This window comes from Paenibacillus sp. S-38 (genome assembly GCF_049942825.1).
Taxonomy (GTDB): Bacteria; Bacillota; Bacilli; order Paenibacillales; family NBRC-103111; genus Paenibacillus_G.
The window spans coordinates 732501-1193873 of the sequence record NZ_CP187970.1 but is presented as its reverse complement, the minus strand read 5'-3'; the positions used below and the strand labels follow the sequence as shown (position 1 = coordinate 1193873).

At 57.5% G+C, this 461373-nt stretch carries 388 protein-coding genes, 30 tRNA genes, 5 rRNA genes, 13 pseudogenes and 3 riboswitches (2 of these 439 running past the window's edge); of the genes and pseudogenes, 126 read left to right on the top strand and 310 right to left on the bottom strand.

Annotated elements, in window-relative coordinates:
- Positions 1 to 374, bottom strand: partial view of a hypothetical protein gene (locus ACP26L_RS05650; RefSeq protein WP_426451566.1) — the 5' portion only. Its footprint begins 73 nt before the window's first position; only the first 374 of its 447 coding nucleotides appear in the window; its start codon is at positions 372 to 374; its stop codon lies beyond the left edge, outside the window.
- 208 nt (positions 375 to 582) lie between these two features.
- Here ACP26L_RS05650 and ACP26L_RS05645 point away from each other — a divergent pair, with 208 nt between their 5' ends.
- From ACP26L_RS05645 to ACP26L_RS05620, 6 genes are all read left to right on the top strand, one after another.
- On the top strand, positions 583 to 3258 hold the full coding sequence (locus ACP26L_RS05645) for a YhgE/Pip family protein (protein WP_426451565.1): 2676 nt from the start codon (positions 583 to 585) through the stop codon (positions 3256 to 3258).
- Between the two features lie 86 nt (positions 3259 to 3344).
- Positions 3345 to 3590: a hypothetical protein gene (locus tag ACP26L_RS05640; protein WP_013917289.1), complete on the top strand. Its 246-nt coding sequence runs from the start codon at positions 3345 to 3347 to the stop codon at positions 3588 to 3590.
- 129 nt (positions 3591 to 3719) lie between these two features.
- Positions 3720 to 3915, top strand: a riboswitch (cobalamin riboswitch).
- 188 nt (positions 3916 to 4103) lie between these two features.
- The gene (locus ACP26L_RS05635) at positions 4104 to 4874 is read left to right on the top strand and encodes an energy-coupling factor ABC transporter permease (RefSeq protein WP_426451564.1); all 771 of its coding nucleotides are present in this window, start codon (positions 4104 to 4106) and stop codon (positions 4872 to 4874) included.
- Complete coding sequence (locus ACP26L_RS05630; RefSeq protein ID WP_426451563.1) at positions 4867 to 5163, top strand: energy-coupling factor ABC transporter substrate-binding protein; 297 nt, start codon at positions 4867 to 4869, stop codon at positions 5161 to 5163. The genes ACP26L_RS05635 and ACP26L_RS05630 overlap by 8 nt, the downstream gene beginning before the upstream one ends.
- Positions 5160 to 5978 carry a cobalt ECF transporter T component CbiQ gene (cbiQ, locus tag ACP26L_RS05625; protein WP_426451562.1) on the top strand — a complete coding sequence of 273 codons (819 nt, stop codon included), beginning with the start codon at positions 5160 to 5162 and terminating at the stop codon, positions 5976 to 5978. The genes ACP26L_RS05630 and cbiQ overlap by 4 nt, the downstream gene beginning before the upstream one ends.
- Positions 5975 to 6841, top strand: a complete 867-nt coding sequence (locus ACP26L_RS05620) for an energy-coupling factor ABC transporter ATP-binding protein (RefSeq protein WP_426451561.1) — start codon at positions 5975 to 5977, stop codon at positions 6839 to 6841. Before cbiQ ends, ACP26L_RS05620 begins: the two co-directional genes overlap by 4 nt.
- 117 nt (positions 6842 to 6958) lie before the next feature.
- Here the strand turns inward: ACP26L_RS05620 and ACP26L_RS05615 are convergent, their stop codons facing one another.
- Positions 6959 to 8284: a TrkH family potassium uptake protein gene (locus ACP26L_RS05615; RefSeq protein WP_426451560.1), complete on the bottom strand. Its 1326-nt coding sequence runs from the start codon at positions 8282 to 8284 to the stop codon at positions 6959 to 6961.
- A gap of 95 nt (positions 8285 to 8379) precedes the next feature.
- Complete coding sequence (gene cls, locus ACP26L_RS05610) at positions 8380 to 9828, bottom strand: cardiolipin synthase (protein WP_426451559.1); 1449 nt, start codon at positions 9826 to 9828, stop codon at positions 8380 to 8382.
- A gap of 251 nt (positions 9829 to 10079) precedes the next feature.
- On the opposite strand from cls, the gene ACP26L_RS05605 reads away from it, so the two are divergent.
- Positions 10080 to 11321: an MDR family MFS transporter gene (locus ACP26L_RS05605; protein ID WP_426451558.1), complete on the top strand. Its 1242-nt coding sequence runs from the start codon at positions 10080 to 10082 to the stop codon at positions 11319 to 11321.
- Positions 11322 to 11536: 215 nt separating this feature from the next.
- Positions 11537 to 12358, top strand: a pseudogene (locus tag ACP26L_RS05600) (transposase).
- 217 nt (positions 12359 to 12575) lie between these two features.
- On the opposite strand, the pseudogene ACP26L_RS05595 reads toward ACP26L_RS05600, so the two are convergent.
- Both ACP26L_RS05595 and ACP26L_RS05590 read right to left on the bottom strand, forming a co-directional pair.
- Positions 12576 to 13762 (bottom strand): annotated as a pseudogene (locus ACP26L_RS05595) (IS256 family transposase).
- Between the two features lie 169 nt (positions 13763 to 13931).
- Positions 13932 to 14591: an IS5 family transposase gene (locus ACP26L_RS05590; RefSeq protein WP_426451557.1), complete on the bottom strand. Its 660-nt coding sequence runs from the start codon at positions 14589 to 14591 to the stop codon at positions 13932 to 13934.
- 902 nt (positions 14592 to 15493) lie between these two features.
- On the opposite strand from ACP26L_RS05590, the gene ACP26L_RS05585 reads away from it, so the two are divergent.
- From ACP26L_RS05585 to ACP26L_RS05565, 5 genes and pseudogenes are all read left to right on the top strand, one after another.
- Complete coding sequence (locus ACP26L_RS05585; RefSeq protein ID WP_426451556.1) at positions 15494 to 16513, top strand: glycosyltransferase family 2 protein; 1020 nt, start codon at positions 15494 to 15496, stop codon at positions 16511 to 16513.
- 21 nt (positions 16514 to 16534) lie between these two features.
- Positions 16535 to 16948, top strand: a complete 414-nt coding sequence (locus ACP26L_RS05580) for a GtrA family protein (RefSeq protein ID WP_426451555.1) — start codon at positions 16535 to 16537, stop codon at positions 16946 to 16948.
- A gap of 189 nt (positions 16949 to 17137) precedes the next feature.
- Positions 17138 to 18174, top strand: a protein-coding gene (locus tag ACP26L_RS05575) for an IS630 family transposase (RefSeq protein WP_426451554.1) whose coding sequence is annotated in 2 segments (ribosomal slippage) — positions 17138 to 17635 and positions 17638 to 18174 — 1035 coding nt in all. Because the reading frame shifts where the segments join, the coding sequence is not laid out codon by codon here.
- A gap of 186 nt (positions 18175 to 18360) precedes the next feature.
- On the top strand, positions 18361 to 20265 hold the full coding sequence (locus ACP26L_RS05570) for an ArnT family glycosyltransferase (RefSeq protein ID WP_426451553.1): 1905 nt from the start codon (positions 18361 to 18363) through the stop codon (positions 20263 to 20265).
- Positions 20266 to 20405: 140 nt separating this feature from the next.
- Positions 20406 to 21755: pseudogene (locus tag ACP26L_RS05565) on the top strand (transposase); the annotation flags it as partial.
- A gap of 561 nt (positions 21756 to 22316) precedes the next feature.
- On the opposite strand, the pseudogene ACP26L_RS05560 reads toward ACP26L_RS05565, so the two are convergent.
- Positions 22317 to 23077, bottom strand: a pseudogene (locus tag ACP26L_RS05560) (IS5 family transposase).
- A gap of 548 nt (positions 23078 to 23625) precedes the next feature.
- Here ACP26L_RS05560 and ACP26L_RS05555 point away from each other — a divergent pair.
- Complete coding sequence (locus ACP26L_RS05555) at positions 23626 to 23772, top strand: IS3 family transposase (protein WP_426451552.1); 147 nt, start codon at positions 23626 to 23628, stop codon at positions 23770 to 23772.
- A 396-nt stretch (positions 23773 to 24168) separates the two neighbouring features.
- Here ACP26L_RS05555 and ACP26L_RS05550 read toward each other — a convergent pair whose 3' ends face one another.
- A complete protein-coding gene (locus tag ACP26L_RS05550) occupies positions 24169 to 24339 on the bottom strand; it encodes a four-helix bundle copper-binding protein (protein ID WP_426451551.1) in 171 nt (56 codons plus the stop codon).
- Between ACP26L_RS05550 and ACP26L_RS05545 the strand changes: the two genes are divergently transcribed.
- Positions 24338 to 25561 carry an IS256 family transposase gene (locus ACP26L_RS05545; RefSeq protein ID WP_426451550.1) on the top strand — a complete coding sequence of 408 codons (1224 nt, stop codon included), beginning with the start codon at positions 24338 to 24340 and terminating at the stop codon, positions 25559 to 25561. The two genes, ACP26L_RS05550 and ACP26L_RS05545, sit on opposite strands and share 2 nt — an antisense overlap.
- Before the next feature lie 142 nt (positions 25562 to 25703).
- Here ACP26L_RS05545 and ACP26L_RS05540 read toward each other — a convergent pair whose 3' ends face one another.
- The 5 genes from ACP26L_RS05540 to ACP26L_RS05520 form a co-directional block, all read right to left on the bottom strand.
- Positions 25704 to 25997 (bottom strand): four-helix bundle copper-binding protein, encoded by a 294-nt coding sequence (locus ACP26L_RS05540; RefSeq protein ID WP_426451549.1) that lies wholly within the window; start codon positions 25995 to 25997, stop codon positions 25704 to 25706.
- 67 nt (positions 25998 to 26064) lie between these two features.
- Positions 26065 to 27366, bottom strand: a complete 1302-nt coding sequence (locus tag ACP26L_RS05535) for a cell wall-binding repeat-containing protein (RefSeq protein WP_426451548.1) — start codon at positions 27364 to 27366, stop codon at positions 26065 to 26067.
- 21 nt (positions 27367 to 27387) lie between these two features.
- Complete coding sequence (locus tag ACP26L_RS05530) at positions 27388 to 28260, bottom strand: F510_1955 family glycosylhydrolase (protein ID WP_426451547.1); 873 nt, start codon at positions 28258 to 28260, stop codon at positions 27388 to 27390.
- Between the two features lie 154 nt (positions 28261 to 28414).
- The gene (locus tag ACP26L_RS05525) at positions 28415 to 29509 is read right to left on the bottom strand and encodes a sensor histidine kinase (protein ID WP_426451546.1); all 1095 of its coding nucleotides are present in this window, start codon (positions 29507 to 29509) and stop codon (positions 28415 to 28417) included.
- Positions 29506 to 30198: a response regulator transcription factor gene (locus ACP26L_RS05520; RefSeq protein WP_426451545.1), complete on the bottom strand. Its 693-nt coding sequence runs from the start codon at positions 30196 to 30198 to the stop codon at positions 29506 to 29508. The genes ACP26L_RS05525 and ACP26L_RS05520 overlap by 4 nt, the downstream gene beginning before the upstream one ends.
- A gap of 130 nt (positions 30199 to 30328) precedes the next feature.
- Between ACP26L_RS05520 and ACP26L_RS05515 the strand changes: the two genes are divergently transcribed.
- Both ACP26L_RS05515 and ACP26L_RS05510 read left to right on the top strand, forming a co-directional pair.
- On the top strand, positions 30329 to 30790 hold the full coding sequence (locus ACP26L_RS05515) for a MarR family winged helix-turn-helix transcriptional regulator (protein ID WP_426451544.1): 462 nt from the start codon (positions 30329 to 30331) through the stop codon (positions 30788 to 30790).
- Complete coding sequence (locus ACP26L_RS05510; RefSeq protein ID WP_426451543.1) at positions 30777 to 31079, top strand: hypothetical protein; 303 nt, start codon at positions 30777 to 30779, stop codon at positions 31077 to 31079. Before ACP26L_RS05515 ends, ACP26L_RS05510 begins: the two co-directional genes overlap by 14 nt.
- Positions 31080 to 31113: 34 nt before the next feature.
- Here ACP26L_RS05510 and ACP26L_RS05505 read toward each other — a convergent pair.
- From ACP26L_RS05505 to ACP26L_RS05485, 5 genes and pseudogenes are all read right to left on the bottom strand, one after another.
- A pseudogene (locus tag ACP26L_RS05505) lies at positions 31114 to 31266 on the bottom strand (DoxX family membrane protein); the annotation flags it as partial.
- Between the two features lie 48 nt (positions 31267 to 31314).
- Positions 31315 to 33519: pseudogene (locus ACP26L_RS05500) on the bottom strand (heavy metal translocating P-type ATPase).
- A gap of 171 nt (positions 33520 to 33690) precedes the next feature.
- Positions 33691 to 33852 (bottom strand): annotated as a pseudogene (locus tag ACP26L_RS05495) (response regulator transcription factor); the annotation flags it as partial.
- A 355-nt stretch (positions 33853 to 34207) separates the two neighbouring features.
- Entirely contained in the window at positions 34208 to 34399 is a 192-nt protein-coding gene (locus ACP26L_RS05490; RefSeq protein ID WP_426451542.1) for a hypothetical protein, read from the bottom strand.
- Positions 34400 to 34882: 483 nt separating this feature from the next.
- On the bottom strand, positions 34883 to 35476 hold the full coding sequence (locus ACP26L_RS05485) for an isochorismatase family protein (protein WP_426451541.1): 594 nt from the start codon (positions 35474 to 35476) through the stop codon (positions 34883 to 34885).
- Between the two features lie 140 nt (positions 35477 to 35616).
- Between ACP26L_RS05485 and ACP26L_RS05480 the strand changes: the two genes are divergently transcribed.
- A complete protein-coding gene (locus ACP26L_RS05480; protein ID WP_426451540.1) occupies positions 35617 to 36501 on the top strand; it encodes a TetR/AcrR family transcriptional regulator in 885 nt (294 codons plus the stop codon).
- 223 nt (positions 36502 to 36724) lie between these two features.
- On the opposite strand, the gene ACP26L_RS05475 is transcribed toward ACP26L_RS05480, so the two are convergent.
- Together ACP26L_RS05475 and ACP26L_RS05470 are read right to left on the bottom strand one after the other, a co-directional pair.
- Positions 36725 to 37561: a TrmH family RNA methyltransferase gene (locus tag ACP26L_RS05475; protein WP_426451539.1), complete on the bottom strand. Its 837-nt coding sequence runs from the start codon at positions 37559 to 37561 to the stop codon at positions 36725 to 36727.
- A gap of 13 nt (positions 37562 to 37574) precedes the next feature.
- Complete coding sequence (locus ACP26L_RS05470) at positions 37575 to 38234, bottom strand: potassium channel family protein (protein WP_426451538.1); 660 nt, start codon at positions 38232 to 38234, stop codon at positions 37575 to 37577.
- Between the two features lie 195 nt (positions 38235 to 38429).
- On the opposite strand from ACP26L_RS05470, the gene sspI reads away from it, so the two are divergent.
- Complete coding sequence (gene sspI, locus ACP26L_RS05465) at positions 38430 to 38633, top strand: small acid-soluble spore protein SspI (protein WP_426451537.1); 204 nt, start codon at positions 38430 to 38432, stop codon at positions 38631 to 38633.
- Positions 38634 to 38816: 183 nt separating this feature from the next.
- On the opposite strand, the gene ACP26L_RS05460 is transcribed toward sspI, so the two are convergent.
- From ACP26L_RS05460 to zwf, 10 genes are all read right to left on the bottom strand, one after another.
- Positions 38817 to 39923, bottom strand: coding sequence for a Gfo/Idh/MocA family protein (locus ACP26L_RS05460; protein ID WP_426451536.1), 1107 nt, complete (start codon positions 39921 to 39923; stop codon positions 38817 to 38819).
- A 26-nt stretch (positions 39924 to 39949) separates the two neighbouring features.
- Positions 39950 to 40672 carry a ThuA domain-containing protein gene (locus tag ACP26L_RS05455; RefSeq protein ID WP_426451535.1) on the bottom strand — a complete coding sequence of 241 codons (723 nt, stop codon included), beginning with the start codon at positions 40670 to 40672 and terminating at the stop codon, positions 39950 to 39952.
- A gap of 62 nt (positions 40673 to 40734) precedes the next feature.
- The gene (locus ACP26L_RS05450; protein ID WP_426451534.1) at positions 40735 to 41898 is read right to left on the bottom strand and encodes a Gfo/Idh/MocA family protein; all 1164 of its coding nucleotides are present in this window, start codon (positions 41896 to 41898) and stop codon (positions 40735 to 40737) included.
- 54 nt (positions 41899 to 41952) lie between these two features.
- Entirely contained in the window at positions 41953 to 43080 is a 1128-nt protein-coding gene (locus ACP26L_RS05445; protein WP_426451533.1) for a LacI family DNA-binding transcriptional regulator, read from the bottom strand.
- 196 nt (positions 43081 to 43276) lie between these two features.
- Complete coding sequence (locus tag ACP26L_RS05440; protein WP_426451532.1) at positions 43277 to 44032, bottom strand: YheC/YheD family protein; 756 nt, start codon at positions 44030 to 44032, stop codon at positions 43277 to 43279.
- A gap of 6 nt (positions 44033 to 44038) precedes the next feature.
- A complete protein-coding gene (locus ACP26L_RS05435; RefSeq protein WP_426451531.1) occupies positions 44039 to 45157 on the bottom strand; it encodes a glycosyltransferase family 4 protein in 1119 nt (372 codons plus the stop codon).
- 409 nt (positions 45158 to 45566) lie between these two features.
- A complete protein-coding gene (locus ACP26L_RS05430) occupies positions 45567 to 47150 on the bottom strand; it encodes a peptide chain release factor 3 (protein WP_426451530.1) in 1584 nt (527 codons plus the stop codon).
- A gap of 54 nt (positions 47151 to 47204) precedes the next feature.
- Positions 47205 to 48248: a metallophosphoesterase family protein gene (locus ACP26L_RS05425; protein ID WP_426451529.1), complete on the bottom strand. Its 1044-nt coding sequence runs from the start codon at positions 48246 to 48248 to the stop codon at positions 47205 to 47207.
- A 618-nt stretch (positions 48249 to 48866) separates the two neighbouring features.
- The gene (locus ACP26L_RS05420) at positions 48867 to 49490 is read right to left on the bottom strand and encodes a cyclase family protein (RefSeq protein WP_426451528.1); all 624 of its coding nucleotides are present in this window, start codon (positions 49488 to 49490) and stop codon (positions 48867 to 48869) included.
- 43 nt (positions 49491 to 49533) lie between these two features.
- Positions 49534 to 51054 (bottom strand): glucose-6-phosphate dehydrogenase, encoded by a 1521-nt coding sequence (gene zwf / locus ACP26L_RS05415; protein ID WP_426451527.1) that lies wholly within the window; start codon positions 51052 to 51054, stop codon positions 49534 to 49536.
- Between the two features lie 283 nt (positions 51055 to 51337).
- Between zwf and ACP26L_RS05410 the strand changes: the two genes are divergently transcribed.
- Complete coding sequence (locus ACP26L_RS05410; protein WP_426451526.1) at positions 51338 to 51691, top strand: hypothetical protein; 354 nt, start codon at positions 51338 to 51340, stop codon at positions 51689 to 51691.
- A 1112-nt stretch (positions 51692 to 52803) separates the two neighbouring features.
- Here ACP26L_RS05410 and ACP26L_RS05405 read toward each other — a convergent pair.
- The 4 genes from ACP26L_RS05405 to ACP26L_RS05390 form a co-directional block, all read right to left on the bottom strand.
- Positions 52804 to 53262 carry a transposase gene (locus tag ACP26L_RS05405; protein ID WP_426451525.1) on the bottom strand — a complete coding sequence of 153 codons (459 nt, stop codon included), beginning with the start codon at positions 53260 to 53262 and terminating at the stop codon, positions 52804 to 52806.
- Positions 53259 to 53921 carry an IS110 family transposase gene (locus tag ACP26L_RS05400; protein WP_426451524.1) on the bottom strand — a complete coding sequence of 221 codons (663 nt, stop codon included), beginning with the start codon at positions 53919 to 53921 and terminating at the stop codon, positions 53259 to 53261. Before ACP26L_RS05400 ends, ACP26L_RS05405 begins: the two co-directional genes overlap by 4 nt.
- 261 nt (positions 53922 to 54182) lie before the next feature.
- Positions 54183 to 57782, bottom strand: a complete 3600-nt coding sequence (locus ACP26L_RS05395; protein WP_426451523.1) for an S-layer homology domain-containing protein — start codon at positions 57780 to 57782, stop codon at positions 54183 to 54185.
- A 283-nt stretch (positions 57783 to 58065) separates the two neighbouring features.
- The gene (locus ACP26L_RS05390) at positions 58066 to 58512 is read right to left on the bottom strand and encodes a GNAT family N-acetyltransferase (RefSeq protein ID WP_426451522.1); all 447 of its coding nucleotides are present in this window, start codon (positions 58510 to 58512) and stop codon (positions 58066 to 58068) included.
- A gap of 344 nt (positions 58513 to 58856) precedes the next feature.
- Here ACP26L_RS05390 and ACP26L_RS05385 point away from each other — a divergent pair, with 344 nt between their 5' ends.
- Positions 58857 to 59552 (top strand): hypothetical protein, encoded by a 696-nt coding sequence (locus ACP26L_RS05385; protein ID WP_426451521.1) that lies wholly within the window; start codon positions 58857 to 58859, stop codon positions 59550 to 59552.
- A gap of 167 nt (positions 59553 to 59719) precedes the next feature.
- Here ACP26L_RS05385 and ACP26L_RS05380 read toward each other — a convergent pair whose 3' ends face one another.
- The 9 genes from ACP26L_RS05380 to ACP26L_RS05340 form a co-directional block, all read right to left on the bottom strand.
- Complete coding sequence (locus ACP26L_RS05380) at positions 59720 to 59962, bottom strand: hypothetical protein (RefSeq protein ID WP_426451520.1); 243 nt, start codon at positions 59960 to 59962, stop codon at positions 59720 to 59722.
- A 250-nt stretch (positions 59963 to 60212) separates the two neighbouring features.
- On the bottom strand, positions 60213 to 60905 hold the full coding sequence (locus tag ACP26L_RS05375; protein ID WP_426451519.1) for a hypothetical protein: 693 nt from the start codon (positions 60903 to 60905) through the stop codon (positions 60213 to 60215).
- A 243-nt stretch (positions 60906 to 61148) separates the two neighbouring features.
- Positions 61149 to 61796: a response regulator gene (locus tag ACP26L_RS05370; RefSeq protein WP_426451518.1), complete on the bottom strand. Its 648-nt coding sequence runs from the start codon at positions 61794 to 61796 to the stop codon at positions 61149 to 61151.
- Positions 61777 to 62853 carry a histidine kinase gene (locus tag ACP26L_RS05365; RefSeq protein ID WP_426451517.1) on the bottom strand — a complete coding sequence of 359 codons (1077 nt, stop codon included), beginning with the start codon at positions 62851 to 62853 and terminating at the stop codon, positions 61777 to 61779. Before ACP26L_RS05365 ends, ACP26L_RS05370 begins: the two co-directional genes overlap by 20 nt.
- 66 nt (positions 62854 to 62919) lie before the next feature.
- Entirely contained in the window at positions 62920 to 63570 is a 651-nt protein-coding gene (gene liaF, locus ACP26L_RS05360) for a cell wall-active antibiotics response protein LiaF (RefSeq protein WP_426451516.1), read from the bottom strand.
- Between the two features lie 173 nt (positions 63571 to 63743).
- Positions 63744 to 64439, bottom strand: coding sequence for a PspA/IM30 family protein (locus ACP26L_RS05355; RefSeq protein WP_426451515.1), 696 nt, complete (start codon positions 64437 to 64439; stop codon positions 63744 to 63746).
- 2 nt (positions 64440 to 64441) lie between these two features.
- The gene (locus ACP26L_RS05350) at positions 64442 to 64933 is read right to left on the bottom strand and encodes a PspC domain-containing protein (protein WP_426451514.1); all 492 of its coding nucleotides are present in this window, start codon (positions 64931 to 64933) and stop codon (positions 64442 to 64444) included.
- Positions 64930 to 65607 (bottom strand): PspA/IM30 family protein, encoded by a 678-nt coding sequence (locus ACP26L_RS05345; protein WP_426451513.1) that lies wholly within the window; start codon positions 65605 to 65607, stop codon positions 64930 to 64932. Before ACP26L_RS05345 ends, ACP26L_RS05350 begins: the two co-directional genes overlap by 4 nt.
- A gap of 98 nt (positions 65608 to 65705) precedes the next feature.
- Complete coding sequence (locus tag ACP26L_RS05340) at positions 65706 to 66005, bottom strand: LiaF transmembrane domain-containing protein (RefSeq protein ID WP_426451512.1); 300 nt, start codon at positions 66003 to 66005, stop codon at positions 65706 to 65708.
- Positions 66006 to 66582: 577 nt separating this feature from the next.
- Between ACP26L_RS05340 and ACP26L_RS05335 the strand changes: the two genes are divergently transcribed.
- Positions 66583 to 67011, top strand: coding sequence for a hypothetical protein (locus ACP26L_RS05335; protein ID WP_426451511.1), 429 nt, complete (start codon positions 66583 to 66585; stop codon positions 67009 to 67011).
- A gap of 60 nt (positions 67012 to 67071) precedes the next feature.
- Here ACP26L_RS05335 and ACP26L_RS05330 read toward each other — a convergent pair whose 3' ends face one another.
- The 5 genes from ACP26L_RS05330 to ACP26L_RS05310 form a co-directional block, all read right to left on the bottom strand.
- Complete coding sequence (locus ACP26L_RS05330; RefSeq protein ID WP_426451510.1) at positions 67072 to 67863, bottom strand: VOC family protein; 792 nt, start codon at positions 67861 to 67863, stop codon at positions 67072 to 67074.
- Between the two features lie 156 nt (positions 67864 to 68019).
- Positions 68020 to 69417, bottom strand: a complete 1398-nt coding sequence (locus ACP26L_RS05325) for an extracellular solute-binding protein (RefSeq protein WP_426451509.1) — start codon at positions 69415 to 69417, stop codon at positions 68020 to 68022.
- 201 nt (positions 69418 to 69618) lie between these two features.
- The gene (locus ACP26L_RS05320; RefSeq protein WP_426451508.1) at positions 69619 to 70776 is read right to left on the bottom strand and encodes a GNAT family N-acetyltransferase; all 1158 of its coding nucleotides are present in this window, start codon (positions 70774 to 70776) and stop codon (positions 69619 to 69621) included.
- A 110-nt stretch (positions 70777 to 70886) separates the two neighbouring features.
- Complete coding sequence (locus tag ACP26L_RS05315; RefSeq protein ID WP_426451507.1) at positions 70887 to 71891, bottom strand: anti-sigma factor domain-containing protein; 1005 nt, start codon at positions 71889 to 71891, stop codon at positions 70887 to 70889.
- Complete coding sequence (locus ACP26L_RS05310; protein ID WP_426451506.1) at positions 71884 to 72465, bottom strand: RNA polymerase sigma factor; 582 nt, start codon at positions 72463 to 72465, stop codon at positions 71884 to 71886. Before ACP26L_RS05310 ends, ACP26L_RS05315 begins: the two co-directional genes overlap by 8 nt.
- Positions 72466 to 72684: 219 nt before the next feature.
- Between ACP26L_RS05310 and ACP26L_RS05305 the strand changes: the two genes are divergently transcribed.
- The 3 genes from ACP26L_RS05305 (at position 72685) to ACP26L_RS05295 (ending at position 76422) form a co-directional block, all read left to right on the top strand.
- The gene (locus ACP26L_RS05305) at positions 72685 to 74313 is read left to right on the top strand and encodes a copper amine oxidase N-terminal domain-containing protein (RefSeq protein ID WP_426451505.1); all 1629 of its coding nucleotides are present in this window, start codon (positions 72685 to 72687) and stop codon (positions 74311 to 74313) included.
- A 645-nt stretch (positions 74314 to 74958) separates the two neighbouring features.
- The gene (locus ACP26L_RS05300) at positions 74959 to 76182 is read left to right on the top strand and encodes an SH3 domain-containing protein (RefSeq protein WP_426451504.1); all 1224 of its coding nucleotides are present in this window, start codon (positions 74959 to 74961) and stop codon (positions 76180 to 76182) included.
- Positions 76183 to 76329: 147 nt separating this feature from the next.
- Positions 76330 to 76422 (top strand): sporulation protein YjcZ, encoded by a 93-nt coding sequence (locus ACP26L_RS05295; RefSeq protein WP_014368624.1) that lies wholly within the window; start codon positions 76330 to 76332, stop codon positions 76420 to 76422.
- 126 nt (positions 76423 to 76548) lie between these two features.
- On the opposite strand, the gene glp is transcribed toward ACP26L_RS05295, so the two are convergent.
- The 7 genes from glp to ACP26L_RS05260 form a co-directional block, all read right to left on the bottom strand.
- Entirely contained in the window at positions 76549 to 77811 is a 1263-nt protein-coding gene (gene glp / locus ACP26L_RS05290; RefSeq protein ID WP_426451503.1) for a gephyrin-like molybdotransferase Glp, read from the bottom strand.
- Between the two features lie 6 nt (positions 77812 to 77817).
- Positions 77818 to 78825: a GTP 3',8-cyclase MoaA gene (moaA, locus tag ACP26L_RS05285; RefSeq protein WP_426451502.1), complete on the bottom strand. Its 1008-nt coding sequence runs from the start codon at positions 78823 to 78825 to the stop codon at positions 77818 to 77820.
- 100 nt (positions 78826 to 78925) lie between these two features.
- Entirely contained in the window at positions 78926 to 79606 is a 681-nt protein-coding gene (mobA, locus tag ACP26L_RS05280) for a molybdenum cofactor guanylyltransferase (protein ID WP_426454826.1), read from the bottom strand.
- Between the two features lie 313 nt (positions 79607 to 79919).
- Positions 79920 to 80567, bottom strand: a complete 648-nt coding sequence (locus ACP26L_RS05275; RefSeq protein WP_426451501.1) for an MOSC domain-containing protein — start codon at positions 80565 to 80567, stop codon at positions 79920 to 79922.
- 64 nt (positions 80568 to 80631) lie between these two features.
- Entirely contained in the window at positions 80632 to 81936 is a 1305-nt protein-coding gene (locus ACP26L_RS05270) for a molybdopterin-dependent oxidoreductase (protein ID WP_426451500.1), read from the bottom strand.
- A 171-nt stretch (positions 81937 to 82107) separates the two neighbouring features.
- Positions 82108 to 82917: a pyruvate, water dikinase regulatory protein gene (locus ACP26L_RS05265; RefSeq protein WP_426451499.1), complete on the bottom strand. Its 810-nt coding sequence runs from the start codon at positions 82915 to 82917 to the stop codon at positions 82108 to 82110.
- Positions 82918 to 82942: 25 nt separating this feature from the next.
- Positions 82943 to 83569: a helix-turn-helix transcriptional regulator gene (locus tag ACP26L_RS05260; RefSeq protein WP_426451498.1), complete on the bottom strand. Its 627-nt coding sequence runs from the start codon at positions 83567 to 83569 to the stop codon at positions 82943 to 82945.
- A 255-nt stretch (positions 83570 to 83824) separates the two neighbouring features.
- Between ACP26L_RS05260 and glpX the strand changes: the two genes are divergently transcribed.
- Complete coding sequence (gene glpX, locus ACP26L_RS05255; protein ID WP_426451497.1) at positions 83825 to 84817, top strand: class II fructose-bisphosphatase; 993 nt, start codon at positions 83825 to 83827, stop codon at positions 84815 to 84817.
- A 1002-nt stretch (positions 84818 to 85819) separates the two neighbouring features.
- Complete coding sequence (locus ACP26L_RS05250) at positions 85820 to 86638, top strand: sulfite exporter TauE/SafE family protein (protein WP_426451496.1); 819 nt, start codon at positions 85820 to 85822, stop codon at positions 86636 to 86638.
- 423 nt (positions 86639 to 87061) lie between these two features.
- On the opposite strand, the pseudogene ACP26L_RS05245 reads toward ACP26L_RS05250, so the two are convergent.
- From ACP26L_RS05245 to ACP26L_RS05120, 26 genes and pseudogenes are all read right to left on the bottom strand, one after another.
- Positions 87062 to 87687: pseudogene (locus tag ACP26L_RS05245) on the bottom strand (SGNH/GDSL hydrolase family protein).
- Positions 87688 to 87832: 145 nt separating this feature from the next.
- A tRNA-Leu gene (locus ACP26L_RS05240) sits at positions 87833 to 87912 on the bottom strand.
- Positions 87913 to 87915: 3 nt separating this feature from the next.
- A tRNA-Arg gene (locus ACP26L_RS05235) sits at positions 87916 to 87992 on the bottom strand.
- 18 nt (positions 87993 to 88010) lie between these two features.
- A tRNA-Leu gene (locus ACP26L_RS05230) sits at positions 88011 to 88099 on the bottom strand.
- A 10-nt stretch (positions 88100 to 88109) separates the two neighbouring features.
- Positions 88110 to 88183, bottom strand: a tRNA-Cys gene (locus ACP26L_RS05225).
- Positions 88184 to 88195: 12 nt separating this feature from the next.
- Positions 88196 to 88270: transfer RNA gene (locus tag ACP26L_RS05220), tRNA-Gly, on the bottom strand.
- Positions 88271 to 88279: 9 nt separating this feature from the next.
- Positions 88280 to 88351 (bottom strand) — tRNA-Gln (locus tag ACP26L_RS05215).
- Between the two features lie 24 nt (positions 88352 to 88375).
- Positions 88376 to 88451: transfer RNA gene (locus ACP26L_RS05210), tRNA-His, on the bottom strand.
- Between the two features lie 13 nt (positions 88452 to 88464).
- A tRNA-Trp gene (locus ACP26L_RS05205) sits at positions 88465 to 88535 on the bottom strand.
- Between the two features lie 8 nt (positions 88536 to 88543).
- A tRNA-Tyr gene (locus ACP26L_RS05200) sits at positions 88544 to 88629 on the bottom strand.
- A 13-nt stretch (positions 88630 to 88642) separates the two neighbouring features.
- Positions 88643 to 88718, bottom strand: a tRNA-Thr gene (locus tag ACP26L_RS05195).
- A 4-nt stretch (positions 88719 to 88722) separates the two neighbouring features.
- A tRNA-Phe gene (locus ACP26L_RS05190) sits at positions 88723 to 88798 on the bottom strand.
- A 46-nt stretch (positions 88799 to 88844) separates the two neighbouring features.
- Positions 88845 to 88921 (bottom strand) — tRNA-Asp (locus tag ACP26L_RS05185).
- A 13-nt stretch (positions 88922 to 88934) separates the two neighbouring features.
- A tRNA-Met gene (locus ACP26L_RS05180) sits at positions 88935 to 89011 on the bottom strand.
- A 15-nt stretch (positions 89012 to 89026) separates the two neighbouring features.
- Positions 89027 to 89102 (bottom strand) — tRNA-Val (locus ACP26L_RS05175).
- Between the two features lie 12 nt (positions 89103 to 89114).
- Positions 89115 to 89186, bottom strand: a tRNA-Glu gene (locus ACP26L_RS05170).
- A 39-nt stretch (positions 89187 to 89225) separates the two neighbouring features.
- A tRNA-Ser gene (locus tag ACP26L_RS05165) sits at positions 89226 to 89314 on the bottom strand.
- Positions 89315 to 89320: 6 nt separating this feature from the next.
- A tRNA-Asn gene (locus ACP26L_RS05160) sits at positions 89321 to 89396 on the bottom strand.
- 167 nt (positions 89397 to 89563) lie between these two features.
- Positions 89564 to 92484, bottom strand: a 23S ribosomal RNA gene (locus ACP26L_RS05155).
- 195 nt (positions 92485 to 92679) lie between these two features.
- A tRNA-Ala gene (locus ACP26L_RS05150) sits at positions 92680 to 92755 on the bottom strand.
- Between the two features lie 19 nt (positions 92756 to 92774).
- Positions 92775 to 92851: transfer RNA gene (locus ACP26L_RS05145), tRNA-Ile, on the bottom strand.
- A 38-nt stretch (positions 92852 to 92889) separates the two neighbouring features.
- A 5S ribosomal RNA gene (gene rrf, locus ACP26L_RS05140) occupies positions 92890 to 93006 on the bottom strand.
- A 130-nt stretch (positions 93007 to 93136) separates the two neighbouring features.
- Positions 93137 to 94673 (bottom strand): 16S ribosomal RNA (locus ACP26L_RS05135).
- Together the 16S, 23S and 5S rRNA genes with 19 tRNA genes alongside form the textbook arrangement of a ribosomal RNA operon.
- 380 nt (positions 94674 to 95053) lie before the next feature.
- Complete coding sequence (locus ACP26L_RS05130; RefSeq protein ID WP_426451495.1) at positions 95054 to 95827, bottom strand: thiazole synthase; 774 nt, start codon at positions 95825 to 95827, stop codon at positions 95054 to 95056.
- 29 nt (positions 95828 to 95856) lie between these two features.
- Positions 95857 to 96057, bottom strand: coding sequence for a sulfur carrier protein ThiS (thiS, locus tag ACP26L_RS05125; RefSeq protein WP_426451494.1), 201 nt, complete (start codon positions 96055 to 96057; stop codon positions 95857 to 95859).
- 99 nt (positions 96058 to 96156) lie between these two features.
- A riboswitch (TPP riboswitch) is annotated at positions 96157 to 96296 on the bottom strand.
- A gap of 20 nt (positions 96297 to 96316) precedes the next feature.
- Positions 96317 to 97201, bottom strand: coding sequence for a nucleotidyltransferase-like protein (locus ACP26L_RS05120; protein WP_426451493.1), 885 nt, complete (start codon positions 97199 to 97201; stop codon positions 96317 to 96319).
- Positions 97202 to 97335: 134 nt separating this feature from the next.
- Here ACP26L_RS05120 and ACP26L_RS05115 point away from each other — a divergent pair, with 134 nt between their 5' ends.
- On the top strand, positions 97336 to 97686 hold the full coding sequence (locus ACP26L_RS05115; RefSeq protein ID WP_426454825.1) for a DUF2614 family zinc ribbon-containing protein: 351 nt from the start codon (positions 97336 to 97338) through the stop codon (positions 97684 to 97686).
- Between the two features lie 78 nt (positions 97687 to 97764).
- On the opposite strand, the gene ACP26L_RS05110 is transcribed toward ACP26L_RS05115, so the two are convergent.
- From ACP26L_RS05110 to ACP26L_RS05080, 7 genes are all read right to left on the bottom strand, one after another.
- Positions 97765 to 99489, bottom strand: a complete 1725-nt coding sequence (locus ACP26L_RS05110) for a glycosyl hydrolase family 18 protein (RefSeq protein ID WP_426451492.1) — start codon at positions 99487 to 99489, stop codon at positions 97765 to 97767.
- 122 nt (positions 99490 to 99611) lie between these two features.
- Positions 99612 to 100052, bottom strand: coding sequence for a Fur family transcriptional regulator (locus tag ACP26L_RS05105; protein WP_426451491.1), 441 nt, complete (start codon positions 100050 to 100052; stop codon positions 99612 to 99614).
- 64 nt (positions 100053 to 100116) lie between these two features.
- Positions 100117 to 101352, bottom strand: coding sequence for a DUF4097 family beta strand repeat-containing protein (locus ACP26L_RS05100; protein ID WP_426451490.1), 1236 nt, complete (start codon positions 101350 to 101352; stop codon positions 100117 to 100119).
- A 12-nt stretch (positions 101353 to 101364) separates the two neighbouring features.
- A complete protein-coding gene (locus ACP26L_RS05095) occupies positions 101365 to 102000 on the bottom strand; it encodes a hypothetical protein (RefSeq protein ID WP_426451489.1) in 636 nt (211 codons plus the stop codon).
- 14 nt (positions 102001 to 102014) lie between these two features.
- Positions 102015 to 102488 carry an anti-sigma factor family protein gene (locus tag ACP26L_RS05090; RefSeq protein ID WP_426451488.1) on the bottom strand — a complete coding sequence of 158 codons (474 nt, stop codon included), beginning with the start codon at positions 102486 to 102488 and terminating at the stop codon, positions 102015 to 102017.
- Positions 102439 to 103032 carry an RNA polymerase sigma factor gene (locus ACP26L_RS05085; protein WP_426451487.1) on the bottom strand — a complete coding sequence of 198 codons (594 nt, stop codon included), beginning with the start codon at positions 103030 to 103032 and terminating at the stop codon, positions 102439 to 102441. Before ACP26L_RS05085 ends, ACP26L_RS05090 begins: the two co-directional genes overlap by 50 nt.
- 120 nt (positions 103033 to 103152) lie before the next feature.
- The gene (locus ACP26L_RS05080; protein WP_426451486.1) at positions 103153 to 103845 is read right to left on the bottom strand and encodes an MgtC/SapB family protein; all 693 of its coding nucleotides are present in this window, start codon (positions 103843 to 103845) and stop codon (positions 103153 to 103155) included.
- Between the two features lie 188 nt (positions 103846 to 104033).
- On the opposite strand from ACP26L_RS05080, the gene ACP26L_RS05075 reads away from it, so the two are divergent.
- Together ACP26L_RS05075 and ACP26L_RS05070 are read left to right on the top strand one after the other, a co-directional pair.
- On the top strand, positions 104034 to 105215 hold the full coding sequence (locus tag ACP26L_RS05075) for a hypothetical protein (protein ID WP_426451485.1): 1182 nt from the start codon (positions 104034 to 104036) through the stop codon (positions 105213 to 105215).
- Positions 105178 to 105663: a hypothetical protein gene (locus ACP26L_RS05070; RefSeq protein WP_426451484.1), complete on the top strand. Its 486-nt coding sequence runs from the start codon at positions 105178 to 105180 to the stop codon at positions 105661 to 105663. Before ACP26L_RS05075 ends, ACP26L_RS05070 begins: the two co-directional genes overlap by 38 nt.
- On the opposite strand, the gene ACP26L_RS05065 is transcribed toward ACP26L_RS05070, so the two are convergent.
- The 4 genes from ACP26L_RS05065 to gatC all read right to left on the bottom strand — a co-directional run bounded on the left by ACP26L_RS05065 (position 105638) and on the right by gatC (position 109495).
- Positions 105638 to 106084, bottom strand: a complete 447-nt coding sequence (locus tag ACP26L_RS05065; protein WP_426451483.1) for a GNAT family N-acetyltransferase — start codon at positions 106082 to 106084, stop codon at positions 105638 to 105640. The genes ACP26L_RS05070 and ACP26L_RS05065 overlap by 26 nt on opposite strands.
- A gap of 168 nt (positions 106085 to 106252) precedes the next feature.
- The gene (gene gatB / locus ACP26L_RS05060) at positions 106253 to 107704 is read right to left on the bottom strand and encodes an Asp-tRNA(Asn)/Glu-tRNA(Gln) amidotransferase subunit GatB (RefSeq protein WP_426451482.1); all 1452 of its coding nucleotides are present in this window, start codon (positions 107702 to 107704) and stop codon (positions 106253 to 106255) included.
- 18 nt (positions 107705 to 107722) lie between these two features.
- Positions 107723 to 109177 (bottom strand): Asp-tRNA(Asn)/Glu-tRNA(Gln) amidotransferase subunit GatA, encoded by a 1455-nt coding sequence (gene gatA, locus ACP26L_RS05055; RefSeq protein WP_426451481.1) that lies wholly within the window; start codon positions 109175 to 109177, stop codon positions 107723 to 107725.
- A gap of 30 nt (positions 109178 to 109207) precedes the next feature.
- On the bottom strand, positions 109208 to 109495 hold the full coding sequence (gene gatC / locus ACP26L_RS05050; RefSeq protein ID WP_426451480.1) for an Asp-tRNA(Asn)/Glu-tRNA(Gln) amidotransferase subunit GatC: 288 nt from the start codon (positions 109493 to 109495) through the stop codon (positions 109208 to 109210).
- Positions 109496 to 109673: 178 nt separating this feature from the next.
- Here gatC and ACP26L_RS05045 point away from each other — a divergent pair, with 178 nt between their 5' ends.
- Entirely contained in the window at positions 109674 to 110726 is a 1053-nt protein-coding gene (locus tag ACP26L_RS05045; protein ID WP_426451479.1) for an EAL domain-containing protein, read from the top strand.
- A 212-nt stretch (positions 110727 to 110938) separates the two neighbouring features.
- On the opposite strand, the gene ACP26L_RS05040 is transcribed toward ACP26L_RS05045, so the two are convergent.
- A complete protein-coding gene (locus ACP26L_RS05040; RefSeq protein ID WP_426451478.1) occupies positions 110939 to 111313 on the bottom strand; it encodes an ATPase in 375 nt (124 codons plus the stop codon).
- Positions 111314 to 111510: 197 nt separating this feature from the next.
- Positions 111511 to 112386 carry a LysR family transcriptional regulator gene (locus ACP26L_RS05035; RefSeq protein WP_426451477.1) on the bottom strand — a complete coding sequence of 292 codons (876 nt, stop codon included), beginning with the start codon at positions 112384 to 112386 and terminating at the stop codon, positions 111511 to 111513.
- A 208-nt stretch (positions 112387 to 112594) separates the two neighbouring features.
- On the opposite strand from ACP26L_RS05035, the gene ACP26L_RS05030 reads away from it, so the two are divergent.
- Positions 112595 to 113137, top strand: a complete 543-nt coding sequence (locus ACP26L_RS05030) for a YfiT family bacillithiol transferase (protein ID WP_426451476.1) — start codon at positions 112595 to 112597, stop codon at positions 113135 to 113137.
- Positions 113138 to 113202: 65 nt separating this feature from the next.
- Here the strand turns inward: ACP26L_RS05030 and ACP26L_RS05025 are convergent, their stop codons facing one another.
- The 12 genes from ACP26L_RS05025 to ACP26L_RS04970 form a co-directional block, all read right to left on the bottom strand.
- The gene (locus ACP26L_RS05025; protein WP_426451475.1) at positions 113203 to 114384 is read right to left on the bottom strand and encodes a M24 family metallopeptidase; all 1182 of its coding nucleotides are present in this window, start codon (positions 114382 to 114384) and stop codon (positions 113203 to 113205) included.
- A gap of 230 nt (positions 114385 to 114614) precedes the next feature.
- The gene (locus ACP26L_RS05020; RefSeq protein ID WP_426451474.1) at positions 114615 to 115187 is read right to left on the bottom strand and encodes a hypothetical protein; all 573 of its coding nucleotides are present in this window, start codon (positions 115185 to 115187) and stop codon (positions 114615 to 114617) included.
- Positions 115180 to 115710 (bottom strand): hypothetical protein, encoded by a 531-nt coding sequence (locus tag ACP26L_RS05015; protein WP_426451473.1) that lies wholly within the window; start codon positions 115708 to 115710, stop codon positions 115180 to 115182. The genes ACP26L_RS05020 and ACP26L_RS05015 overlap by 8 nt, the downstream gene beginning before the upstream one ends.
- Entirely contained in the window at positions 115697 to 115858 is a 162-nt protein-coding gene (locus ACP26L_RS05010; RefSeq protein WP_426451472.1) for a hypothetical protein, read from the bottom strand. Before ACP26L_RS05010 ends, ACP26L_RS05015 begins: the two co-directional genes overlap by 14 nt.
- A 7-nt stretch (positions 115859 to 115865) precedes the next feature.
- Complete coding sequence (locus ACP26L_RS05005) at positions 115866 to 116042, bottom strand: hypothetical protein (RefSeq protein ID WP_426451471.1); 177 nt, start codon at positions 116040 to 116042, stop codon at positions 115866 to 115868.
- Between the two features lie 102 nt (positions 116043 to 116144).
- Positions 116145 to 116285 carry a hypothetical protein gene (locus ACP26L_RS05000; RefSeq protein WP_426451470.1) on the bottom strand — a complete coding sequence of 47 codons (141 nt, stop codon included), beginning with the start codon at positions 116283 to 116285 and terminating at the stop codon, positions 116145 to 116147.
- A 43-nt stretch (positions 116286 to 116328) separates the two neighbouring features.
- Positions 116329 to 117246: a hypothetical protein gene (locus ACP26L_RS04995; RefSeq protein ID WP_426451469.1), complete on the bottom strand. Its 918-nt coding sequence runs from the start codon at positions 117244 to 117246 to the stop codon at positions 116329 to 116331.
- Positions 117247 to 117264: 18 nt separating this feature from the next.
- Positions 117265 to 118275 carry a type II secretion system F family protein gene (locus tag ACP26L_RS04990; protein WP_426451468.1) on the bottom strand — a complete coding sequence of 337 codons (1011 nt, stop codon included), beginning with the start codon at positions 118273 to 118275 and terminating at the stop codon, positions 117265 to 117267.
- The gene (locus ACP26L_RS04985) at positions 118263 to 119699 is read right to left on the bottom strand and encodes an ATPase, T2SS/T4P/T4SS family (protein WP_426451467.1); all 1437 of its coding nucleotides are present in this window, start codon (positions 119697 to 119699) and stop codon (positions 118263 to 118265) included. Before ACP26L_RS04985 ends, ACP26L_RS04990 begins: the two co-directional genes overlap by 13 nt.
- Positions 119700 to 119712: 13 nt before the next feature.
- Positions 119713 to 120957: an AAA family ATPase gene (locus ACP26L_RS04980; RefSeq protein WP_426451466.1), complete on the bottom strand. Its 1245-nt coding sequence runs from the start codon at positions 120955 to 120957 to the stop codon at positions 119713 to 119715.
- The gene (locus ACP26L_RS04975; RefSeq protein WP_426451465.1) at positions 120954 to 121880 is read right to left on the bottom strand and encodes an SAF domain-containing protein; all 927 of its coding nucleotides are present in this window, start codon (positions 121878 to 121880) and stop codon (positions 120954 to 120956) included. The genes ACP26L_RS04980 and ACP26L_RS04975 overlap by 4 nt, the downstream gene beginning before the upstream one ends.
- A gap of 141 nt (positions 121881 to 122021) precedes the next feature.
- Positions 122022 to 123737, bottom strand: coding sequence for a protein kinase domain-containing protein (locus ACP26L_RS04970; protein ID WP_426451464.1), 1716 nt, complete (start codon positions 123735 to 123737; stop codon positions 122022 to 122024).
- 256 nt (positions 123738 to 123993) lie between these two features.
- On the opposite strand from ACP26L_RS04970, the gene ACP26L_RS04965 reads away from it, so the two are divergent.
- The 3 genes from ACP26L_RS04965 to ACP26L_RS04955 all read left to right on the top strand — a co-directional run bounded on the left by ACP26L_RS04965 (position 123994) and on the right by ACP26L_RS04955 (position 127285).
- Positions 123994 to 124959, top strand: coding sequence for a carbohydrate ABC transporter permease (locus ACP26L_RS04965; protein WP_426451463.1), 966 nt, complete (start codon positions 123994 to 123996; stop codon positions 124957 to 124959).
- Positions 124956 to 125774 (top strand): carbohydrate ABC transporter permease, encoded by an 819-nt coding sequence (locus tag ACP26L_RS04960; RefSeq protein ID WP_426451462.1) that lies wholly within the window; start codon positions 124956 to 124958, stop codon positions 125772 to 125774. The genes ACP26L_RS04965 and ACP26L_RS04960 overlap by 4 nt, the downstream gene beginning before the upstream one ends.
- A gap of 107 nt (positions 125775 to 125881) precedes the next feature.
- Positions 125882 to 127285 carry an ABC transporter substrate-binding protein gene (locus ACP26L_RS04955; RefSeq protein ID WP_426451461.1) on the top strand — a complete coding sequence of 468 codons (1404 nt, stop codon included), beginning with the start codon at positions 125882 to 125884 and terminating at the stop codon, positions 127283 to 127285.
- Positions 127286 to 127396: 111 nt separating this feature from the next.
- Here the strand turns inward: ACP26L_RS04955 and ACP26L_RS04950 are convergent, their stop codons facing one another.
- From ACP26L_RS04950 to ACP26L_RS04880, 15 genes are all read right to left on the bottom strand, one after another.
- Positions 127397 to 127948 carry an acyltransferase gene (locus ACP26L_RS04950; RefSeq protein WP_426451460.1) on the bottom strand — a complete coding sequence of 184 codons (552 nt, stop codon included), beginning with the start codon at positions 127946 to 127948 and terminating at the stop codon, positions 127397 to 127399.
- A gap of 168 nt (positions 127949 to 128116) precedes the next feature.
- Positions 128117 to 130156, bottom strand: coding sequence for a glycosyl hydrolase family 18 protein (locus ACP26L_RS04945; protein WP_426451459.1), 2040 nt, complete (start codon positions 130154 to 130156; stop codon positions 128117 to 128119).
- A gap of 307 nt (positions 130157 to 130463) precedes the next feature.
- The gene (locus ACP26L_RS04940) at positions 130464 to 131303 is read right to left on the bottom strand and encodes a phytanoyl-CoA dioxygenase family protein (RefSeq protein ID WP_426451458.1); all 840 of its coding nucleotides are present in this window, start codon (positions 131301 to 131303) and stop codon (positions 130464 to 130466) included.
- A gap of 24 nt (positions 131304 to 131327) precedes the next feature.
- The gene (locus ACP26L_RS04935; RefSeq protein WP_426451457.1) at positions 131328 to 132851 is read right to left on the bottom strand and encodes an extracellular solute-binding protein; all 1524 of its coding nucleotides are present in this window, start codon (positions 132849 to 132851) and stop codon (positions 131328 to 131330) included.
- Between the two features lie 58 nt (positions 132852 to 132909).
- Entirely contained in the window at positions 132910 to 133770 is an 861-nt protein-coding gene (locus tag ACP26L_RS04930; protein ID WP_426451456.1) for a carbohydrate ABC transporter permease, read from the bottom strand.
- A complete protein-coding gene (locus tag ACP26L_RS04925) occupies positions 133764 to 134729 on the bottom strand; it encodes an ABC transporter permease (RefSeq protein WP_426451455.1) in 966 nt (321 codons plus the stop codon). The genes ACP26L_RS04930 and ACP26L_RS04925 overlap by 7 nt, the downstream gene beginning before the upstream one ends.
- A gap of 556 nt (positions 134730 to 135285) precedes the next feature.
- Entirely contained in the window at positions 135286 to 137088 is a 1803-nt protein-coding gene (locus ACP26L_RS04920) for a cache domain-containing sensor histidine kinase (protein ID WP_426451454.1), read from the bottom strand.
- Positions 137089 to 137094: 6 nt separating this feature from the next.
- Complete coding sequence (locus ACP26L_RS04915) at positions 137095 to 138672, bottom strand: response regulator transcription factor (RefSeq protein ID WP_426451453.1); 1578 nt, start codon at positions 138670 to 138672, stop codon at positions 137095 to 137097.
- A gap of 240 nt (positions 138673 to 138912) precedes the next feature.
- Complete coding sequence (locus tag ACP26L_RS04910; RefSeq protein WP_426451452.1) at positions 138913 to 139683, bottom strand: alpha/beta hydrolase; 771 nt, start codon at positions 139681 to 139683, stop codon at positions 138913 to 138915.
- A gap of 212 nt (positions 139684 to 139895) precedes the next feature.
- Positions 139896 to 140153, bottom strand: a complete 258-nt coding sequence (locus ACP26L_RS04905) for a hypothetical protein (protein WP_426451451.1) — start codon at positions 140151 to 140153, stop codon at positions 139896 to 139898.
- A 318-nt stretch (positions 140154 to 140471) separates the two neighbouring features.
- Entirely contained in the window at positions 140472 to 140795 is a 324-nt protein-coding gene (locus ACP26L_RS04900) for a hypothetical protein (protein WP_426451450.1), read from the bottom strand.
- Positions 140796 to 141140: 345 nt separating this feature from the next.
- Positions 141141 to 141779: an MBL fold metallo-hydrolase gene (locus tag ACP26L_RS04895; RefSeq protein WP_426451449.1), complete on the bottom strand. Its 639-nt coding sequence runs from the start codon at positions 141777 to 141779 to the stop codon at positions 141141 to 141143.
- Between the two features lie 3 nt (positions 141780 to 141782).
- Entirely contained in the window at positions 141783 to 142349 is a 567-nt protein-coding gene (locus ACP26L_RS04890) for a thioredoxin family protein (protein WP_426451448.1), read from the bottom strand.
- A gap of 226 nt (positions 142350 to 142575) precedes the next feature.
- On the bottom strand, positions 142576 to 143202 hold the full coding sequence (locus ACP26L_RS04885) for a DedA family protein (RefSeq protein ID WP_426451447.1): 627 nt from the start codon (positions 143200 to 143202) through the stop codon (positions 142576 to 142578).
- Between the two features lie 266 nt (positions 143203 to 143468).
- Complete coding sequence (locus ACP26L_RS04880) at positions 143469 to 144368, bottom strand: LysR family transcriptional regulator (RefSeq protein ID WP_426451446.1); 900 nt, start codon at positions 144366 to 144368, stop codon at positions 143469 to 143471.
- Between the two features lie 163 nt (positions 144369 to 144531).
- Here ACP26L_RS04880 and ACP26L_RS04875 point away from each other — a divergent pair, with 163 nt between their 5' ends.
- From ACP26L_RS04875 to ACP26L_RS04845, 7 genes are all read left to right on the top strand, one after another.
- Positions 144532 to 145134, top strand: coding sequence for an HPP family protein (locus tag ACP26L_RS04875; protein ID WP_426451445.1), 603 nt, complete (start codon positions 144532 to 144534; stop codon positions 145132 to 145134).
- A 397-nt stretch (positions 145135 to 145531) separates the two neighbouring features.
- Positions 145532 to 147091: a spore germination protein gene (locus ACP26L_RS04870; protein ID WP_426451444.1), complete on the top strand. Its 1560-nt coding sequence runs from the start codon at positions 145532 to 145534 to the stop codon at positions 147089 to 147091.
- A 94-nt stretch (positions 147092 to 147185) separates the two neighbouring features.
- The gene (locus tag ACP26L_RS04865; RefSeq protein WP_426451443.1) at positions 147186 to 148391 is read left to right on the top strand and encodes a Ger(x)C family spore germination protein; all 1206 of its coding nucleotides are present in this window, start codon (positions 147186 to 147188) and stop codon (positions 148389 to 148391) included.
- A 2-nt stretch (positions 148392 to 148393) separates the two neighbouring features.
- A complete protein-coding gene (locus tag ACP26L_RS04860; RefSeq protein ID WP_426451442.1) occupies positions 148394 to 148639 on the top strand; it encodes a hypothetical protein in 246 nt (81 codons plus the stop codon).
- A 1-nt stretch (position 148640) separates the two neighbouring features.
- Positions 148641 to 149744, top strand: a complete 1104-nt coding sequence (locus ACP26L_RS04855) for a GerAB/ArcD/ProY family transporter (protein WP_426451441.1) — start codon at positions 148641 to 148643, stop codon at positions 149742 to 149744.
- Between the two features lie 28 nt (positions 149745 to 149772).
- A complete protein-coding gene (locus ACP26L_RS04850; RefSeq protein ID WP_426451440.1) occupies positions 149773 to 150891 on the top strand; it encodes a GerAB/ArcD/ProY family transporter in 1119 nt (372 codons plus the stop codon).
- Between the two features lie 73 nt (positions 150892 to 150964).
- The gene (locus ACP26L_RS04845) at positions 150965 to 151279 is read left to right on the top strand and encodes a dehydrogenase (protein ID WP_426451439.1); all 315 of its coding nucleotides are present in this window, start codon (positions 150965 to 150967) and stop codon (positions 151277 to 151279) included.
- Positions 151280 to 151439: 160 nt separating this feature from the next.
- Here ACP26L_RS04845 and ACP26L_RS04840 read toward each other — a convergent pair whose 3' ends face one another.
- The 3 genes from ACP26L_RS04840 to ACP26L_RS04830 all read right to left on the bottom strand — a co-directional run bounded on the left by ACP26L_RS04840 (position 151440) and on the right by ACP26L_RS04830 (position 153465).
- Complete coding sequence (locus tag ACP26L_RS04840) at positions 151440 to 152111, bottom strand: NAD-dependent epimerase/dehydratase family protein (protein WP_426451438.1); 672 nt, start codon at positions 152109 to 152111, stop codon at positions 151440 to 151442.
- Between the two features lie 195 nt (positions 152112 to 152306).
- On the bottom strand, positions 152307 to 152930 hold the full coding sequence (locus tag ACP26L_RS04835) for a DUF3298 domain-containing protein (protein WP_426451437.1): 624 nt from the start codon (positions 152928 to 152930) through the stop codon (positions 152307 to 152309).
- Positions 152931 to 153081: 151 nt separating this feature from the next.
- Positions 153082 to 153465 (bottom strand): VOC family protein, encoded by a 384-nt coding sequence (locus ACP26L_RS04830; protein ID WP_426454823.1) that lies wholly within the window; start codon positions 153463 to 153465, stop codon positions 153082 to 153084.
- A gap of 223 nt (positions 153466 to 153688) precedes the next feature.
- Between ACP26L_RS04830 and ACP26L_RS04825 the strand changes: the two genes are divergently transcribed.
- A complete protein-coding gene (locus tag ACP26L_RS04825) occupies positions 153689 to 154456 on the top strand; it encodes a sulfite exporter TauE/SafE family protein (protein ID WP_426451436.1) in 768 nt (255 codons plus the stop codon).
- 230 nt (positions 154457 to 154686) lie between these two features.
- On the opposite strand, the gene ACP26L_RS04820 is transcribed toward ACP26L_RS04825, so the two are convergent.
- On the bottom strand, positions 154687 to 154977 hold the full coding sequence (locus tag ACP26L_RS04820) for a hypothetical protein (RefSeq protein WP_426451435.1): 291 nt from the start codon (positions 154975 to 154977) through the stop codon (positions 154687 to 154689).
- A 328-nt stretch (positions 154978 to 155305) separates the two neighbouring features.
- Between ACP26L_RS04820 and ACP26L_RS04815 the strand changes: the two genes are divergently transcribed.
- Positions 155306 to 155893, top strand: coding sequence for a TetR/AcrR family transcriptional regulator (locus tag ACP26L_RS04815; RefSeq protein ID WP_426451434.1), 588 nt, complete (start codon positions 155306 to 155308; stop codon positions 155891 to 155893).
- A 6-nt stretch (positions 155894 to 155899) separates the two neighbouring features.
- A complete protein-coding gene (gene sugE, locus ACP26L_RS04810; protein ID WP_426451433.1) occupies positions 155900 to 156214 on the top strand; it encodes a quaternary ammonium compound efflux SMR transporter SugE in 315 nt (104 codons plus the stop codon).
- 147 nt (positions 156215 to 156361) lie between these two features.
- Here the strand turns inward: sugE and ACP26L_RS04805 are convergent, their stop codons facing one another.
- Together ACP26L_RS04805 and yyaC are read right to left on the bottom strand one after the other, a co-directional pair.
- Positions 156362 to 158185 (bottom strand): ABC transporter ATP-binding protein, encoded by a 1824-nt coding sequence (locus tag ACP26L_RS04805; protein WP_426451432.1) that lies wholly within the window; start codon positions 158183 to 158185, stop codon positions 156362 to 156364.
- On the bottom strand, positions 158185 to 158742 hold the full coding sequence (yyaC, locus tag ACP26L_RS04800; protein ID WP_426451431.1) for a spore protease YyaC: 558 nt from the start codon (positions 158740 to 158742) through the stop codon (positions 158185 to 158187). The genes ACP26L_RS04805 and yyaC overlap by 1 nt, the downstream gene beginning before the upstream one ends.
- A 176-nt stretch (positions 158743 to 158918) precedes the next feature.
- On the opposite strand from yyaC, the gene ACP26L_RS04795 reads away from it, so the two are divergent.
- The gene (locus ACP26L_RS04795) at positions 158919 to 160163 is read left to right on the top strand and encodes a glycosyltransferase (protein ID WP_426451430.1); all 1245 of its coding nucleotides are present in this window, start codon (positions 158919 to 158921) and stop codon (positions 160161 to 160163) included.
- A 517-nt stretch (positions 160164 to 160680) separates the two neighbouring features.
- On the opposite strand, the gene ACP26L_RS04790 is transcribed toward ACP26L_RS04795, so the two are convergent.
- From ACP26L_RS04790 to ACP26L_RS04695, 20 genes are all read right to left on the bottom strand, one after another.
- The gene (locus ACP26L_RS04790) at positions 160681 to 161178 is read right to left on the bottom strand and encodes a copper amine oxidase N-terminal domain-containing protein (protein WP_426451429.1); all 498 of its coding nucleotides are present in this window, start codon (positions 161176 to 161178) and stop codon (positions 160681 to 160683) included.
- Positions 161179 to 161543: 365 nt separating this feature from the next.
- On the bottom strand, positions 161544 to 161891 hold the full coding sequence (locus ACP26L_RS04785; RefSeq protein WP_426451428.1) for a hypothetical protein: 348 nt from the start codon (positions 161889 to 161891) through the stop codon (positions 161544 to 161546).
- A 73-nt stretch (positions 161892 to 161964) separates the two neighbouring features.
- Positions 161965 to 162474, bottom strand: coding sequence for a dihydrofolate reductase (locus ACP26L_RS04780; RefSeq protein WP_426451427.1), 510 nt, complete (start codon positions 162472 to 162474; stop codon positions 161965 to 161967).
- A gap of 67 nt (positions 162475 to 162541) precedes the next feature.
- Positions 162542 to 163336 carry a thymidylate synthase gene (gene thyA, locus ACP26L_RS04775; protein ID WP_426451426.1) on the bottom strand — a complete coding sequence of 265 codons (795 nt, stop codon included), beginning with the start codon at positions 163334 to 163336 and terminating at the stop codon, positions 162542 to 162544.
- A 154-nt stretch (positions 163337 to 163490) separates the two neighbouring features.
- The gene (locus tag ACP26L_RS04770; protein ID WP_426451425.1) at positions 163491 to 164135 is read right to left on the bottom strand and encodes a YveK family protein; all 645 of its coding nucleotides are present in this window, start codon (positions 164133 to 164135) and stop codon (positions 163491 to 163493) included.
- Positions 164136 to 164156: 21 nt separating this feature from the next.
- Positions 164157 to 165479, bottom strand: a complete 1323-nt coding sequence (locus tag ACP26L_RS04765; protein ID WP_426451424.1) for a UDP-glucose dehydrogenase family protein — start codon at positions 165477 to 165479, stop codon at positions 164157 to 164159.
- Positions 165480 to 165503: 24 nt separating this feature from the next.
- A complete protein-coding gene (pssE, locus tag ACP26L_RS04760; protein ID WP_426451423.1) occupies positions 165504 to 165989 on the bottom strand; it encodes a PssE/Cps14G family polysaccharide biosynthesis glycosyltransferase in 486 nt (161 codons plus the stop codon).
- A complete protein-coding gene (gene pssD / locus ACP26L_RS04755) occupies positions 165986 to 166444 on the bottom strand; it encodes a PssD/Cps14F family polysaccharide biosynthesis glycosyltransferase (protein WP_426451422.1) in 459 nt (152 codons plus the stop codon). Before pssD ends, pssE begins: the two co-directional genes overlap by 4 nt.
- 22 nt (positions 166445 to 166466) lie before the next feature.
- A complete protein-coding gene (asnB, locus tag ACP26L_RS04750) occupies positions 166467 to 168341 on the bottom strand; it encodes an asparagine synthase (glutamine-hydrolyzing) (RefSeq protein ID WP_426451421.1) in 1875 nt (624 codons plus the stop codon).
- A 30-nt stretch (positions 168342 to 168371) separates the two neighbouring features.
- Positions 168372 to 169436, bottom strand: a complete 1065-nt coding sequence (locus ACP26L_RS04745; RefSeq protein ID WP_426451420.1) for a glycosyltransferase family 4 protein — start codon at positions 169434 to 169436, stop codon at positions 168372 to 168374.
- A 17-nt stretch (positions 169437 to 169453) separates the two neighbouring features.
- The gene (locus ACP26L_RS04740) at positions 169454 to 170818 is read right to left on the bottom strand and encodes a hypothetical protein (RefSeq protein ID WP_426451419.1); all 1365 of its coding nucleotides are present in this window, start codon (positions 170816 to 170818) and stop codon (positions 169454 to 169456) included.
- A 1-nt stretch (position 170819) separates the two neighbouring features.
- The gene (locus ACP26L_RS04735) at positions 170820 to 171968 is read right to left on the bottom strand and encodes a glycosyltransferase (RefSeq protein WP_426451418.1); all 1149 of its coding nucleotides are present in this window, start codon (positions 171966 to 171968) and stop codon (positions 170820 to 170822) included.
- 27 nt (positions 171969 to 171995) lie between these two features.
- On the bottom strand, positions 171996 to 173219 hold the full coding sequence (locus ACP26L_RS04730; protein ID WP_426451417.1) for a lipopolysaccharide biosynthesis protein: 1224 nt from the start codon (positions 173217 to 173219) through the stop codon (positions 171996 to 171998).
- A gap of 58 nt (positions 173220 to 173277) precedes the next feature.
- Positions 173278 to 174303 carry a polysaccharide deacetylase family protein gene (locus ACP26L_RS04725; protein WP_426451416.1) on the bottom strand — a complete coding sequence of 342 codons (1026 nt, stop codon included), beginning with the start codon at positions 174301 to 174303 and terminating at the stop codon, positions 173278 to 173280.
- 50 nt (positions 174304 to 174353) lie between these two features.
- Entirely contained in the window at positions 174354 to 175340 is a 987-nt protein-coding gene (locus ACP26L_RS04720) for an alginate lyase family protein (RefSeq protein WP_426454821.1), read from the bottom strand.
- Positions 175341 to 175734: 394 nt separating this feature from the next.
- Positions 175735 to 176616, bottom strand: coding sequence for a UTP--glucose-1-phosphate uridylyltransferase GalU (gene galU / locus ACP26L_RS04715; RefSeq protein ID WP_426451415.1), 882 nt, complete (start codon positions 176614 to 176616; stop codon positions 175735 to 175737).
- Between the two features lie 55 nt (positions 176617 to 176671).
- On the bottom strand, positions 176672 to 178069 hold the full coding sequence (locus ACP26L_RS04710) for a sugar transferase (protein ID WP_426451414.1): 1398 nt from the start codon (positions 178067 to 178069) through the stop codon (positions 176672 to 176674).
- Between the two features lie 283 nt (positions 178070 to 178352).
- On the bottom strand, positions 178353 to 179099 hold the full coding sequence (locus ACP26L_RS04705) for a hypothetical protein (protein ID WP_426451413.1): 747 nt from the start codon (positions 179097 to 179099) through the stop codon (positions 178353 to 178355).
- Between the two features lie 160 nt (positions 179100 to 179259).
- Positions 179260 to 180336: an endo-1,4-beta-xylanase gene (locus tag ACP26L_RS04700; protein WP_426451412.1), complete on the bottom strand. Its 1077-nt coding sequence runs from the start codon at positions 180334 to 180336 to the stop codon at positions 179260 to 179262.
- Between the two features lie 141 nt (positions 180337 to 180477).
- Positions 180478 to 180562: riboswitch (cyclic di-GMP riboswitch) on the bottom strand.
- A gap of 190 nt (positions 180563 to 180752) precedes the next feature.
- Positions 180753 to 181409, bottom strand: coding sequence for a hypothetical protein (locus ACP26L_RS04695; RefSeq protein WP_426451411.1), 657 nt, complete (start codon positions 181407 to 181409; stop codon positions 180753 to 180755).
- 225 nt (positions 181410 to 181634) lie between these two features.
- On the opposite strand from ACP26L_RS04695, the gene ACP26L_RS04690 reads away from it, so the two are divergent.
- A complete protein-coding gene (locus tag ACP26L_RS04690; RefSeq protein WP_426451410.1) occupies positions 181635 to 183083 on the top strand; it encodes a methyl-accepting chemotaxis protein in 1449 nt (482 codons plus the stop codon).
- 116 nt (positions 183084 to 183199) lie between these two features.
- Here ACP26L_RS04690 and ACP26L_RS04685 read toward each other — a convergent pair whose 3' ends face one another.
- Positions 183200 to 183973, bottom strand: coding sequence for a DODA-type extradiol aromatic ring-opening family dioxygenase (locus ACP26L_RS04685; RefSeq protein WP_426451409.1), 774 nt, complete (start codon positions 183971 to 183973; stop codon positions 183200 to 183202).
- A gap of 137 nt (positions 183974 to 184110) precedes the next feature.
- A complete protein-coding gene (locus ACP26L_RS04680) occupies positions 184111 to 184980 on the bottom strand; it encodes an AraC family transcriptional regulator (protein WP_426451408.1) in 870 nt (289 codons plus the stop codon).
- 148 nt (positions 184981 to 185128) lie between these two features.
- Here ACP26L_RS04680 and ACP26L_RS04675 point away from each other — a divergent pair, with 148 nt between their 5' ends.
- Positions 185129 to 186511 (top strand): MATE family efflux transporter, encoded by a 1383-nt coding sequence (locus tag ACP26L_RS04675; RefSeq protein WP_426454819.1) that lies wholly within the window; start codon positions 185129 to 185131, stop codon positions 186509 to 186511.
- A 228-nt stretch (positions 186512 to 186739) separates the two neighbouring features.
- Positions 186740 to 188911, top strand: a complete 2172-nt coding sequence (locus ACP26L_RS04670; RefSeq protein WP_426451407.1) for a 5'-nucleotidase C-terminal domain-containing protein — start codon at positions 186740 to 186742, stop codon at positions 188909 to 188911.
- A 179-nt stretch (positions 188912 to 189090) separates the two neighbouring features.
- On the opposite strand, the gene ACP26L_RS04665 is transcribed toward ACP26L_RS04670, so the two are convergent.
- A complete protein-coding gene (locus ACP26L_RS04665) occupies positions 189091 to 190110 on the bottom strand; it encodes an HD domain-containing phosphohydrolase (RefSeq protein ID WP_426451406.1) in 1020 nt (339 codons plus the stop codon).
- Between the two features lie 176 nt (positions 190111 to 190286).
- Positions 190287 to 192611, bottom strand: a complete 2325-nt coding sequence (locus ACP26L_RS04660) for a putative bifunctional diguanylate cyclase/phosphodiesterase (protein WP_426451405.1) — start codon at positions 192609 to 192611, stop codon at positions 190287 to 190289.
- Positions 192612 to 192825: 214 nt separating this feature from the next.
- Between ACP26L_RS04660 and ACP26L_RS04655 the strand changes: the two genes are divergently transcribed.
- From ACP26L_RS04655 to ACP26L_RS04645, 3 genes are all read left to right on the top strand, one after another.
- Positions 192826 to 193629 carry a Cof-type HAD-IIB family hydrolase gene (locus ACP26L_RS04655; protein ID WP_426451404.1) on the top strand — a complete coding sequence of 268 codons (804 nt, stop codon included), beginning with the start codon at positions 192826 to 192828 and terminating at the stop codon, positions 193627 to 193629.
- A 271-nt stretch (positions 193630 to 193900) separates the two neighbouring features.
- Positions 193901 to 195319: a hypothetical protein gene (locus tag ACP26L_RS04650; protein ID WP_426451403.1), complete on the top strand. Its 1419-nt coding sequence runs from the start codon at positions 193901 to 193903 to the stop codon at positions 195317 to 195319.
- Between the two features lie 95 nt (positions 195320 to 195414).
- On the top strand, positions 195415 to 195819 hold the full coding sequence (locus ACP26L_RS04645) for a hypothetical protein (RefSeq protein ID WP_426451402.1): 405 nt from the start codon (positions 195415 to 195417) through the stop codon (positions 195817 to 195819).
- 196 nt (positions 195820 to 196015) lie between these two features.
- Here the strand turns inward: ACP26L_RS04645 and ACP26L_RS04640 are convergent, their stop codons facing one another.
- The gene (locus ACP26L_RS04640; protein WP_426451401.1) at positions 196016 to 196342 is read right to left on the bottom strand and encodes a hypothetical protein; all 327 of its coding nucleotides are present in this window, start codon (positions 196340 to 196342) and stop codon (positions 196016 to 196018) included.
- A 92-nt stretch (positions 196343 to 196434) separates the two neighbouring features.
- Here ACP26L_RS04640 and ACP26L_RS04635 point away from each other — a divergent pair, with 92 nt between their 5' ends.
- From ACP26L_RS04635 to ACP26L_RS04625, 3 genes are all read left to right on the top strand, one after another.
- Positions 196435 to 196596, top strand: coding sequence for a hypothetical protein (locus ACP26L_RS04635; RefSeq protein WP_426451400.1), 162 nt, complete (start codon positions 196435 to 196437; stop codon positions 196594 to 196596).
- A 181-nt stretch (positions 196597 to 196777) separates the two neighbouring features.
- Entirely contained in the window at positions 196778 to 197875 is a 1098-nt protein-coding gene (locus ACP26L_RS04630; protein ID WP_426451399.1) for an NAD(P)/FAD-dependent oxidoreductase, read from the top strand.
- A 24-nt stretch (positions 197876 to 197899) separates the two neighbouring features.
- Positions 197900 to 198907 carry a DUF3231 family protein gene (locus tag ACP26L_RS04625; protein ID WP_426451398.1) on the top strand — a complete coding sequence of 336 codons (1008 nt, stop codon included), beginning with the start codon at positions 197900 to 197902 and terminating at the stop codon, positions 198905 to 198907.
- 147 nt (positions 198908 to 199054) lie between these two features.
- Here the strand turns inward: ACP26L_RS04625 and ACP26L_RS04620 are convergent, their stop codons facing one another.
- Positions 199055 to 200197: a hypothetical protein gene (locus ACP26L_RS04620; protein WP_426451397.1), complete on the bottom strand. Its 1143-nt coding sequence runs from the start codon at positions 200195 to 200197 to the stop codon at positions 199055 to 199057.
- A gap of 208 nt (positions 200198 to 200405) precedes the next feature.
- Between ACP26L_RS04620 and ACP26L_RS04615 the strand changes: the two genes are divergently transcribed.
- Complete coding sequence (locus ACP26L_RS04615; protein ID WP_426451396.1) at positions 200406 to 201128, top strand: class I SAM-dependent methyltransferase; 723 nt, start codon at positions 200406 to 200408, stop codon at positions 201126 to 201128.
- A 191-nt stretch (positions 201129 to 201319) separates the two neighbouring features.
- On the top strand, positions 201320 to 202072 hold the full coding sequence (locus ACP26L_RS04610) for a nucleotidyltransferase domain-containing protein (protein WP_426451395.1): 753 nt from the start codon (positions 201320 to 201322) through the stop codon (positions 202070 to 202072).
- Between the two features lie 203 nt (positions 202073 to 202275).
- Here the strand turns inward: ACP26L_RS04610 and ACP26L_RS04605 are convergent, their stop codons facing one another.
- The 5 genes from ACP26L_RS04605 to ACP26L_RS04585 form a co-directional block, all read right to left on the bottom strand.
- Complete coding sequence (locus tag ACP26L_RS04605) at positions 202276 to 203238, bottom strand: ABC transporter permease (RefSeq protein WP_426451394.1); 963 nt, start codon at positions 203236 to 203238, stop codon at positions 202276 to 202278.
- Position 203239: 1 nt separating this feature from the next.
- Positions 203240 to 204316, bottom strand: coding sequence for an ABC transporter permease (locus tag ACP26L_RS04600; RefSeq protein WP_426451393.1), 1077 nt, complete (start codon positions 204314 to 204316; stop codon positions 203240 to 203242).
- A complete protein-coding gene (locus ACP26L_RS04595; RefSeq protein WP_426451392.1) occupies positions 204309 to 205844 on the bottom strand; it encodes an ABC transporter ATP-binding protein in 1536 nt (511 codons plus the stop codon). The genes ACP26L_RS04600 and ACP26L_RS04595 overlap by 8 nt, the downstream gene beginning before the upstream one ends.
- A 149-nt stretch (positions 205845 to 205993) precedes the next feature.
- Complete coding sequence (locus tag ACP26L_RS04590) at positions 205994 to 207049, bottom strand: BMP family lipoprotein (RefSeq protein ID WP_426451391.1); 1056 nt, start codon at positions 207047 to 207049, stop codon at positions 205994 to 205996.
- A gap of 185 nt (positions 207050 to 207234) precedes the next feature.
- Entirely contained in the window at positions 207235 to 207666 is a 432-nt protein-coding gene (locus ACP26L_RS04585; protein ID WP_426451390.1) for a universal stress protein, read from the bottom strand.
- Between the two features lie 132 nt (positions 207667 to 207798).
- Here ACP26L_RS04585 and ACP26L_RS04580 point away from each other — a divergent pair, with 132 nt between their 5' ends.
- Complete coding sequence (locus ACP26L_RS04580; protein ID WP_426451389.1) at positions 207799 to 208293, top strand: CcdC family protein; 495 nt, start codon at positions 207799 to 207801, stop codon at positions 208291 to 208293.
- Positions 208294 to 208420: 127 nt separating this feature from the next.
- Here the strand turns inward: ACP26L_RS04580 and ACP26L_RS04575 are convergent, their stop codons facing one another.
- Positions 208421 to 209440 carry a Gfo/Idh/MocA family protein gene (locus tag ACP26L_RS04575; protein ID WP_426451388.1) on the bottom strand — a complete coding sequence of 340 codons (1020 nt, stop codon included), beginning with the start codon at positions 209438 to 209440 and terminating at the stop codon, positions 208421 to 208423.
- A gap of 79 nt (positions 209441 to 209519) precedes the next feature.
- Positions 209520 to 210293, bottom strand: coding sequence for a sugar phosphate isomerase/epimerase family protein (locus ACP26L_RS04570; RefSeq protein WP_426451387.1), 774 nt, complete (start codon positions 210291 to 210293; stop codon positions 209520 to 209522).
- Positions 210294 to 210429: 136 nt separating this feature from the next.
- On the opposite strand from ACP26L_RS04570, the gene ACP26L_RS04565 reads away from it, so the two are divergent.
- Entirely contained in the window at positions 210430 to 211257 is an 828-nt protein-coding gene (locus ACP26L_RS04565) for an AraC family transcriptional regulator (protein WP_426451386.1), read from the top strand.
- Positions 211258 to 211381: 124 nt separating this feature from the next.
- On the opposite strand, the gene ACP26L_RS04560 is transcribed toward ACP26L_RS04565, so the two are convergent.
- The 9 genes from ACP26L_RS04560 to ACP26L_RS04520 form a co-directional block, all read right to left on the bottom strand.
- Positions 211382 to 211609 carry a 3-dehydroquinate dehydratase gene (locus ACP26L_RS04560; protein ID WP_426454818.1) on the bottom strand — a complete coding sequence of 76 codons (228 nt, stop codon included), beginning with the start codon at positions 211607 to 211609 and terminating at the stop codon, positions 211382 to 211384.
- Positions 211610 to 211839: 230 nt separating this feature from the next.
- Positions 211840 to 214602: an EAL domain-containing protein gene (locus tag ACP26L_RS04555; RefSeq protein WP_426454816.1), complete on the bottom strand. Its 2763-nt coding sequence runs from the start codon at positions 214600 to 214602 to the stop codon at positions 211840 to 211842.
- Between the two features lie 407 nt (positions 214603 to 215009).
- On the bottom strand, positions 215010 to 217778 hold the full coding sequence (locus tag ACP26L_RS04550) for a hypothetical protein (protein ID WP_426451385.1): 2769 nt from the start codon (positions 217776 to 217778) through the stop codon (positions 215010 to 215012).
- Positions 217778 to 219040, bottom strand: a complete 1263-nt coding sequence (locus tag ACP26L_RS04545; RefSeq protein ID WP_426451384.1) for a TRAFAC clade GTPase domain-containing protein — start codon at positions 219038 to 219040, stop codon at positions 217778 to 217780. Before ACP26L_RS04545 ends, ACP26L_RS04550 begins: the two co-directional genes overlap by 1 nt.
- Before the next feature lie 34 nt (positions 219041 to 219074).
- Positions 219075 to 219710, bottom strand: coding sequence for a hypothetical protein (locus tag ACP26L_RS04540; protein ID WP_426451383.1), 636 nt, complete (start codon positions 219708 to 219710; stop codon positions 219075 to 219077).
- A gap of 48 nt (positions 219711 to 219758) precedes the next feature.
- Complete coding sequence (locus ACP26L_RS04535) at positions 219759 to 221048, bottom strand: vWA domain-containing protein (RefSeq protein WP_426451382.1); 1290 nt, start codon at positions 221046 to 221048, stop codon at positions 219759 to 219761.
- Entirely contained in the window at positions 221045 to 223474 is a 2430-nt protein-coding gene (locus ACP26L_RS04530; protein ID WP_426451381.1) for a hypothetical protein, read from the bottom strand. The genes ACP26L_RS04535 and ACP26L_RS04530 overlap by 4 nt, the downstream gene beginning before the upstream one ends.
- A gap of 192 nt (positions 223475 to 223666) precedes the next feature.
- A complete protein-coding gene (locus ACP26L_RS04525; protein WP_426451380.1) occupies positions 223667 to 227056 on the bottom strand; it encodes a tubulin-like doman-containing protein in 3390 nt (1129 codons plus the stop codon).
- A 1845-nt stretch (positions 227057 to 228901) separates the two neighbouring features.
- The gene (locus tag ACP26L_RS04520) at positions 228902 to 230671 is read right to left on the bottom strand and encodes a vWA domain-containing protein (RefSeq protein ID WP_426451379.1); all 1770 of its coding nucleotides are present in this window, start codon (positions 230669 to 230671) and stop codon (positions 228902 to 228904) included.
- A gap of 363 nt (positions 230672 to 231034) precedes the next feature.
- Here ACP26L_RS04520 and ACP26L_RS04515 point away from each other — a divergent pair, with 363 nt between their 5' ends.
- The 4 genes from ACP26L_RS04515 (at position 231035) to ACP26L_RS04500 (ending at position 235503) form a co-directional block, all read left to right on the top strand.
- The gene (locus tag ACP26L_RS04515; protein WP_426451378.1) at positions 231035 to 231184 is read left to right on the top strand and encodes a hypothetical protein; all 150 of its coding nucleotides are present in this window, start codon (positions 231035 to 231037) and stop codon (positions 231182 to 231184) included.
- 182 nt (positions 231185 to 231366) lie between these two features.
- Complete coding sequence (locus ACP26L_RS04510; RefSeq protein ID WP_426454815.1) at positions 231367 to 232131, top strand: hypothetical protein; 765 nt, start codon at positions 231367 to 231369, stop codon at positions 232129 to 232131.
- Between the two features lie 60 nt (positions 232132 to 232191).
- On the top strand, positions 232192 to 234156 hold the full coding sequence (locus ACP26L_RS04505) for a hypothetical protein (protein ID WP_426451377.1): 1965 nt from the start codon (positions 232192 to 232194) through the stop codon (positions 234154 to 234156).
- A gap of 666 nt (positions 234157 to 234822) precedes the next feature.
- A complete protein-coding gene (locus ACP26L_RS04500; RefSeq protein WP_426451376.1) occupies positions 234823 to 235503 on the top strand; it encodes a DNA-binding response regulator in 681 nt (226 codons plus the stop codon).
- Positions 235504 to 235909: 406 nt separating this feature from the next.
- On the opposite strand, the gene ACP26L_RS04495 is transcribed toward ACP26L_RS04500, so the two are convergent.
- The 6 genes from ACP26L_RS04495 to ACP26L_RS04470 all read right to left on the bottom strand — a co-directional run bounded on the left by ACP26L_RS04495 (position 235910) and on the right by ACP26L_RS04470 (position 242549).
- Positions 235910 to 237295 carry a phytase gene (locus ACP26L_RS04495; RefSeq protein WP_426454813.1) on the bottom strand — a complete coding sequence of 462 codons (1386 nt, stop codon included), beginning with the start codon at positions 237293 to 237295 and terminating at the stop codon, positions 235910 to 235912.
- Between the two features lie 89 nt (positions 237296 to 237384).
- A complete protein-coding gene (locus tag ACP26L_RS04490; protein ID WP_426451375.1) occupies positions 237385 to 239247 on the bottom strand; it encodes a hypothetical protein in 1863 nt (620 codons plus the stop codon).
- Positions 239248 to 239641: 394 nt separating this feature from the next.
- Positions 239642 to 240475, bottom strand: a complete 834-nt coding sequence (gene motB, locus ACP26L_RS04485; RefSeq protein WP_426451374.1) for a flagellar motor protein MotB — start codon at positions 240473 to 240475, stop codon at positions 239642 to 239644.
- Positions 240468 to 241262, bottom strand: a complete 795-nt coding sequence (gene motA / locus ACP26L_RS04480; RefSeq protein WP_426451373.1) for a flagellar motor stator protein MotA — start codon at positions 241260 to 241262, stop codon at positions 240468 to 240470. Before motA ends, motB begins: the two co-directional genes overlap by 8 nt.
- A gap of 234 nt (positions 241263 to 241496) precedes the next feature.
- The gene (locus ACP26L_RS04475) at positions 241497 to 241868 is read right to left on the bottom strand and encodes a DUF2512 family protein (protein WP_426451372.1); all 372 of its coding nucleotides are present in this window, start codon (positions 241866 to 241868) and stop codon (positions 241497 to 241499) included.
- 411 nt (positions 241869 to 242279) lie between these two features.
- Positions 242280 to 242549: a YciI family protein gene (locus ACP26L_RS04470; RefSeq protein ID WP_426451371.1), complete on the bottom strand. Its 270-nt coding sequence runs from the start codon at positions 242547 to 242549 to the stop codon at positions 242280 to 242282.
- 110 nt (positions 242550 to 242659) lie between these two features.
- Here ACP26L_RS04470 and ACP26L_RS04465 point away from each other — a divergent pair, with 110 nt between their 5' ends.
- The 4 genes from ACP26L_RS04465 to ACP26L_RS04450 are packed head-to-tail and all read left to right on the top strand — an operon-like array spanning position 242660 to position 246865.
- Entirely contained in the window at positions 242660 to 244243 is a 1584-nt protein-coding gene (locus tag ACP26L_RS04465) for a spore germination protein (RefSeq protein ID WP_426451370.1), read from the top strand.
- Entirely contained in the window at positions 244240 to 245487 is a 1248-nt protein-coding gene (locus ACP26L_RS04460; RefSeq protein WP_426451369.1) for a Ger(x)C family spore germination protein, read from the top strand. Before ACP26L_RS04465 ends, ACP26L_RS04460 begins: the two co-directional genes overlap by 4 nt.
- A 7-nt stretch (positions 245488 to 245494) precedes the next feature.
- Positions 245495 to 245734, top strand: a complete 240-nt coding sequence (locus tag ACP26L_RS04455) for a hypothetical protein (RefSeq protein WP_426451368.1) — start codon at positions 245495 to 245497, stop codon at positions 245732 to 245734.
- 24 nt (positions 245735 to 245758) lie between these two features.
- Positions 245759 to 246865 carry a GerAB/ArcD/ProY family transporter gene (locus ACP26L_RS04450; protein ID WP_426451367.1) on the top strand — a complete coding sequence of 369 codons (1107 nt, stop codon included), beginning with the start codon at positions 245759 to 245761 and terminating at the stop codon, positions 246863 to 246865.
- A 53-nt stretch (positions 246866 to 246918) separates the two neighbouring features.
- Here ACP26L_RS04450 and ACP26L_RS04445 read toward each other — a convergent pair whose 3' ends face one another.
- From ACP26L_RS04445 to ACP26L_RS04405, 9 genes are all read right to left on the bottom strand, one after another.
- The gene (locus ACP26L_RS04445; protein WP_426451366.1) at positions 246919 to 250173 is read right to left on the bottom strand and encodes an S-layer homology domain-containing protein; all 3255 of its coding nucleotides are present in this window, start codon (positions 250171 to 250173) and stop codon (positions 246919 to 246921) included.
- A gap of 297 nt (positions 250174 to 250470) precedes the next feature.
- On the bottom strand, positions 250471 to 251541 hold the full coding sequence (locus tag ACP26L_RS04440) for a hypothetical protein (RefSeq protein ID WP_426451365.1): 1071 nt from the start codon (positions 251539 to 251541) through the stop codon (positions 250471 to 250473).
- 251 nt (positions 251542 to 251792) lie between these two features.
- The gene (locus tag ACP26L_RS04435; RefSeq protein WP_426451364.1) at positions 251793 to 252770 is read right to left on the bottom strand and encodes a bile acid:sodium symporter family protein; all 978 of its coding nucleotides are present in this window, start codon (positions 252768 to 252770) and stop codon (positions 251793 to 251795) included.
- A 534-nt stretch (positions 252771 to 253304) separates the two neighbouring features.
- Positions 253305 to 254837, bottom strand: a complete 1533-nt coding sequence (locus ACP26L_RS04430) for an extracellular solute-binding protein (RefSeq protein ID WP_426451363.1) — start codon at positions 254835 to 254837, stop codon at positions 253305 to 253307.
- 77 nt (positions 254838 to 254914) lie between these two features.
- Positions 254915 to 255787, bottom strand: coding sequence for a carbohydrate ABC transporter permease (locus ACP26L_RS04425; RefSeq protein WP_426451362.1), 873 nt, complete (start codon positions 255785 to 255787; stop codon positions 254915 to 254917).
- A gap of 32 nt (positions 255788 to 255819) precedes the next feature.
- Complete coding sequence (locus tag ACP26L_RS04420; RefSeq protein WP_426451361.1) at positions 255820 to 256794, bottom strand: ABC transporter permease; 975 nt, start codon at positions 256792 to 256794, stop codon at positions 255820 to 255822.
- Positions 256795 to 258205: 1411 nt separating this feature from the next.
- Positions 258206 to 259606, bottom strand: a complete 1401-nt coding sequence (locus ACP26L_RS04415) for a pectate lyase family protein (protein ID WP_426451360.1) — start codon at positions 259604 to 259606, stop codon at positions 258206 to 258208.
- Positions 259607 to 260044: 438 nt separating this feature from the next.
- The gene (locus tag ACP26L_RS04410; protein ID WP_426451359.1) at positions 260045 to 260977 is read right to left on the bottom strand and encodes a response regulator; all 933 of its coding nucleotides are present in this window, start codon (positions 260975 to 260977) and stop codon (positions 260045 to 260047) included.
- A 6-nt stretch (positions 260978 to 260983) separates the two neighbouring features.
- Entirely contained in the window at positions 260984 to 262267 is a 1284-nt protein-coding gene (locus ACP26L_RS04405; protein WP_426451358.1) for an ATP-binding protein, read from the bottom strand.
- 296 nt (positions 262268 to 262563) lie between these two features.
- Here ACP26L_RS04405 and ACP26L_RS04400 point away from each other — a divergent pair, with 296 nt between their 5' ends.
- Both ACP26L_RS04400 and aspA read left to right on the top strand, forming a co-directional pair.
- On the top strand, positions 262564 to 263829 hold the full coding sequence (locus tag ACP26L_RS04400) for a cation:dicarboxylate symporter family transporter (protein ID WP_426451357.1): 1266 nt from the start codon (positions 262564 to 262566) through the stop codon (positions 263827 to 263829).
- Between the two features lie 32 nt (positions 263830 to 263861).
- Entirely contained in the window at positions 263862 to 265298 is a 1437-nt protein-coding gene (gene aspA / locus ACP26L_RS04395; protein ID WP_426451356.1) for an aspartate ammonia-lyase, read from the top strand.
- Positions 265299 to 265438: 140 nt separating this feature from the next.
- On the opposite strand, the gene ACP26L_RS04390 is transcribed toward aspA, so the two are convergent.
- Entirely contained in the window at positions 265439 to 267409 is a 1971-nt protein-coding gene (locus tag ACP26L_RS04390) for a sensor histidine kinase (RefSeq protein ID WP_426451355.1), read from the bottom strand.
- A 260-nt stretch (positions 267410 to 267669) separates the two neighbouring features.
- On the opposite strand from ACP26L_RS04390, the gene ACP26L_RS04385 reads away from it, so the two are divergent.
- Positions 267670 to 268818 (top strand): glycoside hydrolase family 88/105 protein, encoded by a 1149-nt coding sequence (locus tag ACP26L_RS04385; protein WP_426451354.1) that lies wholly within the window; start codon positions 267670 to 267672, stop codon positions 268816 to 268818.
- Positions 268819 to 269061: 243 nt separating this feature from the next.
- Here ACP26L_RS04385 and ACP26L_RS04380 read toward each other — a convergent pair whose 3' ends face one another.
- Positions 269062 to 270624: a copper amine oxidase N-terminal domain-containing protein gene (locus ACP26L_RS04380; RefSeq protein WP_426451353.1), complete on the bottom strand. Its 1563-nt coding sequence runs from the start codon at positions 270622 to 270624 to the stop codon at positions 269062 to 269064.
- 112 nt (positions 270625 to 270736) lie between these two features.
- Between ACP26L_RS04380 and ACP26L_RS04375 the strand changes: the two genes are divergently transcribed.
- On the top strand, positions 270737 to 271033 hold the full coding sequence (locus tag ACP26L_RS04375) for a hypothetical protein (RefSeq protein WP_426451352.1): 297 nt from the start codon (positions 270737 to 270739) through the stop codon (positions 271031 to 271033).
- A 91-nt stretch (positions 271034 to 271124) separates the two neighbouring features.
- On the opposite strand, the gene ACP26L_RS04370 is transcribed toward ACP26L_RS04375, so the two are convergent.
- From ACP26L_RS04370 to atzF, 6 genes and pseudogenes are all read right to left on the bottom strand, one after another.
- Positions 271125 to 273143 carry an LTA synthase family protein gene (locus ACP26L_RS04370; RefSeq protein WP_426451351.1) on the bottom strand — a complete coding sequence of 673 codons (2019 nt, stop codon included), beginning with the start codon at positions 273141 to 273143 and terminating at the stop codon, positions 271125 to 271127.
- A gap of 415 nt (positions 273144 to 273558) precedes the next feature.
- Positions 273559 to 275649 carry an assimilatory nitrate reductase catalytic subunit NasC gene (gene nasC, locus ACP26L_RS04365; RefSeq protein ID WP_426454811.1) on the bottom strand — a complete coding sequence of 697 codons (2091 nt, stop codon included), beginning with the start codon at positions 275647 to 275649 and terminating at the stop codon, positions 273559 to 273561.
- 59 nt (positions 275650 to 275708) lie between these two features.
- A complete protein-coding gene (gene nirB, locus ACP26L_RS04360) occupies positions 275709 to 278075 on the bottom strand; it encodes a nitrite reductase large subunit NirB (protein ID WP_426451350.1) in 2367 nt (788 codons plus the stop codon).
- A gap of 85 nt (positions 278076 to 278160) precedes the next feature.
- Entirely contained in the window at positions 278161 to 279342 is a 1182-nt protein-coding gene (locus ACP26L_RS04355) for an MFS transporter (protein ID WP_426451349.1), read from the bottom strand.
- A gap of 601 nt (positions 279343 to 279943) precedes the next feature.
- Positions 279944 to 280501, bottom strand: a complete 558-nt coding sequence (locus ACP26L_RS04350; RefSeq protein ID WP_426451348.1) for a hypothetical protein — start codon at positions 280499 to 280501, stop codon at positions 279944 to 279946.
- 342 nt (positions 280502 to 280843) lie between these two features.
- Positions 280844 to 282687: pseudogene (gene atzF / locus ACP26L_RS04345) on the bottom strand (allophanate hydrolase).
- Between the two features lie 29 nt (positions 282688 to 282716).
- Between atzF and ACP26L_RS04340 the strand changes: the two are divergent.
- The 3 genes from ACP26L_RS04340 (at position 282717) to ACP26L_RS04330 (ending at position 283976) form a co-directional block, all read left to right on the top strand.
- Complete coding sequence (locus ACP26L_RS04340; protein WP_426451347.1) at positions 282717 to 282983, top strand: hypothetical protein; 267 nt, start codon at positions 282717 to 282719, stop codon at positions 282981 to 282983.
- Entirely contained in the window at positions 282953 to 283324 is a 372-nt protein-coding gene (locus ACP26L_RS04335; protein ID WP_426451346.1) for a hypothetical protein, read from the top strand. The genes ACP26L_RS04340 and ACP26L_RS04335 overlap by 31 nt, the downstream gene beginning before the upstream one ends.
- Positions 283325 to 283466: 142 nt before the next feature.
- Positions 283467 to 283976, top strand: a complete 510-nt coding sequence (locus ACP26L_RS04330; RefSeq protein ID WP_426451345.1) for a methyl-accepting chemotaxis protein — start codon at positions 283467 to 283469, stop codon at positions 283974 to 283976.
- A 1261-nt stretch (positions 283977 to 285237) separates the two neighbouring features.
- On the opposite strand, the gene ACP26L_RS04325 is transcribed toward ACP26L_RS04330, so the two are convergent.
- Positions 285238 to 287286, bottom strand: coding sequence for a molybdopterin-containing oxidoreductase family protein (locus ACP26L_RS04325; RefSeq protein ID WP_426451344.1), 2049 nt, complete (start codon positions 287284 to 287286; stop codon positions 285238 to 285240).
- Positions 287287 to 287450: 164 nt separating this feature from the next.
- Complete coding sequence (locus ACP26L_RS04320; RefSeq protein WP_426451343.1) at positions 287451 to 288098, bottom strand: LysE/ArgO family amino acid transporter; 648 nt, start codon at positions 288096 to 288098, stop codon at positions 287451 to 287453.
- A gap of 132 nt (positions 288099 to 288230) precedes the next feature.
- Here ACP26L_RS04320 and ACP26L_RS04315 point away from each other — a divergent pair, with 132 nt between their 5' ends.
- A complete protein-coding gene (locus ACP26L_RS04315) occupies positions 288231 to 289682 on the top strand; it encodes a PLP-dependent aminotransferase family protein (RefSeq protein WP_426451342.1) in 1452 nt (483 codons plus the stop codon).
- 186 nt (positions 289683 to 289868) lie between these two features.
- Here the strand turns inward: ACP26L_RS04315 and ACP26L_RS04310 are convergent, their stop codons facing one another.
- The 3 genes from ACP26L_RS04310 to ACP26L_RS04300 all read right to left on the bottom strand — a co-directional run bounded on the left by ACP26L_RS04310 (position 289869) and on the right by ACP26L_RS04300 (position 293177).
- Entirely contained in the window at positions 289869 to 290477 is a 609-nt protein-coding gene (locus ACP26L_RS04310) for a hypothetical protein (protein ID WP_426451341.1), read from the bottom strand.
- A gap of 153 nt (positions 290478 to 290630) precedes the next feature.
- Complete coding sequence (locus ACP26L_RS04305) at positions 290631 to 291422, bottom strand: SDR family oxidoreductase (protein WP_426451340.1); 792 nt, start codon at positions 291420 to 291422, stop codon at positions 290631 to 290633.
- A gap of 117 nt (positions 291423 to 291539) precedes the next feature.
- On the bottom strand, positions 291540 to 293177 hold the full coding sequence (locus ACP26L_RS04300; RefSeq protein WP_426451339.1) for an alkaline phosphatase D family protein: 1638 nt from the start codon (positions 293175 to 293177) through the stop codon (positions 291540 to 291542).
- Between the two features lie 222 nt (positions 293178 to 293399).
- Between ACP26L_RS04300 and ACP26L_RS04295 the strand changes: the two genes are divergently transcribed.
- The gene (locus tag ACP26L_RS04295) at positions 293400 to 293546 is read left to right on the top strand and encodes a hypothetical protein (protein ID WP_013914587.1); all 147 of its coding nucleotides are present in this window, start codon (positions 293400 to 293402) and stop codon (positions 293544 to 293546) included.
- Positions 293547 to 293714: 168 nt separating this feature from the next.
- On the opposite strand, the gene ACP26L_RS04290 is transcribed toward ACP26L_RS04295, so the two are convergent.
- The 14 genes and pseudogenes from ACP26L_RS04290 to ACP26L_RS04225 all read right to left on the bottom strand — a co-directional run bounded on the left by ACP26L_RS04290 (position 293715) and on the right by ACP26L_RS04225 (position 306140).
- Positions 293715 to 294803 carry a DUF418 domain-containing protein gene (locus ACP26L_RS04290; protein WP_426451338.1) on the bottom strand — a complete coding sequence of 363 codons (1089 nt, stop codon included), beginning with the start codon at positions 294801 to 294803 and terminating at the stop codon, positions 293715 to 293717.
- A 10-nt stretch (positions 294804 to 294813) separates the two neighbouring features.
- Entirely contained in the window at positions 294814 to 295377 is a 564-nt protein-coding gene (locus tag ACP26L_RS04285; RefSeq protein ID WP_426451337.1) for a TetR/AcrR family transcriptional regulator, read from the bottom strand.
- Between the two features lie 215 nt (positions 295378 to 295592).
- Positions 295593 to 295919: a spore coat protein gene (locus tag ACP26L_RS04280; protein ID WP_426451336.1), complete on the bottom strand. Its 327-nt coding sequence runs from the start codon at positions 295917 to 295919 to the stop codon at positions 295593 to 295595.
- A gap of 22 nt (positions 295920 to 295941) precedes the next feature.
- The gene (locus ACP26L_RS04275; RefSeq protein ID WP_426451335.1) at positions 295942 to 296139 is read right to left on the bottom strand and encodes a hypothetical protein; all 198 of its coding nucleotides are present in this window, start codon (positions 296137 to 296139) and stop codon (positions 295942 to 295944) included.
- Positions 296140 to 296204: 65 nt separating this feature from the next.
- Positions 296205 to 296498: a spore coat protein gene (locus tag ACP26L_RS04270; protein WP_426451334.1), complete on the bottom strand. Its 294-nt coding sequence runs from the start codon at positions 296496 to 296498 to the stop codon at positions 296205 to 296207.
- A 16-nt stretch (positions 296499 to 296514) separates the two neighbouring features.
- Positions 296515 to 296700, bottom strand: coding sequence for a hypothetical protein (locus ACP26L_RS04265; protein ID WP_426451333.1), 186 nt, complete (start codon positions 296698 to 296700; stop codon positions 296515 to 296517).
- 12 nt (positions 296701 to 296712) lie between these two features.
- Positions 296713 to 297058 (bottom strand): annotated as a pseudogene (locus tag ACP26L_RS04260) (glutathione-dependent formaldehyde dehydrogenase); the annotation flags it as partial.
- Between the two features lie 72 nt (positions 297059 to 297130).
- A pseudogene (locus tag ACP26L_RS04255) lies at positions 297131 to 297184 on the bottom strand (spore coat protein); the annotation flags it as partial.
- Between the two features lie 265 nt (positions 297185 to 297449).
- The gene (gntK, locus tag ACP26L_RS04250) at positions 297450 to 298988 is read right to left on the bottom strand and encodes a gluconokinase (protein ID WP_426451332.1); all 1539 of its coding nucleotides are present in this window, start codon (positions 298986 to 298988) and stop codon (positions 297450 to 297452) included.
- A 20-nt stretch (positions 298989 to 299008) separates the two neighbouring features.
- Positions 299009 to 299911, bottom strand: a complete 903-nt coding sequence (gnd, locus tag ACP26L_RS04245) for a phosphogluconate dehydrogenase (NAD(+)-dependent, decarboxylating) (RefSeq protein ID WP_426451331.1) — start codon at positions 299909 to 299911, stop codon at positions 299009 to 299011.
- Positions 299912 to 299967: 56 nt separating this feature from the next.
- Positions 299968 to 301314 (bottom strand): GntP family permease, encoded by a 1347-nt coding sequence (locus ACP26L_RS04240; RefSeq protein WP_426451330.1) that lies wholly within the window; start codon positions 301312 to 301314, stop codon positions 299968 to 299970.
- A gap of 86 nt (positions 301315 to 301400) precedes the next feature.
- Positions 301401 to 303029 (bottom strand): response regulator transcription factor, encoded by a 1629-nt coding sequence (locus ACP26L_RS04235; RefSeq protein WP_426451329.1) that lies wholly within the window; start codon positions 303027 to 303029, stop codon positions 301401 to 301403.
- Complete coding sequence (locus tag ACP26L_RS04230; protein WP_426451328.1) at positions 303004 to 304782, bottom strand: histidine kinase; 1779 nt, start codon at positions 304780 to 304782, stop codon at positions 303004 to 303006. The genes ACP26L_RS04235 and ACP26L_RS04230 overlap by 26 nt, the downstream gene beginning before the upstream one ends.
- A 17-nt stretch (positions 304783 to 304799) precedes the next feature.
- Positions 304800 to 306140 (bottom strand): ABC transporter substrate-binding protein, encoded by a 1341-nt coding sequence (locus ACP26L_RS04225; protein WP_426451327.1) that lies wholly within the window; start codon positions 306138 to 306140, stop codon positions 304800 to 304802.
- 493 nt (positions 306141 to 306633) lie between these two features.
- Between ACP26L_RS04225 and bglS the strand changes: the two genes are divergently transcribed.
- Positions 306634 to 307347 carry a beta-glucanase gene (gene bglS, locus ACP26L_RS04220; protein WP_426451326.1) on the top strand — a complete coding sequence of 238 codons (714 nt, stop codon included), beginning with the start codon at positions 306634 to 306636 and terminating at the stop codon, positions 307345 to 307347.
- 136 nt (positions 307348 to 307483) lie between these two features.
- Here bglS and ACP26L_RS04215 read toward each other — a convergent pair whose 3' ends face one another.
- Positions 307484 to 309091 carry an extracellular solute-binding protein gene (locus ACP26L_RS04215; RefSeq protein ID WP_426451325.1) on the bottom strand — a complete coding sequence of 536 codons (1608 nt, stop codon included), beginning with the start codon at positions 309089 to 309091 and terminating at the stop codon, positions 307484 to 307486.
- A 119-nt stretch (positions 309092 to 309210) separates the two neighbouring features.
- On the opposite strand from ACP26L_RS04215, the gene ACP26L_RS04210 reads away from it, so the two are divergent.
- On the top strand, positions 309211 to 310938 hold the full coding sequence (locus ACP26L_RS04210; RefSeq protein WP_426451324.1) for a histidine kinase: 1728 nt from the start codon (positions 309211 to 309213) through the stop codon (positions 310936 to 310938).
- Positions 310939 to 310956: 18 nt separating this feature from the next.
- Positions 310957 to 312561, top strand: coding sequence for a response regulator transcription factor (locus tag ACP26L_RS04205; RefSeq protein ID WP_426451323.1), 1605 nt, complete (start codon positions 310957 to 310959; stop codon positions 312559 to 312561).
- Between the two features lie 80 nt (positions 312562 to 312641).
- Here ACP26L_RS04205 and ACP26L_RS04200 read toward each other — a convergent pair whose 3' ends face one another.
- The 8 genes from ACP26L_RS04200 to ACP26L_RS04165 all read right to left on the bottom strand — a co-directional run bounded on the left by ACP26L_RS04200 (position 312642) and on the right by ACP26L_RS04165 (position 325302).
- Positions 312642 to 317480 carry a carbohydrate binding domain-containing protein gene (locus ACP26L_RS04200; protein WP_426451322.1) on the bottom strand — a complete coding sequence of 1613 codons (4839 nt, stop codon included), beginning with the start codon at positions 317478 to 317480 and terminating at the stop codon, positions 312642 to 312644.
- 233 nt (positions 317481 to 317713) lie between these two features.
- Positions 317714 to 319060, bottom strand: coding sequence for a GH1 family beta-glucosidase (locus tag ACP26L_RS04195; RefSeq protein ID WP_426451321.1), 1347 nt, complete (start codon positions 319058 to 319060; stop codon positions 317714 to 317716).
- Positions 319061 to 319105: 45 nt separating this feature from the next.
- Positions 319106 to 319963 carry a carbohydrate ABC transporter permease gene (locus ACP26L_RS04190; RefSeq protein ID WP_426451320.1) on the bottom strand — a complete coding sequence of 286 codons (858 nt, stop codon included), beginning with the start codon at positions 319961 to 319963 and terminating at the stop codon, positions 319106 to 319108.
- Positions 319963 to 320931, bottom strand: coding sequence for a carbohydrate ABC transporter permease (locus ACP26L_RS04185; protein ID WP_426451319.1), 969 nt, complete (start codon positions 320929 to 320931; stop codon positions 319963 to 319965). Before ACP26L_RS04185 ends, ACP26L_RS04190 begins: the two co-directional genes overlap by 1 nt.
- Before the next feature lie 17 nt (positions 320932 to 320948).
- Positions 320949 to 322322, bottom strand: coding sequence for a sugar ABC transporter substrate-binding protein (locus ACP26L_RS04180; protein WP_426451318.1), 1374 nt, complete (start codon positions 322320 to 322322; stop codon positions 320949 to 320951).
- Positions 322323 to 322342: 20 nt separating this feature from the next.
- On the bottom strand, positions 322343 to 323395 hold the full coding sequence (locus ACP26L_RS04175; protein WP_426451317.1) for a LacI family DNA-binding transcriptional regulator: 1053 nt from the start codon (positions 323393 to 323395) through the stop codon (positions 322343 to 322345).
- 355 nt (positions 323396 to 323750) lie between these two features.
- Positions 323751 to 324875 (bottom strand): NADH-dependent flavin oxidoreductase, encoded by a 1125-nt coding sequence (locus tag ACP26L_RS04170; protein WP_426451316.1) that lies wholly within the window; start codon positions 324873 to 324875, stop codon positions 323751 to 323753.
- Between the two features lie 52 nt (positions 324876 to 324927).
- A complete protein-coding gene (locus tag ACP26L_RS04165) occupies positions 324928 to 325302 on the bottom strand; it encodes an IDEAL domain-containing protein (protein ID WP_426451315.1) in 375 nt (124 codons plus the stop codon).
- 902 nt (positions 325303 to 326204) lie between these two features.
- Between ACP26L_RS04165 and ACP26L_RS04160 the strand changes: the two genes are divergently transcribed.
- Entirely contained in the window at positions 326205 to 326336 is a 132-nt protein-coding gene (locus tag ACP26L_RS04160) for a hypothetical protein (RefSeq protein WP_426451314.1), read from the top strand.
- A gap of 289 nt (positions 326337 to 326625) precedes the next feature.
- Here the strand turns inward: ACP26L_RS04160 and nudK are convergent, their stop codons facing one another.
- On the bottom strand, positions 326626 to 327576 hold the full coding sequence (gene nudK / locus ACP26L_RS04155; protein WP_426451313.1) for a GDP-mannose pyrophosphatase NudK: 951 nt from the start codon (positions 327574 to 327576) through the stop codon (positions 326626 to 326628).
- Positions 327577 to 327613: 37 nt separating this feature from the next.
- Positions 327614 to 328816 (bottom strand): MerR family transcriptional regulator, encoded by a 1203-nt coding sequence (locus ACP26L_RS04150; protein WP_426451312.1) that lies wholly within the window; start codon positions 328814 to 328816, stop codon positions 327614 to 327616.
- A 171-nt stretch (positions 328817 to 328987) separates the two neighbouring features.
- Here ACP26L_RS04150 and ACP26L_RS04145 point away from each other — a divergent pair, with 171 nt between their 5' ends.
- The 3 genes from ACP26L_RS04145 to ACP26L_RS04135 all read left to right on the top strand — a co-directional run bounded on the left by ACP26L_RS04145 (position 328988) and on the right by ACP26L_RS04135 (position 332740).
- Entirely contained in the window at positions 328988 to 329989 is a 1002-nt protein-coding gene (locus tag ACP26L_RS04145; protein ID WP_426451311.1) for a substrate-binding domain-containing protein, read from the top strand.
- 623 nt (positions 329990 to 330612) lie between these two features.
- Positions 330613 to 331422 (top strand): sensor histidine kinase, encoded by an 810-nt coding sequence (locus ACP26L_RS04140; RefSeq protein WP_426454809.1) that lies wholly within the window; start codon positions 330613 to 330615, stop codon positions 331420 to 331422.
- Positions 331409 to 332740 (top strand): response regulator, encoded by a 1332-nt coding sequence (locus ACP26L_RS04135; RefSeq protein ID WP_426451310.1) that lies wholly within the window; start codon positions 331409 to 331411, stop codon positions 332738 to 332740. Before ACP26L_RS04140 ends, ACP26L_RS04135 begins: the two co-directional genes overlap by 14 nt.
- A 1677-nt stretch (positions 332741 to 334417) precedes the next feature.
- On the opposite strand, the gene ACP26L_RS04130 is transcribed toward ACP26L_RS04135, so the two are convergent.
- Positions 334418 to 335539 carry an IS110 family transposase gene (locus tag ACP26L_RS04130; protein ID WP_426448395.1) on the bottom strand — a complete coding sequence of 374 codons (1122 nt, stop codon included), beginning with the start codon at positions 335537 to 335539 and terminating at the stop codon, positions 334418 to 334420.
- Positions 335540 to 335981: 442 nt separating this feature from the next.
- Here ACP26L_RS04130 and ACP26L_RS04125 point away from each other — a divergent pair, with 442 nt between their 5' ends.
- A complete protein-coding gene (locus ACP26L_RS04125) occupies positions 335982 to 337424 on the top strand; it encodes a sugar porter family MFS transporter (RefSeq protein WP_426451308.1) in 1443 nt (480 codons plus the stop codon).
- Positions 337425 to 337957: 533 nt separating this feature from the next.
- Here ACP26L_RS04125 and ACP26L_RS04120 read toward each other — a convergent pair.
- Positions 337958 to 338914, bottom strand: coding sequence for a GDSL-type esterase/lipase family protein (locus ACP26L_RS04120; protein ID WP_426451307.1), 957 nt, complete (start codon positions 338912 to 338914; stop codon positions 337958 to 337960).
- A 171-nt stretch (positions 338915 to 339085) separates the two neighbouring features.
- Entirely contained in the window at positions 339086 to 339403 is a 318-nt protein-coding gene (locus ACP26L_RS04115; RefSeq protein WP_426451306.1) for a hypothetical protein, read from the bottom strand.
- A gap of 329 nt (positions 339404 to 339732) precedes the next feature.
- Between ACP26L_RS04115 and ACP26L_RS04110 the strand changes: the two genes are divergently transcribed.
- Positions 339733 to 340254, top strand: coding sequence for a GNAT family N-acetyltransferase (locus tag ACP26L_RS04110; RefSeq protein WP_426451305.1), 522 nt, complete (start codon positions 339733 to 339735; stop codon positions 340252 to 340254).
- A 373-nt stretch (positions 340255 to 340627) separates the two neighbouring features.
- Here the strand turns inward: ACP26L_RS04110 and ACP26L_RS04105 are convergent, their stop codons facing one another.
- From ACP26L_RS04105 to ACP26L_RS04095, 3 genes are read right to left on the bottom strand one after another with little or no spacing between them, the layout of a single operon-like run.
- Positions 340628 to 342532: a carbohydrate-binding domain-containing protein gene (locus ACP26L_RS04105; protein ID WP_426451304.1), complete on the bottom strand. Its 1905-nt coding sequence runs from the start codon at positions 342530 to 342532 to the stop codon at positions 340628 to 340630.
- A 36-nt stretch (positions 342533 to 342568) separates the two neighbouring features.
- Positions 342569 to 343252: a DUF4956 domain-containing protein gene (locus tag ACP26L_RS04100; protein ID WP_426451303.1), complete on the bottom strand. Its 684-nt coding sequence runs from the start codon at positions 343250 to 343252 to the stop codon at positions 342569 to 342571.
- Positions 343245 to 343985, bottom strand: a complete 741-nt coding sequence (locus ACP26L_RS04095; protein ID WP_426451301.1) for a polyphosphate polymerase domain-containing protein — start codon at positions 343983 to 343985, stop codon at positions 343245 to 343247. Before ACP26L_RS04095 ends, ACP26L_RS04100 begins: the two co-directional genes overlap by 8 nt.
- 183 nt (positions 343986 to 344168) lie before the next feature.
- Between ACP26L_RS04095 and ACP26L_RS04090 the strand changes: the two genes are divergently transcribed.
- A complete protein-coding gene (locus ACP26L_RS04090) occupies positions 344169 to 344855 on the top strand; it encodes a response regulator transcription factor (protein ID WP_013914543.1) in 687 nt (228 codons plus the stop codon).
- Positions 344845 to 346122 (top strand): sensor histidine kinase, encoded by a 1278-nt coding sequence (locus ACP26L_RS04085; RefSeq protein WP_426451298.1) that lies wholly within the window; start codon positions 344845 to 344847, stop codon positions 346120 to 346122. Before ACP26L_RS04090 ends, ACP26L_RS04085 begins: the two co-directional genes overlap by 11 nt.
- Before the next feature lie 116 nt (positions 346123 to 346238).
- Here ACP26L_RS04085 and ACP26L_RS04080 read toward each other — a convergent pair whose 3' ends face one another.
- The 10 genes from ACP26L_RS04080 to ACP26L_RS04035 form a co-directional block, all read right to left on the bottom strand.
- The gene (locus ACP26L_RS04080) at positions 346239 to 346550 is read right to left on the bottom strand and encodes a hypothetical protein (RefSeq protein ID WP_426451296.1); all 312 of its coding nucleotides are present in this window, start codon (positions 346548 to 346550) and stop codon (positions 346239 to 346241) included.
- 37 nt (positions 346551 to 346587) lie between these two features.
- A complete protein-coding gene (locus ACP26L_RS04075; RefSeq protein ID WP_426451294.1) occupies positions 346588 to 346995 on the bottom strand; it encodes a GNAT family N-acetyltransferase in 408 nt (135 codons plus the stop codon).
- Positions 346996 to 347070: 75 nt separating this feature from the next.
- Positions 347071 to 347538, bottom strand: a complete 468-nt coding sequence (locus ACP26L_RS04070; protein ID WP_426451293.1) for a DMT family transporter — start codon at positions 347536 to 347538, stop codon at positions 347071 to 347073.
- 12 nt (positions 347539 to 347550) lie between these two features.
- The gene (locus tag ACP26L_RS04065) at positions 347551 to 348255 is read right to left on the bottom strand and encodes a Crp/Fnr family transcriptional regulator (protein ID WP_426451292.1); all 705 of its coding nucleotides are present in this window, start codon (positions 348253 to 348255) and stop codon (positions 347551 to 347553) included.
- 14 nt (positions 348256 to 348269) lie between these two features.
- Positions 348270 to 348692, bottom strand: a complete 423-nt coding sequence (locus ACP26L_RS04060) for a DMT family transporter (protein WP_426451291.1) — start codon at positions 348690 to 348692, stop codon at positions 348270 to 348272.
- 131 nt (positions 348693 to 348823) lie between these two features.
- A complete protein-coding gene (locus ACP26L_RS04055; RefSeq protein ID WP_426451289.1) occupies positions 348824 to 349669 on the bottom strand; it encodes an alpha/beta hydrolase in 846 nt (281 codons plus the stop codon).
- A gap of 53 nt (positions 349670 to 349722) precedes the next feature.
- Complete coding sequence (locus ACP26L_RS04050; RefSeq protein WP_426451288.1) at positions 349723 to 350145, bottom strand: MarR family winged helix-turn-helix transcriptional regulator; 423 nt, start codon at positions 350143 to 350145, stop codon at positions 349723 to 349725.
- A 20-nt stretch (positions 350146 to 350165) separates the two neighbouring features.
- Positions 350166 to 350297: a hypothetical protein gene (locus ACP26L_RS04045; RefSeq protein WP_426451286.1), complete on the bottom strand. Its 132-nt coding sequence runs from the start codon at positions 350295 to 350297 to the stop codon at positions 350166 to 350168.
- Positions 350298 to 350365: 68 nt separating this feature from the next.
- Positions 350366 to 351355 carry a quinone oxidoreductase family protein gene (locus ACP26L_RS04040; protein WP_426454807.1) on the bottom strand — a complete coding sequence of 330 codons (990 nt, stop codon included), beginning with the start codon at positions 351353 to 351355 and terminating at the stop codon, positions 350366 to 350368.
- A gap of 105 nt (positions 351356 to 351460) precedes the next feature.
- On the bottom strand, positions 351461 to 352357 hold the full coding sequence (locus tag ACP26L_RS04035; protein WP_426451285.1) for a helix-turn-helix transcriptional regulator: 897 nt from the start codon (positions 352355 to 352357) through the stop codon (positions 351461 to 351463).
- 433 nt (positions 352358 to 352790) lie between these two features.
- Between ACP26L_RS04035 and ACP26L_RS04030 the strand changes: the two genes are divergently transcribed.
- On the top strand, positions 352791 to 353255 hold the full coding sequence (locus tag ACP26L_RS04030) for a hypothetical protein (RefSeq protein WP_426451283.1): 465 nt from the start codon (positions 352791 to 352793) through the stop codon (positions 353253 to 353255).
- A gap of 631 nt (positions 353256 to 353886) precedes the next feature.
- Here ACP26L_RS04030 and ACP26L_RS04025 read toward each other — a convergent pair.
- The 9 genes from ACP26L_RS04025 to ACP26L_RS03985 form a co-directional block, all read right to left on the bottom strand.
- Positions 353887 to 354204 (bottom strand): hypothetical protein, encoded by a 318-nt coding sequence (locus ACP26L_RS04025; RefSeq protein ID WP_426451281.1) that lies wholly within the window; start codon positions 354202 to 354204, stop codon positions 353887 to 353889.
- Positions 354205 to 354339: 135 nt separating this feature from the next.
- Positions 354340 to 354828 (bottom strand): hypothetical protein, encoded by a 489-nt coding sequence (locus ACP26L_RS04020; RefSeq protein ID WP_426451280.1) that lies wholly within the window; start codon positions 354826 to 354828, stop codon positions 354340 to 354342.
- 96 nt (positions 354829 to 354924) lie between these two features.
- Positions 354925 to 355254 carry a hypothetical protein gene (locus ACP26L_RS04015; protein ID WP_426451278.1) on the bottom strand — a complete coding sequence of 110 codons (330 nt, stop codon included), beginning with the start codon at positions 355252 to 355254 and terminating at the stop codon, positions 354925 to 354927.
- A 66-nt stretch (positions 355255 to 355320) separates the two neighbouring features.
- Positions 355321 to 355677 (bottom strand): hypothetical protein, encoded by a 357-nt coding sequence (locus tag ACP26L_RS04010; protein WP_426451277.1) that lies wholly within the window; start codon positions 355675 to 355677, stop codon positions 355321 to 355323.
- Positions 355678 to 356143: 466 nt separating this feature from the next.
- Positions 356144 to 357166 (bottom strand): NADP-dependent oxidoreductase, encoded by a 1023-nt coding sequence (locus tag ACP26L_RS04005; protein ID WP_426451275.1) that lies wholly within the window; start codon positions 357164 to 357166, stop codon positions 356144 to 356146.
- Positions 357167 to 357253: 87 nt separating this feature from the next.
- Entirely contained in the window at positions 357254 to 358336 is a 1083-nt protein-coding gene (locus ACP26L_RS04000) for an alkene reductase (RefSeq protein ID WP_426451273.1), read from the bottom strand.
- 56 nt (positions 358337 to 358392) lie between these two features.
- Positions 358393 to 359178, bottom strand: a complete 786-nt coding sequence (locus ACP26L_RS03995; RefSeq protein ID WP_426451271.1) for an SDR family NAD(P)-dependent oxidoreductase — start codon at positions 359176 to 359178, stop codon at positions 358393 to 358395.
- A complete protein-coding gene (locus ACP26L_RS03990; RefSeq protein WP_426451269.1) occupies positions 359175 to 359876 on the bottom strand; it encodes an SDR family oxidoreductase in 702 nt (233 codons plus the stop codon). Before ACP26L_RS03990 ends, ACP26L_RS03995 begins: the two co-directional genes overlap by 4 nt.
- A 354-nt stretch (positions 359877 to 360230) precedes the next feature.
- Positions 360231 to 360809 carry a TetR/AcrR family transcriptional regulator gene (locus tag ACP26L_RS03985; protein WP_426451267.1) on the bottom strand — a complete coding sequence of 193 codons (579 nt, stop codon included), beginning with the start codon at positions 360807 to 360809 and terminating at the stop codon, positions 360231 to 360233.
- A 359-nt stretch (positions 360810 to 361168) separates the two neighbouring features.
- On the opposite strand from ACP26L_RS03985, the pseudogene ACP26L_RS03980 reads away from it, so the two are divergent.
- Positions 361169 to 362393: pseudogene (locus tag ACP26L_RS03980) on the top strand (IS110 family transposase).
- A gap of 652 nt (positions 362394 to 363045) precedes the next feature.
- Here ACP26L_RS03980 and ACP26L_RS03975 read toward each other — a convergent pair.
- On the bottom strand, positions 363046 to 364140 hold the full coding sequence (locus tag ACP26L_RS03975; RefSeq protein WP_426454806.1) for an L-dopachrome tautomerase-related protein: 1095 nt from the start codon (positions 364138 to 364140) through the stop codon (positions 363046 to 363048).
- Positions 364141 to 364373: 233 nt separating this feature from the next.
- Between ACP26L_RS03975 and ACP26L_RS03970 the strand changes: the two genes are divergently transcribed.
- Together ACP26L_RS03970 and ACP26L_RS03965 are read left to right on the top strand one after the other, a co-directional pair.
- Positions 364374 to 364859, top strand: a complete 486-nt coding sequence (locus ACP26L_RS03970; RefSeq protein WP_426451265.1) for a CBO0543 family protein — start codon at positions 364374 to 364376, stop codon at positions 364857 to 364859.
- Positions 364856 to 365374 (top strand): CBO0543 family protein, encoded by a 519-nt coding sequence (locus ACP26L_RS03965; protein ID WP_426451263.1) that lies wholly within the window; start codon positions 364856 to 364858, stop codon positions 365372 to 365374. Before ACP26L_RS03970 ends, ACP26L_RS03965 begins: the two co-directional genes overlap by 4 nt.
- Before the next feature lie 104 nt (positions 365375 to 365478).
- On the opposite strand, the gene ACP26L_RS03960 is transcribed toward ACP26L_RS03965, so the two are convergent.
- Positions 365479 to 365760 (bottom strand): hypothetical protein, encoded by a 282-nt coding sequence (locus ACP26L_RS03960; protein WP_426451261.1) that lies wholly within the window; start codon positions 365758 to 365760, stop codon positions 365479 to 365481.
- A gap of 186 nt (positions 365761 to 365946) precedes the next feature.
- Between ACP26L_RS03960 and ACP26L_RS03955 the strand changes: the two genes are divergently transcribed.
- From ACP26L_RS03955 to ACP26L_RS03935, 5 genes are read left to right on the top strand one after another with little or no spacing between them, the layout of a single operon-like run.
- Entirely contained in the window at positions 365947 to 366189 is a 243-nt protein-coding gene (locus tag ACP26L_RS03955; RefSeq protein WP_127462735.1) for a spore gernimation protein GerQ, read from the top strand.
- A 12-nt stretch (positions 366190 to 366201) separates the two neighbouring features.
- Positions 366202 to 366588 carry a spore coat protein gene (locus ACP26L_RS03950; RefSeq protein WP_426451259.1) on the top strand — a complete coding sequence of 129 codons (387 nt, stop codon included), beginning with the start codon at positions 366202 to 366204 and terminating at the stop codon, positions 366586 to 366588.
- Entirely contained in the window at positions 366585 to 367721 is a 1137-nt protein-coding gene (locus tag ACP26L_RS03945; protein ID WP_426451257.1) for a zinc-dependent alcohol dehydrogenase, read from the top strand. The genes ACP26L_RS03950 and ACP26L_RS03945 overlap by 4 nt, the downstream gene beginning before the upstream one ends.
- 31 nt (positions 367722 to 367752) lie before the next feature.
- The gene (locus ACP26L_RS03940; protein ID WP_426451255.1) at positions 367753 to 367956 is read left to right on the top strand and encodes a hypothetical protein; all 204 of its coding nucleotides are present in this window, start codon (positions 367753 to 367755) and stop codon (positions 367954 to 367956) included.
- 13 nt (positions 367957 to 367969) lie between these two features.
- The gene (locus ACP26L_RS03935) at positions 367970 to 368266 is read left to right on the top strand and encodes a spore coat protein (protein WP_426451253.1); all 297 of its coding nucleotides are present in this window, start codon (positions 367970 to 367972) and stop codon (positions 368264 to 368266) included.
- Between the two features lie 486 nt (positions 368267 to 368752).
- Here the strand turns inward: ACP26L_RS03935 and ACP26L_RS03930 are convergent, their stop codons facing one another.
- The 3 genes from ACP26L_RS03930 to ACP26L_RS03920 form a co-directional block, all read right to left on the bottom strand.
- Entirely contained in the window at positions 368753 to 369343 is a 591-nt protein-coding gene (locus tag ACP26L_RS03930; protein WP_426451251.1) for a sulfite oxidase-like oxidoreductase, read from the bottom strand.
- A gap of 81 nt (positions 369344 to 369424) precedes the next feature.
- A complete protein-coding gene (locus ACP26L_RS03925) occupies positions 369425 to 371599 on the bottom strand; it encodes a PAS domain S-box protein (RefSeq protein WP_426451249.1) in 2175 nt (724 codons plus the stop codon).
- Positions 371600 to 371676: 77 nt separating this feature from the next.
- Positions 371677 to 372615, bottom strand: a complete 939-nt coding sequence (locus tag ACP26L_RS03920) for a Gfo/Idh/MocA family protein (protein ID WP_426451247.1) — start codon at positions 372613 to 372615, stop codon at positions 371677 to 371679.
- Positions 372616 to 372951: 336 nt separating this feature from the next.
- On the opposite strand from ACP26L_RS03920, the gene ACP26L_RS03915 reads away from it, so the two are divergent.
- Positions 372952 to 373524 (top strand): hypothetical protein, encoded by a 573-nt coding sequence (locus tag ACP26L_RS03915; protein ID WP_426451245.1) that lies wholly within the window; start codon positions 372952 to 372954, stop codon positions 373522 to 373524.
- Between the two features lie 141 nt (positions 373525 to 373665).
- Here ACP26L_RS03915 and ACP26L_RS03910 read toward each other — a convergent pair whose 3' ends face one another.
- From ACP26L_RS03910 to ACP26L_RS03900, 3 genes are all read right to left on the bottom strand, one after another.
- Positions 373666 to 375264 carry a leucyl aminopeptidase gene (locus tag ACP26L_RS03910; protein ID WP_426451243.1) on the bottom strand — a complete coding sequence of 533 codons (1599 nt, stop codon included), beginning with the start codon at positions 375262 to 375264 and terminating at the stop codon, positions 373666 to 373668.
- 80 nt (positions 375265 to 375344) lie between these two features.
- Positions 375345 to 376385, bottom strand: a complete 1041-nt coding sequence (locus ACP26L_RS03905; protein ID WP_426451241.1) for an aldo/keto reductase — start codon at positions 376383 to 376385, stop codon at positions 375345 to 375347.
- A gap of 367 nt (positions 376386 to 376752) precedes the next feature.
- The gene (locus ACP26L_RS03900) at positions 376753 to 377316 is read right to left on the bottom strand and encodes a CGNR zinc finger domain-containing protein (RefSeq protein ID WP_426454804.1); all 564 of its coding nucleotides are present in this window, start codon (positions 377314 to 377316) and stop codon (positions 376753 to 376755) included.
- Between the two features lie 193 nt (positions 377317 to 377509).
- Here ACP26L_RS03900 and ACP26L_RS03895 point away from each other — a divergent pair, with 193 nt between their 5' ends.
- Entirely contained in the window at positions 377510 to 378001 is a 492-nt protein-coding gene (locus tag ACP26L_RS03895; RefSeq protein WP_426451239.1) for a DinB family protein, read from the top strand.
- Positions 378002 to 378077: 76 nt separating this feature from the next.
- Here the strand turns inward: ACP26L_RS03895 and ACP26L_RS03890 are convergent, their stop codons facing one another.
- From ACP26L_RS03890 to ACP26L_RS03870, 5 genes are all read right to left on the bottom strand, one after another.
- Positions 378078 to 378437, bottom strand: a complete 360-nt coding sequence (locus ACP26L_RS03890) for a hypothetical protein (RefSeq protein WP_426451237.1) — start codon at positions 378435 to 378437, stop codon at positions 378078 to 378080.
- Between the two features lie 5 nt (positions 378438 to 378442).
- Positions 378443 to 378748, bottom strand: coding sequence for an antibiotic biosynthesis monooxygenase family protein (locus ACP26L_RS03885; RefSeq protein ID WP_426451235.1), 306 nt, complete (start codon positions 378746 to 378748; stop codon positions 378443 to 378445).
- A 315-nt stretch (positions 378749 to 379063) separates the two neighbouring features.
- Positions 379064 to 380578, bottom strand: coding sequence for an anti-sigma-I factor RsgI family protein (locus ACP26L_RS03880; protein ID WP_426451233.1), 1515 nt, complete (start codon positions 380576 to 380578; stop codon positions 379064 to 379066).
- Positions 380575 to 381372, bottom strand: a complete 798-nt coding sequence (sigI, locus tag ACP26L_RS03875) for an RNA polymerase sigma factor SigI (RefSeq protein ID WP_426451231.1) — start codon at positions 381370 to 381372, stop codon at positions 380575 to 380577. The genes ACP26L_RS03880 and sigI overlap by 4 nt, the downstream gene beginning before the upstream one ends.
- 404 nt (positions 381373 to 381776) lie before the next feature.
- Positions 381777 to 382205 carry a hypothetical protein gene (locus ACP26L_RS03870; protein WP_426451229.1) on the bottom strand — a complete coding sequence of 143 codons (429 nt, stop codon included), beginning with the start codon at positions 382203 to 382205 and terminating at the stop codon, positions 381777 to 381779.
- Positions 382206 to 382731: 526 nt separating this feature from the next.
- On the opposite strand from ACP26L_RS03870, the gene ACP26L_RS03865 reads away from it, so the two are divergent.
- The 5 genes from ACP26L_RS03865 (at position 382732) to ACP26L_RS03845 (ending at position 391202) form a co-directional block, all read left to right on the top strand.
- Positions 382732 to 383232, top strand: coding sequence for a DUF4912 domain-containing protein (locus tag ACP26L_RS03865; protein WP_426454802.1), 501 nt, complete (start codon positions 382732 to 382734; stop codon positions 383230 to 383232).
- Between the two features lie 12 nt (positions 383233 to 383244).
- Positions 383245 to 386094, top strand: a complete 2850-nt coding sequence (locus tag ACP26L_RS03860; protein ID WP_426451227.1) for a 1,4-alpha-glucan branching protein domain-containing protein — start codon at positions 383245 to 383247, stop codon at positions 386092 to 386094.
- Between the two features lie 15 nt (positions 386095 to 386109).
- Positions 386110 to 388515, top strand: a complete 2406-nt coding sequence (locus ACP26L_RS03855; RefSeq protein ID WP_426451225.1) for a sugar phosphate nucleotidyltransferase — start codon at positions 386110 to 386112, stop codon at positions 388513 to 388515.
- Between the two features lie 148 nt (positions 388516 to 388663).
- On the top strand, positions 388664 to 388873 hold the full coding sequence (locus tag ACP26L_RS03850) for a KTSC domain-containing protein (protein ID WP_426451223.1): 210 nt from the start codon (positions 388664 to 388666) through the stop codon (positions 388871 to 388873).
- Positions 388874 to 389228: 355 nt separating this feature from the next.
- Positions 389229 to 391202, top strand: coding sequence for a glycoside hydrolase family 15 protein (locus tag ACP26L_RS03845; RefSeq protein WP_426451221.1), 1974 nt, complete (start codon positions 389229 to 389231; stop codon positions 391200 to 391202).
- 156 nt (positions 391203 to 391358) lie between these two features.
- Here the strand turns inward: ACP26L_RS03845 and gcvH are convergent, their stop codons facing one another.
- The 3 genes from gcvH to leuB form a co-directional block, all read right to left on the bottom strand.
- Positions 391359 to 391742, bottom strand: a complete 384-nt coding sequence (gene gcvH, locus ACP26L_RS03840) for a glycine cleavage system protein GcvH (RefSeq protein WP_426451219.1) — start codon at positions 391740 to 391742, stop codon at positions 391359 to 391361.
- Between the two features lie 122 nt (positions 391743 to 391864).
- Positions 391865 to 392413 (bottom strand): peroxiredoxin, encoded by a 549-nt coding sequence (locus ACP26L_RS03835; RefSeq protein WP_426451217.1) that lies wholly within the window; start codon positions 392411 to 392413, stop codon positions 391865 to 391867.
- 259 nt (positions 392414 to 392672) lie between these two features.
- Positions 392673 to 393752: a 3-isopropylmalate dehydrogenase gene (gene leuB / locus ACP26L_RS03830; RefSeq protein WP_426451215.1), complete on the bottom strand. Its 1080-nt coding sequence runs from the start codon at positions 393750 to 393752 to the stop codon at positions 392673 to 392675.
- Positions 393753 to 394336: 584 nt separating this feature from the next.
- On the opposite strand from leuB, the gene ACP26L_RS03825 reads away from it, so the two are divergent.
- Positions 394337 to 395539, top strand: coding sequence for a PLP-dependent aminotransferase family protein (locus tag ACP26L_RS03825; protein WP_426451213.1), 1203 nt, complete (start codon positions 394337 to 394339; stop codon positions 395537 to 395539).
- Positions 395540 to 395741: 202 nt separating this feature from the next.
- Here ACP26L_RS03825 and ACP26L_RS03820 read toward each other — a convergent pair whose 3' ends face one another.
- The 3 genes from ACP26L_RS03820 to ACP26L_RS03810 form a co-directional block, all read right to left on the bottom strand.
- On the bottom strand, positions 395742 to 395897 hold the full coding sequence (locus ACP26L_RS03820) for a DUF1540 domain-containing protein (RefSeq protein ID WP_426451211.1): 156 nt from the start codon (positions 395895 to 395897) through the stop codon (positions 395742 to 395744).
- Positions 395898 to 396052: 155 nt separating this feature from the next.
- On the bottom strand, positions 396053 to 399733 hold the full coding sequence (locus ACP26L_RS03815; protein ID WP_426451209.1) for an amino acid adenylation domain-containing protein: 3681 nt from the start codon (positions 399731 to 399733) through the stop codon (positions 396053 to 396055).
- A 136-nt stretch (positions 399734 to 399869) separates the two neighbouring features.
- Complete coding sequence (locus ACP26L_RS03810) at positions 399870 to 401621, bottom strand: methyl-accepting chemotaxis protein (RefSeq protein ID WP_426451207.1); 1752 nt, start codon at positions 401619 to 401621, stop codon at positions 399870 to 399872.
- Positions 401622 to 401909: 288 nt separating this feature from the next.
- Between ACP26L_RS03810 and ACP26L_RS03805 the strand changes: the two genes are divergently transcribed.
- A complete protein-coding gene (locus ACP26L_RS03805) occupies positions 401910 to 402560 on the top strand; it encodes a glycoside hydrolase domain-containing protein (RefSeq protein ID WP_426451205.1) in 651 nt (216 codons plus the stop codon).
- A gap of 114 nt (positions 402561 to 402674) precedes the next feature.
- Here ACP26L_RS03805 and ACP26L_RS03800 read toward each other — a convergent pair whose 3' ends face one another.
- The 4 genes from ACP26L_RS03800 to ilvB form a co-directional block, all read right to left on the bottom strand.
- Positions 402675 to 404222, bottom strand: a complete 1548-nt coding sequence (locus ACP26L_RS03800) for a 2-isopropylmalate synthase (RefSeq protein ID WP_426451203.1) — start codon at positions 404220 to 404222, stop codon at positions 402675 to 402677.
- A gap of 176 nt (positions 404223 to 404398) precedes the next feature.
- Positions 404399 to 405391 (bottom strand): ketol-acid reductoisomerase, encoded by a 993-nt coding sequence (gene ilvC / locus ACP26L_RS03795; RefSeq protein ID WP_426451201.1) that lies wholly within the window; start codon positions 405389 to 405391, stop codon positions 404399 to 404401.
- Between the two features lie 190 nt (positions 405392 to 405581).
- A complete protein-coding gene (gene ilvN / locus ACP26L_RS03790; RefSeq protein ID WP_014368422.1) occupies positions 405582 to 406064 on the bottom strand; it encodes an acetolactate synthase small subunit in 483 nt (160 codons plus the stop codon).
- Positions 406061 to 407803 (bottom strand): biosynthetic-type acetolactate synthase large subunit, encoded by a 1743-nt coding sequence (ilvB, locus tag ACP26L_RS03785; protein ID WP_426451198.1) that lies wholly within the window; start codon positions 407801 to 407803, stop codon positions 406061 to 406063. Before ilvB ends, ilvN begins: the two co-directional genes overlap by 4 nt.
- An 872-nt stretch (positions 407804 to 408675) precedes the next feature.
- On the opposite strand from ilvB, the gene ACP26L_RS03780 reads away from it, so the two are divergent.
- Both ACP26L_RS03780 and ACP26L_RS03775 read left to right on the top strand, forming a co-directional pair.
- Positions 408676 to 409848, top strand: a complete 1173-nt coding sequence (locus ACP26L_RS03780) for a metallophosphoesterase family protein (protein ID WP_426451196.1) — start codon at positions 408676 to 408678, stop codon at positions 409846 to 409848.
- A gap of 214 nt (positions 409849 to 410062) precedes the next feature.
- The gene (locus ACP26L_RS03775; RefSeq protein ID WP_426451194.1) at positions 410063 to 411175 is read left to right on the top strand and encodes a metallophosphoesterase family protein; all 1113 of its coding nucleotides are present in this window, start codon (positions 410063 to 410065) and stop codon (positions 411173 to 411175) included.
- A 245-nt stretch (positions 411176 to 411420) separates the two neighbouring features.
- Here ACP26L_RS03775 and rplT read toward each other — a convergent pair whose 3' ends face one another.
- The 5 genes from rplT to ACP26L_RS03750 form a co-directional block, all read right to left on the bottom strand.
- Complete coding sequence (rplT, locus tag ACP26L_RS03770) at positions 411421 to 411780, bottom strand: 50S ribosomal protein L20 (RefSeq protein WP_013914489.1); 360 nt, start codon at positions 411778 to 411780, stop codon at positions 411421 to 411423.
- A 61-nt stretch (positions 411781 to 411841) separates the two neighbouring features.
- Positions 411842 to 412039: a 50S ribosomal protein L35 gene (rpmI, locus tag ACP26L_RS03765; protein ID WP_426451192.1), complete on the bottom strand. Its 198-nt coding sequence runs from the start codon at positions 412037 to 412039 to the stop codon at positions 411842 to 411844.
- A gap of 32 nt (positions 412040 to 412071) precedes the next feature.
- Complete coding sequence (gene infC, locus ACP26L_RS03760; RefSeq protein ID WP_013914487.1) at positions 412072 to 412572, bottom strand: translation initiation factor IF-3; 501 nt, start codon at positions 412570 to 412572, stop codon at positions 412072 to 412074.
- A gap of 239 nt (positions 412573 to 412811) precedes the next feature.
- Positions 412812 to 414047, bottom strand: a complete 1236-nt coding sequence (locus tag ACP26L_RS03755; protein WP_426451190.1) for a glycosyltransferase family 2 protein — start codon at positions 414045 to 414047, stop codon at positions 412812 to 412814.
- 355 nt (positions 414048 to 414402) lie between these two features.
- Positions 414403 to 415575 carry a glycosyltransferase family 4 protein gene (locus ACP26L_RS03750; RefSeq protein ID WP_426451188.1) on the bottom strand — a complete coding sequence of 391 codons (1173 nt, stop codon included), beginning with the start codon at positions 415573 to 415575 and terminating at the stop codon, positions 414403 to 414405.
- A 428-nt stretch (positions 415576 to 416003) separates the two neighbouring features.
- Here ACP26L_RS03750 and ACP26L_RS03745 point away from each other — a divergent pair, with 428 nt between their 5' ends.
- Entirely contained in the window at positions 416004 to 416531 is a 528-nt protein-coding gene (locus tag ACP26L_RS03745) for a phosphatase PAP2 family protein (protein WP_426451186.1), read from the top strand.
- A 72-nt stretch (positions 416532 to 416603) separates the two neighbouring features.
- Complete coding sequence (locus ACP26L_RS03740; RefSeq protein WP_426451185.1) at positions 416604 to 417725, top strand: MGDG synthase family glycosyltransferase; 1122 nt, start codon at positions 416604 to 416606, stop codon at positions 417723 to 417725.
- Positions 417726 to 417811: 86 nt separating this feature from the next.
- Here ACP26L_RS03740 and trmB read toward each other — a convergent pair whose 3' ends face one another.
- The 3 genes from trmB to ACP26L_RS03725 all read right to left on the bottom strand — a co-directional run bounded on the left by trmB (position 417812) and on the right by ACP26L_RS03725 (position 419490).
- The gene (gene trmB, locus ACP26L_RS03735; RefSeq protein ID WP_426451183.1) at positions 417812 to 418585 is read right to left on the bottom strand and encodes a tRNA (guanosine(46)-N7)-methyltransferase TrmB; all 774 of its coding nucleotides are present in this window, start codon (positions 418583 to 418585) and stop codon (positions 417812 to 417814) included.
- Positions 418586 to 418712: 127 nt separating this feature from the next.
- Positions 418713 to 418916 carry a hypothetical protein gene (locus ACP26L_RS03730; RefSeq protein ID WP_426451182.1) on the bottom strand — a complete coding sequence of 68 codons (204 nt, stop codon included), beginning with the start codon at positions 418914 to 418916 and terminating at the stop codon, positions 418713 to 418715.
- Between the two features lie 4 nt (positions 418917 to 418920).
- The gene (locus ACP26L_RS03725) at positions 418921 to 419490 is read right to left on the bottom strand and encodes a WGxxGxxG family protein (protein ID WP_426451180.1); all 570 of its coding nucleotides are present in this window, start codon (positions 419488 to 419490) and stop codon (positions 418921 to 418923) included.
- 198 nt (positions 419491 to 419688) lie between these two features.
- On the opposite strand from ACP26L_RS03725, the gene ACP26L_RS03720 reads away from it, so the two are divergent.
- The 4 genes from ACP26L_RS03720 to ACP26L_RS03705 all read left to right on the top strand — a co-directional run bounded on the left by ACP26L_RS03720 (position 419689) and on the right by ACP26L_RS03705 (position 423095).
- The gene (locus ACP26L_RS03720; RefSeq protein WP_426451178.1) at positions 419689 to 420663 is read left to right on the top strand and encodes a TIGR01212 family radical SAM protein; all 975 of its coding nucleotides are present in this window, start codon (positions 419689 to 419691) and stop codon (positions 420661 to 420663) included.
- Between the two features lie 64 nt (positions 420664 to 420727).
- On the top strand, positions 420728 to 421300 hold the full coding sequence (locus ACP26L_RS03715; RefSeq protein ID WP_426451177.1) for a hypothetical protein: 573 nt from the start codon (positions 420728 to 420730) through the stop codon (positions 421298 to 421300).
- A 17-nt stretch (positions 421301 to 421317) separates the two neighbouring features.
- The gene (locus ACP26L_RS03710) at positions 421318 to 421899 is read left to right on the top strand and encodes a class I SAM-dependent methyltransferase (protein ID WP_426451176.1); all 582 of its coding nucleotides are present in this window, start codon (positions 421318 to 421320) and stop codon (positions 421897 to 421899) included.
- 230 nt (positions 421900 to 422129) lie between these two features.
- Positions 422130 to 423095, top strand: a complete 966-nt coding sequence (locus ACP26L_RS03705; protein WP_426451174.1) for a type I phosphomannose isomerase catalytic subunit — start codon at positions 422130 to 422132, stop codon at positions 423093 to 423095.
- 229 nt (positions 423096 to 423324) lie between these two features.
- On the opposite strand, the gene ACP26L_RS03700 is transcribed toward ACP26L_RS03705, so the two are convergent.
- From ACP26L_RS03700 to ACP26L_RS03675, 6 genes are all read right to left on the bottom strand, one after another.
- Positions 423325 to 425091: a B12-binding domain-containing radical SAM protein gene (locus ACP26L_RS03700; RefSeq protein ID WP_426451172.1), complete on the bottom strand. Its 1767-nt coding sequence runs from the start codon at positions 425089 to 425091 to the stop codon at positions 423325 to 423327.
- Positions 425092 to 425258: 167 nt separating this feature from the next.
- Complete coding sequence (locus tag ACP26L_RS03695; protein ID WP_426451170.1) at positions 425259 to 426887, bottom strand: esterase/lipase family protein; 1629 nt, start codon at positions 426885 to 426887, stop codon at positions 425259 to 425261.
- Positions 426888 to 427129: 242 nt separating this feature from the next.
- Positions 427130 to 427360 carry a hypothetical protein gene (locus tag ACP26L_RS03690; protein ID WP_014649332.1) on the bottom strand — a complete coding sequence of 77 codons (231 nt, stop codon included), beginning with the start codon at positions 427358 to 427360 and terminating at the stop codon, positions 427130 to 427132.
- Positions 427361 to 427535: 175 nt separating this feature from the next.
- Positions 427536 to 428753, bottom strand: coding sequence for an ABC transporter permease (locus ACP26L_RS03685; RefSeq protein WP_426451169.1), 1218 nt, complete (start codon positions 428751 to 428753; stop codon positions 427536 to 427538).
- Positions 428750 to 429703: an ABC transporter ATP-binding protein gene (locus ACP26L_RS03680; protein WP_426451167.1), complete on the bottom strand. Its 954-nt coding sequence runs from the start codon at positions 429701 to 429703 to the stop codon at positions 428750 to 428752. The genes ACP26L_RS03685 and ACP26L_RS03680 overlap by 4 nt, the downstream gene beginning before the upstream one ends.
- Positions 429704 to 429977: 274 nt before the next feature.
- Positions 429978 to 430406: a cell wall hydrolase gene (locus ACP26L_RS03675; protein WP_426451165.1), complete on the bottom strand. Its 429-nt coding sequence runs from the start codon at positions 430404 to 430406 to the stop codon at positions 429978 to 429980.
- Between the two features lie 154 nt (positions 430407 to 430560).
- Here ACP26L_RS03675 and ACP26L_RS03670 point away from each other — a divergent pair, with 154 nt between their 5' ends.
- Together ACP26L_RS03670 and ACP26L_RS03665 are read left to right on the top strand one after the other, a co-directional pair.
- A complete protein-coding gene (locus ACP26L_RS03670; protein ID WP_426451164.1) occupies positions 430561 to 431592 on the top strand; it encodes an RluA family pseudouridine synthase in 1032 nt (343 codons plus the stop codon).
- A 306-nt stretch (positions 431593 to 431898) separates the two neighbouring features.
- Positions 431899 to 434475 (top strand): rhamnogalacturonan lyase, encoded by a 2577-nt coding sequence (locus ACP26L_RS03665; RefSeq protein ID WP_426451162.1) that lies wholly within the window; start codon positions 431899 to 431901, stop codon positions 434473 to 434475.
- A gap of 118 nt (positions 434476 to 434593) precedes the next feature.
- Here ACP26L_RS03665 and ACP26L_RS03660 read toward each other — a convergent pair whose 3' ends face one another.
- Positions 434594 to 435181: a type 1 glutamine amidotransferase family protein gene (locus ACP26L_RS03660; protein ID WP_426451160.1), complete on the bottom strand. Its 588-nt coding sequence runs from the start codon at positions 435179 to 435181 to the stop codon at positions 434594 to 434596.
- Between the two features lie 159 nt (positions 435182 to 435340).
- Here ACP26L_RS03660 and ACP26L_RS03655 point away from each other — a divergent pair, with 159 nt between their 5' ends.
- The gene (locus ACP26L_RS03655) at positions 435341 to 435736 is read left to right on the top strand and encodes a YkvA family protein (protein ID WP_426451158.1); all 396 of its coding nucleotides are present in this window, start codon (positions 435341 to 435343) and stop codon (positions 435734 to 435736) included.
- A gap of 111 nt (positions 435737 to 435847) precedes the next feature.
- Here ACP26L_RS03655 and ACP26L_RS03650 read toward each other — a convergent pair whose 3' ends face one another.
- Positions 435848 to 437230, bottom strand: a complete 1383-nt coding sequence (locus tag ACP26L_RS03650) for an MFS transporter (protein WP_426451157.1) — start codon at positions 437228 to 437230, stop codon at positions 435848 to 435850.
- A 185-nt stretch (positions 437231 to 437415) separates the two neighbouring features.
- On the opposite strand from ACP26L_RS03650, the gene ACP26L_RS03645 reads away from it, so the two are divergent.
- The 3 genes from ACP26L_RS03645 (at position 437416) to ACP26L_RS03635 (ending at position 440492) form a co-directional block, all read left to right on the top strand.
- On the top strand, positions 437416 to 437880 hold the full coding sequence (locus ACP26L_RS03645) for a MarR family winged helix-turn-helix transcriptional regulator (RefSeq protein WP_426451156.1): 465 nt from the start codon (positions 437416 to 437418) through the stop codon (positions 437878 to 437880).
- Positions 437881 to 438242: 362 nt separating this feature from the next.
- On the top strand, positions 438243 to 439814 hold the full coding sequence (locus ACP26L_RS03640; protein WP_426451154.1) for an FAD-dependent oxidoreductase: 1572 nt from the start codon (positions 438243 to 438245) through the stop codon (positions 439812 to 439814).
- A gap of 168 nt (positions 439815 to 439982) precedes the next feature.
- Positions 439983 to 440492, top strand: a complete 510-nt coding sequence (locus ACP26L_RS03635) for a hypothetical protein (RefSeq protein ID WP_426451152.1) — start codon at positions 439983 to 439985, stop codon at positions 440490 to 440492.
- A 57-nt stretch (positions 440493 to 440549) separates the two neighbouring features.
- Here the strand turns inward: ACP26L_RS03635 and ACP26L_RS03630 are convergent, their stop codons facing one another.
- The 5 genes and pseudogenes from ACP26L_RS03630 to ACP26L_RS03610 all read right to left on the bottom strand — a co-directional run bounded on the left by ACP26L_RS03630 (position 440550) and on the right by ACP26L_RS03610 (position 443303).
- Complete coding sequence (locus tag ACP26L_RS03630) at positions 440550 to 441176, bottom strand: NUDIX hydrolase (RefSeq protein WP_426451151.1); 627 nt, start codon at positions 441174 to 441176, stop codon at positions 440550 to 440552.
- A 240-nt stretch (positions 441177 to 441416) separates the two neighbouring features.
- The gene (locus tag ACP26L_RS03625) at positions 441417 to 441731 is read right to left on the bottom strand and encodes an EAL domain-containing protein (RefSeq protein WP_426451149.1); all 315 of its coding nucleotides are present in this window, start codon (positions 441729 to 441731) and stop codon (positions 441417 to 441419) included.
- Positions 441667 to 441801, bottom strand: a complete 135-nt coding sequence (locus tag ACP26L_RS03620; RefSeq protein WP_426451147.1) for a hypothetical protein — start codon at positions 441799 to 441801, stop codon at positions 441667 to 441669. Before ACP26L_RS03620 ends, ACP26L_RS03625 begins: the two co-directional genes overlap by 65 nt.
- A 106-nt stretch (positions 441802 to 441907) precedes the next feature.
- Positions 441908 to 442309, bottom strand: a pseudogene (locus ACP26L_RS03615) (GGDEF domain-containing protein); the annotation flags it as partial.
- Between the two features lie 460 nt (positions 442310 to 442769).
- Positions 442770 to 443303, bottom strand: coding sequence for a hypothetical protein (locus tag ACP26L_RS03610; protein ID WP_426451146.1), 534 nt, complete (start codon positions 443301 to 443303; stop codon positions 442770 to 442772).
- Between the two features lie 300 nt (positions 443304 to 443603).
- Between ACP26L_RS03610 and ACP26L_RS03605 the strand changes: the two genes are divergently transcribed.
- From ACP26L_RS03605 to ACP26L_RS03590, 4 genes are all read left to right on the top strand, one after another.
- Positions 443604 to 444077, top strand: coding sequence for a GNAT family N-acetyltransferase (locus tag ACP26L_RS03605; RefSeq protein ID WP_426451145.1), 474 nt, complete (start codon positions 443604 to 443606; stop codon positions 444075 to 444077).
- A 108-nt stretch (positions 444078 to 444185) separates the two neighbouring features.
- Positions 444186 to 444518 (top strand): DUF1904 family protein, encoded by a 333-nt coding sequence (locus ACP26L_RS03600; protein WP_426451144.1) that lies wholly within the window; start codon positions 444186 to 444188, stop codon positions 444516 to 444518.
- Positions 444519 to 444696: 178 nt separating this feature from the next.
- Positions 444697 to 445659, top strand: coding sequence for a peptide-methionine (S)-S-oxide reductase MsrA (gene msrA / locus ACP26L_RS03595; protein ID WP_426451143.1), 963 nt, complete (start codon positions 444697 to 444699; stop codon positions 445657 to 445659).
- A gap of 102 nt (positions 445660 to 445761) precedes the next feature.
- Positions 445762 to 446343 (top strand): GNAT family N-acetyltransferase, encoded by a 582-nt coding sequence (locus ACP26L_RS03590; protein ID WP_426451142.1) that lies wholly within the window; start codon positions 445762 to 445764, stop codon positions 446341 to 446343.
- A gap of 242 nt (positions 446344 to 446585) precedes the next feature.
- Here ACP26L_RS03590 and ACP26L_RS03585 read toward each other — a convergent pair whose 3' ends face one another.
- The gene (locus tag ACP26L_RS03585) at positions 446586 to 448094 is read right to left on the bottom strand and encodes an alpha-glucosidase/alpha-galactosidase (protein ID WP_426451141.1); all 1509 of its coding nucleotides are present in this window, start codon (positions 448092 to 448094) and stop codon (positions 446586 to 446588) included.
- A 255-nt stretch (positions 448095 to 448349) separates the two neighbouring features.
- On the opposite strand from ACP26L_RS03585, the gene ACP26L_RS03580 reads away from it, so the two are divergent.
- Entirely contained in the window at positions 448350 to 448679 is a 330-nt protein-coding gene (locus ACP26L_RS03580) for a hypothetical protein (RefSeq protein WP_426451140.1), read from the top strand.
- A gap of 88 nt (positions 448680 to 448767) precedes the next feature.
- Here ACP26L_RS03580 and ACP26L_RS03575 read toward each other — a convergent pair whose 3' ends face one another.
- The 4 genes from ACP26L_RS03575 to ACP26L_RS03560 form a co-directional block, all read right to left on the bottom strand.
- Entirely contained in the window at positions 448768 to 449892 is a 1125-nt protein-coding gene (locus ACP26L_RS03575; protein WP_426451139.1) for a DUF4303 domain-containing protein, read from the bottom strand.
- A 159-nt stretch (positions 449893 to 450051) separates the two neighbouring features.
- On the bottom strand, positions 450052 to 451821 hold the full coding sequence (locus ACP26L_RS03570) for an ATP-binding protein (RefSeq protein WP_426451138.1): 1770 nt from the start codon (positions 451819 to 451821) through the stop codon (positions 450052 to 450054).
- 2 nt (positions 451822 to 451823) lie between these two features.
- The gene (locus tag ACP26L_RS03565) at positions 451824 to 452687 is read right to left on the bottom strand and encodes a response regulator transcription factor (RefSeq protein WP_426451137.1); all 864 of its coding nucleotides are present in this window, start codon (positions 452685 to 452687) and stop codon (positions 451824 to 451826) included.
- Positions 452688 to 452702: 15 nt separating this feature from the next.
- Positions 452703 to 453518, bottom strand: coding sequence for a LytR/AlgR family response regulator transcription factor (locus ACP26L_RS03560; protein WP_426451136.1), 816 nt, complete (start codon positions 453516 to 453518; stop codon positions 452703 to 452705).
- A 175-nt stretch (positions 453519 to 453693) separates the two neighbouring features.
- On the opposite strand from ACP26L_RS03560, the gene ACP26L_RS03555 reads away from it, so the two are divergent.
- Together ACP26L_RS03555 and ACP26L_RS03550 are read left to right on the top strand one after the other, a co-directional pair.
- Positions 453694 to 453885, top strand: coding sequence for a hypothetical protein (locus ACP26L_RS03555; protein ID WP_426451135.1), 192 nt, complete (start codon positions 453694 to 453696; stop codon positions 453883 to 453885).
- 368 nt (positions 453886 to 454253) lie between these two features.
- Positions 454254 to 455720, top strand: coding sequence for an RICIN domain-containing protein (locus ACP26L_RS03550; RefSeq protein WP_426451134.1), 1467 nt, complete (start codon positions 454254 to 454256; stop codon positions 455718 to 455720).
- A gap of 152 nt (positions 455721 to 455872) precedes the next feature.
- Here ACP26L_RS03550 and rnjA read toward each other — a convergent pair whose 3' ends face one another.
- The 15 genes from rnjA to ACP26L_RS03475 all read right to left on the bottom strand — a co-directional run.
- Complete coding sequence (rnjA, locus tag ACP26L_RS03545) at positions 455873 to 457681, bottom strand: ribonuclease J1 (RefSeq protein WP_426451133.1); 1809 nt, start codon at positions 457679 to 457681, stop codon at positions 455873 to 455875.
- Between the two features lie 24 nt (positions 457682 to 457705).
- On the bottom strand, positions 457706 to 457900 hold the full coding sequence (locus tag ACP26L_RS03540; protein WP_426451132.1) for a helix-turn-helix domain-containing protein: 195 nt from the start codon (positions 457898 to 457900) through the stop codon (positions 457706 to 457708).
- A gap of 501 nt (positions 457901 to 458401) precedes the next feature.
- A tRNA-Pro gene (locus ACP26L_RS03535) sits at positions 458402 to 458478 on the bottom strand.
- Between the two features lie 15 nt (positions 458479 to 458493).
- A tRNA-Arg gene (locus tag ACP26L_RS03530) sits at positions 458494 to 458567 on the bottom strand.
- 11 nt (positions 458568 to 458578) lie between these two features.
- A tRNA-Gly gene (locus tag ACP26L_RS03525) sits at positions 458579 to 458653 on the bottom strand.
- 7 nt (positions 458654 to 458660) lie between these two features.
- Positions 458661 to 458744 (bottom strand) — tRNA-Leu (locus ACP26L_RS03520).
- Between the two features lie 23 nt (positions 458745 to 458767).
- A tRNA-Lys gene (locus tag ACP26L_RS03515) sits at positions 458768 to 458840 on the bottom strand.
- A 9-nt stretch (positions 458841 to 458849) separates the two neighbouring features.
- A tRNA-Gln gene (locus ACP26L_RS03510) sits at positions 458850 to 458924 on the bottom strand.
- Positions 458925 to 458935: 11 nt separating this feature from the next.
- Positions 458936 to 459009: transfer RNA gene (locus tag ACP26L_RS03505), tRNA-Trp, on the bottom strand.
- Between the two features lie 4 nt (positions 459010 to 459013).
- A tRNA-Met gene (locus ACP26L_RS03500) sits at positions 459014 to 459090 on the bottom strand.
- A gap of 6 nt (positions 459091 to 459096) precedes the next feature.
- A tRNA-Val gene (locus tag ACP26L_RS03495) sits at positions 459097 to 459172 on the bottom strand.
- A gap of 5 nt (positions 459173 to 459177) precedes the next feature.
- A tRNA-Glu gene (locus tag ACP26L_RS03490) sits at positions 459178 to 459252 on the bottom strand.
- Positions 459253 to 459263: 11 nt separating this feature from the next.
- A tRNA-Ile gene (locus ACP26L_RS03485) sits at positions 459264 to 459337 on the bottom strand.
- A gap of 44 nt (positions 459338 to 459381) precedes the next feature.
- Positions 459382 to 459498: ribosomal RNA gene (gene rrf / locus ACP26L_RS03480) — 5S ribosomal RNA — on the bottom strand.
- A gap of 162 nt (positions 459499 to 459660) precedes the next feature.
- Positions 459661 to 461373 (bottom strand): 23S ribosomal RNA (locus tag ACP26L_RS03475); it runs 1210 nt beyond the window's last position.

The following is a 461373-nucleotide window of genomic DNA, read 5'->3' as shown; positions in this document are numbered from 1 at the left end:
TTTTTTTCTGCGGAAATTCTCAAAACCAAACTTAATAAATCGGGTACGACCGTAGACATCAATTGAACATATTGCCTGGAAATATAAATGTTATACAGTATTGCATCTTCAATCCCATCAATATATTTTGCAAATCCGGGTATGGTTACTGGCAAAATAGTTGGCGGTTTTCCGGTTAATTTCATGTACAGTGAGGCTGAGTCCGAAAGGGCCTTCATGCTTTCGGTATGCATTTGCCTCAGCTTTTTCTTATCTCCTTCGGTAGGTGCCCTCATGAGTAACGTTTCGTAGAGCTTTACCAACACGGCGCTCTTTTGGATGATATCCTGCAGTTTCTCACTTTGAATGCCAACTAATGGACCGCTGTCATGCACGTTAAAAGACCCCCCGCCCAAGTTGGTGTATTATATGAAGTCATCTAACCATGGGTTACTAACTGGCTTTTATTTATTGGAGCAATCATGATGATTCATGGGCCGCAGAGGACAAACGAAGCTCCGCCCCCGCCTGCTCTTCACTGCATCAGCCCCGCTGCCGATGGATAAAGTAATCCAATAGAGAGAAGGAAAGGAAACCAAGTCCATGAACATCCTCAACATCTATGCCCGGGACTGGCGCAATATCGCCAAGGTGCCTACCGGCATTTTCCTGATGATCGCCCTAGTCCTTCTGCCCTCCGTCTATGACTGGGTGAATCTCGTTGCCGTATGGGACCCTTATGCCCATACATCCGGAATCCGGATCGCTGTGACCAGCCGGGACGAGGGGGCCGTAGTCCAGGGCAAAACGGTCAATGTGGGCACCGAGGTCGTAGAGAGCCTGAAGAAGAATACGAAGCTCGGCTGGACCTTCGTGGACGAAGGAGAAGCGGAGCGGGGCGTGGAGGAGGGGGATTACTATGCCTCCCTGCTCATTCCCCCCGACTTCTCCGCCAAGCTGACCAGCATCCTCAGCGGACAGCCGCAGAAACCCGCCATCGTCTATACCGTGAATGAGAAAATCAATGCCGTCGCTCCCAAGATCACCGGCAGCGGCGCCTCTTCCGTTGCGGGCCAGATCCGGGAAAACTTCATCGCTTCCGTCAGCGAGGCCATCCTGACGCAGCTGCGGGAAGCCGGTATCCGGCTGGAAGAGCAGCTGCCGAGCATCCGCCGCGTAGAAGACGGCGTGCTGGCGCTGGAAGCCCGCCTGCCGGAGCTCGCGGCTGTGGGGCAGAAGGTGCTGGAGGTCGAAGCGAAGCTGCCCGCCATCCGCTCCAAGGCGGAGAAAGTCGCCGGTCTCGAGGAGCGCATTCCCCAGCTGGAGGAAGCCGGCGCGGCGATCCTCCGGGTGGAAGAGCACTGGCCGGAGATTCAGACGGCGGCAGACAGCATCGTCCGGCTGCAGGAGAAGCTGCCGGAGCTGCAGCGGGCCGCAGGCCTGGTGACGGAGCTCGACCGGAATTTCTATAAGGTCGAGGATACGCTGACGCGGGCTTCGGAGGATGCCCGGAAGGCCGGAGCCGTCGTCGACGCGGCACTTACGGCGCTGCCGAAGCTCGCGGCCATCGCGGAGGATGGAGGGGCCTTCGCCGACGGGCTCTCCGGCTTCCTTGAGAAGCATCACGCCGCGCTCGACGCCATCCCGCCCGTTGTGAAGCAGAATCTGCTGCTCCTGCAGCAGACCGCGGATGCCGTGACCCAGCTCACGGAAACGCTTCAGGCAGCAGACCTCGACCCGAAGGCCGCCCTGGCCCTGCTCTCGTTCGCGGGGGAGCGGCTTGCCGCCGGCACGCAGGCTCTCGGTACGACGATCGATGTGTTGAATCGGCTGAACAGCAGTGCGCAGAGCCCGGTGTTAAGCGGCGCGGTCACCCGTCTAGAAGAGCTCCGCACGAAGCTGAGCCGGCAGGCGGAGCTTGTCCAAGGGATCTCGGCAGCGCTCGCCCAGGGAACGCAGCCGGCCAAAGAGCTCACGGCTTCGCTGAACGCCCTCTCCAGGGAGGTCAGCGCGGGCCTCGGCTCCATTCTCGCCCGCTACGACAGCGAGATCGTACCGGCCATGGCCGAGGCGCTCGCACGCCTGGAGCGGACAGCGAAGAATGCCGCCGATGTACTGCAGACGGCGGCGGGGCAGCTGCCGACGATCGAGGCGCTGCTCCGGGACGCCCAGGCCGGCATCGCCTTCGGGCAGGAGCAGCTCACCGCCCTGCAGGGGGATCTTCCCCGGCTCCGGGCCGGCCTCAGCGAAGCCTCCGCGGCTGTCTCGGAGAACATGACGCGGTTCACGGACGCCGTGAACCGGGCGGTTCCGTTCATCCGCAGCGACCTGCCGAAGGTGGAGCAGCGGGTTCATGAAGCGGCCGATTATGTGCGCAGCGAACTGCCGAACACCGAGGCGGACATTCGGCGCATGTCCGCCCTGATCCGGGAGAAGCTGCCGCTGGTGGAGTCCGGCGTCCACCAGGCCGCGGACCTGGTGCGCACGGAGCTGCCCGCGCTGGACAGCGCCGTCCGCAAGGCGGCGGACCAGATCCGGGCGCTGAAGGGGCACGGCGGCGATATTGAAGAGCTCGCCAGGCTGCTGCGGGGGGACATCCTGCAGGAGAGCGACTTCCTCGCGAACCCTGTCGTTCTTCAGGAGAACCGCAAATACCCGGTGCCCAATTACGGCTCGGCGATGTCCCCCTTCTACGCTGTACTGTCCCTCTGGGTCGGCGCGACGCTGCTCATCTCGCTCCTCCGGATCGATGTCGATGAGTCCTACGGCCACTACAAGGGCTATGAACTCTATCTCGGCCGGCTGCTGACCTTCCTGACGATCGGCGCCCTGCAGGCGCTGTGCCTGTCGCTCGGCGATATTTATCTGCTTGGCGCCTATGTGGTCGACAAGGGCTTGTTCGTCCTCTTCTCGGTCCTGATCAGTGCCGTCTTCGTGACGATCACCTACACCCTGGTCTCCGTCTTCGGCAACACCGGCAAGGGCATCGCGATCATCTTCATGGTGCTCCAGTTCACCAGCTCGGGCGGCACCTTCCCGATCTCCACCGCTTCGCCCTTTTTTCAGAGCGTCAATCCCTTCGTTCCCTTCACCTACGCCATCTCCCTGCTGCGCGAGACGGTAGGGGGCATGCTGCCGAAGACGGTCATCCGGAGTGCGCTGTGCCTGCTCGCCTTCATTCCGGCCAGCCATGCGCTCGCCCTCGGGCTGAAGCGGCCGCTCGCCCCCTATACCCGGCGCGCAGCGGAAAAAGCGAAGATGACCAAGGTCATCTCTTGACCCGTACGGGACAAACAAACAGACCGGATGTCCCGGGGGTACATATACTGGGGTGAGGTTCAAAACAAGAAGAGGAGTGAAGCTCAATGTCTTGCCCGAAATGTCCGACCCAGCGGGTGTTCGATCCTCCGCGCAAGGTGTACCGTGATTTCTACCATCCGCAGATCGTCGAGGTGATCCACAACGTCGAGATCGTCAACCGGCACCACTGCGTACCGGTTCCGTGCCACATCGTCACGTATACGGTCCGCGACGAATTCTGCCCTTCCCCGCTGACCGGTGCGGCGGAGGCACAGGTGCTGTCCAAGAAGAAAAAGGCGAAGCGCAAGTAAGGTCCCGGCTCCCTTCGCAGGAGCGGCGAGAATGGCTGACGGAGGCATCCGTCAGCCTCTTCGTGCATAGACCGGCCTTCCCGGCGGGGACGGGCTCCCCAATGGACAAAGTGAGCGCTTTATGATACGTTGATGAGGAAAAGATTAGGTGCCCCGGCATAAGCTCCGGGGGTAACAGGGAATCGGGTGCAAGTCCCGAGCGGTCCCGCCACTGTATTCGGGGAGTCCCGCCCATTCATGTCACTTGATGACGCAAGACATCAGGGAAGACGGGCTAAGACGAAGATCCGAGAGCCAGGAGACCTACCTAATCCGAACACCCAGACGCCTTCGCGGAGAGGAGAGGTGTACGAGCCATGAACCGGCAGTGAAGCCCCTTGCCGTCTATTGCGACGTACCCGTGACCAATCCCTTGGGATTGGTTTTTTTGCGTGGAACGGCCCGCCCTTAAGGAGCGGCGAAGCCGTTCTTTGATTGTCCGCCATTATTCACACGGGAGGAATTCAAAGTAACATGTCATCATCCAAAACAGTTTCTACCCTGCTGCTTGTCCTGGGCTTTACGGTCTACCTGCTGGCCGGCTCCCCGCAGCCGGTCTACGCCATGCACATCATGGAAGGCTTCCTGCCTATCGGCTGGGCCTTGTTCTGGTGGGCGGCGTTCCTCCCGTTCTTCCTGCTGGGGCTCCGGGCCCTCAAGCGGATTACGCGGGAAGCCCCTGAGCTCAAGCTCCTGCTCGGCCTCGCCGGGGCCTTCACCTTCGTGCTGTCGGCCCTGAAGATTCCGTCGGTGACAGGCAGTTCCTCCCACCCTACGGGAACAGGCCTTGGCGCCGTCATGTTCGGCCCGCTCCCCATGAGCGTGCTCGGTTCGATCGTGCTTCTTTTCCAGGCCCTGCTGCTTGCCCACGGCGGGCTGACGACCCTTGGCGCGAACGCCTTCTCGATGGCCGTAGCCGGCCCGGTGGCGGGCTTCGCGGTATACCGCTCCCTCTCGCGTATCTCGGGCAGGCCGAGGCTGTCCATCTTCGCCGCTGCCGCCGCAGCCGATCTTACCACGTATATCGTCACCTCGGTTCAGCTAGCTCTGGCCTTCCCTGCCGAGAGCGGCGGGATCCTCGGATCGCTGGCCAAATTCCTCGGCATCTTCGCCGTGACACAGATTCCTCTGGCGGTAACGGAAGGACTGCTCACCGTGCTGATCTGGAACTGGCTGCAGACCCACAGCCCCTCGGAGCTGACCCTGCTGCAGCACCGAATGAAAGGAGTACGCACCCATGACTAATACGTCCAAAAACCTATTGCTGCTGGCGTCGGTTATCCTGCTGTCCGCCGTCCCTCTGCTCCTGGTGGATGGAGACTTCGGAGGCGCGGACGGCGCCGCGGAAGAGCTGATCGGCGCCATCGCCCCCTCCTATGTGCCCTGGATCGCTCCGCTGCTGGAGCCTCCGGCCGAGACGGAGAGCATGCTCTTCGCCCTGCAGGCCGCGGCGGGAGCGGGCTTCATCGGCTACGTCTTCGGCTACTTCAAGGGCAGGGCCTCCAAACCCAAGGGGGACGATCACGCATCATGATCCGGCAGATCGATACGATAGCCTACACGAACCGGCTGGGCGACGTGCCGGCCCTGTGGAAGTCCGGGCTCGCCGCCGCTCTGCTCCTGCTCACCTATACGGCCCACGGGACGGTGCAGGTGCTCATTATCCTGTGGATGGTCCGTTGGACCATCCGGCATGCGCGGGTTCCGCTGCCCTTCTACCTGACCCTCCTCGGCAGCGCCTGCCTGTTCTATGCCGTCAGCCTGCCCGCGCTCATCGTTGAATTCGCTCCTTCGTCCTCCCTGCCAGAGCGCTGGGGGACGTCCGGACCGGTATGGCCCCTTCTCACGCTTCCTTCCTGGACGGCCTATGTGACCCAGAACGGACTCCACACAGCGGGAAGCCTGTTCCTGCGGATGCTCGCCGGGCTCTGCTGCATGTTCTTCCTGATGCTGACGACACCCTTTCCGAAGCTCCTGCTCGTCATGAGAACCCTGCGGGTGCCGACGCTGGCGATCGAGCTCATGCAGATCATGTACCGCTTCCTGTTTCTGCTCTCGGAGACGGCCCAGCAGCTCTATACCGCTCAGCGGGCCAGAGGCGGCCAGGCAGGCTTCCGCGGGCGGCTCCGGGATACGGCCTCGCTCGTATTCCGCCTGTTCGGCCGGACAATGGAGCGCTACAAGGGACTGTCCCACGGCCTCGCCTCCCGAGGATACACGGGCGACATTCTTCCCCTGCCCGAGCCGGGGGCGCCCGTGCCGCTGCGATTCAGACGGGAAGGCTGGCTCGGCCTGCTGCTGCTTCTCTGCGTGGAAGCCGGCCTGCGCTGGGGAGGGGGAGCTGCGTGAGAAATACTGCCGAAGGGAAGACGGGCAGCACGCTTCCTCCCCTGCTGGAAGCGCGCGACGTGTCGTTCAGCTACCCGGGCACGCGGAAGGATGCCCTCCGCGGATTGACGCTTTCGATTCCCGCCGGACAGAAGACAGCCATCTGCGGCCACAACGGCTCCGGCAAGTCCACCTTCTTCCTGCATGCCATCGGCATTCACCGCCCGGCCGCCGGAGCGCTGCTGTGGAAAGGGCAGCCGGTCTCCTATCAGGCCGGGGCCCTGCGCCGGTGGCGGCAGCAAGCGGGGCTGGTCTTCCAGGATCCGGAGCATCAGCTCATCCTGAATACGCCCTATGAAGATATAACTTACGGGCTGCGGAATGCGGGGGTCTCCGAGGAGGAGATCCGCCTGCGAACCCGCAGCATTCTCGCGTCGATGGGTCTCACCGAGCTCGCCGACACGCCGATCCACCACCTCAGTCTCGGCCAGAAGAAACGCACCGCCCTGGCCGGTGTCCTGGCGCTGGAGCCGGAGCTGCTGCTGCTGGACGAGCCCACCGCCTACCTGGATCCGGCCTCGGAGCGCCGGCTCATTGAAGAGCTCGACCGGATCCACGGCAGCGGGGTGACGGTCGTGATGGCGACCCATGACACGAACCTGGCCTATGCCTGGGCCGACCGGGTGCTCGTCATGGACGGCGGCCGCTGTCTTCTCGAAGGCCCCGCGCCGGAGGTCTTCAGCCGCAAAGAGGAGCTCCACCCGCTGGGCATCACGCCTCCCCTGCTGCTTGAGCTCTGGGAGGCGCTGCCCGCCTCGGTCCGGGGCAGCGCACCTCCCCCGCGCAGCACGGAGGCGTTCAAGCAGCTTCTGGGCACGGTGTGACCGGGCGGTACTGCCGGGAAGCTGCCGCTCGCCGCGCCCGTCCCGGAGTGCACACCAAAGAAGCTGACCCCGCAGCAGCGGGCGTCAGCTTCTTTGGTGTATGGACCCGGGCGCCGGTCAGCCGATGATGATCCGGCCTTCCGGATAGCGGTACAGCTCCTTCGGCGGCTTGCTCTGCAGCGCAAAGGCGAGCGTCACCAGCCCGACCCTTCCGCAGAACATCAGCAGCATGATGACGGTCTGGCCGGCCGGCGTCAGCTCCGGCGTGAGCCCCATGCTCAGTCCCACCGTTCCGAAGGCCGACGTGGCCTCGAACAAGACGGTCATGAAGTCCCGGTCCTGCAGCGTCAGCAGGATCATCGTCGCGGCCACGATCACCGCTACGGCGATCAGCGTCAGGGTCACCGCCTTTTGAATCAGGTATTTTGGCATGCGGCTGCGGAACAGCACCACATCTTCTTTTCCCGTCAGCACAGCTCTTACGGCACCGACCAGGAGGGCAAAGGTCGTAATCTTGAGTCCGCCCCCGGTCGAGCCCGGAGCCGCCCCGATGAACATCATGATGACCATCATGAACTGGGTGGCCGCATGCAGTCCGGCAATATCCACGGTATTGATGCCTCCCGAACGAAGGCTGATCGCATGGAACACGGAGACCAGCAGTTTGCTGTCCCAATCCATACCGCCCAGTGTCCGTTCATTCGAGTACTCGAACACCAGGAAGATCACCGCACTGGTTAAGGTCAGAATCCCCGATACCGACAGAACCACTTTGCTGTGCAGGGACAGCCTGCGGGTACGCGGATAGTCCACGATGTCCGACATGACGATGAAGCCCAGTCCGCCCGCGACGATCAGAAACATCGAGACCAGGTTGATCCCCACATGATCCACATAGGGCATGAAGCCGCCGATGATCTCAAATCCCGCATTATTGAAGAGCGACACTGCATGGAATATCCCATAATAGAGGGCTTTTCCCCAAGGAAGCTCCCCCGCCCACTGCAGGGCAAAGACCAGGGAAGCGACCGCCTCGACCGTAAAAGCGTAGATGAACACTTTGATGATCAGCCTCACAATGCCTTCCACACTGTCCTGATTCAGCGACTCCTTGAGCACCAGCCGGTCCCGCAGTGAAATCCTCTTCCGCAAAGCGAGAGCAATCCAGGTGGCCGTTGTCATGAAGCCGATCCCCCCAAGCTGGATCATGACCAGAATCACGATTTCTCCGAACAGCGTGAATCTTGTACCGGTATCCATGACGACCAGTCCGGTTACACAGGTTGCCGACACGGCGGTGAACAGGGCATCCATCACCGGAATGCGGCCGCCCCCGACCGAAGCCGCCGGCAGGGACAGCAGAACCGTTCCGATCGCGATAATCAAGGCGAAGCCGGCGGCCAGTATGCGCGGCGGTGTAATGAACGGTTTATTCCCAATCAAATCGTTACTTCCTCCTTTTCCAGCTGCTGCCGCACCAGATCTTCCCCTATTCCCGGCCTTGCGGACTACGGGTCTGCAGGGGGGCGGTCCGTTCCTTACAAGATAGGCGACAGCAGCCTCGATATCGATTCTTTGAAACGGATCCAGCCGGAGCGCCGCCGATATTCCTGCAGCGTAAGGATACGGGACACGCCGATGTCCCTATGGAAGGCCTCCATGAGCTCACGGGATATTCCCTCGTCGTACAGGAAGGCATTGACTTCGAAGTTCAGCTTGAAGCTTCGTACATCGATGTTGGCTGTTCCGACGGAGGCCATCTGCCCGTCGACCACGAGCGTCTTGGCATGAATGAAGCCGCTGCCGTAGAGGTAGACCACCGCTCCCGACTTCAGGAGTTCACCGATATGGGATAGGGATGCCCAATAAACAAACGGATGATCCGGTTTATCGGGAATCATGATGTTCACCCGCACCCCGGAGAACGAAGCGATCCGCAGCGCATCCAGTATGCTTGCATCCGGGATGAAATAGGGCGTCTGAATATAAATGGACTCGGATGCGGAGGAGATCATTTTTAAATACCCGTTCTTGATATGCTCGAACTCGGAATCGGGACCGCTTGTTACGATCTGGATGCCCACATCTCCATCGAACCTCTGGGCCGGAAACAGACTCGGCATGTAGGTGATGTCGTAATCGTGCGACGCCTGATTCCAGTCCAGGATGAAGCGGATCTGCATGGCATAGACCGCCGACCCCTGAATTCGGACATGGGTGTCCCGCCAATACCCGAACCTCGGATGGAGCCCCAGGTACTCGTCCCCCACGTTGAAGCCGCCGACGTAACCGGTCGTCCCGTCGATAATGACGAGCTTGCGGTGGTTCCGGTAATTCAGGCGGTAGTTGAGCAGACGGAATTTGGACGGAAAGAAGGCCTCCGCTTCCCCGCCCGCCTGCCGGAATTCCCGGAAGAACGCCCTTCCGAGGCTCCTGGAGCCAAGCTCATCGTAAAGCACGCGGACCTTGAGGCCCTCCCGGGCCTTCTTCGTCAAGGCACGGATCAGCCGTACGCCGAGCTCATCGTTCTGGATAATGTAATACTGGAGATGGATATACTCCCGTGCCTCCTCGATATCCCGGAACAGCCGCTCGAACTTCTCCCCGCCGTCCGTGAAGAGGTCCACCCGGTTGTCTTCCGTGAGGAGCGCCTGGTTGTTGATCAGGTGCATATAGATCAGGTCCCGGTTCGCCCTGGCCGCCGGACTCCGGAATTCGAACTGCTGCGTGTTCATCTGTGCCAGCTGCTCCCCGACGATCCGGTCGATGCCGAGCTCCTTCAGATCCTCCCATTGGAACAGCCGGTCCCTCCTCAGATTCTGACCGAAGAGCAGGTACAGCACGAAGCCCAGCAGCGGAATGAATAACAAGACGAGCAGCCACGCCCAGGTGGCCCCGACATCGCGTCTTTCCCGGAAGATGACGAAGACCGCGGAGACCACATTGAGAACAAAGATCAAACCGAGCAGTACCGAGGTTAGATTCATGGTCAGCCTCCTGCTTTTTCTAACGCCTACCTTGTAGTATACCATCCATTCCTGCCGATTCCAGTTTTCCCTATGCAGCCCAGGAGCTTTCCGTTATAATGAAACCGATTTATCATTGACCAAAGGTCAGGACAAACGGCTTCACCGTCCTTTACGGACGATGCGTGTTTATAAGAAATATAAGCTGACGGGATCGAGCACTGGTGAGATATCATTTCTAATATTTTCAAAAAGGGGGCCGTTCTTCCGCCATGCTTCTCTCTTTGCTGCGGTCCGGACGCGACCGTACCACCCTGTTCCTCAGGGAGTACCACCCGATCGTTCACGTGCTCCTTCTCGGCACCATCATGGCCCGGGCGGCTTCCTCCATGAGCATGCCCTTCCTGGCCATCTATCTCGCCAAGCAGTCCGGGCTCAGTCCCCTGCTCATCGGCGCAATTATCGGCCTCGGTTCGCTGGCAGGCACCGCCGGCGGCTTCATCGGCGGCGCGCTCTCCGACCGCTTCGGCCGCAAGCTCATCCTTATGGCTGCCCTGCTGGCGTGGGCGGCCGTCTTCATCGGCTTCGCCGCCGCCAAGGCCCCGCTGGTGTTCATGCTGCTCAACATGCTCAACGGGCTCGCCCGTTCGCTCTATGAGCCGGTGTCCCAGGCGCTGATGGCAGACATCACGCCGCCGGAGAAGCGGCTGAACGTCTTCTCCCTGCGCTACCTCGCCATCAATATCGGCGTCGCCGTCGGTCCGCTGCTCGGCGCTTATGCCGGCGCGGTGCAGGCCTGGCTTCCTTTTCTGCTCACCGGCCTGATCTATCTCCTCTATGCGGCCGCGCTGTATGTGCTGCTGCAGGTCTTCGGCATCCGCCGCATCGAAGGGGAGCACCGCAGCACCGTAACGGTCCGCTCGGCATGGCGTGTCATCCGGCAGGACACGGTCTTCCGCTATTATATGGCGGGCTCCATCATCGGGGCGCTGAGCTATTCCCAGATGATGGTAACCCTGGCCCAGTATGCCGAAGGCAAGGTCGCAAGCGGCGCTGCGCTCTTCGCCCTGCTCATGACCCTGAATGCCGTCACGGTCGTCGCGCTGCAGGTGCCTCTGACCCGCATGTTCCAACCGAAGGGCCCGCTCGCCGCGATCACCGCCGGGACACTGCTGTTCGCCCTGGGGGATCTGGGCTATGCGCTGGCCGGCTCCTGGGGAGCGTTCCTGGTCTCCATGTTCCTCTTCACGCTGGGCGAGATCCTCACCTACCCGGCCGGGAACGTGCTGATCGACAAGCTGGCGCCCGAAGACATGAGGGGAACCTACTATGGGGCCCAGTCGTTCTCGGGGCTCGGACACTTCATCGGACCGGTCCTTGGAGGTTACCTGCTGACGGCCAGCGGCGGGGAAACCCTGTTCGCGCTGATGGCGGGAGTGATGATCAGCGGCCTGTTCTTCTATCGCAAGGGATACCGGCTTTTCGAAGCCGATCCAGGAAGAGAGGCCGGCTGAGTAACCGCCGCATGTAACCGCGAAGGTAACCTGCAAACCGGAGGTGGGACAGACTGTTGGGATTCTCCCGACAGTCTGTCTTTATCCAGTTAATTTAAAACGGCAATGCAGTGATATGTTAAAATGTCTGGTAGAAAATCTGGTGTTCCTTTTGATATCTAAATACATATCAGCTCGAGCCTCAATTGGACTAAGCGCTTATTTGTATTGAGCATATGGTGCCGGACAACCATCTGCTACGACATATTCAAAAACATATAGACTTTTCCTTTATTACAGAGATGGTTCGCTCTTATTACAGCCAAACCCACAGCCGTCCTTCCATCGATCCCGTTATGCTTTTTGATGCTACTCATCGGGTATCTTACGGAATTCGCTCGGAGCGCCGGTTGGAACAGAAAATCAACCTAAATATTGCCTACTGCTAGTTTCTGGGCATTGGTCTCTCCAAAAAAGCACCGGACCACAGCACTATCTGTTGGAACTGGAATTATCGCTTTGAGGGCAAGGAAGTGTTCCAGGAGATTTTCGACCATGTCGTTTCGGGTGGCTATGGATCATCGCAGGGTAGCCGGCGGCGTGCTCATTTATAGACTCGACCCACCCCAAAGCCAATAAACGCAAGCATAACGTGCAAGTAGTGGGATGATCGCCCAAGGAATCCATCGAGGACTTGGAAGGCTCCACCGACGAAAACCGGAGGAAGCATGAAAAAAAGCCATTACAAGTGAAGGAGGTGATGGCGGAGACCAAGATAAGCACAACCGATCCAGAGAGCGGCTTTATGGTTCGTGATGGTAAACCGGAAGGCTTCTTTTACCTGGACCACCGTACGGTGGTAGACCATAAAGACGACTTCATTACGGGACGTTAATATTACCCCAGTGAACGTGCAGGTAAATATCTGTATCGCCTGCGGTCACCGAACTACAGAGCGAAGCTTCGCGGATACCAAAGAGCTCCACGGGCTTCGCTATTGCCGATTTCGGGGAAAGGAAAAAGTTCGGGAACAGGCATTGATGACCGCAGCTGCATAGAACATAAAGAAAATCGCCCTCCACCTTGCCAAGAATGCAAAGTAGAGGGCGATTGCAGTTTAATTCATCAAGAGGAGCTACTTTTAACCATAGGTGCCGGTCCAACAGGTAGCGTCAAGAAGTTTGTGTATCAAGAGCATAGGGGACTCATGGAATCGACAGATTTGAATACTGGATGTTGTGAGTGTAGCTCAAGCGAAGGCGCGGGAGCTGTCTTTTAGGTTTGACTCCCATACTTCTGCTGGTACATGGTCTCGAATGCCCGTTTGGTTTCTTCCATGCCAAAACCTCGAATGATCCGGTTCATCCAACGGTTGTTGTAGTCCGACACGACTAAATAAGCTACCTTTTCTGCAGCATCTACATTCGGCACACTATTCATCGGGTAAAAGCGCTTTCGGATTTCCTTTACAGTTCTCTCGATGGAATTGGTCGTATATATGCTTTTTCGTACATCTTCCGGATATTTAAAGAACGTCAGCAGAACCGGCAAATCCTTTCTCCAGGACTCGATTTCCCGAGGATAGATCTTGGACCACTTGAGTTCTACAGCGTAAAACTGCTGCATCGCTTGCTCGTACCGTGGAGCCGTATAGACCAGTTTCAGGTCTTTCATAAACTCCACCTTGTCCTTAACGCGGATCTTCCGAAACGTATTGCGCACTTTGTGCACAACGCATCGCTGCACGTCAGCTTTCGGGTAAACGCGCTGTGAAACGCATCTTCAAGCCCCGTAAGCCCGTCAAAGACACCCAGCAGAATCTCGGTAGCGCCGCGCTGATAGAGTTTTTGTAAAAAGGTGTTCCAACCATGCGCACTCTCATTACCACCTACGATGAAACCAAGCACCTGGCGATACCCTTCTTCGTCGATGGCCATCGCTACATAAATAACCTCATTGGCTACACTGTCGCGCCGAAGATTAAAGTGAATCCCATCGATGTATAACACGGAATAACGTTTGTTCAGCGGGCGCTGCTGCCATTCATGAACGTCTTTCAGCACCGTATTGGTAATGTTGCTGACCGTAGTAGGTGAATAGTGGGTACCGATGATGGATTCAATGAAATCACCTAATTCACGTGTGCTCATACCGCCTTTATACATGCGGATGACCGCCTCTTCCAGCCAACCATCCCGGCGTTGATAGGGCTCGAAGAGCTGTGTTTGGAACTCTCCTTGTCTGTCGCGTGGTACTTGCAGATCGTCGATCTTACCGAACTTGGTCTCGAGGGTACGTGTGTAGTACCCATTTCGTGTATTGTGCGTGTCTTCCGGTTGTTCTACCGTCAAGAAATTAGCGATTTCCTCACGCATGAGCATTTCGAGTTTATTCTTAACGAAGTCACGCACTGTATTTTCCAATTGTTTGATAAAGCTTGTGTCGTGTATACTAGGATTCATGGTAGGGTGATCTCCTCTCGTGGGTCTGGACAATTCCGAGAGTACCCTACCTTCTTTGTGTTTGTTAACACTCCAAATCTTGGTACACAAACTATTTTACGTCATCGGTCCAACCCGTAAAATAAAACGAAAAACAGCATTTTCAATCAATTAGGGCCTGTATACAAACCTATGCAAGCCACACCATAATCGAAGCTAGGGTCAAAAATGCCCTAAACGTACAGGCCAATTTATCATAGCGTGTGGCTAATCGGCGATAATTCTTCACTTTATTGAAAAAGCATTCGATCAGATGCCTCTCCTTGTAGATTTCCTTATCCCATTTCCGCGGTTTCAGACGGTTTTTCTTACTTGGAATCACCGAAGTGGCGGATTGTTCCTTTAAAAGGTGGAGAATCCGGTTGGTATCATAAGCACGGTCGGCCAGGACCTGCTTTTTCGTTAAGTCCATCTGCTCAATCCGCCTCGGGACCGCCCAAAATAGCTTGCTTAAGGGTCCCCCTTTTGCGCCGGCCCCATGCTGATGGACCCGGACAATTGTCGCGTCAATCATAATACTTTCGAAATCGGGTTCAATCGAAACATGCTCTAAGATCCGATCCCAAATGCCGGCTATTTTCCAGCGACAGAACCGGCTGTAGACGGTGAACCAGGATCCGTAATATTCCGGTAAATCCCGCCAAGGCGCACCTGTTCGCGCTACCCACAGCATGGCGTTCAGAATCTGGCGATGGTCGTTCGGGGGTCTCCCTCCTTGTGGTTTTCTTTCGGCTGGCAGCAGGTCCTTGATATTATCCCATTGGTCGTCACGAATTTCATATCGTCTCATCATATCTATTATTTACCCATTTTATTGGGTCATAGTTTGCATACAGGCCCTAGACCAACCGGAGGGTGGAGCCGTTTGGTTTTTATGGATTCTCGAAGCGCAGCCTACTCCTTCACCTACCCTTAGACTCCTGCAGCGGGCAGATTAAACCATCGCTTTACCCCCAATTGCCTAGAGGCAATCGCGCCATCTCCTATAGGGACTTATCCTTCATTCAGACTATGACGTACAACATGCCAAGCAAGGCCTACCAAAAACTTCTGAGGAAAACGAATTCAGCATGAGCCGCAAAAGGAACATTATGGTAGTGCCCCTATGGAATCCTAACGGGTCTCCAAGACATGGGATGCCATATTTAATATATCTAGCTATTCTACAAATCTACGAAGAACACTTTCGTCCAATAACTACGTTACGCCATAAGCTAAGACAAGCAGTATAGAACACGACAAGTTATATGAATTTTCACTTTTTATGGAGCAAGGTTACAGCAGAGCAGATTGGTTGCGATGGAGATGACAAAACCGAGATCAATGTGAAGAGGAGTAGAAGCATGGCACATCTCTTTTATGGAACATGACACATTCAGTACAGGACCTGTCGGACAGCAGGGAAATAACTGCAATATTAAATTGGCTTTTTAACTGTTACCTATTCCGTTTGTATCCCTCTTATCATCAGCAAGAATACACCAATCCCACGAGAGCCTCAGTTACTCTTACCCAATTTCTGAAAACTGTCGTCATTCCGTTTATATTATAGTATTATGTTTAGGGTATTATTAATGTTCGAATAAAATAACATTCAATTTAGTCCCCTATAATACCATCCTTGCTAGAACCATCAACTTAAAAGTTAAAATCAGATCTAATCTGCACAATAGTTATTTAGGAGTGATATTTGTGTCACAGCAAAAGCTAATTTTACCCCGATTATTCATTGTTTCGCCCTGCTACAATGAAGAAGAAGTACTACCTGAGACCATTTCAAGATTAACCGCCATACTCAAACATCTAGTTCGTGATAATTTGATTAAATCTAATAGCGGCATGCTTTTCGTTGACGATGGTAGTCGGGACAATACTTGGAGCATTATCCATCAATATAATAAATCAAATCCATTTGTCTGTGGGCTTAAATTAGCACGAAATGCCGGACATCAAAATGCTTTATTAGCCGGTCTAATGGCTGCAAAAGAGGAAGCCGATATCGTTATATCAATCGATGCCGATTTACAAGATGACTTGGATGTCATACGACAATTTATCCTAGAGTATTCTAAAGGATATGACATAGTTTATGGTGTCCGCAAAAGCAGGGAAACAGATACTATTTTCAAACGAACAACAGCACTTGCCTTTTATCGACTGATGGAGAAAATGGGAGTAAATGTTGTTTATAATCACGCAGATTATCGACTTTTATCTAAAAGGGTGCTCGATAATTTAGACCGTTTTGAAGAAGTTAATTTATTTTTGAGAGGGCTTATCCCGTTAATCGGATATAAATCAACGAACGTTTTTTATGATAGACAGGAGCGTTTTGCTGGTGAATCCAAATACCCTCTAAAAAAAATGCTATCTTTTGCATTTGAAGGTATAACCTCATTTAGTGTAAAACCTATTCGATTCATCACTACTATAGGGTTTGCTTTGTCTGTTTTAAGTGTCGTTATGGCCTCATACGCACTAGTACAAAAATTAATTGGTAATGTTATCTCCGGATGGGCATCCATTATGATATCGATATGGTTCATTGGTGGAATTCAATTAATCAGTTTGGGGTTAATAGGTGAATATGTCGGAAAAATTTATAAAGAAACCAAACGTCGACCTAGGTACATTGTTGATGAAAGGCTCTCTTCCTTTAGCTCGATTAATGGTGAAGAAATAAAAAATCGTGAACTGGTTTATCATAAATAAGACTTTCAGGATAGGTGTCAAATGAATTTAAATCACAGCTTCTTTCGGTTTCTTTTAGTTGGAGCCATTAATACAGCTTGCGGCTTGTCTATTATTTTATTATTCATCAACCTTTTTCATATCGAATACTGGTGGGCAACATTCATAGGAAACTGCATTGGTGCTTTAGTAAGTTATACGTTAAATAAAAGGTTTACATTTAAGAATACAACAACCTCAGCAAAAAAAAACTTTATGCCGTTTGTTATTGTCATTTTATTGTCTTATTTTGTAGCATATAGTTTAGGTCTTCTTATTACAGATTCTTTAAAATTTAACACAAACATTCCTGAGCAATGGATAAAAAACCTTTCCGTCTTCGTTGGTTCAGGATTTTATACTATATTAAACTACATTGGACAGAGGTTTTTTGTCTTTAGAGAAAATAATTCTTAAAGATGGTCCGAACTTATAAAAGCTAGGCTTTCCACTCATATCATTGGGCAGCCTGACTGGATGGCATTATCTTCTATCCATAAATTTATTCCGAGTTATATAAAATCAATTTAAGAACTACCTCTTAAAAAATCGGGCGCCCTTAGATAGGGTAATAATGGGAATAACAACCATTTAGGACGTGATCCCATGGCAAGCACCGAAGAAAAGCATATGGTTGAAAGAGCACTTCGCGAGACTTCCGACAAACGAATGTATGAACGTTATTTGGCTGTTCTCCATCGCCTTGAGGGACGTACGATTAAAGACATTTCGAAAATGATCAAACGCACGGAAAAAACTACCGCCGGTTACATTCATAGCTTTGAACGTCACGGCATTAAAGGACTCGCGCTAGGCCATTCACCCGGCAAACCCCGCCGGCTTACCGACGAGCCAGAAAAGATCCTGACGGAAACCATTGCATACAAGCGACCAGTCGACGTGGGGATCGAGGCTAAGTATACATGGACGCTTAAGCTGGCCATTCTCTTTGTCGAGCGGGATTTCGAAGAAAGCTATACTGAAAAGGGAATGTCTGTCCTGCTGCATCGACTCGGTTTTAGCCATACCAAAGCAACCTATACCATGGAATTGGCCGATCCGCAGGAGCAGGCGGCGTTCAAGTCGGAGACCTTCCCTGCACTAAAAAAAAGCTGATGAACCAAGAGATCGACCATTTGCTTTTTGAAGACGAGTGTATGATTCGGGCATACCAATCCCTGCAATACAATTGGTTCCCGACAGGGCAACAGCGAAAGGTTCCGACTTATGGCCGCCATGAAGGAGCAAAACTGTTTGGTGTGCTGAATTACGAAACAGGGAAGGTACTCTACCGTGACGGTGAGCGATATGACGCCCATGCTTTCATCCGGTTCCTCGATGCCGTCTTGAAGGACTATCCGGAAGGTAAAATCGCGATGGTCCTGGATAACGGACAAATTCATCATGCTGCACAGGTGCAAGCCTATCTGCAAAAGCATAAACGGCTGCAGTTCGTTTTTCTGCCGAAGTACTCGCCGAATCTCAACTTAGTTGAAGGTCTATGGAAATGGCTGAAAAGCGATGTCGTCCACAACGTGTTTTACAAGAAGTTTTATCACATTCGCATCAACGTTGCCGCCTTCATGAAACGCATCAATGCCAATCCGATGGAGGTTATCGATCGGCTGTGTATCCAAATGTAATTCATAAGTTCAATCTATATAGTTGCATATTGACTCAAATGAACTCACAAATATTCCATTTCTTCGTGATGAGAGTAAATTTTACAATTGTAGAGATATCTTGTATATTTCTGCTCTTCCTATCATTCGTACCAATCAATCAAAATCTATTTTGTTCTAAACTAGTTTGAAAGGGATAATTATTTTATGGTGCTTAACAAAGCAAAACATTATTTGAATTCATATTCAGTAACAATTTATTGGGTGATAGTAATATTTCTGTTGATCAATGCTGGACATAATTTTTTATATAATTTAGGAACAAGTCAAATCGTTGATTGGGATGAAGCTCGTCATGGAGTAAGTGCCTATGAAATGATAAAAAACAACAATTACTTTGTAAATACTTATAGTTATCAACCTGATTTTTGGAACCTTAAGCCACCTTTAAGCTTTTGGTCTATAGTTCTTGGATATAAAATAGCTGGATTTAATCCACTTGGTTTACGGTTGTTCTCTGCTATTTTTGCACTTCTGACACTATTGATCATTATTCTATTTGTCCAATTTAAACATGGTAATCTGGCTTCTATCCTTTCAGGCGTAGTATTCACTACAAGCACCCAATATTTATTTTATCATGGTGCTAGGACTGCCGATGCCGATTCTCTATTTGTTTTGCTATTTACAAGTGCCATTGTGTCTGTACTGCTTGTTGAGCAAAATACAAAGTGGCTGTATCTTGCTGGTGTCATGTTTTCTTTAGCTTTTTTAACAAAAAGCTGGCATGCAATAAGCATCATGGGAGTCATCTTTTGTTATTTACTCATCTCATTTAAAAAGTTAAATCTCTCCATAAAAAATTATTTGTTTTTTCTCCTTTCAGTTGTAGTTCCCATCTTCCTTTGGTTAGCCTGTAGGTATCCATATGACGGGTTAAGTTTTCTTAAAGAAATGATAAACTATGACCTCTTGGCAAGAACCTCTAGACCATTAGAAGGCCATACTGGCGGTAAAGATTACTATTTTGGCGTTCTCAAACAACATTACGTCTATTGGTTGTTAGTCTTAATTGCAGTCCTTTCCGCTTACTTAAGTCGTGTAACACTTATAAGCCAGCGCACTTATCACTACCTTATAGGAATATTTCTCTGGATTGGTATTCCGTTTATTTTATTCAGTATTGCAAAAACCAAAATACCTTGGTACATACTTCCAATTTATCCTCCCTTAGCAATAGTTATTGGAGTGCTAAGCGCAAAAATTTTGTCATTACCTAAAAAAATTGAAGTTAAAATTTTGCTTTCGTTATTCCTATTATTTAGTATTTACCAATATGAGAAATTCATTATTGAAACCTTACATTCTACCTCTCAAAACAGCGAACAGAGTATGCAAATGTTATTACAAGATTTTCAGGAGTCGAAATCATATAATGGTAAAAAATTAATATATTATAACCCGTCAAATAAAGATGAATTATCCCAGAGTCTTCTACTAGCAGGTGAACTTTATGGTGATTTTAAAATGTTCAAAGGAACTCCCCAAGACCTGGAAAAGGACCCCTCGGCTTTATTAATGTTTGCAAAAGCACCAGAAACTGAAAGATTAATAACGGACTATAACTTGGTAGTGATAAATAATAATGAATGGGGATATGTAACAAGTAAGAATTCTTTAGATCAGCATCTATTAAATTCCCAAAATCATGACAAGAAAATAAGTATCCTTGAAGAGAACACAAGGTTAACGGATAATATAACTATTCAAGAAATATTTATTTATCCGCAGTTAGCAAGCAAGGAATATAAAGTAGTTGTTAAATTTTCCCCAGGTACGAAACCTGATGAATTGGCCAATTTTAAGCTCAAATTCCATCTTAGGGAAAGGGCTAATGACATTGAATTTAAAAATTTAGATTTTTTTGGGGATAGCGCCATAAGTATAGAAGGGCAATTATATCTTATTAATGACGTTAAGAGTGAGTGGAGTTCATTCGAACAGTTGGATATTGGTTTGTATCAAACAAAAGAAACACGCGAAGGTGTATTTGACTTCATTAACCATGGAGAGCAAATAACCATAAATCGAATAATTAACCTAACTAAGTAAGCTTATTGATAGTAAATTGTTGTCAAGACTCTCAATAAGACAATTGAAGAGTCACTTTCATAATTCCAAACCCTTGCTCTAGCTGGATTTTCAGAGCAGCAAAAAAGGAGTACCTACCCAAATACAGCATGATTCTCAAAAAAACGCATGACCTCTAACCTGCCCTGCGCGTTCTCAACAAGAGAACGCACAGAGGCAGGCCAGAAGAGCTGAACCACGCAGCCATGGTATACGCTATGCTCATTGGGACCATTGAACGTATTCCGACCACAAAAGATTTGCTGAAGCGTTTGCGGACAAATGAAGAGTTCCGCAGGACGTGCCGTTTTCGCGGCTCCGACGCTGTTCCTAGTGAAGCTTCATTTTCGCGGTTGTATACAAAACTCGCCGACTCCGGTGTGTTGTGGGAGTTGCAGCGCCAAGTCATTTCCCTCGCCGCTGCGGCGGGATTCATTTCTCCCAGTGTTATTAGTTTTGCCTCTACCCATGTAGAGGCAGAGGAACGCCAACCGCGGAAAGAACAGGAAGCGGAATCGAAGGTCGAGTCTAACGAACAACCTGTCCTGCTTGAAATGGAACACTCCCCATCCGCTAGCGCTAAGCGTCTGGAAGACCCGCGGAAAAAATATAAAAGGGGTGCGCCTACGAAGGCAGAGGCGGAGCGCCGCCGTCTGGAAAGAGAAGCATGGGAAGCTTCTTTGCCCCTGTTCGAACGAAAACTTGAGGATATGCTCCCTTACACGTTTGAGCAGCTCAAACCGCTGATTCCTACACATCCAAGTACAAGCAGTAAAAACGGATCCAACGGAAAACTCATGTGGTGGCATGGATACAAACTGCATATTCTCGCAGACAGTAAAGGGCATTACATTTTGAGCGCCCTTTTCAGTTCGGCTCACGTAAATGACGGACGGCTGGCGATTCCGCTGCTAAAGAAGTTTCAAGCGGATTTTCCTGACTGGAACGTCAAACACGCCTTGGCTGATGCTGGATATGATTTTATGGCTGTCTACAAACAAGTAAGGAGCTTGGGAGCCTGGCCCCTAATTGACTATAACGAGCGAGCCAAAAAGCCGCCGGAGGGATTGAATGAGAATTTTCATCCGGTGTGTCAGGAAGGGCACTCTTACGTATATGACAGCTTCGATGTCAAATACAAAAGCTTAAAATTCACTAGGCCCAAAGAATGCAAAGCATGCCCGCTACAAAAAGGCGGCAAGTGTCAAAGGGTCTACAAAATCAAGGTAGAGAAGGATCTCAGACGATTTACCGTACCAGCCAGAGGCAGTGAATCTTATAAAAAATTATACAAGAAGCGGACAACGGTTGAGCGAATCTTTGCCTATCTGAAGGGCTACTACGGATTGGGGGCATCCAGGAAGCGCGGTAAAAGAGCTGAGGTTGACGCTGCCCTGAGCGTTCTTAGCTACACACTTTGTCAGTATGCTGTTGATTGCATGCGTCAGAAGCAACGAAAACAGGCAGCCTAAGATTTAGCCACCTGTTTTAAAAATAGCGTTTTAGAAATTCTGCCTTTTCGAAGACTGAGCGGAACAATTATGAAATATCCTCTTGAAATCCCTTAATCTTAAGCTGGCGCAGGTACTCTACTGTGTCAGCTTGTTTCTTTTGACTTGATTACTATACTATGAACCTCCCTCTTTGCCTTCATACTTCCTATCCTTAGTATGTAAGAGCTTTTCCCGAATTAGTGGTAGTAAAGGGTATGAGGTGCGCGAAGATGCAATCTAACCCCCGACCCTATCCAATGAATTTTGGAATTAAATCAAAAATAAAATTCCAAACGAAAACGAGGTGCAAATCGTGAATTCGTGAGTACTAGAAAAAACCACGCGTTGGAAGACAACCAACCGAACCACGTAATGTCTTGGGGGATTCTGTATATTTTTCGTGCCGGCTATCAGTGGAACGCGGTTCCGACCTGAGGCGGCGATGAAGATGGATAAAACGTCAATAGAGATTGCATTACTGAATGAATTCGTGAAAGGAAATTCAGAAAAACAGTTATAAACTAGGGCCTGTATGCAAACCTATGCGAGCCACACCATAATCGAAGCTAGGGTCAAAAATGCCCTAAACGTACAGGCCAATTTATCATAGCGTGTGGCTAATCGGCGATAATTCTTCACTTTATTGAAAAAGCATTCGATCAGATGCCTCTCCTTGTAGATTTCCTTATCCCATTCCCGCGGTTTCCGGCGGTTTTTCTTACTTGGAATCACCGAAGTGGCGGATTGTTCCTTTAAAAGGTGGAGAATCCGGTTGTTGTCATAAGCACGGTCGGCCAGGACCTGCTTTTTCGTTAAGTCCATCTGCTTTAGCATCTCGTAGCCGGTTACCGAGTCATGACATTGGCCTCCGGTCAGCACAAACCGCAGCGGGTTCCCCAGGGCGTCGACGACCGCGTGGATTTTGGTGGTCAATCCGCCTCGGGACCGCCCAATAGCTTGCTTGAGGGTCCCCCTTTTGCACCGACCCCATGCTGATGGACCCGTACAATTGTCGCGTCAATCATGACACTTTCAAAATCAGGTTCAATCGTAACGTGCTCTAAGATCCGATCCCAAATGCAGGCGATTTTCCAGCGGCGGAACCGGCTATAGACGGTAGACCAGGAGCCGTAGTATTCAGGCAAATCCCGCCAGGGCGCACCTGTCCGCGCCACCCACAGCATAGCGTTCAGCATCTGGCGATGGTTGTTCGCGGGTCTCCCTCCTTGTGGTTTTCTTTCGCCTGGCAGCAGGTCCTTGATTTTATCCCATTGGTCGTCACGGATTTCGTATCGTCTCATCATATCTATATTTACCCATTTTATTGGGTCATGGTTTGCATACACGCCCTAGATACCTGGCTGTGCGCCTTCATGGAAATTTACTCTCTTCGTTGACCCGAAGGGATTTTTCTTATGGCAAAAAAAAGGAAACATTCAACCGTTATGACGAAGATATAAAGAAAGGAGCGGTAAGACTCCGTTGGAAGAAGAATAGAGCTATCCCACGATTTTGATGAAGTTTGGTATTAAAAGTGACACTCAAATCATCAACTGGTTTCGTATTCCATAGCGGTGAAACGAAGACTACCGAGGCAAATGGACAAAGAAGCTCTTTAACTCAGTAGATGAAGAGAATGCCTACTTGAAAGCGCAGGTAGAATACTTAAAAAAGCTTAATCCAAATCTACATGGGGAGGGAAGTTGGATAAGCAAACCAGGTTCGAGTCGAGAAATGACGCTGATTTTCCTACAACACTTCTATGCAGGATCGCAGAGGTTTCACGAGCAGGTCACTATAAGTGGTTTACAACGTATGAATCGCGTAAAGTACGATTGGAAGAGACTGCGTGCTCAAAGAACATATCCTTGTTATTCACTGTATCCGGCCTCATTACGGCTATTTCCGTATGCGTACGGCCTTACGCAAAGAAGGCTTCATCGTAAACCACAAAAGGTACGCCGGCTCATGCAAGATCTTGGAATTCAGTCTGTGATACGGAAGAAATGACCCTTCGCCGGCCGAAGCCTTCTGTCTTTTTTCCAAATGTGTTAAAACCGGGAGTTTGCGGCAAAAGCAGCAATGTTCAAATTAGTGACCGACATTACCTATGTTCCGTGCGGGGCATGGATTCCTGTGTCTTTCCGTGATTCTGATCTGCCAATAACGAGATCATAGCATGGAAACTGGGGGAACAAACGATTTAAACCTCGTGTTGGAGACGGTAAAACAGGTGAAAGCCCCTCATTTTCACGCAGCCCTATAAGAATAGAAACTCATCCTACTATCATACGGAGTATAAAGTGAACAAAAGTGTCAACTGCTTTTCAGTTAGAAATAAAAGAGCAGCTATTGCTGCCCTCTTGCCTCTTGCTAATTATATTATTTGTTTTCAAGCCACCATCGAGCGGCAAGCTCTCGCACAGAAGAAGCAAGCTTCAGCACAACGCTGACAATGATCGTGGTTAAGGTCTGTAAAATAAAATGTGTAACCTCTTAAACCGGAGAAAAAATGGAAATACTGAATTCCATATAAACCAACCGGACCGGAGGAACTGCACATGACTCAAAGTAAGTTTTGGACCAAGCAAGATCTACGTGCTTTTGTAAAAGAACACAATTTCACTTCCCCTGAGCAAATCCAGATCACCTTAAAAGAATTGTTCAAAGATGTACTTCAAGAAGCATTGGAAGCTGAACTGGATACGCAGCTCGGTTATGACAGGCACGACGTGAAGAATAAACAGACCAAGAACAGCCGCAATGGCTATACCAAGAAAACGGTGACCTCGGAATACGGCGATGTGGAGATTCAAGTGCCTCGTGACCGGCTCGGAGAGTTTAACCCTGTTGTGGTCAAAAAGCATCAAACAAACGTTACCGGCATCGAAGATCAAATCGTTGCGCTGTATGCCAAGGGTGTGAGTACAAGGGACATTCAGGATCACCTGGAGCATTTGTATGGTGTAGAAGTCTCCCCGACGCTCATATCCAATGTCACCAATAAAATTGTTCCCCTAATTAAGGAGTGGCAAAACAGGCCGCTGCAAAGCGTCTATACGGTTGTCTTTTTGGACGCCATTCATTTTAAAGTCAAGCAGGACGGGCATATTGTGAACAAAGCGGCCTATATGGTCATTGGCATTGATCTGGACGGAAACAAAGACGTGCTTGGCATCTGGATTGGCGAGAACGAAACCGCGAAGTTTTGGCTCAGTGTGCTAAATGAGCTTAAAAACCGTGGGGTTCAAGATATACTTATCACTTGTGTCGACAATCTGTCGGGATTTTCTCAAGCCATAGCCGCCAGTTTCCCGCAAACGGAGATCCAAAAGTGTATCATTCATCAGATCCGTAACTCCATTCGCTACGTTTCCTACAAAGACGTAAAGAAGGTTACAGCAGACCTCAAGCCGATCTACAAAGCACCGACCGAGGAAGCCGCACAGCTGGAGATGGACAAATTTGAGGAAACGTGGGGCGAGAAATATCCGCTTATTGTGAAGTCCTGGCGGCAGAACTGGGATGAGCTTACGACTTTCTTTAGGTATCCAGCCGAACTGCGAAGGCTGATTTACACCACAAACATGATTGAGAGTTATCACCGGCAGCTGCGCAAAGTGACCAAAGGAAAAAGCATCTTTCCCACCGACGAATCGTTGCTGAAGATGCTGTATCTCTCCACCATGGATGTACTGAAAAAGTGGACCGGCCGCGTGCAGAATTGGGGGCAGATTTTGCTGCAATTGACCGTGTACTACCCCGAGCGTGTCCAAGTACGCTAAAAGCAGCTTTACTTGGAGAGGTGGGCATGGTAGGCTGATCGCCGGCGCGAGGAGGCTTCCAGCCAACTCGGCCACTCGCGATATTCCATGCCCACAGAGGCTCCAAGTCAAGCTGCGGAACAACCCTTAACTAGAATCGGCGTTAAAAGGTTACACAAAATTCTTGACAGACTCCGTGGTTATGTTTTCTGCATTCCTCCCCACAGGCTTCGCAGACTTCCGCACAAATTCGAGTTAGTTCCTTGGCGTAAGAAGCCCCTATAAACATCGCCTGCGCAGCAAAGCTACAAATGTCAGCACACTCTCTGTAGAGTTTAATGCATTCTTTCATTATTGCAGTATGCTCTTCTTTTAAACAAGCATCGTAGCAATGATTGCATGCCTGCATACATCGGATACATTCCTCAATACAGGCCTGGAACTGTTCGTGCGACATCCTTCTACCCCCCCTTCGGAATTGTTATCTATTATTACTTAACCCACTAGCAATTTCCCACACATCTCTAATGCTTCATTCCCTCGTGCCCGCTGCCGTCAGGCGCATCCGCCTTCGGAGTCTCTGCCGCCGTGCCGGCCGCATGCCCTGCTCCGTGCGCGCCGTGACCTTCGCCGGACTCCGACACGATCTCCAGCATCGTATCGATCTCTCCCTGAGCCGCGGCGCTCAGCGCATCCTCGCTGCCTGTCAGCCAGGCGTGGTTATATGGCCCTTCGGTCGGAGACTTCTTATACTTCGGCTGCAGAGACATCACATAGTTATGCACGCTCTCCGGCATTTTCTCCTTATCCGTCCAGAGCAGCGGCGCATGTTTGCCGAGATGTGAGAAAGGTGCTGCTGCCAATGCCGCGCCCGGCGTATCCTTGCTCACGAAGGAGAAGTTGTGGCCTGGCGTGGTGATGCCCCAGCCGAAGTCGGTCACCGGATCTTTGTACTTTGCAAAGGCAACGGCGTTCTCGTACGGGTCGTTCCCTGCAATCCGTACGACCCTGCCATACTGGCCGAGCTCCTTCTCCACCTTCGCGGACACGACCGATTCGGGACCGAGGATGTACATATTCGCTTTGCCGCCGCGGACCTTCAGGGCGTCGGCGGTCTCCTGCGGGACCTCATCCTTCTTCACATAGAGCAGCGGCTCCGGCATATGGGCGATCCAGTTCACGGCCGGCATCGTATATTCCTGGCTGTCCATCGAACCGACGATCACCGACGGGGGAACGTCCTTCGTGACCTTCGAATAGTAAGCATCGATGGCCTTAGCCACAGCAGCCGGTGTGCCGCCCGCGATCTTGTCCGTCTTGAAGCTCAGCCCTTTCACCTGCTCCTCCACCTTGGCCTCGAGGTCGCCGACGAGCACAACCTGAACGCCGCTGTTCATCTCCACGCCGGCAGGCTTCAACCGCTTCAGTTCATTCAGCGTAACCTCCGGAATGCCATCCTTCTTCACGAACAGAACAGGCCCGTTGTTCGGATGATGAATCAGGTCCGCACTCGCCAGCGCCGTCTGCCACTCATCCGCATTCGCCAGGACGATGCCGCCCGGCCGGTTTGCGTCATTGGTCGCCGGCCAAAGTGTCCGGGAGACGAGCACCGCGGCTTCCGCTGGATCACTTGTATTGATCCGGGTCGTGTTCTTGGAAGCAATCCAAGGCTGCCCGCTGCCCGCTGGAGCCGCGGCGCCCTGCTGCCCGGTGTTCCCCATGTTATGTCCCTCATGCTGCGAGGCAGAATCAGCAGCCTTCAGGCATCCCGACAGCGCCAATGCAGTCGCCGCTGTCACCATACCAACTTTAAGCATTCTATTCATGATTTCATTCCTCCCGCAGGTTTAATTACTCTCCGCCGCTTGTCCTTCTTTGGCGATCTGCGTCCAGGTGGCTCCATCATCCGAAGTCACGTAGACATTCTTCTTCTCGGTGGTGTAAGCCGCTTTCTTCGGGTCGGCAGGGTTCGCCGAAATATACGTAATCGCCTCTCCGGCGGAAGCGGGCTTCCAGCTCTCGGCCTGCCCGGTATCGGGGTTGACCTTCCTCAGTTCCACCGTCCCCGTACTGCCGATGATGAGCTCCCCTGGGCCCGTGAAGGTCAGCGCGCTTGCCGGCTTCGGATCGAGCAGCGCATAGGTCTGCCCGTAATCGCGGGATACATAGGTACCTACCGTTGTTCCGATGGCCGAGATCTTATCGTCGGACGGGTGAACGGCCAGTGACGTAATTTGCCCGGTTACCCCTGCCATCGCGGCAGAAGTCCATGTCTTTCCCTCATCCTTGCTGTAAAATAAGCCTTTTTGTTTCATTTTTGAATTCGGTTCCGGGTTCAGGGTATATAAGGTATGTGTCCGGTAACTCACCGCTAAGCCGTGAAGATCAACTTCCCCTTCCAGGGCCAATACGGTAATGGATTTGCCTTCATCCGTGCTCCGGATCAGACCGAGCGGATTCTTGTACCGCGTTCCCTCAGCCGGGTGGCCGCTGCTGTAGAATCCGTTGTCGGCTGCCGAGAAGCCCATATAATCGTGCTTGTCGCCCGGGGCATCGCTCCATGCCCCTCCCGCATAAATCTTGATTCCGTTATGTACCGGAATGTAGAGCCGCTCCCCGTCGCGGGAATAGCCCAGTCCGTGAATATGCAGGAAGGCCGTGCCTCCGGCAGCCTCATGCTCGTGGGGCTTCGTGTTCTTCTGCCGCCGGTTTTTTGGCACAGGCAGTGACTCCGGCCGCCAAGGCAGCCGCCAGCGCCAGGATGATGATCTTTTTCAGAATGGCTCCCCCTTTCGTAATCTGGTGCGTTCCTACCCTTCCGATCTTCAGACCCAGTATACCCTTCACTTTTGAAGATCCTGTGTAGATATGTTCTTAGTCCGAAAGTTCCCTAACTTGGGGCAGGCGGATATGAAATACAGCTCCTTGGCCGCTCTCAGCCCAAACGTGGCCGCCATGTGCCGTGACCAGCTTTTTGACGATCGTTAGCCCTAGTCCACTGCCGCCAGTCCTGCGACTGCGTGACTTTTCACCTCTGTACAGTCTTTCAAAAATAAAAGGCAAATCTTCCTTCGGGATCCCTGTTCCAGTGTCTGCAATAGTTAATTTAATGAAGGTTTGCCCATGGAAACTCTCCTCAGCAGCTTCAATACGCGCTTGTCCCCCTGGCGGAGTGAAGGCAAGAGCATTGGTCAACAGGTTAACCAGAATCTGGGTCATCCGGTTTCGATCGGCCTGCAGGTGAATGTCTCTCTTGCAGGTGAACGATAGGCGAACTTTTTTCTCCAGATATGCCGCGGAAACCACCTCTACTCCATTGGCAATCACGGAATACAGCTGCTCCTCTTTACACTCCAGCCTAAACTCGGGAGATTCCATGTAGGTTAGCTCTTCCAACTCAGCGACCAGCTGGGTCAACCGTTCAATCTCTTCATAGCAGGAATGGATTCTCTCGGGAGTCGGATCCCAGATCCCGTCTTCGAAGGCACGCATGTGGCTCTTCAGCGTGGTTAACGGAGTACGCAGTTCGTGGGCGATATCCTCGGTCATCGTCTTCCTCAGTCCGTTCTGGACGCTCAACTGCTCCGCCAGCTTGTTGAGTGAATTGCCCAGTTCTGCCAGTTCGTCCTTCCCCCGGACGTGGGCCCTGACGTCGAGCTGTCCTTCCGACATTTGTTCTGCGACCCGTTTCATATCTACAAGGGGGGCTGAAATGCGCTTGGCTGTATAGATTGCAATCAAGACAGCCAGGATCATCGAACCCGCAAAAGTCCATAGAATCGATTGGAGCAAGGCCTGCTCCAAATGGTAATCCAGCTGCGGAAGATCGTGGTTCAAGCCCTGCGTGCTCTGCTGGTACATCGAAATATGATAATGGGTACCGAGCATGATGCTGACTGTTGAGATCAACAGAATCCCTGCAGCTATCGAAACGATGAGCAGGGCCAAGCGGGTATGCAGCCTGTTCACCGGGCACCTCCCGCGAAGCGGTAGCCGGAGCCGTACACCGTAACGATATACTTCGGATTCCGGGGATCGCTCTCCAGCTTCTGCCTAAGGTTCTTCACATGCTGGTCAATCGTCCGGATATCCCCTTCAAAGTCATACCCAAGCACTTTCTCAATCAAATCTTCCCGCGTAAAATGCCGCTGCGGGTATTTGGCAAGACACAGAAGCAGCTTGTATTCGTTCGGGGTCAGATTAACCGGCTCACCTTTCAGGAAAACCAGCCTCTTCAAGGAATCAATAACGAGCTCCCCCTCTTGAAAAGAGAGACGGTCCGCCAGCAGCTGACTGTCATCGGAACGCCGCAAGATGGTGCGGATCCGCGCGACGACTTCGCGTGGGTCAAAGGGCTTTATCACATAGTCATCCGCCCCCAGCGACAGTCCTTTGATTCGGCTGTTCTCCGATACCTTAGCCGTCAGCATAAGGATAGGCACTGAATTCATGCTTCGTACCGTTTGGCACAGCTGCTCTCCATCCATATCGGGCAGCATCAGATCAAGGACGATCAGATCGACGGGCTCACTCTGTAGGATTTGCAGCGCTTCTCTTCCGGCAGCAGCCTCCAACGTATGGAATCCATCCTTTTGGAGATACGATACCACGACATCACGAATCTTATCTTCATCATCCACTACCAGAATTCGTTTCATAAGTTCTCCCCCCAACTTAACCCCATTATACTACCCCCCCCGTATCCATTCGCGAACAATAAGATTTCCTTTTCTGCTTTATTGGTGTATAGTACATCATATGTATAATACACATACAGGAGGGATAAGGTTGAAGCCTGAGAAGACACTTGAGTTGAGAAAACAAATCCAGCAGTTTGTCCGGCAGTTTGGTTTAATGGATGGACACAAGACCCCCTGCGGGTTTCCTCTGTCCGTATCTCAGGTCTACGCCTTAGAGGAATTGGAGAAGCAGCAGCGGTCCGTGACAGAATTGGCCGGACACCTGCATCTGGAACGAAGCTCGGTCAGCCGGCTGGTCGACGCGCTAGTCAAGGAAGAGTTTGTCCGTCGTGACATCAACGAAGCGAACCGGAGAGAATTGATCCTCACCTTGACCGACAAGGGAAGCCGTGTCCTCAACCAGGTACGCGAGCAATCCCTGCAGTTTTATGAGCAGATTTTCGGTGTTTTACCAGACGAAGATCACGCTTTAATCCATGAGGCCTTCGGCAAATTAAATATCGCCCTCTCCAATTATCTGGGAAAGGAACATCCGAATGACACCGAATAAAGGCTCGGCTGCAGCCGGTGTATTCTCTTTTGTCTTCTCTCTCATTGCTTCGTCTCATCACTGGATTCATATGGGTATCCTGTTCGTCCTGGGCGGCTCGACCAACATGATGTCCACGGTAACCGGAATACGGCGTTTCATGATTACAGCTACCTTGGCCACCGCCTTTTTCTCACTCTATAGCCTCTTGAAGCACCCGCACAGGAAACGCTCCGCCACCTGGGTAACCTTCGCCTCCACCCTGCTGTCCCTGGGCCTTGTCGCTTACACGCTGCTGCAGATGGGCTAGTAAAGGCATACGGAAGGGGAGATCCGACGACCAGTTCTAGAATGATAGCGCCTGTCAAAAGCACCGGGATAAAGGGAAGCCCCTTCATCGCCATCCAGCCGGCGGTATTATCCCAAGCCATGATTTTGAAGAAACCCATGTAAGCAAAGATCAATCCAATGATCACTCTTCCCACCGTGAATTCCATGCTCTTCATTGTTTTCATCCTCCACATATCCATATTGGAACGGATAGCTTACAGCTTTACCCTCTGCAGCCGAAGCGCGTTCAGAACGACCGACACCGAGCTGAGAGCCATAGCAGCACCTGCAAGCCAAGGAGCTAAGAAACCTGCTGCTGCGATAGGGATGCCGATCACGTTGTAGGCCAACGCCCAGAATAGGTTGATCTTGATGTTTGCCATGGTCTTCTTACTCATAAAGATCGCGTCCGGAATGCTATTAAGATCTCCCCGCATTAAGGTGACATCGGCGGCTTCCATCGCAACATCCGTACCCGTTCCTATAGCCATGCCGATATCAGCCGTGGCGAGCACTGGTGCGTCATTGATCCCATCACCGACCATCGCCACTTTGCGGCCCTGCGCCTGGAGTTTTTTGACTTCGTTCGCTTTCCCTTCGGGCAGCACTTCGGCCAGAACCCGCTCAATCCCTACTTCTTTGGCGATGGCTTCAGCCGTCCGCTTGTTATCGCCTGTGATCATAATAACCTCGATACCAGCTGTTTGAACCGACCTACCGCTTCGTTCGATGTCTCTTTGATCGTATCGGCTACAGCTACGAGTCCTGCATAAGAACCGTCTACGGCAACCAGCATGGCCGTTTTACCGTCCGCCTCCAGTCTTTCCATCAGCGGCAGCATCTGCTCAAAAGGAATACCATGCTTTGCAAGCAGCTTACGGGTACCAATCAGCAGATCTTTACCATCTACCACCGCCCGAATACCGAAACCCGGAATAGCCTCAAACGAATCTGCTGCTCCAAGCCCAATTCCTCTATCTTGTATTCCTTTGACAATAGCCTCTGCAAGCGGATGCTCTGAGTTCCTCTCCGCTGTTCCAACAAGGGCCAGGAATTCCTCCACGTCTCCGCCTGCTAGTGTAACCACATCCGTAAGCTCCGGTTTCCCCTTGGTCACCGTTCCATACTGCGAAAGCAATGAACGCTATTCCAACGACAATGGGAACAAAGATTCCGGAGATCTGGTCAGCTACCCGCTGAATGGGAGCTTTCGAACCTTGTGCTTCTTCTACGACCTTAACGATCTGGGCGAGTGCCGTCTCCTTGCCGACCTTCGTTGCCTTTACCTGCAGGGAACCGTTCTTGTTAAGCGTTGCACCAATGACGGCATCGCCTTCCTTCTTGGTTACCGGGATGCTCTCTCCCGTCAGCATCGATTCGTCAACAGAGGAAGTACCTTGAATAACCATGCCGTCTACGGGAATCTTTTCCCCCGGCTTTACCAGTACAATGTCGCCTGTTACTACTTCCTCGACAGGAATGCTGACTTCCACACCGTCCCGCAGCACCAATGCCGTCTTGGCCTGAAGCCCCATCAACGTCTTGATAGCTTCAGAGGTCCGAACCTTGGCAAGGGACTCGAAGAGCTTACCCATGATGATCAGCGTGATAAGAACAGCGCTGGTCTCATAATACATTTCGGGGGCATGGTGACCACCTGCCTGTGTCCACTGCAGGGTAAGATAGATGCTGTAAAAGTAGGCTGCCGACGTGCCGAGTGATACAAGCACATCCATATTGGCACTTTTATTCCGGAGCGCCTTATAAGCCCCCGTATAGAAGGGCCAGCCGATCCAGAACTGCACGGGAGTCGCCAAGGCCAGTTGAAACCAAGGGTTCATGAACAGCTCAGGTGCCCAGATGAAAGACGTCCAGCTGAAGTGGCCCACCATGGACCACAGCAAGGGCAGCGACAAGACGGCCGAAACGATAAGCTTGCGCTTGTGTCTGTGGATCTCCTCTTCACGCTGCTCGGCGGCACCGCTGCTCTCTTCCTTAGGTGCTGCCTTATAGCCGAGCTGTTCCACTTTGCGCAGCATGTCACTCACAGTTACTTCCGTACCGGAATACTCGACGTGAGCTGTCTCCATCGCAAAGTTAACCGATGCTTTCGTGACGCCGGGAAGTTTGCTCAGCCCTTTTTCGATTCGGTTTGCACAGGCGGCGCAGGTCATTTCGCTAATCGTAAGTTCTGCCGTTTCCTTCACGGTTCTATAGCCGAGATCGCCGATCTTTTTCTCCACTGCGTTCAAATCCACGCTTGCCGGGTCGAAAATAACCGTTGCTTTCTCCATTGCAAAGTTAACGTTCGCCGACTCTACTCCGCTCAGCTTGCGCAGCCCTTTCTCGATCCGATTGGCGCAAGCAGCGCAGGTCATCCCTGTAATTTGAAGTGTTGCCTGTGATGTTGTCCTAACCAATCTCCTTTCTGCCTCAACCTATCAGCGACAGTCCATCATGTTGGCTGTATCGCGGTTTGTTTTTCTTATGACTCTTTTATACTATACCCCCATATAGTATATCAATGAGCAAATCTAATGTAAAGGAAGTAAAAATCTGTCCGTTTTTACCTCCCCATTCCTTCTCAGCCATCAGGTCATCTCCTGTTTAAAGATCATTCCCTTTTTTTGGGCTTCCGCTATAGCCTCGATACGGGAGCGCACGCCCAGCTTTTCAAATATTCGCGACAAGTGTTCTTCGACCGTACGCTGACTAATCAAAAAATCCTCAGCTATTTCTTTATTACTCTTCCCGAGTGCTGTCCAATATCAAGCTGCAGTAAAGCTCCATGAGGTCGCTGTTTCCCTCTTGACAACGGATCTTAGCACGGGGCCCAAAATTCAACGATCGCCAGCCGATCCTGCAGATGGTATTTAGCTTTCTCTCTACAACTTCAGTAATAAGGAAACAGCAGCAAACCCGGACAGATAAAATGTCCCCGATTGCTGCTGTCTATTGTACTAACGTTTCCAGTTTAGGGCATATTGGGCTAGACTTCTCCATTAGCTGTTAGAGCCACTCCTCATTTTTTTTACGAAAGAAAGCTTTATTTATTTGGTACTTAATTGATGATGTATTCGGTTCGCTGCTTTCATTCTCCTTATCGCCTCAAGAGGACTTTGTCGATCGTTGGGCGGCAAGGACCAGCTTCGACATGCCATAAGCAATATATGCAATGGCAACGTCGATCAGGAATACGTAAAAGATGTTCATCCCCTTGCGCATTTCAATAATTCCGATAGCCTTGACGGCAGGCATGAAACCAAAGGCCAGCAGCGCGCCTAATCCGACGGAGTACAAGAGGAAGCTCTTGTTTCGATGCCTGCAATACTGATACAGAAGAATGTAGGCTACAGGAAACGTCGAGGAAGCGAGGGTAAAGCCGAAAGGTAAGACAGGGATCAGAAAATACTTATGGATCACTTCGATCGACAGTCAGGATCAATACGCCAAGCGGGAGCACGAACAGAGCGGCAATAAACCAAAATTCAGGTCGTGGGGTCCGAATATTGATTCCAATAGGAGAGTACCGAATCAACGAGATCTCCTCTTTTTTCAACAATTTGTTCGTGCATTTGATTTTTATCCATAAGCCGCTTTCCCCCCTGTTTTCCCTTATTATGGAGCGAACTATCCTCAGTTGACTTAGATCTTACACGGGGCTGCACATTATATTTTGCAGTTACAAACTTCATTTATCAGTTACAAACCATATTTAACGCATTCCTTAGAAGGAAACCGTGATGTTGATCAAGCAGCTTGTCGAAGCTCTCTTTTATTATGTTATACAGATGTCCTATTCGTTTGAAGCGCGGCGCAGGCGAGAATCTCTTCGGTCGTGCGGATTCTGCCTATACGCGGAAAGATGACCTTGCTCACGTGCTCATGCTCCGCCTCGCTGAAGCCGGTCATGGCGTCTATCGCAAAAACCACCTGATACCCATGGGCGAAAGCTTCACGTGCTGTGGTATCTACACCGATACCAGAAGCAATGCCGGAAAGCACGATTGTCGTGATGCCTCGTCGGCGCAACTGCTGATCCAAGTCCGTTCCATAAAATGCTCCCCATTGGCGCTTCGTAATTAAATGGTCGGTGTCGGTGACTCCAATCTCGGGTACAATCTCATCCCAACCAGGCACCAGATTAAAGGGGGTAGGGGCCTGATCCAGCAGCGGACGAGGCATATCTTTGAAGTCTTTCGTGGATACGCGAACAAGCCCTACGAAAGCGCCTGCCTCACGGAAAGCTTGAACCATAGTGGCGGCGCGACCGACGACTTGCTCCGCTGAGTGAGGGGCGTAGTGAGTTCCAATCCATTTTTGCAAGTCGATTACGATGATGGCCGTCTTAGGAAATTGAAATAACAGCTCTTCCAAGATCAATCACACTCCAAATTAAGAAATTGAGCAAGTCCTTGTTTGACTTGTAGTATAATATTTTGAATTAAGGGCCAATTGACTCTATGTTCATAATTTTGTACTATGGGTTTAAAGTTGTCAAGAGGGGATACTTGAGGATGATCGTAACCAAGCAGGACATCATTCGTTCGGCTTCTAAAATGTTTAAAGAAAAGGGATTTCTGGCGACCTCGATTCAGGAAATCGCCCAGGACTGCTCCATTGCCAAAGGTTCAGTGTACAAATATTTTCCGTCCAAAGAGGATTTACTGTGCGCGGTTTTCGACGAATGCCAGACGGTTTATTTTGACCAGGCCGAGCGCCTGAAACAAACGGAGACGGGTACTCCCAAAGAAAGGCTCGTGAATCAGATCGTATTTCGCTTTCAGTATTTTATTGAATATCGTCACATTATGGTCGACTTCATAGAACTTCCTATTACGCAGTTCGCGACTTTCCAATCGCTGAGGAATCACGTTCGTGCTCGCATGATGGAGTGGCATAGGTCTTGGCTGCTTGAAGTCTATGGTGAGAGAATCGAGCCGTTTCTCTGGGACCTCATCTTTATATACCGTGCGATCCTGAAGGACTACCTGCAGCGCATCATCTTCGAGGCGAAGCTGCTGTCCATAGAGGAAACGGCTTGGTTTATCGTCGATAAACTTGATGCGCTAGTCGAGCATATGTCTAAGTCAGGCTCGAAGAGGCTGCTTGGGCGAAGTGCTTTCGATCAATTCATTCACTCGGGTTCCAACGACTGGAATAACGAAAAAGAACGGATGGCCGAGGAGTTGTTCGGCAGAGTGGCTGCGCTGCTCGAGGTATGGCCCGGCGGGACTGCTCGGCGGAAGGAGCTGCAAGAGATTGTCCAGCTGCTGGGGGCGGAGATCACTCAGGCTCAGCCCAGGAGGTCGCTCATTCAGGCCCTTTGCGCCTACTTGGAACAAGAGCAGGAGCTAAGAAGCCCGGTTATCCAGTTGAAGCAGATTGTTCTGGAAGAGTAGGAGTGAATAATAAAACAAAGAGCGAAATGTCGAAGAGATCCGGGTCATCTTTCACTACGCTGACAAAGAAAAAACAGCCCTGCGCTCATTGGATCAATTAGCGCCGGGCTGTTTAGTGAATCCTCAAACACTTTAGTGTCACTTTTCATCTTTCCGTAACGGCTCCGATTCAGTTATCGGTCAAGAGTCTCCAATATAACGGTTACTCTTCCCCTCGTCCCCCTTATTCGCCCATACGCCTCTGCCTCATCGCCTCAAACAGCACGACCGTTGCGGCCATCGCCGCATTGAGCGATTCGGCGCGCCCGGCCATCGGGATCAGCACGTTATGCTGCGCCAAGGCCTGCACCTCAGGCGAGACGCCCTGCCCCTCGTTGCCGATGACGAACCACGTCGGCGCCCGGAAGTCATGCTCGTAGCACGATACTGCTCCCTGCAGCGAGGTGCTCACCACCTGCACGCCCCGCTCCGCCGCGGCAGGCAGCCACTCCGTGAGGTCCCCCTGCACCACGGGCAGGTGGAACATCGATCCCATCGTCGAGCGGACCGTCTTCGGGTTATACAAGTCGACGGTGCCCTTGCCGAGCAGCACGCCGGAGGCCCCTACCGCATCCGCGCTGCGGATGATCGTGCCGAGGTTGCCCGGATCCTGCATCCCGTCGACAACCACGACGAGGCCGCCCTGCTCGCTGGCCTTAAGCAGATCCTGCGGCCGCCAAGACAGCTTCGGCACCACCGCGAAGACGGGCTGCGGCGTTCCCGTATCCGTGCACTTGGCAAGCACTTCCTCGCCGACCGGCACGCATTCGATGCCCTGCTGCGCCGCTTCCTCGAGCAGCTCCCTGCAGCTGTCGCGCCGCTCAGCGGAGTACACCAGCGTATCCGGCATGGCGTCGGACTGCAGCGCTTCCTGCACAAGATGGTGCCCTTCGACCACGAAGCGGCCCGTTTTCTCCCGCCCTTTGCGGCTCTGCAGCTCGGTCCACTGCTTGACCCGCGGATTCTGAAGGGAGCGGATCACTTCCTCCGCCCCCGGTCTCCCCGTTCCTTTTCGTTCCATGCTTCTCCGATCCCTACTCTCCGAACGTCATTTCAAAATGCTGCAGATCCGTATTCTTCCCTACCACGACAAGGATGTCGTTCTGTTTGATGATATCATCCGCATAAGGAGCGATATTCATCCGGTCCCCGGTCTTGATTCCCATCACGTTGCACCCGTATTTCGCCCGGATATCGAGCTGGCGCAGGGTTTTGCCGACAAGCTGGCCCGTGGCCAGGATCTCGACGATGCTGTAATCTTCCGACAGTTCAATGTAATCGATAATATTGGAGGAAATCAGATGGTGAGCGACGCGTTGGCCCATGTCCCGCTCGGGGAAAACGACTTTGTCGGCACCGACCTTGCGCAGAACTTTGCCGTGAAGCTCCGTCTGTGCCTTGACGATGACCTTCGGCACACCCATTTCCTTCAGAATGATGGTCGTCAGAATACTCGCCTGAATATCTTCGCCGATGGCCACCACCACCACGTCGAAATTCCGCAGTCCGAGCGCGCGGAGCGCTTCCTCATCCGTAGAATCCGCCTGAACCACGTGGGTGACGATGTTCGAAATCTCCTGGGTCCGGATCTCGTCGCTGTCGATCGCAAGCACTTCAAACCCCAGATTGGATAGCGTCTTGGCAACGGAGGTCCCGAACCGGCCCATCCCGATGACGACAAATTGTTTTTTCATGGTCTCTCCCCCTTCACCACTGCAGCTGTGACCCCTATGTACGATTATCCTCATTATAGCAAAAGTAAACCCCAGCACCAAAACGCCTTTGGGTCCGTTTCCCATAAACCTGTCCCCTCCGGCATGAAACCTGCCCGCAATGCGCATAGTAAGAGGAGTGGAGTGACGAACTACAGAAAAGTGAGGAATAGAGCGATGAACTTAAATCTGCGGCAGGCGATTGTTCAACGGGTAACCGACAAGACCGACGAAGAAATCTTCGAGATTATAGCGGATTCCGTGGACGGGGAAGAACGCGTCCTCCCGGGACTCGGCGTGCTGTTCGAGATCATCTGGAAGAACAGCGAGAGCGACGTGCAGAACCAGCTTGTCACCACACTGAGGGAGCACCTGGCCTAAAAAGATCCGGGTCCCTTCCTTCCCGACAGCCCCCTCCCTACGGAGTCACCTGAGGGGAATGGCGTGCTGTGGGATAGTGGCTGGCCATGCTGATGGACGGGAAAAAGGATAAGCCTCAATCCAAAGCAAGAGCGCAGGGGAACAAGTCCCTGCGCTCTTTTGCTCTGTTCCCTATACTTCCGCCTAGTCGAGTACGCCCTGCACGAGTCCCAGCGGCATCGGGGCCGGGCGCTCGCAGGAGCTCTCCATCAGGTAGTGGCGGCCTTCCTCGGAGGCGTCATGGAAGCCGTGCATGGCCTCCAGCACATGGTAAGCCAGCTCCCCGCTCGCCCGGTTGACCCGGCCGTTCTTCACCGCATAGGCCAGATCCAGGACACCCAGGCCCCGGCTGTTCGCGGCATACCCGTGCGTCAGCGGGATCTCGGCCCACTCATTGCTGTCGTAACGGCGCACACGGACCGGTCCGCCGAACGTATTCGGATCGGGTACACTCAGCGTACCCTGACTTCCGTAGATCTCAATGCGGGGCACCTCAGCTCCGCCGAAAGCATCGAACGAGGTGATGATGGTCCCGATCGCCCCGCCGTGGAAGTCGATAACGCCGGCCACATGAGTCGGTGTCTCCACCGGAATCACCTTGCCGAATTTCGGCTGGCTGAGGATCGTACGCTCCGGATAGGAAATCTTCGCGGAGCCCGTTACACGCCGGATGGGGCCCAGCATCGCAACTAGCGCCGTCAGGTAATACGGTCCCATGTCGAACATCGGGCCGCCGCCCTTGGCGTAGTAGAACTCCGGATCCGGATGCCAGTGCTCATGCCCGCGGCCGATCATGAAGGCGGAAGCGGCAACCGGCGTGCCGATCCAGCCGTCCTCGATCAGCTTGATGCAGGTCTGGATGCCGCCGCCAAGGAACGTATCGGGCGCGCTGCCGACCAGCCGGCCCTTCTCCTGCGCCTTCTCCAGTATGGCCCTGCCCTCCTCGCGTGTCACCGCCAGGGGCTTCTCCACGTAGACGTGCTTGCCTGCCTCAAGTGCCGCCAGGCAGACCTCGGCATGCGCCGCAGGAATTGTCAGGTTGATCACGATATCGATCTCCGGGTCGGCCAGCAGCTCCGATACCGAATACGCCTTGGGCACACCGTACTGCTCCGCGCTCGCCTGGGCCCTGCTTACATTCAGGTCCGCACACGCGGCCACTTCCAGAATCGGGTACGTGCGGCAGTTCTCAAAATAAATGCCGCTGATCTTCCCGCAGCCAACGATGCCGACTTTCAGCTTCTTCTCCATTCGCTTCTCTCCCCCATCATTCACGACTAAAGTTGATTGTCAGCCATTCCGGTATAGACCGAATCGCTCTGCCGCCCGGCCTCCGCTTTCCGCTTGCCTTCAGCTGCCCACAGGAAGCCGCGGCGCATGATCTCGGTGACCTGCGGCAGCTCCACAATGTCGGCTTGGTGACCGAGCGCATTGTAGAACACGCGTCCTGCGCCCCAGCGCTTCGTCCATACGACCGGCATGTCTACCGCCCCGTTCGGCGAGTGCGGACCCGGTACGACCGGGAAGCGGGTGCTCGCAAGCACTTCTACCGCGGGGTCGACATGCAGGTAGTACTGCTCGGTCCTGACCGAGAAATCCTCCAGATCTTCGAGCAGTGAAGAGGAGCTGTGTTTGACGTTCACCGTGTATTCCACCCCGTCGTTGCCCGGATGCGCGACCCACTGTCCTCCGGTCATGAACTGCCAATCCACGTTCTTCCGGAAAGAATCGCACATGCCGCCATGGCATCCTGCAAGCCCTACGCCGCTTTGAACCGCTGCCGAGACGTTGTTCACAAGCTCCTGGGAGATTTCACCCATGGTCCAGCATGGGATGATCAGATCCAGCCCCTTGAGCTTCTCTGCGTCCGCGAAGGCCTCAAGGGTGTCGGAAACTTCCACCTCATAACCTTCCTTCTCGAGCACACGGCGGAATACGCCTGCCACTTCCTCAGGCTGGTGGCCGAGCCAACCGCCCCATACGATCAATGCTTTACTCACAAGGATCTCTCCTCTTCCCCTGGTTTGGACATTCTGGTGAAGCGGTTACAGTAATTCCATGGTTACAGTTCTTCGATGCGCACCCAGCGGCGCTGTTCGATCGAGAGGTCCACCGCTTCGAGCACCTGCTGGCACTTCACGCCGTCGTGGAAGTTCGGCACGGGCTGACGGTCTTCCGCAAGTGCCTGCATGAGTTCCACCGTCTCGTGGATGAACGTATGTTCATACCCGATCGTGTGGCCCGGCGGCCACCAGGCCTCGGCATAAGCGTGCGCCGGGTCGGTGGCCAGCACGCGGCGGAAGCCCTGCACATCCTCGGCATCGTCCGTGAAGTACACCTGCAGCTCGTTCATGCGCTCGAAGTCGAATTTGACGGAGCCCTTGCTCCCGTTAATCTCAAAGGAGTTCGTGCAGCGGTGCCCCGGCGCGAAGCGCGTAGCCTCGAAGCTGCCGAGCGCCCCGTTCGCGAAGCGGGTTAGGAACAGCGTCGCATCATCCACCGTGACCGGCCCCTTCGGTGCGTCCTTGCTGCCCTTGGCGCTGAGGCCGGTCATGGAGCTCGGTACCGGGCGCTCCTTGACGAAGGTCTCGCTCATGCCGATAACCTCCTCCATATCCCCCACGAGGAAGTGGGCCAGGTCAATCAGATGCGCGCCCAAGTCACCGTGCGAGCCGGAGCCCGCGATCTCCTTCTGCAGCCGCCACACGAGCGGAAACTCCGGATCGACGATCCAGTCCTGCAGGAACCAGGCGCGGAAGTGGTAGATCTGCCCGAGCCGGCCGTCCTCCACCAGCTTCTTCGCCAGCTGCACCGCCGGGGCGAACCGGTAGTTGAAGCCCACCATGTGCTTGACGCCGGCAGCCTCGACCGCCCGGAGCATCTCCCGGGAGTCGGCAAGTGTCAGCGCCAGCGGCTTCTCGCAAAAGACATGCTTGCCGGCGGCTGCTGCAGCCAGGGCAATATCCTTGTGCGCGTCACTCGGCGCATTGATATCGATGAGATCGATATCCTCCCGCTCAAGCAGCTTTCTCCAGTCGGTTTCATAGCTCTCCCAGCCGAACTGGCGGGCGGCCTGGGAGACACCCTCCGGATCCCGGCCGCAGATGGCCCGCATGACAGGCCGGGCAACCTGCGGGAAGAACATCGGGAGATCCCGGTAAGCATGGCTGTGTGCCTTGCCCATGAATTTGTATCCGATCATTCCAATGCCGAACTCTTTCGTCACGATAAGCAGCTCCTTTGGATCTCAGGATAGGAAGGATAGTAAGGGCAGTACAAGTTAAGATCGATTCACCCGGCTCGACAGCCGGATGACCAGCTTCGTGTCGAGCTTATGCCGCAGAGGGACAGACGGCGTCTCTTCCGCACTGCCGGTGACACGCTGCAGCAGGGTATGGGCGGCCAGCTTGCCCATCTCGAAGAACGGCACTGCAACCGAGGTCAGAGGCGGGTCCGTCACGCGGGCCTCGACAGAGTCGTCATAGCCGATGATCGGCGGCTCCTGCCCCGGCTGAACGCCCAGCTCACGGAGCCCCTGGAGCAGACCGATCGCCATCCGGTCGTTGGAGGCGAAGACGGCATCCAGCTCCCCGAGGTGGGGATAGAGCTGGGAAGCGGCCCTATGGCCGGAGGTACGGCTGTAATTGCCCTCGTAGTACCAATGCGGGGGAAGATCCTCCCGCCGCCCGGCATCTTCCGGCAGAATCCCGGCCTCGCGCAGCGCGGCCGTATACCCGCGCAGCCGGTCGTCCGAGTTCGAATATTCGGGCGATCCGCTGAGGAAAGCGATTCGGCGGCAGCCGTTCTCGACAAGATGCTGAACCGCCCGGTAGCTGCCTCCCTCGTGGTCGGCATCCACTTCATTGAAGCTCTCACCTTCAAAATGCTGGTTGACGAGGCAGAACGGAAACCCGCTCCGCTGCAGCTTCTGCAGCTGCTCCCTCTCCCCCGGCGTATCGGTAGCGCCGAGAACAATGCAGGCGTCCACCTTCTGGGAGCGGAACATCGCGCTGTAATCGCTGTCTTCCCCGGGCGTCCGGAACATGAGCAGCATGTCATACCCCGAAGCTTTCACCGCCTCGCCGATTCCGCTGAGCACTTCGGAGAAATAATAGGTCGAGAATATATGTACCTTTGGCACGTAAGGAAGCACTACGCCCAAATTGCCGCTTCGACGGCGGGCAAAGCTCTGAGCAATCGCGTTCGGATGATAGTTTAATTTCGTGGCTGCCTGAAGCACTCTTAGCTTGGTCTCCTCTTTCATCGGGCCAACCCCGTTGAATACGCGCGAGACAGTCGCTTCGGATACTCCCGCTAACTCAGCAACTTCCTTTCGGGTAACGATATGTCGGCACCTTCCTTTCACGAAAAAAACAAGAATGTACGCGCGTTCTGTACGCGTGTACATTGTCTCATGGCTGCAAAAGGGTGTCAATACCCTTTTGCAGCTTCTTCCGCCATTAGGCTTGTCCGGCCCCGGGGGACCTGCCTGCCCGGACCCTCTGTGCGAGATTCAATCAGCCCAGGCTGCTCTTGAGATCAGGCTGCTTTCCGGACAGGCGGCGGCCCGAATGGTTCAGCCCAGCCGCCTGCCGAAGCCTTGACTATAGTCTCCCGTAAGCTTTGGCGTACCGGTAGATGCGAGAGAAGATGCGCCGGTCCTTCAGCTTCCGGAAGATGAACGGATCCGGCCGTGTATTGGCCTCGAGAATCCATGGATGAAGCCCGCCATCCAGTGCCACATCCAGTCCGATTTCCTTGATCCCCGGGTATCTGGCATGAATCTTCGTGGCCGCCGTTACTCCTATACGCCTGAGCCGGCGTACGAGCGAGCTTTGGCGGGCGGACGAGGCATACCCGGAGAGCAGCCTTTCAACCGATACCAGCTTTCCCCCGTTGTGCACGTTCGTCACGGCCTTTCCTTCCGCCGCTACCCGGCCGATGATTCCTGTGCATTCCCAGCGGTCCGACGTATTCTTCTGTACCATGACCCGCAGATCGAACCTGCGCTCCTTATACTTTAGGAGGTGGATACCCTTCTGCACGAGATAAGAGCGGGATTTCACGAATTTCGACAGCGACTCATACATCTCATCGTATTCTCCGAACGAGCGTACCTTGGTACCGGCATGAAAGCTGTATCCGGATGAACCGCTCTCCACCTTGATCACTCCGTTGCCGTAGGTCCCGCTGTTCGGTTTTATATAGACCATGCCGTAGAGCTGCAGCATCTCCTGCAGGCTCTGCCTGGACATTCTTCTTGTCTCGGGAATATAGGTACGCATCGTCCTGGATTTCAGCAGTACTTTGGTTTTGGCCCACTTGCTTGTGACATGTCTCAGAGTCTTACGCTTCTTCATGGTAACCTACCTTTCCTGATTGCTCCCTGCAGCCCCATAGGCCTGGGCCAGCAGTTCGGCCGTCCTTCTCCAGGTAAAGCGGCGCAGCACTTCCCGCCTTCCCGCTGCAGCAAGCCGCGCGGCGAGCGACGGCGAACTCATCAGGGTCCGGATTGCGGACGCGTAGCCCTCCGGCCTGCGGTACGCCTTCACCAGCAGCCCCGTGCGGCGGTGCCGGACCAGCTCGCGGATCCCCCCGTTCGCCGCCGCGATGACCGGGATCCCGCAGGCCATGGCTTCCGCGTTCACGAGGCCAAAGGCTTCATGTCCCTGGGACGGGCAGACGAAGCAGTCCGCCTGCGCATATACCCCCGGCATCCGGCTGTGCGGCACCGTGCCGAGGAATCGGGCCCGGATCCCGAGCCCCCGGGCCAGCCGCTTGAGCTCCGCCGCATAAGCGGGCTTTCCCGAGCCCCCGGCCACTAGCAGCTCTACCCGCTTCGGCCCGCTGCGGGCTGCAAGCCGTACGGCGCGCATCAGCACCGGGATGCCCTTGCGCCGGATAAGCCGGCCGCAGTAGAGCACGGTGTAGGTGTACCGCCCGGCACGGCCCTTCCCGCCGCCGCGAGATGGCGTGAACCGTGCCGGATCGACCCCTAGGGGTATACGGCGGAGCTTGGCTGCGGCGTGCGGGAAGCGCCGGATGATCTCCCGGCGCAGAGATGCGCTGTTAACCAGAATGCGGTCGGCGGCCGCCAGACAAGCGGCGGCCCGGTGCTGCGGAATCCGCCGCTTCGATACAAAATTCAAGGAATGAAGGAACAGGAGCACCGGCGTTCCCGGGAACAGCGATTTGAACGGAGGAACGAACCTTGGCCGGTTATCGACTTGGATGACATCATAGTGCCGGTCCTTGACGCTGTGCAGCACAGCACGAAGATAGCGTTCCGGCGATCCCGTTTTCACCCGTTCGATCGTAAGGCCGCCTTCCACCGTACGGCGGGGAAGCCCCGGGGACTGGCGGGAGATCACCGTCACCCGGTGCCGCTTAGCCAGCTGCCGGGCGGCCGCCAGAATGCAGATCTCCACGGATCCGCTGAGGGTCGGAACCGGATACTGCTCCGGCGCTACAATCAAAATCCGCATGGTAACCTAACCTCCTGCCCTTTTTCCTCTACTGACGCCCTGGAACCCACCATATTGTATGCCCTATCAGCCTCCTCGGTCAGGGATAGGGGCCTAAGTCCGGTGAGGCTTGGGCTCTCTTTCGCTTAGCCGGCTTCTGCCGGGGCCGCCTGGCAGCCCGCTCGTTCCCCGGGACATAGGGGCAGCGCAGCTGCAGGTCCGGCATTCTCATGATCCCTGCCCCTGAGCATGATCAGCGTGCTTTAGCTTCTGCAGCACTCCCCCGTCAGACTTACCATACAATCCTTCACGGACAGCGGGAAGCCCGGCACCCTCAAATCCGGCGCTTCAACAAAACCCAAAAAAAGCCCCGTGCCGGTCATCTGCCGGTACGGGGCCCTGTCGGGTTCTGGCATGGATGGGACTCCGCTTACGGAGCCATCTCCAAGAATTTGAGGTTCGGGTTTTTCTCCGTCGACGTACGCAGCGCGTACTCGTTCTCAAAGAGCGCTACGTAGTTGCCTTTCTTATCCTTCACGAGCTGGGAGTTGATCCGGAATTTCGACGGGTCGATGTCATCGCCGACAAGCCAGCGGGCGAACTGGTAGCTCATGCGGGAGAGCTGCACATCGACGCCGTATTCGCCCTTCATCCGGTATTCGAACACCTCGAACTGGAGCTGCCCGACCACGCCGAGGATCAGATCCTCGAAGCCGATCGTCTTGAACACCTGGATGGTGCCTTCCTCCGTGAGCTGGTCGACACCCTTCTGGAACTGCTTGTGCTTCAGGGCGTTCTTCACCGTTACCTTGGAGAAGATCTCCGGCGAGAATGTCGGCAGCTCATCGAATTCAATCCCGCCGCCCTGGGCCAGGGAATCGCCGATCCGGAAGATGCCGGGATCGAACAGACCGATGATATCGCCCGGATAAGCGTCCTCGACGATATCGCGGTCCTGGGCCAAGAACTGCTGCGGCTGGGACAGCTTGATATCCTTGCCCACCCGCACATGCTTGACGGACATGCCACGCTCAAACTTGCCGGAGCAGATCCGCAGGAACGCGATCCGGTCGCGGTGGGCAGGGTTCATGTTCGCTTGAATTTTGAAGATATAGCCCGTGAACTTCTCATTCAGCGGCTCAATCTCGCCAACATTGCTTTTACGCGTCGTCGGTGTTGGCGCAAGCTGCAGGAAGTTCTCGAGGAACGTCTGCACGCCGAAGTTGTTGATCGCCGAGCCGAAGAAGACCGGCGTCAGCTCCCCGCTGCGCACCTTCTCGTAGTCGAACTCGTCACCGGCCACATCGAGCAGCTCCAGATCCTGCACGAGCTGGTCGTAGAAGAACTCGCCTGCGATTTCCTTGACGACCGGATCCTCATACCCGCTGACCTTGCGTACTTTGATCTCCCGGTGATCGTCCCCCTGGAAGAGCTCTACCTGGGTCAGCTTGCGGTCGTATACGCCGCAGAACTGTTTGCCCATCCCGATCGGCCAGTTCATCGGATACGAACGAATGCCGAGCACCTGCTCGAGCTCCTCAAGCAAATCGAACGGGTTCTGCCCTTCGCGGTCAAGCTTGTTGATGAAGGTGAAGATCGGGATGCCCCGCTTGCGGCAGACCTGGAACAGTTTCTTGGTCTGCGCCTCGACCCCTTTGGCGGAGTCGATCAGCATCACGGCGCTGTCGGCCGCGGTCAGCGTACGGTAGGTGTCCTCACTGAAATCCTGGTGACCCGGGGTATCGAGAATATTCACCCGGTGTCCGTTATAATCGAACTGCATGACCGATGAAGTGACGGAGATCCCCCGCTGTTTCTCGATTTCCATCCAGTCGCTTGTTGCGTGGCGGTTCGCCTTGCGTCCCTTAACCGTACCTGCGAGACGGATCGCCCCCCCGAAGAGGAGCAGCTTCTCGGTCAGTGTCGTTTTCCCCGCATCCGGGTGGGAGATAATCGCGAACGTGCGGCGTTTCTGTACTTCTTCTTTCAGTCTCTCGGAAATTCCGTTGCTCATACCCTTATGTGTTCCTCTCTGAACTTGTATTGGATCTCTCGGCAGACCCGGAGATTAACTGAGCTTGACCGTCCAATCGGCCTCTTTGAGCCAGGTGCCTCCTGCGAGGTCCCTGCCCCGCAGCGTAACCCGGTCCCGGTATACCTGAACGTACAGCCCCTGCGCCTTCTCTTTGGCGGCGTTCTGGTAGCTGCGGTTCAGCACGCGGCCGACCGAGGAGTTGTGAAAATAATGAAAACCTTCCTTGACATAATGCTCCGTCGTCCCCTGGAAATCCTGATGCCGGTGGCCGGCAAAGACGAAAACGTTCTTGTAGGGCTTCAGCAGCTCCCGGAACTTCTTGGCGCGGATGAGCTGGTGCGAGCCTCCATCCTGCCCCGCGGGAGGCAGCGGCTGGTGGGTCATGACGAAGACGGGCCTGCCGTCCTGGTGCGCCGCCAGCCTCTCCTTCAGCCAGTTCAGCTGCTCATCCGAGTACCAGGCGCCTTCACCGACCTCCGGCTTCTCCTGCACATACGTCTCCTGCGAGAGCAGAATGACGTGATGATTGTTGATCCATGCGTCGTGATACGGCTTCTGCAGGCCGAAGAAAGTCTGGAACCGCTCGCGTGAGCCCTGGTCCGTCTTGCCGTTCGGCATGGTTTCCTTGTTGAACGCCCCGAGCTTATTGATCCAGATGTCGTAATAATCGTGGTTGCCCATATTCGCCAGAACGGGAGGAAGCGGATACGCGGAGAGGATCTTCTTGAGCTCCTTGTAATCCTTCTCCCGTCCATATTCGGTCAGATCCCCGGTGATGACGAGCGCCTCCACAGGCGAGCCCAGCCGCTGCAGGTCGTCCATCCCCTGCTTCAGGTGCTTGATCGTATTGGGATCGTCCTCGGAGATATGAAGATCACTGAATATCATCATGGAAAAAAGCGGTTCCTTCGTATCCGTCCCCGTCTCCTCCGGAGGCGCAATATCCGGCAGCGGATCGGGCTGAAGCAGCACCAGGTCGTCCTCCTGGGCTTTCAGCAGTTTGTACAGACCAGTCCCCGCCGCCCCAAGAATCACGAGGATTCCGAGCAGTAGGCGGATAAATGTTCTTCGTGTCACAATGGTTTCAGCCTCCCGGCCTTCCTATGCTGCTTGCTTTTCATTCATCCCTATATTATACCGTGTTTTGCCGTGCATTGCATACTGGGCGGCAAAAAATAGCATGGGCCGTCACGAGGAACAGCCGAAGACGGAAGCAGCCGCTAGGCATCCCGGACGAAAGCCGCGGTGCCTTAGAGACTCTGAGGCGATTTCTGGAGGGCCCCGACTGTGGATCAGCCTTCGGCGTGCAGGATCGCGTAAATTCGGCCCTCAGCCTTTGACGCACCGGCAGCCCTTAAAGTCATCCGTAACGAAAGCTGTAGTGCCCTTAGGGACTCTGAGGCGATTGCTGGAGCCCCCTTGGACCAACCAGCTGCGTTTCGGCGCGTAGGATCGCATAAATTCAGCCCTCAGCCTTTGACGCACTGTCAGCCCTTTAAAGGCATCGGTAACGAAAGCCGCGGTGCCTTAGGGACTCTGGAGCGACAATCCGGGGTCCCCGGCTGCGGATCAGCCTTCAGCATCCCAGACCGGGACAGCGTACCCTGATAACGACGAATAACCCGGTGCATCCTGCACCAGGTCATTCGCTTCAACTCTATATCCGCTTACCTGTGTTCCGCAACGCAGCAGCGGCTAAGAGCCCATGAGGAAGGCACGAGCCGGAGCGGCTTCAATACCTTCGAGCTTCAGCGGCGCCAGGACGAAGAAATAGCTTCCGCCCGGCACTTCCTTCAGCCGGAGCCCCTCAAGGATCAGTACGCCGCGGCGCATCAAAGTACGGTGCGTCGGATATCCTTCCTGGGACCGTTCGATCCCGAGTCCGTCCACGCCGACGCCCTTGATGCCGAGCTCGGCCAGATAAGCCGCTCCATCCTGCTTCACATAGACGAATTCGTCGTCCCACGCATCCGTGTACGAATTCTTCGTCTTAAGCAGGATCCACTCGCCGGGCTGGATGGCGAACGGCTCGAGATCCTGACGGGTGATGCCGTCCTCTGCCCGGGTCAAGTCCAGCACCCGGGCAGGGCCGATGAGATCCTCCAGCGGAATGGACTCGATCTTCTCCCCGCCCGGCAGCATATGCAGCGGCGCATCGAGATGCGTGCCCGTATGGGCATCCAGCGAGATCCGCGTCTCATGGGTCTCGCCGCTCTCATGGCTGCGCACCGTCTCGAAGACAGGACGGTTCTGCTCAAGGTCCTTCCATACTTGCATCTGCGGCCGGATGACCGAGGAAATATCATACAGCTTGAGCATGCTCGCGCCCCCTTCCTATTGCGTCCGGACCGTTAACGTACAGTTAACCGAGGGTACGGCCGGTCTCCCAAGCCACTTCTCCCTCGTCCTGCCCGTTCACCGGCCACCAGCGGAAGCCGTCTTCGGCAAGAAGCTGCTGGGCCTTCTCCGGTCCCCAGGTTCCTGCGCTGTACAGCTGCAGGCCGTCGGAGCCCCACTCGGCGGCAATCTTGTCGACGTACTTCCAGGCGAGCGCCACTTCATCCCAGCGGGTGAAGTAGGTGGAATCGCCGCGTGCGGCGTCGTAGATCAGCCGCTCATATGCTTCCGGCGTATTGAGTCCGACCTGACAGCTCTGGCAGAAGTCCATCGCCACCGGCACGATCGTTCCTTCGGAGCCAGGCTGCTTCGCATTCATTTTGAAATAAATGCCTTCCATCGGGTTAACCCGGAACACGAGCAGGTTCGGCTCCAGCTTGTGCTTGCGGGAGAGATACACATTGTCCGGTACGTTCTTGAATTCCACGACCACCTCGGTCGTCTTCACCGGCAGGCGCTTGCCCGTACGGATGTAGAACGGCACGCCGGCCCAGCGGAAGTTATCCACGAATACCCGGGCGGCGAAATACGTCTCGGTCGTGGATTCCGGATTAACGGAATCCTCGTCGCGGTAGGCGCGGACCTGCTGCCCCTTCATCGTTCCGCCGGCATACTGGCCGCGCACCGTATTGGCACGCACCTCGGCCCCCGTCTGGAACCCGCGGAGACTGCGGAACACCTTCACCTTCTCATCGCGGATATCCTCCGGATGCATGCGGCTCGGCGGCTCCATCGCCATGATCGCCAGCATCTGCAGCATATGGTTCTGGCCCATATCCCGCAGCGCGCCGGAATGGTCATAGTAGCCGCCGCGCTCCTCAACGCCCACGGTTTCGCTGAGCGTAATCTGGATGTTCGCGATGTATTTGTTGTTCCACAGCGGCTCGAAGAACGCGTTCGCGAAGCGCACGACGTTGATGTTCTGCACCATTTCTTTGCCGAGGTAATGGTCGATCCGGTAGATGTCCTGCTCGTCGAATACCTGGCGGATCTCCGCGTTGAGCTTCTCAGCCGACTGCAGGTCGTAGCCGAACGGCTTCTCGATCACGAGACGGTTCCAGCCTGCCGACTCCAGCAGTCCGCCCTCCTTCAGGTTGTGCGACACGCTGCCGAACAGCTCCGGCGACAGCGCGAGATAGTACAGGCGGTTGCCGCCGACATCGAACTTGGCATCAAGGGAATCGGTCAGCTCCCGCAGCTGCTTGAAGCCCTCAACATTGTTGATATCAAGGGACATGTATTGGAAATGCTCGGCAAACGAATCCCACTGCTCGTCCTTCGTCACTTTATAACGGGCGAACTCCTCGATGGACTGGTGCAGGTCATCGCGGAACTGTTCGTTCGTCCGGGGCCGGCGGGCGAGGCCGATTACGGCAAAGCGGTCGCCCAGCTTACGCTCCCGGTACAGGCTGTAGAACGCGGGAAAAAGCTTGCGCCGGGCCAAATCCCCGGTCGCTCCGAAAATCAAGTACACGGCACTGGTCATGTTTACCTCATTCTTTCTTGGATTGGAATGGTAGCGGCACAGGCAAATACTGCCTGTCCTTCTTCATCCCTAAGCATATACAAAACCGGGAGCAGATTCAATACTGCGAGAAGCATTCTCAATTATAATTCGGGCGGAAAACTCGGTTAAAGCGCTTTACATTGGAGCGTCTCCTAATACATGGAAGAGATTGGGCGGGCGTCGCCTGGGCATCCGTCCGTACACCCGGGACAGATGCCGCATAAACTGCACTGTAGCATGTCAAAACCACGGAGGTATCCCCATGAAACGGATTCATAACATCTGCGAGGAAGAATGCAAGCCCCATTACGGCAAGCCCGTTGTCCTGCTGCTAAGGGACGGCACCGAGGTATACGGGACCTTGAGCCGCATCCAAGGCGGCCAGCTGATCCTGAACGAGACAGCGGGAGGCGGACCCGCTGAGGATCTGACCCTGAGCCGCAAAAAAACAAAGGCAAGGAAAGGCTCTTCGGCCAAGACGTCGGCCAAAGCCGATGCTGCCACCCGGGCCTTCGGCGGCCCTTATCCGGGCCCATCCACCTTTGGCCCGGTTTACCCTTTCGCGCCCATTGCCCTCGACCTGGCGCTGATCGCCCTGCTCTTCGTTTTGATCTGACCAGCCCGGCGCAGCAGTTCAAGCAGGGGATTCCGGCCGCTGCGGCCGATGTTCCACAAGCAGCCCCGGTTCGCCGCCTGCCGGCTGGCAGGCTGGCAGGTGGGGGAGCAAATTGGGCTCCGGCCCGCCGGATAACTGGCCAGCTGGGCTTCTCTGCCTGCTGGGTGGCAGGCTCAGGCTCAGTCTACGCACCTAGGGGCCGCCGTCCGCTGGATGACTCGCACCAGCGTCCTTGAGTCTACTGCCTGTCGGCTGAACGGTACTAGCACCCTCAAGCCCGCTGCCTGCATCAGTACCCTGCAATTCGCTGCCTGCCGGCTGGCTGGTACTGGCGCCCATGTGCACGCTGCCTGTCACTTACACCCTACAATTCGCCGCGTGCCTGCTGAAAAGCCAGCTGACCCAGTGAGCACCAACGCTCCATTGTAATAAAGGAAATACGATGCCTTATGGAGATATTTCCCTGCATTTCTCAGCCTTTAGCGGAACTCAGATGCGTTAATGGTGTCCTTTTCATCCGAAAACAGCCTCCCTCACCGAAATAGCGAACCCCAGTTCCTCTATGCTCAACATAGCCCTCTCGGAGAAGCACATAACATATCGTAGTTCCGCTGATATGAACGTAACCGAGCAACTCCCAGCACGTATCCCTGTTTTTTTGTACTCCAAACTAAGCCTGTCAAGGTGTTCTTTTTGACAGGCGGCTTTATTCTTCCCATACTTGTGTACGTGTCTGACTATCAAGTCAGACCCTGCCTTACGGCGAGTAACGGGGTGCAGGGGGCGTGCTCCCTGCATAGTCTTTTTCCTGAGAACAGCGGGACATGTCTACATTCCTTGGCACGAGGGCAAAATGGTTCTTTGCGCCGGCTGGCAACCTGATATTCGTGGGTTCTCACATGTGATTACATACGACCAGAGAGTTTCCTGCTAACTATCAACGCACATAAAGCTCCTGTTCCCTTGCTTTGTGCAGCGGAACTACGCGGATTTCTCTCTGCCTAGCTTTGTACTTTGCCCCCGAGCCAAAGAATGTAACGCATCTTCCTCAAATCCGTTCTCTTACCACCTCCTTCTTCGTATTTTCAAACTTCTATTACAAGCACAAGCGATTATGCTGCCGCTCTTTGCTTCTGGACTTCCTTGGCTATAGCCCAGATAAATCCCAAGAGCTCCCTGGCCACGGCGGTAACGATGGTTCCTTTGTTCTTTCCCCTGAAGCTTAACCTATTAAATTTATGATGCAGTCTTTTATGCGCCTTCCAAGAGATCTCAATAATCTCCGAACTGAGCTCCTTTTGCCTCTCCCGCAGGGCTCTTCTTACAGCAGGTTTGCTCCGGTAGGTCCAGGCGGCTTCGACCAGTACCCGTCGAATATGCGCATTACCGACTTTCGTGATTCGCCCTTGCCAGCGGCTGCCTCCGCTTGAACTTTCCGAAGGTACCAATCCGGAATAACTCATGAGTGGCTGTGGGGATGCAAATCTTCCTGCAAGATCTCCGAGTTCGGCCGCAAGAGTGGTGGCCGTAATTAAAGCAACTCCATGAAGCCCTTGCAGCGCCTGAATCATGGGAGCTTGGCACCCTGCCGAAGCCTGCTGCTCCATTTCCTTTTCGTATCGCCCGATCCGGTTTGCTGCTTCCCTGATGGTGTTACGATATTCCTGAAATACGATATCTTCGCACTCGTAAAGCGTAAAGTATCCAGCCAGTTCTCGTAGGCCGATGTCCATACCTTCGTGCCGTACGGTGGCTGAAGCTGGTGTCGAAGCAGGAACTTCGTGAGCCGCTGCTTGTGCCGATTCATATCCTGGACGGCATCCTCCCGAGCCCGAACCAAATCCCGCAGTGCTTCGTCCTCGGGTGTAGGCACGTAGATTTCGGTTAACTCTCTGGCCCTGTAGAGCTGCGCTAAACGTATGGCATCCCTTTTGTCGGTTTTAATGCGCTTGTTGCCATCCAATGCTTTGGGCGCAACGACGCTGCAATGAACGAAGAGCTCAAGGAACCAACGGTACAGCTGAAACCCTGTAGGCCCGGCTTCATAGCAAACGTCGAGTTTGATCTCATCGTCCTTTGCAAGCTGCTTGACTAATTTTCGCACGGCCTCTTTGGTATGTGGAATCGTCCCCCAGAACCGTACAGGCTCATCTCGATTTTCCGTGGCGATAGCAACAGCAATTTTTTCCTTGGATACGTCTAACCCTACATACTTTGTGGACATACTCATTACTAACCGACTCCTTTTTGTTTGTAGCTCTGTTTTGGATTTGATTGGTTTATTCATTCCAAGTCATTTCCAACTTCAACCTACGTGATGCAAAGAGGTAGTCGGTTTCGTTCATTATAACTATTTCCGTTTCCCTCCACCGCTCCTCCCTAAGCTTGTTATCACAAAAGGGCTGTTTCCCTCCCCGGGAAACAGCCCTTTTGTGATTCGTGTTACTTCCTCACAGCCCGAGATACCCGCCCATCAGCGGCACGGCTCCGCTTAAAAATCCAGATGCTGCAGAAGCCGCTTGAGCATGGCCGTGGCCTGGGCGCGCGTCGTGTTTGCCTGCGGCTGCAGCATCCGCTCGGACACGCCCTGCATGAAGCCCTGCTGCAGCGCGAACGCCACCGCCTCCTGCGCCCACGGGGCCACCTTCGCCCCGTCGCGGAACCGGCTCAGCGCACCCGCGCTGCCTGCCCCCTGCGTGCCGCCCATGACGGGCGCCCCGCCTGCAGCCCCGGCACCCGCTTCGGCTTCGGCTGCGCCCTCGAAGCTCTCGTCCGTGGCCGGCTGTACGCCGGGCTCCATGCCTGCCTGCGCCGCAGCACCGGCGTCCGTCTGGACAGCCTGGCTTTCGCCCGTCGCGAACAGGATCGCCCGCCGGAACAGGGTCGCCGCCTGCTCCCGGGTCACCTCGAGCATCGGACGGAACGTGCCGTCCTCGTATCCGTCGATCAGACCCGCTTTGACCGCTTCCTCTACAGCTCCCGCATACCAGGCATCCGGTCCGACGTCACGGAAGCCCGTATCGCCGCCTCCCGGGGCCGGATGCTCGAGTCCGATCGCCCGCACGAGCAGCACCGACAGTTCGGCTCTCGTGATTGCCTGATCCGGCGCGAAGCGCTGGTCATCGAGCCCGGTGACGACGCCTTTGGCCGCGAGCTCCTCGATGTCCGCCTTGGCCCAGTGGGCCGTCGTATCCGCGAAGGACTTGGCGGCGGACTTGACCGTGAAGATCCCGCCCTGCGGCGCTTTCACGGTCAGGGTCTGCCGTCCGTCCGAAGCGGTACCCGTCTTCGCCGGCAGGTACCCCCACCGGCCCGTCTGCGGATCGAGCCACATCGCCGACGGGATCCCGCCGGAACCGGAGCCCGCCGCGGCACCGTCAAGCTTCACGGTGCGCTCCACATACTGGCCTTCGTAATCGGTCACCTCTACGCTTCCGCTCATCAACTTCATCTCTACGGGATAAGGCAGAAGCAGGGTCGCCCCCTCTTCAGCTGCCAATTCCTGGGCAAGGTTGCTCGCCTCATCCGTACGGACGCGGGTCACGACCGAGAGCTGGCCCGAGCCGTCCCCGCTCCCTGCGGCCTGCTGCAGCAGCTCGGTTGGCAGGCTTCCGGTGAAGTCCGGCAGTTGAACCGACACCCGGCTTCCCGGCGCCGCCGCCCCGCTCAGGAAGGGGGCGGTCGGCAGATCCACCACGACCGAATCGCCTGCGCCGGAGGCTTGAATCACTACCGTGCCGGATCCAATACCGCTCAGCGCCTCAGCAAGCGCGGCCTCATCTACCGTGCCTTTGCTCTGCACAATGCCTTCCGGCGTCGTCTCCGGCTGCATCACGGCCGTCACGGTCCGCTCCTGTCCCGCGGGAGGCGGACTGTAGCCGGAGCCATAGCTGGAGCCGGTATCATAACCGCCTCCATAAGACTGCTGCGGCGCAACTCCCGTGCCGGTTCCGGTTCCCGTTCCATCCGTGCTCACGCCTCCCGGCGAAGCCGTTACGCTGAGCTGGCTGGAGCGGTTCCCCGCAGCATCCACCGCCTCGACGGCAAAGGTGTAATTTTGACCTGCGGTCAGCCCTGTTACCGTATAGCTGCGGGAGTACGAGGACAGGGATTGAATCTCACTGCTGTCGCGAAGCACCTTGTAAGCCGAGACGCCCACATTGTCGGAAGCCTCCCCCCAGGTCAGCGTCACCTCGGAAGTACCGGCTTCCGCCGCCGTCAATTCGGCTCCATAATCCCAGGTCGGATCCTCCGTATCGGTGCCCCCCGTGACGGTGACATAGGCTGTAGCCGTAGTCCCGCCGTACGAAGCCGTGATCGTTGCGCTTCCAGCCGCGTACCCCCGCACGTACCCGCTGGTATCGGCTGTCGCCACCGACGGGTTCGAGCTCGTATAGCTCGCAGAGGAGGTCACTACCGTACTGTAATCATCATCGTCGTAATAAGAACTGTTGTTATAGGCCGTCAGTGAGAAATAGCTGCTGCCTCCCGCGTTGAGCGAGAAGGAGCTCGGACTGAACGAGAGAGAAGAAACGCTATTGTAGCTGGATCCGCTGACATACACCGATCCGTCATAGGTCAATCCGCCGTAGCTTACCGTGATCGTCGCCGTACCCGATGTGTTCCCGCCCTTGAGCACGCCTGACGAAGAGACGGTGGCGATCCGTGTCGAGCTGCTCGTGAAGGTCGCGTCGTCCGTAACATCCTTCGATGTCCCATCCGCATAATAAGCGGTCACGGTCAGCGAATAGCTCTGTCCCCGGTACAGATTCGCAGGCACGTCGACCGACAGCGAATCGAGCGTCGTGTGGGCATCCCCCACAGTAATATCGGCGGTGGTGGTCTTCCCCCCGAAGGCAGCCGTCAGCACGGTCTGCCCTTCCGTCAAGGCGCGGAGCACACCGCGCGACGACACGGAAGCGACGGAAGGATCGGAGCTCGTGAAGGTGACCCCGCTGCCGAGCTCCTCGGTCGACCCGTCCGAATATGTCGCCGTTACGGTGAGCTCCTGGACGTCGCCTACGGCGAGCTGGGCCGGGGCGTCCACGCCGATGGACTGCAGCTCCCGCGCAGCCCCTACCGTCAGCTCGGCTTTCGTCGAGATGCCGCCATAAGATACCGTGATGACCGCCTCCCCTTCCGCCCGTGCGGTCAATACGCCCTTAGAGGAGACGGATAGGACGGAGGGCTTGGAGCTGGCATATTTGATCCCCTCGGTAACAGCCTCCTCCGTCCCGTCATCATACAGTGCCGTCACTTCCAGCTGGTGTGTCTCTCCGATCCCCAGGCGTACAGGCGCATTCGTTTCGAGGACCTCCAGCTCGGTAGCCGCTCCTACGGTGACCTGGACCTTAGCCTTTTTGCCCCCGTAGCTGACCGTAACCACCGCCTGCCCCTCGGCCTTGGCTTTCACCACACCGGCCGCCGTGACCGAAGCGATCTTCGGCTTGCTCGAAGTGAACGTGGCGGAAGAAGTCACATCCTCCGTGTGTCCGTCCGTGAACACGGCGAGCACTTCCAGTCCGTGAGAATCCCCCTGCTGCAGCTCGAGCTCCGTTTCGTCCACCTGAATCGATTCGAGCTCAGCTTCCGGCGGAGCGTCCGCGGCCGTTCCGTAGACCTGGAACTCTGTAATGGCCCTCTTGCCGGCCGTGCTGGCCGAGGTCGTGATCCGGAAATACCGTGCCGTCACACTGCCCGCGTCCACATAGCCGGAGCCCGCCTGCTGGGTCGTGTTCTTCATCCGGCTCGCATAAGGATACCAGGTTTGGTTATCGCCGGAGAACTCAATCAGATATTTATAAATCCCGCTGCGCTCCAGATAGGCCGTCCGGACTTCCCGCACATCATAGCGCTGGCCAAGATCCACCGTAAGCCAAGACGGGCTCTGGCTGCCGCCCGGCGCCCAATACGTCCCTATATTCCCGTCCACCGCCCGGGCCGGACCGTAAGTAGCCCCTGTGACGCTGCTTGCCGCAGCCTTTTTTCCCTGTGATACCGGAACTTCCGCCGAAGCGGAAGAAGTGAAGCCGATTGAACCCGCCATTCCCAATCCCAGCGTTAAGAACAGCAGTGTCATCCACTGTTTCATCATTCATCCCTCCATTCCATAGGTGCAGGTTATAACAGCTGCCGGGAAACTGCGGCTTATCCAAGCGAGAAAAGGCTGCAGAGGCTGCAATGATAACGCTTACTCCATTTTACCAGAATGTGGGACCCGTCAATAGGTACTCTGAACTTAATTTACAAAAAAATAACCATCGCTCGAACCTTGTCGATCAAGGATTTTTCATAAAAAAAGCCCCCGTTTCGTCACGGAAGCTCCTGCGGACCTCGCTGTCTAACCCGGCGGCGTTGGCCCTTCTCTATCGTTATTAGGCCAGCGGCTTCACCATCAGGTAGCAGCGGAGCCGGACATCGTAATAGACGACTCCATAACCAAGCCGGTGATAAAACCGCTGGGCCTTTACGTTCGCCTCGTCCACCCACAGCTCCACTTCCCTGCAGCCGTAGATGAGGGCCGTCCGTTCAGCCTTCTCCATGAGACGCCGGCCGATTCCGTGTCCCTGATAGTTCGGATGCACGGCAAGCAGATCGACACGCAGCCGCTCCCTCTCCTGGGGCTTGAGCAGAATAAAGCCGGCCGGTTTACGTCCGGCTGCCGTATCCACATAGGTGATGCCCCCTGCCAGCCTTTTACGGATCAGCGCCGGTGTCAGGAGCAGCCCGGGCTTTGTCTGCCGTGCGTAGGGGGCGAGCAGTTCTTCGGTCAACCGGTAGATGGTGGCGTCGTCCTGGCGGGGAATTCGTTTGCGGATCATGGGCTGTACCGCCTTCCTGTACATGGCTTCACAGTGTATCTTATGAAGAAATAAAAGGAAGGTTCACACGGGAAACAGCGGTACAAGGGAATGTCCGTGAAGTATCTTTATTTCATATATTTTTTGGCTACAAAAGACAAAAAGGCCAGGCTTATGGCCAGAACGGCCGCGATTACAATCAAGTGAACCCAACTCATCCGGACGTAAGCTCCTTCGGGTTAAAGATAATGGATAGACTATCATACGCCGCTGCGCCCGGTGGTGTCAAGCGATCCGTGATTGCCTGCCGGAGCCCCGAGGAGTATAATGGAGTCAAAGAAATCCATCAGGAACGGAGGCGGCGTATGATTACAGCAGTGGGACAGGTTACAGGCATCTACCGTTCACAGGCCCAGTGGCAGGAGGCAGAGGAACGCCGCCTGCAGCATATTGCCGATGCGGCTGCGGCACGGCGCAGACCCGGCCAAACGCCGCAGCCCCGCTATACCTACGACCGGCAGGCCGAGTCGGCGGCCAGGAAGATGGCGGACGTCTACAGCGCCGCGGAGGCACTCGGCAGCCGGCCGGAAGCCTCTTCCGCAGACCGCCGCATCTTCGGCGATCCGGCGGACGCGGTCCGGCAGGAGCTCACGGGGCTGGTCGGGCGCTTCAACCGGCTCGCTTCCGCATTGGACCAAGCCGGCGGCCTGGTCCGGCCGGAAGTCCGCCAAGCGCTGCAGGAGTCCCTGCCTTCTTCGGCATTGGCCTCGCTTGGCGTCTCCCGCGGGGAAGACGGCTCCCTTGCCGTAGATGAAGCGCAGCTGGGGACGCTGCTGCTGAAGGACGGCGCCGCCGCAGCGCGGAGCGTCCGGGCGGCGGAGACGGGCTTCGCGGAAGCAGCCCGGCGTCTGGCGGATGCCCCGCCCGCCGGGCTGCTCGAACGCCGCAGCGGCCCCTACCGCCCGGATGCCGGCTCAGCAGTGGAGCTTCGCAGGCTGAACCCGTATGAGCAGGGGCTTCCCGTCTCCTTCACCGGGCTGCTCCTCGATACTTTCGCATAACTGGTGACCCAGGATAATCGGCTTCGCTGTCCTGTAAGGACAATGCGTGTCGGCCGCACCGGCCTTGGATGCCTGGTTATCCTTGCCGATCTGCACAGAAGCACAAGGACTCCGAACGAAACCGGGCCTTGTGCTTTTGTTCATTTGTCCCACCGGCTCCCTACTGATCAGCTCCGCGGCCTGCTTGCAAGCGCCTTCAGTGCATGCCGCATCGCCGCCGCCTTCACCCGCTTCTGTTGTTCCTCGGGTGCAGCCGCATAGAAGTCAGCACTGCCATACAATTCCAGCAGCGCCTCCTGGGCCGCCCTGAGCGCCCCATCTTCGCTTTGCAGCAGGTAGAAGACGATCTGGTAAGCATAGCTCTCGTACTGCTTCAGCACTTCCCTCTTCGCTCCTAAGGTCCACCCCATCCCCGTGTGCTCCCTTTCTCTGATGACTGCCGCTCCCGTCATGAACCGTTCCCCTCTCCCTCGGCCGCGGGAACCCCGCACTCCCTCTGCGGCCCTTTTTCCGCACAGATGAAATTCCTATTGTTATAGACGACGCAGCCGCCCCCCACCTCTCATCCCTTAAGAAAACTTTAAGAAAAGAAGCATAAAAAAAGCAGGCGGACCTCCCGGGTCCCCTGCTCTGGCCTGTTCCTATTGAAATTCTGCTTGCTTATACGCTTACAGCTTCTGCGTTTGTTGAGCTGCCCATGACAGCTGCACTGCCGTGCTCCTTGAATTTCCCTCTGCCGCTGCCGTCCGTCTTGTCCGCGCCGGAGCCTGACGCCTGCCCCGCACTGCCGCTCACCGTCACGCTATCTGTATCGCCGCTTGTCATGATACTGCCCGCAGCCGCGGATTCCTGCTTATCGGCACCCGCCGTCGCCCCGGTTTCCTCTTTCTGCGAGAAGGCCTGCTTCTCATAGGCTTCACGGGAGATCTCCATCCGGAACTGATGGAGCTTCGAATCCCAGACCACTTTATCGTTCTGGACCGTCTGTTCGATCGCCTTGCTCAGCTGCTGCTTCAGGCCTTCCTTCGTCTGTTCCGCCGTGATGGCCGATCCGTCCGGCGTATAGTTGGTATAGAAGGCTTTGAGCATATCGAGCTGCTGCAGCATCCTTTTCTTCTCCGCTTGTTCCGGATCGCCTTCCTTGCGCCGCTGCTGCTCCTGCTGTTCCTGCAGCTCCTTCGCTTCCTGCTTCTTCTTCTCGATCTCGTCGAGCGGCTCGACCGGCTTCATGTCGCCGTATTCCGGCCCGCTGCTTCGCTCCGGGTAAGACGGATATCCGTCTCCCGTCTGGTATAAGTCAAACGCATTCTTCCTTGTATGTACGGCCGTAAGGGGAACGATGCCCAGTGCCATATTGTATCCTCTCCCGGTGACTGAATCATGATGTCCTTCTACGTCTATTGTACTCGGAGGCACCGCTGAGACTCAACTGGAAAATAGATCTTACGGCCTATAAACCTCGCTCTAAATATTGGAACTCCGGATAGAAACAAGCTACGGCGACTCATACTTCCTGATATGCAAAAAACCACTGCTCAGCCTGGGCCTGCAGCGGTCTGCGGTAAGGTTGTATCCTGACCCGGTCCTGTAAGGTTCTTACTCGACCAAGCCCTGCTTGAACGCATAGATGGCCGCCTGCGTCCGGTCCTCCACCCCCAGCTTTGCCAGGATGTTCGTGACGTGAAACTTGACGGTCTTCACACCGATGAACAGCTCGTCGGCCACGTCCTGATTGGACTTCCCCGAGGCGATCAAACGGAGCACTTCCATCTCGCGCTCAGTAAGCTCCTCATGCGGCATATGAGCCGGCTTCGGCTGGCGGAAGCGGTTCATGAGCTTTGAGGCGACCTGGGACTCGAGCACCGACTGGCCGTTCACCGCCGCCCGGATCGCTTGAGCGATCTCACCCGCCCGCGAAGTTTTCAGCAGGTAGCTGAACGCTCCCGCTTCAATGACCGGATAGATTTTCTCATCGTCGATGAAGCTTGTCAGTACAATCACCTTGCAGTCCGGATGCTGCTGCAGCAGCCGCCGCGTCGTCTCGATGCCGTCCATTCCGTCCATCACGAGATCCATGAGCACGACATCTGGCTTGTATTCCATGGCCAGCCGAATGCCCTCCTGGCCGCCGCTCGCTTCCCCGACGACTTCGATTCCGTCCTCGGTGCCGAGCACAGCCGCTAGACCGATCCTGACCATCTCATGATCGTCCACGAGCAGCACCTTAATCGTCGTCTCCTCCATCCAGAGGTCCTCCTTCCGATACGATCGGTATCCGTATTTCAATTCGGGTGCCCTTGCCCGGTGCGGTAATGAGGTTCATGGAGCCCCCGATTTCGTTCACCCGTTCCTTCATGGTTACGATCCCATAGGAAGCCTGCTTCTTGGTATCGAGATCGAAGCCGACCCCGTCGTCACGAATCAACATACGTACCGCATCGGGAGAAGGTTTCACGAGCCGCACCTCCAGACGCGACGCCTTGGAATGCCGCAGGGCGTTGGACATGGCTTCCTGGGCGATCCGGAAGAGGTGGTCCTCGATCCCCTTCGGCAGCCGGATGTCCTCCGCAAGCTCCCAGTCCATCTGCATCGGCACCTTGGACGCGAGCTCCTGCATCAGCTCGATGATGCCCTCGGACAGCCGCTTGCCTTCGAGGTGAACCGGCCGCAAGTGCAGCAGAAGCGCCCGCATCTCCGACTGCGCCACCGAGGCCATCTCCTCGATGAGGTAGATCTGCCGCTGGGCCTTCTCGAAGTCCTTGTCGAGCGTGCGCAGGGCTGCCGTAGCGGTCATTGAGATCGCGAAGAGCTGCTGGGACACCGCATCGTGCAGCTCCCGGGCCAGCCGCTGCCTCTCCTCGACGATCGCTGAGTATTTGGCCTTCTGCGCAAGCTGGGCGTTATTGCTCGACAGCCTCTGCAGGGAGGAGACCTGTTCCTCCCATTTCTTCGTGATCGTATTGAGCTGCTCGCCGAGGCGGCCGATCTCATCCTCGCCAAGCGGCGGGACAGCCCGGCTGAGGTTCCCCTTCTCGAGCGAGATCATCACCTCTCGCAGCGTCTCCAGGCGGTGCTTCATCCTGGAGCTGTACCACAGGCCGTAGGAGCCGCCGATGAGCACCGCCACGGCGATCATCGACAGAGAGACCAGAATCCCCTCCCTCCAGGTCTCGAACGGCCTCAAGTAACCGCCCGATTGGAGGAAGTAGATCAGGACGGCAAACAAAACAAGGCTGAGCCCGATCGACTCCGCCATGCTTCGCCATATCATGTTGACCAGCCTTTTGCCTTGTCCGTCCATTCCGTTTCTCCTTACACCGTATTGGCTTTTAAACTTAACCGGTATATCCATGTTATAAGACCTGATCTAGACGATTTTAATATCGATATCTGCCACAATATACGAGATTTCAAGCTTGAGCTGTCTCTCGGCTGTCCAATAATTCGGTGACTGCCAGACCATCTTGTTGAGTACGCCGGCTTCCTTGTCATACCCTACGCTGGTTTGGCCGAAGAGTACGGAAGCGGTGACGGTAACCCCCATATCCTCGGGAACGATCAGATCGATATCGGCGATCACGCCCTGCAGGACGATCGTCGTCTCCTTCTGCTCGGTAATCGCGTAGCTGAGGTCCATCTGCAGCTCCCCAAGCACATTCCAGATCGACATATTGCGGAGGATCCAAGGCTCGCGGCCCCAGCGGATGCTCTCAATGAGACTCTGCTTTCTCACATGCCGGTCATCCTTGTGAACCTTGCGCATTTTGTTATAGAAGAATCCGAGAGAGATCAGGATGACGGCCGCAATCAGAGGAAGGTTCCCCCCGAGGAGCAGCAGCCCGCCGATCAGCAGAAGCAGGTAACCTTTGCGCTCCGCTCCCGAACGGATCTTGTGAACCCCCATAAGAAGAAGAAAGAGGGCCAGGACGGTGAAAAAACTGAGATGATTGTCCGCAAGCAGGAACAACCCCGCGCCAATGAGCAACAGCGCCATGTTGCGGTTTCGTTTGCGGTGCATCCGTGCCGCCCCCTTTCGTGAATTCTGGATGCCAAGCGATGGCAGGTTCCGCTATTCCGCCAAAAGCCACGGCGCGCGTTCCGCCATGGCTTTGACCTTTCATAGCATATCATAACGGGCTGGCCGCTCCAAGCACGTTTTTGCGGCCCTTCCTGAGGAGGAGCTTCTTCCGCTTAGCCTTGATCGGAGGTCAGTTTTTCTTTAAGCAGCGCGAGCTGATCGTCGATCTTCTGCTGCTTCGCCGCATCGGCCGCCGGAGCTGTTGTGAATACGGAGCCGGCATATCCTGTGCCGACATAAGGCTTGCGGGCGATTTCGGCCTCCACCTCAAGAGACATGATCTTCTCTTCCATGCGGCGGAAGCCCTTGACGGCGCTGCCGCCCTCGATGACGTTGCTTGCCGTCACTTCTGCCATCTGCTTCTTCGCCTTGGCCAGCTGGGCGCGGGAAACCAGCTCGCTGCGCTTGTTGCGCATCTGATAGTAGGCATCCTTCATCTCGTGCAGCTGCTGCACCAGCTCGGCCGCCTGGGCTTTCGCGCTCTCGTACAGGTCCGCGTACTCCGTAACCTTGCCGTCGTGGTAGAGCTTCTGCTCCAGCGCCTGGCGTGCCGCCGCTTCCTGGCCGGCCTTCAGCGCTTCCTTTGCCCCGGCTTCCGCTTGGGCCGAGAGACGGACCGACTCTTCCAGACGTTCCTTGAGCTTGCGCTCGGAGGCGATCTGGCGGGCTACCGTGACTTCCGCCGTAGCAATCTCTTCTTCCATATCGCGGAGGTACTGGTTCAGCATGATGATCGGATCTTCGACCTTGTCGAGCAGCTCGTGCAGCGAAGCCTTCGTCATATCCTTGATTCTAGAAAAAACACCCATGTTTACACATCTCCCTTGGATTGGTTTTGTTGTTTTTCGTACATCGCCACTTTGGAGCGCAGTTCCTCGATTTCCTTCCACATGGCCTTCTTCTCGATATCCTTCATCATGTCGTCCAGGTCATTCGCCTGCGGGCCGCTCTGTCCGGCCGCCTGTGTATATTCCGTCTCTTGATGACCGCCCCAGCCGTATTTCTGCGCCTTGCGGTAATGCTTCTCGGCGCGGCGCCAATCTCTCCAGGAGTGATAGGAACCGTGCCCCGGTCCAGGTCCCTGCGGTGCGCCATACTCTCCGTCGAAGCCGCCGGTCCATGGCTCGTTGGGGATGACCAGAGCCGCGATGAAGTACAGGGGAATCACCGCACCGCCCGTGAATACGGTGGTTACTACCAGAGTCAACCGAAGCAGGGTAGGATCCACATTCATTACTTCGCCAAGCCCGCCACAGAGACCGGTAATCTTGCGGTCCATGCGGGATCGGAATAATCTCGTCATCTACGGTCCCATCCTTCCTCTTGTAGTTTGCTGCGCAGCTTCGCGAGCTCCTGCTCCACTGCGGAGCCTGCGGCGCTGCTCGCCGCGTTCCAAACATCCCTTACATGCCCGCGGACTTCCCGAAGGGTGCGCGCCGTGAGCTCCATGTCGCTGACCCGCTCCTCGAGCCGGTCGAACATCCTCGGGCTGACACCGCCCATCGAGCGAAAGCGCTCGTTCATCCGCTGCTGCAGCCGCACACTCTCCAGCCGGGCGATATAATAGCTGCGCTTTGACGCTACTTCGTCGAAATCGGCCTTGAGCTGCTGTACCTGCTCTTCGAGCTCCACAATCCCGTGCTTGCTCTGTTCGTACAGCGCTTTGTACTGCGCCGCTTTCTCCTCCTGCTGCATCTTCTCCTGCAGGGCCCGGCGAGCCACCTCTTCTTCGCCAGCCTTCAGTGCCAGCAGTGCCTGGCCTTCACGCCGCTCCTTGAGCTGCTCCGCGGAGATATACTGTTGGCGGAGAGAGGAAGCGTGTGAGAGACACTGCTGGAGGAGACGTTCGGATTCGCGGATCTGCTCCGATTGGGAGGCCAGGTATTTGTCGATCAGGCGAACCGGATCTTCCGACTGCTCCAGCATCTCGTTAAAATGGGCCACAGTCAGGTCACGAAATCTTTTTCCAATGCTCATTCTTGTTCTACCACCTTTGTTAGGGATTGCCGCCGGGCCGAAGCCGGGCTGCCGTTAGTCCTTCCAGTATTCGGAGTCGGAGCTGGCGGAAAGATCCGCTAGCATGCCGACTTGCCGCGCAGAAGGGAGAAACCGTACCAGATCAGCCCCACCGCGATCAAGATGGCGAACACGCCGGACATCTTGCCGAGCAGCACGCCGCCGCCGATCAGGATCAGTGCGGCTCCGATAAACGTTCTGCCGTTTTTCATTCCCACGAAGCCGAGGCCGACGAGAGCAGCCGGGAAGAGGAAGCTCATTACGTGATGCCCGATGTGCAATCCCGTTTTGCTTGCGAGGATCATGGCGCCAAAACCGATGAAGAGAAGCGCAAGACCCGTATGCCGATTCATTCTCATGTAAGCATTCACCGCCTTTCGAAGTTCGTTGTCGCTTGCTTATGTCCTTATTCTAGGTGAATCCGGGCTCTGCCAAAACGGACCTGCGGCGGTTTTTGGAACTGGACCTAAGTCCAGTCCCCCGCCCGGCCCAGGTGCAGAAACGCCCCCGACCCGGGCGGAAGAAAAGCGCCGGAATACACGGGAAGGCGGGCGGGGGATTCTAAGTGTTCGTTGCGCTCGGGTGTATTGTTTCTCGTTCCGAACGCTCGGGTGTATTGTTTCTCGTTCCGTTGTGCTTCGCACAAAGGTCACTTTCGAAACAATACATCCTCCCTGGCTAAATTAAGGCACTGCTGTGCGGGCGTTCCGCTGCGCTGCGCACGAACCTTCAAAACTCTAGACCCTTGTTAACCTGCAACCGCCACTTGGCCGCGTGCTGCAGGGATGGAGTACCCATCTGCCGCTCCGCCTGGCTCAGTAAAAGAAAGGAGCTTCATACATGCCAACCTGCCTGTTCCGAAAGGCCGTCCTTGCGGCGGCTGCAGCACTCCTCCTGGGTGTCTTTCCCTGCTCCATGTCGTCAGCAGCTGCTGCTTTGAACCGTGACGTAGAGCCGGTATCACCGGCCAGATCGCCCAGGGAAGGAGCCTTCGTGCCTCCCGTCCAAATCTATGCTCCCGCCCTGGACAAGGTCATACGGACGCTGCCGAACACGCAGGACATCCGCGGGAGCGCCGAGGCTTGGCTGAACGCTGCCGGCGGGCTATCCCCCCGTCTCCGGCTTCAGGAGGAGAGCCGGCTCGTCCTCCGGATCCCGATGCATCCGCCGCTGCCTGTCTCCAAGGCCGGCCTGACCTTCCACTGCAGGGAGCTGTTCCTTCTGATACCGGCCCCCGGAGCAAAAGAAAATCCCCAGCTGCTGGCCTTCAGCACTGGGGAGGGAACTTACGTATTTGAATGTACATGGGACACCTTGCGTCCCTTTTGGAATCAATACAGCCTGGGGGAGCTTACCTATCATTAAGCCGCGAACAGCGCACGGCTCCCGCAGGCCGCCGCTCTTCGCCTACACTTCTCCAGAGCATCAGCGGCTCTGTGAGATCGTAAGGATGTTCCCGTCTCCGTCGCGGAGGTTGAAGAAGGAGACCCGGGAGTGGCGGGAAATGCCGAAGACCGCTTCGAATTCGAGCTCCTGCGCTCTCCGGTAGGCCGCATCGATGTCGCGGGTCTCCAGCTTGAACAGGGCGCCCCCTCTCCCCGCTCCCGCAGAGCTCAGCTCTCCGCTGCTGTCGAGGATCAGATCCGTGCCGTTCTCAAGACGGAAGATGTGCAGGTGCTCCTGCCGGTCCTCGGTGCGCACCTCGACGCCGAGCAGCCGGCCGTACTGGTCAGCGGAACGCTCCAGATTCCGCACCCAGAGGATCACCGAATCGATTCGGCTCTCGACGGGAGAAGTCACGGCAGCCTGTCCGCCCTTGGAGCCTTCGATACCGCCGAACGCCAGCCCGTAGCCGTCGCGGTCCCTTACCACAAACTCCTTCCAGGGTCCGCCGTCCGGATAGATCACCGGCTCACCGCTGAAGACGGCCCCTTTGCTCCGGAATTCCTCATACAAGGAGTCCAGCGCTTCCCAGCTCTCTACGTAGGCATAGACGTCATAGGCCCGCGTATCTCCCGCCTGGGGAGGATTCGGACGCACGGCCGACGGCTCAGGTGCCTGCAGCAGCTTCAGGGCCAGTCCCCCGAGCCCGTCCCGCTCCGCCCACCAGTCAGTCACCTGGAAGCCCAGAACATCCCGATAGTAAGCCTTGGAGCGCTCCATATCCGACACCATCAGCACGGTAAGCGAGCTGCCGATTTGCTTTCTTTCCGCCATCCCTCTGCATCCCCTCTCGAATACAATATACAAACATATATTCGCATTTTATTCTCCATTTCCTGCCTGTTTCGCTAGAGATCAGTAAATATTTCGGTGAATGGGGCAGCAGCAAAAAAAGACCGTCCCCTCCCGGAGATCGGCCTTTCCCTGTAGTTACCCTGCCGGCTTCCCGGCCGTTTCCTGCTGCCTCGATGCCGCCTCTTCCTGCTTTGCCTTCGTCAGCGCTTCCTGCAGCCCGTTCTGCATGGCGGCCAGTGCCTCATCGGCCGTCTTTTTGCCGTCCAGCACCGCCTGCACCTCTTGTCCGCCGATCCTGGAGAATTCCGAGTAGAACGACATGGGAACGGGCGCAGCCTCCGCCGCCTGCTCGGTTACCTTCTCGCTTACTCCCAGTTTATAGAAGGGCTCGAGGCTCCGCCCGTCCTTGTCCTTGACATAGGCGGTCCGGGACAGCAGTCTTCCCTCATCCATCTTGCTCTTGACCCTCGCCATTTCTTCGGAGTTGATGTACTTCACGAACTCCCAGGCCGCTCCGGCATTGGGGGAATCGGCAGATACGGAGAACACTTCGGAGATCGAGAGGGCATTCGAGGTTCCCGAGTTTTGCGGATCGACCGGAACTGTGACAACATCCCAGTTGACGGACTCTTTGTCCTTACGGATCTCCTTGGCCTGCTCCAGCTCGCTGATCAGATAGGTCCCCTCAACGGTCATCGCAATTCGGCCGGAGACGAACGGATTGCGCTCCAGCATCTCTTCCCTGCTGACGCCTTTACTGAAGTCGATCTGCGGCTCTTTGGCCGGGTCATACAGCGCACCGGATTGAATGCCGTCCACGGCAAGCTGCAGGGCCTGCTTCCAGCCCTCCGTCTGCAGGGTAATCTTCTCTTGCTTCGCGTCCAGATAGGACAGCCCCTGGGTGTCTCCGATCATCGTAAAATACCGGAATCCCATCGGAGCACCGCCGCCGCCCATATAAGAGTTGTTTTCTCCGTACCCATATATCCTCTCCGCCCCCTGCCCGTCCGCAGGGAACCTCTTGGCCAGCTCCAGCACTTCAGCCCAAGTCATCCCATCCTTGGGGAGAGGTACGCCGTACTTTTCGAACATGCCTTTATTGTAGAACAGAGCGCTGCTGTAGAAGGAAGGGCTGAGTCCGTACAGCTTGCCTCCCCCCTGTGCGCGAAGCGTCTCGGTTACAGCGGGCAGCATGTTCTCGATGTCGAACTTGTCCGCTTGAATCACGTCATCCAAGGGGAGCAGCTTGCCTTCCCTCGCCCACTTGACGAAGGCATTCGAAAAATTGAAATACAGCACATCCGGCTTCTCCGCCTCGACCATTTCTTCGAACGTCTTCAGCGGGTCTTTGTCCTGCCCGTACATGCTCTGCGTGGAGACGACCTCGATATCGACATTTGGATATTTGGCCATGAACAGTGCCCCATAATGCTGGAACAAGCTGCTTTTGTCGTAATACATGACCTTGATCACCGCTTTTTCGTCTTTGCCGAGCGGCTTCAGCCCTCCTTGCCCTTCTTTCCCCTGCCCCAATGTACACCCGGACAGCATCACCATTCCTGCCAGAGCTCCACAGAGGACTGCTTTGGTCCCTCTCACAAACCATCACCCATTTCATCCATTTTTTGCACATTATGTAATACTTAACGGTAGAGTAGGCCTGAATGTTCCAGGAAAATGGAAAAAAAACTCCGACCCGCCCATTTGAGCGAATCGGAGTCTTTCAATCAATATCTAGAAAAAGTCCGCCAGATAGGTTGTCCGCGCCGGAACAAGCCGCTCCAGCATCCCCAGTCCCTGCAGTGTACCCTGGAGCCGTCCGATATCCTGGAGGAACGACGGACGCTGATATCCGGTCAGCAGCGCGGTCAAGGTTTGGATGCTGCAGGACACTTTCGGCAGATCGCTCGCCTGAAGCGGCTCGGCGGCTACACGGGCTGTGCCGGATTCATCCACGGTAACTGTGAACACCCCGTTGTTCCAATCGGCATGCTCATCCTGAATCTCCAGCAGGAAGGCCGCTTCCGCCCCGGAGACGAACGGATACTTCTCGATAAAGGACTTCACATCCACAATCCTCGCCATGAAATAAGGGACGGTCTCCTGCTTGATCCGCGGATCATCCAGCAGGAACGGCAGCCGGTCATCATTGGGCACACGGATCACCAGCTTGTCGATCATGGAATCATGATCCGAGAGGAACCTCCACAAGGCCAGGCGGGCCTCCCGGTTCAGGTGCACAAGCTCATGCACCGTACAGACGCGGTCCTTCACCTGGTAATGCACGTACCCGGCCGCCTCGCCGTCCGCCGCGTAGTACAAGGCGGTCGTTCCTTTTTTGCGCTCCAGAATCCGGTGCTTCCACCAGGCCTCCGTTCTCTTTAGCATCCCGTTATAACACGGGGCATAGGTCTCGTACAGGCTGTCCAGCAGGGCGATATCGGGCTCTCCCCGGACGACTCTCCCTCCCTGCGGCTCAAACCTGGGCAGCTGCCCCACGGCGATCTCATACTGTTTGTACTCCACATAAGTTTCCCAGCCGTAGCGGCGGTAGAAAGCGAATTGGAACGGGTGCAGGAAGGACACGGTCTGCCCCTGTTCCCTCATGACGGAGAGCGCGTTGCACAGCAGCTTGGACACAAGGCCGCCTCTGCGGTATTCCGGCCAGGTCGCCACACCGGCAATGCCGCCCATGGCATACACCTTGCCCTGAATCCAGGTCTCGAGATTCAGCACCGTCATTCGTGCCGCAAGCTTGTCTTCCACGTAAGCGCCCCACTGCTCTTCCGGCACCATCTGGGCCAGGCGCTCCTCACGCTCCTCCGGTGTTAGCTGATATTGAAAAGCGAACGACGAGAGATCCATGCTCTCGTTCCAGTCTTCTTTTCCCATGCGTCGTATGGTTACGTTCCCGCTCATGGTGATCATCCTTTCCCAAGGGTAGTGAGCCGGAGCTCCCGCGGCGGGGAAACTCCGGTGCTTCCTGCGGCTTCGGCAGCCGCCTAGCTCTTGAGCCCGGCCATCATCACCATCGTGCCCCGGGGCTGCTCCCCGTGCGCGTCCGGCTCCAGTGTGATGGCGACCATATCATAATCCTGCGGCTGGAAAGTATAGGAGATGGAGCCCTTCCCGTCATGCGGATAGAACGTGCCGGCATTGACCTTCTTCTCCCCTTTGATCAGCCACACCTGGAAGGCCTGCTCCTTCTGCACCGCCGGCAGATTCTCCGCCGTCACGATGAGATGGGTGCCCTTGTCGTCGATGACGATCGAGGCGAGACCCTTGGACACCAGCTGCTCGGCCGCCGGCTGGAGCTGTACCATCTTCTCCATCTTGGCCGCCTCCGGCGGCTTGCCCGCGTCAGCAACCAGCCGTTCCATCTCGCGGAGATCGCCGCGCAGCTCCGACGCATAAAGCGCCAGACCAACCACCGTGGCGGACAGCCCGAGGCTCATCCAGCGCCAATACGCGGCGCCGCGCTTCCACACGCGGCGTTCGGCCTCCGCGCCTACCGCGCCTGCATCTGCTCGCTGCTCCTCCGCGCTGCTTGCGCCTGCGCCCGCTCGCTGCGCCTCCGCGCCTGCACCCGCCCGCTGCGCCTCCGCGCTGCCTGCGCCTGCGCCCGCCCGCTGCGCCTCCGCGCTGCCTGCGCCTGCGCCCGCCCGCTGCGCCTCTGCGCTGCCTGCGCCTGCGCCCGCTCGCTGCGCCTCCGCGCCTGCGCCCGCTCGCTGCGCTTCCGCGCCGCCCGCGCCTGCGCCCGCCCGCTGCGCCTCCGCGCTGCCCAGCACGCGTCCGAGCACGCGGCTCCGCATGCCATCTGGCACGGCAACCGGCGCCGCGGCCAGCGGCAGCAGGCCGATCGTCTCGCGCAGCTCCGCCAGCTTCCCGCGGCACGCCGCACATCCGGCGAGGTGCGCTTCGAACTCCGCCGCCTCCTCCGGCGTCAGGGCATCCAATGCGTAGAGCTCGACCCCTTCGCAGCAAGTTTCTTCCTGGTGGTTACTCATGGCCGATCCCCCTCCTTCCTATATGCGACAGCCGCTGCTGGAGCTGCTTCAGCGCCAGCCGGACCCGGCTTTTGACCGTCCCCAGCGGGATCGCATAGCGTTCCGACACTTCCTGCTGCGTGTAGCCTTGATAATAGATCCACTCCAGCACCTGCTTCTGGTCCCGGTTCAGCACCTGCAGCGCGGCCTGGATTTCCTCTCCGACCCACCGGCTCTCCGCTTCCCCTTCAATATCGGCACGCTCATCCGCCAGGAAGGCGAGCGCCTCCGGCTCGGCCGGCTGCTGGGGAGTACGCCTCCTCTTTTTGCGCAGCGCGTCTATCGTAATATTGCGGGTCAGCGTGAACATCCACGTCGTCAGCTTCCCTTGGCTGCTGTCATACCTCGCTGCCGCATTCCAGATGCGCAGGAACAGCTCCTGCACGACCTCCTCGGCCATCATCGGATCTTGAACCATCCGGTAGGCAAACGCGTATACAGCCTTCTCGTATCGGTCATACAGCAATGTCAGCGCTTCTTCATCCCTGGCCGTTATGCGCTCGATCAGCTCCTGATCGCTCAAAGTTCCGTACATGAAGGATCCCCTTTCTCCCTGCTCCCCCTGCTATGTAAATCGCACAATCCTTCGCTTCGGATGATGTGCCCCCCATATTTTTTTTGGCAACGTGTGATCCAAATCCCCATCCCTCTCGTTACACTCACTGAGAAACACAACAATGGGAGCTGGCCAGCTTACCTATTCATCCTACCATAACGATAAGCCTATCATAAACTTCCAAGGAGTGTTGGTCCCATGAAAACCTTGTCCGCAAAAATGCTTCCGCTCGCCCTGAGCCTTGCTCTGACCCTTCCGGTGGCTTCGGCTTCCCTTCCTTATATGAACCATGTCGCCAGCGCCCATACGCTGAGCGTGAACAGCCCGGCCTCCGACCTGCGGGCCGATGTGGACCGCCTGCTCGGTGAACATGCACTGCTTGCGATTCTCACCATGCAAAAAGGGATCAACGGCTCGGCCGACTTCAACGATGCCGCCGCCGCCCTCGACAAGAACAGCGACGAGCTCTCCGATGCGATCGGCTCCGTGTACGGCAAGGAGGCGGGAAACCAGTTCCGCGTCCTCTGGAAAAAACACATTCCGTTCTTCGTCGACTATGTCAAAGCCACCGCGGTGAACGACGAAGCGGGCCGCAAAGCCGCGGTCGACGAGCTTGTGGAGTACGCCGGCGAGTTCGGTGCCTTCCTCGAGTCAGCCAACCCGAACTTCAAGCAGGCCGACATCGTCGCATCGCTCAAGGGCCACGTCAGCACGTTGATCAGTGCCTTTGACAAGTATCATACGAAAGAGTACACTGCCGCCTACACTTCCGTGCGTGAAGCTTACGGCCACATGTTTATGACCGGGGACTACCTGGCCTCGGGCATCGCCAAGCAGGATCCTGACAAGTTCAACTGGAGCGGAACCTCCCGGAAAGCTTCCGACCTGCGCATCGCCGTAGACCGCCTCCTGGCCGAGCACGGCTTCCTGGCCGCACTCGCCATGCAGAAGGGCCTGGACGGCGCTCCGGACTTTGCGGCTGCCGCTGCGGCGCTTGATCAGAACAGCGACGAGCTGTCGGACGCGATCGGCTCCGTCTACGGCAAAGACGCCGGCGATCAGTTCCGCACGCTCTGGAAGAAGCATATCGGCTTCTTCGTGGACTACGTGACGGCATCAGCCAAGAAGGACGAAATGGGACGCAAGGAGGCCATCGACGAGCTGACCGAGTATGCCGGTGAATTCGCCGCCTTCCTCGCGGGAGCCAATCCGAACCTGAGCAAGGATGCCCTTGTCAAAGAGCTTGGCCATCACGTAGGGCACCTGCAGCAAGCCTTCGATTCCTACGCAGCCAAGGAATACGGGAACGCTTACAGCAGTCTGCGCACGGCCTACTCCCACATGTACATGACGGGAGACTTTTTATCTGGTGCCATTGTAACCCAGTTCAATGAGAAATTCCATGACGCCGGGATGGCGGCCTCCCCGAAGGTATGGATGAAGATCGGCGGCAGCGAGCTCATGATCGACGACAAGACTGTGATGATGGATACCGCTCCGTACATGTCCGGTACCCACACCTATATCCCCCTGCGCTACCTCGCTGAGGCCATCGGCGCCGAAGTGAAATGGGAAGAGAGCACCCGTACGATCCGGGTCATCACCGGCGGCAATACGGCGACTTTCTGGATCGACAAGGATTACATGGAGCTGAACGGCGAGCGCCAAGCGATCGGTTCTCCGGTCATGATGAAAGACAGCCGGACCCAGGTGCCTCTGCGGTTCATCACAGAACTTCTCGGCTGGGATGTGAAGTGGAATGAGAGCGATGGGTCGATCACGCTGACCAAGGCGATGCCCATGACCTCCCCGGCCCACAGCCATTAATCCAGCAGCCAATTAGAATAGCTTTACTCGAAGAGCGGGAACTCCCGCTCTTTTTCTATCGGTTTTCCTGTGCTTCTATACGGCTCTTTTTCCTATCGCTTTCCCTGTGGGTCTATCCCGCCCTTTTCCTCTGGGGTTGCTTGCCGCTTGCCGCCTCCTGCTTTTCCTAAGGGTTCCCGGCCTCTCTCCCCAGCTCTTCTCCCTGCGGCAGTTCAGGACTTACGGAAGCACAGCCAGGCCGCAAGACCCTATTCGTTCTGTCGCGCCGTAATCGCTGCCGAATTTCCATCCAACCTTTTCTTGCTTTTCCAGGGGGCCGATCCCCACGGCTGGTTTTATCCCGCCCCCGCCTTCTTCAGTCCGTGACTCCGGCATGATCTTTGCTTTTGGCCCGTTCGTACTTGGAAGAACTTACATCGGCCTTAAGCGAAAGATCCCAAAAGAATGATTCCAAATGCTCTAACCTATCGGTGGTCTCCATCCGATAAGCGTGCCGAATTGCCCATATCCCCCCGGTTTTCCAGCATTTTTATGACAGGTTTTCCCGATTCGTTTGTCGTTTTCTCTGTGCTATGATCATTACATAACCACAGCGCCTCTTACATAACAGAGACGAATTATCGATAACCGGAGGAGTCTTACATCATGAAAAAACAGCTGCTTACACTCGTCCTTGGCACGGCCCTTACCTTCTCTACCACCCTTCCTTACCAAGCTCAAGCTTTCTCGTATGAAGTTTCGAAGGTCAAAGTCGTCTCAAGCGTCAGCTTCCGCACTCAGCCTTCCACATCCGGAGAACGGATCCGTTATCTGAAAACGGGAGAGCTGCTTGACCTCGTCAGCGAATATAACAGCTACTGGCTGCAGGTCCGCGATGCATCCGGGCAAACCGGCTATGTCTCCTCTTCCTCCACCTATGTAAAGATGACTACAGTGCAGGTAGACACAGAACCGAACGGCGAGATCACCGCTTCCGTTTCCTTCCGGACAGGCCCCTCCACGGACGACAGCCGGATCCGCTATTTCCAGGAAGGGGAGAAGGTTCTCGTCCTCGAACGAACCAATGACTACTGGTACAAAGTACAGGATGCGAGCGGGGTCGAAGGCTATGTCAGTTCTTCTTCGCAGTACATGAAGACCAGCTTTGCCGGAGCGGCCGAAGAGGTAATCGAAGCCGAGCCTGTCGAAGCTCTGTTCCAATCGGAGCCGAATGCCACCGCACTGGCTTCCGTATCGTTCCGCACCGGAGCTTCCACCGACGCGTCCCGGATCCGCTATCTGGCCAAAGGCGAGAAGCTGCTCGTCCTCAACAAGGTGAACAACTACTGGTACAACGTTCAGGACCAATATGGAGTTATCGGCTATGTAAGCACGGGCTCCCAGTACATCAGCACGACGTTCGTTGAACCGTACAAGCTCCTCAGCCCTTCAGTTGCGGCGGAAAAAGTGATCGGGGCGGGCATGAAATACATAGGCGTGCCGTATGAGTTCGGCTCGAGCCGCTATGACCTGTCGACGTTCGACTGCTCCGACTTCGTACGCCAGAGCTTCCTCGACGGCACGGGCCAGCTGCTGCCGGGCGACTCCCGCAGCCAGGGAGCCTACGTCAAGTCGATCGGCAAAACCTCGGGCGACTGGAGACAGCTGAAAGCTGGGGACCTCATGTTCTTCATGTCCTACAAAGGCTCCAGCGCCTCGAACTATGAAGGCATCGACAAGAACACCGAGACGATCACTCATGTCGGCATCTACCTCGGGGATGGCCGCGTGCTCCACACCTATTCCGTTGAATCCGGCGGGGTCCGCATCGATACGGTAGCCGGCTCCCAGTGGGAGAAGCGGTTCCTCTTCGGCGGCTCCACTTACTAAGCCCCATCCCGGAATTCCAACTCACGCTTGCACCTGTTTCCCCCGGGGAGACAGGTGTTTTTTCTTGCCCGAATCCGGGCTTTCGTCCAATCAGCAGCGGTACGGGTGACATATGTTATATCAAGTCTTCTGAAAGGGGGATGTCACATGAGCGCTGTTGGCGGATACTACACTACGACGGGTGTTATTCTGGTTCTCTTTATCCTGCTCGTAATCGTTTCCCGTGCACTCGTAATCTAATTGCATTAGGCTGATCCTGCTGCGGCGGCTCACGGAGCTGCTCGGCAGGATCCATGCCGCACCAAAAACCCCCGGCGGACGCGTAAGCGTCCCCGGGGGTTTTTGCATGCTGCGGCAGGGAACCCATCAACCGTTTCCCCTGCCGATATGAAGAATCCGCACCTGGCTCCCCGTCTCCGTTCCGCGTCCGCCGGCCGGAAGATGAATGAGGCAGTCGGCATCCTTGATGGACACCATAATGCTGGACTTGTCATGCCCTGCGGGAACCGCCTTCAGCAGGCCGTCCTCCACATAGGTTGTTCCCCGGACATACCGGGGGTAAGCCGAGCCTTTGCCATAAGTACATCCCAGCTGGGCCGTGCTCTCCGGAGGAAGCGGCGAAGCGGAACCCATCGCCCCCCTCAGGTAGGGCTTGACGAGCAGCTCGAAGCCTACATAGCAGGCTCCCGGGTTCCCGGACAGCGCGAACAAGGGCTTGCCCCGCCATAGGCCGGCGGAGGTGGGACTGCCGGGCCTCATCGCGATTTTGTTGAACCAGAGCTCACCGTCCCACCGTTCAAAAAGCTCCACGAGCACATCCTTGTCCCCTACGGACACGCCGCCGGTGGTAACCACCACATCCGCCCACTCCAACGCCGCGAGAAGCTCCGCTTCCACCTTCGCCGCATCATCCGGCAGGATAGACATGATCCGGGCCGTACCCCCGGCTTCCTGTACCTGGCAAGCCAGCATGTAAGAATTGCTGCAGCGGATCCGGCCGGGCTCCAGCTCCGCTTCCACAGGGAGCAGCTCCGAACCTGTCGAGAATACAGCTACCTTCGGTCTGCGGAAGACCGGCACCCGGCTCCAGCCGAAGGTGGCCAGAATCGCAGCCTCTCCCGGCCCGATGAGGCGTCCCGCTTCGAGCAGCGGCTCCCCCGGGGCGGTTTCCTCCCCGATCTCGGTAATATTCTCGCCGGGTTTCATCGCCCGTTGCAGAGCTACCGTGCCGCATGCCCGCGCCCCTTCCAGGGCGTCGGTCATCTCGAGCATGATGACCGTGTCCGCACCTTCCGGCACGACCGCCCCGGTCATAATCCGTGCCGCCTGGCCGGCTTCCACCCGCTGCTGCGGCACCGTTCCCGCCGGAATGGTCTCGGTCACCTTCAGCCGGACGGGACGGTCACCCGCCGCCCCCGCCGTGTCCTCGGACCTGACGGCATAGCCGTCCACGCCGGAACGCCGGAAGTGGGGCACTGGAGAAGCTGCCGCGACCGGGCAGGCAAGACGCCTGCCGTAAGCTTCGGCGAGCCCCGTTTCTTCGGCACCCAGCCGCTTCACCTGCTCTATAATCATGGCCTGCGCGGCCTCCAGTGTGACCGCCCGGCGTCCGAATCGAAGTCCCTTCACCGCTGCTTATCCCCCGATCTGTGACATCCGCCGTGCCGTAGGCGTATGGCTCTGCGACTGCTTCATCAGCGCCTGGGCCATCTCGTGACTCTCCGGCTTGACTTCCAGGGCACGGAAGAACATGGCGGCAAGCGCCCCATCATCCCCGATATATCGGCGCACGTTGAACTCGTCGGACCAATACAGGCACGGCTTGATATTGCCGTCCGCCGTCAGCCTCAGCCGGTTGCACGTTTGGCAGAAGTGGTCGCTTACCGGGTGAATCAGCCCGAACGTCCCGGCCGCCCCTGCGATGCGGTAATTCTGGGAGGGCCCGTTGCCGGAGATCGGCTTCTCGAGCGACTCGACCTTCCAGCCGCGCTCCGTGCAGCGTTCCAGCACCGTCTGCAGCGGCAGGTATCTTGCCCTCCAGCCCTCATCCTCATGACCGATCGGCATGTATTCAATGAAACGGACATGAATATTTCTCTCGAGGGTCATCGCGAGAAAATCCCCGATCTCATCGTCATTCATGCCCTTCATTAGCACGACATTCAGCTTCACCGGATCGAGCCCGACCCGGTAAGCGGCTTCCAGCCCCTGCAGCACGCGGGCTAGCTCTCCTCCACGCGTGATTAGGGAGAACCGGTCCGGCCGGAGCGAATCCAGCGACACGTTGATCCGGGTCAGTCCGGCCTCCCGCAGCTTCTCCGCACGGGAAGCAAAATAAATGGCGTTTGTCGTCAGCGCTATGTCTTCGATGCCGGGGATGGCTGACAGCATACCGACAAGGACCTCCAGGTTCTTGCGCACGAGCGGTTCTCCTCCGGTCAGTCGGAGCTTTCTCACCCCGTAACCGGCAAGCACCCGGACCACGGATGCAATTTCGTCGAAGGTCAGCAGCTTCTCATCCGGCTCGAACTCCATTCCCTCTTCCGGCATGCAGTACACGCAGCGAAGATTGCACCGGTCCGTGACCGAAATGCGAAGATAATCATGCACCCGGCCGAAACGGTCCACGAGCAGTTGTGTCATTCCCCTCACCTCCTGTATGTGAACGCTGTGAATATGCGTTGGTTTTCCTCTTATTATGTCATAAAAAGTGACCTTTTCCTAGTACCCCAGCCGCCTTATGTTATGATTTCTGACAAGTATCTGCCGATAAGGCCGAACGTTCCTGAAGCAGCTCCCCAAATTCGTCCGGTGTATTGATATTTCGCACAAAATCCGTCGGGATGCCCAGCCTGTTCCATACTACCTCATCTACCGGCTCCCAGTCTGTGAGATGGAACACACCCATCATCCGGTAATCGTCCGCCTCAAGCATGCTCTCTACCGGAGCGAGGATCTTCTTCCGGTAGACTCCGTGAAGAGGATGAACCCGGCCGGCGATCCGCGGAACCGCTGCCGCGGCATCCGTGCGAAGGCAGACGCCGGCGAGTTCGACCGCCGCCCGGGAGGAGATCAGCGGCATATCACAGCCGACGACCCACAGCAGATCGGTGGAGGATGCATGCAGTGCGGACTGAAGCCCGCCGAGAGGCCCTCTGGCAGGCACTAGATCCGGTAAGGCCCGGACCACCATTCCTTTGTCACTCAGCGCAGCCAGCTCGTCAGCATACAGTGAGGCATTCTGGGTCATGAGCAGAATCTCGCCGCAGACTTCCGCCATTTCCTTCACCTGCCGCTGCAGAAAGGACTCCCCTTCCACAGCCAGAAGCGCTTTGCTATGGCCTCCCATCCGCCGATTCTGTCCCCCGGCCAGAATGACCCCAGTTAACGGTACCGCCGCGTATGCCTGCCCGCCTGCTTCCATTGTCACTTACCGCCCTTCCTTTTGCCCATCCTGCCTGGCTCGGTACCTCTTGCGGGTAAGCTTCGCCAGCTAAAAGAGCTTATCACTTGTGTCCCATATGTGCTTCACTTGTGACTTGTGCCTCACTCGTGCTTCTCTAGTGCCTCGCTCATGCTTCACTCTTGCCTCACACGTGCCCCACTTGTGCCTCACTTGTGTTTCCCTCGTGCTTCACCTGTGCCCCACTCGTGCCTCATTCATGTTTAACCCATGCTTAACTTGTGCCTCAAGCGTGCTCCAAGCCTTCCCAGCTGACTTGCCGGACCTGCTACCCCTATGCATCCTGTCCAGCCGCCAGCCGCTTCTCGAAGCTCTCCCGCCAGCTGTCCGACAGGGCCTCCACAGCCAGCAGGCGGCGAATTCCCTCGTAATCCTTTTTATCCTTATACTGCAGCCGGTTCGCCTCCGCCACCGTCACCGCCAGGGGATGACGCTGCACAAGCTGAAGCTCCTGTCCCGCCTCCACCGTACCTTCCTCAAGCACCCGAAAATAATACCCGGTATACCCCGTCTGCTGTACCTGCAGCACAAGATCGGCTACTTCATGCTTGCCCGCCAGCTTATAGCAAGGCTGCCGCGGCTGCGTAATCTGTACTTTAGCCGATCCGACAGCAAAGATATCGCCGATATGCACCTGATCCTCCGTCATGCCCTCCAGCGTAAAATTCTCACCGAATGCGCCGCGAGGCAGATCCTTGCCAAGCTTTTCCTGCCAATAGGGGTAATGCTCCGCAGCGTAAGCGCAGACTGCCTTATCCGGCCCCCCGTGGTGGACCCGGTCCCCTTGACCGTCCCCTTCCAGCTGCTCCGTCCCCAGCCTGAGCGGCCTGCGGACCGCTTCCTTATTGATTCCCGTTTCCACCGATTGGGCGCCGAACGTAACGGCAGACGGCATCGCCGTATTTAATGATACAAGCCGCATTGGTAAACAAGCCCCTTTCGCCATTTCCATTTTTCTCTACTATAGAACAAAGGAGCGGTGCTGTCTATGACAGCCCGCCCCCCTTTACCCATGCATTCTGCTCATAGCCCCGCAGCTCCCAATACCCGATATGCTCCTTCTCCACCAGCTCAATGGCCTGCAGCCACTTCACCGATTTATAGGCGTACATCTTCGGGACAACGAGGCGGACCGGGCCGCCCAGCTGCTGGGGAATCGGCTTGCCGTCCATGAGAACGGCAACCATGACATCGTCCATCCGGGCCTGTTCCAGCGACAGGCCGCTTGTATAGACGCCGTCACCCGAGTACAGCTTCACGAACTTGGCCCGGTCTTTGACCCCCGCCAGATCCAGAAGCTCGCGGAGCGGGATACCTTCCCAGGTTACCTTGTACACTGACCACCCCGTAATGCAGTGAAAATCACTCACCTGCACCGTCCGCTTCAGCCCGGTGAAGGCGCTCCAATCCCAGAGCTGCTCCTGGTCAACCAGCCCCGTCAGGGCAAACTCCCAATCCTCACTGGTGAAGGAGGGGATCCCCGTCACCGTATACACGCGGAAGTTCCCCTGCCCCCCTCCGCCGACCGGAGGACTGGAGGCCGGCAGCGGCACCGGTTCCGGCAGCATCCGGTTGCCATCCGACTCGGCCAGCTGTTCTAGCGCGGTCCCTCCGGTGTCCGCAGACTGCTTCAGCCACCGGTAAAAGGCCGGACCGACGCCGAGCACCAGCAGCAGCCCTGCGCCAAGCCGCAGGAAGCCCGCCCGGGAGATCGGAGCTTCCTGCAGCTGCCGCAGCAGGCGCTGTGCACCGCTCTCGGAAGCGGCGTGAAGACCGCCTTCGCCCACAAGCTCGGCCTCCGCCTCAGGAGCCTCCATCTCCTGCGGACGGCTCTTCGCCTCCTTCACCCAGCGGCTGCGGGAGATCGAATGGTAGACGGCATAGGGCACGCCTACCCAGGTGAAGCCGTCGTGCAGCAGCAGCGCAGCGTTGCCCCATGCCGGATCCAGGCGGCGCAGCTGCCACAGCAGTACGCCGGTGATGCTCCAGCCGGCGAGCAGGAACAGCACGCCGCCGAGGTTCCAGCGCTGTACGGGCCGATGCGCCAGCTGACGCCAATGCTTGTGAAGGAGCGGCAGATACAGCACCGTTACCAGGATCGACAGAAGGCCCAGCCATACATGGGCATCCTTCAGCCAGACCCTTCCCTGACCGAGCTCCCGCAGGGGCTCCATGAAGAGCAGGATGCCGGTTGCGGCCAGCACCGCCACCAGCCATGCATTCCAGCGGTGAAGCTGGACCAGCTTTTTGCCGTAGGACACGTTCCCAAGCCACGCCTTCCAAGGTTTCACGCAGCCATCGCCTCCCTATTGATCCGGATGAATTCCAATGCTCCGTTACTTTACCTATACGTTTGAATCAACCGAATAGATCACTTCCGCGCCACTTCCCACCGTCTGCAGCGGCCCTTCTATACAACAAAAGCTTGAACCCGCGGCTCAAGCTCTTGCATCCACTCTCCGTTACCTCTGCAGGTAGTCCATAATCAGTCCGGCCGTCTCCTCGATCGCCCGGTCCGTCACGTTGACCACCAGGCAGCCGACCTGCTTCATCAAGTCTTCGGCATACTGCAGCTCTTCCTGGATGCGGTCGAGCTCCGCATACTTGGAGCCGAACGGCAGGCCGACCGCCTTCAGGCGCTCGGTGCGGATCTTGTACAATTTCTCCGCATCCATCGTCAGTCCCACGATCCGCGAGCTCGGCAGCAGGAAGAGCTCCCTCGGCAGCTTCACCTCCGGAACCAGCGGCAGATTCGACACCTTAATCCCCTTGTGCGCCAAAAAAATACTCAGCGGCGTCTTCGAAGTACGCGACACCCCGATAAGAACCAGCTGCGCTTTCAGCAGAGCCCCCGTATCCCGCCCGTCATCACACTTTACGGCGAACTCTACCGCCTCTACCCGGCGGAAATAGTCTTCGTCGAGCTGGTGCAGCAGACCCGGCTTGCGCTTCGGCGCGTCCCCCCAAGTGTCGATGAAGGCCTCCATCATCGGCCCCATTACATCGACCGCCCGTACGCCAAGCCGGATTGCCTCTTCCTTCATCATCTCGCGCAGCTCCGGCTGAACGAGCGTATAAGCTACGAAGCCGCCGCGGCTGGCCGCTTCTTCCATGATGGCCCGGATTTCATCCTCCGTCTTGATGTGGGAGATCCGTTTGGTCCGGACCTGGTGCGCGTCGAACTGGCGCATCGTCGCCCGGACGACCGCCTCAGCCGTCTCCCCCAGGGCATCCGAACAGATCGTGATCTCATACAGCTGCTCTTCCTTCATCCGGTTTCTTCTCCTTTACTTATCCCTAACGGTCTGCTACGAGGTCAAGCAGGATTTGCGTCATGATCGTCTTGGTCATCCGGCCGACAACATCCCATCGGTTTCTCCCATTGACCGGATCGGCTTTCGACGGCACGACAACCGGCAGAGAGTCCACCTGATGATGGATCATCTTTCGGGCCGCATCGATCACCGAGTCGTCGGGAGAGACATGTACGACATTCGCCCCCCGTGTCATCGCCATCGATACCGGCATGGTCGAAGCCCCCGGATTCCCTAGCGTTACTTTGAGCAGGTCTTTTCGGGAGATGACACCCGACAGACAGCCCTCCTCATCCACGACGATCAGGCTCCCCACATTCTCCAGAAAAAGCGAGACCACCGCATCGTTCACCGAAGCGGTCTCGCGTACGATCACAGGCATCGCCTGCACTTCACTTACCTTCAGGCCGAGCAGCTTGCGGCCCGCCTGCGATCCGGCCGATACGGCCGAGCCCGGCGTATATCCGACCTTGGGCTTCGCATCTACAAGCCCCAGCATAACAAGCAGAGCAAGGTCCGAGCGCAGGGTCGGACGGCTTAATCCCAGCATTTCAGCTATTCCTTCGCCGGTAATCGGCGCATGTTTTTTGACAAGCTCTACAATTTGCAATTGGCGCGCAGTCAGTTCGATGACCGGTCCCTCCTTACGATCTTCAGCGGCATTGGCGGTCCCTTTGCGGCTTTCTGTAACGATTGTACCAAAAAGTGCTACCTTCTCATAGAACCTCCTGGGGGCCGTAATCATATTTCTTTATATATGTGACTTCATATAAAATTAACAATTAATTATTGCGCATTATAACTTTATTTAATATACTCTATTTAAACATAAAAGACCACATATTGCCGAAAGGTGGAGTTCGGGATGGAGAGAGAACTGGCACTGGAGTTCGTACGCATTACGGAATTGGCCGCGCTGTCGGCTGCCGGATGGATGGGACGAGGGGATAAGATCGGCGCGGACGGGGCCGCAACAGCCGCTATGCGGGCTATGTTCGATACGGTTTCGATCCGGGGAACCGTCGTCATCGGGGAAGGCGAGATGGACGAGGCCCCCATGCTCTACATTGGGGAACAAGTCGGCAACGGAACGGGGCCCGAGGTTGATGTTGCGGTAGATCCTCTTGAGGGAACCGAGCTCGTTGCGAAGGGACTGAATAATGCCCTCGCCGTTCTCGCTATCGCCGGCAAAGGAAACCTGCTCCACGCGCCGGATATGTATATGGATAAGCTCGCGGTGGGACCGGAGCTCGCAGGCCGTCTCAGCCTGGAAGATCCGCTGGAGACGACGCTGACCAAAGCTGCAGGGCTGCTCGGCAAGCCGCTCAGCAACCTGACCGTCATGATCCTCGACCGTGACAGGCACCGTCAGCAGATCGATATTCTGCGCCGCGTCGGCGTTCGGATCAAGCTCCTCAGCGACGGGGACGTAGCGGGCGCGATGGCGCCGGCCATGGCCGATTCGGGCATCGACCTTTATGTGGGCTCCGGCGGCGCCCCCGAAGGCGTCATTGCGGCCGCGGCGCTTCGCTGCCTTGGCGGCGAGCTGCAGGGCAGGCTGCGCCCGTCCTCCCAGGAGGAGGAGAACCGCTGCATTGCCATGGGCCTGACCGACCCGCACCGCATCCTTACCATGGAAGACATGGTGGGTACGGACGACGTCATCTTTGCGGCAACCGGCATCACGCCGGGCGAAATCCTCAGCGGAGTGCGCTACCAGCCCGGCAACCGGGCCGAGACCCACTCCATCGTCATGCGGGCCAAAACGCGGACCATCCGCTTTATCCAGTCCAACCACTATCTGCCTAACAAACCTATCTTCGGCCAGGTGCAGAGCGAAGCAGCCATGAGGGCCTAATCGTTTCCCTGCCCTGAAGTTCACTATTTATCAATAGTCACGCCGTACTGGCGCCTCAGCAGGAATTGTTGAGGCGCTTTTGCCTGTTCCATCTCTGCTGTCCTGTTTCCCCTTATGTCACGGTGCCTATGCACCTCTTCAGTTCCTGCTTGGCGATACAACTCTATGTGTCTATCTAGTCGTCACCCCTCTACCTCTCTCCTGCTGCCGTATCTCTTCCCCTAACACCTCTGCCCTCTACCGCCCGCTGAGCTGCCAAAGGTACATCGACTCTTCCCTTCTGGCTTCCTGCTATCAGAACATGTTAGCAGTACATCATGCCTCTACTACATGCCGGCACCATTGCCCTTTTACTGCCACCAGGCCTGTGTTTACCTGCCTGCGATATAGTACCCTTTCGCCTTTTCTACCTGCTGATAGCATCTCTGCCTTTGAGCTGCCTTTGGTGCCCTTTTTACCTAGTGACACACCTATGCCCTTTACTGCCGACTGGCCTACGTATATACTTGCCTGCAATATAGCACCTCAGCCTTTTCTGCCGTACTGACGACCATCTCTGCCATTGGGCTGCCTATGGAGCCCTTTTGCCAATGACAGGACATTCCTATGCCCTTACTACCGACTAGCCTGCGTATATCCCCCCTGCGATACAGCACCTCAGACTTTTCTACCTGCTGACAGCCATCTCTGCCTTTGAACTGCCTATGGAGCCCTTTTTGCCTAGTGACAGGACATTCCTCTGCCCTTACTACCGACTAGCCTGCGTATATCCCCCCCTGCGATACAGCACCTCTGACTTTTCTACCTGCTGACAGCCATCTCTGCCTTTGAGCTGCCTATGGAGCCCTTTTGCCAGCGACAGTGACACTCCTCCGACTACCTTCCGACGCCCCCATGCCGTTGCCTTCCTATTGGCATGCCGTGGTTTGCCGCCGCTGATTTCCTACAGTACAATAGCCTGTATATGTTTGACTCTACACAAAGGGAAAGCAGGCGACTCGCGTGAACATTCTATTCTTTACCGCTGTCGGTCTTCTCTCAGCCACATTCGGCAGTTTGGTTGGGCTTGGTGGCGGGATTATTATCGTACCGGCCCTGGTGTACCTGGGACCTTTTTTCGTCGGTGAATCCATTTCCGTTGCTACAGCCGTGGGGACGTCCCTGGCAGTACTCATTTTCACCGCGCTCTCTTCAACCTTAACCTTCATGAAGCAAAAGCGTGTCGATTTTAAAAGCGGCTGGCTCTATTTTCTAACCTGCGGCCCGGGAGCCATGCTGGGCTCCTATGTTACACAGTTCGTTGATGCGTCATCGTTCCAGCTCAGCTTCGGGATCTTCATGCTCTTCATGGCTATACTACTGATTCTTAGAGATGCTATGAAGCCCATCAACATTCAATGGTCTATTGAACGGACCTACACAGATGGACAAGGCCAAACCTTTCAGTACGGCTACAGCGTCCTGCCTGCTCTCTGCATTGGTCTCGCCGTGGGCTTCATCTCGGGGCTTTTCGGGATCGGCGGCGGGTCACTGTTCGTGCCGGCCATGGTGCTGCTTTTCCGTTATCCGCCCCATGTGGCCACAGCGACCTCCATGTTTGTGATCCTGCTTTCCTCGGTTCTCGGAAGCCTGACTCACCTGGGACTCGGCGAGGTGAATCTGTGGATGGTTGCCGGCCTGGCTCCTACCGCCATCATAGGCGGCTGGCTAGGTGCACTGATCGCAAGCCGCCTCAGCTCTCGGAAGCTGATGTGGGTGCTTCGGATAACATTTATCCTAGTCGCCATCAAAATGATCTGGGAGGGATTCACCTCCTCCTAGCCGGATCGCTTTTTAGCACGCGGCTGCGATGACATCTACTTCTGCACAATCCCTCTGTATTCAACAAGCTAAGGCAAATGACAGTTCACTGAGATCCGATTCCTTATTGGACCGCCGCGCATCCTCTCCTCAGGTGGCCGTTCCCCCGCCAACCATCTGGAGGGCCCATACATCTCGCCCGTTTTCGAGCACGCCCACGACCTGCAGCTTAAGCACACAAGATAACGGCTTCGCCGTCCTTTACGGACGAGGCGCGTTTATAAGAAATATAAGATGAGGGGATCGAGCCGCGGCGAGATATAATTTTTTATATTTGAACAAAAAGAGAACTCCATTTTCGCAAAAGAGTTCTCTTGCCTGTTTTCTCTTCCCCAGAAGGGTTCGTGAAACAGGGATACCGAATTTAGATAACTGCCGCTCCTCTTACGCTTGCACAGCCTTCAACCACGCATCCGCAATAAGCGCATGTCCCGCAGGAGAGGGGTGAACTCCATCCGGTGCCCAGTAGGCCGGTGAAGTCTGTGCACTCGCAGCGGCAAACAGGCCATCCAACGGGACGTATAGTGTCTGAAACTCGCTCGCCAACTGCCGTACAGCTTGGATCTTCGAATCCAGGTCCTCTCTCCAATTCCGGCGGTCTTCGGGGACCGGAAGAACAAAGGGCTCGATCAAAATTATTTTGGCGTTCAGCTGTTCTTTGGTCTGTACGATCAGTTGGCGATAACGCTCAGCAAACAATTCCGTAGACGTCAGGTCATCGCGATCATAACGTCGCCACGTATCATTGATTCCTATGTAGATGGATACCCAGTAGGTTTGAGTTCCATGCAATCCTCCTGCCACCGCCCAAGCAGGTCAACGACACGATTGCCACCAATCCCTCTATTCAGGAAACGAACTTCCTTTTGTGGGTACAGGTGCCCGAAGCGTGCGGCAGCCATCAAGGCATAACCTACACCGAGGTCATGACCATTGTATCGGTTCCTTCCGCAGTCGGTAATACTATCCCCTTGAAAAAGCACGACCGCTCCATCTTCGATCTTCGTCATGTCAATTCTTCCTCCCTTTTTCTACGATTCTAATCCAGTCCAGCGAGCGCCTGATCCTAAATTTGCTAAACCGAGGGTCCCTTTGTATATCCGCAGAATAAACAAAAAAGCTTAGAAGACTTGATGTCTTCTAAGCTTTCGGTGATGCCGGTAGAGGGACTCGAACCCACACGGTTTCCCTCACGATTTTGAGTCGCGCGCGTCTGCCAATTCCGCCATACCGGCTAGTGGCGTGCCCTAAGAGATTCGAACTCCTGACCTTTTGATTCGTAGTCAAACGCTCTATCCAGCTGAGCTAAGGGCACAAACTATAAACGATGGAGTGGTGCCGAAGACCAGACTTGAACTGGTACGGTGGTCACCCACCGCAGGATTTTAAGTCCTGTGCGTCTGCCGATTCCGCCACTCCGGCGAATAAAAAATGGAGGCGCCACCCAGACTCGAACTGGGGGTAAAGCTTTTGCAGAGCTCTGCCTTACCACTTGGCTATGGCGCCTCGGTACTTAAATGGAGCGGAAGACGGGAATCGAACCCGCGACCCTCGCCTTGGCAAGGCGATGCTCTACCGCTGAGCCACTTCCGCATAATAAAACTGGGGATCTAGGATTCGAACCTAGGCATGACGGAGTCAAAGTCCGTTGCCTTACCGCTTGGCTAATCCCCAATGCTTGAATTCTTTCAAAAGATATGGGGCGGTCGAAGGGAATTGAACCCTCGAATGCCGGATCCACAAACCGGTGCGTTAACCACTTCGCCACGACCGCCATGGCAGGAAAACAGGGGCAGCAGGAATCGAACCCACACCAAAGGTTTTGGAGACCTTTGTTCTACCTTTAAACTATGCCCCTATAAAAACTGGTGGAGGCTGATGGATTCGAACCACCGAACTCGTACGAGAACAGATTTACAGTCTGCTGCGTTTGGCCACTTCGCTAAGCCTCCGTATGAAATTACATGGTGCCGCCGAGAGGACTTGAACCCCCAACCTACTGATTACAAGTCAGTTGCTCTACCAATTGAGCTACAGCGGCATAATGGTGGCTCGGGACGGAATCGAACCGCCGACACGAGGATTTTCAGTCCTCTGCTCTACCGACTGAGCTACCGAGCCTTCTAAAACATAACAGCATTATATCTTACTTCACGAGAAAAGTAAATGGCGGAGCCGACGGGATTCGAACCCGCGGTCTCCTGCGTGACAGGCAGGCATGTTAGGCCTCTACACCACGGCTCCACACTAGGAAAATTGGTTGCGGGGGCAGGATTTGAACCTGCGGCCTTCGGGTTATGAGCCCGACGAGCTACCGGGCTGCTCCACCCCGCGTCAGTAAAATCATTATGGTGGAGGCTGACGGGATCGAACCGCCGACCCTCTGCTTGTAAGGCAGATGCTCTCCCAGCTGAGCTAAGCCTCCATGGGATAAAGATGACCCGTAGGGGATTCGAACCCCTGTTACCTCCGTGAAAGGGAGGTGTCTTAACCCCTTGACCAACGGGCCGAACCAATGGTAATTGCAATAAACCTAAAGGTAATGCTACGGAGAGAGAGGGATTCGAACCCTCGAGACGCTTGTGACGCCTACACGATTTCCAATCGTGCTCCTTCGGCCAGCTCGGACACCTCTCCAAGAAATGGCTCCCCGAACAGGACTCGAACCTGTGACAACTCGATTAACAGTCGAGTGCTCTACCAACTGAGCTATCAGGGAATAACTGATCAAGGCTTGCACCTTGAAAACTGGATACGAAACGGTCGTTCGGGTATATCATTTTGCGTTCCGTTGTGCTTTCGCACAAAGGTCACTATGATATATCCTCACTCGCTAGCTAAAAACCTAACATCTACATTACTGCTGCCGCTTCCTTGCGGAAGCTTGTGGATAAGCCCTCGACCGATTAGTATTCGTCAGCTCCACACGTTGCCGCGCTTCCACCCCGAACCTATCAACCTCGTCGTCTACAAGGGGTCTTACATACTGGGAAATCTCATCTTGAGGGGGGCTTCACGCTTAGATGCTTTCAGCGCTTATCCCGTCCGTACTTGGCTATCCAGCCGTGCTCCTGGCGGAACAACTGGTACACCAGCGGTACGTCCATCCCGGTCCTCTCGTACTAAGGACAGCTCCTCTCAAATTTCCTGCGCCCGCGACAGATAGGGACCGAACTGTCTCACGACGTTCTGAACCCAGCTCGCGTACCGCTTTAATGGGCGAACAGCCCAACCCTTGGGACCTACTTCAGCCCCAGGATGCGATGAGCCGACATCGAGGTGCCAAACCTCCCCGTCGATGTGGACTCTTGGGGGAGATAAGCCTGTTATCCCCAGGGTAGCTTTTATCCGTTGAGCGATGGCCCTTCCATTCGGTACCACCGGATCACTAAGCCCGACTTTCGTCCCTGCTCGACCTGTTTGTCTCGCAGTCAAGCTCCCTTATGCCTTTGCACTCTTCGAATGATTTCCAACCATTCTGAGGGAACCTTGGGGCGCCTCCGTTACGCTTTAGGAGGCGACCGCCCCAGTCAAACTGCCCACCTGACACTGTCCCCGCACCGGATCACGGTACCAGGTTAGAACTCCGATACGATCAGGGTGGTATCCCAACGGCGCCTCCACCCAAGCTGGCGCTCAGGCTTCTCAGGCTCCCACCTATCCTGTACAGATCGTACCAAAGTCCAATATCAAGCTGCAGTAAAGCTCCATGGGGTCTTTCCGTCTTGTCGCGGGTAACCTGCATCTTCACAGGTATTAAAATTTCACCGGATCTCTCGTCGAGACAGCGCCCAAGTCGTTACGCCATTCGTGCGGGTCAGAATTTACCTGACAAGGAATTTCGCTACCTTAGGACCGTTATAGTTACGGCCGCCGTTTACTGGGGCTTCGGTTCACAGCTTCGGGTTACCCCTAACCGCTCCCCTTAACCTTCCAGCACCGGGCAGGCGTCAGCCCGTATACTTCGCCTTGCGGCTTCGCACAGACCTGTGTTTTTGCTAAACAGTCGCTTGGGCCTTTTCACTGCGGCCCCCTCGGGCTATTCACCCTACCGAGGCACCCCTTCTCCCGAAGTTACGGGGTCATTTTGCCGAGTTCCTTAACGAGAGTTCTTCCGCGCGCCTTAGCATGCTCTGCTCGCCTACCTGTGTCGGTTTGCGGTACGGGCACCTTCTCCCTGGCTAGAGGCTTTTCTTGGCAGCCTGAACTCATGACCTTCGGTACTTAAGTTTCCCTCCCCATCACAGCTCAGCCTTACGATGCGCGGATTTGCCTGCACATCAGCCTCACTGCTTGGACGAGCATCCATCAGCTCGCGTCACTATCCTTCTGCGTCACCCCATCGCTCATAACGGTTCACGGTGGTACAGGAATTTCAACCTGTTGTCCTTCGACTACGCCTTTCGGCCTCGCCTTAGGTCCCGACTTACCCTGAGCGGACGAGCCTTCCTCAGGAACCCTTAGGCTTTCGGCGGATCAGATTCTCACTGATCTTTTCGTTACTCATACCGGCATTCTCACTTGTATGCAGTCCAGCTGTCCTCACGATCAACCTTCAACCCGCATACAACGCTCCCCTACCCCAGGATATCATAGATATCTAGTCATAGCTTCGGTGGTGTGTTTAGCCCCGTTACATTTTCGGCGCAGAGTCACTCGACCAGTGAGCTATTACGCACTCTTTCAATGGTGGCTGCTTCTAAGCCAACATCCTGGTTGTCTGTGCAACTCCACATCCTTTCCCACTTAACACACACTTGGGGACCTTAGCTGATGATCTGGGCTGTTTCCCTCTTGACAATGGATCTTAGCACTCACTGTCTGACTCCCGGGCATCACGTTTGCGGCATTCAGAGTTTGACTGGACTTGGTAACCCTTGGCGGGCCCCGCACCCAATCAGTGCTTTACCTCCGCAACGCTAACCCGAGGCTAGCCCTAAAGCTATTTCGGGGAGAACCAGCTATCTCCGAGTTCGATTGGAATTTCTCCGCTACCCCCACCTCATCCCCGAATTTTTCAACATTCGTGGGTTCGGGCCTCCAGTGCGTGTTACCGCACCTTCACCCTGGACAGGGGTAGATCACACGGTTTCGGGTCTACGTCCACGTACTCATTCGCCCTATTCAGACTCGCTTTCGCTGCGGCTGCGGCTTCTCACCTTAACCTCGCACGGGAACGTAACTCGCCGGTTCATTCTACAAAAGGCACGCCATCACTCATTAACGAGCTCTGACTTCTTGTAAGCACACGGTTTCAGGTTCTTTTTCACTCCGCTCCCGCGGTTCTTTTCACCTTTCCCTCACGGTACTGCTTCACTATCGGTCACCAGGGAGTATTTAGCCTTGGCAGATGGTCCTGCCGGTTTCCCACGAGGTTTCACGTGTCTCGCGGTACTCAGGATCCGTCTAGGGTGTTCGCAGAATTTCGGTTACGGGGCTTTTACCCACTCTGGCCGGCCTTTCCAGACCTGTTCGCCTACTCTGCTTAACCCACATTGACGTCCTACAACCCCAAGGAGCAAGCTCCTTGGTTTGGGCTTCTCCGCTTTCGCTCGCCGCTACTGACGGAATCACTATTGTTTTCTTTTCCTGAGGGTACTTAGATGTTTCAGTTCCCCTCGTCTGCCTCCGATGCAGCTATGTATTCACTGCATGGTACATGCGAATTACCACATGTGGGTTTCCCCATTCGGACATCCCCGGATCAAAGCCTGCTTACGGCTCCCCGAGGCATTATCGTTGTTCGCCACGTCCTTCTTCGGCTCCTGGTGCCTAGGCATCCTCCGTGTGCTCTTAATAGCTTAACCAAATGCTCGTAGTTTCGTTTTGCGCTCCGTTATGCTTCGCATAAAGGTCGCTTCCAAAAACGAAATACATCGCTAGCAGCTATAAAGATAAAACATTAGATTACTTCAGCTAGTTTGTTTCGTATATCCAGTTTTCAAGGAACAATATTGCAATTCATCACGGCATCGACCGTGGTGGATTGTAGAGCATTAAAATGGTGGAGCCAAGCGGGATCGAACCGCTGACCTCCTGCTTGCAAGGCAGGCGCTCTCCCAGCTGAGCTATGGCCCCATGGCAATATATAATTATATGGTGGGCCCTAGTGGACTCGAACCACCGACCTCACCCTTATCAGGGGTGCGCTCTAACCAGCTGAGCTAAGGGCCCATAGAAAAAAAGATATTCAAACCCAAATGAATGGGTTCGCTTGGCGACGTTCTACTCTCCCAGGACCCTGCGGTCCAAGTACCATCGACGCTGGAAGGCTTAACGTTCGTGTTCGGGATGGGTACGCGTGGTTCCCTTCCGCCATCATCACCAAACGAAAGAATATCTTGTTGAAAGGTATTGCACCTTTCAAAACTGAACACGAGTGAGTGTCCCGCATACGCGGTTGATGCAGCTTGCGCTGCCGATTTGATCCGGCCATCTTCATGGCCATGATCTCCATAGAAAGGAGGTGATCCAGCCGCACCTTCCGATACGGCTACCTTGTTACGACTTCACCCCAATCATCTACCCCACCTTCGACGGCTGGCCCCCTTGCGGGTTACCCCACCGGCTTCGGGTGTTGTAAACTCTCGTGGTGTGACGGGCGGTGTGTACAAGACCCGGGAACGTATTCACCGCGGCATGCTGATCCGCGATTACTAGCAATTCCGACTTCATGCAGGCGAGTTGCAGCCTGCAATCCGAACTGAGACCGGCTTCTAAGGATTCGCTCCATCTCGCGACTTCGCTTCCCGTTGTACCGGCCATTGTAGTACGTGTGTAGCCCAGGTCATAAGGGGCATGATGATTTGACGTCATCCCCACCTTCCTCCGGTTTGTCACCGGCAGTCACTCTAGAGTGCCCAACTTAATGCTGGCAACTAAAGTCAAGGGTTGCGCTCGTTGCGGGACTTAACCCAACATCTCACGACACGAGCTGACGACAACCATGCACCACCTGTCTCCTCTGTCCCGAAGGAGGACCCTATCTCTAGGGCTTTCAGAGGGATGTCAAGACCTGGTAAGGTTCTTCGCGTTGCTTCGAATTAAACCACATACTCCACTGCTTGTGCGGGTCCCCGTCAATTCCTTTGAGTTTCACTCTTGCGAGCGTACTCCCCAGGCGGAGTGCTTATTGTGTTTACTTCGGCACCAAGGGTATCGAAACCCCTAACACCTAGCACTCATCGTTTACGGCGTGGACTACCAGGGTATCTAATCCTGTTTGCTCCCCACGCTTTCGCGCCTCAGCGTCAGTTACAGTCCAGAAAGCCGCCTTCGCCACTGGTGTTCCTCCACATCTCTACGCATTTCACCGCTACACGTGGAATTCCGCTTTCCTCTCCTGCACTCAAGTCTTCCAGTTTCCGGTGCGAACCGGGGTTGAGCCCCGGGCTTAAACACCAGACTTAAAAAACCGCCTGCGCGCGCTTTACGCCCAATAATTCCGGACAACGCTTGCCCCCTACGTATTACCGCGGCTGCTGGCACGTAGTTAGCCGGGGCTTTCTTCTCAGGTACCGTCATTCGCAGAGCAGTTACTCTCCACGACATTCTTCCCTGGCAACAGAGCTTTACGATCCGAAAACCTTCATCACTCACGCGGCGTTGCTCCGTCAGGCTTGCGCCCATTGCGGAAGATTCCCTACTGCTGCCTCCCGTAGGAGTCTGGGCCGTGTCTCAGTCCCAGTGTGGCCGATCACCCTCTCAGGTCGGCTACGCATCGTCGCCTTGGTGGGCCATTACCCCGCCAACTAGCTAATGCGCCGCAGGCCCATCCGTAAGCCACAGGTTGCCCCGTGTTTCATGATTCCGGCATGCACCGAAACCAGCTATCCGGTCTTAGCTACCGTTTCCGGTAGTTATCCCGATCTTACAGGCAGGTTGCCTACGTGTTACTCACCCGTCCGCCGCTAAGCACCGAAGTGCTCCGCTCGACTTGCATGTATTAGGCACGCCGCCAGCGTTCGTCCTGAGCCAGGATCAAACTCTCCATTAAAGAAAAGCTGATGACTCATTTTGAAGCTTGGCAGAAACTCATCGCTGAGTCTCTATATTTAACACTCACTCGTTGTTCAGTTTTCAAAGGGCAAACCTACAACAAATCCTCATTTACAAACATTTGAAGTTTTGTCGTTTGCTGTCACCTCGTTTAGCGGCGACTTTTATAATGTATCACAGTTGCCTATTCAAATGCAAGCTTTTTTTAGAAATTATTTTTGGCTTGCGGCTTACCTTCACTCACTCGGACAAGCCGTTTGAAGCGGCGAGAGTTAATTTATCATATCCCGTTTTTAGATGTCAAGCTTTTGTAAACAAAAAAAGATAAGCCGCGATGGACTCCCATACACGGCCGATATTCGTTATCATTCCCTTGTTCTACTCAATCATTCCAATCTCAGGGCTGCTGGCCGAAGCATAGCGCTTCTTCGGAATCCGCCCTGCGAGAAACCCTTTGCGTCCCGCTTCTACTGCAAGCTTAAAGGCTTCCGCCATCAATACCGGATCCTCCGCCCCTGCTACAGCAGTGTTGAGCAGAACCCCATCCGCTCCGAGCTCCATGGCAAGAGCAGCATCCGCCGGTCCTCCAATACCTGCATCTACAATAACGGGTACCTTGGCTTCCTCAATGATAAAGCGCAGATAGTTAGGGTTGATGATGCCTTGGCCGGAACCGATCGGGGAAGCACCGGGCATGACAGCGGCCGCTCCCGCCTCCTGAAGTTTGCGTGCCAGAATAGGGTCATCGGAAGTATACGGAAGAACAATAAAACCTTCCTCTACCAGGATCTTGGTCGCCTCCAAGGTTCCGACAGGGTCGGGAAGCAGCGTACGCGGATCACCGATCACTTCCACCTTAATCATGTCGCATAATCCGGTCGCCTTGGCAAGCCGCGCGATCCGGACAGCCTCTTCGACCGAATAAGCCCCCGCCGTATTCGGCAGCAGAGTGAAGTTTTTAAGCTCCAGTGTTTCCAAAAAGTTCGGTGCATCCGGGTTATCGATGGGCAGACGACGAATCGCAAAGGTTAGGACTTCCGCCCCAGATGCCTGCACCGCCCTGCTCTGCACCCCCAGATCATTAAATTTACCTGTGCCCAGCAGCAATCTCGATCTAAATTCATAAGGTCCAATCTTCAATGTTTCATTCATGTTCATTTCCCCCTGTACTGGTCAGTCTGTCAGCCCCCGCCGACAAAGTGGACAATCTCAATTCGGTCGCCGTCGTTCAGCTTGGCTTCCTCGTATCGGCTGCGGTCTACAATCTCGCGGTTCAATTCAACCACCAGAATCTTGTTCTGCAGCTTAAATGCGGACAGCAGCTCCGCAACCGTCGCCGCGCCCTCTACTTCTCTCGATTCCCCGTTTACAATCAGATTCACTGCTTCACCCCCCTTTGGCCGTAGCCGGACAACAAAAAAAGGCCAGCCCGGAGCAGGGCTGACCGAATGTCAACATGGCGTTATGCGGCCATACAGATTGCTAGCATTCGACCACTTCCCTACGCTGGCATAATCCAGTGACGCCCCTACTCTGCGGGCTGCCGTATCAGGTTCCAAGGGTCAAAGAATCCGCTTCTTTTTCTCAGCCCCGCATGATAGAGGCTCCCCTAGTGGCTATTTGGTTGTTGCTGCCATTATATCACACGTTTGCGCTTTTAACATCCTTATATCTCAGCTCAAGCAGTGTCAGTTCTTCATCCATCGTATAAGCCACTTCCTTGGCGAGCGACTTCTTCACGAGTTTGTTCATGAGCAGCGGAAGCTCGGTGCGGATTTCCGCCAATTTGGGCTGCTGCTGCAGCTCCTGCAGACTCCAGGCCTCCTCGCGGCTGGCCAGTACTTCAAGCAGAAGCTTGCAGCACCGTTCCATCTTCGACATGATGGAGAATTCGCAGGCGAGCAGAACCAGCTGGACCCGCTGCTTCAGCGTTTCCTTGCTGAGCGTCAGTTCTTCGTACAGCTTGTACACACCCGGATTGATGTTCTTTACCTGGCGCCATACCGTAACTTCGGGATGACTGCCGGATTCGATAATGACAATATGGGCCCAGTGATGCAGGGCTTCCAGAATATTATTATAGGCATCGAGTAGATGGTCTTCGAGAATGTATTCCTTACTCTGAAGATAGCTTCTTAAGAACTTGGAGAATTCGATCAGCAGCTTATGCTCCCTGAGATCGACGGGGAATTCAAGGACTTTGTGCCGCAAACTCTCCAGGTACATCTCCCGGTCCAATAGAATCTCCCCTTTTAGAATCCAATAGATAATGTTCCGGTGTTCTCCATGAAGAATCAAATCGGTAAGCGTATCCGGACTGACCCAACGTTCTTGTATACGCCGGTCGTCTCTTATATAATGAATCTGTTGGTGGCTGCGCTCATTGTCGCGGCAGACGATCAACAGCAAGATATCGAATCCGTCGGTTACGGCCGAAAACGAAGAAGGGTTGTCCACCGCTGAAACGCTGATTACCGTCTGGTCCTGCCGGAACCGCTGCACCCAATCTTTTTTAATGGATTCCATGAACGAGAAAGCCTCCTGACAATAGGACACATAGTTCGATATTGTTTAGTTCTACATTGACACGCGGTTTCCTGCCATCGTTCGATGACAAACCTCACAAACTTCTATATCTCGCATGAAAGTAGTGAATGGGCATGAGATTAAAATCCAGTAAAGTGAACGAATTCCGCCTCTGGGGACTGCTGCTGACCATGGGCGGCATGGCCCTGATGATCGTTGGGCTCGCCGGCATCGTATTCGATTGGGGCATTGCAGGCCGGTGGATCGCCGCGGTCAGTATGGTGGTCGGCGCCATTGCCATGCTGGTATCCATGGGGATTTATTTTGCGGCAGGCATGATGTCCACAAGTGCGACGGTGGTGGAATGCCCCGAATGCGGCAGACCAACCAAGATTCTCGGCAAAACGGACCGCTGCATGTACTGCAAAACGATTCTGTCGCTCGATCCGAAGCACGATCCCGCAGGAACCGGCAGTACGCTGTAAATAGGCAAAAAGAGGGCTGTCCCCTAAGTAGAGTTCCTACTTAGGGGACAGCCCTCTGCTTTTTAGCGACGGATCCGCTTAAGGTTTCAGCGTACTGCGGATCCACTCCCAGGTTCCGGGATTCTCATATCCCCTGCGCCATGAGGCGACGCCGGCCAATTTGTACTTCTGGGCTAAGGCCACGCGGGCTTTCACGGAGGTTTCGTCTTCGATCCAGATCCGGTTGCGCTTGCCGTCTTCCTTGTATTCAATATAGTTCTGTCCCGTCTCCTTGGAGAAAGTCTGCGTCAGCTTCTTCTCCTTCGTGATCCGCTGCGGCATATCCATGTATACGGATTTCGCATCGACTTCCGTCTTGCCGTTCTTGACGGTCTCCGTCCAGACCCGTGTGTAAAAAGGGATGCCCAGGATCAGCTTGGAAGGTGGAACTTCATCCTCCTCCAGCAGCCCGAGAAGCGACTTCTCCACCCAGGGAAGCGAGGCTACGGACCCAGCCACCGGACTGCTGTCCCAATGCTCATCATAGGCCATCAGCATCATGTAATCGATGGTTTGGGCCAGCGCCTTGCGGTCATAGAATTTGGACCAATTGGCGCTTTCCGACCGCGGGGTCACATCCATCGAAACGACAAGTCCCTGTTCATGCAGCAGCGGCGTCAGCTCGCGGACGAACTGGACTAAGTTCTGCTTGTCCGACAGATTGACATTCTCAAAGTCAATATTGATTCCCTGCAGTTTATACAGTGCGGCGTAGGACAGAAGCTGCTTGATCATTTTCATCCGTTTGTCATAGGTGGACAATGCCTCGGTGGTCCGTTTGGGATCGAAGCCGTTACTGAAGAGTCCCCAAATATGATACCCTCGCTCATGGGCCCAATTGGCATAAGCCGCATCGCCCAGGTTCTTCAAGTTCCCCTCTCCGTCCTGAATGTGAAACCATGTAGGCGAGATCACATCCAGACCGGGCATAGGACCGATGGCCGCTGTATCCGGGTTCTTCGTCAGCACATGCTCCCAGGTCACATGAATAGGACCCTGCAGCGGCTTTTGAGGCTCAAATTTGGGTGCCGGCTTGGGCTCCGGGAGCGTTTCCTTCCCGTCCTCGACCAACGTATCTTTCGGCACATAGCCTATGTACCCATTGACCAGCTGAATCCGGTACCAGTCGCCTTCCTCCCCCCAGACGATTACCCGCTCACCTTGAGGAAGGTCCCTGTATATGGCCGCTTTGACCGTCGGCGCACTCCGCATCTTGATCGTACGATCGGGCTTATCGGGCCACGAAACGGTCTTATGCCATTGCAGTTCTTCGCCGGGTTTAAGCAGGATGACGGCACCGGTTTCTTCCGATTCCCTAAGGTCAATCCCGTACAGCTCTTTCAACGGATCCATCGGTAGATAGAGGGTCCCTTCCTCCGACTTCACCATCGGAAAACGGAGCTGAAAAGGCTTCTCATTGATCCTGGCTGTCAGCTCGCTGGTGCGCAGACGAACTACTTTATCCTCGGTTGTAATAATGGCAGAATCGCTGGAGGATTCATAGATCAGTGCGTCATCAATCGTTTCTTTAACCGTATCCAGCGCCAGCTTCAAGCTGTCCTGGCTCCCCATCGCCCCCAGCTCAAGCTGTGTTCCCTGATGAAACACGGGCTTCTCCACGCCGTGAAAATCCGGCTTCTCGTGGAGGAAGCTGGGCACATACCGCATCCATACGTACGTTCCGAGAAGTGCGCCGCACAGCAGCGCGAGCAGCGCGAGTCTCCACGGAGTTCTGCTGCGTCTCTTTCTTACTACACCGTCCATGCCCACTCTCAGGGGTCACCCTTTCTACTCTGCGTTCTTCTTTGTATAGACGATTCTGCAAAAGAAAAAGACGCATCCGCCCCGCTCTACAGCGGCTAACCGGATACGTCCTCACCTTATGATTACACTTTCGCACTACCCGATTGCGCACAGTCCGCACAAACGCCGTACAACTCGACCCGGTGACTCTTCACCTGAAATCCCGTCATCGCTCCAGCAACCTCTTCGAGCTCATGCAGCGGCTCATAAGCAAAGTCAACTAATTTGCCGCATTGTTCGCACAGGCAGTGGTAGTGGTCTGAGAGATCCGCATCAAAACGGCTGGACTGATCTCCATACGTCATCTCGCGGACAAGCTTCGCTTCTATAAAAACTTTAAGATTATTATAAACCGTAGCCACACTCATGCTGGGAAACCGGGGAGACAAAGCCTTATAGATCTCATCCGCCGTCGGATGCCCCATGGTACTGAGCAGGTAGGACAAAATGGCGTGTCTCTGTGGAGTCATACGGACGCCCATGGTCTTCAGGGTATTCAGCGCTTCTTCCAATCGATGGTTCATGGTGTTCACCGCCATATTTCAAGAAGGTATATCTTTTAATTCTACCCGGACTTCCATCAAGTTGTCAATGAGCCTCTTCCAGAGTCACCGATCCGTTCGTCTCAAGCCGAACCGTGTGCCTGCCGGTTCCTACGACACCCTGAACGGTATCGTCCTGTACGGTAAACGGAAGCTGACTTTCAACACGGCTGTGCTTGCCCGCGCTCTCCACCCGGTAATCCCCTTCCGCGGGAAGACCAAGCTTAATCTTACCATTGCTGGTACGGATATCCCAATCACCGCCCACCTCTTCCGAGGAAGCCTCGATCGTACCATTCGTCGTATGAGCTTTGAAGCCCAAGCTTACCTCTTCCGCTTCAATCGTTCCATTCGTTGTGACAGCCTCGAGACTGCCGGTAACGGAGCTTGCGCTCAGTTTTCCGTTCGTCGTGCGAAGAAGGGCATCGCCGTTATGCTCCTTCACTTCAATCCGCCCATTGGTGCTCTGCAGCGTAAGGGTTCCCTGCGTATTGCCGGCCTCGACCCTGCCATTCGAAGTCCGTAGCTCCAGGTCCCCCTTCACCCCTGTGAGCGTAATCGAACCGTTGGTCGTCTCCCCCCGCATCCACTGCTTGAGCGGCAGGTCTGCCGCTTCAATACTGCCATTCTCAAGGGCCAGCTCCACATTCAGAGGGTGATCGGAAGGTAAGGTTAAGGTCAGGTCGACCCGCGGTTTATTCTCCAGCCACACCAGACCTTTCTCCTCCATCCTGGCTATCTTCAGCACAAGCGACTTGCCGGCCGTCTGAACAATCAATTGGGACGAATCCGCGATCTGCCTGGCTTCCGTCACATCGTCCCCTTTAACATGAACCGAAAGGAGTGCCTCCACTTGAGCGCTCCCACCCTGCTGCAGCTTGACACTTCCCAGCCGGTTTTCGACCGTCAGGGTTTCGACGCTGGTCTCCAGAGGAATGCGCATGAGCTCTTTATCCACACGTTTCGCATCCGAATCCTCAACGAACGACTCCGCCAGACGGAAACCATCCCAATTTCGAAACAGCTCAGAAGGCTGGGTCCCGGCTACAACGACGGCGGAGAGAATGACCGCGAAGATCAAGCCTCCCACATCCAATCGAATGGGCTGCTCGGCTCCCCTGCGGTTGTACAGGATATATTCGACCCCCAGCGTAATGAACAGCACAGGCCACCAATCAGCAAGCCTTGGGATCCACGAGGTTCCCATGGTTTTGTCGGCAATGACAGCCGTCCCTACGCCAATGAGCAGCAGCGCTGCTGTAAAACGGCCGGCCTTATGCATAAGGTTCTCCCCTTACTTTTTCAAGGTTTCTTTAATGAGCATATACAGGCCTGCCCCGATCAAGATCAGCGCCCCCGCGGAGGTGCCGAGCAGCTCCATCACGCGGTTCAGCCACTCCGGCTTGCCTGCGGTCAAAAACAGGAGCGCCCCAGCGCCAATCAGCAGATACCCGAAGCTGCGGCCCCCCGCCTGGGAACGCCCGAGTCCGGGTGCAGCCAAGGGATCCTGCTCTTCCGCGCGGCCGAAGGATAGCGGTGCACCATACCCATTGATCCGGTCGGTCTGCTGCAGGGCATCGAAGATATTGTAAAAATAAATGACGGGCACAAGCAGCGAGAACAGCACGACCAGCGGAATGTTCATCTCCTCGTTGACGGCAAAGAAAACAATGGCGAAAATGTTCATGATGAAGAGCAGCATCATGCCCATCCCCCGCTGCATGAGCCCGAGGTACAGCTGCCCCGTTCCCGGTACAAGGAACGAAAGCAGGCCAGCAATCCACTTGTTCTTCAACCGCCGGGGCGGATAAAAGGGGTCGAAAGGTTCGTGCGCCGCACCTTTTCCGTTCCACCTCTCCATCCGTTCTCTCAAAAATTGTTCCTCTTGGTCTTCCTCCCGCCGATGCGGGTGATCAGGATGTTCAATCATAGGGGAGCGCCTCCTTAGGACAGCAAATGGTGCGAAAACGTTTGGACGGTCTGCAGCCAGACCAAGGCGCCCTGCCGGACGCCGGCCTCCAGCCGGTCGGAATCCAGCGCCGCCAGCCGGCCGACGAGCCCCGAGGACACGAACATGAGCGTTGCGACCATGGCAATGGCCCCGTGGAAAAGCTCTCTCCTCCAGTAGGGCTTCGCCTGCCCGGCGGCATGTGCGTCATGACGTCTGCCTGGCGGACCTTCGGCTTCGGGATGAGGCACCTTGCGGAGAGCGGACATCACGCGGGTCGTCAGGTCAGCCGGGGCCTCAAGCACCGGCAGTTCGGCAAGCTCAAGCTCCACGGCGAGCAGGGCGGAGAGCTTTCTTCGGCATGGAGGGCAGCTTGACAGATGGCGCCGGATGCGCCGGTTCTCCAGGTCGGTCATATGTTTATTCAGGTAGTGTTGCAGTTCTTTTTCGTTCGGATGCATGATGTTCATGACCTCGCACCTCCAGCCATTTTTCCTTGAGCAGCGACTTGCCGCGGTACAGCCGGGTCTCCACCGTCTTGAGGCCCAGCCCCGTGGCGTCCGAGATTTCTTGATAGGACAACTGCTTGTAGTGATACAGATACAGAATCAGCTTATACTTGTCGGGCAGTGCAGCGAGCAGGCTCTGAACCGTCTGCCGGTCCTCCGACTGAAGCAGCCGGGCTTCCGGTTCATCCCCACGGTCGCCGAACCAGCCCTTTACTTTATCGAGAATCGCTTCTACGGGCCGTCGCTTCCTGGATCTGCGGTAATCCGTCACGAGATTGACGGTCAGCCGGTAGAGCCAGGTCTTCAGCTGGGCATCGCCGCGGAACCGGTCCAGATTCCGGAAGAGCTTGATGAACACTTCCTGTGTCAAATCCTCGGCGGTTTCCCGATGTTCGACCATACGATAGATCAGCGTATAGATATAGTCCTTATGACGCTCCATGAGTATCCGATACGCATCCTCATCGTGCTGACGGACCAGGTCGACCAGCTGTTCATCCGTCATGTCTTCCATCGATTCACCGCCCTGCCTTTTCGTTATACAATCTGTTAGACGCCGCAAAACAAAAGCCCCCTTCACCCAGCGCAAAAAATTTTGCGTTCCTCTGGCAAGGGGACTCCTCCATTAATCGCAGGACACCGATCGTACACCGGACAAATGCTTCAAATCTTCGACCGTATCGGCAATCTTCGCCTCTTTGCTGAGCCGTACGGTGAAGTGAATCAGGAGCTGTTCCTCTTCCTCTGTCGATACTTCCTCCACAGAAAGCTTTTGTATCGTGTTGCCGTCCCTGCCGAGCAGCCCGGAGATCTGCCCGATGAGACTGGGCCGGTCCAAGGCCACGAGCTTAAAATGGCGCAGCTTCTTGGCACGAAAATATTTTTTCTCCACCAAATTCAGCACAAACAGGCTGATCAGAGAGAGAACGCAGGCCAAGCCGGCGGCATAGTAAAACCCCGCGCCGTTCGCAAGACCGATCGCAGCCACAACCCACAAAGAGGCGGCTGTCGTCAGTCCCGTAATCGTCTTGCCCGTATAGAGAATGGTTCCCGCACCGAGGAAGCCGATCCCGCTGATCACCTGCGCGGCCAGGCGGGCCGGATCGAGGCGGACATTATCCAGTCTGGCGAACTCGGAGAAGCCGTACATGGAGAGAAGCATGACCAGCGTAGAGCCGAGGCAGACGAGAATATGCGTACGCAGACCCGCCGCATGACTGCTCTGTTCCCTTTCGAAACCGATAATACCGCCAAGCAGCACCGCCAAGATGAGCCGCAGGGTGATATGAAAATAATCGATAGACCAGGGATCGTGCATAAGCAGTCGCCTCCTTCTGGATGTTGAAATTTCATTGTACCATACCGGCGCCCTTACCTGCGGAATCCCGCCCCAAAAAATCATTGACAGACCGACAGGCTTAGTAGACTATGGAAATAAAAAAATGAAACGTTTAAATATTCTATTTCTTTCGAAATGCATGTACGTTTCAGGAAAGCGGGATTCTCATGACGTTCGGAACAACGGTTCAGCAGAGAAGACGGCAGGTACTGCGGCAAGCCGCGGAAAGCGCCTTGGCACTTCCTCTGCTCCACAGCGGATTGTGGTTTCACTCCGATCTGCGCGACAACTTTTATTTTGCGACACATTTATTCGCCTATGCAGCGGACGGTGCGCAGTCCTGGGAGCCATCCCGCCGCAGCAGAGGCCTGCAGCTCGCAGCCGGCGTGTTAGAGAGGGTGCTGCTCCTTCAGGACCGCGACCCCTCCAGCGAAACGTACGGTCACTGGCCGCTGAACCTGGGAGACACCCCCGCCGCAGCAAGGCCTCATCCGCTTCCTGTCGAGCTGATGGGCTGTCTGCTCCTTTTATTCTATGACCGGTACCGCTCCAGACTTCCTGAAGATTTGGCAAACATGATGAGCGCCTCTGTCGAGCACTTGTACCGGAGCCCGGTCTACAGGCATGGACTTCATGCCTTGAACCACCATGAAGTGAAGCATACGGCACAGAAGCTCCTGCTCGGCGAAAGGTTCTCGGACTCGTCCCTCCTGCAGGAAGGCAAAGCGTGCGCCCGGCACCTCCTGGAGCACCTGGGGCGCTTCGGATTCAAAGAGTACGGCAGCCTTCCCTGGCACTGGCACTGGATCCAGGCCTTTACGTGCGTCTGGGAGCTTGCGGAGGACCCGGAAGCAAAGCATCTGGCCGCGCAGCTGCTTGAGAGGCTCTGGATCCTCCGAGCCGAAGCCTATGTGCCCGGAGCTTGGGCCGGCGCCCGTTCGAGAGTCTGGCCGCACGACGCCCCGAAAGATACGAACACGGCTCATGATTATATTCAATTCGGTGATTTCTCCGCTCCCCTGGCCTTCCCCAGGCTGGAAGGGGCTGCTCTGTTCACTTACGAGGTATCGGAGGCGGTACGGCAGCAAGCGGCTGTCCTGGAGCCGCATGAGATCCGGCGCCGGATCGGGTTCGCCGGTGCGGACGGAACTCCTGAAGCATGGGCGCACACGTACCTGTACCGCTCATCAGAATTTGCCATCGGCGGGATCAGTGAACCAGCTCTACTTCTTCCACCCCGGCGCGGGATACCGGGAGGGGGACGACCGTCACGCCAGCCCGTATGGGGAAGTCCTCTTCCACCGCGGCACGGTGATTCAGCTGTGGTCGCTCCCCGGCGGCAGCTCTGATGGGGCGGCGGATTTCCTCGCAGGCTGCCTGCCTAAGGAAGAATGGCATCTCACGCCTCGCGGCGGTACGGCCAGGCTGGAGTGCGGCATCTTCGTCTCCTTCAGCCTGCTGCACGAGTACACCGTGAACGAGAAGGCCGACCGTCTCTCCCTGTCCTCTCCCTTGGCAGACGGAGCCGGGGGAGTGGTTCTGGAGGTCCTGTCCGCCCGGGAAGCCGTCCTGCTCGACATTCAGACAGGGGCCGAATGGGCGGCGTTTGTGGAGAAGAAAGACGGCTCCCCTGTGTGGGAGAAGTCCCGCCCGGGCTCGCTCTCGGTAGGTTATACGGCCAAAGACGGCAGCCGGCTGTTCCTCGAACTGGAGGAAGGCCGGCTGAAGAATCGCAGCATTGACGGCTGCACGCCCGATCTGGAGGCTTATGTTATTTCTGAAACTGCGTCAAAGTAACACCGGGTGCGACGACATGGACCTTGTCGGGCACATAGCCATGCTTCTCGTAGAGCTTAACCGCCGGCTCGTTCTTCGTCCCGGTGGCGACGCGAATAGGCATGCCTGGCGGAGCGAACGACTCCATATGCTGAAGAAGCCGGGAGGCGATCCCCCGCCGGAAAAAATCGGGATGAACCATCATGCGGCAGATGAAGAATTCTTTGCGGCACTGTTTGCAGGCTCCGGCCCCAACGAGCCGGTCACCTTCATAGTATCCGAAAAAGGACTCTCCGGAGTCCTTGAGCGTGGAAGGGGAATCAAGCAGCGGCGGGGCCTCCTGCATGCCCATCAGTTCCGCTTCGAGGCGATAGGCCGTCTGCTGGAGCTCCAGCAGCGGAAGCACCTCCGACATCTTATTTAGGTCGATGTTACGCAACATCCCGAAGCCTCCGATCCTTCAGCGCGAAACGAGCGTCTGCGAATGGTTTTGTCAGAGAATCGAGCACTGGCGATATATAGTCTATGATTTTCAAAAAAGTGGTATCCCTGACCGGACAAAGGCTTGCGCCCCTCTCCAGCGGGTATACCACTTCTTCAAATGTTATGATTATGCTCCGTTCAGCTTCTCCAGAATCAGCTTATTGAGCATGCCCGGATTGGCCTTGCCTTTGGTTTCCTTCATGGCCTGTCCGACCAGGAAGCCGACCGCCTTCTCCTTGCCCGCCTTGTAATCGGCTACCGACTGCGGGTTGTTCGCAATGATCGTATCGACGATAGCCGCAATGGCGCCTTCGTCGCTGATCTGCACAAGCCCCTGCTCTTCTACGATCACTTGAGGAGCCTTGCCCGACTCCAGCATCGCTTTGAACACGGTCTTGGCGATCTTGCTCGAGATCGTGCCCTTCTCGATCAAGCCGATCATCTCGCCGAGGCCCTTGCCCGTGATCTTCACGTCTTCGAGCTCCAGCCCGTTCGCATTCAGATAACCGAGCAGCTCGCCCATAATCCAGTTCGACACCGCTTTGGCGTCCTGCGTGTACTTCAGGCTCTCCTCGAAGAAGTCCGCCAGCTTCATCTGCGAGGTAATGACCTCGGCATCGTAGCTCGGCAGGCTGTACTCGCTGACATAGCGCTTTTTGCGGGCATCCGGCAGCTCCGGAATCGAAGCGCGCACGCGCTCCTTCCACTCATCGCTGATGTGCAACGCCACGAGGTCCGGATCCGGGAAGTAGCGGTAATCATGCGCCTGTTCCTTGCCGCGCATGCTGAGCGTCTTGCCCTGGGCTTCGTCCCAGCGGCGCGTCTCCTGCACCACTTCGCCGCCGCTCTCCAGCAGATCGGCCTGGCGCCACTCTTCATACTCCAGACCGCGCTGAACGCCGCGGAACGAGTTCATGTTCTTGAGCTCGGCCTTCGTGCCGAACTTCTCCTGCCCGTAAGGCCGCAGGGAGATGTTCGCGTCGCAGCGAAGCGAGCCCTCTTCCATCTTCACGTCGGACACATCACAGTACTGCATGATCGCACGGATTTTCTCGAGATAAGCGCGGGCTTCCTCCGGCGAACGCAGATCCGGCTCCGAGACGATCTCGATAAGCGGCGTGCCGACGCGGTTGAAATCGACGAGTGACGCATAGCCGCCGTCCACGTGCGTCAGCTTGCCGGCGTCTTCTTCGAGGTGAACGCGGGTAATGCCGATACGCTTCGTCTCGCCGTTCACTTCGATATCGATCCAGCCGTGCTCACCGACCGGCTTGTCATACTGGGAGATCTGGTAAGCCTTCGGGGAGTCCGGGTAAAAATAATTTTTGCGGTCAAACTTGCTCTCCGTCGCCACCTGGCAGTTCAGCGCCATGGACGCCTTCATCGCGTACTCTACCGCCTGCTTGTTCAGGACGGGCAGCACGCCCGGGTGACCGAGACAGACGGGACACGTATGCGTGTTCGCCGGAGCCCCGAATGCGGTGGAGCAGCCGCAGAAAATTTTGGACTGGGTATGCAGTTCGACGTGCACCTCAAGTCCGATGACCGTTTCATACTTCTTGTCGGTTGCTGCTGTCACGTAGGTTGCTCCTTTCGGTTACAGCGCCGGGCGCTGCTTGTGGAAGTCGGTGTTCTGCTCGAACGCGTGGGCCACACGGAGAACCGTGGGCTCGTCCAGCGCTTTGCCGATGATCTGCAATCCGACCGGCAGGCCGTCTGCAAAGCCGCATGGCACCGATATCGCCGGTACGCCGGCCAGATTCACCGGAATCGTCAGAATATCGTTGAGGTACATCGTCAGCGGATCGTCCACCTGGGAGCCGAGCTTGAACGCCGCCGTCGGAGCCGTCGGTCCAATGACTACGTCGTACTTCTCGAACACCTGGTCGAAGTCGCGTTTGATCAGCGTGCGCACCTTCTGCGCCTTAAGGTAGTAAGCATCATAGTAGCCGGAGGACAGCGCGTAAGTGCCGAGCATGATCCGGCGCTTGACTTCATCGCCGAAGCCTTCGCTCCGGGACTTCGTGTACATATCGATGAGGTTCTTCGGGTTCTCCGCACGCACGCCGTAGCGCACCCCGTCGAAACGGGCCAGGTTCGAAGAAGCCTCCGATGAAGCGAGCAGATAATAAGTCGCTACAGCGTATTCGGAATGAGGCAGAGAGACTTCCTCGACAACGGCACCGAGGCCTTCGAGTACTTTGAGCGCCGAAAGCACGGCATCCTTCACCTTCGGATCGATGCCTTCGCCAAGGTATTCCTTCGGCACGGCTACACGCAGACCCGACACATCACCCGTCAGGGCGCTCACGTAATCCGGAATCTCCGTATTCAGCGAGGTGGAATCCTGCGGATCGTGACCTGCGATCGCCTGCAGCAGATAGGCGCTGTCTTCGACGTTCTTGGTCAGCGGACCGATCTGGTCCAGCGAGGACGCGAACGCCACGAGACCGAAGCGCGAAACAAGGCCGTAAGTCGGCTTCATGCCGACAATGCCGCAGTAAGCCGCCGGCTGGCGGATGGAGCCGCCCGTATCGGAGCCGAGCGAGAAGAACACTTCGCCCGCCGCCACCGCCGCGGCCGAACCGCCGCTTGAGCCGCCCGGCACATACTCGGCGTTCCACGGGTTCGTGGTCGGGTGGAAGCTCGAGTTCTCATTCGAGCCGCCCATCGCGAACTCGTCCATGTTCAGCTTGCCCACCGATACCGCATCGGCGGCCTTCAGCTTGCGGACTACCGTCGCGTCGTAGATCGGGTTGTAGTTCTTCAGAAATTGGCTGGCACATGTCGTCGTAACGCCTTCGGTGACAATATTGTCCTTGATGCCGATCGGCAGCCCGAAGAGCAGCCCCCGGGTCCCGCCCGAAGCCTGTCCGTCCAGCGCCTTAGCCGCCGCGCGGGCATTCTCCTCATCCAGTGTAAGGAACGCGCGCACCTGGCCATCCACCGCGGCGATCCGCTTATAGGACTCGTCCACCAGGTCCGAGACCGTGATTTCCTTGGCATGAAGCTTGTTATGTATTTCCTGCAGACGTAATGTTAACAAAGACAAGCGGACATCCTCCCTTCCCTGACTCTTCCTTTATTCGAGCACCGCCGGCACTTTGATCTGGCCGTCTTCTTCATCCGGTGCATTCAGCAGCACTTTCTCGATCGGCAGCGAATCCCGCCGTTCATCCTCCCGCAGGACATTCACCAGCGGCATGGCATGGCTGGTCGGCTCCACGCCGTCCGTATCCAGTTCATTCAGCTGCTCGGCGTACTTCAGAATCGCGTTGAGCTGCTCGGTGAAGCGCTCCTTCTCTTCCTCCGACAGCGCAAGCCTCGCCAGACCCGCAACATGTTCGACATCCTTGATGGTGACACTCATGGTCTGCACCTCACTCTCTTCCAAATCATTCTTATCATTATAGCCCAGATGCACAGGGAAACTCAATGACCGTTCCTGGCTCAGGAAAGGATTGCAGGTAACAAACGAAGGGCGCCGCTCCGATAAAAAACAGATAAAAGCACCAAGCGCAGATCCCTTGGTAAAGGAGAGATCAACTATGGAATGCTCCGCATGCAGCCGGGTTACGCCGATCGAAGATCGGGGCATCGTCACGGTCAGGTCGGCCGATCCCGCCGTACAGCATAGAATCAATGGACAGGCAGGAACCGGAAGCGCCTCCTCCCCGGGCAGCTTCCGCTACAATTCCCAGGAGGAGCTGCTCGGCAGGCTGCATGAGCTGCAGCGCATCTTCTCGGCTGAGGAGCGGGATGAGGTGCAGCTTACCATTGCCGGACTGGGCGGTAAAAGCGAAAGCAGACCCTCCGCCGTATCTCTGAACCACTTTTTTGCCCGGCTGGAGAATCACAGCCTCGTTCAGCTCATCATGAAAGCGGAATTCACAAGCCACATGCAGCCGATCGTAGATATGGAGACGGGCAGCATCTTCGCGTACGAATTCCTGCTCCGCGCGGCGGAAGACGGCCCCTCCTTCCAACCGTATCAGCTGTTCCAGACCGCCCAGGCGACGGGACTGCATTCGTTCCTGGACCGCGCGGCGCGCATCTCCGCCATCGAGGTGAGCGCCCGGCATCTATCTCCCGGAACGAAGCGGTTCGTCAATTTCCTCCCTTCCTCGATCTACAACCCGAATTACTGCCTGAGCCACACGTTCGCGGCCATCGACCGCTGCTCGCTGGATCCGGCGGATTTTGTGTTTGAGGTGGTGGAGACCGAACGCATTGAAGATATCGCGCACCTGCGCAGCATCTTCCAGGTGTACCGTGAGCATGGGATGAAGGTGGCGCTCGACGATGTCGGCTCCGGCTTCTCCACCCTCGAAGTCCTGACCGCCCTGCAGCCGGACTTCGTCAAGATCGACCGCGGCCTCGTGGACCGCTGCGACCAGGACGAAGGGAAGCAGGAGCGCATCCGCGAAATTCTGAAGCGGGCCGCCTCCTTCGGCGCTTCCGTACTGGCCGAAGGCATGGAACGCCGCGAGGAATGGGAGTACTGCCGCAGCGCCGGCATCCGCCTGGCCCAAGGCTACCTGCTCGGCAAGCCGGCAGCGGCGCCCCTTGGAGATGGAGCCCGCCCGGCTTCATGGCTGTGACGCCGAACCGTCAAGGCATGACAAAACCCTCTAGCCCCTAGGCAGCACAGCTGACCAGGGGCAGAGGGTTTTTGTTCATCGTGAATCCCGTTAACCGGGGGGGATGAGGCAAGGCAGCTCCCCCTGCCGAAACGGCAGCATGGCAGCATCCAAAAGAAAAACCGGCTTCGCGCATTCCCGCTAAGGACTGCCCGCCGCCGGTTATTTATGTGTTAAATCCAGGCTTTCAAACCGATTTGTTTGATGAAATCTTCATTTGACTGTACGTCCTTGACCGGCTCTTCGACGATCTCGCCGTCCCCGTTCATGATGCGGCGGAACAGCTCCTCATTCTTGGTCGCCAGGGCGAAATCAATGAGAGATTCGCGCTCAAGACGGTCCACTTCCTGCTGTACAAGCACTTCTTCCATCTCCACATCGGATGCCGGAACAAACACATGCTTATTCAGCTTCGGGATGCGAATGACATAATCAAATACGTTGTCTGCATTGCGTTCATAAGCGATGACATACCCATACTCACCGATCGGCAGATGCTGCTCAAAGCTGTCTCCGACGATATAAACCTTTTGTCCCAAACGCAGCATGGACGTTCCCCCTCCTGGTTCAACCGGCCCTTGCTTCTGATTCATGAATGATATCTTGTATATAAATCATAGAGTATCCGATAGGAAATGCCCATGAATCTTGCCTGCAATGGTGGTAGAGCTTCATTATGATTCTACTTATATTATCATTATTTGGGAGGATAGGCAATGATAGAAACCGCCTTATTCCGACAAGACTACGTGGAGGATAATAGTCCTATAAACGACTGCAGGGAAGCGGAAATCCATTTCTTCGGATGATGGATCAGCAACGTGTAAAAAGGCGGCCCCGACAGCCGGAACGAAAGGGCGGCCAGCTTGCCCGAAGCCAGCTCCTCCCTGACGGCGATGGCCGGCAGAAGCCCCACCCCAAGCCCGTGGACCAGACACTGCTTAATGGCTTCGACACTTCCGAGCTCGTATGCAAAGAGGTACGGCACGCCCTCCCCTCGCAGCTCCCGCTCCAGAGCGGACCGGTACGTACAGCTTTCTTCCGTTACGATCATCGGATGGCCGCCCAGCGCCTGAACGGTCAAAGGTTCGGCCGAGCCGGCGAGCGGATGGTCCGGGGCGGCCAGCAGCACGAGCTCTTCCTCCCGCAGCTGCAGGCAGACGAAATCTCCGCCCGTATAAGCCCGGTCCAGCATCAGGCCGACATCGCATTCGCCTTCGCGGACCCGGGTGATGATCTCCGCCTCCGAGCCCGGCTGGAGCACGACCTGCACGCCCGGGTACAGCTTCCGGAAGCGCTGGAGCAGCGGGGGCAGGAAGAAGGCGGCGAGCGTTTCGATCGTGCCGATCACGATCCTTCCCGACGCCTGGGCGGAGACCGCCGCCTTCGCCTCCTCGTGCAGCTGCAGCATCTCCCGCGCATACTTCAGCAGCTCTTCCCCGGCCTGCGTCAAGCGGATGCCGCGCCCGAAGCGTTCGAACAGCGCCGCGCCGTATTCCCGCTCCAGCTTCTGGATCTGTGCCGTTACGCTGGACTGTACATAGCCCAGCTCTTCGGCCGCCTTCGTGAAGCTCCGCAGCCTCGCCACCAGACTGAAGGTGTGAAGATAAGTAAGATCCATGAGTCATTCTCCTTCGCCAAATCAACGCCAGCCGTGCACGCCTCTATGTATCGATAATATCGATTGGATGCATCGAAAACAATAGCTAACTTCGATGCCATGATCATGGTATCGTTGTAACTAACCGGCGGCACCCGAAGCGTGTCCCTTCCGCTTCCCGAAGAGCGGCTGCCGTCCCCATTCCAATACTAAAAGGCGGGATCCCCTTATGACTGACTCCCAGATATCCAGATCGTTTCCTATCGGCACCTTCACTCCACCGGCTGAGTCCGATCCGGCCCAGATCCGTGCATGGATCGACGAGATCGAAAGGCTTCCCTCCGAGCTGCGTGCAGCGTTGTCCGGTGCGGACGAGAAGCTGCTGAATACCCCCTACCGCGAAGGCGGCTGGACCGTCCGGCAGGTGGTGCATCACCTGGCCGACAGCCATATGAACTCCTATATCCGCTTCAAGCTCGCGCTGACCGAGGAGGAGCCGACGATCAAGCCGTACCGCGAAGACCGCTGGGCGGAGCTCGACGACACGCTGGACGCTCCCGTGGAGCTGTCCCTGGTGCTGCTGGAGCAGCTGCATGCCCGCTGGACCCTGCTGCTGCGCAGCCTGACCGGCGAACAGCTCGCCCGCACGTTCCGCCACCCCGAGAGCGGCATCGTCCCCCTCTTCGCCAACATCGGCATCTACGCTTGGCACGGCCGGCACCATCTGGCGCACATCCGCCTGGTTACCGGTACCCCGCAGTCAGCAAGCTGAGAGTGCTTCGGCTTAGTCTAAACCGCTCAGTAAGCCGAAGGAGGACCCTATAGAACTTCCTCCGCCTACAAACGCAGCAGTCCTTCCCGGGACACCGTCAGCTTCTCAAAGCCGTCCGGCGTGATGGCGTAGGAATTCTCAATACCGACGACTCCCCGCTGCGGAAAAGTGAACTTGGGCTCGACCGCAATGACCATGCCCGGCTCCAGACCGTACTTGAAGCCGCGTGCCAGAACGGGGAGCTCGTCGATCTCAAGTCCGATGCCATGGCCAAGGAACTTGACCTGATCGCCGCCGAAGCCCATGTAATGCTCGGCCAGGCCGGCTTCCTTCGCCCACTGGAGCGACTGGGTATACAGCTTGTCGCAGGCCGTTCCCGGCCGCAGCATCCCCTCCGTGCGGCGGAGAATGTCCTCGGACACCGCATAGGCGCGCTCCAGGTCCTCGGATAGCTCCCCGATCACGGCCGTACGGGTCTGGTCGATCACATACCCGTCCACGCAGCAGCCGATGTCGATCAGGATGGGTTCCCCCGCTCCGATCGGCCGGCGGCTGGCGCTCTGCGGGCTCGCCGGGCTGAGACCGCGGCCGCCGGCGGGCCCGTCGAAGTAAGTCGGCTCAGCCGCCGCCTCACCGGCACCGAGCATGCCCGTAATAATCTCCTGGTTATACCCCCTCACCCTCATTAAGCCGAGATGCCCCCGGCGGCGGATAAAGTGCTCCACCCCGCTCATCACCTCTACCTCGGTCATCCCTGCCTGCAACCGGGCGAGCGCATCTTCGAGCGCCTCGTCGATCAACTTGGCCGCTTCACGGATGCGGCCAAGCTCGTAAGGGGACTTGATCATCCGAAGCTCACGGATCAGCAGCGAGCCATCCGCCCATTCGGCATGGGGCAGCAGCTCCTGAAGCCGGTGGAACTGCTGCACGGGAAGTACGTCATATTCCGCGGCAAGCCGAATCCTCACCGCCGGCCCGAGGGCCGGAAAAGCCTCCGTGATCTGCTGTCCCAACGAACGGAACGAGCCGAGGGCTTCCACAGGCACCGCCGACTCCGCCTGCGCCCGGAGCACACTGCGGCGCACAAAAAAACGAGGCTCCCCTGCTGCGGGCACAAGAAGATAGCCCGTCTGCATGGAGCCCGTCAAATAGTACAAATCCACATTCTGCGTGACGACAAAGGCATCCAAGCCTTCCGCCACCAGCTTCTGCTGCAGCCGTTCGATACGCATCCCATATTCGCTCATGTCACATGCCTCCGTCAGCGGTAATATAAAATCAGTTACCTTTTACCTTACGCGCTGAAGAGGCAGATTGCAAAGGCTTCTCCGCCTCTGCCCGGAGAATCGCAGGGAAAGCCGGCAGGGGCGTCCCTTCGTACCGCGAAGCTTTCAGCGCCCGAAGGCGTCGCATGACAACGGCCTCCCCAAATAAATATACTGAGCTTGTGAAAAGAGCGTGGAAGAGCACCGGATCGTTACCGCATCCGGACACTGGCCACAGAGGAAATCAGCGAAGGCTCGCTCCTCCCCCTGCCAAGCAGCGGTCTATGGATCTCCAGCACGGCCACGACGGAGGGGCCATATACGGTTACCTCCACATTTCTGGTTGTCCGATCGGCCCCGCCTTCATGAATCGTGACGGAACGGCGCAACACATAGGGATAGGTCGGACTGGTCACGAATTCGAGCAAATGCACTACCGGAGCCTCCTGCAGCATGCTGCCCGCCTCGGGCCGCAGCTCCTCGTCCAGCTTCAGGTTCAGGCGCAGGAACCGGTAAAATGAATCGGTCCCCGCCGTTTCGTCCCACACCAGCCTTCCGTGTGCCGCTTCCCCTTCGTTTATCGACAAGGAGGCGGCATGAGCGGCGTGGTTCAGGACGGATTTGGTTTTGGCAAGCGGGCCTGTCTGCATCAGCCAGTTGAACACCGTCACCCAGAGCAGAACGGCGAACGCAATGCCGAAGAAGCCCAGCAGCAGAATATGGACGCCGCCGTCCTCTTGTGCGAGGGTACGGCGGAGTCCGCCCGGTTCCTCTCTGCTACTCATAAGCTTCGCTTCTTCCGTAGAGTACGATGTAATAGAAGCCCTCGGCTTTCTGGGCGCTCCCCTGGCCTCCGATCGCCCTCAGCATACGGGAGAGATTGGGAGCGGGGTATTTGACCGCGAGCTTCACGGTAGGGTCCGCATCGTCGCGCAGCACCTTGCTTTCCGTACTGCCGGCATAGGAAGGGTATCCCGTACCGTTGACCGTAACACCGCCCATACCCAGTGCAGCCAGCCGGTCGTTCAGCCTCGAAGCAATCTCCGGGGAAACATAGCCGACTGCCTCGGCTTCCTTCAGCGCATGACTGACCGCCGTGTTCATGTGAGCCCCCTTTATCGAATAGACGAATACAGGCACGATCGCGAATACCAAAAACAGCAGCAGGGGAAGCAGGAGAATCGTCACGAGCAGGTTGGAGACGCCCCGTTCCTCTTTGGCGAGGGGAGCAAACCTCTGAAACCAACCCGAGATAAAAGGCCGGTCTCCCCCGAAAATACACGATACCGGACTGCTAATTCGTAACATAATCAAAACCCCGGAGGGTGCCGGTGACACTCTCATGACCGTCCCGGATCTCTTCCGTCAATCCGCCTCCGCCCTGCGGCCGGAAGATGTACGTGCAGATGCCGAAGATCAGCACCACCGTCAGACACAGCGTGATCAGCTTGCCCATGGCGCGCTTACGGTGCCGTTGCGGTTACCGTACCGCTCGTCTGGTTGACCGTTGCGGTCGAGATGCTTGTATTCAGGTTGCCTGCCTTCGAGCCTACAGCCGGGCCTACCTTCGAGCCGGCCAGGAACATCGCGGCGCCTCCGAGCAGTACTGTCATCAAACAAGCAATTACCAATTTTCCCATGATGTGATTCGATCCCTTCGTGTATGTGTTGGTTTGGTTAGATGTGGTGTGAAAGGGGGATTCCCCCTGCGGGCAGCGCCCTTGCGTGTTATGCCGACTCTCTTACTGAAACGCATCCTCTATATTCGAACGGGTATGGACGCCCGCCGTTCCGAGGGCAGGCACGAGCTGCCCTCCGACCACGTACAGGGCCGAGCCCCCGAGGAGCACCGACACAAGGACGGTAATGATGAGCTTGGACATACTGCTTCGATCAATCCTTTCTGTCTTCTCCCGAGGCCCCTCTTCAGCCCTGGAAGGAGGTCATCAGCTGCGATGAGATCGTGATCACCCAAGGATAGAGGAACAAGAGCACGATCATCGCAAAGGGAATCATGATATAAAATGAAATCCATACGGGCGCATTCTCAAGCTTCCGTGTCACCTCCGAAGACAAGGCCGCCTCGATCCCTGCCGTCTGCTCCTTGAGCACCAGCGCCACCTCCTTGGCTTCGGCCAGCGAAATGGCCTCCAGCGCATTCACCAGCGGGTACACCTCGGTGATGCCTACCGCATCGCGGAACCGGGCGATGGCCTCGTGACGGTCCTTGGCCCACAGCACCGCCAGCTCCTGAATATGCGGCTGCAGCAGCTTCAGCGGCCGTCCGGCCCGCACCAGCATGTCGCGCAGATCCGCCTTGTCGCTGACGCAGACCGACAGCCGGTGCGACAGCTTCGCAATCTCGAGCAGCAGCTGTGTCCGTTTATGGCCGGCGGCAGCGAGGACAAGCAGCATGGGAAGCCACCAGCCGAGTGACAGGCACACGCCGTACAGCAGGAGCTGGCCGAGCCATGTGCCGGCGGTCCACTCGGAGAGGGGCACGGCGGAAGGCGGCTGTGCCGCGAAAGCCATCAGCGAGAGGGAGGCGGCCATGCCTCCGCGCAGCAGCTGGAAGCGGGCATAAGTGCACTCCCGGGGAAGACCGGCAAGCCGGGCTTTTTCGCGGAAATGGCGTTCCGCCATCGTGATGCTGCGCTCCTCGCCACGGACGAAGCGCTGCCGTTCCTTGGCCTGCTTCGCCCGCTCCAGCAGGAGCGCCAGCCGGCTTCCTCTTCCAAACCGCAGCCTGCCGAGCAGGGGAATCCACAGCAGCGCGCTTCCGGCGGCAAAGGCCAGAAGAAAGGCGCCATTCCACAGGAAGAGACCGGAAACACTGGGTATCAACGCATAACCTCCTTTTTTCTAGAAAGCCCTGCGGCCCGAACGGACCACCATGACCATGGAGACGAACATCACCGCGAAAGAGGCCAGCAGGAGCATCCGGCCCGCCGGATCTACAAAATAGTGCCTGTAATTCGTGCCGTCCGCGTAGATATTGAAGCCCACCACGAAGAAGGCGAAGCCTGCCATAAAGGTAGTGCCGAGCCGGTAGACCGTAATCATGGCCAGCCGGTTCTCCTCAAGGCGCTTCGCGGTCTGCATGCGCAGTGTGAGGTGGTGCAGCGCCTCCGTCACATCGGTGCCGTAATGCGAACCGATCAGGAGCAGGTCGGCCAGATCATCACCCCACTCGTTGTCCACCCGCCGGGCGAATTCGTAGAGCGCCTCCTGGACGCCCTTCATATGAAGGGCCAGCTCCAGGCGCCGCCATTCGCTTCGCACCTCGTAAGGCATCGAATCCGATGACTTCACGATGATCTCCGCGAGGGTGAGCCGCGGACGGTAATGGCCGATGAGATTCTGCACGACGGCAATCATCCGCAGCGCGATGCGCTGGCGCTTCTGCTGGACCCGGAACCGGATCCAGAAGTAAGGCAGGGAGGCCAGGAACAGGGCCGCTCCGGAGCTGAGGAGCCAGGCATGAATCGCGATCTGCCGGTCGTCGCCGACGGCAAACTTGGACTGCAGCAGCTTCACCGCAGCTTCAGATCCGAACCAGCCGCCAAAGGCGAGGATCAGCATCAGTGCCAGCAGGGGTTCGACACCCATCCTCATCTCGGCGATTTCCATCTCTTCACCGAGATGCTTCAGAGGGCCGCGGGAAGAGAGCTTCTCCCAGAGACCCCGTCTCCTGCCCGGAGAGCTCGCCATCCCTGCATTCAGAGACTGCAGGCGGCGGTAGCGAACGGCCCCTTTCTTCAATGCACGGATCAGGGGAAGCAGAAGAAGAAGCGATCCGCCGGCCCATGCGCCGAGAAACAAGCCCTGCAGCAGGCTCTGCAGCCAGAAGGCCCCGCCGCTCAAGGCTCCCACACTCCAAGCTCCCGGAATTCCTCCGGACGGGCGCCGCCCGCGATGAGATGCTCCCGGAGCGGTCTCGAGAACGAATGGCCGGTGAATCGCCAAACCCCTGCCCCGTAATCCCACTCCACCAGCGGACTGATCCGCACCTGCCCTCCGTCATCCACGGAGAGCTCGGTGATCTCGGTGGCGATGCGTACCGCCCGACCGCCGATCCGCACCACGCGCAAAAAGATAATGATGTTGAAAGCGCGGGCCACCCGGCGCACCGTGTCGGCCGAATCATGCTGGCGGCCGTCCTGCTTGATCATGTCGACCACATCGCTGATGAACGATTCGCGGTATTTGGTATGCATCGTTCCCATCATGTCGTGTCCCCTCAGCGCCCCCTGGACCATCTGGGACACCTCGGAGCCCTTGGCTTCGCCCACGATCACCCAATGCGGACTCATGACGAGCAGCGGTTTGAACGATTCTTCCATCGACAAACCGATCTCTTCGACCTCGCGGACGGCGAGAATGTTCCGGCTGCCCCGAAGCCGTTCACGGAGCGCCACCTCGAATTCTTTCTCGAGTGTACGGATCCGCTCGTTCTCCGGGATCTCCTGGGCCAGGGCGAAGAGGAAGGTCGTCTTCCCCGTCGCCGTCCCTCCGCCGATCAGCATGCTCGCATGGTAACGGACGAGCAGCGACAGCAGCCGGGCCATCCGTGCATCGATGGTTCCAAGCTCGGTCAGCACCTCCAGCGTAACGTCCTTCACGATAAAGTTGCGGATATGGATGCTCGGCACATCGGAGTAAGGCGGGCGGGTCATGACCAGACGCGACCGGTTCCACATGTACGACTGGACGAACGGCTGGCGTTCGTTGATCGGCTTCTTGCCGCACAGCGACAGCCGGTCCTGCAGCAGCAGAACATCGGGCAGCGCCGTGAACCGTCTCGGATGCCGCACCATCTCGCCCTGCTTCAGGAGATAGATGTCACAGCCGATGACCTGCACCTCCTCCACGTCCGGCTGACGGTACAAATCCTCAATAAGACTGGCTCCGCAGGTCTGGGCAAATACGCAATCGGTCGCGCTCAGCGGGGAGATCAGCGTACGCGGGTCGACCTCAATCCGGTACTCCAGCAGCAGCGTATCGATGACCGCCTTCATCCGGGCCTGGGCCATCGGTTCCCCGAGACCCGCCTGCAGGATGTCGTGGTACAGCTCCTGGTCATTCTGGGAGCGTTCGGTCAGATGCTCATACACGACGCTCACCGCTTCGGAAAGCGGCAGCCGCCGGAGACTCCTGGCTCCCTGCGCTGTGGGACCCGGCGAATGTCCCGGCCCCGGAAGAGGCTGCTGCGCCTGCAGCAAATCTTTGACGTACCGGGCGGCATCAAAACGGACCCTCGGCGCCATACGCGGCGAAGCGGTGTTTCTCGCACTCATCGCGCCCCTCCTCCTACCCGAACATCGCGGTGAACCGTGCCGCCCAGCGGGCAAGCCTCGGAACGGCGGCGGGCTTCGCGTGCAGCGCCGGCTCGGCGGCCGCTCCCGGAGCCAGCAGGGCAGAGAGCCGCCCCACCGCCTCCGAGAAGGCCTCCGCCTTCGGCCGAAGATACAGCGGTACGCCTTCATGCACAGACTGCAGGCCGAGTCCGTCCCCAACATTCGGCACGGCCCCCGCGAGCGGCATGCCGAGCACATCGGCGATCCGCTCCGGCTTGTCATCTTCCGCGCAGCGGTTAACGATCAGCGAGATATCCGAAGGCTGCAGGCCGCAGTAGCGCCAGTAGCAGTTGTACCACTCGTTCCAGCTCGTCTGGTAGGAGGCATAGTTGTTCTGGGTGACAAGCCAGCGGACATCCGCTTCCCGTACCGTACAGACCGTGGCCGCATTGTCGGGATAGGCGTTGACGTCCACAATCGTAATATCGAACGCCCGGCGGGCGGCTTCGAGCAGGCCGCCCATCATATCCGGCGTCATGTCCTGGGCCGTATCCCGGCGGGGCGAACCCGTCAGGATGTGGAGTCCCGGCATGCTGCGGTAAGTCGTACAGCCTTCCAGCAGCTCATCGACCTGCAGCGTCCCGGTCTGCATCTTCGGCCGCAGCTTGAAGTGGCTCTGCCCGCGGTCCATCAGATTAAGATGGGGGCGGATCTCCGGGTTGCGCAGATTGGCGTCGATGAGGCCAACCTGGAGCCGGCCGGCGGATGCCAAAGCGAGCGCCGTGTTCATCGCGATCGTTGTGGCGCCGTCTTTGCTGGCCGTAGGCCATACAGCGGCCACGAGCCCTTTCCCTTCCCGGGCGGCGGCAGGCTCCGCCCTCCGGCCTGTCACAATGGCGGCGAGGTCGTCCAGCATCTCCTCCTCCCGGCTCCCCGCAGGGACCGTCCGGTAACCGAGCGCTGCAGCCAAGCGGCAGACCGCTTCGAGCCCGAACGAGTCATAGACTCCTTCATCAAGCACCACGGTGACTTCCGCATGCGGCTGGACTCTGCGGATCTCCTCCATCCATTCCCAGGGATACCGGTCATAAAAGAGCCCGCTATGGACCACGATGTGGTGGAACGATTCGCGCAGCCTGGAGAGCAGGACCTCGGCACCATAGGCGTTGATCACATCGCTCTCCCCCGCGGCGGCAAGCTTGCTTTTCCACCGTTCCGCGAGTTCAATGGCAGGCAGTCCTGCCAGGATTCTTATCACTTGGGGTTAACCTCCTTCGCTTGGGGAACCGGGGAAACCGCCGGGGAAGCGGCTGCGCCTTCCGCGCCTGACTTCGCGCCCCCGCCTGCGGTCCCTGTCATATGTGCCGGATCCGGCTCCCCGTTCAACCGGACCTGGGGCTTCGTCTTCGTAAAAGCATCCGCTTCCTTCAGCTGGCGGAACAGCGGTGTGACGGTGCCTGAGGCCCCGGCCGGAGCCGTCAGGTCAGGGAGCGCCAGCTTGATCCTTCCCCCCATGCCTCCGAGCGAGTAAGCCTCGAACACTTCATCACTCATAATGTAGGTGTTGAGCTCCGGTTTGCCGGCCGCCTTCGAACGGGCCTCCCTGTACTGGGAGCGTGCCGGTTCCACCACGGCCTCCAAACCGCCGGTATCCGCCACCTCAATGCCTTCGGGCGTCTTCACGCCGGTGACCGGAAGCCCTTCGATAATCTTCACCGCACCGACCGTGTACAGGGCTCCACCCGGGGTGGCAACCCCTTTGGGCTGGTCAAACTCCACCCAGACATCGACCCGGTCGCCGCGCCGCACCATATTGTTCACGTTGGCGGCCGCATCCGTCCGGAAGCTGAAATACCGTTCGCCCTCACCGGGCACCATCCGCCGGTCATCCAGCTTCCAGGCGACGAGCTCTTCGCTGCTCGCCAGCGGAACCAGCACCGTCTTCCCGATGACATCCTCCATCCTCGTAACCGCCTCCGCCTGATGGGCAGCGACCGGGATGATTTCCTTGCGGAGCAGGGACGCCTGCACGACTTCGCCGCTGTGGAGCATGCGAACGGGCTTGACGGTCTCCATCGTCTGCACGCGAAATTCGGTATGTTTCATGAACTGCCAATATCCCGTCACCGAGCCGCCCATCAGCAGGCAGCCGAGCGTGCCGGCGATCCATGCCTTCTGCACCTCATTCTCTCCTCTCGTTAATCGAACTTTAAGGTAAGTTCACTGTGTGTTGATTGAGATGTTCTTGATTAAGAACAACCGTACAGGAAGCGGTCTGCTCCCATCCGATGAGAACAACCAAGCCCTCCTGCAAGCCGCCGTTCAGAAAAACAGCCTCTGCAGCCATCCGCCGCCGAAACGGGCCTGCGTCTGCCGCGATCCGCGGGCGGACGAAGCCGTGAGCCCCTCCGGCAGCCACGACCGCAGCCACGGCGCCATCGCCCGGCGGAGCTCCGCCCGTACGGCCGGCACGTCGTGCGGCAGCTGCCCGCGCCAGGCGGCGCCGGCCACGGCCGCGAAGTCCACGGCGGGCAGGCGGCACGCCGACGGATGCGGCAGCACGCGCAGCCACTCCCCGCTGCCTTCGAGGCAGCGGTTGGCGAAGCCGTGCACCCGGCGGCCGGGCGAGGCCCACGCCTCGAGCTGCCGCAGGCAGCGCCGCGCAGCGGGCAGCTCCAGCTTGTGCACGAGCGGGTCCACCGTGAGGATGACATCGGTCGCCGTCTCGAGGAGCTCCCGCACCGCGGGATGCTCCCACTGCGACCCGATGTCGGCGAGGATCACGGGCCGCCGCACCGCGTGGAAGAGCTTCAGCCAGGCGGCGGCGTCGAACGCCCCGCCCGCCGGGTCCGGTGCGCCGCCGGCAGGCGCGGGGGCCTCGGCCGGCAGCCACAGCGTGCTGCCGTCGGTCCAGGGCCTCGCGTGGGGCCGGAAGCCCCCTTCGCCCGGCGCGTTGTAGCAGCGGTACGCGGCAGGCGCGTGCTTCTCCGCAAAGAGGAGCTGCAGCAGCTCCGTCCGCGGGGTGGGCGGCTCGATCAGGGCGTGCGGGACGCCGTGATCGTGGAGCAGCCGCGCGAGCGCCAGCGCGGCGAAGGTGGCGCCGGCGCCCGGGTACAGGGCGCCGACGGCCACGACGAGCGGCGGCCCCCAGGCGCCCGCTCCCTGCGGCGCAGGAGCCGTGGCCGGGCCGGGGGCGGCTGGGCACAGCTCCGTGAGCCGGAGCTGCAGCGCCGCTGCGGCTTCGCGGGCGGAGGCGGGGCGCTCCGCCGGTCGGGCCCGCAGCATCCGCAGCACGAGCGGGGCCAGGCCCGCCGGCAGGGCGGCTTCGGCCGCGGTGCCGGGCCGGTAGTAGCGGCCGCCGCTGAGCAGGTAGTACATCAGCGCGCCGAGCCCGTACAGGTCGGTGCGCGCGTCGCTCTGCCGGCCCTCGAGCTGCTCCGGCGCCGCGAAGCCTACCGTGCCGAGGCAGACCGTATCGGCGGACTGCTCCGGCTTGAAGCTGCGGGCCGTGCCGAAGTCGATCAGCCGGAGCCGGCCGCTGCCGTCGAGCATCAGATTCGACGGCTTCAGATCGCGGTGGATCAGCGGCGCAGGCTGCAGGGAATGCAGATAGTCCAGCAGCGTACAAAGCTGCAAGGCCCATCCGGTGACTTCCTCCTCCCCTGCCCGGCGTCCCTGCCGTTCGAAGCGCTGCTGCAGCGTCTCCCCCTCGATGTAATCCATTACGAGATAGAGGTAGCCTCGCGTGTCCGGACCCAGCACATCGACGATATCCGGCAGGTTCGGGTGGCTGAGCTTGCTCATCGTCTCCGCTTCAGCCAGCAGCGTCTGCCGCCGGACCCGCTCTTCCTCCGTGACTTCGCCCGCTTCTCCCGGGCGGCCGGTCCAGCTTTCCTTCATGGCCCAATATTTCCCCTTCAACTTGAGGTCCTCGGCGAGCAGCACGCTGCTCATGCCTCCGCTGCCCAAACTCCGGACAACCCGGTATCTTGCATCCAGCACATCTCCTGGTGCCAGACCCTGTCCATAGTCATTCATGGTTTCAGCCTTCTTCTGCGCAACAAAAAACCGCCCTACCGGCCCCCTCCGAGGGGCATACGATAAGGCGGTTCTTCCGCACGTGATTGGTTATGTATCTTAAATTATCATATATTTTCCAAAGCTGCAAGAGGGAAATGTAGAATTTGTAAACACGCGTTCTTCCTATACAAATTCTTCATTTCTTTTTAACCCCCCGATAACAAGCGGACCTTATACTGAGCAAGTCCTACAACCGACCGAAAGGGGAATCCCCATGTCCACCGTGCAAGATCATCTGCGTCCCCGCCAAGAAGGAAGCGGACGCCCATCCGCAGCCGCACGTACCGGGCGCCGCACGCTCCGGAGCTCCGTCCTGCAGGAACACCTGCTGGCCTACGGCTTCCTGGCCCCGTCCCTGCTGCTGTTCGCCGTCTTCCTGTTCTATCCGCTGCTGAAGTCGGTGTATCTCTCCCTGCATCTTACCGATCCCCGCGGGCGCATCGCCGCTTATGCCGGACTCGATAACTTCACCGAGCTGTTCACCTCGGAGAAATTCTACCAGAGCCTGAAGGTCACGCTGTCCTTTACCCTGCTGACCGTACCGACAGGCATCGCCCTGGCGCTCCTGCTGGCTGCCTTATCCCACAACAAGCTGCGGGGCATGAAGCTGTTCCAGTTCATCTTCTCGCTGCCTGTGGCCATCTCCGTCGGCACCGGCTCGGTCATCTGGATGATGCTGTTCCACCCGACGCTCGGCACCCTGAATTATTTCCTGTCGCTCCTCGGGGCGGAAGGCATCCGCTGGCTGTCCGATCCTGCCTGGGCACTGTATTCCGTATCGATCATGACGGTGTGGATGAATCTCGGATTCAACTATATCGTCCTGCTCAGCGGCCTGCAGAGCGTGCCCGAAGAAATCTACGACAGCGCCAAAATCGACGGCTCCGGCCCTCTGCGCACCTTCTTCTGCCTTACGCTTCCGCTGATCTCCCCGACCCTGTTCTTCAGCGGTATCGTCTCTGTCATCGGAGCGTTCCAGTCGTTCGGCCAGATCCACATCCTGACCAAGGGCGGACCCATGAACAGCACGGATGTCATCGTATTCAACATTTACCAGGATGCCTTCGTCAATTTCCGGTTCGGCATCGGCAGCGCGCAGGCCCTTGTTCTGTTCGCCGTGATCCTGCTGCTCACCATCGTTCAATTCCGCATGTTCGAAAGGAAGGTTCACTACCAATGACAAGCCTGCAGAAAGGGATCGTCTACGGACTGCTGCTGTGCGCTGCAGTGCTGACCCTGTATCCGATCCTCTATACGGTCTCCGCTTCCTTCATGACGAGTGGAGAAGCGGCCTCCTCGCCGCCGAAGCTGCTGCCAGCCTCCCTCTACCTGGGCAACTACACGGAAGTGACGGATCTGCTGCCGATCGGAAGGTTTATCGGCAATTCCTTCCTGATCTCCACCGCCATCATGCTGGGGCAGCTCCTGACGGCCAGCATGGCCGCCTACGCCTTCTCCTTCCTCCGGTTCGCCGGGCGGAGCCTGCTGTTCGGCCTCTTCCTCTCCACGATGATGATCCCGTGGGAGGTCACCGTCATCCCGAACTACCTCACGGTCAAGAGCTGGGACTGGCTCGATTCCTACCAGGCGCTGATCGTGCCGTTCCTGGCGTCCGCGTTCGGCGTGTTCCTGCTGCGCCAATTCTTCCTGCAGTTGCCCCGCGAGCTGTTCGAAGCCGCCCGGATCGACGGCTGCGGGCACATCCGCAGTTTCCTGCGGATTGTGCTGCCCCTCTCGAAGCCGGCGCTGGCCACCCTCGGCGTCTATTCGTTCTTGAATCACTGGAACATGTACCTGTGGCCGCTGCTCGTCACCAACGGGGAAGAGATGCGCACGGTCCAGATCGGCATCTCGATGCTCCAGTTCGAGGAGATGACCTCCTGGAACCTGGTGCTCGCCGGCGTCGTACTGGTGCTGCTGCCTTCCCTGCTCCTGCTCGTGCTGGGTCTCAAGCAGCTTGTGCGCGGGATGACGGCGGGCGCAGTCAAGGGCTGACCCCAGCGCCTCGATCCTGCTATCCTATCTATCCGGCATGACGTGAGTGCCCTTCCAGGCCTCGCTGTATATACACAAACCAACATAAAAAGGGAGAGATCACCCCCATGCTTAAAAGCAAATCCAAAAAACACCTGTCTCTTATCCTGCCCCTCGCGGTAACCATGACCTTCACCGCGGCCTGTGGAGGCAACGGCGGCGGCAGTGCGGCGGGCGAGAGCAAGCCTGCAGCCACAGGAGCGGCAGAGAGCGGCAAAGAAGCCGCCAAAACGGAAGGCCCCGTCAAAGTCGTCTACTGGCATGCCATGGGCGGCGAGCTCGGCAAAGCGGTGGACAAGCTTGTCGCGGATTTTAACGCTTCCCAGAAAGACGTTGTGGTGGAAGCTGTATTCCAGGGCACGTATGACGAGAGCCTGAACAAGCTGAAGGCTTCCATGGATTCGAAGAGCGGCCCGACCCTGATCCAGGTATACGAGATCGGCTCCCGCTTCATGATCGACTCCAAGGCGATCACCCCGATCCAGCAGTTCATCGATGCGGACAAATACGATATCTCCCAGCTCGAGGAGAATATCCTGAATTACTACAAGGTCGACGGCAAGCTCTATTCCATGCCGTTCAATACGTCCAACCCGATCCTCTACTACAACAAGGATCTGTTCAAAGCCGCCGGCCTCGATCCCGAGAAGCCGCCGGCCACGTACGAGGAAGTTGCGGAAGCGGCCAAAAAGCTTACGAAGGAAGGCCAAGCCGGCGCTTCATTCGCGATCTACGGCTGGTTCATGGAACAGTTCTTCGCAAACCAGGGCGCAGAGCTGCTCAATAACGGCAACGGCCGGACAAGCCCTGCGACGGAATCGCTGCTTGCGAGCAATGCGGGCGTGAAGACACTGACGTGGTGGAAGGGCATGATCGACGACAAGTCGATGATCAACCTCGGCCGCAAGACCGACGACACGAAGAAGGCCTTCGCTGCCGGACAAGTCGCCATGACCCTCGATTCTACCGCTTCCCTCCGCGGCATCGTATCGGCGGCCGAAGGCAAGTTCGAAGTCGGCACCGGCTTCCTGCCGAAGCCGTCGGACGCCAAAGAAGGCGGCGTGATCGTAGGCGGCGCGTCCAACTACATCATGAACAACAAGTCCGAAGCGGAGCAGAAGGGCGCCTGGGCGTTCATCAAGTTCCTCGCCGATCCGAAGCAGCAGGCTTACTGGCACGTCAACACAGGCTACTTCCCGATCACGAAAAAGGCCTACGACGAGCAGCTCGTGAAGGATAACCTGGCGAAATACCCTCAGTTCCAAACGGCTGTCGACCAGCTCCACCAGACGAAAGCCAACCTCGCGACGCAGGGTGCAGTCATGGGCATTTTCCCTCAAGCGCGCCAGCTGACCGAAGGAGCAATTGAAGAAGTGCTCAACGGCAAAAAGGCGCCGAAAGAAGCGCTCGACGCGGCTGCCAAAGAAATTTCGGCGAAAATCGCTGAGTATAACAAAACGACAGCAAAATAAGAAAGGAACGCGTATGACACAGGCTGCCTGCTCCTCCTCCGGGAGGGCTTGGCGGCCTTTTTATTTTCGCTAGGGACAGGTAAGACAAAAAGCGCTGCGTCTGACGAAGAGCTAGGTCCGGACCCAATCCTTCTCGATCTGGAGCTCCCGCAGCACCTTGGCCGGGCTGCCCGCCACCACGACATTCTCCGGCACATCCCGGGTGACCGTACTCCCCGCCGCCACCACCGAGTTGCGGCCGATCCGCACGCCCGGCAGAATCAGACAACCCGTGCCGATCCAGACATTGTCTTCGATCACGATTCTCCTGCGCAGATCCCCCGCATCGCTGCTGTCCAGCGGATGATACTGGGAGTCGAAGATGCTGGTCCGCGGTCCGATCTTCACGTCGTTGCCGATCTCCACCTCCAGATTGGAAGCGATTCCAACTCCGGCATTGATCAATACATTATCTCCGATCGTCAGCTTCGCCCCTTCCACTACAGTGAGCTGTACGGGCCATGGCTTTGCGATAATCGAGAGGTTCCTGCCGATTTTAAGTTCTCCCCTGCGGTTGACGTATACCTTGCCCCGGACCCGGGGCATATCGGACAATCCTCCGTGTCCTCCTCCAAACGACAAATACCCCTTGGTTCTTGCGGCTACCTTATGGATCATCGACATAAAGCGGATTCCTCCAAAAGTTAGATTAGTCATACCCTCTCTTTACTTCGCCTCCTTGCCCCCAATCCCCTTTCCAGCTCCTGCATCCCCGACCTCAAATTTCCTTGACGGACACAAAAACAGCCTCCTTCCCGAAGGATGGAGGCCGTCTGCCAAGCCGAATGAAAGTTATGGATTGAGTCCGTTTTTGACTGCCGTCTGAAGCGTCTTATTGCGGTCCTGCGTTACTTCCCACGACATGGCGCCGCCCAGCCCTTTGCTCTTGATGTAGTTGACCTTCTCCGAGATCGACTGCGCGTCGTCATAAGAGATAAAGATGCCGCCGGACGGATTGTAGAGGTAAGGCGTCTTCGTCACGCTGTTCCAGTAGCGGGTGTAGCCGTTCTTGTTGATGTAATTGGCCTCCAGGTCATAGAAGTCGAACGAGCCGTTCTCCCATGTGCCTTTGGCCGCCGTACCGGAGCACGTCTGGTACAAGCCGCCGTTCACGTTCGCGCAGCCCTGCATCCCGCGTCCGTAGTAAGGCAGGCCCATGACCAGCTTGGACGGTGCCACGCCCGCGTTCAGATGATTCGCGACCGCTTTGTCCACGTTGAAGTTCACGGGATCGGTGCTCGGATCGGCCGGATCGTAGTACAGCGGCGCATTCTGTCCCGCCTTCGGATCCCAGCCCCCATGGAAGTCATAGGTCATGATGTTGATCCAGTCGAGCGTCGGGGCGATCTTGCCGAGTTCTGTGTTAGTCACGAACGCCGGGCTGGCGCCCGAAGCGATCGTCAGAAGATACTTCCTGCCGTCCGCCGTTCCGGCTTTGTCCAGCTCGGCACGGATGGTTTGGAGCAGCAGCGTATAATTCTGCTTGTCTTCCGGACGGTAGGAGTTGCCGGCCAGACCGCTGCCTACCGGATACTCCCAGTCCAGATCCACGCCGTCAAACTGGTACTTGCGGAGAAAATCCACCGCCGACTTGGCGAAGACGGCTCGTGCCGCCGGATCGGCCGCCACATCCGAGAAGCGGTTGGACCACGACCAGCCCCCCACGGAGATGATCGTCTTCAGGTGCGGGTTCGCCTGCTTCAGCTTGATGAGCTGCTTGAAGCTGCCCTTGACCGGCTCATCCCAGGTGTCGCCGGGATAAGACATACCGGTGTCTGCCCAAGGATCGCCCTGCACGATCGTGCCGTTCGGCACGTTGATAGTACCCGTCTCGTCGGCACAAGCCCAAGTCTGCGGGTTCGGGCTGGACGGATCCGGGTTGCCGTGCCTGCCGTTCCAGCAGATGTCGGCGAACGCATAGTTGATATGCGTGATCTTGCTTGCGTCGATATCCGGCACCTTGAAGTTCCGGGCGTACACGGCCCAGGCCGGATAATAGGTCACGATCTTGTAGCCGCCGCTGCCGCCTGTAGGCGGTGCGGAGGTCGTGGCGGATACGGCCGTGCTCGCCGCCGATACGTTGCCCGCCGCATCCTTCGCCTTCACGGTAAAGGAATACGCCGTGCTGGCCGCAAGACCGCTAACGGTAAACGTGGTGCTGGTCGCTGTGCCCGCCAGTACGGTACCGCGATATACCTCATACCCGGTCACGCCCACGTTGTCCGTCGAAGCCGTCCAGGACAGCGAGACGGAGCTGCTCGTCACGCCCGAAGCCTTGAGGCCTGCCGGCACGGTAGGCGCCTGCGTATCCGCAGCGGAAGCCGGGCTTGTCGTTACCGACAGCACATTGCTCGCAGGCGATACGTTCCCCGCCGCATCCTTCGCCTTCACCGTGAACGTATAGGCGGTGTTCGCCGTCAGGCCGCCCACCGTGAAGCCGGTTCCCGTGGCCGTGCCGGCCAGGGTTGTTCCTCGGTAGACGTCATAGCCGGTTACGCCTACGTTATCGGTGGAAGCTCCCCAAGACAGGGTCACGGAGGTGGACGTCTTGGCGGACGAGATCAGGTTCGCCGGTGTGCTCGGCGCCTGCGTATCGGCCGTTCCGCCGCTCGATACGAGCTTCCAGAGGGCCGGTACGTTCGACGGCTCCCATCCGGTCTGGGAGGTATGGTTCTGCAGCACCTGGTAGGTGGAACCGGAGTAATCGGCGAGGTCGCCGACCTTGTAAGCTGTGTTCGGAGCCCATGCGGCGGCGCCGAAGGCTGCGGCGGGGACAAGCGATGCCAGTAAGGCGGTCGTGAGCACGATCGTCCATGGTTTGCTTCTCTTCATCTTCTTATTACACGCTCCTTCAATTTAATTGAACATAGGTCGATTTCATGTGCAGTCATGCTGCAGTACAGATTTCCTGTTCGTGTATCACCTCACCCTGCAGGCTTCCCATCCGGTTAGTCCGGCGTTCTCCCTTGGTTCCATTATCAGCGAAAGCCCGTGGGATTGTAACGGATAACATCCTCCAAAGCGGGGACAAATTCCAACAAAGCCGGCCCCAAACCCGATGCTTCCAAGCAGGAATGTCCAAACAATAACAAACAACCGGCCCCTTAAGGGCCGGCTGTGTATGGGCGATGAAGCCTTGCTAGATCTGCGAACCTCCCGAAACGTCCTGTACCGGCGGGGCCGCAAATAGAGCCTTGAGCGGCAGCATCCGTTCCTCCGGAACGTAGTACTTGAACGGATTGTCGTCGATGACCCCCAACAGCTGGCGGCGGTATGGTGAAGCCCCCTCCAGCAGGCGTGGAGACGCCGTCCGGTAGTCGATCGGCCGCATCCAGACCGGGCTGTAGCCGAGGAACAGCTGCCGGCGCGTATGCTCGGAGCGGTTCGGCGCTCCGGCATGCCACATGTTCTGCGCGAAGATGAATACGTCGCCCGGTTCGCCGCACACCTGAACCTCTCCCGGTACAACCCCGTCCACGTTCTGGTGCTCCGGCTCGAAGCGGCGGTTATGCGAACCCGGGATCACCTTCGTGTTGCCCCGGTCCGGTGCCGACATGTCGCTGAGAATGTAGCAGGTTTTGATGTAATAGGTGGACGTAACCCCATTCTGCTTCGGAAACTGGGGATGCGGTCCGTCCTGGTGCCAGTTGATGAAGCTGTGGGAATCCGTCTTGAGATCCTGCGGATTCGGCCGGCGGACCGTCAAATGCGAGATGTGCAGCTGAATATTGAAGCCGAGCAGATTCACGACCAGCGGCAGCACCGTCTCCTCGTCGATCAGCGAAGCGATCTCGTCATGCCGTTCCACGCTGTTGTAAATATTGTAAGCAAGCGAATCGGGCTCTGCGGCGAGAATTTCATCCACTGCGGCATTCAGCCGCTGTACCTTTTCGGGTGTCAGAACTCCTTTGAGCAGGAGATACCCCTCCTCTTCGAACTGCCGCTTCAGCGCCGGAATATCCAGCTTGTGCGCTGCCATCGCCTTTCCTCCTTCATGGGCTTCTTACTTCAGATAACCGAGCTCCTTAAGCCGCTTCTCCGCTTCCGCCAGATACGCCTTGTAGTTCATCGACCCTTCCAGCGTCTTCAGGAACGCATCGTACTCCTCGAGCGGCCGCTTGCCGTAGATGAACTTCGCCAGCTCCTCCTCGATGTACCGGTCGGCATCGGCCGTATTGTAGCCTGCAGGATAATTGATAAAACCATTATATGCCTCAATCCGCGGCTGCTTCGAGGCGAACTCCACATAAGGAGCCTGTTTCTCGAATTTGACCTTGAGGTACTCAAGCTCCGGCCGGCCTGTGAACTGGTACAGCCAGAAGTAGCCGCCTTCCTTGCCCATGAGCTCGGTGGGGACGACCTTCTCTCCCTCCAGGTTATAGTGCTTGCCCTTCACCCCGTACTGTACAAGAAGGGAGCCTTCCTTCGTGGAGACATAGTTCAGGAGGTCGAACACCTTCTGCAGCTTCTCCGGATTCTTCTCGAGCGCCTTCGGGATCGCGTACAGCCCCGCCGTCTTGCCGGTATCCCAGCCGCTGGCATACGCTCCGCCCGGCCCCTTCAGCGCGCCGACCTGCACCCAGTTCACATTCGCGGACACGGCCTTCATCTGCTCCACGAACTGCTCCTTGGTCATGTTCGGCCAGTCGACGTAGATGATGCCCGCTTCGCCCTTGATCGCCTTCTGCCGGTGCTGCAGGCCCGAGTTCGCCAGCAGCTCGGGATCGACCGAGCCGGAGGCTACGAACTCCCGGATGAAGCCCAGCGCCGCCTTGATGTTCCCGTCGTAGAGGGCGTTCACCATCTTCCCGTCCTTGACATACACGCTGGGGGCCGTGCCCTCAAAGCCCACACCATAAGCACCGAAGATCGTGCTGAAGGCGCCCAGCTTGCTCCCGGTCAGCCCGAACGTGTCCGCCTTGCCGTTGCCGTCCGGGTCCTTCTCCTTGAACGCCTTGGATACCTCAAGCAGCTCCTCCGGCGTCGTCGGCACCTTCAAGCCCAGCTTGTCGAGCCAGTCCTTGCGGACCCAATACGTGTCATAAGGCACCTGAGGCGACTTGGCGACCGCAAACTGCTTGCCGCCCAGCACCGCTTTCTTCACCGACTCCTCCCCGATGAAATCCAGTGTCGGCTTCAGCTTCTCCTTATAGGGCGTCAGGTCGAGCAGCAGACCCTGCTCGGAGAACTGCTTCAGCTGCTGCTTGTCGACCAGGAAGAGGTCCGGATAGTTCGAGGAAGCCATCCGTACGTTGAGCTGGTTCTTGTAATCGTCCATCGATGCGTACACCGTGAGGTTGATCTCCGTCTTCAGCGCCTTGTCGAGCTCGCTCTTGATGATGTCCTGGTCCGGCGACGGCAGGCCGCTGCCCGTCTCGATGATATCGAGCTTGACGGGCTTGCCGTCCCCTCCGGACGCCCCGCCGGCCGGTGACTTTGCCGTTTCCTCGCTGCTGCATCCTGCAAGCACCGCTCCCGCTGTGAGCATAACCGCCAGCATGGCCGCCAGCTTTCTTTTTTGTTCCATAGCCATCGTCCCCCATCTTACTTGATTAAGATTGAACCCATCTATTGCACATGGAGCGTCAACCCTTCACGGAGCCCAGGAGCATCCCCTTGGTAAAATGCTTCTGGATAAACGGATACACGAGAATGATCGGCAGGCTCGCCGTCACGACCGACGCCATCTGCATCGTCTCGGTCGGCAGCAGGTTCTCTGCATTCTCGAGCGGCTGCTGGGTCATCATGAGAATCTCCCGGATGATCACCTGCAGCGGGAACAGGGAGCGGTCCGTCACGTACATGACCGCCTGGAAAAACTCATTCCAGTGCCCCACCATGTAGAACAGGCCGACGGTAAGCATCGAAGGAATGGAGAGCGGAACCACCAGCTGCAGTAGGATGCGGAACTCCCTCGCCCCGTCCATCCGTGCCGACTCGAACAGCTCTTCGGGCAGGCTTTCGTAGAAGCTTTTCATAATCAGGACATTGAAGCTCCACACCGCATTCGGGAGAATCATCGACCAGACGGAATCCACCAGCCCCAGCGCCTTGACGATCAGGTACGTGGGAATGATCCCCCCGCTGAACAGCATCGTGAAGACGACCATGAGGAGGAAAAAGCTGCGGCCCGGCAGTCCCTTGCGGCTGAGCGGGTAAGCCATTAAGGCGGTCAGCACAAGATTGATCAGCGTCCCCACGACAGTGATGAATACCGTGACCACGAAAGCCCGGGGAATCGCCGACTCGGTGAACAGCTGCGTGTACGCGCTGAACGTCAAGCTCCGGGGGATGAGGATGAAGCCCCCGTTCTTCAGCACCTCGGAGAACGGGGTCACCGAGACGGAGACGACATACATCAGCGGGAACACGGCCGCCGCCCCCGCAAGCCCCAGAATAAGCAGGACGGCGGCGTTCATCAGGCGGTCTTCGAGGCTTTTTACCATATGCCCTCCCCCCACTTCTTCGAGAGATGATTCGAGCCGAGCACGAGCACCAGGCCGATCAGCGACTTGAACAGCCCGACGGCCGCCCCTAGACTGAAGTTAAGCTGCTGCAGCCCAGTCCGGAACACCCACGTATCGAGAATGTCCGCCACCTGGTATACCTGGATGTTGTACAGGATGTAGATCTGATCAAAGCCCGCATCCATGATATGGCCGAGCTTCAGGATGAGCAGCAGGATGATCACGCTCCGGATGCCCGGCAGCGTAATGTGCCAGATCATGCGCAGCCGCCCCGCCCCGTCCACCTTCGCCGCTTCATACAGTGTCGGATCAATCGCCGTCATCGCCGCCAGGTAGATGATCGCCCCCCAGCCCAGATCCTTCCAGATCTCCGAGCCGACGAGCATGCCCCGGAAGTAGTCCACCGACGTCAGAAAGCCGATCGAACTGCCCCCCAGCTCCTCGATCCACCGGTTCACGAGGCCCGAGCTCTGGGAGAAGAAGGCGATAAGAATGCCGTAGATGATGACCCAGGAGAGAAAATGCGGCATGTACGTCAGCGTCTGCACGATCGTCTTGAACCACTTCACTCGGCATTCGTTCAGCAGCAGCGCCATCAGGATCGGAGGAACGGTGCCGAAGACGAGCTTGTAGACGGAGATCAGCAGCGTGTTGACCATAAGCTGGGAGAAGTAGGGGGACTGGAAGAACGCGGTAAAATGCTTGTGCCAGGGGTCCGCCCAGGAGCTGCCCAAGATGCCGTCCAGCATGCTGAAGTCCTTGAAGGCGATGACTACCCCGTACATCGGGAGATAGCGGAAAATGAGATAGTACAGCACGCCGGGCAGCAGCATGAGATAGAACGCCCGGTAGCTCCAGACCCGCCTGCCCAGCAGCCGCGTCTTCGATTCGCGTGTGCGGGCGAGGGGCAGAGAGCTCCCGGCCAGATGCCTTTCCATCGGGGAGATCACCTCTCTCGCATGAAATTTTCACTTGATGTTTGCGCTTTCATTCTGTTGGATTCAGTATAGCAAGCGCTCTCATGCGTTTCTATGCAGGGATTTCGTAAAAATGTACGGATTCTTGCAATGGAGGAATGAAACGGCGGGAGAAGGTGATGGCGATGGACGGGAGACCAGGTTGCAGACCGGGATGCGGCGGCCTGCATCAAAGAGCCTTCAGCATGATGCGTAGGGGCTGGTTGCGGCGGGGCTTGGGAGTCAGGGAACCGTTTGGCTCCTGACGCGTAGGGGCCGGCGGCGCGACTGAGGCCAGGAAGCCGCCGGTGCCTGACGCGTAAGAGCCTGCGTTACGGCCTTGGGGTCCAGCGGTCAGGAAACGGCAGGTTCCTGGCGCCTAGGGGCCGCCGGTGCCTGACGCGTAAGAGCCTGCGGTGCGGCCTGGGGTCCAGCGGTCAGGAAACCGCAGGTTCCTCTCTCCTGAGCTCGGCGCGGCAGCTTGGAGTTAGGAAACCTCAGGCTCCTCTCAGGCCGGCCCGTCAGCGATGGCCCGGGGTCAGGAAACCGCAGGTTCCTGCCTTACAGGAGCCGGCGGCGGCTGTGCGGGCAGTTCCATGCGGATCAAGGTGCCCTGACCCGGACGGCTGAACACCTGCAGACCGTAGTCCGTGCCGTAATGCAGCCGGATCCGCTCATGCACATTCATGACGCCGATGCCGGTGAAGCGGTGCCGGCTCGGCGCCCTGTGCCTTTCCGCGAAGAGACTCTGCAGCTGCTCGGGGTCCATGCCCACGCCGTCATCCCGCAGCAGGATGACCAGCCGGCCCCGCACCCGCTTCGTCCGCAGCCGGATGCGCCCCGTCCGCTTCAGCGGAGCCAGGCCGTGGAAGATGGCGTTCTCGACGAGCGGCTGCAGGGTCAGCTTCAGCATGCCGCACATCAGCGTGTCCGGCGCCGCCTCGGTCTCCAGTGTGAATTTGTCCCCATAGCGCACCTGCTGGATATACGCGTACATGCGCAGCCCTTCGAGCTCTTCTTCAAGCGTGACGAACTCCGTGCTTTTGTCGAACGAGAACGAGAGCAGGCCGACCAGCGACTTGACGGTCTCGCGCACTTCTTCGATCTTCTGCTGCTTCGCCAGCGACGAGATGCAGGCCAGGGTATTGTAGAGAAAATGCGGGGCGATCTGACTCTGCAGCATCTTCAGTGTAAGCTGGCGCTTCGCGGTCTCCGCTTCCTTGATCTCCTGCACGAGACCGTGGATGCGCTCCATCATGGCGTTGTAGCTTCGGGCGAGGCGGCCGATCTCATCTTCACGGGTCGCAGCGATGCTCGGCAGCACCTCCATATCGCGCACCCGGTCCATTTTGGCGACCAGGGTCCGCAGCGGATTGGTGATATAACGGCTCAGGAAGAGCGAGCTGAGGAAGAGAAGCACGATCCATACGGCGGCTGCCGTCTTGTAGTTGTCGTAGAGCGAGAGAATGTTCTGGTAGAAATAGTCCGTTTCGTAGAAAGCAATAAAATGCCAGCCCAGCCGGTTCATCCCCGACTTCACTGCTACCAGCCGCCCCTGCGGTCCGTCCAGCTCCGCGGTGCCCACGGGCAGCTCGGAAACCTTGACGAGAAAATCCGGGGGCAGCTGCGGTGGAAACATGCCCGTATCATAGGGCAGCAGCCGGTAGGCACTGAGCGGCAGGCCCGCATCGAAGGCGTGAACCGGAGCCCCTTTGCCCGTAATGATCGCGAACGTCTGGTTCCGCGAATTCATCACGGAGGCCAGAGAGGAAGTCAGCCGCATCAAATCGGCTTCCACAACCGCCGCCCCGCGAAAGGTGCCGTCCGTCCCCGTCAGCGGCAGCACGAAGGCGGCGGTCCTCCCGGACAGCGGCGAGTCGTACGGCTCACTGATGAACATCCCGTAGGAGGAACGGGCCTTCTCGACCAGCGGCTGGAGGTGCGGGTTGCCGATGATCTCGTAGTTCAGCTGCGCATTGGTCAGCACCTGCCCGTCGGCACGAATCAGGTACATCGTGCGGTACAGCGAACCGTTCTTCTCTGCATAACGCCGGAGCACCTCCCCCGCTTTCTCCTCGGCTCCCGGCTCCAAGAGGTCCTCCCGGGTGGAGAGCAGCAGCAGGATGTTCTGGACGCTGTCCAGGTAGACATCCAGATACAGGTTCGTCCGGTCGATGATGATCTGCGCGTCGCCCAGCACCTGCTTGCGGAACAGACTCTCGGCATCGCGCAGGTTCGTCCAGGCCAATACGCCGAAGAGCACGGAAGTGCCCGTGAAGAGAAACACGAAATGCTTGAGCGCCATGCTCCACCGGCTGAATTCCCTGAGTCTATGCCGCATGGTCTCTCAGTTCCTCTTGTATTCGGTGGGCGACACGCCGGTGCGGCTGCGGAACAGCTGGGAGAAATAGCGGTAGCTCGGGATGCCTACCTGCTCGGCGACTTCGTAGACCTTCAGCGGCGCAGACTGCAGCAGCTCCGCTGCCCGGTCGATCCGCACCCGGGTCACATACTCATTGAACGGCTCTCCCGCCTCTTCCCGGAACAGCCTGCTGAGGTAAGAGGGGCTCAGCCCGACTTCCTGTGCGATAGAGGTCAGGGTGATCGGATCGGCGAGCTTCTGCCGGATCAGCGCCTGGGCCTGCTGTACCTCCCGGCGGATCCTCGGCCGGCCGTCCCCCGATTTCTCCCGGCTTCGGAGGAGCAGGCGGGCCAGCTCGGACAGGGATTCCGCTGCTTGGAGACGCTCCAGCACCACCGCCTTCTGCTCAGGGTCCATGGAGGCCGGCAGCGTGTCTTCCCAGCGGCGGCACACCCGGCGCTTCAGCTCTGCAGGTTCCATGGCGCTGCTTCGGGCCCACGGGATCCATTCCTCCTGCAAAAAAGCTCCCAGCCGTTCCGGGTCCCGTGCGGCCTCTCTCCACTTGTCCTCCATGGCATGAAGGGCGGCGGGACCCGGAGAGGACAGGGCGGGCAGAGAAAGATCCCCGATCGCTCCGTGAATGACACGGCGGTTCTCCTCGTAGAAGGAGCACAAGGCTGCCTGCTCCGTCGCCCGGACTGCAGTCAAGAGCTCCCCGGGCTTGCCGGCCGGGCCCTTCAGCAGGGCGAACAAGCGGACACGGCCTGCAGTCTGCGGCAGTTCGCGCTCTACGCGGGCTTCCAGCCGGTCGAGCAGCCCGCACAGCAGCGCTGCAGCTTCTTCACGGCTGCTATCGCCGCCCCCGGCAGCCGGGCCGAGGAACAGCAGGAGCTCCGACTCGCTCAGGGGGGCCCAGTCCACGGCGGCATAACGGCTGTCCGCGGTCCGGCCCAGCGTCAGCTGCGCGAGCTCCTCCTGAAGCTCGTGCAGCACCTGAAGCCTGCTGTTCTTCACCGCGAAGATCAGCAGGCGGGCGGCACAGAGCGGGTAGCCTACCGGACTAGGCACACCGTCCGGCCCCGCATCACCGGTCTGCGGAGCGGCCAGCGCACGGACGAGCAGCCGCGACAGCTCCGCCCGGCGCTGCCCGCTTTCGCTGCGGCGGCGGGCCTGCTCGCGGCGGATCTCCTCCCGGGCACGGCCGAGTGCCTGGCCCAGGTCCTCCTCGTCCAGCGATACCTTGACAAGGTACTCCAAGGCCCCCAGCTTCAGCGCCTCGCGTGCGTAGCCGAACTCACTATGGCAGGTGAGCAGGATGACCTGGGCAGGCATCCCCTGCTCCCGCACCCGCCTGACGAGCTCGAGCCCGTCCATAAGCGGCATCGTAATGTCGGTGACGATCACGTCGGGGCGGATCCGGCTGCACAGCTCCAGCGCTTCCTCCCCATTCTCGGCTTCCCCCGCCAATTCCGCTCCATAGGCCTCCCAGGGGAAGGACCGCAGTTCTTGACGGAGCGGTTCTTCATCGTCCACGATCAACACGGTCAGCAGTTCTCGGTCCATTGGCTGCACCTCCACAGTTTTTTTGTAATCGCTTTCATTATTGGTGATCTGCTGCTCCTTTTTTAACGATCCCTTGATCCCCAGCATAGCACAGCCGGGTTCTTCCGTGTCAGCCCATTGCTATTTTGCAGCTGCGGTGATGCCTTCGGTCATTCCGAAAAGCCGCCGTGCAGCAAACCTGCCGGCGGCTTGGATAAGGCGTTTCCCTTCACAAGGTATGGTTCGCTGGCCGGCTCCCCATTACAGAGGCAGCCAGTTCAGTACCGACTGAATCTTGCGGTCCCAGTAGCCCCACTCATGCGTTCCCGGCTCCTCCTCGTACGTCAGTTCGAGGCCCAGCGCTCTGCAGTGATCGCGGAAGCGCACGTTGCTGTCGTAGAGAAAATCCTCGGTGCCGCAGCATTGGTACAGCTTCGGTCGTCGTCCGCCCGATGACGCCAGACGGCCGGCCAGGTGGAACAAGTCGCTGCCGCTGCCGGGAATCGCATCCGCCGAAGCGAAGATGCGGGCCGTCTCCTCCGGCACGAGCAGCGTCCGGGCGCAGTCCTCGGCGTCCAGCGCACCCGAGAGGCTTGCCGCCGCCCCGAAGCGGTCCGGACGGGTCAGCGCCAGCTTCATCGCGCCGTAGCCGCCCATGGACAAGCCGGCCACGAAGGTGCGCTCGGCCTCTTCCGCCAGCGGGAAGAACGAGCGCGCCAAGGCCGGCAGCTCCTCGCTGACGAACGTGAAATAGCGGCCGCCCTGGGCCATATCGGTATAGAAGCTGCGGTGCACATTCGGCATGACAACCGCCAGGCCGAGCGAGGCCGCATACCGCTCGATGGAGGTTCGCCGCATCCAGATCGTATGGTCGTCCGACAGACCGTGCAGCAGAAACAGCACCGGATGACGCCCGTCCCTCCGGACGGCATCCATGCCGATCTGGCCTTGGACCGCCTGAGGGAGAAGCACATACATGGAAGAAGAGATGCCCAGCGTATCCGAGAAAAAGTGACAATCGATAAAGGCCATGAGAATCCAGCTCCTTTGCTTGGGTAGGAGGGGACGCCTGTCTCATCTGCAGGCAGGCTCCGTTTCCGCTTCCAGTATATCCCCTGCAGGAAGCACTGCCAATAGGGCTTGCGAGCCGCTGTTCCGGCTCAGGCAGGGACCTTCTGGGCAGGCGGCCTCGTACACCACCTGCCCGCAGCAGTTCCCCCGCCCCTGCAGCCTCCCGCCGGACGTCAGCGCAGCACCTTGGATAACCCGCTGCGGCCTCTCCGTTTTTTGCGTTTGCCCGGCGATCGTTTCACTTCGTGGATCTCCACCGGCTGTACCGCAGCGGCCTTCGCTTCCGCCACCAGCTTCGCCACCTGCCGCACGGCCGGTGACAAGTGCTCCGCCGATTGGCAGATCGTGTTCACCTTCTCGATCGCCACCATCAGTTCATCCAGGCTCTCATTCACACTTCGCATGAACAGCGGTAATTTGCTCACGGGCATCCTCCCCTTTCGCCTATGCTTTGCTCTTTCATCGTATGCAGGGAGGCACCCGGTGGGTTTGGGCGAATGCCCCGCCCCTGTTATCTCGGACTTCCTATGTAGATGAGTCTGGGAGGCGGACCGCCCGGAGGGTAAAGGCATGACAGCCGGCGCATACGGCAGACACTGTATTACCTTCACCCTCCGAAAGGGCTCCCTGTCTTATCTTCGGCTTCCGCCACATAGGGCAGCAGACCGCAGATGTCCAAGCGGCAGGGAGCCTCATGCAGGAGCAGGCATGCCGGAGTGCCGGATGCTCGCCCTGCACCTCTTCGGGAATCAGCAGGATTTGCCGCACTTGCCGCCGCTGCGCAGGATGATGACGAGCAGGATGTAGAGTACCAGAATCGTGCCAAGGGAACTCCACGCGCCCTTCACGGGGTAGTGGGGCTTCTTGGGGGCATAGATGTTGATCTCCTCGAACATCGCGTTGACATTGACCGTCGGATAGCTCATAGGCTTCGCCATCGAGACGGGTGCTGTGGCCGTTGGCATCATGTTCGGCATCATGTTCGGCATCGAAGCCGGCAGCTGGGTCGGCATCGGGGCCGGCATGGGAGCGGGCATGGGGGCGGGCATAGTCATCGGTTGGTATTTTTCCATGATAGAGCACCTCCGTGAATTGGGCGGCCCGACTGCGGGGTGGACCCGCTTCCGCCGTGCCGCCTTCCGCTTAAGCGGGACGCTGCCCGTCAGGGCACATCAACAGTCTATGGGAGTTCACCCATCCGGGCACGGTATTCACCCAGCCCCCGGCAAAAATAGACACACGCCTCCCGCTTCCGGCTGACTCTCCCCCTGTGTTTGGTCCGGAATCCGCCCTGACGGCAGAGCCGGCGGGCGTGCCCCAGCCTTACAGACCCCTGTTTCTGTGGCGGAGGATGTACCTCCAGAGGATGCCGAAAAGCCGTCCCCCAACGGGAACGGCTCTTGGCAGCTTGGAACTGATTATACGTAAGGATTATGCTCTTTCTCGTAGCCGATCGATGTCTTCGGTCCGTGTCCCGGATAGACGATCGTATCGTCCGGCAGCTTGAACAGCTTGCCGTGAATCGAATGCAGCAGCTCATTCTCGCTTCCGCCCGCAAGATCGGTCCGGCCGACGGAGAGCTTGAACAGTACGTCTCCGCCGAACAGCCGGTTCCCATGCAGGAAAGACACGCTGCCCGGGGAGTGTCCCGGTGTGTGCAGCACCTGGAAGGAGAGGCCGAGCAGCTCCAGCTTCATGCCTTCCTCCAGCGCATACTCGGCAGGCACGGTCGTAATCGGGCCTCCAAGCTCGGGCCAGTTCTGCGATCCGTTGCGCTTCGGATTCGTGAGCCACTCCGCCTCCGCATCATGCAAATAGACGGGGCAGCCCTTCAGCTTCCGCAGCTCGTCCACCCCGCCGATATGATCGAAGTGGGCGTGGGTGAGCAGAATCGCTTCGATCTCGAGGTTCGCCACCCGCTTCAGCAGGGACTGCGGATTCATGCCGGGATCGATGACGATCCCTTTGTTCTCGCCCGGCACGGTCAGCAGGTAGGCGTTCGTCTGCAGGGGCCCGAGCGAGAACGATTCGACTTGCAGTTCTTTCGTCTGTGTCATGACTTAGAACGAGGAGAGCAGCTCACGCAGCTCGCGTACGATGACGGTTTGGTAGCCTGTGCCTTCGCCATATTGACGGCCCATCTCTTCGCGGGCCACCTTGATCTTGTCCTGGTAATCCGCCGCCTCGCGGTCCGGGTTCTCCGCCTTGAACTTCGTCATGACCGCCTGCACGTGAGCCGGACGAGGGCCCCAATGTCCAAGCACATGGCCGCTGAAATCGGTAAAAATCACGATCGGAATCGCCTCGCCGCCCCCTGTCAGGAACTGGGCCATCACATCCGGATGCTCTTCCTTGATCAGCACTTCCGTCGGAACGCCGGAGATCTCCAGCGCACGGAAGACGGCCGGCACGTTGCGCACCACATCGCCGCACCAGTCGGCGCAGAGAATCAGGCAGCGCAGATCATCACGGTTGTTCAGGGACTCGAAGAACTCCTTGTCCTCCTCATTCTCCCATGTGAACGCCTCGTACCATTCCTTGAACTTCTCTTGGTTCTTGGTCATTCCGTCGATGAACTGCTGCGGGGACAGGCCTTTGCGCAGCTTGCTGCTCAGGTTCGTGCTCATATAGGGTCATCCTCCTTAGGGAACTCGGATTACTATGATTGATTGTACCAAAAAAAGGAGCCGGCTCCAACAGGAATCGGCTCCTTTGCGCCTTGCAGGAAATGACGGTTCCCCGGTTGGTGCATCTTCCGGCATCAGAGGATTCCCGCCGGCATGACGGCTTCCTCCGGTATGTATGGGTTAGCGCCTTTCCTTCCTGCATCCGTAAGGCCTGCTGCCCGGCATGTCAAACCCGGAGATCCTTCTTGCGCGTGCTTCTGCGCTTCATCAGCTTCCAAAGCAGATACAGCACCACAATCACGACCACTCCGATCAGCAGAGGCTTCGTGAACGGGCCGGCGACCTCCTCAATCTGCTCCCAGTTGTCGCCGAGCGAACGGCCGAGCACCACGAAGAGAATCGCCCAAGGAATCGTGCCGAGCGTTGTGTAGAACAGGAACTGCCACATTGGCATGCGAGCCATTCCTGCCGGAATGGAGATCGCCTGGCGGAGCACAGGCACAAACCGGGCCAGAAACACCATCCCGGGACCGTACTTATTGAACCAGCCCTCCGCGATATCGAGGTGCTTCGGCTTCAGATGCAGGTATTTGCCGAATTTCTCGACTACCGGCCTGCCTCCATAGCGTCCGATCCAATAGAGGATCACCTGCTGAAACAAACAACCGATCGTGCCGAAGACAATGGCGCCGATCAGGGACACTTCGCCCCGGTACACGAGATAGCCCCCGAAGGCGAGAACGATCTCACTCGGGATCACCTCCAGCATGAGGCCGAGCAGAATTCCCCAGACGCCGAGCTGCTCAATAAAATGCAGCGCCGATTGGATCAAGTCATGCAGCATCTCACTCATGGTATCCAGTATCTTCCTCTCCACTCAGTTATTCGAAGCCTTGTCTCTCTATGTCTACCTTATTCTAACATATCCACCCTGATGCCGCACCCAAGGATAACCTCCTTCCGAGCCTTGCAGCCGTTCATCTTGGTGGATCCGTCCTGCCGTATGCTGATCCGCAGGACTCGGGCTTAGCAGAAACAATGGCCATCTGGCCGGGTTCCCCCTTTCATTAGGCTGAGTCGGGCTGAGCCGGCCTCCGGTGCCCCCCGGGGCATTAGCCGCTAAGTCTGCCGTCTGCCGAAGCTCTCGAGCAGGAATCCGCGCAGCTTCTCCCCCGCCCGGCTGAGTTCCCTGTGCCGCAGGGAGATCAGTCCGTGCGTCAGCGGCCGGCTGTCCAATGTCTTTACGGCGGCCAGCTCCCCGCGTTCCAATTCGCCCCTGACTACGCTGCGGGGGACATAGGCCGCCCCCCACCCGCTGAGCAGCGCCTGCCGGAGCATATCCGGCGAGGAGAATGCCGCGCGGGTCCGGGCCGCTGCACCATGCCGTCCAAGCAGGTCATCCGCTTCGGCCGTGTAGAGGCAGCCCGGTCCGAAGCCGACCACCCGGCAGCCCGGCAGGCCTCCGTATCCGCGGCGCTCAAGCTCGGCAGCCATACCGGGGACAGCTGCCCAGACGAGCTCATCCTCGAGAAGCGCATCGAAGCGCAGGTCCGCCCGGTCCGGGTCACGGGGCACCAAGCCGAGCTCCGCACGTCGCGTACGGACCGCTTCCACGGTTTCCTGCTGGAAGCCGGTCTCCACCTGCAGATCGATCCCCGGGTAGCGTTCCATAAACCTCCGGAGCGGGCCCCACAGATACCCCGCGGCAAAGGACTCGAGCACCTGCAGCTTCACCGCGCCCCGCGGTTCCCCCTCCTCCTGCAGCTCCCCGGCAAGCTCCTCCCCGAGCTCCAGAAAGCGCTGAGCGTAAAGTGCCAGCTTGCGGCCGGCTTCCGTTGGCTCCACGCCGCGGGGGAGCCGGTCGAACAACCGCCGTCCCGCCGCTTCCTCCAGCTGGCGGATCTGCGTCGTGACGGTGGACTGAACATACCCGAGACGCTCCGCCGCCCGGCTGAAGCTGCCTTCCTCGACTACCGCGAGGAAGGTGCGGAAAGCCCTCCCCTCAAACCGTTCCCACATACGGCCCGCCCCCTTTACCTGAGTCTTTGAGAAAAGCATCGAATTTCGAAATACCATCTATCGAATCCATTCATTATTCAAATGCATGACTTCATGGTAGCATAACTTCATCAGGGCTGTCACCGGACCGCCCCAGCAGATCCCGGAGAGGAAGATGCAACCCATGAACCCCCATTCCCATCCTGTACGCACGGCCCCGCCTCATTCCCATGCCGAGTCGGCACGCCTAGAAGCCCCTCCGTCCCCGGCCCTGTCTTCCGTGGAGCCTGGCCCGCATCCGGCTGCGGCACCGCTGCCGCAAGCAGCCTGGTCGCGGCACCTCACCCTTGCCCTGCAGGCGGGCGGAGCCTTCCTGGCCGTGCTCTTCGCCCTGCTCCTCGGCGGCTGGAGCGGCCTTCCGCTGCTTATGGCGCCCTTCGGCGCCTCCTGCGTCCTGGCCTTCGCACTGCCGGACAGCCCGCTGGCCCAGCCGCGCAGCATCGTCGGCGGGCACGCACTCTCCACGGCTATCGGCCTTCTGCTCCTGCACACGGCAGGCTTCCACCCGTGGAGCGCAGCGCTTGGCGTTGCCCTGGCCATCTTCCTGATGGGCCTCACGCGCACCCTGCATCCGCCGGCCGGCGCGGATCCGCTTCTCGTGCTGATCGGAGGAGCCTCGTGGAGCTTCCTCTGGACACCCGCGGTGCTCGGGGCATTATGGATCACCGCAGCGGCCTGGGCCTTCCACCGGACGGCCGGTAGACGCTATCCGCAGCGCTGGTGGTGACGCCAATGACTACAGCCGGCATTCGCCGGCTTTTTGGTTTGTCATCCTCTTTCCAAACTCTGCCCTGCCCTGCGCCATGCGTCTGTACCCCCTTTTCATCTCCCTCTGTGCCCCATTTCATTGCCCCCCAGCCTGTATAAATTCCATCAGCCCTTGCAGCCTTATCCACAGGCCCGTCTCCTCTGATCCACGCTTTCTCCCCGCTCCTGCCCGCCCTGCACACCTTCCCCGGCCCCTTCTCGGCCCGCCTGCACACTGCGTTCCCTCTGCCGTTCTTACCATGCCGAGTAAATTTTGGTGTGGGCGGTAAAACTATGCTGAGTTCAACCCTGCACCTTAAGCATCATTCTAAGCATCATTCTAAGCATCATTGAAGGAGAAAGGAGGAGTGACCTCTATGCAGCGAAAGACCGGGCAGGGAAGCGCTCCTCCTCAGCCGGGTGACCACGGGGCGCTCGGGCCCGCGCTTGCCTCCAACCTGCAGCGAATCCGTAAACAGCTGGGGGGCAGCAGGGACATTGTCATCCGCGAGATCTTCCTGGACAGCCTGCAGTCTATCCGGGCCGCCGTGCTGTACACCGATGGACTTGCGGACAAGCAGATCATTCATGAATCCATCCTCCCCTCCCTGATGACGTTATCCACCGCGCCAGCCGCTGAGCCTCCGCTACCCGAGACGGGACCGGCCCTGCTGGCCCGTATCCAGGATACCGTTCTGCAGGTAGGGGAGCTCAAAGAAATTCAGGACCTGGCCGGCGTGTTCCGGGAGATGCTCTCCGGCAATACGCTCCTGCTTGTCGACGGGGCTTCTTCTGCGCTGTCTGTGGGGACGCCCGGCTGGAAAGACCGGGCCATCTCCGAGCCCGCCGTACAGAACGCCATCCGCGGCCCGCGCGAGAGCTTCACCGAAACGCTGCGGACCAATACGGCTCTGGTCCGCCGGCGCATCCGGGACGAACGCCTGCGATGCGAGCAGCGCTCCATCGGCTCCGTCACGAACACGGAAATCGCGGTCATGTATGTCGACGGTCTGGCCGATCCCTCGGTGCTTCAGGAGATCGAAGCGAGGCTCGGACGGATCCGCACGGATGCGATCCTGGAGAGCGGGTATATCGAGGAATTCATCCAGGACAAAACTCTTACGCCCTTCCCAACGCTGCTCAATTCCGAGCGGCCGGATGTCATTGCCGCCGGTCTGCTGGAAGGCCGGGTGGCCATCCTGGTCGACGGCACGCCGTTCGTCCTGCTCGTTCCCGCCCTGTTCGACCAGTTCTTCCAGTCGGCTGAGGATTACTACCAGCGGGCCGACATCGCCATCTTCCTGCGCGTTCTCCGGTATTTGAGCTTTTTCATCGCGCTGCTCGGACCGTCCTTGTATATTGCTGTAACGACGTTCCACCAGGATCTGCTGCCGACCCAGCTCCTGATCTCCCTCGCGTCCCAGCGGGAGGGCATTCCGTTCCCCGCCTTCGTGGAGGCGATGATGATGGAGATCGCCTTCGAGATTCTGCGCGAAGCGGGGGTCCGCATGCCCAAGGCCATCGGACAGGCCGTATCGATAGTAGGCGCCCTCGTCATCGGTCAGGCCGCCGTGGAGGCGGGCATCGTCTCGGCGGCCATGGTCATTGTCGTCTCGCTGACGGCGATCTCGAACTTTGTGTTCCCGTCGTTCAACATGGCCATCTCCGTCCGCCTCCTGCGCTTCGGCATGATGCTGCTGGCGGCGACTTTCGGCTTCTTCGGCGTCACGATCGGCCTGCTTGCCATTGTCATCCATCTGTGCTCGCTGCGCTCGTTTGGCGTTCCGTACATGTCTCCCTTCGGGCCGTTTAACCTTCAGGATCAGGAGGATGCCATCCTCCGGCTGCCGCACCGCATGCTGAACAAGCGGCCCCGGATTGTGGGTACGCCTGATGTCGTGCGCGACCGGACACCCGACTCGGAGCCGGAGAGCTGACGCCGAGGTTCCCCGGGAACCGGCATCAGAGACAGGACAGCATCACGGCGGCCTGCTGCGGCAGCCTTCAATCTAACGGTAACGGGTGGTACATATGATGCAACTCCTGATTCGCCTGGTCCTCTGCCTGCTTCTCCTGCTGGGACTTCCGGGCTGCTGGAACCGCCGCGAGCTGAACGATATCGCGATTGCTGTAGGTCTGGCGATTGACTGGGATCCGAAGGGCCAATACGTGATTACCGCGCAGATCGTCGATCCCGGTGAGGTAGCCCCGCGGAAGGGCGGCGGCACCGCAACCGCCGTATCCACCTATGAAGCAAGGAACGAGTCCGTATCGGAGGCGCTGCGGAAGATGACTACGGTGCTGCCAAGGAAGATTTACCTGTCCCACCTCCAGATTCTGGTGCTGGGTGAAACGCTCGCGGAGCGGGGCATTGCCGAATCCCTGGAATTCCTGTCCCGCAACCATGAGGTGCGCTCTGATTTTTTCGTGGTGCTAAGCAAGAATACCAAGGCCGGGGACATCCTGAATGTACTGACACCGCTGGAGAAGATTCCGTCCCAGAAGCTGCGCAAATCGCTGGAGACCTCGGAGAAAAGCTGGGCTCCGACCCATACAATCCAGCTAGACGAGCTTATCACCGATATGCTCGAGCCTGGCAGGAGTCCTGTGCTGACAGGTGTCAGAATCGAAGGCAGCAAGTCCAAAGGCAAAACCAGAGATGGCCTGGCCTCCGTCACTCCAGCAGGGGTGCTCGAGTATGCCAATCTGGCCGTCATACGCAGGGACCGCCTGGCGGGATGGCTGAACGAACAGGAAAGCAAGGGCTACAACTATATTAAGGGGAATGTAAAAAATACGGTCGGCACGATCGGATGCGGGGGCAAGGGGAGCGTTTCCGTGGAAGCATTTAACACCAAATCAACCGTCAGAGCTTTCGTTGACAAGGGGACTCCTTCCATCGTGGTCAGCCTGATGACCGAGAGCAACGTGACGGAGGTCCACTGCGATGTCGATCTCAGCAAGCCGGAGGCAATTCGGATGCTGGAGCAGGAAGCCGGGAAGCGGACGAAGGAAGTCGTGAGGGCCGCGATTCAAAAGGCGAAGAAGCTGAAATCGGATATTTTCGGCTTCGGGGAGATCATTCATCAAAAGGATCCGAAGCTCTGGGCCGGACTCAAGGAGGACTGGAATGCCCAGTTCGTCAAGCTGCCCGTCACCGTCGTGGTGGACGCCCATATCCGACGGACCGGCACGACCAACAAGTCCTATCTGAACAAATTGAAAGGAGGGGAGTGAGTATGTTGAGCAGCACCGCCCTGCTCCTGCTTGCGGCCGTTATCGCGTACAAGGAATTCCCCCGTATGCGGCGGGAACGCCGGTACCGGGATCTTGTGGTCTTTACGGTGATGCTCCTCACCGGCACGCTCCTCGGCATCCTGCAGGCTGCCCGGGTCCCTCTGCCGAACCCGCTCGATTGGATGACTGCGGTCTATCGGCCCGTCAGCCGGGGACTGGATGCTTTGATCGGATGGAGGGAGTCCTAGCGTGAATAGGGAACAAATCTCGGTATCCCAGCTGTCGGCATTGATGTGCATGTTCATCATCAGCTCCTCCACGCTGCTGATTCCCACCTTCCTTGCAGCACAGGCCAAGCAGGACGCCTGGATCGCCGTCGGCGCCGGCATCACCGCCGCTTGTCTGCTCGTGCCGCTGTATACGAAGCTCAGCGGCGCCTATCCGAGAATGACGCTCGTGGAATATTCCGAAGCGATTCTCGGCAGGCTGCCGGGCAAAGCCGTCGGCCTGCTCTTTTTGGCTTATCTGCTTATCATCACCTCCGGTCTTCTGCGACAGCTGGGCGAGATGATCACGACACTCACCCTGCCACAGACACCGATTCAGGCGATCCACGCCGTCATGGTGCTCCTGTTGGTCTTCTCGGTGCGGAGGGGGCTCGAGACGGTCGGCAGAGCCTCGGAAATTTTCCTCCCCTGGGTGCTGCTCTTTATTATCTGCTTCCTGCTGCTCCTGTCACCGGAGATTCATTTGCGCAACCTGCTGCCCATTATGGAACACGGACTGCCGCCGATCGTGAAAGGGAGCATTACCCAGATCGGTATCCCCTACCTCGATCTCGTTATCTTTCTGATGATTATCCCCCACCTCCGGCATCCCGAGAAGTCGGGGAGGGCCTTCCGCTTTGCCATGCTCTCCGGCGGAGGGATCGTCCTCCTCTTCACGCTGTTCGCCATTCTCGTGCTCGGAGCCTCTACGACCGAGCGGTCGGTCTATCCGCTGTTTCAGATGGCGCAGAAGGTGAATATCGGGAACTTCATCCAGCGGATCGAGGTTCTGGTGGGCGGACTCTGGTTCATCTCCTTGTTCTTCAAAATTACGGTGTGCCTGTACGCCTGCGCTCTGTGCGCCTCCCAGCTCTTCGGGCTGAGAGGCTACCGGGAAATCACGTATCCGCTGGGCCTGATGATCTGGGTGCTCGCTATGGTCATCGCTCCAAGCTCCGTCTACTTCATGAACTTTGTCCAGGAGATCTGGACGATCAGCACCCTCCCCTACGGCCTTCTGCTGCCGCTCCTGCTGCTTGCCGTGCATACTTTCAAACAGCGCTCCATCCGCAAAAAACGCCTCTAGGAACGCCCCTAGGAAAGGAGTTTCCATGATGACCAAACCGCTTCTGAACACCAGACAGCTGTACTGCCTTGTCTTTTTGTTCGAGCTGGGCAGCGCTGTGATCGTCGGCCTTGGGATGCAGGCCGAACGGGATGCCTGGCTCGCCATCCTGATCGGCATGGGCGCAGGTCTGCTGCTGGCAGGCGTGTTCCTTTATGTATACCGCCGGCATGAAGGACACTCGCTCATCGGGATTCTTCAGCTCCGGCTGGGTAAGGCGGCCGGCCGGGTGGTCGGCGTGGTGTATGTGGCCTACTTCCTCTATATCGCCGCCCGGGTCCTCCGGGATTTCGGAGAGGTGCTCGTCACGACGCTCCTCGACCAGACGCCGCTGTTCTCGGTGAATGCCCTGATGATCACCGTCGTCTGCTGGTCGTTATCCCTGGGAGTCGAGGTGGTCGGACGTGCGGCCGAGATTATCATCCGGCTGGTAGGCTTCATGGCCCTCGCTACGGTTCCTGCCATACTCGCATCCGACATCCTGGATCCCCACCGCTTTCTGCCCATTCTGGAGAAGGGGCTTACGCCTGTAATCAAGACCGCATTCCCGCTGACCTTCACCTTCCCGTTCGGCGAAACCATCGCCTTCATGATGATCCTGCCTCATCTGTGCAGCGGCCGGAGTGCGGCCCGCCCGTTCCTGCTCGCGATGCTGTCGGCCGGACTTACGCTGACCGCCGTCGTCTCGCTTGACATTGCGGTGCTGGGCCCCGGACGTGCCGCAGCCGAGCAGTTCCCCCTGCTCGCCGCTCTCGGCAAGATTCAGGTAGGCGAGGTCATTCAGCGGCTGGATGCAGTCGCCCTCAGCACTCTGATTCTTGGGGGTTATTTCAAAATCACCGTCTTCACGTACGCAGGGGTTCGCGGCTTGGCGGAGCTGACCCGAACCACCGGACGCAAAGTTCAGCTAGCCCAGCTCGCCTTGACAGGCCTGCTGCTCCTGGCCGCCTCCGTCGGCATGAGTTCGAGCTTTCCCGAGCATATCGATGTCGGGCTCAAGAAGGTCCCATACCAGATGCATCTGCCGCTGCAGGCGGGTATTCCGCTGCTTCTCGCTCTGCTGGCGATCGTATTCTCTCGCCGCAAACCGGCTTATCCCGCTTCCTGAAGCTGCTCGGCTTCCCTGTACCCATCGCGCCCTTCCGTGCATACCATGCTGTATGGAAGGAGAGTGGGCCCCCATGAATCCCGGCAACAAAATGAAGCACAGCCAGCCGCTTCCCTCCGCCCGCCAGATCCGGCGCACCTGCAGCCGCGAGCTGTACCGTGCGCGGAAGAAGCTCGGCGGGTGGATTCCGCCCGAACAGGTGAGTCAGGCCGATGAGCTCTACTACAAAAAAGTGCTGCTGAACCTGCCCTATATCGCCGAGAACGGCAGCAACCGAAAGCTGCTTGCGGACTGGTTCGACGAGAATGTCTGCGGGGAGATCGCCGCGCTGTGGAACGTGGAGTCGGAGGCGCTTGGACGCGCTTTCCGCGAGTCCTTCGGCGGCTGAGCCTGCCGGCCGGCACATCAAAAAGCTCCCAACACCTATGGAAAAGGGCTGTTTCCCATAGGTCCGGGAGCTTTTTCAATTGGCCGGGAGAGACTCTCCTCTCTCAGGGACTTGGGCGCCATCCTGGAGCGGCCAGACTCTCCTGAAGGGGTGCAGCCGGTCAATGGGAGAGCGCTTCGATCTCCTCCGATTCCCACACATGCTCCCCCGCCGATTCCCTGCGGGCCGCACGAATCATCCCCCGTGCCACGGAAGCGGCATGAATGGGCTTGTACCTCTGCAGCGGTCCGCGGAACAGGAACGGCAGTGCGCCGCTTACGGCTTCAGCGAGCTTCTCCCCGGGACGGTTGTCGTTCTTCCGCTGACCGAGCAGCAGCGAGGGCCTGAAGAAGTGAAGCTCGGGAAGCCCCAGGGCGCGGAGGGCCGCCTCCATCTCCCCTTTGACCCGGCTGTAGAAGAACATGGACTTCGGATCGGCTCCGGTAGAGGAGACCACGAGGACCCTCGAAGCCCCATGAGCGCGTGCCAGTCGTCCCAGCGTCAGCGGATAATCGAAGTCCACCCGCCGAAAAGGCTCCTTCGCTCCGGCCTTCTTCATCGTGGTGCCGAGCGCACAGAAGACATCCGCGCCCGGCAGCTTGTCCCGGAGCAGAGACTCCAGCCGAGACTCGCTCCAATCGGTGACGAGCTCCTCCGGCCGCCCGCCCTCCCAGTCCGTGCGGCTGCGGACCAGTGCAATCACCTCATCGTACGCCGCATCCTCCGTCAGCAGCCGGACGAGTTCCCTGCCGATCAATCCCGTAGCCCCCGCTACGATCGCTGTCCTTGTCATCTTGTAAGCCCTCCTGCCTGCTATAACTCCTCTGGTCCAGATGCCGTTTGTTCTTAAGCTGCCGTTTGTTTCTCCGCTGCCCGGGGGCCAGCCAGCCCCGGCTTGTCCGCCCTCCCGGAGCCCGGAACCGGAAGGTGGCCCCGAAGGTTCAGGAGCCGTATCCGGCAGGGACTCTGCGAGGGAAACCCGCCTGCTTCACATCAACCGGCCGATCGGGCCCTGCGGATCAATGATATCCTTTACCTCGGCGAACGGAATCTCGAAAGTCGGGAACCCGTACACATAAGGCGTGTATTCGTAGAGCTGGAAGTAAATGCCGATCGCTTTGTCCGTCAAATAGTACGGTTGATCCGGCGTGATCGTCTTGAATTCCGCGAGCATCGGAATGTCGCGTGCCTTGAACTCCCTGGCGATGATTCCCGATAGCCGGCCGATGTAATCGCTCCCCGGCTTGAACAGATCGGCGAGCGTATACAGCCGGCCATCTACGAGATCGAAGGTCTGGGAGCTCTGGTACGTCATGCCGTGGGCGGCCTTCTCCGCATAGCCATAATTCTCATAGAGCAGGCTCAGCAGCTCTTTTTTGTGCAGCTTGACATGGTAAGTTCCGGTGATCGTCTTCGTCTTATCCTGCACATAGCCCTGGATGCGAATCAAATCATAGATGGCGTCCAGGATGGCGTGATTCACCATCCGCTGCACGAAGCCGTTCCGCAGTCCGGCCACCTGCGGGTATTTGATATCCAGTCTAGGTTTGACGAGCCGTCGGGTAATGATGCGCTCCCGCGGAGCCCGGTCCAAGTCATTGACCCATTCCATGGTTCTTCTTCTCCCCCATCGCGTTCAGGACGCGGCTGCATCCCTTCGGATGCCCGTTCCCGGTACCCTACGATATGCGGGTGAATACCCATGGGTGACAGCCCTGAGCCATCCCTCATAGGCCGGCCGGCGGAATAACCTTCAGCCTTCCTCAGGGCGCCGGCTGGAACAATTCGAGCCGTTCCCCGTCCGGCCCCAGGAAGAATGCGATCTTAACGCCGTTCAGAATGATCTTCGGGCCTTCGCTCTCGAGACGGATTCCGAGCCCCTGCAGCCGCGCAATCTCCTCTTCGATATCACTCACCGTGAAAGCCACGTGGTTGACAATCCCTGCGCCGGAGAGCCCCTCCGTTCCGCGGCCGACCAGCTCGATCTCTATGCGCTCCGACCCGGGGAAGGACAGGAAGCCAAGCTCCGGCCCATTCTCAATCCGCTCCCTCCGCGCGAGCCGCAGACCCAGCACTTCCGTATAGAACCGGATCGATGCATCCATATCGCTGACCATGATACCAATGTGCTCCAGCTTGTGAATCATCAACGCCACACACCTTTCATCTCCCGAATGATTGCAGATCTTAAGAGGTTCCGGCTTGAACATAACATGCCGGCATGCCAAAATGCAACGCCGCACTAACGCTGTGACGTTGCATCAGAGGAGATTGCCCCGGGAGTCTTCCAGGGCTATACTGAAATCTGTTCTTTAGCCAAGCGGCGCAGAACCTTTCGTATATTCTGGAGTACCCAAAGGAGAGGTTGTCATGGAATGGCCTTCAACAGATATGCTCTTATTCCTGATCGCCGCCGGATTCGTGGCCTCGTTCATCGATTCGGTCGTGGGCGGCGGCGGATTGATCTCGGTTCCCGCGCTCATGCTCACGGGGCTGCCCCCCAGCATGGTGCTCGGTACGAATAAGCTCGGCGGCACGCTGTCCTCCCTGACGAGCACCGCCTCCTTCCTCGCTTCGGGCAAGGTCAGCGGCAGGCTGGTGCTGCTGCTCTTCCCCTTATCGTTCGCGGGATCGGCGCTCGGGACCTATGCGGTCCACCTCGTTCCTTCCTCTTTCATGCGCCCGCTCGTTGTCGTCATGCTCATCGCTGTGCTCGTCTATACTCTGTTCAAAAAGAATTGGGACGGCACCGGCCAGCAGCTGCAGTGGACCGGCCTGCGCCGGATCGTTATCGGCCTGGTGGCATTGGTGATCGGGTTCTACGACGGCTTTTTCGGCCCCGGAACCGGCTCATTCCTGCTCTTCGTTTTCCTGCTGTTCGGCTATGACTTCGTTGGGGCGAGCGCCAATGCCAAGGTGCTTAATTTCGCAAGCAACGTCGCGTCTCTCGGCGCCTTCTTCCTCCTCGATTCCGTGCATCTGGGATACGGGATTCCCATGGGCCTCGCCATGATCGCCGGCGCCCTGGTCGGCTCGCAGCTCGCCATCCGCAAGGGATCGACTTACGTCAAGCCGCTGTTCATTATTGTGACCGGCATCCTGATCGGCAAACAACTCTGGGACCTGGCGGCCGGCTGACAGACGAATAGGCCCAGCACTGAAGAAAAGGAAGAACGGATTCGAAGATTCGATAGGGAAATGACGGCCTGGAGGGGATGAGGGAATGCCGGGGATTGTGCGGCAGGGAGATCGTACCCGGGCGTCATCAGGCTTGTCCGGTGTTCACCCAGAGACAAGAACGGCGGCAGATATCCCACCATTCCCGGCTGCCGGTCCCGCCGAACGGGGACCTTTGGATCCGCATGTGATCAGACGCCGAAGACGGCGACGGTGGAGAGGTGATCCGTGAGGTTCACGCGGCGTGCCTGGTTGCTCAGCATCTCGGTGAACGGGTTATTGACGACATGGGGATTTCCTACCGGACGGATGTCGTTCCAGACGCATTCCACGCCGCGTCCTCCCGCATCTCCCGCGAACATTTTGCAGCCTCCGCAGAAGTTCATCTTTTGGTTCTCGTCGAGCGTAACGATTTTATTGCGAAGACAGCAGTAAATCTTGCCGTTCGTATCGGTGAGGTTGATGTGGTTGATCTGACGCATATGCATGCGCTCCTTTCTGATGTCTGATATTCGAAGTGTAGAAGTGTAATGGTACCTGTTCGGTCAAACCGCTCTCTCTGAAATTCCATAAAAGAGTAATACCCATTATATTCAAACCTGAAACTTTCTATGTAGGATAACCGCCTTGTTGTCCAAAAAAAGATCGGTTTCGGGCACCGACGGCTCTGTAAACGGGCCGCTCTCTTCGTCGGTCGAAGAACCAGAAAGAGGGATACTTCCTGCACGCTTGCCTTAGGCGGTCTGGAGGAGTATACTCTGGAGAGTAAGCTAACTAACGTTAGTTAGTAACGGAAGGGAAAGAAGCTTCATGAGCTTTACCACCTTGAAAGAAGCGGCCCTGCGCCTCTTCGCCGCAGGCGGGTATGATGCGGTCCCTCTCTCGGAGATTGCCCGGGAGGCCGGAATCAAGACGCCGTCCATCTATTCCCATTTTAAAAGCAAGGACGATCTGTTCCTCGCCGTATTCGAAGACTGCCTGCAGGAGCATTCCCGCCGCATGCGAGCTCTCCTGGGCCGCCTGGAAGGAAGGACCGTGGAAGAGCAGTTGTTCACCATCCTGCGGGACGTCAGCCGGACCTATCTGCTCAGTGACGAGGGGATGACCTTCCTGAAGCGGACCATGCTGTTTCCACCCCTCTCCCTGCAGGAAACGCTGCGCGGAAGGTTCGCGGCCACGGAGCAAGAACTGAACGCCCTGCTGCTCCGCTTGTTCCTTCGTGGCATGGAAGAAGGGATCCTGCGTCCGGAAGCGCCCGAAGACCTGGCGGCCTCGTTCTACTGCATGCTGGACGGTTCGTTCCTGCAGCAGTTTTATTATCAGCCGGACGAGTATGCCCACCGTATCGAAGCGGTATGGCGGATCTATTGGAAGGGCATTTCGACTGCAAAGGAGTAACCATCTATGGCATGGATCTATCTTGTACTCGCGGGATTGATGGAGATCGTATGGGCGTTCGGCCTCAAATATTCGAACGGCTGGACCCGCCTGTGGCCCAGCGTGATTACGGTGGCCGGGATGATCATCTCCTTCTACCTTCTCTCCCTGGCCCTCAAATCGCTGCCGCTCGGGACGGCTTACGCGATCTGGACGGGGATCGGAGCCGTCGGTACCGTCATCGTCGGTATGCTGTTCCTCGGCGAACCGCGGGACCTGCTGCGGGTCGGCTTCGTCCTGGCGATTCTCGTCGGCATCATAGGCCTGAAGGCTACAGCCTGACAGAAAGCTGTTCTCTCATCATCCTATAGACAAACGGAATCGGTCCTTACGGACTCCGGGCTTAACCCGGATTCCCGCATGGACCGATTCCGTTTTGTTCATTCATAGGCTGAATGGGGGACGCGCCTCTGGCTCCCGCAGCCCTCCTCAGGACGTCAGGGTGCTTCCCCCCTGGGTAAACTGGGTGTGAAACAGCTTGGCATACAAGCCCTGCCGCTCCAGCAGCTCCTCGTGCCGTCCGCTCTCTGCGACCCTGCCCCCTTCGAGCACGATAATCCGGTCGGCCGACAGGATCGTCGACAAGCGGTGAGCGATGACGAGCGTCGTGCGGCCCTGCATCAGCTTATCCAGCGCTGCCTGCACGAAGGCTTCGGACGCGGAATCGAGATGGCTCGTCGCCTCATCGAGAATGAGAATGCGCGGATTCTTCAGGATGGCCCGCGCGATAGCCAGCCGCTGCCGTTCTCCGCCCGACAGCCGGTGACCCCGTTCGCCGACCTCCGTGTCATAGCCGGCCGGCAGCGAAAGGATCACCTCATGGATGAACGCCTGGCGGCAGGCTTCCTCCAGCTCCTCCGGCGAAGCGTCCGGACGGGCAAACAGCAGATTGTCCCGCACGCTGGCGTGGAACAGGAACGATTCCTGCGTGACGAAAGCCACCTGCGAACGAAGGCTGTCCAAAGTCACGCTTCGGATGTCCTGGCCGTCGACGGTGACCTCCCCGTCCGTAGGGTCATACAGCCTGGCCAGCATGCCGATCAGCGTTGACTTGCCGGCTCCGCTCGGACCGACGATCGCCACCACCTCGCCCGGCGCGGCCTCGAAGGAAACCTCGTGCAGCGCATACTGTCCCGGCTGGTAGGCATAGGAGACGCCTCGATAGGCGATATGCCCCCGGACCGGCGGCAGCGCCTTGGCCTGCTCCACTTCCCGTACTTCCGGCACGAGATCTTCGTATTCGAACAAGCGCTGGAATACCCCGAGCGCCGTACCGACCTCCACCCGCAGATTGAGCAGGGTGCCGACGGGGCCATACAGACGCCCCAGGTAGGCGGCGAACGCTACGATGCTCCCGATGGTCATCGTGCCGTCGATGACCTTCCAGCCGCCGTAGAGGTAGATCAGCGCCGTGCCGAGCGGCCCCAGCACCCCGATCACCATCCCGTACCATCGGCCTACGAGATTGAGCCGCAGCTCCAGATCCATCACCTTCCCGTTGAGCACGGTGAACTGCTCCTGCTGCCGCCGCTCCCCTTGGAAGATGCGGGTCAGCATGGCGCCCGAGACGCCGAAGATCTCGCCGAGCCGGGCGGACATCTCGCCCCTCACCCGCTGGGCCTCGCCCCGCAGCTTCTTGCGTACGGCCGACACCCGGCGCACCGGCAGCAGGAACAGCGGCAGCACGGCCACCGACAGGATGGCGAGCTGCCAATCCAGCGCGAAAAGAATCACCACGGTCGTCAGTACGATGACCGACTGGGTGACGGCCGACACGACGAGCGTCGTGACCACGTTCTGCACCGCCTGCACATCGCCGGTCAGCCGTTGGATGATCTCTCCGGACTTCGCGTCGGTGAAGAAGCTCATGGCCTGCCTCTGCAGGTTGCCGAACAGCGACTGCCGCAAATCGCGCATGACCCCTTGTCCGACTTTTGTATTCTCATGATTCTGCCACACGCCGAGCAGCCCGCTCACCAGCGGCAGCAGCACCATGAGCACCGTGAGCCAGACCAGCAGGCGGCGGTCGCCGTCCGGCAGCGCATGGTCGATGATCTCCTTCATGACCAGCGGAGGGATCAGCCCCAGCACGGCCCCGGCAAGGGCCAATCCGAGAATGGCCGCCAGCTGCCACCGGTAATTCCGGAACAGCCGGTAGATGCGTGCCGTCGACACGTCTTCGAGCTTGGCCCTTCCCCGGCTCTGCACCCGATGCATAGGACCTCCTTCGCCGAAGCCGCCGCCCTGCCGCATCATACTTCCTCCTGCGGCCTGATGGGAAGCGGAACCGGCGTGAAGGTGCCGAGAATGCCTGCCGTAATTTCCCTGGCCATATTCATTACTCTATGTAAGGATGTGCTCTGCAGAATCGCATACTTCTGTCCTGCATCGACATTCACGATCGCCGCTATGGAATAATCGCCGACGTGCGGCAGCTGCTTGCCTACCGACTTTCCCGGCTCGATCGGACGGTTCGATACCTGATACCAGCCGAGCGAGGCCGGCTGCCCGAGACACGCATCGATGGCAATCACCCTGCGGTCCGCCGGGATCTCGGCGAGCCTCTCCCTCATGTTGCTTGCATCGAAGGGGCGCGCCAGCGTGCCGATCACCCCAGAGAAGCCCGCTTCCTCCAGCATCGTGCCGACCAGCGGTCCGAGAGCGTCACCCGTCGAACGGTCCGTGCCGATGCACAGGAACAGCAGGTTCTCCGCCGTCACGCCTTCGCTGCGGATCATCCGCAGAAACTCCGGCAGCTCGGCGGCTCGTATTTTTTTGCGGAACAGGGGTTTCGCCTGCTCTCCCGTCATTCTTGTTCTCCCCCCTACACTCATGTTTCGTCCTCAGCCCGGATTCTCCCATTGTAGCATACTGCAGCGCAGGTGGCTCTTTCAAGATTTGGAACCGGCTGGGCGGGCATGCTATAATTCGTAAAACTAACGCATGCTTGCACACCGCCCCGACGCGGGCGAAAGGAGGATGCCGGGTGCGCTTTCTCTTGCTGTGGGCGCTCGCCTCACTGGGGTATTGGCTGGTCCTGCTCTGGGATACCCTGCGGGCCAAAAAATGGATGTTTACCCTCCCCCTCCCGGAGGGTAATACACGGATAAACCCGCAATCAAACATACAAGCTCCGCCGGATTCCTCCCCGCGGCGCCCTTCCTCCTCGGAAGCGCCGCTGGTTTCGGTCATCATCGCGGCCAAGGAAGAGGAATCCTCGATTACCGAGACCGTGCGGCATCTGCTCAGCCAGAACTATCCGCGCCTCGAGATCATTGCGGTGAACGACCGCTCCCGGGATGCGACCGGCCGCAAGCTTGACGAGCTGCGGCGGTGGTCCGAGAGCAAGGCGGACATCACGGTGCCGCTGCGCGTCATCCATATCACGACGCTGCCGCAGGGCTGGCTTGGCAAGAACCACGCACTCTATCAAGGATACCTGCAGGCCAGGGGCAAGCTGCTGCTCTTCACGGATGCGGACGTAAGGTTCCATCCTGACACGGTGGCGGATGCCGTCCGCTACCTGCAGGAGGAGCAGGCCGACCACCTTACCCTCGCACCGGACATGATGGTCAAGGGCATCTGGCTGAAGGGGTTTGTCGATTATTTCTTTTTTACCCTCTGCCTGTATCTGCGCCCCTGGCGGGCCAACGACGACTTCCAGTTCAAGACCGGCATGGGGATCGGCGCCTTCAATCTCATGACCCGCTACGGGTATGAGAAGATCGGCACCCACCGTGCCATCGCGATGCGGCCGGACGACGACCTGCAGCTCGGCCGCCATGTCAAGCAGGCCCGGCTTCGCCAGCGTCTGGCCTCCGGCCACCGCCGTATCGGCGTAGAGTGGTACAAAAGCCTGGGCGGCGCGGTCGAGGGGCTGGAGAAGAACATCTTCTCGGGCTTCGGCTACCGGACAGGCCTCGCCATCCTGGCGGTGCTCGGACAGCTGGGCCTGTTCCTGTACCCTGTACTCGGCATGCTGCTGCTGCCCGGCGGCACGGCCTGGATCTGTGCGCTGGCTGTGGCGACGATGGCCGCCGTCTACCTGCTGCTCATCCGATCCCTGACTGGCAAAACGGGCTGGACCGTCCTTCTGCTTCCGGTGATGACAAGCCTCCTGTGCTATGTCGTCGTCCGCTCGGTCTGGCTGACCCTGAAGCAGGGAGGCATCTACTGGAGAGGCACGTTCTATTCGCTCAAGGAGCTCCGGCGGATGAAGGAAGAAGACTAGACTTCATCAAACCTTAACACTGCACCGCCCCCTCCTGAGCTACAATAGATTTCAGATTCTCACGAACAAAGGAGAGATCGATGATGAATTTCAGTTTGAGACAATGGAAGTATGCCATGCTGAGCATGCTGATCACGTTCGCTCTGATTGTAATTTATCAATACGCCGGGTCGATGTAAGAGAGGATTATGTGCCTGTTTAATAGGGCGGATCATGCTTTCGTACCGAAGGTACGAAAGCATGATCCGTCTTTTTGTTGTATTCGGGGGAGACTGCCGGCAAAAGGAAGGCGGGATTCCGTACGGATTCGCCGTGTTCGCGGCGGCCGGATCCATGCTCTCCGGTACCCGGCGTCCATACCAAAGAACCCGGGAGCGGCCCCCGGGCACCTTTTGATATTTTCCCCACTTGCCGTGCCGTATCGCTGCACTCAGCCTAACGGCCGCTCCGGGTACAAACGGCTGCTGCCGAATCGTCCCGCAGCTCCTGCGGGTGCTAAGCTGACCAGACAGACGCCTCATGCCCCCGTCTCTTCCGGCGCCTGCTCCGCTTCCTTCCCCTCCGGCGCTGTCCCCTCCTGGGCCGGAGCGGAGCGGATCCCTACGGCCATTTGTTCGCCGTCCCACTGCACCTCCAGATGCATGGCTTCCGCCAGGAAGCGCAGCGGCACGTACGCCAAATCATGCTCGATCCGCGGCGCCTGCTCCAGCAGAACACGCCCGCCGGCGGAGTTGGCGATCCGGTTGCCGATGTACATCGTGACCGTCTCAGCCCCTTTGACCGCCGTTACCGACTGCTCCCCGTTCTCGACACGGTAGCTCACCTCGAAGCCAAGCTTCTCGGAGATCGCCCGGAAGGGAACAAGAGTTGTCCCCTGCTCGAGAATCGGTGAATACTCGAAGACTACCTGCTCACCGTCCACGAAGACGTGCACGGCAGGTTCTTCCTCCTGTGCGTGGACCGGTGCCGCGAACAGCAGCAGCCATGCCAATATGCCTATCATTTTTCTCTTCATTCCAGCACCTTCCTTCCGTATGGATCAACCCGTCATTCAATCCGGGCTCTTCTCTGTGTGGCGTTATTCTATAACTCTATCACCGGGCCTTCCCTTCCGGCAACCCCTTTCATGACCATGCGTGAATAGCCCCACAAAAGGCAGGCCGCTGATCAAAACTCCCCCCTGCAGCGGATTCAGCCTATAAAGAACTTCAGTTCCGGGATCCGGCACCTTCCCGAATGTTCATCCTCCAGCTGCGACAAGGTCCAGCCACCCGGTGCGAAGCATGCTTTCCAGACGCCAGGGCAGCAAAAAGAAGCCCAGGCTTCTGCCCTCTGGCGAGGCATGCAGAATTCCTGAGCTCTTTGGGGTGCCGGTACAAGCTATCTGACCTGCTTCGGCAGCTCCGTATTCGAGGATGTGATATCCAGACTTTGCTCCGACTGGGTCAAATCGTTCTGTACCTGTACGAACTCCTGGCCATGATGCTCATGGTCACGGGAATTCAGCTGGGATTGGGCATTCCCAAGCGCGTGCTGCGCGGTTTCGAGCTGGGCCAGCGCCGTCCGCAGCTTCTGCGGATTCGATTCCAGCTGGGCATGACGGACCGCCATCTCGGCATCCTTAGCTACCTGTATCGCCTTCTCTACATTGTCAATCACATGCCGGTTCGGCATCTGGTGCTGATTCACTTCGGTCATGTTCGGCGTCTCCTCTCGGATCTTCGTCAAGCCTTAACATGTGCCAAAGGCCCAGCCTTCATTCCCGGAAGCGAACACCAGATTTGCATCAAGCCCCTCAGTGTCAGTTCACTGCCCGTTCATAGACGACAAAATCATAATCGTAAGGATTCCGTTCATCTTGGGGACCTTTCGTGCGGGATACTTCCCGCCACTGCGAGGGATCGACCTCCGAAAAAAAGACATCCGTCTCAAACGTATGGTGAATTTCCGTAATATACATGCGGTCGGCATACGGCATCAGCAGAGAAAATAACTCCGCCCCGCCGATCACAAACAGCTCCTCGCCGGCTTTGTCCCCGCCAGCACGGTAAGGCTTCACCGCCTCCTCCGCTGAGGTGATCGTCTCGCAGCCCGGTGCCGCAAAGGACTCGTCCCGGGTAAGAATGACATTGCGGCGCCGCGGCAGCGGTTTGCCCCCGAGGGAGTCAAACGTTTTGCGGCCCATCAGCACCGTATGCTCCAGCGTAGTCTGCTTAAAGTAGGCAAAATCGGCCGGCAGATACCAGGGCATCCTATTCTGGTACCCTATTCCCCGGGCCTCGTCCATTGCGAACATAAATGAAACCGTCAAGCGGCTCGCCTCCTTTCATGAATAGACGCTTCCGACCCTAATGAGCTGCGCCCTTCGGCCCGAACGTCTACACCGCGATCGGCGCCTTGATGGCTGGATGGCTCTGGTAACCGGTGATCTCGAAATCCTCAAAGCGGTAATCCAGAATGGAATCCGGCTTGCGCTTGATAACGAGCTGCGGTGACGGATACGGCTCGCGGGTCAGCTGCAGCTTTACCTGTTCCAAGTGGTTGGAGTAGATGTGCACGTCGCCTCCGGTCCAAATCAGCTCGCCAACCTCCAGACCGCACTGCTGGGCTACCATGTGCGTCAGGAAAGCGTAGCTCGCGATATTGAACGGCAGCCCCAGAAACGTGTCTACCGAACGCATCTGGAACATGCAGGAGAGCTTCCCGCCTGCTGTGTAGAACTGGAAGGCATAATGGCACGGCGGCAGCGCCATCCGATCCACTTCGGCGGGGTTCCAGGCACTCACCAGATGGCGGCGCGAATCCGGATTCTTCTTGAGCGCCTCAACCACAGCCGTAATCTGATCGATGCTGCGGCCGTCCGGTGCAGGCCAGGAACGCCACTGGGAGCCGTAGACCGGTCCGAGATCGCCGTTCTCGTCCGCCCACTCATCCCAGATCGTGACGCCATTCTCCTTCAGATAGTTGATATTCGTATCCCCGCTCAGAAACCACAAGAGCTCATGCAGGATCGACTTGATGTGCATTTTCTTGGTAGTCAGCAGCGGGAAGCCCTCCGCCAGATTGAAGCGGAGCTGCCGGCCGAACACGGACACGGTCCCCGTACCGGTGCGGTCCTCTTTGCTGACGCCATGTTCCAATATATCTTCGAGCAGTTCCAAATAAGCTTTCATGGGTCACCTCTGATAACCAATTTCTTCCGCCAGCGAAAGAAGTTTTTGTTGTCCATTATAACAGAGCCGCAGCAAAGCCTCCATACGAAAAGCCTGCCGCCACCAAATCAGGTGGGGACAGGCTCTTGTCGTTCATAAAAGAAAGTTCTCGCGATCAGCTGAATTCCAGCGGCTTTTTGCCCCTTCTGGCCGTTCCGCTTCTCTGCGACTGAACCTGCAGGAAGATGGCCAGCAGTCCCACAAGACCACCGACCACGGCGGCAACCGCCATATTGATCAATGGCTTCGGCTGGGCCGGCGCATCGGCTGCTTCCGCCGCATCGATAAGCTGTACGCTCTCATCTACGGTAATCTGCCGCGAATACTCGATGAACGCCACCGCTACCTGATTGGCAATGACGGCGGCACGCTCAGCGCTGGCGTCCTTTGCCGTAGCGACAAGAATATGGGTGTCGTTTTTATTCGAAATCTCAAGCTTTTGGCCGAGCTCCTCCACCGTCATCTGTGCAGCCCAGGTGTGGCTGCGTTCCAGCTGATCTTTCACCTGCTTCAGGACCGACTTGGATTTAATCAGTTCCTTGTAATCTTTAACAAGACTCGAGCCTGCGAGCAGCTCTTGATAGAGATTGTTCGAAGGGGTTTTGTTCGACTTCAGCACGTACATCGATGCAGAGGCCTCATACTCTTTCTCCATATGAAAATAACTGACGTATGCGGCGGCACCCACGCAGATCAATACGGCGATCAGCAGGATCCATATTCTTCTGAGGACGATACTTATTAATTCGGACAGTTCCATTGGCTCCTCCATTTATACGGCTTAAACGCCGACACCGTAATACTCGAATCCTTGGTTAGCCATTTCGGCCTTATCGTATATATTGCGAAGATCAAAGAAGTTGGGGCGGACCAGCAGCTCCTGGACCCGCTTCAGATCCAGATTCCGGAATTGATGCCATTCCGTTACGATGACGACTCCGTCGCAGCCCTCCATGGCCGAGTATTCATCCGTGCAGAACTCAATGCCTCGGACCCCTTCGAGTCTCCATCTGCCCTCTTCCATTCCTGCCGGATCATACACCCGGAAGGAGACGCCTCGCTTCTCGAGCTCACTGATGATGGTAAGCGAAGGAGCGTCTCTCATATCGTCGGTCTTCGGTTTGAAGGTCAGCCCGAGGATCGCCAGCTTCTTGCCGGCAAGCCCGTCATCGTAGGCGGCTTCGATCTTCTGCACCATGTTCCGCTTCTGTCTCTCGTTCACCTCGATAGTTGCCTCCACCAGCCGTACCGGGGAATCATACGCCCGCCCGATGTGGGCCAGCGCCAGTGTGTCCTTCGGGAAGCAGCTTCCCCCGTAACCCGGCCCAGCGTGCAGGAACTTGGAACCGATTCTTCCATCCTTCCCAATCGCCTGAGCGAGCTGCTGCACATTCGCGCCGACCTTCTCGCACAGGTTGGCGATTTCGTTGATGAACGAAATCTTGACGGCCAGGAAGGCGTTGTTCGCATATTTGATCATCTCTGCCGTTTCGATATTGGTGAAGATGAACGGCGTCTCGTTCAGGTACAGCACGCGGTACACCTGCTTCATGATATCCTTCGCCCGCTGCGACTCCGTGCCCACCACCACTTTGTCCGGATGCGTGAAGTCATGCAGCGCATTGCCCTCACGCAGAAACTCCGGGTTCGAGACCACGTCGAATTCGAAGGACTTGCCGGTTTCGTCCAGCACCTTCTGAACCACTTCTTTAACCTTCTGGCCTGTGCCGACCGGTACGGTACTCTTGTTCACGATCACCTTGTAGCCGTTCATGCTGCGGGCAATCTGCTCGGCCACGGTGAGCACATACTTTAGGTCGGCGCTTCCGTCTTCCCGAGCCGGCGTCCCGACGGCAATGAAAATAACCTCGGCCTGCTCTACGGCGGACTGAATATCCGTCGTAAAATCAAGGCGGCGGTACTGGATATTGCGCGTTACCATTTCTTCCAGACCCGGTTCATAGATGGGAATATGGCCTTCTTTGAGATTCTTGATTTTCGTCTCGTCAATATCCACGCAGATCGTCTCGAGACCAAAGTCGGACAAGCATGTACCGGTAACAAGACCTACGTAGCCGGTTCCTACAACAGCAATTTTCTGCATTTCGCACCCCTGGTTTAGTTAGTCTTACGCACCCGTCCGGCCGAGGAAATTATCGATCAGGCTGACGATCTTCTGGTTGCCGCTGACGTAGTCTATCGGTTCGAAGGTCTCGATCGCCTGGAGCGCCTGCTCCAGCTCGCTTACATCCTCCAGACCGATAATGAAGTTCTTATCTGAGAACAGGTTGATAATCTCAGTCTGGTGATCATCCACATGCTCCGCGTACTTCTTCAGACGGGGAACCGCGATGATCCGTTTCTTCTTTCGGAGCCCGCCGACGATCGTGCCCGTTCCCCCATGCGTGATGAGGATGCGGCACTGGTCCAGCAGTTCTTCGAACTCGTCGAACGTCGTAAATTTCGTATATTTGAAATGCCGCGGCACATAGCTTGAATAGCCGGTCTGGGCAATAACTTCTTCCTGAATCACTTTTTCCTCGATCAATTCATCGATCTTCTCAAGCAGACGGTTGAACGGAAAATCCTGAGTACCAAGCGAGACCAGTATCAATAGATGCTCCCCCCATATACAGCCTTCGGATAATGCTCCAGCATCTTCTCCCACTGCACGATGAACAAGTCGGCAAACTTGTACATGAGCTTCCCTGTCATCGTCGGCGTGTCCATCTTCGCGAAGCTCTCGATGAAGATCAGTTTGATCCCGAGCATCTTGCCGATGACGCAGAATGGAATCGAGCTCAGCGCGCCGGTGCAAATAATCACGTCCGGCCTTTCCTTCAGCAGACACTGCACCGACAGGAGCAGGTTCACCAGAAACAGATAAAGGAAATTCCACTTTTTGCGGTTGATGAGCCGGAGAAAGTAAATTCTCTCCTTCTCCGCAAACTCGCGTGTCATCAGCGTGTCTTCCGTGATGAAGAAGTGGTCGAACCGCTTGTACATTTTTTCAAGCTGTCTCATTTGAGTAAAGTGTCCGCCTACCGAGCAGGCCAGAGCAATTTTCATGTTTGTCACCCCAGGCATCAATCTAGTCTATACAGGCCCTAAACCATATTTCCAAATTCAGCAGCGTCCACAGCTCTTTCTCATAATTGACGAGGCCCCGGCTGTGGGCGGAGAACATCTCCTCCACTTTCCCTGCCTCGAAAATCCCCCTGCTGCGGAAGGTGTCCGATAGGAGATGCTCGCCTACGTAGTCCTTAAGCTCATTTCTGAACCAATCCCCCACCGGTACGTAGAAGCCAATCTTCTTGCGGTAAATGAGTTCCTTCGGCAGATACCTCTCCGCGAGCTTCTTGACGATGTACTTGCGTTCCATTCCCCGAATCCTGTAGTGCTCCGGCAAACGAAAAGCGAACTCTCCCACTCGGTAATCGAGGAACGGAAGCCGCCCCTCCACCGAGGCGGCCATCATCATCCGGTCGCCTCTCTCGAGCAGGTTGTCCGAGAGCCAGTACTTCACATCCTGATACTGCATCCGGTTTAAGTTGGTTGTTCCCTTGAGCACGGAAGGCTGCCACTCTTCCCTGCTTCCGAGGTAATGTTCCTGGAACTCCCGGGTGAACACCGTGCGTGCCGCCTCTTCCCCGATGGATGAGAACCAGCGCCCGTACCGCTGCCGGTCATCGTCAATGCATAAGGTATGGTAAGCGAGCTTGGCTTTACGCGCAGAGTAGGGAAGCGAGTTAATCGCCGCGGCTGCGAGCGGATTCTTGAGCAGACCACGGAACCACGGAGCCTTGGCGAAACCGTCATACGCATACTTGGGATAGCCGGCGAAGAGTTCATCGCTCCCTTCCCCGGTCAGGATGACGCTAACATCTTTCTTGGCCATCCGGGATAACATGTACATCGGCACGTCCGCCGACTCCGAGAGCGGCGCATCCCGGTACGTTACCGCCTGGTACAGGTGCTGCATGAAGTCCCGTGCGCTCACCTTAAGCTCCGTATGGTCGGTCCCAAACTGCTCGGCCACCTGGCGGGCAAAGCCCAGCTCGCTGTACTTCTCGTTCTCGAACCCGACGGAGTAAGTCTTGATCGGCTTCGCGTTGTGCATCGCCATCATGGCTACAATCAGGCTCGAATCCAGGCCGCCGCTCAGGAAGGCTCCCACCGGAACGTCGCTGATCATCCGAAGCCGGATCGAATCCAGCAGGAGCGCATCGAGCTCCTCCACCGCCTCATCGAATGACAGGGGGAGCTCCTCGAAATTATCGATATCCCAGTATTCTTTAAGCTCCGCCCTGCCTTCCTTATAGATCAGGTAGTGGCCCGGCTTCAGCTTCTCAATACCCTCGAAGATCGTATCGGGATGATCCACGTAGCGCTTCCGGGCATATTGATAGAGCGCCTCGAACCGCACTTCTTTCTTCACGCCCGGGAATTTCCACAGGGCCTTGAGCTCGGAAGCGAACGCCAGTCCGTCCCCCCCCTGCAGCGAATAATACAGAGGCCTTACCCCAAACCGGTCTCTGGCGATGAACAGCTGTTTCTTCCGGTGATCGTAAATGGCGAAGGCGAACATGCCGTTGAGATGGCGGAGACAGCCTTCACCATACTTTTCATACAAGTTCAGGATGGCTTCCGTATCGGTTCCCGTCCGAAAGGTCCAGCCTTCCGCTTCCAGCTCGCTTCTTATGGTGTGGTAATTATAGATCTCTCCGTTAAAAACAATCGATGTATTCCCACTGACCGAATCCATGGGCTGTTTACCATTGTCACTGAGATCAATAATGCTCAGCCTCTTATGTCCGAGGCCGATTACCTCTTGCTGGTCACCTGGATAGAAGCGGATTCCATCATTGTCTGGCCCCCGGTGATGAATTTCCTCGATCATCGCCTGCAGAATCTCAGGACGGGCCTGATTCGCGTCAGCGGTACAAAAGCCGGCAATTCCACACACTGATAAGACTCCTTTCGGGCGGGCAGCCGCCTACCCGGATGCCACCGATTTATAAATTTGATGAAGCTCTTCTACAACGAGCCCCAAATCATGGGGCGCTACAAGCGAACGGCTCTTTTGACCAAACCGGTGGCGCAGTTCTGCGTCCTCCGTCAACCGGGTTACCGCGCGGCCCAGAGCCTCAATATCCCCCGGCGTAATGACAAATCCGTTTTCGTTATTAAGAACAACTTCCGGGATACCTCCCACATTCGTACTGATAATCGGCAGTTCATAAGCCATCGCTTCCAGAATCGATACCGGCAGTCCCTCCTGATAAGAAGGAAGAATATAGACATCGGCATTCTTCAGCATGGCCGCTTTCGTCTCCCCGTCGATCCAGCCGTGGACGATGCAGGTATCCGTTAACTGCTTTTCTTCAATAAGCTTCTTCAGCTTCTCGATCTCATGATTGCCGCATACGTGTAGAAGCGTTCGCTGCCTTGTGGACTGATCCAGCCGGGACAGTGCCTCCACCAGATCGTAAATCCCTTTTCTTGGCCCGATCTCTCCCATGAACAGCAGATGCACCGGCCTGTCCTCACCTTCACCGGCTGCGCTCCATGCCGCGGGAACCTGAATGGGGTTCGGCAGAATCCAGATCTTCTTGTTGCTGCTGTACGATTGCACCAGCCCTTTCATCTGATCGGACAGGACGATGATACCGTTCGAGCGACTCAGCGTCCGGCGAATCAGCCATGCATTAAATTCGCTTCGGTCATGGAACTCCTGAAAACTTGACCCGTGAATATGAAAGATGACTTTTCGTCCGAATAGCCTCAGCAGAAAGGTATATAAGGCTTTGCGGTAAAAGCTGCCGTCCGCTGCAGAATGAAGATGGAAGATCTTATAGAACGGAAGCTTGACCAACAGCAGAAGCATCGCCCAAAGCGAATATACGATTCGGAGAAGCGGATGGACGGAATCGATATAGGAAGCGTGCCGGTCCATCGTAAACCCTGGATGAGCCGCGGTGATCCCTTCGATTAACGAATTAACAACAGAGGTGATCCCACCTTTCACTGTCTTGGCATTGGCTACTGTCATGATTTTCATCTGTCGTTCACTCTCCGTTACGCTTCCTTAAGCTTCCGGGCATCAGGCTGCTCTTGGGCGAGAACATAGCCGTATGCCAGAAGGTAGAACAAGAAGAAATTCGCGTTGTTCCTCACTCCGAAGGAGTTGTATCCCGACAGGGCGAGCAGCATCACCAGAACAAGGAACGTGCCCTGTACCCTGCGGAGAATCAGATACAGCAAGAAGATATACAGGAGGATCAGATATCCTACGTCAAAAAAGAGGATGACCCAGGGATTCTCCAGATACACCGGATTATTGAACTGATCGACCAGTGTGATTGTTTCGGTCGCCCCCCCCAGACCCAGCATTTGGAACGAGAAGACATGCTTCGTAAAATAATCGAGGAGGATCCATCTTGCCTCCGAAGAATCTCCTGCACTGCCCACCCGGTTCAGGAATGTTGTGCCGAGCGGGGTGGCCAGGGTAACCAGACCAATCACCGCGGAGAGCACCAGTGCCAACGAAGACTGCTTCAGCGACTTCAGCCCTCCCGAGAACATATCCTTGCTGTAGAAGAATACCAGAAACGAGATGATGAAGAAGCTGCGGGACCCGGTCAGAAGAAGATCCACGGCGAACAGCAGGAGCAGCGGATATTTGACCTTCGCACTCTTGATATTCAGCTGAACGATCATCATCGAAAAGAGAAAGAACAGCCCGTTGTCCAGTGGATGCCCGATGATGGTCTTGATCCGGTATCCGTCCCTGAAGGTCGAGTCCAGCCAGGTCGGCGTTTCTTCGTCATAGATGTTCTGCAGCGGATTGGATTCCACCATATATTCGAGGATCCCGATGACTCCGATGATGACCGCAATCCAGATCAGAACCCTGACAATCCGCTGCACTTTGGTCGCATCCACTTTCGACTTCTGGTAATAGAAGTACAGGAAGAAGCTGATGGGAGCGATATAGTTGTGGATCAGCATGGAGAATCCGCTGAATCCCCGGAACAGGAACGTAACCAGGAAGAATACTCCTATGACAAGCACACTGGTAATAACCACCTTATCGAACTTCACATTCCGTTGAAGCAGATCCTCCAGCAGGGTTAAAGAGAACGCAATGAGCCACGCTACAACGAAGGGATGAATCTTGAATGGATTCAACCCGTTATGATCATAGAAGTCCAGGAGAAAGAATCGGCCCACGGCAACAAGCGCAACGATGAACAAAGGAATCCAAAAGGCAAACGACGATTCCTTCCCCAGCAGCTTCATTAACAGATAAAAGACGAAGCCCAGCAGAATGTAGATCAAGTAGACGTAAAAATGGGTGTTCAGCAGCACAGCGAACGCCGCTCCGCAAAGAAGGGGAAGCCCGAGAATGATGGAGTAGGTTTTGATTTGGGTCGTTGTCATATTATCCCTGCTTACTTCTTCTTGGATTAAAGACGAGTTCTTCGTAAAGCGACACATACGCTTCCATCATGACGGAAATATCGAAATTCCGGCTGTGCTCCAGCGCTCGCTCCGCCATGCGTTCGACTTCCTGCGGGTTCCCGGCAGCCAGAAGAATCTTGTCCGCGAGACTCGAAGCATTGTCGCTCTCGAAGAGATACCCGTTGACGCCATCCTGGATCAGCTCTGCCGGTCCGTCTATATTCGAGGCTATCACGGGAACGCCAGCTGCCATAGCCTCAAGCACAACCAACCCGAGGCCTTCAAAGCGGGAAGGCAGAACAAATACGTCATAGTCGGCCAGCAGCCGGTTCACGTCTTGGCGGTTCCCGAGGAACCGGATCTCCTCCTGCAGCCCCAGTTCACTAACAAGCCCGGTCAGATAATCAAACGACTCACGGTCATAATCGTAGACGCCGCCAACAAAGGAGCAGGATACGTTCAAGCCTCGCTCCTTGCACTCCTTCACTGCACGGATAAGCAGGTCCTGGCCTTTCTTCCGGTGCGTAATTCGGGCTACGTTCACCAGACGGATGCTTTTCGCAGCCATGCGGGAGTAGTCCTGTTTCCTGTAATGCAGAAAACTCGAGATTTTGATGCCGTTATAGATTCTCACGCAGTTGTCTACTCCACGCTGTACGGCATCCACCAGCACGGACTCGGAGATCGCCACGTTGCGGTTGATGATCTTGCGGTGAAGCAGGATGTGCAGCGGAGACAAGCTGCGAACGACCGACATGTCATGGATGGTAAATGCAACCTTCAACCGCGGCATAACCGCCTTGCAGAGGACCGCCCAAACTTTGCTTCCGTAGGTATGGGAATGGATCAGCTGAATCCGGTGCCTGCGCACAATTCCGAGCAGCTGAAATAAATACTTCGGATGCTTGTGGGATGGGGGCCTATTCAGAAAATACACCGGACGTCCTGTCTCCAGCAGTTCCTTCTTCATAGCTTCGTTCACAAGATCGTTCATGACGACTACGACAAAATCGGCCGTATTTGAGTTTTTGCTCTCCACCAGCAGATCGAGCAAGAGCTTCTCTGCCCCTCCCATCTCAAAGGAGGAGATTAAATGAAGCACACGGACGGGCGAATCTTTCAAAGCCATAAATACCCTCCTTTCTCTGTTTTGTTTTCATGCTGTCTGCGAATGCAGGCGGTTCTTTTTATAATTGGAATACATCAACATCAGAATGACTCCGTAAAGCAATCTTGCCGCCGCCACACAGATGGCTGCCCATACGACACCATAATGAGGAACCGTTACATAGATTAGTACAATAATGGCAGCAATCTGAATATACTTTCCGATCGTGATAAATCCCGGTTTGCCAAGAGAGAACACAGCCTGCTCGATTGGTGTAACAGCTGTTGCCAGGATGGCGGAAAGCAGCATAACCTGAAGGACCGGGATGGAAGCGAGATACTCCTCCCCCATAATCCAAGGAACAACCACCTGCACCAAGGGAATACAGCAGATCATGAACAAGGAAACCACGACCATAGCCTTCATGACCTTACTCGTATAGTCCATAACCTTGTTTTCGTCAAGCTCCGACATTTTGGGCAGCATTACCTTGCTGAGTGCAAAGGGGAGAAAAGCGACGATGGAAGAAAGCTGGAAGGCCGCATTATAGATTCCGATTTGTTCATAAGAAACCCACAGGGAGATCATAAAGAAATCGATCCGGCCCAGCGTATTGTTGGGAATCGAGACGAGCACCATCCACTTCTCATAATGAAACATTTCCTTCAGCTGGACGGCAGATAAACGCTGCATCCACACGCTTTTGAGCAGAACAGCATACTTCGGGAGAAACTGAAGGGAGAAGAGCACCGGAATGAGATACAGCAGGAAAGTGTACTTCAGCAAGAGCATTCCATTAAAGAAAAGCAGGAGCACGGCCGTCACCAACACAGCATATCTGGAAATATTGATGAGTGCGCGCAGCTGAAAACGCTGAACTGCCTGCAGGTACGTATCATTCACAAATAACAGGGACTCTCCGATAAAACCGATAATGAGATAAGGAATATATTGGGCGATCTCCTGCTGACCGAGAAGCGTGAAGATCTCATTTCCGAATAGGACAAGCGAAAGCACAAACAGAAGCATGATCGCCAGCTTAACCACAAAGTAGACACCAAAGATACGGTTCAGGTTGTCTTTGTCCTTCGCAGAGAAACGCACGGCCGTGTTTTCCATTCCAAAGTCAAAAAATGCACTGCAAAAGGCTACCGCTACAAAAATGTACGAGTACTTTCCATAATCCCCCGCTCCCAAATGTCTCGACAGCAGAAGAATCACAATAAAATTCAATGCTTTGGTCGCGATACTTTCAGAGAACACGATACCCATATTTCGTAAGAGCCGACTCTTTAGATACTTATCAATGGTCCTCATAGCTACAAACCTTTCAACTAGTTTTGAGAGGACTACTGATCTTTTGCTTCAACAGTCGGACTCGGAGCTGATGTACGCTGATGTTTTCTACAATAACCCTCTTTAGCTCGTGCAAATCCTGACCCGGCCGGTTTACCCCGCTGATCGCCGTGACGGATGTGGTATATAATTGGGATAGACTCTCTTTCAGTGCCGGCGTGTAGTCCTCCCGCTTACCGTACGGATAAGCAAAATGCTTTACTGTTCGGCCCAGCCGCTCTTCGATAAGCCTCCGTGACTCCGTTACTTCCTGCACTGCATCTTCATGCACAATCTTACTCAAAGTGGGGTGGTTCACGGTGTGGCTGCCCATAATCACACCCGATTCGGCCAGCTCCTGTACCTCGCTCCAATCGATAATCAAAGAATCATCCAGTGTCAGCTTAGCATCGAACAAACGGATTAGCTCCTCGATCGCAGCTCTCTTGTACTGCTCGTCATACCGCTTGATCTCATTCTTGATCGCTTCGCATAACAGGGTTCTCTCTGCCGGAGTGGACAGGGGGAACGTCCCTGAGAGATCCACAAGCTTCAGCTGAATCTCCGGACCATGGAAGGAAGCCACAATGGCATCAATTACATCGGTCCATAACACGTGCCTTCGGTCGATTGGCCCCGCCGTCAGGTAGATGGTCGGCACGATATCGTACTTGCGGAACAAATCATGCCCCAGCGTATAATTGTCCCTGTAACCATCATCAAAGGTAACCGCCATGTAATCTTTGATCAGTTTACCTTGCCTTAGAAGCGGCTCGACCTCATCCATGGATATCAGTTCAAAATATTTACCGTAAAAACGGAGATGATCCTCAAAGTTCTGTCGGGTTACCGCCAGGACATGCACTTGATCATCCGGTAAATTCTCAGACAAACGGTGATATCCCACGATATACAAACCGCCGCGTCCAAGCAGGCGATTGATGATGTGATAAGCGCCAGAATAATAGAACAAGCGCGTTCCCCACTCCTTAACCGCTCTCTTCATTCCGGCTAATTTCATAATCGATCCTCCTTTCCTTTATTGATATTCCAGAAACCTCTATTGATATTTCAAAACCCTCTTACCCCATAGATCTGAAGTTTAAAGCCTGCTTTATCTCTCAGCAGCTCGGCAGCGCTTCGTATAGCCGGCGTATCGTATATGCTTCCGGCAGCGATCATCCCGCTCATCACTTCCGATTTCAGTTCATCCACGCTTCCTGAATAAGGCCAAGGTTTGCCAAGCAGGTATTCTGCCATATTGCCGTAAGCTGCATTCAGACTCTGTCCCCGGTTCCCCTGGTAATGCCACAAGTCAACTCCGACGTGCTCTGCCGCTGCAGCCAATAAAGAGAAGGCCTTCAGGTTATAGAGCGAATGATGGAAGGCCTTCGGCCCGTTCAGCTCATTCGGCATTCGGCCTTCGCTGTCGATTTGCAGGTCGATCAGTCTCATCGAGTGATCCTGCAAATGGTGGAAAGCCGCTTGGTTCTGTCCAGTAGCCAGCAGGAAGGTTATGTATTCCACATCAAACCAGGTACTGTGGTTATTCGCGGCGCTCTTTCCCTTCCGGCCGACCTCACTGCTCATCATCCACTCGGCAAACTGCCTAATCCACTCTCGAATCCCCTCGTCATCCTGCTGCGTCCAGGAAGGAGATCCTTCCAGCATCAGCAGGCTGTCCGGAAGATGAATCAGGAGGGCCGCATCAATAATATTGCCTCCCCCGTTCCGGCCGGGGAAGGTCTGCCCGAAATCCAGGTTCGGATTCATCCGGGTCTCGGGATACAGGAACCAGATCTTCAGAAACGAGGAAGCATGCCGGGCGTAGCGTTCGTCTCCCGTATAGTAATAAGCAAGGGACAAGGTGTTCACGGCCTCGGTCATCTTAGAAAGAGCCGCTTTATCATAGTCTCCGGACATGAATTGGGGGTTGACCGCTTCAGGAATCTCTTTGTAAGGCAGCCCCCCCGGCATGGAAGGATCCGGCCAGCTGTGAGGCGTTAAACTCCAATAGTCATGCTTATCCCCTGTCGGGGCAATACCCAACTTATCCATCACCGAAGGAGGGGTTAAACCAAGGGCCTTATCCGCCTGTTTCGTTAGATATTGAAGACCGGACAGCAGAGCTGGATCCTGTTCCGCCAACCGGCGTTTGATGCTTTCGACTTCATTTTTTTCAACAAAAATAAACTCCTTCCGCGGGCTGTTCACCTGCTCCGGAACTGCGGCAGTTTCCGTCACCGCAGTTCTTTCCACGGTTTGCGGTTTGGATTCAGGCGCCCCCGGAGTATGTCCGGTGTTCCAGCTGCAGGCCCCCAAGACTGCAGCTAGTAGAATCACGGCAACGGCCGCTTTGTTGTAGGCCACATTCACACGAATTCCCTCATCCTGCTAAAATATAATCACTTGCAGCCGCTTTATCTTTCTCTGCGTACTGCAAAGCGAATCTTTACTTCACTTGGGTGGCCTGTTCCACGATCTTCTGCATGTAAGCCAGAACATCATCACGCAGATCCGGCCGCTGCAGGGAGAAATCCAGCATCGTCTGGATAAAACCAAGCTTCTCTCCCACATCATACCGCGTGCCTTCGAACTCGTAAGCATAGACGGCTTCCATACGGTTCAGCGTTGCTATCGCATCTGTGAGTTGAATTTCTCCGCCTGCCCCCGTATCCTGATTCTCGAGCACATCGAAAATCCGCGGTGTTAAAATATACCGTCCGAGGATCGCCTGAGTCGACGGGGCTTCCTCGCGCTTCGGCTTCTCGACGAGCCGGGTTACACGGGTAACGCGATCCTCGAGCTGCATGCCGTCTACGATCCCGTATCGGGACACGGTCTCCGGTTCCACATTCTGAACGCCCAGCACGGATACCCGGTAAGTATCGAAGACTTCGATCATCTGCTGCAGGCAGGGTTTCTCGGAGACAACAATGTCATCTCCCAGCAGGACGGCAAACGGCTCATCACCGATAAACTTCCGTGCACACCAGATGGCATGTCCTAATCCTTTGGGCTCCTTCTGCCGAATATAATGGATATTCGCCATAGAGGTCGGACGGCGGACTTCGGCAAGCAGATCCAGCTTGCCCTTCTCCTGCAGATTGGCTTCAAGTTCAAAATAGTTATCGAAATGATCCTCGATCGCCCGCTTACCTTTGCCTGTTACGATGATGATATCCTCAATACCTGAGGCAACAGCCTCCTCTACAATGTATTGGATCGTCGGCTTGTCCACGATCGGAAGCATTTCCTTCGGCATGGCTTTGGTGGCAGGCAGGAAGCGGGTCCCAAGTCCTGCTGCGGGAATAATGGCCTTCTTGATCTTCAATGAACTCTCTCCTTTAAGATTCTCTCTAATATGGAATGAAGCAGGGTAAATGGATTTAGTACGCCCCTTTGCTGGTCAGTACAACAATAATGGTTCTAAAGATGATTTTGATATCAAGCCATACGGACCACTGATCGATATACGCAGTATCGAGCTGAACCACCTGGTCGAAATTTGTGACCTCGCTCCGGCCCTTGATCTGCCACATGCCTGTCAACCCTGGCTTGATGCTGATTCTTCTATAATGGTGAGTCTTATAGCGGCTGACTTCATCGACCGTCGGGGGCCGTGTGCCCACCAGACTCATTTCACCCTTGAGAATGTTCAGGAACTGGGGCAGTTCGTCCAAACTTGTCTTCCGGAGGAAGCTTCCCATGGGAGTAATGCGCGGATCATCATCCATCTTAAACATAAATCCGCCCTGCACCTTGTTCTGCTTCATAAGCTCTTTCTTGCGTTCTTCCGCATCCAGGTACATCGAACGGAATTTATAGATCTTGAACACCCGGCCGTTGACACCGACGCGATCTTGGGCAAAGAGTATGGGGCCGGGGGAATCGAGCTTGATCAGGGGGACAATGACCAGGGACGCAAGACCCGTGATGAACAGTCCAACGAGCGCCCCGAGGATATCGAGCGTCCGCTTCATCATGAGCTCAACCACATTCAAGCTGACGGTGTGCAGAGTCAGCATGGGTAGGGTGCCAACGGCCGTAAAGTGCGTTTTGGAAATATTGAGATTGTAAATATTGAGCACAAGACGCGTCGTAATCCCCATATCCTCACAGAGGGCGACTGCACCTTCCACCTTGGCAATATGCTGATCTCCAACTGCAAAGATCACTTCATCGACGACATGGCGCTTCAGAATCTCTTCCAGCTCGTCTAACCTGCCCAGCGTCGGTGCCTCAAGCTCCTCCTCATCACTCTCGACCTGAATGTATCCGGCAAGGTCCATCTTCACGTTGGTTTTCGTAATAAAATACTCAAACTTATGGATGACGCTCGGCACCCCGATGATGATTGTCTTCTTCACTCCGTTCTTGACGGCACTGCCTTTAGAGCGATAAACCGCAATCCGCTGAACAACCGTTATAACGAACGCGCTGAGCATGAAGATCGAGTAGAACATACGGCTGTAATCCAGCTCATCATTCGTATAAAATATCATGGCGGCTACAAACAATGCTGATAGGAAGGAGGCCTTAAATACATTGCGGACGATTCGATCATAATAATTGAATGTCAGCTTATGGTACATGTTGGAGAGAGACATTGAGAAGAAAAAGATCGGTACATAGATAACGAGCAGCCAAACATAAGATCCCATGGGGTGAAGCAAGGTCACAGCGTTCGTTATAAAGTACGACATGACGAACGAAAAGATCAGCCCGATAATGTCGAAAAACAACATTTCGAGATGGACGTAAGAACTCTTATTAAATTTGTGCATGCGAATCTCCTTAGCTCAGAATGGGTAGATTGGTATGTAGATGATTTGAGAAATGAGAGATGAGGGAGAATTTTGTCGAAAAGGGCCGTTTTTTTCTTCATTTTATAGAAGTGGTAGAGTTCGTGCAATAATTTTAATCATATCTTTAGAATTATTTTTCAATAAGGGGATTGCTTTTTAGGCGAGGAGAGGAAACTTTCCATGAAAAAGCCCCCGCTATGTATACGAAAAGCAGACACAGGTGAGGGCCGACTGCAAGGAGCTTATATCTGATGCAGAACGCTTATTTTATGGTAATATTCAAGTCTTCCAGATTCATATGTTCCGTAGTGCCGCTAACCCACTCCTCTCCATGGGTGTCCGAAATGACAAACCTCTCTCCCCGTTCGCTCTGGAAGGAGATCTGCTGTACGTGCCATTCTCCTGTGCGCGTCAGGGAATCTACCGCGAACAAACCTTCATACGTTCCGGTCTCATCATTCTTGACCAAGACCACCTGCTGCTCTGTCAGTCTACCGCTCTTGGACTCAACGGCATACAGGAGGGTCACGGAGGAAACCGCCTGATCTTCAGCAAGATCCAGAGTCACTTTGACCGAATCTCCCGCATGGGCATTCGAACTATTGATTTCAACGGCCTCCATGGCCGGAGCAAAAGCAGCGACGGTCTCCTTGTCTGTTCTGGCACTTTCCGCTTTTCCCGGCTGTGTTACACTCACATATACATTCAACGCGGTCCGGCTAGGCTCGGAAACCTCAACATCCACACTCAGCTCGCCCGCAGGAACCAGGGAAGTACCGAGAACCCGCCCTTCTTCCTCGGCATCGTATACGGTAACCGTATCACCAGCCTCAACACTGCTGACCCTTACCGACTGAAGCACCCGGTCATGATCGCTGTAGACCGCAATGGTATCAGCCTGGGGAGCACGGCTGGCATCGGATGCCAGTGCACCTGTAGCTGCTGTCAGAGAGCAGGTGAATAACAGTATGGAGAGTATGGATGTTTTTTTCATCTTTATAGTGAACACAAGGTTTCCTCCCGGACGCTGTGCTAGTAGTACATTAGAACTATATCCACGATCTTTCTCTCAGATTATATTACCTTTCGATCTAATTTTCAACCTTATTTTCATAGGACCAATAAAAAAGACCGACATGATCTGCCGGTCTTCATTCTCTTTTGTTCTATTATTTTCTAAGCTGCTCCATAACCGCATTGTAAGCCGGTTTCTTCCCGAAGGAATCGTCAAACAGCAGCGGGAACTCGCTGAAGCCGGTATCTTCATTCAGCCAGCTTTGGCTATCGTTCAGCCCCCAAGCGATAAAGAATTTGCAGCTTGGCAGGCTGAGCGCCACTTTCATGACGCTGCTGTATACCTCTGCGGCAGCATTCATCTTCTGTTCCATCGTCCCTTTGAACGTGTGGGTTACCAGATCCATCTCCGTAATATCCGTGTCAAGCCCGAGTGCCGCGAAGCGCTGGAAGTTGGTTTTCATGTCATTGTAATTCAGGCCATCAATCGTCAGGTGCGTCTGGAATCCGATCCCGTCGATCGGTACCCCTTTGCTCTTCAGATCCTTCAACATCTTGTAGATCGCGTCGGACTTTTCATTCTTCACTTCGGAGCTGAAGTCGTTGTAATACAGCTTTGCCTGCGGGTCCGCTTCATGTGCAAAACGGAACGCCATCTCGATGTACTCCGGTCCGATATTATTGTACCAGACGGTCGGACGGTACTGTCCGTTCTGCCAGAAGGCTTCATTCACTACGTCCCATCCGTAAACCTTACCTTTGAAGTGCTGAACGGTCTTCGTGATGTGGTCTTTGAGGATGGCGATCCATTCTTCTCTTGTAAATTTGCCGTTCTCCACCCAGGAAGGAAGGGAGCTGTGCCATACCAGTGTATGGCCTCTTACGATTTTATTGTTCTTCTGCGCGAAGTCCACCAGCGCATCGGCTTCGCTGAAGTTGTAGATTCCTTTTTGCTTCTGAATCACACCCATCTTCATTTGGTACTCCGGCGTGATCGTATCGAACTCTTGGTTGAGCACGGCAGCATAGCCGCTATTGTTGACCAGCCAGCTTTGCGTCGCTACACCGATATGCTTTCCTTTCGCTTGAGCCGCTTCCTTCAGCGTAACTGTCTTCTGTTCCTTCTTGTTCGAACTTTTGGTAACGGAAGATTTGGCTGCGGCGGCAGCCATGGCGGTCGAACTACTAAAGTCAGCGAAGGAAGATGCGGCAAGCAGATTTATCGTAAGCAAGGAAGAAACTGCAATTTTCCATGTTCTCTTCATCGGGATCACCTCTAAATGATTTAAAGGATATCCTTAGCGGAACGAAAAATAGACTTATCCATTGAGCCGGATAAGCCTATTTGCAGTTTCACAAATAACTTACTTTCAACCGGCAACTGGCTGGCATGGTCCTAAGACTGTAGCCCCTGTAGCTTTGCGTCACTGATTTTCACCAGTTTTGCCTTTGTCGGATATTTATTTTTTTGTTCGTTAAGGCACTATCTTGATAGGATTATAACACCTGATCTTCGAAATGTATAGTACTTTTTACGCATTTTTCCACAAATATCGACCTTGCTTTAGGGATGCAAACTGCTATCTCTTTGATCTTAGTACCTTCGTCATCCAACCAGATGCCAAAAGTACCGTGAACTGTATCCCTCCTATGCTTTGCTGTCTCCCGCATAATAAGCGAACACCGTTTCGATCGGCTTAAAATACAGGTGCCCGTCGGGCCAAGGCTGGAAGTGCAGATCCATCCGGGAGTCTTCCCAATTCTCGGGGGTACCCGAGGTTTGGAGCTTGCGGGGACTGAGCGGCTCTTCCACGACCTTAGGGAACTCCTGGTAGCCGAAGAGCTGATTCTCATGCATGGCGATGATCTCGTACTTGTTCCCGAGGAAAGCCCGCTCCTCCTGCAGCTGGTAGTGATAGTAGATATAGCTGCTCATCATCTCCGGCCGCAGATGGGCGACCCGCCCTACTCTCTGCTCCACCGGCGTCTTGCGCAGCCAATGATCCCGCGATACCGGCTCGTTGAAGTGGAATACATCGATCATCGGCACCCACTTTCGCGGCTCTCCACCGCCGGGCCAGTCCATGAGATCGCGGCCGGCTTCCCCCGCCAGCTCCTCCGGTGCCACATCTTCCGCTGTGCATTCGTAATAAAGGTATACGCTGCCCTCCCAATGAAACGCAGCCGCAGTCATCAGCGTGCCGCCGGACACCAGGCGGTGCGCTCCATTGCTTTCCCGCAGACTGGCGAGCCCTTCGCTCTCCCTGCCTTTGGCCAGCTGCCCTTTATAGATCCTCCGTTTCATGAACCAACCGCTCCCTTTTTTCACCGCATGCTTCATTCATACTACAACCGCCCGGCTCTCCGCAAGAAGACAATTCTGCATGTTTGCAACTTCTTGCCCCAGTCCTTTGCGAAAATATGTATAATGCCGGCGCCCCGGAATGCCGAAAAAGATAGCATAAGCGTTAGAAGCTACCCAACATTCGAAAGGCGGTAAACACAACCCATGCAAGCGCGCAACAAACTTATGCTCAAGATGTATTCCATTCTCCTGATTATCGGGATTCTCCCGCAGTTCGCGATGGGCCATACCCAAGTCGCTCTGAGCGTTCTCCTCACCGGCCTCGTGTTTGCAGGGGGTTGTGTGTATCTGACCTACCGGACCGAGCGGCAAAACAGCGTCATGTACATCATGACCCTCGGTTTGTTCCTGTCCATGCTGTTCCCTATGATGCTGGCTCCCGCACTGGAAGGGATCCTCGCCTTGTTTATCAATTATGCGGTAGTCGCCCTCTATTTTAACTATCGTCCGATTCTGCTGACCGGGCTCGGGAATCTGGCCCTTACGCTGTATGCTTTTTTCGCCCAGCACGATGCGGTGTTCCCGTCCTTGCCCCAGGATGGCTTCGTGGTGCTGATCATCGTTCACGCGGCCGTGACGGCGTTTCTCCTGGCGCAAAGCCTCATCGGAGAGAAATTCCGCAGGTCGGAGACCGCCAACGCCCAGGCCATGCTTGCCGAGCGCAACCGTAATGACCTGCTGCTGGGCCGCGTCAAGCAAACGATCCAAGACTTAAGCGACTTCAGCGCCCATCTCCGGGAGAATGTGCAGGTCACGGGGCATGTATCCCGCGAGCTCGTCAGCGCCTTCAACGACATGTCCCGCGGCGTACAGGAGCAGGCTGACAGCGTAGGCGCGATCCGCCGTTCGCTCCAGCAGGTGAGCGGCAGCGTAGAATCCGCCGCAGCGTCTTCCTCGGAGATGGAGACCCTGTCCGTGCGCACGGAGAAAGAAACCAAGACCGGTGAAGAACGCATAAGTGGGATCCGCTCGGCCATCCAGGAAGTATCGGGCGCCGTAGGCCACACGGTAAGCTTGATGAGCCAGCTGCAGGAACGCAACCGGCATATCGAGAGCATCCTCAGCGTAATCAACGACATCGCCAACCAGACGAACCTTCTGGCCCTCAATGCAGCCATCGAGGCGGCGCGTGCCGGGGAACACGGCAAAGGCTTCGCCGTCGTATCGAGCGAAGTCCGCAAGCTTGCCGAACACTCGCAGAAGTCCACGCAGGAGATCGCAGCCATTCTTAGCGATATCCGCACGTACAGCGAACAGGTGGCAAGACATGCCGAGCTCGGGCAGAAAGGCATGGTGGACGTAAGTCAGGCCGCGGACGATTTTGCCGTCCTCTTCGAGACGATCCACGCCCATGCCGCGAACCTGCTTGGCAGCTCCCATGAAGTGAACAATCAAATGATGGGCCTGTACCAGTCCTCGGCCGCCATCTCGGCGGAAGCGGGTGCCGTCTCCGGCATCACCGACCAGTCGGCCGCCGCTGTGGAAGAAATGCTGGCGAGCATTGACGAGCAGGGACGCCGCATCACGGAGGTCGAGACGAGCTTCCGCAAGCTCGACGACCTGGTGGCCGTGCTTACGGAGATCGTTGCCGAGACAGATTCGGCGAAGTCTTGATCGGGAAGCCGGCCGGGCTCCAGGGCATCGCTGCAAATAGAAGAAGGAGCGTCTCCCGCAGGGGAAACGCTCCTTATTTGATGTGGGCGGTGCCGTATTGCTGCCGGCCTGGCTGGTTAAGCTTGCTGCAGGCTGAGGTAGCTCAGCGTACCCAGGTCATAACTGCGGTGAATGACCTCCGGTTCGCCGCCCTCCTGCCCTGCACCGAGCGCAATGAAGAAAGGTACGAAGTGCTCTGCGCGGGGGACTGCCTGACGGGCATGCGGCGCCAGCTCGGCGTAGCGGAAGAGGCTCTCGTAGTCCTTTTCCTCCAGGCGCTTCAGCAGCCAATCGTCGAACTCGACCGCCCAAGTCTCCGGCGTGCTCTGGCCCCAGCGGAGCATCCGCAGGTTGTGGACCGTAACACCGCTGCCGATGACGAGAATCTCATCGCGGTTCAGGCCGCGCAGCGCTTCACCGATGCGGAACTGCTCCTTCGGCGGCAGGTCCGGGTTCACCGACACTTGGACGACCGGGATATCCGCCTGCGGGTACATCCGGTGGAGAAGGGTCCAGGAGCCGTGGTCAAGGCCCCGCTCCGTATCCCGCCGGACCGGAATCCCCACCGCTTGGAGACGTTCGGTTACGAGACCCGCCACAACGGAAGAGCCCCTGGCGTTATAGCGTACCTCATAGAGTTCGTCGGGAAATCCGCCGAAATCGTAAATCGTCTCGTACACCGCGTCGGAAGAGGAAACCGTCGTGATCTCACTTTCCCAGTGGGCTGTAAAAATGACAATGGCTTTGGGCCGGAGGCCTTCGGCCAAGGTGCCGAGAAAGCGGGCATACTCCGTATCTTCAATGGCCAGCATGGGCGAACCGTGGGCGAGGAACAGGGAGGATGGAATCATGACAGCAGCTCCTTTACTATTTTCATGTAGTTACTTTATGTAAGTTAGTATATAACGATAATATATTTCTGTCAATAATATTTCATAGGGCGATGCGTCAGGCCGTCCGCTGTCATTATCTCTCTTCCGCCTTCGGATTATTCGTGCGAAAACCGCTTGCGGTACATCCTCGGTGTCACCCCTTCCTGCTTCGTAAAGCAGGATGTGAAATACGCCGGCTGGTTGAAGCCCACCTCCTCGGCAATGCGGGCGATCGACAGGTCCGTCTGCAGCAGCTTCAGCTTCGCCTGCTCGAGCCGGTAATGCATCAGATACTCGAAAGGGGAACACCCGAACTCCTGCTGCATGCAGCGTGCGATATACACGGGGTGAAAATTCAATGCTTCCCCCAGCATGGGGGCTGTCACCGTCTCCTTATAATGGGAGCGCAGATAGGAGGCCGCCCGCTCGGCTACCTTGGCTCCGGGCACTGCAGCCTGGGCGTCCAGCGCCCCGCTGAGCTGCTCCAGCACCGATTGGAAGGTAAGCTGAAGCTTCCAGCGTGCCCAGCTGCGGTGGGATTCGCATTCAAGCTCCGTCAGCTGCCGGAGCGGCTCGTAAACCGCGGCCGGCCGCGGCAGACGGATGAACTGCGGCAGGCGCATGGGAAAGGTTTCCATGGTGAAATATTTTTTCTCCTCCCTCTCCCCCGCCGGCAGGCTTTGCAGCGTCTGCACCGCCCTCCAGGCTCCCGTCGTGCCGAAATGCAGCCAGTAGTGCTCTGTCGGTTCCAGACAGGGCTGAACCGGATAATGGTGGCAATCCGGCCTCAGGATCAGCGCGTGTCCCGCCGCCACCTCATAATGGCGGTCTTCTTCCCCCATGTAGAGGCAGCCCGAGGTAACGACAAGCAGGTCGAAGACCCCGATGCTCCGGCGGTTCGGATGCTTGCGGCCCGGACGCATCGGTTCAAAGCCGCTCGCGATGTAGTACGGCAGCGGTGGTGCCGTGAATTCGAGAATCGTCATGAATACTGCTCACCTCTACCCCATAGGAGGTTGGAATTCTGATAGTTTTCGTTCGTAATCTGCAACACCGCCCCCAGAATACCTTCTACAATGTGAAATAGCAAGCCGACGCAAAAAGCATATGGAAAGAAAGGCAGTGGAGAACCGCATGTTTAAAGAAAAAGAAAAATCTCCGGATAGCGCAGCGGATCGGATCCCATCCTTGTGGATCCTCACCTGGCCTATCTTTATCGAAATGTTCCTCCAGTTCCTCCTTGGTACGGCCGACACGCTGATGGTTTCCCGCATCTCCGATGATGCCGTCGCCGTTGTAGGCATCTCGACCCAGCTGTTCAACGCCATGACGATCCTCTTCATGACCGTGGCCGGCGGCGCCGGTGTGCTGATCGCCCAGAAGCTGGGCGCCCGGAGGCCCGAGGAAGCCCGCACGATCGCCGTTATGGCAGCCAAAATATCCGTCATCATCGGCCTTGCCATGAGCGCCCTCCTGTTCTTCGGCGCCGAGCCGATCGCCCGGCTGATGCAGCTCGAGGAGAAGCTGATCCCGCTGGCCGTCACTTACATCTCCATTGTGGGCGGAGGCATGGTTCTCACTGCAGCCATGGCCATTCTCAGCACCGCCGTGCGCAACACCGGCAATACGCGCAGCCCCATGTACATCGCCATCGGAATGAACGTCATTCACCTGGTGCTCAATTATGGGTTTATCTTCGGGGAGTTCGGGCTTCCCGCCTGGGGACTGACCGGTGTGGCCGTATCCACCCTGGTCTCCCGCCTGCTCGGCACGCTGGTGCTCGCCTACGTGTTCCTGCATGCCTTCCACCGCCGGATCGGCTGGGCGGACCTTGGGCTGTTCGACCGCCCGCTGTTCCGGGAAGTGCTGAAGATCGGATGGCCGATGGGCGTGAACATGGCCTCCTGGGTATTCTCCCAGCTGCTGCTCTTCTCGTTCGTCGCCATGCTCGGGGCGGCGGAGCTCGCGGCGCGGACCTATATGAACACGCTCGAGTCGTTCTGCTTCATTCTCGGCAACTCCCTCGCCATGGCCGCCCAGATCCGCGTCGCCCACCTGTATGGGGCCGGGCTGAGGAAGGAAGCGAACTCCAGCGCCTTCCGCGCCCTGTGGATCGGGCTGGCCCTTGTGATGATGAATGCCCTGCTGCTCTACGCGCTCGGCGGCCGGATTCTGCCGCTCTTCACGACCGACGGGACCATCATCGCCATCGGCATATCGCTGCTTGGCCTGAACCTGGCGCTTCAGCCCTTCAAGATGCTCAATATGGCCATGAACGGGGCGTTAACCGCGATCGGGGATACCCGCTACATGATGCTCATCGGCCTCTTCTCCATCTGGCTGGTCGCCACCGGTCTAGGCTATTACCTATCGATCCCGATGGGGCTGGGGATCCACGGCATCTATATCGCAATGATCAGCGACGAACTGATCCGCGGCGTCCTGATGCTTCGCCGCTGGAGGCTGCTGCAGCAGCCCGCTCCGGTGCACCAGCGGACCGAATCCCTTATGGTTTAAGGCGGAGAAGGAAGGGCTCTCCCTGCAGGCCTGTCAGCACACCCGTTGCCCTTCCAAGCAGCCGCAAGCCGGACCCAGGCCGCCCTCCATCTTTCCGGAGGGCGGTTTTTTCGACTTTTTTTATGCCAAGGTTACATTTCTTTACACCCCGTTCACACGAATACGATATACTAGATTTGTACTTATTTACTAGAATCATCTACTAGAGATGGTCAAGGAGGCCACCCTATGAGCAACCACCGATTCCGCATGCAGCCCAGAACAGCCAAAGCCCTGCTGGCGGCTGTGATTCTCGGAGGAGCGGCGCTTTCCGGAAGCGGTTCCCCCCTGCCGGCGGCGCATGCCGCAGAAAGCACCGAAGCTGCTGCCGTTCTTCAGAGCGACATGAAGCTCGCCTTTGACAAAGGCATTGTCGAAGGCTATCCGGGCACCTCGGATCTTGCCGGCAGCCGTACGGTAACCCGTGCCGAACTCGTTACCATGATCACGCGCGCAGCCAAGCTTGTACCGGCCGACAGCGCACAGCTGCCCTTCTCCGACCTGGAGGCTTGGCAGCGCTCGGCCGTCTTGAGCGCTGCGGCCGCCGGCATCGTGACCGGCAGCGGAGAGTTCAAACCGAACGCTCCGGTAACCCGCGAGGAGCTTGCCGTGATGATCGGCCGTGCGATGAACAAGGGCAAAGCGCCGGAAGTACATACGGAAGTTCTGAATTATTTTACGGACGGGGCATCGATCAGCGAATCCGCGCGTCCGTTCGTCGCTTACGGCGTGATCGCCGGCCTCTTCGAGCCTAAGCTCGACGGCAGCTTCGAGCCTCAGGCCAACGTAACCCGCGACGAAACGGTGAAAGCGCTGAAGCCTCTGGCTTTTCAGCTCATCGACATTCTCACCACCAATGACATCCACGGCCATATTGAAGTCGGCTTCGATACGAAGCGCAAGCAGGCGCAGGGCGGCATCGAAACCCTGGGCGGCATCGTAAATGACTTCCGTTCCGTAAATCCGGAGGGCACGGTGGTCGTAGACGGCGGCGACGCATGGCAGGGCACGCTCATCTCCAACACGACGAACGGCCAGTCCGTTATGGATTCGATGGCGGAAGTGGACTATGACGCCGCAGCAATCGGCAACCACGAATTCGACTTCGGACGCGACGTGCTCATCGAGAATATCAAGAAAGCCGAATTCCCGATCCTCGGTGCGAATATCATCGATGACAAGACCGGCAAGCGCGTGGAATGGGCGCAGCCTTACGCCATCGTCGAGAAGGACGGTCTCAAGATCGGCATCATCGGCCTCGCTACGCCGCAGACGAAGACAACGACGAAGTCGACGAACATCGAAGGCCTCACGTTCGCCGATCCGGTGCCGTATGCCAAGGAGCTCGCTGCAGAGCTCCGGGCGCAGGGCGCAGATCTGGTTATCGTTACCTCCCACCTTCCGGGCGAGCAGGACGCGAAGTCCCAGGAGATCATGGGCGAGCTCGTCGATCTGGCGAACGGCACCGGCACCTCGGCGCTTGATGCGATTGTCGGCGGGCACTCCCACCGGCGGGTTGCCGGGCTTGTGAACGGCATTCCGGTCGTGGAAGCGCAGAGCTGGCTCTACGCCGTCGGTCATATTCAGCTGTTCGTTGACCGCGATACGAAGAAAGTCGTCTCCTCGAACGTCAACCTGCTCGAGACATATACGAACCTGACGACCGCCGATGAAGAAGTGAAGAAGACCGTCGCCGATTACCAGGCGAAGATTGCGGAGAAGACAGGCGAGAAGATTGCCGCAGCTGCCGAAAAGTGGACGACCCAGTCCTTCCGCTATGCCGTGAACGGCAGCCAGGTGCGCGACGGCGTAACGCCAATCGGCAACTCCGTTACGGATGCCATGCGCTGGTCGGAGAAGTCCGACATCGCCTTCACGAACATCGGCGGTCTCCGTGCCGAGATCGACGCGGGAGACGTGACGTACGGCAAGCTGTTCGAAGTACTGCCGTTCGGCAACTACAACCGGACCGGCACGATGACTGCGAAGCAGATCAAGGCCCTTCTGGAAGTCACGGACAAGTACTCGCAGCTGCCGGCGATTCAATTCTCCGGACTCAAGGTCGAGTGGGACAACACGAAGCCGGCCGGCGAGAAATACACGAAGATCACGCTGCTTGACGGCACCCCGGTATTCGTCGACGGCAAGTATAATGAAGGCCACACCTTCTCGGTAACGACCAACGACTTCATGGCAACCGGGCAAGGCGACGGATTCACGGCCTTCGGCGAAGTCACCGACTGGAAGGACGGGAAGATCATGCTCGACGCTTGGGTGGAATACCTCAAGGAGCAGGGGGCTTCCGGCAAAGCGATAACCCTGCCTCACGATGACCGTGAAGTGCGTCTGGATTTAAGATAAACGGCTCGCCCAGGTGAGATAGCCATTCTTATATTTTGAAATAAGCACCCCAAAAAGCCGCCTCCCATTCACATGGGAAGCGGCTTTTTTTTATACGGGAGCCCGCAGAAGCAAAAATGCGGACGATGCGGAGGGGAAAGCCCTGCGAGGCCCCCTTGGGTTCACGCATATTCCAAGTCCTATACGGCAACAGACCGGATAGCCACATGTCTCTCCTTGCTTAGATCAACAAAAGAGGAACCCGTCTTCACGAGCGGCGAGGTTTTGTCATTCGGGTGGATGAGCACCACTTCACCGACCCGGCCATCGGTCAGGAGAACTTCCCGCCCGAGCAGCCGCTGGGCGACGCCGTTCAGGAACACCGTAACAATCTCCGGATTGAGCTGGCCGAATACCCCTTGGCGCATCCGCTCCACGACATCGGTGAACGGCATAGGCTCATGATACGGCCGCTTAGAGGACATAGCGTGGAATACATCGGCGACGGCGACAATCTTGCTGAGGGGGTCCGTCTGGTTCTTGTGCAAACCGAGCGGATAGCCCTCCCCATCCTCCCGCTCATGATGCTGCAGGGCAATCAGCGCGATCCGGTAGTTCAACCCCACCGTTTCTTTCAGGAGATCATATCCGTAGACGGTGTGCTTCTTGACCAGCGCGTACTCCTCGGAAGTCAGCTTCCCCGGCTTGTTCAGAATCTCAAGCGGGATGTTCACTTTGCCCACATCGTGGAGCGTGGCGCCGAGACTCAGAATATTTAACTCCGTTTCATCGAGCCCCATCCACCTGCCGATCAAGGTCGAGAGAGCCCCCACTCCGATGTTATGCTGGTAAGTGTATTCATCCTGCGCCTTCACAGCCTCGAACAGGGTAAACACATCATCATTGGCGGCAATCTGCTGGACAGCGGGCAGGATGGCGCCGCGGAGCTCCATCACGGGAATTTTTTTGGTAAGCGCCGTCTGTTCAAAAAGCATCCTCGACTGCTCAGCCGCTTTCCGTACCGTCTGAGCCAAGGAGTCCGAGGCCTTCGGGGACGACACACGGTGCGGTTCTAAAATGACAATCTGGCTGGGATCGATGCCATGCTTGCCGATGAGCTCGAGATGCTCCTCCGTCAGAAGCGTTCCTGCCGGCAGAATCACCACTCCCCCGTGATTAAATACATCCTGTTTTAGCTGCTTTCCGAGATTGCGCCGCATTCGTATTCCTCCGCATTGAGTTTAGGCTGGCTATGTACACTTCATATTACACCCACTATACCACAACGTCGGTCCTAGGACTATAGACCTTAAGTATGGAAAGTAGCGCCAACAGCGAGGCTCCCGGTTCACCATCACCGCAGCGTAAAAAAGCAGACCCGGGATCCCCGAGTCTGCTACAACATCCCGCCGGCCTGCTTCTCAAGAAGAAACGTCAATTCCTCGGGAGCCATCGGCCTGTAGTAATAATACCCCTGAACCAGGCATTCGGCGATGCCCTTCAGCAGCCGTAGCTGCTGCGCCGTCTCCACCCCTTCGACAATCACCTCGAGCTGCATGCTGCCCGCCATGGCCATAATCGCCCTCACGATGCCCTCATGCTCCGCCCCTACGGTAATCCGGCTGATAAAAGACTGCGCGATCTTCAGCGAATCCACCTGGAAGGTCCGCAGATAACCAAGCGACGAATAACCCGTGCCGAAGTCGTCCATCGAGATCGCGATCCCCAGCTTCTTCAGCCCCAGCAGGATTTCGGTCGTTTCGGACGTGTTCAGCAGCGCGATGCCTTCCGTAATCTCGATCACCAGACGCCCCGGCTGCAAGCCCGTCTCCTCCAAAATGTCCGCCACACGCTGGACGAACCGGTTCTGTACGAGCTGCTTCGGCGAAACGTTCACCGCGACTTTGAGCGGAGGCAATCCGCTCCGCTCCCACTGCACGGCCTGCCTGCAGGCCGTACGGAGCACCCAATCGCCGATCGGCACGATAAGTCCCGTCTCTTCCGCCAGAGGGATGAAGTCCGCCGGGGAGATTTGGCGCCCATCCTCCAGCCTCCACCGCAGCAGGGCTTCGGCTCCCATGATCTCCTCCGTCTTCGTGCATACCTGAGGCTGATAGACCAGGTAGAGTTCTTCACGTTGGAGCGCCTGCCGGAGAGCATGCTCCATCGACATCCGCTTTAGAATCTCACCGCTCAAGACCGGCTCGTAGAATTGGGCCCTGCCTTTGCCTTTCTCCTTGGCCTTGTACATGGCGGCGTCCGCATGCTTCATCAGTTCGGCCCCGTCTTCTCCATCCGACGGATACAGAGCGATCCCGATGCTGGTCGTCGTCAGAATTTCATGGTTCTCGACCTTGTACGGCTTGGCGATCTCGTGAAGCAGCTCGGCAGCCAGCAGCTCCAGCTCCTTTTTCTCTCTCCACCCTGTCAGAAGAATCGTAAATTCATCTCCGCCAAGCCGCGCTACCAGGCCTTTACCGGCCAGTATACCCGCAAGCCGGCGGCCTACCTGACGGATCAGCTCATCCCCGATCGCATGGCCCAGCGAGTCGTTGATATATTTGAAGCGGTCCAGATCCATGAAGAGAACGGCCAGCTTCTTTCCGCCCGCAGCGGATTCCTCCACCGCCGCCGACAAGCTGCGCTCGAACATCCGCTTGTTCGGAAGCCCGGACAGCTCATCATGCATCGCCTGGTGCTCGCTGCTGTTCAGCATCTGCTTCAGCCGGCACACCAGCTCTTCGTTCTCGAAGAGGATGGAGAGCTGGCGCACAACGATCAGCAGGATCATCAGGATCGTGCCGATGACCAGCCCGTCCACTTCACTCAGCCGCTGCATCACCAAGGAACAGAGCAGGAGGAGAGAGAGGTACGGAACGAGATAACGGAGCCGTTTGTTTTGGGCCTCCCACCGGTCATCCCGCGCCGGCACAGCGCTTACCGCGTTCCCCCTCTCGCTTAGTGAGTGCAGTGCCGCCATCCCGGAGAGCAGAAGCCCCAAGCTCCAGAAAGGATCATACCAGCTGCCCACCTCGTAAGTGCCGGCCAGAATATCGAAAAAGTAGAATATATCCCCCACTACAAACGATGCAAATCCGACCGTCAGAAAGCGCATGACCCGGGTGGACAGCACGGTCACCTGCTGGTAATGCAGCATGAGCAGACCGAGAACCAGACCCAGGTCGCTCGCCGGATACAGCACACCGCTCATGATCAGAATCCAGTCCGGCTCCGCCAGCAGCCTCTCCAGATTCGGCGAGACGATGAATTCCCAGGCCAGGGTGCAGAGGAACAGGACGACGATCCCGATATCAAAAAGAAACCGCAGGCCCCGCGCGGCGTTGACCTGCTTGTACATGACATAGAACAAGGCACAGACGAAGAAGGCCGTCTGCAGATTCCAGAGAACATCGGCCGTTCCGGCCGCCGGAAAGGGCATATCGCCCCCCCGGATATAGTGATAGCCCCAGATGGATTGGGCAACGAAATAGAATAGGGCCCCAAGGGAGATAGAGCTCCAGAATACGCGGAGAACCCCACGGTGGCCGAAGGACGCCCGGATTCCAAGCAGGGTGGCCGCCAGGGGGGCAAGCAGCTCAGCCAAGGAGACCATCCCCTCACCGGCATCCGCCCAAAAGAGCATTCCCCATAAGCCAACTATGTATAGGAACGCCAGGAGATACGTCCATTGGATCGTCGGTAATGCTAGCAGTCGTTTCATGGTTGTTCCAGCCTCTCCGTCATGTGGGCAGCGCAGCAGTTGTAAGTGAATCAGCGTGGAGATTTGCAAAGCAGGTGCTTTTCCATCCGAATCGTGATGCCACCTCTATACCCCTTCATCGGTTGGACGCCGCCTATTTTTTAGTTACAAATACGGGAAACACTAAGGTATAATGGGGGCGATGGGAAGAAACGAAACGGAGTGAGACTAGAGAATGTATACCATGCTGGCTATCGATATCGACGACACTTTGATCACAGACCGGAAGGAAATTACAGAGGGAACCAAACAGGCGCTTGCCGCTGCTGTGGCGCAGGGAGTCAAGGTAACCCTGGCGACAGGCCGGATGTATGCCTCCGCGAAGCAGCTGGCGGACCAGCTCGGGCTGAATGTGCCGATCATCACCTACCAGGGCGCCCTCGTCAAAAATGCGATCGACGGCCATGTGCTCTATGAGCGGACGGTGCCGGAGGACGCCGCCAAACGGATCTTCGATTACTGCGAAACGAACGGCCTGCATCTGCAGACCTATCTGGACGATGTGCTCTACGTCAAGGAAGATAATGAGAAAGCAAAGGCTTACGCCCAGCTGTCCAATATACCGTATACCGTGCATCCGGACTTTCGGGAGCTCGCCTCCAAGCCTTCCACCAAGCTGCTCTTGATCGACGATCCGGCCCGCCTGGATGAAGTGGCCCTGGAACTGCGGTCTCTGCTCGGCGCGGCGGTGCATATTACGAAGTCCAAGCCCCACTTCCTGGAGATCATGCACCCGGAGGGCACCAAGGGCCATGCGCTCACTTATCTCGCGGAGCACTTCGGCCTCGAGCTTTCCGGCGCTATTGCCATCGGTGACAGCTGGAATGACCGCGAGATGCTCGAGGTCGCCGGACTCGGTGTAGCCATGGGCAATGCGGTCGAGTCCCTGAAGGACATCGCCGATTACGTGACGTACGGCAATAACGAAGAAGGCGTGAAGCATGTCGTGGAGAAGTATATTCTTCAGACGGTATCCTAACGAACGGATGAACAGACGAACAGCAGCGGCCTCCGGCAGGGGGCCGTTTTTTTCGCGCATCATCCATAAAGGACGGCGAAGCCTTGTATCTCATGCGGCTTGAGACCGGTCAAGCCGTTCGCTATTCCTTACAGCATGTTCTCACCTCCCTTCAGACCGGTGCATAAGCTGTAGCACCACGATAGGCGGATGACTATCGCGACAGCGATGACCGGCGGAAGTGGCTCCCGGCGCTTTCCGGGCTCCGGCATCTAACGGAGGTAGACGGTTTATGGACATTACCCTGGTTTCCCTGCACTGGGCTTACCTGCTCTTGATTCTTGCGATGATCGGCTTCATGGCGCTGCGCAGGGATACGACAATCCTCTGCACGGCCGGCATTCTGGCTCTCGGACTGCTCGCTACCCACTCCCTTCCCGCTTCGGTCAGCGGCGTATTCTCCTCCTTCATCTATGCCATCCGGGAGCTGCTCGGCACCATCCTCATCATCTCCATCGTCGTGTCGCTCAGCCGCTCGATGACCTCGACCGGGATCAATGAAGTGATGATCCGGCCCTTCGCCCGGCTGATCCGCACCCCCGGGCTCGCCTTCTGGGTCATCGGCCTGGTCATGATGACCATCTCCTTCTTCTTCTGGCCTTCGCCGGCCGTGGCCCTGCTCGGAGCCGTGCTGCTCCCCGCGGCCCAGCGGGTCGGGCTGCCGGCGATCGGGGCCGCCGTGGCCATGAACCTGTTCGGCCACGGCATCGCCCTCTCCGGCGACTTCGTCATCCAGGGCGCCCCCAAGCTGACGGCGGATGCCGCAGGCCTTCCCGTCGCCGCCGTGGTGCAGGCGAGCGTACCGCTCGTGCTGATCATGGGCGCGGTAACCACGCTGACGGCATTCTGGCTGCTCCGCCGCGACATGCGGCTCGGCCGGCTCGGTACCGGCAGCGGCAGCGAGCCGCTTGCATCAGCTCCCTCAGCTCCGGCTGAGGAGACGCTGCCTGGGGCGCCCTCCCGCCTGAGCCCCGCTGCCCAGCGCGGCTTCGCCCTGCTGCTGCCGCTGCTCTTCGCGGCCGACGTGGCCGTGATGATCGCGCTGAACCTGCAGGGCGGCGATGCCACCGCGCTGATCGGCGGCACCGCCCTGCTCGCGATGCTGCTGGTCTCGCTCGCCGCCCACCGCGGCCAGGGGCTGGCCCAGGCGACGTCTTACCTGACGGGCGGCCTGCTGTTCGGCTTCCGCGTGTTCGCGCCGGTCATTCCGATCGCGGCCTTCTTCTATCTCGGCGATTCGGCCTTCACCGAGCTCTACGGCAAGGTGCTGCCCTCCGGCTCGCACGGCCTAGTCAATGACCTGGGCACCGCGCTGGCCGGTATCGTTCCGCTCAGCCCGGCCGTCGGCGCCGTCACCCTGACCGCCGTCGGCGCCATCACCGGCCTCGACGGCTCCGGCTTCTCGGGCATCTCGCTGGCGGGCTCCATCGCTCAGCTGTTCGCCGTCTCTATCGGCACGGGGCTGGCAACGCTGACCGCACTGGGCCAGATCGCAGCCATCTGGGTCGGCGGAGGGACGCTCGTTCCCTGGGCGCTGATCCCTGCAGCCGCCATCTGCGGCGTCAGCCCCTTCGAGCTCGCCCGGCGCAATCTGCTGCCGGTGGCGGTCGGTCTGGCCGTCACCACGATCGCCGCCATCTTCCTGATGTGAGCCGGCTGCCGGCGGGCCTGCACGCCCCCGGAGGCTTGGTTCAGCCCCTGCCCTCCCGGTTAATGAATAGTACTACTGACCTGGAGGCGATTACCATGCCGAAGAAAATCTATTATATCTCCGTAGGCCCCGGTACGATCGAAGATCAGCAGACGCTGGCCGATCAGCGCAATTATACGTATGACTATCAGGTGGAAGCCTCCGATGAAGAGTATCAGGAGCTGCGCAGGCTCCTTCAATCCACGGAGGAGACGCAGGACGGAACCTTCGCCCGCGCGCCGATTCCTTACAAATCGGCCGACCGCGATCCGGCTACGGACCAGTTCAACGACCGGATGAAGGAGCTGTACACGCTGCTGTACCGGCTGGGTACAGCGGAGACCAAAGGACACATCGAGAAGATGGGGATTCTCAAGAAGCTCGGGAATACGGATTACGATCTGCCCGGGTACAGTCCGAACGACGCAGATGAAGCGATCGATGCGGCGAACAGGCGCTAGCCTGCAGTACCGCTCTATAGGCAAGGCATGCAAGTTGGAGAAGGCTTGGTTCGGAGATCCGGGAGGACGGATCATTAAGAACCAAGCCTTCTTCTTTTGTAGGTCAGCTTTGGGCGCGGCGGTCATATCATGGAAGAGAGACACAGCATTCACACGGCGTGGATGCTCTTACTTCTGTCCCAAAAGGAGAGATCCGTCATGACGTATCCCGTCTATTACTACGATCCCTACCGCGGCCTGTTCCCCGGATTTCCCGGCGGACCCGGCAGCTTCCCCGGTGGTCCTCCCGGCAGCTTCCCCGGTGGTCCTCCCGGCAGCTTCCCCGGTGGTCCTCCCGGCGGCTTCCCCGGTGGTCCTCCCGGCGGCCTCCCCGGTGGTCCTCCCGGCGGCTTCCCCGGTGGCCCTCCCGGCGGCTTCCCCGGTGGCCCTCCCGGCGGCTTCCCCGGTGGCCCTCCCGGCGGCTTCCCTGGTGGCCCTCCCGGCGGTTTCCCCGGCGGTGGCCCCCAAGGGGGAGCACCCACATCTCCGCCCCCGTCGTTCACCCCGCAGAAACAGCTGCAGTCCGCACAGTTTGCCGTTGACCCTGGAAATATCCGGCGATGCCTGTTCCGCTATGTGTACATATGGCAGCGCAACGGCGACCAGTACTGGATCTATTTGACGCACGTCGGCCGCAACTCCATCGGCGGATTCCGCTGGTACGGCTTCGGGCCTGTGGGAACGTGGGTGTTCTTCGGCCTCGACATCGACCGGATCGATCAGTTCCTCTGTTTTTGACAGGTCTGACGAACAGCCCTGTGCCCCCGGCACAGGGCTGTTCGTCCTGCTCCATGGAACAAGCCCATTGCCCTCTTCTGTATAAAAAAGACTCCTTTGAACGACGCTATCCTGTAGGAAATCACCGAATCGAACTCTGTGGAGATATACATTCTTACATTTGAACAAAGGACGTGTCCTCTTGAAGGTCGCCATTATGGCAGCCGGACTGTCCGGGCTCGCCTGTGCCATTACCCTGGAGAAATTCGGAATCGAGCCGGCCATCTTCGAGAAACGCAGCTGCGTGGGCGACCGTTTCGTCAATGGGGAAATTCTTTTCTCTCTGGTGACCCGGCCCATTCAAGATTGTATCGCCTACCTGTCGGAGAAGCACGGCATCTATTTGCACCCTGCGGCCAATCTTCAAAAGATGACTCTGTATTCGCCCCGGGAACAGGCATTCTTCGAAGGTCATCTTGGGTTCACGAACGTGCGCGGGAGGGAATCCGACGGGTTCGAGGCCCAGCTGAGCCGCCAGGTGAGAAGCCCGATCCAGTTTCACTCCGAAGAAACCTATGAGGGACTTCTCAGTCACTACACACATATGGTCATGGCCACAGGAGACGGCGATTATGCCAAGAAAACAAGGAACTTCCGCGAAGACCTGACCGTGTCCCTGCGGGGCGCGACGGTGGAAGGCAGCTTCGACCGTTATGCCGTCGCCGCATGGCTGGACAATGATCTGGCTCCCAGCGGGTATGCCTTCTGTATCCCGCTGTCCGATACGGAGGCAACGATCGTCATCGCTTATCCGGATGATCCGCATAGAGAGCCTCCGGACCCGGAGCTTCTCTGGGACCGTTTTTACGAGAGAGCCCGCAGCGATCTTAAGCAGCCCCTTCGCATTACGGATCAATTCCAGATCACGCACTACCCGATCGGGATCTGCCGTTCTGCCCGGATCGGCAACACCTTCTATGTCGGGAACTGCTTCGGAAGCCTGATGCCTTACCTCGGCTTCGGCCAATTCTCAGCCCTGCTGACCGGGATCTATGCCGCTATGGATCTGGCCGGGGAGGGCAATTACGAGGAGCTGACCGCCCCGCTGCGGCAGAGCTATGAGGATTCTCTGGTCCTGCGGCGCACCCTGGAGAGGTTAGACAATTCGGATTATGACCGGATCGTCCACCTGCTCCGGCTTGGCAGCAGACTGATTGAGAACGAAAAGATCAATCCGCTGAAAACCGCCAGTTTTCTTCTGCGGCCCTATGTCAAATGGAAGCAAGGTGTCACTTCATAAAATGGAAAGCGGAGATGAATGTCCATGTCTATCCCAACGCCCAGGCTCACCAGCTCCGAGATCGGATACCTGTCGACAGGCTATATGATCGACGACATGTCGCAGTGCGTGCTTAGCGCCTTCGAACAGCAGGCCGTCGATCCGGAAGTGCTGCGGAGTATAGCGCATGCTTTGAATCTTGCCCGCTCCAATAACCGGGAGCGCGCTGCTTTGTTGTCCGGGGAGCAGTGTGCTCTGCCCCGCGGATTCGTCGAATCGGAGTCCGCCGCTTCCCGGCCGGCCTTGTTTGAAGAACGCTTTTTCCTCTTCTACCTGCTGCAGGGGGCCCGGATGGGGCTTCACTTCTATGCGGAATCTCTGTCCGTCTCGGTGCGTGAGGACTTTCGTTGCTTCAGTGCCGACTCTCTGGCAGCTGCCTCCCGTCTCTACGAGGAAACCTTGGAGCTCCTGCTGTCCAAAGGACTGTATACCCGGCCTCCTGTCATTCCCGTCCCCGACGAACCCGAGCATATTCAGAAGCCCAGCTTCCTGCAGGGGGGGTTCGGCGATACCCGGCCGCTGCACAGCATGGAGATCGCCAACGTCTATAAGGGCATGGAGCTGGCCGGCCTGATCCAAGCGCTCTGTACCGCCTTCGCTCAGACCATTCAGCGCAAAGATCTGCAGACGCTGTGCGTCCGGGGCACTCAGACGGCTGAGGAGCATCTGGAGCGTCTCGGACGCCTGCTTGAACAGGACGACCTTCCACGGGCGCCTTCCCTGATGAGCGATGTGAGGGACTCGCAGTCCCCTCTCTTCTCGGACCGTCTCATGCTCTGCCACATCTCGGGGCTGTTCGGCTCGCTGATCACGCATTACGGCCAAGCCCTCGGCTCGGCAATGAAGCATGATGTCGTCGCAGCCTTCCTGGCGCTTATTGCGGGGGCCGGGAACTATACGGAGGATGTGACCGAAGCCCTGATCCGCAATGAGTGGCTGGAGAAGACCCCCCGTGCCCTCGACCGGGAAGCGCTTCTGCAGAACCCGAAGTAAGCTCGGCATCGTTTTGAATTTATCCTCCTGACAAAAACCCCCGCACCACCTCAGCAGGTACGGGGGTTATGGGTGTTGAAGACGAAGTCCACAAGATAAACGGCTTCGCCGTCCTTTACGGAACAAAACCCCTTCTCCGGGAAGGGGTTATGCGGTGATCGACAAGTCGGCAATCTGCCAAGGGGCGTCCTTGTCCCTGCGGTTCATCCGGAAGTGAAAGATCTGATGCTCCGGCTTATGCCCCTCCCGGTATACGGTTGCATCCATTTGGATCTCCGCTGTCAGCGCATCCTCCCCAGGAGGCTCAGGAAGCTCCTTCGGCTCCTTGGCCCTGATCCCTTGGATCTCCTTCATCGCCGTCTGAAAATACTGCAGCTGAGGATGCTTGGGATCCGAGAAGAGGTGCTGGAGCAGGCCGGCTTCATGCTGGTTCAGGGCAACCAGGAAGCCCTGCGCCACCCCGTAAGGACCCGCTTTGCGGAGGGCTTCATCCAAGCGGCCCGCCGCCTTGTAGACCATCCACTGATGATCGGGGTCCACATTCTTCGATTTATGGGTGGAGCTTCCCAGGAAATGAATGCAGAAGTGCCCCGAAAATCCGTTCCCCGGGATGCCGTCACCGCCGTGAGGCATGCCGTGCATCGAAGCCGCAATGGCTGGACCGCCATCCCTGCTCACCAGCACCGCCCTGCGGCGCCAGCTCCACGAGCCTCCGTAAATCTCTTTCATGATCTTCGTATCCGCCTTGGTCACCGGCTGCATATCCGCATGGCTGCTTCCCGCCCGGCGCTGCGCTTTGAAACTCAGGCCCGTCTCCAGGTCCGTAACGGTGCAGACACTCTTCATCGTCACCGTCTTCTTCGCTTCCTCCCACGGGAGGAGTCTGCCGTAGTGGGCCCTCCGGGCGGCCTTGACATACCCCTCCAGCTTGGCGCGCACCTGCGCCGGAAACTCCCAGCGAACCCCAGCGGCCTCCTCATACCATCCTCCGTTATCGTCCATGGCGAGCCGTCTTTCCGTGCCGCCGTCTCTCCAGGTGATATAAGTATCGGTCAGCGGCTTGGCGGGATCCGGCTCCTTCTTCGCTTGGTCCAGCCCCTTGATCACATCCGGCGATTGGATTTCAAGCTCGGTAACAAGGCCGCTCTGCGGGGAGGACTGGACTGTAACTCTCGCGGGCGCCGGCGGTGCTTGGGGGCGTGCGTCTGCCTCTGTGGAAGAGGCTGCAAGCAGAAGCGCTGAGAACCCGACAAGCGTCTTGATGATGATCCTGCACGTGGCTGCCTTCATGACCCAACCCTCCAAGTTTCAAGAGTACCATCGTAGCCTTTCTTTTCTTCCCCGATCCCATTCCCGGTAAAAAGATACAGCCCCTCCGGCTTTTCCACACTGGAGGAACGCAATTTCATGCTTTGAAAAGGGGCATTCGTCCCTGCCCTTACGGCCTCCCGGCACATAGAATGGAAAAACGTCTAATGGCCTGACAGGAGGATTTCTCATGGATTATTTGGATATGCTTACCCGCCTCGGCGCCTCCAGCGCACATCCCGGAGGCTTCTCGGCCACCTTGTCCCAGCTGCAGCGTTTCCCTCTGCCCGGCGGCAGCCGGGTCCTTGAAGTCGGCTGCGGCACAGGGCGCACCGCCTGCCATCTCGCGGCTGCGGGCCTGAATGTCACCGGCCTCGACATCCGCCGGGAGATGCTAGCGAAGGCTGAACGCCGGGCGGAGCTTCAAGGCGTACAGGTGAAGTTTGTGGAAGGCAGCATCACCGAGCTTCCGTTCGAAGACGGCTCATTCGATGTCGTGCTGGCCGAGTCCGTCACGAATTTCGCCTCGATTCCGGACGCCCTGCGCGAGTACAGCCGGGTACTGGCCCCCGGCGGTCTGTTGTATGACAGAGAAGTCATTCTCGCCGGCTCCCTTACCCCGGAGGCCTATGAGCAGCTGGCGGGTTTCTTCGGCTTCGGAGGTCTTCTCAGCGACGAGGCTTGGAAGGAAGAGCTGCTTCGCGCCGGATTCATGGCTGCCGAAGTGTGGGACCATCTGCCGTTCGGCCGGCCGCCCGGCGAGGATCTGGCGGAGCATCCGGACCCCCATCAGCTCATGGATCAGGGAGCCATTCTGGATGCTGCCGTATGGCAGACCTCTTTGGCCCACGATGAGCTGATTGAGGCCCATCAGACGTCCTTGGCTCATGCCCTGTTTTTTGCCCGTAAATAGGGGGACTTGGGCACGCATGTCGTCCGCCTGTACCGGCTTCCCCGTGCATAGGGAGCATCGGCGGCTGCAGCCGCTCCCTCCGTGCTCTTGGAGGCGTCTCCCGGCATGCATCTTCTCCCATACGCATATGCTGTCTGCACGTGATGGCAGGCAGAATGGCGCCTGCAAGCAACTCGGTTGGGGGTGAACGAATGAGAAGCAGCGGAGAGGATACGGCCCGAAGATTCGTCCGGCGGGAATTTCCCGCCTGCGAAGCGGCCCTCCTGGCAGGCAGCACCGTCCAGGGGGAAGCCACCCCCTCGTCGGATCTGGATCTCGTGATCTTCGACGAGAGCCAGGAGGGCCCCTTCCGGCGGACGTACCAATCGGAAGGCTGGATCATTGAGACCTTCGTCCTGACGAAGGACACGTACCGGTATTTCTTCGACCTGGCGGTCGAATCGGCCATTCCCTCCCTCCTGCGGATGTGTGCGGAGGGACATATCCTGTTCGGCGGGGAAGAGATAGAGGGCATCGTCGCCGAAGCGCGCAGCGACCTGCTCGCGGGCCCGCCGCCCTGGAGCCGGCAGGAGCTGCGCCAGGCCCGATACCTGCTGGGCGAGTTCTTGGCCGACTTCGAGGGCTGCCCGCGGCGCGAGGAAGCGCTCTTCATTACGGCGAAGCTCGCGGAGCAGCTGGCCGACTTCGCCCTGCGCACGCGGGGCGAGTGGATCGGCGAGGGCAAGTGGCTGCAGCGGGGCCTGCAGCGCTGTGATGCGGCGGCCGCCGGTGAGCTTCATGCGGCGCTGGAGGCCTATTACGGCTCCGGGGACAAGGAGCCGCTGGCCGCGCTCACCCGCCGCTGGCTCGCTCCCTTCGGCGGGGTCCTGGCCGAAGGGTACGCCGAAGGCGGCACCGGCGAGGAAGAGGAGGAGCCGGGTTCGCGGCCGGAAGAGCTGCAGTGACCCGCCGGCATGGCACGCGGCTGTGTGCAGCCGGGGCTTGCCACCGCCGTAAGCCCATGCTGTGTGCCGCGGCCGCGGGAGGGCTTCGAGGGCTGAGGGTCCGCATAGGACGCTGGTCCGCTAATTCAAATAAGGCGGCTTCCGCTCTGCACTGCAGAGCGAAAGCCGCCTTAGTGGGTATTGCCTTCTGGCTGGGGATGAGATTAACGCTTGCCCGGATCGTACGCTTCGCCGAGCGCCGACGGCGCCTTCGCGCGGCCGACCGCTCCGGCCAGCACCAGGATCGTCAGCACATACGGCAGCATGTACAGGAATTCCATCGGAATGCCCTTCGCGAAGTCAAACAGCTGTACGAAGTTGCGGATGGCCTGGGAGAAGCCGAAGAACATCGCCGCCCCCAGGGCGCCGAGCGGATGCCATTTGCCGAAGATCATGGCCGCCAAAGCGATGAAGCCTTGGCCCGACACCGTGTTATGGGAGAAGGAGCTCGTCGTCGTCAGCGTGATCGTCGCCCCGCCGAGTCCGGCCAGTGCACCGGAGATCATAACACCGATATACCGGTAGCGGGAGACGCGGATCCCCATCGTATCCGCAGCGCCCGGATGCTCCCCGACCGAACGCAGCCGGAGGCCGAATGGAGTCTTATAGAGCACGTAATACGTCAGCGCCACAACGAAGAGCGCCAGGTAGGTCGTCGGGTAAGCCTCGAAGAAGCCTTTGCCGATGACGGGAATGTCGGACAGGAACGGAATTTTCACCTTGCTGAACACTTCGTTCAGCGTCTCGGTCTGACCCGCACCGTCGTACATAATTTTGACAAGATAGACCGTCAGTCCGGCAGCAAGGAAGTTGATGACGACCCCGCTGACCACCTGATCGGCTTTGAAGGTTACCGTGGCAACCGCATGAATTAAGGAGAAGATGACTCCGAATAGCAGGGCCGCGACCAGCCCCACCCATGGGGACACCGCCCCCATGCCCGCTTCCTCCGCGGTATACGTAGCTACCGCCGCAGCGAAGGCACCGGAGACCATGAGTCCTTCGAGACCGATGTTGACGACGCCGGACTTCTCCGAGAAGATCCCGCCCATCGCGGTGAAGATGAGGGCGGTGGAGAACACCAGTGTGATATTGATCAGCTCGCCGAGCTTCAGCAGCAGATCCATGTTAAGCCGCCCCCTCTTTCTTGGATTTGCCCTTCAACGGGCGGATCAGTCCGCGGACGATGCCGTGGGCTGCAACGAAGAAGATCACGGAGCCGATGACCACGCGGATGATCTCCGGCGGTACGTCCGCGGCGAAGCTCATGCCCGCCGAGCCGTACGTCAGCGATCCGAAGAGGATCGCGGCCAGCACGACGCCGATCGGATTGTTCCCGCCGAGCAGCGCGACCGCCACCCCGTCGAACCCGTAGCCCGGCGAACCGGCCATAACGGTCTGGTAGTGGAAGACCCCCAGTACATCGACTACGCCGGCCAGGCCGGCGAAGACGCCGCCGATGAACATGGCGCGGACGATATTGCTGTTCACGTTCATCCCGGCATACCTTGCGGCTTCCGGGTTATGGCCTACGGCGCGGAGCTCGTACCCCTGCCGCGTCCGCCACAGCACGATATAGAAGATCGCCGCACCGGCCAGCGCAATCAGCGTCCCCCAGTGCACCCGGGCATTGCCCATAAGCTCCGAGAGCCAGCCGATCGTGAGAGAGGCGGACTCATGAATCTCATACGAACGCTGCTGCCCCGGCTGGAGCAGGAAGGTATTCACGATATAGTTGGCCAGGAACAGCGCCGTCCAGTTCAGCATGATGGAGGTGATAACCTCGTTCACGCCGCGCTTCGCTTTGAGGTAGCCGGCCAGACCGCCCCACAAGCCGCCGAGCACCGCACCGGCGATGACCGCCAGCGGCATGTGGATGATCCACGGCAGATCGAATTTGATCCCCACGATCGCAGCGCCGGTCATCCCCATGATGAACTGGCCCTCCGCGCCGATATTGAACAGGCCTGTCCGGTTCGCGAACGCTACGGCAAGACCGGTGAGGATCAGCGGCGTTATCTCGCGTACCGCTTCGCCGAAGTCATAGGCGCTGCCGAACACTTTGTCGAGCAGCGCAGCATACGCGACGATGGGATTATAACCCCCCACCAGCATGACCAGGGCGCCGAACAGGAGGCCGAGCAGGATGGCTCCCAGGGGCACAAGGGCCGAGTCTTTCGTCATGATGCGCATCAATTTATCCATGGGCGCCTCCTTTGCCTTCGCTGCCTGCCATGAGCAGGCCAAGCTCCTCTTCATTCGTCAGCTCCGGATCCACTTCGCCCACGATCCGGCCGCCGGAGATGACGGCGATCCGGTCGGACACGTTGCGGATCTCGTCGAGCTCGAAGGAAATGAGCAGCACGGCCTTGCCTTCGTCCCGCGCCTCGATCAGCTTGCGGTGCACGAACTCGATCGCACCGACGTCCAGTCCCCGCGTAGGCTGCGCGGCGATAAGCAGCTGAGGCTGCTTGTCGAGCTCACGGGCGATGATCGCCTTCTGCTGGTTGCCTCCGGAGAGCGAACGCGCCTTGTTGTGGATGCTCGGCGTCCGCACGTCGAAGTCACGGATGAGACGCTCCGCCTGCCGGTCAATCGCGCTGCGGTCCAGGAACCCGCCGCGGTTATACGGCGGCTTGTAATACGTCTCGAGCACCATGTTCTCGCTCATCGTAAAGTCGAGCACGAGGCCGTGCTTGTGCCGGTCCTCCGGAATATGCGACACGCCCGCCTCAGTGATGGTGCGCGGAGGCAGATTCGTCAGGGGCTGTCCCTTCAGACGAATCTCGCCCGACACGGCGGGGCGAAGCCCCGTCAGCGCCTCGATGAGCTCGCTCTGCCCGTTGCCGTCAACGCCGGCCAGGCCGAGAATCTCACCTGCACGCACATGCAGTGAGATGCCGTTCAGCGCCGGCACCTTCCGGTTGTCGAGCGCGCGCAGGTCCGTCACCTCGAGCACCTTTTCGCCGGGCTGCGCCCTGCGCTTGTCCACGCGGAAGGATACGCTGCGGCCGACCATCTTCTCCGCCAGCTCCTGCGGCGAGCTCTCCGCCACGTTAACGGAGTCGATCACCTTCCCCCTGCGGATAATCGTACAAGTATCGGCAATCGCCATGATTTCTTTCAGTTTATGGGTGATGAGAATAATCGACTTGCCTTCCCGGGCCAGCAGGCGGAGAATCTCCATCAGCTCCCCGATCTCCTGCGGGGTCAATACCGCCGTCGGCTCGTCAAAGATCAGGATATCCGCCCCGCGATAGAGCGTTTTCAAGATCTCCACACGCTGCTGCATCCCGACCGAGATATCCTGGATCTTCGCTTTGGGATCGACCATCAGGCCGTACTGCGCCGAAATCCGGGCGACCTTGTCTTCCGCGGCTTTGTAGTTAATCGAAGTCCCTTTGCGGGGCTCGCTGCCGAGAATGATGTTCTCCGTGACGGTGAACGGCTGTACCAGCTTAAAATGCTGGTGCACCATCCCGATCCCGAGCTCGATCGCCTTCGTCGGGGAATCGATGGCCACTTCCCTGCCTTTGACACGAATCTGCCCCTCGTCCGGCTGATACAAGCCGAACAGGATGTTCATCAGCGTCGATTTGCCGGCTCCGTTCTCGCCGAGCAGCGCGTGGATTTCCCCCTTCCGCAGCTGGAAGGAGATGCCGTCATTGGCTGTGATGCCGGGAAACCGCTTCGTGATTCCCTGCAGCTCGACCGCCACTTCCGGTGTACTCATGGGCGTTCCTCCTCTGTTGTCAGCGCTCAAATCAAACGACAAGGCCGGTGATTACACCAGCCTTGTCGGAGTGTGTGCATGGACTATGATGTTGGTAATCTTGGGCGGATCCCTGAATCCGCGCAGCTGCTTGGGCCGAGCGTTTCGGTTTACTTCTCCGGAACTTTGATCTCGCCGCTGACGATCTTAGCTTTGTACTCTTCTACTTTCTTCAGCACGTCTGCAGATACGTTCTTCTTCGACGTCTCCGGCAGACCTACGCCGTCGTCCTTCAGACCGAGGGTAACCTGCTTGCCGCCCTGGAACTTACCGTCGACCAGATCCGTCGTCACGCGGATCACCGCCTGGTCCACGCGCTTGATCATCGAAGTCAGCGTCACATCGTCGCCGAACTCAAGCGACTGGTCCTTGTCTACGCCGATCACCCATACCTTCTTGCCGGACTTCACGCGGTCCTTCGCTTCGTTGAAGACCCCGTTGCCCGTAGCGCCTGCAGCGTGGAACACGATGTCTGCGCCGTCGTTGAAGATCGTAGCGGCAGCAGCCTTGCCGAGGTCCGGCTTGTCGAAGGCGCCCGTGTAGTTGATCGTCAGCTTCGCGTTCGGGTTCACGGCCTTCACGCCTTCACGGAAGCCGGCTTCAAAGCGCTTGATAACCGGAATGTCCAGACCGCCGACGAAGCCGATGTTGTTCGTCTTCGTGGTCAGACCGGCTACGACGCCGACGAGGTACGCGCCTTCGTGCTCGGCGAACGTAACGGACTCGACGTTAGGAGCTTCCACCACGTTGTCGATGATCGCGAGCTTCGCGTCCGGGTTCTGGGTGGCCACCGTCTTAACCGCATCGCCCATCAGGAAGCCGATGCCCCAGGTGAGATTGTATTTATCTTTGACATATTGGTTCAGGTTCGGGATGAAATCGGCATCGCTCTTGCTCTGCAGGTACTTCACGGATGCGCCCGTATCCGCTTCAACCTTCTTCAGGCCTTCCCAGGCGCTCTGGTTGAACGACTTGTCGTTGACGCCGCCGATGTCCGTGACCATACCTACCTTGAAGCCTTCCGCCTTCTTGCCGCCTGCCGGCTTCTCCGCCGCCGGCTTGTCTCCGCCCGCTGCGCCTTCCTGCGCCGGTTTGGAGCCGCAGCCCGTGAGCACGAGCGTTGCGGCAAGCATCAGGCCTGCCGTTGTTTTCATCCATGATCTCATGATTGATGAACCCCCCCATGTTAATAAATCCCACATTATATGTAAGACCCAAGTAATAAAAGAAAACAGATTTATTATATAGCTTTTTTTGACCATCGTCCAGATGCTTCGACAATTTTTTCAGCGTCCGTGAACGTTTTTTCTGATCTTTTTCCGTCACGGGACCCAAGGGATCGCCCCGACCGTCACTTGACGATCAAGACAGGCACCTTCGCATGCTGAACGACATGATGGCTGACGCTGCCGAGCATGAATTCGCCCAGTGTGCTCAGTCCGCGCGAGCCAAGAATAATCAGGTCGCATCCGGCTTCCTCGGCGCGCGCCAGGATCACCTTGCCCGGAGCGCCCTGCAGCATCCTCGCCTCGGCTCCGCTCCTCCCTGCGAGCGCCGAACGCGCCTTCTCCACGATCGATTCGGCATGCTGGTATTCGATCCGCGAGACATCCGCCGGTGCCGTAACCAGGGCTTCCCCGAACATCAGACTCGGCATGTTGAATACGTGCACCACCTCCAGCTTCGCGCCGGGCAGCAGATCGCACAGCTGCAGCGCATGCGACAGCGCCAGATCCGACTCGTTCGAACCGTCGTAAGCGACCAGGATATTGGCATACAGCATGGGAATCACCTCGATTTATTTTTTGGGAGAACCACGGCTCGTCCCCGCTCCGCCTGCCGCAAACACCAAACGCTCCCTTTGGTTAACACCGGCCGGGAGTGGTATAATGGGGAGGAAAGAGAGGAATCGGTTATGGTTCAATTCGGAGCTCTTCATCTTCAGGCGTTATCCGGCATCGGGATGCTCGTCATGGCCGTTCTGGCCATCTTCGTGCGAAGCAGAGCAGGACGCCGGCCGGTATCCGCCGCAGCTATCATCATGCCCCCGCTCGGGATGAGCACGGGGTTCCTGATGTTCATCTCCCCTTACTTTCACCTGCCCGTCAGTTGGGCGCTGATCGCTCTGGGAGCCGGAGCTGTACTGTTTTCTTACCCCTTGATCACCAGCTCGAAACTGGAGTACAGAGAGGGCGCCATCTACGTCAGACGCTCCAAAACGTTCATATTCGTTCTCCTCGGGCTGCTCTGCCTGCGGATCGCCCTGCACACCTATATTGAGCGTCATATTTCGATCCCGCAGACCGGGGCGCTGTTCTTCCTGCTCGCCTTCGGCAGCATCGTCCCTTGGCGCCTCTCCATGCTGAGGCAGTTCCGCCGGCTCAAGCAGCAGGCCGGCTCTCCCAAGTGACGGGCGGCCAACCAGGCCTCCCTGTTACCGGCAGCACAGACCCACACCAAACAGGACGCTCCCTGGCAGGAGCGTCCTGTTGTGTGGCGGGCGGCCCAGCGCCCTCTTCAGCCTGACCGGCTGGATGTTACAGCGAGATCACCCGGCCGGTGTTCTGCGATTCGAAGGCCGCCAGAATGACCTTGAGCGAACGCAGGCCTTCCTCGCCGGATACGCTTGGAGGCGTCTTCGTCACGATCGACTCCACGAACGCATCGATGACTCCGCTCGCTACCTGCTTCTCGTTGGTTGCGATGGCGCCAACTTTGTAGCGCTCGACCGTTCCGTCACGCAGCTCGACGATCACCTGGTCGTTCGGATCCGTCCCGATCTTCAGGACTCCGTTCTCGCACCACAGAATGGTTCCGTTGTCTTCGCCCTTGTAGTACGTCCAGGAGGCAACCAGGGCGCCGATGATCCCGCTCTTCATGCGCAGTACGCAGATGGCGTTGTCGTCCACTTCCGTGCCTTCCTTGTGCTGTGTGCCGATGAATCCCGTCACATCAGCCACTTCTTCTCCGAGCAGCCAGCGGATGAAGTCCGACTTGTGCACGCCGAGGTCGCCCATGGCGCCCATGACCGCTTCCGGCTTGCGGAAGAACCAGCTCTCGCGCCCGTCGACGCTCCAGCCCTCCGGTCCGGGATGGCCGAACGACGTACGGAATGTCAGCACCTTGCCGAGACGGCCGGAGCTCAGCACTTCTTTGGCCTTCACGTGCGGAGGCATGAAGCGCTGGTTGTGGCCGACCATCAGGTAGACGCCGGCCGCCTTGGCCGCCTCAATCATCGCCTGGGCCTCTTCTTCCGTGGCTGCCATCGGCTTCTCTACGAGCACGTGCGCCCCCGCTTTGGCGGCAGCAATGGAGATCGGCGCATGCGTCGCGTTCGGTGTGCAGACGCTCACGGCATCCGGCTTGATCTCGCTCAGCATCGTCTCGTAATCCGAGAAGGCTTTGCCTCCGTGCAGGGCGGCGTAGTGCTCTGCACGCTCTCCTACCGGATCGACAAAAGCAACAAGCTCCACATGCGGATTGGCCGCATATTCCGGGATGTGGCGGTGCTTCGAAATGGAACCGCAGCCGATAACGGCAACTCTCAATTTGCTCACGTTTCAACTACTCCTTTGGATTGGTTTTTCTGATATACAGAGATCATCGTATGGAGGATTGGCGGGATAATGGTTTGGGTTACAGGCTGAGCAGGTAGTTTTCTTTGACCCAGTTCAAGCTGTTCTCCACGCTCTGCAGCGGCGGGTTCTGGCAGTTGTCCTGTTCGACGATCAGCCATTCGACACCTGCGTCCGAGGCAGCGGCGATCACGCCCTTGAGGTCTACCACGCCTTGGCCCAGCTCCAGGGTCTGCATGCTGCCCTGTTCGTCCTTGTTGAAGTCCTTGAGGTGAAGCAGCGGCAGACGGCCGGCGTAGCGCGGAATATAGGCCAGCGGATCCTGTCCGGCGAACTGCACCCAGCATACGTCCATCTCCACCTGTACCGACTCCGGCGTAGTGGACGAATACATGGCATCGAATACGTACTCGTCGCCGACATTCAATTCAAACTCGAAGGCGTGGTTATGGTAAGCGAACGTCAGCCCTTGTTTCTTTACTTCCGCTCCTACTTCCTCGAAGAAGGCGAAGAGCTTCTGCCAGTCTTCCGGCGTGCCACGGCGTTCGTCAGCTACATAAGGACAGATCAGATATTGGCCGCCGATCGCTTTGATATAGTCAATTTGGCCCTGCAGATCTTCTTCCAGGCTCTGCAGCGACACGTGGGAGCCAATGGCCTTGAGTCCGATCTCGCTCAGCAGCGCGCCGAGCTCTTCCGCCTGGAGGCCGCCGTAGCCCGCGAACTCCACGCCCTCATATCCAAGCTGAGCCACCTTGCGAAGCGTACCGGTAAAATCGGCAGCGGTTTCATTGCGGAGCGTATAAAGCTGAAGTCCGATTCCAATTCTTCTCATTGACACTCACTCTCCCTGTGCAGTTGTGTTTTCCCTATGTCACCTATCGTACCGGACATAGCCCAAAAAGAAAATCCACGATATAATCGAAACATCAACGATTTTGCTATTAATTTGCGGGGGAATCAAAGTCGACATGACGGCAAACGTACTGCTATGCGGATACTCTTACCACCGGGAGCGCTTCTACACGCATTATAAGCACGGCGTTCCCTCCTATCTCTTCCGGATTCAGACCGAAGGCTCTTCCACTGTGGTGGCCGGAGGCAGGACTTATGAGCTCGAGCAGGGCGACCTGCTGCTCCTTAAGCCCGGAGACACTTACGAGCTGCGGATCGAGGAACGGGCGGCCGGCTCCAAAGGCTCCCTCATCTCCTCCGGCGACTACTATATCGGCTGCGACGGAGCCTGGGTGACCGAATGGTGGGAGCGTTCCCCGAAGGCCGCCGTCACGCGCATCGACCTGGACGAGAAGCTCCTCGGCCTCTGGCAGCAGATTATCGCCGAGAAACGCCGGCTTGAGGACGGAGGCAGCCCCGAGCTCACCGGCTATCTGCTGAGAGCCCTCTGCCTCTATCTCGAGAGGGCCGCCACGGACACGGCGCCGGTCAGCGGCCGGCCCTTCAGCGTCACGCGCATGAAGCGGTTCATCGAGGAGCACGCGACACGCACCTTCAAGGTGGAGGAGGTGGCCCGCCACGCCGGGCTCAGCGTCTCCCGTGCCGTGCATCTTTTCAAAGAGAGCTACGGCAAGACTATGATGGAATACGCCCAGGAAATCCGCCTGACGGCCGCACTCGAACGAATGAAGTATACCTCCATGACCCTCGACCAGATCGCGGAGACCTGCGGTTTTGGCGGGTATACGTACTTTCATCGCGTGTTCAAAGAGAAGTACGGAATTTCTCCGGGGGCTTACCGGAGCGGAGGCGGCCTGACGGGTCTTGCTGCCGAACAGGCGTAACCGGCACAGAAGGCCGGGCACGGGGCCTGACAACACAAAAAAAAGCGGAAGCCCGGGTACATCCCGCGGCTTCCGCCTTTCCGTCATGATTTCGACCATTGTCCCATATAATGAAAAAGTCTCTCTAGTAGAGAGACAGGGCAAGCGAATCCTTCTCGTTCAGGGAGTGGAGAATGGCTTCACAGCCGACCACTTCGATACTGATCAAGGTTTGCAGGCACTTCTTGAGTGTACGTCTCCCGGTTTGGACTTTCTTATCCAGCGCCGTTTTCAGCAATTTCAACGTTTTCTTATTCAAGCTGTCGGCGAAAACGGGGATTTCTTTGTTTTGAATGGTCACGAACACTTTCATCCCTAACACCGTCCCTACTTTATCAAATTGGCTCATTACTATTAGGATAAATTACGATCATTAAATTAAGCTTAAAAAATTATTACAAATTGTCAACAACTTTTTGTGGAAAAGGCGGCGTACGCTCCCCTAAAGCCTTTCAGATAGAACAAATACGCGCCACGCCCAAAAGGCTGCACCCGGTATTACGGGGCAGCCTTGCTTGCGTTTCAAAATTTTTTTGGGCGTGCTTAAGCGGACCGGATATCGGAGAGAAACTGCACGAAACGCTCCGGCGGCAGGGGTGGCGAGATGTAATAGCCCTGGATCTCGTCGCATCCGAGCGCCCGCAGCAGTTGAAGCTGCTCCTCCGTCTCCACCCCTTCGGCCACGACGGCAAGATTCATGTGATGGGACATGGAGATCATCGCTTGAACAACGGAGGACGGCTGCTCCGGAAGCCCGGAGATAAAGGAGCGGTCGATCTTGAGAATGTGGGCCGGCATCCGGTTCAGCAGCGAGAGCGAGGAATACCCCGTACCGAAATCGTCGATGGCAATGCGGATCCCAAGGGCGGTCAGCTGCCCAAGCACCTCCATGATGGCTTCGTCCCGGAACGCGACGCTCTCCGTTACTTCCAGGCACAGATACTGCGGATGAAGCCCCGTTTCCTTGAGAACCGCCTGGACTTCTTCGACGAAAGGAGGCCGCTTGAGCTGCAGTACCGAGATGTTCACCGATACGGTGACCTTGGGCAATCCCATCTGCTGCCATTCCCAATTCTGCCTGCAGGCTGTTCGGAGCACCCAGGCCCCGATCTGGGCAATGAGCCCGGTCTCCTCCGCCACCGGAATAAAGCGGTCTGGCGATACCCTGCCCTGCTCCGGCGACTCCCAGCGGATCAAGGCCTCCATACCGACAAGCCGGCCGGTGGCCGCATCCGTCTGCGGCTGGTAGTGCAGGACGAACTCCCCCCGCTCCAGCGCCCGGCGCAGTCCGTTCTCCAGCTCCATCCGTTCGTTCACCATGTCGGTCATGCCGGGGGTATAGACGGCTACGCGGTCTCTTCCCTGCTCCTTGGCGGTATACATGGCCATATCCGCTCCTCGGATCAGCAGGTCGCTGCTTGTCTCGCCGCCCCGCCCGAAGGCGATTCCAATGCTCGCCGTGCTGAAAAGCTCCAGATCCCCGGCGCGCAGCGGCTGCTGGAACCGGCTCAGGATGGCCTCCGCCGCAGCCAATGCTTCGTCACTGTGCTGGATGTCCTTCAGCAGGACGGCAAATTCGTCGCCGCCCATCCTCGCAGCCAGATCCCCCGGACGCAGCAGACGCTGCAGCTCCCCTGCAGCGTACTGCAGCATAATGTCGCCCGTGTGATGACCGAGCGAGTCGTTAATGAGCTTGAACTGGTCGAGATCCAGCATCAGGACGGCAGCGCCCTTGTCCCGCCCCTGCGTCTCCTGCAGGGCCTCGGACAGACACTTGTGGAACCGCAGCCGGTTCGGCAGTCCGGTCAGGCTGTCATGATAAGCCAGATAAGCAATCTCTTCCTGGGAGCGGCGGCGCTCTGTAATATCCTTGATGGAGCCGATGAGACGCACCGGCCGTCCCTGCTCATCCCTCGTGGCCTCTGCCGCACAGTACACCCAATTGTAGGTGCCGTCCTCGTTCAGGAAGCGGAATTCGCACTCAAATGGAGTACCGCGCAGCTTATGCGACTCGCAAATCTCCTGCACGGCCGCCCGGTCCTCCGGATGGACGAAGTCCATGATATCGGCCATGCTCATGTCCGTCCCTTGACGGCCCCCAAGCTCTTGTCCCCCGAGAATGCCAAAGCGCAGCCGATTCGTCTCGATATCTAGCTCCCAGATCCCGTCATTCGTCGTGCGGGAGACCACCTCCAGCAGCTCGGCCATCTCCCGGTAGCGGTCCTTCGCCTCCAGATGCTCCGCCATCCGCTTCTTCTCTTCGGTGATGTCACGAATAATCAGCAGCATGAGGCGCTCCCCGTCCACCTCGAGAAAGTCCGATTCGACCACCACCGTCCTTTTCTCTCCTTTGACATCCAGCATCGAGTACTCGAATCCGCTCTCTCCTTCAGGGGCGGCGAAGCGTACGCGATACTTGTTCAGTGCCGCCAGCCGGTGGGCTGCCGGAAGAACATCCAGCACGGATACTTCCGTCCCGTCCCCCCCGTTGTGGACCATCATGCGGCGTGCAGCCGGGTTCATCTCCTTGATGTCCGCCTTCTCGTCAAGCAGAGCGATCCCGAACGGCGACAGATTGAACAGGGCCTCGAACTTGCGGGAGATGTGGGGAAGAAAATCATACTTGAGCACGACATATCGGACGGTGACCGCCCATACGATCGTACAGTGGAAGGCCAGCGATACGGTCCAAGACAGCCCTTCCACCCAGCGAGAGCAGAATGCGATCCCGAAGCCCCACAGGATGGAAAAGACGCTGTTGCCGAGCAGCAGGGCATACATGGCGCGGACCTTCGGCGACTGGGCCTTCCGGAGAGCATACAGGAGAAGCAGCGTCCCCGCGCTGATATACAGCAGCAGGCTGGACACCAGGATCCCGAAGATGACACCGTATTCGGAAAAACGCCAGCCGGCCGGGGTTTCGACAACATCGACCAGAAGCGTTCCCGAGACCTGAAGCAGAACGAAGGCCGCTGCCGCCGGGAAGAAGTACAGCACCGCTCTCAGCGGACGGGAGAGGCGGTCCTCAAGACGGGTGACCGACAAATAAAATTTCATGCCGAGGCCCGCGCTTAAAAAAGCGGCCGGCTCAATGACAAGGAAATGCAGCCGCCTGGCACTCTCCAGAGACATCACCATCGACAAGTAAAAGGCCGTAAAGATGACGACAAAGCAGAGAATGAAGCCGGAAGCCGCCCGGTTCGAGGGATGCTTCGGATGCCGCAGATAAATCTCTGCGGCAATATAAAAGAGAGCGAAAGCAGGCAGCAGAAAGATGAGTACGGGAGCAGACGATTGTGACAGCATCAAGATGTAAACCTCCCCAATATGTAAAGCAAGCCATTCTGCCCAAGGATGAGCAGGCATGAACGGGACATGGACATGCAGGCAGAATCAGCGAATTAGGTCTATTATCCTAATATGTATTCGTTGTTTTTGTCGTTTCTCCTCCTTCGACCCCCATTTCCTTTATTTGCTTGAGGTGTCGATTTCCCGGGAAATTTGCCCTGCAAATGACAGAAAAGAAAGAGGATCGTCAAGGGCAGCGGACGGCGATGCAAGGACGATGCTCCGAGGCGGTATAAGGATGCTGGCTCGAGGCACGGCAAAAAGCCTGCCACCTCAAAGGAAGGTGACAGGCTCTCAAAAGAACAGGCTCAAGGGCAGCCTGCAGCCAAATGAAAAGAATAATATATGCCGGTATGCCGAGCAGATTAAGGAGTCTGGTTCTTGGACTTGCCCGCAGAGGTTCCCGGAAGCGCCGGACCTGCCGGAGCTTGCGTCGACTCCTTGGCTGAAGCCGGCAGGCTCGGTCCTGCCGGCTGCTCCACCGGGATGGCCGGCAGCGGAGCCGGCGCCTCGAACTGCACCGTCAGCTTGAACGGTTCGCTGAACTCGCCGTACTTGTTCTCGGCCTTCACGACAATCTCATTGCCACCGGAAACCAGCGCAATCTCTTTGGTGATCCTGCTCTCCCCGGCAAGCACTTCATTCACATAAATCTTGGGCTTCGGATCGTATTCGTCCGCCGCCTGAGCCTTCACGGTGACGAACCCGGTCTGGGATGTATCCGGCACCTTCTCCACTTTCAGCTCCGGCGCAGGCTGGAGGATCGCCCCCATCATTGCCTTGCCGTAAGCCGTGATGACGATCAGCAGCAGAAGCAGCGGCACGCCGGCCAGGATCAGCGTCCGGCGCTTGCTCAGTACAAGCCGCAGCCAAGCCGGAGCCTGCTGCTGGCGAGCCTCCCGGAAGACCCGCTGGAATGCCTCGTTCGGCACCCGGAGCAGCCGGTCCTTCACGTCCTTCTGGCGGAAAGCTCCTTCCCCCTGTCCCTCGAAATAGCGGCTAAGGGCCGCGCGGTAGTGCGGATCAATTCCCGCCTTCGGCGGGGCGAACCGCTCATCCCCCGCGCTCCATGCGATAAAGTCATACACGACCCCGGTGCCCCGGCTGTGCGAGGACACATAATCGAGCATCGCCCCGAACTCGAAGCGCGCCCTTCCGGCGGCCCCGGCTCCGACCTCGCTGTCAGGGTGGTAGAAAGCATACGGAATTCTCGGGAAATGCTCTGCCGTAATGCGGTCTTCGAGCGCACGCCTCAGCACGCTCTGCACCCGCTCCAGCTCCCATGGCCCGAGCCCCTCCATGGCGGCGGCCGCCGTGCCCTCCCCTCCGCGCTCCAGCGTGAGCACGCGGAAGACGGCACTCAGCCAGCCCAGCGTCAGCTTCATCCCCGTGTCGAGATGAGGCAGCAGCTCGGGCCGCGGCGAAGCCAGCATGAAATCGAGACGGACGATGTCCTCGTAGGTCAGCTTGTCCGGCTCGAGGTCTTCGAGCAGCGACAGCTGGATGTCGAGCAGGATGAGCTCGCAGAGGCTCGCATAAGACCGCGCCCCTTCCCGGCGGGAGAGTTCATCCACGGCGGTATACAAGGACTGCGCGGTTTCCGTCCGCCGTCTGGCGTCCCCCCGCATCAGCTGCCGCACCTTCTTCAGCGACTCCTCGGCGAAGAAGCGCATCGGCACCCCGCCGGCGGCGTTCAGCAGAAGGCCCAGTTCCTGGACAAAGCCTTTGGCGCTGGATGTCATCTCGAGGCGGCCCGCCACAATCCGCTGGACGAGCGCAGGACTGCGCTCATACAGCTCCTCGAAGGCATCCCTAAGCAGGGCGTCGTGCCCCTGCAGCGGTTCTAGCAGGGGCAGCACACCCCCGGTCAGGTCGTCTTCTTGCTTGGCGGCCCGCTCCAGCAGATAAGACAAGCCGCGGGCGAGCTGGGGCTGCACCGCATCGCCGGCCAGCCCGCTGTATTTCACTACAAGGCCGACATAGTCGGCCTGCGTCCGGCCGCTGCTGTCGCCCGTCTCTTTGCGGAACAGGCGCTGGAACAGCTGATGAAGCCTCACCTTCCCGCTGGCCGCCTCCACCGGGTGCAGGTAGCTCACGATCCGTTCCATCGTCCCGAAGCTGTCAGCCGCGTACAGGCTGTCGCGGCCCTGCTCGATCTCGTACAGCGTGCAGAGCTCGCCATAATTCGCTACCGACAGTGCCGCCCCCGGCTCGAGTCCCTGGAGCGCCTCTTCGCAGAAGTCGAGCAGGGACTCGAGCCGGTGCAGATCATGCCGGAGCTGCCAGACATGCCTGAAGTAAGGATGGTCTTCCGGCGGCAGCTCCGCCCCCGTAATCCGGCCACCAGGCATGTCGAACAGCATATCCTTCTCCAGCTGCCGGTCCGGCTGCTTGAGGCTGCCACGCTCCACGAACGTGACGTGGATGTCCGCCTTGCCCTCCGGCTCCTGGCTGTACGTCAGGAAGCCGAGCACCCGCCGGATGGCATAGGGCAGGCAGCCATATACGAGCTCCATCAGGCGCTTCGCATCCTCCGCCGCCTGAGCGGGTTCCGCATCCAGGGCGATGTAAACCTTGCGCCTGGTGAACGGCGAGCTCATCACTGCATGCAGGAGCTGGCGGAAGCTCTCCCGGCCAAAGCCGGTGCGGGCGAGCAGCTCGTCCACCTCATGAGGCCCGGCCTCCGTATCATATTCGATATCCATGAGCTCGGGCAGCTCCTTGCCCTCCTGGATATCGTAGGAGCTGCGGAAGCCCGTGACATGGAAGAGACGCGCCGGCTCCCGGACCCAGTCCTCCGCCCGCTGGGCCGGCACGACAAACTGGTGCGTGAAGAAGGCGCTCCGCTGGCCCGTAAAATCGACCGGAACATACAGCGTCCGGCCGAGGACCAGCTCCCCGCTCTCCGTCCGGAACACGCCGAAGGCGGCCGGATACCGGTCCGCCTCCGCTTCTCCCCGGGCGAGCAGTTCCTGAGGCGCTTTGTACACGCAGTAGGGGTGGAGCGAGTTTTTGATGAAAGCAGCCTCCAGCCCCGGGGATTTGGCCACGGTGTCGAACCCTTCATTCGTCCGGAACACGCCTTCCCGGTCCCTGGTGAAGACCTGCTGCTGTATGCCTTGCTCCCGGTACACTACACATCTCTCCTATCGATATACTGAAGCTGCTGCAGCAGCCAGATGAACGGCTCGTCGACCCGCAGCGGCTGAATCACGCCCCCGACCTGCCCCTTCACGGGGTTGGTGCCGAGCGCCGAGACCGCGAAGTAGGCGGTATTCTCGAAATAGACGTCAAGCGCATCCACGAACGGTCGGTCGACTCTCTCGATGAACCGGCGGATTTCGCCGTTGATATTCTCGAACTCCGTCTGGTTCAGCGCGCCCTTATGAACGACGGGCCGGAAGACGTTGCTGTTCCCCTGGATGTATTCGCTGTCGTCCTCTTTGAGATACTGCAGCATGTCGCTTTTGGTCAGTACGACCGCAGTTGGAATCGGTGTCCGGCTCCCCTGCTGATGCGCGATGAAATTCTCGAACAAGGAGATGATGACCTCCCGCGGCTCGTCGTAGCGGCTCGCGAATTCGCCTTCCTCTTCCCCCACATTCAGCCGGATCTTGTCGCGGATCGTGCGGATCTGCAGCGGGTCGACCAGGAACAGAATACCGGATGAGTTCTGAATATGCGAAGCATAGATGTCAAGATAATCGCGCTCGACCATGCCTTCGCCCGCCACGTCGAAGAATACGAGCGTCAGCGGAGCCCGCCGGCTGTCCTTGAAGACGAATTGAAAAATGAACGGCTCCTGCTGCTCATTCGGGTTCGTCGAGCCGAGCATCGTGCCCCGCTCGAAGATCGGCTCATGATAGTTCTGCCGGAATTTGCGGGAAATGTCGGCAGTCAGCGGCATGCAGGCGGCGTCGAAATTCGCCGCCGTCGTCGTCTGCAGCGTGTGGATCAGCGAGGTCATATACACCGACTTGCCGACCTGGGATGCACCGACGATCGAGATGATGTTGCTTGGCGTCCGGCCGGCCGAGACCGGCAGCTCGTTGTGGCAGCCCGGACACAGCCGCCTGCGCGTCAGCACGCCGTAGCGGTCCGTGACGGCAGTCAGCACGTTCTCGGTGTAGGTCCGGTTCTCCGGCGGAATCGTCGAAGGCTCGATCACCGCCTCCATATCCGGCTGCGAGAGCCGGAACTTGCGCCGCCAGGCATTGAGCTTCTCGTCCTCCTGCAGCGCGAATTCACTGTCGTTCTCCTTCGTATGCCCCGCCCGGAAGACCACCTCCTCGGGCTCGAAGCGCGAGAAGCAGTGCGGGCAGACGATGCTGTAGTACGGCGGCCGCTGCGGCGGCGCGGGCTTTTTGTCGAACAGCCCTTTGATGAAACCGAGCATGGGTTTCCCTCCTCTCCTGCCAGTAATGATCCTTCTACTCCGGGACGATCTCGAACAGCTCCCCGTACTTCGGCCCGTCCGTGAAGAAGATCCGGATGCGTTCGCTGCGCCCGATCCGGATCTCCGGCAGATCCGTGCGGCCCGCCGGCAGATCACTGACCAGCGGGTAGACCGTCCCGTCATCCTTGTTCAAGGGGACGCCGCCTTCCTTCTTCACGTAGCATAAGGCTTCGCGGGGCACGGGCACCTCGCAGAACAGCCGGATCCGCACCGGACGGTGGCGGCTGAAGAGGCTCGCCCCGTATTCGACCGAGCAGCGGATCTTCGCCCTGCTTCCGCTTAGGCGGGTCAGGTTGCCGGCATCAAGTTGTCTCACCGGCGAGAGCCCGCCCGCCCCCATCACGCAGGGAAAGATGCGGAAGCACCGGGCGCCGGTAAAATCGGCCGGTACCCGGTACCCTCCATGCACCTTGTATTCCTCCCGCGTATAGAGCTTGAGCTCCCTGGCGGTCAGCCCTTCGGGCGGGTCCTCCTCCCCGGAAGCAAAGCTGTAGATGTACACATACTGAATGTCTTTCGGCCACTGCCAGGTGACGATGCAGCGGGCATCCTCCACCAGGGAGGATGCCTTCGTGATGCGCTGCCCTTCAGACCCTTCCTGCCACTGCATAAGCCCGCCTCTCTCCTTGCGACTCAAGTTCCATGCAGCCTCCGGACGCTACCGGAACTGCTTCCCGCCTCCGGGCGTACGGCTGCGTCCGTACTCGCCTCCGCGCTCCGGAAGCTCACGCGTACGGCTCCCGCGGAAGCCCGCGTTCGAGCCGCCCTGGGCCACGCCGAAGATCAGCGTGGAGAGGGACAGCACGAGCGCCAGCACCAGATCCGCTTCCCCGCGGACCAGCCACGAATCCGCGGACGGCAGGCCGTACTCCAGGAGCAGTCCGGCCAGCAGACCGGCGACCGCTCCCCCGGCCAGGAAGCTCCGGGCGAGGAAACGGTTGTCGAACACAATGCCAAGCGCCAGCCCGAGCAGCGCGCCGAGCAGCAGAAACAGAACCGTGCGCAGGATCGGAAGGAACAGGCCTTCCATCGTGCCCTCCGGCCGCTCGCCCATCAGGTGCCAGGTCGTCTTCCGCTCCGTGTAGAGGCTGCCGATCGCTTCCTTGAGAAGCTCGGCGCTCTTCACCTGCTGGAACGTACCGCCGGCGGCCACCGCAATGCTCTGCAGCAGGCGGCCGCCCTCTTCGTCGGCGCCTTCCAGGCCGACCGTGTGGATCTTGAAGCCGTTCTGGACGAACGGCGCGGTGACGGAGGCGACATCCATCGGCGAATGCCCGTCCGAGAACAGGATGACCGTTCCCGCTTGGGGCGGCGTTCCAGCCTCCTGCATGCCCCGGGCCGCCTCGGTCAGCGCCCGGCCGATATCCGTCTCGCCGTTCGGCTTGGCCGCCTCCCCGAGCCTCGTGCTGAGGTCCTGCTTCGCCGCCGCATCCTTCAGCTCCGTGATCGGCTGCACCCAGGAGAATTTCTCGTTGAACGTCAGCACGCCGAAACGCGTACCTTCGTCGATCCGCTGAATCAGCGACTGGGCCGCATGCAGGCTCTCTTCCTGCGGATCATTGCGCTTCATGCTCGCCGAGATGTCGAGCACCAGCACATAATCCCGCAGCGTCTGGCGTTTCTCCGGCTGGAACCCGTAGCCCCACTGGAACAAGGTCCCCGCGGCAAACAGCATCAGCAGCGTTGCGGGAACGAGCAGCTTCCAGCCGTCGGAAGCATAACGCTGGCGCCAGTTCTGCCCGTTGAGCTTCGGGGACAGGGTCTCCGCCAGCAAAGCGCCGAGGCCGATCCACAAGGCCAGCTGGCCGAAGTAGATCCCCATCAGCAGCGTTTCGTGGAGCCCCCCCTGATAACGGGAAAGCAGCCATTCACCAACCAGAAAGCCCGCACCGCCGCCGATCAGACAAAACACCGTCAGCAGGGGATTCCATAGGCGTCGTGATGTCATACGGCCCCTCCTTTCTCTTCCTCCGGCAGCCTGCCGCCCTCAGGTACTTCCTGAAGCACCGGCACCGCCGTGCCATGAAAGGCGTAGCCGCCGGCCGTATAGGTATCATAGTAACGCAATCCACTCCGATAGTACATGAGGTCGCTGAGACGGAAGCCGCCCATCAGGTTGAGCTTGGCCACCCCGCTCGCCCGTTTCTCGTGCACACAGCCGAGCTTGTAAGAACGATTCCCGCTCTCCGCCTCCAGCGCATACCGGATCAGTTCGCTGTCATAGTCGCCAAAATAATACTTCTCCTCATACCGGTGGGTATGCGTGAAGCGGTACACGTCGGCCCGCACCGCCGCTTCATTCTCTAGCGTCCGGTACAGGTCGCGGTACAGCTCCTCCTTCGACAGCACCTCACGGTGGTCGTAAGGAACCGCCACGTTGGCCCGCTCGAGCAGCTCCTGCTCGAACGACTGGCGGAAGAGCGCATGGGGGAACCAGTCCCTGCGCACGAAGCCGATGAGTCGCTGAATCAGCGCTTCGTCTCCCTCTTCGAGCCCCCTCGCAAGGGAACCCAGGCCCCGCTCGTCGGTATAAAAGCCCGGCCCCCGGCGGCTCTCCAGCTCAGCTTCGATCACGCCGGCTACCTGGCCGTAGTACTCGGGGATGTTGCGCCCGGCCTCTTCGCCGGCCTCCGTGATGGAGCGCCGGCTCTCTTCGCGGAGCAGCTCGCCAAGCGACTGGAGCCGCTGCACATAGGCCGCCATCCGCCGGTGGACCGCATCCAGCCGGTCCTCATAGCTGCGCAGCAGCTCCACCTTCAGCTCCCGGCGCAGCACTTCGAGCTTCTGGCCGTAGATCCGGCCGAGCAGCGCGGAAGCGGCCGCCTTGGCCGTGCCCCGCCCGCCGCCGAGCAGCCCGCCGAGCCAGGACGAGCGCCCGGCGCCGAGCGAGGAGACCCGCTCCTCGTAGGCGGCCTCGAGATCCGCCAGCGCTCCGGCGAGCTCGCGCTCGGCCTCGGCGCGCCAGTCGCGGATGACCGCCGCGAGGCTCGGCCTGCCGTCCGGCTGCGTCCAGGCGAAGGTGCACCACGGCCCGTAGTGCGGGTCGTCCGTCACCTTCGCCGCAAGCAGCCGCTCCAGCCGGCGGTCGAGCCTGGCCGCCTGCAGCGCCGCCCGGGCCTTCGATGCCGTGTTCGCCTCGAAGAAGGCGTGAGCGTGGCCGCCGTAGAGGGCACGCTCCGCATCCCGGAGCGACATGCGCTGCAGCTCGCCGGCAGGCACCGGCGCGCTCATCAGCCCGTGCATGTCCTCCACGGGATGCGGCAGCCCCGAGAGCAGCGCGCCCGCGTCGGCGTCCGGCCCGGCGGGGTCCAGCTCCAGCAGCTCGAGCAGCTCCCGCTGGCTGGGCGTGGCCGCCTGGTCCCGCTGGCGCTGCAGCAGCCGGCTGTAGACCGCTTGGAGCACCGCCAGCGCGATGGCGCCGCTAGGGCGTGACACGCGGGCGAAGCCGGCCGACGCATAGTGGCCGTCCGACGCCCCCGCCGGGAGCAGGTTCTGCTTGAACTGCCCGTGATGGTAATCGTTGTGCCGCGGATCCGGGTCGCCGGAGGTCCGCCGGTTCTTCAGCAGGATGACCTGCGCCACGGTCTCGGCCAGGATGTGACCTGCCCTGCCCGGGGGTGCGAACAGCCCGCGCTCGTCTTTGTCGCCGAGCAGATAGGCCGTGTCGAACAGCGGGCCCTGGTGGGTGACGGGCAGCTTGAGCCCGTCACCGGTCACCTGCAGGTTCGCCTCGAACCGGTACGTCCGGCGCTGGCAGGCGTCCAGCTCCCGGAGGAAGGCCACACCCAGCGCAGCCTCGTAGGCGAAGTCTTCGCCCTCCTGGCGCTCCTGCAGCAGCGCATAGCCGTCCGCCTGCACCGAGCGGAACCGCTCGCCCAGCGTGACGCTGAGCAGGGTTATCAGCTCGGGCACGAGCACGCTGTATGGGTCGTCCGCCCGGGTCACGACGGCGATGTGCAGCCGGTCCAGCGAGGCGTAGAGCCTGCCGAGCTCCGCCAGGCGGTTGTGCAGCCCGCGCACCAGAAGGTTCAGCTCGAGCAGCTTGGCCTCCGTGCTGTAGAACCGGCGGGAGATTCCGGCGCGCAGGTTCTTTTTGTCCGCTGCGCCGGCTTCCGGCACCGGGGGCTTCCAGGTCACGAGGTTCTCCCGCGGAGCAGGGTCCTCCTGTCCCACATAGAAGTAGATAACCCCTTCGTGGTTGCTCCACTTCCGCCGGTTGCCTTCATAGAGGTGCTCCAGCACGTCCCTCGAGCGGTCGCCGACGACCAGGAACAGCAGGGGATGACGCAGGCTCCGCGGCTCCTCCCCCCGTTCCCCCGAGCGCTCCGCCTCGGCGGCATAAGCTGCGGCAAAATCACGCAGTAGTTGGTTCATGGTCTTTTCCTCATTTCGGTGGGGTGCAGGAAGGCGGCGGTTGGTGCCGTTTCCTGCTGCAGAGGGCTCACCAGGCAGCCGCTTGGTTTCCAGCCTGTGCGGCCCGGCTTGGCTCCGGCCTGCTTCTTCCTTGGCCCGCTGTTTCAAGCTCAGCTTCCAGCTGCTTAGGCTGCAGCAGCCTGCTTCAGGCTTTTACTTCAAACTTCTGACCATGTCGTTCACCCGGCCGGCCACCTGCTTGTAGAACTGGTAGAGCTCTTCCCCGTTCACGTATTCGCCGCGGTCATAATCCAGCATCGCCTTCGCGTCCAGATAAGCCGCGCTCATGCTCTTCAGCTTGTCCACCAGCGGAGTGATGTCCTCTGTGGCCGTCACTTCGCCGCTCCGTCTGGACGCTTTGCGCTGCAGCAGGCTGAGGCGCTTCGGATCCAGACTGCGGAGCTTGCTGTAGATTTCAAAATCCGGGAACTTGCTGCCCTGCATCAGGTTCACGAACGGCTCCCACGGATCTTCTTCCGCGTCATGATCGTAGACATACAGTGCTCCACGCTTGGTGATCGTCCCCGTGTAGAGGCTCTCGATGAAGAGCCCGATGAACTTCTCCTCATCCTGATGGGCGTTCAGCACCGCTTCGAGCTCGTCGATCTTCGCCTGCAGCGCGCGGTACTTCGCGATCTCCTCGCGCACCCGCTTCAGCAGCTCCGGCGAGCGGATCAGGTTCTCCTTCGCCATCTCTTCGCTCACCGAACCGTAGATGTCTTTCACCGCTTCGGTTTCCAGCCCGTTGTCCACCAGTCCGCGAAGCTCCTGCACCGCTCTTTTGACTTCGCCGAGGTTCGGTCTTGCAGCCTCCAGTCCCAGCTGGTAGGCGGCCAAACGACGCTCCAGCTCCAGCGGCCTCGTCAGTACCACCTCAAAGCGGCCGACCGAGCCGTTATCCGCCGTTTTCTCCCGGACAATGCCGTACGTCTGTGCCGTGGCGAACACCCCGCGCACTTCGCCGTTGTAGCTGCGCACCCGCGGGTTGATGTACGTGTCGCCCCAGGACTTCTCCGGGATCGGCGACGGGAGGTACGTCCAGTTGACCTTGTCGGTCTGCACCAGATGGCGTCCGATGCCCTCCGGCTCGAGAATCGTGCGCTCATAGCTCTCTTCATACACCTTCAACGGCGTATAGAGGAACAGCGGCACCCCGTTCTGCGTGTTGAGCCAGAAGATGCGGTTCTTGACTTCGCTCTCCTTGATCGTGAAGCGCGAGTTCGCAATCGCATTGTCCTGGAAGTTCCGGATGCCCTTAAAAATGCTCGGCGCCTTCACCGGCACCGACACGAAGCCCCACGACGGGAAGTTGAAGTTCCCGGAGGAGTTCGTCAGGTGGAACACCGGCTTCGCCTCTTCGTACAGGCGGGAGGCCAGCTTCTGCTCGACGATCTTCTCGATCGAATCCTCGTGGCCGAATTTGATCACGAGATACTCTTCCATCGACTTCGTGATGAGCTCGCCGAACTGTTCGGTGAGAAAGTCCGATATTGACGAGACCACATCCACTTCCTGCTCCTTCACCCATTGGTTCGACTTCTCGAGCAGCGTCTGCGTGAAGTCACGGATGAGCTCGGACACATTTTTCTCATTCGTCATCTCTTCGATCAGCCTGGACATGTCCGGCACCGACACTACGTTCCAGTAGTAGGTCTTGTTGCCGCGGTGGTCGACGGACTCCTCGCCGTTCATGAGGATGGATCCGTTTTTCTCAAAAATCTTGTTCAGCTCGCTAAGAATCTCCGTGAATACCTGGTAGATCCGGGAATTCTCGTCGTTGATCAGCGTGTAGAGGTCCTCGTAGAACTCGATCATCTGCTCCATCCGCTCGCGGTCGGCGTACAGCAGGTACTCCTGGATTTTGGCCTCGATATAGGCGTCCTTCTTGCGGTCCTTGGAGATGAACGCGCTCTTCGCCTCGGTCATCTTCTGCTGCGCGCTCTCCTTGGCAGCGTCAATATCCCGCGGAATGCGGTAGAGGTTCTCTTTGAGCGCCTCGATGTACGAGGAGATCAGCTTCAGGAGACAGTAGCCCCCGTCCTGCAGGATGATCCGCGACACATAGAACGGCCCCTGCTCCGGATGGCGGAACATGCGCGTCGCCTGCTCGGTGAACGCTTCTTTGAGCTGGCCCGGCAGCTGCCGGCGTGCCTTGATGTACTCCTCGCGGGCCCGTGACAGGTAACTCTGCTCGAGCTCCGTGTCAACATGCACGACCTGCTGCTTGATCACGTTGGTGTAGGAGAGGCGCTCGGAGTTCTGGTAGCCCGGCAGCGGCTCCGGCACGTTCTTGTCGAACGCGCGGTGGATCGAATCCGGGTCGATCGCCAGCTTGTGCGCGAGCTTCTCCACATCCTCCTGCGTCGGGCCGACCTTGAACATGGTCTCCATGCGGGTGAACACGCGGTACGCCAGGTACGTCGTCATCTCTTCGATCGGCAGCACCGCCGAGGAGGCGCCGAGAATGTTGTACTGGTAATTCGCCGCATACGCCTTCGGCATCTGGTTGATGTTCGTGCGGATGTTGCTGATATAGTCATGGATCGCGAACTCTTCGCCGGAGGCCTTTTGCTCGCTCGCCATGAAGTTCGTGATATTCTCCGCCGTCACGTTCATGCAGTAATCATACGCATTCTCGAGCAGCTTGCCTTCCAGGTTGGTCGCCGAGATCAGGTGCGCCAGGTTGTACGGCGGCATCGGCGAGTTCACCGTCAGGATATTCCCGTACTGCTGCCGGAACCGGTCGCCCCGCTCGTCCACGTTCATCCAGTAGTCGAGCTCCTTGAGGGCGGCGTAGCCGTTCTTTTTGATATATTCGCGTGAATGCTCGGTCAGGCTCTTGTTCGCCAGGTTCACGTCCGGGGTAAACAGATACCCGAGCAGCGCGACCTTATCGACGCCCGCCGTACCGTAATCCCGCTCCAGAATCCCGCGGACGATGTACGAAATATCGAGGAAGCAGCCGCTCCCCGTCCCGCCGGAGAGGCCCGTCAGGATGAACACCATCAGCTTCTTGTTCGTGCCGACCGACAGTGATTTGATCTTGCGTTCGATCGTCTGCACGACCTGGTTGATCTTCGTAAAAAGGAGCAGGCGGCCCGCCTGGCGGATCCCCGAGGCGCCGTTAATCCCGTCGGTGATCGTCAGCTCCGGCGACAGCCATTCCTTGATGTACGGCTCGAGGATGCTCCGGTTCTGCAGCACACTGCCGATCTCCGGGTTCGAGAGCAGCACGAACTCCGTCATCGGATCGAGGCCTACGCCCTTGTAGCGCTTGCCCCGGTCGTGCTCGTTCGTCTCGAACGCGAGGAATTCGATGTTGGCCGGCTTCTCGGCCTTCTTCTTCGTGAACGGGTCCTGCGGCAGCTTGAAGCGCCGGTTGACCTGGTATTTGAGCCGCAGCAGGGCGTCGATGCCCGTGCCTCCGAGGCCGATGACGAGCATCGGGTTGTCGATGGTGTCGACACGGATTTTCTCGGATACGATGCCTCCCCCGAGGGAGACGTCCAGCTGCTGGATGTGTTCACGGACAATGGCTTTCAAATGGATCACTCCTTGTTTAGGTGCCTGCGGCACGATATTTGGCTAAGGGGAGGGCCCCTTGGACCCCCCATGGGTAAGGGGGTGGTCCCCCTGGCCCCCCGTATTTTTAGTTCATCCTTGGCATGGGTGCTTCTCCCATACCCGAACCCCAAGGGCGGTTCATCCCCGAAACCCGTGGGCTCTTTACCCCCGAACCCCCGAGGGCCGTTCACCCCCGAACCCCAAGGGCAGTCCACCCCCTAAATCCCCCTATAGGGGGACCCCAAAGGGCACCGGCCCTCTGGACTCACGGAAAGGTTGGCGGGAGCAGGATGGGGACGCGTTGACCGGACGCTGTGCTTAGATCGCTTTGTCCCTTACAGGGACACGCTTTACTGCGACGGGTGGTTTCTCCCCAACTCCTTGGGGCCCCCGAAACTTGCAGGTTGGTTACTTAAACCCCATGGGGCGTAACTCCCCCAGGAGGGTGTTCACCCCCTATGCCCGGTGGGCACTCACCAACCAGACCCGGAGGGTATTCCCCCCTAAAACCGGAGGCGTTCAGTCCCATATCAGGGCAATCACCCATCAGCCCGAAGGGCGTTTCCCCCATATCCGGGAGGTGTTCCCCGAACCCCGAAGGTTTTTTCATCCCCGGAACCCCGAGGGCCATTCACCCCCCGGTCACACCCTAAATCCCCCTATAGGGGGACCCCAAAGGGCACCGGCCCTCTGGACTCGCGGAAAGGTTGGCGGGAGCAGGATGGGGACGCGTTGACGATACGTTGTGCTTGGAGCGCTTTGTCCCTTACAGGGACACGCTTTACTGCGTAAGGCGGGTTCTCCCATGTAATGGGGTCCCTGAACCTTGAAGGGTGGTTACTTAACCCGTAGGGCGGTCCCCGAAACCGCCTAAATGTTGCCACCGTTAAACTTCGTACATATTAGCCAATCTAGTTACTTAAATTCAGGTGTTTTAACGATACCTTAATGGGAGGTCCCCACTTGACTCGGTATTCCCCCAAAGCGGCCACGAGACCATCTGAAGAGCGCCCACCATTGATTCTTTACGCCATTGGCCCGGCCTAGAGTAACGATTCTGGTCGCCGCAAAGCACTGCAAATAGAAGGCTGTTCCCCAAAATTCTCATGCCCCCACCGTACTGCCCTCCCAGAGCCTCTTTACCTAGAGGGATCACGATGCCGAGCATCATATTTCCGCGCCTCAGTTATGCATCTGAGTACGAGTTTGGGGGCCGTCTTTTTCACCGGCGTTCAAAATAGAGGAACTACGGTTCCTGATTGGCTTGTTTCGCGGGCACTTCCGAGCAATAGCGGAACTCAGATGCCTTATTGGGTCGAGTAGGTGCCTGCTGAGCCACATTAAGGGCGAATAGCGAATCTCAGTTCCGCTAATTGGTTTACCATCTTGATATTTACCCAAATAAGGCATCCTAGTTCCTTTATTTACCCCCTGCCCCTTGCGTACATGTTAGAAGGGGCGGGGCACGACCGAACCGGTCCATCAAAACAACGGTTAAACCGGCTAATCTTATAGGAAACGAGAAGTTAACGGCGCAAACCTTGGGCGCTGAATCTTTAACCCCGCAAATGGCCGGATAGCTGCATATTCAATGACGCTTGGGAGTGGCCGGCTCGCGGGGGGCCGCAGAAATCGGCGTCTTCGAGTCATATCGGGGTGCTCGTCTTGACTCATGTTCCAGGCTTCACCTACCGAGCAGCGACTGAGACTTCTGACTGCTGAACGGCCCGAGGTTACTGTGCATACCCGTTACCCGCCCACTCCGCGCCGTGCCCCCATCATCCTTTATAGTGGCTGTCTGCTCGCCCGCTTACCGCATCCCGCTTACTTGATATACTCCAGCATGATCGACTTGTTCACCTGGCTCAGCGTGACGCGGAGCCGGTCGCCGGCGCGCACTTCCTTCGGCTGGGCGGCATCGAAGACGCGGCCGCCCTTCTCGATGACGGCGGGCGTGCGGTTCTGCACCAGCAGCGTGTCGGACGGGCCCGGGCGGAGCACCAGGTCGCTAGTCTCGGCGAACTCGGGCGCCAGCTGCAGCAGCTGGTGCAGCGTGACCTTGCCCTTGAAGGTGTTCAGCTTGCGGTACTGCGGGCTGGTCCGCTCGCCGGTATCCTCGTCCTTGATCTCAATGACCATCTGGCCGAAGAACCCCCGATTCGCCTTGCGCCACTGGACCAGAGCGAACAGGACGGCAGCGATCACAGCCAGTACGGCGGCAATGATGCCTGCCCAGACGCCGGCACCCAGGCCCGGCTTCTCCGCAGGGGCCTCCGCCGCCGTTTGGACCGGCGACGGAGCGCCGGACTTCGCCGTGATCTTCACCGGCGCCGTTTCGCGGACAAGGTTGGCGTCCTCTACCTTGATTTTGAGCTCATAATCATGGGCTTCCGGGATCTTGTAGCTTCCTGCAATGCCCTCCGCCGCAGCAGTCAAAGGCTGCTCCACCGTTTGCTTCGTATCGAGATCGGTAACGATCAGCGAGGCCTTCAAGTTCTTGTACAGACTCGCATCGCCTACCTTCTGGCCGCCGGACTCGAGATACGCCTTCAGGCCCACCTCGTCACCAGATTTAAATACCGTGGACTTCAAAGGCTCCAGCGTTAGCTTCAGATCATAGTTGTAGACGAGATTGATGTTGATTTTATCCTTCGGCACGCCCTTCACCTGCAGCTTCCAGGAGCCCTGCGCGGGATTCAGAATCTTGAGCAGGGAGTAGGCATTCGAAGACGTAAAGATCAGCGTATTCGACGGAATCGTCTGCGGCTGGCCGTTCGGGTCGAACAGCTTCACCTCCACCGGATTCGGCGACATGATCGAGATATTCGCTTCCTGTATGCTCGCGTTCGGAATGTCAATGGCCACATCCTGATACTGGCCATTCGCCGTAATCCCCTGCAGCGGAACGACCTTGAGCTTCAAGTGGCTCGCGTAGATCTCGCTCAGGATGCGCGGCAGGTCGTCCGCCGACGAGGTCACGAACGATTTGGCGTTCGTCTCGGCTGCGATCCGCTCAAGTACGGTTTTGTTCAGCTGCCCGTCCGCGTTAAGCCCGATCGTGTAGACCGGGATGCCTTTGTCCTTGGCCTGCTTCAGCGCCTCATTCATCATTTGGTCCGACTGCGCCTGGGTGCGGCCGTCCGGCAGATCGTTATTGCCGTCGGTCAGCAGCACGATGATCGGGATGTGCCCCGGCTCCGTGCCATTCTGAAGCACCTTGACCGCCTCACTTACCCCCACGGCAAGATCGGTACGCGGTCCCCGCACAAGCCCGTCGATGAACGTTTTGACATCCTGCTTGTCCGAAGCTGTGTTCAATTTCATCAAGGCTTTCTCGCGCAGCACCTGATCGGTATAGGCGACTACGCCTACCTTGTCTCCCTGGGCCGAAGCCATGTCGACGAACATCTTGACCGCCTCGTAGCTGACCTTTTTGCCGTCGCTGTCGTTCATGGACAGGGACACGTCCACCGCCATGACCGCATCCATTGGGGAGCTGCCGGCCGCCGTCCCCGCTGCCCCGGCGGGCAGGCCCGGAACCAGGAGCACCAGGGCCATCATGAGTGTAAAAAGCATCTTGATCGTATGTTTCAAAGCGTTCCTTCCTCCATCTAGTGAATCTCCCCGCACTGTCGAACCCGGACGAATGGAGGCGGGGGCTGAAGTAGTATTTTAGATGCATTGATAGTAAAATAGCAGTGGCTGCCATCTACTAGACTTTATAGTAACTGGTGGGTAAGCAAAATTCCACTCGTCAATTCTTATAGAATTCTTAAGAAACAAGCGGCTTTATCCGGATCGCTGCCCTTTCGGACAAGGCTCGGATAGGGTATAAACCACTTCCGCCGCTTCCTTGCTGTTCGCCGGGCCGGGCTCTCCGATTGTACGCTTCCGGGGTGAAAATCCGGTGAAATGTCCCCAGCAGCTCCTATTTTCCGACGAAGGAGGACCCGACCGATGCTGACCATCCTGGTGCTGGCCCTTGCGGCCCTATTCGTGCTGTACCGTCTGTCGAGCTTCCTGCTCCTGCGGCGCAGGGATACTTCTTTGACGCAGATTGACAGCGATTTTGCTTCAAGGCTCGAACAGAAGGAGGATCGACCGTGAGCGACAAACCCTTAGCGAAAATTCCCGTCCACTTTCGTAAGACGAATCCAACGGCCCATTTGTTTCAACGGCTTCAGCTCTGCCGCAAGTGCGGGCGGTATTCATGCCTATGGCACGAGAGCTGCTTGTCCTGCGGAGCCGAAGGGACACGGATCTCAGTCGAACAGGCGGCACGCACAGTGATGAAACGCAGCCTGCAGACGGACCTGCTCCTTCTGGCGGCTCTGGGCCTGACCGCTTTTGCACTCGCCGGCTCCTTCAAGGAGATGACCGCCGCACTCGTCGGCGCGCTTGTGCTTATGGGCGTTCGGTATGTCCTCGGCAGACGGTTCGAGCCTTATATCTATAGACGTTCACTTCACCGCTTACTCCTGCAGGACGGCAAAGAAATTCGGGCTGGTCTCCTCAGCGACATTGACCATGCGGAAGAAGACCTGAAGCAGGACGACTACAAATCCGCCTATGAAAAATTCCGCGAAATCAGTTATTTTCTGCGGAACGACCCGATCAAGGTGCTCCGCCTCCTGTGCCTGAGCCGGTTTATTCTTCGAAGTGACATGGATCTCGAGCTCTCCTCTCTGCTCCCGAGCCGCTTCGACAAGGACTTCATCCACTACCTTCACGAGGTCGGTAAGGTGCGTCCGCAGTTGATCGGCAAGGATGTGCTGGACTACTGCATGAAATACCGCACGGTCATCCGGGAGATGGCTGTCGGTCCCGACGTCCTTGCTGCTGCGGCCGGCGCCGCGCTTCGCATCAAAGAGCATCTCCCGGTGTACTACGACCTGATCCTGGAGCAGGCGGAGCATCTGCCGAAGGACCGCCTGCAGCGGCTGCACCGGCTGCTCTCGGAGTCACCCGGACTGTACCCGGAGCTCCATGCGAAGGTGCTCGAAACCGCGAAGCGGCGCTATCCGGCGGATGCCGAATTTGCTCCCATTTTGTAGAAAAGGCGGCGGTGCTTCATGATCCACTTTACGTATAGGCGGGCGGGTCGTTTCAGAAATGTGGCAATTTTCTTACTTTTTGCAGCCACCCTCGCCGCAGCCGCCAAGCTCTACTACGTCCGCGAGCATCTGTCGCTCCTGACGCAGGCCCGGACCGCCCAGTCGGCGGGCGACCTCCTCACCGCGGAGGAGCTCTACAACCGGGCGCTGGCTGTGCCGGGTGCCTTCGGCGAGCACCGCGGCGAGATCGACGCCGCCCTGCTGGCACTGCAGCCGGTCACACAGGCCAAGCGTGTGACGGCCGAGCTCGCCGCCGAGGTGGAGGCCGCCTCCGCCGCGGGCGACGTGCCGGCGCTGCTGCAGGCGCACGAGCGCTACCGTGGGGCACAGTCGGCAGCCGCCAAGGCCGGCGAGGATGCGAAGCAGCGCTTCGCGGAAGCTTCGCAGGCCGCCGGCGTCGAAGCGAAGCTCGCCGAGGCGTATGCTGCGGCACGGAAGCGCGCGGCGCAGCAGCTCGAGGCGGCGGTCGCCGCCAAGGGCGAGCCGGGCGCCGACGGCGTAAAGGCGGCCGCGATCGCGGCGGCCGACCTGCTGCGGCTGCCGGCGGCCGTCTACGGCAGCGAAGCGGCGAAGCGCAAGGAGGCGAATGCGCTGCTCCAGCGCTACGACAACGCGCGGATCGACGCAGCGGCGAAGACGCAGGAGCTGGGGGCGGTGCTGCAGCTCGGCGAGTCGATGCGCAGCTGGTACGCGGCGGTGCCGTGGGAGGCGCCGTGGCTTGCGACGAAGCTGGACAAGTATGCGCTGACGGAGCTCACCGCGCTGGAGAAAAAAGACCTGCCGACGTTCCTGGCGGCAGGTAAAGCTGTGCAGGCGCATGCGGCGCTGCTCGGCAGCGGCGGCGGCAAGGCGGGCGCCTATGCGGAAGCCGCCGTGAAGCGGCAGCTCGCTCGGGCGGAGCAGCTTGCGGCGGCGCGCAAGTACGACGAAGCGCTGGAGCTGTACCGTGCGCTCGGGAGCTACCGCGACACGGCGAAGGAGATCGCCGCGCTGGAGCTGCGGCGGCTCGAGGGCGACCCCGCGGCGCTGCTGGCGAAGGCCGGCGTGAGCGAGAAGCCCACGCTGACGGCTTCCGGCAAGGCGGCGGACGGCAGCGCGATGGCCGCCGGGGCGCTGGCCGGCGAGCGGCCTCGGCTGGTGCTCGCGCGGCTGGCCGGGGGGCAGGGTGGCGGAGACGCGGAAACCGCGGGGGCAGCGGGGGCCGAAGCCGCCGTGCGGCTGAGCGAAGGGGAGCTGCCGCAGGGGCTGAAGCTGCGCAGCCTGGGCTTTGCGGGCGAGTACAGCCCGCAGGGGCGGCCTCTGCTGGCAGCCGAGGCGGTGTCGGCGGAGCGAGGGGGGCACTACCTGCTGTACGAGCTGCAGGAGGAAGGCGCGGAGCTGGAGCTCGTGCTGGATGTGGAAGCCGACAAGCTCACGGCCACCGCCAAAGGCAAGCTGACCGCCGTGCGCCCCCTGCTCGCCTCCGGCGTTCAGGAGGAGCGCCGGAACCGCAGCGACCGGGAAACGCGGCGGAATACGGACACGGATTCTCAACCTCAAGGGGAAGTCGCGAAGGGGTATTATGAGTATAAAAACGGCAGATATGAACTGGTCCACACGGAGCTTGCACAGACGACAGTGGATCAAGGTGAGCGCATGAATGAGGAGGTCCAAGCCGGCCGTGATCCGGAACGCAGCGCTGGTAATCCTGCGGCTGAGAAGCCTCTCACCATCCAGGTGGACCAGCTCACGGACCATCAAGGCGAGCTGGTCCGCTTCCAAGTGACTCTGCCTGCGGACGGTGAGGGTTCAGCCGTGGTTCGGGCCGGCAACCGTACGCTCCTGCTTAAGGGGCTGTCCACTTATGAAGGGGGCAGCTCGCTGATTACCGGTACGTACACCGGTGAGGAAGAAGTCCAAGTCAACGGCGGGCGGGTCAAGGCCTATGCCGTGAAGGTAACCGAAGTCAGGCAGCCGGCGGAGTAGTATAGAACCTTTTATAGAAACTTTTGGGATGAGCAGATTTCCTGCATGTCTTGGGTAGATAGCCCCTCTAGGAGAGCCTAACACTATCCACATTAGATGTACAAAGACCCTACTGTTCTGTAGATAGAGTCCCAAGCTGACCCGACCTGAACCCTTGGTACGGCTGGAGAAAATGATCCATAAGTATAAACATATATTCATTGTTAGCGCTGAGATGAAGCAGGCTTATCCTTGTGCTCTTCGTCCGGTTTCTCCTCTCCCATGAAAGGGCCCGGGTACGATGCGGCCTGACCTGTTGACTCCTGTCCGGCGGTTGGCAGGGCGTGTCCCAGCGAGGCGGCCGGGGAACATCTGAGTATTAACGTTACCGTCCCTTTGCACCCCAAACCCGCCGTTGCAAGAAGGTCAACCTGTCCTGCATCGAACCTCATAGCACTTGCGAAATGTATCCTAACAGGTCACGATACCGCTGCTATAGTAAGGTAGGAACGCAGGATTCGGATTTTATTACCGGAGCATTAAAAACACCTCTTCTCCGCCTCACCTCCCTATGCTATGATCAATAGTAAATCACGGTCGTGAAGCACACGCCGCTTTCTTCTCAGCCATTGCGCTGAAGGGGAAAGCGGCTTTTTGCATCTCACGGAGAAAGGAATCCATTTCGTTATGAGCTTTAAACTCACATATGAGCAATGGCTTGAAAGCCACTCTGCGCGTCGTAAGGGCGAACGGCTGCGCAGGCTGGAGGAGGGGCACGGTCATGCGGAACGCACCTTTGCCGAACAGGTTTGGTGGCCTGCCTTCGGCCAGTTTCATGACCTGCATCCGGAGTACGAGGTCTCCGACTTCAGGGACGGCAGGCGTTATCTTGACTTTGCCCTGATCCGCGGGCGCCACCGTCTCGCCATGGAGATCGACGGGTACGGTCCCCACCTGCAGCGAATCAGCCGTACCCAATTCGCCGACCAATGCATGCGCCAGAATCATCTCATTCTCGACGGCTGGAAGATCCTCCGTTTCTCCTACGACGACGTCGCCGAGAAACCTCGGATGTGCCAGAGCCTGCTCTCCCAATACATGGGCCGCTGGTTCGGGGGCACCGGTATGCATGCGGCCAAGCTCACCTCTGAGGAGAAGGACATCCTGCGGTTTGCACTCCAGCAAAATGAACCTTTGCAGGTGAAAGAGATCTGCAGCTTATTGGGCGTTGAGCAGCAGAAAGCAAGGAAGCTATTGAAACAGCTGTTAGCCTTGGGCTACCTGCACGCGTATGGCCAAAGCAGCCCCAAACGGATAGCACGTTATGAAGCGGCTTCCGGAATTTCACTGGATGATCTTGGGTTTTAATGCGAGGAAAGTGGACTTCTCAGGTTTCAGCTGCCATCCGATGAAAAACATCAGATAACTTTTAAGGGGGGCTTAACTCGCTTATTTTGTAATATAAAACATCAGATAAGTAACCAAATGAGTGATTCTCCTTCATTTCTAAGGTATATGTGATCTAAAACATCATATAATGGGTCCATTTCCCATGAACTCCAAGTTATATGATGAAATACATCACATCACTCTCATCCACTATTCACCAGGCATATATCTGAAACTCCATATAGATCAGACAACCGGTCCCGAGCCCACCTCAATATAAAAAGGATGCAGCCTCCAACGGCCTGCATCCTTTTTGATATCCACACCCCTACTTTTCAACACACAAGGGCTTGACTCAAAACCATCGTATTGCGGCGCGATCCCATTACTCCCCGCGCTTCACAAGCTTGCGCGGGTCCACCTGCGCGGACGCCGCGGGGGTGTTCAACCCCTTCGCGATCGCCTCCCAAGGGACGATCTTGAAGTTCTGGTTGATCTTCTCGCCGTTCTCGAGGTTGGCGTCATCCTGGGAGACGAAGATGCCCTGCTGGTACTTCGCTCCGAGGCCGAAGCCGATCACGTCGATGCCGTCGGTCTCCGACGTGCCGTCGACGGCCGGGCCGTCTTCGATCGTGAAGTTCGACACGTACTCGTTGGCGCCTTCGCGCTTGTAGACCGCATAGGAGTTGCTGCCCTGGCTCGAAGCGAGCAGGTAGCCTTGTCCGTCCGCGCCGTAGTACAGCGTGAGGCCCTCGACGTCGTCCTGCAGGCGGCGTCCGTCTGCGATGTCGACCTGGGCCAGCGGCTTCAAGCCGCCGTCCGGCTCGGCGCTGTACTTCCAGATGCCCGTATCTTCCTCGGCGATGTACATCGTGCCGTACTCGTCATCAGCCGCGAGGCCTTCCGACTGGGTCTCGAGCTGGAACTCGCGTACAAGCTTGCCGGTTACCTTGCCGCTGCCGTTATCCGCCAGCTCGTACTGCTCGAACTCGCCTTTCTTGCCGAGCACCAGCGCATAGAACTTCCCGCTGCGCAGACTGTGATAGAGGCTGAAGCCGTAGACTTCGCTCATCTTGGACGCAATTGGCTCCGCCAGGATATCCTTCAGCTCACCGGTTTCGCCCGAGACGGACCAGACGTCAATGGTGTTCGTCGTCCGGTTCGTCGCCGCGGCGATGTCCACCTTCGAGCCTCCCAGCGGGAAGTCGTAGCGGAGGTCGATGTTGTTCATTTTACCTGTCGGGTACGACTGCAGCTGCTTGCCCTCGAGGTCGTAGACCAGCACGCCGCCGGCCTTGTTCGTGGCGATCAGCTTGCTCTTCGACGGGTCCGCACCGTCCACCCAGATCGCAGGATCATCCGCCGCATCCTCGCCGTTCGCCACGGCTTCGGTCTCTACAGCCGCCTGAACTTCGAAGAACTTCGGAGCCTTCGGGTCATTCTGGTACTTGCCGTTCTCCTCCGTAATCAGCTTCCACAAGGCCGCCGGAACCTGCGTGCTCTCGTTCACCAGCCTCACTTCGCCGTCCAGCTCGCCCTTTTTGCCCGCAAGCCGGTACTCCTTCTCGCCGATCGTCACGATCCCGCTGATTCCGTTCTTCAGCTTGAAGACGACGGTCCGATCCTCGTCATCCCAGTCGAGCTTCGCTCCGAGAGTTTCGAGGCCCGAGCGCAGCGGTTCATAGCCAGGTTCGGCCGCAGCAGAAGCGGCGGAGGGCAGCAGCAGCGCTGCCGTAAGTGCAGTCAGATTCAAGGCGTGCAGCAGTTTCATATTCACATTCAAACTCCCGTCTCATAGTAGGATCACAGGACGAGTATACGGGAGATTTGTTAAGACCATGTATGAAGGATTTTAAGTTATTATGAAGTCTGGTAAGAAAGACGCCCCATTCGGCAGCGAATCGACAATTCTCCCTGGAACGATCTGCCTATCCCCTCAGCGGTCAGCCGGGTCCGGTAGACGGTTATCGGAGCACCGTGGTGATCCGTCGTATGAAGGATATCCGTCTGCGCCTGCCACACTTCGTCATCGAATGACAGCTCCAGGGAGGCCTCAGCCCCCTGCCAGGTCACAAGTCCCTGACGGACGGACGGTTCAGTCAGGGAGATCAGCCGCTCTTCCACCCGGCTGCCGTCCCCTGCGAACTCAAACCGGTCCAGCACCCGAAGCTCCCCTGCATCCAAACCTTCACCAGCGCCGCGCCTCCACTCGAACGAGCGGACGTAGGACGAGAGGCCCGCCTCCTGTCCGTAGGCCTTGGTCAAATCGAGCTTGAAGCACAGTACACCGTCCTGCTCCTCCTGCCGGAGCACCTCAGCCCTCGCCTCCCTGCCGGCCCGCTGCGGGGTTCCGTTGATGAGGGGCACCGAGTGGCCTTCCGAGGAATTGTGCAAATACCCGTACCGCCCGCTGCCGAAGTAATCCTTGGTATACTGGCCCGCCCCGAGATCCGCAAGCAGCGCATCCCCGGCGGCATGTACGATAAAATGCCCGAGGTCATTATGGTTATGCGGCTCGTCGTTGTGCCCGCCCTTCGCCGAGAAGGCGACCAGCCGGCCCTCATGCACGCTGCGGTCGATGAGCCAGGCCGCATCACTGAAATAGGTGCGCCCTGCAGCGGCCGGCTTGTCCGCAGCTCCCGCATGGGTCCACTGCAGGTTCCTCGCCGTATGAGGCCACCGGTAGCAGTGATCGCTGTGAACCGACGGCCTTCCCGTCATTGGAGGCAGAGGATGCCCGAACCGCGCGGCGAGGCGGCAGTTCAGTCCAGGCTGCAGCTCATGAACGGGCGAGGCGTCCGAGTAGTTGACGAACTGGGGAACGGTCAGTGCCACGCTCTCCGGGAAGGCCGCGATCCGGGCGATCTTCTCTCCTTCAAGCAGGCTTACTTTCCCCTCGGTCAGCACCTCCAGCATCTCGGCAAAGTATACGAAATACCCGAACCCGTAATTCCAATAACCGATGCCTTCCAGGCAGCACCCGTCTTCGGCATAGCCTTCGAGGAAGCACTCCATCGCACGGAGACACCGGTCAAGCATCCCGGCGAGCCGGTTCGCATCGTTCTCGAGCAGCATGGCGGCCATGCCGGCCGCCCCCGCGCAGACGGCCGACCAATTGTGCTCGGCCGTCTCCCAGTGGAAGGAATACGAGGTTTCGAAGAGGGGCCGGAACACCCGGCGTTCGATCTCCTCCCTCACCCGATAGGCGACCCAAGGATGCAGCCGGCCTTCCAATACATACAGCGTCTCGGCGAGCGCGTGGGCGGTCTCCGCTGCGAACAGATCCACGGTGGCTTCCGGCTTCACTCTCGCATCCGGAATCTCCTCGAAACGCGGGGGAAGATGCGCAGGCAGGGCCCAGGAATATTCGGAGCAGAGCTCCCACAGCAGATCGTTCAGCGCTGGCAGATACGCATCCGTTTCATCGACCAGGGAGGCCAGCGCCAGCGCCAGCAGCCGGCCCCGCCGCTCAAAGTACGGCCCCTCGAACTCCAGCCGGCTGCCCTCATCCGCGAACTTCACGAAGAGATGAAACGGGAGCACAGGCACCGGTTCCGCGGCAGACCGCTTAGCCTCCGCGCGAATCTCGTCCAACAGCCCCGCCAGCGCGGGATCCTGCCTGATTTGTCCGAGACGCTCCGGCCCCCAGATTCCCCCGGCGAGCCCAGGCGGTTTGGCTCCCCCGGCCGGTACGCTGCCGCGCAGCACGTTAAAACGGATCATGATCGCATCCTCCATTATTTAAACGTTTAAATGATAAGCTTTATTGTAAAGGAGAACATTTTTTCTCGCAAGCCCTATGGGGGTGCCTCCCCCTGCCTTAATTTTCTACAAAGGGGTAACTAACCGCTCCAAAGTATTCCCACAGAGTACACGGCGCCTCAGCCAGAGCTTATACAGCGTTTACCGTTCATCCGACGAAGCAGCTATACAGGAGCGTTTTTCCTCCCGGGCGTTTCTTCATCTTATATCTTTCTATCTTCCGCTTCAATGCATAGCAGAAGCAGACGGCCCCCTCATTCTTGTGCAAGTGGCTTCCATTAAGAACAGCCAAGAACAGCAAAAACGGTACAGCCCCTTCCCTCCCGGGAGAAACTGTACCGTCTTCTGCGATTTCCTACTTGATCTGCGCCGGCTTCAGGTTGCGGATAATGCTGACTTCCACGCGGCGGTTCTTCGCACGGCCTTCCGGCGTATCGTTCGTATCCACCGGCTGGTATTCGCCGTAGCCGATCGTACGGAACTTCTCCGGGGACAGGGCCGTGTTGCGGAGCAGGATCTTCATGAAATTCATGGCCCGCACGCCGCTGAGATCCCAGTTGCTCTCGAAGTCGCGGCGGGAAATCGGCACATTGTCCGTGTGACCCGCCACTTCGATGTTATAGCCCGGATACTGGGCCAGCATGTTCGACATGGAGACGGCCAGCGCCTGGGCTTCCGGCTTCACTGTGGCCGAGCCGGATGCGAAGAGCGCATTGTCGCGGATCGTGATCATGAGCATGTCGTTGGTCAGCTTCGTCTCGAGCTGGGTCGACAGGTTGTTGTTCTGGATATAATCGTCGAGCTTCTGCTTGAGCTCCTCAAGCTGCCGCTTCTCCTCCTGGAACGCAACCTCCAGCGCCTTCTGCTTCTCTTCCTCAGACTTCTGCTCGGCAGGCGTCTGCGGCGTCTCCGGGTTCTGCTGCTGTCCGTCCGCGCCGTCATTCTTCTTCGCGCCCGGGTTCGGGTCGCTCATCGGCACGACGTTGGACATCTCGAAGAATCCGGTGCCGCTGGTGAACGCGGCACTGAGGGACTGCATAATGGCGTTATACTTCTTGGAGTCGGTCTGGCTGGAGGCGAACAGGATGATGAACAGGGCGAGCAGAAGGGTCAGCAGGTCGGCATAGGGGATGAGCCAGGACTCATCCACATGCTCCTCATGATGCTGCTTCTTGTGGTGTTTACTCACCGCCGGCCCCTCCCTTTTCACCGTCCTCGGTATCACGCAGGGATGGCGGGATGAAGACCGTCAGCTTCTGCTTCACGGCAATGGCCGAGATCCCGGACTGAATGGAGAGCAGGCCTTCGACCATCATCATTTTCACTTCCGCTTCTTTCTTCGCCTTCTGCTTGAGCTTGTTGGCCATCGGGTGATAGATGACGTAGCCGAAGAAAATCCCGAGCAGGGTGGCGATGAACGCCGCGGAGATCAGGTGACCGAGCTTCTCTACTTCGCTCAGGTTGCTCAGTGCCGCGATCAGACCGATAACGGCCCCGAGTACGCCGAGGGTCGGTGCATACGTTCCGGCCTGGGTGAAGATTTGGGCGCCGGTGCGGTGACGCTCTTCCGCTGCCGAGATCTCCTCAAGCAGGACGTCGCGCACGAAATCCTGGTCGTTGCCGTCGATGATCATCCGCATACCGTTTCTCAGGAACGGCTCTTCGATCGAGTCCACCTTACTTTCAAGGGCGAGGAGACCTTCGCGGCGGGTAATGGATACCCACTCGATGAACATGTCCATGAGCTCTTTCTTGTCCGGGAGCTTCTGCTCCTTGAAGAGAATGCCGAACAGCTTCGGGATCTTCTTCAGATCCTCCATAGGGAAAGCGATACATACAGCGGCGGCCGTGCCGACCATGATGATCATGAAGGCCGCGGGATTGACGAGTGCGCTCAGGTGCGCACCCTTGAGAATCATGCCGACGAGTACGGCGATAAGACCTAACGCAACGCCAATATAAGACGATTTTTCCATAGTACGAGCACCCTCCAGATGGCTTAATATCCGTAATTCCTAACTCTTATTTCGGCAGATATCGACAGAATCATTAGAGGAGAAACACGCACCGGTCCGAGTTAAAATTGGCAGAAGGGCAGCCCACGCTGTAGCGGCTCCGTTTGCCGGACACGCCAAAAAGCACCGTCCTCTATTGGACAGTGCTCAGGTCACTTGCGAAAGGATGGACAGGCAGGTCTCGGGGCCAGCCGGTCAATCGATATCGTCATAGGAGAAGGCGTTCTTCCGCTTGTCCCACTTCTGCAGGATTATATGGTACATGAACTCGACCACGCCCAGCACCCCGGCGAGAATGAGCAGATCATTCATGGACAGGTTCCAGTCGTAATACCGGGATACTCCCCAAAAATACAGTCCGCCGAGACCCATATCGGCGATCGTGGCGAGCGCGTTATTGCTCTCCCTCAGGACCCACTGGTCGCCGATCACAAAAGCGATAACGGCCAGTAAGCCCGCCGCGGTGACAAGCTGAGCCGGTGAAGCCGCTCCATCGGTCAGCAGGTATAACAGCGGTATGAGGACCGCACTGTTCATCAGAAGCTTGACGGCAAATCGCAGCAGCATGTCGCATGCCTCCCTGGAATAGAAAAAGCTAGTGCTCTATCCCATACGATGCCCCAACGCTCCCCCTCTTATGCCTGCTCCTTCCTCCGCCGAGAGGAAGACTTTGATCCATGCACGTCAGAGAGCCAATCTTCCTCTGCTATTCTGCGGGGGAGGCACATCACAAAAGATCAGATCGGCCCTCCCCAATCCGACTATCCGGCACAGCCTGCTCGGTTACCGGGTTCAAGTGGTCGGCGGGCCCGATCCTCTGCCCCGACTGCTTTCTGAATGGGCGGGAAAACTTGCCGCGTGCGCTGCCATAGCTGATGAACCCCGGCATCGCCGCCTATAAGTTACGCTGTTCATCGTCACTGCTCACTGCTTCTTCTTGAAACTGCCTTGTCTTGTCTCGGCTGCTTGCCGGCCGAACTAGAGGGTGCCCGGTACCATCTCCCACTCCCGCACTTCCGCGCGGCGTGCGCCATGGAGCACGTACGGGTCCTCTGCGGCCCACTGCTGCGCCTGCTCCAGTGAGTCCGCCTTGTAGATCACCATGCCGCCCGAGCCATCCGGGAAGCGTCCGTTGGCAAAGATTCGGCCCCTCACGCGCTGCTCTTCCAGATAGGCCAGATGCTCCGGCCGGTATACCGCGCTTTTTTCTTCGTCAAGCATAGGCAGCAGTACCACGTAGTATCCCATCTTTTGCCCCCTCCCCTCTATTCCTCTCCATTATGTACCCTGTCTTCATAGAAACGCAAGATTTGGGATAACTTACTACTATTCCTATTCTGTCTAAAAGGAGGAACCGCATGGGCTTCCTGCGCCGGCTGCTGGATACGCTGCTCCCTCCCCTGCCAAACCAAAAACCCGCTCCCGCACCGCCGACCGGGCCCATGCTCTCTTCCCGCCTGCAGGAGAACCTGCTGAGGATCGGCAAGGAGTTCGGATCCTCCCCGGACATCCTCATCCGGGACTTCGAGATCGGTGCAGCCGGTGGGGTCCATGCCGGCCTGGTCCATTCGGACGGCCTGACGGACAAGGCCATCGTCCAGCAGGTCATGATGCGCTCCCTGATGCTGGACGTCCGGGAATTCCGGAGCGGCCAGGCCCCCCTCGATCCGGGCGCACTCCCGGCCTTCCTGAGGCAGACCCTGCTGACCGTGTCGGAGATGCGTGAGGCCCATACGCTCTACGAGGTATGCGAAGCCGTCTTATCGGGGGATACCGCTCTGCTCGTAGACGGCTATCCGCAGGCCTTCATCGTGGGGACGCGCGGGTGGAAGGACCGGGGCATCCCCGAGCCCCAGACCGAGACGGTCATCCGCGGGCCGCGGGACGGCTTCAATGAGACGCTCCGTTCCAACACCATGCTCATCCGCCGCAGGATCAGAGACACGAAGCTGCGGCTCGAGATGATGAAGATCGGCCGGGTGAGCCGAACGGATGTCGGGATCATGTTCATCGAGGGCATTGCGGAAGAGCGCGTGATTCAGGAAGTGAGGCGCAGACTCGGCAGCATCGATATCGATGCCATTCTGGAGAGCGGATACATCGAAGAGCTCATTCAGGATGAAGCTCTGACGCCTTTTCCCACCATGGCCAATACGGAGAGGCCGGACGTTGCCGCGGCCGGACTGCTGGAAGGACGGGTCGCCATCATCGTGGACGGCACGCCCTTCGTCCTGCTCGTGCCTTGTCTGTTCAACGAGTTCTACATGTCGGCGGAGGACTATTATGAACGGGCGGATATCTCCACGGTCGTCCGCTATCTCCGCCTCGTGTGCTTTTTCATATCGCTGCTGGGACCGTCTGCGTATATCGCTATCACGACCTTCCATCAGGAGATGCTGCCGACCGAGCTGCTCATCGGCCTGGCCTCCTCGAGAGAGGGAATCCCGTTCCCGGCCTTCATCGAAGCCCTGATCATGGAGATCATCTTCGAGATCCTGCGCGAGGCCGGTGTCCGGATGCCGCGGATGATCGGACAGGCCATGTCGATCGTCGGTGCGCTTGTCCTCGGCCAGGCTGCCATTCAAGCCAGTCTCGTCTCGCCGGCCATGGTCATCGTCGTCTCGCTGACGGCCATCACCAACTTTGTCATCCCCCACTACAGCATGGCGATTTCGGTAAGGATGCTGCGGTTTATCTTCATGGCGCTGGCGGCGGGGTTCGGGTTGTTCGGCATCCTGTTCGGAGTCATCTTCCTGATCCAGCACCTGTGCTCCCTGTCTTCCTTCGGCGTGCCTTACATGGCTCCCTATGCACCCATGGTGCCCGGAGATATCAAGGACTCCTTCCTGGGCCGGCTGAGCTGGAAACGGATGAGCACGCGGCCCAAATTCATGAGCCGGAATCTGTTCCGGCAAAAAAGCGGAGGAGGGAATGATTCATGAAGGGACCCGGAGAGCGAAGTGCCGGGGGTGTCCGCTGCTGCTGGGCCCGCACCTTGTTGGGGGTTCTGGTTCTGGCCCTCTCCCTGCTGACGGCAGGGTGTTGGAACCGCCGGGAGCTTAACGAGCTGGCTATCGCTTCCTCGATGGGATTCGATGTGGGAGACAAAGGCGTCACTGTTTCCGTACAGGTGATCGACCCCGGCGAAATCACCAACAAGAGCGGCGGCTCCTCGGCCGGACGGGCACCCGTCACCCTCTACGATGCCAATGAAGAAACCGTATTCCAGGCCATCCGGTCGATTACCACGAGGTCGCCTCGGAAGATTTATTTGTCGCATCTGCGCATTGTGGTGATCAGCGAGAAGCTCGCCAGGAAGGGGATCCGCAATATCATTGATTTTCTGTCCAGGGACCATGAGCTCCGACGCGATTTCTATATTCTGATCGCCCGCGGGTCGGCCCGCGAGGTGCTCAAGATGATGACCACCATCGAGAAGATTCCCGCCAACAAAATGTTCAACTCGATTAAGGTCACGGAAGAAAATTGGGGGCCTATGCTGGCAACGAACCTAGAGGAGCTGATAGGCAAGCTGGTGCACCAAGGCATGTCGCCCCTGGTCCCCGGCATCCGGATCAAGGGCAGCTCGGAGCAGGGCTCTAAGAAATCGAATGTCGAACAGATCGATTCTCCCGGGAGATTGGATCTGCAGGGACTTGCCGTATTCCGCAAGGACAAGATGCTCGGCTGGTTCAACCGGGAGGAAGGCACCGGTGCCAATTTTATATTGAACCGGATCAAAAGCACGGTCATCGCGGCCGGCTGCCCCGGCGGAACCGGCAAGCTGGGATCGGAGATCATACACTCGGAGACCCAGATGAAGGTTCGAAAAGAGGGGGAAACGCCCGTTATTGTGATCGAGATCCAGTCCGAAGCGAATGTATCGGATGTCGAGTGTTCCGTTGATCTGCATAAGACTCAAGTGATTCGGGAGCTGGAGCAGTCGATCAGCGGCGAGATCCGCACCATGGTGGAAGCGGCTGTTAAAGCCTCCCAGACCAAATTCAATAGCGACGTCTACGGCTTCGGAGATACCGTCCGCCGGAAGGAGCCCGAGCTCTGGAGCAAGCTGCAGGGACGCTGGGTGGAAATGTATCCGACGGTTCCGTATGAAGTCCGGGTCGAAACCAAGCTGCGCCGTACCGGAACCATGTCCCAGTCGTTTATCGAGGAGATTAAGGAGTAGATGTGTCATGTGGGCCATATCCGCTATCCTGCTGTATGCCGTAACCGCTCTCCTGGGTCACGGCCTGTATCTGTGGAGGCGCCGGATGCTGAGAGAGCTTGCCCTCTGCTCTCTTGTGCTGGCCGCCGGGATCTCGCTGCATCTGCTCTGGGCCATGAAGATCGAGGTGCCCAGCCCGTTCGTGTGGCTGAATGCAGTATACCGTCCCGTCTATGATGCGATCTTCCCGGGAACAGGGACTTCATGAGGAAGAGGAGGAGACGTGCAGCGCATGAAGCAGATCGAGAGCGGTAAAATAGCCGGCCGCCAGTACCTCATCATCGGGATCCTCTACACCATTGGGGACCCCATTCTCATTGTTCCGTCTATTCTAGCCGATCATGCACAGGGCGATGCCTGGTTGTCCGCCCTGTGCGCCTGGGCCGGAGGGCTCGGCTTCCTGCTCCTATACCGGGCATTGACCCGGGCGTTCCCCGGTATGGGGGTCACCGAGATGGCCGAAGCCGCGCTTGGGCGTACGTTCGGCCGCGGGGCCGCTCTAGCGGTTCTGCTGCCGTTCTGGCTCCTGCTCTCGGCGAGTCTGCTGCGGGAATTAAGCGACTTTACGACCACTCAGGTGATGCCGGAGACACCGATCCAGGCGTTATATGTGATCATCTTGGTCGTGGTGCTCTACGGGCTGTCCCGAGGGCTTGAGCCTATCACCCGCAGCAGCGAGATCTTGTTTCCCTGGGTGGTGGGCCTCTTCGGCCTGCTGACCCTTTTCCTGCTGCCGGAGATCAAAGCCGTCAACCTCGAGCCGGTCATGGCCCACGGCTGGCAGCCCGTTCTCAAGGGCAGCTATGCCATGCTGGCGATTCCCTTCATGGAGGTCTTCACCCTGCTGATGCTCCTGCCTTACGTCAGCGGTGCTCCCGGCCAAGCCTTCCGGCAGTATGCCTTGGCCGTGGCCATCGGCGGCTTCACCGTCGTCTTTATTATCACGCTGGCCCTGCTGACACTGGGCCCCGACATTACCGCCCGAAGCATCTACCCTACCTATGTCATGGCCAAAAAAATCCACATCGGCAACTTCCTTGAACGGCTGGAGATCATTATCACGATCTTGTGGATGATCACGATCTACTTTAAGCTGATCATCACCATGTATGCAATGGTTATTGCTTCAGCGAAGGTGGCCCGGCTTAAAAGCTACCGTCCGCTGCTGATCCCGTTTGGGACGCTGCTGGTTATTCTCGCGCAGATCATTACGCCGAACACCGTTGATTTTTATGATTTTACCTCTTCAGTCTGGCCGCTATACGCCTGCACGGTGTGTATTGTGTTTCCAGTGGTGCTGCTGGTGGCGGGGAAGGTGCGGGGGCGGGAGCTCGGGTAGTGAGCATGAAGAAAGGCTGCCGGATTCGGCAGCCTTTCTTTGTGTTGCAAGGGTTATGGTGCAGGAGTTCCCACAATAACCGATGTCGTAGTTGTGAGACCTGCAGCGGTTGTAGCTGTGAGTTCAAAGCCTGTTACGTTAGCACCAATGGTGAGATTACCATATTGGTCAACGGATACAGAGCTGTCCGCACCATTGCTCTTCACGTTGGTAACGCCAAACGTAGTACCGAACAGGTAGTTGTACTTGACTGCGTCTTGGTCGCCGCCTATTTCGTTCTCATAAGTGATTCCATAGTTATCCGTAATCTTCAGGTTCATGACGTCAAAGGCATTTCCTGGAGTCGCCTGAGCCACTGTAGCTTCGGTCTCGCCGGCTTCAATCTTCGTGGCCGTGAGAGCATCGTCCTTAACCGTAACAGAGAAGTTCTTCGTTACCGTTTCACCTTCGTTATTCAAGAAGGAGACGCTGACTTTAGCCGTACCTTTTTGGTTACCGATGACATAAGCCGTGTTATCACCAGCCACACCCGCACGGGCAATGGCCGGATTATCGGTGTAAACGGCTTGAATGGAATCCGGCAGAGCTACTTTATCACCCGCCGCATCGGTAGCAACCAACTCGATTTCTTTGGCCAGTTTGCTTAATGTAGGATCTTTTTGTTCCGCTACTGTTAACGTGCCTCCAGCATAAGTAACATCCGTTTCGGAAACGGCGTCACTGTCAAGGGTATTATACAAATCACCCATTGGCGAGATCGAGTAAGAGAGATCAGCATCAGCTGCTACGACTTCCACGTCACGCGTCACATGGGCGATATCCGTAAAGGTAGCAACACCAGCTCCAGCCTCAGTAGCTTTCTGAAGAACAACCTTCACGCGGGCAATATCTCCTGGAACAGCTGTTGCTTTGTCCAGAATCAGTTTATTTTCATCATTGAAAGCATCAAGGTCGCCTGTATATGTTGCGGTAGCATTCTCAAGTGTAAAGCCGGTTGGAAGGGATCCTTCTACACCGTTATTAGATGTTACTACCGCTACGCGATAAAGGAAGCCGTTCACCGATACATTACCATTGTTGTCCACCTGTTGGATCGTATCGAGCTCTTGACCATATTGGTCATACACGGCATACTCGAATTTGGCTTCCGCTCCAGGCAGAATTTTTTTGGCCAGATCCGTTTTGACTTTAATGGTGTCAGGTGTACGGGCATCCTGCAGCGTATACGATTTGGTTGCCACGCTGTTAGCATTCGGTGTGGCAATCATAGCTGTTACCGTGACGACTCCTTGAGCAGAGTCATTGATATCGGTCAGCTTCAGCATGCCTTTATGTTCGCCTGTCGTCTGAATCCCTTGCGATGTGGCACCCGCTACACTAAATGTGATCTGCGGATCTTCTCCATTAATGCCCACAGCATTCTCATCGCTGATGAGATCCTCGGTGCTGAGCTTGTTACCCGCTGCATCATAGGCGACGATCGGAATGTAAGCATCCTCGTCTCCCGCGGCGATAACATTATTCATATCACCAATTTCAACTTTGGTAGCCAGCTTAGTGGAGGAAACTTTGACTGTGCCTGTAGCCGTACCTGCCTGACTGTAGACGTTGAATGTGAAATCGCCGGTACGGTCAACATTATTGGCCAGAGAGAACCGGATGTCCGTGATATCATCATTGTTAAAGTCGCCAATCTCATGCTTCAGGTTTTCCTCGTAAGGTGTTACTGTGATATTGATGTCTTCCGCATCAACCGAATCTTTGTCCATGATGTTGCCGTATTGGTCATATTGGAGCAAATCGACGGTTGCGGTTTCTCCCTTGCCGGATATGGAGTCTCCGCCGGTGCTGTATTTAACCGTACCAAGCTCGACTTTGGAGATAAACGCATCCGTACCCACTTTGAAGTTCTTCGTCGCTGTAACCCGGGTATCTGTATGATAAATGTTTACAGGAACCACAGAAATTCCGGATTTGAAGTCTTCCGAGCTGGTATCCAGGGAGAGCTGCAGCTCGCCATTGTCCAGCTTTTTCAGTTGGGCATTGGCAGCATCGTCCGAATATACGGTATAAGCAGCGGAAGAGAAAGAAGCATTCTCGCCGTATTGGTTCGACGCTTTGATATTGATCAGGACCTTGTTGCCTTTCGCAATCGTATCATTAGCATTCACGAACTCAATTTTGGAGACCGTCTCATTCTCAGCCGTGAAGTCAGCCGTCGTCTTATCAACCGCATCTGCAGCCAGGCCGCCAAGCGTTACTGTGTAAGTACCTGCGGAAAGTCTGGTATCGGTCAGCGTAAGTACGGCGGACTTTTTGTCGTCGGACCACTTGGCTGTTGTCGCTACTGCAACATTGCCTTTCGTCAGTGCCAGCGTAGCCTTCTCGGCATCCGTTACGTCGCGGTTGAAGTTCACCGTTACCGTCTGTACGCCTGTCGGCTTCACTTCGGATACGGACACTTTGCCTGTTACTTCAGGCGTTGGCGTAGTTACGCCGCCTGTCAGGTAGCGGTCCATAACGACAGCTACTTGTTCGCGAGTAGCGTTCTTGCCCGGATCGAACGTTGTGTCGCTCGTACCCTGCATCAGGCCTTTGGATACGGCGTAGCCCACAGCGTCTTTGGCATAGTCGGAGATCGCTCCGGCATCCGTGAAGGTCAGCTTGTCGCCCAAGCCGGCCAGGTCGGCAGCAGGTACATTGAGGGCGCGGACGAAAATCGTCGCCATCTGCTCACGCGTTACGTTGTCAGTAGGCGAGAATGTCGTGTCGGTCGTACCGTTCACGAGGCCTTTGGCTACCGCTGTCTCAACGTAGGCATAAGCCCAGTGGTCTTTCGGGATATCCTTGAACGTCGGTGTTTCCGGCGTAACCATTTGGTCTGCAGGAACCAGGGCGCGAACCAGCATCGCCGTGAACGCGTCACGCGTCATCGTACCCTGCGGATTGAAGTTGCCTGCCTCGTCGCCTTCGATGATCTTCTTGTCGACGAGGTTCCAGATCGCCGTTTGAGCCCAGGAAGAGCTCTTGTCGATATCTTTCGGGCCGCCTGTAGGCGTAGCAGCTTGAGCTTGGCCGCCCAGCGGAATCGTCGATATCAGAAGTCCGCCGAGCAGGACTTTCGCTGTTGTGACCTTCAGGTTCGGGTACTTCTTCTTGACGTAGCTTTCTACGTCATTGCGGAGTTCACGCTGCTGCTCCGGGTTATCGCCAAGCTCCTTGGCAAACTCGGCCCGGTCCTCTGACAGGTAGATCGTGATGACGTACCCGTCGCGAGTTTTCTTAAGCTCGTCACGTAAAATGTTCACGTCGGTAACCTCCATTTTTCATCTGAATTGATGAATCTCTGCTGAGCAAACATGTGACAGGAGATTTCTTTATTACTTTTACCAGAATTTCATTCGATCATCCGAAAGATTTGCGAAATGCTCCTTGTATTTATTGACAAAAGGCGCACTCCTCCCTCCAATCCAACATCGGTCGGCTGGCGTCCTCCGTTCCTATAGGTTGAACACTGTGCCGGAATTCATGCAGAGCAGCACAAAAAGGGCGGATTTACCGCCCTTCCTGAGTACACAGCTATTGATGATGACTAGACTCCATGCTTAGTTCGTCGTCGTGGTTTGTGCCTCACGCTCGGCACGCTTTTGTTCCATCTGGGCTTTCAGCTCATCCACCGTGATCCCCAGCTCGGCCGCACGCTTCTCCAGCTTTGCCTGACGCTCCTGTTCCATCTGTGCCTTCAGCTCATCCACCGTGATGCCCTTCTCGGCTGCGAGCTCAGTCAGCTTCGCTTCACGCTCCTGCTCCATCTGCGCCTTCAGCTCATCCACGGTGATGCCTTTCTCGGCAGCAAGCGCTTCGAGGTCCTGCGGGCCATGACCGCCGCCCCGGTGGCCGCGTCCTTCTTCCATTTGTGCTTTGAGTTCATCCACGGTGATCCCCTTCTCCGCCGCTTCAGCCTCCAACTTCGCTTGACGCTCCTGCTCTCTCTGCGCCTTCAGCTCATCCACCGTGATGCCTTTCTCGGCCGCTTCCGCTTCCAGCTTCGCCTGACGCTCCTGCTCCAGCTGTGCTTTCAGCTCATCCACGGTGATCCCCTTCTCGGCTGCGAGTGCCTCGAGGTTCTTGCCGCCAGGGAAGCCGCCCTTACCGCTGCGATCGGCGCGCTCCTGCTCTTTCTGCGCCTTCAGCTCCTCTACCGTGATGCCCTTCTCCGCCGCTTCCGCTTCCAGCTTCGCCTGGCGCTCCTGCTCCAGCTGCGCCTTCAGCTCATCCACGGTGATCCCCTTCTCGGCTGCGAGCGTCTCGAGGTTCTTGCCGCCAGGGAAGCCGCCCTTACCGCCGCGCTCTGCACGCTCCTGCTCCTTCTGCGCCTTCAGCTCATCTACCGTGATGCCCTTCTCGGCCGCTTCCGCTTCCAGCTTCGCCTGGCGCTCCTGCTCCAGCTGCGCCTTCAGCTCGTCTACCGTAATGCCTTTCTCCGCAGCGAGAGCTTCGAGATTTTTGCCGCCGCGGTCCTTCTTGAAGGTCATGGACTTCACCACGGTCGTACCCGAAGTGCCTGTAGTCGTTGCTGTCGTGGTGAGTTCTGCTGCAAAAGCGGAGCCCATGGCGCCCAGTGCGAATACTGTTCCGAGTGTTGTGGCGATGACTTTCTTGTTGAAGTTTTTCATGGGTGATTCCTCCTGTAAGTTGGGTTTTAGTTTTTTTAAGTAGGTTTTGTTGTTCTTCGCTGTTGTCCTTGCCCCTTACAAGATCATCTTACCGCCCCAAGCTGAAAGCATCCTGAACGCCCGCTTTACGTTTCCTTAAAACCATACTCCATCCGAAAAACAAGCCAATAACAAAAGCAGGCCCCTGTCCATGGGAGCCTGCGCTGTATCTTACTTATTAGATTGGAGGCGAGCGGCCGCTCGAGCCGCTATTAAGCCGAATGCTTCGTCGCCGCGGCACCCGGCGCGTTCGAAGCCGCCTTACGCCCGAAGAAGACGAAAGCGAACAGGGAAGCCATCATCTGCTGGAACACCATACCGATAATGGCCGGCAGCGCCACCGGCGGCGGAAAGTAGGAGATGGCGAGCACGGCGCCGGCACTGATATTGCGCATTCCGCAGTTGAACGTCATCGTGACGGCCACACTGCGGTCCCAGCCGAATAGGGCGGCTGTCCCGCGGCCGATTCCATACCCGAGCGCGACCACCAGGACACAGACCGCAGCCAGGAACAGCAGCTGAGGCGTGAAGCCGGTGAGGTAGCCCGCAATGACCGAGGAATTGATCATGATGACGACTGCCAGCCCGATCTTGGAAAAAGGCGCAAGCTTGGGGCCGAGCTTCGTTTTGACCGCACCGCGGGTCCATTGGTTCAAAGCCATCCCGAGCAGAGAAGGCACAACCACCATCCAGGCCAGCCCTTCCATCATGCCCCACACGTCCATCTCCACCTTCGTGCCGACCATGAGCGACAAGGTGAGGGGCACCAGAAATGGGGAGAGCATCGTGTCGACGAGAATCATGGATAAAGTGAGGGCAATATGTCCCTTGTACATCGACACCCACATGAAGCTGACGATCCCGGTGGGGATCGAGAGCAGGAGGATGAGTCCCGTGACCGTCAGCGGATCATCCGGGAAAGCCAGGTGCCCCACGCCCCAGGCCATGAGCGGCATCACGCCGTGAAGCACGACCAGGAACACCACGATGGGCAACGGATGTGACAGCACCCGCTTCAGGTCCCCGAAGTTCAGACTGAGGCTCCCGGAGAACGTCATAAAAGCAAAAATCCACGGCACCCACGCCGTAAAAGGGGAGAACCACGCCGCACAGAGCATCCCGATCAATACGCTGCTCGGGGTGATCAGCGGCATCCAGGTTTCCATCGTCTTGTTGATTCGCTGCAGCATAGTTCCCTCTCCCATCCGATGGCCTTCCATCCTGCATCCGAAGCAGGAAGACAGGCTCCGGGCACGTGGGGCACCCTGAGCCTGTCCAGGCCTTTTTGTATGTGTTTGTTGGTACCCGATTAAAACGTTTCAATCATTGAGCAGCTCGGCCCCAGCATCTTATTCCCTGTGCCCCAGCCGGGAAACGGCGATTGTCTCCGTCGGGGTCGCCTAGGCAGATAAAAAGCGCTCCGGGCAGTAAGATCTCCGGTGGAGGTTCCCCGGAGTGCGGCTTGGGATAGGCAATGGTCCCGCCGGCTGTCGGGGCCGTCTCCGCCGCGTCGCTCGGCAGAAACCGCTGCCCGCATGTCCCCCGGGAGACGCTCCCGGGACCTCGTCTTGGTTGGAACGCCTGCGGCTGTGGGGGCCGTCTCCTCCGCGTCGCTCGGCGGGACCCGCTGCCCGCAAGCCCCCGGGAGACGCTCCCGGGACCACGCCTTGGTTTGACCACCGGCGCCGGCGTACCGGCGCCCCGCTGATCCTCTCGGCCTCAGCTTACTTCTTCAGCTTCGCATAAGCCGCCTCGTACTCCTTCGCGACCTGGTCGCCGCCCGCCTTGCGCCACTTCTCGATCTCCGCCTGCAGGCCGGCATCGTCGATCTTGCCCATGATGTACTTCGTCTGCGCGTCGTACATCATCTGCTCGAGCTCCTTGCCCCGCTCCGAATACGTGGCCGACGTCAGGTTGAGAGCCGGGTTGAGCACCGCCGTCTTCAGGTTCTCCGGCGGGATCTTCGTGCCCTTCTCGCCGAGCGGCGTATCCTTCAGCGGAGCGACGTTGTAGCCTTCCACGTTGAAGAGCGAGTCACGGTACGGCTTCACCTCACGCTGGAAGGCGCTGAAGTCCTTGAACTCGGTTTTGCCGCCGTCCGCCTTGACGTAGTGCTTACCTTCGATGCCGCGCATCTGGAGCGTAGACATCGGTTCGTCGAGCAGCTTGTCGGCGAAGGCAAGCAGCTTCTTCAGCTCCGCTTCGTCCTTCACCTTCGACTTCGGGAATACGAAGAAGCCGTTGTTCCCGCTCTCCCCCGCGGCGCGTACGCCGCTTGGACCGGTCGGCGGCATGACGTCGTAGATGCCGTCCGGCACCGTCTTCGAGAGCCGGTCCTGCATGCTCTTCGCGTTCTGGGCCACCGCGATCCGGATGCCCACCCGGCCCGAGTCGTACATTTTCTCGGCGTCCGCATCCTCGAATGCCGCGAAGTCCTGGTTGATGAGCTTCTCGGCGAACAGCTTCCGGAACAGCTTCAGGATCTCATTGAACTCCGGTGTCACGAACTCCGGAGTGAACTTGCCCGAAGCATCGACCGCCCACTTGTTCGGCGCGCCGATCGCCACCGCCATCCGGGTTGTCATCGCGGAGACGCCTTCATTATATTTTTTGCCGAGCACCATGCCGTACGTATCGTTCTTGCCGTTGCCGTCCGGATCATTCAGGGTCATGGCTTTAAGGACATTATACCACTCATCCACCGTTACGGGGGGCTTCATGCCAAGCTTTTTCAGCCAATCTTCCCGGTAAATCACAGCCGACCGCGCGATATCGCGGAACTGGGGGATGCCGTAGATTTTGCCGTCGACGGAGATGTTATCGTAATACTGCTTGTTCAGCGCGGAGAGGTTCTTGTAGTCCTTAAGCAGCGGTCCCACTTCCCAGAACAGGTCGGACTGGATAGAGGAGATCGTCGTCGGGATGTACTTCACCCGCAGCATCATCGGCATCTCGTCCGCCGCGACCATCACATTGACCTTCTCGTCGTAAGCCGCGCTCGGGATCCACTGGATATCAAGCTGGGTGTTCGTGTAGCTCTCGATCGCCTTCTCAACCTCGTTGTCCGCGGCCGGCACATCCCCGACCTGGGCAGTCGCGAGCGTAATGCGGAACGGCGCGCTGCTCCCCGTGTCCCCTGCCGCCGCTTCAGGTGTGGCCTCGCCGGAGTCTCCCCCGCAGCCTGCAATGACTCCCGTGGTCATCACCGCCGCGCACACCCCGGCGATCCAGCGTTTGCTCTTCTTTTTTCTTTTCATCGTAACCCCTCCTTGAGATGATAAGAATCCGGCCGAAGCCCCCGAAATACGCTCCAGCCCACTCTACCGCAGGAGCCTCACCCTTTCACCGAACCGAGCAGCACTCCCTTGGCAAAATGCTTCTGCAAAAACGGATACACGAGCAATATCGGTACCGTAGCGAACACGATCACCGCCATGCGGATCGTCAGCGGCTGGATCAGCGACTCTTCGAAGGAGGTCTCCCCGATCCGGCTCTGCGCCAGGATGACGATCTCCCTCAGCAGCACCTGCACCGGCCATTTGTTATGGTCATTGATGTAGAGAATCGCATTGAAGAACGTGTTCCAGTGCGCCACCGCATAGAACAGGCCGAAGGTGGCCAGCGCCGGAAGCGAGAGCGGCAGTACGATGCGGAACAGAATATCGAGATCGCTGCAGCCGTCGATCTTCGCCGAATCCTCGAGACCGTCCGGAATCTGCTGGAAAAAGTTGCGCAGGACGATGAGATTGAATGCCGAGATCGCCGACGGAATCATGAGCGACCACAGCGTGTTCGTCAGGCCGAGCTCCTTCACGACGAAGTAGGATGGAATCATGCCGCCGGAGAACAGCATCGTGAACAGCACGCCGAGCAGGATCACCTGCCGCCCGCGGAAGTGGGGCTTGGCCAGCGGGTAGGCGAGCAGAGAAGTGAACAGCAGGTTGATGAACGTGCCGACGACGGTCACGTAGATCGATACGCCGAGGCTTTTGACCAGCGTATCCGTGGAGAAAATATACTCGTAGGCCGCCAGCGAGAACTTCGTCGGGAACAGGATCATTCCCCCTTTGGCCACTTCATGGGGATCGGTGAACGACACCGCAAGCACGTAGACGAAAGGCAGCACCGTACAAAGAGCCACCAGGATGAGCACCGCCGCATTGACCGTATCGAACAACCGGTTGCCGAGTGTCCGGTCTTGAATCATGACTTTTCTCCCTCCTTAGGGTCCCGGAATCATCAATACACGCCCTCTTCGCCGAAGCGCTTCGCCAACCAGTTCGCGCCCAGGACGAGGATCAGGCCCACGGCCGACTTGAACAGCCCGACCGCCGCACTGTAGCTGTACTGCGCCTGTGTCAGGCCCTTCATATACACATAGGTGTCGAACACCTCGCCGACATCGCGGTTCGTCGGAGTCAGCATGAGGAAAATATGCTCGAACCCGCTGTCTAGGAAGGAGCCGAGCCGCAGGATGAGCAGGATTACGATCGTGCTGCGGATCGCCGGCAGCGTAATGTGCCAGAGCTGGCGCCAGCGGTTCGCCCCGTCCATGCGTGCGGCCTCGTAGAGCTGCATATCCACGCCGGCGAGCGCTGCGAGGAAGATGATCGTGCCCCAGCCGACCTCTTTCCAGATCGACTGCGAGACGATCATCGTCCGGAACCAGCCCGGCTCGAGCAGGAAGGCGATCTTCTCGCCTGTCAATGCGAAGATCAGCTCGTTGATCACGCCGCCCTCCGTGGTGAGCAGCATGTAGAAGATCCCCACCACGACGACCCAGGAGACAAAATGCGGGATATACACCATCGTCTGGACCCAGCGCTTGAACCGCTCCTGCCTTACTTCATTGAGCATCAAAGCGAGCACGATCGGCAGCGGGAAAAAGAAAATCAGGTTGTACACGGCGAGCAGCACCGTGTTGTTGAACAGTGACCAGAACGCCGGCTCCCCGAAGAACCGGCGGAAGTGCTTCAAGCCGGCCCACGGCGAATCCAGGAAACCGAGATGCGGCTTGTAGTCCTGGAAAGCCATCACGAGGCCGTACATCGGCACATACTTGAAAACGATAAAATAAAGCACCCCCGGAAGGGCCATGAGATACAGCCACCTGTCCCGCAGGAGCTCTCTGGCCAGAGCGCCTAGGCCCGCTCTTCCCGCCGCTGCCGGGATCTTGTTCCCGGCCGCTTTTCCGTCTGCGTAATCCGTTTCCATATTGCCGCTACCTCCTGCCCTGGGAATACCCCCATTATGGACCCGGCCCCCAGGAACATCTATGCGCCGAATTTAACCTGTTTCCTAAAGCGGTTTGTATGTAAGGGTTTTCATTAGAGGCAGTGTGCCGGGGTTAACCCGCATGTGCCGCAGCCAACCTGATGACCGCCCGTGACCGGGTCCGGCATGAACGGCCTTGTCCGCTTTTGAGTGAGGGGGGCTAGCGGTGGGGATGCGGGGGCGGGCTAGCGGAACAGCGGCTTGCGAGGCGCAGGACATGCAACACTGCGGATATGCGGCGCGGCTGGCTTGCGAGGCCGTTGGTGGCGATGCGGGGCGGGCCGATGCTCGACGGTGGCGATGCGGGGCGGTTGGCATAGGGCCGGTCCCAGTCGAGTTCTTTGCCAATTGAGCACCGGCTGCATAAAGCCTCCGTCCAGCTGAAGTGTGGTCGAGGAACCGAACAGGTTCGTTAGCGGCACATTCAACAAATCCACCAACATCCCAACTGCAAGATCCGATCAGCCCATGAGGAGGGATTTTGAATTAACGGAACTCAGATGCCTTATCGGAATATTTCCCATCATTTCCCGCAATATAAAGGAACTCAGATGCCTTATTTGATCCCCGCGGCATGGAAAAAGCGCCTCATTCGGCGAAATAGCGAATCTCAGTTCCTCTATTCTCAAAATCCCCCCCGCAAGGCAGAACATAACGCATCGTAGTTCCGTTATTTTCCCATTTCCCCCTTCAATCGTTCCGTTCCAGCTCTTCCCCGCGATCCCCAAGGACGGTACCATGGCATGCCCCTTCTTTGACGAAGCGTTGGTGCAACCATCGCTTACCTCTGAGAGCTCGTCCACTCATCGTTGGGCCCAAGAGGGATCGCCGTATCCGAGGTCCGAAGCTGTCCGCCGCGGACGCCAAAAAAGGACAAGCCCCTCCATGTCACTGTGAGGGACCTGTCCTTTCCAGCTTGCCGGTCAACCGGTCATGATGCTCTACGCCAATACAGCGCTGACCGTGGCAGGCGACGAGCCACTTCGGCATTCCCGGCCATCACACGGGACCACCGCCTCCCAAGGCAGCCTGCCCCTGCTCACGCGGTTGCTCAGTGCCAGGCTGGCACCAACCGCCCTGCTCCCGCTTGGGCGAGCACCTTCGCCTTCAGCCATCAGGCCGCTGCCCGGCCCATCAGCAGCCGCTAGAGCAGCCCCGCCACCGCCAAGGCAGCAAGCCTCCCTGCTCCCGCTGGTGCTCAGTGCCCCGGCTGGCGCCATCCGACCCGCGCCAGCTTGTGCGAGCACCTTCGCCGCCATTCCTCGTGCCGCCGCCCTATGCAGCGCCATCGGCAGCCGCTAGGGCAGCCCCCCACCGCCAAAGCAGCAAGCCTCCTTGCTCCCGCGGTTGATCAGTGCCCGGCTGGCGCCATCCGGCCCGCGCCTGCCTGCGCGAGCACCTTCGCCTTCACGGCCTGCGCCGGATCAAGCTTATACGCGTAGGTGTCCTGCGGCGCCCAGTTCGGCACGCCCTTCAGCTCCGGCGTCCCGCTGTTCAGATACAGGCTGCCGGTGTCGCTCACGCTGCCCGGCAGTGCCGCCTTGTCGTAATAAGCGAACGGCGCGCTCACCGAGTCGAAGACGTTCGATTCGGAGACGACCTGTGCGGATACACCAACCCCGACGGCATACAGCGTGGAATGGCTGTAATAGTTATTGTACACATGCACCTGGCCGAAGCGAACACGCGGCACACGCTGGCCTGTACCCTCGAAGTAGTTGTGATGCATCGTCACCCGCAGGTTGTTCGCATCATAGGTCGCCGAGTCGCTCGAGCCGATCAGGGATGTTTTGTCATGCTCTTCGAAGTGGTTGTACGATACGGTAATGTAGTTCGACGATTTCTTCACCTTGGAGTCGGTCGTAATGTCCACAGCCCCGTCATGGTGCTGGTACTTCCGCCCGTAGTACAGCGGGAAGGAATGATCCGGCCGGTCACCGTCGTTGAACGTGTTATGGTCAACCCACACATGGGTGCCTCCGATAATGGAGATCGAGTCGTATTGGGAGTTCCAGTTGCCGCTGCTCCCGTCGGAAGGATCCCACTGCGGGAAAAAGTCATACGCATCCTGGAATTCAATATTGCGGATAATGACATTGTCGCTCTTGATCACCAGGTTGCCTCCGCGAATCTTCGCATCCCGGCCGAGGCCGATGAGGGTGGTGTTGGAGCCGACATTGATCTTGATATTCGCGGACTGCTTCTTCTGTGCGGCCGCTCTTGCTTCCTCCAGCGGGCCTGCCGGCGCATTCTTGCCGTAAACCGCAGGATCGTAGGCGGCCACGTAGGCTGCTTCCTCATACTTGACAATGGTTTTGCCCGTAGGCGCTGCGGCCTCCGCCTGCAAGGCCTCATCGTAGGCCAGCTGAGCATATTCCTCGAGACCCAGAGGACGGTTGTCCGCATCGACGTTCATATCGATCGTTCCCTGCACGAAGATCAGCTTCGGCACTCCGTTGCCACCGTTCGCCGCATTGTCTCCGCCCAGCGCCTCAACCAGCTCGCTGCGGTTATGGACCACATGGACGTTCTCCCTGGCGGCTTCATTGCCGCCGGTCACTCCAAGCTTGCCGGTGCCATAGGCGGCCCAGGTCACATTAGCCGGAAGCGCTTGCATAAAAGGTGACGAGACCTTGCTTCCCGCTCCCGCACCTTCTTCTTTGGAAGAAGCGGCGGATACCGCCGCGGCTCCTCCGGGCAGAATCGATCCGACCAGCATACAAGCGAGCAGAGCTTTCCATTCTTTCAACATGTGTACACGAACCTCCCCTGGTTGATGAATCCTGATGCGATGTCTGTACGGCAGCTACAGGCAGTGAAATCATCGTACAAGCGTGAGGTGCGTTACAGCAATAATCATCCCATGAGATGTCGGCCTGAGGCCGGGCAGGAATGCGGGTCTTCGCTTGTCCGAAGGCGCAGCCTTGCAGGTGCTCGGAGCTGGAGTTTGAGCTGAGCACATCCCAGATCATGGAAACCCGGCCCAGAGCTTGGTGCGAACGCAGGGTTGGACAGGCCGCGCTCCACAGCACCGGGTGTGTACGGGACATAAGTGCGGGACACCCCGCTTCCCCTCCCCTCATCTACAGTCGATGACCACACTGTAGAATCCATCCGCGGCCACCTCCTCCTAAGACTCCCGGCTTTCCCCGGGCGGGCTTCCGACAGCCGATCGGTCTCCCCACTTTTTCTACATCCGGGATATCAGCCGCTTCGACTCCAGGTACAGGCCCTGAACGAACTTCTTCGTATTCGTGCGCACGCTGCTGCCGGCAGAAGAGGACTCCCCCTCTTCCATCTCCTTCATCTTCTTGCGGATCTCGCTGAGATCGAAGAGACTCGCCGCATACTGCTCGAACTTCGGATGCGAGTAATCGATGAGCCCCAGCGAGGCGAGATGGGACTGCGCTTCCGCCACGGCCCGCCGCACCCGCTGCTCCGCCGCCTTGATCTCCTTGCGCAGATTGGCCGGGGACACCGAGGCGCCCAGCCTTGCCGAGGCTACTTCCTCGAACACCTCGCCGAGGGAGGGGAACCCGTGGTCCGAGCCCCTGGCCTTCTCCCAGCGCTCCAGATACTGCACCATGTCCAGCAGATCCCGGCTGCCGCTCTCACCGAGCATGCCCAGCTCGGACAGCACGTCGTTCGCAGCCGACAACAGGCTCCGGTCGCCGAAGCCCTGGCTGCGCTTCTCCTGCTGCGGGTCCATGCCGATGACGCTGAGCGAGCGGCGGATATCGCGGATCGACTGGTGAAGCAGCAGGTGCTGCTCTACCTTGCGGATCACCCCGATCACCTCCAGCCGGTTGACCGGCTTCGTGATGTAATATTCGATGCCAGCGGCGTACGCCTCGCCGATCAGGTCCTTCGACTCGACCTGCGAGATCATAACGAAGAGGCCGTCGAAGCTCCCTGACAAGCTCTTTACCGTTTCGATCCCGTCGCGCTGCGGCATCAGCAGGTCGATCAGCACCACGTCCACCTTTTTGAGAGCGAGCAGCCCGCTGTCCACCAGAGCCCCGTCCTCCGCTTCCCCGGCCACCTCCCCAAGGTCCTCATCCTCGATGATCTGCGCCAGCATGAAGCGGACCGCGGGATCGTCATCCACAATAAAAAATCGCATCTTCCGTTATTCTCCCTTTCCTACCTGCCCTAGCGGCAGTGTCATGCAAACTTCACTTCCCCGGCCACCGATACCCGGAAGCAGGGTCACCGTTCCGTTCAACGCTTCCACGGTCTGCTTCACGTAGCCGAGCCCGATGCCCGTCGAAGGCCGCCCGGCCTTATCGTACTTCGTCGTGAAGCCCGGCTGGAACACCATCTCCCGCAGCTTCGGCGGGATGCCTGGGCCGTCGTCGGCTACGCGGAGCACGAGACTCTCGCCACTGCGCTGCGCCGTAATCCGTACGGCGCCCCTCTCCGCGATCGCTTCCACGCTGTTCACGACAACGTTGTTCAGCAGCGACAGCAGCGTATACGCGTGACAAAGCGGAAAAGCCCCTTCCACCCACAGCTGCATATCGATCTCCTTGCCGAGCATCCGCGCGACCCGGCCGTTCGAGCGCAGCACGACGTCCGCCAGCTCCTCCACCGCCATGTAATCCGGCAGTCCGTCATCCGTGATGAGACGCGCCAGCCCGGCGTGAATGCGCTGGTTGTCCTTCTTGATCTCATGCACGCCCCCCGCCAGTGCCAGCGCTTTCTGGGCCAGCCCTTCCGTCTCTTCGCCAAGCTGCAGCCCCTTCAGCGACCGGTACAGCGCATAGCTCATCTGCGTCATCTGCTCCGCATCCTGCAGCGTCTTCTGCAGATGAAGCGACTCTTCATAGAGCTCGGAGACCAGCATCAGCATCTCCTCGTTACGCCGGCGCTGCAGGTCTGCGGCGGCCTGCGACTCCCGGAGCTTCAGCAGGTTGACGAAGCCGATCACGAAGAAGCTGCGGAAGAGCGCGATAATCGCGATGACGTTCAGGGTCGAGAGCGTGATCGTCCTGGGTGTTCCGGCATACCGGAACAGCAGCTCCGTAACCGCTGCCGTCAGCTCCAGCGGCACGCCGAGCACCCCGAGCAGCAGCGGCCGGTCCAGGCGGCTGACCTGCATGACGAAGAATGCGGTGCCATAAGCCAGGTAGTAGAACAGCGCAGGATAATGCAGCTGCAGCAGGCGCCCCCAATCGGCCTCCCCCCCGCTAAGCGCCCCAAGCCCCATACGGAAGAGCATCACGCACACGCCGGCAAGCAGCCCCGAGAACACCGCGGGAACCCCCCGGATCCAGAGCAGGAAGAAAAAGAAGGCCGGCGTGCCCAGCGAAATCCGGAAGTCATCGCCGAACGGATAGAAATGCAGCTCACCTGCCAGCGGCACCATAACCGCCATCAGGAGCAGGAGCAGCCCCTTTTCGTTTATGGCCACCACGGCCTCCACCTCCCGGTCCTTCCTGAATCGTATGATTCGACCAGTATAACCCGACGGACGGCGCTTTCCAAGCCCTCAGCGTACAGGCGGCTCCATCCCCGGGAGAAGATCGACACTCAAGCTATATCCTCTGCAAAAAGCCATGATAAATTTCATGACACGAAAAACCTGTAGGATTGTGTAGGAGCGCGTAGCCCCCCTTTTACAATAAGTTTAAAGAACAATCCTCGCATCTAGGGGAGGGAAAAGAAAAGAAAGCGCTTCAACAATAAACGCGATAAGGTGGGATCCTCTTGAAAAAATTCGGTCTAGCGTTTCAAATTGTGGTGGGCCTGATTCTTGGTATCATCGTCGGCGCCATCTTCTACGGCAATCCGGTCATTGGGACTTATCTGCAGCCGCTCGGCGATATCTTCCTTCGTCTGATCAAAATGATCGTCGTGCCGATCGTCATCTCCTCCCTCATCGTCGGGGTAGCCGGTGTGGGCGACATCAAGAAGCTCGGCAGGCTCGGGGGCAAAACGATTCTGTACTTCGAGATCGTCACGACCATCGCCATCATCTTCGGCCTCCTCGTGGCCAATATCGTGAAGCCGGGTGCCGGCCTCAATATGGAGCAGCTGACGAAGAGTGATATCTCGAAATACGTGGATACGACCGAAAAGGCGACGAACCACAGCTTCGCCGATACCTTCGTGAACATCGTACCGAAGAACATCTTCGAATCCATCGTAGCCGGCGACATGCTCGCGATCATTTTCTTCTCCGTCATCTTCGGTCTTGGCGTAGCTGCGATCGGCGAGAGGGGCAAGCCCGTGCTCGCGTTCTTCCACGGCGTGGCGGATGCGATGTTCTGGGTGACGAACCTGATCATGCGCTTTGCACCGATCGGCGTCTTCGGACTCATCGGGATCACCGTCTCGAAGTTCGGTGTGGCTTCCCTGCTCCCGCTCGGCAAGCTGGTCATCTCCGTATACGCCGCCATGTTCCTGTTCGTCTTCGTCATTCTCGGCGGGATCGCCAAGCTCTGTGGAACGAGCATCATGATGTTCATCCGGATTCTGAAAGACGAGCTCATTCTCGCGTACTCTACGGCAAGCTCCGAGAGCGTGCTGCCGAAGGTCATCGAGAAGATGGAGAAGTTCGGCGTGCCGAAGGCCATTACCTCCTTCGTCGTACCGACCGGTTACTCGTTCAATCTCGACGGCTCGACGCTGTACCAGGCGCTGGCCGCCTTGTTCATCGCCCAGATGTACGGCATCGATCTCTCGATCTCCCAGCAGGTTACCCTGATGCTCGTTCTTATGGTAACATCGAAGGGAATCGCCGGCGTGCCGGGCGTATCGTTCGTCGTCCTTCTGGCAACACTGGGCTCCGTAGGGATTCCGCTGGAAGGCCTTGCCTTCATCGCGGGCATTGACCGGCTACTCGATATGGCCCGGACGGTCGTTAACGTGCTCGGCAACTCGCTGGCCACCGTCGTGATGGCGAAGTGGGAAGGGCATTACGACCAGAAGAAGGGCAATCAATACTTGGATTCCATCAAACAGGCGGCATAACCGTGAAGGTCCGCCGGTAAGGGGAGAATGGGATGACATCAGGTCAGGTGCGGGTAGAAAAAGATTTTCTAGGTTCCCGGGAGGTCCCCGTCGAAGCCTATTACGGTATACAGACGCTGCGGGCCGTGGAGAATTTCCCGATCACGGGCTACCGGATTCATCAGGAATTGATCCGGGCCATGGCGTACGTGAAGAAGGCGGCGGCGCTTGCCAACATGGAGACCGGGCAGCTGAACAAGCGGATCGGCGAAGCGATCGCGCAGGCCGCGCAGGAGATCATTGAGGGCAAATGGCATGACCAGTTCATCGTCGATCCGATCCAGGGCGGAGCCGGCACTTCCATCAACATGAATGCGAACGAGGTTATCGCCAACCGGGCCATCGAGCTGCTTGGCGGGACCAAGGGGGACTATTTTACCGTCAGCCCCAACACGCATGTCAATATGGCCCAATCCACCAATGATGCTTTCCCGACCGCCATTCATCTGTCGACGCTGACCCTGATCGGGAAGCTTACCGTCACGATGGAGGAACTGCTCACCACGTTCCAGCGCAAGGCGCTCGAGTTCGATCCCATCATCAAAATGGGCCGCACCCACCTGCAGGACGGCGTGCCGATCCGGCTCGGGCAGGAGTTCGAGGCCTACAGCCGGGTGCTCGCCCGGGACATCAAGCGCATCAAGGCGACGCGTGAGCACCTCTACGAGGTGAACATGGGCGCCACCGCGGTCGGTACCGGGCTTAACGCCGACCCGCGCTACATCAAGCGGGTCGTCGAGCATCTCGCCGAGCTGGTCGGCCTGCCGATCACAGGCGCCGAGCACCTCGTGGATGCGACGCAGAATACGGATGCCTACACCGAGGTGTCTGCGGCGCTCAAGGTGTGCATGATCAACATGTCGAAGATCGCCAACGACATCCGCCTTCTGGCCTCGGGTCCGCGCGCCGGCTTCGGCGAGCTGCTGCTCCCGCCCCGCCAGCCCGGCTCCTCCATCATGCCCGGCAAGGTGAACCCGGTCATGGCCGAAGTCGTGAACCAGGTCGCATTCCAGGTATGCGGCAATGACCATACGATCTGCCTGGCCGCCGAGGCCGGACAGCTCGAGCTCAACGTCATGGAGCCTGTGCTCGTCTTCAACCTGCTGCAGTCCCTAGGCATGATGAACCAGGTGTTCGATGTGTTCCGCAAGTATCTGCTGGAAGACCTGCAGGCTGATGCGGACCGCTGCCGGGAGTATGTGGAGAAGAGCGTCGGCGTCATCACCGCGCTCAACCCGCATCTCGGCTACGAGGTCGTCGCCCGGATCGCCCGCGAGGCCATCGTTACCGGCCGGCCGGTCCGCGAGCTGTGCCTGCTGTACAATGTCCTCACGGAAGAGGAGCTGAACACGATCCTCGATCCTTACGAGATGACGAACCCAGGCATCGCCGGAGCGCAGCTGCTCCACCGCGGAGACCCGGAGAAGTAAGAAGGTCAGAAAGCCTGATGGTACCTGTATACAAAAACGTCCCGCCTCCCAAGGCTTCCGCCTGGGTTTGCGGGACGTTTTTATGTGCTGCCGGGAACACGCTGCTCGAATAAGCTGCCCGGACAGCAGCGGTGGCGTGCTTATGCCACCGGGAAGCGGATGGAGAGCAGATAGTCGCTGCCGCCGGGGGACGACACCTCGAGTGTGCCTCCTACCTGCTGCACCCGCTCCAGCATCGTCGTCAGGCCGAACCCGTACTTCTCCCCGGCATGGGGACGCCCGTCGTTCCAGAGGGCGAAGAGCACCTGCCCCTCTTCATACAGCAGCTCGTAGCGGAAGCGGCGGGCCTGGCCGTGGCGGATGCCGTTCGTGAGGCCTTCCTGCAGCGTGTGGAACAGCACCTTCTTCTGCTGCATCGACAGCGGCGGCAGCTGCCCCATGCTGCCCTGCACCTCCACGCCGGCCGCCGACTCGGTCCGGGCCAGCAGGCCGGGGATGATCCGCTCCAGGTCATAGTCGCTGCTGGCCGACTGCATCATATGCACGGACTCGCGGATATCCTGCAGGCTTTTGCGCACGAGCTCCCCTACGAGCTCCAGCCTCTCCATTCCCCGCTCATCCTGGCGCTGGATCAGCCGCCGGGCCGCCTCGATCTGCATCAGGGTGCTCGTCAGCGTGTGGCCCACTACGTCGTGGATATCGCCTGCGATGCGGTTGCGCTCCTCCATGACCGACAGCGCCGCGATCGCCTCAGAGCGCTCCTGCACGGTGAGCTGGAGCAGCCGGTAAGCCTCCTGCAGCTCGGCCGTCCGATCCTTCACCATGACTTCGAGCGATTCCGTGAAGGCCTGGTGCTCCCGGCGGATCCGGGCCATCCGTGTCATCAGCGCCATACTGAAGGAAGCTACAAGGAGCAGCACGCCGAGGCCGGCCGCGTTCTGCGTGAAATACTCGTAAGCCGATGAGGTTCTCAGCGACCTTAGCAAGGGAAGGGCCGTAATGATCGCCCCGCCCACATGCAGGACAGTGAAGAAGACGGCGGAGAACATACCGGTCAGAATCCAGGCGCTCTCCCCGTCCACATTCGCCCGGAAACTCCGGATAATGAAGAGCAGGGAGGTTACCGCCCCGAACGCCAGCTGAACCAGCAGTCCATTGTTGTAGAAGCTGCGGAAGGTCTGCACATCCATCAGGAAGATGAGCGGTACCGTTGCCGCGCTGAACGCGAACAAGACATAGGCCTGCAGGCGGAACAGCTTATTCCCCTTCTCTCTGGCAAAGTGGTGCAGGAACAAAAAGAAGGCGCCGGTGGCCGTAATCCCCGGCAGATCGGCCATATAGACGGGCAGGGCCGTATGCGGAAGCAGCTGGAACGTCTCCAGGCGCAGCAGATAGGCAAGCCCCGCGGCCCAGGACAGAAGCGCGAAGCTGAGATAGGACGGATCCCGGTGCGACCGGATCCAGAAGAAGAGCGAACCGCTGCCGAGCAGGGCAAAGAAAAGCACGTACAAAAACCCGACCACGTCATGCCGGATCATCTCGGCAAGCAGGGAGCTGCCTTCCCCCAGAGTAAAGGAGGTCCCGATCGTAGTGCCGGGGCTGAAACGGGTAATCCGCACCATCAGGGTCTGAGGCGGAGGGTCCGCCGGAAGCCGGTACATTTTCCAGCCGAAGCCGCCATGCGTGTATCGGTCCTCCCCGTTCGGATACCGTCCGCCGAGCAGTTCACCGTCCGCGTACACTTCATAATTGAACTGCCGCTGCACCTGCAGGTACGGATCGCGCCAGCCTCCTTCTTTGGCCGGGAGCGTGATCCGAATCCAGAAGTTTCCCGTATGGGACTGCCCTTCCGGGGACTGCTGCACCTCACGCAGAGAACGCCAGTCGGCTGAAGCGGGGTCGGGACGTCCGCCGGACTCCGGCAGATCCCCGAGCACAGCCTCCCACGGCGCTCCGGCATCCAGCACGGCCGTGCCTGCGGCTGAAGAACGCCGAAAATCTCCGCCCAGGAGCAGGGAAGCCGCCGCCAGCAGCAGCACCGCCAGCAGGACGAACACGGCGTAAGGCCACAGCCGGAACGCCGGACGCTGCAGCCCGTCGGTTGAATTCATCAGGTATCACTCCATCGTCGAATGCTTTTGTTTGTTATCGTTGTTTGAATAGAGGCCGGACCACGTTCATCCGGGCCGACTACAGTAGTATACCTTCCGCTCCCTGAGGCTGACAATGAGCACTTGCGGTACTTCGACTCCTGGCTTCACGCAAGAAGACAAGAGGAATCAATTTCCGGGCGCACACGTTAACAAAAGGGTTAGAATTAAGGCGGACCTTATGCTATGCTAGAGAAGAATAGAAGAAGGAGGCGTTGGAAGTGAGCAAGCCCTGGTCCCAAATCATGTCGGAATCCTTCATGGAACAGTACCCTCTGGTGTCCGACATGCCGTTTCAGAAAAGACGCTGCTGGAATTATGAAAACGGATGCATCCTGACCGCGTTCGAGCGCATGTGGCGCAAGACCGGGGATGACCGTTACTGGAATTATATCCGGGAGAATATGGACCTGTTCATCCGCGAGGATGGAACGATCGACACCTATTCCCTGGAAGAATACAATGTGGACATGATCAACCAAGGCAAGACCTTGTTCTTCATGTACGAGCGGACCGGCGAGGCCAAGTACCGCAAGGCGCTGGACCTGCTGGTCACCCAGCTCAAGGGCCATCCGCGCACGAGCGAGGGCGGACTGTGGCACAAGAAGATTTATCCGTTCCAAATGTGGCTCGACGGCGTGTATATGACCTCCCCGCTTCTCGCCCAATATGCAAGCCAGTTCGATGAGCACGAATGGTACGATGATATTGCCAACGAAATTCTGCTCATGGAGCGCGTATCCCGTGACCCGAAGACCGGCCTGCTCTATCACGGCTGGGATGAGAGCCGCGAACAGCGCTGGGCCGATCCGGTAACCGGCTGCTCGCCGGAATTCTGGGGCCGCGCAGTCGGCTGGTACGTCATGGCCATCGTGGATGTGCTTGATTACCTTCCGGTGGACCATCCGAAGCGCGGACAGATCATCGGGATCTTCTACCGCTTGGCGGAAGCCATTGTCGCCGTACAGGATGAGGAAAGCGGCCTCTGGTACCAGGTACTGAACAAGGGCGGCGAGAAAGGCAATTATCTGGAAGCCTCCGCGTCTGCCATGTTCACGTGTGCACTTGCCAAGGGCGCCAACAAGGGCTACCTCGGCGGCTGGGCGCTCGAATCGGCCCGCCGCGGCTACCAAGGCCTGCTGGACCGCTACGTCGAGCGAGACGAAGACGGCACGCTGCACCTGAACGGCATCTGCAGCGTGGCGGGCCTCGGCAACAAGCCTTACCGCGACGGCTCCTACGAGTACTATCTCAGCGAGCCGATCCGCCGCGATGATCCGAAGGGTTTCGCCCCGTTCGTCATGGCCTGCCTCGAGATCGAAGCTGCGGCAAAAGCTCCGATAGAAGCCGCGGTAGAAGCGAACAAGTAAGTTCCGTACGGCAGGCGATGTTCCGCACATCCGCTGCTGCCGCTGCACCCAAGCCTCCAATTCCTGCCGGGAATGGAGGCTTTTCTGCATTGTGAAGCGAAGAGGAAGGCTTCGCCTCTGTCTGGTGCAGCTTTAAGAGCCGCCTCCTTCCTGCCTGTCCTCCATCGAATACGCCAAGGAGCGAGAGGAATGATTTCCTCCCGCCCGCTTGACGCTAAGCTTTTGTTCCCCCTGCCGCACCGATCAAGGATATACGTTGATCCGCCGCATGATTTGAGCCACGTTATCGAAAAGATAAATGCTGCCCGCCTCATCCACCGTAAACAGATTCGCTTCATCGACTGTCAGTTTGCCGGGTTCGTTCGGGTACTGATCTTCATACTGCTCCGTCTGCGGATTGTAGAAACCTTTGTTGTAGGTGAGCTTATCGAGGGCGAGATAGACCGAAGCCTCCCCCTTTAGGTTGATCTGGTACACCTTCACCCCATCGGCCGCATAGAAGAATCCGCCCGAAGCCGTCATCGCCTTCATCTTCTCCAGCTCTACTTTGCCCTGGAGCTCGAAGCCCTTCGGCCCCGCTTTGTAGACGGCCTTGGTACTCTTATCCAGGACATATATTTCGCCGTCTTTCACCAGGGAAACCATCTCGCTGGACGTATCGGTAGGCGTGCTCCCAAGGAATGTGCTTGCCCCATCCGTCCCCACCGAATAGAAGGACTGATGATACAGGTCCGTATAGAACATGCTTCCATCCGACAAAACCGTAAAGAGGTTGCGTCCGGTGTGGTAATTGGTTCCTTTATCCGGAGAAACGGCGGTGAGCTTCACTTCGGGATACACCTCGTACATCAGAATGCGCGGGTACTCCGGGTCGATGCTCTCCCCCATCACATACAGCTTGCCCGTTCCCTCGCTGTAATGAAGCCGGGCAGGCACGAATTTCCCGTAATCGAACCGGCGGCTCGTCCCCTTGTCATCCTTGTAGGTGAAGCTGAACTTTTGGTCGAGAGAACGGACCAGACTCATCGCAAGGCCGGGCACGTTCGTATCATACTTCAAAATCTTGAACTCCCCGTATCCGATGATGCCCCCGCTGTTCTTGTCACTCTGAAGAACATATACGTGGTCTTTCTTGTCCGACACCACGCTGTGAACCTCGACCTTCACTCCGGTTGTCGCGAACATGTACACCTGCTTAACCTTCCCAGCGTTGGGATCCACCGTCAGATTATCCACCGTCGGGCTCTCCAGCTTCTGCCGCACAGGCTCCGCCGCCGGCGCCTCTCTTGGCGGCGGATACGTCGGCTTCTTCTCGGGCGGCAGCGCCGGAGGCGTCCCCTGCTCTGCAGCCGGCGTCAGGGTGATCGTCTTCGTCGCCGCATCATACGCGACGTCCTGATGCAGCTGCTCCGCCACGAACCGCAGGGGAACGAGCGTCGTGCCGCTGCGGATGAAGGCGGGCTGCTCGAGTACGGCCGTCTGGCCGTCCACCTCTGCCTCCGCGCGGTCAACCGTCAGCCGGATGGTGCGCTCTCCCTGCTTCAGGGTAATCGTGCGGGCGGTTCCATTCCACTCGACGGCTGCGCCCAGGGCTTCGCTGATGAACCGCAGCGGCACCATCGTCGTGCTGCCCATGAGCTCCGGCGGGGTCTCCAGCGCAACCGGCTGGCCGTTCCTCAGCGCAGCGGTATCATTCAGTCTCAGCTGAATGCCGGTGTCCGCTCCTGCGGCGCCGGCTGTCCCCCCAAGCAGTCCGATGACGGCTGCACCCAACAGGGCAAGGGCGGGTATACGTTTGTAATCCATCTTGTTCTCTCCCGGATGTGGTATAGTTTGGATATGCGATACCAAGAGTATATAGGGACTGTCCGCAATTGGGAAGGACAAAGATCACCCGGAACCGAAAGGAGCTTGAACCATGGCACAGGAGCACACGGTTTATTTCAATATTCACCGTCATAAGCAGGTCACGAGGCTTAGGGGGCTGATCTTCCTGGAGGAGGGGCAGACACCGACGGCTGCCGATTATGAACAGTGCCTGCGCCACGCGGGCCACACGGTAACGCTGGTCGACCCGCAGCGGATGATCTTCCGGGCCTTCAAGGCGGGAGAGGAATATACCATCGACGTGCTGGAGGATTATGAAGCGCCTACCCGGGACGCCCATGCCGAGAAGCTCGCCGGCACGTTTCGCAAGCCCGACCCTTTTCTTTAAGACACGCCGCTCTCCCCCCCACGCATTTATCATCCAAAAAAACAAAAAGAACGGATGTCCGCCTAATCAGGCACACATTCGTTCTTTTGGGTTACGGTGCGGCAGTGCCGCTAACGGCCAAGGCCGCATAATCGTATTCATTCGATGAGGCGACCAGCTTATCCTTGGAGTCCTTGACGAGCACCTTGACCTTGCAGGGCTTCTTCTCGTCCAGCGTCTCCAACGGGACTTCCGCCTGCAGCGCCGATTGCTCCTCGCTCCAATGGGTCGTGACGGTCTTCCCGTTGACCTCGAGCACGCTCGTCTTCGGAAGATCCTCGCCGGTTACGGTGAGCACGGTGGTATTCCCCGTCGTTTCGCTGCGCACCCCGTCAATCTTCATCGGGCCGGGACCAAGGAGATAATGCTCATCCTTGACCACCGTCTTCGTCTCTGCATACCCGTACTGCTCCCCGAAAAGAATATCATACTGCAGATTCTCGTACGTCTTCAGATCCGCCGCGTCAATCCCCATCTGAGCGTAATAGTTGCTCGGCGGGATCACCGGCGTCTTCTGGTACAGCTGGTATAGATAGTCCGTATAATACGTCCCCGGCCGCTCCGCCAGCTTCAGGAGATAAGGTCCGAGGAACGAAGGGCTCAGGTTCAGCTCATCTTTGTGTTCCGGCAGGTAGTTGTTCCAGACAAGCAGCGGCACACGGTACAGCTTATTCAAGGAATCCGGGTCGTTCTCCTGAAGGTACCCCGAGTCCTTATATGCCTTGTAATTGTCCCCAAGACTCGGCAGGTGGTCCCCGAAGAATACGATAATCGTCGGCTCCTTCGTGCTCTCATAGTGCGTCACCAGCCGCTTCAGCATATCGTCCGCACCGGTCAGCCCCTGGGCATACGTCTCCAGGAGCCCTTGGGCTTCCCCCGTAACCCCCGTTACCTGAATCGTGTTTTCTTTGAATTTCCCCGGGTAATAATGGTAATGATTCTCCATCGTATTGGCAAAAATAAAATCAGGACCCTCACTGCGCTCGGAGGCATCAATAATCTGCTTCGCAACCTGACGGTCGGCCAAATAAGGCCCTTCATAATCCGGCTCGAAGAATTCCTGCGAGATATATTTGGAGAAGCCAAAGTTCTTATAGACCTTCTTGCTGCTGTAGAACCAGCTGTGGAACGGGTTGATGGCCGTCGAGGCGTAATCCTGGCGCGCCAGAATGGAAGCCAGGGAATCGATCCCCTTATCGACATACTGGTTATACGGAACCGAGCCCGGAGGCAGGAAGCGCATCGAGTTGCCCGTGAGCACCTCGAATTCCACATTCGCCGTTCCTCCGCCGTACTGTGGAGACAGCATCGTGCCGCTGGAGTATTTCTTCGCAAGCTCATGATAGAACGGAATCGGGTCGTGGCTGAACTGGACGCCCTGGATCTGCGTGGCATCCCAGAACGATTCGCTCAGCACCACAATGACATTGGGCTTGACTGCGCCCCCTGCAGCAGGAACATGGGAGGAAGCCAGCGCGCGGACTTTGTCCGCATCATAGCCTTCGGGCTGTGCCAGGAACAGGAACTTGAGGTTCATAATCGTCGACAGCAGGAAACCGTTCGTCTCCACATTGACCGACTGGTCCCAGGCGATATTCTGGATGTTCGCCCATTTCTTAAGCGAAGCCATGCCATCGGTATAGATGGAGCTCAGCAGCAAGAGAGAAACAGCGCCCATGGTCAGCCGCTGCTTCCAGCTGATGGACATGGCAAGCTTCGGGAGCTTGTAGAGCAGGAGAATGCTTAGTCCGATGAATACGACCAGCCCCGAAATGATCGTAAAGCTGAGCAGCCCCTTGATATACTGCACCATATCCGAGGATTCGCTCGTCAAGAGCAGGTCCCACGGCAGCAGCGGAACGCCAAGGATATCCAGCTTGATGCCGCTGATCAACCCCAGCGCCAGACAGAACGTGGCGACCAGCCAGAACGATAACCGGATACTGGCCGTAAGCGCCGTGAGCAGCAGCAGGAACCCGAAGACGGCCAGCGTATTAAGCACCAGAGCCGGCAGCGATTGGAACGTCCATCCGAATGCCTTCTCCCAGCGGCCGCGGCTTAACAGCTCCACCAAAAATACAATCCAGAACGCACCGAAAAAAAGGCGCATCCTGTAGGACGCTTTCCGCCCGAGTGCGGAGGCTTTCCGTCCGAGATTAAGGATTGCCAAATGCAGTTCCCCCATATTTATCTTCACCACATTCTTCTTTATTAATGAAATGTAAACATTCACTTTAGTATAGCAAGAAATCCGCGGAATGTCCGCAGAAATCTTGGGCGAAAATGTTCCCAAGAAAGGCTTTCGCACGTACCTAGAATACACCGCTTCGATGTCCATCCAAGCTCAGGTTCGTAACGCCATGGCGGATCCGATTGCATGGCAAATGTACACTTATTCGGTTATGCAAAAAGGCCGTACCGGAACAAGTTCCAGGTACGGCCTGAGGCCCTTTGCTGCAGCAAACGAATCCTTGTCAAGCCAGGTCTTACAGATCATCAGCACGCCCCACCACGAGGGGCTCAAGACGTACGGCGCAGACCTTGAAGCCCGGCATGCGGCAGACCGGATCGAGTGCCGGATGGGTCAGCCGGTTCACGTTCTGGCCGTCTCCCCAGTGCATCGGCACGAAGACCGTGTCCTCGCGGATTCCGGCATTCAGCCGCGCGCGCGCGGCTATGGTGCCCCTGCGCGATGCGAGGACAATCAGCACCCCCTCCCCGATCCCGAAGCGGCGGGCCGTGCGGGGGTGAAGCTCCGCGAACGATTCGATCTCCCGGGCGGCAAGCGAGGGACTTCTGCGCGTCTGCACCCCCGTCAGATAATGAGTCAGCACCCGTCCTGTCGTCAGGTACAAAGGATACTCCTCACAGACGGTCTCCACAGGGAAGCGGCTGTCCACCGCAATAAGCTCCGCCCGACCGTCCCCATGGGCGAAGGCGTGCTCGAAGAGGCGTCCCGTACTCGCTTCCTCCGTCGAAGGACACGGCCAATAGATGCCGCCCTCCCGGCGCAGCCGATCATAGGTGATGCCGTAGTAATCGGCAAGGCCGCCGCGGGACGCGTGACGGAGTTCATCAAAGATCTCCTCCGCCGAGCTGAAGCCGAAATACCGGCCCCTGCCCAGCTCCGCGGCCAGCCCGCAGAGGATCTGCCAGTCGTGCTGCACCTCTCCCGGCATCTCACGGGCGGCCTCCCTTAGAAGGACACGGCCTTCCAGGTTGGTCAGAGTGCCCTCGTTCTCGAGATACGCCGATGCCGGCAGGAGGATGTCCGCCATCTTGGCGGTTTCGGACATGAGCATATCCGCCACAACCAGGAAGTCGAGCTTCTTCAGCCCCTCTTCCACAAAGACGGCATTGGGATTGGAGACGATCGGGTTCGAGCCCATCAGGAACAGGGCCCGGATCTCCCCGGCATGCACCTTCTCCATCATTTCGTAAGCCGAGACGCCCTTGCCGGGCAGCTCGGAAGGATCGACGCCCCACACGCCGGCGACATAGGCCCGGTCGGCCTCATTCTCGATGAGCCGGTAGCCCGGCAGCTGGTCCGCCTTCTGGCCGTGCTCGCGTCCCCCCTGTCCGTTGCCCTGGCCGGTCACGGCGCCGTAGCCGCAGCCCGAACGGCCGATCTTGCCGGTGACGAGCACCAGGTTCAGGAAGTTGCGGACTGCCATGTAGCCGTCCGTCTGCTGCTCTACGCCCCTGGCGGTGAACACCATGCCCGTAGGCGCCCGGCCGTAAGCCGAAGCGGCTCGGCGGATGAGCTCCTCCGGAACCCCGGTCATCCCGGTGATCCCCCCGAGGTCGACCGCTTCCAGATGCGCCCTCAGTTCGGAGAAGCCCCGGGTCCGTTCCTCGACGAAGGCCGGGTCCGTCAAGCCCTCCTCGAGGATCACTTTGAGCAGGCCGTTGGCCAAGGCGGCATCCATGCCCGGCTTCACCTGCAGGTGCAGATCGGCCATCTTGGTCGTCGCCGTCTCCCTCGGGTCGATGGCGATGATGAACGCCCCCTGCTCCTTCGCCCTTGTAAAGTAAGGCATCAGAGTCGGCTGGCATTCCGCTATATTGGTACCCGCCAGGATGATGCACTTCGCCAGCGGAATATCCGACAGCGGGTTTGTCAGCCCCCGGTCGATGCCGAGCGCCTTGTTCCCCGCCGAGGCCGCCGCGGACATACAGAACCGGCCATTATAATCGATGTACTTGGTCCGGAGCGCAAGCCGGGCGAACTTGCCGAGCAGGTAGGCCGTTTCGTTCGTCAGGGATCCGCCTCCATACACCCCGACGGCATCGCTGCCGAAGCCGCGCTGAATCCCGTAGAAGCGGCGGGCAATCTCCCCATACGCCTCCTTCCACGTAATGCGCACGAAGGTGCCGTCCGGCTGCCGGCGCATCGGATGCTGGATGCGCTCGCTGCTCAGCGCATGCTGGTAGGCATTCATCCCCTTGACGCAGAGCCGTCCTTCCGAGGCCGCATTCGGCTGTCCTTCTACCGTATAGTTCATCCGCCGGCCGTCGAACTCCCCGGTAATCCTCATTTTGCACTGCACGCTGCAGAACGGGCACTGCGTATCCATCACCAGGGGAAGAGTGCTCTTCCCCGCTTCCATTATCGGTCCGATAGGTTTCACTGGGATCACCTGCCTACTGCGGCTTCATTCCGCATATTCGTATGCCGCGCTTCCGCAGCGGCAGCCCGCAGCCGCTCTTCGAGCAGCCGCTGGATGAGCTCGCTGCGGCGTTCCGGATGGAAGAGACCCTCCCTTAGCGGGAGCAGCCCGATCCGCTCCACCCACTCCCCGGTTGTCTCGCCGTAGTAAGCCTCTTCCCGGTACCACTGCAGGAAAGCGGCCGCGATCTCCACCGCCCGCTCCCCGCTGCTCTCCGTGCAGAGCAGCTGGCCGCTCTTCACCTGCGCCTGGGCGCTGCCCCCGGCATAGATCTCCCAGCCGTCAGGGGTGCCGGCGAGGCCGAGATCCCGGGTCAGCGTCTCCGCGCGGTGCAGCGGGCTGCCGGATACGGCGATGCGCACCCTTGCCGGAAGCTGCAAGCCTTCCACGGCCTCCTCGAGAGCCGCGGCCATCCCCGCCGAGTCCTGCATCGCGGACGGGTCATACCCGAGCCCCGGGCAGGAGGTGACGGAGCCGACCGCCAGACCCGACGCGGATACGACCGTCGGCATCTTCAGGTCCGAGGCCACCTCGCGCACCTTCGCCGCCGCAACGCCCAGCAGCTGAAGCTGACCGTCGCCGGAAAGCTTGGCGCGTGCGATGCCGTGGCGTTCCATCGCCTCCGCGATGCGCCGCAGCTCCTTCGCTCCGGCCTGCCCGCCGTACAGGCGCGGGATGACGGCATAGGTGCCGTCCGCGAGCCTCCCTGCGGCAGGCACTTCGGCCGCAGCCGGCTGCCCAAGTCCAGCGTAGTAGCGCACAGCCGGGCGGCAGTCCGCGCAGCCGTCCGGCGTCCGCCAGCCGAGCGCCTTCATCGCCTCGGCAGCCGATGGCCAGGTCTGCGCCGTGACCGCTTCGCGCAGCGCCTCCCGGCTCAGGTCCGTGCAGCCGCAGACCGGCTGCGCTTCGGCCCCGGGCGCTTCCGCATTCGCCAGCGTGTAAGCGAGCAGCGCCGAGACGAGCGGCTTGCAGCCGCCGCAGGAGCTGGACGCCTTCGTGCAGCTGCGCACCTCCTCGAACGTCTCGAGCCCGTTCTCGCGCACGGCCCGGACGATGCCGCCCTTGGTTACCCCGTTGCAGGAGCACACCGTCTCGCTGTCGGCCATCGCGCAGAGATACTCCTCCTGTCCGTCCGCCGCGCCTGCGGCAGGCTTCTCGTCCAGTACGGACACATCCGCCCCCTGCTTGATGTACCCGAGCAGCTTGGTGCCTTCGCTCGCATCGCCATACAGCACCGCACCGGTGATCTTCCGGCCGCGCACCCAGATTTTGCGGTACACGCCCCGGATGCCGTCATAGTGCTGGAGGGACTCCGTCTCGTCCGTATCGGCGATGTCGCCGGCGGAGAATACCTCGACACCGGATACCTTGAGCTGGGTCGCGAGCGTAGAACCCTGGTACCCCGCTTCGGAAGCCGTGCCGCAGATCCGCTGCGCCAGCACCTTCCCCTGTTCATAGAGCGGGGCTACGAGCCCGTAAACCACGCCGCGGTGCTCCGCACATTCGCCGACCGCATAGACGCCCGGCGTGCCGGTCTCCATGTAGTCATTGACAAGTATGCCGCGGCCCGTCTCGATGCCGCTGTCTTTGGCCAGACCCACATTCGGCCGTATCCCGACCGCCATGACGATCAGATCGGCCGCCGTCTGGGTGCCGTCCGTGAACCGAAGTCCCGTCACACGCTCGCTGCCGAGTATCTCTTGGGACGACTTCTCGAGCAGGAAGCGCATGCCCTGTCCTTCCAGCTCCTTCTTCAGCATCCGGGAGGCCGTAGGGTCGAGCTGCCGCTCCATCAGGTACGGATTGAGGTGGACCACGTCGACTTCCATCCCGAGATTGAGCAGACCGCGCGCCGCTTCCAATCCGAGCAGGCCGCCGCCGATGACTACGGCCTTGCGGCATGTCTTGGCCGCCTCGATCATGCGCCGGCAGTCTTCGATATCCCGGAAGGCCGTCACGCCCTGCTTCGCCGCGCCCGGAATCGGCAGCATGAAGGGCAGCGAGCCTGTAGCCAGGATGAGGTAATCGTACTCCGCCGTCCGGCCTTTGTCCGTCAGGATGCGTCTGCGCTTCGTATCCGCCTGAACCACAGTCTCTCCCGTGATGAGCCGGATGCCGTTCTCCTCGAACCAGTCGCGGCTGTTCAGCGTAATATCCTCGACCCGCGTATCGCCCTGCAGCACCTTGGAGAGCAGAATCCGGTTGTAGTTCGGGTGGGGCTCGCTGCCGATCACCGTCATGTCAAAACGCCCCGGAGCCAGCTTCAGAATCTCCTCCAGACACCGCACACCGGCCATCCCGCCGCCGACCAGCACAATTTTCGGTTTACTCATCTTCCTCCGCCTCCCGTTATCCGTTCTGATTTCGTTTTCTCTATCCGTTCTTCTCTATTGTAAAATCCCGAAGGAATACATCCGTTCAGGCCGCCGATACCTTCGCCGGTTTGCTCCCCTTAGCCCGGCGCGCCGCACCGTTCAGCCACAGGCAAATACATGCGAACACCGCCAGCAGAAGAAAGCCCGGCATATAGGTGCCACCGCCGTCCCGCAGCAGGCCGAGAACAATCGGGGGAAAGAAGCCGCCTACGCCTCCGGCCGCGCCCACAACCCCGGTTACCGCCCCGGTATGTCCGGGAGCGATCTCCGGCACCATTTTGAACACCGCCCCGTTCCCGAGCCCAAAGCAGAGACCCGCCAGCAGACAGCCGGCAGCGAAGATGCCAAAGTCCGCGAGCGAAAAAGCCAGCAGCAGTGCGGCGCCCGTGATCCCGGCGAACACACCCAGCAGCACCTGCCGCGAACCGATCCGGTCCGCAAGGTACCCGCCGAGAGGCCGGATGAACGTCGCCGCGGCGACAAAGCCCGCCGTCGCCAGTCCCGCGTCGGCAGCCGCCAGCCCGAACAGCTCTCGCAGCAGCGTCGGAAGGTATACGCTGAAGGCCACGAACCCGCCGAATGTCAGGAAATAATACAGAGACAACAGCCACGTGGCCCGGAACCGCAGCACCTGCAGAGACTCCCGGATCGTCTGCCGCTTCTCAGGAAGCGGAAGCTCTCCGGCACCCAGGCGGAAGAGAGCGGTGGTAAGGAGAATCACCCCAGCCAGACCGTAGAAAACACCGGGCAAACCGTACTGTCTGTACACCAGCGGAACAAGAAAGCTGGACAGGGCGACACCCAGGTTGCCAAGGCCCGCCAGACCCAGCACCAGCCCCTGTTTCTGCGGCGGATACCACTTCGATACGTAGGTCATCGAAACGGAGAATGCCGTGCCCGCCATCCCTAGCAGAAAGGCGGAAAGCAGAAGCGTCGCATAGGAGGAGACAAAGGGGGTGAGCAGCAGCGGCACAACCAGAAACAGCAGCAGCGCCGTGAATACCCTGCGCCCGCCGAGGCGGTCCGTGAAGATGCCCATCGGAAAACGCATGACCGAACCCAGAAGTACGGGAGCGGCAACCAATACGCTCTGCTGCAGCGCGGTAAGACCGAACGCTTCGCGCAGGGAGCCTGCGATCGGCGAGAATACGTTCCACACCATAAAGGAAGAGGCCATCGCGAGCGTAGACAATCCTAGAGACAAGGCCGGGCGTCGCTGTTTCATGAATCGAATCTCCTTTGCAGTAATTTAATGACAACGAATGTTATATATTTGCGAAATAAACTAGACGAATCAACAAATATGTTAGGTAACATTACAACAATATTTACCCTTTACTCTAATGGAATTGTTCACCTTTTTCAATAGCTCTCGCTTAAAATTTGGCCTAATAATATTAACTATTTATTAAATACGAACTATGTTTTAATTATTTCATTTAAATGTTCGTTTATTAGTGAGGTAAGCGATTTCTTTATCTTAAACCTAATTTACATTAGCCTCTTATTGACCACAAAAATCATGAACCTACGTTATATTAGTTAACTCGACAAACGTGTTTCCGACTACCCTCCTAGGCAGCAGCACATAAAAAAAGAGCATCCCCCGTCACCAAGGAACACTCTTCTCATGTGACAACCGGTCAGACACTCACCCAAAGGGAGAGCCTTTCCTACCTGCATACCTGTCTGCCCTCCCCTTCACCCCAAAACAAAAAAAGAGCATCCCCTTCGCCAAAGGGATACTCTATTACTGGGACAACCACTCAGACTCCCCAAAGGGAGAGCTACGCCCACCTGCATACCTGACCGCCCTACCGAAAAAGTCATTGACCCCGGGCATACAAATGGATGCCGCGGACATACTCGCCCACCAGCACATCCAGGGCCTCGAATTCCCTGCGCCCTTCATCGCCGCCGCCAAGCCTCTGCATAACCTCCGCTATAAAAGCGTCGCAGACCTCTTTGCCCGCCTCGTGCACACGGCTGTAATCCGCCAGATAGGCCGGCACGAAATAGCAGTCCAGGCTGTTCATCGCATACGCAAACGGACGCCCCTTCTCCCCGCCTTCCTGCCACGCCTTTAGACGGTCGTACAGGCCGCTGAGCGTGATCAGCCCGAGCCTGTAGGTGCGACGGTTGTATTCAAAATCCTCCTCGGCGATCATCCCCCTCTCGCGCCGCTTGGCATTCGTCTCGTCGAGAAGGTACAGCGCCCCTCCCCACTCCGAGGTGAAGCGAAGCCAGAACGGGGCGTTCTCCGGCGGGATCTCCATCGTCATCACATCGCCGAACACCACATCCGGGTTCGACGCCAGAGTGCGGCGGGCCTGCTCTTCCAGGTTCGCTCTATTGTGCGGGGTACTGTCCATCACTTGAATCATTCTCCTTTTGTATCCTGCCGCCTGCCTTGCGCCGCGGCTTTCATTCCCTTTATTGTAGCAAGTTTCGAAGCAAAAGGCACCGCCCGGGCGAACAGCCCGGCAAAGAGTGCGGACACAGGTACGGCCGGGAAGCTGGGACAGCCCCCCCTCCATGAACGGCCTTGTCCGGATCGGAACGAGCAAACTCGAGTCCCCGCAAGTATAAATTCTATCCAAAAAGCCCCCGGCCGCAGCCGGAGGCATCGAGGGATACAGACTTGGATCCGAATCCCGCCATTCCATTCATCGAAGTTCCGTATCCTTTTTCGCAGAGCAATCTGTCATTCCCCAAAACAAACCGGTTCAGCCGGCTGCCGTCGCAAAGCGCCATCCACCGGAGACCGTGATATCCTCGGCATCCGCTGCCGCATAGGCCTCGCAGACGAACCCCGGCACCTCGGTCCCGTCCTCCAGTTCCACCTTGCCGATGCCGAGCGGGGCAGGAATCCCGGCTGCGAAGGAACCAAACGACGCCAAAGGCATCTCCCACACCTCCAGCTGTACCGCAGCACCGCCCGCCAGCTTCTTGATCATCCCCGGGCTTCGCCGGTACGGTCGGCAGCTTCACGAGCTGGTATCTCGGCGCACTGGACATTTCGCGGACGAAGACGGCGCCGCATTCGAGCATCTGCTTCTCCAGCGGGAAGCCGCGCATATGGAGACCGCAGACGGCCACCAGCGTCGTTCCGGGACGTGCCTCCGGAAGCGGCCCGCCGGCAGACAGCTCCGCCCCCGCACCGGTGCCCCCCGTGCTGTCCGCAGCCAAGCCGGATACACCACCCGGCACACTGCCCACCCCGCCGGCCAGGAACGCCTCAGCAGCCACGGCAATCAAACCTTCGTTCTCGGCGAGCGCGAACAGCGTCACGCCGAACGGCGTCCGCTCCTCCGCTTCGCCGGCCGGCACAGCGACCGCGCACAGATCGAGCAGATTGCAGTGGTTCGTGTAGCGCCCCATGTCGCGGTTGGTGCCCACCGGGTCCTCCCGGACTTCGTCGCGGGTCCAGGTCCCCCCGGCCGTCGGCATCAGGAGCACCGCATCCCTCAGCAGCCGCCGGGCTTCCAGCTTATAAGCCTGGAGCCGGTGCATGGCCCGGAAGACGGATGCGGCGTCATATTCGGCGCAAGCCCCCGTCCGCAGAATCTTCTCCGTTACCGGGAAGGAAGCGCCCGGATGGGACTCCACGAAGTCCCCAAGGTCCGCCCAGCGTTCGGCCACCCAAGGCCCTTCGTAGAGGATCGCTGCCGCCCGGGCAAAGAGCTCCGTCTCGACCTCTTCTACGGCCAGACCGAGAGAGAGTGCCCGTTCCCGTGCCGCCTCCCAGGCTGTGCGGTACCCTTCTGCGAAGGGACCGTAGAAGCCAAGCTCGCCCTTCGGCAGGACCAGCTTCGCAGGAAGCTCCGGCAGCGGCTCGGGCAGCTCGTGGGACCAGGGGTCCGCGTCATGGACGCCGCGTACCGCACGGTCCACGAGCAGCGCATCGTCCAGGCTGTGCGCGAACACGGTCACGCAGTCGAGGCTCGCGCAAGCCGGCACGGCGCCCAGCGTCGGCCAGGCCCCAAGGCTCGGCTTCCAGCCGATAAGGCCGTGCAGCGCAGCGGGCACGCGGCCCGAACCGGCCGTGTCCGTGCCGAGGGCGAAGACGGCCTGCCCGCGCGCCACAGCCACCGCCGAGCCGGACGAGGAGTCGCCGCTGATGAGCTCGGGGCGCAGCGCGTTGTGCGTCTCGCCGTAAGGGCTGCGCGTGCCGACCAGGCCCGTGGCGAACTGGTCGAGGTTCGTCTTGCCGAGCGGGATGGCCCCCGCGGCCACGAGCCGCTCGACGACGGCGGCATGCGTATGCGGCGTGTAAGCGAACTCGGAGCATGCGGCCGTCGTAGGTAAGCCCGCAACGTCGATATTGTCCTTAACCGCGAAGGGGAAGGCCCCACAGCGGATAGAACTCCGGATCCAGTTCCGCGAGACGTTCAAGATAGGGGCGGAGAGTCTCCATCGATGGCGGCGTGATCCAGATGTTCATGGAGACATCCGCCTCCGCCCGCTTCACCACCTCCGCCAACACCGACTCCGGTGTCAGCTCGCGGGCCCTGTATTTTTCCCGCAGCCATGCCGCCGTTAGTACCTCAGGAATCTCCAGCTGCGCCATTAGGCAACCCCCTCGCTTTCCAGTTCGGTTTGCAGTCCCGCAATCAGCTGTCCCGCGTGCACTTCATCTCCCGGGTTCACATAGACGGACAGCTCTCTTCCTTATTCATTACCGTGCTCGTACTGGCCATCTTCACCCAGGGCCTCTCTTCCCTCACCACGGTGTCCCGCCTGCTCTTCGTCATGGGGCGAGATACTACGCTGCCGCGCCGATTCTTCGGCTCCCTGCACCCGCGGTTCCAGACACGGTCGCCAACATTGTCCTGGTGTCCCTGGTCTCTCTGCTGGCCTTGGTGATCTCGCTCGAGACCGCCGTCAAATTCGTGAGCTTCGGCGCCCTCACCGCCTTCATCTTCGTCAACCTGTCCGTCATCGGCCAAAAATACATCCGGGAAAAGCTCCGCTCTCCGCTGCAAACATGCCAATATTTGCTGTTCCCGCTGATCGGCGCCGGCTTCATCGGCTGGCTGCTGTCGCTGCTGGACGCTTCCGCCCTGCTCATGGGCGGCGGCTGGGTCGCCTTCGGCGCCCTATACCATTACCTGCGCGGCTTCTCGCTGCGCCCATCGCTTGAACTGGGCCAACCCACCTCGGCCCAGCCGCCGGCTGCAGGTATCCGGGCCGACCGCCTCGGGTGAGCGGCGCTGTTTAAAATCTCACCTAACGCCAAATACTACTCCCGATAGAAATCATTGGCGGGGTGTGCCAGGCCTGGTCCGTGTTCCTGCGGGAATACGCTCGGGCGTTCCGGTTCATCCGCTCCGGGAGGACGCGATCCGAATGACAACGAACAAGAGTGAACTCATGACCATCGTAGGACAGATGGCCGATACCTTAGCGCAGGCCACCGAGCGACTCTCTTCGGTCGCCCAGGATTCCGATTCGCTGGCCCGCATCTCCCAGCAGCTGCTTGCGCAGTCCCAGACCTCGAACGAGGATGCCAAAAAGACGGACGAAGTCCTCGCCTTCATCCGCCACGTGGCCGGGCAGACCAACCTGCTCGGGCTGAACGCCTCCATTGAGTCGGCCCGGGCCGGTGAGATGGGCCGCGGCTTCGCGGTCGTCGCCAGCGAAATCCGCAAGCTCTCCCTTGATACGATCGACTCGGCGGAGAAGATCCAGGACATCTTGAGCAACATCCGGCAGACGACCGACAGCATCTCGAGCACCGTTCGGGAGATTCACACCATCGGCCAGCGCCAGGTCACTTCGGCGGCCGGCATCGAGGCGTCCATGCGGGAGATCGAAGCGATGTCCCGGCAGCTCAGCACTTTCGTTTCCAGGCTGTAGTGGCGGCTCGTCGAGCAGCGGGCATGATGCGGGGCTGTCACGCCACCATATGGGACAACCAGCCACAGCCATCAAGGCGTCCATACGGGAGATTCTAGCGTACCCCAGCAGCCCAGCACTTTTGTTTCCAGGCTGTAGTGGCACTCGTCGAGCAGCGGGCATGGCTGGCGGAACCTCTCCGCCTCGTTGACCGCGTCCTATTCAGAGTCCGACTCAGTTAGGCAAGAGCAAGCAATAATCACAAACATCGAGTCACAGGATCAGTCAACCAGGCGCAGCCACCCCGGATTATTGCATAATCCGGGGGATTTTGCATGCCCTGCACCTGCTCTGCAAGAAACCAAGCGGCGTATGTTATTGGGGCCGCCCCTCCCCGGACGGCAGCCAAAAAAGCACCCGCACCGGATGGGCCGCCGGCTCGATAAGAGCCCCTTAAAGCCAAGTACTCCGGGCAAAAGAAAATAACGGAACTCAGGTTCGCTATCCCCCTCTCCAGCGGGGACATTTTTGAAATAGCGGAACTGAAGTTCGCTATTACCATGTCCAAAGCCGCTTGGAGCAGAGATATTGACGAATAAGATACCTGAGTTCCGCTATTGGCCGGGAAATCATGGGAAATATCCAAATAAAGCATCTGAGTTCCGCTATTTCAAATGGTGCGGCGGAAAGCCCACTCTCACCTCACATACTTCCAAAATCTGTAAGGAGAAGCGATGATACAGCCATTCCTCCGATTAAACCTGCAGTTCCTAGGGGAATATCCTGACCAGGCAGGGTGAGGTCGTCTCCAGTGATGTGTTGTTAACGGTGATCGTCTTGTTACCGGACTTCACTTGTGCACTATATTATTTAATCAGCGCAACTGTTAAGCCCATGTAGGGTTTAGGATAGTAATCCTTTGTGCCGCGGGCTCTTTACGCCATTAACGTCCCGATGATTCCACGTTCGGAGAAGCTAACCTCCTTCAGCCTGAGCGGCCCACATGGCATCCTCCGCCGCTATCCGTCACGCTTCTCGATCCGCACGCGCCAGAGAAAAAGTCCGCTACCACCGACCCTATGCGCCACACGATCCGGCGTCAGCACTTTGCCGACTTTAGCTTCGCCAATAAGCCCTAGCCTGACAGCCGGGACGGCCAGCACACCCTCCTGACTCGGCTATCCGGCATCAGCGCGTTCATTGCGCTTTGCCATCCGCCCTATCGGCCCATAGACCCCGGCCCGACGAGCACGCCGAGCGGCCCAGATAGCATCCTCCACTTCTACCCCGCGCACTTCTCGATCCGCACGCGGCCCGAGAAGAACACCGCTCCGCCTCCCATATCGGCCACGCGGTCCGGCGTCAGCGCGTTCACGAGGGCTTTGCCATCCGCCCCGTCAGCCCACAAACCTTGGCTGACCGCCACACCGGGCAGCACATCCGTGCCCACCGCTGCCGTGAGCTCGCATTCGCCCCGCACATTCCACACGCGCACGCGGTCGCCGCTTGCGATCCCAAGTGCCGCCGCATCCGCTTCGTTCATGTGGAGCTTCGGCTCGCGCTCCATCCGCACATGCTTGTCATTGTGGGCAAACGTCGAATTGAGGAAGTTATGGTTCGGCGCCGGGATGAAGAGGAACGGCAGATCTCCTTCCTCCTCCGACGGCAGCGGGATGTAGGTTGGCAGCGGTGGGTAGCCTCTGCGCTCCATCGTCTTGGAGTAGAGCTCGATCTTGCCGCTCGGCGTATGCAGCCGGCCGGGGAAGAGCGGCTTCACCTTCCCCTTGAGGAACTGCTTCTCCGCCAGCTTCTCGTAGGTCATCCCTTCGAGCACCTCGTTGCGCGGATAGTCGAGCGCCTGCCGGATCATATCCGTTTCCGTGTCGCGCAGCGCCTCGTCATCGAAGCCCATCGCCGCAGCCAGCAGCCGGAACACCTCCACGTTCGATTTGCTCTCCCCGTGGGCCTCGATAACCGGCTCCTGGATCTGCACGTAATGGTGCCAGTAGGAACGGTAGAAGTCTGTGTTCTCAAAGGCCGAGGTCGCCGGCAGCACAAGATCGGCATAGGCGGCCGTCTCCGTCAGGAAGAGCTCATGCACCACGGTGAACAGATCCTCCCGCGCCAGCCCTTCCCGCACCTTGTTGGCATGCGGGGCCACGACGGCCGGGTTGGAGTTATACACGAACAGCGAAGCGACCGGCGGATCGAGCTCAAGCAGCGCGCTGCCGAGCAGGTTCATGTTGATGCGCCGGGTCTGCTTCGGCAGCAGGTCCGGGCGCTGCAGGGCCTGGGCGTTGTGCTCGAGGTAGGAGCCATTGCCCTTGATCGCGCCCCCGCCGGGGTAGAGCCAAGCGCCGGTCAGCGCCGGCAGACAGGCGATCGTGCGGATGCACATGCCGCCGTTGTCATGATGCTGCGGCCCGTTGCCGATGCGCAGGAACGACGCCTTCGTCCCGCCGTACATCCGCGCCAAGCGGTATAGATCCTCCACAGGCACACCGGTAATCTCCGCCACCGTCACCGGATCGTAGGCGCGCACATGCTCCCGGAGCTCCGCATGGCCCACCGTGTACCGCTCGAGGAACGCCTCGTCCGTGAGCCCTTCGGCGAACAGGATGTGCATCAGCCCGAGCGCCAGCGCCGCATCGGTTCCCGGCCGCACCGGAATGAACCAATCCGCCCACCGGCCGGTCTGGTTCTTGTGCACGTCGATCACGACGATCTTCGCCCCGTTCTTGCGCGCTTTCTCCGCAAGCACCACCTGGTGCATATTGGTGCTGACCGCGTTGATCCCCCACATGATGATGAGCTCGGCATGCACCGTATCCTCCGGATCGATCCCGAAGCCGCCGCCCATCGTGTAGTTATACCCTTCCGTGCCTGCAGCCTGGCAGATCGTGTACTGGAGCCGACTGGCGCCCAGCCGGTGGAAGAACCGGCGGTCCATGCCTTCCGTCCCGAGCCGGCCCATATTCCCATAGAAGCTGTAGGGCAGGATCGCCTCCGCGCCCTGCTCCGCAATGATCTTTTTCCAATTCGATACAATCGTATCGATCGCCTCATCCCAGGTAATGCGCTCGAAGCGGCCCTCGCCCTTGCGGCCGACCCGTCTCAGCGGATACTGCAGCCGTTTCTCGTCGTAGATCCGGTGAGCCATATGCCGGACCTTGTTGCAGATCGCCCCTTGGGTGACGGGATGGGAGGGGTCGCCCTCGATCTTAACGATGCGGCCGTCTTTTTTATGTACGAGCAGCCCGCATTGGTCCGGGCAGTCAAGCGAGCAGACCGACGGGAACACCCCGTCTGGCTGCTGAATATATGAACGCATAAGGATTCCTTCTTCCGATTCAGGGTAACGATCCGGCAGCGGGGATAATCCTGCCCGAATTGACCTTCGTTAAAATAAATCCCGCCCGCCTACCTTCATCATAGGGGATTCGACCCCCCTCAACAAGAGTTTTCCTTCCCCCAGGCCTCTGCCTACAAGAGACGTCACAAGAGCGACCAACCCAGGTAGCAGGCGCTTCCCCACATAATCAGGGCGGACGCCCGGTTGAGATAGCGCAGCAGCGGAGCGTGAAGCTGTCCCGCCAGACGTCCGGCACCGGCCAGCAGCAGAAACCACACGAACGAGACGCCGATGGCCGCCGCAGCGAACAGCACCTTGTCCACCCCCGCATACTGCAGAGAGCTCGTGCCGATTACCCCGACGGTATCCAGGATCGCATGCGGATTGAACAGGGATACGGATGCCGCGAACAGCATCTGCCTGCGCGGAGGCATCGCCATAGCGGCTGCTGCCCCGCCCCCTTCCTGCGGCGGCATCTCCCCCTCGGTGCCTGCAGCAGGAGCAGATACGGCAGCCGGCGTCCGCCAGGTGAGCAGCCCCATATAGAGCAGGAAGACGATGCCGGCCAGCACGAGAGCGGTCTTGACCCAGGAGAGCGTCAGGATCAGCAGCGATACGCCGAGCACCGCGGCCAGGATCAGCAGCATATCGCAGAGAGCCGCCGTAAGCACCGCAGGAAGCGCCCGCACGAACCGGGGCTGGACCGCCCCCTGATTGAAGATAAAAACATTCTGGACACCGAGCGGCAGAATCAGCCCGAATGCCAGCAGTACGCCATGAACAAAAGCCAAGTGGATCCCTCCGAAAGTCGCTAAAGTGTGTTCGTCCTTTCCATCATAGGAGCAAGTTGATACAATGGCATCAACCAATCCCGGAGAATCATCCCAACCAATTCCGGCCAAGAAAGCTGACGGTGATTACCTATGAAAGCCAGCCTCCACTGGAAGCCCGACAAAACCTCGAGGATTCCCGTCTTCCAACAGATCGCCGGCCATCTGAAGGAGAGAATCCTCTCCGGCGAATGGACGGCCGGCTCCCGGATCCCAGCGCAGCGGCAGCTCGCCGAGCAGTTCGGCGTCAACCGGAGCACGATCGTCACTGCTCTCGAGGAGCTCAAGGCCGAGGGGCTGCTGGAGGGAATCACCGGCTCGGGCACCCGGGTGCGCAGCACCCTCTCCGCCGATTCGAATCCCTCCCGTCCTCTCGACTGGAGCACCTACATCCGGCGGGGCATCCATATGCCGAACCTCCCCGCCGTCCAGGCGATCAACCGGGCGGAAGCCGATCCTGCGGTAGTGCGGCTCGGCACCGGAGAACTGGCACCGGAGCTGATCCCGGCCGGGATGCTCCAACGCCTGCTGGAGCGCCTCGCCCGGCAGCCTGTGCCCGGCGGCTACGAGGAGCCGCTTGGCTCCCCCGAGCTGCGCAGCGAGGTCAGCCGGCACCTGGCGGGATACGGCATCACGGCTGCCCCATCGTCGATCCTGATCGTCTCCGGCGCCCTGCAGGCGCTGCACCTGATCTCGATGGGGCTCCTTCGGCAGGGCTCGACCGTCTTCCTCGAGAACCCGTCGTACCTGCATTCCATCCACGCCATGCCGGCCGTCCACACAAGAATGGTCGGCATCCCTATGGATGCGGAGGGCCTCAGCGTCGACCGCTTGTCCGAACACACAGAAGACATCGAGGGCGCCGTAGTGTATACGATTCCCTCCTTCCATAACCCTTCCGGCATCGTCATGTCGGCCCCCCGCCGTACCGAGCTGCTGCACTTCTGCCGGGAACGCGGTCTCCCGCTGCTGGAAGACGATGTCTATCGCGACCTGTGGCTCGATGCCCCGCCTCCGCCGCCGATGAAGTCGATGGATACGGGAGGCATCACCCTCTATATCGGAAGCCTGTCCAAGACGCTCTCGCCCGGCCTGCGGGTCGGCTGGGTCGTCGGTCCGCAGCCGGTAGTCGAGCGCCTCGCCGACATCAAGATGCAGACCGACTACGGCACTAGCTCGCTCTCCCAGGCGCTGGCCCGTGAATGCCTCGCCGGCGGCCTCTACGAAGAGCATCTGCACCGGGTCAGGGAGCAGCTCCTCATCCGCCGCCGTGCTATGCTGGAGGCGCTGGAGCAGTACTGCCGCGGCCTGCTCGAGTGGAGCACGCCCCAGGGCGGCTTCTACATTTGGGCCAAGCTGCTGGCCCGGTCGGGGGCCAAGCCCCTTTTTCAACGCATGCTGAAGAAGGGCTTCCTCCTCAACCCCGGCTATGTCTACGGCCCCTCGTGCGGGTCTTACTTCAGGCTGTCTTATGCCTATGCACCGATCTCCGACATGCAGAGGGGCATCCGTGAGCTGGGGGAACTCCTTCGCGCCGGGACCTGAGGGCCTGCCATCAGGCACCACTTGCAGCACAACAGAAAAAGAGCCGCCTGGCAGCGGCTCTTCAGCGCAAAGGGATATCCAAGGTTCAGCCCCGACCTGCCTGAGGCCCTCTGGGGTAATACAAAACGATATGGGCGGAACTCCCTTTCCCACTCCGCTCTTCCTCAATACCACTGGGCTCCCCGCTTAAGCAGCCCGGGACTGGGTCCACCGCTCCACCATCGGAACGAGCATCCACACGAGAGCCGAGACCACCACGGTGAGTACCGCTGATCCTCCGGCGTGAAGCAGCAGCGCAGGGATCCATGCGATACTGAGGAAGAAGTGAACTTTCCGCTTATACCCTCCCCGGGCCCGCTTGATGGACCACCCGTAACCGGCCAAAGTCAGCAGAATGACGAAAGCCGCCAAGCCAGTGAACACCGCATGATCCTGGAGCTTCGTGAACAAATAATACACGCCGTGAATCAATACAAGCGCGAGCGCCGCCCAACCTGTCCATGGATGCACACGGTACAGCAGCCTGCCGGCCTTTTTGATTACTCCCGAAGTGGACGTAAGCTTTTTCTTGAACCGCATCCACATGAAGCTGATCCCCCCAAGCACAACCGACAGCGTTCCCATCAGCTTGAAGGGTTCGAACGCTTCCTCCTCCCGGGGAGGCATTCCCTCTCCCCCGCCCGGAGGCATCGGCCGAATGCCGCTCTTCTGGGCATAGAACGAATAAGCGATGAGCACGAGGCCGGCGATGACCGCGATGACCGCCGGGATCCATACCTTATTATGTTTGGCCATACCGGCACTTCCCTTCTTCTCCTTGTCCCTTGGGATTCTTCCCCAATAGTATCGACCGAATCTGAAAGAGAGATGAGTGCCGGCTGAACCTTTGCTGAAAAATAACAAAAAGAAACAGCGGCACAAACCCGGGAAGGTCCGTACCGCTGAAGGTTACCCGTGCAGCAGGGATTCGGCGCCGTCGATGTAGACGGCCGTCCCTGTAATATGGCTCGCTTCGTCCGAAGCGAGGAAGAGGACAAGATCGGCCACCTGCTCCGGCCGGCCGGGCCCGTCTTCGAGAGGCTGTCCTCCTTCCGGAAACTCCACCGGAATCCGGATCTCTTCAAGCTCCGGCACCGGGTGGGTATTGCGGTCGATGTTCGTCTCGATGGCCCCCGGGCAAACCGCGTTGACGCGGATTTTGAAGGGGGCCAGCTCCAGGGCGGCCATCTTCATGAAAGCCACCTGCCCCGCCTTGGTCGTGCTGTAGGCCCCGAAGCCGAAGCCGGAGAATACGCGGTTGCCGTTGATGGAGCTCGTGATCACGATGCTGCCGCCCCTCTCCTTCAGATGGGGAATCGCATATTTGACGGTGGCAAAGGTGCCCCGCAGATTGATGGCGATCGTCTCATCCCAGCCGCCGACCTCCATCGTCTCGATCGGGGCGACGGTCCCGTTCACCCCCGCATTGGCGAACACGATATCGAGCCCGCCCCACCGGGCAGCGGCTTGTTCGATGCCCTCCCGGATGTGCTCAGGACGTGAGACATCGCATTCTACCACCAGTGCCTCACCTCCGGCACGTTCAATAGCTTCGCGCACTTCATTCGCTTCTTCCACCGAACGGTCCAGGAGACACACCTTCGCCCCATGCTCCGCCAGCCGGAGGGCCGAGGCCCGTCCGATCCCGGATGCGCCTCCGGTCACAACGGCCACTCTTCCTTGTACACGCTGCTCGCTCATCCCTTCCACTCCTCCTCAAGGTGCAGCACGAATTGGCTTACATGCTGTCATTACCTACAGGGGAGGGAAAGTGAACCATGCCGGGCAGACACATTCAACCGTGCAGACGATGCAGGATCAGCCCGTTACCACGAGAGCGCTGTCGTAAATTTTCTTCAATCCCGGTCTGCCGGCTTCCACCTGGAACGAAACCCGGGTCGAGATCGGCGCATCCGGCCGGCTCACATAAGGAAGCACGAGGTAATCCGCCTGGAACCGTTCCGGCGTGAGCGTGCAGCGGACATAGCCGCGCTGGGTGTTGTGGAAGCGGATGTGCGGGTTCTCGGCCAGCACCGCTGCCGTACTGGACGCCGTGTCCGCCCCGTCTCCGCCCGAGGAGATCGACGTTCCCACGAATTCCACGCCGACCACCGGGGATGCCGGGTCGCTGAAATCGGCTTTGATCTCATTGGCGAAATTCGCATGCACGTCACCGGTCAGCACCACCACATTACGGACTCCATGGCTGTGGATATAATTCACGATCCGGTCGCGGTTAGCCGAATAGCCGTCCCACGCGTCCATGCTGAGGAGCTCGCCGTCCCCCTGCTTGAAATCCCGCTTCGCAAAAAACACCTGCTGCGCAATGACGTTCCACCGGGCCCTGGAGGCGCCCAGCCCTTTCAGCAGCCACTGCTCCTGCGCCGTGCCCGTCAGCGTGCGGTTCGGATCCATCGATGCCTCGTTCGGTTCCTTCGAGCCGTCGCCATTGGCTTGGTCATCACGGTATTGGCGGGTATCCAGCACGCTGAATTCCGCCAGATTGCCGTAAGCGAGCCTGCGGTACAGCTGGATCTCCGCCCCGTGCGGCAGCGAAGAACGACGAAGCGGCATGTGCTCATAATAGGCCTGGTAGGCCGCCGCCCGGCGCTGCACGAACGGCTCGATCGGCTGATCCTTCTCGGGGATTGGCCCCGCATAGTTGTTTTCCACTTCATGATCGTCCGTGGTGACAACCCAAGGGAACGCCTCGTGGGAGGCACGCAGGTCCGCATCCGATTTGTACAAGGCATACCGGTTCCGGTAATCCTCCAGCGTCACGATCTCCGGACTGTTATGGGAGCGGACCTTATCCGTACCGATGCCCCCTTCGTAGATATAGTCGCCGAGATGGAACACAAGGTCCAGATTGTCTTTGCTCATGTGCTTGTAAGCGGTGTAGTATCCGTCCTGCCAGTTCTGACAGGAAGCGAAAGCGAAGGTCATTCCCGCCACCGCGCTGCCGTAAGGCGGAAGCGTCTTCGTCCGACCTACGGGACTATGCTCCTTGCCGGCGTGGAAGCGGTAGTAGTACACGTGGTTCGGCTTCAGACCGTCCACTTCCACATGGACCGAATGCGCCAGCGCCGCTCTTGCGAACTCCACGCCGTGCCGGACCACATGGCGGAAATCCTTGTCGGTCGCCACCTCCCAGCGTACGGGCACGTCATGGGAAGGCATCCCCCCGCCGTTCAGCGGATCCGGTGCCAGCCGCGTCCACAGAACCACGCCATCCGGAAGCGGATCCCCCGAGGCAATCCCCAGGGTGAACGGGTAGCTTTTGAAGAGTGCCTCCGCCCTGACCTTCGGCGCCTCTCCCAAGGCCCCGGCCAGCGTGAGAGCGAACGAAACCGCCGCCACCTTGCCTGTCGCCCGGAGAAATCCCCGGCGGTCCATCGTGGAGTCACCCAGCTTCTCCATCATTCCCTGCAGCATACCAAACTTGTCCTGTTCCATAAGTAACACTCCTTCTGCGCGCGGCCATAGAATACATACGATTAACAATATAGAGGGCCAATGTTAAGGGGACATCAGCCTATTGTATGGATTCTGTAAAGAAACCGCGCTCAGCCCCAGCCTGTTTCAAAACTGGAAGAGAAGTGTAAATAAAGAAGGGAAGCGAGCAGGAACTGCCGGCATCTTGAAGGATCGACACAACCAGAAAGAGAGGTCAGGACCATGATTACATCCAATTCGAACAGCGAGGCCTTTTTCACGAGCATCGACGATATCATTAACTTCTATTCCAGCCAGCATCAAAGCGCGGACAGCAAAGAGACGGACCTGGATTCCCATACAGAGGCTGGCGCCAACCGGCCGGACTAAGCATGAGCCGCCGCGGGGGCGCACGAGCCCTCACCTGCGTTACATAAAAAGGCACCCGCCCTATAACAAACGGCCGGCAGACCCGCCGGGGAGATGCTCCCCGTGGGTCTGCCGGCCGTTTTGGGTTGCCCGCTCCGGAGCCCCCCGGCCGCATGGGCGGCAGAACGGTCACAGCCTGCGCATCAGCGCCTCGAACGGGCCCCTTCCGAAGCGCCTCAGCCATCTCCCCGAGAACAGCAGGGCCGCCGCATAATACCCTGCGCCGTACAGCAGGGCAAAAGGCAGCGAGCCGTTCTCCAGCACACCCAAAAGTTCCAGCAGGCCAAGCCCTGCGATCACATGCAGGACATAATGGGTCAGAGCCATCAGCCCCGCAGGAATCAGACGGGCCGCGAGCCCGCTCCCCTGAAGCCGGTCAGCCGCATGGAGGCAGAGCAGAATCACGGCTGCAGCCGTCCCGCCCGCCGAGAGCATGTAGAATAACCCTGGAGGCATCGGCTTCGTACCGAACAAATAGGCTGCAGCCTCCTCATCGAGGTAGGGGATGGAAGCCCGGCGTGCCGCCAAGGCCGTCACCTCGCTCAGGAAAGCCACCCCCAGAGAGACGAGCAGCCCCCTGCGCCGGACCGCCTCATCCCGCAGGGGCAGCCTGCCGAGCCACATCCCGAAGACGAAGAAAGCGAACCAGGGCAGCACGGGATGATAGCCGTTGAACCACAGGTTCCGCAGGAAGCCCTCCGGCGTCCAAAAATCAAGGTACAGGCGAAACGCCGGGTCCCACCCTGTGCGGTAATCGAGCAGGAGAAGCTGGACCTGGGCGCATAGGAGCAGGCCGGCCGGCCAGACCAGCAGCGCCCCGGACGGAGCCCGGATCAGAAACGAACCCAGGAACAAATACAAGGCATAATAATGCAGAATATCCGCGCTCCACCCCGCCAGTAGAAGTCCGATACCGAGCAGGAGCAGATACAGGGCCCGCTTGCGGATCACCGCCCGGCTCCGCTTCAGCTCCCCCGCCTCCCCCTGCCGGACCCGGCGGGTCATCAGCGACAGGCCGATTCCTGCGAGCATCACGAACATGGCGGAGGACCGGCCCTCGAGCAGACCGGCTGCCGCAGCCAGCCAAGGCGGACCGCCGGCTTCGGCCCCCATCGCAATCCTGTAGTTCACCAGGATCATGCCGAAGACCGCGAGCGAACGGGCCAGATCCAGGCCGGTCAGACGTTCAGCCGCCCCCTTGGCCTCATTTTTCACCATACGTCACCTCTTATTTCAACACTTGTTCCACGGTATAGCTCCACAACCGTTCATAATCGAAGGCCACGCCCAGCCCCATATAATTGTCTATCCCGTCCACGATCATGGTGAGCTGCTCCGCTTTGGCCCGGAGGTCGTCCCCTTGTACGATGCCGAGATCGGCCCCATGGCGGAGAAGCTCATGAAACCCCTCCGCATACGTTTGGATCACCGCCATCATGGCGGACAGAATGCTTTCATCCCGGGTGCTCTGAATCATGAACTCTTTCATCAGCAGGGAATAGTGCGGGTCGCTGCGCTGTTCCCCGATCATGCGAAGTCCGCTTGCGGTCAGCTGCTCCTGATAATTGTCAGCCGTAAACGAAGCCAGGGGAAAATACTTCCCGAACCGGATCTCGCTGCAGACCGCCTCAAGCAGAGCACCGAACAGGGCCTCTTTGGACGGAAAATAGTAATAAACCGCCGGCTTCGAGACACCGACCTCCTTGGCGATCATCGACAGACTCGTCTTCTCAAACCCGTGACGGGCAAACAATCGGTAAGCCGATTCCAAAATCAGCTCCTGCGTTGACATCGGGATCCCTCCACTCAACTTACTTACCGGTAAGTAAATAAATCATAGCTCCATACTGTAAAATAATCAAGTATTTTCCATAAACAAAGAAAAGAACAGGGTGCCTCTGCAGCATCCACCAGATGAACCGGGCACGAACATGCTGCCTGTGCACGCATGCCAAAAAGCCCCACAAGATCCCCTATGGGCGCTTGTGAGGCCATCGACAGCCCTTTTTAGAACTCAGGGAACTGGCTGCTGTAATTGGAGAACTGCGTGCGGATCTTCTCGATCTCGGCGGTATCGGCCGCCTTCATCTTGTACCAGCCCTTGCGGAACATCGTATCGAACACCTGGAACTGGCTGTTGTGAATGTCGCTCAGGATGCCCTGCACCGTCTCGTGGAGCTTCGGGTTCTGCATCTCCTGCAGCCCTGTGTTGAACCCGCCGGAGAGGTATTTCTCAAAGCTCAGCAGGTCGTTGATATAATCCCTGTCATTCATCTCCGGGGTCTTCACCTTCGGAAGCTGGCCCGTCTGCGGATTCGCAATCTCCACTGTCACCTTCTGATCCTCCCTGGACGCCCTAGTGTAAATGACCCAGCAGCTGCTGGTAGTGGCTGAGGTGCTTCTTCCCGGTCTCACGCATCAACGACTGGATCTCCGGGTCCTGGCAGCGGTTCGCCAGATCGGCGCATTTCTTCATGGCGAGCAGCTCCCAAGACATGAAGTCCTTGAGGTAATGCAGCTCCTTGTCCGACAAAAGGCTGCGGTCGGCGGTCATTTGCTGTTGGTTTTCCTGTCCCGGCATCATTCATCTTCCCTTCTCATTAACAGCCTTGGCGCAGGCTAGGTCAGCTTCAGCGCCGTCTGGATATTGGTCAGATCGAGCTTCACCTGCTCGTTCAGATCGTGGGGGTGATAAAAGCCCCGCTCCACCATATACGTGGAGATCTGCTCATGGAGCAGAATCGCCTCATTGAGATGCTGTGTCAACACGGCCTTGATCTCCGGAGTGGCCGTCTCGGTCACCGCCATCGCATAATTGCGCACTCCGCTCTTCGCGGCGATGAGCAGATCCATCGCGATCACTTGGTCGGGCATCATATGCAGTCCGGTCATATGCTCGAGAATCGTATTCATATCGGCCTGCTCCCCTCTATGTCGTCGCCTTGGACAACAATTCGTTCAGATCCTGCAGCTGGCGCACCGACAGGGCAACATCCTGCTGCATGATGCTCTTCAGCGCTTCGTCGGATACCAGCATCTGCATCGTCTGCGACTTGGTCATGCAGATCGTCTTGAATGCGGCTATCTCGTGCAGCGCATACTTCTGCTGTTCCATACCCTCTGCCTCCTATGGCTTCAAGACGACCTTGATGCAGTCGTCCGTCTTGGTATCGAAGATCTCGTAGCCGCGCTTCGCATCGGTGAGCGGAAGCACATGCGTGACGATGTCGCCCGGGTCGATCTTGCCCGAGGCTACGAGGTCGTACATATGCGGCATATAGTGGATCACCGGGGCTTGTCCGGTCCGCAGGTTGACATTGCGCTGGAAAATGTCGCCGAGAGGAAAGGCGTTATACCGTCCTCCGTAGACGCACGTCGCCTGAATCGTTCCCCCTTTACGAACCGGTCTGGGTCGCGATAACGAGGCGGCCTCGTGCTGCTCGGGGAGATTGTAGACATGAAGCCACCCCTTCTCCAGCATGAGCTGCGTGCAGGGCCAGCCCCTGGTTGAGTTGTTCCCGGATCAGGGTCCGTGCTTCGGGGGTTATGCACTCCGTCAGCACAATCGCGCAGCTGCGCACCCCATTCTTGGCGGCCATCAGGAAATCCAGCGACAGCATGCTGTCCGTCATCTTAGGCATTTCTTCGGCGTTCCGGGGGTCGAGGAAATCTTCCCTGAGCTTTACACCTCCCGCTTTCATGTGAGCCAAGGCATGCGACATTGGTATTGTACCCTTGAATTTCCGGCTCATACGGCAGAGATCTCGCCACACCCTTTCTACCCGCCAATCAAAAAAGGCCGCCCGTTCCGGTTCCCGTGGGGAGTCCGGTCGGACAGCCAGCCTTCATTCCATCGTTCCTGCCTTACATCCATTTCTTCTGGAAGGCGGCGATGTGGCCGTATTCTTCCTTGAGCAGCCGGGAGAGGCGCACATAGATCCGGCTGAGCTCCTGGTAGGCCGGCACGTGCTCCGGATTCGGCGTATGGCGGTGGGAGCCCCCGACCATCCCCGATACCGCTTCAAGCGAGTCGATCTCGCCGAGGCCGTACATGCCGAGGACCGCTGCGCCGAGGCATGAGCTCTCCACGCTGACGGGCACGTGCACCTCCTGGTCGAAGATGTCCGCCATCATCTGGCGCCACAGCTCCGAGCGGGCGAAGCCGCCTGTCGCCTGAATGCGGTTCGGCTGCCCGATGAGCTCCTGCAGGGCCAGGAACACCGTGTACAGGTTGTAGATGACCCCTTCGAGCACGGCGCGGATCATGTGCTGCTTCTTATGGTGCAGCCCGAGCCCGAAGAAGGACCCCCGGGCGTTAGCATCCCACAGGGGGGCCCGCTCCCCCGCAAGATACGGGTGGAAGAGCAGGCCGTCCGCCCCCGGCTTCACCCGTGCGGCAATCTCCGTGAGCACCTCGTACGGGTCCTTGCCGAGCAGGGACGCCGTCTCCATCTCGGAGACGCAGAGCTGATCCCGGACCCAGCGGAAGATCATCCCGCCGTTGTTGACCGGCCCGCCGATCACCCAGTGCTTCTCCGTCAGGGCGTAGCAGAAGATGCGCCCCTTCGGATCGGTGACCGGCCGGTCCGTCACGCTGCGGATCGCGCCGCTCGTGCCGATCGTGACGGCCACCGTGCCCGGGGCGATCGCATCGACGCCGAGGTTCGACAGCACGCCGTCGCTGGCCCCGACGACGAACGGCAGGCCAGCCGGCACGCCCATCTCGGAGGCCCATTCGGCCGGCAGGCCGGTCAAGGCGTACGTGGTCGGCACGGGCTCCGACAGCCGCTCCGGGGTGACGCCCGCGACAGCCAGCGCCTCCGCGTCCCAATCCAGCGCCTCGAGATTGAAGAGGCCGGTGGCCGAGGCGATGGAATGGTCGATGACGAAACGGCCGAACAGCCGGAAGAAGACATACTCCTTGATCGAGACGAACTTGTGCGTCTTCGCGAAGAGATCCGGGTCCGCGTGCCTCAGCCAGGCCAGCTTCGACAGCGGCGACATCGGATGCAGCGGCGTGCCCGTCCGCAGGTAGATGTGATGGCCGTTCATCTCGCTGCGGATCCGCTCCGTCCAGGCGGCGCTCCGGTTGTCCGCCCACGTAATGCACCGGGTCAGCGGCTGACCCGACGCATCCAGGGCGATCACGCTGTGCATGGCGGAACTGAACGAGATGCAGAGCAGATCGGCGGGCACGATCCCGCTCTTCTGCAGCGCATACTTAATCGTCGAGGTGACCGCCCGGAAGATCTCGTCCGGGTCCTGCTCCGCGATCTCCGGCTTCGGCGAATGAAGCGGATATTCGATATGGTGGCTCGCTACCAAGGCCCCCTCCGCCGTAAAGAGTACGGACTTCGTGCTCGTCGTTCCGATGTCGACGCCGATGACATATCTTTTGCTCATTAGGCTCTCCTCCTTGACCGCTACTCTTCCGACCGCACCACCGCATGGCCGCCGAATTCATTGCGCAGCGCAGCGACCACCTTCCCCGAGAAGGTATCCTCCTCCTGTGAACGGTAGCGCATCATCAGGGACAGCGTGATGACCGGCGCAGCGGCTCCGTAATCGAGCGCCGTCTCGACCGTCCAGCGTCCCTCACCCGACGAATGGGCGACCCCCTTCAGGCCGCTGAGGTCCGAATCCTTCGAGAAAGCCCGCTCCGTCAGCTCCATGAGCCATGAGCGGATCACCGAGCCGTGGTTCCATACCTGGGCCACCTTCTCGAAGTCGAAGCCGAAAGGACTCTTGTCCAGCAGTTCGAAGCCTTCCGCAATCGACTGCATCATGCCGTACTCGATGCCGTTGTGAATCATCTTCAGGAAGTGCCCGCTGCCGCTCTCTCCCGCGTACAGCCAGCCGTTCTCGACGCTGAGGTCCCGGAAGAGCGGCTCGACGCGGCCGAACGCTTCCGCGTCCCCGCCGACCATGGCACAGATCCCGTGCCGCGCCCCTTCCGTGCCTCCGCTCGTACCGACGTCCAGTAAGAAGATGCCCCGCTCCCGGAGCTCGCCCGCCCGGCGGACCGAGTCCTTATAGTGCGAGTTGCCCCCGTCGAGGACAATGTCCCCGGAGGAGAGCAGGGGAGCCAGCTCCCCGACCACCTTCTCCGTCAGCTCGCCCGCCGGCACCATCAGCCAGATGATCCGGGGCGCTTCCAGCGCCTCTACCAACCCTTTGAGCGTGGAAGCTCCGATCGCGCCCGCCTCTGACGCCTGCGTTACGGCCGTTGTATTCACATCGAAAGCGGCTACCTCATGACCGTGATCCAGCAGATTGTATGCAAGGTTCAGGCCCATTTTGCCAAGTCCCACTAATCCCAGTTTCATTTCGTTTCCTTCTCCTTCCGAACACTCCGGTTCTCTATATATACCCAAGCTTGAACCTAGATGAACATGTTCAATACCATGATGAGGGCGAGGGCGACCACCGAAATGATCGTCTCGAGCGCCGTCCAGGTAAGCAGCGTCTCCTTCACGGTCATCCCGAAATACTCCTTGATGAGCCAGAATCCGGAGTCATTGACGTGCGAGAGAATCAGCGAGCCCGCCCCCGTCGCGAGGACGAGAAGTTCCGGGCTGACCCCCGGCATAGAGGCTGCGATCGGTGCGACGATCCCCGCCGCGGTCATCATCGATACGGTGGCGGAGCCGGTTGCGACACGGATCATAGCGGCGATCCCCCAGCCGAGCAGAATGGGCGAGATGGCCGAAGCCTTCGCCAGCTCCGCAATGTAATTGCCGATGCCCGAGTCGAGCAGCACCCGGTTGAAGGCGCCGCCCGCCCCGATCACGAGCAGGATCGTAGCCGTAGGAGCCAGGCAGTCGTTGGAGAACTTGAGCACCTTCTCGCGGCTGACGCCCCGGGCATAGCCCAGGCTGAAGAAAGAGTACACGGTGGCGATCAGCAGCGCGACGACCGGATCCCCAAGGAATTTGAAGACTTGATACAGCGTGGTATCCTTGGCCAGGGCCAGATCGGCGATCGTAGCGATCAGCATAAGGAACACAGGGACCAGAATGGTGAAGACCGTGTTCCAGAAGCCCGGAAGCACCTTGTCTCCGGCGTTCTCCGTCAGCTGGTCGCCCATCTCCTTCGGCACCGATTTCTGGATGCGGTTACCGATCCAGTTGCCGTAGAGGGGACCGGCGACAATCGCGGTCGGCAGCCCGACGATCAGGGAATACAGTATCGTGCGGCCGACATCCGCCTTGAAAATATCCACGGCAGCCATTGCAGCCGGGTGCGGGGGTACGAGACCGTGAACCACGGACAGTCCGGCAACCAGCGGCACACCGATCTTCACCAGCGATACGCCGGTTTGCCTCGCGATCGTAAAGACCAGCGGAATCAGCAGGACAAAGCCGACCTGGAAGAATACGGGGATCCCGACGATGAACGCGACGAACATCATCGCCCAGTGGACGTTCCGCTCGCCGAAGAGGCCGATGAGCGTCTTCGCGATCCGCTCGGCGCCGCCGGATTCGGCCATCATCTTGCCGAGCATCGTTCCGAGCGCCAGGACGATCGCCAGGAAGCCGAGCGTATTGCCCATCCCCGTCTTGATCGAATCTATGATCCCCGGTGTCTTGCCGACGGCAAGCAGCGGCATTCCCGCGGCCCAGCCTACGCCGATGGCGGTCAGGATCAGCGAGACGAACGGATTCAGCTTTACGACGGTGATCAGCAGCAGAAGCGCCGCGATCCCCGCCAGTACGATAAATAACAGCATAAGCAGTACCTCCCGGATATATTTGTTGTGTGCTCTTCAGGTTGAATATCAATAACCAGATGCCGCCAGGGTCCGCAGACCTTCGCTCACGTATGCAGCTCCCGGTATTCCTGGGGCGTAATCCCGAACATCTTCTTGAACGCATGATTGAACGAATGGGGCCGCAGGTATCCGAGCCGCTCCGCAATCTCATAGATTTTATCCGGGGTGTTCTTCAGAAGATATTCCGCCTTCTCCATCCGGACCCGGTTCACATAGTCGCTCAGGTTCTCCCCGGTCTCCAGCTTGTAAATCTTCGAGACATAGACCGGATGCCGGTTCACATGGTCGGCGATAGCCTGCAGGGAGACGTCGCGGTCCATGTGCTCCTCAATGAACGTCTGGATCCACCGGATCAGGGACGTCCGCGAATCCCTCGCTTCCTGCTCCATGTCCCCGCGGATGCGGCCAAGGGCCCGGAGCGCCCATTCCTTCAGTGCGCCTGCGGAACGGAACGGCTCCCCCTCCGCCATCCGGTCGAAGTCGTCCCCGATCAGCACGGATAGGGCGCGGCCGTTCTTATGCGCGATATAGGCATAGGCGGAAGCGATCGTGTAGTACACCTCCAGCACGTGCTCCTGGGCGGAGGACCCTACCGAATCCATCGCGCCGAAGATCGCCTGAAGCTTCTCTTCGATCTCGTCCCAGCGTGCGGCTTCGAGCAGGTGGATCAGCGTCGGCGGCTCGTAGAGGCTCTGCAGCGAGCGGACCTCCTTCGGCGGCGGATCGTCCTCCAGCCGGGTGAACAGCTCCCGTTCGCTGCCGATCCGCCTGCGGAAGGCCGCGATCGAACGGTTATAGAGCTCGGGCACCTCGCGCGGGAAGCTCCCGCGGGAGCCCACCAGGATGGAGATCCGCCCCCTGAGGTAAGTGCCCACCGCCGACTGCAGCGAAGAGGCCGTCCGCTCGAACCAGAGGGGGTCCTCCGCCCCTTCCGCCCGCTCTCCATCTCCCGGTCTCGGAGCCATGACGAATACGAGGTAATCATGGGCATCCTTCGTATGCCAGATGGCATACCGGCCGCCAAACAGCTCCTCGGCCATATTGCCTACCGCGTACTCAATCCAATAGAGATCCTGGGGATCCCTCTCCGTAAACGGCTCTTCCAGCCGGATCATCATCAGATCGAACGCAGCGCCCTCGAATTCCGGAAGACCGAGCGTTTTCATTTTGCCCAAAAGGACGGATTCGGACCATCTTCTTCCCTGGAGCAGCTCATGGAGCAGATTCGCACGCAGCAGCGGAAGGTTCTCCTTCAGCGTGTAGTTCAAGCGCTGCAGGGAGATGACCTCCTCCCATTCGCTGCGCAGCTTCTCCAGCACCCGCTGCACGGTGGCAAGCAGGTCCTCCTCCTTCACCGGCTTCAGCAGGTAATCCTCCGTCTGGTAAAGGATGGCCTCTTTGGCATAATTAAAATCGGAGTAGCCTGACAAGAGCACGCATTTGGTTCGGGGCCACCGGCTGCGGATCTGGGCGATCAGCTCCAGCCCGGTCATGCCCGGCATTTTGATATCCGTAATGACGATCTCGATGGAGAACTGCTCGAGCAGCTCGAGCGCTTCCGGACCGGAGTACGCTTTGTATACCTGCTCCACGCCGTGGCTCGCCCAGTCGATCGTCGCTGCGAAGCGGTCGACGACATGCGCCTCGTCATCCACGATCAGCAGCTGTGCCATCCCCACCGCCTCCCTCCTGCCGCCCGCCGCGGCTTGTATTCGTCCGGCTCCAGATCAAGGCAGCCCGAAGGCCGCCGCCCGGGGCATGGGTGAAGGTGAGGCCCGAGCCCTCTCCAAAGCCGATCTGCAGCCGCCGGTGCACGTTCCAGGTGCCGCAGCCGATGCTCCTGTCGTCCGCCGCCTCTTCCTGCAGAACGGCCTGCAGCCGGGCAAGCTCCGCGTCGGTCAGTCCGCCCCCGTTGTCTTCAATGATGATGCGGTTGAACGCTCCGTCCTGTTCCCCCGTAATGCGGATGATTCCGCCGCCCGCCCTAGGCTCGATGCCGTGAACGATAGCGTTCTCCACCAGCGGCTGCAGGAGCAGGCGCGGCACCTCCTCTTTCATCATGGCCTCCGGCACGTCAACCGCATAGTCGAGCCGCTGCATCCGCAGGTGGTGGATGCCGAGATAGTGGCCCACAAGCTCCAGCTCGTCCTTCAGCGTCACCCGCTGATGCTCCACCCTCGTCGTATACCGGTAGTACTCCGCCAAGTGATGGGCCATCGCGGTCACGCTGTCCCGGTCCTCGAGCATGGACGAATTGATGATAAAGAACAGCGAGTTGTACAGAAAATGGGGATTGATCTGCGACTGCAGCTGCTTCAGCGTCGCCTCGCGGGAACGCAGCTTCTCCGTGTATACATCCTCGATCAGCCGCTGCATCTGTTCGGACATCTCGTTGAAATGCACGATGAGGTCGTCAAATTCATTCTTCGCCCGGTACTCGATGCGCGAGGAGAGGTCCCCCTGCTTCATCCGGCGCACCCCCCGGATCAGACTCCGGATCGGCAGCTGTACATTGCGGTACAGCAGAAAGGAGGCCGCTGCGGCGGCGGCCAGGAGCACGGCCGCCGAGCCGTAGAACCAGCTGCGCGCAGCGGCGATCGGCGCCAGAATCTGCTGCAGCGGCACATAGTCCACGAGATGCCAGCCGAGCTGACGGCTCTTGACGTAGCTGACGAGATACGCTTCCCCGCCGACCTCCACCGTCTGCTGACCCGAATCCGGCAGCCCCCCGTTCATCACCTCGCGGATAATCGACTCCGCGACGGCCCGGGACGGTGTACTGCTCAGGATCGGCGGATAGTCCGGGTGGTAGAGGAACGGATCGTTGCTCTGCTCCTTCTTGTAAACATCGAGCAGATCGCTGATATTCTGGACCGGGAAGCGTACCTGGAAGAGCGCATCGGCCTCTTCCGCCGTCCGGGCCGCGGCGGGCTCTCCGATCTCCCGGTAGAAGGTCGGCACCCGGCGCCCCCGGGATTCGTCCTCCCCGTAGGTCCAGCCGCTGTGCACCGTTTCGTTCCAAGGCCAGTCCTCGCTGCCGTTGATGAAGATGTTCGAGGAGTACACCCGCTTCCGGGAAGGAATCACGAACGTGACATCATTGGACCAGGCGCTCGATACGCTCTGCAGCCCCAGCTTCTCTGTTACACGCGACTGCGCCTTGAGCCGGCTGCCGTCCGTCCCTGCCTCCCCGCCTTGGATGAACTCCCGAATATGCGGATCGTTGCCCAGGACGACCGGGAACATGGACAAGTTCTCGATATGCCCGTCAAGCTGATAAGCGAAGAAGGTCAGCCGGCTCAGATTGGAGGAGCGGAGCTGTTCCTCGACTACGCCGCCGGCGACCCGGTTCGAGTAGGCGTACAGGAGCAGGACAGGCACCAGGAGGAGCACCAGGGTCAGCAGCATCCGGCCGAAAAGCGTCATTCTCCGGGAGGGCCTCTTCATGGCCTTCCCTCCGCTTCCTTATCCAGGATTGCCTGGAGGGCGGCATTCGCCCGGTCCGCCGTCTCCCGGATGTCCGTCTCTCCGCTGATCACCCGCTGGACGATCTCCCCGACCGCCTCCCGTGCGCCTGCCACATCGACAGTCGTGGGCCGGTCATGGTCGACGCCTTCTCGGCTGCTTTCCCGGACCGCCTCCACCAGCTCGGATGGGAAGCCCGCGGTTCCCTCCGGCAGGTTCCAGACGGAACGGCGTGCCCCGGGATGGCCCTTCCCCTGGGTGTGCAGGACGGTCTCCCGGGAGGTCGCCCACGCAATGAAGGCCCAGGCGGCGTCCCGGTTCGGCGACTTCGGGTTGATGGCCAGCCCCCAGGACGTGATGTTGTACGTCCGGGAACCGGCGTCTCCCGCCGGGAATGGGGCAAAGCCCACCCGGTCCGCGATCTTCGAATGCGCCGGATCGGTTACGCTGCGGTAGAGCGAGTTCGCGTCCGTGTAGAAGGCCGCATGCCCCGCGGCAAACAGGCGGCTCGCCTGCGGCCACGACATATGGATGGCCTCCGGCGGCCCGTACTCCCGCAGGAGCGTCCCGTACTCGGTGAAGGCCTTGAGTGCCTGAGGCGAGTTAATCGCCGCCCGGCCTCCTGCGGTGAAGTCCCCTCCTTCCGAATAGAGGAAGGAGGAGACCTGCGTGACCAGCGGCGACCGCTGGCCCCTGGCGACGAAGCCGTATACCCCGTGCTCCGGGTCTTGGAGCGTCCGGGCCGCCTCCGTCAGTTCCCCGATCGTCCGCGGCACAGAAAGCCCGGCCTGCTCCAGCAGGTCCTTGCGGTAGTACAGGACGCCCTGCTCCGTGATGATCGGAATGCCCGTGAGCTGCCCGTCGACGGTTGCGGAGCGGATCGCCTGGGCCGAGAAGTCCTCCAGCCCGTACCCAGCTTCCCGGGCCGCGTAGCCGTCCAGCGGCTGCAGCCAGCCATTGCGGTAGAAGGCCTTGCCCTCCTGCAGCGGACGGTACATGAACACATCCGGCTTCTCGGCGCCGGACGTGAATTGAACGGTGAGCTTCTGGGTGAGCTGATCTTCGAAGTGGGACTGGATGAGCACGCTCATCCCCGTCTCCGCCTCGAAGTCCGGCAGCAGCGTCTTGATCTCGTCAGCCCACGGATGGTTCGCCGTGATCAGGGTAATGCTCTTGCCTGCAAAGGGCCTTGCGGCCGCCTCCTCCGCTTCCTGCCGCGCCTGCTCTCCTCCGCAGCCCGCAGGAGCGAGCAGCGCGAGCAGCATCAGTCCTCCGCCGATCACCCGCAGAACCCGGCTATATAAGTTAAATCCTCTCATTTCTCTTTTCCTCCACTGCCGCTTACGGCCTTGCTCTATTAGCTTACTGTACCCCTGAACCTATCGAAATAACGAAGACTAAACATCCATAACCCGATGTTAACCCCGGCCCCGCAGAGGAGCCGGAAATCGGTTCCCTAAAGCTCCGACATGCATGCCGGCCAAGCCAAAAATGGGGCTATCCCAAAAATCACGCGAGAGTGACTGAGGGACAGCCCCGTTTTCTATATTGTAGCACGAAAAGAACCCCCCCTTGGTAAAATGGATTACGCTGGGCCAAGGAGCTCTTGCTGCACTTCATACTTATGCAAGCGAGAGAGCAGATCTTTTCGAAGCACGTACATATTTGCTGCTGTTTCATTTCATTGTGATACACGCAATTCTTCACAGGCTATCATCTTGTTATTCATCTCAAATAATTGGTATCGCTTACATTATACATCCCTGATAGCATAGAGTTGTAACACAATCCCTATATGCAGGAGGTAGATTTATGAAAAAGAAGAAATGGATGGTTGCACTGGTCGGATTGATTTTATCGCTTTGTCTGGTTACATCCGCTTCAGCAGCATGGGAGTTCTGGGAGCCGCTCACTTATCACAATTCCAGCACTTGGCAGAAGGCAGACAACTATTCCAACGGTTCCATGTTTAATTGTACTTGGAGAGCGAATAACGCCAATTTCACCAGCGGCGGACAATTGGAACTAAAGATCACAAGTCCATCCTACAACAAGTTTGATTGTGGCGAGTACCGTTCCACGAACAAATACGGCTTCGGCAAATACGAGGTCAACATGAAGCCTGCCAAGAATGTGGGTATTGTCTCCTCTTTCTTCACCTATACCGGCCCGAGCGATGGAACCCCGTGGGATGAGATCGACATCGAATTCCTTGGCAAGGACACCACGAAAGTACAGTTTAATTACTATACCAATGGTGTCGGCGGTCATGAGAAGGTCGTTGACCTCGGCTTCGATGCTTCTCAGGGATTTCATACGTATGCGTTTGATTGGCAGGCAGGCTCTATTAAGTGGTACGTAGATGGCGTATTAAAGCATACCGCCACCTCCAACATTCCGCAAACGCCTGGAAAGATCATGATGAATGTTTGGAATGGAACGGGCGTGGATTCCTGGCTCGGGAGTTATGACGGAAAAACTCCTCTCTATGCATACTACGATTGGGTAAAGTATACGAGCAATTAAAGCCCAAAACAAACACTATATGGAATTAGTTTCCATTTCTTGTTCCTGACTGTCACCGTATAGTTGATGCCTGCGCCAGGCATACCACAGAAGGGGTGACCGATGATCTCATTCATCGGCACCCCTTCTCTTGCATTTACTTCACCTCGTCATACCACTGGTTCACTTCCTCTGTGATCTGTTCACCCCCGAGCCCTCTCCATGATCTCGTAAATTCACGGAAGGCCGCAGCCGGGAGCCGTGAATAAATGATTTGAATAAAGGTTTCCTTCTCCAACTTCTTGAGCAGTTCCCCTTTCAGTCCCATCGTTTCCGTCGGGGCCCCCCGAAACATGTCTTGCTTCGAGGCATCAGCCTGGCTCAGCAGCACTTTATGAACAGGAACATCTTCAGGTACAACATTCCTGTTCCATGCTTCCGGAATTCTCGCTCCGTCAAATGTCAATGTATACGCCGCCACCCGTACATACCCGCCGGGGATATCGCTGGGTTTCGACGACTCCTGCCCCTCTGGTGTCCTCACCCAATCATAGCCTTCGGCCAATCCGTATTTGAATTCACCGGATTGCTGTGCGTAGTGATCGAACAAATAATTCTGATACGTAAAGAACAGCTCCGGATGCTTCATATCCTTGTTGATCAGCACTGCTCCGTTGTTAAGCAGGCTGCCCCTGCGTGCAACCTTACCGTCCGGGCCGGAGGGTATCTTATATGCGGCGATCACCGCGTCCTTGTTCCTGCTCAACATATCACCGAGCGGCCAATATTTCATCCAGATCGGTCCGGCAACGATCCCCGCCTCCCCCGAGGCGAATTGCTGGGCGGCACGCAGCTCATCAAACCATTCGGCTTCTCTGGAGATATACCCTTCTTTCATCCACCTCTGCAATAGGGCCAAAGCGGTCTCGGCTCCCGGATCTACCGAGCCGTATTCGAGCCTGCCTCCATCTCCGGCATTCCACTGTCCTGGAACGCTGCCGAACCCTCCGAAGATCCAGTCGGCATCGGCCATCCAACTGTTCATGCCGTTCTTAAAACCGACCGCCAGTCCATACGTATCCTTCAGGTGATTGCCATCCGGATCCCCAGTTGAGAACGCCTTCATCACCTCAGTCAGCTCATCCATGGTTTCCGGCGCCTTAAGGTTCAACCGCTTCAGCCAGTCCTCACGGATCCACAGCACAGGATCGGAGGAATACTCATAATCCAAAATGGGTATCGCATACTTCTTGCCGTTTCTCATATAGGGATGCCATACGGATGGATCGGTATCCATCGCCTCCTTCCAAGACCTCGAAGCATATCGCTCGAAGAGCTCCCCCACCTCCATAAACTGACCGGAGTCGATCAATTCGTGCACAACCTCACCTCTAACGGGAAGCACATCGGGTAATGGCCGTCCGGCAGCAAGCTCCAATCTTAGTTTGGTATCGAAAGAATGATTCTGATTCGGAATGGTCCACAAGTAACGGATATCGATACCAAGCCGCTCCTTCGCCCAGCGGGTGTGTACATTGTTCTCGAGCGTCTCGCCATTCTTGAACGTCATCTCCGGATTCACTGCTGCAGCGACGGTCATCACTGCCGGAGGATCATACTTGTCTTTCTGCGGGTTGAATTGGACGATCTGACCTCCAGCCGTATCCGCTGTGCCCTGGATCAACTCCGACTCCTTCCCCCCATCCTGCCTGCAGCCGGAGAGAAAGAAGAGTGCCGTCATACCAAGCAGTATAAAGCGGTTCATTAAGTATCCTCTGCCTTCAAATAAGATAGGAATCCATCACTGAATTTCCTGTATTTTTTACTCTAGTTTTTAAATCTATAGTAAAATAAGTGTATTGGATCAAAAAGAAGGTGTCCAGATTGAAAATCCAGCCGAATCTATCTGCCAAAATGATATTCGCCGTATTTATGATATTCCTCGTTATCTTCTTGCTGTATCGGCATACATACTCCATCAATGTTAGCGTAGTCCGCGAGGAAATTCAGCGAAGCAACGTAAACCAGCTGGATTTCTTCCTGAGTCAGATGGAGAACCAAATCGATCAGCTGGCTATCAGCGCCTACACCCTTGAGCGAGATCCGTCGATTCAGGACTATCGCAACATCAATCATTTGGATCATTTACTCGACGCCAATAAATTGAGAATCACGATTCTAGAGAAATTAACCCTGCAGAGCGCCAGCAGCTCGTGGCCCAATCAAATGCTGCTGCATTTCCCGTTAACGAGTGAAACCATCTCCACCGCGCCTTCACTTGACAGCGATTACAGGCAGGTCATGGGACAGAATCCCGGATCATGGACTTATTCCAAACATGGGCAGTCGGAGCAGGGCGAATTTGTTTTTCTGATTGCGGCCCCCCAGCGTGGCAAGGCTCCCGTCCAACATCCGAATCTCGTGATAGAGACTCGTTTTCAAGATGAGAACATTCGCAAGATGCTCGATCTGTTCAAACGTTCGGGAGGAGACCCGTTCTTGTTTCACCAGCAGAACGGGACGATCGTCAATCAAACCTCTCAAGCGGAATTCACCACTGAAGTCGCATCCAAGCTAAAGGAGCAATCGCTCTCCTCCAATGGTTCGCAGCTGATCCTGATTCATGGTCAGCAGTACTTCGTCAACTATGTCCATTCGAAATCACTCGGGTGGTATTTAGTCGACTATGTTCCGCTCGAACGGGTGCTCGTCCCGATCAAGGAAGGCCGCAATTTCTTTATCGTGTCCACGGTGATGCTCCTGATCTTGGGGATCGTGCTGTCTGCTTTGCTGTACCGGAATATACAAAGACCCATATCCCTGTTCATCAGGGTAATGAACAAGTTCAAGCAAGGGGACCTGACGGCTCGCGTAAGGCCTATCCGGACCTATGAATTCCGGATGCTGTATATGGGCTTCAACGAGATGGCCGATCGGATCCAGGAGCTCATCGAGCGTGTATACTTGGAGCAAATCCGTTCCCAGGATGCCGTGATGAAGCAGCTTCAATCCCAAATTAATCCCCATTTCCTTTACAACTGCCTGTTTTTCATTAAAAGCAAAGCCTCCGTCGGCGATACCGAATCGATTAAGTCGATGGCCCTCAGCTTGGGCGAATACTATCGTTACTTGACCCGTGTGGATACGTCCCAGACTACGCTGGGTCAGGAGTTGAAGCTGGTCATCCATTATCTGAACATACAAAACCTGCGAAAGCAGCGAATCGATCATGTGATAGACATACCAGAGCCTCTACTGGAATTCCATATCCCGAAGCTGCTGATTCAGCCGCTTGTCGAAAACAGCATCATCCATGGCATCGAACCCAAGGTTGGCAGCGGGTTGATCCGTATCTGCGCGGAGCAGTCCGGAAGATGGCTAACCATCGTAATAGAGGATGACGGAGTGGGCATGGAGCCGGAGCAGCTGCAGCAGCTTCGCAACAGTCTGCTGGCCCCTACACCGAAATCATCGGGCTACGGATTATGGAATGTCCACCAGCGAACCCTGCTGCACTTTGGCCAAGACTCCGGACTGCAGGTGAGCGAGTCGGCCGCAGGCGGTATCCGATATACACTGAACATTAAACTTAGGATTTACACTCAACAATAAAACTTAGGAGGAACTTAAGTGCTTACCCTATTACTGGTGGATGATGAATCCTACGTTGTAGAAGATTTGGCTGCAACGATACCGTGGAGCGAGCTGCAGATTGAAGAAGTATTCACTGCCTCCTCAGGTGCGGAAGCATTGCAAATCATGGAGCACACCGCCATCGATATCGTGGTCACCGATATTTCCATGCCGGGTATGTCCGGCATAGAGCTGGCTGAGACGATTCGCCGTCAATATAAGCGAACCAAATGCATTCTGCTTTCCGGCTATGCAGAGTTCGACTATGCACGCAAAGCGTTATCCCACGAGGTAAGCGAATATTTGCTGAAGCCCATCAGCGATGCCGATTTTATGGCCTCCATCCGGAATGTGGCAGATCAAATGCGGGATGAGTGGAAAGCCTTAGCTTCTTACGATCAGGCGATCCGCACTTTCGAGGAACATTTGCCCCTCTTGAAGGATAAGCTGCTTAATGAACTCCTTCAAGGCAGGAGCGCAAATTCACCGTCTCTAGCGGAACAGCTTGATAAATACCGGATTCCCTTCTTCCAAGGGGACCGGATTAGCGTCATGCTGATTCGGTTGGAGGAATTTTTTCTCAAACATGATACGGACAGCTTGCTGCTGTTTGAGTATGCCATTGACAACATTGCACGGGAAACGTTCTCGGGGCAGTTTCAATTATGGTCCTGTAAGGACATCCATGAGATGCTTGTTTATGTCGTTACCCCCAAGAATTCTCCCTTCGATTCACCCGATACTTCGGACCATGCCTTGGAGTCCTTGGCCAGCCAGCTTCAGCGAAATGTAAACATTTATCTCGGCGGAGGCATCTCGGTCGTGACGGGCAAGTGGGGGACATTCCCTGAGGGCATTCAAGCGATTTACCAGGACTCCTTATCGGCTCTACGCAAAAGAATCGGCAATGACACAGGATACTTTCTCTCCCTCTCGGGCGATCCGGAGCCGCTTTCGGTCCAAACGATTCGATCGCTTTACGAGCCGCCTACCTTGATCCATCTATACGAATCGGGACGCTGGGATGCTTTCGAAGAGAAGCTGTACTCGATTTTCGGCGAAATCCGCAGCGAGTGGAATGATTCGCAGGAGCATCTCATGGAAACCTACACCGTACTGTCGTCCGCCTTTTACTATATTGCCCATAAAAATGGCCGGCTGCTGACCGATATGGCAGGAGCTCCGCTTCCTCCGGAGCATCTCCGATCTATCCAACTGGTCGAAGAGTGGACTTTCCGCATGGTGAGCGGCATCCGAAAGGAACTGGAGTACGAGGTCAAGCATTCCAAAAGCGCCCTCGTACAAACCATTCATCAGTTTGTGGAAGCCCATCTGTCTACCGTAACATTGCAGACGATTGCCGCCCAAGTCTCCCTCCACCCCGCTTATTTGTCCAAGGTGTATAAAACGGAAACCGGACAAAGCATCAGTGAGCTGATCTACAATGCCAAGATGGACAAAGCCGCTTATCTCCTCAAGAGCTGCAGTGATAAAATTTATGAAATCTCATCGGAGCTCGGGTATTCCAATGCACATTACTTTATCAAGGTGTTCAAGGAACGATACGGAGTCACCCCCCAGGAATACCGGGATCAATTCTAATAGTCGATCATATGCTAAAAGCCCCCCGAAACCCGGAGGGCTTTTAGCATATTCTAATGTTTTCAATTACATGTCGGTTCTTATGGCTTTGAAGGCCCGTTATTCACCAAGCGGATATCATCAATATATACAGACAGCCCGCCTGATCCGCCTCCGTCGATGTTCCCCAGCTCAAGACTAACACGGCCGCTGGCATTCGTGGGCTGCCGTACATCGAAGTTCACGGTGTGCGTCTGCTCCTCAGCTGTCAGCTCGATAACCTCGGAGTGGTAACCCGTCCATACGTAGTCGGGGGCTCCGCTCAGCCGGCCGGTGCTCACATTCATTTTCCTCGGCGTCTTGGTTGTTCGGGCTTTGAAGGTCAGCGTATAGTTGTATCCTTCCTGAAAAGCAACGCCCTCCAGGAAGACCTGCCGATCCCACGGATTGCTGCCCGGCGTGCCGATATCGATCTTCAGCTGCTCCTCCGCAGCAGATACCGTAAGCTGATCTGCTTCCGGGGAGTAAGAAACCCAGCCGGATGTCCCTTGAGAGAAATCCGAATTCGGCAGCAGATTGACACCTTGAGGCTGGATAGTGGCCCGTTCCTTCAGCACCACATTGTCGATATAGACGGCATGCGGGACGGAGATTGCGCCCGTCTGTCCAAGCGCAAACTGAAAGAGGGCACTCGGGTCAGAGTCATGCTGCATTATAAAAGCATCTTCCACATGCTGCTGCGTGCCGTCCAGATGAATCATCTTCTCATAATAAGGCGTCCATACATTATCCTGGGTTCCATCATGCTGGGCCACCACCCGTATGTTCCGCTCTATCGTGGAATACACATCAAAGCTTACGGTATAGAACCGATCCTTAACGAGCGATCTGCCTGGCTGCTTCACCTGAATGTTCCACTCTTCCGTACCCGGATCGGCGATATTGACCTGAAGCTTCCCATCCTTAGCTTCAGCGTAGGATGGGCTTACACCCGGCAGCCAATCCGCTTCGAAGTAATCCCAGCCCTGCAGGCCGTCATCGAAGCCGCCATTGTCGATCAGGGAAGGGCTCAGCTCCACCCAATCGGTGTTGAATTTATCACCTGAGATCTCCAGGTAATACACGCCCGGAGTCAAGTGAACCTGCCCCAGGTCCATCGTGCGGTAATTATCCCACCCGCCTGTGCGGCCGATCCCATAGTCCTGTGTGCCCAACACGTTCCGGTTGGCATCGCGCCAGGTCAGTCTGGCGAAGGATTCGCTCATATCACTGGCCAACCTGGATTGGACAAGATAATTGCCTGCCTGCGAGACATTCAGTTTGAATTCAAAATAATCCCCCGCATCCAGATAGCCGACAGTCCCGTCTGCGCCCACCTGAATCCCCTGCATTCCCCAGTACTGGTCAGCATCCATATGCGTCCATCCGTTCACTTCCGTTGGAACTCCCCGTTTCACAAGCCGGACGTTATCCAGATAGACGCTGCCACGGGCGTCGCCGAGCAGAAATTCGAGCTTCGCTTCGACGGAACGGTCCGAATCGGCTGTGGCAAAGTCGAACTGATAGTTCTTCATCTCGGGAGTCAGCTCCAGCTGCCTTCCGCTCAGGAATTCGATATCTTGCGGGTCGCCCGCCTTCACATCCCATTCCAGGGGACGCGGAGAATCCGCCCTTGCACTGAACATGACGCTGTACGCGGACGCTTTGTCCAGAGACAGCTTGTCCTGACTCACCGCTACGGAAGATGCGCCAGTCCCTTCTTTCCTGACGTCCACCTGAAGCTCTCTAACCAGGCGGGAGCCGAGCCGCCCGTTCGTAACCCTCAAGTCTGCTTCTGCGCCATCCGCGGTAATGAAGTCCCAGAATATCTTCCGGTCGTCGCCCTGATCGAAGGTGCCGTTATAGATATAATTGCCGTCCGGCAGCACTTCCTTCACCGGATTCGGACCCGGCGCTTGAGTTTGGATGAGCTTCACATTGCTGATCCAAACCGGCCGTGTTCCGGCCTTCCCGAGGTTGAATTCCAGACGCGCGCTGCCGTCCGTCTCTGCTTTCATCTCGAAATCATACGAATACCGTTGAAGCCCGGAGCTCAGCACGACGCTCTGATCGTCCAAATATCTTGTGTAGCTCCGCCGGGGTCCCGAAATGCCTGTGACCATCGTGCGTTCCCCGTCCGATCTGGCATCGAAAGTCAGCCGGTAAGCCGCTCCCTTCTCCAAAGGGATCTGCGGCTGCACGAATTGAACCGCATAGGTTTGGCTGCCTTCCTGATCGATCGTGATTTTGGCTGCGCCCTGATCCACCGCTACGCTTCCCATGCCGCCGAACAGGTCCGCCGGCGGGGCAAACGGCTGGAACTGCCATGCATCCAATCCGTTCTCAAAACTGCCGTTACTTACGTAGTTTCCATCCGCAGCAGGCTCCCGCAGCACCACCTCATGCTTCGGACGGGTTCCCGCACTGCGATACATCCCGTCGAGCTCATACACCCTTACGTAATCGACGAGCATCCGCTGCGGGAACGTTGTGGTCGCATCCGGATTCCCGGGCCAGCTCCCACCGACGGCCAGATTCAACTGCATATAGAAGTCACGGTCGAAGGGTGCAGGATACGTGTACGCTGCCGCCTCATTCTCATTGCGGGTAAACCAGTCGTTCATCCGGCTGTATAGGATGCCGTCCACATAATGCCGGATCTCACCCGGTTCCCATTCGATGGCGAATACATGATAGTCGTCATCGAAGCCTGCACCTCCGGGCAGGATGTACGAAGCCTGGGATTCCTCTTTGGGCTTGCCGTAGTGAAGCGTGCCGAAAATTTGATTGGGCCGATGCCCGAGCAGCTCCATGATATCGATCTCGCCTGACGATGGCCAAGGGCCATAGAGGGCCTCATCCGCCGGCATCATCCAGATCGCAGGCCAGATGCCCTGTCCAGCCGGCAGCTTCGCACGGATCTCATACCGGCCATACGTCCATTCGCCTTTTCCTTGGGATGTGAGCTTGGAAGAGGTGTACGCGCTTCCTCCGAAGGATTCCTGGCGGGCTTCGATCACCAGGCTGCCGTCCTCCACGCGCGCGTTCTCGGGACGGTTCGTATAGTTCTGCAGCTCCTGATTCCCGTACCCGCCGCCCCCCTCGATGAAGTTCCACTTGGCCGGATCTACCCCCGGCTGGTCGAATTCATCCGACCACTTGAGCTTCCATGCTTCTGCTGCGATCTGATCAGCACCCAGTTGGATGAGCCGGTATCTTATCACCTTCTGGTTCGAATCCAACTCATACAGCCCGATATATTTATTGGTTACCGCGTCGACACCGCTAATGTCCGTGCCCGGCACATAGGGGTTCTGCACCGTCCGGTCCGCAGGTGCCTTGTCACCCGCTGCCGGCTGGGCTAACACTTCATGGCTTACCTTGACGGCAAGGTGACGGCCCTCACCCGCAATCGCTTCGATCCGGGTGGTTCCGTGAAGAGTACCGGCCTGTACCGCGTAGGCAAGTCCCTGATTACCGCCATCATCGCCATCGCCGGGATCGCTGCCTCCGCCACCGCCATCATCGCCATCGCCGGGGTCGCTGCCCCCACTGCTGCCATCATCGCCGTCACCGGAGCCGCTCCCTCCGCTGCTGCTGCCGGGGGTACTGCCTCCGCCCGCATTGCCACTGCCAGGGCTGCTGGTCCCGCCTGGTGGCTTCACATCCTTCAATGATGCGCCTTTGGCGATCATTTTCCCGTTTAATGATACGCCATCAGCGTCGACCGACAAGCTTCGGAGCGCTCCTTCAGAATCCACTTTCGTTCCTTTGGCGCCCTCAAGGATATGCAGCTCGCCGATGGTTGATCCGGCCGCCACCACGACATGGCTGTCAGCCGACGCGACTTCCACACGCCCGAAGGTGCCGGTCAGCGTAACGGTGTCATTCGGCCCTTCGGTATGAATGAGCACATCCTTCATACCTGAAGAAGCGGCTTCCACAAGCGCTTCCGACCGCACCTCCAGCCTTTCTACGGTCGTAGTACCCGCCGCAGCTACACGGACATCCTGTTCCTGCTTCTTGATCACTACGGTCCCGAACGTGGAGTCGGTCAGCTGCACGTGGCCCCCTCCACCGATATTTGTAACCCCTTTCACCTGCATGCGCTCCAAGGCCACCTCTCCGCCGCCAATGCCATCGGTCAAATATAGACGTCCGGCAATCGCTGCGTCCGAGAGCTTGATGCCTGGGGCATTCACGATGGCGTTCGGCATGGTTTCCGCTTTGCCGTACGTGCCCTGCTTATGGAATACCTCCCCGGTTAGACGCTTAAGAAGACTTACGGTTTCGGCACGCGTAATGGGCTCTTGGGGCCGAAAGGTTCCGTCCGGATAGCCTGTGATTGAACCTTCTGCCAGCATGGCTTCCGCCGCATTCCGAGCAAATCCGCTGATCCGGTCCCCATCCGGATAGGGGAGCATCGTTCCCTCTCCGTCATGCCTCACTTCCAGCCCGAACACCCTGGCGGCAAGAACGGCGGCCTCCTCTCGGGTAATCGGCGCATTCGGCCGGAAGGTGTTGTCCGGGTACCCGGATGCGTATCCTTTCTGCAGCGCTGCGGTGACCGTATCCTTATACCAAGCATCCGCTTCGATATCATCGAAAGCTGCCTGGCTGCCGGATGGACTTATACGGAATCCGAACAGCTTTTGGAGCACAGTCACAAATTCCGCCCTCGTCATAGGCGCGTCGGGCCGAAAGGTTCCATCCGGATACCCTTCGAGCACCTTAGCATCCACCCACTTGACCACTTCGGCCGCCGACCAATGCTCCCTCACGTCCGCCAATTCCGTCCCATGACTGCCTGGAACAGATGGGCCCGCAAGTATGCCGCCTGCCGCTTGTCCCCATAGGGTCAATACCGACAGTCCAATAACCAGTGCTTTTCTCATTTTCATCGTCTCCAACTCCTTATGTATGAACGTCCAGCTCCAGATGAATATGCGCATAAGCGGCCGAGGCAAGCACCGGATACCTCCTGTATCTTGCGGAGGACCATAAGCCCGTCCTCCGCTTCGGACAGTTGAATCCTTAGAGCGATTACCGGCCATGGATGCCGGTGCTTCCTGACGACCGTTCTATATGCATCGCACTTCTATAGCTGAATCAGACGTTAAAGCACCAGTGATGCTCATCTTGCCGGCAGGGCATTGGAATGGATCAGCTCCTTAAACCATAACGCGCTTTGCTTGGGCGTCCGGATCTGGGTCTCGTAAGCCACATGAACAATGCCGAACCGCTTGGAGTATCCATAAGCCCACTCGTAATTATCCATGAACGACCAGCAGTAATATCCTTTCAGCGGTCCGCCCTCCTGAATAAACCGGTGTGCAGCCTCCACATGCCCGCGGTAATACTCGACCCGCTCCCCGTCGTTCACCGAGCCGTCGCAGAGCTCATCGGCATAAGCGGCCCCGTTCTCCGTGATATAAATCGGCAGGTCGGAGTATTCGCCGGATACCTTCCGCAGCAGATGATACAGCCCGTCGGGGTATACCTCCCAATCCATATCTGTGTGCGGGTTCTCTCCTTTGACGTGAGCCAAACCGAAAGCTGTATCCTCCGGGTTGGCCCGAATCAATTGGCGGGTATAGTAATTGATTCCCACAAAGTCGTTGGGTGTGGAGATCGTCGTGAAATCACCCGGCTTTATGAATTCAAAGGTAACGCCAAGGTCAGCAAAACGGGACATCATGTCCTCAGGATAACCACCGCGGAATACAGGGTCCAGGAACCACCGATTCGTAAACCCGTCTGCGGTTCGGGCTGCCCTTTGATCCTCTTCCGATGGAGAAGCCGCATCGACGTGGCTCAGATTGAGTGTGATGCCGATCTGCCCTTGAAGGCCCGCTGCACGGTAAGCTTGTACCGCTCTGCCATGGGACAGCAGAAGATGATGGGCAGCCGTTAACGCTTCATTCCAATCCTCGTGCCCAGGGGCATGCACGCCCATGCCGTAGCCCAAGAATGCCGCGCACCAAGGCTCGTTATGGGTGATCCACATCGGTACGGCGTCCCCGAGCCTTCGGTATAAGGTGTCGGCATATTCTTCAAAATGCGCTACCGTGTCCCGGCTGAGCCATCCTCCCTGTTCATAGAGCCACATCGGCAGATCCCAATGATACATCGTCACCGACGGCTTGATGTTATTCTTGTGCAGCTGCTCCAGCAGACGCAGATAGAAGTCGATGCCCTTCTCATTCAGCTTCCCCTTCTCCGGGACTATACGGGGCCAGGCAACGGAGAACCGGTACGACTGGAAACCAAGCTCACCCATCAAGGCAATATCCTCGGGATAACGGTGATAATGGTCGCACGCCACACTTCCGTTATGCCCCCCGTGTACCTTTCCCGGAATTGCAGCAAACATGTCCCATATGCAGGGTGTTCGCCCATCCTCGCTGCCGGCGCCTTCGATTTGATACGCCGCCGTCGCTGTCCCCCACGTAAAGTCAGAAGGAAATAGCCTTTTGTTCATCTCTTTCAACCTCACTTTTTGGATTGTATAAGGCTCAGGGGTTCACTAACCCTTGACCGCACCAGCCGTCATACCCCGGATGAAATATTTCTGTGTCAAAAAGAACGTGATGATGACCGGAATTGTCACTACGGTAGCCGCCGACATCAGCAGATCATATCGATTCTGATATTGTCCGACGAACAGCCGGATGCCCACGGGAATCGTTTGTACGTCCGGACTTGTCGTAAGCACCCAAGCAAACAGCAGCTCATCCCAAGCGGTAAGGAAGATATAGATGCAGGTGGCAATCATACCGGGAACCGACAAGGGCAGAATCACCTTCACGAAGGCCTGGAACCGGGTGCAGCCGTCAATCAGTGCCGATTCTTCCAGATCGTTCGGGATCGCTACAAAGAAGCTTCGCATAATCCAAATACTCATCGGTGTATAGAAAGCAGTGTAGACAAGAATCATACCCCAATACGTATTGATCATAGGAATACCGAGTACTTCTTTCAATCCCAGGAACATGAGGTAGATCGGGAGCAGGAACATAATGCCTGGAATCATCTGTGTCGAGATAATGCCCATTTCAAGTGTTTTGGATCCGAAAAACCGGTATTTGGCAAGCGCATAGCCTGCCATCACGGCGAAGGAGCTGGCGAGCAGCATCGTGACCGTACAAATAATGAGGCTGTTTTTAAAAAAGTTGAAGAAATCGATGTTAATCCACATATCCCGATAATTCTCCCACTTGGGGTCCACGAGCCTAAAGCTTGTAATTCCCCGGAGAATGTCCTCATTCGAGTGCAGGGAAGCAAAGACCATATAGAATATAGGAAAAATGGTGAACAGCACGATCATCCAGGTGAATGTGGTCAAAGAACCGTTCAGAATAAAACGGGATTGCCGCTTGCTCATTACGTATTCAACTCCGATCTGAAGACTCGATACCAGATGCCGACGATGACAAACATGATCAGCATCAGCATGAACGAGGCGGCGGAACCGCTTCCGAAGGCCCAGTACCCGAAAGTCTGACGGGTCATTGCCGTCATCACCAGATCGCCCCACTCTCCGGGGTAACCTGAACCGTTGCCGAACATCATGGCAACAATGTTATAGGAATACACATTGTAAATGATTTGGAACAAGAGCTGAACGGCGATGATCGGTTTCAGTAAGGGCAGGGTAATGCTCATAAACTGCCTGAACTTGTTCGCTCCGTCGATCTCTGCCGCTTCATAGAGCTCATCGGATATCGTCTGGAGACCGGCCAGGAAGACGATCATCAGAAACGGCCAGCTGCGCCATACGGTCGGAATGATAATGGCCCATAACGTGTTGGACCCGATCAACCAGAATGGCTTGTCATCCAGCAGATGCAGCACATCCACCAGAACATAATTGATAATCCCTTCTTTCTGCCACATAAATCCCCATAGAATTCCAACCACATAGGAGGGGACCACCCAAGGCAGCAGCAGAGCGGTCCGCGCAATCGCTCTTCCCGGGAACGCCCGGTTCATCAGCATCGCTGTCCCAAGTCCGCAAGCCATCACGGCGATCGTGACAACGACCGTGTAAATTGCCGTATTCCGGAGAGCATACTGCAAGCCCTGTCGAACCGGATTGTTCGTATTAAAAAGCAGCTCCGTATAGTTATGCAGGCCGACGAACGGCGCTCTCAAATATTGGTTAAGCGTAAACTGGTTGAGCTTGAGCAGAGACATCCAGATCCCCTGCAGCATAGGCCATAAATGTACAGCCAGCATAAAGAGAATCGTCGGCAGGACCAAGGCGTAGGCGAATCGATTTTTTCTGAAATCCTGGAGAATGATCGCAAATTTCTTGTTATCATCTCCTGAAGAACCGGTTGCAGGCTGCATAACATATCTCCTTCTGATTACTGGTTGAGAATTCCGTTCACTTCGCGGACGGCATCGTCAAGTTGCTGTTTCACCGCTTCCTTGCTGTACGTGCCTTTCACACCGGCGACGATATCCCAAATGTTGCCGAAATACTTGACAAGGGCTGTTTCCATGGGTCCCCACTGTGGAATCGACGGGTAGGATTTGCCGTATTTGGCCGCTTCGGCGAAAGAGGCAAATCCCGGATCCTTGGTAAGCTCCTCCGATTGAATGACTTTGGTCTTGGCAGGCAAGAACCCGGTCAGCTTGGCGTAAGACAATTGAGCCTCGTCCGTAGAGAGGAATCGGATGACATCCCAGGCGGCATCCTTGTTCTTGGAGCCTTTAAATACCGTCAAATTGCTTCCTCCAATGAAGGTTGCTCTCTCCTTCGGACCGGCAGGCAGCGGAGCTACGCCATAGTTTTGGGCTGCCAGCTTCTCGGCCATCCCGCCGGCATCCGTCGGCGTGGTAAAGTTCTTCACCATCCAAGGGCCTGCAAAAAGAACCGCTGATCTCCCGTCGGCAAAGTCCGATTCCACTTGGGCCGAGTTCTTCTCAAGGGATGTCTTATCCACTAACCCATCCTGCACAAGGCCCGTATAATACAGGATGCCTTCCAAGGCCTTCTCGTCATTGAAAGCGGCTGCCTTGTTGTCCATAGTCAGCACGCTGCCACCAGCGCCCCAAATCCAGGGGAACAGGTTATGCGGCACGTTCCAGTCATTCTTGCCCGGGATGGCCAGGGCGCTCATCTTCTGATCGCCGATCTGAACTCCGTTCACTTTCTTTAGCGCTTCCCTGAACGAATCCCACGTTTCGAATGCCGTGGCCGGGTCGACTCCCGCCTTCTTAAAAGCGTCCGTGCGGTAGAAAATCGCTCGCGCATCCACAAACCAGGGAACACCATAGATTTTGTCGCTGCCTTCAATCTTGGTTGTCTTCCAGCTTGCCGGGAGATAGGCCTCTTCGCCGCCGATCTCCTTCACCCTGCCGGTAATGTCTTCTATTCCATTCATCGAAGCGATCGCCGGAACCCAGGATGTGCCGAGCTGAAGCAGGTCGGGACCCTCCCCGCTGGTTGCGGCCGTCGTTATTTTGGTCCATGCCGAGCCCCAATCCAGCACCGTTACTTTCAAGGTCACATGTTTATTCTGATCGAGGTATGGCTTCAATGTTGCCAAAAAGTCCTGATCCGGCTTTGGACTGTTCGGCATGATCCAGGCATTCAGCGTAACCGGCTTGTCTTTGCCGCCCGGCTCTGCAGCTGCCGGTCCGGTGTCTGAAGCAGGCGTGCTCGAGGAACAACCCGCGAACACCATGGATGCTGTTACCATTGCTGCCAATACGGAAGTCGGTGCTTTTTTCAAGAAAAACTCCCCCTGTATGTTCAATAATTTGGTGATATTTCCGTAACCGGTTTCGAAGAAGGAATGAGACAGGCGACGCTTTCCCGTATAACCAGTTCCGTCGGGACAGTCAGGATCGGCGGGTGCGACTGCGGGCAATGGATCATGTCAAATAGGGCCTGCGCCGCCCTCCTCCCGATTTCTTCCCGATTCTGGCGGATCGTGGTTAATCCCGGTCTCAGGTACTTCAGTATGGCAATGTCGTCAAATCCGATAATCGAGATATCCTGTCCAACGACAAGCGCCGCCATAGAGAGCGCCTCCATGGCACCGAGAGCCATGGTATCCGATGCGCAGAAGAGAGCGGTTGGCCGCTTCTTCAGGCTGAGCAGGCGCTGTGCCGCCTCGTAACCGCCCTGCTCGCTGAAATCGGAATGAAGGGTCCATTCGGACGGATAAGGCAGCCCATGTTTGTTCATTGCCTGCTGATAACCGATCAAACGATCGAGCCCCGGCTTGCTGTTATAGATGTCGGCAAAGAAGGCGATGTCCCGGTGGCCATTCTCCACGAAATGATCAATGGCAAGAATAGCGCCGCCCACATTGTCGGAAGCCAGATATCCAGTGCGCGGACCATATAAATCCATGTCGATCGAAATACATGGAATTTGGCTTTTGATGATGGTCGAGACGTTGGGATCTGTCTTCGATATACCAAAGAGCAGGAGGCCGTCGACATCTCTGCGCCTGGCTCTGGCCTCATAGTTATCCGTGCTTTCGGCACTGTAATTCGCAAACAGAAGCAAGTCATATCCCTTCTCGCCGGCCACCACCTCGAAGCTGCTCAGCACATCCTGCAGAAACGGATGCTTTAATCCCGTCAGAAGATGATCTTGGAAAAATACCCCAATCAACTGAGAGCTTTTGGTCGCCAGCCCCCTGGCTGTCGCATTCGGCCGAAAATCAAGCTCAGCCATGATGCTTTTCACATTTTGCCTTGTTTTCTCACTAACATCCCTGTGCTCGTTGATCACCCGGGACACCGTTGCGGAAGATACACCCGCTCTCTTGGCAATATCGTAAATCGTCGTCACCCTTGATCCTCCTAAGACACTGTAACCGGTTACGATGTTGTTGGCTTCTTCATTATATTCCGCAGGCTGTCCCCCTTAAATAACAAAACGGAAGCATAAATAACAACTTTTTAAGTTGCACTTATCAAAATGATCACTCCATAATCTGCTCAAAAAAGCAGTGATGGATCGAAAAAGGCACTTAGCAGGACTGGAGTAATCTCCATTCCTTACTAAGTGCCTTTGGCGTTTTCTGAAGAAATAAAGGGGCTGTTGTCCTTAAGACATAACATTACACCTTCTCGGACAGGCCCAATCGGTATCCATGTAATCGCTGCTGTGAGGTTCGTTCGGTAGGCCCGCCTGCCGGCTAGTCTTAGTCTTCGACCGGGAACCAGCCCGGTGCATTCATGATCGCCTGCCAGAGGCCATCCGGAATCACGAGCTCCTGCTGGGCGCTTCTGCTGAGCGTCGTGCGAATCTCCGCTTCACGGCCGCTCTCGATCTTCTCGACCCAGTCCGGCTCCATGATGAGTTCACGCCCTACCGCAACGAGCGGCACGCCCTTCTCGAGTACTTCGACGGCTTCCTCCGGACGGTGGATGGAGCCTACGCCGATCAGCGGCACCTTGCCGCCGATGCGCTCCTGCAGCCACTCGAGGCGCGTCTTGGAGGCGTCGGCGCCGCGGCGGGGCTCCGAGCGGTAATCCATCAGCGACACGTGCAGGTAGTCTAGCCCTTCGCCTGTCAATGCATCGATCAGGACAAAGGTGTCCTCCATCGTGATGCCCGGCGTCTCGGCCTCTTCCGGCGAGAAGCGGTAGCCGACGATGAACGGCTGCTTGGCGTGCTCCGCCGCGACCCGCTTCACCTCGCGCAGGACCGCCAGCGGGAACGCCAGGCGGCCCTGGACGTCGCCGCCCCAGCGGTCCTCGCGCCGGTTCGAGTGAGGAGAGAAGAACTGGTGAATGAGGTAGCCGTTGGCGCCGTGAATCTCCACGCCGTCATAGCCCGCTTCGATCGCGCGGCGGGTCGTCTCGCCGAAGTCGCGGATGATGGACACAACCTCCTCATCCGTCAGCGCACGCGGGGTGAGGGCCGGATTTTCTTCGGTCGGAACGGCGCTTGCACTGACCACGTCGCCGTCCGGAACAAAGCCCGGGGACAGGTTGCGGCCGACATGGAAGATCTGCAGCACCGCTTTGGCGCCCTTCCCTTTAATCGTATCCGCCAGGGAACGCAGGCTTGGGATCATCTCATCCGTGTGAGCGGCGAACTCGCCCGGGAAGCCTTTGCCGTTCTCCGTGACATAGGTGCAGGCCGTAATGACCATGCCGGCTCCGGCCGAACGGCGTGCATAATACTGCAGCTCCTGCTCGGAGACGGAACCGTCCTCATGCGAAGCGAAGTTGGTCATCGGCGCCATCACGACGCGGTTTTTGAGCTGAAGGCCTTGACCCAGCGTAAAGGTTTCGAACAAAGGTTGATAGCTTGGTTTCATCTTTTGAAATCACTCCATAAATTGAGATTTGTATTGAGCCTGAATACCGGAATCAGGCCCCGTTCGTCGAGGTGAGGGGCGTCGTGCGCCGGCAGGGGGCTTCGGATGACGATGCCTCCCGCTCCGCCGGCCGCCGGCTGGCGCCGGACAGCTCCGTCAGCTCCATGAACCAATCGCGGTCCCGGGTGGACAGGGCAAGATCGATCAGATCACGCACTCCCTCTGTTCCGGCGAACGGATTGGACGGCAGAGCCTTCAGCCAAGCCTCACGGACGGCAACTCGCTTTCCCAGTATGTCCATATGATCCGAATTCACGACACGGACCTTCACGATCCGCTCCAGGGAATCGGATGACTCCACCCAGCCCTGGATCAGCTCCCCCTCTGCGGTGCGTCCCTGCACCCATTGTCCTTCTTCGAATTTCATGCTCCTGCACCACCTGACTGGATAGATTGGACCGCTAATAACTGTAATAAAAATAATTACATTTAGAACAAAAGAACGATCAAGCAGCCTGGACCGATTCGCTCCACAGCCTTCGGGACCCTGCCAGCGTACCGCATGCATGGGCGGACAGCCGCCGTTCCACATTCTGCAAGCCGCTTCCTGCTTATTACTGTAATCATATCGAATACAGTTGGTGATGTCAAGGCGTCTCCGCGGTTAGGCAGCAGGCGAACCATCTTAAATTTTAGGCAATCTTTAGCCTCCGTGATAGATGCAGGTGATATACTTGAGCTTACCTAAGTACTCACATCTTCTAAGCGAAAGGAAGCCACGGTCATCTTGACTTCACACTGCTCTCTCCGACTCCGCCTTATGACCGTTAAGCTGCCTCTGAAGGGCATGACGGAAGGGAGGATGACCACCCGATGAGCGTATGGCCGATCGCGATCATGATCGGACTCGGCATCGTGTCCGCCATCTACTTCGTCCGCCGTGTCCCTCCCGACCGGGACGAGACCCGGGAAGATTTCGACGATTTGTACTAGACCCCGCACGAGACAGGGAATCGCCACTTTTTCCGCTGCAACCTCGAATCAACCCGCCTCAGGCTTCTGTCCTGACAGCGGGTTTTCTTTTGCTTCCAAGGCTGGCAGCCGGGTCTTGAGCTCCCCCATCGGGAGCGGCAAATCTTCAGCAGGACCCCGGCAGCTCTTAGGTCTTCTTCATGCTCCGCCCGGGTACGTCCCGTCCGAAGGGAACCGGCATCCTTCCTCTCATCCCCGCAGAAAAAATACCCGGACAGACGCGTCGCATTTCCTGAATTTGGGGGTAATAAAAGGATATAACGAACGCCGAATCCAGGATCAGGAGGATGATGAACGATGCCTTTGAACTCGGTGTACTGGAATGTCAACTTTCTTATTGCCTTGACAGTGGTATTCTTCCTGTATGTGCTGATCGAAGGAGTCTCCTCAACCGAACCCGAGCCCAGCGAAGACGAAGAATTGTTTTGAGTGCAGAACGGACACGGACCGTGAATCGGCGCGCCGCATCCCCATAGAACAGGGTACTCCCACAATCGTCCGGCTCCCGGACGATCCTTTCGCGTCCCAAGGCTTGCGGGGAGTCTTACTCTTGCATGCCGGACCGCCTTCCCGGCTCCTGTCCCGGTGAGTGCGGTCCGGCATGGCGGCGAGAAGCGCTGAATTTTAGGATTACGGAATCGGATCTTGTGAGCTATACATTCTTATCTTTCTCAAAAAAGAGGGTGGACATGCCACCCTCCTTCCTCACATCGCCCCATCATACTGCCGGCAGCTCCCCGAGACTGCGGTAGATCCGCTTGCCCGCCGCCTCGCCGGCCCTCACCATTTCGTCGGCTCCCGCGGACGGGCCGCCGATCCGCAGCACCGCATCGCAGCAGGAGATGAGCCGGATGGCCGACGGATGGAACATGCGGTCCCATACTTCGTCGCCCATGCTCCGGGAGCCTGCCGTCTCCAGCAGCGGCAGCGCCAGCCATTCGCCCAGCATCGGCAGGTGGCCGAGCTCATAGACCCGCAGGGCCGCTTCGTTCATCGCCTGCAGGTTCGCTTCGATGCGCCGCGGGTCGTCGCCCGTGCCCGAGCGGTACGGCCCGGCCACCAGAATCTGCAGCGGCTTCCTTACAGGCGGGGCCAGCAGCCCCTGAAGCTGTGCGTACTGCAGGAGCATAATCGTCTTGGCGTCGCGGATCTCGCCGGATTCCACCATCGCCAGGGCTCGGTCGAACGGAAGCTCGAGCACCTCGATGTGCTCCTGCTCTTCTTCGAGGCCCCCGCCCCCGCCGGTCCGCATCTGCGGATCGTACTTGGCCGCGTACAGGTGCAGAATCTCCGTTACGGAGCCCGGCGACATATACGCTTCCCCCAGCTTCCGTAGGTCCCTGACCCGGTACCCGGTCTCTTCCTCCGCCTCCCGGCGGATGCAGTCGTCCGGATTCTGTCCGTCGAGCAGACCTGCGCAGGCTTCGATGAGCATCCCGCTCGCGTTGCCGTTCAGATACGTCGGCATCCGGAACTGGCGGGTCAGGACCACCGTCCGTCGGTCCGGATCATACAAGAGAATCGCGGCACCGTTGCCCCGGTCATAGGCTTCCCTCACCTGTGTCTCCCACGTCCCGTCACTGCGCTGGTAGCGGAATGTCATTTTTTTGAGCACATACCAGTTGTCCGACAGGACTTCTTCCTTCTCGATCCGAATTCGCGGATTCATTCGCATTCCTCTTCTCTATCTAGGATTTAACGGCTGGTTATGATTTGACGGCCAGAAAAAAGCCCGTGTCCTTCGTGATGAACAGGCTGCCTTCCCTTTCCAGCCGGTCCTTCAGCTCCCCGCGGAACCGTTCCAGCGCCTCACCGACGAGCCGCTCCTTGGCGTTCATCGGCGTTGAGGTAATGTAGGCGATGAGCGGTTCAGCCTTGTCCACCAGCAGATGATCTTCGTAGCGGAAGCATTTCACCGTGCGGAACGGCCCCGCCAGCATGGCCTCCCCGTTCTCCAGGTGGAAGCGCTCCAGCACCGGATCGAGCACCTCGATCTGCGGATCGAACGCCTTCGCGAGCGTCTCCACCTCCTGCAGATGCCGCAGGCTCATCGTGGAGGCATAGAGCCGGCCGCCCGGCTTCAGCACCCGGTGCATCTCGGCCGCCGCCCGCGGGATGTCCATCACATGGTACAGCATGTGATTCGCAATCACGACGTCGAACTCCCCGTCATGAAAAGGAATCTCTTCCGCATCCGCGGCCAGGAACCGGAACCGTCCCGCTGCTCCTCCAAGCCGGCTCCTGGCCTCCTCCAGCATGCCGGGGGAGAGGTCGGTCAGCGTGAGGCTCCAGTCTTCCGGAATCCGCTCTCTGCTGCGCTCCCACAAAGCGCCGTCCCCGCAGCCGAGCTCGAGCACCCTCAGCCCGGGCCGCTGCGGGAGCCGGTCGAAGAACCAGCGGTGCCAGCCGGTCCGGTTGGCGCTGTAGCCGTCATACAGGGCCATCCGCGCCTGCAGCCTGGCGGCGCTGCGGTACTGCTCGCCCCAGTCCTTCTCCGTATGGACGGTATGGATCATCGCCGTCAGCTCGTCCCAGCCGACCTCCTGCCCGCCGCCGTCCAGCATGCCGAGCGCTTCATCGATCGCCTTCGTGACATACCGCATATGGGCCATTTTCTGCCGCATGAGCTCCTTCTGCATCCGCAGGGACGCCTTCAGGTCCTGCTCGGGCAGGGTATCCTGCGAGAGAATCTGCGATATATCGGAGAGGGACAGCCCGATGTATTTGAGCGTCTGGATGCGCTGCAGCCGGATGATATCCTCCCTGCTGTACAGGCGTGCGGCCGTGCTGTCGTGCTGTGTCGGCTTAAGCAGACCGATCGCGTCATAATACCTTAAGGTCCGGAGCGTCAGCCCGGTGCGCCGTGCGATTTGGCCGGTCGTCATGTATGCCTGCTGCGGTTCTTTCATGGGATATGCCTGCCTTTCTGCCTGATCGCCTCACTGATTCCGATTATAGCGGGTGACGCTGCGTCACCTGCAAGCATTATTTTCAATAGGGCCTGGGAGGCTGATTTTCTCGTATGGCCCCGTTTCTTGTATAATGGGTCTACTTCCAATGAACCCAAAAAGGAGAACCGCATGCGCTCTCGCAACTTGTGGAACGGAGGCATAGCCCTTCTTCTGATCGTGCTGTTCGGGCTGCTCCTGCAGTTCCTGCTGGCTACGCTGCGCATCCGCGAGCTCGCCCATCCCCCGCAAGGGGACCCCTCCGCCGGGAAAACCCCGAAGCAGATTGTCCTGATCTCACAGGTCGAGGACAACCCGTTCTGGCGCACAATCGAACGCGGCGCCCGGGAAGCGGCGGCCGCTTACGGAATGAGCTTCGACTCCCGGGGGCCGCTTCGCATCAACCCGCAGGAGCAGATCCGGCTGCTCGAGAAGGCCCTGGCCGCCAAGGCCGATGCCGTTCTCGTCCAAGGCATTAACAGCCCGGAGCACCGGGCTCTGATCGATCAGGCCGCCGGCCGGGGCATTCCGGTGATCGCCGTCGATGCGGACGAACCGGGGAGCCGGCGTCTCGCCTACATCGGCACGGACAACCGGAAGGCCGGCGAGACGATGGGCGAGCTCGTCGCCAGACAGACCGGCGGCCAGGGCCGCATCGGAGTGCTCATCGGCACGCAGGCCTACAGCCAGCAGCTGCGCCTCTCGGGCTTCCAATCGGTGGCGGCCCGCTATCCCGGGCTGCAGATCGTGGGCGTCCGCTCGACCGAGGCCTCCCGCCTTCAGGCGGCCCAGCAGGCGGAGGAGCTGCTCGGAGAACATCCGGACATCCGCTACATCGTCGGCTTCAGCGCCCTGGACGGCCTCGGCGCCCTGAAAGCTGCCGAACGCACCCGCCCGCAGGGCGGCCTCAGCATCTTCGCCTTTGACGACCTTGCCGAGACCAAGGAGGCCATCCGCGGGTGCCGGATCGCTGCGACGCTTGTCCAGCAACCGTACCGGATGGGGTATGACGCCGTCTCCCTGCTTCATGACTACTGGGAGGGCCGGACGCCGGCCTCCGAGCATTTTACGGGGGCTGAGGTCTATACGCGGGAAACCGCAGACGCTGCAGGTGGAGGAGGGTCTTGCCCATGACCATCCGGCGTAAGCTGCTCCTCTTCCTGCCGCTGCTCGTGCTTCTGATGAATACGGTCACGTACTTCCTCTTCGAGAGCGGCAAGATCGTCCAGCGGAGCTATGACGAGATGATGAGCCGGATCCTGCTCTACCAGCAGTCGGTCCAAGCCGCCGAGACGCATCTGAGCCGCCTGTACACGTACCTGCTGGATCCGGCCGACCGGAACGCCTCCGCCCTCACGCAGGCCAGGGCGGAGGTGGCCGAAGCCCGGGGGCAGCTGGCAGACGCCTCCGCAGCTTCCCCGGTCGCCCCGGCCGTGCATGCCTACACGAGCCTGCTCGGCACGCTGATGGAGCAGGAGCAGGCCGCCCTCGAAGCCGCCAAGCCGCCGGGCTCATCCACCGCCTTAACTCCTTATGGGGAGGCGGAGAGGACGGCCGGCTTCATCCGTGAAGAGGGCCTCCACCTCGTCGATCTGGAGCTGAGCGCCTACCAGCCGGTCTACCGGCAGATCCGCGAAGAGAACGGACGCATCAACCGGCTCGGCGCAGCGGTCATCGCCGTGAATACGCTGCTGAGTCTTGCCGCCGCCGTATGGATCTCCCGCAGCATCACCGGACCGGTCAGCCGCCTGGTAGCGATGGCCAAGGAGATCGCGAAGGGCAACCTTCGGCCGGAGCCTCCCCCGCCTACTGGGGACGAGCTCGGCATCCTCTCCGGCGCGTTCCAGGCGATGCTCGCCGATCTCACCGTGCTGATCGGCAAGGAGAAGGAAAGCCTGGAGAAGGACCGCCTGCTCAAAGAGCTTGAACTGCAGGCGCTCCAGAGCCAGATCAACCCGCACTTCCTGTTCAACACGCTCAATGTGCTCTCAAAGCTGGCGCTGCTTGAGGGAGCGGAACGGACCAGCGACCTGATCGTCTCGATGTCGAACCTGCTGCGGTACAACCTCGGCCGGCTTGACCGGCCCGTGACGCTGCGCGACGAGCTGCAGCACCTGCAGGAATATGTGACGATCCAGCAGGCCCGCTTCCGCGACCGGGTCCGCTTCGAGCTCCAGACTGAAGAAGAGGCGCTGCAGGCCGGGGTTCCCTCCCTGACCCTGCAGCCGCTCGTCGAGAATGCGTTCCTGCACGGCATTGCCGATCTCGAGCAGGGGGCGGTCATCCGCGTGGCTATTGCACGCACGCCGTCCGATGCGGTGTCGGTTACCGTTGCGGATAACGGGGCCGGGATGAGCGAGGAAGTCCGGCAGAGCCTGCTCCGGCTCGAAGACGTACCGGAACCGAAGCAGTCGACCGGGCTCGGCACCCGCAATGTATTCAAGCGGCTGGCCCTGTATTTCGGCCGGGACGACCTGGTCACGATTGACAGCGCGCCCGGCCAGGGGACGCGGATTACCCTGCACATCCCCGCAGGAAAGGAGGAAAATAAGCATGAGCATGTATAGGCTCCTGATCGCCGATGACGAAGCGCTGGAGAGAGAGGGGCTTGAATGGATCGTCCGGCAGATGATGCCCGGTGTGTTCGAAGTCATTCATGCGGAGAACGGCCGTCTCGCGATTGAGCGTGCCGAAGAGCACCGGCCGCATATCATCCTGATGGATGTCAATATGCCCGGCATCCAAGGGCTGGAGGCGCTCCGGGAGATCAAACAGCGCCTGCCCCACGCCAAGTTCGTCCTGGTGACGGCGTACGATTATTTCTCCTACGCCAAAGAGGCGCTGCTGCTCGGCGCGAAGGATTACATCGTCAAGCCCGCCAAGCGGACGCAGGTCGTGGAGACGCTGCAGTCGCTGGTGGCCGAGCTGGAGCTCGAGAAGCGCAAGCGGGCCGAGGAGCTTAGCTTGAGGCATCAGGTGTCCCGGCTGCTTCCCCTGGCCGAGAATGAGCTTGCCCTCATGATGATGGTCGACCAGGTGGCGGAAGCGGACAGCACCCAGCTCGCGGGTTGGCTCGATTTTCCACTGGAGGGGGGCTGTGCGCTGGTAGCCGCCTTCCCGGAGGGTATTCCCGCTCCCGATCTGAAGCGGGTCTACGACACGGTACGCACCTTCGCCAAGAGCAGCGCGCCGGACTGTATCGTCAGCTCGCTCATCGACCGCCACATGGCCGTCTTCCTGCCCTTACCTTCGGGAGCACGGGAAGACGCGCGGATGGCCGATATCCTGCGGTCCGCCGAGCAGCTCAGCGCCCTCGTGGAACGCCAGATGGGTCTGCCGGTCTCCGTCGGCATCGGCTCCGCCGGCCGCGGGGAGGATGGCCTGCGGCGGTCGTACTTTCAGGCGGTGCTGGCGTCGGCCTACGATGGCCCCGGCACCCGGGTATGCCGCTTCGAGGAGCTGCAGCAGGGATCCACGGGGGCGGCCACGCCCCATGAGGATGCGCTGCACCGCTCCTACGTGGTATCCGCCCTGCACCGGATCCGCGAAGAGCGCGAGCAGCAGACGCTCAGCGTGCTCGACCGCGCGAAGAGCTACATCCGGGAGCGGTTCACGGAGGAGCTCTCGCTGGAGGAGGTCGCCGACCACGTCCATCTGAACCCCCACTATCTCAGCAAAATCTTCAAGCAGGGCACCGGCGAAACCTTCATCGACTTCGTCACCCGCCTGCGGATCGATAAAGCCAAGGCACTGATGGCCTCGGAGCAGCTCAGCCTCAAGGAAGTCTGCTTCGAGATCGGGTACAAGGACCCGAACTACTTCAGCCGCGTCTTCAAAAAGGTCACCGGGGTGACCCCGACCGAGTATCGCAGCGGCGGCGGGTAGGCGTGGCGCGGGAGGGGCGGACGGACTGCCGGGGCTGGGATATGGGAAGTGAAGAGCGGTGGGGAAGCGCGGGGTGTGTTCTCTCGCCGGCTTCTGGATGCATGCGCTGCGGGCTCTCCCGCCACCTTCCAGCTGCATGTGCGGCGGGCTCCCCCGCTGGCTTTCCTGCCACCTGTGCGGCAGGCTCCCCCGGGCTTTCCGGCTGCCTGTACGGCAGGCTCTCCCGCTAGCTTCCAGCCGCCTGTGCGGCAGGCTCCCCCGCTGCCCTTTCGGCTGCCTGTACGATGAGCTCTTCCGCCGGCTTTCCTGCCGCCTTTACGGCGGGCTCCCCCGCTGGGCTTCCGGCTGCCTGTGCGGCGGGCTATCCCGCTGCCTTCGGCTGCCTCTGCGGCGGGCTACCCCGCTGCCCTTTCGGCTGCCTGTACGATGAGCTCTTCCGCCGGCTTTCCTGCCGCCTTTGCGGCGGGCTCCCCCGCTGGGCTTCCGGCTGCCTGTGCGGCGGGCTCCCCCGCTGGGCTTCCGGCTGCCTGTGCGGCGGGCTATCCCGCTGCCTTCGGCTGCCTCTGCGGCGGGCTATCCCTCTGCCCTTTCGGCTGCCTGTACGATGAGCTCTTCCGCCGGCTTTCCTGCCGCCTTTGCGGCGGGCTCCCCCGCTGGGCTTCCGGCTGCCTGTGCGGCGGGCTATCCCGCTGCCTTCGGCTGCCTCTGCGGCGTGGCCGCTTATGCGACGAGTCCTCCCGCCAGCTTTCCTGCCGCCTCAGGCGACGAGTCCTCCCGCTGGCTTTCCAACGGATCTCCCGTTATCTTTGCGGCGTCCTGAGTAACCTCTCCGGCAGGCTCTTGGCCGGCTTTCCTGCCACCTGTGCGGCGGGCTCTCCCGCCACCTTCCGGCCGCCTGTGCGACGAGCTCTCCCGCCGGCTTTCCAACCGGTTTCCCGCTATCTTTGCGGCGTCGTGAGCAGCCTCACCGGCGGCTTACTCCCTGATTTTGAAATAACGGAACTCAGATTCCTTATTTCAATATTTTCCACCCCAATTGGTCTGATAGCGGAACTCAGATTCGTTATTGGCCTCCGTTTCCGCACTATATCGTCTCATTCAACAAAATAGCGAACCTCAGTTCCTCTATTTTGAATCTGCCCCCTTCTAAAGGAAAGATAGCGCATCGTAGTTCCGCTGATATGAACGTAACCGAGCAACTCCCAGCACGTATCCCTGTTTTTTTGTACTCCAAACTAAGCCTGTCAAGGTGTTCTTTTTGACAGGCGGCTTCTTTCCTCCCATACTTGTTTACGGGTCTGACTATCAAGTCAGACCCTGCCTTACGGCGAGTAACGGGGTGCAGGGGGCGTGCTCCCTGCATAGTCTTTTTCCTGAGAACAGCGGGACATGTCTACATTCCTTGGCACGAGGGCAAAATGGTTCTTTGCGCCGGCTGGCAACCTGATATTCGTGGGTTCTCACATGTGATTACATACGACCAGAGAGTTTCCTGCTAACTATCAACGCACATAAAGCTCCTGTTCCCTTGCTTTGTGCAGCGGAACTACGCGGATTTCTCTCTGCCTAGCTTTGTACTTTGCCCCCGAGCCAAAGAATGTAACGCATCTTCCTCAAATCCGTTCTCTTACCACCTCCTTCTTCGTATTTTCAAACTTCTATTACAAGCACAAGCGATTATGCTGCCGCCCTTTGCTTCTGGACTTCCTTGGCTATAGCCCAGATAAATCCCAAGAGCTCCCTGGCCACGGCGGTAACGATGGTTCCTTTGTTCTTTCCCCTGAAGCTTAACCTATTAAATTTATGATGCAGTCTTTTATGCGCCTTCCAAGAGATCTCAATAATCTCCGAGCTTAGCTCCTTTTGCCTCTCTCGCAGGGCTCTTCTTACAGCGGGTTTGCTCCGATAGGTCCAGGCGGCTTCGACCAGTACCCGTCGGATATGCGCATTTCCGACTTTCGTGATTCGCCCTTGCCGGCGGCTGCCTCCGCTTGAACTTTCCGAAGGTACCAATCCGGAATAACTCATAAGCTGCGGCGCAAAAGCAAATCTTCCTGCGAGATCTCCGAGTTCGGCCGCAAGAGTAGTGGCCGTAACTAAAGCAATACCATGAAGTCCTTGCAGCGCCTGAATCATGGTAGCCTGGCACCCTGCCGAAGCCTGCCGTTCCATTTCCTTTTCGTATCGCCCAATCCGGTTTGCGGCCTCCCTGATGGTGTTGCGGTATTCTTGAAAGACGATATCCTCGCACGCATCCGTAAAGCGCAAGGTATCCAGCCAGTTCTCGTAGGCCGATGTCCATACCTTCGTGCCGCCCGGTGGATGAAGCTGGTGCCGAAGCAGGAACTTCGTTAGCCGCTGCTTGTGCCGATTCATATCCTGAACCGCATCCTCCCGGGCCCGAACCAAATCCCGCAGCGCTTCGTCCTCGGGTGTAGGTACGTAGATTTCGGTTAACTCTCTGGCCCTGTAGAGCTGCGCTAAACGTATGGCATCCCTTTTGTCGGTTTTAATGCGCTTGTTGCCATCCAATGCTTTGGGCGCAACGACGCTGCAATTGACAAAGAGTTCAAGGAACCAACGATACAGTTGAAACCCTGTAGGCCCGGCCTCATAGCAAACGTCGAGTTTGATCTCATCGTCCTTTGCAAGCTGCTTGACTAATTTTCGCACGGCCTCTTTGGTATGTGGAATCGTCCCCCAGAACCGTACAGGCTCATCTCGATTTTCCGTGGCGATAGCAACAGCAATTTTTTCCTTGGATACGTCTAACCCTACATACTTTGTGGACATACTCATTACTAACCGACTCCTTTTTGTTTGTAGCTCTGTTTTGGATTTGATTGGTTTATTCATTCCAAGTCATTTCCAACTTCAACCTACGTGATGCAAAGAGGTAGTCGGTTTCGTTCATTATAACTATTTCATTTTCCCCCCGGTCGTTTCACTTTTCACCGCTTCGGGCTGCAGCGCCCCCCTTTACTCCCCTTCCCTAGCACGCCACAGCATGCAGTTTTCCAAGTCAGTCCACGCCTTCCGGCATGGACTTTTTTGTGCTGACGGGATCAAATTTGTGCTAGTCTCTCCCCACCGGCAGTCCAGGTTCTTCCACGGACAATTATGTGCAGGAAGACGTCGGATTAGTGCAGACGGTTGCCGCCCAGCATCGTTCGGACGGGTGATATAATCCTCTCACAAGCTTCGCATATCCATGGAACGCATTGGAAAGGAGAGGATGATCTTGTCACTTGTCATTCAACAAGAAACGGAAACGCAGATAGAAGAACAGATTCAGCGAAAACACGACGGGGAGCAGCCTCTCGAGCAGACAGCCGAGAAGCCCAATATGCTGTTCGTCACGCTGGTATCGATCGTTGCCGCGCTGGGCGGCGTGCTGTTCGGCTTCGATACCGCGGTCGTCTCCGGGGCGCTCGGGTTCCTCGAGCAGCGCTTCGACCTCAGCCAGGCGCAGCTCGGCTGGGCCGTCTCCAGCATCATCATCGGCTGCATCGCAGGGTCGGCCTTCTCCGGCTCGCTCGGCGACAAGTTCGGCCGCAAGAAAGTGCTCATCGCCGCCGCTCTCCTCTTCATCGGAGGCACCGTCGGTTCGGCGCTGCCGGATACGTTCAACGGGTATATTCTCGCCCGGATCATCGGCGGGATTGGGATCGGCATCACCTCGGCGCTCTGTCCGCTGTACAACGCAGAGATTGCTCCGGCCAAGTACCGCGGCCGGCTGGTCGCCCTGAACCAGCTTGCCATCGTGACGGGGATCTTCCTTGTTTACTTCGTAAACTCCTGGATCGCCGGCCATGGCAATGATGCCTGGGACGTCTCTACGGCTTGGCGCTGGATGTTCGGTGCAGGTGCCGTTCCCGGCCTGCTGTTCTTCCTCCTGCTGTTCTTCGTGCCCGAAAGCCCACGCTGGCTGATCAAACAAGGCCGGCCGCAGGAAGCGCTGGCCATCCTGCTCAAGATTCACGGCGAAGACCTCGCCCGCAAGGAGGTTCTCGCGATCAAGGCTTCCTCCAAGGAAGAGTCCGGCTCCTTCGGACAGCTGTTCATGCCCGGCGCCAGAGCAGCTCTGCTCATCGGCGTGATCCTCGCGATTCTGCAGCAGATTACCGGCATCAACGCGATTATGTACTACGCGCCGATCATCTTCAAGGAAGCCGGCACCGGCACGGATGCCTCCCTCCTGCAGACCATCCTGATCGGCTTCGTCAACCTGGTCTTCACGATCCTGTCCCTGTGGCTGGTCGACAAGGTCGGCCGCAAAGCGCTGCTGCTCATCGGCTCCGCTTCGATGACCATCTGCCTGACGGTCATCGGTCTCGCCTTCCAGACCGGCCATACGTCCGGACCGCTCGTACTCATTTTCATCCTGCTCTATGTCGCTTCCTTCGCCGTCTCGCTGGGTGCCGTCCTGTGGGTCGTGCTCTCCGAGATCTTCCCGAGCCGCATCCGCGGCAGGGCCATGGCGATCGGTACGATGGCGCTGTGGGTGGCGGACTATGCCGTGTCCCACTCCTTCCCGCCGCTGCTTGCCTCGGCCGGGCCGGCGCTGACCTTCTGGCTGTTCGCCCTGATGTCGCTGATCACCGTCTTCTTCACCTGGCGCTCCATCCCCGAGACGAAGGGCAAGTCGCTCGAAGAGATCGAGTCGATGTGGGCCGTGAAGTAGGCCGGGCCGCTCCTCCCCCCGTATCGTTCATACACAGCAAGGGCAGCCCCAGGGCCGCCCTTGCTTTTTCTATACAACAAAAGGACGCCGCCGAAACATTTCGGAGACGCCTCTGGAACACCGGTCTGGATATAAAAGCAAATAACGGAACTGAAGTTCGCTATCTCCTGGGATTTTCAGGGTTTAATCCACCTATAGCGGAACTGAAGTTCGCTATCTGCGTCGGACAACCCTTTTGATGATACGGCGGCAGATAATAAGACATCGGAGTTCCGCTATTCTCCAGGAAATATCAGGAAATATCCGAATAAGATACCTGACTTCCGCTATTTCACTCCCTCACATTTCAGCACACCAATAACCTCGCAGCCGCCCGCCCTTTTGGCCTAAGATGGCCCCACCTATCTGAAGGATAGGCGGAAGTGGCAGCCTCCCTATCCTAGGCTCAGCGGCATTCGAACGCCTTCGTAACCCGAAGGCGTTCTTTGCTGTTCAGCCGCGGCAGCGTTCAATCAAGTGTCCGACCCATCCCCTTACGACCGCTTGCCGTACACATAATCAAGCAGAAGATTCCCCCAGATCGCGTAGCCTTTGTCATTCGGATGCGCCTCATCCGAGAGCAGGTCATCCAGCGCAAGCCCCTGCTTCTGGATCTCCTCGACGAACGGATGGTAGATATCAAAGTACGTCCATCCGTTATCCTGAACGAACGCGCCCACCTGGTTTACGTAGTCCTCATAGGTCAGGCCCTGTCCGTTCGGTGTCGTCTTCTTAATCGGATTCGCTGAAGTCAGCACGATGCGGGTCTTCGGACTCTTCGTCTGGAGTTGGTTCACAATCTCCCGGATGTTGCTCTTGGTCTTCTCGATCGGAATATTGGATCCGTAATCGTTGATGAGGCACATTTCGAAGAAGAGGATATCCAGCTTCTGCTTCGCGATCACATCGGCTTTGTTCTCTTTGAGGAGGCTTTCGGTGGAGAAGCCGCCGAAGCCCGTATTCTCATACCGGGTCGAACCCGCGGCGATATCCTTGTTGAACTTATCGAACACGGCATAGGACCACGTCTTGGTCGGTCCTGTAGAGCCTGCTCCCAGCGTCACGCTGCTGCCCAGGGTTCCGAAGACCACTTTGCCCTTGCTTGCCTTACGCTCCTGGAACAGGTCCTTGGAGTACTGGTACAGTGAGCCGATTTCTTTTCCGAGCGTGTCAGGGATATCCGGCGTACGAACGAGCATGTCCACCGCGTACGTGCCCGGCTTCCATTGGATTTTCGATTGCTCGGCACCGAGCGCTTCCGAGATGGCCCGAAGCGGCAGCATCGTGGTCCCGTCGATAATCTGTGCCGGAATCTCACTGACGACTTCCTTCCCGTTGACCGTGACCTTCACGATCGGATTGCCTTTATAATCTCCGTTGATACTCGAGCCGCTGGCCACTCCGGCCGTAAACAACAGTATACCTGCTGCAATGAGACTGATTTTCTTCATATCCGAATCTCCTTGCTGTCTTTATGTATGGTCATCATTCTCATCTTATACTCCTGACGGAAGGCCTGTCCATCCTCTGATGTTCCTATATTCGCCTCCCCACGACAAAAAACGCCCCTCCGCACCTGTCGCAGAGAGACGCCCATAGCTGCCTTTACAGGCTCTTCCTCTTTAGTTCGCTTTTACCTGGACCGCTTTGAACACATTGTCGAGCTTCCCGTCGCCGATCCGTTTTTTGAGCGGCACCTTGATATCCGTCCCAAGCTCCCGAAAAAAGGCGTCCACGTTGCAGTCGATGTTCGACAGCTCGACCTTCAATACGCCGTCCTCCACGATGCTCTGGTTCTCTTCCGAAGAAACCGCTACGTCAACGGCATATTTCTTCGTCAGTGTGTTCATATACCTTCTGAAAATCTCGAGAAGCTCGTCGTTGTTGAAATTGGCGATCGCCGCCTGTCCCTTGTTAGTAAAGTTAAGATGAATATTCATTTTCTCTTCGCCCTCTTTCCCGGCAGCCGTAAAGAGCGGAAGCCGTCCCTTGATCTGTAATGCTTATCGCAACCTATCTTACCTGGGCCTTTTGGGTGTGGAGCTTCTACCACGATGTCTTCCCTTTCTATATTATGCCCTGGACCATAACTCCTATCTTACCTTATATTTGCCATCTTACCTAATACATTTTCCCCTGGAAGGCCGAATCCGAAACCAGGGGTCCCCGCCGGCTCATCTGCAAGACTTATCTTCAGAATGGGGTTATAATGAATTCACAGGAACATACGTTCCAACGAACCCCTTACCAAATGGAGGAGATGAGTATGATGGCTCCGAAAGAAATGCAGGTTTCCCTTGAGCCTTGGGCCGATACGGATCTCGAGCTGCTCCACCGCATGAACACCCCCGAGATGCTGGACCACCTAGGGGGACCGGAGAACAGCGGGCAGATTCTGAAGCGGCACAAGCGTTATCTCGAGCTCGGTGACAAAGCAGCCGGCCGGATGTTCCGGATCGTTCTGCTTCCAGAGGGAGAGGCGGTTGGCAATATCGGCTGGTGGCAGCGCGAATGGCAGGAGAAGACCATCTGCGAGATGGGCTGGGGCATTCTCCCTCCCTATCAGGGCCGAGGCATCGCCACCGCGGCAGGAGCCGCAGCTATTGCCGCCGCAGCCGCGGACCCCAAGGTTCAAGTCATCCACGCCTTCCCCTCGGTCGATAACCCCGCGTCGAACGCCATCTGCCGGAAGCTGGGCTTCTCGCCGGCCGGGGAATGCGCCTTCGAGTATCCGCCCGGCACGATCATGCGCTGTCAGGACTGGCGCCTGGAGCTCGGCGTGCAACCGTAACGTCCGCCCGTACCCCCTCCACAGACCTGTTCGCCTAGTCGAGAGGCTGTCGTGGGGCTGGCATACCATATTGCGGGTACGGAAGCAATCGACCGCGGTGAGTTTTCGGCGTTTAGCCAACGCTTTCGGCGTAGCCCCCATGGCCGTCTATCCGCATGTACGTAACAAGGATGATCTTTTAGATGCCATGACGGAACATAGGCCGGCTTCTTTCGATACCACATATCTGCAGCTGCGGATGCTGCAATGCGAAGAAGCCGGCAGGCCGCTGCGAATGCAGCGTCCCTGCCGGCTTCTTCTCCGTTCCTGCCTTATCTCTCCGCCGATCTGCATCGGCGCCCGCACGACCGCGGGCCCCATTCATCCGCTTCGCTTAAGGCGTACCCGCCTCAGGGCGGACCCGGCCGCCGCTTCCACCGCCCATTCTGCCCGGACCACCGGTCTTGGCTGTGGTTACGCCGGACTCATTGAGCCATGTCGTCGGACTCGCGATGGTGAATTCGACCGTCTTCGCTCCTCCGGTGTAGAGCGCATAAGCCCCATCCTTCTGAAGCTCCGGCGAGCCGATGACGATCGACTGGAAGCTCTTCTCGGACGTGAAGCTCGCAATGGATTTGCCGCTCTGATTCTTGAGCTCGACGACCGTACCGGCCGGCTGGGCCTGCGAGTAAGTCATGAGAATGGAATACGCGGTGGACTGATCGGATGGAGCCTGTGCCATGCCCGAGCTTCCGGCGGCAACCAGCACGCCGCCGGTATAGTTGAGGGAGCCGTCATAATCCAGGGCGCCGTTGCCGTTCGCCGACGGACCGCTGACATAGACGGTGCCGCCCGAGATCTGCATCGAACCGTTGGCATCCAATCCGTCGCCCGTGGAATTCACCTGGACGGTACCGCCTGTGACGGTAAGCATGTTGTTCGAGCCCGTAGAGCTGAAGCTGTTCTGCCCCGGACGCTCATTCGTCGACGAACCGTCCGCCCCGCCGGACACATTGATGCCGTCGTCACTCGCCGTAACCTGAACTTCTCCGCCCGAGATGGTCACATTCGAGCCCTCAACGCCCTCGTAGCTCTTCGTGATGATCGTCTTCCCGCCGCTGATCACCGTATTGGAGTCCGCATGAATGCCGTCGTCTCCGGACGTGATGGAGAGCTCTCCTCCCGCAATCGTCACGGTGTTGTTGCTGTGGATGGCGTCATCCGCCGAATCGATCCCGATCGTCCCGCCCGCAATGGAGATCAGGCTGCCGGCTTTGATCGCTTTGCCGCTTTCCGTTTCTTCGGCAGCGGTGGTCGTCGATGCCGCTGCTTGCGGTGTTCCCCGCATGCCGCCCATCTCTTCTTTGGCCTTCGCCGGGGCATTGGCGCTGCCCCCGCCGGAGGAGATCGTGAATGAGCCTCCGTTCACCTGTACGGCGGAAGCCGCCTGAATGCCGTCCTTACCGGCTTTAATCGAGAAGGTGCCTGCTTCAATGCTGACAAGCCCTTTGTCCGCGTCCGTATCGTTGGTCGCCTTGATCCCGTCTCCCGCGGCTTCGATCGTGAGCGTGCCTTCCTTGACCGCCACCAGATCCTTGCCCTGGACTCCATCGTCGGCCGCACGGACCGTGATCGAGCCTCCGGTGATTTTCAGATCGTCCTTGCTCGTAATCCCGTTGTTATAATTCCCCTGGACGGTCAAGGCGCCCGTACCATTGAAGGTCAGATCGTCCTTGCTGTAGATGGCTGCGTTTGGTTCCCCCGATTCATCCACCGCCGTGTACTCCGCACCATCGGATATCACATTGGTCGTACCTTCCTGAACCGTGATCACCGTTTTGTCCGCCTGCTTGACATAGATCGCCGAGCTGATCTTGCTGTGAATCTCGACACCGTTCAGTACGATTCTTACCTTGTCCTCCTTCGCAGCGTCGACGACAATCTGCCCCTCTTCCCACAAGCCGCTGAGCACATAAGTGCCCCCCGCTGTGATCGTTACGGTATGGTCCTTCACTTCGGCGCCCGTGCCCTTGATGCTGGCGCCCGCCGCGCTGAGCTCCATATAGATCGGATTGTCGTTCTTCCAGTCGCTGTACAGGTCATTGTCGCTGTATTCCACCGGCACTACCTGAGCCGGGGCTTGGGCTGCTGCCGCGGCCGTAGTCGAAGCGGCGGTCTGGGCCGCTGCCGTTCCTGTGGATGCCGCCGTTTGGGACGGCGTCAGGCTCTGGCACGCCGGCAGCGCCACCGCAGACAGGAGTGCGAGCATTACGATTTGCTTGACATGCTTGTTTTTCATATCGAATCATCCTCCGTAGTAAGGTTTAGTGGGGTTCTAATAGTCTGAAGCTTCGGGACTCATGGACAAAGTAATATTCAAATTCCCGTTGCGGCACCGCAGCGCGTCGATCAATTCCTTCTGGCTCGTACCCGGTACAAGCGTGACCGTATACACCAGTTCGAAGAGGCTGCCGAGCTCCGTCGTTTTGACTTTCTTCAGCTCGTGGCCGACGTTGAACTGTTGGAACACTTCCTTGAAGGCCTCCTCGTATCCCAGGTCCTCCGGCACGGTAATCTTAAGCAGCTTCTGGTCGCTGCGCTTCTCGCCGAATTTGATCTTGTGAAGCACGATCATCAGCACACACAGGATGAGGGTGAAGAGCACCGCGTAGCCGAACATCCCGACGCCGCAGGCCAGGCCCGTGGCCATGGTGAAGAGGACATAAGCGATATCCTTGGGATCGCCAGGCGCACTCCGGAAGCGGATGATCGAGAAGGCTCCGGCGAGGCTGAAGGCCCGGGCCACGTTGTTGCCGATGAGCAGGATGATGATGGCGATAATCGAAGGAATCAGAATCATCGTCAGCGCAAAATTCTGTGAATGCGCCTGCTTGCTCGTTTTCATATAAGTCAGGGAAATGACGCCCCCAAGCAGGAATGAGACTACAATCGTAAGTATCGCGTGGGTAAATGTAAGTGTGTTATCCGTCGTCGCTGCTGCAAATAATGTGTCAAGCATATGCTCGTTCTCCTCCCGGCTGCTGCCCTGTTCGCATTTTGATATATTCACTGCCATACTTCGAGAAACTCGTCCGGAACATCCGGTGCTCCGACAGCAGTCTGGCAAGCCAGACCGGAACCGTCTTCTCCGCCTTCACTTCCATGAGCCACCGTCCGTCTTCGAGCAGCGGCTCCCCGTGGTCTCCGCTCTCCAGCATCAGATCATGCCGCCTCGACCGGATATTGCAGTCGAAGGTCACCCGCAGATCCCGGCTTTCCTTGCTGAACATCGCGATCCGGTCGTAGGCCAGGTACACTTGGGGCTCCAAGGTATACCGCCCCAGGAAGTACTCGATCTCGCTGAGCACCTGCTTGTTCATGTAGCTTGCCGGCTCGGGCTTCACCCCTGTACGGACAAATTCATAAGCCTCGTCCGTCCGCAGCGCGGTTCTTCTTTTGTTCACGAGCCCGTGCACCTTCTTCTTGAGCTCCAGGTACACCTTGGCGCCCGGCTGCGGAACCCCGTACGCACGCAGCCTCAGCTTCTCCTTATACTTGGGCTTCGATATCGAGTGCCGGATCAGGGCATGGTCCTTCGTGTCGAAGTAAATATTACTGATAGAGTAAAAGGTATGCTTGCGGTTATATTCATCGAGCTCCATATACTCCAGAAGCCGGTCATGAATCCGGCGAAAGCCCGTTTCATCAAGCAGATACTTGTTCTCGTAGCGGTTGAACACCTCAATAGCCATTCTCGCTGCCCCCTTCTGTCATCTTGTTTTTGTGTTCTTCTGTATCGGATGGCTTTATCTTAGGGCGCGAACCTTTAACGAACCTTAAACGGAGATTTCAGGTTTCTTTAAGGTTCGGGGTGCTATACTGTTCCTACTACTACTGCTGCTTAAGTTCCGGCGGCACGAGAAAGGAAGAACACCATGAGAATCCTGATCGTGGAAGATGAAGCCCATCTGGCGGAAGCCCTCGCGCAGATCCTGCGGAAGCATCATTATTCCGTGGATGTGGTCCATGACGGCACCTCCGGCCTGGATTACGCCCAGAGCGGGATCTATGATCTGCTGCTGCTCGATATCATGCTTCCCGGCATGAGCGGCCTGACGATCCTGCAGACGATCCGCAGGGAAGGCATGGCCACACCGGTGATCCTGCTAACCGCCAGGGGAGAGACGGCGGACAAGGTCTCCGGGCTCGATTATGGGGCGGATGATTATATTGCAAAGCCGTTCGTGACGGAGGAACTGCTGGCCCGCATCCGGGCGGCGCTCCGGCGCAAAGGGGAAGTGGTCGCGGACCACGCGCTGCGTTACGGCGATATTGAGCTCAATACGTCTACATTGAAGCTCACCTGCGGGGGCAAGGAAATCAAGCTGATCCTGAAGGAGAGCGAGCTGCTGCAGCTCCTGATGACAAGGAAGCAGGCGGTGACGCCCAAAGAACTGATCATTGAGAAGCTGTGGGGCTTTGATTCCGAAGCGGAGCATAACAATGTCGAGGTTTACATTTCTTTTTTGAGGAAAAAGCTCGTTCATCTGCAGTCGAACGTGGGGATCAGCACGATCCGCGGCGTAGGCTATGTACTGGAGGTGAAGGGGGATGTTTCGTAAACTCCGCAATAAATTTCTCCTGCTGAATATGGTCACGATCTCCGTGATGCTGCTGATCGCATTCGCCTGTATTTATGCCATCATGTATCAGAATACGAGCCGGGGCATTGATCAGGAGCTGCACCGGGAAATGGAATTGGCACGCAAGGCCGCCGGGAACGACGGTCCGAAATCCGGTCCCGGCGGTCCCCGTTCGTTCGATATGGAGGACAAGACCGGGGGCAAACCCGCTTTCGGACGCTCCGACTCCTTCTCGATCGTTACGGATGCCGAGGGGACGGTTCAATCCGTGATTTCCCGTCTGGAGCTCACGGATGAATTATCGGGCGGGCTCGCCGCGGCGGCCTTATCCGGCGGCAAGGCGCAGGGCAAGTTCACCCTGAACGACTCCCGCTGGGCCTATGCCCTTCAGCCGATGCCGGGAGGCGGATACACGATTTCGTATCTGGACATCACCGCCCAGATGGGCTTTCTGACCAATCTGGTGTATGCCTTCCTGCTCGTCGCCGCTCTCATGCTCGTCATCATCTTCTTCATCAGCCGCTACTTTGCCGACCGTTCCATCGAGCCGGTGCAGGAGGCCTTTGATAAGCAAAAGCAGTTCATTGCCGATGCCTCGCATGAGCTGAAAACGCCGCTCACCGTGATTAACACCAACGTGGACGTGCTCCTGGCCCATCCCGAGGATACGATCCGACACCAATCCCGGTGGATCACCTATATCAAATCGGAATCCGAGCGCATGGCGAAGCTGACGAACGACCTGCTCTATCTGGCTCAGATCGATCAGGCCGGTACGGAGGTGCTGGCGGTGCCTTTCGAGGCCAGCGAAGCGGTCGAGCAGGTGGTGCTTACGATGGAAGCGGTCATCTTCGAGCGTGACATTCGGCTCTCCTACGAGATCGAGCCCGGCCTGACGGCCCGCGGCAGCATCGAGCAGTTCAAGCAGGTGGTCATGATCCTCCTCGACAATGCGCTGAAGTATACCCACCCCCGCGGGGCGGTCGGAATCACGCTAAAGAAGCGCCACCAGCACATGGTATTGAAGGTGACGAATACCGGCGACCCCATCCCGCCCGAGCACCTGGAGCGGATCTTCGACCGCTTCTACCGTACCGATGCGTCCCGGGCCCGCAGTCAGGGAGGATACGGCCTGGGGCTCGCGATCGCCAAGACTATCGTGGACAAGCACAAGGGCAGCATTTATGCCAAGAACGGGAAGGAGCAGGAGGTGGCGTTCTACGTCGAGCTTCCGCTCTCCTCGTAGAGCTTGGATTGTTCCCTGCAGCTGTGTAGTAAGGCTGGAAAACACAAAAACCCACATTCTGCCGTCAGATGTGGGTTTTTGTGTTGACATGCTCCTCACGTGAGACAGGCGGACGATTACGCTTCGGCTACATCCGCCCGCAAATCGCCTGCGACCTCCATCAGGATGGGGATCACCGCCTTGTTCGTGCCGGAGACGTAGATGTCCCCTTGGAAATGACGGAACGGAATCCGGGCCTCTCCGAAGCTCCACATGAAGAACTCCCCTTCAATGGACATCGTGGTCTCGCCCTTCACCGTGAATACCGTGGTATACGTAAAGTCTGGTTTGGAAGCGAAGTACGCCTTGCATTCCTCCAGGGAGATCTCGGACGCCGCCGACTCCTCATGCTCCTGAAATGATCTCGTAATCCGGTAAAGCTGACTCATGATAACCTCCGTCTCTGACTGCTCCTAACTTGGCTGCTTACCCAAAGAACCGTTCCATGATCACGTACGTTTGGCCGCCTTTCGTGAAGGGGCCCGCCGCCAAGGAAAATCCGAATTTCTCATAGAACGCGGCCTTCACGATCCTGGCATTGCAGTAAATCCGCTTGGCGCCTGCACGTTCAGCTTCGCCGAGCACATGGGTCAGGAGCTTGCTCCCATACCCCTTCTTCTGATGAGTCACGGACGTCGCAAACTTCCGGAACTGCGCTTCTCCCCCGCGGACAAAGAGCGACACCACCGAGAGGAGCTCCCCTCCCTCAAACAGACCGAAGTGCGCTCCTTCCTCGTCATCCGCGAGCTTTACATAGTCGTAATCCTTGTCAGGCCACATGACCTCATGGCGCAGCTGCCAGGCCTGTTCTTTCCGTATCGGTTGGATGTTCACCGTTCTATCAACTCCGTAGCGAGTCTGTTCCTCCAAGGGTAATAGGTGTACTCATTATACCATGTTTTGGGACCCTTACACCGCTTCGGAGGTTTCTTTGGCTCTGGAGACGCCGCCGAATTTGAATACTAGGACACCGCCGATTAGCAAAAGGGCGCCGAGGCCTTTGGACAGCGTAAAAGGCACCTGCTCCAAACCGAACCAGCCCAGCGAATCCCACCATAAGGCGCAGATGAGCTGGGAGGCCATCGCAATAGCGGTGGCCAAGGTCGCTCCGAGGCGTCTAACCCCCTGTACCAGACAGGTAACGACCCCTACGCCAAGGATGCCGCTGAACCAGAACCAGGTTTGCATGGGCTGTGCAGTGAAGAGTGCCTTCCCCTCGAACACAAGGCCCATGATAAGGGATGCGGCAAAGCCCATACCGAGCACCAGAGCCGTAGTTGACCAGCCGCCTGACGCTTGGTTTACTTTATTGTTGAACATATTCTGCACCCCGACGAGCGCTCCCGCCGCGAGTGCAAGAATGATGCCGATGAACATGACATTCTCCCCCTAGGGTTCATATATATTGGAACCGGCGACCGCTTTCAACCCGGCCCTGTCCTTGACGACCAGCGTCCCCCGGCTGCGTTCGAGAAGCCCCTCGGCACAGAACCGCTGAATCACCCGATGAAGATGCCGGTAGCTGGTGCCGATGAAGCCCGCTATATCCTTCAAGCTTTCGGCACTGAGCTCCCCGGGATAAGGCCCCTCCGCATCGCCGTTCCCGCAAGAGACGGACAGCAGGTAGCTGGCCAGCCGGACTTCCACCGGATGCATCAGGTTAAAGCTCATCGTGACGGACTTCATATAGAATTTGTTCGTAATGATTTCAAGCAAAAATTGGAGCAGCGGTACTTCCTGCCCATACTTCTGCAGCCAGTGATGGCGGACGCCGATCATCTCCACCGGAGTCACAGCCGTTACCGTGTTCATATTCACTCCGCCGCGGATATATTCAATATCCCCGATAACCTCCAGCGGCGTTTTGAAGGAGATAATCAGCGTGTTCCCCTCAAGGGTAGTGGTATGGACCTTGATCTTCCCGTGAACCAGCACGAATACATGCTCGGCCTTCTCCCCTTGAGAGCATATCGGCTCTCCGGGCTCAAATCGGTAGAGGGCCAGATGCTCATGGAGCGGTGCCGGAAAGACCTCCTCCAGCCTGAATTCGGCCAGGTAGCCCTGCAGCTTTTCCCGCTCATGCAGTTCTTTCATGCCTTGATATCCTCCTATGCCAGCAGGATTACACCCAGAATCATCATCCCGATGCCGGCGATATGGGAGAGCCTGATCTCAGGCTTGTCCGGTCCGAACCAGCCCCTGCGCTCCATCAGAAACGTGACGCTGATCTGGGCTATCAGCACGCCGGAAACCGTCAAGGTAGCGCCTACGCTGTTCATCGAAGTGATATTGCTGAAAATCACGAGTGCCGCAAAGGCGCCTCCGAACAAATAAACCGGCTTCACCTTCCTGAAGTTCTTCCACGACCGGTCCCTGACCATCAGGAGAATCATCACCGCCGCTATGAAGCCGGTGCCCTGGGTCAGCGCGGCTGCCTGCCACGTGCCCAGCTCCCCGCCGATCCTCGCATTGGCCACCCCCTGCAGGGTGATGAACGCCCCGGCCAGACACGCAAATACGATGCCTTTCATCGTCTTCCTCCTCTTCCTTCCACGCTCCCCACCTACATTAAACGCTGCACCTGCACTAGAGGTAGGACATATGTCCTTTTAGGCATGGACAAAAAGGCGGCGCTGACCATTCAGGGCGGTTCGCGTTCGGATTAAAGGGCAGGCTCCTCCGGCCTCTGAAGTCCCTTTAACCAATCCAGGATGGTATCAACTGCTTCCTTATATCTCTGCCCTACAAGCACGCCGGTATGCGTCGTGTTCCACAGCCCTTTATATTCAGCCCGGAGGTGCTCCGCTGCCACCCTGCCCCGGCGTTCGTCCTCTTCACTGTTTACCGCTTTGATCACCAGGCACGGGCAGGTAATCGAGCTGCTGTCTATGGATATCCCCCTGGTTTCCCTAGAAAAAGAAAAAGTGCAAAATGCCTTGGATGACTCCATCGCCAAGTATTTCCTCTGAAATGCAATGTCTTCCACTGTTTCATCCAAGCTTGAAAGCTCCTCGCGGGCCGGTGCAGGCAGGATGATCCCAGGTGTGGTCTGGTCTAATTCCATATAGGGTACAGCCTCATGAACTTCTCTGCTGATGACCGAATCGATCAGCACCAACCCGGCGATTTCGGCGGTTTCAGCCCACTTTTGGCTCAGGATCCCTCCCATACTGAATCCGATCAGAATCGGCGGAACACCGCATACGTTGGTGACCTCTTTCAGATCCTCCAGATAATCCTCGAAGGTAATCTTCGTCATATCCATCAGCCTGCTTTTGTAGTGGCTTCTGAGGTTCATGACATAGCATGTCCACCCTTCACTGACAAAGTGGGGAATGTATTTGCTCCACATCCAGCTTCCTGTGTAGGCACCGTGTACAAAAAGCAGTGGAGGCCGCTTCTCAGCTGCTGCCGGAAGGCTTTCCCCCTCGAAGATCTCAAGGAACAAATCATTGTCCCCTATATATTTCACCGTATGATCGGGCAAATCTTTCGTAAAATCCTTCACGCTGAATTCCTCCCGCCAAATAATTTGATATCAAACCATTTATGCAAAAAAAATTAAAAGTTGTTATACACCTTTAGTAACAGCGTGCGGAGAACCTCTTTTTCTTGTTCCGAGATGTTCGAATAAAACACGTCCAGCATTGCTTTCGAAATCGATTCAAAGACCGGCTTCAATTCACTTCCCTTGCGGGTTAACGTCACATAAACTACCCTCGTATCCTCTCGATCCCTTTCCTTGGACACATATCCAAGCCGGACGAGCTTGTCAACCAATGCCGTGACTGTCGATTTATCCTTCGCAATTCGTTTAGAAATGTCCGCCATCGTCAGTCTGGGATGATGAAACAGCGCATAGATGATATCGCCATGTGAGGTGCCCACTCCGTCTACCCCATGCTTCATCATCTCGGATCCGATAAACCGATTGACTTTATCCCTGATTTTGGAGATTAGTGAAATAGCATCTCTGGTTTCCATAGCCTCATTATAGTTTGATATCAAACCAAAGTCAACCCCTCTGTCTCCGCTGTCACAAGCGCAGCTGCGTTCATGCCATGAATCGAGCCATCGACGTCACCCGTCTTGCCGTCAGACTTCATCATCGCCACCAGCTGTGCCGTTCCATCCATGCGAAACAGGGAGCAGCCCCTGTCAACTTACAGCGGCCAACTCCCCGTTTCTAATGGACTAAGCTCTCTTAGATTTTCAAAACCAGCTTTCCTACCGTGTTCCTCTCTTCCAAGAGAGAAAGTGCTTCTGCCGCATTCTCCAAGGGGTACACGCCTTGAATCTCCGCATGGATTTCTTTGCGTGCCAGCATCCCTAACGCTTCCCGCGCCGCTGTTCCGGTCTCCACCGGATTGCTGTCACTGTATCCGCCCAAGGTAAAGCCTGCGAACTGATGATTGGAAAACCAGATTTGATTAAACGAATGTGGAATATCTTCTTCTCCACTCGCGTTTCCTACTACCACCAGCCTCCCCAACGGACGAAGAACCTCTAAGCTTTGTTTGCGCAGCTGGCCTCCAACGGGGTCAAACACGGCATGAACGCCCTTTTGGCCGGTTGCCCGAAGGGTTTGCTCTACAAAATCAGTTCGGACAAAGAGTTCGTCGTATCCGAGGGATTCGGCCAGCTTCGTTTTCCCGGCGCTTCCGACGGTTCCGAGTACCGTGCCGGCTCCCAGACGTTTGGCCATTTGCCCCAGAAAGCTGCCGAGCCCGCCGGCCGCCGCATGAACGAGCACAGTGTCACCCGTTCTCATTCTATAGACTTCTTTGATGGCCAGATAAGCGGTGGTGAGATTGACAATGGAGGCTGCCGCTGTCGCTAAGTCCAGGTCGGCTCCCAATCCATCAAGAGGAACCGTCAAATCCGGGCGCACATTCGCCATGGACGCAAAGCCGTTAAGGTCATGCAGCGTCATCGAAGCAACGGGCTGCCCCACGTGGAATCCCTCTACGCCTTCCCCGATGGCACGCACATACCCCGACACTTCCAAGCCCGGAGTAAGCGGCATCGGAAAGACGGAACTGAATGCACCTCGGCTCAGCAGCACTTCAAAATAACCTACTCCGGCATATGCCACGTCAATGGTAAGCATACCGGGAGCCGGCTGCAGATCCGGCTTCTCCCTCAGCTGCAAATTCGCAGGCCCTCCCGGTCGATCGATCATCATCGCTCTCATCTTCGTTTCCTCCTTGAACTTCATGAACTCGGTAATGAGTTCATTATATTCATCAGCCAAGGAGGCATCCTGTTTGCCGTTATACAGGTATTCGGACTAACAGGCTTATTGACCGATAGCGGCTAACTTCCTCTCTGTATCGGTGCCTGGGATGGGAGTGAATATACAGCAGTGGACGTTGGGATTCCCGTTCAGATGAGAAAAGGAGATCAATTCAAAACATAACCGGCCTGCGCTGGGGTGGTCCAACGTATAAAGTATGGCTTTCTTCCGCTGAACATCGTACATACGCCATTGGGTCAGAAACTCTTCGCTTTCCTGACACATCTCCCTTGCGAACCGCTCGAACCAAGGATCGCCGACTTTTTGGTCAAAATTCGAGCGAAATACCCCCAGCGTATAATCGGCAAACTCTTTCCAATTGGCCAGCCGCTTCCGCAGGCTGGGGTCCATAAAGACCAGCCGGGTCATCACGCGCTTGGCAGCGGGAACCGCATGGAAGTTCACAATAATCTCGGAAGCCAGCCGATTGAACGCCAGCACTTCGGTTCGCTCGTTGGCGATAATGGCCGGATAGTGCAGTTGGTCGATAATGCTCTGAAGCACGGGGTTCATTTCCTCAGCTTGCGGGCGGGATTCCTCTTCCCCGCCGTAGTTTGCCAAGCGGAGCAAATGAAGCTGCTCCTCCGGAGACAACTGCAGGGCTCTTCCGATACTTTCGAGCACTTCCCTGGAGGTCGTGGTGACTCTGCCTTGTTCCAGCCAGGTATACCAGGTGATGCTGACTCCCGCAAGATGAGCTACTTCCTCCCTGCGCAGTCCTGGCGTTCTCCTTCTTCCGAAGCGGCCGACTATGTCGACATGCTCCGGTTTAATCCGTTCCCGGCGGGATTTCAAAAAGTCGCCGAGTATTTTGGGTTTTTCGCTTCCCAGAGCCATTCGCCCTCGCCACCCTCCTTCTTCACGATCGATATGAAGCCATGCATGTTCATCAACTGCCATCACCGTTAACTTATTGATAAGCTAAGCTATGCTTTAATTCAGTGAGTCAATTCCTCTCTTTGAAACCCACTCTCCGGGTTATTTACCTTATTTTACTACAATTATCTGTCCGTCTGCTTAAAATAAAAAAACCATGAAGAGCACCGCACGTAAGCGATTCTTCGTGGTGATCGAATGGGACGTGTGCAGTAATACGCCTAGTCAAAATCGTACCTCTGTTCGAGCCACGGTCCCAGTGAGATGAAAAAGTAACCATTATGAATTGTTGCCGCGGCACTTCACCATATGTGTCTGAATTCTGAACTAGCCCTACCATTTTATCTTATTACTTTAGTTAAATTATTATTAATTTACCGTTTTATGTTTCCATTCCTTATTATAGGATTGTATACTTTAAATTGTCACATAAAGCATCTAAAAACGGAGGTAAACTATGAAAAAGTTGGTAGTCTCATTTGCAGTTCTATGTATGTTATTTTCTTTTAGTACTTCTAGTTTTGCGAAGCACGGTGAAAATGTACTCAGAGAAGGTGAATTCTTATGGCGAAACGAATATTTAAAGTCGAGTAATGGAAGATACTTACTTATGTTTGTAGTAGAAAATGTAGAATTATATGATACTGTCGAGCGTAAAACATTGTGGGTAGGTAGGACAGGTAGTTTACATCAAGGGCTGGAAATTTCTCCGGATGGTAAAGTCTCGTCTCGTTGGGGAAGTCTCTATATCTGGCAGTCGGATAATCAAGCCTACGCCAATATCCATTATCAAGGAAATCCTCCAGCCAACCTTAAAGGCGATCAGCTCATAGTTCAAGATGACGGAAATTTGGTGCTTTATAACACGAAAGATCCGAATAAAGGCTGGTATCCTGTTTGGGCTACGGATACTTACAAGTAATAAGATTATAGCCTGCTGTAGGAGTTGCTGAGAAAATCGGCAGCTCCTTTTTTACTGTTGCAGCGCAGCAAAATGTCTCCCAGGCGATACCATATTTGTAACAGGGTGTGCAAATGAATAAGGGGACATTATTGATGCCCCCCTTTTCGTTTCGTCTTAATCAAAATCGTACCTCTGTTCGAGCCACGGGTCACCATACGTGATGAAAAGTAACCATTAACTGTATGCCGCGGTGCTTCACCATATGTCTTATTCAACTAACGTCTCCAGATAGCGTAATGTCAGAAAGTTTTTATAGATTTAACCCGAACAGGGTAACCAATACACTAACGACAGTTGCAAGTATAACTTTAAAAATCATTAATTTCTTATCAAAGTAAATTAAAACCTTATTTTTGCCCTTGCTTAATATAAGGTCTATTAGCCCATGAAAAAAGCTTCTTGCTGTTAGAACCAGCATTACCAGTAAGAAATAAATAATAAATCTCCCAATTTCAAACGTGGACAAGAACTTCACCTCTTGTAAATCACCTCATTAATCCATATCTTAACACACAATGCAGAAGGAGCAGCTGCCGCGGTGGCAAACTGCTCCTGGATGGCTTTGAACTAACGTTCCCAGATAGTTCAATTAACTCAAATCAAATGTGGTCCAACCTACCTCAATTATTTTTGTCTGAAAATCCCTGAACTTGCGTTCAGCATTTAAACTGGTGAATTCAATCTTGGTGAAGGGCTTGGTGAAAAATGTAAAGCAGCAAGGCTTTGCACAGATGTCACGTTGACCGACACACTTGCTTTGAACGCGAAACTCCTGGGCTTCTACATCCGACCAATTGTTCTTTCGTTTGTTGTAGCTGACCCAGTTTTCATTACATTCCTTAAAATCCACCGATGATTCCTTACCGTTATTATCAATAAAGCTAAAGCCTTCTGAAGTTACCTCCAAAATTCTCAGAAATCACCCCTCCAATCCCGAAGGCAGCGGTTTTAGCCAGCCGGCAGCCTTCGTATATTCATTTCACTTACATCTCCCGATAGTTGAATCAGCTATCCAAGGAAAGAATCGTTCATAAAATGTCCCTCATACAAGTGAACCATCTTTGGCAAACAATTTACCTTTACCGTGAAATTCCCCCCATTCGTTTAGTTCTCCTTGGTATCTAAGAGTATTTTTAATATCATACAGGCGAACATTTCCCACCCTTGTACCTCTCCATAAAAGTTCTTCATTGTCCATACACCAGGCATATGTATAGTCTTTGGCATAATATTCAAAGCGTTTTACTGAAAATAAATTCTTTAACAGTTTTTTTATTGTCTTGCTCTGTATTGTTAATTCATTAAGGTTCTTATTTAAGATAATATGTTCGTCGTCGTCGTACTTTGTCCCGTCGATGACTTCTTTGTCATCGACTTTTATCGAGATGAAGTACCCACTGTAATAATAGTCATAGTAGCCTTCTTCGTTCATCTCGCTGGCATCAAGAAAGCTTTCAACTTCAACTTTAAATTGAAGGTCATCCAATGAAGTAAAAATTGTCTTAGTTTCACTACGCTCGGATATTGCCATTGAATATCACCTAAAGTTTTGAATTTATGAAGAAGGGAGCCGCTGCCGCGCGGCGATCTGCTCCCTAGAAGTTGTGCTATGTTGTTCCCAGATAGTTCAATCAAAAGCCCACTTATGGTCGCATGGTAGGCATTCATCACAAAGCAATCTATTTTCATAAACTGCTCCATCGTCTAATCCAAAAATCGCATCATCTTTTTCTCTATCCGTTACCCAGCATCCGCAATTCACACACCTACCACAATTCATGATTTCCGAATTCAAAACCTGGAAAGAAGATTGGTTCCATTTGAGGCAGACTTTTTTGTCATCAATCTCTAATTTCCTATTCTCACATAATTTCGCTTTGACTTCTTGAGGAAGTTCGTTTTCACTTTCGTCGATTTCAACATAGTAACTGACATTAACTAAAACTGTTTTCTTCACATTACACCATGCCTTCCATTTCAACATGCTCACTGGTTATTGAGCTATCGTTCCCCGATAGTTCAATCACTCATTGAAAATCCACTTCTCACCATGTCCGCCTTCTAGATCGGTTGGGTTTTTAGCGTGGATATTATTTACTACATTAACTCCTCTATACCAGGCGGTGAGTGTTTTGTTTTTATGTGAATATGTAATTTTATATATTACATTGCTCTTATTATAGTCATTAAGAAAAGGGGTCTCCTTGGGGGTGTAATTTTCAATTTTCACTACTATACCCCCTTTCTTAGTGATAACTTCCCTAATTTCGGCATAATGCTTTTGTTCTAAGCTCTTTAAACCATCCAAAAGCATAATTGCTATAATAGCTAGACCAATCCTAAGGGACACAACTAACCATCGTTTCATCATTTTACTCATACAAATCCCCTCAGTTTTACTGCCGTAAATTAGGTGCATTCGTATATACGAGTTCAGTAAAAATAAGTTACTGTTCCAGAATTCTCCCCTTAACGTAACGAAGCTGCCAATCCTGCGGCAGCTTCGTCATCATGGTCACATGGTATCAAAAGTATTTGGCTTTTCCATAAACGTCTTCTGTAAAACTCATACACAGGGGCAAAACCAACGATTGCAACTCCGATTATTTTAAGAAGTATTATCAAGATCATCATTCCTTCCCTGGATAACCTTCATTCTCATAATACCACATATTAAAACTATCCGACCCGTTAACGTAATGAGACTGCCGATCCGTGCCGGCAGCTCCTTCCTCGTTGTAGCTATCGTTACCCGTTAGCGTAATCAGCCAAATGCTACGAAGCGTGAATGCGGTGTTATGCAAAGGCCCCCTTAGAGCTATTTCCAAAATTCATATATCCTCTCCTTAAAAGGTTACAATCACTTTTCCTTCGGAGTGACCAGTAGAAACTTTAATTAAAGCCTTGTTAATGTCATCAAAATTATAAACTGAATCTATAGCCGGCTTAATATCTTCATCCTCAACTAGTTTCGTCAGTTCTTGTAATTGCCTGCCATTGGCGGACACGAATAAGAAGCGATATTCTTTATTCTGTTTAGCTGCTAATCGATCTAAACGAGCACCTACTAAACCAAATAATAGCTTTTTCCATATTGGAAAGTTATTTTCAGCAGCAAAGCGGTAATTGGGTAAAGCCTTCAATGAAACCAATTTCCCATGTGGTTTGAGAATAGCAAGTTCCGTTTTAATTTCTTTTATCCCCAAAGTATCGATAACATAATCGATATTAGATAGCAAATTAAAATAATTTTCCTCTTTATAGTTAATGAATTGATCAGCGCCGATGGACAGAGTACGTGATCTACCTCTTTCACTGCCGCTCGTAATCACATATAACCCCATCGATTTGGCAATCGGGATTGCCATCGTACCAAAACCGCCGGTTCCTCCAGGAATAAATAGCTTTTTATCGGGCTGAACATGAAGTACATCATGCAAGGCTTGATATGCAGTCAAAGCCGTGAGGGGTACCGCGGCGGCTTCAATAAAAGAAAGGTTTTTAGGCATAATGGAAATCGCATCCTCATGGACTGCCGCGTACTCAGCAAAAGCTCCGATTCTATTCATTGGCAGCCTCGTATAAACGGGATCTCCAACCTTGAATTTCACAACATCTTTTCCAACAGCCTCAATAACGCCGGATAGTTCGTTTCCTAAAGTTAAAGGGAAGTCATAATCGGCAATCATGCGAATACTCCCATTTAAGATAAGAATGTCTAAGGGATTTACACCTGCAGCTTTTACTTTGATAAGAACCTCATGGTTATTGATTTCCGGTATTTTTATATTGTTTATTTCTAATTGGATTTGTTTTGAATATTTTTTCATTTGTGCAGCTTTCAATTCTTCATCTTCTCCTTTTCTCATTTATCTTAATTCCACATTCGTATTTTGGAAAAATTGATGGCGTACTTTAACTTGTACTCCATCATATAGCAATATCCATGTTGTGCTTTACTGTTGTTGAGATTGAAGTTCTTTCATCGTAGGATAATCTGTGTAACCCTCACTTCCGTTGCCAGAGTACAATGTATTACGATCTGCTTCATTCAAGGGAAAGCCTTCTTTAAGACGTTCAACTAAGTCTGGATTAGCTAATGACCATACCCCGACTGGCGCCATATCAGCAAGGCCATTATCAATATCTACACTAAGATCATCTAGAGACCGTCCAGCTCTATTGACTAATAAAGGATTTGGCCAGATGTTGCGAATTTCACGGAGCAGTGTTTCGTTCCCTAAATGCATAACATGGAGGTAAGCTAAATTATATTGAGCTAATTCTTTAACAAGGTGAAGATAAACTTCAGGGCCGTGTTCGCCCTCATCAATTCCGTTTAGAGGTGTTCCCGGCGAAATACGGAAACCTGTTCGTTCTGCTCCAATTTCTTCAACGATTGCTTTCGTTACTTCAATTGCAAAGCGAGCACGGTTCTCTATCGATCCACCGTATTTATCCGATCGTGTATTAGAATTCTTCCCAAAAAATTGATTAATCAGATAACCATTGGCTCCGTGAATTTCAACGCCGTCAGCACCTGCTTTAATTGCTGCCGCTGCTGCTTTCCGGAAGTCTGCAATTGTCGTCTGGATATCCTCTTCACTTAATTCTCTTGGAACGGGTATTTCCTGCATCCCTTTTGCCGTAAACATTTCTACACCGGGTTCGATCGCAGATGGTGCAACGGGTTGACGATGATGTGGTGTATTGTCGGGGTGCGAAACACGACCGACATGCATTAATTGGATAAAAATAAATCCACCTGCATTATGTACCGAGTCCGTAACCTTTTTCCAACCTTCAATATGTTTTTCCGTATAGATGCCCGGTGACCTTAAGTAACCTTGTCCATCATCAGAAGGTTGTGTGCCTTCACTAATAATTAAACCCATCGATGCTCTTTGTGCATAATAATGTGAAGTTAACTCTCCCGGCGTACCATCCTCTTGCGCTCTACTACGTGTCATTGGTGCCATCGCTAACCGATGGGGTAATTCCAGATTGCCAATTTTCGTTTTGCTCCACAGTTTTTCCATTCTTAATAACCCCTTTTTGAGTTTAGTTTATTTTATTAACTCCAATGTTTTTTCAATTATCGCTCCACTTTAGCCTGTGCGGATCTGACCGCATTTGTCATGAGCTTACGAGGCAGCAACCTCGGCAAGAACGCCATGAATTTGTTGCGCCCCCCTGTTATGATTAAATTCTTGCCCCGCATGAATTCGCGATATCCTATGTCGGCCACCTGCCCCACCTCCATGACGCCGCTTCTAAACAGCTTTGAGGTGGCTAGCCCAGCACGATCGACAAAGCCAGTCGCTGTCGCTCCTGGACAGAGTGCGGACACAGTCACGCCTGTGCCGCGCAGCTCATTCCCCAAAGCCTCAGTGAACGATAGTACGTACGCTTTTGTCGCGTAATAAACTGCCATCAGTGGTCCAGGAAAAAAAGCCACCAACGAAGCGACATTCAGCACGCCACCTTGTTGCCTTTTGACCATATCCGGTAAGAACACCTTCGTCATTACAGTCAGAGCCTTGATATTAATGTCGATCATATTCATCTCTTGCTCTAGCTGTGTCTCCAAGAATTCACCGTACAAGCCGAAGCCCGCATTATTAACAAGAAAGTCGACGGTGATCCCTTTTTCTTTAAGCTCCCTGTAGATTTCCTCTGCCACGCCAGGTAACGCAACATTTTTGGCGATGTATGTCGTTTGGACCCGGTACTTTTCCCGATATTCCCTCGCGAGTTCCACGAGCTTGTCCTCGCTGCGTGCGACTAGTACCAAGTCATATCCGTCTTTGGCGAAACGATCCGCCAGCTCTTTTCCAATTCCGCCCGACGCTCCGGTAATTATCACAGTTTTGTTCATCATTTAAGCTGTGGGTAAATAGCAGCTACACCGCCAGCGAGATCACGCTGGAGTTGACGGCTCGGTTCATCAGCAAGAATTTCAAAACTATCGGACTCTATTCCATCAATTGCAACTTTTGCAATATCAGCAGGGTTGGACTTCGGAGCTTCAACGCCTGATGTCATGTCTGTATCCATAAAGCCCACATGCAAGCCAGCTACTCTCACATTTTGAGGATACAGATTTAAGCGCAACTCGTTCGTCATTGCCCACGCAGCTGCCTTTGCAGCTGAATAAGCGCCTTCACTCCCGCCAATACTGAACCATGATAATGCGGAAAGGATATTCAGTATGGATCCTCCACCATTCTTAATAAGAATTGGTGCGAAATTGCGAATCATGGATAATGTGCCAAAGAAGTGCGTATTAAACTCCAACTGTATTTGATCGAGATCACCATCAAGCAAAGTAGCTCCTGTAGCCGAGCCTGCGTTGTTGATCAGAAGCGTAACATCTTGAGCGGCCATAGCAGCTGCCGCTACCTCTTGAGGGTTCGTAATATCAAGCTTTACAGGAATTGCACCGGGAATGTCAATGGACTGCGGATTTCTGGCTCCGGCATACACCTTAGCTCCTCTGGATAGAAGTTCAAGGGCGAGATGGCGACCAAAACCTCGGTTCGCGCCAGTGACAAATGCAACTTGTTGTGAAATATTCATGTTCATGTGCTCCTTTTATTGTATTTTGTTTATGAAATTGTTTTTGAAGCTATTCGGTCTGCGTTTTGATCTGTAGTATACGGTAAGCGAGTTATTGCTCGATATTCGCCCCTTATCGGGAACGATCATTCTCAATATTGCAAAAAAAACTGTGTGCCTTATCCTGTTGTTTTTGTGTGCTGTGTTGTTTGTTATTTTTACTGCGCTGATAAACTTCATTGTAAAGCAAAGCTTTAGAGCTTTTTTCGGCGTTTCTTTTTGGGAATGTTCATTCTAAAATAGGTATAAAATAAATTGATCTGAAAGAGCATGGATTAGCATAAGGGTGACTTTTTGCATCTGAACTGACTACACTCATTCTTCCAAAAGTTTCATCGAAATATGAGTAATGCGGTGAAGCTTTTCTTTGGAAGCCGAGGTTCTTGCCATTACCCTTAACCCTATCCATACATTATGCAGGTATTCCGCCAATTCCTCAGCATTGTATGTGGAGGTGAATTCACCTTCACGCTGTCCCCAAAGAATAATCTCCTTGAGCAATTGCTCTGCTGTCGTGAATGATTTCGTGGACTTGTTGTCCACCTCGGCGTCGCGCGCCGCCAATTCTACGGCCGAATTCACCATTAAGCACCCGGCTGGCGAGTCCTCATCCCCGTCGGTCATAAAACTAAAAATAAACTGTAATGCCTCCGATGCAGTCTTGGAACGTTTAACCCCTCCAGCAAGCGCGGCGCTGATTTTGTCGTCAAACCGGTCCATCGCTTTTAGGAACAGATTGTGCTTATCGCCAAAAGTATCATACAAGCTTCTTCGATGAATGCCCATATGCTCAACCAACTCGGTCATGGACGTTTTCTCGTACCCCTGCTCCCAAAAGAGCCTCATCGCCTTATCCAAGACCTCGTTCTCTTCAAACTCCTTGCTTCTCGCCATTCCCATCTCCCTCCCTCAAGTAATATAACATATTGAGAACGATCAGTAAAGAACCGTCATATTACATTATATTCCTACTGATTAGTTGTCTTATAATTCCACATATTGGAACTATCCTGCCCTTTAGCCATCCATGCCGCGCAACGCGGCACCACAGAATCATGAAAATTTATACTTCCTGCCTTATACTATTCTTACGGCTGGTGAGGAAGGTCGATAAGCTATGGTGTTGCGAACCCAACCGTTAGTCTGACTCCGACGACCACGGTGCACCACATTGGGAAGCACGCAGGGTAGACTAACCCTTTTTGGTTGTTGCGCCAGTCCTCAATTCAATCTGCCGAAGAAAGGTGAGTATCATGGAAGTTCTTATTGAGCGAGCTTGCGGGTTGGATGCTCATAAGAAGTCCATCACAGCCTGCATCGTTACTCCCGAAGGAAAGGAGATTAAGACATTCCGTACCCATACGATCTATCTTCTCGAACTTATTGATTGGATCAAGGAGCACCGCTGCACCCACGTGGCCATGGAGAGCACCGGTGTATTTTGGAAGCCCATCGTCAACTTGCTTGAAGCCGAGAACATTGAATTTCTGGTTGTCAATGCGCAGCACATGAAGGCCGTTCCCGGGCGCAAGACGGATGTGAAAGACGCCGAGTGGATTGTAAATCTATTACGTCACGGCCTACTAAAAGCAAGCTTTATTCCTGACCGGAACCAACGCGAAATGCGTGAGCTGGTTCGATACCGTCCAAGCCTAATCCAGGAGCGTGCCCGCGAGCACAATAGGATTCAGAAGGTTCTCGAAGGGGCCAACATCAAGCTGGCTTCTGTCGTTTCTGACATTATGGGCGTCTCCAGCCGGGACATGCTGGAAGCGATGGTGAACGGTGAGACGGATCCGGAAAAGCTGGCAGGCTTCGCTCGCCGAAGCATGAAGAAAAAGAAAGAAGAACTGGAACTTGCGCTGCAAGGTAACATGACTGCACACCAGCGCCTCATCCTCAAAAGCATGCTCACGCATATCGACTTCTTAAGCGATCAGATTACCGAACTGGATATGGAGGTAGCCAAACGGCTTGACTCTTTTCAGCAAGATCTGGATCGCCTGGATACCATTCCGGGGGGCGCCAGACGGACCGCTGAACAAATCCTGGCTGAAATCGGCACCGATATCGCCTCCCGTTTCCCAAGTGCACCACACCTCTGCTCACGGATCGGCCTTGTGCCAGGACACAATGAGAGTGCAGGTAAGCGCAAACCCTCCAAAACACGAAAAGGCAACAAATACCTCCGCTCTGCCCTCATTGAAGCTTCCCATTCCATTCGAGGATCGAACAACTACCTCGGTGCTCAGTATCGACGCATTGCAGCCCGTAAAGGCGGACATCGGGCAGCTGTTGCTGTTGCTCATTCCATCATGATCACCCGCGTATCATCTGATAACCCGGCAGGAAGATTACAAGGATTTAGGCTCTGATTACTTTGAGAAGCGCAAGCAAGACGCCATCGTCAGACAGACGGTTCGAAAGTTAGAAAACTTAGGGTACTCTGTAACTTTGGCCACTACCGAAGTATCCTAGTTCTTACAATAACATCATTACTTGGAGGAAGACGCAGCTTTTAAAAAATTGAAGCAGCTGCGCCTAGTTTCGTGCTGCCTTTTTAGGCTATAGCTATGAGTTATTTTCAGGGTAGCTTAACGACAAAGCGCGAAATCGTTGTTTATGGAACCAATCAGAACGAGAAAAGGCCCCACCATCAGTGGGGCCTCTTCGCCGGATCTTCTTAAGAATATCACAGGTTATGAGCTAGTCAAAACGTCTTATCGCTACTCTAGAAGGGATCACCATACGTGATGCAAAGCAACCGTTTATGAGTAACTGACATGATTTATATCCTTAATTATCAATATTAGCTACTTCCTACTTTATCAATTATAAATTTGGATACAAAATAGAAGAGCCCGCTAAGACTACAAAACTCATAAGAAGAATAGAAGCCTGTATTTTATCATTATCGGGTTACTCTTAATGATCGGCGAGCTTTAATATTTGCTTACATAAAAAGAGAGGGGCGCATTCTCCCCTCATGATCTCTCTAATCAAAATCGTACCTCTTCTCCTGCCAGGGACCACCATACGTGATGTAAAGTAACCATTACTAACTGTATGCCACGGCGCATCACCATATATCTGTATTCAAAATCAACTTTGTAAATTAAAGTGATATTTACTAAAAGGTAGGAGCAGGTGGTTCGTCTATTTTCATACGGAGTAAACTATAAGGCTTCTGCCGCAGGTCATTTCCATAATGAAATCTTGCCTGCCGATGTAACTGGTTCACGATGAAATATAAGTATTGATCTGGACCAATCGAAAAAGTATCCGGCCATAAAATTCTCGGATCATGTGCGATGGTTTCCATTATTCCATTTGGCAATATCTTTCGAATACTATTGTTTTCATAGTCTCCAGCGTAAACGTTTCCTTTGGCATCGGTGATCATTCCATCTGAAGCACCTTTTTCTCCCCAATACTTCACGTGATACTGTAAATTCATATCCGGTATCGTTCGGTCTCTAAGGGCTTCCGTTGAAATCGAGTACAGATGACGACTGGAGAGAGGACAAAAATACAACATCTTGCCGTCCGGGGAAATCGCTATACCATCGGATGCCAATCTAAAGGGTGAAGTGGAACCGTCTTTGTTTCGATTCATCAGGATTTTACCTTCAACTTTCGGTAAGAGAAAGAGATCGGGCGAGGTTGAATTTGCCCCGTTTAACCGTCTCCAAGAATAACCCGTTTCTAAATCAACGACAATAATGGCTCCTGGCCCTCGGGAAGACGAATCCGTTATATAAGCATAACCTGCTTTACCAACACGAAAATCAAATCGGACATCATTCAGATAAGTGGTTGGCAGGACAACATCCTCTGTAAATGTAAATACGCTTCTTATGGTATTTGAATTTAAATCTACAGCGACTAACTTCGCCCCACCTTTAATGGGTTCTGAGAAATTAGGAGCCCCCGTATCCAGTACCCAAAGCGTTCCCTTTCCATCAGCAACGACACTTTGGACACTAATAAAGGACGTTGTGATATTCGATGGGCTTACCACATTAGCGTCTAAACTAGGATAAGGCTGTAATGTACCGCGAACGATTTCCGCCACCGTAAATTCAACCTCATCTCCCCATTTCGGAAAGCAAATGAAAATACGCCCGGTTTCAGAAACAGCAACGCCTGTAGGCATGGCTCCGTAAAATAAAAAAACCGCCTCTAACTTACCGAAATACTTTTCACTCGGTAACATCACTTGTATTACATCCTCCTCAACAGGTTCGAACTGCTTTCACCTATTTATATGAGACTGAATGTGGTTCAAGTGCCCGGATAATAAAATATTTTTATGACACCCCCGCAAGTTCGTGTCTATGACGGACAACGAGTAAACGGCGTTGTGTTTTTGCCTAAGCATCACCGCCCACAAGAGCATGGATAAAAAGAAGTACACTTATATACATAGGAGCCTCCTTCCTTGTACAAGTTATGGACATGGAACGAAATTTATTGCTGCTAGTCTGGTTTGTGTGTATCACCACCATCTATTTTCTTGTTCCAAGAGCAAAAGCTCATGAATTTGTGCTTTGCTTTCTTGTGTGTCAGGCTGTTGGATGGGTAGTAGAAGTGCTGCTCGTGAAATTTGATTTGGTGGCCTACCCGTTACGTGAGTTCCCCAAAGCTTCGGATTTGAATATCACGTTCAAAGTGTTGTGGACACCTGTTGCGAGCGGTCTGTATTACATCTATAGACCTCGTGCGAATAAGTTAACAAAGTGTTTTTACTTTGCCGCCTGGATTTCACTGCTCACCTTAATTGACGGGTTGCTAGCCGCAAATACCGACTTGGTGGATTATGTACATTTTCACTGGAGTCTGATGGCGATGGTGTACTTGATTATTTTTCTGTCCGTCCGCGGCCTAGCGGGTTGGTTCTTTAGGGACCGCAAAGTTTTCAGGAAGGAAGCGAATGAGCGATGAGTTTGCTGCTGCAATACAGCATTATCGTTTCAGTGTGGATCCTTTCCTTGTTATTGATTCTTATCATCCCGCGGCAGAAACGTCGATTGGCGGTGGTCGCTTTTTTGTTCAAACAGTATATTACGTGTATTTTCGGTCATGCCGTGGTCGAACTCAAACTTCTCGCCTATCCCGTAAGGGAGCTTGCCGACGTCAGCCGGACGAGCTTCACCTACGAGTATATGGCCTATCCGATGACATGCGCGGTGTTTAACTCGTATTATCCGAGCCATCGGAGTGGCTGGATTCAATTCAGCTATTACGTGTTATTCACTACTGTACTGACGATAGTTGAGTTGCTGCTCGTACAATATACCGATCTGATTCGGTATATTCGTTGGAACTGGTTTTGGTCGTGGGCTATGATTTTCCTCACATTCCTGATAACTCGAGTGTTCTGCGTGATCTACTTTGGAACCATGACACGAGTGGAAACGGCAAAACAAAAGAACGCAGCCAGGACGACACGTTCCTAAATGTGGGGCTATGCCCTCCTAGGAAGCAAAAGAAAGAGGGAGGACCCTTAAGGACCTCCCTCTCGCTTGTCATGATTCGCTGTGCTGGTCCCAAAGCTGCCGTTTTATTGTTGGTCCGGCAGACGTAATGCGTTTGCTGAAGTTTGCGCTTGATCTAAAAACTCCTCTGCTTGGGTCAATTGCTGACGGGCCGTCTCTAAAGCTTGTGAATTTGTTGCCGCGTTAGATTCACTTATCGAGCTTATCGCCTGATTTAAAGCCGTTTGCGCCTCAGAAACCGCGTTAGATGCATGCTGCTCCAGCGTATTGCCGCTCGAGTGCAGTGCACCTTCTGCCGGTTTTCTTGCATCTTCGGTGGCTAGATCAATTTTGTTTTCATTTGGCAAGGTGATGTCCTCCTTCCTTGAGCAAAGATAACTTAAACAGAAATAAGTATGCGGTTGAGATTCTGTTTATATTCCTGCGACTGCATGGGAATACCGGCCCTGACATGGCCGGCAATCCATTTTAGTATAAGACCCGAGGAGTTGGAGAATCTAACGTTGATGAAAAAAGGAGGGAATTATTTCTCAATGAATACGCCAACGCTAGCGCCACACGAATCGATGGAACTGCATGAAGCGCTAAACTTCAAAACGCTCTGCCTCGCTAAGTCAAAACTTATGCAAGGCTTGGTCTTTGACCAAGAGCTGAAAGCGTTAATGCAGAAGGACGTCATTCTATCGACGCAACAGATCGCCGAGCTTCAGGCCATCTACGCAAGAGCTCCATTCCAAGCACCTGTTCCGAATAGCCCGACACCTATCACTCATTAAAGGGGAGCGCCAATGAACACCGATTATTTAGACCCGATTAATTCGTTAAATATGCCGGAGATGGCAGATATGACATTTGCAATGGACTTCCTTATTCGTGCCAAGGAGGGTGTGCGAAATTTGTCCATCGCCCTGACGGAAACGGCTTCTCCCGATGTAAGAGCGCTGCTGCGCAATCATCTTATGCAGGGGATTGCAATGCACCAAGAAATCACGGAGCTTATGATTCGCAAAAAATGGTTCCATCCTTACGAGCTTAACGAACAGTACCAACTCGACCAGCTTTCAGCGAAAAATACGGTGATGATCGGGCAGATGAATTTGTTCCCGGATGATACGTCGCGTAAAGGGATGTTTGATCGGACCCCAGATGAACATATTGGAGGACATAAAGCATGAAGGCGGTAACGTATCAAGGGATTAAAAATGTCGTGGTCAAAGAGGTGCCGGATCCGAAGATAGAGAAACCGGACGATATGATCGTAAGAATCACCAGTTCCGCCATTTGCGGTTCGGACCTTCACCTGATCCACGGGATGATCCCTAACCTTCAGGAGAACTATGTTATCGGGCATGAACCGATGGGGATCGTAGAAGAAGTAGGCCCTGGAGTGACCAAGGTAAAGAAAGGCGACCGGGTGATCATCCCTTTCAACATCGCATGTGGAGACTGCTTTTATTGTAAGAATCAGCTGGAAAGCCAATGCGACAATTCAAACGAACACGGGGATATGGGAGCATATTTCGGCTACACCGGAACGACCGGCGGATACGCTGGCGGGCAAGCAGAGTATTTACGTGTTCCGTTTGCTAATTTCACCCACTTCAAGATTCCAGAAAGCTGCGAGCAGCCGGACGAAAAGCTAGCCTTGATCGCCGATGCCATGACGACGGCATTCTGGAGCGTAGATAACGCCGGCGTCAAGAATGGAGATACGGTCATCGTGCTCGGCTGCGGTCCGGTCGGACTTCTGGCCCAGAAATTCTGCTGGCTGAAGGGAGCCAAGCGGGTCATCGCCGTTGACTATGTCGATTATCGCTTACAACATGCGAAGCGAACAAATAACGTGGAAATCGTAAACTTCGAACAGGATAAGAATATCGGCAACACTCTTAAGGAAATGACCAAAGGCGGCGCCGATGTCGTGATTGATGCGGTAGGAATGGACGGCAAGATGAGCGATCTCGAATTTCTAGCCAGCGGTTTGAAACTGCAAGGCGGCACCATGAGCGCATTTGTCATTGCGTCTCAGGCTGTCCGCAAAGGCGGGACCATCCAAGTCACTGGGGTATACGGCGGACGCTATAACGGATTCCCGTTCGGTGACATCATGCAGCGCAACGTGAATATCCGTTCCGGACAAGCCCCGGTCATTCACTACATGCCGTATATGTATGAGTTGGTTACGTCGGGCAAAGTGGACCCTGGAGACATTGTTACACACGTCATTCCACTCAGTGAGGCTAAGCGTGGCTATGAAGTATTCGATACGAAAACGGACAATTGCATCAAAGTCGTCTTAAAGCCTTGAATCTGGATAGATATATGGGAGGATAATCCGAATGAATTCCAATTACGCTTTGCATGAGCTGCTGGAGGTCCATGAAATGGCTGCGTTCAAGACCGTTTGCATGACCAAATCCAAAACCATGCAAGCTCTGGTAACCGACCCGGAGCTCAGGCAAATTTTGCAGCAAGACGTGCAATTATCACAGCAGCAGCTTCAGGAGCTTGGTGGAGTGCTGTCTAAAGTGACCCTAACCTAAAGGAGATAAAAACATGAACACCCTATTAGAACACTTGACAGGGCTTCATACGCTGACCGACGAAGTGATCGCAATGGATTTATTGATGAACGCCAAGAGCGGAGTCAGAAACTACGCCATGGCCGTAACCGAATGTGCCACCCCCGAAATCAAGCAAATTTTAATGAAACAGCTCGACGAAGCTATAGTCTCCCATGAAATGATAACAAACTACATGATGCAGCAGGGGCTATACCATCCCTACCATATTCCAGAGCAAATTCAGCTCGATCTGGAAAATATTCAGACCGCTATGAATATTCCGTCCTGACACCGTATTCGTCCCGACAAAACGCGCAAAACCGCCATGGTTCAGGCGCGTTTTTGATTTTGGCCGAAGACTTTAGAGAATAATATGTTCCCCGTGTCAAGAATCTAACAATACAATAAGGGCGGATCCGCTCCGCACTAACTGCTGCTTCGTCACAAACACCCTTGAACAAGCGTCCCTTCGTTTGTTTGCTTCCGATTGTCATCGCCACGACTCTGTGGATTGTGATTTTAAAATACTCAATCCCCGCGGCATTCTGTAGAATTAATTGAACGATCCTGCCCGTTAACAACTAAGCCGCCGAAACCGTTGTTCATGGAACCAACAGAACGAGAAGAACCCCGCCATCGGTGGGGTTTTCTCGTTCTCCCTCGGCATGCAGGGAAACTTAATTGCCGGGGCCAATTCTCCGGATCATCTCAACAGCATCCAGGTTGATCCAAGTCTTCTCTTTGCCGCTGCATGATACAAAGCGGCGATTCCACTTTAATCAAAATCGTACCTCTGTTCGAGCCACGGATTCCCGTACATATGATATCCGTTAACCTCCCAGAAGCCCGGCTTGTCCTTCGCCATAAACTCGATGCCGCGGAGCCACTTGGCGCTCTTCCAGAAGTACAGATGAGGCACGACGGCACGCACGGGATAGCCGTGCTCCGGTGTCAGCCGCTCCCCGTTGTGGCGAAGGGCAAGGAACGACGTGTCCCTCGCGAAATCCTCGAGCGGCAGGTTCGTGGTCCAGCCTTCTTCCGCGTGCAGCATAACATACTGGGCTTCCGGCTTCAGCCTCACCCGCTCCATCAGCGCGGAAACCGGTACACCTTCCCAGACGTTGTCCAGCTTGGACCAGGTGGTCACGCAGTGAATGTCGTTGCGGAATTCACGCTGGGGCAGCGCCAGAAATTCGTGGTAGCCGAAGGTCACTTCCTCTTCGACAAGACCGAAGATCCGCAGATTCCAACGCCCCATGTCGTTATAGTAAGGAACATTCCCGTAGTGGAGCACCGGGAACCCCTCCGTCACCGTCTGGCCCGGCGGTACGCGGTACGCGGCTCCGCCCTTCTCTTCGCTGTTCATTGTGTCTTCCCTCCCATACCTCAAGGTCTCCTCTTCTCAGTATACCCCAAAAAGGGCAGGTTGCCCCTGTGCACAATCCGCTTACGTCCCCGCAGCCGGAAGCATTACTTCAATGGAAGTGCCTACTCCCATCTCACTGGTAATGCAGATTCTTCCTCCGTGATGCTCGACGATTTTGTGGCTGACCATGAGTCCAAGCCCTGTCCCCGCTTCCTTCGTGGAATAGAACGGTTCGCCGACGACCCGAAGCTGCTCTTCCGCGATGCCGCCGCCCTGGTCGATAATCCGGACCAAGGGAAAACCGGAGGGTTCACCCGGCTCCTCCACCTCTACCCGGATCACTCCGCCCAGGGGCATGGCTTCCATCGCATTCTTGAGCAGGTTGATAAATACCTGTTTGATCTGATTCGCGTTGCAGCAAATCCGGATTCCCGTACCGGCGGGACGCCTTAGGTCGATCACGATGTTCTGCAGCGACGCCTGCGTGCCCAGCAGCAGAGCCACCTCCTGGACCAGCGTTCCTAGGTCGCAGTTCTTCATCTCCAGGGCCTGCGGTTTGGCCAGCATGAGCAGTTCGCTGATAATGCTCTCAATCCGCTCGAGCTCTTCCGCCATGATACCGAGATAGAGCGAGGCGCTGCTGCTGCCGCGGCTCATCAGCTGAACGAAGCCCTTAAGGGCGGTGAGCGGGTTTCGGATTTCATGAGCCACGCCCGCCGCCAGCTGGCCGGCAATGGACAGCTTCTCGGATTTGAGCAGCAGCTCGTCCTTGCGCTTCTGCTCGGTAATATCCTTGGCCAGGATGTAGCAGCCCACCTGCTTGCGGTTTACGAAGATCGGCGCAGGGGTCACAAGCAGATGAAGGATCCTGCCCGTACGGTGCAGGGCACGGATCTCATTGGCCGCCAGCGTCTCCGAATTCATGATGCGGTGAAATACCGACTGGGCCCTTTCACGCTCGCTCTCGTGCAGCAGGTCGTTGAAGTGCATCCCGATCAGCTCCAGGGTCGAATAACCGGTGATCCGCTCGGCCGCCGGGTTGGCAGCCGTTATAATACCGCTTACATTAATGGACACGATACCATCCAGATTATAATGCTTCAGGGAAATGTACCGGTCCACACTCTCTTCGAGCATCTGCAGCATGAGCTTCTGCCCGGAGACATCCTGCACGGTACCCTGCAGCCGGGGCGGACAGCCTTCCTCCCCCGCCGTGGCCGTACCTTGAACCCGGATATACTTTACCGATCCGTCGGGGTTCAAGAGCCGTCCTTCAAAGTAGAGGGCTTCCCCTCTCCGTGTCTTGCGAAGGAAAGCGGCCGCATGAGAGCGGTCCTCCCTATGAAGCAGTCTCAGCAGAGCCCGAAAACTGGGACGGTAAGAAGCCGGCTGATCCAATATACGGAGCAGCTCCGGGGACAAGCAAACTTCTCCTGCGGCGAGGTCCCCTTCCCAGCCGCCGATCCGTGCCATCTCCTGCGTCTGGGCCAGGCGGCGTTCACTGGTACGCAGCGCCCGCTGAACCCGCTCGGACTCGGTGATATCCCGTCCGATGTAGACATCTTTATGCAGTCCGTCCATGCCGGCATGCATTCGTTTGACGGCCACCTCGAAGGGCACATACCGGCCCTTCTTGTGACGGAGCCGGCAGGTCACGAGAGCGGATTCCCTTAATTGTTCATCACGCAGCCGCCGGTAATCGTCGGGATGGACCAGCTCCGAAGCATGGAGTCCGAGGATCTCCTCAGACTCATACCCCAGCAGCCTGTGCAGGGAAGCGGGAGATACATACTCCAGGATGCCGTTCGCCCCGTAAGCAATGATGTCCCTCGAATAGCCGGAGATCAGGTGGTAAAGTTCAGAGGCGCTTGCAGGAGGGGAGGCGGATCCCGCCGGTGCCTTCGCCTCACAGGCTTCCAGCAGATATACGGCTTCAGAGCTTTCCGAAGCTTCCGCCAACAAGGTGAAGTGCACGTCAAGGCAGATCTCATATCCAAGACGGTGGACATACCGCTTTTCGCCGGCAAAAGGCTGTACCAGACTACACTGGTTCCCGCCTCCCGGCTTACAGCCTTCTGCCGTATCCTCACGGGCGGTTAGCTCCGCCTCGCTGCGGTCTCGAAGCTCGTCTTCAGAATAGCCCACCAGAGCGCAGAAGGCCCTGTTCGCACGAACGAACTTCCCGTCCCCGGTCAGCAGCGCTGCGCCCGAAGACAACTTCGTAAACACCCGTTCGAATAAAGAATGCATCTCCATCCGCACCGCCTCCCTGGTCATCTCATGATGAAATCCTCCCGGATTGCCCCGGCTCCCGCACCGCCCGCCTGGTATGGCTAGGGATGCAGTTTCTCCACGAGCCTGTGGACCCGAAGCACCCGATCCGCACGCACCGTACAGCTCTGCGGGTCGGACAATGTGTTCAGAAAATGCGAGACAACGCCGGTAAAGCCCCTGCGGTGCAGAATCGTGTCCCAGGTCCCGAACGACTGGTGCTTCGGATTCGAACCTGACTCCATCCATACCGCCTGCTCCAAATTGACCACCTCAGCAGAGCGGTAAGATCCGTGCAGCTCGAGGCGCTCCAGATCGCTGCCTGCCTCCCGCACCATGCCGAACTGCCCGATAGCCCCATGCCCGGCCCGTTGACCGAACGTCAGGGTCCCCGTACAGTGCAGCAGCTGCCCGGCAGCATTGGAGCGCTCAAGGTAAGCGGCGGCCTCCGCCTCGTCCCCTCCAAGCCATAGCAGTAGGTCGAGCATATGGATCAAATCGTCGTAGAGCGTCTCCTTCGCACTCAGGCTCTGCAGCTTCGTCCGGTGCTTCACCGCGACCGCCTGGTCGAAGCCGCCGGCCTCGTCAAGCCAGGCTTTGGCCGCGGTGTAGAGCGGAGCGAAGCGGCGGTTAAACCCTACGCCGAGCAGCAGCCCGCGCTCTTCGGCCAATGCGGCCATGCGCTCTGATGCCGGCAGCTCGTAAGACAAGGGCTTGTCCACATACACGTGGACGCCGGCCTGAAGACATGCGGTGACGATCTCCTCATGCGTGCCTGTCGGGCTGTGAACGAAGACTGCTTCGGGCTGCGCCTCTTGAAGCAGCTCCCCAACGGACTTGTACCTGCCTGCAATACGGTACTGCTCCCCGAGCTGTTCGACGGTTGCCTCCGACCGAGAGGCGATCCCCGCAATCTCGACGGTCCCGTCAGCTGAAAGCAGCGGAAGATATACTTTACGGGCTATATCACCAAGCCCTATGATTCCGATTCGCGTACGCATCCCCGTTCCCCTCCGCATGAATGGTCCGGATCTGCCGGCTGTCTTGCTTCAGGTTCCTTCCCGCCGAAGCTAAAGCCTGCGGCCCATCCGTCCGATATAGTAAGAATGAGTCTTGAGGCAGGGGGCCATGGCCCCGCCACTTACAAAAAATTGACAAGATGTTCGGCTGGATTCGACTTTAAAGCCAATGACCCGTATGATAAAATAGGAATGCTGCCTGCATCCACGGGCTGATCCAGGCTGACCCTTTCGGTGTATACCACAGCCATGTTTGTTCCCGTTTGTTTCGGAAGATTTCTATCTCTCGCTTGAACCTATTTGGAGGAATAACCCCACATGTCCAAATCGAATATGTACTTCGTGCTTTCCGTGCTTGTGTTCCTGTCCCTGCTCGGATTGTCGTATCTCTATGAATCGATCTACTTCCTCTATGCTGCCAGCGCCATGCCGATTGCGATTACCATGCTGCTGCCGGAGAGAAAAGCGTACCAATACATGAAAAACTCCAAACGCTTCCGCTTCCGGCTGGAGACCCTTGGCGGGGAGCCCGCGCTCTCCGTGACCTTCGAGCCGGGTGACATCCGCTGGACACGCGGCAGGCTGTATCTCCAGCTGAAGTCCCTGCGCAAGCTCAAGCCTGCGGCCGGGGAAGCTTCAACGCAGTCAAACGCCGGCGGCCATACCGCTTCCCTGCCGGTGCTTGCCTTCGATCTCACGCCCCACCCTTCCAAGAAGGGATGGATCGGCATTGATCTGGCCCAGCTGGCCGAGCGTACGCGCAGCTTATCCTTCACGACGCATGAAGTATCGAGGTTCGTCATCCGGATCAGCGATCTGGAATCCGCGGCGGCCGCCAAGGAAGGCGCGGTTCCCCGGCCGGCAGCTGCAGGCGAACGTCTGCAGGCCTGACCCCTAGGTTCAACCGGCCCTTACAGCCGATTCGGTCTTACGCTTCACAGCGTATTCCGGATCGGCTGTTTTTTTGTGCGGCCTCCCAGGAGCTCAGCCGCCCCTCCTGCCGCAGAACCGTTCCGCCGCGTACATCCCCTCCTAAGCCTCCCGGTAGATGTATTCGGCCAGGGTCCGCACCATGGCACCGGTCCCTCCGATAGGTTCGGTCCCCCGCGGGCTCCACAGCCAGGCCGTACCGCCCGTATCGAGGTGAACCCAAGGGGTCTCGCCTGCAAAGTACCCGATGAACAGACCGGCTGTGATGCAGCCCGCCCAGCGGTCCTTCGACGGCGAATTCTTGATATCGGCGACCGAGCTGCGAAGCATCTCATGATACTCCGGATAATTCGGCAGGGGCCATACCTTCTCCCCGGCCCGCTTGGCCGCCGCAAGCACCTCACCGAGCAGCCCGTCGTCGTTGGCAACGGCTCCTGTAGCCACATCGGCGAAGCTCATAAGCACGGAGCCCGTCAGGGTCGCGACATCGATCAGCCGCGTCGCACCGAGCTGCTTGGCGTACAGTACGCCGTCCGCCAGGACCACCCGGCCTTCCGCATCCGTGTTGAGCACCTCGATCGTCTGGCCGTTCATTACGGTCAGGATATCGCCAGGCTTGAATGCCGTGCCGGACGGCATGTTCTCGGCGCAGGGGATGACGATCACGATGTCCTCCCGCGGCGGCTGAGCCCCCAGCATATGGAGCAGGCCGAGCAGCACGGCCGCCCCGCCCATATCGCTGATCATCTCTTCCATGCCCTCCGGCTTCTTCAGCGAGATGCCGCCGGTGTCGAAGGTAATGCCCTTGCCGACGAGCCCGAGCACTTCTCCGCCTCCGGCCGTACCGCGAACCCGCACAGCTACCATGCGCGGTGGGTTGGCGCTGCCCGCGCCTACGCCGGCGAGCCCGCCCATGCCGTGCTCTACGATCGCACGCTCATCGAGCACCGTGCATTCGAGCCCGTAGCGGGCGGCGAGGCCCTGAGCCACTCCAGCCAGCGTGTCCGGCACGAGATAGTTGCCGGGCAGGTTGGTCAGGTCGCGCGCGGCATACACCGCCAGCGCCTTCGCCCTTGCGGCGCCAAGCGCGGGCTCCAGCCCGGCGGGCGCGTCCGCTTCGGAGGCCGTCCCGGCGAACAGGACGACCTCCCGCAGCGACGGCGGCTGCGGCGCCCCGCTGCCGCGCGCATAGCTCGGCATGCGGTACGCGCCGAGCCAGAGCCCCTCCGCCAGCGCCTGCGTGCGCCGGCGGCAGACCGCGCGCCCGGCGCGCGGCAGCGGCGCCGCGAGGCGCACGAGGCCCTGCCCGTGCGCGGCGCGGACCGCGTAGACGCCTGCGTCGCGCCAGGCGTCGGAGCCCTCAATGCGGGCGGCTTCGCCCAGCCCGCAGAGCAGCACGGCCTGATAGCCCGGCATCAGGCCCAGGGTCGGCAGGGCCGCCGTCTCGCCCAGGCGGCCTGTGAACACCCCGCGCGCCGCCAGCGAGCGGATCTCGCGCTGCAGCGCCTCCGGCAGGCCTTCGTCTGCGGCCGCCTGTGCCAGCGCTTCTCTTTCTCCCTGCGCCAGGAAGAGCATCCGGGCCGAGCCCGTGTCCTGCCCTTCCCCGTCTGCATCTCCTGCCAGGCTTGCTTCATCCGGGAGAATCCGGATCTTCAGATCAAGCTTCTGTGCAACCATTCGATTCAGCTCCTGCTGCTGCATGCCATTCCTCCTCGGCCCCTGCGTCAGCTGACGGGACCTTTGCTGTAGTCATTGGTTCGTATGCCCCGTCACCGCCTCCTTTATGAGGACTTAGGCAGGACCGGCTTGCCGTAGAGAAGGGACGCCTCCGTTACCATCTGCTGGATCGGCAGGTGGTACGGGCACTGCTGCTCGCAGAGCGGCTTCTCCTTACAGGGTTCATGCTCCGCACAGGAGGTAATCGGACCCTGCTGCTGCTCATAGAATTCATTGCCCTTCGGAAGCAGGCCGAAGGTGCGCCGCACCTGGCTTGAGATCATCACGTCCGGAATCTTCACATCCACCGGACAGGAGCAGTAGTTGCACCGGCGGCAGTTGTGGCTGCCGAGCTCCCGGGCCAGCACCTCCAGCTCCATTTTCTCCGCTTCACCGATCTCCGCTTCCATCGCCGCTAGGTTCTCCTTCACTTCTTCGACGGAAACCATACCCGAGATCGTCGTATGTACGTCCTGGCTGTACGGGTACCGGATCGCCTTCGAGACCGGCTGCACGAATCCCCCAGAGAGCGGTTTCATCGCTGTCCGCCCCATATTCTGCCGGATGAGCTCCGGGATCAATTCGTCCAGAGCGAACGGCTGAACGAGGCTGAGGTGGAACAGCACCTGATCGAACTGGCCCTTCGCAATCCACTTGGTGAGCAGATCCGGCCGGTGTCCCGTAAGACCAATGAACCGAATGTGTCCCTTGCGTTTCATCTCGAGTGCGGCCTGGTAAGCCCCATTCTCGCCCATTGCCGCTTTAAAATCCTGAACTGTGTTGACATAATGAATCTGCAAAAGATCAATGACATCCGTCCGCATACGGGTCAAGCTGCGCTCGATCTCTTCCATGGCCCCGGCGTAGTCCCGCTTCGCCGTCTTCGTCGCGAGGAAATATTCCGAACGCCGGTGCGAGATGCACTCGCCGATAATCTCTTCGCTGTTGCGGTAGCCCGCCGCCGTATCGATATAATTAATGCCGTGGTCCAGCGCATAGTTCAGTGTCTCTCTGGCCTGCTCCAGCGGCACGCCGGGCAGATTCATCGCCCCGAATCCGAGGGAGGATACACGCCAGCCCGTGTTCCCGAACATCGTGTAACGCATGTAGACAACGCTCCTTTTCTCTCCGCTTGCATGTGCCCGTGCACTCTTGACCTCATTATAGTCCAATCCATGCCAAAAAAACAGACGGAGCCTTTCCACGCACCGGTGCAGCGCTCTTGGCGGGCCCCGTACCCAATCAGTGTTTTACCTCCGCAGCGTTAGGTCCCGACTTACCCAGAGCGGACGAGCCTTCCTCAGGAACCCTTAGGCTCTCGGCGGATCAGATTCTCACTGATCTTTTCGTTACTCATACCGGCATTCTCACTTGTATGCAATCCAGCCGTCCTCACGATCAATAATGGCCGCCCAAGCGGCTCCACAGCCTCCCCGGCGGCCAGGCCCCCGGCTCTCTCTTCGCCTTCCCTGTTTACTCCCGTTCCTGCTCCCGGGCTTGCGCCTTCTTCTTCGCCCGGAACCGTCGCACCTTCATGAGATTCCCGCACAGCTTGTCATCGCAGTACCGTTTGGAACGGTTGCGCGTATCGTCGTAATAAACCCACAGGCAGTCCCGGTTCTCGCAGATCCGGATCCGCGCAGGATCGCCTTCGGCCAGCGTCCGGGCAAGCGAAGCCGCCGTCTCCGCCCTAACAGAGGGCCATGTGGAGTGCTGTGCATCGAGCTCCAGCACATACCGCCCCCCGCTGTGCATGAGCCGCCGGAACACCGGACCGCCCGCCAGTACCCGGTTGAGGTCATCGAGTAAAGGGGCGGAAACCGGTTCTCCGGCCGACAGCGCTTTGACTATGCTCTGCATCAGGCTCCGCAGCCCTTTGAGAGCCGCCAGCTCCTCCGGGTCCGGGAGCGATACCCCCGCCAACCCGTGCCCGTCCAGCCACTGCCGGATCCACTCCGGCTGCTCCAGCCGGTCCTCGCTTCTCCCGCTGCCCCGCCAGTCATGCCACTCGCTGTTCAAAAAATCATCCCATAGCATTGCCTTCATCCCCGTGTGCTCATGATGTACCACTCTTACATTGTAACAATCAAAAATAAATAACGATAGTTACTTGAAGCCTCTTCCACCTTATGGTAAACTGCACCTGTAACGCTCGTAACTCGTATGGCAAGTTACATGCCCCATGGATTCCTTATCCTTCAATCTTCCATTAGCCAAGGAGGTACAGTGCATGAACAAGTCCGAACTGCTGCTTCACGGATGGGATCACTGCATCGACCGGGAGGATTGGTATCCGCCTCTACGCGATGTGCTCAAGGACATGACGGAAGAAGAAGCTTCCTGGCGGCCCGAAGGCGCGGCGGCGAATACGATCCGCGAGAATCTCGAACACCTGCTGTTCTACAAAGAGCGTCTGCTGAAACGTCTGACGGGGGAAGAGACGGAATATCCCGATGGCCTAACCAACGACGATACCTTTCAGCCGGAGACCTCCGGCGAGTCGTCATGGGAAGCCGTCTTCCGGAGAATCGAAGACGTGCACACCGCCATCCGGCAGGAACTCGCCTCCCTCACCGACGGGGATTGGGAGAACCGCACCCCGGGCAAGCCGCTTGACTTATGGGTCAAAGCGCTGACGCTCCATGATGCTTACCATACCGGGCAGATTGTGCTCATCCGCAAGCTCCGCGGTTCCTGGCCGGCCCGCCGCTCGTTCGAATAGGCCCGGGAGGCCGGTGCTTCCGTTAGGGACGGAAATACCGGCCTGCTGGACCGGGGCCCGCATCCTCAGCCCTCTCCTACGCCTGCTGCTCAGGCTGCTCCAGGCGGTGGATCGCAGCATCGAGCAGGAGGCCGTAGCCCTCGCGGATCTCTGCCGGAAGCTCCTGCGCCCGCTGCAGCGCGGCATCAATCTCCTTGAAATTATCGATAAGATGCCCGGGCGTCAACCCATGCCGGATGAGAATACCGCTCAGCCAGACGGCATAATCCGTGAAGATCGTCTTGTCCTTCATCAGGCAGGCGGTCTCCAAATGACGAAAATGATGCTCGTTATCTTCCCTGCATTTGGCCCTGCCTCTCTCGCCGTACCTCTCCAGCAGACCCGGATCTTTCTCGTAGAGCGCTGACGTAACCTCATCAATCAGCCGTTCGAACACCGCCTTCACTCCGCTACGACCTCAAAGCGCCGGACGACCGGTTTGATCGAAGCGAGCTCCTGATCCGGATACTTTTTCTCGAGCTCATGGATCCGTTTGAAGTCATCGCTTGTGACCCATGCCACATAGCTCTCTTTATTTTCCCACTGCATATGCACGGTCAGCTCGCCTGGCCTCACCTCATTTTGCCAGAGCTGGAATCCAACGAATCCCGGAGCCTGATCTACAAGCCGTGATCTCTTGCGGTACAGCCCGATCACCTCGTCGGCCTTTCCTTCCGGCACCTCAACCATGGAATGCACGATATACATCAGCGATCTCTCCTTTTCCCGAACAGCCTGCCCATCCGCATATGTCTTCCTAATTATTTTATCATAGGCCTACATCTACTTCAGGACGAATAATATCATCATTTTTGAAATCGCTTTCAATAAAAATTAAACCTCCTTGGCCCTGTACAGGGCTAAGGAGGGGGTATGAGGTATCGAAGCACTTGAAGCATCGACACGACAAGCCGTCAAAATATTAGAATCAGAGGGACGCCCGGAGCGGTTTCGCCTTTCTACCGGGGCTCGAGCCGTCCTGCATCCGGGCTGATCGTCCAAGCCGTAGGAATCCGTTCTTCCTTACCTGCCCAACAAGAGATTCAGCCGCTCGGACAGGCTCATGCTGGTTTTCTTTGATTCCTCTTTCTCTTTTTCTTTCTCTTTCTCTTTCTTGGAATCCTCGTTCTTTCCCTCTTCTTCCTTCTTCTTGCTGTCCTTTTCCTCGTTCTTTTTGTTCTGCTCTTCCTTTTTTTGCTGCTCTTCTTTCTTCTTCTGCTCTTCCTGCTTCTTGAGCTCTTCTTTCTTTTTCTCGAACTCCTTGCGTGCTTCTTCCTGCTGCTTCTTCAGCGCTTCGGCCGCTTTCTCGCGGGCCTCTTCCGCTTTCTTGCTCTGCTCATCCTGCTTCTTCTTCAATTCCTCGGAACGCGCGGCTTCTTCCTTCCGGCGTTCCTCTTCCTTCTTCGCGTCCGATTTGCTGCTGCCGCTTGTTTCCTTCTCGTCTTCCTCTTTGCCGTTCTGCTTGGCACCGGGCTTGCCTGAAGAAGAGCCGGCCCCGTTCTTAGAGCCGCTGTTCCTCTTCTCATCTTCCGGTTCGGTATTCTTCGGCTTGGCATTCGAACTGCCCGAAGAACCTGACGATTCCGGCTTCTTCACCGCGTTCTTCTTCTCGTCGTCCTTGTCATCCGTTACGGTCTTGGCCGAAGTGCCGGTGTTCTTGGCATTCGAATTCGAGCCGCTCTTCTTCTCCTTCAGCTTCTTATCGAGCTGACCCGTCCTCTCTTCCTCCACCAGCTTCTTCATATCCGCTTTGGTCGGCAGACGTTCCGGCTTGATGAACTCGGCCACCTCCGGCTTCTCCTTCGAGATGGTCAGCACGGATTTTTGTTTCAGTTCATCGATCGTAACATCCGTCCCTTGATTCTTGGCATTGAGATAGACGGTGTATTTGCCTGTCGAGACCCCGTTCTTCTCGGCGGCTTCCCGCACTTCCTGAGGTGCGGCGAAGGCAGCGACCTGGTAGGACTGGGTCTGCTCCGGATGGACAGCCTCAATGTGCTTCGTTACCTGCTCCTTGACCTTCTCCGCGATCGCCGTATCCTCCACGGCCGCGTCAGCATCGACCACCGTGGAAGCGATCACGATCTCGGCTTCCCCCCGGGCCAGCACCTTGCCTTCCGCCTGTTCCAGCAGCGCTTCCGTTACGCTGCTCAGCGGTTTGCCCTCGTACTCGAGCCCTTGAATCAACTGGGTGCCGTCGTCGTTAAGCCCGCGGAGCTCCAGCACGTTCTCTTGCTTATCGATGCCCATCTCCACGCTCGGATTAATATCCATCGATACGTAAGCCACCACACTCGGGCCGCTGAGCTTGCCGCCCCAGGAGGCAAAGAGTACGATACAGAAGATCACTGCGGCGGCCATCGCCGAACGGGCAGCCACCGAAGGCCTGAGCCAGCCCCGGCTTTTCTCTTCAGCGTACACAATCTCTTCGCCTATCTCACAGGAGCGTCCGCGGCGCGGCACGCGGTCGAACTTGCCGTCCCGGCGCATGACGATAAGGTCATTCCCCGTAATCTCCATCACGATTCCTTTATTCAATGTGCGTCCCCCCCTTCTTCTTCGTCTTTGATGTGCAGGTAATCTCTCAGGTACGGGAACGGTCCGTGATAAACCAGCGCAACGGCAATAATGAACTTCCGGTTGCGTTCCAGCGTCTTTCGCGATACGGACACGATATCGAGCAGCTCCTTGATCGGCAGCATCCGCTTCGTAAGCATGAGCCGCATCAGCTCGGTATCCGCCGACAGCTTCTTCGCAATGCCGAACAGGGCCTGCCGGGAATCGTCGTGCTTCGGAGAAGCGTCGACGAGATCTGCGAACTGGATGCCGAATTCGGAGAGAGCCCGGTTCAGATCCATAATCTCGCCGCGACGCTCTTCCATGCCCCGCTGCTTCTCGTACTGCTCGATCGCCTGGTGTACCTCCACGGGATTGACGACGTTGTCTTCCTCATCCTCCACTTCGAAGGCACTGTACGGGAGCTGCTGGGAGAACCGCTGTTCCTTGCGGACATAGTCAATCAGCCTGCGGCGCATGACCTGCTCCGCAAATCCGAGGAACGAACGCCCGGCCTGCGGAGAGAATTGATTGATCGCTTCGTTGAACGCGCTGAGCGCGATGCTGAATTCATCGTCTCTGGACGGGTCCACGTAGCGTTTACAGAATCGACTGGTTACCTTCGCAACATACGGCTGATAATCCGTGATGAACTGGTTGCGCAGGCGCAAATCACCCTCTTGAATGCGAATGACGATTTCCTCCGGTGTATCCGCGGGTTCCGGGTGGTGAGACTGGCGTTTTCCTAAGAATTTCTTGAATAAAACGAGCAGCAATCGTTCCACCTCACACTACAGATTTTCGCTGGCCCGATGTGGATTACGGGGGTCAGCGGGCGGGGCACGGCCAATATTTTAAAGCCTGGACAAGCCGTCCTCCACCTGGGCCGGTCGCCGCCTTCTTCTGCCCTGCTGGCGTCGTTCTCCTGCAGGAAGGCGCGGCCTTGATGGCGTGTCTCATGCGTTTCTTGCGGGGATATCCCCGACTGCAAAAATGTCCCTTCCGGCCGCTTGTCTGGACAGAGCGGGGCCGCTGAATGCGCGGGCGGAGCAGCATGGCTGTCATGAATGCTCCGGAAGCGCAGAGCGGACGGACGTGCAGAGCCCCTTCTGGGCCGCTGCCCGTCCGCCCCACAGACAGGCGATCGGAAAGGACATATATCAGGTCCCAAGCGGGAACCTTAAGAAAGGCCCCGCATGGTTTTCTTGTTCTTCAATCGGCTGCGCCGCTGGCTCAGCACGTTCAATCTCTTCTTGAGCTGCTCCTCCCACTCCGTATCGCCGATTTCCTTGGCTACGGTGAGCAGGTCCAGGGCCATATCGATCTGGCTGCGAACCACCTCGAGCGGATCCTCATTCTCATGGTTGACGCAGTTTTCGTACAGCTCCGTTTGGTCCCTCTGTTCCACATACTCGTGAAAGTCAACTTCCGGCGCCCCGTCGCCATGCGCGTATTCGGCCAGAATCTCATATTCGTTCTCTACCAGATGATGTACCTCCACACGATGGCATACCGGGCAGAATAACAGCGGTACATTGTGAATTTGGGTCCGGATGTGCTTCAGCGTCCCCTTCGTTCCAAGCATACTGGCGCCACAGCAGAAACTCATCGATATTGCCCCCTGTTCTTCTATGACAGGTCACCATCAGGAGAAGCGTCATGCTCCCGCCTGAAGTCCCCTGATCGATTAGTTGGATTTTGTGCGAACTCTGGCGGACTCCGTGAAGTCCGTCCCGGCACCGGCAAACAGCCTTCCGCTGTTCCCGCTTCCCGTATCGCTCTCACTCTTTATATCGGACAATCCTGTAGGTTCTTTCAGAGGAAACACGGCTCTAGATTCTGGATAGAATCCCGCCGAAGCTGGGCACCGTCACACGTATTCGACTTCCCGCACCATAAATCCTCTTTTTATGCCAACATTGGGTCTGGAAAAACCGACCACATGGAGTGCTGTCGTCCCAATTTTCCGGGACTTCTTCCTGCGCTGCAGCCCATTCGGCGTCCCATCTGGCCTTAGAAGAGAGGTGCATCTCCTGTATAAATTGCCATGACCTTGCTAATTCTGTAAGGGACCGTTATTCATTCGGATGGCCTTCCCCGGACGGAAGGAATAAGGAGGACCTCCAGTGAACTCCATGCCTGTTTCAGGCTTTGAACTGCCGGAGAGGTACCATCATGACCGATTGCAGCTGCTCGTACAGGGGCCGCATACCCTCTTCACGTACTGGGAAGTAAGCAACCGCAAGCGCTGGCTCTGCTCGCAGCATTTCGCCTGCGATTACGGGGCACTCCCCAAGGCACTGCGGGTCTATGATGTCACCGCTCTTTATTTCAACGGACACAATGCGAACGGGTTCCGGGAGCTCGGAACGGCGCTGGAAGCCTCCTCATGGTATATCCACGGGGTCCAAGCCGGTACCACGTACATGGCCGACTTCGGCATCTCTACACCGGAGGGCCAGTTTGTCCCTCTTCTGCGGTCCAATGCCGTCATGACGCCCAGAGACAGCATCGCCGGATGGGGAGCCCCGCTCGTCTCCACCGTCCCTGAAGTCCGCGAGCCCGGGGTGATTCATACGGATATCCGGCCGCACGACTTTGAGAACTTCAACGCTTACTCCAACTGTATGAAATGAGGTCATGCGTTTATGATCAACCGAGTCAAGCCGAAGCCTGAGCTGAAGGGCTATCTGGCCTTGGTTCTGCATGCCCATCTGCCTTATATCCGCCATGATGACAAGGATGGTTATCTCGGGGAACACTGGTTCCATGAAGCGATGACAGGGACCTACCTGCCGCTCATCGAAATGTTCGACCGCCTGCGTACGGACGGGGTCGACTTCCGTCTGACCTTCTCCATGACCCCTACCCTGCTGTCGCTGTGGGAGGATCCGCTGATGCAGCAGCGGTACGCCGACCATCTCGACAAGCTGATCGAGCTCGCCGATCAGGAGAAGGTCCGGCTGCAGGAGGACCCTCGCCTGCTTCCGCTCGCCCGGATGTATGCGGACCGGTTCCGGACCCTGAAGCGGGTCTATGAGCACACCGGCCGCAATCTTATCCCGCTCTTAAAAGAGTATCAGGATCTCGGCAAGATCGAGATCCTCACCTGCGCGGCCACCCACGGCTTCCTGCCGCTGATGAAGACCGAGGAAGCGATCCGCGCCCAGCTCCTGACCGCCGTTCGGGATTACGAGCGCCACTTCGGGCGCAGACCCCGGGGCATCTGGCTGCCGGAGTGCGGCTTCACCCCCGGCATCGACCGGATCCTGAAGAGCTGCGGCATCGACTTCTTCATCTCGGACTCCTCGGCGGTGGCTTATGCCACCCCGCGGCCGAACCGGGAGCTCTATGCGCCGCTGATGACGCCGTACGGGGTAACGGCCTTCCCGCGGGATCCCGAAACGTCCCAACAGGTGTGGAGCTCGCAGAACGGGTATCCGGGCGATTCCAACTACCGCGAATATTACCTGGATATCGACTGGGCCCGGGAGCGGGCCGCCGAGCACGCCGGCAACTTTCTGTTCCACCGCCAGAAGCAGGCGGAGCATGGGTATGCCCATCTGGACCGGCGTCCGATCATCGTCTCCCCCTATGACGCCGAATTGTTCGGCCACTGGTGGTACGAGGGGCCGCTGTGGATCGAGATGCTCTGCCGCAAAATCTACCACGACCAGCACGAGCTCGCCCTCATTACGCCCTCGGGCTATCTTAAGGAGTATCCCATGGCCGATACCGGCAAGCTGAGCGAATCGAGCTGGGGCCGCGGCTCCACGGCGGAAGTCTGGCTGCAGGGGGCCAATGACTGGATCTATCCCCACCTGCACGAGGCGGAGCTGCGGATGGTGAAGCTGGCCACGTGGCACGAGCACTTGGAGAGCCGCAGAGGCCTCAGCGCCGGGCTCCTGAAGCGGGCGCTGAACCAGGCGGCCCGCGAGCTGATGCTGGCGCAGAGCAGTGACTGGGCGTTCATCATGGATTCGAAGACCATGGTCGAGTATGCCTGCCGCCGGATCAAGGATCATCTCGGCTGCTTTCATCTCCTGTGTGACGGGATTGAAGCCGGACACCTGGACGAAGCCTACGTGGCCGAGCTCGAGAAGAAGGACAACCCCTTCCCGGGGATCGATTACCGCGACTACGCCAGCATCTGCCGCACGTCGCCCAACCCGCTGATCCCGGATCCCGGGCAGTGGCAGGAGCTCCTTGCAGACACCGCCCGCCGGCCGAACATCTTCATGCTTGCCTGGGAATATCCGCCGAAGTCGGTCGGCGGGCTCTCCCGCGCCGTATGCGACCTGTCGGAGGCTTTGGCCGCCCAAGGGGAGGTCGTGCATGTCATCACCAGCTCGCACTATGGAGCTCCTTATTTCGAACGGAACAACGGCGTGTATATTCACCGGGTTCCGGTACAGCACTCGTACGATACCGACTATTATCATTGGACCTTCGAGATGAATCTGGCCATGACCGATTATCTTGTGAATTGGAAAGAACACGGCGGACGAATCGACCTGCTGCATGCCCATGACTGGATGGTCTACCTCACGGCCCGCGAGATCAAGATGAGCTACGGCCTGCCGATGGTCGCGACCGTCCATGCGACCGAATGGGGGCGCCATCACGGCCGCCTGGGCTCCCCCCTGTCCGAAGCGATCCACCGCTTGGAGGGAGGGCTGACCTATGATGCCGACCGGGTGATCGTCTGCAGCCCTTATATGAAGCGCGAGGTGCAGGGACTGTTCCATCTGCCGGACGACAAGCTCTATGTCTTCCCTAACGGGATCCGGCTGGACAAGGTTGCACCGGAAGCTTCGAAGAACAACGCAGCAGACGCCAAAAAACGGCTCGGCGCCGAAGGCCGGCGCGTGCTCTTCTTCCTCGGGCGGCTGGTCTTCGAGAAGGGCGTGCAGACGCTGATCCACGCCATGCCCGCGATTCTCTCCGCCGCCCCGGACGCCGTGCTGTTCATCGGCGGTGCCGGCCCGATGGAAGATCAGCTGCGGGCGCTGGCCGCTCCCCTCGGCGAGAAGGTGTGCTTCCTGGGCTTCGTCGATGACGAGACGAAGGAGCTGCTCTACCGGGCGGCGGACGTCTGCGTCATCCCGAGCCACTATGAGCCGTTCGGCATCGTGGCGCTGGAAGCGATGAAGCACAGGTGCCCTATCGTTCTCTCGGATACCGGCGGCCTCGCCGATATGGTCGAACACGGCGTCGACGGGTACCGGGCGCTGCCGGGCCATGTGGATTCGCTCGCCTGGCATGTCAGTGACCTGCTGCTTCAGCCGGAGCTTGGAGCCCGTATGGCAGACAAAGCATATGCCAAGCTGGAGGCTGCGTACACGTGGGACCGGATCGCGGACGACACCGCCCTGGTTTACCGCAGTCTGACCCACTACCAGACGCCGGTAAAGGCCGGTACCCGTACTGCCGCTTCCGGGCCGGTCGAACCTTCTGAGCCGTCCGAGCCGGATGCGGCTCTGGCATCCAATCCGTAAAGGGAGTGTTAGCAAATGAAAGCCGTCATTATGGCGGGGGGCAAAGGGACGAGGCTGCGCCCCCTGACCTGTCATGTCCCGAAGCCCATGGTGCCTCTGGCCGGACGCCCCTGCATGGAATATAGTATCGAGCTGCTCAAACTGCACGGGATCAGGAAGATCGCCGTCACGGTCCAGTACCTGCCGGATGTCATCCGGGACTACTTCGGGGACGGAGAGGACCACGGGGTCTCTCTGCATTATTTCGAGGAGACTGCGCCCCTCGGCACCGCCGGCAGCGTCAAGAATGCGCAGGAGTTTCTTGACGAACCGTTCGTGGTGATCAGCGGCGACGCCCTGACGGATTTCGATCTCTCCGCGGCAGTCGCCTTCCATAAGGAGAAAGGGGCGCTTGCCACCCTGGTGCTGACCCCGGTGGAGCATCCGCTGGAGTACGGGGTGGTCATGGCCGGAGAGGACGGCCGGGTGGTCCGGTTCCTGGAGAAGCCGGGCTGGGGGGAAGTGTTCAGCGACACGGTGAATACCGGCATCTATATTCTCGAGCCGGAGGTGCTGGACCGCTTCGGGGCCGGCATCGAATATGACTTCAGCAACCAGCTCTTCCCCTCCCTGCTCAGCGAAGGACTGCCGCTGTATGCCTACGTGGCGGACGGCTACTGGTCGGATATCGGCAGTCTCCAGCAGTACCGGCAGACCCAGTTCGATATGCTGGACGGACGGGCGAAGGTGCGTATCCGGGGCCGTGAGATTGCTCCGGGCGTCTTCGCGGAAGGCTCGGTGTCCGTCTCTCCGGACGCCTCGCTGCGCGGACCGGCGTATCTGGGAGACGGGACGGAGGTCGAGGACGGAGCGGAGATCGGTGAATACTGCATTCTCGGCCGAGGGAACAAGGTGGCGCGCGGCACCGTGCTCTCCCGCACCGTGCTGTGGGACCACAACCGGGTTGCGGAAGGCAGCGAGCTGCTCGGCTCCACGCTGGCCTCCCGCATCGTCTGCCGTGAAGCCGCCCGGCTGTCGGACGGCAGCGTAGTGGGCAGCCACTGCATTATCGGCCCGAAGGCGGTCGTGCATCCCGGCGTCAAGATCTGGCCCAAGAAAAGCATTGGGGAAAATACGCAGCTGAATGCCTCGCTGATCTGGGGCGACGCGGCGCGGAGCTCCCTGTACCGCTCGGGGAGCGTATCGGGCACCCCGAACGTGGAGATCACGCCGGAGTTCGCCGCCCGCTTCGCCACCGCTTACGGCTCCGTACTGGCGGCCGGCCGGGCGCTGACGGTCTCGAGCTCGGAGGACGGCTTCGCGGAGGTGATGAAGGACGCCGCGACCGCGGCATTCCGCTCGGTCGGCGTCCATGTCATCGACCTCGGCGTGGTGCTTCCGCCCGTGGCCCGGTTCGCCGTCCGGCAGCTGAGCACAGCCGGCGGCATCCATATCCGGCTCAGCGAAGACGGCACCCGCTGCATCTTCGAATGCTTCGACGGCGCCGGACTGCCGCTGACGAAGAACGCCGAACGCAAAGTCGATAATGCCTTCTGGCAGGAGGATTACGGCAGAGCGCCGCATGAATCGGTCGGCACCTATCATGAGGATGATTCGCTCAGCGGGCTGTATGTCCAGTCCGTGGCCGGCTCCACCGCCCTGGAGAGCCAGCCGGACGGCCTGGCCCCCCTGCGGGTGGCGGTGGCGGCACGGGCCGACGTGTTCCGCCTGCTGCATCCGATGCTGCGGGCCCTGGCCTGCGAAGCCGTGCACCTGCCAGAGGCGGCGCAGCGCGGGCAGCTCGCCTCCCTGGTGCCCCGCCTGGAGGCCGACCTGGGACTGTGGGTCGACAGCGACGGGCGCGGCATGGGCCTCGTAACCGCCGAGGGGGAACCTGTTGACGGGGACCGGCTCACCCTGCTGCAGTATCTCTCGTTCTTCCACAGCTACCCGGGAAGCACGATCGGTGCGCCGGTCAGCGCTCCCCAGCTGCTGGAGAGCCTTGCAAGCGGACTCGGCTGCCGGGTGGTCCGCACCAAAGAGAACCTGCGCAGCATCATGGAGGTCTCCGAAGCGATGGCGCTGCACCCGCTCTATGACGCGTTCTTCGCCGCCGGCCTCGTACTCCGCAACCTGCACCGCAGCGGTGCTGCGCTCCACGGCCTTCTGGGGCTCATTCCTTCGGTGTACCTGCAGCGGGAGACGGTCGGCTGCCCCTGGGAGCGCAAGGGACAGGTCATGCGGCGCATGATGGAGCGGACACAGGGACGCCGGGTCGATCTCATCGACGGCATCAAGTTTTATCATGACGGCGGCTGGGTGCTGCTGCTGCCCGATTCGGACGAGCCCCGCTTCAATGTCATCGCCCAAGGAGAGCATGAAGCCCATGCCGCCGAGCTGCTGGACCGGTACCGGGACGATATTCTAAACTTTCTTCAGTAAGCATACGGTATAGTAACCTGGCGACCGCGGCGGGCGGCCTCTGCCGCTGCCGGGGAGGCGGAAGCGCTCGTTCCCGCTGCCCTGCCTGTTTGCCATGCCCTAGCGCACGTACGGAAGAATTCCAGAGTCCCCGGAAGGAGATGGCTTCATGAAGCTGATTCCGATCCCCTCCAAGCAGATTGCTTATGTGAGGTACGACGACCAGGCTTCGCAAATGCACATCCAGTATCATACCGGCCAGACGTATACCTGCAGCGGCGTGCAGCCCGACCAATACCAGCTCCTGCTGCAGTCTCCCAACCGCTACGACCTCGTGATGAAGATGACCGCTGTGGACGGTTCTCTCCGCGAAGGCTGACGGCCCCCCTCTGTTCCGCCGGGCATCCGCTTTCTCAGACATCCTGTCACCAGATGAGGTGCGTTCGGGGAGGAAGCCGCCGCTCCCCGCCTGAATCCCCGCTCACGGACCGGGGATTCTTTTTTTCGCCGGTATAGTTCTCTTCAGAGGGGCAATAGTAGGTTAATAGGAACAGATAAGCGTGGAAGAATAGGCATCACTACGGGCCGCATTCCTGACGTCCGCACTTCCGCGGACGGCCTTGATAAACTTGATACCGCACGTTTTCATATGGGTTTCATACATTGACCCCATTGTCATAAAAAGGTACTCTATGAAAGAGAAAGCATTCGCGATAGAAAAGGATGTGGATCCATTGCCTAGACATTTAGTCATCGGAAACGGGAAGTTTTTGATCAACCTGGACCGCAGCACGTACATGCGCGACCTGTATTATCCTTATGTAGGGCAATTGAACCACATCGGCGGCTATCAATGCAGAGTCGGTCTGTGGGTGGACGGCGCGTTCAGCTGGCTGTCGGACCCGGACTGGAGCTTCGAGCTTTCATACGTCGAGGACTCGCTCGTGACACTGGTCAAGGCCTCACACTACCACCTCGGGATCTCGCTTGTGATCAACGACGGTGTTCACCAGCGGGAGGACATCTATCTCAAGCGCATCTCGGTCTTCAACCATTGGGACAAAGTGCGCGAAGTGCGCATGTTCTTCAACCAGGACCTGGTCATCAATGAGACCGAAGTCGGCGATACGGCGGCCTATTACCCTCAGAACAACACCGTGTTTCATTATAAAAAAGACCGGTACTTCATGTTCAACGGCCTGGCCGGAACGGAAGGACTCTTTCAATATACGACGGGCGTGAAGCGTTTCTACAATGCCGAGGGCACCTGGCGCGACGCCGAAGACGGCCATCTCATGGGCAACGCCATCGCGCAGGGCTCGGTGGACAGCACGGTCTCCGTGCGGATGCATGTGCCGCCCATGCAGGAAGAAACGCTGTATTACTGGATGACGGCGGGCAAGAACCTCGAGGAGGTCAAGAAGCTCGACGCCTACGTCAAAGACAGCCATCCCGGCAAGCTGCTCGACCGCACTCAGATCTATTGGCAGCGCTGGGTGAACAAATCGCACCGCGACTACGGCAATCTGCCGGAGGAGGTCATCCGTCTCTACAAGAAAAGCCTGCTCATGGTCCGGACCCAGACGGATGTGAACGGGGCGATTATCGCAGCCAACGACTCGGACATCATGCAGTCGAACCGCGACCACTACAGCTACATGTGGCCCCGGGACGGCGCCCTGATCGCGTATGCAATGTCGATGGCCGGCTACCAGGGCATGATTACGCCGTTCTTCCACTTCTGTGCGAACGCCCTGTCGCCCGAAGGCTACCTGCACCACAAATACAACCCGGACGGAACGGTCGGCTCGTCCTGGCATCCCTACCTCAACGGCGGCAACATGCAGCTGCCGATCCAGGAGGACGAAACGGCGCTCGTGCTGTTCGCCCTGTGGCAGGACTATGAACGGCACGGCGTGATCGAGCTGCCTCAGTCGCTCTACCGGACCTTGATCCGGCGTGCGGCAAGGTTCATGTCCAGCTACATGGAGCATGACCTGGGCCTCCCGAAGCCGAGCTACGACCTGTGGGAGGAGCGCTACGGCATCTTCACCTTCACGGCCTCGGCCGTATACGGCGGCCTGATCGCTGCAGCAAACTTCTGCTCCCTGTTCGGCGACGAGGAGCGTTCGAGCCGGTACCGCCATACGGCGGAGAAGATCAAGGCCGGCATCCTGAAGCATCTGTACGACGAAGAAGAGGGCCGGTTCGTCCGCGGGCTGTACCTCGACGGCGGCGTATGGACCCAGGATAAGACGCTCGAGAGCAGTGTCTACGGCATCTTCGAATTCGGCGTGCTGCCGGCCGACGATCCGCGCGTCGTCTCCACGATGAAGGCGAACCGCAGCGGCCTGACCATCAAGACGGAAATCGGAGGCGTGGCCCGCTACCATCACGACTATTACTTCCAGCGCTCATCCGACATCGGGAACATCCCCGGCAATCCTTGGATCATCTGTACCCTGTGGATTGCCGAATGGGAGATCGAATGCGCGAAGACCCTCGATGATCTCGAGTCGCCCCGTCGGACACTCGAGTGGGTCGTGAAGCACGCCATGGAAAGCGGCGTTCTCCCCGAGCAGCTTGACCCGTTCGACGGAGGACCGGTGTCTGTCGCCCCGCTGACCTGGTCGCATGCGACCTATGTCCTCAGCGTGGTCAAGTACACGGAGAAGTACAACAAGCTGCTGGCCGCTTCCGGCAAGTGAAGGTGCAGCCGAGTTTAGACGGAATCTTCGCCATAAAGCAAAGTGCCCCTTTTTCAAGATCACCTTGAAAAAGGGGCATTTTGCTGCCTCGGCAGCCGATTCCGTTATCCATCCATCATATAAAAAAACAACCCGACCGCGGGGTCAGGCTGCTGCTTATTCATGCACATAGGTTTGTTCGTACTTGTCCGCATCCCAGAGACGTTCCAGCTCGGCCGGATCGCTCATCTCCACGACGAGCAGCCACCCGTCGCCGTAAGGCGACATATTGATAAGGCTCGGATTGGCCGTCAGCTTCGGATTGATCTCCAGTACCTTGCCGCTGACCGGTGCGTACATCTCCGTCACCGTCTTAACCGATTCCATGCTGCCGACCGGCTCTCCCGCCTTCAGTTCGTCTCCCGGCTCCGGCAGCTCGACGAAGACGATCATCCCGAACTCCTCCTGAGCGAAGTCGGTCAGGCCGATGACCGCACGATTGCCCTCGACACGAATCCATTCATGCGTCTCACTGTATTTTAAACCCGGTACGATATCCATATGGAGGCACCGCTCCCTTCTCTTCGATTCTTAACCATCCCTGAAGCCAAAAACCCTCTGACCCGCCCCTTTCAAAAAAGGGCAGGCCGAGGGAGATCGGTACCTATATGGGAAGGCTTGTCTTACTTCGCAACCAGGTGCTGGTCGCCTTTCTTCCAGCCGATCGGGCACAGGCCGCCGGACTGCAGAGCTTCCAGAACGCGGAGCGTTTCTTCTACGCTGCGGCCCACGTTGTTGTGGTGTACCACTTGGTACTGCAGCTCGCCTTCTGGATTGATGATGAACAGACCGCGAAGCGCGATGCCTTCTTCTTCGATCAGTACGCCGTAGTCACGGGCAACTTGCTTCGTGATATCGGAAGCCAGTGGGAAGTTCAGCTGGCCGAGACCGTTCTGGTCAACAGGCGTGTTGATCCAAGCACGGTGGGAGTGGATGCTGTCCACGGATACGCCGAGGATCTCAGCGTCTACTTCTTTGAACTGGGCAGCCGCATCGCTGATTGCCGTGATTTCCGTTGGGCAAACGAACGTGAAGTCGAGCGGGTAGAAGAACAGAACGAGCCATTTGCCTTTGTAATCGGCCAAGGAAACTTGACCGAATTCTTTACCGTCGCCGGATACGGTCTGCATAGTGAAATCCGGAGCCGCTTTACCAACCAAACGTTGAGTCATGAGTAAATTCCTCCTTGGAATATAAGTTTTACCGATGTGGTGATCACGTTATAAATCCTACCACTATCCATGAATGCCAGTCAATTCTTATAGTCATTTTATTTTGATAATCATTATAATTTGGCACAATTCTGACACAATTATCCGTAAACAGAAAAACCCTTAAGAACCTGCGTTCTCAAGAGTTACTCCTGCTGTTTCTATAGAGGGTGAATCACTTGCCTGGTTAACGGTTCGCAGCACGAATACTGCGTCACCCTTACTTACGGACTGCGTTAACGATCAGGTCACCCATGGCGGTTGTACCGAGTGCCGAAGCCTTGTCGACGGCGATATCGCCTGTCCGGTGACCGGCGTCGAGCACTTCCTTCACCGCACGCTCAATCGCGTCCGCCGCTTCATGATAGCCGAACGTCAGGCGGTACATGAGCGCAACGGACAGGATCGTCGCGATCGGGTTCGCGATGCCTTGGCCGGCAATGTCCGGCGCAGAGCCGTGCACCGGCTCGTAGAGGCCGAACGCGCCTTCGCCGAGGGAGGCGGAGGACAGCATGCCGATGGAGCCCGTCAGCATCGCCGCTTCGTCGCTGAGAATATCGCCGAACATGTTCTCGGTCACGATGACGTCGAAGGAGGAAGGACGGCGCAGCAGCTGCATCGCACAGTTGTCCACGAGCACATGCTCCACTTCCACATCCGGATAGTCGGAAGCCAGACGGTTCACCGTTTCTCTCCACAGACGGGAGGTCTCGAGCACGTTAGCCTTGTCCACGGATGCCAGACGCTTGCTCCGCGTGCGGGCAATCTCGAAGGCCTGGCGGACGATCCGCTCGATCTCCGCTACGTTGTACACGCAGGTATCTACGGCTTCCTGGCCGTTCTCGCCTTCACGGCGGAACTTCTCGCCGAAGTAGATGCCGCCCGTGAGCTCACGCACGACGATCAGGTCCGTGCCTTCAAGCACTTCCGGCTTCAGCGTGGAAGCTTCCTTGAGACAGTCGAACACGTTCGCCGGACGGATGTTGGAGAACAGGCCGAGCGCCTTGCGGATACCGAGCAGGCCGGTTTCCGGACGAAGCTCTTTGGAATTGTTATCCCACTTCGGGCCACCTACCGCGCCGAGCAGTACGGCATCGGACTTCTTGCACATCTCGAGCGTATCTTCAGGAAGCGGCGTGCCCTTCTCGTCGATCGCGATCCCGCCGAAGAGGCCGTGCTCGAATTCGAAGGAAAGACCGAACACTTCCTCGGTTTTCTTCATAACCTTGATTGCTTCCGCCACCACTTCAGGACCGATACCGTCCCCTGCGATTACGGCGATTTTCTTAACTTCTGCCATGCGATTCAACTCCTAATGGTTGTCATTATCTCAGTTGTAACACACCTCGGCCCGCCCTGACAAAGATATAAAATCTATCATCTTCATAGGTAACAACTATAGAGGCAGATCAGTTCCTCGCCATCCGACCTAGGCAGCAGCGCCAAATCCTGCAGGGCCGCTAGTTGTGGCCATAACGGAAGCGGCGGTGCAGCGGATGTCAGGCTCCAGCCCCCGGCTGAATCCCCCGTCCTCGTTGCGGTAGGCCCTAAGCTAAGCTCTCCCACCACGTCCGAAGCAGGTCCTACTTCATATTCATAAGAAACATGGCCCCCGCCCCGCATTGTTTCCTTTGGGCCCCCTGCCGAATAGGCTGCAATTGTATCATCTTTGGTCAAAAGCCCGCATCATCCGCCCCTCCCTTTCCCAGCTCAGATGACTGCCTTGAACGGACAAAACTCCCGTGCTTCGGCAAGTTGTCTTTCCCCCGGGAAAGCTTTAAAATGAAAATCATATTTGAGTTTTAGCGAGCAAATGATGTATGACCCTGGAATGACCCTTTCACCCTTACGTAAAGGAAAGTCACAATAAAGGAGCCTTACGCCATGGAATACCGTTTCTCCGATACCATTGAAAGCTTCAAATCCTCCGCCGTGCGCGAAATCCTCAAGCTGACGCAGGGCAAGTCGATCATCTCCCTGGCAGGCGGGCTGCCGAACGAGCAGTTCTTCCCCATCGATGCGGTCAAATCAGCCTTCGCGGAGGTATTCGACCAAGGCAAGGGCGTACTGCAGTACGGACTGACCGAAGGGTTCACCCCGCTGCGCCAAGGCTTGTCGAAGCACCTGGAACGCAAGGGCATTCATGTCTCCGTCGACAACATGCTGCTCACCACAGGCTCCCAGCAGGCCATTGACCTGCTTACACGCGTATACATCGATCCGGGCGACGTGATCCTCGTCGAGAAGCCCACTTACCTGGCCGCCATTCAGGTGTTCCAATCCCGCAAAGCCCGGATCATCTCCGTGGATTGTGATGCGGACGGCATGAACCTGCAGGATCTCGAGAGCAAGATCCTGGAGCACGCGCCGAAGATGGTCTATGTCATTCCGACCTTCGCCAATCCGACCGGCAAGGCTTGGAGTCTGGAACGGCGCCAAGGTACGCTCGACATCTGCTCCCGCCATGGGGTGCTGATCCTCGAGGATGACCCGTACGGCGAACTGCGCTTCGGCGGCGGGGATACGTTCCCGTCCATCTTCTCGCTGGCCGGTGAGGCGAACGGCTCGCCTGTCGTCTATACAAGCACGTTCTCCAAGATCGTCGCTCCCGCGCTGCGTACCGGCTGGGTCGTGGGCGACTCAACGGTCATTACCCACATGACCCGGGCCAAACAGGCGGCCGACCTGCATTCGAGCACCATGGACCAGCAGGCGCTGCATGTGCTGCTCGAGAACTTCGATCTCTATGCCCATATCGATCTGATCCGTACCGAGTACGAAGCGCGGATGCGCCAGATGGTCGGTCTTCTCCGTCAGAAGAATTGGGAAGGGATGCATTTCCTCGAGCCGCAGGGCGGCATGTTCGTCTGGGTGGAGATGCCGGAAGCTGTCGATACCCAGGCTTTCATGAAGTATGCCGTCGAGGAAGGGGTCGCTTTCGTACCGGGCATCGCCTTCTTTGCGGACCAGCCGCAGCACAATACGATGCGTCTTAACTTTACGCACACGGACAGCGAGCAGATGATTGAGGCCTTCGACCGCCTCGACCGCGCACTGCAAAAGATGCAGGCGGCACTTGCACGCTGATCCATTCTCCAGGTCCGGCGTCCTTTCCCAATAGACGCCGGACTTTTTGCGTCACCGATACTGATAATAAGAATCATTCTTGGTTATGCTAAGGAAGAAGAACGGTAAGGCACGGGCCCCATCCAAAAAAAGCGGCAGCCTGCAGGCTGCCGCTGTATACCATATCTTTTCCCGTCTGATCCAGGGCGTTCGACCTTTGAACCTACAACTTCGGTTCGAACGTTTTGCAATCCGTTTCTTCCGAGTCTCTCGCTTGTCTGCCGCGATGACTTACAACATAGATCGAGGATGCCGCGCATTTGTTGCCATTTGCCCAGTACTTACAGGAATTCACTTCACAGAGTACGTCTTGTGCCATGACGAAACACCTCCTTCCTATCTCTAGGATGGTCTTCCGCCCCAGCATTTCATACCTGCTCAGCCTCAGCTTAGGGTAGATATTATAATTCAAAAGGGCATGCCTGAGGCATGCCCTTTTGAACGGAATCATGCCGCCCCGCTTGCCTCAGCCCCTTAAGCCTGCTGCAGCCGGTCTGCGCCTTCCGGAAAATACCCGATCCCCGCAGCGTAAGCGAGCATCCGCCGGATAAACTCCTGATCTGCCGGAGGACAGGTAATGCCGTCCTCACGGAGATAGGCCGCCGTCTCGGCACAGCCGTACCGGACATCCGAGTCCTTCGCTCCGTCGCCCTCCAGCTGAGCCATGGCCAGCTGCAGCGCTTCGGCCGGCTTCGGAATCGCCGCATCGAACAGCCAGTCCATATACCGGCGGAACTCCATGGTTTCCACATCATAGCCGCAGTCCCGAATCATCCCGATGAGATCGGAATAAAGGATCTGCTGCGGGTTGCAGATATGAAACGTCCGGCCGACCGTATCGGTACGGGTCGCAAGACGAACGATCGCGCGGCTCGCATAATCGATCGGCGTGAAGTCTACGTACCAATTGGCCTGCGGTGCCCTGCCGAGCAGGAACATCGCCTTGAACATCCGGTAGAATGCATTGCTGTCGATGTTCTTCTGGAATTTGCCTGTTACGGAGTGGCAGGTCAGATTGCCCGCCCGGTAGATGTTGACCGCAAGCCCGCGCTCCGCTGCCTCGAAGACCAGCTTCTCCGCTTCCAGCTTGCTGTTCGTGTACAGATTCTCAAGACGCAGCTCCGGGGAGAATGCCTGCGCCTGCAGTACTTGATCCCACTGGCCGCTCAGGAACAGATCCTCCGGCACCCCGAGGGTAGATACGTGATGGAACCGTACACCGCTCTTCGACTCAGCCAGCTGGAGCAGTGACTTCGTTCCGAGAACGTTGGTCTTCTCGAACTGGGCGCTGTCCCCGAAGTGGCGCACATCAGCCGCGGCGTGAATAATCGCATCGACGTGCTCCTCCAGCATCCGCCGGTCCTCTGCCGACAAGCCGAGACCCGGCTGCTCCAGGTCGCCTTCGATGACGGCCACACGGCCCATCATCGCCTGCACCACGCTGCCGCCGAAGTACCAGCTCATGAGCTGCTCGAGCTTCTCGCGGGCGCTTCCGGCGGAAGGCCTGCGCACCAGGGCGTAGATCTTCGCGCTGCTGTTCTGCAGCAGATCATGCAGCAGGTGGGAGCCGAGATACCCGGTGCCGCCGGTAAGCAGAATGTGCGACGGCTCACCGCTTCCCTTCCAATCGGCGGGAACGGCAGCCGCGGCCGGATGCTCGCCAAGATCCGTGACTTCCCACACCTTTGACGTCTGCTCTTCAGCAGCAGAGACGCCGGACAGCACTTCCATCCGCGCCGCAAGCTCTTCCAGCGTCTTGTATTGGAACAGGTCGCCTATGGTGAGGTTCGGCACGTGCGGCTTCAAGAGCACGAGCACCTGGATAACCATGAGCGAGTCACCGCCGATCTCAAAGAACGAGTCATGCAGGCCGACATGCTCTTGATGCAGTGTCTCCTGCCAGGCGCCCGCTGCCAGCTTCTGCATCGGGGTCACCGGTGCCGCCGATACTTCCCAGGCTTCCCCCGCCTCCGCATGTTCGAAAGTCACCAGCTTTTTGCGGTCGATCTTGCCTGTCGGAGACAGCGGCATGGCCTCCAACTGGCATACCACCTTCGGCACATAGCTGCCCGGCAGCTTCTTCGCCAGGAAGCCTTTGACTTCCGCAGAAGTGATCGGAGCCCCATCCTTCGAGGTGAAATACCCGACAAGCATGTTCTGTCCGTCGCTGTCCTTCTTCGGCACCACAACAGCATCCTTCACATTCGGAATCTGCGCGAAGCTGTCCTCAATCTCCCCGATCTCAATCCGCTGACCGCGGATCTTGATCTGGCTGTCGCGCCGGGACACATATTCGATCGAGCCGTCCGCCAGCAGCTTGGCGATGTCGCCGGTGCGGTAGACCCGCTCTCCGCCGGCCACAGTGCTGCTGCGGAAGGCCTCCGCCGTCTTCTCCGGCTGGTTGAGATAGCCTTGGGCCAGGCCGACCGAAGCGATATACATTTCTCCGGGTACTCCCACAGGACAGAGCTGCTCTTCCTCATTCACCAGAAAGATCCGGTAATTCGGCAGCGGCCGGCCGATCGGCACGTTCGCCATGCTCTCGCTAATCCAGCCTTTCACGGTGTAAGAAGTGGCCACCACCGTAGTTTCTGTCGGCCCGTACAGGTTCACGACATCGATCCCCGTGCCGAATTTGTGCTGGAATGCGCGGACCTGTTCGCCATACAAGGCTTCACCGCCAACCATGATCGTCCGCACCCTGGACAGCTTCCGGAACCCTTCCTCGGACAGATGGGCAGCCAGCTGATTGAAGAATACCGTAGGGAGTATGGCGACCATGGTGGTACCGGTCCGCTCCACCGCCTCGGCAAAGGCCTCGGCCGAAATCCGCTCCTCCGGAGAGAGAAGATAGAGCTCCGCCCCCGAAAAGAGAGCGCCGATCGTATCCCATACGGAAGCGTCGAAGCTGTAAGTCGCGTACTGCGTGAGCACATCCTCTTCGGTAATCCCGTATTCGCGGAGGATGGCCGTTCCCAGATTGACTACGCCGCGGTGTGTGATCAGCGCTCCTTTGGGCTTGCCCGTGGATCCTGACGTATAAATAATATAGGCTAGATCGTCAGGCTGTGTGCCGGCAGCCGGATTGGTCCCGGCGAAGCGTCCCACCTCTTCCGTGTCCACTGCCACAACCCCCCGGATGCTGCCGTTCACAGCGGCAAGCGCCTCGGCTTTGGCCAGCAGTCCGGTCTTCGTCAGCATCAGGGGAGCCGCCGTATCCTCCAGAATATAGCGGCACCGCTCTTCCGGATGCTCCGGGTCCACAGGCACATAGGCGCCGCCCGCCTTCAGAATACCGAGCAGCGATACGACCGTCTCCAGGCTGCGCTCCATATAGATCGCTACGCAGTCCCCTTTCTGCAGCCCCTTGGCGAGCAGCAGATGGGCGACCTGATTCGCGCGGGTGTTCAGTTCCTCGTAAGTATAGCGGCCATCCCTCGAGGAGAGAGCCGGACGGCTGCCGAACCGGGCTGCAGCGCGCTCGACCATTCCCTGAATCGTCATCTCCTTCGGATAAGCGGCCGCTGTATCATTCAGCCGCCGGTAGAGCTCGGCATCTTCTGCCGTAAGTATGGGAACCGCGCCGAACGGAGCTTCAGGCGTATCCATAGCTGCCTCCAGCAGCGTCAAGTAATAGCCCGCATACCTCCGGATTGTCGTTTCCTTAAGGAGCGAGGCATCGAATTCGGCCAGAAGCAGGGTGCGGTCTTCCCGCCTAATGATCCCGAATCGAAGCGTATGCGAGGAGAACTCCCCCTCCGCTCCATTCCAATGAAATAAGGTATCGAAAGCAGCCGCTTCATCCTTCTTCGCTTGAGGAAGATGGCCCCGTACCGCCTGCTCCAGAGAAGTGAAATGTTGACCTGGGGTCAATTCCAGCGCAAGCTCTGCCGTCTCCCCCGTTCCGGGATCGACTCCGATTGTCAGATCCTTCTCACCGGACAGACGGTACAACCAGGCTGCAAAGGCAGTAAGCGACTTGTAGAATAGAATGGTCGGGCTTTCCGCGAAGAATCGCTCGTTCAGTCTGCCGGGAAGTTCCATATGCAAGCTTCCATAATTGAAGGTGCGGGTGCGCCGGGAATAATCGGTAGGAAAAGGCAGCAGAGCCCGTTCCGCTGCTTCGGGCAGCTTTGAATTGGGTGTGGGTATCATGATGCTTGTCTCCCTTGAGTAAGTTCTATGGGTAACCTTGAGATTAGATGGATACCGTAATATAGATGTCTCTTTTTTCGGTGGATAAAAACCCTCCCCCAAACGGAGGAGGGGCTCTTGTTGACCGATACGTTTATTAATTCTTCTTCACATGGAACTGCTCGAGCAGTTCTTTCAGCTCTTCGGACATGCCCGAGAGCGTGTTCGAAGCTTCCACGATCGACTCCATGTATTTCTTCTGGTCGTCAACCGACTGCGCGATTTGGCCCGCATTCGCTGCCGTTTTGCTGACCGAAGACGTCAGTTCACCGGCTGTAGCCGAAATTTGGTCGGTACCTGCCGAAATCTCCTGGGCAGCCGCCGAAACCTCCTGAATCTGAGAGGAAACACGTTTGGTTGCGTTGCGGATCTCGGTGAACAGCTGACCGGTCGCTTCCGCAACCTGCATCCCTTTCTCCACTACTTGAGTACCTTGATCCATGGCCACTGCCGCACTGCGGATTTCATTCTGGATTTCTTTGATGAGCACCGAAATCTGGTTGGCCGAAGTTTGCGACTGCTCGGCAAGCTTACGCACCTCACCGGCTACCACGGCAAACCCTTTGCCGTGCTCGCCTACACGGGCCGCTTCAATCGCGGCGTTCAGCGCGAGCAGGTTCGTCTGATTCGCAATACCGGTAATCATCTCGAGGATACTGCCAATCTCCTGCGAACGCTTCTCCAGTGAATTCACTGCATCGGATGTACTCTTGACCGTCTCGGTGATAAGCACCATCTGGTCCGCCATCGTCTGAACAACTTCGTCCCCTTGAATTGACTTCTTCTCTACCGCATAAGCCTCGTCAGACACATCCGCCGAATTCGTAGCGATCATCTGAATGACAGCCGCCATCTCTGTGATCGAACGGGACGTCTCCATACTGGACTGCTCCTGAACCTTGATGCTTCCGGCAATTTCCTTGATGTTGCCGCCAATGCTTTCCGCGCTTTTGCTGCTGCGGTCGGAGTTCGAGTAGAGCGCCTTTGCGGAGTCGGCTACCTGGAACGAAGTCTCCTGCACCTTCAGCATCGTGTCGTTCATCTTTTTGACCATAAGGTTGAACTTTTCGTTGATGACTCCAAGATCATCGGCGCCGGTTTTGATCTCTACGTCGAGATGACCTGCACTGACTTGGTCAATTCCATGGATCAGATCTTTGATCGGAGACAAGGTCTTGCGGGCGATGAGATACTGGGCGATCAGCGTAATGATCATGAAAACCGCCAGAATCAGAAGGCTGTTCACAATCAGGGAGTTCATGCCCTTCTCTACCATACTTGCATCCGTATCTACTCCGAAATAAGCAAAGATCTTGCCGCTGCTGTCTTTCATCGGGTACACGATCGTGACCCATGTGCCGTAATCGTCCTTATAAAAATCGGATAACTCCGGCTTGCCCGAATTCAGCATCTTTTTCACCGTGTTCGCAATCTCAGCCGGCTGCTCGTACATGGTGCCAACCAACAGGTTATCTTTCTTGAACACTTCCATGACATGGCTTGGCATAGCGATAACCGATGTTTTGTTGCCATCCTGCAGTTCGGTTCCGAAGATATACGCTTGGGCAATATTCGGATTGAACTTGCTTACCTGATCCAGCGTGGCGCGAATCTTAGCTTGAACCGGGCCTTCGTAGCTCTTCTCCTTTACTGCAGCTTCCACATCCGTAGGAACCAGCTGCTTATTCCAGCTTCCCGTAACTACTTCGATCTCGTTGTGAAGCTGGCTGACTAGGACGTTTCTTTGAATGAAATAGCTTGATGCGATGAGAATAACGGCGACCAATGCAATATTGATCGAAGTAAATAAGAAGTTCTTGGCAAAAAACGACATTCGCCTTCTTTGCATGTACTTCATCCTCCAAGGATTAATTTGACTTATTGAAGAACCGGGAGGCTCCGCCAGCCTCACTCAAGCCCTCTGTCATGCTTCCTGTATATATATCGTTCATAGGTCTCCCAAACGTTATAGCAGGACTATGTTTCTCGACAATAACCATCCGATTCCAGTTCTAATGCATGAGTCTATAGGCCTATATCTCTGTGACCTATGAATAGAATTTGGACGCTTGCCTAGAGACTGCCATGACAACAGCTGAATATGCTGTGATAGCCTGCCTAATGGAGGAGTGGACTAATGGCAACCTACGTATGGGGAGTGGATTCAGCTTCACCGGTAGATGAGAAGCTGCTGCGCTGTGTGACGGAGCAGTTCGGGAAGCCGCGGTTCTGGGGGAGATATCTGACGACCATCCAAGGCGTCGCTACCGGACTGAGCAAGCAAGAGATTTCGCTGCTGCACCGGCAGAACATTCGGATTCTTCCGATCTATAATGAGTTTCGCGAAGCCACGGGCTACGACAACGGCAAAAAAACCGCGCAGCTGGCGGCACAGCATGCCCGGCGGCTTGGAATTCCGCGAGGCACGTTCCTTTTTATGAATGTGGAACGGTTCTTTGCAGTAGATGCCTTATGGATTCTTGGCTGGGTGAATACGATCCGCACCACCGGCTACAAATCCGGCATCTACCACGACCCCATGCGGGGAGGCTTCTCGGCGGCCTTCTGCGAAGCGGTCCGCCGCGACTACCGGGTCACATCCGAGACAGCCCTCTGGAGTGCCGAGCCTCAGCGCCCGGCAACCGGCCCTGAGGCACCGCCGATCTATGCGCCGAAGAAACCGCAGTGCAGTGCGAATGTGTGGGCTTGGCAGTACAGCCGGGATGTGCAGGGCTGCCCCGTGGATACGAATCTGATGGATTCCCGGCTGTTCGGGCAGTTGTTCTGAGGGGCCGGGCGCTTGACCCCCAACAAAAAAAAGCCCTCCGGGTCCCTTCTCGGCCAAAGCCGTCAGGGAACCCGGAGGGCGCCGCAATGGGCATCCTCACAGGATGTTATAAAGTTAAATCAGGGTAACGTTGTCGCGGCCGCGTGCCGGTGACTTGCGCTTCTCGATCAAACGGTTCAGTGCATCGACATACGCGCGGGCACTGGCTTCCAGGATGTCCGTGCTGACGCCCCGGCCCTGGACGGAATAGTCCCCCTGGCTGAGCACGACATGGACTTCACCAAGCGCGTCCTTGCCCTGAGTAACCGACTGGATGGAGTAGTCGCCCAGCTCCACCTCTTCCCCAGTCGCCTTGTCGATCGCCTTATAGATCGCATCGACAGAGCCGTTGCCGACGGCCGCTTCATCCAGATAGCTGCCGTCCTGCAGCTTTAGCCGAACCGTCGCCGTAGGCGTCGACTGGTTGCCGTAGGACACTTGGATCGTCTCCAGCACATAAACCTCCGGCGTCTCGATCAGCTTCTCTTCGATCAAGGCGAGAATGTCCTCGTCCGTGACATTCTTCTTCTTGTCGGCCAGTGCCTTGAACTTGCCGAACGCCGTGTTGAGCTGCTCGTCACCGAGATCATACCCGAGATCGACGAGCTTCTCGCGAAATGCGTGACGGCCGGATAGCTTGCCAAGCGTCAGCTTGCTTTCCTTGAGGCCGATGGTCTCCGGCGACATGATCTCGTACGTCGTCTTCTCCTTCAGCATGCCGTCCTGGTGAATGCCCGACTCGTGAGCGAAGGCGTTGGCGCCGACGATCGCCTTGTTGCCGGGCACCGGCATGCCGGTCAGCTTGCTGACCAGACGGCTCGTGCGGGCGATCTCCGAGAGGGTCAGGCCGGTCTTCGCCTGGAAGAAGTCCTGCCGCGTCTCGAGCGCCAGGGCCACTTCCTCGATCGCCGTATTGCCGGCGCGCTCGCCGATCCCGTTGATCGTGCCCTCGATCTGATCGGCCCCGTTAAGAATAGCCGCCAAGGCATTGGCTGTAGCCATCCCCAGGTCATCGTGACAGTGGGCGCTGAGCTGGATTTTTTCAATGCCGTTCACGTTTTCCTTGAGGGTCTTGAAGATGTTGCCGTATTCGTAAGGCGTCAGGTAACCGACCGTATCCGGAATATTGACGACCGTAGCTCCGGCGCGGATGGCCATCTCCGTGACTTCGCACAGGAAGTCCAGCTCCGTCCGGCCCGCATCCTCCGGCGAGAACTCCACTTTGCTGAAGTACTGCTTCGCATAACGGATCGCCGCTTCCGCCGCTTCCAGCACCTGGTGCTTCTCCATCCGCAGCTTGTGCTTGCGGTGAATCGGTGAAGAGGCCAGGAACAGGTGGATGCATGGATCCTGCGCATCCTTGAGCGCCTCCCGTACGGCATCGATATCCTGGGTACGGGAGCGGGAGAGTCCGACGATCGTCGCATTCTTGACCGCCCGCGCTACAGCGTTCACGCCGGCCAGGTCGCCTGGGGAAGCTGCCGGGAAGCCGGCTTCGATCCGGTCCACGCCGAGCTTCTCTAGCTGCAGCGCGATCTCCACCTTCTCCTGCATGTTCAGGTTCACGCCGGGAGACTGCTCTCCGTCACGCAGCGTCGTGTCAAAAATATAAATTTTCCTCATAAGGTTTCACCTGCGCTTTATATTGGTTTGATTCCTGCTGTATGGACTCGCCTTCCACTAAGCAGAAAAAGGTACGGCCCCGGCGAGGGAAGCGCCCCGGCTGCCCGTTCGCTTCCTGCCCGCTCCAAAGCCGACCTTCTTCTGGATCCCCTAAAGGGGAATCTGCTATCGTCTGATTACTTCTTGATCCAGTGCATCAGCTCACGCAGCTGGGAACCTACTTGCTCGATGCCGTGCTCGGACTCCAGGCGGCGGGTTGCCGTCATGAAGGCGAAGCCGGATTGGTTCTCGAGGATGAAGTCGCGGGCGAACTTGCCCTGCTGGATGTCGGACAGAACGCGCTTCATTTCGGCTTTGGTTTCGCTTGTGATGATGCGAGGACCGGTTACATAGTCACCGTACTCGGCTGTGTTGGAGATCGAGCTTCTCATCGAAGCCAGACCGCCTTCATACATCAGGTCGACGATCAGCTTGAGCTCATGCAGACACTCGAAGTAAGCCATCTCCGGAGCGTAGCCCGCTTCCACGAGCGTTTCGAAGCCGGCTTTGACGAGCTCGGATGCGCCGCCGCACAGTACGGCCTGCTCACCGAACAGGTCGGTTTCGGTTTCTTCACGGAAGGAGGTTTCGATAACGCCTGCACGGGTGCAGCCGATCCCTTTGGCATACGCCAGACCGATAGCTTGAGCTTGGCCTGTTGCGTTCTGCTGGATGGCGATCAGACCAGGAACGCCGAAGCCTTCCACGTATACGCGGCGAACCATGTGGCCCGGGGACTTCGGAGCGACGAGGAGTACATCCTTGTCCGGGGACGGCTTGATTTGGCCGAAGTGAACGTTGAAACCGTGGGAGAACATGATCGTTGCGCCCTGCTTCAGGTTCGGCTCGATCTCGTTGCGGTATACGCTCGCTTGCGTTTCATCCGGCATCAGGATTTGAACCACGTCGGCAATCTTCGTAGCTTCCGCAACGGAGTATACGTCGAAACCGTCGTTTTTCGCCTGGTCGAAAGAACGTCCCTGGCGAAGGCCGATGACTACTTTCAGGCCGCTGTCACGAAGGTTTTGCGCTTGAGCGTGGCCTTGGCTTCCGTAACCGATGATTGCAATGGTTTTGCCCTTCAGAACGTTCAGGTCTGCGTCTTTTTCATAGTACATAGTAACTGCCATGGGATAATTGCTCCTCCTTTTAGTTAAACCCTGTGAGCGGGTGCCCAAAGGGACTGCCCTGGCCTCTTGCTTCAGAGCCGCCTGCGGGCCATCCGCTTGGGCCCCCGCTCACACGGGATCGATCATAGATTGGGGTGCTGCTGGGTGCTTCGCTATCATTTCATCCAGCCCGGCGTTTGCCGGGACCGATTTATTTGCCCCGGATCATCGCGGTAACGCCGGTGCGGGACAATTCTTTGATGCCATAAGGCTTGAGCAGCTCGGTCATCGCGTCGATCTTCTCGGAGTCGCCGACCACCTGCACGATCAGCGAGCTTGGGCCGATGTCGACCACCGCGGCGCGGAACGTCTCGACCACGCCGAGGATCTCCGGACGGGCGCTCGGCTCGGCGTTCACCTTGATCAGAGCGAGCTCGCGGCCGACCATCGGGTTGGCGCTGAGGTCGACGACCTTGATGACATCGATGAGCTTGTAGAGCTGCTTCGATACCTGCTCGAGCGTCTTATCGTCCCCTGTGGTGACGATGACCATCCGGGAGAGCCCTTTCTCCTCGGACTCCCCGACCGTGATGCTCTCGATATTGAAGCCCCGGCGGCCGAACAAGCCGGACACACGCTGCAGCACACCGGGCTGGTTGTTCACTAGTACGGATATGGTGTGTTTGTAACTCATTCCGAATCCCCCATTATCATTTGGTCTATCGTCGAGCCCTGTGTAACCATCGGGAACACATTCTCGTGCTTGCGGACGACGAATTCGACGAGTACCGGACCTGGGGTATCCAGCGCTTCCTTCCATGCGGTGCGTGCTTCCTCTTTGTTCGTTGCGCGCAGACCCTTCACGCCGTAGGCCTCAGCCAGCTTGACGAAGTCCGGGGAGCCCGCGAGGTCGATGTGGCTGTAGCGGTTGTCGTAGATGATCTCCTGCCACTGGCGGACCATACCGAGCACCTGGTTGTTGATAACGACGATCTTCACCGGAATCTTGTTGATGGCGCAGATCGCGAGCTCCTGGGAGCACATCTGCATGCCGCCGTCACCGTTGATCGAGATGACGAGACGGTCCGGGTTGGCCACCTGCGCGCCGATCGCCGAAGGGAAGCCGAAGCCCATCGTGCCGAGGCCGCCGGAGGTGATCCAGGAGCGCGGCTTGTTGAACTTGTAGTATTGTGCCGACCACATCTGATGCTGGCCTACGTCCGTCGTGACGATCGCCTCGCCATTCGTCGTCTCATGCAGCATCTCGATAACGTACTGCGGCTTCAGCTCCGTATCAGAGTCCTTGTAGCGCAGAGGGTACTTGGCTTTGTTCTCCTTCACCCAATCGACCCACGCGGAGGTGTCGCCGGCCTTTACTTTCTGATTGGCCAGCTCAAGAACCGCCTTGACGTCCCCGACTACAGGGATCGCCGTCTCGACGATCTTGCCGATCTCCGCCGGATCCACGTCGATGTGCACGATCTTCTTGGCTTTCGGGGCAAAACCGTTCACCTTCATCGTCACCCGGTCGTCGAACCGGGCCCCGATACCGATGAGCAGGTCGCAGTTCTGCAGCGCATGGTTCGCTGTATGCGTCCCGTGCATCCCCGGCATGCCGAGCCACAGCTCATGCGCACTCGGGAAGCCGCCGAGTCCGAGCAGCGTCGTCGTGACCGGAATCCGCGTGGCTTCCACGAACTTGATCAGCTCTTCCGCCGCGCCGGAGTAGACGACACCGCCGCCGGCCAGGATGACTGGGCGCTCCGCTTCCGCGATGGCCTCGAGCATCCGGTCCACCTGAAGGCGGTTCGGCTGCACCGTCGGGTTGTAGCCGCGGATCTCGACCTTCTCCGGATAGTAGAACGGGGAAGTGTCGTTAGATACGTCCTTCGGAATATCGATAAGCACCGGCCCTTTGCGTCCTGTCGAGGCGATATGGAACGCCTCCTTGATGATGCGCGGCAGGTCCCTTACATCGCGGACCAGGTAGCTGTGCTTCGTGATCGGCATCGTGATGCCCGTAATGTCCGCTTCCTGGAAAGCGTCCGTTCCGATCACGCTTGTCGCCACGTTGCCCGTAATAACGACAAGCGGAACCGAATCCATGTACGCTGTCGCAATCCCCGTGACCAGGTTCGTCGCACCCGGTCCGGAGGTGGCGATACAGACACCTACCTTCCCGGTGGAACGGGCATAGCCGTCCGCCGCGTGAATCGCACCCTGCTCATGTCTTGTCAGCAGGTGGTTGAAATCCGGATTGCCGTGCATCGCATCGTAAATATATAATACCGCACCGCCCGGATAGCCGAAGACGCAGTCCACGTCCTCCAGCAGCAGGCTCCTCAGGAGCGCTTCGGATCCGGTAATGACATCTGGTTTCAGCAGCTCTTCGCGCAGCTGCTCCTTTGACTTCTGTGTTGTTTGAACGATCATCTTATGGCCTCCTCTCGATAATCCGACAGTCCGACAAATAGGCATCAAAAAACCCCTTTCGTCCCAAATGCAGCCTGTGCATTTGAAGGGACGAAAGGGGTTGATCTTCCGTGGTACCACCCAAAGTTTGTTAAATGCCTTTCGGCAAATAACCTTAGCAGGTCTCAAAGACCGTTCATGGCAGGGCGTCAGCTATCGGCTAGCACGATAGAAGCAGCAGCGCAAAGAACGCTTCAAGGAACCTTCGGCACGGTAACGTGTGCCCTTCCGATTCTCCCTAATAACTACATCGCTTTCCAGCGGTAAAGCCCGCCTTTAAAAAAACGAGTACTTTTCAGGAAAACAGCTCCGAGGTGAGCTCGTAGATTAGGGGTTATGGCATTGGTTTCAGCATCTCCAATTGCTCTCTGAGCATAAGAGCCCTTATCACTTCGTCCTCTTCATAGCCGTTAGTACTGTTGTACTTTTTGCTAATTATATGCCCTATCCCCCGTTTAGTCAAGGGTCAATCTGGCTCTTCCTAAGATCACCTGGCTTCATTCTGCAGTCTGCAGGGCATCCCTGGCGGCAATTTGCAGGCCGAAGCCTTCGGATAGCGACACATCGCATCCGGTTGGAAAGCACTGCCTGACCTTATGGCACCTTTCTTCCCCATGAACACTCGCCGCGGTTCAGAAGAACATTCAGCCAGTCCTGTCCGGCAGATGGGCTGTCGCACCCTGTCGGCTTGCGTTAAGCGCATATGGACACCCGCCGTTCCTTCACAAAACCTTCTCCCCGCCTTAACCTTCTTATGACAATGAACCGTTAAGGTAGAGCTGGAACCCTAAGTTCACAGAAGGACTAGAAGAATCCAAGGAGTGAGACCCATCGTGCGCAAAATGTTCCTGTCCGCCGCAATGACCGCCGTCCTGCTGGGCGGTGTCCTCGCCTCAGCCTCCGCTGCTCCGCTGGCTTCCCAGCCGAACTCCGGCCCTGCCGGCGGCAGCAAAGCTCTCGAGAACCCCGGCGCCGCAGAACCCTCCCGTGATGCTTCCCGCCTGCCTAAGAACAACCCCTCCGGCGGCAAAGAGCCGGCGGCAGCGCCCTCCGGCAAGAAGAACGGAACCTCACCTGACGGTACCGGTGCGTCGGGCGAGAGGCCGAAGCTCACGTTCCCGGTTATCAGCGATATTCATATCCAATCCTGGCACGCCGAGTCGCACCAGAAATTCACCCAGGCGCTGCGGGATCTGCATGCGGTGAACCCGTCGTCCGATGCGCTCGTCATTAACGGCGATCTGACGAACGGCATGCCGGCTGATTACACCAAGCTTCAGGATCTGATGGGCCAACTGCCCCATCCGCGGAGCGTCTTCTATACGATTGGCAATCACGAGTTCTATAAAGCGTGGTTCAATACAGACGGCTACTGGAATCCGGCCGCGTTCCCGAACGGCGAAACGGAGGCGGCTTCTATCGCCCGCTTCCTGGATTTGACCGAGCGGAAGAACAAAGTGTATTATGACCAAATGGTCAAAGGTTATCACTTTATTTTCCTCGGCTCCGAACAATACCGCCAATCCGACCCGGCCAACCTCGAAGACGCCTACCTCTCCAGCGCACAGCTCGACTGGCTCAAGAAGACGCTGCGCAAGGGGGCCTCGTCCGATAAGCCGATCTTCGTCTTCCTGCATCAGCCGCTGCCTTACACCGTCGCCGGCACGCACTTCTGCTGCGTGAATAATCGGGCCGTTGTGCAGCACGAAGAACTTAAGGCGATCCTCTCCGACTATCCGCAGGTCGTCTTTTTCTCCGGCCACAGCCACTGGGAGCTGAAGCTCCCCGGCACACTCGTGCAGGAGGGCTTCACGATGGTGAACTCTTCCTCGGTCGTACAGCCTTGGACCGACAACGGCAGCGGAGGCGAGATGCTGACCGCCCCGGAGGAGAGCGAAGGCCTGTACGTCGAAGTGTACAAGGACCGCGTGACCATCAAGGGACGCGACTTCTACCGCCACCGTTGGATTCCCGAAGCGAACTTCTCGATTCCTGTGAGGAAGTAGTGCAGGCACAGGTGGATTGTCATGGCAGAGCCGAAGGAGCCGGAGCCCTTCGGCTCTCTCTATGTCCTGTTCCGGCTGCCGTCCGATGACCATAGAGTGACCTATTGATCGGCCGCTTTTTGAAGCCCGGCCTCTCTGAAGGATGATTCTTACCCCGAGATTAAAGGTTATTGGATAGAAGCATCCTAACATCAACAGAAGGAGTGATTTCCCATTGCGACGTTTCTTTAAAAACACCTTGTTCTCCCTATCCCTGCTGCCCGCCCTCATCGCCTCCTCTGCAGCCGCTCCTCTTTTGCATACACCGGGCTTGCTTGCTCAGGCCGGCAGCGGGGCCGGGAATCCGAAGCCGGACTCCCGCTTTGTTCAGACCCTCTCGGCTTCCGCCGATAAACCGGGTGTGCCTGCGCCTCCCATCCCTCAAGCGGAGCCGTCCTTTACGTTCGCCGTACTCAGCGACGTCCATGTCCAAGCGTGGAACAAGATCTCCCACCGAAAGCTGAGCCAGGCGCTGAACGATATCGAAGCGATCAATCCGGACACGGCCGCCCTGGTCCTGAACGGCGACCTGACCGAAGGCATGACGGAAGATTACGTGAAGCTCCAGGACCTGCTGCAGGACAACCCGCACCCGGATACCATCTTCACCTCGATCGGCAATCACGAGTTCTTCAAGGCTTGGTATGACGGTAAACGGGAGTGGAACGGAAACACGTTTCCGAACGGCGAGACCGAGCAGGCTTCGATCTCTCGCTTCCTGACGTTTGCGGGCCGGGAGCAGCTATACACAAGTCAGGTCTTTAACGGCTATCAATTCATCTTCCTGGGCTCGGAGCGGTACCGCCAGTCCGACCCAAACAACGGGGAAGACGCCTACTTGTCTGATACGCAGCTCAACTGGCTGAAGAGCACCCTGAAGGTCTCGGAGCCCGGCAAACCGATCTTCGTCTTCCTGCATCAGCCCCTGCCTTACACCGTATCGGGGACCCATTTCTGCTGCACGAACAGCCGCGCCGTCATCCAGCATGAAGAGCTGAAGAAGATCCTCTCGAAGTATCCGCAGGTTATTCTGTTCTCCGGCCATACCCACTGGGAGCTCAAGCATCCGCAGACCCTCGTGCAGGACAAGTTCACGATGGTGAATTCGTCCGCCGTCATTGAGACCTGGAGAGAAAAACCGGGCGGCGGCGACCAGATGAACGGCCCCGAAGAAAGCGAAGGGCTCTATGTGGAGGTGTATCCCGACCGCGTTCAGATCAAAGGCCGGGACTTCTACCGCCACAGCTGGGTGCCTGAGGCCCAGTTTACCGTCACCCCGGAATCTTAGCGGCTTACATAAGTGCATTTGCCCCCCCTTCCCGCATTGGCTGAACGGAACCTTAGAGTCCGGTTCGGCCAGTGCCGGCAGGGGCTTTTTGCCGTTTCTTCCGGCTCAGCCATGCGCTCATCCCCGGCGCCCTTTCGCCGGCCGTACATATGGCTCTCCTTCCCCTTCCCTGCATGAACGCAAAAAATCCCCCGCAGCAGGCACTCTCAGGAGCACCTCTGCGGGGGATTTTGCTGACGCAAGATTTAGGCGTTCAGCTTTTGCTTCGCCGTATCAGCGAGGGAGTTGAACGCTGTGATGTCGTTAACTGCGAGGTCAGCGAGCATCTTGCGGTTTACTTGTACTTCAGCCAGCTTCAGGCCGTGCATCAGCTTGCTGTAGGACAGGCCATTCTGACGGGCAGCGGCATTGATCCGCACGATCCACAGTCTGCGGAAGTCACGCTTGTTCTGACGGCGGTCACGGTATGCGTAGACCAGGGATTTCATAACCTGTTCTTTAGCTGTTTTAAATAATCTATGTTTGGAACCGAAGTAACCTTTTGCAAGTTTCAGGATCTTCTTGCGACGACGCGTGCGGATGAAACCGCCTTTCACTCTTGCCATGAAATTCTACCTCCAAAGTGGTCTAAGTATCTAAAACGTGCAAACGTAAAGCGGATATGAATTAGATATTGCCGAGCTGCTGCTTCAGGCGTCTTACATCGCCGGGAGCCATAACCGGGTTTGTACCCAGTACACGCTTTTGACGGGCGGACTTGCCGGACAGCAGGTGGTTTTTGTACGCTTTATAGCGTTTTACTTTACCGGTACCGGTAATTTTGAAACGGTCTTTCAAGCTGCTGTGAGTCTTCATCTTAGGCATGGGGTGTTCCTCCTTAAAGAATAAGTAAAATGCTACTGCTGCTGCTTCGGAGCCAGAATCATGATCATGCTGCGTCCTTCGAGCTTCGGTCTGCGCTCTACTACGCAGAGTTCTTCCACAGTGGCAGCCATACGCTCAAGAACCTTCTGTCCGATGGATGCATGGGCAATCTCGCGGCCGCGGAAGCGGACCGACAGCTTGACCTTGTCACCATCGCTCAGGAATTTCTCGACGTTGCGCAGCTTCGTCTGGAAGTCGTGCTCATCGATCGTTGCACTTAGACGGATTTCCTTCAGGTCGACGATCTTCTGGTTCTTACGGGCTTCCTTCTCTTTCTTCTGCGTTTCATAGCGGAACTTCCCGTAGTCCATCACCCGGCATACCGGTGGTTTAGCCGTAGGAGCCACGTTCACCAGGTCCAGATTCAAGTCCTGCGCCATCTGCAGCGCTTCGCGAATCGGCATGATGCCCAGCTGCTCTCCGTCCGCACCAATCATACGAACTTCTCTCGCCCGAATTTCTTCGTTAATCATGTGCTCTGTACTGATAACCTGCCACCTCCAAAAGGGATTATAAAAAAAGACGCGGGCGCTTGGTACGCCCACGTCGGTTTGGTTTCAAGTGATCGCTGCCCGGCATAAAAAGATCGGACAGACTGTTCAAGGTCACTCTAACATAACCAGCCAACCGGGGTCGGACAGGTGAGAAGCGGGCGCTTCTTCTTTCGCACCAAAGTAATATATCACAATGGCCTAATAGATGTCAACCTAAATTATGAAGCCTGCTTGCTCTGCATGTCTTCCAGACGGATGACACGGGTATGCTCGGTATGGCTCCACTGCTTGTTGTTCTGGGTGAAGAAAGCGTAGAACGTAATCGGCCACCAGGACAGCAGATATACCGGGAACGCGAACAGGTACTTGTAAGTTTTGAGCGGCGCCTTCTCAAGAACCAGCGCGACCACGAACTGAGCATACGTAAGAACGGAGAATATACCGAACGCATAAGGCGCCATCTCGTACAAAGACGGAAACTTCTCCACATTCGGAAGCACCGCATTGATCCAGAGAATGACCGTAACGATCGAACCAATGAACAGGTTGTAAACGTTCAGCGCATAGACGGCCGTATCGATCTTCGCCCAGCTGCCTTCCTTGATCCCTCTCCAGAACAGCGGGAAGAAGTAGCGTCTGGCGACATCGAAGTGACCCTGCATCCAGCGAAGGCGCTGGCGCGCGGAAGCCTTGAAGGTCAGCGGCTTCTCGTCGTACACCTTCGCATCGTAATTGAAGGTCGGATTAATGCCCCGCATTACGCAGCGCATGGTGAACTCCAAGTCCTCAACCAGGCTTGTGGCCCCCCAGCCGATTTCCTTCAGGAGGTTGGTCTCGAAGCACATGCCCGTCCCGCCGAGATAGTTGGCGAGGCCGAGGTTCGTACGAGGCAGCTGCCACAGGCGGTTGCAGTACCAATACGTGATCGCGTAAGCGGCCGTAATCCAGGAATCGTGCGGATTCTTCGTATCGAGATAAGCCTGGATAACCTGCGAACCGTTGCACAGGTCATTGTTCATGTGTCTCAGATAGTCCGGATTGACCAGGTTGTCGGCATCGAACATAACCACGGCGTCATACTGCCGGGGCATTTTCCAAAGCTCCTTCAGCATCCACTCGATGGCAAAGCCTTTGCCCCGCAGCTGCGGATTGTGGCGTTCGCAGGCATGCACGCCGGCATCTCTTGCGATCTGCGCCGTCTGGTCCGAGCAATTGTCGCAGATGACGAATATATCATAAAGCTCTTTTGGATAGTCGAGATTCTTGAGATTCTCAATCAGCGCTCCGACCACCTGCTCTTCGTTATGAGCGGCGACCAATACGGCAAACGACTTTTGCGGAGCGTGTTCGGCCCGGTTTCTGCGGCGATACCAGCCGAAAAACGTCAGAACCAGCTGGTAGGCCCCGATGCAAGCCAGCACAATCTGCAGGCCTAACAGTAAACTGTCTAACATGCAACATCCCCCTTTTTTTGTATGTACCCCTTATGTCTTTTTTTGATAGCGCCTTTACATCCATTTCGATAGGGATTCCCCCATTGCGAGGGTCGCCGAATATGATTTTCCTCTCTTTGCATGCATTTGTCAAAAGCTTCAGGGACCTTCCTGCCCTCAATACCGAGGCAATTCACGCAAAAATAGCCGATATTCCCCTCGGACGCTCCGGCATCCAGCTTTTTACGTCTTATTTTCATCGATTTTCAATCATTTTATAAGCCAGGGCTGGAAAAAACTTTCTGTATACCGCTTGGGGGATCCTGCACAAATCGGCTCCGCAATTAAAAGAAAACGGTATCCTGAGAAGCCTCCGCTACTTCCCTGAGGCTTGGTTCGAGCTTCCCTGCGTGCCGTCCGCATCCAATACTCTCCTGCAGCTCGCAAACAATCCGTCAAAAATCGACTCCCAGGACTGATTCAGACTGTAGGTCCTTCCGGCACCGCCAAGCTCTGTGCGCAGCCAATGGTTATTATACAGCCGTTCTACCGCCCCGACAAAATCCGACACACTTCCCGGCCGGCAGAGCAAGCCTGTCACCCCATGCCGCACCGTATCCCCCACTCCCCCGGCATCGGCTCCGACGACCGGGGTTCCCGAAGCCATGGCTTCAAGCACCACGTTGCCGAACGTCTCTGTAGCCGACGGGAACAGGAACACATCCGCCGCTGCATACAAGTCACTTAGCGGCTTTCCTTCACGAAAACCCGTGAACGTCACATCGCTGCGCATCCCGTACTGCTCCTGAAGCGGCTGAAGCAGAGGGCCATCCCCGGCCACCACCAGATGGGCACGGGAGCGGATCGTCTCAGGAAGCGAATCGAGCGTGCTGAAGAGCATATCCACGCTCTTCTCGACAGCAAGCCTCCCTACAAACAACAAGACGAATTTTTCCGGCGAAATGTTGCATGTCCGGAGCACCTCCTCCCGGTCTACGACCGGATGGAACCGCTTGACATCCACCCCCCGCGACCAAATCTCAAGTTCTTTGAGCCCTTTGTTCTCCAGGTGCTTCAGAGTTGAACGGGACGGAACGAAAATACGGCGGCAGTCCTGATGAAACCAGAGCATATACTTCCACAGCATGGGCTCCATCCACTGCAGCTTATAGTAGGCCAGATATTGATCAAAATGAGTGTGGTAGGAGGCCACCGCGGGAATCCCCTTGCGCCTCGCATAGTGAAGCCCCACAAGTCCCAGGTTGAACGGCGTCGCCAGATGAATCAGATCCGGAGAGAAAGCCTTCAATGCTTTCTTCAGATTCATGGGATTGGGAATGGCCATCCGGCATTCCGGATACAAGGAGAAGGGAATGCTGTAGAACCGCTCTACCATCCATTGGTCCGCTTCGGCGGCGGCGGGGCTCTGGGGGGCGAACACTCTGCATTCCACTCCCCGGGCTTCAAGATACTGCACCCACCGGCCGAGCGTCTTCGCCACACCGTTCACATCCGGCACGAACGTATCCGTAAACAGGGCTACTCTCATGATTAACCTCCCACAAGTTTTGTTGAAACACCTCTAATGTGATGAGATTGTGAACAAAACTGCATTGGAAGCTCATATAGAGCTTCTGGGATTCGGAGAGATACGGCGGAAGGTGCTTCGCTGCATGTCTTTTGGAGTTAATGAAACACAAGGAGACTTTGCGCGTAGAACATTCAAAAGGGAGTGAGCACATTCTGCAGTTGTCCGCAGGAAAACGCCTTCCTACTATATTTAATGGGCCATCGCACGGTCCGCCCGGATTCCATGCCATCGTAACGGAATATTGTTAAGGGAGCGTCAAGGCTGAGTTAATTTTTTGCTTTCAACGGTTTCATATCCTGTTGATACTCCTATAACAAAATCTATGTACAATGAATGTATATGAGCATGCAGGATAGCTTATCCCACTTTCAAAAGGAGGGGTTCGAATGGATCGCGTCGTTTCGTGGCTGGTGCAGCATGAGAGGCGGATGTTCAACTTTGTGAACCGCCGGATGCAGCACCGGCGGCTGGATCTGTTTTTTAACGGGATCACCCACCTGGGGGGCGCTACCGCCATGATTTTTATCGCGCTGTGTGTGGCGTTGTTCGGCAGAGGCTCATGGAAGCTCGCGGGCCTTGAGAGCTGCATCGCCCTGGCCGTAAGCCATATCCCCGTTGCCGTCATCAAGAAAAAGTACCCGAGGCTTCGCCCTTACCTGGTTCTGCCGGATACCATCACTTACAAGAACCCGCTGAAAGATCATTCTTTCCCTTCGGGCCATACCACCGCGATCTTCTCGGTTACGGTCCCGCTGATGCTGATGTCCCCCTGGTGTGCCGCCGTGCTGCTCCCGATCGCCATTCTGGTCGGAATCTCCCGGATGTATCTCGGTCTGCACTATCCTTCCGACTGCCTCGCCGGCTCGGTGATCGGAACGGGAGCCGCGCTTGCAGCTGCAGCGTTCATCGGGTAATCCCGCCGTCTTTTCGGACCGGCGGGGCCCTGCATGACTATTAAGCTATGATTTGAGGTGTGGTAAACGATCATGCCCAAAAAGAAAAGAATACTGATTCTGTCCGAGGGCTTCGGCGCCGGACATACACAGGCCGCTTACGCCTTGTCCGACAGCCTCCGCCTCCTGGCCCCGCATCTGCAGACCCGTGTCCTTGAGCTCGGCACCTTTCTCCATCCCACGCTCGCCCCGCTGGTCATCGGCGCTTACCGCAAAACCGTCGCAACACAGCCGAAGCTGTACGGGCTCGTTTACCGTTCTCAGGACAGGAAGGCGCTGAATCGGCTCACACAGCTGGCACTGCATCGGATCTGTTATGCCCAGACGGCGGCGATTATCCGGCAGCTGCGGCCGGACACGATCGTGTGCACCCACCCTTTTCCCAGCGCCGTCATCTCCCGTCTCAAGCGGTTCGGACTGGAGGTGCCGCTGTGCACCGTGATTACGGATTACGATGCCCACGGCACCTGGGTCAGCCGCGAGGTCAATACCTATCTCGTCTCCACAGCAGACGTCAAGCACAAGCTGGAGAGTCTCGGCATTCCTTCCGGCTCGGTCCAGGTTACAGGCATTCCCGTCCACCCGAATTTCTGGCAGCCGCATAACCGCGATGACCTCCGCACCCGCTTTGGGCTTCAGCGTCTTCCCACGGTACTTGTCATGGGCGGAGGCTGGGGGCTGCTCCAAGACCGCAAGTTCCTCCATCACCTGACCCTCTGGCGCGAACAGATTCAGCTTGTTCTGTGTCTAGGCTCCAACCAGGCCTCTCTCCGCACACTGACCGAGGACTCCCGGTTCCGCCACCCGAATATCCGCCTTCTCGGTTTCACCAAAGAAGTCTCACAGTGGATGGACGTATCGGATCTGCTTATCACCAAGCCCGGAGGCATGACGTGCACGGAAGGGCTCGCCAAAGGCATACCGATGCTGTTCCACAAACCGATTCCGGGGCAGGAAGAGCGCAACCTTCAGTACTTCACCCAGATGGGCTTCGGTGAGGTGATCCGGTCGGCAGAAACCATCGACGTTTGGTTCCGGCAGTTGGTCGACCACTTTCCCGACATCGCGCACGCAAGATCGTCCCGGCCGGCCGGCGGTGGACCTGCCTACTCCCCGGCCCGCTGTTCACAGGCCATTATGGAGCTCGTGCGCTAAAGACAGCAAAGCCCCCTCTCTTTCCATCCGGAATGAAGAGGGGGCTTTATGCACTGCAGGTTAGCGGTTACCGCGTAAGGTTATGCTTATGCTTCGTCATTCTCAGCGTCATTCTCATTCTCGATTCCCGTGCGTACGGCTTCGGCCGCTTCCTCCAGGTCACGACGCTGCAGCGAATCCAAGTGCTGCTCCAGCGCCCGCTCCCCGAGCACGGCTTCCAGCCGGAATATAGGCATGCCTTTGCCCGAGAACTTGGTCTCGTACTCCGTCATCACCAGATCCGTACGAAGCCCTTCCGCGTGCAGGTCCAGGGAGATATTACGCAGCCGGATGCCGAGATCCGAGAAGGAATTCAGCGAGAATTCGAAGAGGGAACGGGAATCCGTTTTGAAATGGATCTCCCCTAACGCATTCAATATCACCCGGTACTTGTTCACAAAGCCGGCATGGGTGAGACGCCGTCTGGCATGACGCTTCTTCGGCCACGGATCGCTGAAGTTAAGGTAGATCCGCTCAATCTCGCCGGGCTCGAACATGTTCTCGATGTGCTCTATGTTAAAACGGGCCAATCGAAGATTGCGCAGATCCCCGCCGTGCTCCTCGCGCGACTCTCTTGCTTTCTCCGCGCCTCTGCGAATCAGTTCATCATACATATCTACGCCTATGTAATTGATCTCCGGGTTCAAGGCGCTCAGCAGGGAGATGAACCTTCCCTTGCCCATCCCGAATTCCACATGAATCGGCCTGTCGTTCCCGAATATTTCCGCCCATCTTCCTTTATATGCTTCCGGTTCCAGCACAACCAGCTCCGGCTGGGCCTCCAGCGCTTCCTTGATTCCTTTACGTCCTCTTAACCGCATGAAAATTGCTCCTCCAGGTGCTCTTGATATGGCTCGATTATACTCCCTAACGAAGGGAATGAAAAGACCGGCCCTCCCTGCCCCAGGCAGGGGAGCCGGCCTGATAACGGCCTTACAAGGCGGATGGCTAGACTTCAAGCAGCTGATAAGACAGTTTATCGGCTTCAGGAAGAAGGGAAGTCTCCAGCTTGGAACGCACTTTCCTGCGGGCATCGGCCGCAATCTGCGGCTGGGCATGAAAATGAACGCCCGAGGCCAGGGCCATGGCTTCCTTTAAGGAAAGCTCCACCATGATCCGCTGTTCCCCTTTCGGGCTCCCGAGGCTGATCATTGGATTAACGCTGCTGCTGTTGGTTTTGATTTTTGCCGCGCATACCGGCAAGGCCCAGAAGACCAATCAGACCAAGCCAGCCCCAATCCATACCGTCGTTATCATTATTATTGGCAGCTGTTGTACGGTATGAGTTAGTGCCGTAGTTACCGCCGTAGCCATAGCCCGTACGGTCGTTAGCATTGGTATTGGTGTTCATGCGGTCCAGGAGGCCGCCGCGGTGCGTAACGCCGGTACCTGTCGTACCGTAAGTCCCCGTAGTGCCGGTACCTGTCGTGCCGTAAGTCCCTGTAGTGCCGGTACCAGTGCCGGTTGTCCCCGTACCTGTGCCGGTACCGTAAGTACCGGTTGTCCCTGTACCTGCCCCGGTTCCATACGTTCCTGTTCCCGTGCCGGCCGCACCGGTGCCGGTACCGTAGGTTCCTGTACCGGTTGTTGTACCGGTGCCGGTTGTACCGTAAGTCGACGTCGTCCCCGTACCTGTGCCAGTCGTAGTCGATGCCAGTGCCTCACCGCTAATGCCGATAGACGCCGTCAACGCCAGTGCAACCACCGTTTTGCCGAACTTGTTCATAGTTGTGAGTATCTCCCTTCTCAAGCTGGATTGGTGTTGCCGCCTTGCAACCATAGCATGGTCACGGGGCTTGCATCTTATCCGACCAGCTCCACAGGTGTATGTTGTCAAGGGAAAGGTTCGCTTTTAGGGTCATTTTTCGGTAGAATAAGAAGGTAAGATCAGCATGGCTCAGGCCTTATAGAAGGAGTATTCTTTATGGAAAGAACGATGGAGCTCCCGGAGCGTTTGTGGGGGGATAAACGTTTTCATACATGGAATTATGAGATGCGCGAGCAGTTCGGCACCAAGGTGTTCAAAGTGATGCTCGACGCCGGATTTACCTGCCCGAACCGCGACGGGAAGATCGCCACAGGCGGTTGCACCTTCTGCAGTGCCAGGGGATCGGGGGACTTCGCCGGCTCACGCCGCGACGATCTCGTCACGCAGTTTAACAAGATCCGGGATCTGCAGCACCTCAAATGGCCAGAAGCCCAATATATCGGATATTTCCAGGCTTATACCAATACCTACGCTCCCGTTGAAGAGCTGCGGGAGTATTATGAAGCCATTCTCGCCCAGCCCGGTGTCGTAGGCCTGTCGATCGCCACCCGCCCCGATTGTCTGCCCGATGACGTGGTGGATTATCTGGCCGAGCTGAACGAGCGCACCTATCTCTGGGTGGAGATGGGGCTGCAGACGGTCCATGAATCGACATCGCAGCTCATCAATCGGGCTCACGATACCGATTGTTATTTAGAGGCAGTAGCGAAGCTCAGGGCCCGCGGCATCCGGGTATGCGCCCACATCATCTACGGCCTGCCGCAGGAGACGCATGAGATGATGCTGGACACCGGACGTGCCGTGGCCGCCATGGATGTGCAGGGCATCAAGATTCACCTGCTTCACCTCATGCGCAAGACCCCTATGGTCAAACAGTACGAAGCCGGCCTTCTCCGTTTCTTGGATAAGGATGAATATGTGCGACTGGTGGTCGATACGCTGGAATTCCTGCCGCCCGAGATGATCGTGCATCGGTTAACCGGCGACGCGCCGCGTGATCTGCTCATCGGGCCGATGTGGAGCCTGAAGAAGTGGGAAGTGCTGAATGCCTTCGATGAAGAGCTGCGGCGCCGGAATACCTGGCAGGGCAAGAAGTGGCAGCCGGCGGCCGATCTTTCAGCGCGTACTTGATAAAGATAGGGAAGTAACGGTTATATAGAGAGAACACACCCGGACATGCGGAGGAGGAGACAGGATGAAAAAGGTGATCTGGCTGCTTATGGCCGTTCTGCTGGCGGCACCGGGCTGCAGTAAGGAACCGGCGCCGAACACCACCGCCGTGGAAGTGCCGCCTGCCCCCTCCCAGCAGACCGGGAAGCCGGAGGAGGTGAGCGGCGCTCCCGGCGGGAACGGCTCCACGGAGAGCGGGAGCGGCGGCATGGCCGGCGAAGGCCAGGCCGGCTCGGGGACGGAGGCCGGCACAGCCGGCAGCCCGGTCGCTAGCCCGGCCCCTGCCGGCGCCGGGACAAGCGGTGGCTCAAGCCCCACGCCGCCCGCAGGCAGCAGCGGCAGTACGGGGGCCGGCGGCAAGGCCGTTAGCAAGCCCTCCGCAGGGAGCGGCACTAGCAGCGGCGGGACGAAGCAGCCGGCAGCGCCGAAGCCCCCTGCAGTTCAGCCGGCGCCGCCGACGGCCCCTGTGAAGCCGACCCAGCCCGCTGCGGATGCCGGTGCCCCCGCAGCGGCTGAACCTACCGCCGCTGCGCCTGCGGGCGACGCGATCATCGAGGTGCCGACGGGGGAGCTGATGGAACCCCCCACTGCTCACTAGAAGGAGGCTGTGCCCCATTGGGTTTTCTTTCGATACTCAGCTTTGCCCACAAGCTTGTGGAAGAGAGACTGCGTCCCGGCGATACGGCCGTGGATGCCACCGCCGGTAACGGCAACGATACGCTCTTCCTGGCCCGGCTCGTCGGCGGTACCGGAACGGTACATGCCTTCGATGTTCAGCCGCAGGCCTTGGAGCAAACCGCGCTGCGGCTTGCCAGAGAGCTGCCTGAGGGCCGCCTGCAGGTACAACCTCATCTGCGCAGCCACGCGGAGATGGAGCAGGCACTGCCGGAGGAGGTCCATGGTCAGGTCGCGGCCATTATGTTCAACCTCGGCTACCTGCCGGGCGACGACCATGGCACCGTGACGCTGCCCGAATCCACGCTGCAGGCGCTGCAGGCCTCCTCCCGAATGCTGCGCCGCGGCGGGATCATCACCGTGGTACTGTATACGGGACACCCGGGGGGCCGCGAGGAAGCCGATGCGGTGGAAGCATGGGCAGCGGGGCTGTCCCAGCAGGAGTATCAGGTGCTGCAGTACCGTTTTGTGAATCAAGTTCATTCGCCCCCTTACTTGATCGCCGTCGAGAAGCGAAAATAAGCAGCAAGCAGCAAAGCCCGGCATCCGCCGATGTGCACCGCACACGGAGAACCGGGCTTTTTTGAGTTATGCGCAGAACCCGACATCCTCTCCCCGCGTTCTTACGGCTTCTCTCCTATAGCCAAACCCCGGCAGGGGTTGATATAATGCATGATAGAAAAACATGGGGGGCCTGCCGGGTTCTGTACCCGGTGGTCCTAAACCCCAATAGAATCAGGAGAGTGGAACAGATGAAACCATATCCGCTGCAATGCCAACCGGAATTCAAGGAACGCGTATGGGGCGGCCGGGCCCTCGAACAATTCGGACACGAGCTTCCTGAAGGCCCGATCGGTGAGGGCTGGATGATCGGTGACCACCCGAACGGTACGACCAAAGTAGTCAATGGCGAACTCGCCGGCATGGGTCTCGATCAGATCCGTGAGCAGTACGGCGAAGCCTTCTTCGGAAGCAAGGGCTTCTCGAAGAAAAACGGCCGCTTCCCGCTGCTGATCAAGCTGCTTGACTGCCAGGATGACCTGTCCGTACAGGTGCACCCGAATGACCATTATGACCGCCTCCCCGAAGGCGAGCTCGGCAAGACCGAAATGTGGTACATTCTGGATGCGAAGCCGGGCGCCAAAATCATCTATGGCCTGAAGGACGGCGTGACCCGCGAAGCCCTTGCCGCCGCGATCGAAGAAAACCGCATTATGGATGCCCTCAATGAGATCACCGTCGAAGCCGGCGACTCCTTCTATATTCCTTCCGGTACGGTTCACGCGCTTGGCGCAGGCGTACTGGTGGCGGAAATTCAGCAGAACTCCGACAGCACCTACCGGCTGTACGATTACGGCCGCCTCGGATTGGACGGCAAGCCCCGCGAGCTGCACATCGAAGATTCCCTGAATGTCATCGCTTATGAGAATGCCGGTTCCACTTACATGAAGACGAACCTCACGGCATCGAACGAATGGCTGACCTTGGCTCAATCTCCCTTCTTCGTCACCGAAAAAGGACAAGTCGAGGGCTCCTGGAGTCTGCACACTTCGCCCGAGAGCTTCGTAATCCATATCGTATGCGAAGGTACGGGCAAGCTGCGCTGGGCTGACGGCGAGCTCGACGTGAAGCCGGGCGAATGCTACCTCCTCCCTGCCAATCTCGGCAATTATTCCTTCGAAGGCTCTCTGACGATTCTTCGCAGTTACCTGCCATAAGCCTGCCGCTTTCCCGCATCACCCATAGGCTCATAAGACAAATACCCCATCGTTTCCGCCGGACGCGGAGCCATGGGGTATTTGGTATGGGCGGACAGCCCGTGCTACCAGTTGTTAGAGACGCTAAAGATTAGAGGCCCGAACCATCCGGGTCCGCCTCCTTGATCGCAGTGCTTTAGGAGATGAACAATGGATGTGCCTAATCATGGACTGACGGCCCTCTGCCGACTCAGAGTGCGAGAGTTTCCTGCAGATCCATGGTAAAGTACTGTACGCCAAGCGACGTATCCGGCGGGAAGTACACGATGAGCAGCTGCTCGGCCGGGTCTGTCTCCCCGGACTGTAGGTACGTCTCCAGCCGGAACGGAAGCACTTCGACCATCACATGCTTGTGAAGATCCTTCTCGCTGATCCGCAGCTCCGCGAATGTCTCCGACACCAGGGACGGGCGCTCGGCGAGCAGCCGGTATAATTCGGTCTGTCTCGCTTTGTCCAGTGAGAAGTCCCACCAGATTTTGCGCGGCTTGTACTTGTGGTTGCCATAGTAATCAAGCTTCATGAGCCCCTCGATGACCTGCAGCTCTTTCGTCCCCCGGTCCTTCAGGAAGGCATGGAGGCGGGTGAACAGATCCTCGAGCTGGTGACCGATCTTCTGCCAGCCGCGCGCCTCCCAGTAATCCCCGAACTCCTGGAAGAAGTCGAAGGCGGAGGCGAATTCCCGGCGGATCAGGTAGAGTGCCGTATAATCCATCCGGTGGGCGTTCCAGTACTTCTCCAGCACATCCTCCACCCGCTTGATCCGCACAAGATCGGAGAACGGCAGAATGTCGTTGCCAAGAATCTCATAAGGCGCGTGGTCCATGTAGATGTAGCCGTACTTCTCCGCATCATGCCGCATGCCCGTGCCGCGCAGCATCTTAAGGAAGCCCAGCTGCAGCTCTTCGGGGCCGAGCTCGAAGACGTCATTGAACGTTTTGCGGAAGGAGTTGTAATCCTCTTCAGGCAGTCCGGCGATCAGGTCCAGATGCTGGTCGATCTTCCCGCTCTCCTTGACCTTGGTCACGGTGCGCGTCAGCTTGGTGAAGTTCTGCCGGCGCTTCACCAGCGAGTTCGTCAGATCGTTCGTCGACTGGACGCCGATCTCGAAGCGGAAGATGCCCGGCGGCGCATGCTCGGCCAGGTAATCGAGCACTTCGGGGCGCATGATGTCCGCGGTGATCTCGAATTGGAACACACAGCCCCGGTGGTTCTCGATCAGGAATTGGAACATGTCCATGGCGTAATCCCGCTTGATGTTGAATGTGCGGTCCACGAACTTGATCAGCTTCGCCCCCGAGTCGATCAGGTAGAGCAGATCGCTCTTCGTCCGCTCGATATCGAAGTAACGGACCCCGACTTCGATGGAGGAGAGACAGAACTGACAGGAGAACGGACAGCCCCGGCTCGTCTCGAAGTACACCACGCGGTTCGCGAGCGACGGGATGTCCTCGGGGAACCGGTGCGGCGAAGGGATCGCATTCAGGTCCAGCTTCGGACGCGGCGGGTTGACGATCACCCGGCCCTCCTTGCGGTAGGCCGTACCGAATACGCTGTAGTAGGCACGGCTGCCCGCCAGCTCCGTCAGCAGGTGGTGGAAGGTCTCCTCCCCTTCGCCGACCACGATGAAGTCCACCTCAGGAATCCGGTTCATCCAATACTCGGTGTCATAAGACACCTCGGGACCGCCGAGCACGACGGTCACCTCCGGCATAATCTTCTTCAGCATGGAGACGACCACGATCGTCTCTTCGATATTCCATATATAACAGGAGAAGCCCACCACATCCGGCTGCTTCTGATACAAATCCATCACGATATTCATCGCGGGATCCTTGATCGTATACTCGGCAATGCGGATATCCGGGAAGTCCTTCTCGCTGAATGACTTCAAATAGCGCAGGGCCAGGGACGTGTGAATATACTTGGCGTTAAGCGTCGATAAGACGATGGATTTCATGGGTTTGGACATACCTCTTCGTTCCCGTTTTTAGTTGGCAGTATGCCCTTTATTCTACACCGAATCCCCCGGGAACACAAAGAGGAAGCCGCGTGCCGGCTTCCTCGGTGCTCAAGCTATTATCATGCATGGGCCTTGCTGAAAACCCCCGGAGCTCCCCGGCCGGCTTACTTCAGCTTGCCCGCCGCGTCCGTTACCGCGAAGTTATAGATCACGGACCGCGTTACCTTCTCTCCGCGCTCGTTCGTGCCTTCCACGTCGAGCGACAAATTATAGACGCCCGCCTCCTGCGGCGTCTCGAACGACACTGCCAGCCTGCCGTCCTTCAACTCGCCCGTGCCCTGAAGCTCCCCGTCCTGGCGCTTGCGCTGCGCCGACTTGCCTTCGCCTGCGGCATGCAGGTCCGCCCGCTTCAGCGAGCCCTGAACCCGGCTGCCGAGATCCACGTTCAGCTGGGCGCGCTCTCCCTGGCGGTAGACCTTTTTGCCCGCTGTCACGCGGGTCTTCCCTTTGCCGCCTTCGATCAGGCGAGCCGAGGCGAAATACGCGTCGCCTGTTCCCGATGCCTCCAGCGTCCAGATGCCGGCTTCCGGCTTCTCCACCTGGAAGGTGCGGCGGACGGCCCCTTGGAACACGTCATCCGCTTCCGGAGCGGACGGCGCGTCCGACGGGCTGTAGGTGCGGCCCGACGGCGAACGCAGGACGAGAGTCGTGTCCGCCTTGGAAGTCAGCGCCTCCAGGGACAGGGACTGCAGCCCGCTCTCCAGCGGCAGCTGGGCTTCCGCTGTGCCATTGACCTCCCCGCCGCGGAAAATGAAGCCGGCTTCTCCATCCGCTGCAGGTGCTGGTTTGGTGTTACCAAGGCGCGGAGCTGTAGGCAGCGTGCCCTTCTCAGCCGAATTCAGCGCCATAGCTTGCACACCGCTGCCCGCACTGAGCTTCGGACGCACCAGCGACCACGTCTCCGAGGCTTTCACCATCGCACTGTGCGAGATGTCTTTCGTGAAGCTGCGGATGCCGTACGGCAGCCCGAAGGCGGAATCGAGCGAAACCGCTCCGTCGTCTTCTCCCGGCAGAATCGCATGGGCGAACCAGTAGCTCGTGAACCAGCCGTCATCGCCCATGCCGCCCGACATATATGTAACAGTCGCTTTGTTCTCTGATCTTGCATCCGTCTGAGAGCGGAAGTTCGCCATATACGAGGTCTGCAGCGAGTACACGGCATCGTCATTTTTACCAAGAAGGTCGGCCAGCCAGGACGCCCAGGAGCTGTAAGCCAGATCAGCGAGCTCGGAGCCCTTGTTCGGCGTCGAGAGCTGGTGCACCACGTTCACGTAAGAAGCGGCGCCGTAATGCACAAGGGCTGTCTGGGTATCGATGCCGCCTTTGGAGTGCGCGATGATGTTGATTTTGGACACGCCGTAATGCTGTGCGACCTTGCGGATGACTTCCGCCAGCTTGGCGCCGTTGGTCCACATATTGCCGCCGGCTCCGTCCGCATCCTTAAGCTGGACGAAGGCCGTGCGGTAACCCGCATTGTATGCCGCTTCATAGTATTTGTCCGTGCCGAGCCATGTGGAGTAATTTGAATGAAGGCCCTGGACGAAGAGGATGACCGGCTTGTCCGCCGTTGCTCCGGGAGGGACGGCCCCGGTGTACCAATCTCCAAAATTCCCGCTCGGGTTCTCATCGTGGAGGACGGGAGTGGGGGCGGCGGCCCCGGCGGCCGTGGGAACGGCGAGCGCGGCGGCGGTCAGTAGAGCGATAGCGGTGTGAAGGACAGGACGGCGAAGCATGAATACATCTCCTCTCAACTATTCCTTATATTGGAATTAATTCCTCTCCTAGTATAAGGGAGATGTATTATCTCTGTATACGGGGGGCCTTAACTTTTTGTAAACGCCGTCACCGGATCAGGGCCCAGCCGCACCGCCACCATAGTTCTTGAAAGGGGCACAACAAAAAGAGCGGCCCCCCTTCCGGGTTTGACCGCTCCGCTCCGCACCGTTCCAGCCTGGGTCCCTGCTTCCTCAGGAATTTATGTCCAGGCCTGCTGCATGTCGTTCCACTCGCCTTCCGGAGGCAGCTCGGTGAGCATGAATTCGTCCTGCCCCTCCTCCGTCCAGATGCTCGCCTGGCTCATGAGCTGCTCCTCCACCTGATCCTTTTGTGTCCGGAGCTCATCCGCCACACTGCCTTCGGACCGCTCGATGGTACTCTTCAGGCGGCTGCGCTCCGCAAGCCTCTTCGCCATTTGATATAAGATCATGCGCGTCCTACTTCCCTTCGCTTCATAGTTTCTTGTCCTTACTGTACTTTGCGAAGATTAAGACAAGATTAGAGGAACATAAACCTGCAGTTAAAATTCCCCTTTCCACGATATGCAGCTTCAAGACGTAGCATTTCCCATTTTTGTGCAAATCATGCGGAAGCCCCGGCCCGTTTTACTCCCATTTGAACGTGAAGCTCGCGATCAAAAAAGCGGCGGCCGTCCACCCTCCGAGGAGCAGCGCTTCACTCCACAGCGTATCAAGACCCGCACCCACGTTCATCACCTGACGAAGGGCTGTCGTCAGATGGGCGATGGGCAGCAGCTTGACGATGCTCTGCACGATCGGCGGCATGCTCCCGATCGGGAAGAACACCCCGCCGAGGAAGAGCAGCGGGAAGGAGATGACCCCGGCCAGCGGACCCGCGCTCTCCGGCGTCTTGGCCAGTCCGGCCACAATGAAGCCGATGGACATAAAAGCCAGCGTGCCGAGGACGATGAAGCCGATGAGCAGCAGCCAGGAGCCGCGGACCTGGGTGCCGAAGGCCAAGGCCCCGACGAGCAGGACAATCAGGGCCTGCGCCCCATTCATCAGCAGCCGGGCCGTAATCTGCGCGGCGATGAAGGTCGAAGCGCGCAGCGGCGTACTCTGCATCCTCCGCAGGATGCCGCGCTCCCGCCACGAAGCGATCTGGCCGGCAACGCCGTTCAGATTGTTCGACATGATCATCATGGCCAGGATCCCGGGCACCAGAAAATCGATATACGCCAGCTTCAGCGCCTGCACCCCTTCAGGCTCGATGGCGAGCCTCGGTTGGTAGCCGGACAGCTCCTTGTCGATGCCGTCGACGATCGGTCCGAGCAGCTGCAGACCCACGGTCGATACGGTCGCGTTCGTCTCGTCGTAATACACCTTGAGCGGGAAGGGTGCTCCCTCATCCCGCACGACCAGGGTTATGACCTGCGAACTGCTAACCGTTCCCACGCTGCCGTCCTCCAGAATCATCTTGGAACCCCGCTCCGGGCTCACTGCCTCTTCCGGCACATCCACAGACGTCGCAGCCGCGCCCACGGCCATCGCATACCCTCCGGGAATAACGATGACGAGCTGGTTATCCCCTTTCTTCAGGGAGTCCAATTCCGCTTCCACCGCCCCGCCCTCCTTCAGCTTCAGCACAGGGCTGTCCCGCAGTGCCGTCACCAGCTTCTGCGAAGCCAGGGTGCGGTCCAGATCCACCACCGCGCCGCTCACCGATACGGGATCCCCCCTGCCGAGAAAACTGCCGAGCATGACCATGAAGAAGAGCGGAAAAGCGAGTGACCAGATCAGCACCTGCCGGTTGCGGGAGAAGAGCCTGAGCTGGGCCAGCGTTAACTGTATATAGGCTTTCATGCTTCCCTCAGACTCCTTCCGGTCATATGGATGAACACATCCTCCAGCGTCGCCGTGCGGGTCTGCAGATCGAGCACGCTCCACCCTTCCGCCCCGGCCGCAGCGATCAGGTCCACGAGCGTCGGCTGCAGCGCGTCCGTGTACAGGACGAACACCTCACCCCGCTGCTGCACCTGCTTCACTTCTGCTACCGCCTGCAGACGCTGTACTCTGAGCTCCTGCCCCTCTTCCACCGCTCCTCCTTCGGCCTCCGCCAGCCGGAATTCCACGGCACTCTCCGACTGCAGACTGCGGACCAGGCTGCGGGGCGTATCCAGCGCAATGACCTGGCCGCTGTCCATAAGACAGATCCGGTCGCAGAGCACGTGGGCCTCATCCATGTAATGGGTCGAGAGTACGACCGTCTTGCCCCTCTCCTTCAGCCGCAGCACAATGTCCCACAAGGTGCGGCGCGCCTGGGGATCCAGCCCTGTCGTCGGCTCGTCGAGGAAGACGACCTGCGGGTCGTTCACCAGCGCCAGCGCGATGGCCAGCCGCTGCTTCTGTCCGCCGGAGAGATGCTTCACGCGGTCCCCGGCTTTTTCCGTCAGGATCATATCCTCCAGCAGCGGATCCACCGGCACACTCTTCGGATAAAAGCTGGCATACATGCGCACCATCTCGCGCACGGTGAGCAGATCGAACAGCGAAGTCGACTGAAGCTGGACGCCGATCGCCTCTTTGACCTTATCCTGCTGCGTCCGTGTATCGTAACCGGCCACCAGGGCGTGCCCTTCGTCGGGCCGCCGCAGCCCTTCAATCATCTCCATCGTCGTGGTCTTGCCCGCGCCGTTCGGACCGAGCAGCCCGAACACTTCCCCGCGGTACACATCAAAGCTCACCCCCCGTACCGCCGTAAAATTCCCATACCGCTTCACCAGGCCCCGGGCCCGGATGACTGCTTCCGTCACGCTGTCAACTCCTTTACTTTTCCAGACATCCCCAAGCTTATATAGAAGTATACCACCCGTGAGCCGGAGGCCGCACCCTTCCCGGCCGGCATACCGGAATGTCTTGCTTCTATATAATAAAAGGTGTTCCTGAACGGGATGTTGGAACCGCGTTTATAAGATGACGGGATCGAGCCCGGGCGAGATATAAATTCCTATATTTGAACAAAAAGGAGCCTTCCGGCTCCTCCGACGCTGTCCTGCACCGCCATTCCTGCAGCTGCAGACTGCCATGTTAATACGTACTGTAAATCGCATCGCAAATGCCGGCTCTCGGCTCATAGTAACAGTGCTTCTTATACCGGCCCACGTGAGGCTGGGTGTACCAGGTTGGCGGACAATCTCCCGGCGGGCGCCAGTACCATAAGCTGAACTTGGCAGGCCAGAGCCGCTCTCCGTTCACCGCCCGGCGGGCCAGCCGCCGTTCCCTGTCCCTCGGCTTCTGGTAGAAGTAGCCGTGGAGCGTAGCTTCAAAGGCATGCGGCTGATATACCATTTGTTCAATCGTGCGAAGGCCCTTGAAATCGGAGCAGTTGGAGCGGATCCGGTTAATGGCCACGTTGCCGACCATCATCATGCCCGGCTCGCCTTCTCCTTCCGCTTCCGCGCGGAGCAGCCTTGCCAGCAGATCGATGTCCTGTTCCCTGGCTTTTACTACCGCCATGGTTCTCACCTCGTTTGATGTGGAGTTCTTCCCTAGAATATTAGCGGCTGGGGTAATTGATACCATGCACGGGGAAATTCCCCCGGTTTCACGATCAGCAGCCGATCGTGGTATAGTATAGGCAGGAAGAACCAGAGAACGGAGTGAATCTGCAGTGACCAAAAAACATACATCCTTCCGAGGGACAGGCCGCCCATCGGGCGACTCCCCGGACCGCCGCGGCGCCAAGTCCGCCCGTCCGGCGGGCAGAACTGCCGGCACTCGCCCGGCAGGCCCAGCGGCAGCCCCCCGGCAGGCGCCCAAAGCCCGGGTCTACCCTGTTCAGGAACCGGGGGAGCTGCTGAGCTTCCTGTTAGCCCATCTGAATATGGGCCGCAATGCCGTCAAATCGCTGCTCGCCCGCGGACAGATCGCCGTGAACGGCCAGACCGTGACGGTCTATAACCATCCTCTGCTTCCCGGGCAAAGTGTAACGGTGAGCAAAGAGAGGATCGTGGAAGCCCCGCCGCTGATCGGGCTGTCTATCCTCCATGAGGACAACGACATCATTGTGGTGCGGAAGGAGGCCGGCCTGCTCTCCATCGCTGCTTCGTCGCAGGAGGAGGAGCTGACCGCCTACCGCCAGCTCATGGCCCATGTCCGTCATCACGACCCGGCGGGCCGCATCTTCGTGGTTCACCGGCTTGACCGGGATACCTCGGGCGTCATGCTCTTCGCCAAGAACGAGCAGGCCCAGCAGACGCTTCAGAACGCCTGGCAGGACATGGTCAAGGAGCGCACCTATGTGGCCCTGGTCGACGGGATGGTGAAGAAGCCGGAGGGGACGGTCAAGTCCTGGCTGAAGGAGAGCAGCACGCTCAAGATGTACTCAGGCCCGTACCCGAACGACGGGCAGCTGGCCATTACGCACTATAAGGTGCTGCAGGCCGCCAGGGACTTCTCTCTGCTCGAGGTCAACCTCGAAACCGGACGCAAAAACCAGATCCGTGTGCACATGCAGGATATCGGCCATCCGATCGCCGGGGACCGCAAATACGGCTCGAAGTCGCGGACGCTGAACCGTCTCGGGCTGCACGCCCGGGTGATCGCTTTTATCCACCCTGCCACACAGGAGCTTATGCGCTTTGAAACGGAGATTCCGAAGGCTTTCCTCGGGCCGCTTAAGGGAGCTTCTCCCAAAGCCTAAAGCTTCATCAGCCGGATCACGCGGTGGTTCCGGGAGCCAGGCTTATCCTTTGGGATGCCTGGCTTTTTGCCGTTTTCAGGCGCGGCTTCCGGCACGCCCGCAGTGCCTCCCCGGTCGGAAGTCCTCTGAATTTTAAACGCAACATGACTGATTTTTGAATGGGGATTGGCCCGGCTTTCCCCTATAATGAAAAAGAATTTTTAACACGGACCCACATCTTCGAGCAAGAAAGGAGGAAAGCGGACCTCTAGTTGTAAGCGCAAACAAATGAAAATTTTCACACTCATTCAAGGATGGTGACCTTTCATGTCTCCCAAGAATAAAGCCCTGCTGGCAAGGCGGGTGCTGGCTGTCACAGCCGCACTTCCCCTGCTGTTTACCAGTATAAGCGGAGCTTCCGCAGCCGAATCCCTGAGCCGTAAGCCCGCTCCCTCCGTTCAAGGCAGCGGCGTACAGCTCGAGTACCTGGACCGCGGACTCGTGGCCGCCTCGACTTCCCAGGGCGTCTTCCTCAGCTGGCGGCTGCGTGCAGGCGAGGTAACCGGCGCTTCCGCGAGCGGCCTGACCGGCGCCTCGTTCAACGTCTACCGCGACGGCAAGAAGGTGGCTTCCGTGACGGACAGCACGAACCACCTCGATGCGGCCGGCTCCGCCTCCTCCCGCTATGAGGTCGCAGCCGTGGTGAACGGCCGGGAAGTCGACCGCAGCGATGCCGTCTCCCCTTGGGCCCAGGCCTATTTTGACCTCAAGCTGAACAAACCGGCAGACGGCGTCACCCCCGTCGGTGAGGCGTACACGTATTCGGCCAACGACATGAGCGTAGGCGACGTGGATGGGGACGGGCAGTATGAATTTTTTGTCAAATGGGATCCTTCCAACTCCAAAGACGTATCGCAGGTCGGCTACACCGGCCAAACCTACATCGACTGCTACCGCTTTGACGGCACCCTGCTGTACCGCATCGACCTTGGCGTGAACATCCGCGCCGGAGCGCATTATACCGACTTCATGGTGTATGACTTCGACGGCGACGGCAAAGCCGAGGTGATGTTCAAGACCGCACCGGGCACCCAGGTTCACAAGTATGACAGCCAAGGCACGGTCACCTCGTCCACCTATATCACGATGCCGCGGGAAGACCTGAAGGCCGGCTACCGCAACACGGATGACTACCGTCTGAGCAAACAGGGCTACTATGAGCATGTCGTGGATATGTTCATGAACTGGCACAAGCATGAAGAAGTGGTGGCCGGGAACTGGCCGGCCACGCTGGAGGAGTGCTTCGGCATTCCCAAGAAGTACGATTATCCGCTGTCCCGCGCCGATGCACAGAGCCTGACGGACTACTTCATGGACGTCTACGCGCCGAGCCGCAGCGCCCGTAACAATCTCCGCGCCTTCGAAGGCTTCATCCTGAGCGGCCCCGAGTACCTGTCCGTGTTCAACGGAGCCACCGGCGATGAGCTGCAGACGATTCCGTACAAGCCCGGCCGGGGCGACGACGGACTGATGTGGGGCGACTATGCCATGGGCCGGATTGAGCCGGGCAACCGGGTCGACCGCTTCCTGGCGGGCGTCGCGTACCTCGACGGCAAGAAACCTTACGCCGTACTCGCCCGCGGCTACTATACCCGCTCTACGCTCATCTCCTACAGCTGGGACGGCAAGCAGCTCAAGGAGCACTGGAACGTGGACAGCGGCTGGGTGCCGATGACCAATCCGTTCAACGACGGGCCTCACGGCCGCGACGGGCGTGATCCGGTATACGGTACGCTGACCACCCAAGGGGCACATACCCTGAGTGCGGCGGATGTGGACGGAGACGGCGCTCAGGAGATCGTCTACGGCTCCGCGACGATCGACAACGACGGGAAGCTGCTCTACAGCTCGATGGATGTCATGCCGGAGGGCAGCGCCGTTCCGGGCACCACGGCAAGGCTCGGCCACGGCGACGCTCTTCATGTGACCGATATAGACCCGGACCACCCCGGCCAGGAGATCTTTATGGTGCACGAAGGCGGCACCTATGCACCGTACGGCTACGCCCTGAAGGATGCGAAGACCGGCAAAGTCATCTATGGCGGATATACGGGCAAGGACACCGGACGCGGGATGGTCGGTGACGTAGACCCTTCCCGCCGGGGGCTTGAGACTTGGGCGGTAGGCCTATGGACTGCCCAAGGCGAGAAGATCGACACGACCGCGCCGGGCACGAACATGAACATCAAGTGGGCAGCGGACATGACCACGCAGATCGTGAACGGAGCCATCGAAGCGACTCCGTCCATCGACGATTGGAAGCGGGGCCGTCTGCTGACGGCGGAAGGCACCCGGACCAACAACTACACCAAGGGCAACCCCGGCCTTGTCGCCGACATCTTCGGGGACTGGCGCGAAGAGCTGCTGGTGCGCACCGCCGACAGTTCTGCGATCCGCATCTACCTCAGCACGGAAGTGACGAACCGCAAGCTGTACACGCTGATGCACGATCCGCAGTACCGCGTCGAAGTCGCCCGCCAGAATACCGGCTATAACCAGCCCGCGTATACCAGCTTCTACTTTGCATCGGACACGGACTTCCGTCAGGTTCCCGTGGCTTCCTACTGGACGCCGGGCCTGCTGAACGTGCTGGACGGTCTGCTTCAGCAGTACAAAGCTTCCGGCGAGCTGAAGGGCTCTCTGGCCTCCCAGCTCGAAGAGACGCTGAAACAGGCCCGGCACCAGCTGGGCAAGGGCTCGGTTGAAGCGGCCGTCAAGCAGGTCCACAAATTCCTGGATCAGCTGGATAAGCACGGAAACAATGCCTCCCTCTCTGCAGCGGCGGAGAAGAACCTGACTTACCATGCCAACCTGTTCCTTCAGTCTTGGAGCTCCAAGAAATAATCACAAAAAGCCGCCTTTGGCCTTATCCAAGGGCGGCTTTTTGTAATGTCGCGTCTCCTGACCGTGTCTTACCAAAACTCGTTATTCGGGCAAAGGAAGGAAGCACGGTCCGTTCTTTCTACACCGATTGGGGGGCATACCCTTTTTTGAATATGGCATACCATTCCTGCAGGCCCTCACCTTCCAGCACGCCGAGTTTCTCCAGAATATGCGCCGCAAATTCCACGGCCGCCGTGCCGTTGGCAGTAATCCAATTCCCGGCGCTGACCGACTGGGCGTCGACATACTGTGCCTCGCCCCGGTACTCCGGCGCCCCTTCCTTGAGATAAGCGAGGGAATTGCCGGTGTGCCTCTCATGGTCAAGGAATCCATACCGTGCCAGGAATGTGGTGGCATCGCAGATCGCCGCGACCGGAACGGAGTCCCTTGCGCAGGAAGCCACCAGCTCCCGGACCGGCACATTCCGCTCCTCTAGCCAGCTCGTTCCCCCCGGCAGAATGAGCATCGCCGGCTTGGCATCCGGTTTGTAATCCGTTAGACTGTATTCGGGGATCACGCGAAGCCCGCCCATCGAGACTTTGGGTTCAAGGTCGACCGCAATCGTGCGGATGCGGAAGCCCGTGCCCGGCTTGTTGAGCTCCGCAGTAACATACGACGCCTCCCAATCCGCGAATCCGTCGGTAATCAGCAGCAGCACATCATTCATATCTTAACAGCCTCCTGTGCCCCTCTTGGGGTGTTGTCCTTATATTGTAACTCCTGAACCCTGACAACAGGGTGTCAGCAGAGCCGGGCTCCTGCACAAAAAATGCAACGCTGCACGAATCCCCCTGCCGCCGTACTACAATGACCAAGGAGGACTCCGATGCTCGACCGGATCAAACGGGAAGCCCGCCGGCTGAAATCCCAGCTTATGACGCTCTACCTGTGTGCCAAAGACCCCAGGGTACCGTTCGGCGTACGCCTCTTCGCCCTGCTCGTCGCCGCCTATGCCTTCAGCCCCATCGACCTGATCCCCGACTTCATTCCGGTGCTCGGCTATCTCGATGACCTGATTCTCGTCCCTCTCGGCATCATGCTGGTGCTGCGCTGGATTCCGAAGCCCGTATTGGAGGACAACCGGCGCCGGGCCGAAGCGCTGCAGACCCGTCCCAAGAATTGGGTTACTGCGGCCTTGTTTATCCTGGTCTGGATCCTGCTCGCTTTGTGGCTCTGCCACTGGCTTGTCCGGGTCATTGGATCAGGGGGAGGATGGGATTAACCGCAGCATCAATAGGTTCGCATTCCGGCTCCGTACGCTGGAACATCCATCTGCCCGCAGCAAGCACAACAGCCTTGATCTTCCCTAAGAGGAGACCAAGGCTGTTTCGGTTTATCCCCGGACGGGCTCTGCCGCCTCGGTCCCCTCCGGCAGCACCCCGCTGCCGCGTTTGCGCCTGACGTACCGGAAGCAGAGTACGGCCGAGCCTACCGCTGCTGCCGCCATCACCCAGTAGAGGCCGGCAAAGGTAGCGCCCAGAGGCCGGGAAGACGGCCAGGCCAGCACAGTGCTCGTCAGAGCGACGCCAAGGGCGCCGCCGAAGAACTGCGTCAGCTGTGCCAGCCCCATGCCCGCCCCAATCTCGCTCGGGGCCAGAATCCGCGACATCTCATTGGACGCGCTTGACCCAATCGCGGACACCGACACGCTCAGCACCACATACGCACCGGCGATGGCATACACGGATTCGGCAGAAAAGAGCGCGAACCCGGCTGCAGCGAGGATCAGTCCCGCGTGGCCCGCTGCAATGACCGGCGTATTCCCGGCACGGTCGATCCACTTCCCGATCCGGGGCGACAGCAGAGCGGTCAGGATCGCCCCCGGGAAGATCAGGAACCCGGTCACTGTAGAACCCGTACCGAACAGACGCGAGAGCATCATCGGCATCAGGAACAGGGAGGAGAAGTTAAGGATGTAAGCAATAAACCCCATGAAGAGCAGGCTGAGGTAGTTACGGTTGCGCAGCAGCGAAGGCTGGACGAAAGGATCCGCCGTCCGGTGAATCCGGAACCAGAAGCCGGCCAGGGCGGCTGCCCCGACCGCCAGCGTCAGCCACTGGCGGTTCGTCAGGAAGAGCAGCAGGCCCGTTACGCCCGCTCCGATCAGCAGAGCGCCGGTCCAGTCGAAGCGGACCGGAGCGGTCGTCTGCTGAGGCAGGTTCCGGTAGAATACCGGCAGCAGCAGAAGCACCATCGCCGTCACGATGAACAGCATATTCCATCCCAGGTACTGCGACATCGTTCCGCCGACGATCGGGCCGAGGCCGAAGCCGAAGGAAGCTGCGGAGATGATGGTCGACATCGCTTTGCCCCGCCGCTCGAGAGGAACATACCGGGTGACAAGCACGACGCCAAGGCCTGGAGCCGAAGCGGCTCCAACCGCCTGAAGCAGCCTGGCGGCCAGCACACCGTAGAAGTGGTGCGAGAGCAGGCCCACGATCGATCCGGTGCCGAGCAGCAGCAGGCCGGCGGTGAGCAGCGTGCGGATCGGCAGGAAGTCCGACAGGCGGCTGTACGTGATGGAAGCGATGGCGAAGAGAATGGAGTAGCCGGTCACAATCCAGGAGGCACTCGTGGTGGACAGACCGAGATCGGCGGCTACCGTAGGCAGCGCCACATTGAACATGGTGGTGTTCATGACCACCAGCAGAACCGTCAGGCTCCAGAGGGGAATGATCAGCGATTCCTTGAAAGATGTAGAGATCGGGGAACTCACGGGGAAGGCCTCCTTTGATTCGGAATTTACTTTTCTGATAATAGTATTATAATAAAAGTATTGTCAGAACTATATCCCAATTGTTCCCTATTGTCAATCCCCTCCGTCAACATGCCCCTTCCCTTTTGCTTTGAGAGAGGCTGTAGTACAATCGGAATATGAATTGGTAAAGGTGGTTCACTCCTATGTCATCCAACCCCATCAACACCTTCTGGTGCTCTCTGCTGGAGCTGAACCGCACCCTGAAGTCGACCCTCTGCCTGCTCAGTACGGAAGCGGAGGTTCCGCCTTCGGCCGTATCGCTCGTGTTCAAGATGGAGCACGAAACCAGCATGAAAATCAACTGTGTGGCCGAATACCTCGGCATCACGATCGGTGCCGCTTCGAACCTGCTCGACCGCCTCGAAGAGAAAGGCTGGACCCAGCGCCTGCGTTCCGAAGAGGACCGGCGCATCACGTATGTCAGCCTGACACCGCAGGGAATGGAGCAGCTCCTTGCTTGGAGAAGCCGATTCGCAGACCATGCGGAGGCGATCTTCGGCAGGCTGGACCCCCAGCGTCTGGAGGCGCTGGAGGGGTCGGTAACGGATATCTCCCGTTATCTGAGCGAATACAACGCCTCGTACGAAGATCGGAAGAACACCAAGTAAGCGATCTCCCCTATAGTTCGCTGCTTTCTTCAGCTGCTGCTGTATCCGCCGCACCGCCATGTTTGTGTATTCGGCGATGCTGCTTGAGCGATGTCCAAGACCAGAAGGCCGGAGCTTCCAAAGGGAAGTCCGGCCTTCTGTCTTACGCCCGGCCGTTTACTCCATTTCCGGATTTGATTTGACTCCCTGGCTTCCCATTCCCATCCACACCCCACACCGAGTCCGGTGACCGTGTCTTCACGTGCCGAAGCTTAGGATCGGCTTCCTGCTCCCTGACTGTAACATTTTGGAATCCACTTGAGTCTAAGATAGAGAATGCCGAATCCTATTCCTATCTTACGCACCCAAGGAGGCTGATCTACATGCATCGCGAAACCGAAACGGACATCGCCATTATCGGCGGCGGAGTAGGCGGCATTGCCGCTGCGCTCTCGGCCTGCCGGATGGGCAGACGGGTGGTACTGACCGAGGAAACCGGCTGGATCGGCGGGCAGCTGACGAGCCAGGCTGTTCCTCCGGATGAGCACCGGTGGATCGAACAGTTCGGCTGCACGCGCAGCTACCGGCAGTTCCGTGAAGGCGTGCGCGCCTTCTACAGAGAGCACTTTCCCCTGACGGCCGAAGCGCGTGCCGTCTACCACCTGAACCCGGGCAACGGCGGAGTCAGCCGGCTCTGCGCGGAGCCGAGGGCCATGCTGGAGGTGCTGCAGGCGATGATCGCCCCCTTCGTGCACAGCGGCCGGTTGACCCTGCTGCTTCACTGCCGGCCCGTCAGCGCCGAAACGGACGGAGATACCGTCCGCTCGGTCACCGTTCAGGAAGCGTGCGGTTCCCGGCTGACCATCCGCGCCCCCTACTTCCTGGATGCCACCGAATGCGGGGATCTGCTGCCGCTGGCCGGCGTGGAATACGTCACGGGGGCGGAGTCCCGGGCGGAGACGAATGAGCCTCACGCCCTCGACGGACCGGCCGATCCGCATGACATCCAGGCGTTCACCTGGTGCCTGGCCATGGATTACCTCGACGGGGAGAGTCATGTCATCGACAAGCCGAGAGACTATGCATTCTGGCGGAACTACCGGGCGGACTTCTGGCCGGACCGCCAGCTCAGCTGGGTGTCTCCGAACCCCGTGACGCTGGAGCCGACCGAGGAAACACTCTTCTGGGGTACGGACAAATACCCCCTGTTTATCTACCGGCGAATCCTCGACAGGTCGAATTTCATGCCGGGAACCTATCCGAGTGATATCTCCATTGTGAACTGGTCCCAGAACGATTATTGGTTAGGGCGCATTTACGATGTGCCGCCTCATGAGTCGCAGCGGCATCTGGAGGGTGCACGGCAGCTCAGCCTGTCGCTGCTGTACTGGCTGCAGACCGAGGCTCCTCGGCCGGACGGCAAGACGGGATACCCGGGACTTAGACTGCGGCCGGACGTGACCGGGACGGCCGACGGACTGGCCAAGGCTCCCTACATCCGGGAGTCCCGCCGCATCCGCGCCCAGTTCACGGTATACGAGCAGCATGTGAGCGCTGCGGTGCGCGGGGAGCAGGGGGCCGTTCCTTTTCCCGACAGCGTCGGCATCGGCTGCTACCGGATCGACCTTCATCCGAGCACCGCGGGCAGGAACTATCTCGATATCTCGTCCCTTCCCTTCCAGATCCCGCTCGGCAGCCTGCTGCCCGTACGGGTGCGCAATCTGCTGCCTGCCTGCAAAAATATCGGAACGACGCACATTACGAACGGCTGCTATCGGCTTCATCCGGTCGAGTGGAACATCGGGGAGTCGGCCGGGGCACTAGCCGCGTACTGCCTGGATCAGAAGACGGTGCCTTCCCAGGTCCGCAGCGATGCCTTCAAGCTGGAAGCTTTCCAGAGCCTGCTGACAGGCTTCGGCGTGGAGCTCGCCTGGCCGAAGATCGGCGCCGTCTGATCCGGCAGGTCCGCTCCATTCGCCGGTCATGGGAGCTGTTGTCTACGGTCACATGACAAGGGAGTGACCCGGAACACTGGTCATATGACGGATGCCTCTTTATCATGGAGGGAGAAGCTTACCCGAAGCTTACCCCACTTTTCCCCGACAGATAGGAGTCTTCCCCCCATGAAAAAGAGAAATCATACCTTCACTCTCGCACTGGTCTTGGCCGGAGCTGCCGCCCTAGCCGCCGGCTGCTCCGCAGATACGGTTACCCTTCCTACACCGGACGGCGGCAAAGCCGTCATTAGCAGCGACAAGGAAATGTCCACGATCACGACGGACAAAGGAAAGATGACCCTCTCCGGCGAGAACCAGCTCCCGGAAGGCTTTCCGAAGGAGATCCCCATCCCGGACAAAGCCGCCATCCAGGCCTCGATGAAATCCGAGGGCAAAGACGGCGGTGAAGTCTATACGGTCGCCTACGAGATCGAACAGCCTTTTGAGAAGAGCAAGAACGAGGTAGAAGCGTTCTTCAAAAGCTCTGGGTACACGGAATCGACGCGCCTGACGGATGAATCGATTTTCCTGATTGCCGGCAAGAAGGATGGGCTCAGTCTTCACTTCACGGTGTCCAAGGACATGGAGTCGGACCGCAAGACCGCCGTCACCATTGTTCACGAGGCCAATAAATAACATAATCCCCCAGTTCCTCTCCGGAAAGAGGTGCTGGGGGATTCGCTGCTTGTACCGTTAATCCAGAAGAACGGCTTTGTGCGGATTCTGGAGATATTCGAACATCGTGAGAATTTGCGCCTTGGTGTTCCGGCCGACCGAGAGCTCCGGCAGCTCGTCAGGGCCGAAGAAGCCCACATCGGAGGTCTCCAGACTGCCTTCGCTGCCGATCCCCTCTCCTCCGACGAGACGGCAGAGAATGAAGATCTTGTAGATATGCCATAGATCCGGCGGATGGTCATGGAACTTCTTGTCCATGACCGCGAGCAGCCGCACCGCCTCGGTATCATATCCGGCTTCTTCGCGGATCTCCTTCACGGCGATCTCCGAGGGAGACAGCCCGATATCGGCCCACCCGCCCGGCAGCGACCAGGCGCCGTCGATTTTCTCGCGGACCAGCAGGATCCGTCCTTCCCGGAACACCACGCCCCGGACATCCACCTTGGGGGTGGCGTACCCCTCTTCACTCGCGAAGGCCAGACGGATCGGCTCTCTTCCGGCCTTCGTATGGTTCTCCACGATCTCAACGGCCAGATCCCGCAGCATGCCGAACCTTTCGAGATCGTACACATCCTTGGAATAGGCAAGTCCCGCCTGGGCAATCGCTTGAATCTGCTTCGCCCATGTCAGCCACTGGGGTTCCATCTTCTACCTCCTCTGCGGTTTAGGTCTTATAGGGCTCATTATACCGCAGGCTTGCCTATACCAGCTTATGCCAATTTTCCTATCTCTATAAGGAGCGGGACACTCCTACCAAGCGGCACGCGTCACATGAGGCTATGACATTCCCGTATCTCGGGAACTTTTGCCTTAACAAAAAGCCCTCTTCAGTAGAGAAGGCCTCCAGGTTTGGTTTGGTTTCATTGTCCCGAAGGAGCGGGTGCCTTAGTCCTCCGCGTTCCCGTTATACTGCTCCAGCAGGCGGACACAGTGCTCGGCAGGCTGGGGCCGGGAAATATAATAGCCCTGTGCGACATCGCAGCCGAGCTCCTTCAGATCCTGAAGCTGCCCTTCCGTTTCCACCCCCTCGGCGGTTACCTGAAGCTTCAGATTATGGGCCATGGCAATGATCGTGCGTACGATCTCCGCGTCGTCTTCATCGCTCAGCATATCACTGACAAAGGAACGGTCGATCTTAAGAATATCGACCGGGAATTTCTTCAGGTACATCAGCGTAAGAATACCCGGTCCTGAAGTCATCGATCGCCATACGCACCCCGGTCGCCTGCAGCGCCCGCAGTCTCGCAATCATGTACTCTTCCTTGTTCATGGCCAGGTTCTCGGTAATCTCGAGGGTGAGCAGGTCCGGCTTGATTCCGGTACACGCCGCCCCTGCCGCCCAGCGCCGCTTCCATGCGGCCTGCAGCCTTCATGAGCAGCCGGTCGCCAAGGGAATGCCCGAACATATCGTTGATTTCCTTGAACCGGTCGAAGTCAATAAAGACCAGCGACAGGCTTCCGCCCTTTGGACGAAGGACGGCCAACTGCTTCTCCATGTCCGCGTTGAAAGCGAACCGGTTCTTCACTCCCGTCAGAGGGTCATGGGAAGCCTGCTGCTCGATCTCCCGGTTCTTTTGCTCCAGCTCCCGGGTGTAAGAGGCCAAGCTGCCGGCCAGCAGGCCGAGCTCATCCTTCCGGCGAATACGGATCTGCGCTTCAAAATTGCCCTTGGCAATCTCCTCCACCTTCCGGATGATGTCGCTAAGCGGGCGGATCAGATAGCCGCACAGCACGTAGCTCCCAACTGCGACGGCGGCGAGCACCAGTGCCGACAGCATCAGATCATGGAGCAGCTGGTGACTCACCACCTCTTCCACCATCCTGTAATCCGTCACGATTGAGACCACGAACGGATCCGGGACGTCGATGACCGGAATGAAGCTCCTGAGCACCCGCACGCCTTGCACACGGGTAATGAAGCTCACCGGCTGTCCCGCGGCCATGGCCCCGCGGCCCCCCTCAAGGTCACGGCCTTCGTCCTTGTACTCATAAGTCCCGAACCGGATCGCCCGGTCGGCGAGCCTGATGAATTTGCGCCCGTTGTTCTCCGTGTACACCGGCGGCTGGCCGAATGTCCGGGGGTTCATTCCCGTGATTTCGAGCGTATGGGGGCTGTATTTCAGCTGCTCCCGGATGTAGTGGTCCGGACCGACCGACTGCCGGAATGAGACCATTCCCTCATCCCTCACATAGGGATTGATGATATAATTGGTCGTGCCGTCATAATAGTACCCCCATTTATCTACATAGTTCGGATCCGATGATGAAACCTCGGCTGGTCCCGTCCAATAGTTGAGGAGTTTTTGGCCTTCGGCAACCGTGACTTCCTGCTTGTCGAACAGCTGCTGGAATGCGTTGTACCAGTATCCCCCACTCCTTCGTACTGAGGTTGATTTCCAGAGGATCGGAGGATCTTACACCGACAATATCGTCTTCGGTGCGGACCAGCAGCGTGATATGGGATACGCCTACCTGTCTGCTCAATGCGGCAAGCTGCTCATTGGTCACCTCCCGGTAATCCGGAGAGAGGGCAAGGAGGGCTGCGACGGAAGCCGAGCGGATCTGCTCGCCCACCCGCTCTTCGACGATGCGGACCGCGTACTCCGCCTGCTCAATGGAGAGACTGAGCTGCTTGGAGATGATCTCATTCTGATGGGCCAGGCTGTCCCGCAGCAGATCCTTCACCGTGAAGTAGGATAGCACATTCTGTATGATAAGGATGACGGCCACTGTTACCGAGAACACCATCGACAATTGGAACCGGATCGACATCAGCGCCCCGCGCCTCGCTTTCCTGCATAACTGCGGATCTTCGTCTCTGCCCGGGCCACCAGTTTCCCTGGGGGTACGACAGCTCAGCCCAGCAAGGAGTCTTACATACTGGGAAACCTCACACCCTTCAGCCGTATGGGTCTCCGGTCACCGGAGACCCGCCGCCGCCCCATATCCCCATCCAACACCCGCACGTTCGTATCCTGGGGATCCACCTTACATTAGAGCAGCCTGCTGACACTGGAAATATGTAGATTCTTTCCTATGGAACCAAGATTACGACTAAGGAGGAACGCAGGCATGGAAGCCATATTGGAAATCAAACAAGTCAGCCATATGGATGCCGGGCTGCACAGCCTCATCGCCCGCCTCGATCAGGACCTCCTGAGCCGGTATCCCAGCGAAGAAGTTCACGTGATCGATTTCACTGATCCGGATGTGGTGCGTGCGACTTTTGTTGTCGCCTATCTGGACGGCAGACCAGCAGGGTGCGGGGCTATCCGTCCCCTGGATGCCGAATGCACGGAATTGAAGCGTTTTTATGTGGAGCCTGCCTTCCGCAGGCGCGGCATAGCCGCACGGATCATCAGCCATTTGGAGGAGCACGCGAGGAGCCAAGGCAGCCGCCTCGTGCGTCTGGAGACCGGCCGGGCGCAGCCGGAGGCCATTGCGCTCTACACCAAGTTCGGCTATAAGCACATTGACCCCTTCGGCGAATACGTCAACTGCCCAAGCAGCGTCTGTATGGAAAAAGAACTGTCATCCGCACCTTAACCGCTGCGGCCGGAAATAGCAATGATCCCGCGTCCCGCTTGTACCCTAGATCGTCTATACATAGTAGAGAACGGCCTCACCCGTTCCGCTTACAGGAGGAACCTACCTATGCCCCATCTGCTCATCCGCGGCGTTCCGGCTGAACGCCTTCGCACGGTCAGCATCCCGCTTCTCGAAGAACTCGCGGCCCTCTGCGCCTGCGGAACCGACAACTTTACGCTTGAATGCATGCATACCACGGCCGTCTTTGCAGGAAAGATCGTACCCTCGTTTCCGTTCGTCGAGGTAGGCTGGTTCGAACGGGGCGCCGACGTACGAGACCGTTTCGCGCAGACCGTTACCCGTCACATCCTCTCCCTCGGCTATGCCGAGGTGGAGACCGTCTTCACGGCCTACCGGGAGGATAGCTACTACATCAACGGCGTGCCGTGCTCCAAGTAGCGTACCGGACCTGCGCCTGTGGGCGCCGGTAGGCGCCGGTAATTCCGTCTGAGCTCCGGGAGCCCCATCGAAGTTTGGGCTCAGCTCCCACCTGCGTTATAATGGAAGAACGGGACGGTTAGGCCGCATTATTTTTCTCCCTGACCCGCCGTTTATCTTTAACCCAAGAGGTGATCCCATGACTGATACAAGAACCGAACTTGCTACATTCGCCGGAGGCTGCTTCTGGTGCATGGTCAAGCCATTCGACGAACAGCCCGGCATTCACAGCGTGATCTCCGGCTATACCGGCGGACATACGGAGAATCCGACCTACCAGGAAGTCTGTTCCGAGACGACCGGACATCTGGAAGCTGTTCAGATCACGTTTGAACCGGATGTGTTCCCTTACGAGAAGCTCGTGGAACTCTTCTGGCAGCAGATCGACCCGACGGACCCCGGAGGGCAGTTCGCAGACCGCGGTACCTCCTACCAGACCGCCATCTTCTATCACTCGGAGGAGCAGCGCCAGATTGCCGAAGCGTCCAAGGCACGCCTGGATGCGAGCGGAAGATTCGATGCTCCGGTCGTCACGCCGATTCTTCCCGCTTCCATATTCTATCCGGCAGAGGACTATCACCAAGGCTTTTATAAAACCAATCCCCAGCGCTACAATGCCTACAGCAAGGCATCGGGCCGTGTCGATTTCATCCGCAAGCACTGGAACACGGAAGAAGACAAGGAAGCGCTTCGCGAACGGCTGACCCCGATGCAGTGGAAGGTCACGCAGGAGAACGGTACCGAGCCTCCCTTCCAGAATGAATTTTGGAACCACAAGGGAGAGGGCCTCTACGTCGATATCGTCTCCGGCGAGCCTCTCTTCAGCTCCCGTGACAAGTTCGATTCAGGCTGCGGCTGGCCGAGCTTTACCCGACCTGTCCGTGCGGCCGGCGTGACGGAGAAGGCCGATTACAGCCACTTCATGGTACGGACGGAAGTGCGCAGCTCCAAAGCGGATGCCCACCTCGGGCACGTTTTCAATGACGGACCGCGCGAAACCGGGGGGCTCCGCTACTGCATCAACTCTGCCGCCCTGCGCTTTGTGCCTATAGAGGATCTCGAGAAGGAAGGCTACGGCGCTTACCTCACCCTCTTTGAATAAAGCCCGGCATCCCGGCAGCTCCTGCATCCGGCGGCAGCCCGACTGATCCTGATAACCCGCCGAACCCGCTCGTACCGAAGATCACCCAAGGAGGTCTGACGCATGTTCAACTACCGGATTGACCGCGAAGTAGAGCTCCAAGTCCTTGAGGCGGGAGACGCCGAGGAATTGTTCCTCCTTACGGACGCCAACCGGCGCTGCCTGCGGCAGTGGATGCCTTGGATTGACGGCACCCAGACCGTGGAAGACAGCCGGGCCTTCATCGAGCATGCCCGCCAGCGGTGGGCCAGAGGCGAAGGCATTACAGCCGGGATCATTGCAGACGGGAGCCTGTGCGGCGTGATCGACCATCACGGGCTGAGCACGCTGAACCGGTCGGCGGCGATCGGCTATTGGCTGGGAGAACCCTACCAGGGCCGCGGCATTATGACGCGGGCCTGCCGCGGGATGATCGATTATGCCTTCCGCAGCCTCGGCATGCACCGGGTCGAGATCCGCGCCGGCGTGGATAACCGGCGCAGCCGGGCCGTCCCCGAGCGGCTCGGCTTCACGATGGAGGGTGTGGCCCGCGGAGCGCAGCGGCTGTACGGCGTGTATATCGACCTCGCCGTCTACAGCATGCTGGCCACCGAGTGGCCCCCCTCCGGTCAGGCTGTGGCCGAAGCGGGGCCCAGCCCATCCTAGGGCGGCATAAGGTCCGCCCCTGATCTGCACAGACAGCCCCCTACTAGAGCTGCACCAAATAGAGAAGGCCCATGCACTCAGCATGGGCCTTCTCTATTTGCTCACTCTGCAGGCTGCCTGGGACTCCCTTACTTTCGCCTCAGCCCGGAGTTCCCTGTTTTATCGACTTCTCCCGCATTCAGACCGGCCGCCCGCTCGCAATTCGCTGCAGCCCTTTCGTTTCAGGCGGTCGCTGCCGCCCTCTACTGTGCCGCTGCGGCCCGCTCTTTGCCCTTGTCGGACTCTCCCGCATTCCGGCTGGCCTGCTCCCGGTTCGCCTCCATCTCCTCCACGGTCTTCACGTGAAGCCGGGCCGCCCCGCGGTAGTCCCCCCGAACGGGCACCTGCAGCCCTTCGGCGAGGCGCGCCTTGGCTTCGGCGATCGCATCTCCGTACTGCGGCAGCCACGCCTCCTGCGCGACCAGCAGCTCGTCGGTCATCTGCCATACTTCCCTTGGGTTGCAGACCGCCCCGACGAGCGGGTCCATCAGCATCGCCTGCCTCAGGAGCTTGTCGTCGCCGCGGACCGCCGCTTCCACCGCAAGGCGCTGCACCGAGATGCTGGCGCTGCACACAGCGGCAGGCCCGAGCGGCAGGGCGCCCACGTGCGCCATCGAGATCCCACTGCGGTCCACATAGCCTGGCGCTTCAATCACGGCATCGTCCGGCAGATTGGAGATGACACCGTTGTTCACCACGTTAAAGTGCCCGCGGTACACCCGTCCGGTCTCGAGCCCTTCGATGATATAGGAGCCGTGCTCCTCCCCGCGCTTCTCCGGTGCGTATTCCAGTGCAGGCTCCTTCAGCCAGTTCGGGAAGTCCGTTTCGAACCAGCGCCGCCCTTCCGTGCAGACCCGCAGATACCCTCCGGTCTCGCCGTTGATCCAGGAGCCGAGGTCAATCCACTCCCCGATCTCCTCCGGACGTTTGCGGTACCAGGGGACATACTCGCTGAGATGGCCGTTCGACTCCGTGCTGTAATAGCCGAACCGCCTCAGCATATCGATGCGCACCTTCTCGGTACGGCTGTAATCCGGGTGGGCCTCGAACGCCTCCAGCAGCCGGCCGGTCAGATCCTCCCCGTTATGCCGGATCTGCACATACCAGGTTTGATGGTTGATGCCGGCGCAGATGATATCGACTTCTTCCTTCTGCAGTCCGAAAGCTTCTGCAATTTGCCGGTGTCCATGCTGCACGCCGTGGCACAGCCCGACAGTCCGTACGCCCCCATATTGGTTGCACGCCCAGGTCAGCATCGCCATGGGGTTCGCATAGTTCAGCAGCAGTACGTCCTCGCGTGCCACCTCCCGGATGTCCTGGCAGATCTGCAGCATCTCGGCAATGCCCCGCTGCCCGTACATAATGCCGCCTGCACAGAGCGTATCCCCCACGCACTGGTCGATCCCGTACCGCAGCGGGATGTCCACATCCGTCGTGAACGCCTCCAGCCCGCCGACCCGGATCGTGCACAGCACATACTTGGCGTCCCTCAGTGCCTCTCTGCGATCTGTAGTCGCCTGGATTTGGATGGAGAGCCCGTTCTCGAGGATATCCCGCTGACAGAGCTGGCGTACCATATCCAGGTTCCTCTCATTCGTATCCATGAAAGCGATCTCGACCTCATGAAACTCCGGCACGGACAGCAGATCACGAAGCAGCCCCCGGGTAAATCCCACACTGCCGGCACCGATAAAAGCGATTTTGAAGCTCATCCGATTTCCTCCTCACGAAGTGACTTGGAATCCTCAAGGATTCCGTCTGTCCTTCATTGTAACAGGGGATATTCGTAAGCGTTATCAATATCCTGACTCCTTCTCCCCCGCCATGGAAAGAATCCTAGCTTTTTGGTACGGCGTCCCTCCACTTCCCTTGCCGCCCGCTTCTCATAGAGACCCCGGGTGAATTCGCCACCCGCTCCTGCTATAATGAATCAGACAACCGGACTCCGCCGAAGGAGGCATACCCCTATGGCTTTCGGGATTACCCGAGCTGAACTTACCGAGTGGAAAGAAGCGGTCACGCGGGGCGATATCGCCTATCTGACCCATTATTGGCTCGATCCGCGTTTTCCCGGCATCACTACAGTCACCAAGGTCGGATGTAAGGACCTGGACCGGCTTGCCGCCTGGTGCCTCACCCATGGCCTCGATCCGAAATATATTCACCACCGTCCGCCCTATCCCCACTTCGATTTGATCGGCCCCAAGCAGCGGCAGGTTCTTCTCGCGGTGGGGCTCACTGAACAGCTGCGGCGCTTTCGGCTGCTCCCGCTCCCGGAGAAATCCAGCGGTGTTTAATTCCGCGATCCATGAAAAATACCATGATCCCCTGCGGGCCATGGTATTTTTTCTTGCGGGCAGGGCGAAGCAGCTGCCTCGATTCTGTTCACTGAAGCCGGCTGGTCAGCTCCTGCCGGGTTCGGTTGAGCTGGGCGCGGATTTCATGATCTCCCGGCGGAGCATACTCGATGGCCGCCGCCATCTCCCCCAGAACCTCCCTGCTGAGACCGCCGGCTTCGAGCAGCACCTCGCACAGGAACGAGGTCTTCTCCTCATCCTTCTGCTGCACGGCGCTGCGCAGTGCCTGCATGACGGCAGGCAGAAGGGAGGCCCCGCCGGCCGCCAGTGCCTCGATCGCCTGGTAATCGGTCCGCACCGTAGCGGTCAGAAGAGCCTCCGGATTTCGGTTCCGGTTCTCCTTCACCCGATCCCACCAGAATGCCACCTGTTCGCTGTGCGGCAGACTCTTGGCCTTCTCAACCGCCGTCTGGAACGCCTCATCATGGCTTTTCATTTCAGGGAACACTTGGTAGAACCGCTTCAATTCGATGGTCTGCCTCATCACCATGCTGTAATCGATATATTCGCTCCCGCTGCTTGCGAATGCGACAAAATCCGGCGTCGTCTGCAGCAGCCATACCGATTGGGCCAGCAGCTTTTTCGTTACGCGCAGCGCCGTCTGGTACTGCCCCCCCTCGAACAATTCCGCCTTATACACATAACGGACCAAGTCGGGGCTGCCCTTATGCGCTTCCAAGCCCTCGAAGCCCCCTGCGGCTGACAGCGCCTTCACTGCGTCATGATACGCCGCGTATTGCGAGGCGAACGGACCCGAGAACGAATCATAGCTGAAGGCAAAATCACCTAGCGAATACTGCAGATCATGCTTCTGTTCTTCGGTGTATTGGGAATAATACGGGCTCTCGGCAACCGTCCGCTCGAACCCCTCCTGGGTATTGAGATACAGCAGGAAGGTATGGCGGTCATCGGTATAGACGGATAGCGCGTACACATTCCTGTTATGGGCCGAACGGGCGAAAGAGCGGATATGCTCATAGAAAGCGTCGGTTAAAGCGATTTCGAAGTTCGACCTGCCGATGGCCTGATGACCTTTGGGTACGGCATCCGTAATATACACGTCTCTTGCATGCGTGACCACCACATAGCGGAGATCAGGCCTTGCTTGATTTCCTTTGATGATTCGGGATACGATGATGTCCTGCCTGTTCACGTGCAGTCCTCCTGAAGCCTTCCGGGTGGAGGCAGCCTAATGGTTGTTAACTCCATCATATCCAATCCGGAAGGATAGGGAAGAACCTCGGAATAAAACACAATTTGGATAGGATAATGTAACCCTATGTCGAAAAATAGGAAGAAATATCCTCCCCGGTTACCGTTTTACGGGCAGGGTCAGCCGGAATATGCTGCCCACCCCCTCTTTGCTCTCGAAGGTGAGGCATCCGCCATGGAGCTCGGCCAGCTCCTTTGAGAAGGATAACCCGATGCCCGTACCATGTGTCCCATTATCCACCTGATAAAATTTGGTGAAAATCAGCGGCTGCTTGGACAGCGGGATCCCAATCCCGTTATCCCGTACCGCCACATTCAGCATCCCCTCTTCCATATCGAAGGACACTTCAATCAAGCCGTACGGCGGAGTGAATTTGTTGGCGTTCGACAATAAGTTGATCAGCACCTGACGGATGCGCAGCCGGTCCAGCTGCAGCCGGATACCCTGCACGCCTGTAATCCGGACCTGCTGCTCTTTCTTGAAGAAGAGCGGCTCCAGCATCGTCACCGCCTCCTTCACCACTTCATCGAATACCGCCTCGCTCCACGTCAAATCCAGCTTACCGCTGCCAAGCTTCGCGAAGTCGAGCAGATCATTAATCTGCTCTAGCAGATGAGTCACGGAACTCGAAGCCATCTGGAGCAGCTCCCTCTGGTCCCGATTCATTTCACCAAGAATATCGCGCAGCAGAATATCGACGGTACCTTTGATGGACGTAATCGGGGTACGCAGTTCATGGGACAGCGAGGAAATAAAGCCGTTCTTGATCTCATCGGCGCTGCGCAGCTCACGGACCAGCTCCTCGAGCTTCATGTTCGCCTGGACGAGCTCCGACGTGCTGAGTTTGACCGCATGATCCAGCTGGGCGGTGTGCATGACATTGGACAAGGCCGCGGCCATCTGCTCGGAGATCAGCTTGCAGACCTCCAGCTCCTCAGGCGTTCCGGTCACCTCGTCCGGCCCAAGCAGCGTCAGCAGTCCGATCGTACGGTCTTTGGTGATCAAGGGAAGATGCATCACGCTCTTCACGCCATGCCTGGAACAAAAGTCGTTGCGGAGAGGATACCGCCAGCTGTCTTCCCAGGGATTATAACGCTCCAGGTAAGGCACTTCATTCGGACGGAGAGTCCCCGCAAAGGGGTCTTCCGGGGGATCGGTGCGATCCGCCTGTCCTTCCCCGCTTCCCGTTCCGTGATACAGCGGTTTGAAGCTCCCTGTCAGTTCATCATACAGATGAACGAACAGCGTGGCAGACCTCCCTTCCTGCAGGATACCCTCCGCACAGACCCTGACCACCTGCCCGATCGTTGTCGATACACTCAGCCTGCTGGAGAGATCGAGAAGATTCTGCTGCCGCTGGATCCATTTCTTCTTTTGCTCGAACATATAATGATTGCGGATCGCCACTCCCGCCATGCTGACGAAAGCCTCCGCCAGCTCAATCTGCTCCTTGGTGATGTTCATGGGCCTGCCAAAATCATGGGCGAAGGCCATCCCCCAGACCTCGTCGTCCAGAATCAGCGGGATCCCCAGGATCGATTGGATATCGAATGTCGTTTTCTTCGTGCTGTCGATCCGGTCGTCCGTGCAGACAAGTGGAATGTAATCGGTTTTGCGGGACTCAAGAATCCCTCGGGCGAACACATCCTGCTCCGGATCTATGTACTGCTGGATGACTACGTCGGGGAGAATGTTGCATTTGATCCCCCGGTACCCCTGTCCCTCCTTGACGAAAAAGCTGACGAGATCCGCCTGTGTAATCTCGGCAGCCAGCGTATTGACAAGCAGCTGCAGGATCTCCTCGATATCAAAGCGAGAGTGGATCACCTTGGTCATGTCGATGATATTGCGCAGCTGGGCTGTACTCATGGCTATGCCTCCATTCCGCCGCCCAGCAGCAAGCTCTTCATGGAAGCAAAGGGAATCCAGTGGGCCTCCACCGCGGCCTTCACCAAACGGCTGCCCGCCAGCAGCCGGCCCTCATTGTACTGGCCGATGTCCGAACGGATTCGCACAGCCAGCTCTTCACAGCCCTGCCGGCTGGTGCGGAGAATGGCACCGCAGGTCTGCGGTCCGAGACGGAACAGAATGCCCTGATGCTTTTTGACGTGGGCCGCGCAGAGTCCCCCGATGTCCTTTAGAATCCCGCTTCCCTCATCCCGCTCCTCTTCCCCAGCGGCTTTCGGGCATATCACCTGAATGGTCAGCACCGCATTGTATTTTTCATTCAGCGCACTGAGCACGCCTTCCAGGTACGTCCGGTTGAACAGCCCCGTGCCGGGGTCCATGTACATTCGCTGTTTGAGCTGGTCGTTCTCCTGCTGCAGCGCTCTCATTTGTTGGGACGATTCCAAGTGCAGCTCGATCTTGTGGGAGAGAATATCGAGATCGAACGGTTTGGTGATATAATCCAAGCCGCCGGAAGACAGGCCCTGGAGAATATCTTCCTTCTGCGATTTGGCCGAGATGAACAGGATCGGGATACCGAAATCACCCAGCGCCTTGGCCAGGGCGAAGCCGTCCACATCCGGCATCATCACATCCAGCAGGATGAGGTCCGGTCTGTCGTGATGTACCATCCGCACCGCATCCAGCGGATAATCCGCGAGCAGGACCCGATACCCCAGCGAAGCCAGGAACACCCGGAGAATCTCCAGATTGCTCCGTTCGTCGTCGACTACCAGAATCGTCGGCTGCCCGCCTGTACCCTTCTTTACTTCATCACTTATACGCAAGATTGTTCGCTCCTTCTAGTACGCAATGCCGTCGAGCAGAATCCGGCTCATGAGGGTATTCGAGAATTCCTTGGCCCGGACGAAGTTCGGATACATTTTCTTCGAGAGCGGGATGGAAAGCCCATAATGGTTCTTGACCAGGTGGATATCATAATTACCCGACACCTGCGTACTCGCAACGACATATTCGATGTACTTGATGTTGACGAGAAAACTTTTGTGAGCCTTGAATACGCCGAGGGTACACTGGCTTTGGATGTCCTTTAGCGTGGAATTGATGTGATGGACCTTGCCATTGGATAAGAACAGTCGCGTAACATACTTGTCCTTCTTCTGGGCGAAGACCAGCACACGTTCGGGGATTTCAATCGGCTTCGCTTTGTAAAAGCTCTTCACCGTATTGACGAACCCGCCCCCTTCTTGGAGAAAAGGCCTCCCGGATGCCGTTCCGCAGCGGGCAACCGCCTCCCCCAGAGACTTCGACAACCGTTCTCCGATCCAGGGGACCATGAGATAATCGGCGAATTTGAGTTCGTGGTTGCCCAGCAGGACGGGAAGATGCTCCTGATCCGCCATGCCGATCCACTCCGGGGAATGTCCCCGGGAGATGACTTCCTTGGCAGCGGAGAGGCCGTCCTTGGCCTTCAGCTTCACATTCAGGATCACGATTTCCGGCTGATGACGGTCGCATACCTCAACCAGCCGGTTCCCCGAGCTGACGGATCTGATCACGTACAGATCCGGATGCTTGGACTTGATGTGTCTCTCGATCGCTTCCCGGTTTTCCCGGTTCATATCGGCGATCACAACGCGGTATTTGTATTGATCCATCTGCCTGTGTTCCTCTCTGCATCTATCAACCGGAGTCTAGTATACCAGAAAAATGGCAGAGTTTGGCCAAGAGATTTCCCTTCCATTTCCTGGTTTCGCTCTGTTTCGACATGTCTCCTTTGGGGTAATGTATTCTTAGGCAAGCGTACTTCTAGACAACAAGAAGGTGACGGCGATGGACAAAGTGAGCAAGCTGCGGTTCGGGGAGATTTCAGCTGCCGAACGGCTCGTATTCGATGTTATGGTCAACCATCCGCACTTAACTACGGGCAACGTGGCCCAAATTGCCGCTCTCAGCAAATTATCGGAACTGGAAGTGAACGTGGCGATTCAACTGCTCACCATCAAAAATGATCTGCTAACCTAAATCTGACTGACTAGCATCTCCATCCCGCGGGATGGTTTTTTTGTTTATTCCCGGTCAGGCCTTTTGGCTCTCTCGAAACAGAAGCAGTTGTTCTTCCCCCGCCTCCCTTGTCCTTCTTTCCTCGGCCGTAATCTAGTTTACGAATGTAGCGTTATTTGGGGGATCTCCTCCTCCAAAAGTTCACTTACGCCTCCAAAATGTACAGGAATCCCCTCATTGTTCACTATCATGGAATTACGCCTTCAACTATAATGGCTTCATTACCCCTGATAGGAGGTGCTTTTCTCCACGAGGCCCTGGTCTGATTGGCCTGTACACCGACATCATGGAACTTGCAACAAATCAAAGAGATGAGGAGGCTTGGATTGATGACCCCAGCCAGAAAGTTTCACTGGAACACCCGGACTGCTGCTTTATGGATGTGTCTGCTGCTTACGCTCTGCTGCTTTCTGCCCACTCCTGTGAATGCCGCCGCTGTAACCGTTACGAATGCCATCCAGTACAAAGCCACGGATGGAACGGTCATCCACGCCCATGGCGGGGGAATGATCAAAGTCGGAAGCTATTATTATTGGTATGGGGAGAACCGCAATACGGACGGGACGTTCAAGGCGGTGTCCATGTATCGTTCCACTGACTTGAAGAACTGGGAATTCCGTTCGAACATTCTCACGAGCGCATCGGCCTCCGAGCTTAACGTTTCGAACATCGAGCGCCCCAAAATTTTGTTTAACCAGGCGACCGGTAAGTATGTGCTGTGGATGCACAAGGAGAACGGCTCCGACTACGGGGAAGCTCGTGTGGCTGTGGCCTCTTCCTCCACGGTCGATGGGAATTATACGTATCAGGGCAGCTTCCGCCCGCTGGGCTATGACTCCCGGGACATGACCGTATACAATGATAACGGTACCGCTTACCTGATCTCCGCTACCAAAGTCAATGCGGATCTCAATATCTATAAGCTGACGCCTGATTTCCTCGGCGTGGATTCCCTGGTACAGACCTTGTGGGCGGGATCTTACCGGGAAGCACCGGCACTCTTTAAGCGCGGCAGCGTCTATTTCCTTATCACCTCAGGTGCTACGGGCTGGAATCCCAACCAAGCCAAATACGCAACCGCTTCCAGCATTACAGGCACGTGGAGTGCCCTGACCAACTTTGCGGACAGCACGACTTACGGCTCCCAATCTGCCTATGTCATTCCTGTGGAGGGAACCCAGGCCACCACTTATCTCTATATGGGAGACCGTTGGGCCGGGGCTTGGAGCGGTCCGGTGATCAACTCCAAGTATGTGTGGCTTCCGCTGCGCTTCCCTTCGAACACGACGCTTGCTATGGATTTTGCCCCCAGCCTCTCCATTGACTCGGCTGCCGGGACCATTCAGGGCCTCGCCCAAAGCTGGGATGCGAATGCAGTCTATAAGCTGATTTCCCGCAAGAGCGGTAAGGCACTGATCGTGGACAATGGTTCTGCCACAAACGGTGCCGCCCTGGAGCAGTGGAACGAGAATACGGCCGGCAGTCCGCACTGGCAGCTGATCGATGCAGGGGGCGGCTACTATAAGCTGAAGAATCAACTCACCGGCAAAATCGCTGGAGTATCCAATGGGTCCACCGCCGATGGAACGGCGATCGTCCAGTGGACCGATGGAAATTGGACCAGCCAGCATTGGCAGCCCATTCATGTCGGAGGCGGCTATTACAAGCTCAAGAACCGGGCAACCGGCAAACTCATCGATATTTCAGATGCATCCCTGGCCGACGGCGCCGATGCCATCCAATGGACGGACAACGGAGGGGCCAACCAGCAGTTTCAGATTGTCAAAAGCGAGTAATTCCCCGATAAAAAGCCTGCGGCTTGCAATGCACCTTACAACCGACAATAAAAAGAACCTTCAACTCCACATCCTTGTGGGTTGAAGGTTCTTTGGCATGTGATGCGGGAGCTGCCCATCCGTTCGGTCAACTTCACTTCCGGGAACAGCCCCTATTTTTGCGGAGTTCCCGTCGGTTCCTGAGCAGCAGCCGGTGCAATGGTCGCCCGCTTCCTTCTCGGCCTGGAGGGCTTGCGGCTTGGCCCCTTTTCTTGGCGCTCCAAATGGGTGAGGATCGGCACGATCAGCGGGGTGCGCTGCATCGTCTTCTCTAAGTGGGAAGAGAGCACCTCTGTGATTCTTGCTTTCCAACCTTCTTCGGTATTCACGCCCTGCTTGATAAGGCGAGAAACGGCCCTGCGGGTCAGTGCGGTCGCTCTCTGGATAATCTCGCTGGCTTCCTTCACGAAGACGAAGCCGCGGGAGATGAGCTCCGGACCGGAGAGAACCGCCGTCCAATCTTCGTTGACAACCATAAGCACCAGAATAACCCCGTTGTTCGACATATGGCGGCGGTCGGCGAGAATATCGCTGCGCACCTGCCCTATTTTGTTGCCGCTGACCAGCATTTCACCGGAAGGCACCTTGCGGCCCTTACGAGCCTGCCTGCGGTTCAGGTGGAGCACTTCGCCGATATCGAGGACGAACGAACGGTCCTGCGTAATGCCCAGTTCTTCGGCCAGCTGTGCATGCTTGAGCAGCATCCGGTATTCGCCGTGAATCGGTACGAGGAACTTCGGCTTGATGAGGCTGAGCATCAGCTTCAGGTCCTCTTGGCAGCCGTGGCCCGAAGCATGGATATCGATGACGGAACCATAGATCACGTTGGCTCCTGCACGGAACAACAGATCAATATTTTTGTTGATGTTCTGTGTATTTCCCGGAATTGGAGAAGAGGAGAAGATTACCGTATCGCCCGGATGGATCTGCACCTTGGAATGCGCACCGCTGGCAATGCGGGACAGAGCGGCATTCGGTTCACCTTGGCTGCCCGTACAAATAATAACGATGCGCCGGTCCTCGAACTTGTCCAGCTGCTGGATGTCGATCTGCATTCCTTGAGGAATGCGGATATACCCCAGTTCCTGCGCAATACGGAACACGCGCTCCATGCTCCGGCCTTGAATCGCAATCTTCCGGCCTGTCGCTTCTGCAGCTTCCACTACCTGCTGAAGACGGTGCACGTTCGAAGCGAATGTAGCGAACAGAATGCGTCCTTCACAGGTACGGAAAGTGTCATATACGGCGGCACCTACGGATTTCTCAGATGGCGTATAGCCGGGCTTCTCACTGTTCGTGCTGTCCGCAAGCAGGGCCAGAACCCCTTGGCTGCCAAGCTCCGACATCTTGTAGATGTTGGCCCGGTGCCCCACCGGTGTCATGTCGAACTTGAAGTCCCCGGTATGGACAATAATTCCTTCTGGTGTGTCGACGGCTACCCCGAGCGAATCGGGAATACTATGGTTCGTATGGAAGAAATGCACCCGCAGCTTATCGAGCTGGATCACGGTCTCTTCCTTGACGACCTGCAGATGCACCAGCTTGTCGAGCTTGTGTTCTTCAAGCTTGGCTCTGACCAAGCCGATGGTAAGAGGCGCTCCATAGACCGGTACACGAAGCTCCCTGAGGATGAACGGCAGACCGCCGATATGATCCTCATGGCCGTGTGTCAGGAAGATACCCTTCACTTTATCCTGATGTTGAACCAAATACTCGATATTCGGAATGACATAGTCGACACCCGGCAGGTCGCTTCTAGGGAATTTTACACCCGCGTCCACGACAACAATCTCTTCGCCGTATTCGATGACATACATGTTCTTTCCGATTTCGCCCAAACCGCCGAGAGCGATGATTTTTACGTTATGTTTCGGTGTTCCGCGTTCTTCTGCGTTTTGAGCCTTTGCGCTGATCTCGTCCATGTGCAATCCTTTCACCTGCTCTATTTAGTATGAGAGCCGTTCGCCTCGCTTCAATTTCTCAATGACTGCCTGTAAGTCTTCTTTCTTCACTCTCCAGTGTCTACCGATCTTGAATCCGGGGATGGCTCCTTCATTCACCAGCTTATATGTGGTTATTTCACTGATTTGCAAGTATTTGGCTACCTGGGCAACCGTCATGATTTCCTGATCCTGATCCATCGGGGGGAGCACCCTTTCGTACGTACCTCTAACATTCACCTTTTCATTATATGGGTTTAATTGGACAACGTCAAAGTAAATCCAAGAGGCTCCCGGCTAATAAGGGATATTTATATTAAAAAAGTTTATACTCAGTTATAGTGAGGATAAAACCATTCACTGGAATGATCTCAAACGGCATCAGTCCCCCCGCCTCTCCTTCTTACCGCTGCCCGATCTTTCCCTTCCGAGTCCATAGGCATCCTTGTGCCAGCATGTCATCAGTCTTCCCTGTTTTCCCCACTCCCAACCCGTTTGAGATGGTCTTTATTGCCACTTCAAAGCGCTTACAATTGTTCTTGTTATCTCTTGTTACCCCTACTTCACCATACTGCTTTTTATTGAATCGTCAGTCGGTTTCCACGCTTTTAAGCAAAAAAACGTGCCCTAGACCCAGAGCACGTTTGTGATTTCATATCTATATTCCATGTCCAGCCAATGCTGTACCCAGAGTATCCGAAATGGTCGGGACGACACGATTTGAACATGCGACCCCCTGGTCCCAAACCAGGTGCTCTACCAAGCTGAGCTACGTCCCGATAGGATAAGAAAAACGTTCCCTGAGAGATTCGAACTCCCGACCTTTTGATTCGTAGTCAAACGCTCTATCCAGCTGAGCTAAGGGAACAAAGAAAAATATGGAGCGGAAGACGGGAATCGAACCCGCGACCCTCGCCTTGGCAAGGCGATGCTCTACCGCTGAGCCACTTCCGCAACCTGATGCGCTCGAGAGGACTCGAACCTCCACGGCTGTTACCCCACTAGAACCTGAATCTAGCGCGTCTGCCAATTCCGCCACGAACGCATGAAGCAAATAAAGATGAAAAGTGAGCCATGTAGGACTCGAACCTACGACACCCTGATTAAAAGTCAGGTGCTCTACCGACTGAGCTAATGGCTCAAACTAAAATGGCTGGGGATCTAGGATTCGAACCTAGGCATGACGGAGTCAAAGTCCGTTGCCTTACCGCTTGGCTAATCCCCAATAAGAAAAATTGGCAGGGGCAGCAGGAATCGAACCCACACCAAAGGTTTTGGAGACCTTTGTTCTACCTTTAAACTATGCCCCTGTATTGGTTGCGGGGGCAGGATTTGAACCTGCGGCCTTCGGGTTATGAGCCCGACGAGCTACCGGGCTGCTCCACCCCGCGATAGTTTGGTGAACGCTGACGGGATCGAACCGCCGACCCTTACCCTGTCAAGGTAATGCTCTCCCAGCTGAGCTAAGCGTTCATATATGGTGACCCGTAGGGGATTCGAACCCCTGTTACCTCCGTGAAAGGGAGGTGTCTTAACCCCTTGACCAACGGGCCTTGCTTATAAATGGGCCCTAGTGGACTCGAACCACCGACCTCACCCTTATCAGGGGTGCGCTCTAACCAGCTGAGCTAAGGGCCCTCATGATGTTTAAATCTTACGGCTTATCCCACGAAAGTGGTACCGCTTGGCGACGTTCTACTCTCCCAGGACCCTGCGGTCCAAGTACCATCGACGCTGGAAGGCTTAACGTTCGTGTTCGGGATGGGTACGCGTGGTTCCCTTCCGCCATCATCACCAAACGGTTATTCAAGGCTTGTACCTTGAAAACTGGATATACATTCGAGTATATTATTTTGCGTTCCGTTGTGCTTCGCACAAAGGTCACTACCAAAATGATATATCCTCACTCGCTAGCTAAAGATCTAAACCTTAGTATTGCTGCCGCTTCCTTGCGGAAGCTGTTGGATAAGCCCTCGACCGATTAGTATTCGTCAGCTCCACACGTTGCCGCGCTTCCACCCCGAACCTATCAACCTCGTCGTCTACAAGGGGTCTTACTGACTTGGGAAATCTCATCTTGAGGGGGGCTTCACGCTTAGATGCTTTCAGCGCTTATCCCGTCCGTACTTGGCTATCCAGCCGTGCTCCTGGCGGAACAACTGGTACACCAGCGGTACGTCCATCCCGGTCCTCTCGTACTAAGGACAGCTCCTCTCAAATTTCCTGCGCCCGCGACAGATAGGGACCGAACTGTCTCACGACGTTCTGAACCCAGCTCGCGTACCGCTTTAATGGGCGAACAGCCCAACCCTTGGGACCTACTTCAGCCCCAGGATGCGATGAGCCGACATCGAGGTGCCAAACCTCCCCGTCGATGTGGACTCTTGGGGGAGATAAGCCTGTTATCCCCAGGGTAGCTTTTATCCGTTGAGCGATGGCCCTTCCATTCGGTACCACCGGATCACTAAGCCCGACTTTCGTCCCTGCTCGACCTGTTTGTCTCGCAGTCAAGCTCCCTTATGCCTTTGCACTCTTCGAATGATTTCCAACCATTCTGAGGGAACCTTGGGGCGCCTCCGTTACGCTTTAGGAGGCGACCGCCCCAGTCAAACTGCCCACCTGACACTGTCCCCGCACCGGATCACGGTACCAGGTTAGAACTCCGATACGATCAGGGTGGTATCCCAACGGCGCCTCCACCCAAGCTGGCGCTCAGGCTTCTCAGGCTCCCACCTATCCTGTACAGATCGTACCAAAGTCCAATATCAAGCTGCAGTAAAGCTCCATGGGGTCTTTCCGTCTTGTCGCGGGTAACCTGCATCTTCACAGGTATTAAAATTTCACCGGATCTCTCGTCGAGACAGCGCCCAAGTCGTTACGCCATTCGTGCGGGTCAGAATTTACCTGACAAGGAATTTCGCTACCTTAGGACCGTTATAGTTACGGCCGCCGTTTACTGGGGCTTCGGTTCACAGCTTCGGGTTACCCCTAACCGCTCCCCTTAACCTTCCAGCACCGGGCAGGCGTCAGCCCGTATACTTCGCCTTGCGGCTTCGCACAGACCTGTGTTTTTGCTAAACAGTCGCTTGGGCCTTTTCACTGCGGCCCCCTCGGGCTATTCACCCTACCGAGGCACCCCTTCTCCCGAAGTTACGGGGTCATTTTGCCGAGTTCCTTAACGAGAGTTCTTCCGCGCGCCTTAGCATGCTCTGCTCGCCTACCTGTGTCGGTTTGCGGTACGGGCACCTTCTCCCTGGCTAGAGGCTTTTCTTGGCAGCCTGAACTCATGACCTTCGGTACTTAAGTTTCCCTCCCCATCACAGCTCAGCCTTATCGATGTGCGGATTTGCCTGCACATCAGCCTCACTGCTTGGACGAGCATCCATCAGCTCGCGTCACTATCCTTCTGCGTCACCCCATTGCTCATAACGGTTCACGGTGGTACAGGAATTTCAACCTGTTGTCCTTCGACTACGCCTTTCGGCCTCGCCTTAGGTCCCGACTTACCCTGAGCGGACGAGCCTTCCTCAGGAACCCTTAGGCTTTCGGCGGATCAGATTCTCACTGATCTTTTCGTTACTCATACCGGCATTCTCACTTGTATGCAGTCCAGCTGTCCTCACGATCAACCTTCAACCCGCATACAACGCTCCCCTACCCCAGGATATCATAGA

What these genes read in the sequence shown, in the direction of transcription:
- ACP26L_RS03610 (WP_426451146.1), bottom strand. Translation starts at nt 443,303, where the DNA reads ATGTCGATCCGGTTCCAATTGTCGATGGTGTTCTCGGTAACAGTGGCC.
- ACP26L_RS03950 (WP_426451259.1), top strand. Translation starts at nt 366,202, where the DNA reads ATGAACACCGATTATTTAGACCCGATTAATTCGTTAAATATGCCGGAG.
- leuB (WP_426451215.1), bottom strand. Translation starts at nt 393,752, where the DNA reads ATGGCAGAAGTTAAGAAAATCGCCGTAATCGCAGGGGACGGTATCGGT.
- thyA (WP_426451426.1), bottom strand. Translation starts at nt 163,336, where the DNA reads ATGAAAGCTTATTTGGAACTGCTCGAAGATATATTGGAACATGGCGTC.
- nudK (WP_426451313.1), bottom strand. Translation starts at nt 327,576, where the DNA reads ATGAATCCGCGAATTCGGATCGAGAAGGAAGAAGTCCTGTCGGACAAC.
- ACP26L_RS03675 (WP_426451165.1), bottom strand. Translation starts at nt 430,406, where the DNA reads ATGGCGGTAGTAAAAGCCAGGGAACAGGACATCGATCTGCTGGCAAGG.
- ACP26L_RS05090 (WP_426451488.1), bottom strand. Translation starts at nt 102,488, where the DNA reads ATGAACATCATGCATCCGAACGAAAAAGAACTGCAACACTACCTGAAT.
- ACP26L_RS05430 (WP_426451530.1), bottom strand. Translation starts at nt 47,150, where the DNA reads ATGAGCAACGGAATTTCCGAGAGACTGAAAGAAGAAGTACAGAAACGC.
- rnjA (WP_426451133.1), bottom strand. Translation starts at nt 457,681, where the DNA reads ATGGACGAGATCAGCGCAAAGGCTCAAAACGCAGAAGAACGCGGAACA.
- ACP26L_RS04080 (WP_426451296.1), bottom strand. Translation starts at nt 346,550, where the DNA reads ATGAGTCAGCTTTACCGGATTACGAGATCATTTCAGGAGCATGAGGAG.
- ACP26L_RS04465 (WP_426451370.1), top strand. Translation starts at nt 242,660, where the DNA reads ATGGGCTTCCTGCGCCGGCTGCTGGATACGCTGCTCCCTCCCCTGCCA.
- ACP26L_RS04675 (WP_426454819.1), top strand. Translation starts at nt 185,129, where the DNA reads ATGTTTAAAGAAAAAGAAAAATCTCCGGATAGCGCAGCGGATCGGATC.
- ACP26L_RS04150 (WP_426451312.1), bottom strand. Translation starts at nt 328,816, where the DNA reads ATGAAAGAACCGCAGCAGGCATACATGACGACCGGCCAAATCGCACGG.
- ACP26L_RS05355 (WP_426451515.1), bottom strand. Translation starts at nt 64,439, where the DNA reads ATGGGTGTTTTTTCTAGAATCAAGGATATGACGAAGGCTTCGCTGCAC.
- ACP26L_RS04805 (WP_426451432.1), bottom strand. Translation starts at nt 158,185, where the DNA reads ATGCGGCAGGGCGGCGGCTTCGGCGAAGGAGGTCCTATGCATCGGGTG.
- ACP26L_RS05375 (WP_426451519.1), bottom strand. Translation starts at nt 60,905, where the DNA reads ATGGCACTGGGCATCGTTCCCCTTACGGCCGTACATACAAGGAAGAAT.
- ACP26L_RS04140 (WP_426454809.1), top strand. Translation starts at nt 330,613, where the DNA reads ATGGCCAAGGAGATCGCGAAGGGCAACCTTCGGCCGGAGCCTCCCCCG.
- ACP26L_RS05395 (WP_426451523.1), bottom strand. Translation starts at nt 57,782, where the DNA reads ATGAAACAGTGGATGACACTGCTGTTCTTAACGCTGGGATTGGGAATG.
- ACP26L_RS04285 (WP_426451337.1), bottom strand. Translation starts at nt 295,377, where the DNA reads ATGTCAACGCAGGAGCTGATTTTGGAATCGGCTTACCGATTGTTTGCC.
- ACP26L_RS05040 (WP_426451478.1), bottom strand. Translation starts at nt 111,313, where the DNA reads ATGCTGCGTTTGGGACAAAAGGTTTATATCGTCGGAGACAGCTTTGAG.
- ACP26L_RS04835 (WP_426451437.1), bottom strand. Translation starts at nt 152,930, where the DNA reads ATGGAATGGGTCAATGACTTGGACCGGGCTCCGCGGGAGCGCATCATT.
- ACP26L_RS04305 (WP_426451340.1), bottom strand. Translation starts at nt 291,422, where the DNA reads ATGAGCGAGCAGCGTGTACAAGGAAGAGTGGCCGTTGTGACCGGAGGC.
- ACP26L_RS04570 (WP_426451387.1), bottom strand. Translation starts at nt 210,293, where the DNA reads ATGAGAAGAATTGGAATCGGACTTCAGCTTTATACGCTCCGCAATGAA.
- ACP26L_RS04620 (WP_426451397.1), bottom strand. Translation starts at nt 200,197, where the DNA reads ATGAAGGCAGCCACGTGCAGGATCATCATCAAGACGCTTGTCGGGTTC.
- ACP26L_RS04555 (WP_426454816.1), bottom strand. Translation starts at nt 214,602, where the DNA reads ATGCTGTCACAATCGTCTGCTCCCGTACTCATCTTTCTGCTGCCTGCT.
- ACP26L_RS04240 (WP_426451330.1), bottom strand. Translation starts at nt 301,314, where the DNA reads ATGCTGTTATTTATCGTACTGGCGGGGATCGCGGCGCTTCTGCTGCTG.
- ACP26L_RS04930 (WP_426451456.1), bottom strand. Translation starts at nt 133,770, where the DNA reads ATGGTAAAAAGCCTCGAAGACCGCCTGATGAACGCCGCCGTCCTGCTT.
- ACP26L_RS04685 (WP_426451409.1), bottom strand. Translation starts at nt 183,973, where the DNA reads ATGATTCCATCCTCCCTGTTCCTCGCCCACGGTTCGCCCATGCTGGCC.
- ACP26L_RS04595 (WP_426451392.1), bottom strand. Translation starts at nt 205,844, where the DNA reads ATGAGTACACCGGAAGTGGCGGTCGAGCTGCAGGGAATCACGAAGCGG.
- ACP26L_RS04425 (WP_426451362.1), bottom strand. Translation starts at nt 255,787, where the DNA reads ATGATTCAAGACCGGACACTCGGCAACCGGTTGTTCGATACGGTCAAT.
- ACP26L_RS05005 (WP_426451471.1), bottom strand. Translation starts at nt 116,042, where the DNA reads ATGGGAAAATTGGTAATTGCTTGTTTGATGACAGTACTGCTCGGAGGC.
- ACP26L_RS03700 (WP_426451172.1), bottom strand. Translation starts at nt 425,091, where the DNA reads ATGAAATCCATCGTCTTATCGACGCTTAACGCCAAGTATATTCACACG.
- ACP26L_RS05380 (WP_426451520.1), bottom strand. Translation starts at nt 59,962, where the DNA reads ATGGGGTGGACCTTAGGAGCGAAGAGGGAAGTGCTGAAGCAGTACGAG.
- ACP26L_RS04610 (WP_426451395.1), top strand. Translation starts at nt 201,320, where the DNA reads ATGAGAAGCAGCGGAGAGGATACGGCCCGAAGATTCGTCCGGCGGGAA.
- ACP26L_RS05590 (WP_426451557.1), bottom strand. Translation starts at nt 14,591, where the DNA reads ATGAGACGATATGAAATTCGTGACGACCAATGGGATAATATCAAGGAC.
- ilvB (WP_426451198.1), bottom strand. Translation starts at nt 407,803, where the DNA reads ATGATCGTTCAAACAACACAGAAGTCAAAGGAGCAGCTGCGCGAAGAG.
- ACP26L_RS04000 (WP_426451273.1), bottom strand. Translation starts at nt 358,336, where the DNA reads ATGGAAAAACTGTGGAGCAAAACGAAAATTGGCAATCTGGAATTACCC.
- ACP26L_RS04495 (WP_426454813.1), bottom strand. Translation starts at nt 237,295, where the DNA reads ATGAAACTGCTGCACGCCTTGAATCTGACTGCACTTACGGCAGCGCTG.
- ACP26L_RS05315 (WP_426451507.1), bottom strand. Translation starts at nt 71,891, where the DNA reads ATGAGTAACCACCAGGAAGAAACTTGCTGCGAAGGGGTCGAGCTCTAC.
- ACP26L_RS05045 (WP_426451479.1), top strand. Translation starts at nt 109,674, where the DNA reads ATGGAATGCTCCGCATGCAGCCGGGTTACGCCGATCGAAGATCGGGGC.
- ACP26L_RS04960 (WP_426451462.1), top strand. Translation starts at nt 124,956, where the DNA reads ATGACAAGCCTGCAGAAAGGGATCGTCTACGGACTGCTGCTGTGCGCT.
- ACP26L_RS03820 (WP_426451211.1), bottom strand. Translation starts at nt 395,897, where the DNA reads ATGGCACAAGACGTACTCTGTGAAGTGAATTCCTGTAAGTACTGGGCA.
- bglS (WP_426451326.1), top strand. Translation starts at nt 306,634, where the DNA reads ATGAAAAAGAAGAAATGGATGGTTGCACTGGTCGGATTGATTTTATCG.
- ACP26L_RS03690 (WP_014649332.1), bottom strand. Translation starts at nt 427,360, where the DNA reads ATGATCTTATATCAAATGGCGAAGAGGCTTGCGGAGCGCAGCCGCCTG.
- ACP26L_RS03600 (WP_426451144.1), top strand. Translation starts at nt 444,186, where the DNA reads ATGCCCCATCTGCTCATCCGCGGCGTTCCGGCTGAACGCCTTCGCACG.
- ACP26L_RS05295 (WP_014368624.1), top strand. Translation starts at nt 76,330, where the DNA reads ATGAGCGCTGTTGGCGGATACTACACTACGACGGGTGTTATTCTGGTT.
- ACP26L_RS04120 (WP_426451307.1), bottom strand. Translation starts at nt 338,914, where the DNA reads ATGAAGAAAATCAGTCTCATTGCAGCAGGTATACTGTTGTTTACGGCC.
- ACP26L_RS04915 (WP_426451453.1), bottom strand. Translation starts at nt 138,672, where the DNA reads ATGGACCGAGAACTGCTGACCGTGTTGATCGTGGACGATGAAGAACCG.
- ACP26L_RS04380 (WP_426451353.1), bottom strand. Translation starts at nt 270,624, where the DNA reads ATGGATTACAAACGTATACCCGCCCTTGCCCTGTTGGGTGCAGCCGTC.
- ACP26L_RS04940 (WP_426451458.1), bottom strand. Translation starts at nt 131,303, where the DNA reads ATGGCAGCGCACAAGCTGGATATTCCGGCGCTGAAGCGGCAGTTCGAA.
- ACP26L_RS04115 (WP_426451306.1), bottom strand. Translation starts at nt 339,403, where the DNA reads ATGAATATTCATCTTAACTTTACTAACAAGGGACAGGCGGCGATCGCC.
- ACP26L_RS04825 (WP_426451436.1), top strand. Translation starts at nt 153,689, where the DNA reads ATGGAATGGCCTTCAACAGATATGCTCTTATTCCTGATCGCCGCCGGA.
- ACP26L_RS03965 (WP_426451263.1), top strand. Translation starts at nt 364,856, where the DNA reads ATGAGTTTGCTGCTGCAATACAGCATTATCGTTTCAGTGTGGATCCTT.
- ACP26L_RS04490 (WP_426451375.1), bottom strand. Translation starts at nt 239,247, where the DNA reads ATGATCCGTTTTAACGTGCTGCGCGGCAGCGTACCGGCCGGGGGAGCC.
- ACP26L_RS04540 (WP_426451383.1), bottom strand. Translation starts at nt 219,710, where the DNA reads ATGCAGTGGCAGGAAGGGTCTGAAGGGCAGCGCATCACGAAGGCATCC.
- gnd (WP_426451331.1), bottom strand. Translation starts at nt 299,911, where the DNA reads ATGAAACTGGGATTAGTGGGACTTGGCAAAATGGGCCTGAACCTTGCA.
- mobA (WP_426454826.1), bottom strand. Translation starts at nt 79,606, where the DNA reads ATGGAAGCAGGCGGGCAGGCATACGCGGCGGTACCGTTAACTGGGGTC.
- ACP26L_RS05440 (WP_426451532.1), bottom strand. Translation starts at nt 44,032, where the DNA reads ATGAAGAAGCGTAAGACTCTGAGACATGTCACAAGCAAGTGGGCCAAA.
- ACP26L_RS03625 (WP_426451149.1), bottom strand. Translation starts at nt 441,731, where the DNA reads ATGACTTCAGGACCGGGTATTCTTACGCTGATGTACCTGAAGAAATTC.
- ACP26L_RS05370 (WP_426451518.1), bottom strand. Translation starts at nt 61,796, where the DNA reads ATGGAGGAGACGACGATTAAGGTGCTGCTCGTGGACGATCATGAGATG.
- ACP26L_RS03895 (WP_426451239.1), top strand. Translation starts at nt 377,510, where the DNA reads ATGAACAAGTCCGAACTGCTGCTTCACGGATGGGATCACTGCATCGAC.
- ACP26L_RS04895 (WP_426451449.1), bottom strand. Translation starts at nt 141,779, where the DNA reads ATGACACAGACGAAAGAACTGCAAGTCGAATCGTTCTCGCTCGGGCCC.
- ACP26L_RS04925 (WP_426451455.1), bottom strand. Translation starts at nt 134,729, where the DNA reads ATGGAAAGGCATCTGGCCGGGAGCTCTCTGCCCCTCGCCCGCACACGC.
- ACP26L_RS03695 (WP_426451170.1), bottom strand. Translation starts at nt 426,887, where the DNA reads ATGCTTCGCCGTCCTGTCCTTCACACCGCTATCGCTCTACTGACCGCC.
- ACP26L_RS03570 (WP_426451138.1), bottom strand. Translation starts at nt 451,821, where the DNA reads ATGAGTACAGCCCAGCTGCGCAATATCATCGACATGACCAAGGTGATC.
- ACP26L_RS03730 (WP_426451182.1), bottom strand. Translation starts at nt 418,916, where the DNA reads ATGATCAGCCTCGGGAGCCCGAAAGGGGAACAGCGGATCATGGTGGAG.
- msrA (WP_426451143.1), top strand. Translation starts at nt 444,697, where the DNA reads ATGACTGATACAAGAACCGAACTTGCTACATTCGCCGGAGGCTGCTTC.
- ACP26L_RS03910 (WP_426451243.1), bottom strand. Translation starts at nt 375,264, where the DNA reads ATGCAGCAGCAGGAGCTGAATCGAATGGTTGCACAGAAGCTTGATCTG.
- ACP26L_RS05635 (WP_426451564.1), top strand. Translation starts at nt 4,104, where the DNA reads ATGTCATCATCCAAAACAGTTTCTACCCTGCTGCTTGTCCTGGGCTTT.
- ACP26L_RS04460 (WP_426451369.1), top strand. Translation starts at nt 244,240, where the DNA reads ATGAAGGGACCCGGAGAGCGAAGTGCCGGGGGTGTCCGCTGCTGCTGG.
- ACP26L_RS03990 (WP_426451269.1), bottom strand. Translation starts at nt 359,876, where the DNA reads ATGAATATTTCACAACAAGTTGCATTTGTCACTGGCGCGAACCGAGGT.
- ACP26L_RS04905 (WP_426451451.1), bottom strand. Translation starts at nt 140,153, where the DNA reads ATGCCCGTGAGCAAATTACCGCTGTTCATGCGAAGTGTGAATGAGAGC.
- ACP26L_RS04510 (WP_426454815.1), top strand. Translation starts at nt 231,367, where the DNA reads ATGAAACGCAGCCTGCAGACGGACCTGCTCCTTCTGGCGGCTCTGGGC.
- ACP26L_RS03860 (WP_426451227.1), top strand. Translation starts at nt 383,245, where the DNA reads ATGATCAACCGAGTCAAGCCGAAGCCTGAGCTGAAGGGCTATCTGGCC.
- ACP26L_RS04330 (WP_426451345.1), top strand. Translation starts at nt 283,467, where the DNA reads ATGACAACGAACAAGAGTGAACTCATGACCATCGTAGGACAGATGGCC.
- ACP26L_RS04435 (WP_426451364.1), bottom strand. Translation starts at nt 252,770, where the DNA reads ATGCTGCAGCGAATCAACAAGACGATGGAAACCTGGATGCCGCTGATC.
- ACP26L_RS04060 (WP_426451291.1), bottom strand. Translation starts at nt 348,692, where the DNA reads ATGAAAGGCATCGTATTTGCGTGTCTGGCCGGGGCGTTCATCACCCTG.
- ACP26L_RS04870 (WP_426451444.1), top strand. Translation starts at nt 145,532, where the DNA reads ATGCAGCGAAAGACCGGGCAGGGAAGCGCTCCTCCTCAGCCGGGTGAC.
- ACP26L_RS05405 (WP_426451525.1), bottom strand. Translation starts at nt 53,262, where the DNA reads ATGATTCAGGCGCTGCAAGGGCTTCATGGAGTTGCTTTAATTACGGCC.
- sspI (WP_426451537.1), top strand. Translation starts at nt 38,430, where the DNA reads ATGAACTTAAATCTGCGGCAGGCGATTGTTCAACGGGTAACCGACAAG.
- trmB (WP_426451183.1), bottom strand. Translation starts at nt 418,585, where the DNA reads ATGCGGTTAAGAGGACGTAAAGGAATCAAGGAAGCGCTGGAGGCCCAG.
- ACP26L_RS04265 (WP_426451333.1), bottom strand. Translation starts at nt 296,700, where the DNA reads ATGGAACAGCAGAAGTATGCGCTGCACGAGATAGCCGCATTCAAGACG.
- ACP26L_RS04655 (WP_426451404.1), top strand. Translation starts at nt 192,826, where the DNA reads ATGTATACCATGCTGGCTATCGATATCGACGACACTTTGATCACAGAC.
- ACP26L_RS05065 (WP_426451483.1), bottom strand. Translation starts at nt 106,084, where the DNA reads ATGTTGCGTAACATCGACCTAAATAAGATGTCGGAGGTGCTTCCGCTG.
- ACP26L_RS03605 (WP_426451145.1), top strand. Translation starts at nt 443,604, where the DNA reads ATGGAAGCCATATTGGAAATCAAACAAGTCAGCCATATGGATGCCGGG.
- ACP26L_RS05010 (WP_426451472.1), bottom strand. Translation starts at nt 115,858, where the DNA reads ATGGGCAAGCTGATCACGCTGTGTCTGACGGTGGTGCTGATCTTCGGC.
- ACP26L_RS04535 (WP_426451382.1), bottom strand. Translation starts at nt 221,048, where the DNA reads ATGACATCACGACGCCTATGGAATCCCCTGCTGACGGTGTTTTGTCTG.
- ACP26L_RS04195 (WP_426451321.1), bottom strand. Translation starts at nt 319,060, where the DNA reads ATGAACAAAAGGCTATTTCCTTCTGACTTTACGTGGGGGACAGCGACG.
- ACP26L_RS04660 (WP_426451405.1), bottom strand. Translation starts at nt 192,611, where the DNA reads ATGAAACGACTGCTAGCATTACCGACGATCCAATGGACGTATCTCCTG.
- ACP26L_RS05330 (WP_426451510.1), bottom strand. Translation starts at nt 67,863, where the DNA reads ATGGCGGAAAGAAAGCAAATCGGCAGCTCGCTTACCGTGCTGATGGTG.
- glpX (WP_426451497.1), top strand. Translation starts at nt 83,825, where the DNA reads ATGGAGAGAGAACTGGCACTGGAGTTCGTACGCATTACGGAATTGGCC.
- ACP26L_RS04225 (WP_426451327.1), bottom strand. Translation starts at nt 306,140, where the DNA reads ATGAGAGGATTTAACTTATATAGCCGGGTTCTGCGGGTGATCGGCGGA.
- ACP26L_RS03995 (WP_426451271.1), bottom strand. Translation starts at nt 359,178, where the DNA reads ATGATGAACAAAACTGTGATAATTACCGGAGCGTCGGGCGGAATTGGA.
- ACP26L_RS04325 (WP_426451344.1), bottom strand. Translation starts at nt 287,286, where the DNA reads ATGCGTTCATATATTCAGCAGCCAGACGGGGTGTTCCCGTCGGTCTGC.
- ACP26L_RS04880 (WP_426451446.1), bottom strand. Translation starts at nt 144,368, where the DNA reads ATGTGGGAACGGTTTGAGGGGAGGGCTTTCCGCACCTTCCTCGCGGTA.
- ACP26L_RS03635 (WP_426451152.1), top strand. Translation starts at nt 439,983, where the DNA reads ATGAAAAAGAGAAATCATACCTTCACTCTCGCACTGGTCTTGGCCGGA.
- ACP26L_RS05305 (WP_426451505.1), top strand. Translation starts at nt 72,685, where the DNA reads ATGAAAACCTTGTCCGCAAAAATGCTTCCGCTCGCCCTGAGCCTTGCT.
- infC (WP_013914487.1), bottom strand. Translation starts at nt 412,572, where the DNA reads ATGATTAACGAAGAAATTCGGGCGAGAGAAGTTCGTATGATTGGTGCG.
- ACP26L_RS04355 (WP_426451349.1), bottom strand. Translation starts at nt 279,342, where the DNA reads ATGAAACAGCGACGCCCGGCCTTGTCTCTAGGATTGTCTACGCTCGCG.
- ACP26L_RS03885 (WP_426451235.1), bottom strand. Translation starts at nt 378,748, where the DNA reads ATGTATATCGTGCATTCCATGGTTGAGGTGCCGGAAGGAAAGGCCGAC.
- ACP26L_RS04070 (WP_426451293.1), bottom strand. Translation starts at nt 347,538, where the DNA reads ATGTTCATCGGCATCATTCTTGCACTCGCGGCGGGAGCGCTCGTCGGG.
- ACP26L_RS05400 (WP_426451524.1), bottom strand. Translation starts at nt 53,921, where the DNA reads ATGAGTATGTCCACAAAGTATGTAGGGTTAGACGTATCCAAGGAAAAA.
- ACP26L_RS04590 (WP_426451391.1), bottom strand. Translation starts at nt 207,049, where the DNA reads ATGAGATCATGGATGAAAACAACGGCAGGCCTGATGCTTGCCGCAACG.
- sugE (WP_426451433.1), top strand. Translation starts at nt 155,900, where the DNA reads ATGGCATGGATCTATCTTGTACTCGCGGGATTGATGGAGATCGTATGG.
- ACP26L_RS04650 (WP_426451403.1), top strand. Translation starts at nt 193,901, where the DNA reads ATGGACATTACCCTGGTTTCCCTGCACTGGGCTTACCTGCTCTTGATT.
- nirB (WP_426451350.1), bottom strand. Translation starts at nt 278,075, where the DNA reads ATGAGTAAACCGAAAATTGTGCTGGTCGGCGGCGGGATGGCCGGTGTG.
- ACP26L_RS04580 (WP_426451389.1), top strand. Translation starts at nt 207,799, where the DNA reads ATGGTTCAATTCGGAGCTCTTCATCTTCAGGCGTTATCCGGCATCGGG.
- ACP26L_RS05080 (WP_426451486.1), bottom strand. Translation starts at nt 103,845, where the DNA reads ATGCACGATCCCTGGTCTATCGATTATTTTCATATCACCCTGCGGCTC.
- ACP26L_RS05000 (WP_426451470.1), bottom strand. Translation starts at nt 116,285, where the DNA reads ATGTCCAAGCTCATCATTACCGTCCTTGTGTCGGTGCTCCTCGGGGGC.
- ACP26L_RS03920 (WP_426451247.1), bottom strand. Translation starts at nt 372,615, where the DNA reads ATGCGTACGCGAATCGGAATCATAGGGCTTGGTGATATAGCCCGTAAA.
- ACP26L_RS05420 (WP_426451528.1), bottom strand. Translation starts at nt 49,490, where the DNA reads ATGCTCAAGCTGTATGATATTTCCTCGGTCATCCGGCCGCAGATGCAA.
- motA (WP_426451373.1), bottom strand. Translation starts at nt 241,262, where the DNA reads ATGGAAAAATCGTCTTATATTGGCGTTGCGTTAGGTCTTATCGCCGTA.
- ACP26L_RS05030 (WP_426451476.1), top strand. Translation starts at nt 112,595, where the DNA reads ATGACTGACTCCCAGATATCCAGATCGTTTCCTATCGGCACCTTCACT.
- ACP26L_RS03645 (WP_426451156.1), top strand. Translation starts at nt 437,416, where the DNA reads ATGTCATCCAACCCCATCAACACCTTCTGGTGCTCTCTGCTGGAGCTG.
- ACP26L_RS05075 (WP_426451485.1), top strand. Translation starts at nt 104,034, where the DNA reads ATGACGTTCGGAACAACGGTTCAGCAGAGAAGACGGCAGGTACTGCGG.
- moaA (WP_426451502.1), bottom strand. Translation starts at nt 78,825, where the DNA reads ATGACACAACTGCTCGTGGACCGTTTCGGCCGGGTGCATGATTATCTT.
- ACP26L_RS03705 (WP_426451174.1), top strand. Translation starts at nt 422,130, where the DNA reads ATGAAACCATATCCGCTGCAATGCCAACCGGAATTCAAGGAACGCGTA.
- ACP26L_RS04745 (WP_426451420.1), bottom strand. Translation starts at nt 169,436, where the DNA reads ATGAAAATCATGACAGTAGCCAATGCCAAGACAGTGAAAGGTGGGATC.
- ACP26L_RS04050 (WP_426451288.1), bottom strand. Translation starts at nt 350,145, where the DNA reads ATGGAAACCAGAGATGCTATTTCACTAATCTCCAAAATCAGGGATAAA.
- ACP26L_RS04865 (WP_426451443.1), top strand. Translation starts at nt 147,186, where the DNA reads ATGATGCAACTCCTGATTCGCCTGGTCCTCTGCCTGCTTCTCCTGCTG.
- ACP26L_RS04710 (WP_426451414.1), bottom strand. Translation starts at nt 178,069, where the DNA reads ATGCACAAATTTAATAAGAGTTCTTACGTCCATCTCGAAATGTTGTTT.
- ACP26L_RS05025 (WP_426451475.1), bottom strand. Translation starts at nt 114,384, where the DNA reads ATGAGCGAATATGGGATGCGTATCGAACGGCTGCAGCAGAAGCTGGTG.
- ACP26L_RS04310 (WP_426451341.1), bottom strand. Translation starts at nt 290,477, where the DNA reads ATGGCCAAACATAATAAGGTATGGATCCCGGCGGTCATCGCGGTCATC.
- ACP26L_RS04695 (WP_426451411.1), bottom strand. Translation starts at nt 181,409, where the DNA reads ATGAAACGGAGGATCTATAAAGGGCAGCTGGCCAAAGGCAGGGAGAGC.
- ACP26L_RS03865 (WP_426454802.1), top strand. Translation starts at nt 382,732, where the DNA reads ATGCCTGTTTCAGGCTTTGAACTGCCGGAGAGGTACCATCATGACCGA.
- ACP26L_RS04290 (WP_426451338.1), bottom strand. Translation starts at nt 294,803, where the DNA reads ATGGTGAAAAATGAGGCCAAGGGGGCGGCTGAACGTCTGACCGGCCTG.
- ACP26L_RS03985 (WP_426451267.1), bottom strand. Translation starts at nt 360,809, where the DNA reads ATGGCGAGAAGCAAGGAGTTTGAAGAGAACGAGGTCTTGGATAAGGCG.
- ACP26L_RS04455 (WP_426451368.1), top strand. Translation starts at nt 245,495, where the DNA reads ATGTGGGCCATATCCGCTATCCTGCTGTATGCCGTAACCGCTCTCCTG.
- ACP26L_RS05350 (WP_426451514.1), bottom strand. Translation starts at nt 64,933, where the DNA reads ATGACGAGATTATTCCGATCCCGCATGGACCGCAAGATTACCGGTCTC.
- ACP26L_RS04725 (WP_426451416.1), bottom strand. Translation starts at nt 174,303, where the DNA reads ATGAAATTAGCCGGAATGAAGAGAGCGGTTAAGGAGTGGGGAACGCGC.
- ACP26L_RS03850 (WP_426451223.1), top strand. Translation starts at nt 388,664, where the DNA reads ATGAAGCTGATTCCGATCCCCTCCAAGCAGATTGCTTATGTGAGGTAC.
- cls (WP_426451559.1), bottom strand. Translation starts at nt 9,828, where the DNA reads ATGAATCTAACCTCGGTACTGCTCGGTTTGATCTTTGTTCTCAATGTG.
- ACP26L_RS04850 (WP_426451440.1), top strand. Translation starts at nt 149,773, where the DNA reads ATGACCAAACCGCTTCTGAACACCAGACAGCTGTACTGCCTTGTCTTT.
- ACP26L_RS04170 (WP_426451316.1), bottom strand. Translation starts at nt 324,875, where the DNA reads ATGAAACCAAGCTATCAACCTTTGTTCGAAACCTTTACGCTGGGTCAA.
- ACP26L_RS04185 (WP_426451319.1), bottom strand. Translation starts at nt 320,931, where the DNA reads ATGCAGCCTGCAACCGGTTCTTCAGGAGATGATAACAAGAAATTTGCG.
- ACP26L_RS03585 (WP_426451141.1), bottom strand. Translation starts at nt 448,094, where the DNA reads ATGAGCTTCAAAATCGCTTTTATCGGTGCCGGCAGTGTGGGATTTACC.
- ACP26L_RS03855 (WP_426451225.1), top strand. Translation starts at nt 386,110, where the DNA reads ATGAAAGCCGTCATTATGGCGGGGGGCAAAGGGACGAGGCTGCGCCCC.
- ACP26L_RS04545 (WP_426451384.1), bottom strand. Translation starts at nt 219,040, where the DNA reads ATGCTCGGTTTCATCAAAGGGCTGTTCGACAAAAAGCCCGCGCCGCCG.
- ACP26L_RS03925 (WP_426451249.1), bottom strand. Translation starts at nt 371,599, where the DNA reads ATGGAGATGCATTCTTTATTCGAACGGGTGTTTACGAAGTTGTCTTCG.
- ACP26L_RS03720 (WP_426451178.1), top strand. Translation starts at nt 419,689, where the DNA reads ATGGAAAGAACGATGGAGCTCCCGGAGCGTTTGTGGGGGGATAAACGT.
- ACP26L_RS04945 (WP_426451459.1), bottom strand. Translation starts at nt 130,156, where the DNA reads ATGAAGAGAAGCAAACCATGGACGATCGTGCTCACGACCGCCTTACTG.
- ACP26L_RS05535 (WP_426451548.1), bottom strand. Translation starts at nt 27,366, where the DNA reads ATGAATAGAATGCTTAAAGTTGGTATGGTGACAGCGGCGACTGCATTG.
- ACP26L_RS04615 (WP_426451396.1), top strand. Translation starts at nt 200,406, where the DNA reads ATGGATTATTTGGATATGCTTACCCGCCTCGGCGCCTCCAGCGCACAT.
- ACP26L_RS04450 (WP_426451367.1), top strand. Translation starts at nt 245,759, where the DNA reads ATGAAGCAGATCGAGAGCGGTAAAATAGCCGGCCGCCAGTACCTCATC.
- ACP26L_RS03745 (WP_426451186.1), top strand. Translation starts at nt 416,004, where the DNA reads ATGGATCGCGTCGTTTCGTGGCTGGTGCAGCATGAGAGGCGGATGTTC.
- ACP26L_RS04965 (WP_426451463.1), top strand. Translation starts at nt 123,994, where the DNA reads ATGTCCACCGTGCAAGATCATCTGCGTCCCCGCCAAGAAGGAAGCGGA.
- ACP26L_RS05265 (WP_426451499.1), bottom strand. Translation starts at nt 82,917, where the DNA reads ATGAAGGAAGAGCAGCTGTATGAGATCACGATCTGTTCGGATGCCCTG.
- ACP26L_RS04640 (WP_426451401.1), bottom strand. Translation starts at nt 196,342, where the DNA reads ATGTGGGTGCTCCCCCTTGGGGGCCACCGCCGGGGAAACCGCCGGGAG.
- ACP26L_RS04665 (WP_426451406.1), bottom strand. Translation starts at nt 190,110, where the DNA reads ATGCGGCGCAATCTCGGAAAGCAGCTAAAACAGGATGTATTTAATCAC.
- ACP26L_RS03755 (WP_426451190.1), bottom strand. Translation starts at nt 414,047, where the DNA reads ATGTTAGACAGTTTACTGTTAGGCCTGCAGATTGTGCTGGCTTGCATC.
- ACP26L_RS05105 (WP_426451491.1), bottom strand. Translation starts at nt 100,052, where the DNA reads ATGAACCATCGATTGGAAGAAGCGCTGAATACCCTGAAGACCATGGGC.
- ACP26L_RS04215 (WP_426451325.1), bottom strand. Translation starts at nt 309,091, where the DNA reads ATGAACCGCTTTATACTGCTTGGTATGACGGCACTCTTCTTTCTCTCC.
- ACP26L_RS04845 (WP_426451439.1), top strand. Translation starts at nt 150,965, where the DNA reads ATGAATCCCGGCAACAAAATGAAGCACAGCCAGCCGCTTCCCTCCGCC.
- ACP26L_RS05015 (WP_426451473.1), bottom strand. Translation starts at nt 115,710, where the DNA reads ATGTTACGAATTAGCAGTCCGGTATCGTGTATTTTCGGGGGAGACCGG.
- ACP26L_RS04295 (WP_013914587.1), top strand. Translation starts at nt 293,400, where the DNA reads ATGATTACATCCAATTCGAACAGCGAGGCCTTTTTCACGAGCATCGAC.
- ACP26L_RS03870 (WP_426451229.1), bottom strand. Translation starts at nt 382,205, where the DNA reads ATGAGTTTCTGCTGTGGCGCCAGTATGCTTGGAACGAAGGGGACGCTG.
- ACP26L_RS04420 (WP_426451361.1), bottom strand. Translation starts at nt 256,794, where the DNA reads ATGGAAACGGATTACGCAGACGGAAAAGCGGCCGGGAACAAGATCCCG.
- ACP26L_RS04270 (WP_426451334.1), bottom strand. Translation starts at nt 296,498, where the DNA reads ATGAATACGATTCTCGAGCATATGACCGGACTGCATATGATGCCCGAC.
- ilvC (WP_426451201.1), bottom strand. Translation starts at nt 405,391, where the DNA reads ATGGCAGTTACTATGTACTATGAAAAAGACGCAGACCTGAACGTTCTG.
- ACP26L_RS03660 (WP_426451160.1), bottom strand. Translation starts at nt 435,181, where the DNA reads ATGAATGATGTGCTGCTGCTGATTACCGACGGATTCGCGGATTGGGAG.
- ACP26L_RS05435 (WP_426451531.1), bottom strand. Translation starts at nt 45,157, where the DNA reads ATGCGGATTTTGATTGTAGCGCCGGAGCAGTATCCGGTTCCGACCCTC.
- pssD (WP_426451422.1), bottom strand. Translation starts at nt 166,444, where the DNA reads ATGAAAATTGCTCTGGCCTGCTCGGTAGGCGGACACTTTACTCAAATG.
- ACP26L_RS04005 (WP_426451275.1), bottom strand. Translation starts at nt 357,166, where the DNA reads ATGAGAAAAGGAGAAGATGAAGAATTGAAAGCTGCACAAATGAAAAAA.
- ACP26L_RS04790 (WP_426451429.1), bottom strand. Translation starts at nt 161,178, where the DNA reads ATGAAGAGAAAAATGATAGGCATATTGGCATGGCTGCTGCTGTTCGCG.
- ACP26L_RS04950 (WP_426451460.1), bottom strand. Translation starts at nt 127,948, where the DNA reads ATGTCGATGATCCATAAGGTAGCCGCAAGAACCAAGGGGTATTTGTCG.
- ACP26L_RS03940 (WP_426451255.1), top strand. Translation starts at nt 367,753, where the DNA reads ATGAATTCCAATTACGCTTTGCATGAGCTGCTGGAGGTCCATGAAATG.
- ACP26L_RS04065 (WP_426451292.1), bottom strand. Translation starts at nt 348,255, where the DNA reads ATGAAAGAACTGCATGAGCGGGAAAAGCTGCAGGGCTACCTGGCCGAA.
- ACP26L_RS05275 (WP_426451501.1), bottom strand. Translation starts at nt 80,567, where the DNA reads ATGCGGCTTGTATCATTAAATACGGCGATGCCGTCTGCCGTTACGTTC.
- ACP26L_RS04985 (WP_426451467.1), bottom strand. Translation starts at nt 119,699, where the DNA reads ATGAGTGCGAGAAACACCGCTTCGCCGCGTATGGCGCCGAGGGTCCGT.
- ACP26L_RS04110 (WP_426451305.1), top strand. Translation starts at nt 339,733, where the DNA reads ATGGCTCCGAAAGAAATGCAGGTTTCCCTTGAGCCTTGGGCCGATACG.
- ACP26L_RS03805 (WP_426451205.1), top strand. Translation starts at nt 401,910, where the DNA reads ATGGCAACCTACGTATGGGGAGTGGATTCAGCTTCACCGGTAGATGAG.
- ACP26L_RS03685 (WP_426451169.1), bottom strand. Translation starts at nt 428,753, where the DNA reads ATGAAAGCCTATATACAGTTAACGCTGGCCCAGCTCAGGCTCTTCTCC.
- ACP26L_RS05085 (WP_426451487.1), bottom strand. Translation starts at nt 103,032, where the DNA reads ATGACGGATGAACAGCTGGTCGACCTGGTCCGTCAGCACGATGAGGAT.
- ACP26L_RS05300 (WP_426451504.1), top strand. Translation starts at nt 74,959, where the DNA reads ATGAAAAAACAGCTGCTTACACTCGTCCTTGGCACGGCCCTTACCTTC.
- ACP26L_RS04390 (WP_426451355.1), bottom strand. Translation starts at nt 267,409, where the DNA reads ATGAATTCAACCGACGGGCTGCAGCGTCCGGCGTTCCGGCTGTGGCCT.
- ACP26L_RS04165 (WP_426451315.1), bottom strand. Translation starts at nt 325,302, where the DNA reads ATGAAATTCGAAGAAGGACAATGGGTGCAGGGACGCACCGCAGAGGGG.
- ACP26L_RS05630 (WP_426451563.1), top strand. Translation starts at nt 4,867, where the DNA reads ATGACTAATACGTCCAAAAACCTATTGCTGCTGGCGTCGGTTATCCTG.
- ACP26L_RS04350 (WP_426451348.1), bottom strand. Translation starts at nt 280,501, where the DNA reads ATGATTCAAGTGATGGACAGTACCCCGCACAATAGAGCGAACCTGGAA.
- ACP26L_RS04890 (WP_426451448.1), bottom strand. Translation starts at nt 142,349, where the DNA reads ATGAGCACGAACCTGAGCAGCAAGCTGCGCAAAGGCCTGTCCCCGCAG.
- ACP26L_RS05570 (WP_426451553.1), top strand. Translation starts at nt 18,361, where the DNA reads ATGGTGCTTAACAAAGCAAAACATTATTTGAATTCATATTCAGTAACA.
- gcvH (WP_426451219.1), bottom strand. Translation starts at nt 391,742, where the DNA reads ATGGATATCGTACCGGGTTTAAAATACAGTGAGACGCATGAATGGATT.
- ilvN (WP_014368422.1), bottom strand. Translation starts at nt 406,064, where the DNA reads ATGAGTTACAAACACACCATATCCGTACTAGTGAACAACCAGCCCGGT.
- ACP26L_RS04765 (WP_426451424.1), bottom strand. Translation starts at nt 165,479, where the DNA reads ATGCAGAAAATTGCTGTTGTAGGAACCGGCTACGTAGGTCTTGTTACC.
- ACP26L_RS05410 (WP_426451526.1), top strand. Translation starts at nt 51,338, where the DNA reads ATGAAACGGATTCATAACATCTGCGAGGAAGAATGCAAGCCCCATTAC.
- ACP26L_RS04415 (WP_426451360.1), bottom strand. Translation starts at nt 259,606, where the DNA reads ATGTTGAAAGAATGGAAAGCTCTGCTCGCTTGTATGCTGGTCGGATCG.
- ACP26L_RS05095 (WP_426451489.1), bottom strand. Translation starts at nt 102,000, where the DNA reads ATGATTGAACATCCTGATCACCCGCATCGGCGGGAGGAAGACCAAGAG.
- ACP26L_RS03550 (WP_426451134.1), top strand. Translation starts at nt 454,254, where the DNA reads ATGACCCCAGCCAGAAAGTTTCACTGGAACACCCGGACTGCTGCTTTA.
- ACP26L_RS04720 (WP_426454821.1), bottom strand. Translation starts at nt 175,340, where the DNA reads ATGGATAAGTTGGGTATTGCCCCGACAGGGGATAAGCATGACTATTGG.
- ACP26L_RS03750 (WP_426451188.1), bottom strand. Translation starts at nt 415,575, where the DNA reads ATGAGAGTAGCCCTGTTTACGGATACGTTCGTGCCGGATGTGAACGGT.
- ACP26L_RS03655 (WP_426451158.1), top strand. Translation starts at nt 435,341, where the DNA reads ATGCTCGACCGGATCAAACGGGAAGCCCGCCGGCTGAAATCCCAGCTT.
- ACP26L_RS04515 (WP_426451378.1), top strand. Translation starts at nt 231,035, where the DNA reads ATGCTGACCATCCTGGTGCTGGCCCTTGCGGCCCTATTCGTGCTGTAC.
- ACP26L_RS04100 (WP_426451303.1), bottom strand. Translation starts at nt 343,252, where the DNA reads ATGCTTGACACATTATTTGCAGCAGCGACGACGGATAACACACTTACA.
- ACP26L_RS05035 (WP_426451477.1), bottom strand. Translation starts at nt 112,386, where the DNA reads ATGGATCTTACTTATCTTCACACCTTCAGTCTGGTGGCGAGGCTGCGG.
- ACP26L_RS04145 (WP_426451311.1), top strand. Translation starts at nt 328,988, where the DNA reads ATGCGCTCTCGCAACTTGTGGAACGGAGGCATAGCCCTTCTTCTGATC.
- ACP26L_RS05100 (WP_426451490.1), bottom strand. Translation starts at nt 101,352, where the DNA reads ATGCATAAGGCCGGCCGTTTTACAGCAGCGCTGCTGCTCATTGGCGTA.
- ACP26L_RS03930 (WP_426451251.1), bottom strand. Translation starts at nt 369,343, where the DNA reads ATGAACAGCGAAGAGAAGGGCGGAGCCGCGTACCGCGTACCGCCGGGC.
- ACP26L_RS04585 (WP_426451390.1), bottom strand. Translation starts at nt 207,666, where the DNA reads ATGCTGTATGCCAATATCCTGGTCGCTTACGACGGTTCGAACGAGTCG.
- ACP26L_RS04645 (WP_426451402.1), top strand. Translation starts at nt 195,415, where the DNA reads ATGCCGAAGAAAATCTATTATATCTCCGTAGGCCCCGGTACGATCGAA.
- ACP26L_RS05480 (WP_426451540.1), top strand. Translation starts at nt 35,617, where the DNA reads ATGATCGTAACCAAGCAGGACATCATTCGTTCGGCTTCTAAAATGTTT.
- ACP26L_RS03580 (WP_426451140.1), top strand. Translation starts at nt 448,350, where the DNA reads ATGGCTTTCGGGATTACCCGAGCTGAACTTACCGAGTGGAAAGAAGCG.
- ACP26L_RS04680 (WP_426451408.1), bottom strand. Translation starts at nt 184,980, where the DNA reads ATGACGATTCTCGAATTCACGGCACCACCGCTGCCGTACTACATCGCG.
- ACP26L_RS05540 (WP_426451549.1), bottom strand. Translation starts at nt 25,997, where the DNA reads ATGTCGCACGAACAGTTCCAGGCCTGTATTGAGGAATGTATCCGATGT.
- ACP26L_RS04860 (WP_426451442.1), top strand. Translation starts at nt 148,394, where the DNA reads ATGTTGAGCAGCACCGCCCTGCTCCTGCTTGCGGCCGTTATCGCGTAC.
- ACP26L_RS03815 (WP_426451209.1), bottom strand. Translation starts at nt 399,733, where the DNA reads ATGATACCCACACCCAATTCAAAGCTGCCCGAAGCAGCGGAACGGGCT.
- ACP26L_RS04830 (WP_426454823.1), bottom strand. Translation starts at nt 153,465, where the DNA reads ATGATTCACAAGCTGGAGCACATTGGTATCATGGTCAGCGATATGGAT.
- ACP26L_RS04275 (WP_426451335.1), bottom strand. Translation starts at nt 296,139, where the DNA reads ATGACCGCCGACCGCAGCCTTTTGTCGGACAAGGAGCTGCATTACCTC.
- ACP26L_RS04440 (WP_426451365.1), bottom strand. Translation starts at nt 251,541, where the DNA reads ATGAAAAACTTCAACAAGAAAGTCATCGCCACAACACTCGGAACAGTA.
- ACP26L_RS04375 (WP_426451352.1), top strand. Translation starts at nt 270,737, where the DNA reads ATGGCACAGGAGCACACGGTTTATTTCAATATTCACCGTCATAAGCAG.
- ACP26L_RS05640 (WP_013917289.1), top strand. Translation starts at nt 3,345, where the DNA reads ATGTCTTGCCCGAAATGTCCGACCCAGCGGGTGTTCGATCCTCCGCGC.
- ACP26L_RS05310 (WP_426451506.1), bottom strand. Translation starts at nt 72,465, where the DNA reads ATGTACGGAACTTTGAGCGATCAGGAGCTGATCGAGCGCATAACGGCC.
- rplT (WP_013914489.1), bottom strand. Translation starts at nt 411,780, where the DNA reads ATGGCAAGAGTGAAAGGCGGTTTCATCCGCACGCGTCGTCGCAAGAAG.
- aspA (WP_426451356.1), top strand. Translation starts at nt 263,862, where the DNA reads ATGACATCAGGTCAGGTGCGGGTAGAAAAAGATTTTCTAGGTTCCCGG.
- ACP26L_RS04530 (WP_426451381.1), bottom strand. Translation starts at nt 223,474, where the DNA reads ATGAACCAACTACTGCGTGATTTTGCCGCAGCTTATGCCGCCGAGGCG.
- ACP26L_RS05115 (WP_426454825.1), top strand. Translation starts at nt 97,336, where the DNA reads ATGAGATTAAAATCCAGTAAAGTGAACGAATTCCGCCTCTGGGGACTG.
- ACP26L_RS05605 (WP_426451558.1), top strand. Translation starts at nt 10,080, where the DNA reads ATGCTTCTCTCTTTGCTGCGGTCCGGACGCGACCGTACCACCCTGTTC.
- ACP26L_RS04625 (WP_426451398.1), top strand. Translation starts at nt 197,900, where the DNA reads ATGTCTATCCCAACGCCCAGGCTCACCAGCTCCGAGATCGGATACCTG.
- ACP26L_RS04970 (WP_426451464.1), bottom strand. Translation starts at nt 123,737, where the DNA reads ATGAATGACTATGGACAGGGTCTGGCACCAGGAGATGTGCTGGATGCA.
- ACP26L_RS04430 (WP_426451363.1), bottom strand. Translation starts at nt 254,837, where the DNA reads ATGAAAAGAAAAAAGAAGAGCAAACGCTGGATCGCCGGGGTGTGCGCG.
- ACP26L_RS03725 (WP_426451180.1), bottom strand. Translation starts at nt 419,490, where the DNA reads ATGAACAAGTTCGGCAAAACGGTGGTTGCACTGGCGTTGACGGCGTCT.
- ACP26L_RS05470 (WP_426451538.1), bottom strand. Translation starts at nt 38,234, where the DNA reads ATGAAAAAACAATTTGTCGTCATCGGGATGGGCCGGTTCGGGACCTCC.
- ACP26L_RS05120 (WP_426451493.1), bottom strand. Translation starts at nt 97,201, where the DNA reads ATGGAATCCATTAAAAAAGATTGGGTGCAGCGGTTCCGGCAGGACCAG.
- ACP26L_RS04130 (WP_426448395.1), bottom strand. Translation starts at nt 335,539, where the DNA reads ATGAGTATGTCCACAAAGTATGTAGGGTTAGACGTATCCAAGGAAAAA.
- rpmI (WP_426451192.1), bottom strand. Translation starts at nt 412,039, where the DNA reads ATGCCTAAGATGAAGACTCACAGCAGCTTGAAAGACCGTTTCAAAATT.
- ACP26L_RS04565 (WP_426451386.1), top strand. Translation starts at nt 210,430, where the DNA reads ATGACGGCAAACGTACTGCTATGCGGATACTCTTACCACCGGGAGCGC.
- ACP26L_RS04475 (WP_426451372.1), bottom strand. Translation starts at nt 241,868, where the DNA reads ATGCTGCTGCGATTTGCCGTCAAGCTTCTGATGAACAGTGCGGTCCTC.
- ACP26L_RS03945 (WP_426451257.1), top strand. Translation starts at nt 366,585, where the DNA reads ATGAAGGCGGTAACGTATCAAGGGATTAAAAATGTCGTGGTCAAAGAG.
- ACP26L_RS05390 (WP_426451522.1), bottom strand. Translation starts at nt 58,512, where the DNA reads ATGATCCGCAAACGAATTCCCCGCCAGGACGACGCCACCATCTACCGG.
- ACP26L_RS03540 (WP_426451132.1), bottom strand. Translation starts at nt 457,900, where the DNA reads ATGGATCAGGATCAGGAAATCATGACGGTTGCCCAGGTAGCCAAATAC.
- ACP26L_RS03935 (WP_426451253.1), top strand. Translation starts at nt 367,970, where the DNA reads ATGAACACCCTATTAGAACACTTGACAGGGCTTCATACGCTGACCGAC.
- ACP26L_RS03915 (WP_426451245.1), top strand. Translation starts at nt 372,952, where the DNA reads ATGTCCAAATCGAATATGTACTTCGTGCTTTCCGTGCTTGTGTTCCTG.
- ACP26L_RS04020 (WP_426451280.1), bottom strand. Translation starts at nt 354,828, where the DNA reads ATGGCAATATCCGAGCGTAGTGAAACTAAGACAATTTTTACTTCATTG.
- ACP26L_RS04560 (WP_426454818.1), bottom strand. Translation starts at nt 211,609, where the DNA reads ATGAAAGTGTTCGTGACCATTCAAAACAAAGAAATCCCCGTTTTCGCC.
- ACP26L_RS04735 (WP_426451418.1), bottom strand. Translation starts at nt 171,968, where the DNA reads ATGGCTTTGAAAGATTCGCCCGTCCGTGTGCTTCATTTAATCTCCTCC.
- ACP26L_RS03665 (WP_426451162.1), top strand. Translation starts at nt 431,899, where the DNA reads ATGTCTCCCAAGAATAAAGCCCTGCTGGCAAGGCGGGTGCTGGCTGTC.
- ACP26L_RS03970 (WP_426451265.1), top strand. Translation starts at nt 364,374, where the DNA reads ATGGAACGAAATTTATTGCTGCTAGTCTGGTTTGTGTGTATCACCACC.
- ACP26L_RS04315 (WP_426451342.1), top strand. Translation starts at nt 288,231, where the DNA reads ATGAAAGCCAGCCTCCACTGGAAGCCCGACAAAACCTCGAGGATTCCC.
- ACP26L_RS04885 (WP_426451447.1), bottom strand. Translation starts at nt 143,202, where the DNA reads ATGAGTGAGATGCTGCATGACTTGATCCAATCGGCGCTGCATTTTATT.
- ACP26L_RS03800 (WP_426451203.1), bottom strand. Translation starts at nt 404,222, where the DNA reads ATGAGGAAAATTTATATTTTTGACACGACGCTGCGTGACGGAGAGCAG.
- ACP26L_RS04230 (WP_426451328.1), bottom strand. Translation starts at nt 304,782, where the DNA reads ATGACGCTTTTCGGCCGGATGCTGCTGACCCTGGTGCTCCTCCTGGTG.
- ACP26L_RS05345 (WP_426451513.1), bottom strand. Translation starts at nt 65,607, where the DNA reads ATGAGCATTGGAAAAAGATTTCGTGACCTGACTGTGGCCCATTTTAAC.
- ACP26L_RS04875 (WP_426451445.1), top strand. Translation starts at nt 144,532, where the DNA reads ATGAACCCCCATTCCCATCCTGTACGCACGGCCCCGCCTCATTCCCAT.
- ACP26L_RS05545 (WP_426451550.1), top strand. Translation starts at nt 24,338, where the DNA reads ATGACTCAAAGTAAGTTTTGGACCAAGCAAGATCTACGTGCTTTTGTA.
- ACP26L_RS04085 (WP_426451298.1), top strand. Translation starts at nt 344,845, where the DNA reads ATGTTTCGTAAACTCCGCAATAAATTTCTCCTGCTGAATATGGTCACG.
- ACP26L_RS05340 (WP_426451512.1), bottom strand. Translation starts at nt 66,005, where the DNA reads ATGAGAATGAATCGGCATACGGGTCTTGCGCTTCTCTTCATCGGTTTT.
- ACP26L_RS04600 (WP_426451393.1), bottom strand. Translation starts at nt 204,316, where the DNA reads ATGGATAAATTGATGCGCATCATGACGAAAGACTCGGCCCTTGTGCCC.
- ACP26L_RS04105 (WP_426451304.1), bottom strand. Translation starts at nt 342,532, where the DNA reads ATGAAAAACAAGCATGTCAAGCAAATCGTAATGCTCGCACTCCTGTCT.
- ACP26L_RS03740 (WP_426451185.1), top strand. Translation starts at nt 416,604, where the DNA reads ATGCCCAAAAAGAAAAGAATACTGATTCTGTCCGAGGGCTTCGGCGCC.
- ACP26L_RS05510 (WP_426451543.1), top strand. Translation starts at nt 30,777, where the DNA reads ATGACACCGAATAAAGGCTCGGCTGCAGCCGGTGTATTCTCTTTTGTC.
- ACP26L_RS04730 (WP_426451417.1), bottom strand. Translation starts at nt 173,219, where the DNA reads ATGGGTATCGTGTTCTCTGAAAGTATCGCGACCAAAGCATTGAATTTT.
- ACP26L_RS05550 (WP_426451551.1), bottom strand. Translation starts at nt 24,339, where the DNA reads ATGTGCAGTTCCTCCGGTCCGGTTGGTTTATATGGAATTCAGTATTTC.
- ACP26L_RS04135 (WP_426451310.1), top strand. Translation starts at nt 331,409, where the DNA reads ATGAGCATGTATAGGCTCCTGATCGCCGATGACGAAGCGCTGGAGAGA.
- ACP26L_RS04090 (WP_013914543.1), top strand. Translation starts at nt 344,169, where the DNA reads ATGAGAATCCTGATCGTGGAAGATGAAGCCCATCTGGCGGAAGCCCTC.
- ACP26L_RS03835 (WP_426451217.1), bottom strand. Translation starts at nt 392,413, where the DNA reads ATGACTCAACGTTTGGTTGGTAAAGCGGCTCCGGATTTCACTATGCAG.
- ACP26L_RS03630 (WP_426451151.1), bottom strand. Translation starts at nt 441,176, where the DNA reads ATGGAACCCCAGTGGCTGACATGGGCGAAGCAGATTCAAGCGATTGCC.
- ACP26L_RS04095 (WP_426451301.1), bottom strand. Translation starts at nt 343,985, where the DNA reads ATGGCTATTGAGGTGTTCAACCGCTACGAGAACAAGTATCTGCTTGAT.
- ACP26L_RS04920 (WP_426451454.1), bottom strand. Translation starts at nt 137,088, where the DNA reads ATGCGGCATAGACTCAGGGAATTCAGCCGGTGGAGCATGGCGCTCAAG.
- ACP26L_RS04690 (WP_426451410.1), top strand. Translation starts at nt 181,635, where the DNA reads ATGCTCAAGATGTATTCCATTCTCCTGATTATCGGGATTCTCCCGCAG.
- ACP26L_RS03555 (WP_426451135.1), top strand. Translation starts at nt 453,694, where the DNA reads ATGGACAAAGTGAGCAAGCTGCGGTTCGGGGAGATTTCAGCTGCCGAA.
- ACP26L_RS05580 (WP_426451555.1), top strand. Translation starts at nt 16,535, where the DNA reads ATGAATTTAAATCACAGCTTCTTTCGGTTTCTTTTAGTTGGAGCCATT.
- yyaC (WP_426451431.1), bottom strand. Translation starts at nt 158,742, where the DNA reads ATGACGGGAGAGCAGGCGAAACCCCTGTTCCGCAAAAAAATACGAGCC.
- ACP26L_RS05460 (WP_426451536.1), bottom strand. Translation starts at nt 39,923, where the DNA reads ATGGAGAAGAAGCTGAAAGTCGGCATCGTTGGCTGCGGGAAGATCAGC.
- ACP26L_RS03640 (WP_426451154.1), top strand. Translation starts at nt 438,243, where the DNA reads ATGCATCGCGAAACCGAAACGGACATCGCCATTATCGGCGGCGGAGTA.
- ACP26L_RS04470 (WP_426451371.1), bottom strand. Translation starts at nt 242,549, where the DNA reads ATGGGATACTACGTGGTACTGCTGCCTATGCTTGACGAAGAAAAAAGC.
- ACP26L_RS04670 (WP_426451407.1), top strand. Translation starts at nt 186,740, where the DNA reads ATGAGCAACCACCGATTCCGCATGCAGCCCAGAACAGCCAAAGCCCTG.
- zwf (WP_426451527.1), bottom strand. Translation starts at nt 51,054, where the DNA reads ATGACCAGTGCCGTGTACTTGATTTTCGGAGCGACCGGGGATTTGGCC.
- ACP26L_RS04815 (WP_426451434.1), top strand. Translation starts at nt 155,306, where the DNA reads ATGAGCTTTACCACCTTGAAAGAAGCGGCCCTGCGCCTCTTCGCCGCA.
- ACP26L_RS04935 (WP_426451457.1), bottom strand. Translation starts at nt 132,851, where the DNA reads ATGGAACAAAAAAGAAAGCTGGCGGCCATGCTGGCGGTTATGCTCACA.
- ACP26L_RS04045 (WP_426451286.1), bottom strand. Translation starts at nt 350,297, where the DNA reads ATGGATGGAACGGCACAGCTGGTGGCGATGATGAAGTCTGACGGCAAG.
- ACP26L_RS05110 (WP_426451492.1), bottom strand. Translation starts at nt 99,489, where the DNA reads ATGGACGGTGTAGTAAGAAAGAGACGCAGCAGAACTCCGTGGAGACTC.
- ACP26L_RS04235 (WP_426451329.1), bottom strand. Translation starts at nt 303,029, where the DNA reads ATGGCACAGCTGCTGATCGTGGATGACGAGGCGCATGTCGTCGACCGC.
- ACP26L_RS03900 (WP_426454804.1), bottom strand. Translation starts at nt 377,316, where the DNA reads ATGCTATGGGATGATTTTTTGAACAGCGAGTGGCATGACTGGCGGGGC.
- ACP26L_RS03560 (WP_426451136.1), bottom strand. Translation starts at nt 453,518, where the DNA reads ATGGATCAATACAAATACCGCGTTGTGATCGCCGATATGAACCGGGAA.
- ACP26L_RS05520 (WP_426451545.1), bottom strand. Translation starts at nt 30,198, where the DNA reads ATGAAACGAATTCTGGTAGTGGATGATGAAGATAAGATTCGTGATGTC.
- ACP26L_RS04820 (WP_426451435.1), bottom strand. Translation starts at nt 154,977, where the DNA reads ATGCGTCAGATCAACCACATCAACCTCACCGATACGAACGGCAAGATT.
- nasC (WP_426454811.1), bottom strand. Translation starts at nt 275,649, where the DNA reads ATGGATACGCAGTGCCCGTTCTGCAGCGTGCAGTGCAAAATGAGGATT.
- ACP26L_RS03825 (WP_426451213.1), top strand. Translation starts at nt 394,337, where the DNA reads ATGGAATACCGTTTCTCCGATACCATTGAAAGCTTCAAATCCTCCGCC.
- ACP26L_RS05475 (WP_426451539.1), bottom strand. Translation starts at nt 37,561, where the DNA reads ATGGAACGAAAAGGAACGGGGAGACCGGGGGCGGAGGAAGTGATCCGC.
- gntK (WP_426451332.1), bottom strand. Translation starts at nt 298,988, where the DNA reads ATGAGCAAAAGATATGTCATCGGCGTCGACATCGGAACGACGAGCACG.
- ACP26L_RS04030 (WP_426451283.1), top strand. Translation starts at nt 352,791, where the DNA reads ATGAAAAAGTTGGTAGTCTCATTTGCAGTTCTATGTATGTTATTTTCT.
- ACP26L_RS04910 (WP_426451452.1), bottom strand. Translation starts at nt 139,683, where the DNA reads ATGGCCTTTATCGATTGTCACTTTTTCTCGGATACGCTGGGCATCTCT.
- liaF (WP_426451516.1), bottom strand. Translation starts at nt 63,570, where the DNA reads ATGCACCGCAAACGAAACCGCAACATGGCGCTGTTGCTCATTGGCGCG.
- ACP26L_RS04900 (WP_426451450.1), bottom strand. Translation starts at nt 140,795, where the DNA reads ATGGAAAAATACCAACCGATGACTATGCCCGCCCCCATGCCCGCTCCC.
- ACP26L_RS03905 (WP_426451241.1), bottom strand. Translation starts at nt 376,385, where the DNA reads ATGCGTTACACGATGTTCGGGAACACGGGCTGGCGTGTATCCTCCCTC.
- ACP26L_RS03715 (WP_426451177.1), top strand. Translation starts at nt 420,728, where the DNA reads ATGAAAAAGGTGATCTGGCTGCTTATGGCCGTTCTGCTGGCGGCACCG.
- ACP26L_RS04740 (WP_426451419.1), bottom strand. Translation starts at nt 170,818, where the DNA reads ATGACAACGACCCAAATCAAAACCTACTCCATCATTCTCGGGCTTCCC.
- ACP26L_RS04190 (WP_426451320.1), bottom strand. Translation starts at nt 319,963, where the DNA reads ATGAGCAAGCGGCAATCCCGTTTTATTCTGAACGGTTCTTTGACCACA.
- ACP26L_RS05320 (WP_426451508.1), bottom strand. Translation starts at nt 70,776, where the DNA reads ATGGGAAAAGAAGACTGGAACGAGAGCATGGATCTCTCGTCGTTCGCT.
- ACP26L_RS04300 (WP_426451339.1), bottom strand. Translation starts at nt 293,177, where the DNA reads ATGGAACAGGACAAGTTTGGTATGCTGCAGGGAATGATGGAGAAGCTG.
- ACP26L_RS05020 (WP_426451474.1), bottom strand. Translation starts at nt 115,187, where the DNA reads ATGAGTAGCAGAGAGGAACCGGGCGGACTCCGCCGTACCCTCGCACAA.
- ACP26L_RS04605 (WP_426451394.1), bottom strand. Translation starts at nt 203,238, where the DNA reads ATGGATCTGCTGCTGAAGCTCGGCGAGCTGATCAATATCACACTGGTG.
- ACP26L_RS04955 (WP_426451461.1), top strand. Translation starts at nt 125,882, where the DNA reads ATGCTTAAAAGCAAATCCAAAAAACACCTGTCTCTTATCCTGCCCCTC.
- ACP26L_RS04840 (WP_426451438.1), bottom strand. Translation starts at nt 152,111, where the DNA reads ATGACAAGGACAGCGATCGTAGCGGGGGCTACGGGATTGATCGGCAGG.
- ACP26L_RS04035 (WP_426451285.1), bottom strand. Translation starts at nt 352,357, where the DNA reads ATGGCAGTTGATGAACATGCATGGCTTCATATCGATCGTGAAGAAGGA.
- ACP26L_RS03590 (WP_426451142.1), top strand. Translation starts at nt 445,762, where the DNA reads ATGTTCAACTACCGGATTGACCGCGAAGTAGAGCTCCAAGTCCTTGAG.
- ACP26L_RS04770 (WP_426451425.1), bottom strand. Translation starts at nt 164,135, where the DNA reads ATGGAACTGTCCGAATTAATAAGTATCGTCCTCAGAAGAATATGGATC.
- ACP26L_RS03810 (WP_426451207.1), bottom strand. Translation starts at nt 401,621, where the DNA reads ATGCAAAGAAGGCGAATGTCGTTTTTTGCCAAGAACTTCTTATTTACT.
- ACP26L_RS03620 (WP_426451147.1), bottom strand. Translation starts at nt 441,801, where the DNA reads ATGAACAAGGAAGAGTACATGATTGCGAGACTGCGGGCGCTGCAGGCG.
- ACP26L_RS04200 (WP_426451322.1), bottom strand. Translation starts at nt 317,480, where the DNA reads ATGAAAATGAGAAAAGCACTGGTTATTGGACTGTCGGTATTGACCCTA.
- ACP26L_RS04160 (WP_426451314.1), top strand. Translation starts at nt 326,205, where the DNA reads ATGCCTTTGAACTCGGTGTACTGGAATGTCAACTTTCTTATTGCCTTG.
- ACP26L_RS03955 (WP_127462735.1), top strand. Translation starts at nt 365,947, where the DNA reads ATGAATACGCCAACGCTAGCGCCACACGAATCGATGGAACTGCATGAA.
- cbiQ (WP_426451562.1), top strand. Translation starts at nt 5,160, where the DNA reads ATGATCCGGCAGATCGATACGATAGCCTACACGAACCGGCTGGGCGAC.
- ACP26L_RS04010 (WP_426451277.1), bottom strand. Translation starts at nt 355,677, where the DNA reads ATGAGTAAAATGATGAAACGATGGTTAGTTGTGTCCCTTAGGATTGGT.
- ACP26L_RS05645 (WP_426451565.1), top strand. Translation starts at nt 583, where the DNA reads ATGAACATCCTCAACATCTATGCCCGGGACTGGCGCAATATCGCCAAG.
- gatC (WP_426451480.1), bottom strand. Translation starts at nt 109,495, where the DNA reads ATGAGTGTCACCATCAAGGATGTCGAACATGTTGCGGGTCTGGCGAGG.
- ACP26L_RS05365 (WP_426451517.1), bottom strand. Translation starts at nt 62,853, where the DNA reads ATGGACGGACAAGGCAAAAGGCTGGTCAACATGATATGGCGAAGCATG.
- ACP26L_RS04500 (WP_426451376.1), top strand. Translation starts at nt 234,823, where the DNA reads ATGAGCTTTAAACTCACATATGAGCAATGGCTTGAAAGCCACTCTGCG.
- ACP26L_RS05385 (WP_426451521.1), top strand. Translation starts at nt 58,857, where the DNA reads ATGATTACAGCAGTGGGACAGGTTACAGGCATCTACCGTTCACAGGCC.
- ACP26L_RS04410 (WP_426451359.1), bottom strand. Translation starts at nt 260,977, where the DNA reads ATGCGATTTTTTATTGTGGATGACGATCCCGCGGTCCGCTTCATGCTG.
- ACP26L_RS04040 (WP_426454807.1), bottom strand. Translation starts at nt 351,355, where the DNA reads ATGAGAGCGATGATGATCGATCGACCGGGAGGGCCTGCGAATTTGCAG.
- ACP26L_RS05130 (WP_426451495.1), bottom strand. Translation starts at nt 95,827, where the DNA reads ATGAATGAAACATTGAAGATTGGACCTTATGAATTTAGATCGAGATTG.
- ACP26L_RS05445 (WP_426451533.1), bottom strand. Translation starts at nt 43,080, where the DNA reads ATGTACACGCGTACAGAACGCGCGTACATTCTTGTTTTTTTCGTGAAA.